Annotated in this window: 300 protein-coding genes, 1 tRNA gene, 39 pseudogenes and 1 riboswitch; of the genes and pseudogenes, 168 read left to right on the top strand and 172 right to left on the bottom strand. The window is 71.5% G+C overall.

Translation table 11 applies throughout. The annotated features are described in order from the left end of the window. Nucleotides 1-203: hypothetical protein (locus ACZ60X_RS10655; RefSeq protein ID WP_469596035.1), on the bottom strand; the 203-nt coding region annotated here is incomplete at its 3' end. On the opposite strand from ACZ60X_RS10655, the gene ACZ60X_RS10650 reads away from it, so the two are divergent. The 3 genes and pseudogenes from ACZ60X_RS10650 to ACZ60X_RS10640 all read left to right on the top strand — a co-directional run. Continuing rightward, nucleotides 150-905, top strand: a complete 756-nt coding sequence (locus tag ACZ60X_RS10650) for a PP2C family protein-serine/threonine phosphatase (RefSeq protein ID WP_469596016.1) — start codon at nt 150-152, stop codon at nt 903-905. The genes ACZ60X_RS10655 and ACZ60X_RS10650 overlap by 54 nt on opposite strands. A gap of 378 nt (nt 906-1,283) precedes the next feature. Beyond that, nucleotides 1,284-2,450, top strand: a complete 1,167-nt coding sequence (locus tag ACZ60X_RS10645; RefSeq protein ID WP_469595932.1) for an oxygenase MpaB family protein — start codon at nt 1,284-1,286, stop codon at nt 2,448-2,450. A gap of 124 nt (nt 2,451-2,574) precedes the next feature. Beyond that, nucleotides 2,575-2,750, top strand: a pseudogene (locus tag ACZ60X_RS10640) (transposase); the annotation flags it as partial. Nucleotides 2,751-3,253: 503 nt separating this feature from the next. On the opposite strand, the gene ACZ60X_RS10635 reads toward ACZ60X_RS10640, so the two are convergent. Both ACZ60X_RS10635 and ACZ60X_RS10630 read right to left on the bottom strand, forming a co-directional pair. After that, nucleotides 3,254-3,817, bottom strand: a complete 564-nt coding sequence (locus tag ACZ60X_RS10635; RefSeq protein WP_469595930.1) for a VanZ family protein — start codon at nt 3,815-3,817, stop codon at nt 3,254-3,256. Then, a complete protein-coding gene (locus ACZ60X_RS10630; RefSeq protein WP_469595928.1) occupies nt 3,814-3,996 on the bottom strand; it encodes a hypothetical protein in 183 nt (60 codons plus the stop codon). Before ACZ60X_RS10630 ends, ACZ60X_RS10635 begins: the two co-directional genes overlap by 4 nt. A 431-nt stretch (nt 3,997-4,427) precedes the next feature. Between ACZ60X_RS10630 and ACZ60X_RS10625 the strand changes: the two are divergent. The 5 genes and pseudogenes from ACZ60X_RS10625 to ACZ60X_RS10605 all read left to right on the top strand — a co-directional run. After that, a pseudogene (locus ACZ60X_RS10625) lies at nt 4,428-4,859 on the top strand (NF041680 family putative transposase); the annotation flags it as partial. Nucleotides 4,860-5,980: 1,121 nt separating this feature from the next. Continuing rightward, a complete protein-coding gene (locus tag ACZ60X_RS10620; protein WP_469595926.1) occupies nt 5,981-6,160 on the top strand; it encodes a hypothetical protein in 180 nt (59 codons plus the stop codon). Nucleotides 6,161-6,741: 581 nt separating this feature from the next. Next, a complete protein-coding gene (locus tag ACZ60X_RS10615; RefSeq protein WP_469595923.1) occupies nt 6,742-8,943 on the top strand; it encodes an MMPL family transporter in 2,202 nt (733 codons plus the stop codon). A 29-nt stretch (nt 8,944-8,972) separates the two neighbouring features. After that, nucleotides 8,973-9,494, top strand: coding sequence for an SbtR family transcriptional regulator (locus tag ACZ60X_RS10610; RefSeq protein WP_469595921.1), 522 nt, complete (start codon nt 8,973-8,975; stop codon nt 9,492-9,494). A gap of 333 nt (nt 9,495-9,827) precedes the next feature. Beyond that, a pseudogene (locus ACZ60X_RS10605) lies at nt 9,828-9,987 on the top strand (IS5/IS1182 family transposase); the annotation flags it as partial. A gap of 54 nt (nt 9,988-10,041) precedes the next feature. On the opposite strand, the gene ACZ60X_RS10600 reads toward ACZ60X_RS10605, so the two are convergent. Next, on the bottom strand, nt 10,042-10,392 hold the full coding sequence (locus tag ACZ60X_RS10600; protein ID WP_469595918.1) for an ANTAR domain-containing protein: 351 nt from the start codon (nt 10,390-10,392) through the stop codon (nt 10,042-10,044). 500 nt (nt 10,393-10,892) lie between these two features. On the opposite strand from ACZ60X_RS10600, the gene ACZ60X_RS10595 reads away from it, so the two are divergent. Then, a complete protein-coding gene (locus ACZ60X_RS10595; RefSeq protein ID WP_469595915.1) occupies nt 10,893-11,996 on the top strand; it encodes an FUSC family protein in 1,104 nt (367 codons plus the stop codon). 822 nt (nt 11,997-12,818) lie between these two features. Here the strand turns inward: ACZ60X_RS10595 and ACZ60X_RS10590 are convergent. Next, nucleotides 12,819-14,255 carry a serine hydrolase domain-containing protein gene (locus ACZ60X_RS10590; RefSeq protein ID WP_469595912.1) on the bottom strand — a complete coding sequence of 479 codons (1,437 nt, stop codon included), beginning with the start codon at nt 14,253-14,255 and terminating at the stop codon, nt 12,819-12,821. Nucleotides 14,256-15,713: 1,458 nt separating this feature from the next. Between ACZ60X_RS10590 and ACZ60X_RS10585 the strand changes: the two genes are divergently transcribed. After that, a complete protein-coding gene (locus tag ACZ60X_RS10585) occupies nt 15,714-16,499 on the top strand; it encodes a pentapeptide repeat-containing protein (protein WP_469596014.1) in 786 nt (261 codons plus the stop codon). Between the two features lie 71 nt (nt 16,500-16,570). Here ACZ60X_RS10585 and ACZ60X_RS10580 read toward each other — a convergent pair. Continuing rightward, nucleotides 16,571-17,228 (bottom strand): annotated as a pseudogene (locus tag ACZ60X_RS10580) (4'-phosphopantetheinyl transferase family protein); the annotation flags it as partial. Nucleotides 17,229-17,724: 496 nt separating this feature from the next. Here ACZ60X_RS10580 and ACZ60X_RS10575 point away from each other — a divergent pair. Beyond that, nucleotides 17,725-18,822, top strand: a complete 1,098-nt coding sequence (locus ACZ60X_RS10575) for a PP2C family protein-serine/threonine phosphatase (RefSeq protein ID WP_469595910.1) — start codon at nt 17,725-17,727, stop codon at nt 18,820-18,822. 324 nt (nt 18,823-19,146) lie between these two features. Here the strand turns inward: ACZ60X_RS10575 and ACZ60X_RS10570 are convergent, their stop codons facing one another. Next, entirely contained in the window at nt 19,147-19,536 is a 390-nt protein-coding gene (locus ACZ60X_RS10570) for a glycoside hydrolase (RefSeq protein WP_469595907.1), read from the bottom strand. A 672-nt stretch (nt 19,537-20,208) separates the two neighbouring features. On the opposite strand from ACZ60X_RS10570, the gene ACZ60X_RS10565 reads away from it, so the two are divergent. From ACZ60X_RS10565 to ACZ60X_RS10555, 3 genes are all read left to right on the top strand, one after another. After that, a complete protein-coding gene (locus ACZ60X_RS10565; protein ID WP_469595905.1) occupies nt 20,209-23,010 on the top strand; it encodes a SpoIIE family protein phosphatase in 2,802 nt (933 codons plus the stop codon). A gap of 468 nt (nt 23,011-23,478) precedes the next feature. Beyond that, nucleotides 23,479-23,742 (top strand): GlsB/YeaQ/YmgE family stress response membrane protein, encoded by a 264-nt coding sequence (locus tag ACZ60X_RS10560; protein WP_469595902.1) that lies wholly within the window; start codon nt 23,479-23,481, stop codon nt 23,740-23,742. A 596-nt stretch (nt 23,743-24,338) separates the two neighbouring features. Beyond that, nucleotides 24,339-25,001 (top strand): zinc ribbon domain-containing protein, encoded by a 663-nt coding sequence (locus ACZ60X_RS10555; RefSeq protein WP_469595898.1) that lies wholly within the window; start codon nt 24,339-24,341, stop codon nt 24,999-25,001. A 382-nt stretch (nt 25,002-25,383) separates the two neighbouring features. Here ACZ60X_RS10555 and ACZ60X_RS10550 read toward each other — a convergent pair whose 3' ends face one another. The 3 genes and pseudogenes from ACZ60X_RS10550 to ACZ60X_RS10540 all read right to left on the bottom strand — a co-directional run. Next, on the bottom strand, nt 25,384-26,310 hold the full coding sequence (locus tag ACZ60X_RS10550) for a glycosyl hydrolase family 18 protein (RefSeq protein ID WP_469595896.1): 927 nt from the start codon (nt 26,308-26,310) through the stop codon (nt 25,384-25,386). Nucleotides 26,311-26,617: 307 nt separating this feature from the next. After that, nucleotides 26,618-27,193 carry a hypothetical protein gene (locus tag ACZ60X_RS10545; RefSeq protein ID WP_469595894.1) on the bottom strand — a complete coding sequence of 192 codons (576 nt, stop codon included), beginning with the start codon at nt 27,191-27,193 and terminating at the stop codon, nt 26,618-26,620. 838 nt (nt 27,194-28,031) lie between these two features. Continuing rightward, nucleotides 28,032-28,514: pseudogene (locus ACZ60X_RS10540) on the bottom strand (MFS transporter); the annotation flags it as partial. Nucleotides 28,515-29,119: 605 nt separating this feature from the next. On the opposite strand from ACZ60X_RS10540, the gene ACZ60X_RS10535 reads away from it, so the two are divergent. Further along, nucleotides 29,120-29,773, top strand: a complete 654-nt coding sequence (locus ACZ60X_RS10535) for a polysaccharide deacetylase family protein (protein WP_469595891.1) — start codon at nt 29,120-29,122, stop codon at nt 29,771-29,773. Nucleotides 29,774-30,119: 346 nt separating this feature from the next. Here the strand turns inward: ACZ60X_RS10535 and ACZ60X_RS10530 are convergent. Next, nucleotides 30,120-30,329 (bottom strand): annotated as a pseudogene (locus ACZ60X_RS10530) (IMP dehydrogenase); the annotation flags it as partial. Nucleotides 30,330-30,384: 55 nt separating this feature from the next. Here ACZ60X_RS10530 and ACZ60X_RS10525 point away from each other — a divergent pair. Together ACZ60X_RS10525 and ACZ60X_RS10520 are read left to right on the top strand one after the other, a co-directional pair. After that, complete coding sequence (locus tag ACZ60X_RS10525) at nt 30,385-30,570, top strand: hypothetical protein (protein ID WP_469595889.1); 186 nt, start codon at nt 30,385-30,387, stop codon at nt 30,568-30,570. 57 nt (nt 30,571-30,627) lie between these two features. Beyond that, nucleotides 30,628-30,885 (top strand): annotated as a pseudogene (locus ACZ60X_RS10520) (transposase); the annotation flags it as partial. Nucleotides 30,886-31,182: 297 nt separating this feature from the next. Here the strand turns inward: ACZ60X_RS10520 and ACZ60X_RS10515 are convergent. Next, a complete protein-coding gene (locus ACZ60X_RS10515; protein ID WP_469595887.1) occupies nt 31,183-31,773 on the bottom strand; it encodes a TetR/AcrR family transcriptional regulator in 591 nt (196 codons plus the stop codon). Between the two features lie 131 nt (nt 31,774-31,904). Between ACZ60X_RS10515 and ACZ60X_RS10510 the strand changes: the two are divergent. Both ACZ60X_RS10510 and ACZ60X_RS10505 read left to right on the top strand, forming a co-directional pair. Then, a pseudogene (locus ACZ60X_RS10510) lies at nt 31,905-32,753 on the top strand (SDR family oxidoreductase); the annotation flags it as partial. Between the two features lie 167 nt (nt 32,754-32,920). After that, the gene (locus tag ACZ60X_RS10505; RefSeq protein ID WP_469595885.1) at nt 32,921-33,904 is read left to right on the top strand and encodes an aldo/keto reductase; all 984 of its coding nucleotides are present in this window, start codon (nt 32,921-32,923) and stop codon (nt 33,902-33,904) included. Between the two features lie 728 nt (nt 33,905-34,632). Here ACZ60X_RS10505 and ACZ60X_RS10500 read toward each other — a convergent pair. Continuing rightward, nucleotides 34,633-35,379 carry a polysaccharide deacetylase family protein gene (locus ACZ60X_RS10500; RefSeq protein WP_469595881.1) on the bottom strand — a complete coding sequence of 249 codons (747 nt, stop codon included), beginning with the start codon at nt 35,377-35,379 and terminating at the stop codon, nt 34,633-34,635. A gap of 1,238 nt (nt 35,380-36,617) precedes the next feature. Here ACZ60X_RS10500 and ACZ60X_RS10495 point away from each other — a divergent pair. From ACZ60X_RS10495 to ACZ60X_RS10475, 5 genes and pseudogenes are all read left to right on the top strand, one after another. Beyond that, a complete protein-coding gene (locus ACZ60X_RS10495; RefSeq protein WP_469595879.1) occupies nt 36,618-37,241 on the top strand; it encodes a hypothetical protein in 624 nt (207 codons plus the stop codon). Between the two features lie 447 nt (nt 37,242-37,688). Then, a pseudogene (locus ACZ60X_RS10490) lies at nt 37,689-38,603 on the top strand (transposase); the annotation flags it as partial. A gap of 640 nt (nt 38,604-39,243) precedes the next feature. Then, the gene (locus tag ACZ60X_RS10485; protein WP_469595877.1) at nt 39,244-40,785 is read left to right on the top strand and encodes a DUF4331 domain-containing protein; all 1,542 of its coding nucleotides are present in this window, start codon (nt 39,244-39,246) and stop codon (nt 40,783-40,785) included. A gap of 97 nt (nt 40,786-40,882) precedes the next feature. Continuing rightward, the gene (locus tag ACZ60X_RS10480) at nt 40,883-42,454 is read left to right on the top strand and encodes a tetratricopeptide repeat protein (protein WP_469595874.1); all 1,572 of its coding nucleotides are present in this window, start codon (nt 40,883-40,885) and stop codon (nt 42,452-42,454) included. Further along, nucleotides 42,451-43,992 (top strand): nickel transporter, encoded by a 1,542-nt coding sequence (locus tag ACZ60X_RS10475; RefSeq protein WP_469595872.1) that lies wholly within the window; start codon nt 42,451-42,453, stop codon nt 43,990-43,992. Before ACZ60X_RS10480 ends, ACZ60X_RS10475 begins: the two co-directional genes overlap by 4 nt. Here ACZ60X_RS10475 and ACZ60X_RS10470 read toward each other — a convergent pair. Further along, nucleotides 43,978-44,379, bottom strand: a complete 402-nt coding sequence (locus ACZ60X_RS10470) for a hypothetical protein (protein ID WP_469596032.1) — start codon at nt 44,377-44,379, stop codon at nt 43,978-43,980. The genes ACZ60X_RS10475 and ACZ60X_RS10470 overlap by 15 nt on opposite strands. Further along, nucleotides 44,367-44,498 (bottom strand): annotated as a pseudogene (locus ACZ60X_RS10465) (IS5/IS1182 family transposase); the annotation flags it as partial. The pseudogene ACZ60X_RS10465 and the gene ACZ60X_RS10470, both read right to left, overlap by 13 nt. A gap of 361 nt (nt 44,499-44,859) precedes the next feature. Between ACZ60X_RS10465 and ACZ60X_RS10460 the strand changes: the two are divergent. Then, a pseudogene (locus ACZ60X_RS10460) lies at nt 44,860-45,911 on the top strand (IS110 family RNA-guided transposase). Between the two features lie 170 nt (nt 45,912-46,081). On the opposite strand, the gene ACZ60X_RS10455 reads toward ACZ60X_RS10460, so the two are convergent. Continuing rightward, nucleotides 46,082-46,642: a DUF4232 domain-containing protein gene (locus ACZ60X_RS10455; RefSeq protein ID WP_469595869.1), complete on the bottom strand. Its 561-nt coding sequence runs from the start codon at nt 46,640-46,642 to the stop codon at nt 46,082-46,084. Nucleotides 46,643-47,127: 485 nt separating this feature from the next. Between ACZ60X_RS10455 and ACZ60X_RS10450 the strand changes: the two are divergent. Further along, nucleotides 47,128-47,713, top strand: a pseudogene (locus ACZ60X_RS10450) (recombinase family protein). A gap of 395 nt (nt 47,714-48,108) precedes the next feature. Further along, nucleotides 48,109-48,453: pseudogene (locus ACZ60X_RS10445) on the top strand (IS110 family transposase); the annotation flags it as partial. Here the strand turns inward: ACZ60X_RS10445 and ACZ60X_RS10440 are convergent. After that, nucleotides 48,453-48,762, bottom strand: a pseudogene (locus ACZ60X_RS10440) (helix-turn-helix domain-containing protein); the annotation flags it as partial. The pseudogenes ACZ60X_RS10445 and ACZ60X_RS10440 overlap by 1 nt on opposite strands. 133 nt (nt 48,763-48,895) lie before the next feature. Here ACZ60X_RS10440 and ACZ60X_RS10435 point away from each other — a divergent pair. Both ACZ60X_RS10435 and ACZ60X_RS10430 read left to right on the top strand, forming a co-directional pair. Continuing rightward, nucleotides 48,896-49,447 (top strand): hypothetical protein, encoded by a 552-nt coding sequence (locus tag ACZ60X_RS10435; protein WP_469595866.1) that lies wholly within the window; start codon nt 48,896-48,898, stop codon nt 49,445-49,447. A 780-nt stretch (nt 49,448-50,227) separates the two neighbouring features. Then, entirely contained in the window at nt 50,228-50,956 is a 729-nt protein-coding gene (locus ACZ60X_RS10430) for a hypothetical protein (RefSeq protein ID WP_469595864.1), read from the top strand. 845 nt (nt 50,957-51,801) lie between these two features. Here the strand turns inward: ACZ60X_RS10430 and ACZ60X_RS10425 are convergent. Then, complete coding sequence (locus tag ACZ60X_RS10425) at nt 51,802-52,137, bottom strand: hypothetical protein (RefSeq protein WP_469595861.1); 336 nt, start codon at nt 52,135-52,137, stop codon at nt 51,802-51,804. A 111-nt stretch (nt 52,138-52,248) separates the two neighbouring features. Between ACZ60X_RS10425 and ACZ60X_RS10420 the strand changes: the two genes are divergently transcribed. Continuing rightward, nucleotides 52,249-53,286 carry a hypothetical protein gene (locus tag ACZ60X_RS10420; RefSeq protein WP_469595859.1) on the top strand — a complete coding sequence of 346 codons (1,038 nt, stop codon included), beginning with the start codon at nt 52,249-52,251 and terminating at the stop codon, nt 53,284-53,286. Then, a complete protein-coding gene (locus tag ACZ60X_RS10415) occupies nt 53,217-53,753 on the top strand; it encodes a hypothetical protein (RefSeq protein ID WP_469595856.1) in 537 nt (178 codons plus the stop codon). The genes ACZ60X_RS10420 and ACZ60X_RS10415 overlap by 70 nt, the downstream gene beginning before the upstream one ends. A 27-nt stretch (nt 53,754-53,780) precedes the next feature. On the opposite strand, the pseudogene ACZ60X_RS10410 reads toward ACZ60X_RS10415, so the two are convergent. Further along, nucleotides 53,781-53,923: pseudogene (locus tag ACZ60X_RS10410) on the bottom strand (type I-E CRISPR-associated endonuclease Cas1e); the annotation flags it as partial. A gap of 287 nt (nt 53,924-54,210) precedes the next feature. Between ACZ60X_RS10410 and ACZ60X_RS10405 the strand changes: the two are divergent. Continuing rightward, nucleotides 54,211-54,777 carry a dihydrofolate reductase family protein gene (locus ACZ60X_RS10405; protein WP_469595854.1) on the top strand — a complete coding sequence of 189 codons (567 nt, stop codon included), beginning with the start codon at nt 54,211-54,213 and terminating at the stop codon, nt 54,775-54,777. Between the two features lie 330 nt (nt 54,778-55,107). Here ACZ60X_RS10405 and ACZ60X_RS10400 read toward each other — a convergent pair whose 3' ends face one another. Beyond that, nucleotides 55,108-55,740, bottom strand: a complete 633-nt coding sequence (locus ACZ60X_RS10400) for a TetR/AcrR family transcriptional regulator (RefSeq protein WP_469595851.1) — start codon at nt 55,738-55,740, stop codon at nt 55,108-55,110. Between the two features lie 107 nt (nt 55,741-55,847). On the opposite strand from ACZ60X_RS10400, the gene ACZ60X_RS10395 reads away from it, so the two are divergent. Further along, nucleotides 55,848-56,501, top strand: a complete 654-nt coding sequence (locus tag ACZ60X_RS10395; RefSeq protein WP_469595848.1) for a CatB-related O-acetyltransferase — start codon at nt 55,848-55,850, stop codon at nt 56,499-56,501. A gap of 594 nt (nt 56,502-57,095) precedes the next feature. Here the strand turns inward: ACZ60X_RS10395 and ACZ60X_RS10390 are convergent. Then, the gene (locus ACZ60X_RS10390; RefSeq protein WP_469595845.1) at nt 57,096-57,854 is read right to left on the bottom strand and encodes a rhomboid-like protein; all 759 of its coding nucleotides are present in this window, start codon (nt 57,852-57,854) and stop codon (nt 57,096-57,098) included. A gap of 212 nt (nt 57,855-58,066) precedes the next feature. Between ACZ60X_RS10390 and ACZ60X_RS10385 the strand changes: the two genes are divergently transcribed. Further along, nucleotides 58,067-58,795, top strand: coding sequence for a histidine phosphatase family protein (locus ACZ60X_RS10385; protein WP_469595843.1), 729 nt, complete (start codon nt 58,067-58,069; stop codon nt 58,793-58,795). Here the strand turns inward: ACZ60X_RS10385 and ACZ60X_RS10380 are convergent. After that, entirely contained in the window at nt 58,728-59,126 is a 399-nt protein-coding gene (locus tag ACZ60X_RS10380) for a carbonic anhydrase (RefSeq protein WP_469595841.1), read from the bottom strand. The genes ACZ60X_RS10385 and ACZ60X_RS10380 overlap by 68 nt on opposite strands. 490 nt (nt 59,127-59,616) lie before the next feature. Beyond that, nucleotides 59,617-59,856: pseudogene (locus ACZ60X_RS10375) on the bottom strand (histidine kinase dimerization/phospho-acceptor domain-containing protein); the annotation flags it as partial. Nucleotides 59,857-60,280: 424 nt separating this feature from the next. On the opposite strand from ACZ60X_RS10375, the gene ACZ60X_RS10370 reads away from it, so the two are divergent. Then, entirely contained in the window at nt 60,281-60,994 is a 714-nt protein-coding gene (locus ACZ60X_RS10370) for a class I SAM-dependent methyltransferase (protein WP_469595839.1), read from the top strand. A gap of 260 nt (nt 60,995-61,254) precedes the next feature. Here the strand turns inward: ACZ60X_RS10370 and ACZ60X_RS10365 are convergent, their stop codons facing one another. The 4 genes and pseudogenes from ACZ60X_RS10365 to ACZ60X_RS10350 all read right to left on the bottom strand — a co-directional run bounded on the left by ACZ60X_RS10365 (nt 61,255) and on the right by ACZ60X_RS10350 (nt 65,036). Beyond that, nucleotides 61,255-61,467: a DUF4287 domain-containing protein gene (locus ACZ60X_RS10365; RefSeq protein ID WP_469595837.1), complete on the bottom strand. Its 213-nt coding sequence runs from the start codon at nt 61,465-61,467 to the stop codon at nt 61,255-61,257. Between the two features lie 206 nt (nt 61,468-61,673). Further along, nucleotides 61,674-62,859, bottom strand: a pseudogene (locus ACZ60X_RS10360) (IS256 family transposase). A gap of 225 nt (nt 62,860-63,084) precedes the next feature. Then, on the bottom strand, nt 63,085-63,936 hold the full coding sequence (locus ACZ60X_RS10355) for a class I SAM-dependent methyltransferase (RefSeq protein WP_469595835.1): 852 nt from the start codon (nt 63,934-63,936) through the stop codon (nt 63,085-63,087). A gap of 257 nt (nt 63,937-64,193) precedes the next feature. Continuing rightward, a complete protein-coding gene (locus tag ACZ60X_RS10350) occupies nt 64,194-65,036 on the bottom strand; it encodes a MerR family transcriptional regulator (RefSeq protein WP_469595833.1) in 843 nt (280 codons plus the stop codon). 141 nt (nt 65,037-65,177) lie between these two features. Here ACZ60X_RS10350 and ACZ60X_RS10345 point away from each other — a divergent pair, with 141 nt between their 5' ends. After that, complete coding sequence (locus ACZ60X_RS10345) at nt 65,178-65,582, top strand: nuclear transport factor 2 family protein (protein WP_469595830.1); 405 nt, start codon at nt 65,178-65,180, stop codon at nt 65,580-65,582. Nucleotides 65,583-66,817: 1,235 nt separating this feature from the next. On the opposite strand, the gene ACZ60X_RS10340 is transcribed toward ACZ60X_RS10345, so the two are convergent. Next, complete coding sequence (locus ACZ60X_RS10340; protein ID WP_469595828.1) at nt 66,818-68,254, bottom strand: FAD-dependent monooxygenase; 1,437 nt, start codon at nt 68,252-68,254, stop codon at nt 66,818-66,820. A gap of 115 nt (nt 68,255-68,369) precedes the next feature. On the opposite strand from ACZ60X_RS10340, the gene ACZ60X_RS10335 reads away from it, so the two are divergent. Continuing rightward, nucleotides 68,370-69,335, top strand: a complete 966-nt coding sequence (locus ACZ60X_RS10335) for an Lrp/AsnC family transcriptional regulator (RefSeq protein ID WP_469595825.1) — start codon at nt 68,370-68,372, stop codon at nt 69,333-69,335. Between the two features lie 211 nt (nt 69,336-69,546). Continuing rightward, nucleotides 69,547-70,122, top strand: a pseudogene (locus tag ACZ60X_RS10330) (transposase family protein); the annotation flags it as partial. A gap of 201 nt (nt 70,123-70,323) precedes the next feature. On the opposite strand, the gene ACZ60X_RS10325 reads toward ACZ60X_RS10330, so the two are convergent. Further along, nucleotides 70,324-71,046, bottom strand: a complete 723-nt coding sequence (locus ACZ60X_RS10325) for a dienelactone hydrolase family protein (RefSeq protein ID WP_469595823.1) — start codon at nt 71,044-71,046, stop codon at nt 70,324-70,326. Nucleotides 71,047-72,532: 1,486 nt separating this feature from the next. On the opposite strand from ACZ60X_RS10325, the gene ACZ60X_RS10320 reads away from it, so the two are divergent. The 4 genes from ACZ60X_RS10320 (at nt 72,533) to ACZ60X_RS10305 (ending at nt 76,748) form a co-directional block, all read left to right on the top strand. Further along, on the top strand, nt 72,533-73,123 hold the full coding sequence (locus tag ACZ60X_RS10320) for a carboxymuconolactone decarboxylase family protein (RefSeq protein WP_469595821.1): 591 nt from the start codon (nt 72,533-72,535) through the stop codon (nt 73,121-73,123). Nucleotides 73,124-73,472: 349 nt separating this feature from the next. Further along, on the top strand, nt 73,473-74,201 hold the full coding sequence (locus ACZ60X_RS10315; RefSeq protein WP_469595818.1) for an SDR family oxidoreductase: 729 nt from the start codon (nt 73,473-73,475) through the stop codon (nt 74,199-74,201). Nucleotides 74,202-74,729: 528 nt separating this feature from the next. Continuing rightward, the gene (locus ACZ60X_RS10310; RefSeq protein ID WP_469595815.1) at nt 74,730-75,239 is read left to right on the top strand and encodes a DUF6083 domain-containing protein; all 510 of its coding nucleotides are present in this window, start codon (nt 74,730-74,732) and stop codon (nt 75,237-75,239) included. A gap of 702 nt (nt 75,240-75,941) precedes the next feature. Beyond that, the gene (locus ACZ60X_RS10305; protein WP_469595813.1) at nt 75,942-76,748 is read left to right on the top strand and encodes a hypothetical protein; all 807 of its coding nucleotides are present in this window, start codon (nt 75,942-75,944) and stop codon (nt 76,746-76,748) included. A 33-nt stretch (nt 76,749-76,781) separates the two neighbouring features. Here the strand turns inward: ACZ60X_RS10305 and ACZ60X_RS10300 are convergent, their stop codons facing one another. Then, a complete protein-coding gene (locus ACZ60X_RS10300; RefSeq protein ID WP_469595810.1) occupies nt 76,782-77,696 on the bottom strand; it encodes an MBL fold metallo-hydrolase in 915 nt (304 codons plus the stop codon). 1,318 nt (nt 77,697-79,014) lie between these two features. Between ACZ60X_RS10300 and ACZ60X_RS10295 the strand changes: the two genes are divergently transcribed. The 4 genes from ACZ60X_RS10295 to ACZ60X_RS10280 all read left to right on the top strand — a co-directional run bounded on the left by ACZ60X_RS10295 (nt 79,015) and on the right by ACZ60X_RS10280 (nt 81,437). Continuing rightward, the gene (locus ACZ60X_RS10295) at nt 79,015-79,194 is read left to right on the top strand and encodes a hypothetical protein (RefSeq protein WP_469595808.1); all 180 of its coding nucleotides are present in this window, start codon (nt 79,015-79,017) and stop codon (nt 79,192-79,194) included. A gap of 13 nt (nt 79,195-79,207) precedes the next feature. Next, entirely contained in the window at nt 79,208-79,837 is a 630-nt protein-coding gene (locus ACZ60X_RS10290; protein ID WP_469595805.1) for an amidase family protein, read from the top strand. A gap of 30 nt (nt 79,838-79,867) precedes the next feature. Beyond that, nucleotides 79,868-80,431 (top strand): TetR/AcrR family transcriptional regulator, encoded by a 564-nt coding sequence (locus ACZ60X_RS10285; RefSeq protein WP_469595802.1) that lies wholly within the window; start codon nt 79,868-79,870, stop codon nt 80,429-80,431. Between the two features lie 460 nt (nt 80,432-80,891). After that, nucleotides 80,892-81,437 (top strand): hypothetical protein, encoded by a 546-nt coding sequence (locus tag ACZ60X_RS10280; RefSeq protein ID WP_469595800.1) that lies wholly within the window; start codon nt 80,892-80,894, stop codon nt 81,435-81,437. 174 nt (nt 81,438-81,611) lie between these two features. Here the strand turns inward: ACZ60X_RS10280 and ACZ60X_RS10275 are convergent, their stop codons facing one another. Then, on the bottom strand, nt 81,612-81,809 hold the full coding sequence (locus ACZ60X_RS10275) for a hypothetical protein (RefSeq protein ID WP_469595797.1): 198 nt from the start codon (nt 81,807-81,809) through the stop codon (nt 81,612-81,614). Between the two features lie 1,519 nt (nt 81,810-83,328). Between ACZ60X_RS10275 and ACZ60X_RS10270 the strand changes: the two genes are divergently transcribed. Beyond that, a complete protein-coding gene (locus tag ACZ60X_RS10270; protein ID WP_469595794.1) occupies nt 83,329-83,871 on the top strand; it encodes a glycoside hydrolase family 25 protein in 543 nt (180 codons plus the stop codon). Between the two features lie 423 nt (nt 83,872-84,294). Here the strand turns inward: ACZ60X_RS10270 and ACZ60X_RS10265 are convergent. Beyond that, nucleotides 84,295-84,429, bottom strand: a pseudogene (locus ACZ60X_RS10265) (IS256 family transposase); the annotation flags it as partial. Between the two features lie 734 nt (nt 84,430-85,163). Continuing rightward, the gene (locus tag ACZ60X_RS10260; protein ID WP_469595791.1) at nt 85,164-85,601 is read right to left on the bottom strand and encodes a hypothetical protein; all 438 of its coding nucleotides are present in this window, start codon (nt 85,599-85,601) and stop codon (nt 85,164-85,166) included. 993 nt (nt 85,602-86,594) lie between these two features. Here ACZ60X_RS10260 and ACZ60X_RS10255 point away from each other — a divergent pair. Beyond that, nucleotides 86,595-88,208, top strand: a complete 1,614-nt coding sequence (locus ACZ60X_RS10255; protein ID WP_469595787.1) for a glycosyltransferase family 2 protein — start codon at nt 86,595-86,597, stop codon at nt 88,206-88,208. A 12-nt stretch (nt 88,209-88,220) separates the two neighbouring features. Here the strand turns inward: ACZ60X_RS10255 and ACZ60X_RS10250 are convergent, their stop codons facing one another. Further along, nucleotides 88,221-90,467 (bottom strand): bifunctional glycosyltransferase/CDP-glycerol:glycerophosphate glycerophosphotransferase, encoded by a 2,247-nt coding sequence (locus ACZ60X_RS10250; protein ID WP_469595784.1) that lies wholly within the window; start codon nt 90,465-90,467, stop codon nt 88,221-88,223. Nucleotides 90,468-90,538: 71 nt separating this feature from the next. After that, nucleotides 90,539-90,709: a hypothetical protein gene (locus tag ACZ60X_RS10245; protein WP_469596030.1), complete on the bottom strand. Its 171-nt coding sequence runs from the start codon at nt 90,707-90,709 to the stop codon at nt 90,539-90,541. On the opposite strand from ACZ60X_RS10245, the gene ACZ60X_RS10240 reads away from it, so the two are divergent. Next, nucleotides 90,680-91,141 carry an HAD-IA family hydrolase gene (locus tag ACZ60X_RS10240; protein ID WP_469596013.1) on the top strand — a complete coding sequence of 154 codons (462 nt, stop codon included), beginning with the start codon at nt 90,680-90,682 and terminating at the stop codon, nt 91,139-91,141. The genes ACZ60X_RS10245 and ACZ60X_RS10240 overlap by 30 nt on opposite strands. Before the next feature lie 1,807 nt (nt 91,142-92,948). On the opposite strand, the gene ACZ60X_RS10235 is transcribed toward ACZ60X_RS10240, so the two are convergent. The 4 genes from ACZ60X_RS10235 to ACZ60X_RS10220 form a co-directional block, all read right to left on the bottom strand. After that, on the bottom strand, nt 92,949-94,361 hold the full coding sequence (locus ACZ60X_RS10235; RefSeq protein ID WP_469595782.1) for a non-reducing end alpha-L-arabinofuranosidase family hydrolase: 1,413 nt from the start codon (nt 94,359-94,361) through the stop codon (nt 92,949-92,951). A 365-nt stretch (nt 94,362-94,726) separates the two neighbouring features. Further along, nucleotides 94,727-97,009: an FtsX-like permease family protein gene (locus tag ACZ60X_RS10230; protein WP_469596011.1), complete on the bottom strand. Its 2,283-nt coding sequence runs from the start codon at nt 97,007-97,009 to the stop codon at nt 94,727-94,729. Between the two features lie 20 nt (nt 97,010-97,029). After that, nucleotides 97,030-97,779: an ABC transporter ATP-binding protein gene (locus tag ACZ60X_RS10225; RefSeq protein ID WP_469595780.1), complete on the bottom strand. Its 750-nt coding sequence runs from the start codon at nt 97,777-97,779 to the stop codon at nt 97,030-97,032. Continuing rightward, nucleotides 97,776-98,282 (bottom strand): PadR family transcriptional regulator, encoded by a 507-nt coding sequence (locus tag ACZ60X_RS10220; protein ID WP_469595778.1) that lies wholly within the window; start codon nt 98,280-98,282, stop codon nt 97,776-97,778. The genes ACZ60X_RS10225 and ACZ60X_RS10220 overlap by 4 nt, the downstream gene beginning before the upstream one ends. 129 nt (nt 98,283-98,411) lie before the next feature. Here ACZ60X_RS10220 and ACZ60X_RS10215 point away from each other — a divergent pair, with 129 nt between their 5' ends. The 5 genes from ACZ60X_RS10215 (at nt 98,412) to ACZ60X_RS10195 (ending at nt 104,994) form a co-directional block, all read left to right on the top strand. Next, a complete protein-coding gene (locus ACZ60X_RS10215) occupies nt 98,412-99,683 on the top strand; it encodes an ABC transporter substrate-binding protein (RefSeq protein ID WP_469595776.1) in 1,272 nt (423 codons plus the stop codon). 135 nt (nt 99,684-99,818) lie between these two features. Further along, nucleotides 99,819-101,429: a glycoside hydrolase family 13 protein gene (locus ACZ60X_RS10210; RefSeq protein WP_469595774.1), complete on the top strand. Its 1,611-nt coding sequence runs from the start codon at nt 99,819-99,821 to the stop codon at nt 101,427-101,429. A gap of 39 nt (nt 101,430-101,468) precedes the next feature. Beyond that, nucleotides 101,469-102,794, top strand: coding sequence for an ABC transporter substrate-binding protein (locus tag ACZ60X_RS10205; RefSeq protein ID WP_469595772.1), 1,326 nt, complete (start codon nt 101,469-101,471; stop codon nt 102,792-102,794). 11 nt (nt 102,795-102,805) lie between these two features. Further along, nucleotides 102,806-104,158, top strand: a complete 1,353-nt coding sequence (locus ACZ60X_RS10200; protein ID WP_469595769.1) for a carbohydrate ABC transporter permease — start codon at nt 102,806-102,808, stop codon at nt 104,156-104,158. Further along, nucleotides 104,155-104,994 (top strand): carbohydrate ABC transporter permease, encoded by an 840-nt coding sequence (locus ACZ60X_RS10195; RefSeq protein ID WP_469595767.1) that lies wholly within the window; start codon nt 104,155-104,157, stop codon nt 104,992-104,994. Before ACZ60X_RS10200 ends, ACZ60X_RS10195 begins: the two co-directional genes overlap by 4 nt. A 61-nt stretch (nt 104,995-105,055) precedes the next feature. On the opposite strand, the gene ACZ60X_RS10190 is transcribed toward ACZ60X_RS10195, so the two are convergent. Together ACZ60X_RS10190 and ACZ60X_RS10185 are read right to left on the bottom strand one after the other, a co-directional pair. Next, nucleotides 105,056-105,415, bottom strand: a complete 360-nt coding sequence (locus tag ACZ60X_RS10190; protein ID WP_469595764.1) for a hypothetical protein — start codon at nt 105,413-105,415, stop codon at nt 105,056-105,058. 451 nt (nt 105,416-105,866) lie between these two features. Next, nucleotides 105,867-105,914: pseudogene (locus ACZ60X_RS10185) on the bottom strand (hypothetical protein); the annotation flags it as partial. A 465-nt stretch (nt 105,915-106,379) separates the two neighbouring features. Between ACZ60X_RS10185 and ACZ60X_RS10180 the strand changes: the two are divergent. Further along, nucleotides 106,380-106,733: a hypothetical protein gene (locus tag ACZ60X_RS10180; protein ID WP_469595762.1), complete on the top strand. Its 354-nt coding sequence runs from the start codon at nt 106,380-106,382 to the stop codon at nt 106,731-106,733. A gap of 355 nt (nt 106,734-107,088) precedes the next feature. On the opposite strand, the gene ACZ60X_RS10175 is transcribed toward ACZ60X_RS10180, so the two are convergent. Continuing rightward, a complete protein-coding gene (locus ACZ60X_RS10175; RefSeq protein ID WP_469595760.1) occupies nt 107,089-107,274 on the bottom strand; it encodes a hypothetical protein in 186 nt (61 codons plus the stop codon). A gap of 1,427 nt (nt 107,275-108,701) precedes the next feature. Here ACZ60X_RS10175 and ACZ60X_RS10170 point away from each other — a divergent pair. The 8 genes and pseudogenes from ACZ60X_RS10170 (at nt 108,702) to ACZ60X_RS10135 (ending at nt 114,250) form a co-directional block, all read left to right on the top strand. After that, entirely contained in the window at nt 108,702-109,289 is a 588-nt protein-coding gene (locus ACZ60X_RS10170) for a hypothetical protein (RefSeq protein ID WP_469595757.1), read from the top strand. Between the two features lie 424 nt (nt 109,290-109,713). Next, entirely contained in the window at nt 109,714-110,166 is a 453-nt protein-coding gene (locus ACZ60X_RS10165; RefSeq protein ID WP_469596008.1) for a hypothetical protein, read from the top strand. A gap of 525 nt (nt 110,167-110,691) precedes the next feature. Next, on the top strand, nt 110,692-110,850 hold the full coding sequence (locus ACZ60X_RS10160) for a hypothetical protein (RefSeq protein WP_469595755.1): 159 nt from the start codon (nt 110,692-110,694) through the stop codon (nt 110,848-110,850). A 216-nt stretch (nt 110,851-111,066) separates the two neighbouring features. Next, entirely contained in the window at nt 111,067-111,615 is a 549-nt protein-coding gene (locus ACZ60X_RS10155; protein WP_469595753.1) for a VOC family protein, read from the top strand. Between the two features lie 85 nt (nt 111,616-111,700). Next, on the top strand, nt 111,701-112,561 hold the full coding sequence (locus ACZ60X_RS10150; protein ID WP_469595750.1) for a phosphotransferase enzyme family protein: 861 nt from the start codon (nt 111,701-111,703) through the stop codon (nt 112,559-112,561). Between the two features lie 108 nt (nt 112,562-112,669). Further along, nucleotides 112,670-112,897, top strand: coding sequence for a helix-turn-helix domain-containing protein (locus ACZ60X_RS10145; protein ID WP_469595747.1), 228 nt, complete (start codon nt 112,670-112,672; stop codon nt 112,895-112,897). Continuing rightward, a pseudogene (locus ACZ60X_RS10140) lies at nt 112,866-112,952 on the top strand (hypothetical protein); the annotation flags it as partial. The gene ACZ60X_RS10145 and the pseudogene ACZ60X_RS10140, both read left to right, overlap by 32 nt. Before the next feature lie 506 nt (nt 112,953-113,458). Beyond that, a complete protein-coding gene (locus tag ACZ60X_RS10135; protein WP_469595745.1) occupies nt 113,459-114,250 on the top strand; it encodes a hypothetical protein in 792 nt (263 codons plus the stop codon). Between the two features lie 242 nt (nt 114,251-114,492). Here the strand turns inward: ACZ60X_RS10135 and ACZ60X_RS10130 are convergent, their stop codons facing one another. The 4 genes from ACZ60X_RS10130 to ACZ60X_RS10115 all read right to left on the bottom strand — a co-directional run bounded on the left by ACZ60X_RS10130 (nt 114,493) and on the right by ACZ60X_RS10115 (nt 119,338). After that, the gene (locus ACZ60X_RS10130; protein ID WP_469595742.1) at nt 114,493-115,665 is read right to left on the bottom strand and encodes an alpha/beta hydrolase family protein; all 1,173 of its coding nucleotides are present in this window, start codon (nt 115,663-115,665) and stop codon (nt 114,493-114,495) included. Nucleotides 115,666-115,902: 237 nt separating this feature from the next. Next, a complete protein-coding gene (locus ACZ60X_RS10125) occupies nt 115,903-118,134 on the bottom strand; it encodes an FtsX-like permease family protein (RefSeq protein WP_469595738.1) in 2,232 nt (743 codons plus the stop codon). Further along, nucleotides 118,131-118,817, bottom strand: a complete 687-nt coding sequence (locus tag ACZ60X_RS10120; protein WP_469595736.1) for an ABC transporter ATP-binding protein — start codon at nt 118,815-118,817, stop codon at nt 118,131-118,133. Before ACZ60X_RS10120 ends, ACZ60X_RS10125 begins: the two co-directional genes overlap by 4 nt. Continuing rightward, nucleotides 118,814-119,338, bottom strand: a complete 525-nt coding sequence (locus tag ACZ60X_RS10115) for a PadR family transcriptional regulator (RefSeq protein ID WP_469595734.1) — start codon at nt 119,336-119,338, stop codon at nt 118,814-118,816. Before ACZ60X_RS10115 ends, ACZ60X_RS10120 begins: the two co-directional genes overlap by 4 nt. Before the next feature lie 343 nt (nt 119,339-119,681). Between ACZ60X_RS10115 and ACZ60X_RS10110 the strand changes: the two genes are divergently transcribed. Both ACZ60X_RS10110 and ACZ60X_RS10105 read left to right on the top strand, forming a co-directional pair. Continuing rightward, nucleotides 119,682-120,407 (top strand): DUF5701 family protein, encoded by a 726-nt coding sequence (locus ACZ60X_RS10110; RefSeq protein WP_469595732.1) that lies wholly within the window; start codon nt 119,682-119,684, stop codon nt 120,405-120,407. Between the two features lie 518 nt (nt 120,408-120,925). Beyond that, nucleotides 120,926-121,474 (top strand): annotated as a pseudogene (locus ACZ60X_RS10105) (ATP-binding protein); the annotation flags it as partial. Between the two features lie 227 nt (nt 121,475-121,701). Here the strand turns inward: ACZ60X_RS10105 and ACZ60X_RS10100 are convergent. Genes ACZ60X_RS10100 through ACZ60X_RS10080 form a run of 5 tightly spaced genes read right to left on the bottom strand, consistent with a single transcriptional unit; the run spans nt 121,702 to nt 128,496 of the window. Continuing rightward, on the bottom strand, nt 121,702-123,441 hold the full coding sequence (locus tag ACZ60X_RS10100; protein WP_469595729.1) for an RICIN domain-containing protein: 1,740 nt from the start codon (nt 123,439-123,441) through the stop codon (nt 121,702-121,704). Nucleotides 123,442-123,480: 39 nt separating this feature from the next. Continuing rightward, entirely contained in the window at nt 123,481-124,242 is a 762-nt protein-coding gene (locus ACZ60X_RS10095; RefSeq protein ID WP_469596006.1) for a carbohydrate ABC transporter permease, read from the bottom strand. 44 nt (nt 124,243-124,286) lie between these two features. After that, nucleotides 124,287-125,255, bottom strand: coding sequence for a carbohydrate ABC transporter permease (locus ACZ60X_RS10090; RefSeq protein ID WP_469595727.1), 969 nt, complete (start codon nt 125,253-125,255; stop codon nt 124,287-124,289). 9 nt (nt 125,256-125,264) lie between these two features. Next, nucleotides 125,265-126,509 carry a sugar ABC transporter substrate-binding protein gene (locus ACZ60X_RS10085; protein ID WP_469595725.1) on the bottom strand — a complete coding sequence of 415 codons (1,245 nt, stop codon included), beginning with the start codon at nt 126,507-126,509 and terminating at the stop codon, nt 125,265-125,267. Nucleotides 126,510-126,543: 34 nt separating this feature from the next. Then, entirely contained in the window at nt 126,544-128,496 is a 1,953-nt protein-coding gene (locus ACZ60X_RS10080; RefSeq protein ID WP_469595722.1) for a glycoside hydrolase family 127 protein, read from the bottom strand. Between the two features lie 197 nt (nt 128,497-128,693). On the opposite strand from ACZ60X_RS10080, the gene ACZ60X_RS10075 reads away from it, so the two are divergent. Then, complete coding sequence (locus ACZ60X_RS10075) at nt 128,694-129,734, top strand: LacI family DNA-binding transcriptional regulator (protein ID WP_469595719.1); 1,041 nt, start codon at nt 128,694-128,696, stop codon at nt 129,732-129,734. Here ACZ60X_RS10075 and ACZ60X_RS10070 read toward each other — a convergent pair whose 3' ends face one another. After that, nucleotides 129,735-130,172, bottom strand: coding sequence for an HIT family protein (locus ACZ60X_RS10070; RefSeq protein WP_469595716.1), 438 nt, complete (start codon nt 130,170-130,172; stop codon nt 129,735-129,737). A gap of 21 nt (nt 130,173-130,193) precedes the next feature. Next, nucleotides 130,194-130,550: an RICIN domain-containing protein gene (locus ACZ60X_RS10065; RefSeq protein ID WP_469595713.1), complete on the bottom strand. Its 357-nt coding sequence runs from the start codon at nt 130,548-130,550 to the stop codon at nt 130,194-130,196. Nucleotides 130,551-131,157: 607 nt separating this feature from the next. On the opposite strand from ACZ60X_RS10065, the pseudogene ACZ60X_RS10060 reads away from it, so the two are divergent. The 3 genes and pseudogenes from ACZ60X_RS10060 to ACZ60X_RS10050 form a co-directional block, all read left to right on the top strand. Further along, nucleotides 131,158-131,295, top strand: a pseudogene (locus ACZ60X_RS10060) (RICIN domain-containing protein); the annotation flags it as partial. Between the two features lie 268 nt (nt 131,296-131,563). Next, nucleotides 131,564-132,607 carry a LacI family DNA-binding transcriptional regulator gene (locus tag ACZ60X_RS10055; protein ID WP_469595711.1) on the top strand — a complete coding sequence of 348 codons (1,044 nt, stop codon included), beginning with the start codon at nt 131,564-131,566 and terminating at the stop codon, nt 132,605-132,607. Between the two features lie 287 nt (nt 132,608-132,894). After that, nucleotides 132,895-133,794, top strand: coding sequence for an NAD-dependent protein deacetylase (locus tag ACZ60X_RS10050; protein ID WP_469595708.1), 900 nt, complete (start codon nt 132,895-132,897; stop codon nt 133,792-133,794). 164 nt (nt 133,795-133,958) lie between these two features. Here ACZ60X_RS10050 and ACZ60X_RS10045 read toward each other — a convergent pair whose 3' ends face one another. Both ACZ60X_RS10045 and ACZ60X_RS10040 read right to left on the bottom strand, forming a co-directional pair. Further along, nucleotides 133,959-135,440 carry a trypsin-like peptidase domain-containing protein gene (locus ACZ60X_RS10045; protein ID WP_469595706.1) on the bottom strand — a complete coding sequence of 494 codons (1,482 nt, stop codon included), beginning with the start codon at nt 135,438-135,440 and terminating at the stop codon, nt 133,959-133,961. A gap of 247 nt (nt 135,441-135,687) precedes the next feature. Further along, nucleotides 135,688-135,891 (bottom strand): hypothetical protein, encoded by a 204-nt coding sequence (locus tag ACZ60X_RS10040; protein WP_469595702.1) that lies wholly within the window; start codon nt 135,889-135,891, stop codon nt 135,688-135,690. 228 nt (nt 135,892-136,119) lie between these two features. Between ACZ60X_RS10040 and ACZ60X_RS10035 the strand changes: the two genes are divergently transcribed. From ACZ60X_RS10035 to ACZ60X_RS10025, 3 genes are all read left to right on the top strand, one after another. Further along, on the top strand, nt 136,120-136,551 hold the full coding sequence (locus tag ACZ60X_RS10035; RefSeq protein ID WP_469596003.1) for a phage holin family protein: 432 nt from the start codon (nt 136,120-136,122) through the stop codon (nt 136,549-136,551). Continuing rightward, nucleotides 136,548-137,027: a DUF3618 domain-containing protein gene (locus tag ACZ60X_RS10030; RefSeq protein ID WP_469595699.1), complete on the top strand. Its 480-nt coding sequence runs from the start codon at nt 136,548-136,550 to the stop codon at nt 137,025-137,027. The genes ACZ60X_RS10035 and ACZ60X_RS10030 overlap by 4 nt, the downstream gene beginning before the upstream one ends. Nucleotides 137,028-137,515: 488 nt before the next feature. Then, complete coding sequence (locus ACZ60X_RS10025; protein ID WP_469596000.1) at nt 137,516-138,910, top strand: FAD-dependent oxidoreductase; 1,395 nt, start codon at nt 137,516-137,518, stop codon at nt 138,908-138,910. Between the two features lie 359 nt (nt 138,911-139,269). On the opposite strand, the gene ACZ60X_RS10020 is transcribed toward ACZ60X_RS10025, so the two are convergent. The 3 genes from ACZ60X_RS10020 to ACZ60X_RS10010 all read right to left on the bottom strand — a co-directional run bounded on the left by ACZ60X_RS10020 (nt 139,270) and on the right by ACZ60X_RS10010 (nt 141,616). Then, nucleotides 139,270-140,196, bottom strand: a complete 927-nt coding sequence (locus ACZ60X_RS10020) for an alpha/beta fold hydrolase (protein WP_469595696.1) — start codon at nt 140,194-140,196, stop codon at nt 139,270-139,272. A gap of 16 nt (nt 140,197-140,212) precedes the next feature. Continuing rightward, complete coding sequence (locus ACZ60X_RS10015; RefSeq protein ID WP_469595692.1) at nt 140,213-140,473, bottom strand: acyl carrier protein; 261 nt, start codon at nt 140,471-140,473, stop codon at nt 140,213-140,215. A 75-nt stretch (nt 140,474-140,548) separates the two neighbouring features. Beyond that, nucleotides 140,549-141,616, bottom strand: coding sequence for a beta-ketoacyl-ACP synthase III (locus tag ACZ60X_RS10010; RefSeq protein WP_469595690.1), 1,068 nt, complete (start codon nt 141,614-141,616; stop codon nt 140,549-140,551). A gap of 368 nt (nt 141,617-141,984) precedes the next feature. Here ACZ60X_RS10010 and ACZ60X_RS10005 point away from each other — a divergent pair, with 368 nt between their 5' ends. From ACZ60X_RS10005 to ACZ60X_RS09975, 7 genes are all read left to right on the top strand, one after another. Further along, the gene (locus ACZ60X_RS10005; RefSeq protein ID WP_469595688.1) at nt 141,985-142,149 is read left to right on the top strand and encodes a hypothetical protein; all 165 of its coding nucleotides are present in this window, start codon (nt 141,985-141,987) and stop codon (nt 142,147-142,149) included. Between the two features lie 379 nt (nt 142,150-142,528). Further along, nucleotides 142,529-143,077 (top strand): XRE family transcriptional regulator, encoded by a 549-nt coding sequence (locus tag ACZ60X_RS10000; protein ID WP_469595685.1) that lies wholly within the window; start codon nt 142,529-142,531, stop codon nt 143,075-143,077. 179 nt (nt 143,078-143,256) lie between these two features. Then, nucleotides 143,257-143,826, top strand: a complete 570-nt coding sequence (locus tag ACZ60X_RS09995) for a toxin (protein WP_469595682.1) — start codon at nt 143,257-143,259, stop codon at nt 143,824-143,826. Further along, complete coding sequence (locus ACZ60X_RS09990; RefSeq protein WP_469595679.1) at nt 143,823-145,004, top strand: MAB_1171c family putative transporter; 1,182 nt, start codon at nt 143,823-143,825, stop codon at nt 145,002-145,004. Before ACZ60X_RS09995 ends, ACZ60X_RS09990 begins: the two co-directional genes overlap by 4 nt. Before the next feature lie 64 nt (nt 145,005-145,068). Beyond that, nucleotides 145,069-146,250: an MAB_1171c family putative transporter gene (locus ACZ60X_RS09985; RefSeq protein WP_469595675.1), complete on the top strand. Its 1,182-nt coding sequence runs from the start codon at nt 145,069-145,071 to the stop codon at nt 146,248-146,250. A gap of 29 nt (nt 146,251-146,279) precedes the next feature. Then, entirely contained in the window at nt 146,280-147,770 is a 1,491-nt protein-coding gene (locus ACZ60X_RS09980; protein ID WP_469595673.1) for an NAD(P)/FAD-dependent oxidoreductase, read from the top strand. 192 nt (nt 147,771-147,962) lie between these two features. Next, nucleotides 147,963-148,946: a polyprenyl synthetase family protein gene (locus ACZ60X_RS09975; RefSeq protein WP_469595670.1), complete on the top strand. Its 984-nt coding sequence runs from the start codon at nt 147,963-147,965 to the stop codon at nt 148,944-148,946. A 312-nt stretch (nt 148,947-149,258) separates the two neighbouring features. Here the strand turns inward: ACZ60X_RS09975 and ACZ60X_RS09970 are convergent, their stop codons facing one another. Further along, a complete protein-coding gene (locus ACZ60X_RS09970) occupies nt 149,259-150,428 on the bottom strand; it encodes a diaminopropionate ammonia-lyase (protein ID WP_469595668.1) in 1,170 nt (389 codons plus the stop codon). Nucleotides 150,429-150,545: 117 nt separating this feature from the next. Here ACZ60X_RS09970 and ACZ60X_RS09965 point away from each other — a divergent pair. The 3 genes and pseudogenes from ACZ60X_RS09965 to ACZ60X_RS09955 form a co-directional block, all read left to right on the top strand. Next, nucleotides 150,546-150,626, top strand: a pseudogene (locus tag ACZ60X_RS09965) (hypothetical protein); the annotation flags it as partial. A 579-nt stretch (nt 150,627-151,205) separates the two neighbouring features. Continuing rightward, complete coding sequence (locus ACZ60X_RS09960; protein WP_469595998.1) at nt 151,206-151,601, top strand: hypothetical protein; 396 nt, start codon at nt 151,206-151,208, stop codon at nt 151,599-151,601. A gap of 162 nt (nt 151,602-151,763) precedes the next feature. Beyond that, nucleotides 151,764-152,405 carry a carbonic anhydrase gene (locus ACZ60X_RS09955; RefSeq protein ID WP_469595665.1) on the top strand — a complete coding sequence of 214 codons (642 nt, stop codon included), beginning with the start codon at nt 151,764-151,766 and terminating at the stop codon, nt 152,403-152,405. A 222-nt stretch (nt 152,406-152,627) separates the two neighbouring features. On the opposite strand, the gene ACZ60X_RS09950 is transcribed toward ACZ60X_RS09955, so the two are convergent. Both ACZ60X_RS09950 and ACZ60X_RS09945 read right to left on the bottom strand, forming a co-directional pair. Beyond that, the gene (locus ACZ60X_RS09950) at nt 152,628-153,605 is read right to left on the bottom strand and encodes an L-threonylcarbamoyladenylate synthase (protein ID WP_469595663.1); all 978 of its coding nucleotides are present in this window, start codon (nt 153,603-153,605) and stop codon (nt 152,628-152,630) included. An 83-nt stretch (nt 153,606-153,688) separates the two neighbouring features. Beyond that, nucleotides 153,689-153,814, bottom strand: coding sequence for a hypothetical protein (locus ACZ60X_RS09945; RefSeq protein WP_469595660.1), 126 nt, complete (start codon nt 153,812-153,814; stop codon nt 153,689-153,691). 327 nt (nt 153,815-154,141) lie between these two features. Between ACZ60X_RS09945 and ACZ60X_RS09940 the strand changes: the two genes are divergently transcribed. The 3 genes from ACZ60X_RS09940 to ACZ60X_RS09930 all read left to right on the top strand — a co-directional run bounded on the left by ACZ60X_RS09940 (nt 154,142) and on the right by ACZ60X_RS09930 (nt 157,522). After that, entirely contained in the window at nt 154,142-154,852 is a 711-nt protein-coding gene (locus ACZ60X_RS09940; RefSeq protein ID WP_469595656.1) for a pectinesterase family protein, read from the top strand. Continuing rightward, nucleotides 154,753-156,618: a pectinesterase family protein gene (locus ACZ60X_RS09935; protein WP_469595995.1), complete on the top strand. Its 1,866-nt coding sequence runs from the start codon at nt 154,753-154,755 to the stop codon at nt 156,616-156,618. The genes ACZ60X_RS09940 and ACZ60X_RS09935 overlap by 100 nt, the downstream gene beginning before the upstream one ends. A gap of 127 nt (nt 156,619-156,745) precedes the next feature. Continuing rightward, nucleotides 156,746-157,522, top strand: a complete 777-nt coding sequence (locus ACZ60X_RS09930) for a hypothetical protein (protein WP_469595653.1) — start codon at nt 156,746-156,748, stop codon at nt 157,520-157,522. A gap of 69 nt (nt 157,523-157,591) precedes the next feature. Here the strand turns inward: ACZ60X_RS09930 and ACZ60X_RS09925 are convergent, their stop codons facing one another. The 3 genes from ACZ60X_RS09925 to ACZ60X_RS09915 all read right to left on the bottom strand — a co-directional run bounded on the left by ACZ60X_RS09925 (nt 157,592) and on the right by ACZ60X_RS09915 (nt 158,784). After that, nucleotides 157,592-157,858 (bottom strand): hypothetical protein, encoded by a 267-nt coding sequence (locus ACZ60X_RS09925; protein ID WP_469595651.1) that lies wholly within the window; start codon nt 157,856-157,858, stop codon nt 157,592-157,594. A 102-nt stretch (nt 157,859-157,960) separates the two neighbouring features. After that, nucleotides 157,961-158,263 carry a hypothetical protein gene (locus ACZ60X_RS09920; RefSeq protein WP_469595649.1) on the bottom strand — a complete coding sequence of 101 codons (303 nt, stop codon included), beginning with the start codon at nt 158,261-158,263 and terminating at the stop codon, nt 157,961-157,963. Nucleotides 158,264-158,361: 98 nt separating this feature from the next. Then, a complete protein-coding gene (locus ACZ60X_RS09915; RefSeq protein WP_469595647.1) occupies nt 158,362-158,784 on the bottom strand; it encodes a hypothetical protein in 423 nt (140 codons plus the stop codon). Nucleotides 158,785-158,919: 135 nt separating this feature from the next. Between ACZ60X_RS09915 and ACZ60X_RS09910 the strand changes: the two genes are divergently transcribed. Continuing rightward, nucleotides 158,920-159,471 carry a GNAT family N-acetyltransferase gene (locus ACZ60X_RS09910; RefSeq protein WP_469595992.1) on the top strand — a complete coding sequence of 184 codons (552 nt, stop codon included), beginning with the start codon at nt 158,920-158,922 and terminating at the stop codon, nt 159,469-159,471. An 85-nt stretch (nt 159,472-159,556) separates the two neighbouring features. Here ACZ60X_RS09910 and ACZ60X_RS09905 read toward each other — a convergent pair whose 3' ends face one another. Both ACZ60X_RS09905 and ACZ60X_RS09900 read right to left on the bottom strand, forming a co-directional pair. Then, nucleotides 159,557-160,003 (bottom strand): hypothetical protein, encoded by a 447-nt coding sequence (locus tag ACZ60X_RS09905; RefSeq protein ID WP_469595645.1) that lies wholly within the window; start codon nt 160,001-160,003, stop codon nt 159,557-159,559. A gap of 48 nt (nt 160,004-160,051) precedes the next feature. After that, nucleotides 160,052-160,945 (bottom strand): NADP-dependent oxidoreductase, encoded by an 894-nt coding sequence (locus ACZ60X_RS09900; RefSeq protein ID WP_469595643.1) that lies wholly within the window; start codon nt 160,943-160,945, stop codon nt 160,052-160,054. A gap of 71 nt (nt 160,946-161,016) precedes the next feature. Between ACZ60X_RS09900 and ACZ60X_RS09895 the strand changes: the two genes are divergently transcribed. Continuing rightward, on the top strand, nt 161,017-161,622 hold the full coding sequence (locus ACZ60X_RS09895) for a TetR/AcrR family transcriptional regulator (RefSeq protein WP_469595641.1): 606 nt from the start codon (nt 161,017-161,019) through the stop codon (nt 161,620-161,622). Between the two features lie 108 nt (nt 161,623-161,730). Here the strand turns inward: ACZ60X_RS09895 and ACZ60X_RS09890 are convergent, their stop codons facing one another. Continuing rightward, a complete protein-coding gene (locus ACZ60X_RS09890; protein ID WP_469595638.1) occupies nt 161,731-162,441 on the bottom strand; it encodes a DedA family protein in 711 nt (236 codons plus the stop codon). A gap of 373 nt (nt 162,442-162,814) precedes the next feature. On the opposite strand from ACZ60X_RS09890, the gene ACZ60X_RS09885 reads away from it, so the two are divergent. After that, the gene (locus ACZ60X_RS09885; protein ID WP_469595636.1) at nt 162,815-163,735 is read left to right on the top strand and encodes an undecaprenyl-diphosphate phosphatase; all 921 of its coding nucleotides are present in this window, start codon (nt 162,815-162,817) and stop codon (nt 163,733-163,735) included. A gap of 245 nt (nt 163,736-163,980) precedes the next feature. Here the strand turns inward: ACZ60X_RS09885 and ACZ60X_RS09880 are convergent, their stop codons facing one another. Continuing rightward, nucleotides 163,981-164,373, bottom strand: coding sequence for a BlaI/MecI/CopY family transcriptional regulator (locus ACZ60X_RS09880; protein ID WP_469595633.1), 393 nt, complete (start codon nt 164,371-164,373; stop codon nt 163,981-163,983). 346 nt (nt 164,374-164,719) lie between these two features. Here ACZ60X_RS09880 and ACZ60X_RS09875 point away from each other — a divergent pair, with 346 nt between their 5' ends. Next, complete coding sequence (locus tag ACZ60X_RS09875) at nt 164,720-165,130, top strand: DUF2795 domain-containing protein (protein WP_469595629.1); 411 nt, start codon at nt 164,720-164,722, stop codon at nt 165,128-165,130. Between the two features lie 44 nt (nt 165,131-165,174). Here the strand turns inward: ACZ60X_RS09875 and ACZ60X_RS09870 are convergent, their stop codons facing one another. Beyond that, nucleotides 165,175-165,612 (bottom strand): glutaredoxin domain-containing protein, encoded by a 438-nt coding sequence (locus tag ACZ60X_RS09870; protein WP_469595627.1) that lies wholly within the window; start codon nt 165,610-165,612, stop codon nt 165,175-165,177. A gap of 668 nt (nt 165,613-166,280) precedes the next feature. Beyond that, entirely contained in the window at nt 166,281-167,390 is a 1,110-nt protein-coding gene (gene nicT / locus ACZ60X_RS09865; protein ID WP_469595625.1) for a Nickel transporter NicT, read from the bottom strand. A gap of 27 nt (nt 167,391-167,417) precedes the next feature. Continuing rightward, nucleotides 167,418-167,607: riboswitch (cobalamin riboswitch) on the bottom strand. An 81-nt stretch (nt 167,608-167,688) separates the two neighbouring features. Between nicT and ACZ60X_RS09860 the strand changes: the two genes are divergently transcribed. Beyond that, entirely contained in the window at nt 167,689-168,072 is a 384-nt protein-coding gene (locus ACZ60X_RS09860; protein WP_469595623.1) for an ArsR/SmtB family transcription factor, read from the top strand. Between the two features lie 536 nt (nt 168,073-168,608). Here the strand turns inward: ACZ60X_RS09860 and ACZ60X_RS09855 are convergent. After that, nucleotides 168,609-169,565: an AraC family transcriptional regulator gene (locus ACZ60X_RS09855; protein WP_469595619.1), complete on the bottom strand. Its 957-nt coding sequence runs from the start codon at nt 169,563-169,565 to the stop codon at nt 168,609-168,611. A 194-nt stretch (nt 169,566-169,759) separates the two neighbouring features. Between ACZ60X_RS09855 and ACZ60X_RS09850 the strand changes: the two genes are divergently transcribed. Continuing rightward, nucleotides 169,760-170,077 (top strand): ANTAR domain-containing protein, encoded by a 318-nt coding sequence (locus tag ACZ60X_RS09850; RefSeq protein ID WP_469595616.1) that lies wholly within the window; start codon nt 169,760-169,762, stop codon nt 170,075-170,077. 224 nt (nt 170,078-170,301) lie between these two features. On the opposite strand, the gene ACZ60X_RS09845 is transcribed toward ACZ60X_RS09850, so the two are convergent. The 3 genes from ACZ60X_RS09845 to ACZ60X_RS09835 all read right to left on the bottom strand — a co-directional run bounded on the left by ACZ60X_RS09845 (nt 170,302) and on the right by ACZ60X_RS09835 (nt 173,126). Beyond that, nucleotides 170,302-170,643, bottom strand: coding sequence for a DUF5133 domain-containing protein (locus ACZ60X_RS09845; protein ID WP_469595613.1), 342 nt, complete (start codon nt 170,641-170,643; stop codon nt 170,302-170,304). Between the two features lie 32 nt (nt 170,644-170,675). Then, complete coding sequence (locus tag ACZ60X_RS09840) at nt 170,676-171,533, bottom strand: SigB/SigF/SigG family RNA polymerase sigma factor (RefSeq protein WP_469595609.1); 858 nt, start codon at nt 171,531-171,533, stop codon at nt 170,676-170,678. An 828-nt stretch (nt 171,534-172,361) separates the two neighbouring features. Continuing rightward, the gene (locus tag ACZ60X_RS09835) at nt 172,362-173,126 is read right to left on the bottom strand and encodes a G1 family glutamic endopeptidase (RefSeq protein ID WP_469595606.1); all 765 of its coding nucleotides are present in this window, start codon (nt 173,124-173,126) and stop codon (nt 172,362-172,364) included. 205 nt (nt 173,127-173,331) lie between these two features. On the opposite strand from ACZ60X_RS09835, the gene ACZ60X_RS09830 reads away from it, so the two are divergent. Beyond that, nucleotides 173,332-174,354, top strand: coding sequence for a helix-turn-helix domain-containing protein (locus ACZ60X_RS09830; protein WP_469595603.1), 1,023 nt, complete (start codon nt 173,332-173,334; stop codon nt 174,352-174,354). A 67-nt stretch (nt 174,355-174,421) separates the two neighbouring features. On the opposite strand, the gene ACZ60X_RS09825 is transcribed toward ACZ60X_RS09830, so the two are convergent. After that, nucleotides 174,422-175,516 carry a saccharopine dehydrogenase NADP-binding domain-containing protein gene (locus tag ACZ60X_RS09825; RefSeq protein WP_469595599.1) on the bottom strand — a complete coding sequence of 365 codons (1,095 nt, stop codon included), beginning with the start codon at nt 175,514-175,516 and terminating at the stop codon, nt 174,422-174,424. 119 nt (nt 175,517-175,635) lie between these two features. Between ACZ60X_RS09825 and ACZ60X_RS09820 the strand changes: the two genes are divergently transcribed. Continuing rightward, the gene (locus tag ACZ60X_RS09820) at nt 175,636-176,223 is read left to right on the top strand and encodes a TetR/AcrR family transcriptional regulator (RefSeq protein ID WP_469595596.1); all 588 of its coding nucleotides are present in this window, start codon (nt 175,636-175,638) and stop codon (nt 176,221-176,223) included. Between the two features lie 534 nt (nt 176,224-176,757). On the opposite strand, the gene ACZ60X_RS09815 is transcribed toward ACZ60X_RS09820, so the two are convergent. Both ACZ60X_RS09815 and ACZ60X_RS09810 read right to left on the bottom strand, forming a co-directional pair. After that, complete coding sequence (locus ACZ60X_RS09815; protein ID WP_469595594.1) at nt 176,758-177,384, bottom strand: UbiX family flavin prenyltransferase; 627 nt, start codon at nt 177,382-177,384, stop codon at nt 176,758-176,760. 53 nt (nt 177,385-177,437) lie between these two features. Then, nucleotides 177,438-178,907: a UbiD family decarboxylase gene (locus ACZ60X_RS09810; RefSeq protein WP_469595590.1), complete on the bottom strand. Its 1,470-nt coding sequence runs from the start codon at nt 178,905-178,907 to the stop codon at nt 177,438-177,440. 171 nt (nt 178,908-179,078) lie between these two features. Here ACZ60X_RS09810 and ACZ60X_RS09805 point away from each other — a divergent pair, with 171 nt between their 5' ends. Beyond that, complete coding sequence (locus ACZ60X_RS09805) at nt 179,079-179,522, top strand: MarR family winged helix-turn-helix transcriptional regulator (RefSeq protein ID WP_469595588.1); 444 nt, start codon at nt 179,079-179,081, stop codon at nt 179,520-179,522. Between the two features lie 151 nt (nt 179,523-179,673). After that, nucleotides 179,674-180,030 carry a hypothetical protein gene (locus ACZ60X_RS09800; protein ID WP_469595586.1) on the top strand — a complete coding sequence of 119 codons (357 nt, stop codon included), beginning with the start codon at nt 179,674-179,676 and terminating at the stop codon, nt 180,028-180,030. 136 nt (nt 180,031-180,166) lie between these two features. On the opposite strand, the gene ACZ60X_RS09795 is transcribed toward ACZ60X_RS09800, so the two are convergent. The 3 genes from ACZ60X_RS09795 to ACZ60X_RS09785 all read right to left on the bottom strand — a co-directional run bounded on the left by ACZ60X_RS09795 (nt 180,167) and on the right by ACZ60X_RS09785 (nt 182,517). After that, nucleotides 180,167-180,910 (bottom strand): cytochrome P450, encoded by a 744-nt coding sequence (locus ACZ60X_RS09795; RefSeq protein WP_469595584.1) that lies wholly within the window; start codon nt 180,908-180,910, stop codon nt 180,167-180,169. Then, entirely contained in the window at nt 180,907-181,404 is a 498-nt protein-coding gene (locus ACZ60X_RS09790) for a cytochrome P450 (protein WP_469595581.1), read from the bottom strand. Before ACZ60X_RS09790 ends, ACZ60X_RS09795 begins: the two co-directional genes overlap by 4 nt. A gap of 234 nt (nt 181,405-181,638) precedes the next feature. Then, the gene (locus ACZ60X_RS09785; RefSeq protein ID WP_469595578.1) at nt 181,639-182,517 is read right to left on the bottom strand and encodes an alpha/beta fold hydrolase; all 879 of its coding nucleotides are present in this window, start codon (nt 182,515-182,517) and stop codon (nt 181,639-181,641) included. A 113-nt stretch (nt 182,518-182,630) separates the two neighbouring features. On the opposite strand from ACZ60X_RS09785, the gene ACZ60X_RS09780 reads away from it, so the two are divergent. Beyond that, on the top strand, nt 182,631-184,565 hold the full coding sequence (locus tag ACZ60X_RS09780) for an AfsR/SARP family transcriptional regulator (RefSeq protein ID WP_469595576.1): 1,935 nt from the start codon (nt 182,631-182,633) through the stop codon (nt 184,563-184,565). 20 nt (nt 184,566-184,585) lie between these two features. On the opposite strand, the gene ACZ60X_RS09775 is transcribed toward ACZ60X_RS09780, so the two are convergent. Beyond that, complete coding sequence (locus ACZ60X_RS09775; protein ID WP_469595573.1) at nt 184,586-186,055, bottom strand: eCIS core domain-containing protein; 1,470 nt, start codon at nt 186,053-186,055, stop codon at nt 184,586-184,588. 208 nt (nt 186,056-186,263) lie between these two features. Then, complete coding sequence (locus ACZ60X_RS09770) at nt 186,264-187,265, bottom strand: helix-turn-helix transcriptional regulator (protein ID WP_469595571.1); 1,002 nt, start codon at nt 187,263-187,265, stop codon at nt 186,264-186,266. Nucleotides 187,266-187,356: 91 nt separating this feature from the next. Between ACZ60X_RS09770 and ACZ60X_RS09765 the strand changes: the two genes are divergently transcribed. Then, nucleotides 187,357-187,755, top strand: coding sequence for a VOC family protein (locus tag ACZ60X_RS09765; protein ID WP_469595568.1), 399 nt, complete (start codon nt 187,357-187,359; stop codon nt 187,753-187,755). Between the two features lie 24 nt (nt 187,756-187,779). Here ACZ60X_RS09765 and ACZ60X_RS09760 read toward each other — a convergent pair whose 3' ends face one another. The 7 genes from ACZ60X_RS09760 to ACZ60X_RS09730 are packed head-to-tail and all read right to left on the bottom strand — an operon-like array spanning nt 187,780 to nt 195,345. After that, nucleotides 187,780-189,003: a flavodoxin family protein gene (locus tag ACZ60X_RS09760; protein ID WP_469595565.1), complete on the bottom strand. Its 1,224-nt coding sequence runs from the start codon at nt 189,001-189,003 to the stop codon at nt 187,780-187,782. Further along, the gene (locus tag ACZ60X_RS09755) at nt 189,000-190,289 is read right to left on the bottom strand and encodes an ATP-grasp domain-containing protein (protein ID WP_469595563.1); all 1,290 of its coding nucleotides are present in this window, start codon (nt 190,287-190,289) and stop codon (nt 189,000-189,002) included. Before ACZ60X_RS09755 ends, ACZ60X_RS09760 begins: the two co-directional genes overlap by 4 nt. A 5-nt stretch (nt 190,290-190,294) precedes the next feature. Continuing rightward, nucleotides 190,295-190,924, bottom strand: a complete 630-nt coding sequence (gene epsC / locus ACZ60X_RS09750; protein WP_469595560.1) for a serine O-acetyltransferase EpsC — start codon at nt 190,922-190,924, stop codon at nt 190,295-190,297. A 3-nt stretch (nt 190,925-190,927) separates the two neighbouring features. Next, nucleotides 190,928-191,983 carry a pyridoxal-phosphate dependent enzyme gene (locus ACZ60X_RS09745; RefSeq protein WP_469595558.1) on the bottom strand — a complete coding sequence of 352 codons (1,056 nt, stop codon included), beginning with the start codon at nt 191,981-191,983 and terminating at the stop codon, nt 190,928-190,930. Continuing rightward, nucleotides 191,980-192,969, bottom strand: coding sequence for a formylglycine-generating enzyme family protein (locus ACZ60X_RS09740; protein WP_469595556.1), 990 nt, complete (start codon nt 192,967-192,969; stop codon nt 191,980-191,982). The genes ACZ60X_RS09745 and ACZ60X_RS09740 overlap by 4 nt, the downstream gene beginning before the upstream one ends. After that, nucleotides 192,959-194,659, bottom strand: coding sequence for a WD40 repeat domain-containing protein (locus ACZ60X_RS09735; protein ID WP_469595554.1), 1,701 nt, complete (start codon nt 194,657-194,659; stop codon nt 192,959-192,961). Before ACZ60X_RS09735 ends, ACZ60X_RS09740 begins: the two co-directional genes overlap by 11 nt. Next, complete coding sequence (locus ACZ60X_RS09730) at nt 194,656-195,345, bottom strand: GTP cyclohydrolase II (protein WP_469595551.1); 690 nt, start codon at nt 195,343-195,345, stop codon at nt 194,656-194,658. Before ACZ60X_RS09730 ends, ACZ60X_RS09735 begins: the two co-directional genes overlap by 4 nt. A 286-nt stretch (nt 195,346-195,631) precedes the next feature. Here ACZ60X_RS09730 and ACZ60X_RS09725 point away from each other — a divergent pair, with 286 nt between their 5' ends. The 3 genes from ACZ60X_RS09725 to ACZ60X_RS09715 are packed head-to-tail and all read left to right on the top strand — an operon-like array spanning nt 195,632 to nt 199,273. Next, entirely contained in the window at nt 195,632-196,522 is an 891-nt protein-coding gene (locus ACZ60X_RS09725; protein WP_469595990.1) for an FAD binding domain-containing protein, read from the top strand. Further along, a complete protein-coding gene (locus ACZ60X_RS09720; protein ID WP_469595548.1) occupies nt 196,485-197,006 on the top strand; it encodes a (2Fe-2S)-binding protein in 522 nt (173 codons plus the stop codon). The genes ACZ60X_RS09725 and ACZ60X_RS09720 overlap by 38 nt, the downstream gene beginning before the upstream one ends. Then, nucleotides 197,003-199,273, top strand: a complete 2,271-nt coding sequence (locus tag ACZ60X_RS09715; protein WP_469595544.1) for a xanthine dehydrogenase family protein molybdopterin-binding subunit — start codon at nt 197,003-197,005, stop codon at nt 199,271-199,273. Before ACZ60X_RS09720 ends, ACZ60X_RS09715 begins: the two co-directional genes overlap by 4 nt. On the opposite strand, the gene ACZ60X_RS09710 is transcribed toward ACZ60X_RS09715, so the two are convergent. Together ACZ60X_RS09710 and ACZ60X_RS09705 are read right to left on the bottom strand one after the other, a co-directional pair. Then, the gene (locus tag ACZ60X_RS09710) at nt 199,264-200,412 is read right to left on the bottom strand and encodes a GNAT family N-acetyltransferase (RefSeq protein WP_469595542.1); all 1,149 of its coding nucleotides are present in this window, start codon (nt 200,410-200,412) and stop codon (nt 199,264-199,266) included. The two genes, ACZ60X_RS09715 and ACZ60X_RS09710, sit on opposite strands and share 10 nt — an antisense overlap. Continuing rightward, a complete protein-coding gene (locus tag ACZ60X_RS09705) occupies nt 200,409-201,482 on the bottom strand; it encodes a helix-turn-helix domain-containing protein (protein ID WP_469595540.1) in 1,074 nt (357 codons plus the stop codon). Before ACZ60X_RS09705 ends, ACZ60X_RS09710 begins: the two co-directional genes overlap by 4 nt. 260 nt (nt 201,483-201,742) lie before the next feature. On the opposite strand from ACZ60X_RS09705, the gene ACZ60X_RS09700 reads away from it, so the two are divergent. Continuing rightward, nucleotides 201,743-203,134 (top strand): hypothetical protein, encoded by a 1,392-nt coding sequence (locus tag ACZ60X_RS09700; protein WP_469595537.1) that lies wholly within the window; start codon nt 201,743-201,745, stop codon nt 203,132-203,134. Nucleotides 203,135-203,146: 12 nt separating this feature from the next. After that, complete coding sequence (locus tag ACZ60X_RS09695; protein ID WP_469595534.1) at nt 203,147-204,523, top strand: MFS transporter; 1,377 nt, start codon at nt 203,147-203,149, stop codon at nt 204,521-204,523. A 247-nt stretch (nt 204,524-204,770) separates the two neighbouring features. Here the strand turns inward: ACZ60X_RS09695 and ACZ60X_RS09690 are convergent. Continuing rightward, nucleotides 204,771-205,325, bottom strand: a pseudogene (locus ACZ60X_RS09690) (MFS transporter); the annotation flags it as partial. A gap of 1 nt (nt 205,326) precedes the next feature. Then, a pseudogene (locus ACZ60X_RS09685) lies at nt 205,327-205,581 on the bottom strand (esterase); the annotation flags it as partial. Between the two features lie 387 nt (nt 205,582-205,968). On the opposite strand from ACZ60X_RS09685, the pseudogene ACZ60X_RS09680 reads away from it, so the two are divergent. Beyond that, nucleotides 205,969-206,385, top strand: a pseudogene (locus ACZ60X_RS09680) (amidohydrolase family protein); the annotation flags it as partial. Nucleotide 206,386: 1 nt separating this feature from the next. Here ACZ60X_RS09680 and ACZ60X_RS09675 read toward each other — a convergent pair. After that, nucleotides 206,387-206,992 (bottom strand): annotated as a pseudogene (locus ACZ60X_RS09675) (pirin family protein); the annotation flags it as partial. A gap of 78 nt (nt 206,993-207,070) precedes the next feature. Here ACZ60X_RS09675 and ACZ60X_RS09670 point away from each other — a divergent pair. Then, nucleotides 207,071-207,348: pseudogene (locus ACZ60X_RS09670) on the top strand (ChaB family protein); the annotation flags it as partial. Nucleotides 207,349-207,365: 17 nt separating this feature from the next. Here ACZ60X_RS09670 and ACZ60X_RS09665 read toward each other — a convergent pair. The 3 genes from ACZ60X_RS09665 to ACZ60X_RS09655 all read right to left on the bottom strand — a co-directional run bounded on the left by ACZ60X_RS09665 (nt 207,366) and on the right by ACZ60X_RS09655 (nt 209,215). Then, nucleotides 207,366-207,785, bottom strand: a complete 420-nt coding sequence (locus ACZ60X_RS09665) for a nuclear transport factor 2 family protein (RefSeq protein ID WP_469595531.1) — start codon at nt 207,783-207,785, stop codon at nt 207,366-207,368. Between the two features lie 46 nt (nt 207,786-207,831). Beyond that, a complete protein-coding gene (locus tag ACZ60X_RS09660) occupies nt 207,832-208,683 on the bottom strand; it encodes an alpha/beta fold hydrolase (protein ID WP_469595529.1) in 852 nt (283 codons plus the stop codon). A 70-nt stretch (nt 208,684-208,753) separates the two neighbouring features. Beyond that, nucleotides 208,754-209,215 carry a winged helix-turn-helix transcriptional regulator gene (locus ACZ60X_RS09655; RefSeq protein WP_469595527.1) on the bottom strand — a complete coding sequence of 154 codons (462 nt, stop codon included), beginning with the start codon at nt 209,213-209,215 and terminating at the stop codon, nt 208,754-208,756. 463 nt (nt 209,216-209,678) lie between these two features. Between ACZ60X_RS09655 and ACZ60X_RS09650 the strand changes: the two genes are divergently transcribed. Continuing rightward, complete coding sequence (locus tag ACZ60X_RS09650; RefSeq protein WP_469595525.1) at nt 209,679-210,869, top strand: cytochrome P450; 1,191 nt, start codon at nt 209,679-209,681, stop codon at nt 210,867-210,869. 419 nt (nt 210,870-211,288) lie between these two features. Here the strand turns inward: ACZ60X_RS09650 and ACZ60X_RS09645 are convergent, their stop codons facing one another. The 3 genes from ACZ60X_RS09645 to ACZ60X_RS09635 form a co-directional block, all read right to left on the bottom strand. Beyond that, the gene (locus ACZ60X_RS09645; protein WP_469595522.1) at nt 211,289-211,690 is read right to left on the bottom strand and encodes an antibiotic biosynthesis monooxygenase family protein; all 402 of its coding nucleotides are present in this window, start codon (nt 211,688-211,690) and stop codon (nt 211,289-211,291) included. 814 nt (nt 211,691-212,504) lie between these two features. Then, a complete protein-coding gene (locus tag ACZ60X_RS09640; RefSeq protein WP_469595519.1) occupies nt 212,505-212,981 on the bottom strand; it encodes a WD40 repeat domain-containing protein in 477 nt (158 codons plus the stop codon). 301 nt (nt 212,982-213,282) lie between these two features. Beyond that, nucleotides 213,283-214,167 (bottom strand): SDR family oxidoreductase, encoded by an 885-nt coding sequence (locus tag ACZ60X_RS09635; RefSeq protein ID WP_469595516.1) that lies wholly within the window; start codon nt 214,165-214,167, stop codon nt 213,283-213,285. 113 nt (nt 214,168-214,280) lie between these two features. Between ACZ60X_RS09635 and ACZ60X_RS09630 the strand changes: the two genes are divergently transcribed. From ACZ60X_RS09630 to ACZ60X_RS09620, 3 genes and pseudogenes are all read left to right on the top strand, one after another. After that, entirely contained in the window at nt 214,281-214,853 is a 573-nt protein-coding gene (locus ACZ60X_RS09630; protein ID WP_469595514.1) for a TetR/AcrR family transcriptional regulator, read from the top strand. Nucleotides 214,854-214,964: 111 nt separating this feature from the next. Beyond that, nucleotides 214,965-215,171: a hypothetical protein gene (locus ACZ60X_RS09625; RefSeq protein WP_469595509.1), complete on the top strand. Its 207-nt coding sequence runs from the start codon at nt 214,965-214,967 to the stop codon at nt 215,169-215,171. Nucleotides 215,172-215,207: 36 nt separating this feature from the next. Continuing rightward, nucleotides 215,208-216,286 (top strand): annotated as a pseudogene (locus ACZ60X_RS09620) (phosphotransferase enzyme family protein). Here ACZ60X_RS09620 and ACZ60X_RS09615 read toward each other — a convergent pair. The 12 genes from ACZ60X_RS09615 to ACZ60X_RS09560 form a co-directional block, all read right to left on the bottom strand. After that, on the bottom strand, nt 216,283-217,245 hold the full coding sequence (locus ACZ60X_RS09615; RefSeq protein WP_469595507.1) for an SDR family NAD(P)-dependent oxidoreductase: 963 nt from the start codon (nt 217,243-217,245) through the stop codon (nt 216,283-216,285). The pseudogene ACZ60X_RS09620 and the gene ACZ60X_RS09615 sit on opposite strands and share 4 nt — an antisense overlap. Before the next feature lie 287 nt (nt 217,246-217,532). Beyond that, entirely contained in the window at nt 217,533-218,057 is a 525-nt protein-coding gene (locus tag ACZ60X_RS09610; RefSeq protein ID WP_469595504.1) for a transglycosylase SLT domain-containing protein, read from the bottom strand. A gap of 811 nt (nt 218,058-218,868) precedes the next feature. Continuing rightward, nucleotides 218,869-219,150, bottom strand: a complete 282-nt coding sequence (locus ACZ60X_RS09605) for a gas vesicle protein K (RefSeq protein ID WP_469595502.1) — start codon at nt 219,148-219,150, stop codon at nt 218,869-218,871. Further along, on the bottom strand, nt 219,147-219,335 hold the full coding sequence (locus tag ACZ60X_RS09600; RefSeq protein WP_469595499.1) for a gas vesicle protein: 189 nt from the start codon (nt 219,333-219,335) through the stop codon (nt 219,147-219,149). Before ACZ60X_RS09600 ends, ACZ60X_RS09605 begins: the two co-directional genes overlap by 4 nt. Further along, the gene (locus tag ACZ60X_RS09595; RefSeq protein ID WP_469595496.1) at nt 219,332-220,087 is read right to left on the bottom strand and encodes a GvpL/GvpF family gas vesicle protein; all 756 of its coding nucleotides are present in this window, start codon (nt 220,085-220,087) and stop codon (nt 219,332-219,334) included. Before ACZ60X_RS09595 ends, ACZ60X_RS09600 begins: the two co-directional genes overlap by 4 nt. Further along, the gene (locus tag ACZ60X_RS09590) at nt 220,084-220,419 is read right to left on the bottom strand and encodes a gas vesicle protein (protein WP_469595494.1); all 336 of its coding nucleotides are present in this window, start codon (nt 220,417-220,419) and stop codon (nt 220,084-220,086) included. The genes ACZ60X_RS09595 and ACZ60X_RS09590 overlap by 4 nt, the downstream gene beginning before the upstream one ends. Continuing rightward, the gene (locus ACZ60X_RS09585) at nt 220,416-221,636 is read right to left on the bottom strand and encodes an SRPBCC family protein (RefSeq protein WP_469595491.1); all 1,221 of its coding nucleotides are present in this window, start codon (nt 221,634-221,636) and stop codon (nt 220,416-220,418) included. Before ACZ60X_RS09585 ends, ACZ60X_RS09590 begins: the two co-directional genes overlap by 4 nt. Further along, entirely contained in the window at nt 221,633-222,298 is a 666-nt protein-coding gene (locus tag ACZ60X_RS09580; RefSeq protein WP_469595987.1) for a DNA primase, read from the bottom strand. Before ACZ60X_RS09580 ends, ACZ60X_RS09585 begins: the two co-directional genes overlap by 4 nt. A 2-nt stretch (nt 222,299-222,300) precedes the next feature. Further along, entirely contained in the window at nt 222,301-222,558 is a 258-nt protein-coding gene (locus ACZ60X_RS09575) for a gas vesicle protein GvpG (RefSeq protein ID WP_469595488.1), read from the bottom strand. A gap of 29 nt (nt 222,559-222,587) precedes the next feature. Next, the gene (locus ACZ60X_RS09570; RefSeq protein WP_469595486.1) at nt 222,588-223,358 is read right to left on the bottom strand and encodes a GvpL/GvpF family gas vesicle protein; all 771 of its coding nucleotides are present in this window, start codon (nt 223,356-223,358) and stop codon (nt 222,588-222,590) included. Further along, a complete protein-coding gene (locus tag ACZ60X_RS09565; RefSeq protein ID WP_469595483.1) occupies nt 223,355-223,786 on the bottom strand; it encodes a gas vesicle structural protein GvpA in 432 nt (143 codons plus the stop codon). Before ACZ60X_RS09565 ends, ACZ60X_RS09570 begins: the two co-directional genes overlap by 4 nt. Before the next feature lie 70 nt (nt 223,787-223,856). Then, complete coding sequence (locus ACZ60X_RS09560; protein WP_469595480.1) at nt 223,857-224,228, bottom strand: gas vesicle protein GvpO; 372 nt, start codon at nt 224,226-224,228, stop codon at nt 223,857-223,859. Nucleotides 224,229-224,590: 362 nt separating this feature from the next. Here ACZ60X_RS09560 and selA point away from each other — a divergent pair, with 362 nt between their 5' ends. Further along, complete coding sequence (gene selA / locus ACZ60X_RS09555) at nt 224,591-225,919, top strand: L-seryl-tRNA(Sec) selenium transferase (protein WP_469595477.1); 1,329 nt, start codon at nt 224,591-224,593, stop codon at nt 225,917-225,919. 11 nt (nt 225,920-225,930) lie between these two features. Beyond that, nucleotides 225,931-226,404: pseudogene (locus ACZ60X_RS09550) on the top strand (GTP-binding protein); the annotation flags it as partial. Between the two features lie 636 nt (nt 226,405-227,040). On the opposite strand, the gene ACZ60X_RS09545 reads toward ACZ60X_RS09550, so the two are convergent. After that, the gene (locus ACZ60X_RS09545) at nt 227,041-227,538 is read right to left on the bottom strand and encodes a hypothetical protein (RefSeq protein ID WP_469595475.1); all 498 of its coding nucleotides are present in this window, start codon (nt 227,536-227,538) and stop codon (nt 227,041-227,043) included. Between ACZ60X_RS09545 and ACZ60X_RS09540 the strand changes: the two are divergent. Then, a pseudogene (locus ACZ60X_RS09540) lies at nt 227,461-227,673 on the top strand (SelB domain-containing protein); the annotation flags it as partial. The gene ACZ60X_RS09545 and the pseudogene ACZ60X_RS09540 overlap by 78 nt on opposite strands. A gap of 35 nt (nt 227,674-227,708) precedes the next feature. Here ACZ60X_RS09540 and ACZ60X_RS09535 read toward each other — a convergent pair. Continuing rightward, a tRNA-Sec gene (locus ACZ60X_RS09535) sits at nt 227,709-227,801 on the bottom strand. A gap of 34 nt (nt 227,802-227,835) precedes the next feature. On the opposite strand from ACZ60X_RS09535, the gene selD reads away from it, so the two are divergent. Beyond that, nucleotides 227,836-228,849, top strand: coding sequence for a selenide, water dikinase SelD (gene selD, locus ACZ60X_RS09530; RefSeq protein WP_469595471.1), 1,014 nt, complete (start codon nt 227,836-227,838; stop codon nt 228,847-228,849). A 30-nt stretch (nt 228,850-228,879) separates the two neighbouring features. Here the strand turns inward: selD and fdh are convergent, their stop codons facing one another. From fdh to ACZ60X_RS09515, 3 genes are all read right to left on the bottom strand, one after another. After that, on the bottom strand, nt 228,880-232,140 hold the full coding sequence (fdh, locus tag ACZ60X_RS09525; RefSeq protein ID WP_469595469.1) for a formate dehydrogenase: 3,261 nt from the start codon (nt 232,138-232,140) through the stop codon (nt 228,880-228,882). A gap of 317 nt (nt 232,141-232,457) precedes the next feature. Then, nucleotides 232,458-233,486 (bottom strand): NrfD/PsrC family molybdoenzyme membrane anchor subunit, encoded by a 1,029-nt coding sequence (gene nrfD / locus ACZ60X_RS09520; RefSeq protein WP_469595466.1) that lies wholly within the window; start codon nt 233,484-233,486, stop codon nt 232,458-232,460. Continuing rightward, nucleotides 233,483-234,541: a 4Fe-4S dicluster domain-containing protein gene (locus tag ACZ60X_RS09515; protein WP_469595463.1), complete on the bottom strand. Its 1,059-nt coding sequence runs from the start codon at nt 234,539-234,541 to the stop codon at nt 233,483-233,485. Before ACZ60X_RS09515 ends, nrfD begins: the two co-directional genes overlap by 4 nt. Nucleotides 234,542-234,860: 319 nt before the next feature. Here ACZ60X_RS09515 and ACZ60X_RS09510 point away from each other — a divergent pair, with 319 nt between their 5' ends. The 4 genes from ACZ60X_RS09510 (at nt 234,861) to ACZ60X_RS09495 (ending at nt 236,817) form a co-directional block, all read left to right on the top strand. Then, on the top strand, nt 234,861-235,301 hold the full coding sequence (locus tag ACZ60X_RS09510; protein ID WP_469595460.1) for a DUF6098 family protein: 441 nt from the start codon (nt 234,861-234,863) through the stop codon (nt 235,299-235,301). 461 nt (nt 235,302-235,762) lie between these two features. Beyond that, on the top strand, nt 235,763-236,149 hold the full coding sequence (locus tag ACZ60X_RS09505) for a beta-ketoacyl synthase N-terminal-like domain-containing protein (protein ID WP_469595458.1): 387 nt from the start codon (nt 235,763-235,765) through the stop codon (nt 236,147-236,149). Nucleotides 236,150-236,224: 75 nt separating this feature from the next. Then, the gene (locus ACZ60X_RS09500; RefSeq protein WP_469595456.1) at nt 236,225-236,524 is read left to right on the top strand and encodes a beta-ketoacyl synthase N-terminal-like domain-containing protein; all 300 of its coding nucleotides are present in this window, start codon (nt 236,225-236,227) and stop codon (nt 236,522-236,524) included. Next, nucleotides 236,521-236,817: a hypothetical protein gene (locus tag ACZ60X_RS09495; RefSeq protein WP_469595454.1), complete on the top strand. Its 297-nt coding sequence runs from the start codon at nt 236,521-236,523 to the stop codon at nt 236,815-236,817. Before ACZ60X_RS09500 ends, ACZ60X_RS09495 begins: the two co-directional genes overlap by 4 nt. A 178-nt stretch (nt 236,818-236,995) precedes the next feature. On the opposite strand, the gene ACZ60X_RS09490 is transcribed toward ACZ60X_RS09495, so the two are convergent. Then, nucleotides 236,996-238,948 carry an ABC transporter ATP-binding protein gene (locus ACZ60X_RS09490; RefSeq protein WP_469595450.1) on the bottom strand — a complete coding sequence of 651 codons (1,953 nt, stop codon included), beginning with the start codon at nt 238,946-238,948 and terminating at the stop codon, nt 236,996-236,998. Between the two features lie 229 nt (nt 238,949-239,177). Here ACZ60X_RS09490 and ACZ60X_RS09485 point away from each other — a divergent pair, with 229 nt between their 5' ends. After that, nucleotides 239,178-239,660, top strand: coding sequence for a DUF2332 family protein (locus ACZ60X_RS09485; protein WP_469595448.1), 483 nt, complete (start codon nt 239,178-239,180; stop codon nt 239,658-239,660). Nucleotides 239,661-239,871: 211 nt separating this feature from the next. Continuing rightward, nucleotides 239,872-242,034, top strand: coding sequence for an ATP-binding SpoIIE family protein phosphatase (locus tag ACZ60X_RS09480; protein WP_469595445.1), 2,163 nt, complete (start codon nt 239,872-239,874; stop codon nt 242,032-242,034). Nucleotides 242,035-242,154: 120 nt separating this feature from the next. Here ACZ60X_RS09480 and ACZ60X_RS09475 read toward each other — a convergent pair whose 3' ends face one another. Then, nucleotides 242,155-243,339, bottom strand: a complete 1,185-nt coding sequence (locus ACZ60X_RS09475) for a beta-ketoacyl-[acyl-carrier-protein] synthase family protein (RefSeq protein ID WP_469595443.1) — start codon at nt 243,337-243,339, stop codon at nt 242,155-242,157. A 547-nt stretch (nt 243,340-243,886) separates the two neighbouring features. Here ACZ60X_RS09475 and ACZ60X_RS09470 point away from each other — a divergent pair. Both ACZ60X_RS09470 and ACZ60X_RS09465 read left to right on the top strand, forming a co-directional pair. Next, nucleotides 243,887-244,666: an SDR family NAD(P)-dependent oxidoreductase gene (locus ACZ60X_RS09470; RefSeq protein ID WP_469595440.1), complete on the top strand. Its 780-nt coding sequence runs from the start codon at nt 243,887-243,889 to the stop codon at nt 244,664-244,666. 339 nt (nt 244,667-245,005) lie between these two features. Further along, nucleotides 245,006-246,454, top strand: a complete 1,449-nt coding sequence (locus tag ACZ60X_RS09465; RefSeq protein ID WP_469595437.1) for an amidase — start codon at nt 245,006-245,008, stop codon at nt 246,452-246,454. Between the two features lie 60 nt (nt 246,455-246,514). Here ACZ60X_RS09465 and ACZ60X_RS09460 read toward each other — a convergent pair. After that, a pseudogene (locus ACZ60X_RS09460) lies at nt 246,515-246,724 on the bottom strand (MmyB family transcriptional regulator); the annotation flags it as partial. Nucleotides 246,725-247,488: 764 nt separating this feature from the next. Here ACZ60X_RS09460 and ACZ60X_RS09455 point away from each other — a divergent pair. Next, complete coding sequence (locus tag ACZ60X_RS09455; RefSeq protein WP_469595435.1) at nt 247,489-248,391, top strand: FG-GAP repeat domain-containing protein; 903 nt, start codon at nt 247,489-247,491, stop codon at nt 248,389-248,391. 222 nt (nt 248,392-248,613) lie between these two features. Here ACZ60X_RS09455 and ACZ60X_RS09450 read toward each other — a convergent pair whose 3' ends face one another. Then, nucleotides 248,614-248,982 carry a MerR family transcriptional regulator gene (locus ACZ60X_RS09450; RefSeq protein WP_469595433.1) on the bottom strand — a complete coding sequence of 123 codons (369 nt, stop codon included), beginning with the start codon at nt 248,980-248,982 and terminating at the stop codon, nt 248,614-248,616. Nucleotides 248,983-249,107: 125 nt separating this feature from the next. Here ACZ60X_RS09450 and ACZ60X_RS09445 point away from each other — a divergent pair, with 125 nt between their 5' ends. The 3 genes from ACZ60X_RS09445 (at nt 249,108) to ACZ60X_RS09435 (ending at nt 254,288) form a co-directional block, all read left to right on the top strand. Continuing rightward, nucleotides 249,108-250,049: an alpha/beta hydrolase family protein gene (locus ACZ60X_RS09445; RefSeq protein ID WP_469595430.1), complete on the top strand. Its 942-nt coding sequence runs from the start codon at nt 249,108-249,110 to the stop codon at nt 250,047-250,049. A gap of 335 nt (nt 250,050-250,384) precedes the next feature. After that, entirely contained in the window at nt 250,385-251,575 is a 1,191-nt protein-coding gene (locus tag ACZ60X_RS09440; RefSeq protein ID WP_469595428.1) for a permease, read from the top strand. A gap of 217 nt (nt 251,576-251,792) precedes the next feature. Further along, nucleotides 251,793-254,288, top strand: coding sequence for a transglycosylase domain-containing protein (locus ACZ60X_RS09435; protein WP_469595426.1), 2,496 nt, complete (start codon nt 251,793-251,795; stop codon nt 254,286-254,288). Between the two features lie 210 nt (nt 254,289-254,498). Here ACZ60X_RS09435 and ACZ60X_RS09430 read toward each other — a convergent pair whose 3' ends face one another. From ACZ60X_RS09430 to ACZ60X_RS09415, 4 genes are all read right to left on the bottom strand, one after another. Further along, nucleotides 254,499-255,272 (bottom strand): FAD-dependent monooxygenase, encoded by a 774-nt coding sequence (locus ACZ60X_RS09430; protein ID WP_469595423.1) that lies wholly within the window; start codon nt 255,270-255,272, stop codon nt 254,499-254,501. Continuing rightward, nucleotides 255,238-255,861: an FAD-dependent monooxygenase gene (locus ACZ60X_RS09425; protein ID WP_469595419.1), complete on the bottom strand. Its 624-nt coding sequence runs from the start codon at nt 255,859-255,861 to the stop codon at nt 255,238-255,240. The genes ACZ60X_RS09430 and ACZ60X_RS09425 overlap by 35 nt, the downstream gene beginning before the upstream one ends. Before the next feature lie 375 nt (nt 255,862-256,236). Beyond that, nucleotides 256,237-257,520: a phosphatase PAP2 family protein gene (locus ACZ60X_RS09420; RefSeq protein ID WP_469595984.1), complete on the bottom strand. Its 1,284-nt coding sequence runs from the start codon at nt 257,518-257,520 to the stop codon at nt 256,237-256,239. Nucleotides 257,521-257,687: 167 nt separating this feature from the next. Beyond that, nucleotides 257,688-259,397 carry a sigma-54-dependent Fis family transcriptional regulator gene (locus tag ACZ60X_RS09415; RefSeq protein WP_469595417.1) on the bottom strand — a complete coding sequence of 570 codons (1,710 nt, stop codon included), beginning with the start codon at nt 259,395-259,397 and terminating at the stop codon, nt 257,688-257,690. Nucleotides 259,398-259,596: 199 nt separating this feature from the next. On the opposite strand from ACZ60X_RS09415, the gene ACZ60X_RS09410 reads away from it, so the two are divergent. Continuing rightward, the gene (locus tag ACZ60X_RS09410; RefSeq protein WP_469595415.1) at nt 259,597-260,511 is read left to right on the top strand and encodes a YceI family protein; all 915 of its coding nucleotides are present in this window, start codon (nt 259,597-259,599) and stop codon (nt 260,509-260,511) included. An 18-nt stretch (nt 260,512-260,529) separates the two neighbouring features. Here the strand turns inward: ACZ60X_RS09410 and ACZ60X_RS09405 are convergent, their stop codons facing one another. Then, nucleotides 260,530-260,856 (bottom strand): hypothetical protein, encoded by a 327-nt coding sequence (locus ACZ60X_RS09405; RefSeq protein WP_469595411.1) that lies wholly within the window; start codon nt 260,854-260,856, stop codon nt 260,530-260,532. A 297-nt stretch (nt 260,857-261,153) separates the two neighbouring features. Here ACZ60X_RS09405 and ACZ60X_RS09400 point away from each other — a divergent pair, with 297 nt between their 5' ends. Further along, on the top strand, nt 261,154-262,581 hold the full coding sequence (locus ACZ60X_RS09400; protein ID WP_469595408.1) for a M14 family zinc carboxypeptidase: 1,428 nt from the start codon (nt 261,154-261,156) through the stop codon (nt 262,579-262,581). A 66-nt stretch (nt 262,582-262,647) separates the two neighbouring features. On the opposite strand, the gene ACZ60X_RS09395 is transcribed toward ACZ60X_RS09400, so the two are convergent. From ACZ60X_RS09395 to proP, 4 genes are all read right to left on the bottom strand, one after another. Further along, nucleotides 262,648-265,311, bottom strand: coding sequence for a lectin (locus ACZ60X_RS09395; protein ID WP_469595406.1), 2,664 nt, complete (start codon nt 265,309-265,311; stop codon nt 262,648-262,650). After that, nucleotides 265,304-266,365, bottom strand: coding sequence for a PI-PLC domain-containing protein (locus ACZ60X_RS09390; protein ID WP_469595404.1), 1,062 nt, complete (start codon nt 266,363-266,365; stop codon nt 265,304-265,306). Before ACZ60X_RS09390 ends, ACZ60X_RS09395 begins: the two co-directional genes overlap by 8 nt. Nucleotides 266,366-266,495: 130 nt before the next feature. Then, complete coding sequence (locus ACZ60X_RS09385; protein WP_469595401.1) at nt 266,496-267,056, bottom strand: nitroreductase family protein; 561 nt, start codon at nt 267,054-267,056, stop codon at nt 266,496-266,498. Nucleotides 267,057-267,463: 407 nt separating this feature from the next. Beyond that, entirely contained in the window at nt 267,464-268,960 is a 1,497-nt protein-coding gene (proP, locus tag ACZ60X_RS09380; protein ID WP_469595399.1) for a glycine betaine/L-proline transporter ProP, read from the bottom strand. Between the two features lie 236 nt (nt 268,961-269,196). Here proP and ACZ60X_RS09375 point away from each other — a divergent pair, with 236 nt between their 5' ends. The 4 genes from ACZ60X_RS09375 to ACZ60X_RS09360 all read left to right on the top strand — a co-directional run bounded on the left by ACZ60X_RS09375 (nt 269,197) and on the right by ACZ60X_RS09360 (nt 273,457). Next, on the top strand, nt 269,197-270,720 hold the full coding sequence (locus tag ACZ60X_RS09375; RefSeq protein WP_469595397.1) for an MFS transporter: 1,524 nt from the start codon (nt 269,197-269,199) through the stop codon (nt 270,718-270,720). Nucleotides 270,721-271,228: 508 nt separating this feature from the next. Continuing rightward, on the top strand, nt 271,229-272,191 hold the full coding sequence (locus ACZ60X_RS09370) for an alpha/beta fold hydrolase (RefSeq protein ID WP_469595981.1): 963 nt from the start codon (nt 271,229-271,231) through the stop codon (nt 272,189-272,191). A 96-nt stretch (nt 272,192-272,287) separates the two neighbouring features. Continuing rightward, the gene (locus tag ACZ60X_RS09365; protein WP_469595395.1) at nt 272,288-272,935 is read left to right on the top strand and encodes a CatB-related O-acetyltransferase; all 648 of its coding nucleotides are present in this window, start codon (nt 272,288-272,290) and stop codon (nt 272,933-272,935) included. A gap of 159 nt (nt 272,936-273,094) precedes the next feature. After that, on the top strand, nt 273,095-273,457 hold the full coding sequence (locus ACZ60X_RS09360) for a hypothetical protein (RefSeq protein ID WP_469595392.1): 363 nt from the start codon (nt 273,095-273,097) through the stop codon (nt 273,455-273,457). A 22-nt stretch (nt 273,458-273,479) separates the two neighbouring features. Here ACZ60X_RS09360 and ACZ60X_RS09355 read toward each other — a convergent pair whose 3' ends face one another. The 10 genes and pseudogenes from ACZ60X_RS09355 to ACZ60X_RS09310 all read right to left on the bottom strand — a co-directional run bounded on the left by ACZ60X_RS09355 (nt 273,480) and on the right by ACZ60X_RS09310 (nt 283,606). Beyond that, a complete protein-coding gene (locus ACZ60X_RS09355; RefSeq protein ID WP_469595390.1) occupies nt 273,480-274,346 on the bottom strand; it encodes an RNA polymerase sigma-70 factor in 867 nt (288 codons plus the stop codon). Continuing rightward, the gene (locus ACZ60X_RS09350; RefSeq protein WP_469595387.1) at nt 274,343-274,900 is read right to left on the bottom strand and encodes a carboxymuconolactone decarboxylase family protein; all 558 of its coding nucleotides are present in this window, start codon (nt 274,898-274,900) and stop codon (nt 274,343-274,345) included. Before ACZ60X_RS09350 ends, ACZ60X_RS09355 begins: the two co-directional genes overlap by 4 nt. 268 nt (nt 274,901-275,168) lie before the next feature. After that, complete coding sequence (locus ACZ60X_RS09345) at nt 275,169-275,765, bottom strand: hypothetical protein (RefSeq protein ID WP_469595384.1); 597 nt, start codon at nt 275,763-275,765, stop codon at nt 275,169-275,171. A 5-nt stretch (nt 275,766-275,770) separates the two neighbouring features. Beyond that, a complete protein-coding gene (locus tag ACZ60X_RS09340; RefSeq protein WP_469595380.1) occupies nt 275,771-276,631 on the bottom strand; it encodes a carbohydrate ABC transporter permease in 861 nt (286 codons plus the stop codon). Then, nucleotides 276,628-277,556: pseudogene (locus ACZ60X_RS09335) on the bottom strand (carbohydrate ABC transporter permease). The gene ACZ60X_RS09340 and the pseudogene ACZ60X_RS09335 overlap by 4 nt, the downstream one beginning before the upstream one ends. Continuing rightward, complete coding sequence (locus ACZ60X_RS09330) at nt 277,553-278,836, bottom strand: ABC transporter substrate-binding protein (protein WP_469595377.1); 1,284 nt, start codon at nt 278,834-278,836, stop codon at nt 277,553-277,555. The pseudogene ACZ60X_RS09335 and the gene ACZ60X_RS09330 overlap by 4 nt, the downstream one beginning before the upstream one ends. A 49-nt stretch (nt 278,837-278,885) precedes the next feature. Beyond that, the gene (locus tag ACZ60X_RS09325) at nt 278,886-279,665 is read right to left on the bottom strand and encodes a cupin domain-containing protein (protein ID WP_469595374.1); all 780 of its coding nucleotides are present in this window, start codon (nt 279,663-279,665) and stop codon (nt 278,886-278,888) included. After that, entirely contained in the window at nt 279,662-280,594 is a 933-nt protein-coding gene (locus ACZ60X_RS09320) for a DUF6807 domain-containing protein (RefSeq protein WP_469595371.1), read from the bottom strand. The genes ACZ60X_RS09325 and ACZ60X_RS09320 overlap by 4 nt, the downstream gene beginning before the upstream one ends. Beyond that, a complete protein-coding gene (locus ACZ60X_RS09315) occupies nt 280,591-281,709 on the bottom strand; it encodes a Gfo/Idh/MocA family protein (RefSeq protein WP_469595368.1) in 1,119 nt (372 codons plus the stop codon). The genes ACZ60X_RS09320 and ACZ60X_RS09315 overlap by 4 nt, the downstream gene beginning before the upstream one ends. A 913-nt stretch (nt 281,710-282,622) precedes the next feature. Then, nucleotides 282,623-283,606, bottom strand: coding sequence for a glycosyltransferase family 9 protein (locus ACZ60X_RS09310; RefSeq protein ID WP_469595364.1), 984 nt, complete (start codon nt 283,604-283,606; stop codon nt 282,623-282,625). Between the two features lie 390 nt (nt 283,607-283,996). On the opposite strand from ACZ60X_RS09310, the gene ACZ60X_RS09305 reads away from it, so the two are divergent. Further along, nucleotides 283,997-284,560: a hemerythrin domain-containing protein gene (locus ACZ60X_RS09305; protein WP_469595362.1), complete on the top strand. Its 564-nt coding sequence runs from the start codon at nt 283,997-283,999 to the stop codon at nt 284,558-284,560. Between the two features lie 143 nt (nt 284,561-284,703). Here the strand turns inward: ACZ60X_RS09305 and ACZ60X_RS09300 are convergent, their stop codons facing one another. Both ACZ60X_RS09300 and ACZ60X_RS09295 read right to left on the bottom strand, forming a co-directional pair. Continuing rightward, nucleotides 284,704-284,937: a DUF6480 family protein gene (locus tag ACZ60X_RS09300; RefSeq protein ID WP_469595359.1), complete on the bottom strand. Its 234-nt coding sequence runs from the start codon at nt 284,935-284,937 to the stop codon at nt 284,704-284,706. A 90-nt stretch (nt 284,938-285,027) separates the two neighbouring features. Continuing rightward, nucleotides 285,028-285,525, bottom strand: coding sequence for a DUF5709 domain-containing protein (locus ACZ60X_RS09295; protein WP_469595357.1), 498 nt, complete (start codon nt 285,523-285,525; stop codon nt 285,028-285,030). 182 nt (nt 285,526-285,707) lie between these two features. Between ACZ60X_RS09295 and ACZ60X_RS09290 the strand changes: the two genes are divergently transcribed. After that, entirely contained in the window at nt 285,708-285,905 is a 198-nt protein-coding gene (locus ACZ60X_RS09290) for a hypothetical protein (RefSeq protein ID WP_469595355.1), read from the top strand. 393 nt (nt 285,906-286,298) lie between these two features. On the opposite strand, the gene ACZ60X_RS09285 is transcribed toward ACZ60X_RS09290, so the two are convergent. The 4 genes from ACZ60X_RS09285 to ACZ60X_RS09270 form a co-directional block, all read right to left on the bottom strand. Next, nucleotides 286,299-287,483 carry an alcohol dehydrogenase catalytic domain-containing protein gene (locus ACZ60X_RS09285; protein ID WP_469595352.1) on the bottom strand — a complete coding sequence of 395 codons (1,185 nt, stop codon included), beginning with the start codon at nt 287,481-287,483 and terminating at the stop codon, nt 286,299-286,301. A 91-nt stretch (nt 287,484-287,574) separates the two neighbouring features. Continuing rightward, complete coding sequence (locus ACZ60X_RS09280) at nt 287,575-288,471, bottom strand: glycosyltransferase family 2 protein (RefSeq protein WP_469595349.1); 897 nt, start codon at nt 288,469-288,471, stop codon at nt 287,575-287,577. Then, nucleotides 288,468-289,391, bottom strand: coding sequence for a glycosyltransferase family 2 protein (locus ACZ60X_RS09275; protein WP_469595347.1), 924 nt, complete (start codon nt 289,389-289,391; stop codon nt 288,468-288,470). The genes ACZ60X_RS09280 and ACZ60X_RS09275 overlap by 4 nt, the downstream gene beginning before the upstream one ends. A 113-nt stretch (nt 289,392-289,504) precedes the next feature. Continuing rightward, the gene (locus ACZ60X_RS09270; RefSeq protein ID WP_469595345.1) at nt 289,505-290,752 is read right to left on the bottom strand and encodes an MFS transporter; all 1,248 of its coding nucleotides are present in this window, start codon (nt 290,750-290,752) and stop codon (nt 289,505-289,507) included. Nucleotides 290,753-291,778: 1,026 nt separating this feature from the next. Between ACZ60X_RS09270 and ACZ60X_RS09265 the strand changes: the two genes are divergently transcribed. The 11 genes and pseudogenes from ACZ60X_RS09265 to ACZ60X_RS09215 form a co-directional block, all read left to right on the top strand. Beyond that, the gene (locus ACZ60X_RS09265; RefSeq protein ID WP_469595343.1) at nt 291,779-292,774 is read left to right on the top strand and encodes an NAD-dependent epimerase/dehydratase family protein; all 996 of its coding nucleotides are present in this window, start codon (nt 291,779-291,781) and stop codon (nt 292,772-292,774) included. 25 nt (nt 292,775-292,799) lie between these two features. Beyond that, nucleotides 292,800-294,434: a carbamoyltransferase family protein gene (locus ACZ60X_RS09260; RefSeq protein ID WP_469595341.1), complete on the top strand. Its 1,635-nt coding sequence runs from the start codon at nt 292,800-292,802 to the stop codon at nt 294,432-294,434. Further along, nucleotides 294,431-295,426, top strand: coding sequence for a glycosyltransferase family 2 protein (locus ACZ60X_RS09255; protein WP_469595338.1), 996 nt, complete (start codon nt 294,431-294,433; stop codon nt 295,424-295,426). Before ACZ60X_RS09260 ends, ACZ60X_RS09255 begins: the two co-directional genes overlap by 4 nt. Next, nucleotides 295,423-295,959 (top strand): D-glycero-alpha-D-manno-heptose-1,7-bisphosphate 7-phosphatase, encoded by a 537-nt coding sequence (locus ACZ60X_RS09250; protein WP_469595336.1) that lies wholly within the window; start codon nt 295,423-295,425, stop codon nt 295,957-295,959. Before ACZ60X_RS09255 ends, ACZ60X_RS09250 begins: the two co-directional genes overlap by 4 nt. Beyond that, nucleotides 295,956-296,963: a glycosyltransferase family 9 protein gene (locus ACZ60X_RS09245; RefSeq protein WP_469595333.1), complete on the top strand. Its 1,008-nt coding sequence runs from the start codon at nt 295,956-295,958 to the stop codon at nt 296,961-296,963. The genes ACZ60X_RS09250 and ACZ60X_RS09245 overlap by 4 nt, the downstream gene beginning before the upstream one ends. Beyond that, nucleotides 296,960-297,922: a glycosyltransferase gene (locus tag ACZ60X_RS09240; protein ID WP_469595331.1), complete on the top strand. Its 963-nt coding sequence runs from the start codon at nt 296,960-296,962 to the stop codon at nt 297,920-297,922. The genes ACZ60X_RS09245 and ACZ60X_RS09240 overlap by 4 nt, the downstream gene beginning before the upstream one ends. Next, nucleotides 297,919-299,154 (top strand): glycosyltransferase, encoded by a 1,236-nt coding sequence (locus ACZ60X_RS09235; protein WP_469595329.1) that lies wholly within the window; start codon nt 297,919-297,921, stop codon nt 299,152-299,154. Before ACZ60X_RS09240 ends, ACZ60X_RS09235 begins: the two co-directional genes overlap by 4 nt. Beyond that, complete coding sequence (locus ACZ60X_RS09230) at nt 299,151-299,750, top strand: D-sedoheptulose-7-phosphate isomerase (protein WP_469595327.1); 600 nt, start codon at nt 299,151-299,153, stop codon at nt 299,748-299,750. Before ACZ60X_RS09235 ends, ACZ60X_RS09230 begins: the two co-directional genes overlap by 4 nt. Further along, nucleotides 299,747-301,153 carry a D-glycero-beta-D-manno-heptose 1-phosphate adenylyltransferase gene (rfaE2, locus tag ACZ60X_RS09225; RefSeq protein ID WP_469595325.1) on the top strand — a complete coding sequence of 469 codons (1,407 nt, stop codon included), beginning with the start codon at nt 299,747-299,749 and terminating at the stop codon, nt 301,151-301,153. The genes ACZ60X_RS09230 and rfaE2 overlap by 4 nt, the downstream gene beginning before the upstream one ends. A gap of 56 nt (nt 301,154-301,209) precedes the next feature. Next, nucleotides 301,210-302,241 (top strand): SDR family oxidoreductase, encoded by a 1,032-nt coding sequence (locus tag ACZ60X_RS09220; RefSeq protein ID WP_469595323.1) that lies wholly within the window; start codon nt 301,210-301,212, stop codon nt 302,239-302,241. Between the two features lie 51 nt (nt 302,242-302,292). Next, nucleotides 302,293-302,691: pseudogene (locus ACZ60X_RS09215) on the top strand (maleylpyruvate isomerase N-terminal domain-containing protein); the annotation flags it as partial. Between the two features lie 396 nt (nt 302,692-303,087). Here ACZ60X_RS09215 and ACZ60X_RS09210 read toward each other — a convergent pair. Beyond that, the gene (locus ACZ60X_RS09210) at nt 303,088-303,438 is read right to left on the bottom strand and encodes a helix-turn-helix transcriptional regulator (protein WP_469595320.1); all 351 of its coding nucleotides are present in this window, start codon (nt 303,436-303,438) and stop codon (nt 303,088-303,090) included. A 118-nt stretch (nt 303,439-303,556) separates the two neighbouring features. Between ACZ60X_RS09210 and ACZ60X_RS09205 the strand changes: the two genes are divergently transcribed. Then, entirely contained in the window at nt 303,557-304,324 is a 768-nt protein-coding gene (locus ACZ60X_RS09205) for an ANTAR domain-containing protein (protein WP_469595318.1), read from the top strand. A gap of 378 nt (nt 304,325-304,702) precedes the next feature. Here ACZ60X_RS09205 and ACZ60X_RS09200 read toward each other — a convergent pair. The 4 genes and pseudogenes from ACZ60X_RS09200 to ACZ60X_RS09185 all read right to left on the bottom strand — a co-directional run bounded on the left by ACZ60X_RS09200 (nt 304,703) and on the right by ACZ60X_RS09185 (nt 307,746). Beyond that, nucleotides 304,703-305,714, bottom strand: a pseudogene (locus ACZ60X_RS09200) (DNA topoisomerase IB). Continuing rightward, the gene (locus tag ACZ60X_RS09195) at nt 305,705-306,034 is read right to left on the bottom strand and encodes a DUF3040 domain-containing protein (RefSeq protein WP_469595315.1); all 330 of its coding nucleotides are present in this window, start codon (nt 306,032-306,034) and stop codon (nt 305,705-305,707) included. The pseudogene ACZ60X_RS09200 and the gene ACZ60X_RS09195 overlap by 10 nt, the downstream one beginning before the upstream one ends. A 135-nt stretch (nt 306,035-306,169) precedes the next feature. Next, nucleotides 306,170-306,901, bottom strand: a complete 732-nt coding sequence (locus tag ACZ60X_RS09190) for a GAF and ANTAR domain-containing protein (RefSeq protein ID WP_469595313.1) — start codon at nt 306,899-306,901, stop codon at nt 306,170-306,172. A 77-nt stretch (nt 306,902-306,978) separates the two neighbouring features. Continuing rightward, nucleotides 306,979-307,746, bottom strand: a complete 768-nt coding sequence (locus tag ACZ60X_RS09185; RefSeq protein ID WP_469595310.1) for a GAF and ANTAR domain-containing protein — start codon at nt 307,744-307,746, stop codon at nt 306,979-306,981. Between the two features lie 179 nt (nt 307,747-307,925). On the opposite strand from ACZ60X_RS09185, the gene ACZ60X_RS09180 reads away from it, so the two are divergent. Beyond that, a complete protein-coding gene (locus tag ACZ60X_RS09180; RefSeq protein ID WP_469595306.1) occupies nt 307,926-309,398 on the top strand; it encodes an aminotransferase class I/II-fold pyridoxal phosphate-dependent enzyme in 1,473 nt (490 codons plus the stop codon). Between the two features lie 350 nt (nt 309,399-309,748). On the opposite strand, the gene ACZ60X_RS09175 is transcribed toward ACZ60X_RS09180, so the two are convergent. Beyond that, nucleotides 309,749-310,225 (bottom strand): SRPBCC family protein, encoded by a 477-nt coding sequence (locus ACZ60X_RS09175; protein ID WP_469595303.1) that lies wholly within the window; start codon nt 310,223-310,225, stop codon nt 309,749-309,751. Nucleotides 310,226-310,359: 134 nt separating this feature from the next. Here ACZ60X_RS09175 and ACZ60X_RS09170 point away from each other — a divergent pair, with 134 nt between their 5' ends. The 7 genes from ACZ60X_RS09170 (at nt 310,360) to ACZ60X_RS09140 (ending at nt 316,426) form a co-directional block, all read left to right on the top strand. After that, nucleotides 310,360-311,886 (top strand): FAD-dependent oxidoreductase, encoded by a 1,527-nt coding sequence (locus tag ACZ60X_RS09170; protein ID WP_469595301.1) that lies wholly within the window; start codon nt 310,360-310,362, stop codon nt 311,884-311,886. 49 nt (nt 311,887-311,935) lie between these two features. Then, a complete protein-coding gene (locus ACZ60X_RS09165) occupies nt 311,936-312,631 on the top strand; it encodes an HAD family hydrolase (RefSeq protein ID WP_469595299.1) in 696 nt (231 codons plus the stop codon). A gap of 193 nt (nt 312,632-312,824) precedes the next feature. After that, on the top strand, nt 312,825-313,502 hold the full coding sequence (locus ACZ60X_RS09160; protein WP_469595297.1) for a HemK2/MTQ2 family protein methyltransferase: 678 nt from the start codon (nt 312,825-312,827) through the stop codon (nt 313,500-313,502). Further along, the gene (locus tag ACZ60X_RS09155; protein ID WP_469595295.1) at nt 313,486-313,761 is read left to right on the top strand and encodes a CDGSH iron-sulfur domain-containing protein; all 276 of its coding nucleotides are present in this window, start codon (nt 313,486-313,488) and stop codon (nt 313,759-313,761) included. The genes ACZ60X_RS09160 and ACZ60X_RS09155 overlap by 17 nt, the downstream gene beginning before the upstream one ends. Next, the gene (locus ACZ60X_RS09150; protein ID WP_469595293.1) at nt 313,758-314,825 is read left to right on the top strand and encodes an iron-containing redox enzyme family protein; all 1,068 of its coding nucleotides are present in this window, start codon (nt 313,758-313,760) and stop codon (nt 314,823-314,825) included. Before ACZ60X_RS09155 ends, ACZ60X_RS09150 begins: the two co-directional genes overlap by 4 nt. A gap of 42 nt (nt 314,826-314,867) precedes the next feature. Next, nucleotides 314,868-315,281 carry a YciI family protein gene (locus ACZ60X_RS09145; protein ID WP_469595292.1) on the top strand — a complete coding sequence of 138 codons (414 nt, stop codon included), beginning with the start codon at nt 314,868-314,870 and terminating at the stop codon, nt 315,279-315,281. Beyond that, entirely contained in the window at nt 315,281-316,426 is a 1,146-nt protein-coding gene (locus ACZ60X_RS09140) for an RNA polymerase sigma factor (protein ID WP_469595977.1), read from the top strand. The genes ACZ60X_RS09145 and ACZ60X_RS09140 overlap by 1 nt, the downstream gene beginning before the upstream one ends. Here ACZ60X_RS09140 and ACZ60X_RS09135 read toward each other — a convergent pair. After that, nucleotides 316,404-317,063 carry a DinB family protein gene (locus ACZ60X_RS09135; RefSeq protein ID WP_469595291.1) on the bottom strand — a complete coding sequence of 220 codons (660 nt, stop codon included), beginning with the start codon at nt 317,061-317,063 and terminating at the stop codon, nt 316,404-316,406. The two genes, ACZ60X_RS09140 and ACZ60X_RS09135, sit on opposite strands and share 23 nt — an antisense overlap. Before the next feature lie 39 nt (nt 317,064-317,102). Further along, nucleotides 317,103-318,197, bottom strand: a complete 1,095-nt coding sequence (locus ACZ60X_RS09130; protein WP_469595290.1) for an alcohol dehydrogenase catalytic domain-containing protein — start codon at nt 318,195-318,197, stop codon at nt 317,103-317,105. 140 nt (nt 318,198-318,337) lie between these two features. Here ACZ60X_RS09130 and ACZ60X_RS09125 point away from each other — a divergent pair, with 140 nt between their 5' ends. Continuing rightward, nucleotides 318,338-319,231 carry a LysR family transcriptional regulator gene (locus tag ACZ60X_RS09125; protein ID WP_469595289.1) on the top strand — a complete coding sequence of 298 codons (894 nt, stop codon included), beginning with the start codon at nt 318,338-318,340 and terminating at the stop codon, nt 319,229-319,231. A gap of 347 nt (nt 319,232-319,578) precedes the next feature. Here ACZ60X_RS09125 and ACZ60X_RS09120 read toward each other — a convergent pair whose 3' ends face one another. Beyond that, nucleotides 319,579-321,567 carry a S53 family peptidase gene (locus ACZ60X_RS09120; protein WP_469595288.1) on the bottom strand — a complete coding sequence of 663 codons (1,989 nt, stop codon included), beginning with the start codon at nt 321,565-321,567 and terminating at the stop codon, nt 319,579-319,581. 312 nt (nt 321,568-321,879) lie between these two features. Then, entirely contained in the window at nt 321,880-322,848 is a 969-nt protein-coding gene (locus ACZ60X_RS09115) for a Vgb family protein (RefSeq protein WP_469595286.1), read from the bottom strand. Nucleotides 322,849-323,281: 433 nt separating this feature from the next. Here ACZ60X_RS09115 and ACZ60X_RS09110 point away from each other — a divergent pair, with 433 nt between their 5' ends. Then, entirely contained in the window at nt 323,282-323,503 is a 222-nt protein-coding gene (locus ACZ60X_RS09110) for a hypothetical protein (protein WP_469595284.1), read from the top strand. A gap of 104 nt (nt 323,504-323,607) precedes the next feature. Here the strand turns inward: ACZ60X_RS09110 and ACZ60X_RS09105 are convergent, their stop codons facing one another. Continuing rightward, nucleotides 323,608-324,615, bottom strand: a complete 1,008-nt coding sequence (locus ACZ60X_RS09105; protein ID WP_469595282.1) for a LacI family DNA-binding transcriptional regulator — start codon at nt 324,613-324,615, stop codon at nt 323,608-323,610. A gap of 109 nt (nt 324,616-324,724) precedes the next feature. Between ACZ60X_RS09105 and ACZ60X_RS09100 the strand changes: the two genes are divergently transcribed. Together ACZ60X_RS09100 and ACZ60X_RS09095 are read left to right on the top strand one after the other, a co-directional pair. Continuing rightward, complete coding sequence (locus tag ACZ60X_RS09100) at nt 324,725-325,879, top strand: Gfo/Idh/MocA family protein (protein WP_469595280.1); 1,155 nt, start codon at nt 324,725-324,727, stop codon at nt 325,877-325,879. Then, nucleotides 325,876-326,064, top strand: a complete 189-nt coding sequence (locus ACZ60X_RS09095) for a hypothetical protein (protein ID WP_469595277.1) — start codon at nt 325,876-325,878, stop codon at nt 326,062-326,064. The genes ACZ60X_RS09100 and ACZ60X_RS09095 overlap by 4 nt, the downstream gene beginning before the upstream one ends. A gap of 684 nt (nt 326,065-326,748) precedes the next feature. On the opposite strand, the gene ACZ60X_RS09090 is transcribed toward ACZ60X_RS09095, so the two are convergent. The 3 genes from ACZ60X_RS09090 to ACZ60X_RS09080 form a co-directional block, all read right to left on the bottom strand. Further along, nucleotides 326,749-327,240, bottom strand: a complete 492-nt coding sequence (locus ACZ60X_RS09090) for a lipoyl(octanoyl) transferase LipB (protein WP_469595275.1) — start codon at nt 327,238-327,240, stop codon at nt 326,749-326,751. 90 nt (nt 327,241-327,330) lie between these two features. Beyond that, a complete protein-coding gene (locus ACZ60X_RS09085; RefSeq protein WP_469595272.1) occupies nt 327,331-328,032 on the bottom strand; it encodes a metal-dependent hydrolase in 702 nt (233 codons plus the stop codon). Nucleotides 328,033-328,161: 129 nt separating this feature from the next. Beyond that, nucleotides 328,162-328,665 (bottom strand): LURP-one-related/scramblase family protein, encoded by a 504-nt coding sequence (locus ACZ60X_RS09080; protein WP_469595269.1) that lies wholly within the window; start codon nt 328,663-328,665, stop codon nt 328,162-328,164. 111 nt (nt 328,666-328,776) lie between these two features. Between ACZ60X_RS09080 and ACZ60X_RS09075 the strand changes: the two genes are divergently transcribed. Beyond that, nucleotides 328,777-329,187 (top strand): hypothetical protein, encoded by a 411-nt coding sequence (locus ACZ60X_RS09075; protein WP_469595267.1) that lies wholly within the window; start codon nt 328,777-328,779, stop codon nt 329,185-329,187. Nucleotides 329,188-329,313: 126 nt separating this feature from the next. On the opposite strand, the gene ACZ60X_RS09070 is transcribed toward ACZ60X_RS09075, so the two are convergent. The 3 genes from ACZ60X_RS09070 to ACZ60X_RS09060 form a co-directional block, all read right to left on the bottom strand. After that, on the bottom strand, nt 329,314-330,396 hold the full coding sequence (locus ACZ60X_RS09070; protein WP_469595264.1) for a S1 family peptidase: 1,083 nt from the start codon (nt 330,394-330,396) through the stop codon (nt 329,314-329,316). A gap of 421 nt (nt 330,397-330,817) precedes the next feature. Then, nucleotides 330,818-331,465 carry a methyltransferase family protein gene (locus ACZ60X_RS09065; RefSeq protein ID WP_469595261.1) on the bottom strand — a complete coding sequence of 216 codons (648 nt, stop codon included), beginning with the start codon at nt 331,463-331,465 and terminating at the stop codon, nt 330,818-330,820. Between the two features lie 142 nt (nt 331,466-331,607). Beyond that, on the bottom strand, nt 331,608-332,177 hold the full coding sequence (locus tag ACZ60X_RS09060) for a helix-turn-helix domain-containing protein (protein ID WP_469595259.1): 570 nt from the start codon (nt 332,175-332,177) through the stop codon (nt 331,608-331,610). 47 nt (nt 332,178-332,224) lie between these two features. Here ACZ60X_RS09060 and ACZ60X_RS09055 point away from each other — a divergent pair, with 47 nt between their 5' ends. From ACZ60X_RS09055 to ACZ60X_RS09040, 4 genes and pseudogenes are all read left to right on the top strand, one after another. Beyond that, nucleotides 332,225-332,752 carry a GNAT family N-acetyltransferase gene (locus ACZ60X_RS09055; protein WP_469595256.1) on the top strand — a complete coding sequence of 176 codons (528 nt, stop codon included), beginning with the start codon at nt 332,225-332,227 and terminating at the stop codon, nt 332,750-332,752. Between the two features lie 34 nt (nt 332,753-332,786). Further along, nucleotides 332,787-333,143, top strand: coding sequence for a MerR family transcriptional regulator (locus tag ACZ60X_RS09050; RefSeq protein WP_469595253.1), 357 nt, complete (start codon nt 332,787-332,789; stop codon nt 333,141-333,143). Next, nucleotides 333,071-333,959 (top strand): annotated as a pseudogene (locus ACZ60X_RS09045) (GntT/GntP/DsdX family permease); the annotation flags it as partial. The gene ACZ60X_RS09050 and the pseudogene ACZ60X_RS09045, both read left to right, overlap by 73 nt. A gap of 148 nt (nt 333,960-334,107) precedes the next feature. Then, nucleotides 334,108-335,175 carry an alpha/beta fold hydrolase gene (locus ACZ60X_RS09040; RefSeq protein ID WP_469595251.1) on the top strand — a complete coding sequence of 356 codons (1,068 nt, stop codon included), beginning with the start codon at nt 334,108-334,110 and terminating at the stop codon, nt 335,173-335,175. Here ACZ60X_RS09040 and ACZ60X_RS09035 read toward each other — a convergent pair. Together ACZ60X_RS09035 and ACZ60X_RS09030 are read right to left on the bottom strand one after the other, a co-directional pair. Further along, nucleotides 335,141-335,755: a TetR/AcrR family transcriptional regulator gene (locus ACZ60X_RS09035; protein WP_469595249.1), complete on the bottom strand. Its 615-nt coding sequence runs from the start codon at nt 335,753-335,755 to the stop codon at nt 335,141-335,143. The genes ACZ60X_RS09040 and ACZ60X_RS09035 overlap by 35 nt on opposite strands. An 88-nt stretch (nt 335,756-335,843) precedes the next feature. Further along, nucleotides 335,844-336,848 carry a 2-dehydropantoate 2-reductase gene (locus ACZ60X_RS09030; protein ID WP_469595247.1) on the bottom strand — a complete coding sequence of 335 codons (1,005 nt, stop codon included), beginning with the start codon at nt 336,846-336,848 and terminating at the stop codon, nt 335,844-335,846. A 181-nt stretch (nt 336,849-337,029) separates the two neighbouring features. Here ACZ60X_RS09030 and ACZ60X_RS09025 point away from each other — a divergent pair, with 181 nt between their 5' ends. After that, entirely contained in the window at nt 337,030-337,236 is a 207-nt protein-coding gene (locus ACZ60X_RS09025) for a hypothetical protein (protein WP_469595245.1), read from the top strand. 456 nt (nt 337,237-337,692) lie between these two features. Here ACZ60X_RS09025 and ACZ60X_RS09020 read toward each other — a convergent pair whose 3' ends face one another. Together ACZ60X_RS09020 and ACZ60X_RS09015 are read right to left on the bottom strand one after the other, a co-directional pair. Further along, the gene (locus tag ACZ60X_RS09020; protein ID WP_469595242.1) at nt 337,693-338,328 is read right to left on the bottom strand and encodes a hypothetical protein; all 636 of its coding nucleotides are present in this window, start codon (nt 338,326-338,328) and stop codon (nt 337,693-337,695) included. A 525-nt stretch (nt 338,329-338,853) separates the two neighbouring features. After that, nucleotides 338,854-339,345, bottom strand: a complete 492-nt coding sequence (locus tag ACZ60X_RS09015) for a peptidylprolyl isomerase (protein ID WP_469595239.1) — start codon at nt 339,343-339,345, stop codon at nt 338,854-338,856. Nucleotides 339,346-340,333: 988 nt separating this feature from the next. On the opposite strand from ACZ60X_RS09015, the gene ACZ60X_RS09010 reads away from it, so the two are divergent. Next, a complete protein-coding gene (locus ACZ60X_RS09010; protein WP_469595236.1) occupies nt 340,334-340,831 on the top strand; it encodes a GNAT family N-acetyltransferase in 498 nt (165 codons plus the stop codon). A 27-nt stretch (nt 340,832-340,858) separates the two neighbouring features. Here the strand turns inward: ACZ60X_RS09010 and ACZ60X_RS09005 are convergent, their stop codons facing one another. Both ACZ60X_RS09005 and ACZ60X_RS09000 read right to left on the bottom strand, forming a co-directional pair. After that, complete coding sequence (locus ACZ60X_RS09005) at nt 340,859-341,308, bottom strand: HEAT repeat domain-containing protein (protein ID WP_469595974.1); 450 nt, start codon at nt 341,306-341,308, stop codon at nt 340,859-340,861. 30 nt (nt 341,309-341,338) lie between these two features. Continuing rightward, nucleotides 341,339-341,933 (bottom strand): annotated as a pseudogene (locus ACZ60X_RS09000) (B3/B4 domain-containing protein); the annotation flags it as partial. Between ACZ60X_RS09000 and ACZ60X_RS08995 the strand changes: the two are divergent. Further along, nucleotides 341,931-342,166 (top strand): annotated as a pseudogene (locus ACZ60X_RS08995) (XRE family transcriptional regulator); the annotation flags it as partial. The pseudogenes ACZ60X_RS09000 and ACZ60X_RS08995 overlap by 3 nt on opposite strands. Before the next feature lie 39 nt (nt 342,167-342,205). Then, entirely contained in the window at nt 342,206-342,502 is a 297-nt protein-coding gene (locus ACZ60X_RS08990; protein ID WP_469595233.1) for a DUF1330 domain-containing protein, read from the top strand. A gap of 472 nt (nt 342,503-342,974) precedes the next feature. Here the strand turns inward: ACZ60X_RS08990 and ACZ60X_RS08985 are convergent, their stop codons facing one another. Then, nucleotides 342,975-343,601, bottom strand: coding sequence for a TetR/AcrR family transcriptional regulator (locus ACZ60X_RS08985; protein ID WP_469595231.1), 627 nt, complete (start codon nt 343,599-343,601; stop codon nt 342,975-342,977). 136 nt (nt 343,602-343,737) lie between these two features. On the opposite strand from ACZ60X_RS08985, the gene ACZ60X_RS08980 reads away from it, so the two are divergent. Then, nucleotides 343,738-344,928, top strand: coding sequence for a cytochrome P450 (locus tag ACZ60X_RS08980; protein ID WP_469595229.1), 1,191 nt, complete (start codon nt 343,738-343,740; stop codon nt 344,926-344,928). An 8-nt stretch (nt 344,929-344,936) separates the two neighbouring features. Continuing rightward, entirely contained in the window at nt 344,937-345,155 is a 219-nt protein-coding gene (locus ACZ60X_RS08975) for a ferredoxin (protein WP_469595225.1), read from the top strand. 547 nt (nt 345,156-345,702) lie between these two features. Here ACZ60X_RS08975 and ACZ60X_RS08970 read toward each other — a convergent pair. Both ACZ60X_RS08970 and ACZ60X_RS08965 read right to left on the bottom strand, forming a co-directional pair. Then, nucleotides 345,703-346,473, bottom strand: a complete 771-nt coding sequence (locus tag ACZ60X_RS08970; RefSeq protein WP_469595223.1) for a maleylpyruvate isomerase family mycothiol-dependent enzyme — start codon at nt 346,471-346,473, stop codon at nt 345,703-345,705. Nucleotides 346,474-346,512: 39 nt separating this feature from the next. Further along, nucleotides 346,513-347,382, bottom strand: a complete 870-nt coding sequence (locus tag ACZ60X_RS08965) for an alpha/beta fold hydrolase (protein WP_469595220.1) — start codon at nt 347,380-347,382, stop codon at nt 346,513-346,515. 102 nt (nt 347,383-347,484) lie between these two features. On the opposite strand from ACZ60X_RS08965, the gene ACZ60X_RS08960 reads away from it, so the two are divergent. Further along, on the top strand, nt 347,485-347,919 hold the full coding sequence (locus ACZ60X_RS08960; RefSeq protein WP_469595218.1) for a winged helix-turn-helix transcriptional regulator: 435 nt from the start codon (nt 347,485-347,487) through the stop codon (nt 347,917-347,919). Nucleotides 347,920-347,990 lie beyond the last annotated feature (71 nt).

The raw sequence follows: 347,990 nt of genomic DNA, 5'->3' as shown, positions 1-347,990 counted from the left end.
CCGTGGCCGTGTACGGCGTGAACCGGAACCTCGTCGCCCAACGCAACAGCGGCGGCCACGTCAAGGTGTACGCCCAGTTCCGCGCCCCACTGGACCGGCACGCACACCTGGACCCGGCCGACGCCGACGAGCACTTCATCACCGCTGTCGTGCTCGACATCCACGATCACGGCCCGCAGGCTGAGATGCTCAACTGCGGCCATCCGCCGCCCCTGCTGGTCCGTGGTGGCCAGGTGACCGTCCTGCACTCCCGTCGGCCCGCACCGCCGTTGGGCCTGTGTTCCCTCTGCGTACGGAACGACCGCACCGACCCGTTCACCATGGAAACGGGCGACATGCTGCTGCTCTACACCGACGGCGTGATCGAAGCGCGCTCTCCGACCGGAGTCTTCTGCCCGCTCGCCGAACGGGTCGCCTCCTTCCCCACCTCAAGCCCCGACGCCCTGCTGCACCACATTCACCGCGACCTGCTCGATCACACCGGAGAGCAACTCACCGACGACGCCGCCTTCCTGATCATCGAACGCTCCCCCTCGCACCATCTGCACCGACACATTTCGTCGGTGCCCGATCGCGCTGACGGTCCGCTTCGGGCGAACCGTCCGAAGCGGGGCCCGACTGGAACGGAAGGAACGCCACCGACTCGCTTACCGGCACTCGGACTCGGGGCCAGAGGTCCTGGACGGCACACAGGGCCTTCGCATGGTGGACGCCATAGGCGGCCAGGCAGGCCAGGGCGCCGCCGCTGCTGTAGGTGTGGTTCACAAGGGGCCGGCTGCTCCGGGGATCCACGGCCCGGCCCGGACGCGGCCACCACATCACCGCAGCCCGCACCGACCACATACTGGCTCACCTGCGCGCCACTGGCCTCGGCGCCCTCGCGGACCTCGGCCTCCGCAGCCTGAAACAACGACATGCGCACCGCCCACGCCCAGCACGCATTCGCCCGTCTCAAGCATGGGCCGGCCCTTACCGAACCCCGCACCGACCCACCCAAGGAGCCCCCCTCCTCCTGCGCACCCTTGTCCGCGCACACGTTGATGTGTGCTCACATACGGAGTCGGCGCGGGACCGTCGGCCGTCACGACAGCGGGCGGTGGTCACGCGGCGCTGGACCGGTAGCGGCGGTCTACGCCCGTAGTGCGCCGGGGGCGTGCAGCGGTGTCCCCCTTCCGGGTCGTCTCGATCAGGTTGGGCACCGGGAAAGATCACCGGCGGGGCCCGCCCGTCCCGCCTGATGGCGCGAGAGCGAACTGACATCCTTCGAAGAACGGAGCAATGCCGTGCCCTTGACCGCTGAAACCGTGGAAGCCGAGCTGGAAGCCGCGAACCAGGAGGGCGATCCGGCCGCGGACGCGCTGGTGTCCGACCTCATCGACAACAGGGAGGTCGACGGCGTCAACGGCCTGTTCCGTACCATCGGAACACTCAAGCCGCACATGCCCATGGAGGAACTGTCCAACCTGCCCGAGCGGCTGGCGCAGTTCCTCCACGACGCGTCCGAGGAACCGCCGGGCTGGAACGAGGCCGACGTCAAGGCGGCGGAGGGCTTCTTCGCCCACCACCACGGTGTGGCCTCCATGCTGCAGGGCACCGTCGGACTCATCGGCACCTACCTCTCCCCCACCGGCGCCTACACCCTGCGCACCACCGGGCGTCTGGGCGGCGTGGACGGCCCTGGACGCCGGCTGTCGCAGTCCTCCCGCCTGTTCATCGGCATGGGTGACAAGGACGCCCTGCGCAACGGCACCCTGGCGGCGACCGTGACCAAGGTGCGCCTGGTCCACGCCTCCGTCCGCCAGCTGCACAAGAAGAGCGGCCAGTGGGACTACGACAGGTGGGGCGAGCCTGTCTCGCAGAAGTACACCACCGGCGCCATCTGCGTCTTCAGCGTGCAGATCCTCCAGGCCATGAAGAACCTCGGCGTCCACGTCACGCACGACGACGCGCAGGGCTTCGTGAACGCCTGGCACTACGTCAACCACTACCTCGGCACCCCCGAGAAGTGGCTGGTCCCCAAGGACGTCGACCTGGTCGACCGGATCTGGAGCACCGAGCGCAAGCGTGAGTGGAGTCCGAGCGAGGACTGCACCTTCATGACGCACCAGGCGCTGAAGTTCTACGAGGAGAAGATGCTCCCGCCCGGCTTCTACGAGCCCTTCATCGCCATGGTCCGTACGGCCTTCACGGACAAGTACGCCGACATGGCCGGCATCCCCGCCAGCGTCGTCGACCTTGCGGCCAAGCCCGCGGCGGCCATGCACAGTCTCTTCAGCAGCACCGCCGGAGGACTCGGCGGCGACAGCGCCAAGAAGGCGGTCGGGGTCAACCCGTACGACGAGATCCTCGGTGTGACGTCCAAGGCGTTCAACCAGGTCGAGCTGTACGCCCTGACCCACGACCAGGACGACCAGCCTCAGATGCACCAGGAACTCCGCGACAACCGCTGACCGAGCAGCCGATTGCGACCGGTCCCAGAACGGGGCCGGCCGCAGCGACGCCGTCAGCGGGAGACGGTAAATCTAAGCGCCGGCCCAGGCAGAGGGCCTGCAGTCCCCCGTGGAAGGCGGGATCACCGACCACCTCGGCTATGACAAGCACGATCCGGCGGGCAAGCACGGCGGCAACTCCCGCGACGGCAAACGCTCCAAGGTCGTCCTGTCGGACCTGGGGCCGGTGGAGTCAGCCGTGCCCCGGGACCGGGACGGCTCGTTCGAGCCGAGATCGTCAAGAAGCGGCAAGCTCATATCCCTCGTCGAGAGCCGCGTCCATCCGATACCCCCTGCTCAGCCCGGTCGGCGGCGCCACCACGCCCGCATGGGCGCAGGCCGGACATCGCGCCACGGCCCCGCCCGTACGCCGCCGCGAAGAAGCAGGTGCGGGCGGGTTGAGAAGTCCGTCGAGAACGGAACTTCGGCCCGCTGCCACAGGAAGTCTCCAAGGCCGTCGTCGAGGGCGCCGGGAACGGCCGCGTCCGTCCGTTCCCGGTTCGGTCGGCGCGCAGCTCTGGCGCTTCCCCCAGCCGCTTGCCTTGCGCGCGATGGACAGCTCCCGGTTCACGCTGTCGGCGTCCATCTCGTGCGCCTGCTGCGGCCCGTTCGGCCGGCCTTCCGGCAGCGCCGGGCCGTCGATCGCGGCGACGAGGACGAGGGCGGCTTCGCCCCCTCAACCAGCGGGCGATCCAGACGAAACTGCCCAATGCCACCCCAGCCACGTCAGGCCGCTTCTCGCCACGAGGTGGGGACGGCGGCGCTCAGGAACGCTCACGGGATGGCGCCGTCACACGCCGGTGCACTGCCCGGCCGAGCCGACGCCCCAGCAGCAGCCAGCCGAGCAGCGCTCCGGAGGTGTTGAGCAGGACGTCGTCGATGTCGAAGGCGCGGCCCGTGATCAGGGCGCCCTGCACCAGTTCCACCATCAGCATCACGAGTGCCGTCAGGGCCAGCACCGGCACCACTCCGCGGGCCCGCGGTGCGAGCACCGGCACCAGCACTCCGAAGGGGACGCCGAGCACTACGTTCCCGCCGAGCTGCTTCACCGCGTCCGCCGCATGCGCGTGTTCCAGGTAGGCCCGCAGCGAGCTGCCGGGACGCAGGTTGCTGTGGGTCAGGTGCGCCGAGGCCGGGGAGGGCTCCAGCGTGATCCGGGCCAGGACGGCGGCGAACGCGACCATGAACGCGAAGGCGACCACCATCGCCAGCAGCCGCAGGGGCAGCGCGAGCGCGTGCCGCGTGACCGGCACCCCGGTCTTCTCGGGCGGCCCCTGTTTCCTGGACGGGCGCAACACCTCGGGCAGGTGGGGGATGGTACGGATCATGCGAGCCTCCAGCGGCGGACTTCCCTGCGCGTGCCGTGAACTTCCCCGGTTTCCAGGGCGGTTCTCCTGCATCTCACCGGTACGGTCAGCCGGATCCCGGCGCGCAGCGCGGCGAGGACCAGGACGAGCTTGGCGACGGCCTTGGCCCAGCCGGGTAAGCGCCTGGCGGAAGTCGTCATCGCGGCGGTCCTCCTTCCTGCTCAGCGGATGCCCAGCGAGGGCACCGGCAGACCGCCGGCCGCCGGAATCCGACAACTGACGTACGCGCCGGTTCACCGGCGGCGCAACTCGCCCCCCTGGTCGCCCCGCCTCACCGGCACCGCCGACATGCGCCGCATGCGTGTCGTCCACGCTCGTCGCCCGGTCCCCCGACTGCCCCGGGCGGCGGTGGCGGCACGGGCCCCACGACGCAACGCCGAGAGAGCGAGCCGGGTCGGCGTGATGACGAGCGGCTGCTGTTCGTCCTCCGGCGCCGGCATGCGGGAGTCCGGTACAGCTGTGGACACCGCCAAGGCGCCCTTTTGCGTCGCTCGCGCACATAGCGGCGAGCTGACGGCCCGGAGCGGCTGCGGGATCCGACCGTCCTGAGGCCGGCGCGCCGCTCGCCGGCCGCCTGCCCGGCGGACACGACGCACCTCCCGTCTGGCTGTGGATGTCGGCCGCCAGCCTCGCGAAGACGTCGACATGTGCCGGCAAGCGTTCCTGCGCAGGCTCGCAGGGCCCTCGGCTGGAGCCGCCCGAAGCTCCGCACTCCGCAGGCGGCTCAGCGGTGGACCCGTCTGGTCCCCTTGTGGCCCACACCCAGCTTCGACTCACCCGGCTTCTGGCCGCAGATGGCCGCCGCCCTCGGAAGAAGGCCGAACTCACCCTCGCGCCGGTCCGCCGAGTGTTCAGGAACCTCCGCCCGCACCTGCCTTGTCCGGCCCGTGCGCCCAAACCCAGCTTGTTTCTGAAGCCCCCGCGCCGGGAGGGTTCTCCTCACTCCGATCCGGGGCTCGCCCGATCACACCTCGTTGAGGGCGAAACCAGCGTTCAGCCATGACTTCGACTCTGAGAAAGCACCTCGCCATGACAGTCGGTGTCGCTGCGCTACTCACCGCCTGCGCGGCCACCACCGGCGTCAAGCCCTCCGGGCATGTCCGAGGCACGAGGCGACACCGGAGCACGTACGGGACCAAGAGACGGGGGCCAGCTCCCTGGAGGCGTCGTCGCGGTCGGCGGTAGGCTCGGCGCGGTGCTTGCCGGTGCCGCAGATCTGCGTTGCCCTCCCCCCCTCTCGCCCTCCCACGGCCCCTGTCGGGGTCGTAGCCGATGACGGCTACCTGGTCGCTCGACGGGTCCCACCTCAGCTGTACGGAAGCGGCCGGACTGACGGGTGACACGCAGGTTGGCGGGCTTGGTGGGCGGGGTGTCGTACGCCGGAACGTCCGCTGAAGTGCCGTCGACCTTGAAGCCGTGTGGGTGGGGGAGAACGGGTCCGGTGACGCCGACCCGTACCCGTGCCGAGCTGGGTGCGGGGATCTTTCGCTTGTACTCGTCGATGGTGACGGTCACGTGCCGGCCGTCCTGGTGGACTTGACCGCCGGTGTGGCTGCTGACCTGCTGCCCATCCTTCGTTCCGGGGGTTCGCCTCGGCTCTCGGCCCGCGGGTGTGCCGCGTGACCGACAGCGGGGCAGCAGCAGATGCGGGCAGCAAACCCGCCGATGAGCGCCGACCGACCTCGGTGCCCGTGACATGGCACCCGACACCCGAGGCATCACGCGGTTGTCACCGCGTACTCACAGCTGCACCTTGCCCCATCGAGGATTCGGCCGCACCCCACATCACCCGGCCGAGTGACGTGCGCAGGCCAAGGACGAGGTCGGCACGGCACTCGCAGCAGCAGCTTGCGTGCCACCCGGAGGCGCCCTCCGCGGTCGTCGTGCCGGTGGGCGGCGGCGCAGTTCATGCCCCGTTTCGGGGTGTGCCCGGCGCGGGGCCGTTACGGTTCCTCCTCTTGGCTGCGGGTTCGATGGCGAGCACGTGGTCGCGCACCCATCGAGTCAGACGGCCGGGTGTCATGCACACCCATAGGGAGCAAGAACGGGTGCGTGTCCGTCGGCGGTTGGAAGGCTCCCTACTGATCTGTGCGGCGATAGCCGCCCCGGCTCGGGAGGTTTGCCATGAACGCCGTCCGCCGTGTCATCGCCACCATTGCGTCAGCAGCGTTCCTTGCCCTGGGGTGCATCACGCTGGCGACGCCTGCTCAGGCGCAAGCCCTTGGCCCCGGCACCCCGCCCGACCCCCTGGGCGACCTCGAAAGCGATGTCACCAACATCATCGGCGCGCCGCTCAGCCTCTGACACCCCGCTCTGCCCTGGCGTCGGCCGTTTCGGTCAGAGAGGCCGGAGCGAAGCCGGCCCTGGTGCATCACACCGGGGCCGGGACGGCTCCGGAGCAGGGGCTGACAGATACGCGCTCCTTCCACGCGCGTCTCGCAGGCCGCCGAGGACGCCGCCCAACCCGAAGGCAGAGCCGACGCGTGTGATGCCAGATCGCGGAGCCGCGCAGGATCCGGCGCTGGGCGAGGTCGGTGCGGGCCTGGACCGTGGTGGTGATCCTTTTCTCCAGAGCATGGGCCGTTCGTCGCGGGACGGGAGGGCACCGGTCGCAACCAGGACCCTGCGCAGGCGATCCGCCACAGCGCTGTCCACGACCCCGGCCCACCCGTACACGAGACCTGTGGGGGCATGCGACTGCCGGAGCGTCTACGCGCCCTGCCCCCGTGATGGCGGCCTCCTCCGGCGCCATCGGTCTACCGCGATCGCAGTAGACCCGAGTGTCTGCGTTCGGCCAACGACGAGAGACCAGGGGGATGCGAGCGTGAGGGCGGGCCGGGGCTGCCGGCCCGGCCCGTGTGGCATACCCCTGGAAAGGCTCGTCGATGTCCCCTCTCGCCCATTGGTGCCATAGGCACCGGCTCGCCGTCGTCCTGGCCTGGGTGAGCCTGCTGGTCGCTCTCGGCGCCGCGGTCGGCACGGCCGGCAGCGACTTCGGCAACAGCCCGACCTCGCAGAACACCGACTCCGCCAAGGCCACGGCCCTGCTGCAGAGGGGCGCCAGCAGCGCGGCGGGCAAGAGCGGCCGGGTCGTCTGGCAGGTCAAGGACGGCAAGGTCACCGACTCCGCTGCCGAGCAGCCGATGGCCGACGCTGTGAAGAAGATCGAGACCGCTCCGGGGGGCGTCGCCTCCGTGAGCAGCCCGTTCACGGCGACCGGGGCCCGGCAGATCAGCGGGGACGGTACGACGGCCTACGCCACCGTCTCGTTCGAGCAGGGCGTCAGCGACACCCGGATCGCGCAGGTGAAGCAGCTCGCCACCGCCCCGGAGTCGGCATCTCTGCACATCGCGCTCAACGGGCAGGCCTTCACCGTCAGCCCCAAACCGAACCCGGTCGCCGACGCCATGGGCATCGCGCTCGCCTTCGTCGTGCTGCTCTTCGTCTTCCGGGCGGTGTGGGTGGCGGCGCTGCCCATCATCACTGCCATCGCGGGCGTGGGCACCTCCGCGATCGCGGTGATGCTGCTCAGCCACGTGATCACCCTGTCCGACACCACTTTGACCCTCGGTTCGCTGATCGGCCTCGGCGTGGGCATCGACTACGCCCTGTTCATCGTCGACCGGCACCGCACCAACCTGATGGCGGGCATGGGCGTCGGCGAGTCGATCGCCAAGTCCCTCAACACCTCTGGCCGTGCGGTGGTCTTCGCCGGCCTGACCGTCGTCGTCGCCCTGCTCGGCATGCTCACCCTGAACGTCGGCATCATCAATGGCATGGCCATCGGCGCCGCCGTCACCGTGGTCCTGACCGTGCTGGCCGCCATCACCCTGCTGCCGGCGCTGCTCGGCCTGATCGGCCCGCGGGTCCTCAGCCGCCGTCAGCGGCGCGCTCTGACCGGCCAACGCGCACAGAACGGAACCGAGGTGGGGACGGGTCCGTGGGGCCGGTGGGCCGGGCGGGTCCAGGCCCGGCCGAAGACGTTCGGTCTGCTCGCCCTCGTGGTCCTGGCGGCACTCGCCCTGCCGACGCTCACCCTGCGCCTGGGCGCGGCCGACGACGGCAACCTGCCCACGACCTCGACCAACCGCCAGGCGTACGACATGATCGCGAAGGGTTTCGGGCCCGGTTTCAACGGCCCGCTCGTCCTCGCCGTCGAGGCGCCCACCGCCGCCGACAAGGCAGCCGAGGCCAAGCTGGCGAGCACGATCGAGCACGTCGACGGCGTCGACGGCGTCAGCGCCGCCCCCATGAAGGGCGGGCAGAAGGTCGGTGTGATCTCCGTCGTACCGAAGACCTCCCCGCAGTCGGCGGAAACGTCCGACCTGATCGACCACTTGCGCTCGCACGTCATCCCGCCGGCCGAGCAGGGCACTTCGATGAAGGTCTACGTCGGCGGCCCCACGGCAAGTGACGACGACTTCGCCTCTGTACTGCTGGGCAAGCTGCCGCTGTTCGTGCTCGTGATCGCTGCCCTCGGCTTCCTGCTGCTCACGGTCGCCTTCCGCAGCCTGCTCATCCCCGCGCTCGGCGCGCTGCTGAACATCCTCAGCGTCGGCGTGGCCTTCGGGGCGATCGTCGTCGTCTTCCAGTACGGCTTCGGCACCTCGCTCCTCGGGCTCGGCGCCGCCGGACCGATCGAGTCGTTCGTGCCCATCCTCGTCGTCGGCATCATGTTCGGCCTGTCCATGGACTACCAGGTGTTCCTGGTCAGCCGGATGCGCGAGGAGTGGGCCCGCACCGGGGACGACCACCGCGCCGTGCGGGTCGGCCAGGCCGAGACCGGCAAGGTGATCGCCGTCGCCGCCACCATCATGGTCTGCGTCTTCGGCTCCTTCGTGTTCGGTGGTATGCGGGTGATCTCCGAGTTCGGCGTGAGTCTCGCGGTGGCCGTCGCGCTCGACGCCCTGCTGGTCCGCATGGTCGTCGTACCGGCGCTCATGCACCTGTGCGGACGCGCCAACTGGTGGCTGCCCCGCTCGCTGGACCGGGCGCTTCCCCGTATCTCGGTGGAGGGCCCCGCGCAGGAGCCGGCGCAGCGGATCGGTCCCGGCCGTGAGCCGGAGACGGCCGGAATCGGCCGCTGACGTCGTCCGCCGCGAGCACGCGCCGGGCTGTGGAAGGCGCGGAGGAACTGCTCGCCGCGGTCTTCGCGGACCGGATGGACGCCTACGTGCGCGCCACCGCTGAGGCGCTCGCCGACCCCGACCCGTGGAGTGGCTTCACCGGCTACATCGAGACGGTCTGCGCGATGCAGGCTGCCGACCGCGGTTTCGCCGACGTTTTGACCATGAGCTTCCCCGGCGCCGAGGCCTTGGAGGCGTGTCGCGCCGAGGCATATCAGGGCTTCCTGGAACTCATCGCCCGCGCCAAGGACAGCGGACAGCTGCGTGAGGACTTCACCAGCCGGGACCTCGTCCTGCTGCTCATGGCCAACGCCGGCGTCCTGGCCGCCACCGGCGACGCGGCCCCTGACGCCTGGCGCCGCCTTGTGGCGTGGATGATCCAGTCCTTCGGGGCCCCCGCCCGCGGCCCGCTGCCCGACCCGCCGGAGGACGCCGCGCTGTACCAGGCGATGCTCCGCGCGAGCCGGGACATCATCACACCCGAGGCCGCGAAGGGCGGCAGGGGGAAGTGAGCGGGGCCCCTCCCCTCGCCGAGATCGCCCGCAAGCTCGCGGTTCCGTCCGGCAGAACAAGGGCGACTTCCTGCGTGCACCTGGTGAGGGGCCCTGCGTCGCGTGCCGCCGGGGCCCTCAGTCGTCCTCGTCCGAGCCGACCAACAGCAGTCGGTTCCAGCGGACTTCGGCTCCCACGCCTACACCGTGCAGGCGCACTCCCAGCAGCCCCGATGACTGGAAGAGAACATCCCGCGCGGCCCGCGAGGACCACGCGGTCGAGAGCGGCGGCGATCTTCTCCGGAGCGGTGTCCTCGGTAATCGGCCGGGGGCGGGCACGGTGGCACCGCACGCTACGACCACCTGCGGAACCGCGGCGTCGTCCCGCGAATCGCACGCCGCGGGGTCGAGAACTCAGCCCTCCTCGGCCGCCATCGTTGCGGTGGCCGAGCGGACCATGTCGTGGCTGTCCGGGTGCCGTCGGCTCCATTGGCGCTACGAGCGGAAGCCCGAACGGGGACGCCGGTCGTCCACAGTCTCGACCCGCGCCCCGCTCCAGCCGCCTACGTCACGTCCTGCGGGCGAGGGCAGCGTGGAATTCGTCCACGACCGGTTCGGGCAGAGCGGCGCCCTGCGCGTGCTTGATGACCTGCTCGGCGATCGAGGACAGCTTGGTGTTGGTGTGCTGGGAGACCTCCCGCAGCACGGGGAAGCCGTCATGCGGGCTGATCTTCGCCATCATCACGAGGACCCCGATGGCCTGATCCACCACCGCGTGCGAGACAACCGCCCGCTGCAGCTGTGCCTTCTCCGCCCGCAGCCGTTCGACCTCCATCCGCAGCTGCTCGACCTCCTGCGCGAGGCCGTCGACGCGGGGACCAGCGCGGGGTTCTCCGCCGGGGAGCGCGGGTGAGGCCATGCGTATCACCATGGGTGTCAGCGGGGCAGGGACGCATGTGCGCCTGCCCCTCTTTCCATCTCGACATCCCTGCGCCCGGGGAACGTCACAGCACTATGGCTGGAAAGAGCTGAGCTTCGAGCCTCAGCTCAGAGAGCTCAGCGCAGGCCGGCTTTTCCAACCCCGCTCGCGGCGGGTAGCCCCACGGTCAGCGGTGATACCGGCTGAAGCCACATGGCGGTATTGCGGCGACCCAGCAACCGGATCACGTAGCTGGCTCCTGCTGTGAACGAGCCGGAGGTGACAGCCCCGGGTGTGCCGAGCCACACGCGACCGGCCCGGCAGCCAGGCCTCGATACGGTCTCTACGGCTGGCTGAGACGTGAAACCCCGGCGACGGCTGTCTGCTCACTTGCGAGAGCTTGGTGAGATGACCGGCACGGGCGGCATGCGTGGCACGAGGGGTGGCACTCGCATGCCATGCAGGGGATACGGGCGGCGGTGCACAGGGTGCGCCGCCAGATGCAGGCTGCCGGTCAGGCGGTGAAGCGGGCGTGCGCGGGGCCGGGCCGGGAACGGGACCTGGTCGTACAGGCGGGCAAGGCGGCGCTGGCGGCGTGGATCGCCTGGGCATTGGCCGGCTGGTGGCTCAAGGCGCCCATGGCGTTCATCGCACCGTGGGTGGCGGTCGTGCTGGTGGAGTCGACCGTCTACCGGTCCATCGCACATGGTCTGCAGCAGCTGGCGGCGATCGCCACGGGCACGATCGTGGCCACCGCGGTCGCGCTGCTGCTGCACGACACGATGCTGGCGATGGCGCTGGTGCTGCCCACGGTGGTGCTGCTGGGCCAGTGGCAGCGGCTGGGCAGCCAGGGCATCTACGCAGCCACCGGTGCCCTGTTCGTCCTCACCAGCAGCCCCGTCAGCATCTCCACCGCCACCGCCCGCATCACAGAGTCCGTCTTCGGCGCCGTGGTCGGCATCGCCGTGAACGCGCTGATCCGTCCTCCGGTCTACCTGCGGGACAGCCGAGCCGCCCTGCAAGATGCCGCCCGCGAGGCACACGACATCCTGCGGGCCGTGGCCGACGGGCTGGCCGACAACCGATGGGATGCCGACGAGGCCGGAACCTGGCATCAGCGCGCCTTGCGCCTGCAACGCCGCGTCGACCAGGCCCGCGCCGCCCTCGGCCACAGCCGGGAGAGCCTGCGCGTCAACCTCCGCCGCCGCACCCGCGCACAGTCCGCTCCGGGCAAGGACTACGACGACGCGGTGCTCATCTTGGACTACGCCGCTGTCCACACCACCGGGGTCACCCGCACCGTCCTGGAGGCTGCGTCCGAGGTCCGGTCGGCCGCCCGGCCGCACCCCGCGCTTGCCCGTCACTACGCCGATTTTCTCCGCCAGACCGCCCACGCTCTCCACCTCTACAGTCACAGCCGCTTCGGCCATCAAAACGACAGGGAGCTGCTCCAGGCCGTCCGTGAGCTGCACACCACGCTCGACGCGCTGCGCCACCACCTGACCCGTTCCAGGCCGGACGATCCCGACGAAGTGGCCACGTACGGCGCCCTGCTGACCCAGGCCCACCGTCTCGCCGACCAGCTCGTCAGCTCACATCCGTGATCGGTTGAGGCGGCCGGAGTCATAACGTTTCTGTCGTGTTCTTGAGCTGGCGCAGCGGCGGCGCTTCGAGTGGTCGAGGCCTCCGCCTTGGGCAGTTTGAGAAGGACGGTCATGGCGGCGCTCGCCAGACACAGTCCGGCGAAGATTCACATCCCGTCCTGGACTCAGCCGACCTGACCCACTCGGACGCCTCCGACGCGCGAGCAGATCCTCAGGTGTGGAGCTGACCGAACGTGCTCCGCGGTGACGTCGGCTCCGCTGCCCCTGATGCGCCCCCGGTTCCCACGCAGCAGGTCCGGGCTGGCTGGGCCTGTCACCCGCTTTGCTCCCTCGAACCGTGTCAGGCGCAGTTGTGTGATGTTGACGGCGACCGCAGTGCACGGGATCGGGTCTCCGATCACCACGGACATGGCCGTGTCGGGGTACCGGCCGTGCTTGTGCAGGACCATCACGAGGCTGATGATCAGGACGTTGGGCCGTCGGTCAGAACCCAGATCTCACCGCTTCACAGGGTGTTTTCCTCACACGCCAGGTCGTCGCCGAGACCGAGCGCGGCGGACGGGGCGCACGACGTGCGTGTTGACGCTCATACCGGCCTCGGCGGCGGCCGCCCGGCTCGAGGGGGCGAGGTCATCAGGGATGTGCAGGTCATGCCGGTGACAGGCATGACGGCAAGAGTGGCCACCGGTACACGGTGGCTTGAGGCGGTTGTGGCCGGGACGGAATCCGGGCGCCGACGGTGGCGAGCCGCCACAAGCGGGGCAGAGCCCGGCCTGGGCCGAGACGCCGGGCTCGCTGTTTATGGGCATGCCCATGACGGGCTCAGTCCGACCGCACCGGTGCTCGCATCGCACGCAGCGGGCCCCCGTGCAAAGGCCTCGTTCGCCAGCACGCCGAGAAGCTGCGGTCTTTGAGTGAACAGGTCACCAGCAGGTGGTGTGGCGTCTCCAGGAAACCCACGTCGACGGCCAGGGTGTCCGCGTCGGTCCAGCCTCCGCTCACGGCGGCGGGCAGGGGCTCCTCGCGGACGGTCCAGTCGTCACCGAGGAGCAGTTCGAGCCGGTCGCTGTCCTCCGTGAGTGTGACCGTCCAGCCCTGCGGGCCCTCCGCCACCTCGGCCGCGGTCAGTCCCGGTTGGTCCGCGCAGGCACCGCCGTACGGCGTGAACACAGCCCCGTCCCAGTCGCCGGACCGCGCCGAGGGAGCGGGTTTGCCCGCAGCGGGTGGCAGGGCGAGCCGTGCCAGCCGCTGGGCCAGGGCGGTGTCCGCGCTGTCGGGCAGCGGCCGGGGACCGAAGGCGGGCAGCAGGTGCTCCCAGACCAGGTCCAGCACGGCCTGCATCTGAACGGTCTGCGCCGTCATCGCCACCACCGCGTCCTGCTCGGGCAGCACCAGGCAGAACTGCCCGTACGCCCCGTCGCCCCGGTAGCCGTGCCGGGACATCCAGAACTGCAGACCGTAGCCCTGCTGCCAGTCCGACCGCGCCGCCTCGGGCGTATCGTCGCCGGTCGCGACATGGGCGCGCGTCGCGTCGGCGACCCAGTCCCGCGGCAGCAGCTGCCTGCCCTGCCACACGCCACCCCGCAGGTACAGCTGGCCGAGCCGGGCGACGGCGTCGGTGGTCGCGTGCAGGCCGCTGAAGCCCAGCTCGCGACCGCTGCGGTCGCTCAGCCACGCCACCTCGCCGATGCCCAGCGGCTCCAGCAGCCTCGGCCGTAGATAGTCGGTCAGCGGCTGCCCCGTGACCCGCTGCACGATGGCGGCGAGCGTGAACGTGGCGGGCTGGTTGTAGGCGAACACCGTCCCCGGCTCGCGGTCCGGGGGCAGCAACAGGAATCCCCGGAGCAGGTCGTCGGGATCGAGCGCACGGGCCTGGCCGAGGGTGTCGGTCGTGTGCCCGCTCGCCATCGCGGCCACGTGCCGTACCCGCAGGGCTCGGCTGCGGGGGTCGGTGATGTCTGCCGCGAACTCGGGGAAGTACGAGATCACCGGGTCGTCGAGGCGTAGCAGCCCCTCGGCGGCGGCGAGGCCCGCGGCCGTGGAGGTGAAGCTCTTGCTGAGTGAGTACAGCAGGTGGCGGCGCTCGGGCGCGTACGGCGCCCACCAGCCGGCGGCGACGAGCCGGTCGTGCCGCAGGAGCATCAGGCTGTGCGGCTCGATGTCGGGGGCCGCTTCGAGGGCGTCGAGGAAGGCGTGCACGCCGATGGCGTCGACGCCTTCCTCGGCCGGGGTGCCGATGGGCAGGTTACTCGGGCTCATGCCGCCATCCTGTCCGCCCGTGTGGCGCGGATCCAGGGGTGCACGGGCCGCCGCCCCTCCAGGTTGCTGACGGCTGGCGTCTGTGGCGCAACCTCGCCGAAGCCGTGGAGCAGACCGTCGGCGCCCACCACTCCTGCATCCACGCCGCGCCCACTCCGACCTCCGGCTCCAGGAGCCGACACCAACGTCTCCGGTCCCGCGGACTCGTTGGTGCCCGAGCCTGACCTCGTCCCGCCCGATGGCACGCTCGACGTCCTGGGCCGTCCCGGTGGCTGGTGGCCTGGCCCCCGAACTCTACGAAGCTGTCCAGCAGCGCCTGGCCGAGGGGAAGTCACTGGCCGCGATCCGGCGAGAACTGCGGCTGAAACACTCCACCATCCGCCGATTCGCCCGCGTCCAACGTCTGGAGGAACTGCTGGACAAGGCCACTACTGTAACCGCGCCTCGTATCTCGACCCCTGCACACCATGTCTCCACCAACGCCCACGCGAGGGCTGCCACGCGGTCCCGCGTCTCCACCACGAGAGCCAAGACCAGGGATTCACCGGCGAGGTCCAGAGCGTCCGCCGGTACCTCCGGCCGTTCAGGAAACCGCGCAGCCCGCTGCCGAAGTCACCATCCGCATCCCTGCCCCGGTCAGAACCCTCCGCAAGCCGCGGCGCATGGTCCGCTGGGTCACCCGGCTGTCCGCACCTGGATCTCACCGTCCGGCACGTCCGCGAAGTCAAGGCCGACGACCTGCCTGCCCTGCACTGTCTGGTCAACGGCTTCCACCGCGACCTCGACGCCGCCACCGCCGCCTTCGCCACTTCCTGGGGCTCAGGCCAGGTCGACGTCACGTGACGAGAGCAAAGCTCCCCGAGCGCATGGGCTTCGGCCGCGCGCACCTCCCGCTTCTCCACAAAACGCAGCACCTGCCGCCGGTACCCGGAGGGCCCCGCCCGGCAGTCGCTCGGTCGGGCACCGCGCACCGTCTGGGAGAATGGAAGCCGTTCTCGCAGCGCCGCGGTACGCGGTGCTCGTCGCCCAACAGGAGCACGCACGGTGTCGCCACAGCACGGAGCCCCCTCTTCCTCCGGGGGGCGCAAGCGCCCCTCCACGGGCGAGGTCCGCAAGCAGCCCTCCTCCGCCGGGGGACACCGAAGGTCGTCCGTCGCCGGTGGGCAGGGCCGCCCGTCCCAGGCGGATGACCGCAAGCGTCCGTCCGCCGGCCAGGGCCGCGACAGCGGTACCCCGAGCAAGGACCGGGAGCGCGGCACCGCGGGCCAGGACCGGGAGTGGGGGACTAGGACTGCGGGCCAGGACCGCACCAGCCGGCAGGCCGGGAACGGCCGGCCCACCCGCACGCACCGGCCGGGCACCAAGAACCAGGACCGCCGGCCAGCCACGGACGACCGCAAGACCTCCCAGGACCACACGGCGCCCCAGAACGGCAAGGCCTCCGAGGACCGCAAGGATCTGCAGGCCGACTGCGCCGACTGCTTCGGCCTGTGCTGCGTGGCCCTGCCCTTCGCCCGCTCGGCGGACTTCGCCGTCAACAAGGCCGCCGGCCAGCCGTGCTCCAATCTCCAGCAGGACTTCCGCTGCGGCATCCACGCGCGGCTGCGCGACAAGGGCTACCCGGGCTGCACGGTCTTCGACTGCTTCGGGGCCGGGCAGAAGGTGTCCCAGATCACCTTCGGCGGCACCGACTGGCGTCGGGCGCCGAAGACGGCGCGCTCCATGTTCCAGGTCTTCCCCGTCATGCGACAGCTGCACGAGCTGCTCTGGTTCGTCACCGAGGCCCTCGACCTCGCACCGGCCCGCCCCGTCCACAAGGAGCTGCGGAAGGCGCGGGCCCACATCGACGGCCTGACCCGCGGCAGCGCCGAGTCGATCACCGAGCTGGACGTGAACGCCCTGCGCGGCGAGGTCAACACGCTGCTGCTGCGGACCAGCGAGCTGGCGCGGGCCCAGGTCCCGGGCCGTAAGAAGAACCACCGCGGTGCCGACCTGATGGGCGCGAAGCTGTCCGGCGCCGACCTCAGGGGGGCGAGCCTGCGCGGCGCCCTCCTCGTCGCGGCCGACCTCAGCGGAGCCGATCTGCGGGACGCCGACCTGATCGGGGCCGACCTGCGGGACGCCGAGCTGAGCGGCGCGGACCTCACCGGCGCGCTGTTCCTCACCCAGGCGCAGCTGAACGCGGCCAGGGGCGACGCGGCCACCGTACTGCCCCCGGCGCTCAGCCGGCCCACGCACTGGTAGGCGCGGGGATCACCACGGTCACCACCAGCGCTTGCCCGACCCCCCACCGCCCGTCGAGGCGGTGCGGGGATCACCACGGTCACCACCAGCGCTTGCCCGACCCCCCACCGCCCGTCGAGGCGGTCCAGGCGCACCCCGCCCACCACCGGGCCGGGCACCTTCAGGACCGCGGTGAAGGTGCCGTGGTCCCGGTCGGGCGTGATCGCGCACTGGTCGAAGTCCAGCCACCGCCCGGTCAGCGGGAACCACGCCTTGTAGACGCTCTCCTTCGCGCTGAACAGCAGACGGTCCCAGTGCACGCCTGGGTGGGCGGCACCGAGCCGGGCGAGTACGGGCCGCTCCTCCGGCAACGTGATCAGCTCGCGCACGCCCTCAGGAACGGGATCATTGGGCTCCCCGTCCACGCCGAGGGCAGCGATGGACGTGACCGGCGCGACCGCGGCCGAGTGGTACCCCGCGCAGTGGGTCATGCTGCCGACGACGTCCTCGGGCCAGCGCGGTGCCCGGCGGGCCCAGCCCGAGCCGCCCCCGCTGGGCGCGAGCGGCCCGGGCGCCACACCGAGCCGCGCCAGCGCCCGGCGCGCACAGCCGGACCGTGCCGAACTCCCGCCGCCGCTTCTCCACCGCACCGGCGACGGCCTCGGCCTCCTGGGGGAACAGCTCGACCCCATCGACGGTGCCGAACAGCTCGGACACGGCAACGCCCTCGGGCAGCAGCCCCTCCAGCAACTCGCCGGCACCACGTCGTCGACCACATCGCCTCCCGCCACCTGACCACCCTCTGCCCGCCGCGGTCGGACCAGGCGGAGGGAATGGTGGAGTACGCCTGCCGAGACTGGCCGCATGGGGAAGAACACCGCGGTGCCTCGACTTGACCAGGGATGCTTCACCCGCCCCGCCCAACCGCGGGTGTAACCCGCGCTCGCGCGACGGCGGCCGGCTCGCCCGCACCCCCTCCGGGCAGGACCACGGCCGTCATCGACGTCCCCTCGGGCCGGGTCACCCCGCGCGTGCATACGGCCCACAAACGGAACTCCGGCATCGACCTCCTCAATGTCGCCAGCTACCGGCCCGCCGAGCACGTCACCGTCGCCACCTCGCGCGGGCAGCCGTCGACATCGGCTACGGCGGCGCCCTCTCGCCGAGTAGCCGGCCGGGCCGGGGGCGCGGCGGGCTGCGATCCCTCAGGGCGCTATGCCCCCATTGCGTAGATACCCTGTAAAACGTGATCGAGTTCGGACGGCCGCGGCTCCGTCGTCGCCCTGGCCGGGGGAGTTTCGTGCGGCTGTCGCCGGTCATCCTGACCGTCGTCATCGCAAGCCTGGCGTACGCCACTCCCCCGCAGATGGCCTTCAGCCGCCTCCTGCCCGCGGCACCGGCCCTCGCCGCCGCCATGTGGCCGGTGCTCCCCACCGTCCTGCTGGGGACGGTCTGCCTCTTCCTGATGATCGGCCTCAGCCTCGTGTTCCCCGGGCTGGGGACGTGGTGGACGGCCGCGGGGATCATCGCGGTCACGGTGGCGGCCGCGTACGGAAGTCACGTCCGGCTCCAGCGGGAGCGGACCCTCTTCCAGGTGCGGCTCGTCGCCGACGCGGCGCAGCAGGTGGTGCTGAGTCCCATGCCGCGCCGCTTCGGCGGCGTCGAGATCGAGTCGCTGTATCTCGCGGCAGCCGCGGAGGCCCGCATCGGCGGAGACTTCTACGAAGTGGTCGACACGCGATACGGGGTCAGGCTCCTCATCGGTGACGTGCGGGGCAAGGGCCTGCCGGCGGTGGGGGCGGCCGCGGCGATCGTCAACGCCTTCCGGGAGGCGGCCTACGGCGAGGCCGACATGGTCAGCGTCGCACGCAGGCTGGACGCCAGCAGCTCCCGGTACAACGCCGCCTTTCCCCCTGAGGGGCCGATGGAGCGCTTCGCCACGGCCCTCCTCGTCGAGATCCCGCACGAGGGCAGGCGCATCGGGATCCTCAACTGCGGGCACCCCCCGCCGCTGCTCCTGAACCGCGGGGAAGTGCGTGCCCTCGAGCCCACCACCCCCTCGCCCCTGCTCAACCTCGCGGACCTCATCGGCGATCAGTACACCGTCGACACCTTCGACTGCGCCCCCGGCGACCTGCTGCTTCTCTACACCGACGGGGTCGCCGAGGCCCGCGCCCACGACGGCGAGTTCTTCCCGCTGGCGGCCTGGATGCGCCAGCAGCCTCCCACGCCTCCTCGCAAGCTGCTCACGGCTCTTCACCACGACCTCCTGCACTACAGCGGAGGACGCCTCGACGACGACATCGCCGCGCTCGCCGTGCGCCTGTGCGAACCCTCGGAGTGACCCCGACGCCCCGGCATCGGCGTCCACGCCTCCTCGCGTCACAGACCTGCGGGCGCAACCGGTGCGCCCTGCCGGCCCCCGTCCGCTGCACGCGATAGCCACCCGTCAGCCCGCGGAGGTCGGTCATCGGCTCGGTGGCCGACGCCTTGTGCCGGGGCTCGAAGCACTGCCGCAGCTCTGCGATCTGCCGGGCGTACATCGCCTTCGCGGCGTCGGCCGGAGGCGGACGGGTTCGCGGAAGATGGCCGACGCGGCGGAGGGTTCGTAACCGCTCCGGTCTGCTGGTCCGTCTCCAGCTCCGCAGCCGGGGCGGTTGCCGGAGAGTCAGGCCATGCGCTGGAGCCGGAGGGCTGCACCGGGGAGGGGGCGGTGGACGGTGTCCCGGCAGCGCCGGCGTACAGGAAAGAGCTGGTGGCGCTGCCGGAGCGCTTCGGAGCCGGCGTAGCAGCCGCGGTTGCCGAAGCCGATGAGGACGGTGCCGTCGCCTTGCGGAGGCAGGCGTCCTGCCGCCGGGGCGGGGTCTGTGGAGGCTGGGTCTGGGGACACCGGGCTGTCGGGCGAGGCCGGATCTCGTGTGTTGGGCCATGAGTCGTACGGCCCGACGAGGTGGCCGGCCTGCTGCGCGAGGCGCGTGGCCCGCCGGCTCATGGAACTGCCGTCGGCGTCGTGGCCCAGCCGCATGCGGTCGATGCCCGGCTTCCTCAGACGGAGCACGCCTTTCGGCGATGCGCGCCCAGGTGTAGGCGTGGCGGGGGCCCACCAGCCTGGCCGCCTCGGGATCGGGGGCGCTCTTCCGACTCAGGGTGGTGATGCCGCCGTGGTCCTCCGGCCAGGCACGGTTGTCGCGGGCCGCGGTCACGGGGGAACCGTCGGTGAGCGCGACGGTCACCGTGTAGTCCGCCGTGCCCTGCCGCGCGGAGAACGCGGGCCGGCCTCCGTGTGCGGGCGGCCGTGGTCGGAGCCGAACTGGGGGTCGTGCCGATGTCCGACGGGTCTATGTAGCCGGTTCCGTGCCGCCCGACGAAGTTGTCCCCGGGAAGGGCATGGCCTGGCCCCCGGCCACGTCGGCCCCGATGCCGGCCTCGGTTCCGGCCGGGCCCTCCGATGCGGAGTTCCAGCAGCGGCCGGCGACAGGAACGGACAGGCCGCGGGGTACCTGCAGCTCCGGTGTGGTCCGGTCGGTGCCGGCGACCGGCCCCGTCAGGCTGGTGTGCCGGGCGGAGTGCACGGTGACAGCCAGGCGCCCACGGCGCGGCCCCCCGTCGACCGGCACGGAGAGCTGGTGTCCGTGCACCTCGATGCGCCGGTGCTCGCCCGTGCCCGTGTCGAACGCGGCGGTCGTACCGGGAGAGAGATGTGAGAACGCAGCGGTGCTATCAAGGGAGTATGGAGGTATTTTCCGGGCGCCCTCGGAGCCCGGAACGTCATCCGCCCGCCGGACGCGCGCGCCTGCGGCGGGCTCGCCTGCTGGACCTGCACAGCACGGCCGGTCAGGTGTTCCTCCTGCAGGTCCTCATCGTGGTCCTGCTGGTTCTGGCCGCCGTGGCGGCCATGGTGGTCCAGACGGCCCGTGACGCGGTGCAGCGGGGGCGTCGTGAGTCGGTTGTCGCGGCCCAGTCGTTCGCGAGTGCGCCGGGCACGGCAGCGGCGCTGCGCAGCCGTGATCCGGTGGCGCTGCTCCAGCCCCGGGCCGAGGAGGCACGCAAGCGCGCGGGCGTCGACTTCGTCGTCGTCATGAACACGCAGGGGATTCGTTACACGTACCCCTACCCGCGGGAGATCGGGAAGAAGTTCGTCGGCACCATCGCACCGGCGTTGCAGGGCCGTACCGTCGTCGAGCAGGCCGGTGGTCCGCCCCTGCCCGCCGGCAGGGGGACGGCCGTGCAGGCGGTCGTCCCGGTGACCGACGCGCGCGGCACCGTGGTCGGCCTGGTGTCGGCCGGAATCACTGTCAGGAACGTGGCCGCCTTGTGGATGCCCCAGCTGCCGATCATCGTCGGCAGCGGGGCGGCCGCGCTGGCGCTGGCCACGACGGGGACGAGGCTGGTGTCCCGGCGGCTGCGCCGGCAGACGCACGGCCTGGCCCCGGTGGAGCTGGCGCAGCAGTACGAGCACCACGAGGCGGTCCTGCACGCGGTGCGGGAAGGAGTGCTGATCACCCGCGCCGACGGACGACTGCTGCTGGCCAACGACGAGGCGAGGCGGCTGCTCGGACTGCCGGCGGACGCGCGGGGGCGGGAGGTGCGGGAGCTGGGGCTGCCGGAGCCGGTCACGCGTCTGCTGGCCTCGCCCGAGGCGGTCACCGACGAGGTGCATCGCGTCGGTGACCGGTTGCTGGCGGTGAACAAGCGGCCGACGTACCCCCACGCCGACCAGGGCGGCAGCGTGGTGACCCTGCGGGACACCACAGAGCTGGCGGCGGTGTCGGGGCGGGCCGAGGTCGCGCGGGAGCGGCTGAAGTTGCTGTACGAAGCCGGGGTGGGCATCGGGACGACGCTGGACGTGGGGCGTACGGCCCAGGAACTGGCCGACGTGGCGGCGCCGCAGTTCGCCGACCTGGTCACGGTGGACCTGCTCGAGGCGGTGCTGCGGGGATGGGAACCGACGGCGGAGGGCTGGCGGCATCTGCGCCGGGCGGCGATCGGCGGCGAGGAGCGGCTGGCGCCCGTGTATCCGCTGGGCGAAGTGATCGCGTTCTCGGCCCGTGCCCCGCAGATGCGGACGCTGCAGGAGGGGCGGGGCCTGCTGGAGGCGGATCTACGGCAGGCGCACGGCTGGCGGGAACAGGATCCGGAACGCGCCCGCACGTCCTTGGAGCGCGGGCTGCGTTCGCTGGTGACCGTGCCGCTGCGGGCGCGCGACGTATCGCTGGGCGTGGCGAACTTCTACCGGACGGCTGACTCCCCTGCGTTCGACCCGGAGGACCTCGCCTTCGCGGAGGAACTGGCCGCGCGGGCGGCGGTGGCCCTGGACAACGCCCGGAGGTTCACCCGGGAGCACGCGATGGCGGTGACCTTGCAGCGCAGCCTGCTGCCGCGGGCGCAGCCGGAGCAGGACGCGCTGGAGGTGGCCTGGCGGTACCTGCCCGCGGAGGCCGGCGTGGCCGGGGACTGGTTCGACGTCATCCCGCTTCCGGGCGCCCGGGTGGCCCTGGTGATGGGCGACGTCGTCGGCCACGGGCTGCACGCGGCGGCGACGATGGGCCGGCTGCGCACCGCGGTGCACAACTTCGCCACCCTTGACCTGCCGGTCGACGAGGTGCTCGGGAACCTGGACGACCTCGTGGTCCGCATGGACGACGAGGAGAACGCGGCCGGTACGGAGACGGGCCACGAGGGGGAAGGGGTCACCGGGGCGACCTGTCTGTACGCGGTCTACGACCCGGTGACGGGTGTCTGTACGATGGCCCGCGCGGGCCACCCGGAACCGGTGGTGGTGCGCCCGGACGGCACGGTCACGTGCGCCGACGTGCCCGCCTCGGCACCGCTGGGCCTGGGCGGCTCCCCGTTCGAGACCGCCGAACTGTCGCTGCCGCAGGGTTCACAACTGGTGTTGTACACCGACGGCCTGGTGGAGGACCGCGCCCACGGCATCGAGGCGGGGATGGAGAGGCTGCGCCGGACGCTGGACGGATCCGCCGGCCGCGGTCCGCAGGAGACGTGCCAGGCGGTGATCGACGCGCTGACGCCGTCGCGCTCCTGCGACGACATCGCGCTGCTGGCGGCGCGTACCCGGATGTTCCCGCCGTCGCGCGTGGCCGAGTGGGACGTGCCGTCGGACCCGGCGGTGGTTCCCTCGGCGCGGGCGCGGTGCCGCGCGACGTTGCGGGAGTGGGGGCTGGAGGAGACCGGATTCACCACGGAGCTGATCGTCAGTGAACTGGTCACGAACGCGATCCGGTACGGCTCGCCGCCGGTCCGGGTACGGCTGCTGCACGCACGCTGCCTGATCTGCGAGGTGTCGGACGGCAGCGGCACCTCACCGCGCATTCGGCGGGCCGCGACCACGGACGAAGGGGGACGGGGGCTGTTCCTGGTCGCGCAGTTCGCCCAGCGGTGGGGAACGCGGTACACCACCCGCGGCAAGGTCATCTGGACGGAACAGGTTCTCGACGACACCGCCTCCGCCGCCACCGGCCCCACCCCGGTCGACTTCCTTCTCGACCAGTTCGACGACCCCGGCATGTGAGTCGGCGGGGCCGGTCCCGGTCCCGGGTGTGTACGCGGTGGATGGCGCCTGACCCGTGCGCCGGCCGACGAGGACCGACCACATCGAGGAGCCGCAACGCACGAATCACCGGCGCACGGTTCCTGACATCGCGTCCTCGGGCGAGGGGTGACGCTTCACGGCACGTCGGCCGGGCGATCCACGCGCCGTCAGGATCCGGCCCAGTGGAGTTCCGGCGTGTGGCGGCCGGTTTCGGGCGCGGATCGGGCCGTAGGCGCCGTACCGGCGGGACGGAGCGGCGCCAGCTCGCTGCGGCGGCCGCCCTGGCCGGACTACCGGGTCGTGCTGTTCGACTCCATGATTCGGGTCCCTCGAAGCCGTCCGCCTCGGATCCCGCATACACCGCTGCGTCAGCGGAATACGGAAGTGAGTCGGGGCCCCGCTGCGGGGTTGCCGACGTCACCACAACGAAACGGAAGGGACACTCTCGTGGGCCTCATCGCCTGGATCCTGATCGGCCTCATCGCGGGCGCCATCGCGAAGGCGCTGACCCCCGGCAAGGACCCCGGCGGCTGCCTGGTGACGATGCTGATCGGCATCGTGGGCGGGCTGCTCGGCGGCTGGCTGGGCAAGGTGATCTTCGGCGTCCACTCGATCAACGGCTTCTTCAGCCTCTCCACCTGGATCGCCGCGATCGTGGGCTCCGTGATCGTGCTGCTGCTCTACCGCGTGGTGACGGGACGCTCGCGCTGACACCCGTACGGAGAAGGCGGCTCCCATGGCAGCCGCCTTCTGCGTGAGCGGGCCTTCGGGTACCGGTCCCACGACGGGCTCTCCCGTCGGTGTCCCTCGCTCCGCCGTTGCCCCGTCGGCTGCAATGCCCGGAACGTCGTCATGGCGGGCTACCAGGCGAGCACCTTCGCGCACTCACGGAGCGTGGCGAGCGTCTTCGCGCCATGACACCTGCTCGTCTTCGTCGCGGTCGTCCGCTGAACGGCCGGGTGAGCGTGACCGCACCATCAGGCTCGGGGCACGCTGCCCCTCCCCCATTCACGCCTTCCGGGATTCGGCCGCTTCGAGGCGCCTGGCTCCGCAGTTGGGGAACCGCCGTTCCGCGAACCCGGACGACCTCCGACGTGGTCCGGCCTCGTTCATGGCCTCCCCACGCCTCCCTGGCCGGGGCGGCGACACCACGGCGAAGGGCGGCGAGAAGGCCACCCTGCCGAGCGGCACCGGACCCCTGGTCGAAGTCGGTACGGCGCACCCGAATCCGGTCCCTCCCACTGATCGGTTCCGGCCACCGGCTATACACTCCCCGCGGGGGTCGACTTCATTGGGGGACGGTGGCCATGGGCGCCGAGATCTACTTCAGCAACAACTACCGTGACCTGTGCGTCCAGCAGGGCACCGGCGCGGGTTTCCAGTTCGAGTTCTCCTGCTCGCGCTGCTCGGACACCTGGCGTTCGTCGTTCGAACCGTTCCGGGCCGGACAGATGGCAGGCTGGCTGTCCCGAGGCGTGAACGCCGCCTGGTCGCTCATCGGCGGCAGTGCCGGCCAGAGCGTGACCAACGCCGCGGACGGCCTGGCAGGGGCGAGTTTCGGCAGCCAGCGGGACGCCGCCTTCACCCGCGCCATCGAGCACGCGCAGGGCCATTTCAACCGCTGCCCGCGCTGCACCTCCTACGTCTGTGCCCGCTGCTGGAACCCGGGGCAGGGACTGTGCCTGACCTGCTCACCGGACACCGCAGCGGAGGCGCAGGCAGCCCAGCAGCGTGGCTTGAACGACATGGTCGCCCAGCGGGCGTACGACGCCGGCCAGCAGCAGGGCGCGGGCTACGACGTCACCGCTGCGCGCCAGTTGGTATGCCCCCACTGCCGTACCGAGACTCGCGGCGGCGCCTTCTGCCACGGCTGCGGCCACCGCCTCGCGCAGACGGCGAACTGCTCGGCCTGCCACCGCGACCTCCCGCCGGACGCCGCCTTCTGCCCGTCCTGCGGCACCAGACGCTGACCGCCGGCGGACGACGCCCGGACACCTGTCGGTGGCCGGGCTGATCACCTGGTGCCCGGGCGCGGGCCGCCTGGGGTTGCTTCTCCGCCGCGCTGTTGACGGCGTGCTCCCGGCCACCGGTACGGTCCAGCCGGAAGAGGCCGGGAACCTCGTCCGGGACCTGCGCGAGCGGGAAGGGCAGCGGGGACCGATGGTGCAGCCGGCACTGCCGCGGCAGGTACCGCGAGCGGTCACCGGTGTGGAGCGGGAACCGTTTGCGGTCGATCGCCGCCGCCGGTCCGTATCGGCGGTCGGCCCGCCTTCCGTCACTTCCGCAACGGAGGGACGGAAGGCGGCGCGGATCAGGCGGGCTCGGTATGCCCTCCCCTCCACTCGGACGGTGTCAGTGCGCAGTGCGTGACGGCCGTGTGTTCGACGCGCGTGCCTGGGTGGTGTTGATCTGGTTGAAGGTGTTGGAGTAGGTGTACCCGGTGGGCTTGTCGTATCCGTCGACTTCCCAGAAGGAGAGTTCCTGGATGCCGTTGGAGGCGGCGAAGTTCTCCAGTGTGGCCGCGTCGGACTGGGAGAAGTTTTCGTCGTCGTCGTTCTTGCCCGCGATCGGCGTCAGGCCCATCATCTGGTAGGCCTGGGAATTGGAGACACCATAGATGTTGGCGAGTTGACCGGCGGCCGCCTGCGCGGCGGATTCCGCGTCGGCGAGCGCGTTGTGTCCGTCGCCGAAGTCCATGGTCATGAGGTTGACGGTACTGACGCTCACCCCGCTGTCCTTGGCGTCCTGGAGGATTCCGGTCTGTGCGGAGGGGAGGCCGTCGGGGGCGACCGCGAGCGTGTAGTCCACCTGGACTGATGGGTTTTGCGCCTGAAGCGCGGCGAGTGCCTGATTGCGGCGGACGTTGGCGGCGGTGTCGTCGAGGGTTGCGCCTTCGATGTCGAAGTCGAGCCGGGTGACGCCGTAGGTGTTGACGATGTTGGCGTAGGCGGCGGTCAGGTCGGACACGGAGGTGCAGGTCTGGGCGAGTTCACCGCCGGCGGCTCCGCCGAAGGAGATGATGACATCTCCCCCATTGGCCCTGAGGGCGTTGATTTCCGAACTGAACGCTCCGACGGGGTCGCCGTTGTATTCCCATTTGGCAGTGCAGCCATCCTGCGGGATGAGGAATGCCAGCGTGTACTGCTTCAGGCCGGTGGCGGCCATGTCGTCGGCCATGTCACCGGCGGTGCCAGGGCCGATCTGGAGGTAGGGGGCCGCGAAGTGCGCGGGCCGGCCGGACGCCGCCGCGTTGGCCGGCTCACCGAAGCCGACCAGCATGGCCGCGGCGGTGAGGGGGACTACGGCGGCGAGGGCGCGTCTGGGCATGCGGAAGTTCATGACTGCCTCCGGCAGGTGTGGGGGTCTGGTCGCCGCCCAGGTGCGGCCTGGGCGCAAAGGGCGGCGGTCGTCGGGCACGGGTGCCTGGGGTGACCCTGATTCGCGGGCCGGTGACCAGAGCGCCCGCTGAGCGGCATCCGCCGAATCGGCGTCGGCACTCGGGGGGATGAACCGTGCGTCCTGGCCCTGTGCTGCCGTGCGTACGACGGCGACCGATCGCCGGCGAGCACGGCCGGTCGCTGACGGCTCAGTGGTGCACGGCGGTGCACTGTCCGTCGGAGAACATAGGGGTGGTGTCGACCGGCAGGCCGGGCTCCGGGTTCACGATGATGTCGGAGTCCTGAGTGATCGACCCTTCGCAGTCACCGAGGGCAGGCTCCGGTTGCGAACTCGCGGGCCCCATCCATAAGTCGACGTGGTGGACGCCGTTCTGCCAGTCGGAGCTGCACTCCGCGCAACCGTCCTCCATGATGAAGTACTTCTGGAGGAACGGGACGTAGATGCGCGTGCCGGGAGCGAACTCGCCGGCGTCCGTGGCGAAGGTCGTGGGTTGGTCGTAGGTGCCGAGGTCCTCGGTCGCCTCACTGTGTATCTGCGGGTAGGAGATCTGTGCGGTCCCGTAGTTGCCGTTGCCGTCATCGTTGTCGTTGTACCCGTACGACGTGACCTTCACCTTGATGGTCTGACCGTCCGAGGGCCGCGCGGTACGGGAAGGGCCGTGCGCGCCGGAGGTGTGGCTGTCCGCCGACGCTGACGGCGCCGCGAGGGCGAGGGCGAGGCAACTCGCCGCTATCAGCACGGGTGTTGTCAGGCTATGGCGCATGGGTTCTCCCAACTGGTCGATGGGTCGATTCCGGTCCTTCGCAGTCCTTGGTGGACGGCTCCTGTCGGAAAGACGTCTTCGCCACTGCAAGAGGGGGCAGGGGAAGGCAGCTGCCGTTGCCGTTGTCACAGGTGGGTCTGCCACGGACATGCCGCGGTGTCGTACTGGTGGCCGTGCCGGGTCAGTCGGGCGGGTCAGCGATGGTGATGTCGAAGTCGGCGCCCTCGGCGGGCGGGGCGGCCGGATCCCACTTGTCCTGATCGGCCAGTGGCCGGCAGAGGCCGCGACCGGTCGAGCGGCTGCGGCCAGTCGTTCTCGCGGCCGGGCGAGCAGGGGTGTTGCATATGCTGCCGACGGACGGTGCTGAACTGCGCCGGCCACTGGGCCTCGCCGGCGCCTCAGGCCCGGATTGCCGTCCACACGGCCGCTTCGTTCTCACCGGTGATCTCAGGTCCCCCGTCACGGGGACCGTCTGCTGGCCCACTTGCGGCGTCGACGGTGCGTTGGCTCTCACGGTCGCGGGCGCCGAGCTCGCTGACGCTCCGCAGGACGCAAAAGCAAGTAAGCACCGAGCAGTTGGGCGCTTCATCGGACCCTCGGTTCGTCGTGGGGGGCAGGTTGAGGTTGCCGCACCAGTAGGTTAGGAAAGTTTCCTAACCGGGTCGGCGTGACTGTAGAGCCACCGCCGCCGCCGGGTCAAGCCTGCGAAGCCGCGCACGTTCACCATCGGCCGGGAACGGCACCAGCGCCAAGACGCACCACCGCTCGCACCTGCTCGCCATCGGATCCACCGGCAGCGTCACCTGCACCACCGCGCCCATGCGCCAGGGCCGCATCGGGCCGCTGCGCCGCAGCCGGCGAGCAGCCCGAGCGCCACCGTGAACGACTGCCACGCCCCGTACAGCCCTCGCCGGCCGGGCGGCGCGAACTCGGTCATCATCGCGGCCGCTCCGCCGAACTCGCCCCCGGCCGACAGCCCTTGCACGATCCGCAGAACGGTCAGCAGCCACGGCGCCACCGCGCCCGCGCCCGCGTAGGTGGGCACCAGGGCGATCAGTGCCGTCGCGCAGGTCATCGTCGTGACGGCGCAGATCAGCGCCTGCCGTCGTCCGTACCGGTCGGCGAGCCGGCCGAGGAGCAGCACGCCCACCGGCCGGAAGAAGAACGCCAGGGCGAACGCCGCGTACGTCTTGACCAGCGCATCAACCTGGCCACCGCCGTGCGGGGCGAAGACGGTGGTGGCGATGGCGGTGGCGAAGTAGCCGTAGACGCCGAATTCGTACCACTCGATGAGGTTGCCCAGCGATCCCACGGCCAGCATCCTCACCTGCTGGGTGACCCACCGGCCGGGACAGCCTCATCGGTGTACTCGTCCTTGGAGGGCAGTGTCACGAGTGCTCCCCGTCCGCGCCGAGCGCTGCCCCCACTCGCAGCAGCGTGCCGCGCAAGGAGCCCACGCTCTCCTCCCGCATCTGAGCCGGCGGCACATCACCAAAGTCACCCGGAGGAAAATCAGCAGGGTCATCCCGCTCTGTGAGGGAGCGGGCCGCTTGCCTGCGACGGCATGCCGAGGCCTATCACTCGAACGGGTGGGCGGCACTTCGCCGGAGAAACGAACCAGCACGGCCGCCCAACACCTCCTGCGGCGCCCGGCCCTCACGTCCCTGTGCGCGGCGCCGCCGAAGACCGCACGCACGTCTCAAGGACTGGCACGGGTCGGCCGATGGTGACGGCATGGAACGTCCTGTGAGCGCTGCATGCCGTCTTGTGTCCCGCCGCCGGTTTGCGTTGACGGCCGGGCTGTTCGCCGTCCCGGGAGTCGTGGTGCCAAACTCGCGGGCCGTAGCGGCCCGGCCTGCATCGCCCCGCCCGGCCGCGGCAGGCGACGGCACAGGTGTGCTGTCGCTGTTCGGATCGGAGAACCGTGTGATCCGTACGCGCGAGCCGGTGGTGGCGGTGACCTTCAACGCGGCGTGGAACGATGCCGGACTGGACCGCGTTCTCGGTGAGCTCGCCCGCCGGCACACGCCCGCCACGTTCTTCCTGACCGGCGACTTCACCGCCCGGTACCCCGGGGTGGTCAAGCACATTGCGGCCGCGGGCCACGGCCTGGGCAACCACTCCTACAGCCACCCTCACTTCAAGGATCTGACCGCCGCCGGACGGAGGCGGGAGGTCCAGACGGCGGACCGCGCCCTGCGCGCAGCAGGGGCAGGCAAGGCCCTGACCCCGTTCTTCCGGTTTCCCTACAGCGAGACGAGTCCTACCCAGATCAGGGAGGTCAACGGGCTGGGATTCGCGGACATCGAGTTCACCACCGACACCAACGGGTGGATGGGCGCTGCGGGCGGCATGACCGTGGACGGCGCGGTGCGCCGGGCGCTGGACGCCCTGCGCCCGGGCGCGGTCGTGCAGATGCACGTCGGCGCCTCGGACGGCGGCAACGACGTGATCGATGCTCAGGCCCTGCCGCGGATCCTCGATGCCGTCACCTCCCGCGGATACCATGTCATCGACCTCCGCACGCTGCTCACCTCCCCGGTGCGCCTGGCGCGGACCTGGCACAGGGCCCTGACGTAGGGGTGACTGGCCTCGCTCGGTCCGGTGAAGACGGCCCTCGGGGTCCTTGAGACCGTGCCTCGGACGCACGATCGGGGCGTGGCCACGCCTTCGTCTTCCGCGTCATCCCCGGAGCCCGGTTCCGCACCTGGATGAGGTGACCCGCACCCCACAGCTACGCACCCACCCCGAGCGGGGCCCACTGTTGCGCGCCCCGGTGAACCGTCTCCCGGTCCTCAGGCCACCACGCGGTTTCTGCCTGGTCGGCCCGCCGACATTCCCGTTGCGGCCGCTTTCGCTCAGCAGGTGGGGGACGTCGGCGCCGGGCCTTGACCCGGAATCTTGGACACGGGCTATGCGGCTTGGGTCAGGGTTTGAGCAGGGTCTTGATGGCGCGGCGCTCGTCCATCGCCTTGAATCCCTCGGCGGCCTGATCGAGTGGGAGGGTGAGGTCGAAGACCTTGCCCGGGTCGATCGTGCGGTCCCAGATGAGCTGGATCAGCTCGGGCAGGAACCGCACCAGGGCGGGGCCGCCGTGCAGGTGCACCTCGGCGAAGAACAGCTCCTCGCCCGGCAACGTGCGCCGCCACTCGCGCGGAGGCAAGGTCGTACACCACCCGGCCGTCGGCACGATGGACCTCGCGTACGACGACTTCGCACTGCCCGGCGACCCGCACGTCTCCATCGCCACCTACACCGCGGATCCCGGTACACCCAGCGCTGACGGTCTCACCCCGTTGGCGACCTGGGCCGAAACCCAGAAGCAGCCGCAGACGATCGACGGCGAAGCGGGCCGAACCCGCCCCCGTCACGCTTAGGTTCTCGATCTGCTCGGCCGGTCACCTCCCGCCCGTCGCCGTCCACCGCTACGGCACATGTGGGACCGGATCAAGCCGCTGATGCCAGCCGATCCGGCCGCGGCCGGCGGTGGGCCGACCAGCGCCCACTCTCGAGGCCATCGCAGGGAAGTGCCGAACCTGTTCGCCCTGGCGAGACCTGCCGGACGAGTTCGGCTCGTTCCCAACAGCTCGCAAACGGCTGATCAGGTGGGCCGTCGACAGATCCTCGCCGCAGTCCTGGCAGCAGCCGACGAGGGTGAAGACATCGGCTGGACCGTGTCGGTGAAAGGAACCAGAGGAACGGCACAGGACCCCCCACAGGTAGGTCGGTGGACCGCCGAGTACGTCGCCCGGGACGGCGAGCGGGACGCTCACCCCCGACGCGGCCACGGCCCATGCCGCCACCGGTCGCTGGTCTGCCGCCGCCTCGACACCGTCCCGGAGTGACTCCCCGCGCTTCCCGATCTCCTTCAGCACCGCGCCGAGTGAGCGATCACCACGCAACGTGCCGTTGCCCACCGCGGCGGCGACGGCGACAGCGATCGAGACCGGCGCCTCACGTGCCGTGGCAGGACATCGTCCCGATCCGGGTCACGAGCTGGACGCCGGCCCGTCCGTTCCGTAGCGGAGGCCGTCGAGGAGCAGGTCGAGGAGGCGGCCGGCCCGTTCGCGTTGGTCGGGAGCGCTGGTGATCAGCCCGACACCGGCCAGGCTGAAGCCGACATCCAAGGGGTCGATGTCCGGGCGCAGGAGACCGGCGTCGGCGCCGGCGCGCAGCAGGGTGCCGAGCGCGGTGCCGAGCTTGTCGAGGGTCTCGGCGAAGGGGTCCGCACCGGATGCGACCGCTGCCCGCAGGGCGTCCGCCATGCCCTGCTTGGCAGCCAGGTAGTCGATGAAGTCGTCCATCCACAGGCGGATCGCCCGGTCGGGCGGGTTGTCGGCGAGCAGCTTCACGGCGCTGTCGCAGACACGGGCCAGCTCGTTGCGGTAGGCCGCCTCGATGAGCGCCTCCCTCGTCGGGAAGTGACGGTAGAGCGTGGCCGAGCCGACGCCCGCGGCCTTGGCGATCGTGTCGATCGCAACGTCCGGGCCCTTCTCGGAGAAGGCACGCACGGCCGCTTCGAGGATGCGCTCCCGGTTGCGGCGGGCATCGGCACGCAACGCGCTCGGCTTGGTGGTCAACGCTGCTCCCTTCGTCAGGGGACCAGTCTAGCTGGACAACCGGGGAGTTCCCCGATTACCGTCGGCAGGTAACCGGGGAACTCCCCGGTTACGGGTCTCGGCCCGTCTGTACTCCACAGTCAAGGAAGACCCTCATGACCTCCCCGAAGACGGTACTGATCACCGGTACGTCCTCCGGCATTGGCCTGGCCACCGCCATCGGCGCCGCCCGGGCGGGCTGGACGACCATCGCCACCATGCGCGACACCGGCAGGGCCGATGCCCTGCTCAAGGCCGCCGCCGAAGCGGGTGTCGCGGACCGGATCCAGGTCAAGCGCCTGGACGTGACCGACTCCGCCGGCATCACCGCCTGCCTGGACGAGGTCGTCGCCGAGCACGGCCGTCTGGACGCGCTGGTCAACAACGCCGGCGCCGCCCAGGTCGGCACCATCGAGCAGACCAGCGTCGACGACGTCCGCGCGGCCATGGAGGTCAACTTCTTCGGCGTGGTGGCGGTCACCCGGGCCGCCCTGCCGCACCTGCGTGCGTCGAAGGGCCGGGTGATCACTGTCACCAGCGTCGGCGGCGTCGTCGGCCAGCCCTTCAACGAGGCGTACTGCGCGGCCAAGTTCGCCGTCGAGGGCTTCATGCAGTCCCTCGCGCCGGTCGCCACCACCGTCGGCGTCGATGTCACCGTGATCGAGCCGGGTGCGGTGGCGAGCGAGTTCGTCGCCAATCTCGGCTTGGACGTCCCGACGCTGCTCGCCTCCGCCGGGCCCTACAGCCCGGCACTCGAGGCATACCTCACCCGCACCCGGCAGTCGTACGTCGACGCCCAGACCCCGGCCGAGGCAGCCGCCCCGATCGTCGACGCCCTGACCGTGGGCCGCCCGCCCTTCCGCGTCCAGACCTCGCAGTGGGCCCGCGACTTCGTCGCAACCACCCTCGCCGACCTCGACGGCTCCTCCGTCCAGGCCCTCACCGGTGCCTGGGTGCGCTGACCGCCCCGCGTCCCGGTGGGTGCGCTGCCGACCGGGCGCGGCAGCCCCACAGCACCCCCGCCCGCCGACGACCGGCCGCTCACGGTCCGCGCCGAGGGGCGCACGCACCGGACGCACAACCGACCAGTCACACACCGCGGGACGACCCGCAAGCAAGGAAGATCACCATGGAACTCCGCACCCTCGGCAGCCAGGGCCTGACCGTCTCCGCCGAAGGACTCGGCTGCATGGGCATGAGCGCCTTCTACGGCAGCACCGACGAGGCCGAATCCCTCGCCACCATCGACCGCGCCCTGGAACTGGGCGTGACCCTGTTGGACACCGCCGAGAGCTACGGCCCGTTCATCAACGAGCAGCTCCTCGGCAAGGCCCTCGCCGGTCGCCGCGAGCGGGCCGTCGTCGCCACCAAGACGGGGATCGAGTTCACCGACGACGGCACGCTCGTCGGCCACAACGGGCGCCCCGAGTACATCCGGCGGTCCCTGGACCGCTCCCTGCGCCACCTGGACACCGACCATGTCGACCTCTACTACCTGCACCGGGTCGACCCGCAGGTACCCATCGAGGAGACCGTCGGCGCCATGGGTGAGCTGGTGGCCGCCGGCAAGGTCCGCTACATCGGCCTGTCCGAGGTCGCCCCGCAGACCATCCGCCGCGCCCACTCCGTCCACCCGATCACGGCGGTCCAGACCGAGTACTCGCTCTTCGAGCGCGGCATCGAGGACGACGGGGTCATGGCCACCCTGAACGGGCTCGGGATCGGCCTGGTCGCCTACTCGCCGCTCGGACGCGGGTTCCTGTCCGGTGCGATCACCAGCCCGGACGACTTCGCCGCCGACGACTTCCGCCGCACGGACCCGCGCTTCAAGGGCGAGAACTTCGCCCGCAACCTGGCCGTGGTCGACGAGGTCCGCCGCATCGCCGCCGCCAAGCGGATCTCGCCGTCCCAGCTGGCTCTCGCCTGGGTGCTGCACCAGGGCGCGGTCGCCATCCCCGGTACCAAGCGCCGCCGCTACCTGGAGGAGAACGTCGCCGCCGCCACCGTGACGATCACCGATGAGGACTTGGCCGCCATCGAAGCCGTCGCACCGCGCGGCATCGTCTCCGGCGACCGCTACGCCCCCGAGCTGATGCAGAACCTCAACGGCTGACCCCCAGGGCGTGCCGGGAAAGACCGCTGGGATGCCCCCAGCCGTGCGGCGTCCCAGCGGCTCGCTCCGCCGACGCCGCCACACCGCTCCGCGCGCAAGCAATGGCGATCACAACAGCGCAGCGGCCCATCGGCTTCGGCTTCGGCTTCGGCTTCGGGGCGGGCAGTACCGCGGCCGAGGTCCTGACCGGCCCCGCCCTCACCGGAAGGCTCCCTGTCATGACGGCGCCGCCTGCGGAACGGAGCCGGAGAGCACACTCACCTGGGGGGCGCCGGCGCGACTGCCCTCGCCACAGTCCGCCGCCCGGAGGCGACCGCGGAAGCATTCGACGCCCCCGGACCGAGACGAGGTACGCCGCCTCGGCCCGGGGCAGCAGGCCCGGCCGGCAAAGGCTGAGGGAGGCGAACAGCTCGCCCCGCTGATCTACGTGATGCCGTGCACGGAGCACAGAGTCGTGCCGTACGGGGCTCGGCCGTCACCGGACAGCGGCGCGGCGCTCGGCAGCGAGATCCTGGTCGAGGTCCTTGCCCATCGCCTCGCCCAACCGCGCCAGACGTCGGCCGCGTCTGCGTCGGACAGGTAGCCCGGCCCGACCTCGGGGGGCTCAGCTCCCCGAGCCCGTGCGTGGCCGCGGCGAGGTCGTCAATGGCCTGGCGACGCGCGGACCAGCCCCGCGCAGCCGGACCCGGACGGCCGGAGCGATGGCGTGGTCGGGCACTGCCGCCCCGTCAGCCTGCCGGGAAGGCGAATTTGTAGCCCTGCTGGCTCAGCCATGGCAGCAATTGGCGCAGGGCAGCTACGGTCTGGCTGCGGTCGCCGCCGCCGTCGTGCATGAGGACGATGCCGCCGGGACGCAGCTCCTGTTTCGCGGTGGCGAGGATCGAGGCGGTGCCGGGGCGCGCCCAGTCCCGGGTGTCGACGGTCCAGCCGAGCGGGCGCAGACCGGCTTGCACGGCTATCTGGCGGTTGTCTGGGCTGAAGTCGCCACCGGGCGCGCGGAACCATGTGACGCGGGTGTTCGGGCCGCCAGCCTTGACGATCATCTCCTTGGCCGCGGTGATCTCGTAGACCTGTTTCCCATGCGGGAGGGTGCGCATCGGCTGGGGGTGGTGCACGGTGTGGTCGCACAGCCGGTGACCGCCTGCGATGATGCGCTTGACCATGGCAGGGTCTGCAGCGGCCTGCGTGCCGATCTGGCAGAAGGTCGCCTTGACATGGTAGTGCGCAAGCACGTCCAGGATCTGACCGGTGGCCGGGCCCGGGCCGTCGTCGAAGGTGAGTGCCACGGTGCGGCCGTCGGTCGCCGTGCGGTAGGCGATCGAGGAGCTTGGGGCGTGAGCCTTGGTGGCCTGCGCACCGGTACCAGATGCGGCGCTTGCGCTCGTACCCATACCGGCAAGGGCGAGCGAGAGGGCAACCGTGCAGCCGACGGCCGCGCGGCGCAACAGGGGACGGACAGAGTTCGGTTTCGGCATGCAGTACTACTCCTGGCATCGTCCGCCATTCCGGGATGGCGATGTCGGGTCCCACACGACGATGACCGAATGTCCGACCGATATAAAGCAATCAAGGACATTTGCGCCCTTTATCACAAACATGCCTATTTGTGAGCCACCTCACATTCATTCCCCCGTTGCCACGGCCCCTTTCCGCGACCTTGGGCCCGACCCCGACCCTCACTCGCGCATTCCGCTCGGCCGCGAACGTCTCCGGGTGCGGTCGGGCAGCACGTCCAGACCCCGAAGATCTCGCGCGTCCAATCCGGCACGGGCCGGGCGACGGCGGCGTAGAGCAGCCCCGTAGCCGTCGACCTGTGGATCACCGTCGAGCGATCCCTGAACCCACCGAGGCCCACCTGATCCTCAACATCCGCTGGACCGCGACAAGCCGGGCGCGGCGGTGAAGCCGAAAAGGGCGCGAGTCTCGATACCGAGGCCAGTGGTCATGGCGGCTGGCCTGGCGGATGTGCCTGTTCGCGGCCACTGGGCTGCCAACGGGCCCGTACGACTTCGGCCTCGCGCTGGGCACGGTCAGCGCGAGGCCGGCGGATCCGGCCCTTCACAGAGCGCTCGACGGGGCACTGGGAGATACCGACCAAGGGACGGGACGGAACGCCCGTGCCGGCGCGGAGTCCAGTCCGTCGGAGACGATGCCCGTCTCCCAGCCCTGCGTTCAAGATCGGTCGTGCGCGGGCGGGTGAGGAGCGATCACCTGGTCCGTCGGGGAGGAAGAACTCCGCACTGCGCGGTCGTCTGCGCAAGGTGCGCTCAGGGACCGTGCTGGGCGCCGGTCGAGGCAGGCCGCCCGCCACCGATGACACCGCACCCCGCGCCACCGACGACAGCGGCAGCCTCCAGCCCGACACCCTCCGGCCCGCTCCACGCCCGCGCCAAAGCGAACGGCCTGCCCACCGGTGGGCACTCGTGACGCCATTGGGCCACAAGAAGATCCCCATGGCCAGCTGGACGGTGCGCCCCCCTGCGCGTCCACCGCAACGACCTGCATCGCAGTGCGCGGCGTGGGACGGGACAGCCGTGCGGGTCCCGGTACCGGGTGCCGCCGCACCGGTCCGGCCGCCGTGCCGGGGACGTTTACCCGCCTGGCCCGGTGGAAGAGTCGAGTCCAGCGCCCGGCCGGGCACCGCTGCGAACACAGCGGCCCGCCCTACCGGATCCCGCCTTCTCCGCTCCATCACCGGAACAGGAGTACGCCCATGCGCCTCTATGCCCAGACTCCGGCACGCCGGACCCGCCAGATCCTCGCTGATCTCGTCGCCCTGGCCCTGATCACGGTCACGGTGACGTTCGCCCTGACCGTCCACGGCGCGATCATGCGGCTGGCCGAACCGGGACGCAAAGCGCAGAACGCGGGCGACAGCCTGGCCTCCAGCCTCCGAGACGCCGGTGACGCGGCCTCCGACCTCCCGCTGATCGGAGGCTCGTTGAAGAAGCCGCTGCAGACCGCCGCCGCAGCCGGAGACGGCCTCTCCGACGCCGGGCAGTCGCTGCAGCACACCGTGGGCCAGGTGGCCGACCTGACCGCGCTCGCGCTGATCGTCCTGCCCCTGGCCTTCATCCTGGTGCTGTGGCTCCCCCCGCGCCTGCGCTGGATCAGGCGCACCACCATCACCCGGCGTCTCCTCGACAGCCCCGGCGGCGCCGACCTGCTCGCCCTGCGCGCCCTGACCGGCCCCCAGCGCGACCTCACCGCGGTGCCGACCCCGCCAGGCGGCCTCACCGACGCCTGGCGCCGCGGAGACGAGCAGGTCATCGCCGCCTTGTCCGAAGTAACTCTCAAGCGAGCCGGGTTGCGCGCCCAACGAGCGAGGCAGGCGTGACAGCCTCAACGTCCCTGACCACGAGGGCGTGTGCCGGGCCTGGCGGGGCGGCTGCCAGGCCAGTTGCGGCCCGGGAATTCCGATGGAGCGCGCGTGGCCCTGCGCCTGACGACGGCGCGGTGCTTGCTTGCGCGGGCTGAAGACTTTGTCGGCGAAGGTCACGAACGTCTCTGCAGTGGTGTGGCAGTTGACATACCACCCGGTCGGGGACAGACGGGCAGCCAGTCGCTCGGCGTCGGCCTCTTCGCCAGCGAGGGGTGTGTCCAGCCAGTGGCCCTGCCTCACACTCGGTGGTGACGGAGAGTCGCGAGGGCCGTTGACATTCGAGCAATGCTCAAGACCCGTGGATCAGCCCCGGCGGGACGCGGAAGGCGTACCTTCCCGAATGATCCTGTGACGGTCACCGAGCAGGCCCGCGTTCGCAGCGCGGATCGGGAAGGCACGCCCGTGCTCAGCGTAGTCACTGCCGACGGTTCAACCGAGTCCGGCTCCCTGATCGATGAGATCGCCCGGGAGGGTGCCCGTAGGATGCTCGCCGTCGCACCGGAGGCGGAAGTCAACCAGCACATAGCCGAGTTGGCCAACGAGCGGGACGAGCGTGGGCACCGCCTGGTGGTCCGCAACGGTCACCACCAGCCCCGCAGCGTCGTCACCGCGGCCGGGACGGTCGAGGTCACCGCGCCCAGAGTGAACGACCGCCGTGTGGACGAGGCCACCGGTGAGCTCAAGCGGTTCTCGTCGAAGACTGGCGCCCTGGTGCCGCAAGTCCCCGAAGATCTCCGAAGTGCTGCCGCTGCTCTACCTGCACGGACTGTCCTCCGGGGACTTCGTGCCCGCCCTGGAGCAGTTCCTCGGCGGTGCGGCCGGGCTGTCGGCGGCGACGGTGACACGGCTAACGAAGCAGTGGCAGGACGACCACGCCGCCTTCCAGGACCGTGACCTGTCCGAGCGCGACTTCGTCTACGTGTGAGCCGACGGCGTGCACCCGAAGGTCCGGCTCGGGCAGGCGCACAGCTGCGTTCTGGGGCTGCTCGGGGTGCGGCTGGACGGTACCAAGGAGCTGATCGCGCTGGCCGAGGGGCTGCGGGAGTCCACCGAGTCGTGGGCCGACCTGCTGCGCGACTGCCGCCGACGCGGCATGCGGGACCCCGAACTGGTCGCCGGTGACGGTGCGAGCTGCTCGCGTTCTACGACTTCCCGGCCGAGCACTGGATCCACCTGCGCACCACGAACCCCATCGAGTCGACGTTCTCCACGGTCAAGCTGCGGACCAAGGTCACCCGTGGGGCCGGCAGTCCAGCCGCGGCCCTCGCGATGGTGTTCAAGCTCGTCCAGTCCGCCCAGGACCGCTGGAGGGCCATCACCGGTCGACGACCGCGGTCTCCACCCTTCGCGAGCGAGATGAGCGGCCAGGAGCCCGTTCTCACCCCGGATGTCGGCAACGGTCCGGGCACCCTCGGCAGCGAGGCGACGGGCGACGGGCGACTACAGGATGTACGTCACCTCGCGCCGCAAAACGCTCTGTGGCCGCCTGATCAGCGGCGAAGCGCTCGGGATGACTGTCGTGGGCGCCCAGGCTTGCATCGCCCTCATCCGTGCCGGCTCGTCGTCGAGGGCCCGTACGAGCCAGTCTGACCCGCAATCAACCCGCGCCGCATCTCAACAGGGACGAGCTCACCCAGTCCGAGACCAGGGCGGGCACCAGGTGGTACGGGTCCCCGAAGACCTCTGGTCGCCACCCGCCACGATCACCATCAGTTCATCGGCCGCCAGGCGGGCCCTCTCCCCCGTAGCCACAGTCGGCTCCTCCCCGCACACCGCGCATCCACGGCAAGACACACCTTCGGGGGGACTACGGATCGGCACGCCGAAAACGCGGGTCGGGCAAGGTAAAAGCTTCATGAAAATTCACGGGAAAGGAAATTCCCCGTCCGGCCAATCCGCCCGTCCGCTGGCTCCGAATCCCTGGGCAGTCAGACAAGTTGCACTCAGGACGGACGGCATGACACCACTCTCCAGACTCTCCAGGAGCGGTACGGGTCGCAGGGGCCTTGTCACCCTCCTTTGCGGGGCGCTGGTCGCCGGAGGACTCGCGGCCACCGGCGTGGCCACCCTGGAACCTGGGGCGGCCCACGCCTCCAGCCACCGGGAGGCCCCGCTGATCTCCGGGACACCGCAGTACGACAACACGGACGTCTACGCGTTCGTCAGCCCGGACAAGCCCGACACGACGACGCTCATCGCGAACTTCGTCCCGTTCGAGGAACCGGCCGGCGGACCCAACTTCTACACGTTCGCGGACGACGCCCAATACGACCTGCACATCGACAACAACGGCGACGCGCAGAGCGAATTGATCTTCCGCTACACCTTCAAGACGCAACGGAAGAACAACAAGACGTTCCTCTACAACACCGGCGTGGTGAAGAGCCTCGACGACCCGAACCTGAACATCACGCAGACGTACGACCTCGACGTTCTCAAGCTGCACGACCAGAAGCTGGTCTCCAAGACACGGCTCGCCGACGACGTGCCGGTGGCGCCGTCGGACGTCGGCAAGGCGTCGATGCCCGACTACGCGAAGCTGCGCCAGCAGGCCGTCCACAAGGCGGCCGGCGACGCGCAGACCTTCGCGGGGCAGGCCGACGACCCGTTCTTCGCGGACCTGCGTGTCTTCGACCTCCTGTACGGCGGGAACCTGTCCGAGGTCGGCAACGACACGCTGAAGGGTTACAACGTCAACACGATCGCCCTGCAGGTGCCGAACGACATGATCCGCGAGTCGTCGTCCCAGCCGGTGGTCGGCGTCTGGTCGACCGTGCAGCGCAAGAACGCGCGTGGCGGCTGGTCGCAGGTGTCGCGTCTCGGCAACCCGCTGGTCAACGAGGTCGTCAACCCCCTGAAGGACAAGGACAGGTTCAACGCCTCCGCGCCGTGGGACGACGCCCAGTTCCTGAAGAACGTGACGAATCCGGAGCTGCCGAAGCTGATCGAGCAGATCTACAAGATCAAGGCGCCCCCGGAGCCGCGCAACGACCTGGTCGACGTCTTCCTCAAAGGCGTCAAGGGCCTCAACCAGCCGCCGAACGTGCGGCCCGCTGAGGAGCTGCGCCTGAACACCTCGATCAAGCCGGCCGCGAAGCCGAAGCGGCTCGGTGTGCTGGACGGTGACAACGCGGGCTTCCCGAACGGCCGCCGGCTCACCGACGACGTGGTGGACGAGGCGCTGCAGGTGATGGAGGGCTTCCTGCTGGGCCAGAAGACGGGCCTCACCGACGGCGTGAACGCCAACGACGCGGCCTTCGAGAAGTCCTTCCCGTACGTCGCCGAGCCGAACTCCGGCTCGCGCGGCCCGCTCGTCAAGGGCACGACCAAGGGCACCGACGTCCGCAGCCAGCTGGGCGACGCGCTGCAGCCGGCGGGGGCGTCCTCCGGCTCGGACACGATGCTCATCGCCGGCTCGGCGGCCGGGGGCGCGGCCGGGATCCTGCTGATCGGCACCGGCCTGGCGTGGTGGCGTCGCCGCATGCAGCGCCCCTACTGACCCCGCCCCACCGACTGGCGCGGCCCGCGCCCACCCGTCCCCCACGCCGCGGGCCGCGCCTTCCCACTCCGTTGCGACCAGGCCACCGAGGAGAGGCATGACCCCACGTACGAACGACAGTGAGACCGAGGAACGAGTGGAGGACGAACCGGAGCCCGAGTCGTCGGCCACCGAGAGGTCGAGGGAAGCCGAGGAGGACACCGAGCCGGTCGCCGTCGAGCCCGCTGCCGATGCCCGGGAAGCCGGTGACGTCGACACGGGAAAGGCGAGGGACTCCGCAGTCGTCGCAGATGACCGTGTCGCTGCGGTGCGGCGGGTCGCTGCGGCCGGGAGGCGGTGGCGGGTGGTGCGGCTCGCAGGGTGCGCGGCCATGTTGGCGGTCGCGTTGACCGCGGGCGCCGTGGTGGTCGGGGCCATGCGGCAAGGGGGTGCCGCGCCGGTGGCGGTGGCGGCGGACAGCGCCGTGCCGCCGGGTCTGCCGGCGAGCGGCAGTCTGGACGCGAGCATCGCCGCGCTACAGGCGCATCTGCGCGCCCAGCCGAAGGACTCGGGAGGCTGGGCCAGCCTCGGGTTCGCCTACGACGAGCAGGCCCGCGTCAAGGGCGACCCCGCGCGCTATGCGCAGGCGGACAAGGCCCTGACCAGGTCCCTGGCGCTGGCTCCCGGCAACGACACGGCCCTGGCCGGCCGCGCCGCCGTCGCGGCCGCCCGGCACGAGTTCAAGGACGCCCTCACCTACGCGGACCAGGCTCTGGAACAGAACCCGTACAGCGAACACGCGCTGTCCTCCCGTATCGACGCCCTCGTGGAACTCGGCCGCTACGCCGAGGCGTCGAGGGCCGCGGACATCGCCGACGCCCGGCGCCCCGGCGTTCCCATCTTCACCCGGTACGCGTACGTGCTCGAACTGCGCGGTGACGCGAAGACCGCCCACACCGTGCTGCAGCAGGCCCTCGACACCGCGACCACCCCGGGCGACGTCTCCTACGTCGCCACCCAGCTCGGCCTGCTCGCCTGGAACCAGGGCGACTACGAGAGCGCCCTCACCTACTACGCACGCGCCCTGGCCGCCGACGACACCTACGTCCCCGCGCTCGAGGGCCGTGCTCGCGCCCAGGCCGCGACCGGCGACCGGGCGGACGCCATCAAGGGCATGGAGAACGTCGTCGCCCACTACCCCCTGCCCCAACAGCTCGTGGAACTCGGCGAGTTGTACGAGGACCGCGGTGCCAGGGGCGACGAGCAGAAGGCCCACGACCAGTACGCCCTCGTGAACACCTGGATCTCCCTCGCCCGCGCCAACGGCGTCAACGCCGACCTCGACACCGCGCTCGCCGCCGCCGACCACGGCGACAAGGCCGCCGCCCTGCGCGCGGCCCGCGCGGAATGGGCCCGCCGCCACAGCGTGCACACCGCGGACGCCCTCGCCTGGGCGCTGCACGTCAACAGCCGCGACCATGAAGCGCTCGCGTACGCCCGTCAGGCCACGGCCACCGGCTACCACAACGCCGCGTTCCTCTACCACCTCGGCATGATCGAACGCGCCACCGGTCACACCGAGGATGCCCGCACCCACCTCACGGCCGCCCTGCAGCTCAACCCCGGCTTCTCGCCGCTGGGCGCCCGGGAAGCCCGTAAGGCCCTGAAGGACCTGGGGGTGACCAGGTGACGCACCGCAGGCGCCTGATCGCCTCCACCGCGACCCTGCTCACCGCCGTCACCGCGCTCCTGCTCGCCCCCGCCGCGACCGCGAGCGCGCACCCCCTCGGCAACTTCACGGTCAACCGCTACGACGGCCTCGTCGCCGCGCCCGGCGTGCTCCGCGTCGAGCATGTGGAGGACCTCGCCGAGATCCCCGCGGCCCAGGCGAAGCCGGACATCGGGCGGCTCGGCATGACCGAATGGGCCCAGCGGCGCTGCACGACCGCGGCGCACGACAGCAAGATAACCGTGGACGGCCGTACGGTCGCCCTCACCGTCACGTCCAGCCGCGCGAGCCTGCGTCCCGGCCAGGCCGGCCTCAACACCCTGCGCGTGGTGTGCACGTCGACCGCCCCGCTGCCCAAGGGGGCCACGGTCAGCCTCGGCTTCCACAACACGGGCACCACGTCCGGCCCCGGCTGGCGGGAGATCACCGCACGCGGTGACCGTATGACGCTCACGTCGTCGGACGTACCCAAGACCTCGGTCTCCCAGGAACTGACCAGCTACCCCAAGGACCTGCTCTCCTCCCCCGCCGATACCACGGCCGCCTCCCTGCGCGCCCGGCCCGGCGGCGCCGCCCTCGCCACGGACGGCCGCGGCGACCGGGCCGCCCCCGCCGCCTCCGTGCTCCCGCGCGGCGTCGACCGCTGGACGCAGGCCCTGGAGAACCTGGTGGCCCGCCATCACCTCACCCCCGGCTTCGCCGCCGTCGCTCTGCTCGTCTCCGTCGTGCTGGGCGCGATGCACGCACTCGCCCCGGGCCACGGCAAGACCCTGATGGCGGCGACGGCAGCCGCCCGGGGCGGCCGGGCCCGTCTGAAGGACGTCCTCCCGCTCGCCGCGTCCGTCACCGTCACCCACACACTCGGCGTGGTCGCCCTCGGCCTCCTCGTCACCGCCGGCTCCGCCGCCACCCCTTCGGTGATCGCCTGGCTCGGCCTCTTGAGCGGTGTCCTGGTGACCCTGGCCGGCGCCAACCTCGTGCGCCGGGCTCTGCGCAACCGCGGCCACACGCACGGACACGGGCACGGGCACGATCACGGCCACGAGCACGCCCCTTCACGCGACCACAACCACTCCCCGCACGACCACCCGCACCCCCATCCCCACCCTGCAGAGCACAGCCACGGCGGCGCCCCCCACACCCATCCCCCCGCCCCCAGCCTCCGCGGGACGATCCTCCTCGGGTTCGCCGGTGGGCTCGTGCCAAGCCCTTCCGCGGTCGTCGTCCTCGTCGGTGCCGCCGCGCTCGGCCAGGCATGGTTCGGGCTGCTGCTGGTCGTGGCGTACGGCGCGGGCCTCGCGCTCACCCTCACTGCGGCGGGATTCGCGGTGGTCAAGGTCGGCAGCGGGATGAGCCGCGTGCTGGACAGCCGTCCCCGTTGGACCTCCCACCCGGTGGCGGCCCTGGTGCGCAGGACCGCGCCCCTCGGTTCCGCATTCGTCGTACTGGCGCTCGGCGCCGGACTGGTGTTCAAGGGGGCGGTATCAGCAATGAGTTGAGTACGTTCGGTGAGCGATGCCTCCGCATTCGGTGTACGCGGGCCAGAGCGGCTCGGTGGTGTTGGTTGGGAGTGTGAGCGCCTCCTCGGTGGCCACCGGGGTGACGGATTCCAGGATGGTGGCGTGGAAGCGCTTCAGGCGCAGGTAGCGCTCGCGGGTGTCGGTGAGGGCCCGGCGGGTGCGGGCGCTCATCGGCTGGTCGGTTCGGGTGACGCGTTCCCAGGCGAAGTCCACGATGATGCGGTGCTCGCCGTCCTCACCGGGTGTGATCACGGGGTTGATCAGTTGGTGGACGCCGAGGTCGACCCGTTCGCCCGCCTGCGCGTAACAGGCGCCGACCTCATTGAAGGTGTGCAGGACCCGGTTCTCGGCGAGCGCCCCACCCACAGATGGACGAATGTCAGCAGGGCCGGTCGGCCGGCGCCCAGGCGCCGCCAACGGGAGCCGATCGTACGGCGGTGCCACCGCAACTGCTGCGTGAGGAAGCGGAGGGCAGAGCTGGACACATCGACGCTCGGCGGGTCGACAAGCCCGTGAAACCTCTGGCGGAGACGGTTCTCTTGGTCGAAAACCCATCTACCAGGGGCTGCACCACGTTGTCAGCCCAACTGGCCCGCTTCAGAAAGAGGTTGGAAAGGGCTCCCTACATTGTTCTGCGGGAGGTGGTGAGCCCTTCGTATGGTTCACCCGCCCAGGGGCAGGGTGTGGTTGAAAGGGCTCCGCAGCTTGTGGCTCTCACTCATTGACCGCCCGGTGCCCCACGACGACTCGGCTGCCAATGAGGAATTGAGAATGATCGCTGAGTAGGGAATCGACAGCGAGGTCGTCCATGGGAGGAACCAGCAGCACACCGCACGGAGACACCACATGGCCGCGATCTGGGCCGGCATCGACGCAGGCAAGGCCCGCCACCACTGCGTCGCGATCGACGACAGCGGCCGTCGGTTGCTGTCACGACGCGTCGCCAACCACGAACCCCGACTGCTCGAGTCCTCGCCGACGTTCAAGCCCTGGGCGAGGAGGTGACCTGGGGCATTGACCTGGCCGATGGCGGAGCCGTCCTGGCCATCACGATTCTCCTCACCGCGACCAGCCGGTGCACTGCATCTCCGGCCGAGCCATCCACCGTGCATCCGCGAGCTGCCGCGGCGAGGGCAAAACCGACGCCGAGGACGCTGCCGTCATCGCAGACCAGGTCCGCGTCCGCCGTGATCCGCAGCCCTTTCACACCGATGACGGAGCCGTCACCGACCTCAAGATCCTCACGGGACGACGCACGGACCTGGTCGCCGACCACACGCGGACTGTCAACCGCCTCCGTGCCCAGCTGACGGGGATCTTCCCCGGACTGGAACGGGAGTCCAGGCCGCCGAGCGACAGCTCACGAGCCTGCCCGGAGAGAAGCTGACCGCCCAGCTGGTGCAAGCCGATGGCCCTCAACCAGCGGATGGCCGAGCTCGACAACAAGGCTATCGAGGCACGGTTTCGCGACCACGCCAGCTTTGAGGTGATCACGAGCATGCCCGCTCTGGGCGTCATCCTCGCACCCGAGTTCCCAGCAGCCACCGGCGGCGACATGAGCCGCTTCGGCACCGCCGACCGTCTCGCGGCTTCGGCGGTGTCGCTCCGGCACCTCGCGACTCCGGGAAGGTCAGCGGCAACCTGCGGCGTCCGCAGCGATACAACCGCCGTCTCCAACGGGCTTCCACATCTCGGCGTTGTTCAGCATTCGGCACTGCCCCGAGCCCTGCCGGTTTTACGATCGCAAGCGGGTCGAGGGCAAGCGTCACACCCAGGCCGTCCTCGCGGTCGCCCGCCGCCGCGTCAATGTGCTCTGGGCCCTCTTGCGTCACGGACGGTGCTACGGCGACCCCATCCACGGTTCTCGCGGCTTGACACACCGCATGAGGAATCAGTGAGGTCGCGGAAGTCTGCGGCGGTGCGGGCTGTACGGTTGGCTGCCAGCTGTCGGCTCAGGTCGGCCAGGGGTGCTGGCGCCGCGGGTGGCTCCGCCCTGTTGCTTGCCCCTCCAGCCATGAACAATCTGAATGCCATCTCACCCATCGGTTAACGTGGCAGCACCGCCGCGTCAGTCCAGGGCCGGCGGACTCATCAATATTTTCATTGTGCAGACGTCCATGGGGAGGCGCTTGCCGTGACCATCTGTCAATTCGATGGTCTGGCTTTCCTCACCCGGTTGGGCATGCGGTGCATAATACAGAATGTCAGCGGCACTGTCCGGGTAAGCACAGCCATCCCCTCTTGGCCCGTCCTTGTAAAGCAGGTCGACCTGCACTGAGCGTCCTGGGGTAAGCGTCAACCGCGGAGCATTCTTGCCGGTTGGCGAGGCGAAGATGTACGCCCCTTTATCGCCTTGGAGTGTGACCGACGGATAGCCGTCAAAGGTGCACGACTGGTTTGCGGTGTTCTTAGCGGAAAGCCGGGCCACAGCATAAGAAGACCCGCCGGACGTGTCGGCAGGGGCCTTGAGGCTGGTGAGTGCCCACCTCAAACGTATGGTGACACACCTGGGATGTTTCTTGACGTCCTCCTTTCCCATTGCCGGTGCGATGGTGGATGAACCGCTGCTTGTAGCGGCGTAAGGCTGGTCGCGTTCCCCGGTAGTGCAAGCGGTCACGGCCAGCACCATGCCGGCTGCGACCACCGCGCCTGCTATCGCATGTCTGTTCATAGCCTTATGCCTCTCAGTCGGTGACGGCGCTTTTCTGTCCGTGTGGGGGTGCGACTGCAATTCGAAGACAGAGGTTCCTTGCCTTCGTATATGAAGATGCCGCCGTAGGCTTCCGCGTTCCCAGATATGCTCACGGAAGACGTAGTTCTTACTCAGGCCGGGGGCATGCGTTCCACCCGTGTTCGAGGAGCCCGAAGGCGCCGGTGACGGCGTCCAGCGGGTCGCGATGTCCGTGGCGAGGCGGGGCGCTTCGAGTGCGAAGTGGTCCAGGGCTGCGCCTGCCGGATCGTCGGCGGCGTGCCAGTCTCCTGCGCGATGGTGCGGGCGAGGGCCGTCTCGTGGCGCAGCCATTTGCAGAACCTCGCGCGTGACGCAACCCGCAGGCCCAGGACCAATCCGGAAGTGTCGGCAAAGAACCGTCTGCCGACACTCGACCCGTGGCCATGAACCCGCAGGTGGGCAGTGTCGGCAACCCACGGCGACAATCAACGTCGGTGAACGGTCCCGCCGATGGATTCCGACACGTGCTCGTCGGCTACGCGCGGGTCGCGACCGCCGACCAGAACCCCGATCATGAGATTGACGCCCTGCTACGGGCTGGCGTCGACCGCGACAACGTCCACGTCGACAAGGCGAGCGGCGCGAAAGCGTCCCGGCCAAAGCTCGATCTCGTCCTCCAACTGCGCCGCGACGGCGACACGTTGAAGGCCAACCGGCTCGACCGGCTCTCCCGCTCGGCGCTGCACCTCGTGACCCCCGGCGCCGATTTGCGTGAGCGAATGATCGGGCTGCACGTCATCGAGCAGCATCGACACCTCCACGATGGAGGGCCGGGTGATGTTCAGGATGCTGTCCGTGCTCGCCGGACTCCAGCGTGAGCTGATCATGGCGAACACCAACGACGGGCTCGCCTCCGCGCGGGCCCGGGGCCCGATCGGCGGGAGCCGACCGAAGCTCACCGCGGACGAAGCCGCGCTCGCCCAACGGCTCTACGACGAGCGAAAAAAGAACGTCCACCGAGATCGCTGACATGTTCGGCGTACCCCGCTCCACGGTGTAGGGGAATGGATACTTGCCACCGGGTTCGCCACTCGTTAACGGCACCCCTACCGGGGCGTGAAGCCACTGAGCGTTTTCAGCGTTGACGCTCCAGGGTGAGAACGGCAGCGGCGATGACCGTCATGCGGTCCTACCTTGCTGGTGGGTTGGACGCGCCGTCGTAAGGTCCAGAGACCCAGAGACGCCGGGTACGGCTTTCATGCGGTTGCCCTCGATGGTTCCCCTAACCTGGCCGCCCGGTGTCTGACGACGACTCGGCCGCTGATTAGGAGCTGCGAACGTCCGCGGACGGATCGCTGAGTAGGACCACGTCGGCGAGGTCGTCCAGGAGTACAGAGCGCCATCGAACGACCGGAGGAAAACTGGTGGCCCAGATCTGGGCGGGTACGGACATCGGCAAGACCCATCACCACTGCGTGGTGCTGAACGCCGAGGGCGAACGGCTGCTGTCACGCCGCGTCCTCAACGACGAGCCGGAACTGCTGGCCCTGCTCGCCGACGTCCTGGCTCTCGACGAGGACGTGGTGTGGGCGGTCGATGTCGCCGACGGCATGGCCGCACTGTTGATCAGCGTACAGCTCAACCACTGTCAGCACCTCGTCTACATACCCGGCCTGGCGGTCAACCGGGCCTCGGCCGGCTACCGGGGCATGGGTAAGACCGACGCCAAGGACGCCACCGTCATCGCCGACCAGGCTCGGATGCGCCGTGCGAGCGTTCCGTCGAGCAGGACGTGGTCGGGATCCGTCTCCCGCAGGACGCGCAGCAGCCCGGGCGCCCGGCGGGACAGATGGCCGATGACAGCGGTGGCGTAGGCGTGGGCAGTGCCGACTGATATGCCGAAACCGGCGGCGATCTGCGCGAGCGTGTCGTGCCGGCGAAGGTAGACCAGGCCGACGAGAGCACGCTGGTGAGGCGGGCAGCTTGCAGCGGCGGTCACCCTCACGGGTGACGATGAGCATGATTACCCACTCGACCAGGGCGTGAGGCAGGTCGAGTACGGCAGCATACGGAACCAACGAGGTTCCCGTGCTGATGAGTTGAGACGTCGAACACCTCTTTCAACGGCACAGGAGCCTCGTGCGTTGCAGGAGGCCACTCCGTCACCCGACCGGTGGTCACTTTGAAAACGCTCACTGGAGTCAGGCTCGCTTGACCAACAAGAAGTCGGCCTGCCTGGTCACCCAGCGAGGGAACGGACAGGGCATCCGCGAGCTGGGCACCGATGAGAGCCGGGTCCGAGCCTGGCTGAAAGGGGCGATCCCCCGCGAACCCGTGCCGCGCCTGATCATGGAGGTTCTGAGCGCTGGGACCGGCATGGACCTCACCTGCGCCGACATCGGCCTGCCAGGAGAAGCGGAGCCGGCAGGCATGCGCAGCCCATGGAACCGAACGGGGCCGATCACCGCACTCGGCCAGATCATCCGGAGCGACCTGATGCCGCCCGACACACGCACCGACGTCACCGACGTTCACACCGGCCACGAGCTGCTCGGCCCGCTTCAGGAGTGGGCCCTGAGCCGCCCGCACGAAGTAGGACAACCGGGAGCCGAAGAGGCGCACATGGCATTCCTCGACCTTCCCAACCTGCAGGCCACCCTCGGCCTGGCCCACCAGATCTCCGCCAACACGTCGACGGCACAGCCAGTGAAGGCCGGGAGCTGCACGGCCGGTTTCTCGAACCCAGCTTCCACAAGCGTATGACCCTGATCGCCGCCGCGCGCCGCGACCGGGAGCCCCTGTGATGACCGCGCTCGCCGACCGGGGCGACCTCACCCGGGACCAAGCCGTCGTCCGCCTCAGCCAGGGCGGCGAGAAGTACCGGGAGATCCTGGACTCGGGCAGGCCGTCATCTTCCGCGCCCTGCACACCGCCGGCGGTGCACCGGGCGCCGCGGGGGCGTATCGAGCGCGCTCTCTTGCACGTTCCGCGAGCCGTGTGCGCCTTGGATGCGCCTTATGTGCCGTCTATGCACCCTACGCGCCCCGACTGGATATGACATTACACCACAAAGCTACTAAAAAGGAATGAAGGGACTGCCTCGTCGGGTTGCCGGCGTGGCCGGTCCGGCAGTCGGTGCTCGCCCGGACGCTCCGACCGGTCCGAGTGCCGTCCGCGATCCCTGCCTGACAGGCCGCCGCACATGGACCAGTATGGGAAGTTCGCGAGCAAGGTTCTGCGGTGCCGCCGTCCTGACGGCGAAACTCAGCGGCACAGACTGATGCGGTCCCTGCTGGCTCCCCCGGGCCGGCGACCGCATCGGCCTGACGGGCTAGCGCCCTGCGACGCCGGGCAGGACAGCCCCAGAGTTGAGTGCCAACGGCCCTCAGTGAGGAGGCACTTGGGTGGCGGGGCCAGCGCGCTCGTCACAGTGGAAGCCCATGTAATGCTCCCGAGCCACTTCCCCAAATGCCCGGGAGCACAGGGCCAGCGGCCGGCCGGGCAGTAGCCGACCAGGAGTTCACTCACCGTGTGGGAGTTGTGATGGCCCGTATAGCAGGAAAGTTCGGAAAGCGTCTCCCCCAGTTCCCGGAAGCCCTGAAGGAGCTGACAGCGTACGCGAAGGCTCCGCTACCCGATCCGCCGCCGTCGGTGGACTGGCAGGGCAAGGTCAGCACCTGGCCGATGGACGGCAACGACCAGGTCGGCGACTGCACGATGGCCGCGGCGGCCCACATGATCCAGTGCTGGAACGCCCAGACCGGAAAGAACGACTCGGTCCCCAGCGAGCAGCAGGTCGTCGACGAGTACTTCGAGCTCACCCGGGGCAAGGACAGCGGCCTGGTCGAGGCCAAGCTCCTCAAGACCTGGCAGCACCAAGGGCTGTGGGGAAACCAGGTAGTCGCCTACGCTCCGGTCAACGTCCACTCGCTCACCACCCTCAAGCAGGCTATCGACCTCTTCGGCGGCGTCTACGCCGGCATCCAGGTCCCCGCCAACGCCCAGCAGCAGTTCAACGACCACAAGCCCTGGACACTGGACCCCGGCTGGCAGGAGCAGGAGATCTTGGGCGGGCATGCCATCCCCCTGCTGGGCTACGACGCCGACTGGCTCTACGCAGTCACCTGGGGCGCGGTCCAGCCCGTGGCCTGGGACTGGTGGTCCACGTACTCCGACGAGGCCTGGGCCATCATTTCTCAGGAGTACAAGGAAGCGGGCCAGGCCAATGGCATCAACCTGACAGCCCTCGAGACGGACCTCCAACTCGTTTGACGTACGCGTGTGAGGGACCCCCGCCGGCCAGGCAGAGCCGGCTCTCCTCGGTCGGGATGCAGGTGATATGACCGCACCATTTCTCCTGCACCCGTTTGGTCCATGCGTCCTTCCACGCCCCCGACATTCCGGGGTCTTCCCGGTCCAGGGCGAGGATGTCCCTGTGTGCGCGGAGTCGGCCTGAACCTCGAACGGTCCAGGGCGGGCGAAGTGGTAGAAGCCGGGCTGGCGTAGCTGTGCCCCGCGGTGACCTTTATGAACACGAAGTCGAGCCCGGAGACGTCGTATCTGCCGGCTCGATCGAAGATACGTCGATGCGTTGATGCTCACCGGAGGCCCTTCCCCGGGAGCTGATATTTCGAATTTCAGAATATGCCGGCACGTCAAGGGCTGCTTGAAACGTGAGTAGTTGAGCGGGCAAATTGTTCCGACGTCTTCGTGGTTCCGGATCCGAGGGCGGCGGCGAATACCGACGGCCGCTGGATTGGACGAGCCGGGCTTCGTGGATCCCGGGGAGCGGGTGCTGTTTCCCGATGGGCAGCGTAGGGTGGTGGGTGAGCAGAGCATCTGGTCCGGAGCGTCGCCCGACCGTGCCCTCCGGATCCGCTGGGCAGCCTCCCGTGTCCGCAGCTCGACCCGAGAGACCCACTGTGCGGCCCCGGTTCCAGGCGCGCACCCAGCTGACAGTCCGGGCTGTGCACGGGTAGGTGACGCGCAGGGAACGACCATGAATGGTTTCTCCGACCAGCTGATGATCCGGTACCTGGATCCGACGCGGGTCCAGGAACTGCTTGCGCCCCCGGACGATCCGAACCGTGCGCGGAGCGGTCCCTGCTGGCCGCGGTCTACGAGCCCAGCTCCCTGGAGGTGCGGTTCGTGGACGACGTACAGGTCACCTCGACCACCTTCCGGGTGCCGGTGAGTGCGCCGGTGACGGTGCGGGGGAACTGGGAGAAGCCGCTGCCGGAGATCGCCCAGGCGCGCGCAGTCCTCGAACTTCCGGCACCTGCACCGCCGTTGTGGATCGACCTGGCGCTCGACACCCTGGTCACGGCGAGGGTCGCGCTGACCGACGGTGCGTTGGAGTCCCTGGCCTCCGAGCAGCTGTCAGGGCTCTCCCAGGCGGAGTTCGTCGCCCGGTTCGCCTTCCTCGACCTCAGGGAGCTGATGCGCCTCGCCAAGGTCGCCGACTACCAGGAACGCCAGGAGGAGCTCCCCGGCTGTACCGGCTGCACTATGCGCAGCCACAGGGCTTCGACCCGAGCGCGCCCGCCCGCCGGTACCGGCTGCGCGTGTCGGTGCTCTTCTTCCCGGACCTCGACCTCGCCGGAGCGCTGCGCCGGCTGGTCCAGAGCCGCCAGGCGCTGGACGCCACCCGTCCGCGTACCGAGGAGTACGACGGCGGGGCCCTGCTGGCCGCCAGCGCGTGGCTGGCGGTGTTTACCCAGGCCGCGCTCCGGGCCGCCGACCCCGTCGCAGTGGCGAAGCAGACGAACGACCTGCTCGCCGCCGACGGCTTCGTGGCGGCGTTCGAAGGGATTTCGTCAGCACGTAAGGAGCGGTCGATGCCGGTCAAGTACATCGATGTCCAAGCCAGCAGCGAGCTGTTCACGCCGGAGGTCAGGGCTTTCGGAGATATCGCCATCGTCGGCAGGGGCGGGTTCGGAAGTCCGGCCTCGGACGCCAAGGAATTCACTGCGCCGGGGGCAGCCGCGCAGTACCTCAAGGCCCTCGGCGGGGCCACGCTGTCGGCCGACGCGGCCAAGGGCGCGACCAGTGTCACTGTGTCGGCGAGCGTTCCGGCGCCCGGGCTGGTGCGGTTCACCACGGACAAGGTGTCGGAGGTGCACACGGTGACCGCCGTCGCCCTGGTGCAGTCGCCCGTTCCTCCGCCCCGCCCAACCCTCCACCGAATCCTCCGCCTGCCCCGCCCGCGCCCGCCGCGTTCACCCTCACCCCTGGACGCCCCGCTGAGCGCCGCATACCCCACGGGGGCGAAGGTGACCCAGGAGAGCGACGGCGACCTCCTGCGCGCGGTCCGCACCGCGTTCGCCCAGACGCCGCCGCCGACCGTGGTCTGGGGTGTTCCGGTGGACTACGCCTCACCCCAGTGGGACGACGGGCTGACCGTGGTCGACAAGCTCGACGTCCAGGTCGTGCTGCTGGCCAACACTCCGCTCAACGCGGCGCGAGCTGGGCGGAGCTGGAGGCCACGATCGAGCGGTACCTGCGCGCCGCAGAGGCCCGCGGAGCAGAGGCCGTGCGTACCGAGGCGGCCGCGGCGGCTATCTTCGGGTGCGAGGACCTGTACCTGGTCTGGCAGGCCCTGAACGCGGTGCGGGCGCGGGCGATCCGGACCGGGCCCAAAGTCGGCGTCTACCCGGCTCTCCGTGACGAGTGGAACGCGACGACCGTCCGCTTCCAGGAGTCGCTCAAGCGCCATGGGTTCACCGACGCAGCGGCCTTCGTCGCCGCGGTGGACGCCTACCGGCTGCAGTTCCGGGCCGAGGCGGTCGCGATCGCGCTCGACGTCCTCTCGCGATACGACCAGCTGATCCACGAAGAGAGGCGCAAGCTGCGCAGTCCCGGCTACGTCGAGTCGATGGCCGTCGGCATCGCGCGGACGCGGGCGCGCGCCGAGTTCGAGGAGGCAGCCGCCAAGGAGGAGCTTGCGCGGTACTTCGCCGTCCACCATGCCGGCGAGCAGGCCGGCCCGGTACCAGGTCGAAGCCGCGTCGTTGCGGGCCGCAGCCCGCCGGGCCGTGGTGGCCGGTGCGGGATCAATCGGACGGCGTGACCAAGAACCATACGCCGAACCATTGCCTTGAGCGGCAGCGGTGATGGCCTGGTTGACCGGGTCTCCGGAGGCGAAGTCGCCGGGGGTGTAGCGACGCCCATGCCGGGGAATGCCGTGCACTGGGCCTGGGTGCGGTAGCAGTCCTTGACACGGCGGCCTTCGCGGCCCAGTCGAGCTGTAGGGCCTCGCTGTTCGTGACATGTCGATCTTGCGTGACCTGGACGTTCTCGGCCGTCTCACGGCCTTGTCACCCCTGATCAGTGTCAATCTGTGGCATTTTCCTCGCGAGGGCGAGGGCGAGGGCGAGCTCGAGATCAGGCGGATTTCCCGTGTCGGCCGAGTACACCACGCTGAGCCGAGGGCAGGAGGACTACCGGCGAGCCCAGATCGCGCACCGATGAGTTTCCCGCGCCGCGCTGGTCTGTACGCCGGACACCCACGGACGGAAGGCTGGGCCATGCGGAAACTGATCTACGGCATGAACCTGACCCTGGACGGCTACATCGCCGCGGCAGGCGACGACATCGGCTGGAGCGGACCGCCGAGCCATGAGCTGTTCCAGTGGTGGCTCGACCACGAGCAGGCGAGTGGCCTGTCGCTGTACGGGCGCAAGCTATGGGAGACGATGAGCTCCTACTGGCCGACCGGTGACCAGCAGCCGGGCGCCACCCCGGCGGAGATCGAGTTCGCGCGGAACTGGCGGGACACGCCGAAGGTGGTGTTCTCCTCAACAATCGGCAAGGTCGGCTGGAACACCCGCCTGGTCACCGGCGACGCGATCGCCGAGATCACCCGACTCAAGGGCGAGGACGGCGGCCCCATGAACATCGGCGGCGCAACGCTCGCCGGGGCGGCCATGCGCGCCGGGCTGATCGACGAGTACGTGATCGCCGCCCATCCGGTCCTGGTGGGTGGCGGTACGCCGTTCTTCACTGCGCTGGACAGCTGGGTGAACCTGAACCTGGTGGAGACGCGGACGTTTCCCGGCGGCGTGGTCCTGACCAGGTACGAGACGAGGCGCTGAGCAGCTTCCCGCTGTCTCACGGCCTGGCTGGGTCTTCCCTCTCACCGTCGTGACATTTCCTCAGCCGGGATCGTCAGGGCGGCTGCAGCGACGCGTTTCCCGAATCGGGTCAACTTCATCGCCCTCCGCGCTCTGCAACGTTCTTCTCGGCAAGAGGAACAGAACACCGTCAAGTTCACCACCTCAGCGAACCGCCAGTCGTGCGGGATACGGGCGCCACCCTGCCCGGATGTATGGGCGACCAGGCCGCCTTGTACACCGAGGGCATGACCGAGTAGCGCGGTCCGGGTCGCCGCTTGCGGGCTTCGGCTCTGATGCTGGTGAGCGGGATCAGGGTGTTGTCGTATTGAAGAGGCCGGCGCGGGCGGCGAGCAGGGCGGAGGCGGCTGAGCGATGGGCTGCGTGTTCGTCGAGGGGCTCGCCGGTGATGAAGAGGCGGTGGTAGAGCGGGGCGGTGGCGGCCCGGATCAGTTCTACCGGGTCGACCTCGTTGGGGAGTTGGCCCCGTGCCACCGCGCGGGTTACGACTTCGGCGGCCTGCTGGTGGCGGGCGGTGAAGAAGGCGTGGAGTGCCGCTGCGCCCTGGTCGGAGCGGAACGCGGCGCTGATGAGGGCCGTCGGGGCAGCGCCGAGTTCGGGGTCGGTGAAGGTGGCGTGGATCTCGTGGGTGAGTAGTTGGATGTCCTCGTCCACGCTTCCGGTGTCGGGGATCGGCCAGGGCTGGTCGGCGGAGAGGGCGAGTGCGTCGGCGATCAGGCCGTCGATGCCCCCCCAGCGCCGGTAGACGGTGGCTTTGTGGACGCCGGCGCGGCGGCAGATCGCCTCGACGGTGAGCTGATCGTAGCCGTGGTCGGTGAGTTCGGCGAGGGTCGCGGCGACGACGTCGGCGCGGACCCGGGCGCTTCGTCCTCCGGGCCTGGTGCCTGTCTTCCCACCCTTCGGTGTCTTCCGATTCTCAGTCAAAGTCGACTCCAGTCGCGTTAAGGCTTGCATGTGGGTGAGTCTGCTGTCAGGATATTAACGCGACATCGGTCGCATTAGATGGCGCAGTCAGAGGAAGGATCCCCGTCATGACCGCATCGATCCCGAGCCCCGAGGCGTTGCACCCACTGCCCGAGCATGACCGGGTGGTCCTGCTCCGCCCGCTGGTCACCGACCCGCGGATCGAGGTCGGCGAGTACACCTACTACGACGACCCGGATGGCGCGACAGAGTTCGAACGCCGCAACGTGCTCTACGGCTACGGGCCCGAGCGACTCGTGATCGGCAAGTACTGCGCGATCGCCGCCGGCACCCGCTTTTTGATGGCGGGCGCCGCCCACCCCACCATGGGCGTCTCCACCTTCCCCTTCACCATGTTCGGCGGCAGCTGGACGGAACGGACCCTCGACCTGGTCACCGGCATGCCCAGCCGGGGCGACACCGTGGTCGGCAACGACGTCTGGATCGGTTACCAGGCGCTGATCATGCCGGGCGTGCACATCGGCGACGGCGCGATCATCGCAGCCGGCGCGGTGGTCACCGCTGGCGTCGAGCCTTACACCGTGGTCGGCGGCAACCCCGCTCGTCCGATCCGCCGCCGCTACGAGGACGCCGACGTCGAGCGGCTGCTGCGGGCGGCGTGGTGGGACTGGCCGGTGGAACTGGTCACCGAGCACGTGCGCACCATCATGGCGGGCACTCCCGCCGACATCGAGCGGATCGCGGCAGCCGTCACCGCGTGACAGCGCAGAAGCGGATCGACGGCATCGCGTGGCCACTGGTGGGCGACCGTCGGTGCATCCGCCGGGGAGGGCGAGGTCAGGGGCGGCCCGAACACTCTCTCGGGGTTGGTCTCGGGGGGCTCAGGGGTGATCCCGATACCCGGAGCAGCGGCGGCAGAACGATATTGGTCACATGGACAACGACCGTTCGGCCGAAGCGATTTAACAGGGAGACAGGTGACAAAGCTCGCCCATCGTGTCGCTGCTCTTGATCTGGCTGGTACGGCCCTGGTCGGCCTCGGTTCCGGTTTCGGCCCGCAGGCCTTGGCTACGGCCGGCACGCGCTCCACCGCTGCGCCCTCCTTTCCGGCGCTGGATGCGGCCGCGCTGCAGGCCGCTACTTCGGCGCCCCTACGCCGCTCGCCAACCGGCTCCCGACCGCCGTCCTGGACCACACCGCCAACTGCGGCTGCCCGTGCGGACCTACGGTGGTCCGCCGGCACAAGCCGTCCGCCGTGTCCGCACCACCGCCGCCAGGGGTCCTGCATCGGGCGGCATCGGCTCCTGCCCGCTCGCGGCCGCCGAGGGGCCTCGGCGCCTGTCCGATGGCCATCGCTACGTCACATCGGCCGATTCCTGCAACCCAGCCGGCGTGGAGCGGGGGGTCGACGCCCTGGTCCAGCGCAGCGGACCCCGCGCACCGACGCCCTCGTTCCTCACCGGGTCACTTCCGCTCGGCAGTGCGGCGGCGAGATCAGGTGCGACGGGCATCGTGCGTACTGGGGGGCCGGACGGGGCGCGCAGCCACGCCGTGCGGGCAGCGAGGGAGCCCAGCGCGAGGGAAACCAAGTGGCCTACGTCCGCGAGCGCTTGGTCGTACAGTAGCGCGGCGGTCAGCGCCGCGGCGAGCAGAGGCAGGCCATAGCGGCGGAGCCGGCCGGTGGTGAGGGCGAGCAGGCAGGCGGCGGTCGTCACCAGGCCGTAACTGATGCCCACGTCACGGGTCCGGGTGGGCACGCCTGGCAGATGGGCGACGTGCATCAGCCACAGGGCACCCTCGGTGAGCAGGGTCGCGGTGAGGTGACCGAAGACGAAGACTCCGCACGCGCGCAGCGTCCCCCAGCGCCACTCGGCGCATCCCAGGACCCCGGCCACCGCGGCGATACCGACCAGGGCCGGTACACCGTCGACCACCAGACCGCTCGTGAACAGGGTCCACCACTTGCCGACATCCAGGTGGTGCACGTTGCTGCTGTTGTGGCGCATGAAGCGGGCCTGTTCCGCTGCCGGTTGTCCCTTCAGCCACCATGCGGTGAGCAGCAGGGCCGTCACGTATACGACGGTGCCCGGCAGCCGCCGCTTCAACGTCTCCACAGCCCTCATTTCCCTGCCTTCGTACGCATTTGATCTACGCTTGTCACCCGCGATCGGACACTCAAGGGCGATGTGCCCGCCCTTCCCGGGAAGAGACCGTCGGCCACCGCGCCCGGTTCCGACGGCGGCCAAACATGAGAGGGGTTCTCACCAAACGATGCTGTAGTGCTCCGCGACGATCAGTGGCCCGAGAAGCGCGGTAAGGAGTTCGCATGGTGGAGAGCCGGACGCAAGGGGTTGCGCGGACGCCGGGCGGTAGCGGCGTCGGTCGCGCCATGGTGAGTCGGCGTGGGGCATTGGCCGCGCTGGCGGCGGCCGCGCCCGCGGTCCTTGCGGGCTGCGGCGGCAAGCACGCGCACGAAGCCGCATCCGAGCCCACCGACGCGTCGGCTACCCGGGTCCGGGTCGCCGACGACACCACCATTATGATCATCCGGCACGGGGAGAAGCCAAGCCAGAACGAATCCGGCATCGACGAGAACGGCCGTCCGGACGCCAAGTCCCTCACCCGGCGCGGCTGGGAGCGGGCCAGGGCATTGCCGGCGTTGTTCGACCCGCCCCATGGTCAGCCTCTGAAACCCGGCGTCGTGCGTCCGCGGACGATCTACGCCGCCGCGGACCAGGGCCCGCTCGCCGGCGCCCACCGGATGCGGCAGACCGTCACACCGCTCGCCCGGCACATGGGCATCACCCTGGACACCACCCCCGCCGAGTCCCAGGAAGCCGCACTGGCCGAGGCCGCGCTCTCCGCTTCCCAACCGGTCCTGATCTGCTGGGAGCACTCGCGCATCCCGGCCATCGTCAATGCCCTCGGCGCGTCGCACAGTGGCGCGCCCACGGCGTGGCCGAACCGCTTCGACCTGTTGTGGATCTTCACCCACAACCATGGCTCGTGGGCCTTCCGTCAGGTCGGCCAGCACCTGCTCCCCGGGGACGCCTGAGAATCCCGCGCGGGGAGCGCCGCGCGGTCGATGACGGTACGGGATGGCCCGCCGCACCCCGAATGACAGGACGCCGAAGATTCACCCGATTGGCCAGGAGGCGCTGGCTGATGGCGAGCGAGCGGATCTCCTGGTCGGTGACGACTCCGCCGGCGTTGCGGATGACGTTGGCCTCTCCCGGTTGCAGGCCGAGCATGGCGTAGACGTCCATGCGGGAGTCCATGCAGGCGACGATGGCGACATGACGGGAGGGCGGGCCCGAAAGGGGGCCGGGGAAGCGCTCGGCGGCGTAGGTCTCGTTGTTCTTCAGGTACTCGTCGGTGACCGACATCTGGGCTTCCCTCAGGGTGGTGGTGGCGGAGGCGGTGGATGGGCCGCTGGAGGCGGAGCCGCTGTCCGAGGGCCCGAATGACCTTGCTCGTACATGACACCTCCGTCGGGCGCGGTACACCTGCACCGCGGCTCTCGCTCTCTCAGCGTCCCTCCGATGACGAGGCCTGCAAACGGAGCCACGATCCCCGCGGGATCCAGGTCACACGCCAGCACCCGAGGCTCTTCGCTCACTCGGCGCGGCTCGACCGGCCGGCCACCAGGCACCATCGACGGCGTGCCCCCGTCGCCTGTTCCCATTTCCGCGACTTCCCCGGGGGTGACGGAGAGGTACATGACCAACCCGAGGATGACCGCCAGAAACAAGGCGCTGGCCACAGGCCGAGCCCACCATCCCTGGTGGGCTGGGAGAGGTAGTCGTCGAGCGAGGCGTCGGCGGTGGCCGTGAGTACGTTATGCAGGTGGGCTTTCGGCTGTCCTCGGTAGCGGCAACGGGCGTCGCTGACGGTGTCCACGACCAGTGTTACGAGGTCGGTCTGCTCGAACTGCAACGGCCGGCCGGCGTCGAACCGGGCGAGCAGCAGCATGTCCTCAACCAGCACTGTCAGGCGGTTGGCCTCTGGCTCATACGCTTGGATGGAGGACAGCGGCGTTCTCAACTCGTGGCTGGCATCGGCGACGAACTGCCGTACCCGCATCTCGTTCTCCTGGCGCGCCAGCAGGGCGCCGTTCCTCGAACCTGACCCGGTCACCCAGACGCAGCTGTCCCGGACATGCAGACCTCACGACCGCCCCCTCGCCACCAGGCTGACGACCGTCCCGCCACCGAGCGGACCGCAGAGACCAGGTCCGCTGTCAGCTCGGTGATGAACTTCCGGCCCAGTGAGGCACGTTCGCAGGGCTCTCCCCAGTAGCGGACCAGCGGACCGTCGCCACGGACACCGTCAAGACCGACAAACCCCACATGGACGTCCGACGCGGACGAGGAAGACATCACCCGAGCGAGTGGCGCCCGCCGGTCGGCGAGGACGTTCCCACCCCCTCCCTCAGGGCACTTGACCTTGCCCAGAGGTGAAGGCCGACAGTGTCAGTGGCGACCAAGCCGACGAGCGGAACGCACTTGGCTCCGAGCGAACCCGGACGAGAGGAACCCGCATGCACGACGACGCTCTCCTGGCAGAGCAAATAGCCTACTACAAGGCCGGCGCGGCCGAGTACGACCGGCCTTACGCACAGTACGAAGACCTGCGGAAACTACTGGCTGCCGTCGATGACCTCCCGGTTGCCGGGCATGTGCTGGAGCTGGCCTGCGGAACGGGCCAATGGACCTCGCGACTCGCCGCGCGGGCGCAGTCGGTGACGGCTGTCGACGCCTCACCCGAAGTACTGGCCCTCGCCGGTGCGCGCACCGCCTCCCCGACCGTCCAGTTCCTTGAGGCCGACCTGTTCGACTGGCAGCCACCACGACGCTACGACACCGTGTTCTTCGCCTTCTGGCTCTCCCACGTCCCGCCGACACGGCTACCCGACTTCTGGAGCACCGTCGCCACCGCGCTCGCGCCGGGCGGCAAAGCGATCTTCATCGACGACGGCCCCGCCGCAGCCGCTTACGAGGACGTCCTCGCGAACCAGCCGACCCCGACCGCGCTTCGCCGACTCGCCGACTCGCCGACTCGCCGACGGCAGCCAGTACCGCATCGTCAAGGTATTCCACGATCCCCAGACACTCACCGACGACCTCACCGCTCAGGGGTGGTCGGTCCGCATCCGGACCATGGCCGGGAACTTCATCGGCATCGCGCAACCGCCGACCACCGCTGGCTGACAAGCCGCGCTGCGACATCAACCCGCACCGCCAGTGTCACGTGAGCAATTGTCGCATTCTGTGGATCACGAGGCTCCAGAGACGTGCTGTAGCCAGTCGTCGAACGCGGCAAGGGCGGTGTCGGTGAGGCTGTTTAAGGAATCGGTGCGGTGGAGCAGGGCCTGTCCCTGGGCGTGCCATCACCCATGCGCGTTCCGTGCAACAGGACGAGGGGCAGCCTCGCCCCATCCCAATTACGGCACGAGAACAACACCCCGTCGTTGACGAGAGTGCGCTCGAGCCACCCCCTCCCATGCGGAGCAGCTCAGTTGCCAGACCGCTCGGCGAGGGTGTGCGCGACGAGAGCATTGGCGTGACCGTGGCCCAACCCATGCTCGGCCTTGAGCCAGTTCACGATCTCCATGTGCTTGGTCAGAGGCGAGGAATGGATGAGGTCCTTCCACTCCGCGATCTGGCGACCGTACTTCTTCTCGATGGAAGGGAAGTAGCTGGCAGGGCCCTTCACGGTGGCGGTCATGGCAGGTATCCCGTCTGTGCTTGTTGCTTCGGTGTCTTTGCGGGTATGACCGAGGGGCACGGACGGAATCATCGGTCGAACAAAGTGTGCTGCGTCACACCTCCTGCTCGTCGATGTGCGGGGGCAGGTTGAAAAGCGGGAACAGTCGCTCGGTGTCCCGGAGGGGGTACGGTAATTGACCATTTCGCGGATCAGTTGAGGTGGGCTCAGGGCGCGCTGAGCTCGGGTCGCTCGACGAGCTGACCGCGTTCGAAGCGGGCTCCGGCGCGGACGAGCGCGACGAGGTGGGGTGCGTTCACGGCCCGCCACCTCTGCTGGGCGGACTCGACGAGCTTGAAGACCACCGCCAGGGCGACGGTGCGGGAGCCGGCGCCTCGGGTGACCTTGGTCCGCGGCCGGACGGTGGCGAAAGTCGACTCGATCGGGACCGTGGTCCTCAGGTGGATCCAGTGCTCGGCGGGGAAGTCGACGTACGCCAGCAGTTCGGCTTCGTCGTCGGTGATGATCTTGACGGCTTTTGGGGATCGCGCGAGGACGTTGGCCGTTTTGTGAACCAGCATCTTTGCTCGCGGGTGGCGGGGAACCCCCGGCCAGGGCCTTCCAGAAGCCCAGGGCGCCATCGCCGACCGCCAGGACCGGGGCGCGCATGCCCGGCGGGCGCAGTCGCGCAGCAGATCGGCCCCGCACTCGCCGGACTCACGGTAGCCCTCCCTGAGCGCCAGCACTTCCTTGGAGCCGTCGGCACACACCCCGACCAGCACCAGGACGCAGGCTTTGACCTCCTCCAGACGGACATTGAGGTGGATGCCGTCGGTCCACACGTACACGTAGTCGACCTCCGACAGGTCACGGTCCATGAACGCGACGTGGTCGCCTGCCACTGCCGGGTCAGGCGCGGTACCGTGGCCGGGGAGAGCCCGGCCGCTGAGCCGAGGAACTGCTCCAGGGCGGGCACGAAGTCGCCGGAGGACAGGCCGTGCGGGTAGAGCAGCGGCAGCACCTCGCTGAGCTTCGGGGACTTGCGGCACCACGGCGGCAGGATCACGGAGGAGAACCGCTTGCGCTCGCCCATGGCCTCGTCGACGCGCTTGTCGTTCACCCGCGGGGCCATCACCTCGACCACCCCGGCCTCGGTGGGACCTTCCTGGGCGGGTGACAGCCGTTGCGGACCACGAGACGCCGACCGTTCTTGTCGCGCTGGTCGGCCAACTCGGCTGTTCAGGCGTTGACTTCAGCTTCCGGCGCTGCGGCCAGCATCCTTCTTGCGCCTTTCCGAACGATCTCGTCGATCAGGGCGGAGCCGTTGGCGGTGGTGCCGTCGTCGTTGACAACGCTGAGCCGGGCGTGCCTCGACCGGTGCTGCGAACACCGGCCTCCTCGACGACCATCAATCGATCACTCGGGAAGGTACGCCCTTCGCATGCTCCCCGAGCTCGATCCACAGGTCTCGAGGATTGCTCGGTCGCGTAGGCGAACCAGATCACCCGAGACCACAGGCTAATCGGACCAGATCACCTGGGAGCGAGGTCAGATCGACAGAGACAGGACACTCGTGGCGCACCCCTGTGACAGTGACCTTGCCCGATTGCAACTGAAGTTTGACCGCCTGGATGTGCTCTACCGGCGAACCGCCGAGATCAGTCCGCCGGGCCGCTCCTCGCCCTGCGGCGGGGTACTGATCGGGCGGCCGTAGGCGGCAGCGCGCTCGCGCAGGGTGTGGCAGTCGGCCTCCCAGCCGTGCCCGGCCAGCCAGCCCACCGGATCGTCGGGCATCTCCGAGACCCACATGGACGCCGCCGATCCCGGCACGGCGTCTGCGCTGAAGCGCTCGATCACGCCGCGCGAGCCCAATGTCAGTCCCATCCGGCTGCCTGCCGCCGACTGCGCGCTGATCCGGGCCAGCAGCAGTTCTACCGCGTCCTCGGGCAGATAGATCAGCAGTCCTTCGGCGATCCACACGGTCGGCACCGCCGGGTCGTGCCCTGCGGCGGCCAGTGCTCCTGGCCAGTCCTCACGCAGATCCACCGCGACGGTGATCCGCTCGCAGCGCGCGACGGCCCGCTCCCGGCGCAGCACCGAAGCCTTGAAGTCCAGTGGCGCGGCGGTGTCCACCTCGAACAGCCGGGTGCCCTCGGGCCAGTCCATCCGGAAGGCCCGGCTGTCCATGCCGGCGCCGAGCAGCACGACCTGCCGGACCCCGGACGCGGAGGCCTGCTTCAACAGGTCGTCGAGGAACTTCGTCCTGATGACGATGGAGAACGACACGGCCAGCCGGCGGCGTCGCGCGGCCGCGTCACCTGGCAGCGGCGGTGAGGATGGCCACAGGCCGCCGGCAGTGGCGAAGGCCTGTGCCAGCGGGTCGCGGAACAGCGCGTCCTCCCGCTCGGTCTCCAGCGCCCGCACCCGGGCTACCCCCACCGCCGTGGCCCACACTCCCGACGGCTGCACCCGCTCCTGCTCATCAGTCACCGCGCCAGCCTAACGCCCTCGGGCATGGCTGGCCGCGGCACGTCGAGGCATGCGGAGGGTGGCTGTCTGCTGGTGAGAGAGCGTCGGGAACATCGCTGTCGCCGAGGTTCAGGCCGAGCTTGGGGAGAACGTCGGCGGTGGCGATCTCGCGGAGGACGTCGAGTGCGGAGGCGTCCATCGCCAGGACGCCGTCGGCCCAGTCGAGCATCTCCCGGGTGAGCTCTGTGGCAGCACCTGCGTGCCAGCGTACGAGCCCATCACGCTGTCTTCCGGACGGCGACGCTGGTACGGAAGACCGGCCAGCAGACTTCGGTCCGCCACAGTGCGCTGTCCGTCGTGTGGTGTCGGCCGATCAGGTAGTACTCGCGGATCGGGCCGTCGACGGCGAGCGCGTGGCGCGCGACGTAGGCAGCCAGCGCGCCGTAGGCACGATCGACCTCGGAGGGCGGCCCGCAGTGCTCGATCACGGCGAGCTCGACCGGCGGCACGAGCAGCGGTTCGACCCGGCCGACCGACCGCACGGGGCCGTCGCAGGGCACGAAGACGGTGGCCTGCCCGCGGTGCAGGGTGAACAACTCGTCCGCGTACACGCCGCCGGCATGGCCGGTCTCCCGTAACCCCTGGCCTGCCACGGTCGCGAGGAGTTCGCCGAGGGCGCCCTGGAACCAGGCTCCGACGTCCTGGGCGTCGACCGTCGCTGTGATCGCCGCGGCCCGGACGGCGCCGACGCTGCGCAGCTCGATCGCGGGCGAATCGCCGGAGGCGGGCGGTGACAAGAGGTCGCGCAGTGCCGCGACCGCGCGTTGGGTACGGTCCAGCTCCTGCTCCAGACGGTGCAGGTGCGCGCTGATGTGCCGGTTGCGGGTGGGAACGTCGGAGGCGGCCAGGACGGTCCGGATCTCCTCCAGGGGCATCCCGAGGTCCCGGAAGCGGCGTACGACCTGGGCGATGGGGATCTGCTCGGCCGAGTAGCGTCGGTAGCCGGTCTGCGGATCGATTTCGATCGGTTCCAGCAGGCCGATCTCGTGGTAGTGGCGCAGGGTTTTGACGGTCATGTGGGTGGCGCGGGAGAAGTCGCCGATCGACAGGTAGCCGGTCATCCGTCGATTGTGCGGCCTCCCGCGGGGGGAGAGTTCGGCGGAGCCGTTGCCTTGACTCTCCTGCGGCGGCCGCCGGGAGCCTGGTGCCCACGGCCGGAGCCCGGCCACCGATCACGTACCGAGCAAGGGAGTTGACCCGTCATGTCTCATGCCACCGCAATCGACGTCGACCGGATCGTGCAGCGCTACGTCGCTGTGTGGGGCGAACCGGACCCGACCGCACGCGAGCGCACCGTCGCCGAGCTGTGGGCCCCGGATGGCGTCGAATTCGTCGAAGCCGCCCAGTTCCGCGGCCGCGCCGGCCTGGTCGCCAGGGTCGCGGAGGCCTACGGGCTGTTCGTCGCCACCGGCGACTACCACGTCACCGCCGACAACCACGTCACCGTTCACGACGACGTCGTCATGTTCACCATCCAGCTGACGTACGCCAAGGGCCCTCAGGTCGATGAGGTGGCCTTCGCGGCCCGGGTCTTCCTCGTGCTGGACGACGACGGCCGGATCCTGCAGGACTACCACCTGACCGTCCAGCCGCTGCCCGAGGCATAGAGTCCGGTCGGGCCGTCCGGTGCGGTCGATGGCCTCTCACGGCTGCGAGTCTTCCGCGCAGCGGGGCGTCACACCAGGCGGCCCGGAGCCCGGGGAGTCGTGAATGCCGCAGCCCAGGCCAACGACGCGGTAGGAATGCAGGTCAGTGAGTCCGCTCCCAGCGGGTGCGGGGATGGTCCCCGCGGGTGCGGGGATGGTCCCCGCGGGTGCGGGGATGGTCCCCGCGGGTGCGGGGATGGTCCCCGCGGGTGCGGGGATGGTCCCCGCGGGTGGCTTTGTAAACGGTTCCGTGACACCACCGGTCTGCGCTGTCGCTCGGCGATGACGCCGCTGAGCGCAGTCGCCCAGTCGTGGGTCGGGGCCCGTCCCAGTCCGGGGCCGCCGGGACCGGTCAGTAGATGGCGAACCCAATCAGCACCAAACCTCAGGGCGCGAAGAGCACTGGAGGTCCCGAACCCGATGAAGACACAGAACAGCACCATCAGGATTGTGCAGATCAGGAAGGCGTATGCGATGACCCCGCCCGAACCCACCATGCCTCCTCGTGGATCTGCCGCGCGGACGACGGCAGTTCCTCGTTGACTCCCGGAAACTCATCTTGCGGGCGCACGAGCCGTTGCGGATCGGCCACGCGTCTCCCGAAACGATCCCTCACATCCTTGCCGACCTGAGGATTCGCGGAACTGCAGCCGGGGCCCCGCGAGTTTCTCTGGAGTCCACGGGCGATCAAGTCACCGTCTCTCTGCTGCCGAGTCCGGGCTTGGCCGCAACTGACAACTGGAAGGTGTCGGGTGATATGTCCGAGTCGGTGAAAGAGGTGGGATTCAGGCCAGCGAGTCCGCTCCCGCGCCTGCGGGGATTGGTCCGTCGGCCAGGGCCGTGTGTTCCCCGCGTGTGCGTGGCAACCTCCGGATGGGCACCCGGCTAGGTACCTTTTCAGGCACCGTCGATTTATGCCAGCACTCAACAGCGAATTCACCTCGGCGGAGATGGAGCGCCTCCGGGAGCTGGCGGTGATCACAGCCGGCGTACCCGAATCGGGCCAGACCGCGACTCGTAGAAGCCCGAGGGACCGCACCGACGACCGCGTGCGGTTCCCCGATGACGACAGGCCTGCCCATGTGCACCTGGCGTGCTTCGGCTCAACAGCGTGAGCCGAAGCACGGTGGTTGTCACCGCCGGCGCCCACTGATGACCACGGGCCTCCCCACACGGCCGGCACCGGGGACGTCGGCTCAGCGGGGCTCGCCGAACCAGCGGTCGAGCGCCGGTTCCAGGTCATCCGCACCTGCCCAGCACACATAGCCGTCCGGCCGGATGAGCATCGGCTCGGTGTCGGCCCCCCGGCCGGCCCGGTCCACCCGGTCCGACCAGGGGCCGACGATCCTGGCGAAGGTGTCGGCCGGGTCCAGCAGGATGCCGTGCCCGGACCGCAGCAGTTCGTGCACCCGGGCCGGGCCGAGGTCCAGGTCCGGTGCGGGCCGGCCGACGAGGGGGTGGGTTTCGGTGCCTGGCATCGGGTAGCGGATGGCCATCCCGGACATCAGGTCGGCGAGATGCCGCTGGACGTCCGGTAGTTGGGCCATGGCCGTGAAGATTTCCCGGGTGGCCAGCACGTCCGGGTCGCGGGTGCCGGCCCAGTCCATCAGCAGGCTCTGTGCCCGGACGTTGCGCAATACGGCGGCTCCGGCCGGATGCCGTTCCGCGTGATACGTGTCGAGCAGGTTCTTCGGTGCCCAGCCGTGCACGGCGGCGCCGAGCTTCCAGCCGAGGTTGAGGGCGTCCTGCATACCGGTGTTCATGCCCTGCGCGCCGAGCGGGAGGTGGACATGGGCGGCATCACCCGCCAGGAACACGCGCCCGTGCCGGTACTGCTCGACCTGTCGTGACGCGTTGGTGATGCGGCGGGCGTAGCGCAGTTCGAGCAGGTGCACCCGGGTTCCGAACACGGTGTTCAGGCCGTGGCGGATTTCGTCCTCAGTGACGGGGATCTCCCTCGGCAGTGACCGGCCGGGCCCACCCAGGACCAGTCGGCGCAGTTGCCTGCCCTGCGGATCGGTGCCCAGCGGGAACAGTGCCGCCCAGTGCCCGTCCTCGTTCCAGGTGTGCGACGTGGCCGGATCGACGCCGCCCAACCGCACGTCGGCGGCGGTGATCGTCAAGGTACCGGGCTGACCGGGGAACCCGGCCCGCAGGAGCGACCGTACGGTGCTGTGGGCTCCGTCGGCGGCGACGAGGTATCGGGAGCGGAGGGTGGCGCCGGTGGCGAAGGCCGCGGTGACCCCGTCGTCGTCCTGGGCGAGGCCGACCAGTTCGTGGTCCCTGCGGACCTGGAGGCCGTGCGCGGCGAGGTGCTGCTCGAAGAATCCCTCGATGGCCACCTGTGGCACGGACCGCCATGGCAGACGGTGCCGGTTGGAGTGGGGCGGGAGTGGGATACCGGCGAAGTGACCAGTGGTGACGGGGTGATCTCCGGTGGCCAGCAAGGGCTCCAGCAGCCCTCGTTGGTCGAGCGCCTCCAGTGTGCGGGACTGCACGCCGCCGGCCTTGGACAGGTCGCTGCGCTGCGACAGCCTGTCGACCAGCACGGTCGACACCCCCGCCAGCATCAGCTCGTTGGCCAGCGTCATTCCGGTCGGGCCGGCGCCGACGATGAGCACATCGGTGTCCATGGACTCTCCTCTGGCTGTGTCGATCAGGACAGGGGCAACGCTCCGGCGTCCGAGCCGGCCGAACCAGAAACCGGCCCAACTGCGGCGGAATCTGACACCGTCTAACCTTGGCTCGGTGGAATCCGACTACGACGAACTGGATCGTCGGCTCGTGCACGCCCTGCAGATCGACGGCCGTGCCCCGTTCAGCGCCATCGCCGAGGTTCTCGGCGTGTCGGATCGCACCATCGCCCGCCGGTACGCCCGGTTGCGGTCGGCCGGGGCGGTACGGGTGCTGGGCGGGGTCGACCCGACCGCGCTGGGCGCCGTCCTGTGGTTCCTGCGGGTGCGGTGTGCGCCCACCGCGTCGCTCCCGGTCGCCGAGGCGCTGGCCAGACGCCCCGACACGTCCTGGGTGAGCCTCAGCTCCGGCGGTACCGAGATCACCTGTGTGGTCCGTGCCGAGAGCGAGGCGGAGAGCGAGGCACTGCTGCTGGCCAAACTCCCCCGCACCCCCCGCGTGGAGGGCGTGACCGCGCACTCCGTGCTGCACGCCTTCTACGGCGGCCCGGACAACCTGGTCGGAAAGCTCGGGTCGCTGGACGCGGAGGCGATCGAGCGACTGCGCCCGGCTGCGCTACCGCATCGACGGGGACCGGTGCGGCTCGACGACGGTGACCGCAAGCTCCTCGCGCTGCTCGCCACCGACGGCCGGGCCGGATTCGAGCAGTTGGCCGCGGCGACCGGCTGGTCGCCGACGACGGTCCGGCGCCGGATGACGGAGCTGCGCGAACACGGCCTGCTCTATCTCGACATCGACGTCGACTGGCGCATGTTCGGCGTGAACGCCCGAACCCTGCTCTGGCTCTCGGTCACCCCCGCGCACCTGGAGGAGGCCGGCCAGGCGCTCGCCGGGCATCCTGAGATCGCGTTCGCCGCCGCCACGACCGGCCCCACCAACCTGTACGCGAGCGTGGTGTGCACGAACCAGCGGGAGCTGTACCGGTACCTGACCACCCGGGTCGCCGCGCTCCCATCCATCACACACATCGAGACGGCACCAGTGATCAGGACCATCAAGAAGGCGGCGAACCAGACATAGGAACCGACCCGACAGCGTACGAAGCCACGGTTGGGGGTCACCGGCTCCGGCGCTGTACCGACCGCCTGGCCGCACGGTGGCCCCGCCGATCAGCCCGGCATCCCGTACCGTCGGGGGAGGTGGTCGAAGTCTCAACCCGCAGGCCGGAGCCGCGTCGGTTCCGTATGCCGCCGCACTCGCTCTCCCGCACGCCCTGATCGAGTGGGGCACGATGCTCATCGTCATCCGCGAGGGTGACCGCCGCTGCAACCTCCCGCCGCACCAGCGTGCCCTGGCCGGCCTGGTGCCTGCACGACAGCCGTCGTCGATCTGCTCGCCGACTGCGCACCCGGCCTGCTGAGCGCCCGCGCGAGGCGGACCCGCACTACGTCCTGCTGGATGGGAACCTGGCGGAGTCGACGGGTCGGCGACGGCCGGGCCGACTCCTCCCACGAGCATCGCCGACACGGGATGAACGTGCAGGTGGTGACCGGCCCGGTCGGGCAACTGCTGCGGACTCCCCGACGATGCCCGGCCGCACGGACGATCTCACTGCGGCTCGCGCCCACCGGATCACCCGGATCTGCGAACGCCAGGTCGTTCCCATCCTCGCCGACCGCGCCTACGCGGGAGCCGGCCCATCGGTGACGACACCCTTCAGACAACCCCCGGGCCGCGATCTCACTTCCGCTCGCAGACCGTCGACCGATCGCCGTCCACAGCACCGGCACCGGCCGAGCACAGCGTCGCACGACTGCTGTCGTGGCGGATCTTCCGTGAGTGCCGATGCGGTCCCGATCGAATCACTCCCAGCACCACGGAACATGGCGATGATCCGCTCGGTGTCGGTGATCGGGTCGGCGACCGACCGTGCCATGGGGCACTCCCGTCCCGGTCGGCGAAGAGCCGGCGCGGGCGGCGCGTGGGGTGCCGGGCACGCGCCGCCCCAACCGGCTACCGGGAATGGCAGAGAGCGCCTACCATCCGCTGCCGGCCTGACGGCCCGGTCTCACTTCAGATGCCGGCCGAAGAACCGGCCACCGTCCTCGACCTCGAACCAGGGGGCGCCGGCGTGACCGCCCAGATTGGCGTGCAGCGTCTTCTCCTTGGTGCCGAAGGCGTCGAACAGTTCCAGGGCCCGCTGCCGGGGATTTCCTTCGTCGTCCCACTGCAGCAGGAACAGCAGTGGAATGGTGACCTGCCGGGCCTCCTCGCGCTGGGCGCGGGGCACGTAACCCCCGGCGAAGAAGCCGGCGGCCGCGATGCGCGGCTCGACCACCGCCAGCCGAATGCCGACGGCGGTCCACCCCGAGTACCCGACCGGGCCGCCGATCCCGGGCAGTGAAAGGAGGGCGTCCAGGGTGGTCCGCCATTCCGGGACCGCCTTTTCGACCAGTGGGCCGATGAAGGACTCGAAGATCTCCTCGACCGGCTCGCCGGCAGCCATGGCCCGGCGGAGGTCGGCGCGAGCCTGCTCGTCGACGGCGGAACGGGGCCGGTCCCCGTGACCGGGGGCGTCGATGGCGGCCACCGCGTAGCCGTACGCCGCGGATTGCCGGGCCCGGGCCACCAGCCGCGATTCCCGCCTGTGCAAGCCGCCGTTGTGGCCGATCAGGATCAGCGGGACCGGTGCGGCGGATGCAGGCATCCACAGGGTGCCGGGGATCTCGCCGAGGGTGAAGTCGCGTTCGACGACGCCGTCGTCGAGGCGCTGTTCAGAAGTGAAGTGCATGGTCGTGCCTTTCGGGAGCGCTCTTGAACGGCGCTCCCGGACGACCTATCGCCCGACCGTGACCCCGGAGGGGAGCACCCATGTCGATACGTTCACGGGTACCACCTCCTCGTTCTCTCGCACGGCCTCCGAAAATGTAGCAGTGGTCGCCGTGGTCGGCCAACGCGTTTCCGCGGAGGCTCCGTGGCCTGATGCCACGGGGCGACTCGCCTGACTGGGCGCCCGGAACCCGCCGCCCTGCACGCCTTCGCCGTCACCTGCACCCGGCTCCAGCTCGACGCCGAGAGGAGACTCGCGTGCGGTCGGACCTCCCGGGTGGTCGCCGCCGGTACGGCGGCCGTGGCCGGCCGGGAGCGGCCGTTGCGCCGTCATGTGGCCGCGAGCCGTGGCGGCATGGGAAACCCTGGGTACGGGCTGCCCGACTGCTTTGGCTGTCCGCGCACTCGGTGTCGTCTCGGCGCGCCCCGCCCCTGCGTCGAGTTGCTCGCCGGCAGGGCCCTCGTCGCCAACGCGGGCTGAGGCCGTGACTTGAACGTGCCTTTCCGTCAGCGACCGTCGACTTCGCGGTGCGCTGCGCCACGAACGACGTCGCTGTGCATGTCGCTCTGGTCGAGGCCGGCATTCGCGCTGCTTCGTCCGCCCGCAGTGACCAGGCGAAGGCAGTGCTGTGGCGCGCCGCGCCGACGCCCGTCGCAGCCGCTGAGGGCGTTCCTGGAGCCGCGCGCCTCCTCGCCGATCGACGGCGTCCTCATTTCGGCCGCCCCGCTGGGGGGACGCTGCATGGCGAGGCGGGGGCGTGCAGGCATGACGCGTGCCCACCGGACGCTCTGCAGGCCGTCGGCGTGAGGACGACGCGCAAGAGCCGTTCGCGCACCTCGACGACGCGGTCGGCGTGCACGGTGCTCGGGGCCGGCGCGCATGCCTTCGTGCACCGCGAGCGGCTCGGGTGGCCCGTGGCTCTCCGAGCGCGGCGATGGGCTCATGCACTGTGGATACATCGGCGATGCGCTGACAGGCATGTGCCGCCCGTGCGCCGGTTCTAGGGTGATGGCATCCTAGGACGGCGAGAAGACGCCATGTCCGATGCCGTGAGGCCGGTGATCCCGGTGCTGTAACCCGCGACGGCCTCCGGGCCGTCCCACTTCTTCGGCCTGTCCCCGCCGAAGGCCGGAGGACGGTCGACGGGTCGCGGTCCGGTGACATCGACAAGCCGGCCGTCGACCAGCAGTACGCATCGGGGCGGCCCCACCGGCGGCGTCCGGCTGGCCAGCAAGCGAGGACAGATCCGAAGAAGGTCCTGACCGATCTGTTCCTCTCCACCTCGACGGAACACGCGCCGCTCGACGCTCCCTGGGAGGCGATCGACATCGCCGACTGGCTGCTGAACCTTCCGGACAAGGAGTACCAGCGGTGTGCTTCCCCGGATCACAAGGCGGCGGGTTACACCACGACCGACGACGGCCGGCCGATATCGATCAACGTGGAGATGATCGGCACCGGGCTGGTGATCCAGCGCTACGTCACCGAGATCGCCGAGAAGCACCACTGCCACACGGTGTCCCTCTCCGACGTGCTCACTCCGCACGGCTGGACGACGGTCCAGGTGATCTGGGACCTGTCGGTCACGGACAACGGCGACGGCACCATCACTTACACCAACCAGGTCACAGCCACCCCACCCAGGAGTTCCGGGAGTTCAACGAGAAGAAAGGCATCGACCTTCGAGCAGGCCGCGGCCGCACGGCAGGCCGCCTCCGGTGATCACAACCGGCGGGAAACGCCGCTGTTCGCCGCGAGCATCGCGCGCCATGCCCGACCGAGATGGTGGAGGACCCCCCTGTGCAGCGAGGTATGGGCGGATCCCACGCCCAGTCCCTGGGACCGCAGCATCGCCACCGCCGCAGCGGTCGTGGCGCTCTACCGCTCCGAGGAACTGCCCGCGCAGCTGCGGCGCGAGGTCGACGACGAGGTGACACGTGCCGAACTCGGGGCGCTCATCAGGCAGATCGCGATCCAGGCGGGCTTTCCCGCAGCCATCAGCGCCTCGGCCATCGCGGCGCGCACGCTCCCGGGCTGAGAACGCACGGCTCCGCGTCCCACGGGCCGCTCCCCGTTCCCGTCCTTCCCCGTACGCCGAGGACCGCATCCGCGCGTCGACGGACTTGGACATCCTCGCCACCAGCGCCCTGGCCGATACCCTCTACACCCCGTTCGGTCCGGCGGCCCACGTGGCGTTCACGCCGGTCCCTCCCTCACCCCCATGGTCGCCTCCGGCCGAGCAGCCGGCCCTTGTGCCCGGCGGAGTGGAGCACCACGGTCCGGTGCCGCACCGCTAGGGCCGGTAAGTGATCGGCGAGCCGTTTCATGCGGCACCCGCAGCGGTTCATATGCCATATTTCTCACGTAATCGTGACGAAAGGCATGTCATGAAGATCGCAGTCATCGGCGGTACCGGTCTGATCGGGTCACAGGTCGTCAAGAACCTGAACGCCACCGGACATGAGGCGGTACCGCACTCGAAGTCCACCGGAGTCGACATCATCAGCGGCCAGGGACTGGACGAGGCGGTGGCGGGAGCGGACGTCGTCGTCAACCTGACGAACTCCCCGACCTTCGACGAAGCCTCCTTGGCCTTCTTCCAGACCTCGATGGACAACCTCCTGGCCGCGGCCCACAAGGCCGGCGTCGGCCACTTCGTCATCCTCTCGATCGTCGGCGTGGACCAGGTGCCGGAGCTGGACTACTACCGCGCCAAGGCGCTCCAGGAGAAGCTCCTCACGGCCGGGCCGATCCCCTACTCGATCGTCCGAGCCACGCAGTTCATGGAGTTCATGGACGCCACCATGAACTGGACCGCCGACGCCGACACCGTCCGGCTGCCCGCCACGCCCATCCAGCCCATCGCCTCCAAAGACGTGGCCGCCGCGGTCGCGGAGGTCGCCGCCGGGGCCCCGTTGAACGGCATCCGCAACATCGCCGGGCCCGAGATCTTCACCCTGGACGAACTGGGCCGGATCACCCTGTCCCACAAGGGCGACAACCGCGCCGTCGTCACCGACCCCACCGCCGGTATGTTCGCCCTCGTCAAGGGCGACATCCTCACCGACAACAACGCCCACCTCGCCCCCACCCGCTACACCGACTGGCTCTCCTGACCTCCCCGATCCCCGCCACCCCGTGCGGAAGGCATCACGGTGCGGACGAAAGCGGGGCCGGACACCGCGGCGAATCGTCCAACGTCCCAAAGAAACCGACCCCACTGGAATCGCCATGATTCCGGACACCCGACCCGAGGGAGCAGACGCAGCGGCAACGGGCGCACGACGCGGCGCTCGTCGAGCGATCGCACCCGGGCCTGCTTCCGCGGCCCGGAGACGGACCTGGCCCGCACACGGCTGCGGGCGTATTCCACGGTGCCAATGAACTCTTGCAGCTGTGACCCGCACCAGCGCGTCGACCCGTTCCTCACCGCCGTCAGCGGCGCCTTACCGGCAGACGGAGGCGACGCGCGCCCGGGTTCCGTCCCGGAGCGTTGTCGTGTCCCGGCCGCGGCAGCAGCGGCTCTGGCGGCCGGACACGCCTCACGGGTCGAACCCGACGCCGATGAGCCCCGGCAGCGTGCTGTCGTTGCGCCCGGATCGAGCCCTATCCCCACCCACGTGGCAGCCCGCACGCTCAAGACTATGGGGGAAGACAAGAACATCGAGCACGAGGACAGCATCATCCCGTTACCGGCGCCCGGCCCGGACAGCTTCCGGCAGCCACCCCCCGGCACCTGGCAGCCGTGGGAACTGGCCGACCGGGCGCAGGCCGCCATCGACGGCGCGACCGGCCCCGAGCCACCCGCTCCGCCGATCTGCCCGCACTGCCATCTGCCCGGCGACCGCTGGCCCACCTACACGGGCCGGCACGTCCTCCTCGAGCCCATCCCGCCCATACCCGCCCACCTCGTGCCCGGCGGGCACCGCTGGACCATCGACACCGGCGCCGGCACCGCGTGGAACCGAGGCCTGGACGAGCCACCACCCGGCGCGCTGTGCCGGATCCCGCACCAGCTGGCCTGTCCCGGCCTTTCCCTGGACGAGATCAAGCCGTGGGGGTGGCTGGCCTCGGTCCGCGAGCACAACGAGGCCGAGGCGATGCGACGCTCCGATGAGGCGGGGTATCCGCGTCGGCTGCCGGACACCGGCTGACCATCCCGGAAAGCAAGCATGTGTCAGTCCGCCACGAAGCGGCGGGAGCACCCCCAGTACGCAGTCAGGGACGCCTCCGTCATGACTGCGCGCCCCGCTTCTCTGCCACCACAACGAACACCCGTGGCCTGAGCCCGGCCGATGCACACATCGATCGCGGCCACCGCACACCCCCCCCAGTCGAACCTCCTGGCCATGCCCCGCCCACCGTCGGCCCGCCACTGGCGTGCCACGTCCGGGGCAGCCGCGCCCACTCCGTCCCGGCCTCTTCCAGCACGCCGCCCGCGGCGTCCGGTCCGAGGCCGCGGCCCACCCGCGTAGAGCCTGCCGGCCCCGGTCCAGCAGCACCACCACGCGGCCGACGCCGACCTGGCTCATCGCACACTCATCGCGCAGCGACCCCGGCGATGGTGACGGTCAGGACCCCGCGGATCGCACGGGCATCCCACGACCCCGGCAGGTGAGGCCCAGACGCCATCCGCGCGGCGGCCCTGTCCCCGGCCCGCCCGCCACAGCACCGACGGTTACGCCCGAGTGCCTTCAGTTGGCCGCTCTGGACACGGCAGTTGGCCAGAGGACAGCGCCAGGGTGCGGCCTTGTCGCACTTCTCCGGGACGGTGTGCGGGAAGGGCCGAAGACCCACGCTCCCCTCATCGCACTCCCGTTCCCGGTGGGTGGAAAATGGCACGATGGGGGTGGGCGATGGCAGCGCAGCGAGCGAGGACTACGGCACACAGCACGGGTAAGACGCCGAAGAAGCGCAAAGAAGGCCGGTTGTCGCCCGGCCGGACCCGATTCCTGGGCGCCGTGCTGATCCTGCTGTCCCTGATAGCGGCGGCGCTGTGCTTCCTCACGTTCACCGAGTGGCTGCCCTCCGACCGGGAGCGCTACGGGGACTTCCGGGCCGCCGAGCCGTGTCCTGCTCATGCGACCGAGCAGGTCCGGGCCGAGAAGGACTGCCTCAGTACCTGGCAATACACCGTCGAGAAGACCGTGGTCAAGAGCGGCGGGAAGAGCTCCACCTATCGGGCAACCCTGAAGGGCGGGACTCGTACACGCCCTTCCTTGCGGAGAGTCGTGGACTTCGGTGACCCGGGGCCGCTGCTGGAGAAGCTGGAGCCGGGCGACCACGTCACCGGCACGATCTGGCGCCGCACCATCGTGGCGCTCAGCAAGGACGGCGTCCGGCAGAACACTTCAGAAGCGCCCCGCGACGAGCTGCAGATGAACGCCGCCTTCGGTCTGATGGCAGGGCTCCTCGCGGCCCTGACGTTCGTCTTCGGCGCAATGCGCCTGGTCAGGCCTCCTACCCCCGAGTCCTTCACCTGGAACCCGTACGGCAGGCGGACGCTCATCACCATCGCCTGCGCCTGCTTCGGGGCAGGGCTCCTGACGGTGTGGACCGGGATCCCCTGGCCGACCGTGCCCGCCGTGGTCGTACCCGTCGTTGCATGCGCAGCGGGAGCGATGTACCGCGGCCTGCGGCGGGGTGTCGCAGGCAGAAGGTGACGGCGGCCCTGATACGGCCGGACCTTCACCGGCTCAGTGCGGGTCGGCGGGGACGGGTGAGAGCCGGTAGCCGCCCTGATGGGTGACGACATGGCCGGCTGTGGGCGGTGCGAAGTGAGTGCCCAGGACGAGCGTGTCCGTGTCGGCGAGTGACGCGAGCAGGCGCCGGCGCGAGGCCTCGGACTGCTGCGGGTCGATGTCGACGCAGGCTCCGACGGCGGGGTGGGCGAGTTGGACGGGGTGGTGGACGCAGTCGCCGGTGATCAGGGCCGTCCGGCCGTGGCTGGTCAGCTCGACGGCGACGTGGCCGGGGGTGTGGCCGGGCGTGGGGAGCAGGCGCAGGCCCTGGACGACGTCGGTGCCCTCCGCGGGGACGTCGACGAGGTCGAGCAGGCCCGCCTCCTCCACCGGGATCACGGAGTCCCGGAACATCTGCTCGCGCGCCTCCTCCATGTCGTACCCGGCCCAGAACTCCCGCTCGGTGCGGGAGGTCAGGTAACGGGCGTGGGGGAAGGTGGGAACCCACTCCCCGTTCGACTCCCGTGTGTTCCAGCCGACGTGGTCGGCGTGCAGGTGGGTGAGGATCACCAGGTCGACCGAGTCCGGGGGGAAGCCGGCGGAGGCCAGGCGCCGGAGGAAGTCGGTGTCGAGGTCGTGCCAGGCGGGGTTGGCCCGCTCCTTGCCGTTGCCGATACCGGTGTCGACCATGATGCGCCGGCCGCCGACGGTGAACGCGAAACTGTGGCTGTCGAGGCGCAGGACGCCTTCCTCGTCGGCGAAGTGAGGGCGCAGCCAGTCGTGTGCGGCGACGAGGTCCGGGGTGGCGCCGGGCAGCAGCCACGGCCCGGTGGCGGGCGGGAGGGGGACCTCGTCGATGCGATGGACGGTGACGTCGCCCACGGTCCAGGAGGGGGCAGGGGTCGGGTCGGTGGCCGGGGCAGTGCTCATGATCAGTCGTTCCCTTTGATCTCGTTGCGGAAGGGCATTGGGTGTGCCGTGCCCTGCGCCGCCCCGCCCCCGACACGGCGACTGCTGCCACCGCCGCGACGGCGAGCAGGGCGGCGGCGATGGCGTGGGCGGCCGGACGCAGTTCACAGTGCTGGGTGGTGGTGCCCTCGGCGACGGCGGGCAGGGTCATGGAAAGGTAGCCGAGCAGGTGGTGGTCCTGTGCGTCGAGTGAGGCGCATGTCCTGCGCAACGCCCCCTGGGAGACGGCGCCGAAGGCGATCCCGGCCAGCTCGCGCCGCCGTTAGGGCAGGCAGGCTCCGCGCGGACCGCTCGGCGTCAAGGTCCTGGCGGGGACGAGGGCCAGGCTTGTGCCGCCATCAACGGCGTGCGGCGCCATGCGACGCAGAACACCCATCGTGAGCGCGGCCGCGGCGGTGAGCGGGAAGAAGACCGTTCCGCCGGCCGCCTGCGGGGCGCCCGGAGCCACGGAGGTACGAGCAACGGCCCGGGGGAGGAGGAGAAGCCGCCCAGGGCCCCGGACGGCGATGACACCGGCGCGGGCTCTGCCGGCAGGGCGCGGCGCGCCGATGGTGGCACGGCGAACTCGGGGGCACAAGGAGTGCGGCGCCCCGCCGAGCGGGAGGGCCGTCTCCGCGGTGGACGTGACCGCGACCGCCTGGGCTGCGAAGGCGACCGCCGACGCGGCGTACACGGTGACCGCGGGGCGGATGCGAAGCCGGTGAGGTGGTGGACGCCGGGGCGCCGGCGGTCATGCCCGCCACCGGGGCGGTGCCGCTGGTCAGGGCGGATCGGCCCCGACGCCGGGTGTCCTCCGGGTCGAGGAGTGCCGCGCCCCCGGCGCTGGTGGCCGCTCCCCGCAGGACACGGGCGGCGATCAGCGCACCGGTACCGCCCGCCGAGGCCGGCAGCACCATGGCGGCCGCCTCCGCCGCGAGGGCGCGCAGCAGGGTCAGGGAGTAGGCGCTGAAGACCACGGTGATGGCGGGCGCGGACAGGTGCCAGGCGTCCCGGTAGTGGGTGTACGGCGGTTGCGGGTGCGCTGCCTGCCCCGAGGAGGGCGGCCAGGATCGAGGCGTTCAGGACGAAGGGCACCGCGCGGTCGGTCGTGCGTATGCGGACGCCTTTACGGGAGCAGTGCGCGGGCGCTCGTGGCGTGACGGTGGGCATGGGTCTCCTCATACGCTAAACGCTATGCGTTTGCTTTAAGTCACCGTAGACCCTACGGCGACCTAACGCAAACGCTTAGCTTTTGAAGCCGGGAATGCGTTTCACTGCTGCAGTCCGAGGAGAGAAATCCATGCCCGCAGAGCTCAGCCCGCCCGACGCCGCTCGCTGGGTCGCCCGCGCGGGGCTCCACCTGCCTGCCGAACGCCACGCCGCGGTCACGGCCACCGCCGACCACATTCACTCCGTCGTCGAAGTCCTTCGGGAGCTGGACTTCGGGGACACCCCCTCCGCCCCCGCCTACCCCGCGTGACAGGAGAAGGACGATGCAGCCGCATGAACTGTCCCTGACCGCAGCCGCCGACGCGATCCAGGAGCGGCGACTGTCCCCCGCCGAGCCGACCACTCCGTCCTGGAGCACATCGCGCGGCTGGAGCCGCGCCTCCAGGCCTATGCCAACGTCACCGCCGAGCGCTCCCGCCAGGCCGCGTGAAGCCGAACGCGACATCGCGGCCGGCCGCTATCGGGGTCCGCTGCACGGCATCCCCATGGGACTGAAGGACTTGATCGACGTCGCCGGCACAGCCACGTCGGCCAGCTCCCGGGTCAGAGCCGATCATCGCGCGCAGGCCGACAGGACCGTCGCCGCACGCCTGTCGGCGGCCAGAGCCGTCCTGGTCGGCCACGACACGGCGGGGCTGCCGATCGGCATGCAGTTGCTCGGGCGCCCGCTCGAAGAGAGCGTGCTCCTACGGGTCGGCCACGCCTACGCACCCGGCCCGCCCTTGACCTCGCACACGCCGCGTGAACGGAATGACGACCCGGCAGTAACACTCCGCCCGCGCCGAGGGCGCCACCAGGCTCCCGGCCCGGCCATCTGCCGTAAGGAGGAAGGGGCCCGAGCGGTGACGGCACCGAGCGCCCACACAGTGTTCCAATCCTCTACGGGCCGCTAGACGCAACGAATTCGCTTTAAGCTGGAGGGCATGAGCAGGCAGATGCTACGCCCCGGTGGGCGCAGCGCCCGGGTCCAGGCGTCGGTGCACGCCGCCGTACGCGAACTCACCTCGCAGGTGGGCCGGGACGCGCTGACGGTGCCGATGATCGCCCTACGCGCGGGCGTGACACCCTCGACGATCTACCGCCGCTGGGGGGATCTGCAGGAGCTGTTGTCGGACGTGGCGGTCGAGCGTCTGCGGCCCGAGACCGCGCCCAGGGACCACGGTGCCCTGCCGCCCGACCTGACGGCCTGGGCCGAGCAGTTCCTCGACGAAATGTCCTCCCCCGCCGGCCGCGCCTACGTCCGCGACGCCCTGCTCGGCGACCCGGACGGCAACAACGCCGGCCAGTGCTCCGCGTACGCCGCCGAGCAGATCAACGTCATCCTCACCCGAGCGACCGAACGCGGGGAGCAGACGCCCGGCGTCGAGACCGTCATGGACCGCGTCGTCGCTCCCCTGATGTACCGCATCCTCTTCCGCCCGGACGGACTCGACGCCGCGTACGCGCGTCGGCTCGTGACAGCGGTCCTCGGCCCGACCGGCCGATAGCCGGGAGGAGCTGCGTGATCAGTGATCACAGGTGGGTTGGTCGCCGATCACCCGGTCGGCATCGCCTACGCCGAGCCGACGGCTGTTGCGACCACGTGCCTCCGCCCGCCGCCACAATGCCGCCCGACAACATCAAGAGCGTGGAGTTGCATGGCGGCTTCACCCGGTCAGGGGCATCCCCCTCCGTCCCCACCGCGCTGGCGATGGTAGGCGACCGGCATATGCACCCGCCGGCCTTCGAGCAGCGCACCGTATGGAGCTACGAGGTCTTGAAGGCACACCGGCACTGTCGCCACCGGCGGTGACGATAACTTCGTCTGGGCCATCCGTCGTGCCCTTCCGGTGTGCTTGCGGCCACCTCATGCCCGGAGGCGGGCACCGCCACTGGGACGGCCTCCCCATGGATGGATTCCGTGTGTCTGGGCGGGCGGATACGCCTGTGCTGGGTGAAGCTGAAGGCGTGAGCATCAGTAGCGAGCGCCCGGTAAGTGCGGAGCAGATCTACACGGCGCTGGCCGCTCTTGCGGCTGAGCCGGCGGCAGATCCAAAGAAGCGATCCGAGGGGCCCCGGGAGGAAGACCGCCTGCACCTGCTGGGCAGTCTGCTGGCGAAGACGGAGCTCGAGATCACTGCCGCAACCCGTCTCACCGAAGAAGAGGAGGTCGAAGACGTCCTTGAGACGCTGCTCGGCTGGAGGGAACAGCTCGGAGCGGATCCCGGTCTCGCGGTCAACGTCGTGACGAACCGGCTGCAGCGCACCGCGTTGCAGGTCTCCGAACCCGAGGCGGAAGAACTGCCACCCGGCCGGGAGGCCGCCTTCGCCGCCGTCATGACAGCGGTGTACGCGCTCAGCGCCCAGCTGCACGCCGAGCGGGGCGATACAGACGGAACGCGACACGCTCTCAGCGGGGCGGAAGAAGCCGTCATCGACATCCTGCAAGGCATGCATGACCTGCGTGTCGCCATCGGTGACGCACCCGGACCTGATGACGAAGCCGACAGCTGACCCACTCGGCAGCAGGCTCCGCGTGGCGGTCGCTGGGGACCTCGACCGCCCCGTCCCGCCATGGGCATGGTCCGACCGCGGCCCGTACCCACCGCCTCCTGCGAATCCGCCAACGCCAGGTCCTCCTGATCCTCACCGTCAACCGATCGACCCGTAGTACCGGCATGTGCACATTTACCGCACTCCCTTTCTCGGTCGGCTCGCCGAACGCCTCGGGTGGAGGTCGCAGACGCGCTCCTCGCCGGGCTTGTCCTCCTCGGCCAGCGGATGGGCCAGCGCCCAGGCGTCCGTGCGGACGCCCGTCACCTGCCGGCGGACTTCGAGCCCGGGCGGGCCGCTCCGGATGTCCGGGACGGCCAGTCCGTCGTACACGTTCTTCCGCTCAGAGGGCTCTACGAAAGAGTGCGAGAGAACTGGGTGCTCCGGATCCAGGACGGCGTCGGCGCCCGGGGCAGCCGCCCTGCCCTCGGACATGCAAAGACCGCTGTCCTGGAGAGCGCGGCGCCCTGCAGCCCCGGCTGGCCGGCCTCTCCCTTCCCCATCGCCCCGGGGCCCTTCGAGCTGGAGCCGCACCCCCCGGGGGGAGCCACCTGCGTCGTTGTGGCCGAACGCCCCGTCGTCCTGGGTGCACGTCCCCATGACTCCGGGGCCGTGCCCTCTGTTCCCCGACACGCCCGGACCGTCGTGGCCGTTCCGAAAGGGTCTACTCCGCTGCCGACCGCTCCTGCCCTCACCCCGTGGCCGGACACCCCAGACCGCCGTGACTCACCCCGGACGCTCCCGGCCCGACAGGGCCCTGGTCAGACAACCCGCCGCCCTGGGCACTCGTACCAGAGACCCTCCTGCGGCCGGCGGAACGGCGTCTGGTCGTAGGTGTGGTCCCCCCTTGGAACGCCGGCCCGAAGCCACCGGCGGCCAACAGGTCGCTCGGCTTCTTCGCCGCTCCGACGGGTCGGCGGCCGGGAGAGTGGATCGGGGAGCACCGCCAGCTACACACTGGAGGCCGGCCGGCAGGGCCCGCCGGCTTACTCCTCCGGACGCGGACGGGTGTCGTCGAGCGCCTGCCGGTTCTGGCCCAACTGGCGCAGCGCTCCGGCGAGGTCGAGGTCGAGGTCCGTGAAGAAGAGCACTGCCACGCCCAGCCGGTATCGGCGGGCGAGCGCACTCGGGTCGAAGGCGGGCGGCTGTGCGTGGCGCAGCCGGTACAGTCGGGGAAACTCCCCCTGGAGTCCTGGTAGTCGGCGACCTTGGCGCGACGCGCCCGCTCCTTGAAGTCGAGGAAGGCGAACCAGGCGACGAAGTCCGCGGGGAGAGCCCCGGGAGCTGCTCGGATGCCAGGGACTCCACAGGTCGATCCATAACGGCGGTGCCCGTGCAGGGAGTTCGATGACTTCGCGCGGTGCGTGGGAACTGGGCGGAGCTGCTGCCGGAGATCGCTCGAGGTGACCTGTACTGCGTCCACGAACCGCACCTCCAGGGTGCTGGGCTCATAGACTGCGGCCAGCCCGCTTCGGATCCAGGTACCGGATCATCAGCGGGTCGGAGAAACCATTCATGGTCGTTCCCTCTCGGTCCGAGCCCCGGACACGGGAACGCCCTGCGGATCCGGAGGGCACAGTCTGGAGGGCACAGTCGGGCGACGCTCCGGACCAGATGTTCTGCGCACCCACCACCCTACGCCGCCCATCGGGAAGCAGCACCCGCTCTCCGGGATCCACGCCGCCCGCCTTCGTCCGCACCAGCGGCCGTCGGTATTCCCCACCGCTCTCGGATCCGGAACACGAAGACGTCGGAACAAATTGTCCGCTCAACTACACATATCCCAAGCGACACTTGACCTACCGGCGTATTCTGAAATTCGAAATATCCGCTCCCAGGGAAGGGGCCTCCGGTGAGCACCAACGGCATCGACGTCTCTTCGATCCAGCCGGACAGATACGACGTCTCAGGGCTCGACTTCGTGTTCATAAAGATCACCGAGGGTCACAGCTACACCAACCCGAAGTGGGTGGCGCAGAGGCAGACCGCCCGTGACGCGGGACTGGTCACCGGCTTCTACCACTTCGCCCGCCCAGGACCGTTCGAGGTTCAGGCCGACTACTTCCTGTCCCAGATCAATCTCGCACACGGAGACATCCTCGCCCTGGACTGGGAGGACCCCGGAATATCGGGGGCGTGGAAGGACGCATGGATCAAACGGGTGCAGGAGAAAGCACCCGGACACAAAGTGATCCTGTACTGCGACCGCGATTTCTGGGTGCACCGCGACACGACCTCGTTCGCCGGCGACGGCTTGTGGATCGCCGAATACAACGGCCGTCCCGGCAGGCCCGACATCGAGCATCCCTGGGTCTTCCACCAGTACAGCGCCGAGCCAGTGGACAAGGATCTCGGGAACTTCAGGGACAAGGCGGAACTGGTCGCCTGGTGCTGACAGCCAACTACTGCGGATCAGCCAACTGCTGCTGATCACTCACACCACTCGGTGGCAATCGACGGGCACAGCCGGCCGAGGCGCCTTGGGAGGGACAGCCGGTGCTCCGATCGGTTTCAGCCCTCGCTTCCCAACCTGCGGCATCGATCAATTGGACAAACCTCGGCCGGTGCCAGCGGCCACTTCGGTAACCAGACGAAAGCCGCTCATACCTGTCGAGGAGGAATGGTCATGGCCAGACGTCCGGTCGTCTGCCGCGACGGGACATGGGACTTCGCCGACCAGCCGAGCAAGACCAACGCCGCCAAGCTCGCCCTGTCCGTACACCGGGGGGCGCACTGCCGGGAAGGACCAACACGTCTATTACCACAGCGGCGTAGGCACCCAACGGTGGGACCACCTCCGCGGCGGCGCGTTCGGCACGCCGATCCTCGCGCTCGCCTCTCCCTCGATCAGTTCCTGGAGCATCCGCTCGGCCACCGAGCGGACGAGTTCGAGTCCGTCTGCCGAACGTAGTGACTCCGGCAGGCGTAGTAGGTCAGACTGGGCCAGGGCCACCATGCACCTCCCGGGTTGAACTGGCCGTTCACGAAGGGGAGTTGCAGGTGGCCCGCCTGCTGGGCAGGGAGCGGAATCCCTGTCAGCACACGCCCCCGGGCGTACGCCCTCGCTTTGATCGGCTACACCACCAAGCGGGACGCCATCCGTCTTCTGCGCCCGCCGCACCAAAGCCCCCCGGCACGGGCGGTGCGCGACGCGGAGCCGCCCCAGCAGTTCACCCGCGGTCCGCGAGCAGTCCCGGCGCACCTGTCCGGCCCCGCGCGTCCATGCCGTCCTGCCAGGCCGCCAAGGCATGATCTGCGGCCCAGATGCCTCGCCGCCTGTCGTCGGCCGACGGGCCCCCGACCGGTACCGCTGCCGAGACGCCACACCACCATTCCTGATCCGCCCATGGCCACCCGCCCCGGTCCCGGTCCCGGTCCCGGTCCCGCGGGACTTCCGGCCCGATCCACCGCGACCGACGGCCGGTGGTGCGGCGTCATCACCTACATCACCGCCAAGGCGGGCCGGCTCCATCTGGCCACGGTCGCCGACATCGATCGCCTCTCGCCGTGTCGTCGGCTCGGTCACCGGCGACCATCTGCACACCGAACCGGTCGCCTACGCACTGCGGTGCGCCTGCCATCGGTGCCGCCCCGCAGCTCGGTGGATCTTCCATATCGACCGCGGTTGCAGTACACCAGCCATGGATTCTTCTTCGACTCCGTCGGGTGGGCACAGGAACGGCCATCTCATCCGACCGCTGGCTCACCCTTGACGACGGTGAAGGCGATGCCGTCCAGCTGCGAGGCGAGGTAGCGGCGCAAGGCCGCTGATGTGCTTCCTGCCTGGCTGGTCCGCAGTTGGATGCCGGAATGGTCCGTGGTCGGGCCGATCTCGTAGACGGGGAACCCTGCGATCGTCGGGTTCTTGGGCGCCACGAGCCCGCGTACGGCCGCCTGCAGGGTCCGGTCGGAGTAGCGGCAAGGGAAGATGTCCAGCCGGTTGAGGTCTACGGCGGGGTGGGCGCGCTTGGCCGCCCGCGCGAGCAGCCTCCCCCGCGACACGTCCGTGACACACAGCGCCACCCGCCCCTGGGTGTAGCCATCGATCACCGTCCCGAAGACATCCGAGTACGCGGCGTTGAACTCCTCATCGCCGACGGCCTGCGCCAGTGCCTGTGCCTGCACGGTGTCGGCGGAATCTCCACTGCCTGCATCGGTTGAGGCCGCGCTGGGGACCTGCATGTCGTCCGGACACGAAGCGGGCACCCCACTGCTCGGGCTCCTGCTGTTGGCCGAGGACACGGACGGGGCGTCGGCAGACGGCGTCTGCGGCACCGCCGAGTTCCCCGGCGAGGACCCAGCGCACGCCGCCGTGGCAGCCAACATCCCCGAACAAAGCGTCAGAGCAACGACGCGCCGCATGGCATCCTTCTTCCGCCCGTAGTCCCCACCTAGCGCAGCCGCTCCCCACCAGCCCCGAAACGCCGCGACACGATGGCGCGAAGTGTAGCGAGTCCGCAATGGCTGAGGGCCACCTGTGCCCAGTGGCGGTTTGCCACACGTACTTGCGGGAGGAACTGAACAGCGGGCAGGTCCCTCTCGCACGCCAGGGCCGGGACTGCCCCTCCCCCTCCCAGGCCGGCGAGACCAGCGTGGCGCGGGCGCCCTGCGATCGCATCCCGGGTGCCCGCCACGTCGTACACCAGCGGGCGCGTAGCCGCCGAGGTCGTGGAAAGGGGAGGGAACACTCAAGGCCCACTGCGGCTGTGCCGGGTGCAGCGCCGAGCCGGCGGTGCCGTGGCGTCTGCGGCCTGGCGTCCGCTCGCCCGCGGATCCGTGACGACCGGGCAGACTCCGACCCAGGAGGCGAGGTGGCCGGCGGCCGCCCAGCGGGCCATGTCCGCACCGGTCTCCGTCCATCAGCACCTCGGCGCCGGTCCACCCGACACCTGGCATGGTCTGCAGTCGCCGAAGCTGACGGGCAAAAGCGGCGTAACTCCTCCACAACCCGCACCGACCGCTGTTTTGCCAGGTCACGCAGGTGCCTCCCGTCGCAGCGCGTGGTCCGAGGAGCACCACTAGGCTGGGCCCACATAAGGTAGGACGTCATCGGCTCCTGTCCGCGACCGGGGGGTCGGCAGGATGGCGGGAGTGACGACGGCCCAAAAGGAGCAAGAGGTGTTCAGCGTGAACGGTGCCGTCGTGACGGTGGTCGTCATCACCTACAACGACGCGGAGCGCGTCGCGGAGGCGGTGGCCTCGGCTCTCGCGCAGGGCGATGCGGTGGGCGAGGTCGTTGTCGTCGACGACGCCTCCACCGACGGCACTTCCCGCGTCCTGGAGCAACTCGCGGCCGACGATCCGCGCGTGCGTGTCATCCGCCGTGAGACCAACAGCGGCGGCTGTGGCACCCCGCGCAACGACGGAATCGACGCGGCCCGCTGTCCATGGCTGGTCTTCCTCGACAGTGACGACGTGCTGCCACCGAAGGCGGTGGACGCGCTGCTCGCCGCCGCACTGCGGCACGACGCCGATGTGGCGGCGGGGCTGTGCGTGCGGCGCGAGTTGCACAGCGGACGTGAGATCGCCTGGCAGGAGGAGCTGTTCACCACCGAGTCGGTGCACGACGGAGTGGCCGGACGGCCGCAGACGCTGTGGGACACGTTGTCGGTGAACAAGATCTACCGTCGTGACTTCCTGCTCTCCCGGCGGATCCGGTTCCCTGACGGCGCGGCGCATTACGAGGATTTCGTCTTCACCGCGCGTGTCTACGCGGCCTGTCCGCGCCTGGCCGTCAGCCCTGAGAAGGTGTACGTCTGGAATGTACGCTACGGCACGGGTGAAGCCTCGATCTCGCTGCGCCGAGACCGGATCCAGAACTGGCAGGACAGGGTCTCGGCCCATCAGCAGGTGCTGGAGATCATGCGGGACAGCGGCGAGCAGGATCTGACGATCGCCGCGCAGACCAAGTTCCTCGAGTTCGACCTGGCCGTGTATCTGAGCGAACTGCCGCGGCGCACGCCGGAGTACCAGGATGCCTGGTGGCGGATCTCCCGCGAGCACGTCCGCGCCTTCGAGGCGGAGGCCGTGCGCCGGGCCACACCCGCCGCCCGCTGGCGCACCGGGGTGCTCCTCGGACGCGAGCGGCAGGCCGCGGCGCTCCAGCGGCTCGCCGAACTGGCCGCTGTCCCTCCGCGTCTGGCGCCGCCGTACGCCGGGGACTCACGGCGACCGCTGTGGGACGAGGCAGGATCCGCCCCCGAAGGTGCGGACGAGATCGTACTCGACGGCCTCTGCGAGGCCCCGATCGCGCAGCTGCCGCTCTACGTCGCCGCGGACGTGAAGGCAGGCCGTCGGCTCCTGCTCGGCCTACGGCTGGCTGACCTCTACGGCAGGATCGCGCACGCCGGCCCGGAACGGGCGATCGTGGAGCTGCGGCACCGGGTGACGGGCACGGCACACCGGTACGAGGCGATGTGGCAGGCCGAGCAGGGCGGACAGGGCTGGCATGCGGTCGTCGCCGCCGACGCCACCGCGCTCTGTGAACGAGGCACGATCACCACGTGGGACGCCTGGGTGACCCTGACCTTCCAGGACGGTGAGCCGGTGACGAGGCCACTGCGTGCCGGATCCGGCCTCGGACGGGCGGTGCGGGTCGGCCGCCGGGGGCGGGTGCTCCTGCTCCAGCCCCACGCCGCCGGCAACGGGTGTCTGGCGGTGCGCGTCGCCGATGGCCTCGTCGGGGTGCGCACCGTGCTCGCAGGACGGCTCACCCGTCGCGTGCGGCGCTGACCGCAATCGAGGTCAACCGCGGGCCCGGCTCAGGCTGTTCGGGTCGGCCGGCTCACCGGCCCGCTCCCCCAGGAAGACACTGCGCACCACGCGCTCAGCCGCGCGTCCGTCGTCGTACGGGCAGAAGCGCTCCCGGAACCGGGCGAGCCGTCCGACCGCTGCCGGCCCCAGGTGCTCGCCGCTCTGGAAGATCCTGACGAGCTCTTCCTGTGTGGCGGCCACCGCTCCGGGGCCCTCGGTCAGGAGGTCGAAGTAGGTCCCCCGTGAACGCCGGTATGTCTCCCAGTCGGGCGCGTAGATCACGATCGGCCTGTCCAGGGCGGCATAGTCGAACATCACGGAGGAGTAGTCGGTGATCAGGACATCGGCGGCGATGCACAGGTCTTCGATCGAGGGATGCGACGAGACGTCCACGATGCCCCGCGACGGGCTGACCCGGTGGGTGTCGAAGTAGTGCGAGCGCACGAGCAGGACATGGTCGTCACCGAGTTGATCGGCGAATCGCCGCACGTCCAGCGGGAGCGCCGCCTCCTCCTCGTGGTCTCGGTGGGTGGGGGCGTAGAGGACGGCGGTCTGGCCGGGGCCGATGCCGAGTTCGCGTCGGACACGGTGCGCTTGGTCCAAAGAGGCGTTGACCAGCCGGTCCACGCGCGGATAGCCCGTCTCGAGCACCTCGTAGCCGCCGGGGTAGACCCTGGTGAACACCTCGGTGGTGTGCGGGTTCGGCGAGACCAGGACGTCCCACCGTCCGCACTGTTCCACCAGCCGGTCGAAGTTCATTCCGCGTGCGGCAGCGGGATGGTCCCGCAGGTCGGTCCCCATCTTCTTCAGGGGCGTGCCGTGCTGTGTCTGCACCAGCACGGCACCACGCCGCTTGGGCAGTTCATACGGGAAGTTGACATTGTTGACCAGGTACTTGGCCCGTGCCATCGTCCGCAGGCAGCGAGTCGATCCCTCCACCACGTACTCGACGCCCGGTGGGACGGAGGCCGTCGCGTCCTTGGCAACCACCCACACGCCGCGGATGCCGGGCGCGAGTTCGCGGGCCTTCTCGAAGATGGCCGCGGGGTTGCAGGCGTAACCGCGGTTCCAATAGGCGGCGTAGACGGCGAGGGTGTCGTCGGCGGGGAGCAGCAGGCAGGCGCGGTAGTAGGCCCGCCGCAGCGCCGTGGTGGCGAGCCGGGACGTGCGCCGGGCCGCACCACGCGCCCGGCCGAGGCCGGCCCGCAGCGCGCGACGCAGCCGGTTCACCGGCTCCAGCACCGCATAAGCGGGGTAGGCGCCTCGCTCCACCAGCCGGTACTGCAGACCACGCAGCCCGGACGGGTACGGGTAGTCACGCGGCCGGAAGCGCCTGAAGTGTTCCGCCGTCCGCCGGAAGAAGTCGCGTCGAAGGTTCTCCGGAACCAGTCCGGGGGTGGCGAGCACGGTCGTCGCGTGGCGCACCGTGCGGTCGAAGACTGCCTTGCGGAACGGCTCGGCGGTCACGGCCTCGCGGTCGACGAAGGCGAAGATCCGCTCGTACTGGTCGAAGAGGTCGAAGTGCTTCGGGCTGGCGGTGTTGGTGATCGCGCCCTCGCGCCCGCGCCGGTAGTGGTAGCAGACTCGGTCGAGCATGCTGATCCGCCGGGCGGCGAGCAACACGGGGTACGTGACGGAGATGTCCTCGTAGTACCCGGGTCCGAAGTCCACCTCCAGGCCGAGAAGGAACTCCCGGCGCAGCACCCTGCTCCACGCGGTCATGATGAGGTCCAGGGTGCTGGGCCGCTCCGCGAGAGTGAACGTCTCGGGAGCACCCCGGAAGAGGTGTGCGCGCGGGTTGCGCTGCACACGTCCGTCCGAGTCGACCAGAGCGTGGTCGACGACAAGCACGTCGGGGCTGGTCCGCCGCAGCCGCTCGGCGACCGCGGCCAGCGCGCCGGAGGTCAGCCGGTCGTCGCTGTCGACGAACCACACGTAGTCTCCCCTGGCCCGGATCAGGCCCTCCTGGCGCGCACGGCCGAGACCGACGTTCTCCGGCAGGTGCACCACGCGCAGTCGAGGGTCCCGGGCCGCGTACGCGTCGAGAAGGGCTCCGCTGCCGTCGGGGGAACAGTCGTCCACCGCCACGACCTCGATGTTCCCGAAGGACTCCGGCGGCTCCAGGATGGAGTCCAGGCACTCCGGCAGATACTCCTGCACCGCGTAAACGGGCAGGACGACACTGATGAATACCGCTTTCTCGGACGGCTGCGCGGCCGGGCTGTCATGGGATGCCACATGTCCTCCAGGCAGGTGTCAACGTGTACGCGTGCTACGCCCGGACCGGGGCAGGGCTCTACACCCTATTCCTACATGAAGTAGGACTTCCACAGGGGCCGCGAGCCGGCAACGGTGGCGGCCGACTCGTAGGTCGTCGAACGGTTCATCGGCCGCGCACACGCCGCCATCCGCGACCAGGTCGCCGCCGGCTCGGTGAGGAGACCGCCGCGATCTGGGCGGAGCGGTTCGAGCAGCTCCACCGCGAAGCCGTGGACACCGATCTGGCCCCTGTCGAGGGGCTGCCGGAGGCACTCGACGCGATCACTCTGCCGACCTGCGTGGCCTCCAGCGGCTCCCACGAAAGGATGCGCCACACCTTGAGCCGCACCGGCCTCTACGACCGCTTCGCGGGCCGCATCTGCAGCGCCTCCGAGGTCGCCGGCGGCAAGCCCGCTCCAGACCTTTTCCTGCACGCCGCTGAGCAGATGGGAGCGGATCCGGCCGCCTGCGTGGTGGTCGAGGACAGCCGGCCCGGCGTCCGGGCCGGCTGTGCAGCCGGCATGCTCGCCTTCGGCTATGCCGGCGGGCTGACCCCGGCCGAACGACTCCAAGGCCCCGGGACCACCGTCTTCCACGACATGCGTGAACTCCCCCTTCTCATCGCCGAACAGCAGCCATCTCCTGCCCGTTGAGCCCGGCGGCGATCGGGCGCCCGCGAAATCGTGGATGGTGCAGCCACCGACGGTGAGGCACGATTGTCGTCTCACAGTCTCTTAAATGCCATATCCAGGTCCTTCAGAGCCCGTCCGTCCCGCCTGTCGAATACTCCGCGAATTCTCTGCCAGGCTGCCGCGTGTCGCGTGCAGAGTTCATAAATCACGTCATCATTCACCTGGCCACCGAATGCATCCACCAGCCCGCGCGCGACCAGGCTCCTATCGCTGGCCCCGACAGGCGAGAGAGAGTTCTTACGCTTCAATATTCAGGCATCAAGTTTCTGTATGGCATCGTCGAGATCCCGGCACATTTTCTCCAGGTAGTCTCCGTTGGCATCCTCGAGCCATACAGATGTCGAGTCGCCCTCGACACCTCGTCGAACTTCGGCACGGCGGGGGGAAAGGAGAACTCGGCCAGCGGTGCGCGAGGGGCGACCTGCCGAAATTTCTGCAGCAGCCTTTCGCGGTCGGTCCAGTCCTGAGTCTTGTCTTGGATGACCCTGGAGAGCTCTCGCCATATTTCGCATTCAGATTGCAGCCAAGAGGTCAAGGTGTGGACATCTACGGAGGACCCGATTGCCCTGCGATGCCAGACCCCTTCCATCACCGCGGCGCAACTCTCGACAACCCTTCGATCGTAGGCGGCCCTCTCAAATTTCACCGGATCGGCGCGACGGCCAAGATCTGGATCGCCGCTGGGGAAGGTCTGCCTCACGAAACGACGGAAGCACGGGTCCTCTCGCAGTGGAGCTGGGTCTGGGTCTTCGGAGTGCAGCCATGGACGCTTGATCGCCAGGAAGCCGCTCTCGGCGCCGCGCACTGCCCTCTCGAGTTCACGGATGGCCAGGGAGGCAACCACGATCGGTCATCCTCGTCGGATACGCGCATCGCAATAGAGTAGGCACACGCCATGTTGTACCTGTCCTGCCACGGCAAAAAGCCTCGATAAATCCACAACCGCGCTTGATTCATCAGCATTTCTACGGTGGCCGGGGCGACACTCCCCCACCGGGTGTCCACGGAAAGCAAAACGCGCCACCCCACCCGCGGGGCAGGGCTGCCCAGCGCCGATTTATCGGACTGATCACAATCCTTCCAGGCTTTGGCCCACTGCAGCGGGGCCCATACGTCACGGTTCAGCCGCCGTGAAACCCAGGAGAGTTTCCAGTCGGTTGGCCTGCTATTGGAGATGAGACATCCGACGGGGTAATCCTCGGCCAACCGACACATCTCGTAGAGGCATGCGGACGCGAACAGGAGGCGGACCGCCCGCTCGTTGTAGCCCTTGAGGGTACATTCGACCCAGTTTTTTGCCGCATGGGGAAAGAGATCCCTGATCACAGGCCCATAGCGTTCCTCAAAAGCAGGAGTCAGCGCCTGCCGAATGCACACGAGCGCATCGGAGCTACGGCCGCGACGTCCTCTGTCGCACCATTGCCTCACGGCGGTCGTACCCGAGAGCCACGGCGTACCGGAAGCGCCAGTTGCTGCTGTTCCAGGGCTTTTCTGCCGAATCCGCCCCTTGCCAACTGAGAAAAACCAGAAGGCCCGCAGAAACAATCATGACAGCCGCGCGCCACCGCCCTATGTGCGGCATAGGCGACCACATTGGTGCCGGCTTCAAATATGCACGCAGTTCAGCGCCATGTCGTCGGAGGACGCTTTGGCTGGATCGGCACTGCATCTTCGGCCCGCACCCACGATGAGAGTCCATGAAAGAGAGGAACCCCAGCCGACGCACGGCTGGAGTTCCTCGAGGCGGTGAGTTGGTGGATCAGGCCGGTCAGCGCTGCAGGGTGAGCACGCCCGGGCGCCATGGCAGTTGGTCGTAGGGGCCGCTCGCGGTGGGAGACTTGCCCTGGTAGAGGAACTGCAGGTTGCAGGGGTCGATGGTCATGGTCTGGTCGGGGTTGTTGCGGACCAGGTCACCGTGGCTGATGTCGTTGGTCCAGGTGGCGCCGCTGTTGGCCTTGCCCGCGAAGGGGTTGCTCTCGGTGTCGGCCTGCGGGGTCCACGAACCGTTCAGGCTGGTGGCGGTGAAGGAGCGGAAGTAGCGCTGTTCATTGGCACCCCGGGCCTCGACGATCATGAGGTACTGGTTCTGGCCCTGGACCTTGTAGACCTGCGGCGCCTCGAACAGGTTCTTCGTCGAGTCGCTCATGACCGTCGTGTACGACGAGCCGAAGCTGCCGGGGAAGTTCCCGATCGGCATGCTCGCCCGGTAGATGTTGCCGTTGTCACCGGCGAAGAACAGGTACATGTTCTGGCCGTCACCGATCAGCGTCTGGTCGATCGGGGCGGAGCCCGGGATGCTGCCGGTGAACAGCGGTTGTGGGGCGGACCAGCCGTTGGGATCGGTGGGGTTGTTGGAGGTGCGATAGACGAAGGGTGACGCGCCCCACTGGGACGCCAGCACCCAGATGTTCTTGGGCGCGAAGTAGAACAGCGTCGGCGCCACCGCGGACTGGCTCATCCCGGTCTGGCCGGCCGACGCCATGTCCGACCAGTTCGTGAAGGGCGCGAACGCCATGGAGCCGTACCCCGACCCCGACACGTTCGATGCGTAGACCAGGTGTTTGCCGTTGTAGACGACGTTGGTGAAGTCCTTCAGCGAGACCCACCCGTTCGCCGGCTGCGCCAACGGACCGGTCGAGGCCCACCGGTATGTCGACGGAAGAGAACACGTGCTGCCCGTCCCGGACAGGCCGGTCCACTTCTGGTTGCCGACGCCGCTGCACGTCCAGAGCTGCACGGCCGTGCCGTTGACCGTACCGCCGCCCGTGACGTCCAGGCACAGCCCGGACTCCACGCCGACGATCGTGCCGTCGGGGTTCACCCGCCATTGCTGGTTCGCACCGCCGTTGCACGCCCAGATCTCCACCCGGGTACCGGCCGTGATGGCGTGGCCCGGAACATCCAGGCACTTGTTGCCGTAGACGGTCAGCTGGTCGCTGTCGGTCAGCGTCCACTGCTGGTTGGTCCCGCCCGTGCAGTCCCAGGTCTGCAGGAACGTGCCGTCGGCCTGGCCGGCGCCCGGCACATCAAGACACCGGCCAGAACCGACACCGCGTAAAGCACCGCTGGTGGCCGCCTGTGCCGGACCGGCGACGAGCATCGCCGCCAACGAGACCAGGGCCGCGAACACGGCGGCGAGCACCACGGACAGATGTCTGCGGCGGGAAATACGTCTGCGCATGGGGACCTCCTGGTCGGTATATCGAACAAGGGTCGAGTTATCGAGCAAAGTGGATGATAGGGATTGGGTGAACAGCGTCAATACCTCTCGCACGACCGAAACAGTCAGTGCGGGCAGGGGCCTGTCCTGTGTTCAGCGCGTCGAGGATGCCGTGCGTGTGGTCAGGATCTCGATGGTCTCGGTGACCTAGCTGTGGGCAGTGGCCAGTCCGTCAGCCGCCGCCACCCGGACGGGCAGACAAGTACAGCGAAGCTCCGGCCGAGAAGGGTGATCTTGGTCGGGTGCACAGGCTTCGGCGCCTGGTCGCGCGCATCGGCCCGGGCGGCACAAGTCGACGCAGCCAGGCGCGGATCGCCGGTCCCGGCTCAGGCCACCGCGCTCAGCGTGTCCGCGAGGCGTCCGCGAGCCGCACGAGCCGCGGGGAGTGCGGCGAGCGCGGCCGCGCCCAGTACGGCGGCCGAGCCCAGCAGAAGCAGCAGGCCGGGCGACGGGGACTGGGCGATCCCCGTGCCGATGCCGCTGGAGGCGCCCTGGGCGTCGATGAGCCGGTGGGCCAGCGGCAGACCGACGGCCGTGGCGGCAAGCGCCGCGGTCAGGGCTGTGCAGCTCGTGGCCGTGACGGTGATCGCGGTGATCTGCCGCGGGGACATGCCCATCGCCCTGAGGGCGAGCACGTCCCGCTGCCCCTCCCGGACGCTGCCGCCGATCGCGGTCAGCAGCTCGACCAGCCCGATGAGACCGAGCACGGCGATCAGACCGGCGACGACCGCGCGCAGCGGGGAGAGCCCGTCGGCCGGGTTCGTCACGGCGTGCACGTCCAGGTGGCCCCGCCCGGCCGCGGTGATCGCGGCGGCCACATGGCGGGGATCGGCACCCGCGCGCAGCCGCAGTTCGTAGAAGGCCGGGGCGAGTTGCGGGTCGTTCTCGCGAAGGGTGTCCAGGGAGGTCGTCACCACCCGGCCGGCGTTCTGCGGTTCGATGCTGCGGCCGACGATGTGCAGGATCTGCGGGCGGTCGCCGACCATCATCCGTACCCAGTCGCCGACCCGTGCGTGCAGCAGGTCGAGGAGGCCCTGTCCGGCCACCGCCTCGTCCGGTCCGTGCGCGGACCGGCCCTCCGCGAGGGCGTAGGGGTAGGGCCGGGCGTCGGTGCCGAGGCCGCGCAGGGCGATGGTCCCGGTCTGTCCGGGCACCAGTGCGGCCAGCTCGACCCCCGGGTAGGCGGCGGCGACCCGGGAGTCGGCGGTCAGCAGGGACGCCGGGCCCATGGCGGCCGGTGTTCCGTCCGTGCGGACCGTGAGCGAGGTGGGCAGACCGACCCTGGCCGGGCTGGTGTGGAAGCGGTCGATCGTGGTCCAGGCGCTGAGTGCGACCACGATCAGCAGCATCGGCAGGGTCAGCCGAGCCACGGTGGCCAGCGACCGTCCGCGCCCGGTGACCACCTTGTGGCAGCCGAGGACCAGCGCGGCCGGCAGCCGCAGCCCGAGCGCCCGGCGGGCCGGGCCGGTGAGCCCTCCTCCCCCCGCCGCTGCCGCGCGCGGCACGGGAACGGGGGGCACCCGACCGGCCCGCCAGGCCGCGAGTCCCGTGGTCAGGCCGATGAACAGCACCGCACCCGCGGGCACCGCCAGCAGTGCCACGGCGTGCCCGGGCAGGCCCTGCCACACGCCCACGGCATCGCCGAGCCGCCCGGGGATCCGGCTGCCCAGCGCATCGGTGAGCGCGGCGGCGGCCACCGCGCCGAGCAGGGCGTAGGCGAGGTGCTGGAGCAGGAAGACCCGTACGACCTGGCCGGGGGTGAAGCCGATCGCCTTCAGTACCGACAGGTCGCGCAGGTGGCCGCGGATGCGCGTGGCGATCGCCCCGTGCACGGCGAGCCCGGCCGCGATCAGCGCCCCGAGGCCGAACATGCCGAGCACCTGCCCGAGCAGCCGGTTGTCGCCCTGTGCCTGGGCGCGCGCCTGCTGCCAGGTGGAGACCTCGCCGACCGCGCCCGCGCCGAGCACGGTGACGGCGCGCTGCACTGCGTAGTCCGTGTCGGCCGGATCGGCGAGCCGCAGCCCGATGACCTGACCGCCCGGCGCCCGGACCGCGGACGGCAGGGCCCAGACCAGGCCCGGCTGCTCGCCGGGGCTGTAGGAGGGTTCGGCGCTGTCCGCGATGCCCTCGACGGTCAGGGTGCGCGCGGTGCCGGGCAGGGCCAGGGTGTCTCCGGGCTCCGCCAGCAGGGCGCGGGCCAGGCCGGTCTCCAGTACCACGCCGTCCGGCTCGGCCGGATCCAGCCAGTGCCCGGCGGTGAGCAGCGGCCGGCCGACGGAGGGCAGCCGGGGGGTGCCGCGCAGCTCCACGGTGGCACGGGTACCGCGTGCGGCGACGGTGGCGGACTCGGTGCGATAGGGACCGGCGACGGACGTGACGCCGTCCAGCCGGGCGAGTCTGCCCGTGTCCGCGGACGAGGCGGTGTGGATCCAGACGTGGGCCCCGCGTGCCTCTGCGAAGGTGCGCTGCCAGGGGTTGGTCGCATAGCCGAACAGGGCGGTGGCCAGCAGTAGAGAGGCGACGATGCCGGCGGTGGCCAGTACGAGGAACAGTGCCTCGCCGCGATGCGTGCGCAGGTCGGATTGCGCCCAGCGCAGCGTGGCCCGCACATCCCTGAGATCCAGCACGGTCAGTCCTTGAGTTCCAGCACGGCGGAGATGCCGGCGCGGCGCGGCGGCGCACCGTCCAGCGCGGCATCGTCCGCTATCCGGCCGTCGAAGAAGCTGATCACCCGGTCCGCTGCGCTGGCCAGCCGGGCGTCATGTGTGACCAGCACGATCGTCTGGCCCCGGCCGTGGAATCGGGACAGCAGCCGCATCACCTCGCGCGTGCCCTTGCTGTCCAGGCTGCCCGCAGGCTCGTCCGCCAGCAGCAGCGGCGGATGGTTGATCAAGGCCCGCGCGAGGGCGACCCGCTGCTGCTCGCCGCCGGACAGCTCGCCCGGCAGGCTGCGCTCCTTGCCCTCGAGACCCAGCTCGGCCAGGAGCGCCTCCCGGCCGGCGCGGGCCTTCTTCGGCGGGACACCGGCCAGCAGGGCGGGCAGCTCGACGTTGTCGGCGACGGGCAGGTTCGACACCAGGTTGAAGAACTGGAAGACGAATCCGATGGCCTTGCGGCGTTCCACCGCCCAGCGTGCCTCGCTGAAGGAGTCCGTGCAGCGGCCGCCCAGCCAGATGCTGCCCGCGTCCGGCCGCTGGAGCCCGCCCAGCAGGTGCAGCAGTGTCGACTTCCCGGCGCCGGACGGGCCGGTGATCGCGACGAACTCGCCCCGGGCCACGTTCAGGTCGACCCCGCGGACGGCGTGCGCGGGCGCGCCCTCGCCGTGGTGGGTCTTCACCAGGCCCTCGGCGCGGAGCACCGGAAGACGGTCCTCGCTCATTCCAGTTCCTCCTGGCACCGCTCCAGCCAGTCGAGGTCGGCCTGCAGGTGCAGCATCGCGCCCTCGATCAGCAGTTGGGCGATTCGGTTGTCCCGGTTCTCGGCCGCGGCCAGTTTCGAAAGGTTGCGCATGGTGTTGAGGTACTGGCGCCGCTGCTTGTTGATGAGGGCGATCTGGTCGGCGAGACCGGTCTGCGGGGCGAGGGCGAGCTTCATGAAGAACTCGTCCCGCACCCGCGGCTCGTCCTCGGTCTCCTCGAACCAGGCGTGCAGCGCCTCCCGCCCGGCGTCGGTGAGGTGGTAGACCTTCTTGTTGGGCCGGCTGGACTGCTCGACGTCCTCTCCCTCGATCAGCCCGGACTTCTCCAGGCGGCCGAGGGTGACGTAGACCTGGCCGACGTTCGGCTGAGGGTACGCGGAGCCCAGCAGTTGCTCAAGGTCCTGCTTCAGCTCATAGCCGTGGGCCGGGCCACGGGCGAGGAGTGCCAGGAGGGGCAGGCGCACTCGGGCTCTCCTCCTAGTCTGCGTAATGTGCTCCAGGCCCTAGTATCGCCCATACCTAACGGGTATACATGGCCTCTGACCCCGGGCGAGGACGCCCGGAGCCGGGTGTACGTGTTCAAGGAGGAACCTATGCGGTGGATACGCGCCGCCGGTAGGGGCCTCCTGGTTCTCGTCGTGATCATGGCAGGGTACGTGGCCTCCGGCGCCCGCGCCGACGAGGGCGGGGGCGGTGGGCGCGGCCCGCTCACGCTGGCCACCGCCGGCGACCTCACGGGCTATCTCGGCCCGCTGCTGCAGGGCTGGAACCGAACCCACCCCGGCGAGAAGGTCACCCTCGTCGAGCTGCCGGACTCCGCGGACGAGACGTACGCGCAGATGACGACCGACCTGCGCGGCGGCGACCGGAGCCGCTTCGACGTCCTCAACATCGACGTCAACTGGACCTCCGAGTTCGCGGCGGCCGGCTGGATCCGCCCGCTGCCCCCGGACCGCTTCCCGCTGAAGAGCTTCCTGCCGCCGGTCGTCGACACGGCCACCTATGACGGGCGCCTGTACGCGGTCCCGTACGTCACGAACGCCGGGCTCCTGCTGTACCGCAAGGACGTCCTCACCAAGGAGGGCGTGCCGCCGCCGCGTACCTGGACCGAACTGGAGCACGACGCCAGGACCATCGCGCCCAGGTACGGACTCGGCGGCTACGCGGGCCAGTTCCTGCCCTACGAGGGCCTCACCGTCAACGCGGCCGAGGCCGTGTACTCGGCGGGCGGCACCATCCTCGGCGACGAGGGCACCCGGGTCACCGTCGACTCGGCCGCCGCCCGCGAGGGCATCGGCTTCCTGGCTCGAGGCCTGCGCGAGGGCTGGATCCCGAACCAGGCGCTGACCTGGAAGGAAGAGGAGTCCAAACAGGCCTTCCAGGACGGAAGGCTGCTCTTCCTGCGCAACTGGCCCTACGCCTACGCCGTCGCCTCCGCCAGGGGTTCCAAGGTCGCCGGGAAGATCGGTGCCGTACCGCTGCCCGGCCCCCACGGACCGGGGACCAGTGTTCTCGGCGGGTCCAACCTCGCGGTCAACTCCCATGCCCGGCACCCCGACTCGGCCGCGCGCCTGATCGCCTACCTCACCAGTGAGCAGGTCCAGCGGCAGGTACTCGTCCGGGGCTCGCTGCCGCCCGTGCGCGCCGCGCTGTACGGGGATCCCGCGCTGATCCGGCGGTTCCCCTACCTGCCGACGCTGCGCACCGCCGTGCTCACCGCCGCGCCGCGCCCCAAGAGCGCGCACTACGACCAGGTCAGCCTGGTGGTGCAGGCAGTGGTGTACGGCGCGCTGACCGGACGCGAGACTCCCGAGCAGGCTGTGCGGCGACTGGCGCGCGAGCTGGACGCCATCGCCCGTCGATAGTTACCTGTTAAGTAACGAGCCCATCTCATCTCAGCTCGCCATGACCGGGTAAGGCCGTATTTGCGCACCCAACTTCCCAGTAGCTTCCGTTTCTTTCATTGACACCCTCGCGACACGCCTACTTAACATGCATGCATGTTGAGTAAGTGCGGCTGGTGGCGTGACGCGGTGATCTACCAGGTCTACGTCCGCAGTTTTCTGGACAGCACCGGCGACGGCGTCGGCGATCTCGCCGGGGTCCGCGCGGGGCTTCCGTACCTGAAGAAGCTCGGCGTCGACGGAATCTGGCTGAGCCCGTTCTATCCCTCGCCCCAGCACGACCACGGGTACGACGTGGCCGACTACTGCGGAGTCGACCCCCTCTTCGGCGACCTGGCCGAGTTCGACCTGCTGGTGGCGGCCGCCCACCGGCTCGGCGTCAAGGTGCTCCTCGACATCGTGCCCAACCACTGCTCCAGCGAGCACCCCTGGTTCCGCGAGGCCCTGGACGGCGCATCCGGGAGTCCGGCCCGCGCCCGCTTCCACTTCGCCGACGGCCGCGGCCCGGACGGCGCCGAGCCGCCCAACAACTGGCACGCGATGTTCGGCGGCCCGGCCTGGACACGGGTCGGTGACGGCCAGTGGTACCTGCACATGTTCACGCCCGAACAGCCCGACTGGAACTGGCGCAATCCGGAGATCGCCGCCGAGTTCGACCGCATCCTGCGCTTCTGGCTCGACCGGGGCGTGGACGGCTTCCGCATCGACGTCGCCGCCGGCCTGTTCAAGCACCCCCAACTGCCCGACTCCGAGGACCCCGAGGCCGATGCCCGCACCCGCGACTCGGTCAATCCCCTCGCCTGGAACCAGCCCGAGGTGCACGAGGTGTGGCGGCGCTGGCGCTCCGTGTGCGAGGAGTACCGGGAACGCGACGGCCGCGAGCGCCTCCTCGTCGGCGAGGTCTCGGTGCCCACCGCCCGCGAGCACGCCCTGTACGTCCGCCCGGACGAACTCCACCAGGCCTTCTTCTTCGACCTGCTCGGCGCCCCCTGGGACGCCGACGCCTTCCGCAAGGTCATCTGCGAGGCCATGCAGGACATCGCTGGCACCGGTTCCACGGTCACCTGGGTCCTGAACAACCACGACCAGGTCCGCACCGTCACCCGCTACGGCGAGCCAGCCACCGAGGGCAGCGGGCTCGGTGCCGCCCGCGCCCGCGCCGCCGCGCTGCTGATGCTGGCGCTGCCCGGGGCCGCGTACATCTACCAGGGCGAGGAACTGGGTCTGCCCGAGGTCGTCGACCTGCCCGACGACGTCCTCACCGACCCGATATTCCGCCGCACCGGCAGTCGCGCCCGGATCCGCGACGGCTGCCGGGTCCCGCTGCCCTGGTCCGGTCAGGCCTCACCGTTCGGCTTCACCTCCGGAGCGGAGGGCGCCAAGCCCTGGCTACCGCAGCCCGCGTACTTCGCCGAGTACGCCACCGACCGCGCCCTCGCCGACACCCGCTCCTTCTGGCACCTGTACCGCGACGGCCTCCAACTACGGCACTCCCTGCCCCAGTTGGGCGAGGGAACGCTCCAGTGGCTGGACACCGCGCCCGGCGTCCTCGCCTTCGGCCGCGGCGACGGCCTGGTCTGTGCCGTCAACTTCACCACGGCCCCCGCCCCGGCACCGGCCCCCGGCACTCCCCTGCTCTCCAGCGGCCCCTGCCCGCCCGGCGTCCTGCCCGGCTCCACCGCCGCCTGGTGGCTCGGCGACCTCTGATCCGCCCGTCAACTCCCCACCCTCGAAGGGACATCAACGATGATGAGACGACGTACCACCCTGCTCACCGGCTGCACCGCTCTCGCCCTCGCGCTCGGCGCCACCGCCTGCGGCGGCGGACCGGTCTCGGCCGGCGGCGGTGACAAGTCGCTCAGCGGCCAGACCGTCACCGTGGCCGGCGTCTGGTCCGGAGCGGAGCAGAAGAACTTCCAGAAGGTGCTCGACGCGTTCAGCGCGAAGACCGGAGCCAAGACCCAGTTCGTGTCCACCGGCGACAACGTCTCCACCGTCGTCGGCAGCAAGATCGAGGGCGGCAACGCCCCCGACGTCGTGATGGTCCCGCAGGTCGGCGTGCTCCAGCAGTTCGCGAAGAAGGGCTGGCTCAAGCCCCTGTCCGCCACCGCGCAGCAGACCGTCGACGCCGACTACGCGCCCGTGTGGCGCACGTACGGCTCCGTCGGCGGCACGCTCTACGGCCTCTACTTCAAGGCCGCCCACAAGTCCACCGTCTGGTACAGCCCCAGCGCGCTCACCCAGGCCGGGGTCAAGCCGCCGACGACGTACGACGAGATGCTCAAGGACGGGCACACGATCTCCGACTCGGGGCTCGCCGCCTTCGCCGTCGGCGGAGAGGACGGCTGGACCCTCACCGACTGGTTCGAGAACATCTACCTCTCCCAGGCCGGCCCCCAGAAGTACGACGCCCTCGCCGTCCACAAGCTGAAGTGGACCGACCCCTCCGTCGTCAGGGCGCTCACCACCCTCGGCAAGCTGTTCAAGGACAAGCAGCTCGTCGCCGGTGGCCAGAAGGAGGCCCTGAACACCGACTTCCCCGGCTCCGTGGAGAAGGTCTTCGGACCCAAGCCCGAGGCCGGCATGGTCTACGAGGGCGACTTCGTGGCCGGCGTCGCCCACGACCAGTTCGGCAAGACCATCGGCAAGGACGCGAACTTCTTCCCCTTCCCGGCGGTCGACGGCGGCACGGCACCGGTCGTCAGCGGCGGTGACGCCGCGGTCGTCCTCAAGGACGGCAAGAACGCCACGGCCGGCATGAAGCTCCTGGAGTACCTGGCCACCCCCGAGGCGGCGGCCGTATGGGCGAAGGCGGGCGGCTTCCTCTCCCCCAACAAGAAGCTCGACCCCGCCGCGTACGGCGACGACGTCACCCGCGCAACCGCCAAGTCCCTGATCAACGCGGGTGACTCGGTCCGCTTCGACATGTCCGACCAGGCGCCCGCCGCCTTCGGCGGCACCAAGGGCGCCGGGGAGTGGAAGCTGCTCCAGGACTTCCTGCGCGACCCCTCCGACCCGAAGGGCACCGCGGCCCAGCTCGAAGCCGCGGCCGCCAAGGCCTACCAGAACTGAACGGCCGCACCATGACCGCCACCACCCTCGTGAAACAGCAGGCGGGCCCGCGGGCCGCCGGCGCGGCGCGCGGGCGCCGCAGCCGGCGGCGCGCCCGGCTGGTCGCCCTGCTCTTCGTCTTCCCGGCGCTGCTCCTGCTCGGCGCGCTCGTCGTCTACCCGGTGCTGTTCTCCGTCGGCCGCAGCTTCTTCGACGCCTCCGGCACCCGGTTCGTCGGCGCCGGCAACTACACCGAGATGTTCCGCGACCCGGCCACCCTGAAGGCCGTCCGCAACACCGCCATCTGGGTCGTCGTGGCCCCGGCCCTGCTGACCGGCCTCGGCCTGATCCTCGCCGTGCTGGTGGAGAAGGTCCGCTGGGCCACGGCCTTCAAGCTGCTGCTCTTCATGCCGATGGCGGTGTCCTTCCTCGCCGCCGGCATCATCTTCCGCCTCGCCTACGACGAGGACCCGAACAAGGGCGTGCTGAACGCGGCCGTCGTCTCCGTCCACGGCGCCTTCGAGGACACGTCGGCCTATCCGACGGCCCGCGGGCGCGCGGGCCTGCTGGCCCAGGGCCGCGATGGCTCCTGGACCACGACGGCCTCGACGGGCCGGTCCGTGGCCCTCCCCATGGTCGGCGTCCTGCCGGGAGACCTGCCGAAGAACGCCTCCCCCGCCTACCCGGCGGCCGCGCAGAAGGCCGCCCCGGGAGAACTGCGCGGAGTCGTCTACCTCGACTTCACCCCCGGCGGGGGTGGCCGGCCGGGCAAGGTCGACCCCAAGGAGAGCGGCCTGCCCGGCATGACGGTCCAGGCGGTGCGCGACGGGCGGACGGCCGCGAGCACGACCACCGCGGCCGACGGCTCCTTCCGCTTCTCCGGGCTCGCCGCGGGGTCGTACACAGTGACGCTGCCCGGGTCCAACTTCGCCCAGCCCTACCAGGGCGTCTCCTGGCTCGGCCCCGCCCTCGTCACACCGGCGATCATCGGGGCGTACCTGTGGATCTGGACCGGCTTCGCGATGGTCCTCATCGGCGCCGGGCTCTCGGCCCTGCCCCGGGACGCCCTGGAGGCGGCCCGCATGGACGGCGCCAACGAGTGGCAGATCTTCCGCCGGATCACCGTGCCGCTGCTGGCTCCCGTGCTGACGGTCGTCTTCGTGACCCTCGTGATCAACGTGCTGAAGGTCTTCGACCTCGTCTACATCATCGCGCCCGGGCCGGTGCAGGAGGATGCCACCGTCCTCGCGACCCAGATGTGGCTGGTGTCCTTCGGCGGCGGCAACAACCAGGGGCTCGGCAGCGCCCTCGGCGTCCTGCTGCTGGTCCTCGTCATCCCCGCGATGGTCTTCAACGTCCGCCGGTTCAGAAGGAGTCAGCGATGAACGCGGTCAGGAGATGGCTCGGCAGCGGCCTGGTACAGGCCTTCCTGGTGGTGATCGGCCTGGTCTGGCTGACCCCGCTCGCGGGCCTGTTCGTGTCCTCCCTGCGTTCGGCGCAGGACACCGCGAAGGGCGGCTGGTGGACGGCCCTGACGAGTCCGGGCCAGCTGTCCTTCGACAACTACTCGGCGCTGCTGAAGAACTCCGGCATGACGCAGGCCTTCTGGAACACGGTGCTGATCTCGGTGCCCGCGACGGCACTCGTCGTGGTCATCGCCGCCCTCGCCGGATACGCCTTCGCCTGGCTGGACTTCCCGCTGCGCGAGCCGCTGTTCCTGCTGGTGGTGGCCCTGCTGGTGGTGCCGGTCCAGATCGGTCTGCTGCCGGTGGCCAAACTCTTCGGCGCGCTGGGCCTGTTCGGCACGATCCCCGGTGTCGTCCTCTTCCACGTGGCGTACGGCCTGCCGTTCGCGGTGTTCCTGCTGCGCAACTACTTCGCGGAGATGCCGAAGGAGATGCTGGAGGCGGCCCGGATGGACGGCGGCAGCGAGTGGCGCATCTTCACCCGCCTGGTACTGCCGGTCGGCCGGCCGGCGATCGCCTCACTCGCCATCTTCCAGTTCCTGTGGGTCTGGAACGACATGCTGGTCGCGCTGCTCTTCGCCGACAGTGCCTCCCAGCCGCTGACCGTGGAACTCCAGTCGCAGGTCCGCCAGTTCGGCAGCAACATCGACGTACTCGCGCCGGGCGCGTTCTTGTCCCTGATCGTGCCGGTGGTGGTGTTCTTCGCGTTCCAGCGGCACTTCGTGCAGGGCGTGATGGCGGGATCCGTGAAATGAGGGGCGACGGGAACCGAAGTCCCCGTCGCGTGGGATCTGGACCCTGCGGGGACGGCTGTGGTCAGTGGCCGCCACTCGGTGGCTCGCAGCCGGTGCCATCGGGGTAGCCGCCGAAGGCATCCGCCTTGGTGGAGTCACTGCTCATCGTGCCCTCCACACACCAGGGAGAGGCGCCGAGGTCGATGAGGAAGCCGACCCCGGTGGGACCGTCCTGGTACGCCTGCACCTTCCCGCCGGAATAGCCGAGGCCGGTGAGCGCGCCGCGGACGCTGTCCGGGGCGAAGTCGCCGCGCCGGCGCAGCGGTTCGAGTGCCTTCCTGACGCGTCCGACGGCCGTGATCCCGTCGCAGCGGCTCCGGCCGTGGAGCGGGATGGGAACTCTGAAGCCGTGGTTCTCGGCGTAATGGTCGGTGGGCGGCACGGTCGAGCTGGGGGTGGCTGCCGCCGTGGGCGGCGTCGGCTTGGGGCTCTCGCCGGGGCAGGGGAAGTCCGCTGGTGCACTCGGCGTCGAAATGCCGGTCGGCGTTGGATGCGAACGCCGGTAGGCATCGGCGGCATCCCCCGCCCGCTGCGTTCCGCAGTTCGGCCAGCGCCTCCCGCACCCGCAGGGAACCGGCCGCACGGTCAGGCGGGGCTCCTGAGCTCCCGGGGCGGCCGCTTCGTCCCCGACCTCCCGTCGTATGAAGCGCCCCGACCACCGCGCCGACCCGGTCCAAGTGGGCGTGCAGCGCCGAGGCGGCCTCCGTCAACCTGGCGGCGAGCGGCTGATCCATGGACACCAAGGCGAGTTCGCCGAGGGCGTGGGCCGGACTGAGCGCCTCGGTCACGCACGCATCCAGAAGTTCCTCCTTGTCCGAGAAGACGCGGAAGATGGTGCCCTCCTCGATGCCTGCGGCCCGAGCGACCTGGCGTGTCGTCACCGCGCTGCCGTGTTCGATCTCGGGGGGAAAGCGCAGCACGAACGATCATCTCCCTGCGGCTGTCGGGATCCATCGCCGGTGCTCTTCGCCGATTGGGTGCTGTCGCCATGGAGGTACGTGTCGGAGTGAGCACTCACTCCGGTCAGACGCGAGCGTGCCCACACCCTATTCATCGGTGCACCGCTGCCGACGATGTCGAGCCGGGAGTGGTTCATCCGGCAGGGTGCGGCGTTTCTCACGAGGCGCCGTCGGCAGTCCCGTACCGGAATCGCTCGAAGATCACGTAATATCCAGCTCGAATTGACCAATTGCCGCAGTTGTCCATTCAGTTGGAGAAATCTCCACCCTCGACCAAGGGTGGCTGCGGCATGGGGGAAAGAAGAAACCAAGATGACGTCATCCAGTCTTCGCCGACGCGTCGCCGGAACCGCAGCCACCGTTCTTCTGATCGGTGCGGGTGCCCTGGTGACCGCCCCTTCGGCGGCGGCCAAGGCCAACCTGCTGTCCATCGACAAGGTGTCGATGCACACCCTCGGGCTGCAGGTCAAGGTCACCTACTCCTGCGACGTCGGCATGGACCACGAACTCGTGGCCAACGCGACGACGCTCAACCACAGCCCGCACGACCAGTCCCTCGCCGCGGGCACCGTCAAGAAGGACCAGCTGGTCTGCGACTACCACGACCACGTCGCGCTGGTGACCCTGCGCCCGGCGGCGGGCTCGCACTTCGACAAGGGGGACAAGGTCAAGGTCACCGTCTTCTATTTCGACAACGACGGGTTCAGGTACGGCGACGAGGAGCGGGTTGCCGTGCTCTAAGGACGGATTGGGCCCCGGCGGGCGGCGCGCGGTCAGCAGACCGGGCCATACGCCGGCCGGGGCGGCCTCTCCCCCGTTCCACCTCACCCTCGTCGAGCACCTGCGCGGCGATGCGCGTGAACATGAGCCGGCCTGGCTGAAGGTGGCCGCGCTCACCGGGTGCCTGAGGGTCGACGCATGGCGTGGATTCGCGCGCGGCGGACGAAACGGTGTCCTGCAGCCGCTGCTGCGGCAGCTCGCCTGATTTCCGCCAGGCCCTGGAGCAGCCCCGCCGAACAGGGCCTCTTTCCGTCTCGTCGTCACGGGCGGCGGAAGCGGTGGACACACGCACCCTGCGCTCACCGCGGTGCGCACCCTACAGGCCCGGCTCGCCAGCGATAGCCGGGCACTCGACACTCGCGTTGAACGCCTCCTCGTCCTTGCCGATAGCGCTGGGGGGGCGGTTTTTCATGTACAGGCCGAGCTTCGGCCGAACGCTGCCGCTGGCGATCTCGCGGAGAACTTCGAGCAGGGAGGCGTCCCGCGCGAGGACGGCCTGCACCCAGTCGAACAGCTTCAGGGTGAGCTGCCAGGCGCGCGGTGGCCGGTGCGGTCGAGGCCGAGCTGCCGCGGGGCGACGATCACCGGCTCATTGACGGCTCGCCTCCCCCTCCAGGTCAGCCCGGCCGAGCGGACCGTGGCCGCGTCGGCGCCCCGCTTGGCGACGCGGGCGCGGCGAACGGCTGCGGCAGCACGGCCGGGGCAGACGGTCAGGACCTGGTGGACGATGCGACTCCCCCCGGTCTTGAGGACCTGGCCGAGCGCGGTGACGGCCTGCCCCGGTGCCGGTCTCGGACCAGTTGGAGGCAGGTCCGCGGGTAGTGGACGCCGACACCGATGCTGCGGGCGTTGAGCTGCGCGAACACCTCGTCACGCTGCGGGACGGGTGCCTGGCACAGGTGTGCACGGATCGTTCGGGGTCGACGTCGATCGGGCCTACGATCGAGCGCCGGTAGGCACACCACAGGATGCCGCGGATGCTCCGTCTGCTCGAAGTACCGGAGCTGGGCGACACCGGGCATCCGATGCTCCGGATCTCGGCGGCTTCATGCGGATCCCATGGGCTGACGACCCACCCTGGCCACAGGTGAGGTTCTCGATCGGGCCGACGGAGTAGCACGACCCGAAGGCGGCGGGGCCGGCCTCTTGCAGTGACCGAGCGCCGTCCCCCGTGCTCTCCTGGCCGGTGAGCGCAGGGACGACGTTGCAGCTTGCTGGTCACATACCGGGACGGCTGGTGGGGTGCGGGGGGGCAGGGCGGTGCCCCGCGCCGGTGAGGCGCCCTCCAAAGCGCGCCGTGCGGTCCGGTGACGACTCATGGCGCTCCTGGCCTTCGACGTCGCGGCCGGCGCCTGAAGCCCGGTTGCCGGCGGCCACGGCACGCGCCCTCGCGGCGGGGGTCAGGAAGACGGCGGCCGAGGGGTGACGGCGCTCGAGTTCCGGCTGCTTCCCAACTCCCAAGGTAGCGCCGGGACTTCGCCGCCAGCTCCGCGAGCATGACCACGACGTCGGGCTGTGTGACGGAGGTGCTGACGAACGTCATCGACCACCTCGGGTTGCCCCTGCGACCGTACGCGTCATCGATGTACCCCGACACGACCGACCGCGAGACGGCCTGGTGTGAGCTGGCGGGGCGAGCGGACCCCCTAACACGGCCAACCTCGCGACACCCGCACCGACACGCTGCGCCGAGGGGTAAGGGGGAGGCGAGAGATCATCCCTACGGCCTAATCGTATTTCAATCACACTTCTTGGACGGCTAGTTGGCCTTCCTCATCCCATGGCAAGCATGGCGTTCGGCGCCACGATTGCCCCAATCGGCCCCTTAGGGCCCATCTCCCGGAATTGCCGACTTATCAGCTGAAAGTACTTTTGATCTCGGGCCGACTGACACGTCGGCACCATGAGAGACGAGACAGGAGAAGCGACATGAAGGTCGCCCGTTCAACCATGGTCACCGCTGGAGTCGCGGCCGCCGCGGCCCTCACCGCGACCGGCATCACCTACGCCTCGGCCGCCTCCGCTCCGGTCCCCGAGGCGGCCCCGGTCACCGCCGTCGCCGCTCCCGCCCCGCGCGGCGGCGACAGCGGGCAGAGCAAGGGCAACAGCAACAGCAACAACAGCAGCAACAACAACGGCAACGAGAACTGGGGCAAGGGCAACGAGGGCAAGGGCAACGAGGGCCGAGAGGGAGGCGAGGAAGGCGAGCGCCGGCACCACGAGGGCCGCATCGAGGTCAACGAGCGGTCCTACTCCGCCCACCCCGGCGACTGCATCACCGTCGTCAGCGGCCTTGGCGCCAAGAGCCTGAACATCCGCAACGACAGCCGCAAGACGGTGGAGGTCTTCCGCGGGGCGGTCTGCGACAACGGCGCTCCCATCGCCACCGTCGGCCCCCACAGCGAGAGCAACGGCGTCCGCCCCTGCCCGACCGAGGGCATCGAGGTCGACGACGGCGTGGTGGCCAGCTTCCGCGTCGTCAAGCACCACCACCACGACGACGAGGACGACGACTAATCCGGACCCGACCGTATGAAGGGAAAGCCCCGGCCCGCCGCAATCGGGCCGGGGTTCCCTTCCCGGTCATTGTCCGACAACGCCGCGCCGTGCACACCCCGCCAGGCCGGACGCCGGCCGCCTCAACCGGCGCCCGCGCCACCGCCCGCGCCGTCACCGGTCCGCCCGTTCCGGTGATTCCCGCCCGCACACTCCCCGTTGGCGTACGCCCCCGGGGCATGGCCGCCGCTTCCTTCCCGGCGTTCCCCCATGCCCGAACGGGTGAACAGGGGCGCGAGCGGCATCCTGGCGGCGTGCACGGCACGGCGACCACCCACGGCCCGACCGGCCGCCGAGCCCCGAGCGCCGCCCCACGGCCCCGCCGGCCCACGCGTCCGGGCGGCGCCCTTCGTATCCGCTGCACCGCGAGGTGAGCGAGGTGAGCATGCACCTGGTGGAGGACACGAGCGACGACACCTACGTCCTGGACATCCTCGACATCACGTTGACCCCAGCCCTGCCGTGGCTCGGGCGCCAGGTTCGCTGGGAGATGAGCGGCCGTCTCAAGGAGGCCGTCGACCTGACCCGGGTCACCTGCAACGTGATCATGAAATTCGGTCCGGTGAAGATGCTGGACAGGAGCTACCGGCTGCCCGATCTGCTGGCCCGCATGGGCACGCGGCTGTCGGGTGACCCGAATCTGCCCGCCGGGCCGTGGAAGCAGACGTGGAACCTTCGGCTTCCCGAGACGGTGCCGGTGGCCCGGCACCGGATCCGCCTGCGCGCACGGACGGGGAACGGGAAGAACTTCCTGGCCCTGGACATCCCTCTGGACTTCAGCCGCAGATTCCGCCCGGTCAGGACGGCCGACGGCAGCCCGCCCGTCTTCGTCGGCTGAGCAGGCGAGCAGGCGAGCAGGGGCGATCGAGATCGGCGGGCCGCCAGGGCTCAGGGGCACCGACTCGGGGCGACCCGGGCCGGTGGGAATGCGTGGGGCAGCACCGCCGAATCCTCCCGAACATGGCAGGTGCCGACCCGCCCCGCCGACAGGGCCACCACGCCGGTGCACCCCATCCCCGCCCACGGCCACCCCGCCGATACGATCGCCGCACCGAGACACTTCGTCCGGAGTGGACGCGGTCAGCCCGCCGGATCCCCTTTGAGCTGGAAGGCGCGGCTACCGCCCTCAGCTGCCGCACCGTCCCCCGTCATCCGTTCACGGGCCCCGATGTAGGGACCGAGTGGGGTTGGCCGCACGAACGAGCCGTCGGCGCCCCCTCCGCGGACAGCGGGGCATCGCAGTGGGTCACGCGTGTCTCTCTGGTCCGCGTGTGATGTGTGGTGTGGCGGCGTCACGGCTGCTCAGCGGCTGGGTGGGAGGGGCAAGCACGAGGTAGGTGAGAACCGCGCCGACTCCGCGCGTGTGCGCCGCCGAGGCGACCAGGGCCTCTGGCGCCTGGAGCGCGAGGACGAGGGCTCGGCCGAGGCGGAACGCTTCCTGCTCGACCAGTACGGCGGCCTCACTCTCTTCGAGGTCGGCATGAACGCTTGGAGAAGCAGTGCCGTGACCCGCGGCCGGTAAGGTGTTGCGGGGCGTGTTTCCCGGCGGCCGGCCCATCCCCACCGCCGGTTGCCGCCCAGTCCGATACCGGGCTCACACCTCAGGGATGAGGAAGACGCCGCCGCTCGGCATGCGACGCGCGGAGGCGGCTCGGGAGACCATCGCTATAGGACAAGGACTGGCCTATACCCCGCCTATCGTCGCTTCTGGCAATCAACATCCGGCGGAAGGATCGTGATGTCCGAGCAGACCAGCGCCGCGCCGACGGGCTACACCACCGTTGCTCCCTGGGTCGTCACCGACGACACGGGTGCATTTCTCGAATTCGTCTCCCAGGCGTTCGGGGGTGAAGAGCTGGCGCGAGTGCCGACCGAGGATGGTTTGATCGGCCACGGCGAGATCCGAGTCGGCGATACTGTCGTGCTGGCCTTCGACCGACACGCGGACTGGCCCACCATGCCTAGTCTGCTGCGTGTGTTCGTCGCCGACGCGGACCAGGCGTTTTCGCAAGCCGTCGCAGCTGGCGGCCACGTCGTCACGCCGCTGGCCAACGACGCCTTCGGGCAGCGCGGAGGCCGTATCATGGACCCGTTCGGCAACATCTGGTGGGTCGTCGGCCGCGTCGAGGAAGTCTCCGCGGACGAGATGTGGAAGCGGCTGCAGGACCCCGTGTACGCCGAGGTCATGCGCGTGGCTCAAGAGACGCTCGACGCCCAGCTCAGCGGTCGAGACCATGGCCGCAGCAGTGCTCCCGTTCTCAGGACGCAGGACTTCGAGGGGCAGTAACGAATACGCCGTTCGTCCGCAGGTGGCACCGCTTGGAAAGTTTGGAAAGCGATGACAGCGCTCAGGGGAGAGGGGCCGGGCGACGATGCAGGCGTCAGACGTTCCGCGTGCGGTGGCCGCAGCCATGTCGATCGCCTCATCGCTTGGTCTGGCAGTCGACGACGCGATCGTTCTTCACGATTCGAACAAGCTCACTCTGCGTCTGCTGCCTTGTGACGTCCTGGGCCGGGTGGCACCTGTAGCGCATCAGGTCGCACAGTTCGAAATCGAACTTGCTCAGCGGCTCGCCGGATCCGGTTGCCCTGTGGCTGCTCTTGAGCCTCGGGTGGAGCCGCGGGTCTATGAGCGCGATGGCTTCGTGGTCACGCTATGGAACTATTACGAACCCATGCCCGTTCGAGAGGTCTCACCCGCCGACTACGCCGATGCGCTCGAGCGGCTGCATGCCGGCATGCGCGAACTCGATGTTCCTGCGCCCCACTTCACCGATCGAGTCGAGCAGGCGCAACACCTCGTGGCTGACCGCGATCGCACTCCGGCGCTCACCGACGCGGACCGGGGGCTGCTCGGTGACACGTTGCGACGCATGAGGCGGGTGATCGGCGAGCGCGGTGGAGCCGAGCAGCTGCTGCACGGCGAGCCGCACCCGGGCAATGTCCTCGCCACGAGGAACGGGCTGCTGTTCATCGACCTTGAGACGTGTTGCCGTGGGCCCGTCGAATTCGACCTCGCCCATGCGCCCGAAGAAGTCAGCGCGCAGTATCCAGGTGCCAATCAAGACTTGCTGCGCGAGTGCCGGATCCTCGTGCTGGCGATGATCACGGCGTGGCGCTGGGACCGAGGCGACCAACTCCCGAACGGGCGTCGGCTGGGCGCGGAGTGGCTCGACCAGATCCGAGCAGCGGTTCGGACTCCGTCGAGCCGAGGCGAACGTTACTCGGGTTGAACTCGTGGCGTCCGTCAGACGGTGACGGTTCTTGATCGTTGCGGTACGACGTCGTCGTGCGGTATGCGCATGGGGGGCTGACGCCCAGGGACAGGAGGAGCGGAGCCGGTGCGCCTGAAGGCGGCTGACCGGTTCGCTCGTGGGGAGAAGGCCGAAGCCGTCGCCCGGGACCTGCGGATGTCAGCGCGGTCGGTGCGGCGCTGGCGGCGGGCGTGGGAGCAGGGCGGCGTGGACGCGTTGCGCTCGGCGGGGCCGGTTTCGAGGGAGCGGCTGACTCCTGCGCAGTGGAGCGGCTGGAGCAGGAATACTGCGCGGTCCGCTGACGCACGGCTTTGATGACGAGTTTCAGCGCTGGTCGCTGAAGCGGGTCAAGCTGCTGATCGAGCGGATGTATCACGTCGGCTACACGATCCAGAGCGTGCGGAAGCTGCTTCGAGGACGAGACCGGCCAGGGGCTGAGGCCACCGAAGGGGCACACCTGGGCCCCGCGCGGACATCGGCCGGTGGTGCGGGTGCGCGGCCGCGATCGCGGCCCGGTCAACATCGCCGGAGTGGTCCGGTATTGCGCCGGACAACGGTGCCGCTTTCTTCTTCAAGCTGCACATCTGGCACGGCGGCCATGGCGAGCCGAAGGCGTTCTCCTGGCGTCAGTACCGCGATCTGATCGTGATGACCCACGTGCAGCTCGGCACGCCTTGGGTGGAAGAAGATCCAGTACCGGCCCCATCTGTTCGACGGCCGCCTCCCGCCGACCGGCCTGATCACGGACGACGATGCACGAGATCACCGGAGCCCACGAGTCCAACCTGAGTAGCCCTGTACAGTCAAAGCGCATTCTCTCCGCCGCAAACACATCGACTGTTGGGGACGGTTGTGCTCATCCCTCATCGAAGGAGCATGACGGATGTCGAACTCGCTGAACGCATCAGCTCTTGGCTCACGGGCAAGCGGTTCATCGCTGATACGTCCTTTGTCCGGGATGACCTGATTGTTGTCCGGGCGCACCAGCCGTCGACCTGGAGACGAGAACTCACCGAGCCATCCGTTGAGGTCAGCTTGCGTGCCGCAGCCGGTGGCACCGACGTGGGCGTCCGTCTGGTCAGGGCCGGGGGTGCCATGTGGGTTGCCCGCTATCTCACCTACTCGTGGGTGGCTCTCGGTTATTCGTTCTATACCTTGAAAAGGGACATCGAGTCGTTCGCTGCGCAATGCGTCAACGGACAAACCAACGCGTCTGCCTCCCTGAGGTTCCTGGACACCGTGGAGACCGACCGGGTCGAATGCCCCATCGGTTCTGACCTCCGCCGAGTCGACAACCGGGACAGTGACACCCAGGTGACTCGCACGGTCAAGGCCAGTCGACACTGGCGTCAAACGTGCCAGCTGCAACTGGAAGACGCGAACACCGACAGCGTCGGAGTGGACCTCAATATGGTCGACCTGGCAACCTTGAAAGCCAGTGCAGAGTCCACTCTCCGTCGCCAGTACTCCCTTTCAACGGAGATTGACCAGATTTTCGAAGAAGAGGTCACTCTCGTGGTCCCCGCCCGTGCCATTCTGAACTTCTCCATGGACTGGAAGCGCATAGTTCAACGCGGCTACGCACGATTCCAGACCCCGACAGGACAGTTTGTCCACGCTCCCTTCGAGGTGGACTTGGGCATCACGTTCGATCAGCGCCAGTACTGACGCCACAGGGGGCGCATGCGCCGCCGCCGACCTCGCGCACCTCACCCGCGCGATCAAGCAGAACCGAAGAAGATCCGGTGCCGGCCCCACCTGATCGACAGCTTTCTGCAGCCCCCCGGTCCGACCATGAACGACGACGCGATCAGCTCACCGGCCTCCGCGAGTTCAGACTGAGTACCAGGGCGCGACCGAAGATTCCTGGAAGTCTTCGTCGGGACCACAACCACACGCGGTCCGTTGCCTCATGGGATGAACCTCACCTCCGGAAACGCCGGGCACGGGCCGTCGAGCAGGTGCTCCCTGTGGTGCCGCAGATGAAGGTCGAAGAAGGCGAGCGGGTACGCCTGCTGGATTCTCACCGCCCGGGCGGGATCGAGGGTGCCGATCCAGCCCTGAAGGTCCGCGGCGCTCATCCCGACGGCCGGCGCCAACTGTGGGATCAGAAACTGGACATCGCAGTACGACGAGTGCACCGCGCCCTGCGCCTGGATGTTGAGCCGCCATCCTCGCAGGTGCGACCAGAACTCGGCGACGCTCGACTGCGTGGCCCGGGGGAAGTCCGCAGTCATCATCATGAACGGCCGGTCGAGGTCGGTGGCGATCATCGGCTGCATGGGCCCGTCGAAGCTCAGTCCGGCCCGGACGCGCCGGTCCTCGCTCATCACGAAGGCGGTCGCCGTCGCACCTTTCGACCAGCCGAACATGCCGATGCGCTGCGGATCGGGGGCGCCGAGCAGTCCGGTCGGCAGCGGCCGGTGTTCGGCGTCGGGGTTGCGCCCGGCAGCGAGGTCCTCCACGCAGTCGAGGACGAACCGGATGTCCGTGGCGAAGTCCGCTGGTCCCAATGCGTACCTGCGGTCCATGAGCGGGACGATGACCCGGCCGTCCGGGAACTCGCTGAAGGCGTCGTACGTATGATCCACCGTGACCACCACGTACCCGTGGCTGGCAAGCTCCTGCACCACGATGGTGGTGTCCGCCCGGTGATCGTGCGCGCCGTGCGAGAAGGCGACGACGGGCAGCCGTCCGCCCGTTCGCAGGACCGGGGCACCCTCGTGGCCAGCCGTGAGCGGTGCCACCGCCACGTCGGCCGGAAATCCCGCCGACGTGAGGAGCGCCCGCGCCACGGCGGGGGTCGTCCACTGGGCCAGTGGATACCGTTCGACGCCCCGGGCGGGATACCAGACGGCGGCCATCAACTCGCGTTGACGGCCGGGTCCGGCCACCGGGTCGGGACGGGAAGCGTCGACGAGGTGCAGGGGCACCGTGCCCACCGGGTGCGGTCCGGTGGGCACGGGCAGGGTGAGCTGCACCGGCCCAGGGGTGTTCGGAGCGGCCCACGCCGGGCGTGCGGCGCCGATCGGCACGGCGGCCCCGGCTGCCAGCGCGGCTCCGAGCATGCGGCGGCGTGTCATTCCGTCTCGGTTCGTGAACGGCGCGGTTGTCACGGGCCCTCCCGGGGCTTCTGGGCAGAGCCGGGCAGTGCCCCCGTCGGGTAGCCGGCCCAGCCCGCCGAATCTTTGATCTCCGGATGTCGCGCAATCTGGTGATGAGGGATCAGAAGGGCTCTGCCGCGGCCCTTGGAACGCAGGTGCCAGGTCCTCGAAGTCACGCCGCCCGGTCGACCGCTGTCGGACCGATGTCCAGGCACGTCAACCGTTGCGGGCGGCTTCGGGGCCGGTGATGCGTTTGAGCAGGGGCAGGGTGGAGGCGATGATCCCGAGCGCGGCCGCCAGTCCGCCCGCGACCAGTGCGTAGTACGCCGCGTCGGGCGGGATGAGGTCGTAGTGCATCTGCGATGTCAGGAACATCGCCGATGCGGCGAAGGCAGTGCCGACCGCGGTCGCGGAGACGGCGAGCAGGGGCAGCGCGCTCTCCAGGCCGATCACGCGTTGCAGCAGCCGCAGCGGCGCGCCGGTGAGACGCAGGATCGCGAACGGCCGCCTGCGGTCCGACAGGCCCGCGACGACGCTCACCGCCAAGCTGCAGCCCGCGATCGGCAGCGTGGTCAGCAGCACCACGTTGGCCAGCTGCCGCCAACCGGCCAGCTCCTGCTGGAGATCGGTGCCGTAGTCGGCGACGGTCCTGCCCTGGCCGTGGGGGTAGGCGGTAGTGAGCAAGGTACGCACGCGTTCCTTGGCCGTCGTGGAACCGTCGGTGGCCACGTAGAGCAGCTGCACCGGCAGCCTGGCGAGTGTGGCAGGGCGGATCGCGGCGGCGGGCCACCGGTGGGCCGGCTGGGAGGCCAAGTTGACGAAGGCGAAGGACTCAACGGCCGCGACGCTCGCCCCGTCCGGGCAGCGGCCCACCATCGGGCTCTGCGCCAGATCGGAGCAGGACACCAGCGCCGGCACGATCGGCGGGTGACCTCCCGGGGCCGGGACCTCACCGACGCCACCGGGGTTGGCGTGGACGACGGCCACGCCTCGCACCCCCGGGATCGCCCGCACCTCGGCGAGCAGCCGTGCCGGAACGGTCCCGGCCAGGGGCGACTCGCCGAAGGTGCCGAAAGCCACCACCCTCCGGGTCTGCGTATCGCCGTCGAGCGAGCCGCGGTAGTGGTTGACGGTGCCGATGATGCTGACCGTCGCGGTGGTCACGAACAGGGCCAGGACGAGGCCGCTCACCGCGCGGAAGCCGGCCTTCGGGTCGTCGGCGAGCCGGCGCACCGCGATCAGAGCGGCCGGTCGGCGGGTGCGCCGGGCCACCGCCCGTGCGACGGTCATGGTCAGCCACGGTCCGGCGATCACCAGGCCCACCATCGCCACCAGGAAGCCGGGGAGGTAGGCCGCCGCCTGGCCGTTCCCGGTCATCGGGCGGCGGTTGATGAAGTACGCCAGCTCGGCCAGACCCGCCAGCAGGGGGATCAGCCGCCAGGCGCGCGGCGGGCGCGGGGTCACCCGGCGGCTCACGCCGAGCGGGGAGATGGCGACCCGGCGCAGCGCCAGCCGCGCCGCGATCGCCGCCGCCACCGGCACGCCGACCAGGACGCCGAGAGCCTGCGGCGCGCTGAGCGTCAGGTCCGAGGGGAAGAACCGCTGCCCGGTCAACGGGATGGTGGCGACCAGTGGGCGCAGTACGGCGTAGAGCCCCAGGCCGGTCACCGTGCCGGCCGCGGCCGCCAGCGTGGACTCCACCGCCGAGATCACCGACACCTGCCGGGGAGTGGCACCGACCAGCCGCATCGCCGCGTACCGCTGCTCGCGAGTGGCGGCGGACAGACGCGTCGCGGTGCCGATGAAGATCAGCACCGGGAAGATCAGCGCGCCGGCCACCACGGAGAGTACGAGGGTCATCGCGTCACCGCGCACGGCGTTGTCCCAGCACCCGTTGTGGCAGGAGGACGGCCGGGCAGTGGCGATGGCGGTGACCGCTTTCGTCTCCGGCGCTGCCTTGACCTGGGCCGGGGTACGGCCGATGACGGCGATCAGCGAGTCCGGGGAGGGCAGAGCGGCGTCGCCGATCGTGCCGGCGAGTCGGCCGGGGAAGCGGTCACCCAGTTGGCCGGCCGGGGTGTCGCGGATCAGCTGGGCCAGCGCAGGCGAGGCATAGTACTCGCCGGGCGCCGGCAGGTGCGGGAGGCCGGGCGGGGCGGGCGAGTCCGCGCCGGTTGCGGCGACGTCGACCTCGGTGAGTGACGCGCCGTCGTAGTAGTCGCGGTGCGGCCGCCACCACAGGGGGGCCACCGATGCCCGCTCGGTACTGCTCACGGCACCGGAGTCGAGCCACAGCTGCCGCTGGTTCGACCGGTCGACGGCGTTCATGCCGGCGAAGGCCGACAGCAGCAGCGCGACCCCGATGGCCACCGCGGCGGCGATCATCACCAGTCGGGCGACCGCCTCCCGGCCGCCGCTCACCGCCAGACGGAGCGCAAAAGCGATCATGAGGCTATCCGTCCGGTCGTGAGCAGGCTGGCCTTGCCGTCCCGGACCATGACCTTCTGATCGGCGTACGCGGCGACCCGCGGCTCATGGGTCACGAGGACGACGGTGGTGCCCTCCTCGTGGGCCGCGTCCACCATCAACTCCATCACCTGCTCGCCGGTCAGCGAGTCCAACGCCCCGGTCGGCTCGTCGGCAAACAGCACCTTGGGCCGGGCCACCAGGCCGCGGGCCAGCGCCACCCGCTGCGCCTGACCGCCCGACAACTCCCCGGAGCGGCGTCGCTCCAGGCCGTCCAGGCCCAGCCGGGCGAACCAGGGCCGGGCCTCGGCGAGCGCGGCCGCCCGGCGCATGCCGGAGAACAGCAGCGGCAGGGCGACGTTCTCCTCGGCGGTCAACTCGGGGACGAGCTGGCCGAACTGGAAGACGAACCCGAAGGTGTCGCGGCGCAGCGCGCTGCGGTCCGCCTCGTTCATGGTGTCGATGCGGCGTCCGTCGAAGTGCACCTCGCCCGAGTCGGGGGTGAGGATGCCGGCCAGGCAGTGCAGCAGGGTGGACTTGCCTGAGCCGCTCGGGCCCATCACGGCGAACACTTCGCCGGCCTCGACAGCCAGGCCGGCACCGCGCAGGGCAGGGGTCTCACCGAAGGACAGGGTGAGATCACGGGCCTCGATGAGCGCGGTCATGCGCGCACCGCCTCGGCGAGCGCGTCCATCCGGGCCGCGGTCAGCTCGATCCAGTGCAGGTCGGCCTCCAGGTGGAACAGGCCGTGGTCGGCGAGCAGGGCGTCGACGAGCGTGCCAGTACGGCGCAGCTGGGTCAGTTCGTGCATCCGCTGCAGGTGCGCGGCCCGTTGGGTGTCGAGGTACTGCTGGGCGTCCCGGCCGAGCATCAGGGCCAGCACGACCTTGGTGAACAGCACGGTCTGCAGATTCGGCTCGGGAGCCACCGGCTCGGTGAGCCAGGTCTCGAACTCCGTCGCCCCCGCCTCGGTGATCACGTAGCGCTTGCGCTCGGGGCCGACCCCGGGCTCCGCCTCGCCGGCCACCACCTTCCCGTCCCGCGCCAACCGGCCAAGTGTGGTGTAGACCTGCCCGTACGGCAGCGGCTTGCCGCGACCGAAGAAGGCGTCGTAGTCACGCTTCAGGTCGTAGCCGTGGCTCGGCTCCCGCTCCAACAGCCCCAACAGGGTGAGAGGAACACTCATGAGCCGGACCATACACCAGAGATATACTCTCAGTGTATATCTGCAGAGAGTACGCTCTGACTGCCAGACCTGACATCCGGGTCAGGACGGCCCCCGAGCCCGCGAACGGCAGGCCAGGGCCTGCAAAGCCGGAGAGAAGGCAGCCGCGGAGAAACGGCCGGCCACACAGACCGCGGCGGCGGAGCCGGCTGCCCAAAAGACGAAGGGCGTGTGACCGCACCGAGGCTGGGGACTGCACGGAGTCGTCATCGACGAACAGAGCGAAGACGTCGGCGGCGGGAACGATCAGGCGGGCCCAGGCGTTGACTCGGACCCGATCAACGTTGCAATCCTTGGGAGCATCGTGCCCGAAACCACGCCCGTCAACTCCGCCACTCTCCCGGCGCTCCCGGGCCTGAGCGCGCAGGCCGAGCGACTGATCCAACTGGGGGTTCACGAGTTAGCGGATCTGTCCACCGCCCAGCTCCGTGTCTTCGCCGCTGCCGCTGAGCCCGTTGTGGGCGGGGAGGCCGCCCTCCTCACGGTCCACCCCGACCGCGCTCCCGCCTCCGCCCTCACACCGCTGCTTCGCCACGACGGCAAACCGGGCTTCGTCGTGACCGACATGCCGGACGTCGACCTCTTCGCCCCGCTCGACAGCGTCGTGCTGCCCGACTCCCCGCTCCACGTTCTCACCGGCCTGGACCGCAGCGACCACATGGCCAACTGGAGCCCGAACGAGGCGCTCGCCGCCCTCACCGCGCAGGCCCGCACCCCGTTGCTGCTCACCGAAGGCATCCACTGGCTGCTGCAGCAGCCCGCCGTCCTTGAACGCAACCATTGCTTCATGACCATCGGCTCCCGGCTCCGCAAGGCAAGTGGCGTCCTGGACGCCCGCACCCCGGCGATCTGGATCAGCAACGGCACCGGACGGGACGGCCGCGCGCGCCGCGACGCGCCCAAGGTCGGCTGGTGCTGGGCCGGCAATCGGCACACCTGGCTGGGCTTCGCCTCCGCAACGGACCGCCGGGACCAAGGCCGGTACGGGACCGTGAGCAGTCGGCGGGGCGGAAGCTGCGCGGGCAGGTGATCGAGCCGCGCAGTCGAAGTCCCGCCGGGCAGCCGGTCGGTGTGGTGATGTCCCCAGCGTTCCGCGCGGCGCGTCGGGGACGCGGCCGGCGTCGTCGCGGACGGCTTCGGTGAGGTCGTGGTGCACACCGGTGACGTCACCTCGGGCTCGCTCGGTCGCCTGGGATTCCGCCGAACGGAGCCGCTTCGAGCCGCCTCACGCCGTACCGCCCGCCGGAGTCGGAGGATGCGGACCTGCACCTCCGGAGCGTCGGCATGTGCGGCCGCGACCCGGGGCACCGTCACCTCCCGGTCCAGCACCTGCCGGATGGCGGCAGGGCAGGGCCGAGCCGCAGGTCACGACGCGCGTACCGGCTCCAGCCGCGTGAGCGGCGGAACGCTGCCCTCCCGACCCTTCGGGCTCAGGCCTCGCCGCGGCGTACCGAGGCTCCGGATGCGCGCGGTCGCTGCCAGCGCGCGGGACCCGCCCATGGGACGGCGGACGCCCTCGTCCGTGGACTGGGCGCCTGGTGAGCGCCGGTGCTGCGGGACGCCCTCCGAGACGTCGGCGCGGATCACACGGCGGACGAGACGTGCACCGCGGTCCTCGACGCCGTGCTGCCCGCCCTGCCCACCGACGACGTCGCCCCGCTGATCGCCCGGACCCGCGCGCTGACGGCCGACGACATCGCCGAATGGGAGGTGCCGTCCGATCCGGCAGCGGTGGCCGACACCCGGAAGCGGATCAGCCGCCACCTCACCCGCTGGGGCCCGGAAGAGGCCGCCTTCGCCACCGAACTCATCCTCAGCGAGCTGGACACCAACGCCATCCGCTACGCCACCGGCCCGATCCGGGTGCGCCTGCTGCGTGGCCGGAGCCTCATCTGCGAGGTCTCCGACACCAGCAGTGCCTCCCCGCACCTTCGCCACGCGACCACGACCGACGAAGGGGGCCGGGGACTCTTCCTCGTGGCCCAACTCGCCGACCGCTGGGGCACCCGCCACCTGCCCACCGGCAAGACCAGCTGGGCGGAGCAGGCCCTCACCGGCCCGCAGAGCACGCCGAGCGGCAGAAGTTCCGGCGGTTGATCGCGCAGGGCTCCGCAGTGAGGGGACGCACGCGCCGGCCCAAGCCGTGCAAGCTCTCCACGAACGCCCGGCCGCTCAATCGGCTTCGCGAGGCATCCGTGTCCCGGCCACGGCCGGCGCGCGTCCTCGTCGGAGATGTTCGCGTCGCGCCTGTGTCCCCGGCCGCCGACATCGGCCAGGGACACAGGTGTCTCATGCAGCGCCGGGCATCCTCGGCGGGGCGGACCTCAGCGTGCGGTCAGCTTCCACAGGTGGTCGGCGGTGCCGTTGTCCGACCACTGCAGGACCTGGGCGCCGGAAGTGGTGCTCATCTGGTCAACGCCCAGCAGCAGGCCGCTGTTGTAGTCGGCGATCTTGGCGTAGCCGCCAGGGGCCGGTATGACCTGCCAGAGGTGGTCGGCGGTGCCGTTGTCACCCCAGATCAGAGCAGGGCCCCCGGCGCTCGTGCTCATGTTCTGGATGCCGAGCAGCAGTCCGCTCTTCTGGTTGACGATCTTGTACAGGCCAGAACCCGCCGCCACCAGGCTCCAGTTCTGGTCGGTGCCGGCCGTGGGGGCGGCCTGCACGACCGAGGTGCCCTGAGCGGTGCCGCCGTTCACGGTGTCCAGGGCGAGACCGCTGTTCTTGTTGGTGATCCGGTAACGCCCGGCCAGCGAGGTGGAGGTACCGGTGGGGGTGATCACCAGGTGGTAGCCGTCCGAGGCGTTCATGGTCACCGGTACGGTGATCGAGCCGCCCGAGACCGTGTAGTCGGCGTCCGAGATGGTGATCGGCCCGGAGGAGGCGGTCGTACGGCCGGTGCTGGGCGTGTACTCCAGCTTCACGTGGACCGTGCCGCCGAAGGCCGACAGCGAGGACAGACCGTTGACGGTCACCGCGCAGGAGCCGGTGCAGCCGCCCGCGATGACGCTGATCTGATCGCGCGAGCCGTCGAGGGAGGCGATGCCGTCGATCGCTGTCTGCGCCGGAGGCGTGGTGACGAGCATGTTCCCCGACATGTCGCCGTACCACTTGTACAGCCAGTACGCGCCGTTGGGCGAGCCGCCGGTGTCCGTGAGGGTGTCGCCGAGGGTGCCGTAGTGGTTCCAGAAGGCCAGCTCGGCATCGTGCACACCGGCCCGCTCGAACTTGGCCAGGTAGCCGACGAGCGGTCCGGGCACGCCCACCTCGCTGGTGGTGCCGTACTCCTCGACGGCGATCGGGCGAGGGCTGATGCCGAGGCTCGACTCCAGCGAGCGGTACGCGGCCACGTGCGCGGCGATGCCGGAGCTGCCTTGCAGTTCGTGCCAGCTGATGACGTCGGGGACGGTGCCGTTCGCCTTCGCGTCGGTGAGGAACTGCGACATCCAGGACTGGTTCCAGGCGGAGTAGCTCGGGCCCTGGATCGGGGTGGCGGCGTCCTTCGACCGCACCTCCTCGTACGTGCGCGTCCAGCCGGCGTCGAAGGAGCCCGCGTCGGTGGTGTCCCACGTCCAGTCGGGCTCGTTCCACAGCTCGTACGCGGCGATGTTCGTCGCGCCGGAGGACTTCACCGAGGCGACCTGCTTGTCGACGGCGGACAGCCAGTCGCTCCAGCTCACCCACTTGTACGGGAAGTTGGGGTACCAGTCCGGCATCCGTACGACGATCTTGGCGCCGGCGCGGGCCGCCTTGGGCGCGACGACCAGCGCGTCACCGGCCGGTCTGGGCTCGCCGTTGGGCAGTTGGGAGCCGCCCGGCGCCATCTGCACGAAGGTGTTGGGCCTGAGCGGGGCGACCAGGCTGTCGGCGGGGGTGCTGCCGTCGGCGAGGCCGTAGAGGCTGCCGGTGGCGACATGGGTGACCGGGCGCAGCGTCTGCCCGGCGTTGACCACCAGGGTGGTCGCGGAGGTGGGGGCCGCCTGGGCCGGGGCACCGGCGGCGAGCGCGGTACCGGCGGCCAGGGCGCAGACACCCAGGAGCGAGGCGAGGGGTCTTGTGCGGCTCATGGAGGGGTTCTCCTCGACGGAGGGGATGGGGAGGCGGCTTCAGTCCTTGACCGCGCCGGCGGTGACGCCCGCGGCCACGTAGCGCTGTGCGAGGACCAGCAGGACTGCCGCGGGGATGGAGGCGACGACGGCGGTGGCCATGATCGCGTTCCATTCCTGGTTGTTGTTGCCGATGTACTTGTAGATGCCGAGGGTGATCGGCCGCAGATCGCCGCCGCCGTCGAGGGTGTTGGCGAAGACGAAGTCGGACCAGGCCCACAGGAAGCTGAAGAGCGAGACCGTGACGAGCGCGTTGCGGCTCACCGGCAGCACGATCGACCAGAACGTGCGGAAGGCGCCCGCGCCGTCGATGCGCGAGGCGGCGATCAGCTCGCCGGGGATGCCCGACATGAACGCGGTGAAGATCATGACTCCGAAGGGCACGGCGATGGTGGAGTCGGCGATGATCAGCCCCCACCAGGAGTTCAGCAGCCCGAGGTCGAGGAAGATGCCGTAGAAGCCCATCGCCATGACGATGCCGGGGACCATCTGGGCGATCAGCAGGGCCAGACCGAGCGCTCCGCCGCCGCGGGGGCGCAGTTTCGCCAGGGAGTAGCCGGCGGGGGCGGCGAGCAGCAGGGTGAGGGCGACCGTGCCGAGGCCGATGAGCAGGCTGGTGCCGAGGTAGGGCAACTGGTCGTCCAGGACCGAGCGGTAACCCTGGAAGGTCGGGTGCAGCGGGAACAGGTCGGGCGGACTCTTGCGCATGTCCTGCTGCGGGGTGAGGGACACGTTCAGCATCCAGTACACCGGAAACAGCATCAGCGCCGTGAGCAGGAGCCCGATGAGGGTGTAGCGCCGTGACTTCACGTCTCCTGCCTCCTCTGGACGCGGATGTACAGCAGGCCGAAGACCAGGGCGATGAGGATGAGGAGGTTGCCGACCGCGGCGCCCGGTCCGAACCTGGGCAGCAGCGTGCCGAAGCCGAGTTGGTACGACCAGGTCGCCAGGGTGGAGGAGGAGTCGCCGGGGCCTCCCTTGGTCATGATCCAGATCAGGTCGAACACCTTGAGGGTGTAGACGAGACCGAGCAGCAGGGTGATCGCTGACACCGGCCGCAGCAGCGGGAAGGTGATCCGGCGGAACACCTGCCAGGCGCTCGCCCCGTCCAGGGCGGCGGCCTCGTACAGCTCGGCCGGGATGTTCTGCAGCCCGCTGTAGAGGATGACCAGGTTGAACGGGATGCCGATCCAGATGTTGGCGATGACGACCGAGGGCAGCGCCCAGTCGGGCGAGGTGAGCCAGCCCACCGGATCGACCCCGAAGAAGTGCAGGAAGTAGTTCACCACGCCGGACTCGCTGTTGAACATCCACGACCAGGTGGACGCCGACACGATCAGCGGCAGCAGCCAGGGGATGAGGAACAGGGCCCGCAGCACCGCCGAGAGCCGGAAGTGCCGGTTGAAGAAGACCGCGAGGACGAGTCCGATGGCGTACTGGAAGGCGATGGACACGAAGGTGAAGACCATCGTGTGGCGCAGCGCCGGACCGAAGCTGGGATCGTCCAGGATCTTGCGGAAGTTGTCCCAGCCGGAGAAGGGCGCGTCACCGGCGACGAAGGAACGGACGGTGTAGTCGCGCAGGCTCAGGTCGAGGTTCCGGTAGAGGGGACAGAGGTAGAAGGCGGCGAGGTAGGCGATCAGCGGGGCGACGAAGGCGAGCGCGATGAGCCGGCTCCGGCGCCGCAGTCTGCGCTGCGGCGCCGCGTGGCCGGACCCGCTCACCTGTGCCGCCGGTGTCCGCCGGCGCGGCCGGTCGACACGGGCGATGGTCATCGGCCGGCCTCAGTTCTTCCCCGCGCTCGCCTGGGCGGTGTCCAGCGCCGCCTGCGGGCTCTTGCCGCCGGAGAGCGCCGACTGGACGGCGGTCCACATCGGCTGGGAGATGGCCGGGTACCTGGTGCCCAGCCCGCCGCTGGTGCGGCCTCGCGCCGCGGCCACCGCGGCCACCCACGGCTTCAGCCGCGGGTTCTGCTTCACCTGGGTGGCCTGGACCGCGGCCGTCGGCGCCACGTACATCAGCGTGGTGTCCGTCGGCAGCAGACTGGCGTCGCTGGTCAGGCACTGGACGATCTTCTTGCTGACGTCGTAGCGCCCGGTGTCCTTCTGCACGGGGACGGTGACGAACTCACCGCCGGTCGGCACGGGCGCCGAACCTCCGTTCTGCGCCGGGATGTTGATGACGCCGTAGCCGAAGGCCGCCTTGTCCGCGTTGCCGAGCTGCCAGGTGCCGTTCTCGCCGAACGCGTAGGCGCCGGTGGCGAACTCCTGCCAGCTGGTGGTCTGCGTGTTCTGCAGGACGTCCTTGGGCGCGTACCCCGCGTCCACCCACTGCTTCCACAGCGACAGCGCGGCCACTCCTTGCGCCGAGTTCAGCCTGGTGAGGTCGCCGCCCGCGCCCCAGAACCAGGGCAGGAACTGGAAGCTGCCCTCCTCGGTGTTGATCGCGGAGAAGGTGATGCCCTTCTTCCCGGCCGCCTTGACCTTCTTCAGCGCGGCGGTGAGGGAGGTCCAGTCCTTGATCGAGGCCGGGTCGACGCCCGCGGCGGACAGGACCTTCTTGTTGTAGTAGAGGGCGAGCGTGTTGGCGCCGATGGGCACGCCGTACGCGGAGCCGCCGATGGTGCCGGCGCCGATGATGTTCTTCTGGACCGACGTCGTGTCCAGGCCGAGCTCGCTGGTCTTGTTGAGGATCCCCGCCGCCACGAGCGTCGAGACGACCGGGTTGTCGACCAGCATGACGTCCGGCGCGTTGCCCTGCTGGGCGGCCAGCAGGGCCTTGTTGCCGAGGTCGGTGGTGTCGTAGGCGGTGCGCTTGACCGTCACCCCGGCCTTCGTCCCGCAGCCGGAGACCAGCTTGCCCCACGGGGAGGAGGCGTCGAACTGCGGATAGGGGTCCCAGAAGGTGTACGTCCCCGAGGAGGCGTTGCCGCCGCCCGAGGAGCCGGAGCCGCCCCCGCAGGCGGTCAGGGAGGCGAGCGCGCCGACGGCGGTGAGCGCGGCGAGGAGAGTGCGGCGGGTAGGAATCACGGGGCTGACCTCGATGGTTGGGAGGGCGGAGGAGTCAGGAGACGGGCAGCCAGACGCGCATGCTGCCGTCTTCGCGGTTGGCCCAGGCGTAGTAGGGGATGGCGGTCAACTCCACGGGCTCGCTGTCGGGCGAACCCGGTGCGGGATCCGCGGGGGACGTGCCGTGCGGGCGGTAGGGGGCGTACGGCCACCAGCCCGCGTCCGGGATCCGCTGCCTGCGGCCCGCGGCCACGACCGTCGTGACACCGTCGAGCAGGTCCGGACGGTGTTTGACGCCCAGGGGTCCCGCGGTGTCCACGACGATGTCGTCCAGGCCGCCACCGGGATGGTCGGCCTGCTCCAGGCAGTACACGAGCGGGCCGCGTTCGATGGCCACGCAGCCGCGGACGGCGTCCACGCGGGGGTCCGCCGCGGTGAGGCGGGGCTCCAGCGCCAGCTCCAGGACCACCCGGTCGCCGGCGGCCCATGTACGCTCCAGCCGCAGCCAGCCATCGGTCACCGGACCGTCGTACGACTCCTCGCCGCACCGCACGCGTACGTCACGGCACCACTGCGGGATGCGCAGGGACAGCGTCCAGGCCCCGTCGTCCGGGGTTTCCTCGACGGTGAGGGCGACCGTGCCGTTCCAGGGGTACTCGGTCGTGCAGCCGACGGTGATGCCGTCACCGCGGTAGCGGCCGGTGACGTACTGGTGGATCTGGAGGCCGCCGTCGTCCGTGCTGGCCAGGTAGTGTTCCAGGGAGGCCAGCAGTCGCATCACGTTGGGCGGGCAGCAGGCGCAGCGGAACCAGCGGGTGCGGCGGGCCGACTGGTCGCCGCCGGGGTCGGTGTGGCCGTCGCGGACCTGGAGCGGGTTGACGTACAGCCAGCGCTCGCCGTCCAGCGACACTCCGGCCAGGAAGCCGTTGTACAGGGTGCGTTCGATCAGGTCGCTGTAGCGGGCCTCGCCGGTGAGCAGGGCCATGCGCCAGCTCCACTGGATCGAGGCGATGGCGGCGCACGTCTCGCAGTACGCGCGCTCGTTGGGCAGTTCGTAGGGGTCGCCGAAGTCCTCCTTGTCGTGGTGGGCGCCGAGCCCGCCGGTGACATGCGTCTTGGTGGTGGTCATCGCGTGCCACAACCGCTCGGCGGCGGCACGCAGTTCATCGTCCCCGGCCTCGGCGGCGAGGTCGGCGGCGGCGGCCAGCAGATACAACTGGCGTACGGCGTGGCCCTCCACGTTCGTCGCCTCCCTGAGCGGGACGCGGTCCTGGCAGTAGGCGTCGCCGCCGAGCAGGCCGTGGCCGTGGCGGTCCACGAAGTAGACGGCCAGGTCGAGGTAGCGCCGCTCGCCGGTCTCCCGGTACAGCTCGGCGAGCGCGGTCTCGATCTCGGGGTGGCCGTCGATGCCGTCGAGGGGTTTGCCGCTGCCGGCCGGCCCGAAGACGGAGTCGATGTGGTCGGCGAACCGGACGGCCACGTCCAGGAGTTCGGTGCGGCCGGTGGCCCGGTGGTGGGCGACGGCGGCCTGGACGAGGTGCCCCGCGCAGTACAGCTCGTGCCCCCAGCGCAGGTCCTGGTACCGCTCGCCGCCCTTGACCAGCTGGAACCAGGTGTTCAGGTAGCCGTCGGGCTGCTGGGCGGCGGCGACCAGCCCGGTGATGCGGTCGACGTGCGCTGCCAGCTCCTCGTCGGCCCCTTGGGCGAGCTGCCAGGACGCGGCCTCCAGCCACTTGTAGACGTCCGTGTCGACGAAGGGGTACGCCCCCTGGAACTCGCCCTCGGCGGTGCCGGCCGCGAGCCGCAGGTTGTGCAGGTTGCCCGCGGACTCCAGCAGCTCGGGGCCCTGCGGGATGGAGGTACGGGCGTTGACCTCGCGGCGGGCGTGCCAGAAGCCCGCGTCGATCGCGGCGACGGCGGGACGCAGCGCGGTACGGGCGGCCGGGCCGAGGCGGACCGGACCCACGGCACCGGCGGGGGCGGGCGGGACGGAGCGTGTGCGGGGCATGGCTCTCCGAGGGAGGCGGGGATGAGTGACGAGCAAGCAAATGAGCAATCGTTTTCCTGAGCGAGAAGTAGAGGGCAGCGGCACTCTTCGGTCAAGAGGTACGGCAAGACATTTTCCGATCCGTGCAGGGGTTGGCGTAGACCTGCACCGCCTGTCACGATGGACGACGTCGCCGTCGTCAAGGAAAAGGTTTGCTCGTGACCGCTCCCGCTGGTGCTCCAGGCTCTCCTTCCACCGGCCGGGCCAGGCTCGCCGACGTCGCCGCGCTCGCCGGCGTCAGCGTGGGCACGGCCTCGAAAGCGCTCAGCGGGGCCGGCCGGATGCGCCCGGAGACCCGCCAGCGCGTGCTGGACGCCGTGGAGGCCCTCGGCTTCCGCCCCAACCAGCACGCCCAGAGCCTGCACACCGGCCGCAGCTGGACCGTCGGCCTGATGACCACCGACGGCATCGGCCGCTTCAGCACCCCGGTCCTGCTCGGCGCCGAGGACGCCCTCGGCGCCGGCAAGATCTCGGTCCTGCTGTGCGACACACGCGGCGACGCCATCCGCGAACAGCACCACCTGCGCAACCTCATGGACCGCCGGGTCGACGGCATCATCGTCACCGGCCGCCGTACCGACCCGCGCCCGCCGCTGACCGGCATCACCGGCCTGGAGTCGATACCGGTGGTCTACGCCCTCTCCCCCTCCACCGACGCCGGGGACATGTCCGTCGTCACGGACGACAAGGGCGGCGCCGAACTGGCCGTGGAGCACCTGCTGTCCACCGGACGGGCCCGCATCGCCCACGTCACCGGCCCCGAGCACCACGCGGCCGCCCGCGACCGGGCCCGGCACGCCGTGGACCACCTGAAGAGCGCAGGCCTGCAGCTGACCACCGGACGTGTCCACTTCGGCGAGTGGAGCGAGGCTTGGGGCCGCCGCGCCGCCGACGCGGTGCTGCGGACGGCCCCCGGCACGGACGCCTTCTTCTGCGGCAACGACCAGATCGCCCGCGGAGTCGCCGACGCGCTGCGTGAGCGGGGCGTCGGCGTCCCCGGGGACATCGCGGTCGTCGGCTACGACAACTGGGACACCATGGCCCTGGCCAGCCGTCCCCCACTCACCACGATCGACATGAACATCGCGGAGATCGGGCGTATCGCGGCCCTGCGCCTGCTCGAAGCGATCGACGCGGGGAAGGCGTCGCCAGGAGTGCGGACGGTGCCGTGCCGGCTCGTGGTGCGCGAGTCCACGTGATCAGCCGCGGGCTTCGGCGCTGCCGCCGGTGATCGTTCCGAACAGCTCGCGAGCCCGCTCGCAGAACTGCTCGACCTCCGTGGTGTCCGGCTCGTCACCGTCCGCCGGCATGCGGGCCTGGAGCCGCTCGTCACGCAGCCCGCCGCAGCGGGCCCGCACCTCAGCGGTCACCGGCTGGACCGCGATGTGCAGGTGCATGCGGGCGTCGCGGCCGTGCGACCACATGCAGACGTAGGTCTGCTCGGGCCGGCACGACGTCTCCACGACACGAGCGGTATCGCGCAGCGAGGGGCCGAGCTCCGCCGCTGCCGTGTCGTCCAGCTCCGCGATGGCCACGACGTGCTCCCGCGGACCGACGATCAAGGTGCCGGGATTCATCGGTCCGGCGACGTGGTTCACCGCCCAGGCACTGGTCGCGTGCAGGACGCCACCGGGCAACTCCCGCCGCCGGGTGTCGCTTCAGACGCCGGTGATGGTCCATTCGTCGTTGGTGCTGGAGTTCGGCGCCCACATCACCGTGGTGGAGCCGACCGTGGTGCTGGCGCTGCCGTCGAGGGCGGTGCCGGTGCCCCGGTTGATGATCTGGTAGCGGTTGTCGCCGAGGCTGCTCAGCGACCATTCCTCGCGCGCCGGTGCGGTACGCAGCGCTTGCGTGGAATCGGTTCGCCCACACCCCTGCGCACGGCGTGAAAAGCGTGACCACGGGACGGTTCCCGGGCCGGCGTCGTTCCCCGTGGGCACACATGGCACTCGGACGCGGTGTGTCCGCCCTGTGCCCTCGTGGCGCCCGGACGCCTGTGAACCACCGGGGGCCATGGCGCCTGTCCCGCACTCCAGTGCCTCCGGGGCGACTGCGACGCCGTACGCGCAGCGCCTCGGGCGAGGCGGTCACGCGGTCAGTGGCTCGATCCACGACGGCTCGATCGACGACGTCCACCGCACGACGGTGGCGGCAGCCGGACGGACCCGCGATGGCGTTCCGGTGGGCGCCAGGCGGGCCCGAGCTGGGGTGAAGCTATTCGGGCCGCGGCTTCCGCCGGTTCAGTCGCCGGCGCCTCAGCCCGTTCCCGCCCGGGTCGAGCCGCCGGCACCGGTCACCACAGCCCTGGAGATCGGCGAGGAGGTCATTGATGCCAAGGAGCGCACATTCATCCCGAGGGCCGACGGGCATCCCGCCCATCCGGAGGGGATCCGGCTTACGGGCGCGCCCCGTCAGGAGAGTCGCCGCCATGTTCGTGGCCGTCGCGGGGCTGCTCGCGGCGACGCTCGCCGGCCTGCAACCGGCCTCGGCCGCCGGCAACCCCTACCAGCGGGGCCCTGACCCCACCGTGGCAAGCGTCGCCGTCACCGGCGGCCCCTTCAGCACCGCGTCGGTCAGCGTGCCACCGGGCAACGGATTCAAGCGCGCAGCGCGCCCGTGCCCCTCAACGCCGACGGCACCGCCACCAACACCCAGTCCGGCCTGTGCCTGGACGTCACCGGCGCCGCCACCGCCAACGGCACTCCCGTCGAGCTGTGGACCTGCAACGGCGGCAGCAACCCGCAATGGTCGCTGGGCTGAGCCCCGCACCGGCACGTCCGCGGTGCGGGAAGCCAGGCCGCCGCTGATCGGAGAGCCGACGGTGATCGCCGTCCGCACCCGGGGGCTTCACGTCCGGACCCTCGGTGCTGCACGCCCACGCCGGCGACCGGGCGGGCGCCGGCGCGGGCTCCGCCCGTGCGCAAAGCACAGCACCGGCTGAGCCGAGCCGTCACATGCTTCCGGGCCATGGCGAACCGATTCGCGCGGGGTACCCTGGCGCCCTGGGGGCAAGTTCTCGGGGAGCTGTATGAACATCGGGGAGATCGCTCGGCGCGCCGGCGTGTCGCGCAGCACGGTGTCGTACGCGCTCAGTGGGAAACGACCGGTCGCGACCAGCACCCGCAGACGCATCCAAGACGTGATCGACGAACTGGGATATCGCCCCAACGCGACCGCGAGGGCACTCAAGGAGGGCCGTACCCGGACGATCGGGCTCGTCATCCCGCCGGCCGGCGACAGGCTCACCCACATGCAGTTGGACTTCGTCGCCAGTGTGGTCGACGCCGCCGCCCGGGTGGATCTGGATGTCCTGCTCTCCCCGTCGGGCGGGGGACACGACCGTTCCTTCGAGCGCTTGGTCTCGGAAGGCCGGGTGGACGGTGTCATTCTGATGGAGATCCGCCTGAACGACCCTCGCGTGGGTCGCCTGCAGGCTGCGGGGCTGCCCTTCGTCGGTATCGGGCACACGGCCGGAGACCACCAGATGTCCTGGATCGACGTCGACTACGCCGGCTTGGTCCGGCACTGCGTGCGTCACCTCGCCGATCTGGGGCACCGCCGGGTGGCTCTGATCACACGGTCCAGGGAACTGATCTCGGCCGGCTACGGCCCCGCGCACCGGGCCGGTGAGGGATTTGAGGCGGCCCTGGCGGAACGCGGCCTTGACGGCTTCGAAGTGCCTTGCGGGGACGATGCCCGCTCCGGCCAGGAGTGTGTCGAAGCGCTGCTGCGCAGCCATCCGGACCTCACCGCCGTCACCACCATCAACGAGGCCGCGCTGCCCGGCGTCGAGCGCGCGCTGGCGGACACCGGCCTCGAGGTGCCGTACGACTTCTCCGTCATCGCGGTGGCGGCCAGGGCCTGGGCCGAGGACTTCCGTCCGCCGCTGACGGCGGCAGACGTACCGGCCATGGAAATGGGCGAGAAGGCCGTTTCCCTGCTCGTGGAACGCATCGCCGAGCCGGACACCCCGCCGCGGCACATCCTGTTGACTCCCCCGATCTCGTTGCGTTCCAGCACGGCCGCCGTACCCACCGGTCGGCCGTCGCGAGTCGGTCGCGGGAACCGCTGAGCCATCCGGGTACGGCATGCGCGCCCACCGGCGGATCCCGGGAACCTCCGCAGTAAACGCCGCGTCCCCGCTTCAACTGCCCGTCCCGGGCCACGCGTTCACCGAGGCGGACTCCGGGGCGCGTCACGGCAGGGACGAGGACGGCATCGTGATCGCGCCGGCATGGGGCCCTGCGCACGAACGCCGTTGGATGGGCGGTGACTGCGCATGGCTGTGGTGAGTGGTTCAGCGCGTCACCGGGCGTGACGGTATCGGCGACCGCCGAGGGCGTTTCGTACCCTGGCGGCATGCGAATGCGCCCCACCTTGAGCTGGAGCCCCGCCGAGGACCTGCCACCGGCCACCACGGACCTGGGTCCGGTCACAGACGCCCTGGGGACCGGAGGGGTGCTGGTGCTCAGCGGGGCGGGCATCTCGACCGAGTCGGGGATTCCCGACTACCGGGGCGCCGGCGGGAGCCTGAGCCGGCACACCCCGATGACCTATCAGGACTTCACCGCCAGCGCCCAGGCCCGGCGACGGTACTGGGCGCGCAGCCACCTGGGGTGGCGCACGTTCGGACGTGCGCTGCCCAATGCCGGGCACCTGGCCGTGGCCGCGTTCGGGCGCCATGGGCTGCTCTCCGGCGTGATCACCCAGAACGTCGACGGACTGCACCAGGCCGCCGGCAGCCGGGATGTGGTGGAACTGCACGGCAGCCTGGGCAGAGTGGTGTGTCTGTCCTGCGGCGCCTTCAGCGCGCGCCGGGAACTCGCCCGGCGGCTGGAGGAGGCCAATGAGGGCTTCGCGCCGGTGGCCGCCGCGATCAACCCGGACGGCGACGCGGACCTCACCGACGAGCAGGTCGCCGGCTTCCGGGTACTGCCGTGCACGGTCTGCGGCGGCGTCCTGAAACCGGACGTGGTGTTCTTCGGGGAAGCCGTCCCGCCCCAGCGGGTCGAGCACTGCCGCGAGCTGGTCCGTGCCGCGACCTCGCTGCTGGTCCTGGGTTCCTCACTCACGGTGATGTCCGGACTGCGGTTCGTGCGGCAGGCTGCCCAGGCCGGGAAGCCGGTGGTGATCGTCAACCGGGACCCCACCCGCGGTGACCGGCACGCCCGCAGCCGGGTGGCCCTTCCCCTGGGAGCGGCCCTCGCCACCGTGGCCGACCGGCTGGGCATCTCCTTCCACGGCCGGCCGACGGGCTGACACCGTCGCGCCGCGGCCGGGGTCGGTTCTCCGTGCCGGTGGTGCGAGGCATCGGCGACTGGCTCGGCGTGGGCGATCCGGGGCGCTGCGGCAGGCGTTCCGGAGCGTCAGGCGTCCTGAGACCTGCGCGGGCGCCGTGTTCGGCGTCGTACGAGACTCTGCGGTCACTTCTTGACGGGCGGGGTCATGGTGCGCAGCGCGTGCCACGTTTGGGCCCCGATTCTGCCGTCGGGCTCCAATCCTCCCCTGGTCTGCGCGGACACGACGGCCCGCTCGGTGTTCGCACCGTACCGGCCGTCGACGCCCGTGGCGCCGAGTGCGTACCCGAGGCGTTCCACCAGACACTGCGCCTCGGCGACCTCGCTCCCGCCCGCGCCGGGCCCGAGCAGGGCGTCCTGTGTGTCGTTGATGCCCGCGTACCAGAGTCCGTCGCGCTGCCGGAACCGGCACGTGTACGGCGCCACGTACCGCACGTCGAAGGTGGCCCAACCGGTGCGTCGGCCGGTGCCCTGGTCGGTCACCCGTACCCGGTACGTCCCGCGCTGGTCCGTGCTGGAACAGGGCCAGGCCAGCTTCAGCGATCCGTCGCTGTTGACCGTCCCCGTGGTGGACACGTTCTGAGGCGTGCTGCCGTCCGGCGCGATGATCTCGTCCGTGTACCGGCCGCCCGGGGTGAAGCCGCTGGACCGGTTGACCAGCGTCTGGTCGGCGCGGGTGCACGCACCGACCATCTCGAAGTGCAGCGGATGGGGCCTCGCCAACCACCAGCCGGTCGCCGCCGTGACGGTGAGGGCCACACCGGAACCGATCAAGACCTTGCGATTCCGCCACGCCGGTACCACGACCGGCAGCGGTGGTCGTAGCCCCGTTCCGGCCAGCGCGGCCAGACCCGCCTCGTCCTCGACTCGCTCGGCCCACCGGTCGGCGCGGCTGATCGTGAGACTCCCCAGCCCCTCCGCTCTGTGGTGAGCCGTGATGATGCCGATGATTCGACCGTGTGCCCACACCGCCGCACCGGACATGCCCTCCCACGGGGAGCACCGCGGGTCCGGATCCCGTTCCGGTTCCTGAACCCGGAATTCCAGCACGCCCTCCCTTCGCCCGGTGAGGAGCGCGATCACACCGCGCGCGTGGAAGGAGTCGCGGTAGCGGCCCGCTTCGTCCCGGCGCATCTTGAACAGCGGGAAGCCCAGCGCACTGCATTTCAGACCTGCGTCCCGGTCCCGCACCGCGCCGAACGCGGCGGGTCTGATCCGCCCGAGAACCTTCGGAGCGCTCAGGGCCAGGACGGCGACGTCGGTCGTCTCGTCGGACCAGGTGACCTCGGCCTCCTCGTCCCACAGAACGATTCCGGCGTTCTCCGAGCGGACGCGGATCTGCCGTGCCCCCGCCACCACGTGGGCGGCGGTGAGAACGGTGTCCGCACGCACGAGGTATCCCGAACCGCGCCGACCGGTACCGTCGGTGTGGGTGACGATGACTTCTGCGGCCCGTTCCGCCTGCAGGCCCCTCACCGGCGGCCGTGCCAGGGTAATGGGCCGGTGACGCCCCCACCGTTCATCGCCGTCGCGCGTCCCTCCCGAAGACAGGTCGGCCCGTTCAACGCGTATCGCCTGACCTTCCGCTCTCCTGATCGGACCGCACATTATGACGCTTTGGGCTGCTGAGCATGAAGGGGGCTGCGCGCTCTGCGGTGATTTCCGGCCAGGCGTGCCGGGTGAGGGAGCCTCCGGGACCGAGCATCGAGTCCTTCCTGCCCGTGACGGACGAAGAGCGCCGTCCCGGCACACCGCCTCCGCGTCCGGGTGCTCCGCACGTCACGCGGCCAGTGCGACGGCGTCCCTTCGCTTCACGCGCACACCGCACGCCGGCGTCGGCACGGTGAGCCAGGGCTCATGCGACGTCCGTGCGACGCCCGGACTCGGCGACCGGGCGGGAGGGAGCCTCAGGCGCCTGACCGGGGATCAGCTTCAGATGGCGGCGCTGACGTGCGTTCCTTGTCGGCGCGGCGATGGGAGTCAGCCAGTTTTCGACACGGTCCATCAAGAGCAGCAACACACCGAGCCCGGGCAGCAGCAAAACCGCTGTGACGATCACGACGGGCCGTCCCTTCCTCGACAGCAGTACCGAGCGGGTTCCCGTCTCTCGGGTAATCGGCGACCACGATTGTGAGGATGCGGTGAAAGTGTGCGCGCCGGTGCCTCTGGTCGGGGCGCGCGGCGGAAGCCGGCCGGGCGCACGGGACGCACGACGGGTGCCCTGGACCGGCCTGTTCGGGGTACTCGCGTCGTCGCGGGGAAGGGCAAACGACGGGAGGTGATGACCATGTCCTCGAATATCCAGCCGCCGCGCGGGCCTGGCGAGCAGTTGTCGGGGGCGGAGCCGGTGGGTGAGCTGGTGCAGCGTGCGTCGCAGCAGCTGACGGAGCTGGTGCGCGCAGAACTGCGCCTGGCACAGGCGGAGTTGAAGGAAAAGGGGAAGCGGTTCGGTAAGGGCGGCTCCCTGTTCGGCGGCGCCGGGCTGGTCGGGTTCTTGATGCTGCAGGCCCTCGTGGCCACCGTGATCGCCGCGCTGGCGGTGGCGCTGCCGGTGTGGGCCGCGGCCCTCATCGTGACCGCGGCCCTCGGTGCGGTCTCCGCGGTGATGGCGCTGACGGGGAGGAAGGAAGTCTCCCAGGCCGCGCCGCCCGCCCCCGAGGAAACGATGAAGAGCGTGAAGGCCGACGTGGCCGAGATCAAGGAGAGTGCTCACCGATGACCAAGTCTCCGCACGACGAGCCCCCCGCCCAGAGCCCGGAGGAACTGCGCGAGCGGGTCGAGCGGACCCGCCACGAACTCGGCCGGACGGTGGCGGCACTCACGGCCAGGACCGACGTCAGGGCCCGCGCCCAGGCGAAGGCCGCCGAGGTGAAGGGCCAGGCCGCCGCCAAAGCGGGTGAGCTGAAGGCGCAGGGCGCGTTCCAGGCCGGGCAGCTGAAGGAAAAGGCGACCGAAGCCGCTGCCCTGGTGCGGCACAAGCTCCCCGTCCGGGCCAAGGACAAGGCCGCGCGGGCTGCCGGACAGGTCCGCTCGAAGGCGGCTGAGGCCGGTCAGGTGTGGCAGGACACGGCGCCGGAGACGGTGCGGTCCAAGGTGTCCAAAACCGCGCGGGTGGCCCGGGACGACCGCCTGGTGCTGGCGGCTGCCGGTGCGGCCGCCGTCCTCTGGCTGGTCTGCCGCCGCCGGAAAGGATGAAGGACAGAAGCCCAAAGTCGCCTCACGGAGCGGCTGATCGGGTCTGCTCTCGGCGTCGTGCCGGAGACTACGGCAACGCCACGGCCCCACGGTCACCGGCCGCAGGACCCCACCGGACAGGCCTCAGTCCATGGCGGTCTTCAAGCGGCGTCACCGCAGCGGTGGTGCCGGCCGACGCCCCTGGCGGCGCCTCCGTGCGCCAACGCCCGGTCCACGTCGCCCATTACCGGCGGCAGCGTACTGAGCGCACGTCGGCCGCCGCGATGTCGCGTACGGCCAGGCGATCCCGCCGGACACGCTTGCGGCAGTCGTCGTAGCAGTTCCAACCAGGCGCGGAAGGGCCGGAACGCGGCCAACCCGCCCTGCGAAGCGGGATACTTGTGTCCTGTGACGACGGGGCGACCGGGGAGGGCGCATCAGTGGTATCTGAGGAAGAGACGGGACGTCGGGGCGTGGACGGCGAACGGGGCGCGCGGCATGCGGTCGTCGTGGGCGGGAGCCTCGCGGGGCTCCTCGCGGCGCACGTCCTCGCCGGGTACGCCGACCGGGTGACCGTCGTCGAGCGTGACCGGTTCCCGGACGGCACGAGGCCGCGGCCCGGGGTGCCGCAGGGCCGGCATCCGCACGTCCTGCTGGAGGGCGGGCAGCTGGCTCTGGAGTCGCTGCTGCCGGGCTTCCTGGCAGAGCTACGGGCGGCGGGAGCACCGTGCGTGGGCATGCCGTCGGACTTGGTGCAGAGTCAGGACGGGCGCTGGTTCCGGCGGCTGCCCGCGACGACGCACATCTACACCGGTTCCCGCGCGCAGCTCGAGGAGCTGGTGCGACGGCGCGTCCTCGCCAATCCGGTGATCAGCGTGGCGGAGGGGACCGATGCCGTGGGGCTCCTCGGGGACGCCTCGCGCGTGCGGGGCGTGCTGCTACGGGACCGCTCCGGCGACGCCCGAGGGGAGCGGCGGAAGCTCGAGGCCGATCTGGTCGTCGATGCCTCCGGCGGCGGTACGAAGGCCCGGCAGTGGCTGACGGCGATGGGGGCCGAGGCCCCTCAGGAGGAGACCATCGACACGGGTCTCGCGTACGCTTCCCGGGTCTACCGAGGCAGGAGCGGCGTCCTCGACGGCGACACCCGCGGCTACTACGTCTACCCCAGTCCCGCCCAGGTCCACGGCGGTGGTGCCCTGCCGCTGGAGGACGGCACCCATCTGGTCATCGTCAGCGGGCTGCGCGGTGAGGAACCGCCCACCGACGACGACGAGTTCGTGTCCTACGCCAAGAAGAGGCTGCCACACCCGCTGCTGCACCAGTGGCTGGACGAGGCGGAACCGCTCTCTCCGGCGTTCGGCTACCGGCGGACCGCGAACATCCGCCGCCGCTACGACCTGCCCGGGCGCCGCCCGGCCGGCTTCCTCGCCACCGGCGACGCCCTGTGCACCTTCAACCCGATCTACGGGCAGGGCATGGCCGTCGCCGCGATGAGCGCGGTCGCCCTGCGCGACGCGCTGGCCGATCCGCGCCGTACTCCCACGACGCGGCGGGTACAGAAGGCGCTCCTCACGGCCTCCCGCCAGGCGTGGGACATCTCCGCAGGAGCGGACCGCAAGATGCCCGGCGCCGTGGGCACTGCCACAACCGCCGGACCGGCGGACCGCGTCGCCGACTGGTACCTGCAGCGCGTCCTGGAGCGCTACCCCGGCGACCCCGTGGTCGGCCCCGCCTTCCGCTCGGTGCTGACCCTCTGCTCCCCCGTCACCACCCTGTTCGCCCCGCCCGTGGTCCGGGCCGTCCTCTTCCGCCCACCCGCCCCAACGCCCACCGAGCCGCCGAAGACACCCGAGGCAGCAGAGGGGCTGAGCGACACTGCAAGCCCCGCCAGTGCTCCGCGATGAACGGCTACGGCCGGGGTCGTCCCACTCGGTTCCGGCGTGGCCGGCGCCGAGGGGCGTCATGAGGCGAACGCGGCCGACACGACACGCGGGACGGACGCGAGGCAAGACGCGAGGGACTGCGAGGACGTAGAACGGCCGGCGGCCCACACGGCGGCGACCGCCCGGTACGCGCCGAGGGCCGCTGAGCCGGTCCCCGTCCTTTCCCCGGAGCCGGGCCCCTCCGAGGGCACCGGCATCACCGCGCTGAACCCCGCCATCGCCACTGGACGGCGTTCCCGGGCGCCGAGCGCACACCACGGCGGCGCCCGGACGGGCACGGGCTCACAGCGAGAGGGCGAGGGCGCCCAGAAGGGACTCTTCTACCCGTGCCCGCGGCGGACGCCGATGGGGTAGGCACAGTAGGGCAGACCCCGCACCGGCTGGTCCTTGAGGAAGCGGGTCACGAGGTCGGCGTACTCGGCGTCGCGCTCCAGGTGGGCCATGTGGTCGGCGTCCCGGATGAGGAGGAAGGCGGAGCGGGCGATGGTGTCGGCGACGGCCTGGTTCTCCTTGGGCGAGCTGGCGCAATCGTGTTCGCCGGTGAACACCAGGGCGCGGACGCCGTCGATGCCGCCGGGCGGGTAGAGGTCGGTGTCGAGCAGGCGCTCATGGCAGGCGGCGTAGCGGAGGGCGGCGAGCTGCGAGGTCCGCAGCAGTTGCCGTTCCAGGAGCCGGGCAACGGCCGCTCCCTGGGCGACCTTGTGACGGGTGGCGCTGTTGACCAGCATGTCGACGACGGTGCGCGCGTACGCTCGACGGACAGGTTCCGCGGAGGGGTGAGCGGGGTCGGCCCCCGTCAGTTCGAGGCCTTGGCGGACCACTGCGGTCAGGCGTGGGCCCACCCGTGGTGTGGCACCGGCGAGCAGGAGCCGTGCCACACGGTCCGGACGCAGCTGGGCCATGCGATAGGCGATGGGGGCGCCGTAGGAGGCACCAAGGACGTTGACGCGGTCCATGCAGAGTTGGTCGACGGCGTACAGCGCCGCTTCGGCCAGGACATCGAAGCCGGCACTGGCGGGCAGTGCGTCGGCGCTTCCGGTGCCCGGCAGGTCCACCAGTACCACTGTGGTGTGGGCGGTGAGGCGACGTTCCAGACGTGGCCAGGAGTACATGTCTTGGAGGGCGCCACCGATCAGGACAAGCGGCTCGGTATCGGAACACCCCCGGTGGCTGAGGACACGGCAGGTGTAGGTCATGCCCTTCATGGACAGGGAGACCAGGCGTTCGTCGGCTTCCGTGGCTTCCACAGCAGGCCCTCCGTGCCTATGGGGTGGGCATGGCTGCGGACTCGGGGGAGCCGGTGGTGATGCGGCGGGCGATGAGGTCGGCGAGTGCGGCGACGCAGGGCACCGCGGACAGTTCGTCCTCGTCGATGACCAGCCCCAGCTCGTCCTCAAGCGCCATGGACAGCACCGTGACGGCCATGGAGTCGATGCCGGCCTGGGCGAGCGACGCCTGCGGGAGGATCGGTCCGCCTGGCAGTCCGGCGCGTGTGGTGAGCAATTCCTTCAGCTGGAGATACACGGTGACGTCCTTGTACAGGGAGGATTCTCCCGCGCGGAACGGGGACTTGGTCGAAAGGCGCCGGGAGCATGGCGGTCACCACTCGGCGCGGAGACCGGTGGGCCATACCAGCGTCGTCGCGGCCCAGGCGAACCCGCTGCCGAAGGCGACCATCAGCACGCGGTCGCCGGGCCGCAGCATTCCCTCGGCGGCGGCGTCCGCCAAGAGCAGGGGGACCGAGGCGGCGGCGGTGTTTCCCACCTTCGCGATATTCGACGGCACCCGCTCGGGCGGGATGCCGAGCGCCTCCGAAACGGCGGCACTGATCCGGGCGTTGGCCTGATGGACGATCAGCCGGTCGACGTCCGCCAGGGCCCAGCCCGCCGCCTCGGCCGCCTGTGTCGCGGCGGCCGCCATGCGGCGTACGGCGTGCCGGAGTACTTCGTTCCCACGCATGCGGACGTGGCGTTCGCCCTGCGAGGCGGAGTGCCGGCTGCCGCGGTTCCGCGAGCCGCCGACCGGGATCACGATGGCGTCGGCGTGCTCGCCGTCGCTGCCCCAGACCACCTCGCCCAGGCAACCGGCCTGGCCCCGGCGGCCCGCCTCCAGAACGGCGGCGCCCGCGCCGTCTCCGAAGATCGGGGCGGTCGAGCGGTCCATGGGGTCGACGATGCCCGACATCGTCTCCGCGCCGATGACGAGCACCCGTCCCGCGGTGCCGGAGCGGATCAGCCCTGCTGCCACCGTCGCGGCGTACAGGAACCCGGAGCAGCCCGCGGCGATGTCGAACGCCGCGGCGCCACCGAGCCCCAGCCGAGAGGCCACCTCGGGAGCGGTGGCCGGACACGGGTGGTCGGGCGTCGTGGTGGCCAGGATGACCGCGTCCGCCGTCGTCACCCCGGCGGACCGCAGGGCGCGGGCGCCGGCCTCGACGGCGAGGTCCCCGGTGGCTGTCTTGAGGTCCGCACGGCGCCGTACAGAGATGCCGATCCGCTCGCGGATCCAGGCGTCCGAGGTGTCCACATGGGCGCAGATGTCGTCGTTGGTCACCTCGCGGGGCGGCAGCCAGGCACCGAGGCCTGTCAGCACCGCAGTCACAGCCGACGCCGGGGCCTTCGCGTTCTCCCCCGACGGGCACACCTGGGACACCTCCAGCTGACGCATGGGGCAAATATAGACATTCGGGGATGGAAAATGTCAGGCCGACAGGCCGCACGGGGCCAAGTCCTCCCCCACACCGTGACCACGCGGGCCAGCACGCGGCGCAGGGCGTCCCGGCCGTCGGCACCGCGGTCGGGTGAGGTGTGCGACACGCCACGGGACGTACGGGGAACCTGCGTTCCGAGCGGAGCCACCGGCGTGCCGCGTCCCGGCCCCGGGGGCGACGGCGACCGCCGTGCCCGTTCCGCCGGCGGCCGGGCCGGACGCGAGTCGGGACGACGGCGGGCGAAGCGGCGCATCACCGGCCGTTCGACCTGGCGCCGGCCGGCGTACTGTCCCGCGGTCGGCCGCAGGCCGGCTTCAGCACCGGCATGCCGCACGCCGAGGTGCTCGGCGCCCTGGTGCACGACGGCGCCCGGCGCGGTTGCGACCTGTCGTACGGCAGGACCGCCCGCCTCGTAGGCAACCTGCGCGGAGGCAGCCTGCGTTCGGTCCGCGTGGCCGCCGAGAACAGGCTGCATCTGCTCACCGATTAACCGGCGTGCCCTGGGCGACACCAGGCCGGGCGCACGGGTGGCGCCGGGGCAGGTGATCGCGCCGTTCCACAGCGCCGACGCCGCCGCCCCGGCCCGCTACCGGGACTACGCGACGAGCCGCCACGAGCGCACCGTACGCGTTCCGCCGGTGAGCGCGGTTCCGGAACGGGCCGCATGGCCCGGTATGTCAACTGCCCTTACCACTTCGCGTAATGGCAGTTAACACTCTGGTTGTTGTTTCGACGAGCCGATAGGCTCGTCGGGATCACCAGCCGACCCTCGCCCAGGCCCTTGGAGCAACTCGGTGGCAGCAGATGCCTACGCCCAACTGGCGGACACTCTTGAGCGCCTCGCTGACGTGGCCGCGCCGAAGAGGCCGGTGGACGTCCTGGACATCGAAGGCCTGTCCCAGCGCACGGGTATCCCGACCGAGAACGTTGTCGTGCTCCTGGAGGGCGGCAGGACCGAGGAGACCTCGGTCAACGACCGCGTGCGTCAGCGGTTGTCCTTCCTGCGGGAGACGCGACGCCGGCCGGACGGAAGGCGCTACACCCTGGAGGAACTGGGCAGGATCACCGGCGGGGTGACGCGTCAGACGATGCAGAAGTGGCGGGACAGCGGTGTGCCCAGCCTCGCGGCGGCGGACCAGCTGCGACGGTTCTTCAACCTGTCGGCAGGCTTCCTGACCGCCGACGAGCCGGAAGCGTTGAACGAGGCGCTCCAGCCCCGCTTGCGCGAGCTGGAGGCGCGGCGTGATCCGTTTGCGCAACTGCCGCCCGAGCTGCGCCGACTGGCGTTGCACTCGCCGGACATCGCCGCGAAGACCATCAGTTTCATGGCGGCGTGGGCCATGGAGATCAGCAGACAGGCCGCGACGAACGCAGGCCCTGGGACAGAGGTCCCACAGGCGCCGGTGGGGAACGTCTGAGTCATCAACCTGACGCCCTGAGAAGAATCCGAGCGCCCATCATGTCGAGCGTCACTTTTCAGCCAGTCGATAGCACTGCTGGAATCGGCTTATGACCGCCAGGCCGTACTTGGTGCAGCTGCCGGCTCGTCCGCAGTTCCTCCCGACGGCAGACATCCATGAGGCCCACGGGAGGAAGAATGCGCACTGACGGAGAGCGGCACCGGCTGGTGAACACCCTGGTCGGGAAGGCGCGGACGAACAGGGAGATGCGCCGGCTGGCGAGCGTGCTGATCGACCCCATCCGTGTTCCGGTCCCGGCCGATCCCAACGAGCTGCTGGACGCCCTCATCACGTCCGTCAACCAGTGGCGCGGCCGCCGGGTCCACGTGCACCAGAGGGGCTTTCCCCCGATGCTGCGCGCGACGGGCATGTGGATGGAACGGGCCGACCAGGACGGCACCATCGCCGACCACGTCATCATCGAGAAGCACGCCGCCGCCTGGCACAAGCTCGTCATTTTCGGTCACGAAGTGTGGCACATGCACAAGGACGAGGCGATCGACCCCTCCGCCCTGGCCGCCGCGGCCCGCACCGACTTCGTCGAGGCCGCGGAGAAGGAAGCTGAAACCTTCGGTCTGCTGATAGCCCAGCGGCTGCGGCCGTGGCTGCAGGCGGCACCGGACTCCGTGTACGCGGCCAGGGGCGGCGCCGACAATCTGGCCGGCCGCATCGGCGCCGCGTTGAACTACCGGGGGACCAGGACATGACCGGCCTGATCAACTATGTGAGCTGCGGTGTGCTGTGGCTCGGGCTCGCCCTGAAGCTCCGAGACCTTCTCGGCCACAGGAGCGACCCCTTCCTGCGCGCCATCACCTCGCTCCTGGCCCTGGCCAGTCTGTGTTTCCTCCTCGGCTCCCCGCCCACCGTGGGGGCCGTCAACCGCGTCAGCGGGATCCCGAACCTCGCCGCTCCGCTGACCTACATGGTCATCACAGCCTACGGAGCGTCCTCCCTGGTGCTCGTGGTCTACTGGCGGGACGGCACGCGCGGGCGACAGACCGCCCGCCGCTGGATCATCAGCTACGCCGTCATCGTCGCCGCGATCGGCGCGCTGTTCGCCGTCGGCACCGCCCCCGTGGAACGGCGGACCGACTTCGACACCTACTACGCGCGCACCCCGTACATCGGCGCGATGATCGTGCTGTACCTGGTGGCCCACCTCGTCGCCGTCTCCATCACCTGCCTGTGGTCCCTGCGCTGGGCCATGGGCCGCACCGTCCACGGATGGGTGCGCGCGAGCCTGTTCACGCTCGCCATCGGCACACTGGTCGCCGCCGGCTTCAGCTTCACCAAGCTCGTGGCGGTGGCAGCGCTGTGGAGCGGCCGCGATCTGAACTTCCTCTCCACCCGACTGTCTCCCGCCTTCGCCGGTCTCGGCGCCTTCCTGACGGTCACGGGTGTCCTGCTCCCCTTCCTCGGACACCATCTGACGTGCTGGCTCCACGAGTTGCGTGTCTACCGGCAGCTCGCGCCGCTGGAGCGGCAGTTGAAGGGTTTCCTCAAGCGCCGGGCGCTGCGGCTGCGCCGGCCACTCGCCCCGACGCTGTGGGTGACGTGGCGGCAGACCAGCATCCGCAACGGGCTCGCCGCGCTTCAGGACTACTTCAACCGCGACGTGTACGAGCAGACCCTTCAACGCGAGCTGGACGGCGCGCGGGACCGTGTGCAGGCGGAGACCGCCGCTCTGGCCACGACCATCGTGGCGGCCGCCCGAAGCGAGCGTGCCGGAGGTCCGGCCGCCGGATGGAGCGGCCGGCCCCGTCTCCTGGAGCCTGAGCACATGGAGTTGCGGGCCCTGGTCCGGATCGCTGCCGCCCTGACCGCGTCGGAGCGGGCGGTGCCGAGCCGGACACCTGACGACTCCTCCGCGAAGAGCACCGCGTGATTCCGTCCCCCGGCACTATGTCCCTCCCCACCCCCAGGCGCGGGTCCGATTGGAGTTTCCGGGCATGAGCATCGTTGTGTACGCTGCGGCGGCCTGTCTCGCGGTCGCCGCCCTGCTGCTCCTCCCCGGGCCCCGGACGGCCCTGCGCAACCCGCTCACGGCGTCGACCTGCATCTCTGCCGCTCTCGGGGCGGTCTGCTTCACCTGCTCCGCTCCCGCGACGCTGTCCAGGGTCAACGAGATGACGGGCATCGCGAACTTCGGTGCTCCGCTGACGTACTCGTTCATCTCCGCGTACAGCGCCTCGGTTCTCGTCCTGCTGATCCACTGGCGCGGCGGCCCGCAGGAACAGATCCGCGTGATGGTCATGAGGATCGTCATCGCCTACGGCATCCTGATCGCCGCCATCATCACGCTGTTCCGCCTGGGCCATGCGCCGGTCGAGCGGCTGCAGGACCTCGACACCTACTACGCCCGCACTCCGTGCATCAGGGAGATGATCGTCCTCTACCTGGTCGGGCACGCGGTGTGTGCCGTGAGCATGATCGTGCTGAGTCTGCGGTGGTCCCGCACCGTCACCGGACTGCTCCGGACCGGCCTGCGGCTGATCATGATGGGGCTGACGCTCGACGCCCTCGGCTTCGTACTCGCGAAGATCGTCGCCGTCGCGGCACGCTGGAGCGGACACGATCTCGACTGGCTCTCCACCGCCGTGGCCCCGCCGGCCGTCTCCCTCGGCGCCCTGATCACCAGTGCCGGCTTCGTCATCCCGCGGCTCCTTCCGGCAGCGCGTGACCAGTGGCAGAGCATGAGGGACTACCGGGCGCTGGCCCCCCTGTGGCAGCAGGTGAAGGGCGTGTCGACGGTGCCCAAGCCCTCTCCGTCACGGTGGCAGTTCCCCAAGGACCGGCTGCAGGTACTCGAACTCGCCATCCACGACGCCCTGTTGCAACTGGCCCCCGGATTCAACCAGGACCTGGGCAGGGCCGTCTACGTCCACGCCCTCGACCACGGCAGCTCCCGCAGCGACGCACTCGCCGTCTCCGAAGCCGCCATGGTCGTGGACGCCGCCGAGGCAGGCTCCGCCGACCCCTCGGCGCCCCCGAAAGACACAGCAGTCGAGGCCGACCGTTACCGCCTCCTCGCCACCACCGCCTCCGGCACGAGGGAACTCGTACAGCTCGCCCGGGCACTGGGGAAACTGCGGACCGTCCAAGAGCCCAGGCCTCGCACAAGGGTGCGGTGATGGCCTCCACATCTGACACAAGGAGTCCCATGTCGCGTACTGCTGTGGTCATCGGCGCGGGAGCCGCCGGCATTCTGGCTGCGGCCGCCCTCTCGCCCGTGGCCGGCAAGGTCGTCGTACTGGAGCGCGACACCCTCCCGGACGGCCCCGAGAACCGCAGGGGCGTGCCCCAGGGCCGGCACGCGCACCTCATGATGGCCGGCGGCCTCGACGCCATGGACACGCTGCTCCCCCGCACGGACATGCGCAAACACCTCCTTTCCTCGGGCGCCCACGAGATATCCCTCTGTCGTGACATGGTCGTCCTCTCCCCAAGTGGATGGTTTCGCCGGTGGCGCCACGAGGATCCCCTCATCGTCACGTGCAGCCGGGCCCTGCTGGACTGGGCGATACGCACGGCGGTGCTGAAGACGCTCGACAACATCGAGATCCGCCGGGCCAAGGTCGTCGGCCTCCTCGGCGATTCCGGGCGCGTCCGTGGCGTGCGCATCGCCACCGCCGCACCGGACGCCGCGTTCGACGCCGACTTCACCGCGAAGTACGGGCTCCGGCCCTCGGCCGATGGTGGGGAGGCCGCCCTGGACGCCGATTTCGTGGTGGACGCCAGTGGCCGCGGCTCGCGCATCGTGACCTGGCTCCACGGCCTCGGGATCACGGACGTCCCCGAGCGGACCCTGGACTCCGGGCTGGTCAACTCCACCCGCCTGTACCGCATCCCGGAGGGCGCCGAGAAGTGGCCCCTCACCCTGATCCAGCCCAACCCCTTCACCGGGGAGCCGGCCCGCAGCGGCATGATCGTGCCCATCGAGGGCAACCGGTGGATGGTCAGCCTCGGCGGCTCCCGGGGCGGCGAGCCGCCCAAGGACCCGGAGGAGTTCCTGCGGTACGCGCTCGATCTGCCGCACCCGATCGTGGGCCGGCTCATCGCCGGCGCGGAGCCGCTCACGCAGGTGTTCACCAGCCACAGCACCAGCAACGCCCGGCGCTACCTGGAGAAGACGGCCCTCTGGCCGGAGAACCTGGTGGTCCTCGGAGACGCGCTCGCCACGTTCAACCCGCTCTACGGCCAGGGCATGTCCGTCGCTGCCCTGGGAGCCCGGGCGTTGGCCGAGACCGTACGGCATCGGTGGGGTTCGCCGGGCCTTGCACGCCGCGTCCAACGCGAGGTCGCCAAGTCGGTGGACGCCGCCTGGACGCTCGCCGTCAGCTCCGACGTCCTGTATCCCCACGTGATCGGCGGCGAGCCCACCGCCACGGACCGTCTGGCCGCCCAGTACACGCGCCGGCTGACCCGGGCCGCGACCGGCTCGTACTCCGCCGCGTCAGCGCTGTTCGACGTGACGAGCATGCGGAGCAGCGCGCTGCGGCTGATGCGGCCCGCTCCGCTGCTCGCCGCGCTCACCGGGCCCGCGTTGCCCTCGCTCTCCGGTCCCCCGCTCACGCCGGCCGAGCACAGGACCCTGCGCGGTCTCGAACGCGCCGGACAGATCAGCCAGGAGCCGCAGCCCCTGGCGTACTGAGCCCGCCATTCCCGCCGACCTGTTCGTGGCACCGCCGGGGCTTTCCGCAAGGGTCCCGGTACCCCACGCGCGGCCGGACAGCGAGTCGGCGAAGGTGAGGCACGCGGCAGGACCGTGGCGCAAATGATTCTGGCCCGTCACGACCAAGGATGATCGAATCGGTGCTCGATTCACTCAGTGATGGGGGCTCCCGTGACCGTGCTCACCTATGCCGACCTGTATCAACGGATGGCTGCGGACATCGATGCCGAGCGGGAATCCGTGCTCGACCTGCTCGGCCCGACCCCTTCCGTGCGCACCGCCGTCGCCCAGCTCCTCCGGCAGCGCACCTTCAGGTATCCCCTGTCCGTGCTGCCCCTGCTCGTTCACGCCGTCGAAACCGGCGAACCCGCGCCGGCACTGCCGCTGACCGTCGTTCACGACCTGTGGTGGGCATCCGCCTGCTCCCTGGACGACTTGGCCGACTCCCCGGCCGAGCAGGAGACCGCCGCTCCCGAGGTCAGCCAGACGCTGCTCGCCGTGGTCACAGCAGGAACGCCTCTTCCGCTGCTCATCGTTCAGACGCTGCGCGTTCCCGAGCCGGTCCGCACGAGCCTCGCCACCGAGGTGGCCCGATGCTGGGTCGATGCCGTGGAAGGGCAGCTGAAAGACCTCGAAGGAGAGGCGGCGGCAGCCACACGGTCGTCGGTGCGACAGACCTACCGAGGCAAGTCCGGTGCCCCCTTCGCCATGATCACGGCCATGGCCGCCCAGCTGGCCGGTGTGGCGGAGCCGCGCGTGGAAGGCTGGCGTTCCTTCGGCGAGGTATTCGGCCTGATCTGGCAGCTCTTCAACGACCAGGAGGACCTCCTCTCCGGCCGGTTCGAGGACCTTCGCAACGGCACGGTGACCTATCTGCTCGCCTGTTGTGTGGAACAGGCGAGCCCGGACGGGGCAGCACGCCTGATGGAGCTGCACTCCGCCGCGAGGAGCTCCGCATCCGCCCGGGCAGCGCTGGCCCGGGAGTTGCTCTCGCCCTCTGTGCTCGCCGCCTACACACAGGACTGCGAGGATCTCCAGCACCGAGCGCACCGGATCCTGGACGAGCTCGGCGGCACCGAGAAGTACCTCGCCCTCCTGCGGGACCTGGTCGACCAGGCATCCTGCGTGCTCCTCCGCGCAGGGGCCGCCGCGTAGCGGCCTGTCCGCCGCGGTGGACCAGGCGAGGCGGCTCGGGCGAGTGCGCATTCCGCATTCCCCGGCCGTCGTGTGCCTCGGGCAGCGGCGCGCAAGGACCCCCATGACAGGCGCCCATCTCACGGCACGTCGAACTGACGGACACCGGCGCGGAGTTCTTGGTGCACGTCGAGCGGGTCCTCGCGACCCTGGACCAGGCCCTCGCCGTCGCGGGTCGGCGCGTCACGCTGCCCCTCGGCTTCAGCTGGCTGCTGCCGGATCCCTGGACGCAGCGCACCGTCAGCCGCTTCGAGGAGCGCACGAAGGCGACGGTCACCCTGACCCGGACCGACGATCCCCTTCAGGCGTTGCGCCAGCGGACTCTCGACGGGTGGCGGAGTGCGGGTTGGCGGCCGTGCCCTCGGTACTCAGCAGCACGACCACCGAGGACGGCCCGAGTCCCAAACTCCTTCGGCGTTCCTCGGCTCCGACGCCGGTGAGCGCCGCGCGCAGACCGGCGAGCGACGCGGCCCCGCAGGGCCCGGATGAGATGCCGGCGGCGGCCAGGTCCCCGGCCGCGCGGGTGCTGTCGGCGTCCGAGACGGCGACCGCGGCATCCAGCCCGCCGCGCAGGTACGGCCAGGCGATGCTGGACGGGGTGCCGCAGTTGAGTCCCGACATGGTGGTGTGCCCGGTGGTGACACTGACGGGTTCGCCGAGGGCCAGGCTGTGCAGGACGCAGGCCGCGGCCTCAGGCTCCACCGACAGCAGCGCCGGGGCATGCCCGGAGGGGCGGCTGCGGTAGTGGGTGACCACCGCCTGGGCCAACGACCCCACACCCACGGGTATGGAGACGAGATCCGGGCCTTCGCCGACCGCTTCGGCCGACAACTGCTCGTCTATCTCGGCGCAGAGGGTGGAGTAACCCTCCACGATCCACCCCGGGATCCGCTCATAGCCCGGCCAGGCGGTGTCCTGCACCAAGACGGAGTCCGGCGCGGCAGCCGCCTCGGCAGCCAGGCGCACGGCCTCGTCGTACGGCCCTGGGACCTCCGTGACCTCGGCCTGCTCGGCGACGATGGCCGCCACGGCCCGAGGATGCACGCCCTGCGGGACGAAGACGTGGGCGGCCTGGCCGAGCCGATGTGCCATGCGGGCGACCGCGCGGCCGTGGTTGCCGTCGGTAGCGGTCACCAGGGTGACCCGGCCCTGCCCGGCGCCGTTGGCGGCCCGCTCGGCAAGGGTGCGGTGGACCGCCCAGGAGGCGCCGAGCGCCTTGAACGCGGGCAGCCCGAGACGGCGCGACTCGTCCTTGACGAAAACCCGGCCGACTCCCCACTCCCCTGCCAGGGACGGGAGTTCGGTCATCGGCGTGGGCGCGTAGTCGGGCAGGGAGGCGTGGAAGTCCCGCACCCCGGCGGGCGCGGGCGCACATCGCCAGGCACGGGCGTCGGCGGGTGCGAACCACGGGGGTGTACGGAAGGAGGGGAAGTTGTCAGACACACGATCAGGGTGCGACCTCCTCCTACAATCGGTCCAGCGAATGTTTTCGACGGATATCCATCAGGGAAACCGATCATCGAAGGCAGCTCTGCGAGGACGAGAAGAGCGGAACCGGCCATGTTCGATCTGCACCGGCTGCGACTGCTGCGCGAGCTGCAGCACCGCGGCACCCTGGCTGCCGTCGCCGCCGCCCTCTCCTACGCCCCCTCCTCCGTCTCCCAGCAGCTCTCCCAGTTGGAAGCCGACGTAGGCGTCCCCTGGCGATACGCAGGGTGCCGGTCAGGGCGGTCAGAGAGGCGGCGATGTCCGCCTCCGCGACGCGGCCTTCCTGCCGGGCCTCGTCCGGAGCGGACAGCCCCCGGCCGTGACCCTGCGGCAACTCCCCCGCGGCCAGCGCAAGCGCCGCATCGTCACCGTCGTGCGCCAAGGCCGCAGCCGGCACCCCGCGGTCCTCGCCTGCCGCGACGCCCTTCACCGGGCGGCCGCCCTCCGCTCCCGTCCGGCATAGGCGAACCTCGACCATACCCGCGCCGAACTCAAGGTCATCCTGTCCGAACTCTACCGCCGGTTCCCCGAGTTGAGGAGCGCCGTACCACCCGGTGGAGATCGTCTGCCCCAAGGCACGGCATCAGCCCCATGTACGTGTCGGCGGCCCCCGTTCCAGCGGTCACACCGCGGGCCGCGGCGCGCCCATTCTGTGCTGATCACGCGACCACTCGACCGAACCGCCGCCGCGCCGCGGATGCGAAGGATTCTCACCTTTGGCAGGATTGCCCGGTGCAACCGCTGCCGGTTCCCTGCCCCGCCCACCTCATCCCGGACGCCACCGGCACGGACGCCTTCCATGACGTCTACCGCAATGCCATGGCGCACCACGCCGTATTCGTCGCCATCGAATCCGAAAAGCGCCGACGGTGGACCGTGAAGGCGGACATCCTCACCGCCGGCCCCGGCCACACGGTCACCGACACCGTCAACGAGGCGATCCGGGCCGTGATCACCCGCCTGGTCCACACCCACGAGGCCGATCTGGACGCCTACACGGGACCGATCTGCTTCATGATGCACGGCGTGTACAGCGAGGAACGAGCCCGCGAACTCGCCGCCGCGCTCCACGCCGCCCTCTACGGAGACCTCGAGCCCCTGGTCCGCGCCGCCCCTCCGGCACCCTGATGCGCAGCGCCTGCCGACAGTCCGGGCAGCGCCTGACTCGATGTGCGGCCCAGTGGCCCTGGGCGGAGCGGCCATGGCGCGCGCTGCGGCTGCGCGTCGAGGCCGCCCCGTCAAACGGGGCCAGGCGGTGCGACGGCCGATTCCTCCTCGTAGGCTGCGGCCATGACCGAGAACCTGACCCCGACGCCCCGCGACTCCTTCGAGCTGCTGCTGGCCGGTAACCAGCGCTTCGTCGCGGGCTCACCTGAGCACCCGAATCAGGACGCCACCCGCCGCGCCGAGATCGCACCGTCCCAGCAGCCCTTCGCCGTGCTGTTCGGGTGCTCCGACTCCCGGCTGGCCGCCGAGATCATCTTCGACCGCGGCCTGGGCGACCTGTTCGTGGTGCGCACCGCGGGCCACGTCATGGGCCCGGAGGTGCTGGGCAGCATCGAGTACGGCGTCGACGTGCTGGGCTGCCCGCTGGTCGTGGTCCTCGGCCACGACTCGTGCGGCGCGGTCGGCGCGGCGTGCGCCGCCCTGGAGGACGGCATGACACCGGCCGGATACGTCCGGGACGTCGTGGAGCGGGTGACCCCCAGCGTGCTGGCAGCGCGGGCCGCCGGGCAGGTCGAGCCGGGTGAGATCCTCGCCGAGCACATAAGGCACACCGTGGACCTGTTGCTGGACCGCTCCCGGGTCCTGGCCGAGAAGGTCGCCGCCGGTCAGGCCGCCGTGGTGGGCCTGTGCTACCGCCTGGCCGACGGCAGTGCACAGCTCGTCGCGGCCCGCGGCCTCGACGCGGCGGTACCCGCGGCATCCTGACCCCACCGGTCGTGGCTGCTCAGCGTGGTGTGCCGCGGCCGCAGGACAGACGGGGAACAGCCGTCACCGACGACTGGCAGCACGCGCCGCGCCCGCTTTCACGGACCGGCGCGCGCTCAGCCGACCGTCACCATCTCGCACCCGGCACACCTCGCAGGCGGCGCCCCGCGCTACGGTCACACTGAGTCACGAAGAAGTGACAGCGCGGGGCACCGGCGCTGATCAGGCGGTGGACCGGGGTCCCGCGGCGCGGTGGAGCCGGTTGGCGATCGCCAGTCCCAGCCCTTCCTCCGCCGGCGAGGAGGCGACGATGAGGTCGCAGCCTTGCTGGTCGAGTTCGCGCAGGAACCCGTACAGCCCGCGCGCGTAGGCGCCGAGGGCCTCGGGGACCCTCACCACGGCGTGGGCCTTCACCGGGGTGTCCGCCAAGGCGGGGGGAAGGAACACGCCCACCCGGTGACCCAGCTCCTGCGCACGTTCCGCTTCGGCGACGACCGTGTCCGGCTCGACGAGGACGACCCGCGCCCGCGGGGCGTAGTGGGACGGATGCTGGCCCGGCACCCGGATCCGGCTCGTCGAAGGGACGGCGAGCGGGCGCCCCAGCACCGCCTCGAGGTCCTCGCGCGTCACCCCGCCGGGCCGAAGGATGCTGGGCGTCTCGCCCGTGGCGTCGACGATGGTCGACTCGACGCCGACCTCGCATGGGCCGCCGTCCAGCACGAAGTCGACGGCGTCGCCGAGCTCGGCGCGGACATGGTCCGCCGTGGTGGGGCTGACCGAGCCGAAACGGTTGGCGGACGGGGCCGTGACACCGCCGCCGAAGGCTGACAGCAGCGCGAGGGCGACGGGGTGGTCGGGCACGCGCACGGCCACCGTCTCCAAGCCACCGGTCGCCTCCAGGGGCACGCGGGGCCCCCGCCTCAGGACCAGCGTGAGCGGCCCCGGCCAGAAGTGTTCGGCCAGCAGGCGCGCCGTCGCGGGCACCTCCTGGACCCAGTCGTCCAGATGCTGCGCGCCGCCGATGTGGACGATCAGCGGGTGGGAGGGCGGACGTCCCTTGACCGCGAAGATGCGCGCGACGGCGGCCGGGTCCTCGGCATTGGCGCCCAGTCCGTAGACGGTTTCGGTCGGGAGGGCCACCAGCCCTCCGGCACGCAGCACATCGGCCGCCTTCTCGATATCAGTGTTTCTTGCCGTCACCCTCGCAATCCTAGGTGCGTCAGGAACCGGCCACGGCCATGATCACCGATCCCCGGCCCCGACACCGCTTCCCGGGTACAGCCTCACTTGCGGTAACCGCGCAGCAACAGCCAGGCGGTCGTGCCGATGCCCACCAGCACGACGAGGATGACGATACGGAGGCCGCCGCCCGCGAGGAGTGGAGCGGCCAGCTCGTAGGGTTGGCTCATCGCGTGCACCAAAACCTTTCAGGTCGCGGCGTCCTGCTACGCCTCGCGTGTGCCGAGAGTACGCCTGTCCGGGGTCTGCTCTGACCAGCTGCACCGAGCCTGGTCCGGGAAGGGTGGGCCGTGCCCTGTCGGAGGGGCCGGCACGGCTCCGCGGCTCCGTGGCCGGCCGAGCGGCGCGAGGCACGATGCTGTCACCGCTCGGGGGTGGATGCGCGCTGGTGACCACCGCGTGTCGAATGGCGCGGCAAAGCTTTTCCCAAGCCGACAACCTTTCGGGACGCCACAGCCACTTGAGGTGTCACTCGTCCCTGGAGGAAGGAATCCCTGGTGTCCCCTCAGTCCCATGGGCGCTCCCCCGTCACCCGCCGTGCGGTGCTGGCGGCCGGCGGCGCCCTGGTCGCGCTCGGTGGTCTGGCCTGCGTTCCTCTGTTCGCCCACGCCAGTTCCACGCACCCGGCCCGCACGCTCAGCGTCGCCGCGGACGGCGGCGCCGGCTACCGGACGCTCCAGGCGGCGATCGACGCCGCCTCGTCCGGGGACACGATCTCCGTCGCGAAGGGGGTCTACCGACAGGTCGTCACCGTGGCCCCCGCCAAGAGCGGGCTGACCATCGTGGGCGCCACCGGCAATCCGGCGGACGTCGTCATCACCTACGACAACGCGGCCGGGACGAAGAAGCCGGGCGGCGGCCAACCGGGCACCGCGGGGAGTGCCACGGCGGCCTTAGCCGCCAGAGACCTCACGGTCAAGAACGTCACCGTCGCCAACTCCTTCGGCAAGAAGGCGCATCCCGGGGCCGCCGGCCAGGCCTTCGCCGTGAACGCCGGGGGCGATCGGCAGGTCTATGAGAACGACCGCTTCCTCGGCCACCAGGACACCCTGCTGGCCTGGGAGCCCAAGGCCGGTGGGCTGACCCGGAGTACTTCCGTGACGACCGGATCGCCGGCGACACCGACTTCATCTTCGGCAACGCCGACGCCGTGTTCGACCACGACACCGTCGACGCCCTGGACAGCGGCGCCGCCGCCTCCGGCCTGAACGGCTTCATCACCGCGTCCGACACCGAGTCCTCGCAGAAGTACGGCTTTCTCATCGCCAACAGCACGGTCCGCAGCACGGCCAAGGCGAACACCTACTACCTGGGACGTCCGTGGCATCCCACCGCCACGTCGGTGGCCCAGGTCCTGTTCCGCAACACCGCGCTGCCCGCCACCGTGAAGAAGGCGAACCCGTGGACGGACATGGGCGGCTTCTCCTGGAAGTCCGCCCGGTTCGCCTCCTACGCCAACACGGGGCCGGGCGCGGCTGTCAACGCGAACACACCTCAGCTCACCGCCGCGCAGGCGGCCGAGCACACCGTACGCGCGTACCTCGCGGGCACGGACGGCTGGAACCCCACGGCCGCGCAAGCCGGCGCCGGCGTGTCGGCGAGCCCGGGCAACGCCGCCGCGGGCCTTGCCACCGGTGACAGCCGTCACGTCAGCGAGCCGCGTCTTCCGTCCACCACCTGCAAGACGGTCACCGCCCACCTCACCGCCTCCGGGCGTGCCTTCGGCGCCGCCGCGGAGAAGAACCCGCCGGACACCGCGCCCATCCAGGCCGCCCTTGACACCTGCACCCAGGGCGGCTCCGGCTCGGTGGCCGTGGAACTGAAGGCTTCGGGCGGCCACCATGACTTCCTGACCGGGCCGTTGTCAGTTCACCAGGGCGAGGTGCTGCTCGTCGGCAGCGGCGTCACCCTCTACGGCTCGCGCAACCCCGCCTCGTACCAGGTCAAGGGCAAGCCCGCCTGCGGCACTCTGTCCCCGGCCGAGGGCGGCTGCACCCCGTTGGTCTCCGTCTCCGGTGCCCACGCGGGGATCGAGGGCGTGCGCGCCGGCAACGGCAGCCAGGGCCGGATCGACGGCCGCGGCGACCAGGCCGTCCTGGGCTCCTCCACCACCTGGTGGGCGCTGGCCCGGCAGGCCCAGACGGCGGGCGAGAACCAGCAGAACCCGCGCCTGATCACCGTCAAGAACGCGGACGACTTCACCCTCTACGACATAGACCTGCTCAACTCGCCCAATTTCCACGTCACTTACCAGAACGGCACCGGATTCACCGCATGGGGAGTGCGGATCAAGACCCCGGCCGACGCGCGTAACACCGACGGCATCGAGCCCGGCGGCGCGACCGACGTCACCATCGAGGACTCCTGGATCCAGGACGGCGACGACGGCATCGCCGTCAAGGGCGGCAGCGCCGTCAGCAGCGTCACCATCGCCGACAACCACTTCTACGGCACCCACGGCATCTCCATCGGCAGCGAGACCGCCGGAGGTGTGAGCAACGTCCTGGTGGAGAACAACACCCTGGGCGGCACCGACAGTTCCGGCATCGTCAGCGGCAGCAGCAACGGGATCCGCATCAAGAGCTCCCCCAAGAGCGGCGGCAAGGTCTCCGACGTCACGTACGTCAACACCTGCGTCACCGGCGTCCGCTATCCGCTGGTCTTCGACACCCATTACGCGAACGGCAGCGGTTCCCACATCCCGTACTTCACCGGCATCACGGTGACAGGCCTGCGCGCGGTGGCGTCACCGTCCAACGCGCAGTCGGTCTTCAACGGCTACAGCACCGCCTACCCGCTGGGACTGACCCTGGAGAACGTCAGCCTCGACCGCAACACAAGCACCGGCCAGTACGCCGACATCGGCGTGTACCACAGCACCATCACCCCGTCCGGGACCGGTGTCACCGTGACCCAGGTCCAGGGCAGCGGCTCACTGCCCGCCTGCTCCTTCCCGGCCTACCCGGCGCTGTAGACGACGCATCACCCCTGAGGGCACCGCCGCATGGTGCCCTCAGCTCGTACAGGCGTCGTTCCCGGCTCCGGACGGCGGGATCCTTGCATGTTTGCGTAATGCGGCAAGTGTGTGGCGACAATAGGCCATGTCCAACACCGACACCTCCCGCCCGGGCCCCGAGCACTGGACCGAGCTCCTGCATGTCCGTCTTGAACGCATCGAGGGCCTGCTCGTTCCGGCCGATCAGGCAACCGAGTCCGAGCGTCCCGCGTGGCAGCGGCACACCCGCGGCGAGCAGCGCTGGGCGGTGATGGCGGCGCTGCTGGTCGCCGTCTCGGTGCAGTGGACGCTGCCGGCACGCCTCAGCATCCACCCGCACTGGCTGCTGCCCGCACTGGAACTGGTCATGATGGCGGCACTGTGGGCGGCCCATCCGCATCGGCGGATCGAGTACCGCGCCCGTCTGCCGCGCGCCCTGGGCCTGCTGCTGGCCGCCGCGGTCAGCCTCGCCAACGGCTGGTCGGCCGTCATTCTCGTACGAGACCTGCTGCACGGCACCGAGGGATCCAATGCCGCGGCCCTGCTGACGACGGGCGGAGGCATCTGGCTGACCAACGTCATCGCCTTCAGCCTGTGGTACTGGGAGTGGGACCGGGGCGGCCCGGTGGCCCGCGCCCTGGGCACGCACCAGCACCCGGACTTCCTCTTCCCCCAGATGCAGCAGGAGGGCATCGCGCCCGAGGACTGGGAGCCGCAGTACATGGACTACCTCTACGTCGCTCTCACCAACGCCACGGCCTTCAGCCCCACCGACACCATGCCGCTGTCCCGCTGGGCGAAGCTGCTGATGTCCACGCAGTCCACGATCTCGCTGCTGACCCTGGCGCTGATCATCTCGCGCGCGGTAGGGGTCCTGCAGTGAAACCGGCAGGATGAGAGCGCACCGAGGCTGCCACCCGGCCCGCCGACCGTGCCGGCCGTCCGCGGGCGGTCACGTGCCACTCTGGACCCGGGCGACGATCCGATCCGGGTCGAACAGGACCCATCGCGGAGCCGCCACCCCTGACAACCGCAGCCGGCAGGCGGTGACGCCGCCGGGGCCCGTCCACCATCCGGTGGCGGAGCCCGGCCACGGCCATCCGGCGCCGTCGTACACCTCGACCGGCTGATAGGTGTCCCGCACCTCGTTCTCGGGCGGCAGCGGGCACCCTTGCGCGAGTTCGTCGAGCACGCCTTCCGCGGTGGTCGTCTCCGGCATGGCCAGGCTCCTCCCCTTCACCCTTCCGACGCTTCCATCATTGCGCAAATGACAATGTTTTCGCTAACGGTGGCGGCATGAACACGCCTCGCGACGAGGGGTTCAGGAGACGGAGTCGGGTCGGTCGCGTGCGGCGGCGTATGCCCGGGCGGGCGTCATCCTGACGCCGTTGAGGGAGACGGTCTTGTACGGGCTGACCCGGGCACACGTCCTGGACTGGTCCGCCGTCTGGGCGTGGGTCACCGCGGCGTGGGTGTCGGCGGGGGCGGGCGCGGTAGGACCGGTGCCGCCGTGGTCGCTGGGGTAGCTGGTGCCGCCGGTCCAGTCACGGCCGATGAGCAGGGTCAGGCCCCCGCCGCTGCCCTGCCTGAGGTGCGACGAGGGCCGGCCGACGGCATCGGCCACCGCCTGGGCCTCGGGACCCGCGCAGGGAATGCAGTACGAGCTGGACCCGCGGCCGCGGGCTGTGGTCGGGCCAGTGGCCCGCGGCCGCGCCGCTGGACTCAGCGCACGCGGACCGTGACCACCCCGGAGGCGTGCAGGCGCACGGGGTGGTGGTCGTGCTTGCTGGTCAGGCCGTACAGCACCGCACGGAACTGCAGGTCACCGCGGTGCGCGGCCGAACCGCGCGCGGTCAGCCGGGCGTCGTGCTTGACGGGGGTGCTGCAGTTCTCCTGGTGCCACGGCTGCTTGCCGGTGCGCTCCTGAAGGCAGAGCTGGTGCAGGTAGCCGGCGTTGTCGTCGTCGCCGTGCGCCGTGATGGTGAAGGTCTTGCCAGCGTGCGCCGTCCGGGGCGCGGTGATGCCGACATCGCCCTTGGCGAACGCCGGCACGGCGGCCAGCGCCACCGAGGCCAGACCCAGCGCACCGATCACGGCCGCCCGGTTTCCGGCCGTTTTCATCCTGGTCTTCTTCGTCCTGGTCATGGACTTTTCCCTCCCGTGGATCTCCCTTGCAGGGTGAGATCCGCCCCCTTTCGCGACGGCGCCTGGTTGCGCTTCGCTGATCATTCAGATGAGCCGGTTTGACGCCAGGTTGCGCCCCCTTCGGCGGCGTTACGGATCCAGGACAAATCACGGACGCGGCAGCGTTGTGATCAACATTGGCCTGCGCGGGCGGGGAAGAGCCGGTCCGAGCTGCGGGCTCGTGGCGTCCTGCAGTTCCACTGGCGCTGCTGGGCCGAATGGCAGCCGCACGACGGGGAGTTGAACCTGACGGTCGTGGGGCGTGACGGCGTTGTCGTGGATACGCAGGGCATCAGCGCCCGGGACTTTCCGGTCCGCCGCGAGGTAGGCACTGGCTCGTGGCTGGGCAGGGCCTGTCACCACCAGGGTCTGGGGACTGAAATGCGCGCGGCCGTCCTCCGTCTGGCGTTCGCCGGACTCGGCGCACAGCACGCCGTCTCCGGGGCGTATGGCGACAATGCGGCGTCGCCGGGGGTCTCGCGCAAGCTCGGCTATCGCGAGGACGGCATCGAGCGTCATGCCGTACGCGGCGAGCCCGCCGTGCTGCGCAGGCTCCGTCTCACCGCCGAACAGTGGCGACAACACCAGTTGGTCCCGGTGCGGATGGAGGGGCTGCCGGAGTGTCTGTCGTGGTTCGGCCTGGGATGACCACCGGACCCTGTGACGCGGCCCGTGCGCACGGGTCCCACTCCATCCGCACGGCCGCTTCCCGCCACGCCTTGTGCGCTCGCCTCTAGCGGTAGTCCTCCGGGTGCCCCTGCATCCACGCATTGATCCTGTCCCGCGTTCCGGTGAGCAGCTCCTGGTGCTTCTTGAGATGCGCGAAGGAGCGGTCGCCGCCCAGTTCGGCCCGCAGTTTCCGGATCCATGCGAGGGGCTCCTGGAAGTGTCCGGGACCCTGGTGGTCTGCTCGCATCGCCTTGTCGAGACCGCTGAGTTCATCAAACAGCCGCCCCAGGAAGTACTCACAGTTCCCCGGGGTCGTGCACCCGTCGTTGTAGGTGGCCTGAAGCCTGGCGAACACATCGCGGACCTTCTCGGGGCTCGGTGCCGGTTCTGCCGTGCTCGAAGCGGGCGACGGCTCCGCCGCAGGAGCCGATGCCGTTCTGGACCAGTCGCCGCCCAGCGGAAGCAGGAGCAGCAGGCCGGCGGCGGTGAGCGCGGCGCCGATGACCGCCATCGGCCGGGCGCCGTACCTGCCCTGCTGGAGGCAGGCGGGTTGTCGTCGTCAGATGACCAGGACCCGCCGTCCGCGCGTGTGTCCTGCCTGGCTGTCGACATGCGCCGCCGCGGCCTCGGCGAGTGGGTACGACGTGTCGACCGGGATGTGGAGCTTCCCCCGCGAGATGAGGCCGACGGCTTCGGCGAGCGCATCCGACACGCTCCCGGCGGCGCCGGAGAATCGGACACCGAGTTCCGGCGCACCGAGGTCGGCGATGGATATCACCTTGTGCGGATCGCCGGTCAGCTCGACGAGTTCGCGGATCACGCCCGAGCCGGCCAGATCGAGAGCCGCGTCGACGCGGCCGAGCCGCCGTACCCGCTCGACCCAGCCCTCGCCGTATGTCGTGGCGAGGGCGCCCAGGCTGCGCAGGTAGTCCTGGTTGGCGGCCCCGGCCGTGCCGATCACCGTGATGCCGCGGTCGCGGGCGATCTGCAGCACCGCCGATCCGACTCCCCCGGAAGCACCGCTGACCAGCAGCGTCTGCCCGGGCCGCACGCCGACCTCGCGGATGATGCGTAGCGCGGTCTCCACCACGGAGGGGTAGCCGGCCGCTTCCTCGAACGTCAGACCCTCGGGCATCCGGGCCCAGGCCGACAGGACGGCGAACTCGGCGTAGGTGCTCGCTCCTTCGCCGAACACGTGGTCGCCGACCTCGACCCCTTCGACGCCCTCCCCGACCTCGTCCACCACCCCGGAGGCGTCCTGTCCGACCCCGGAGGGCAGCTCGACCGGATGGGCCCCCAGGATCTGGCCCTCCCGGATCCTCCAGTCCACGGGGTTCACGCCCGCCGCCCGCACGGCGACGCGTACCTGGCCGGGGCCCGCGTGGGGCTCCTCGGCATCGATGAGTCGCAGAACTTCCGGACCGCCGAACTCGGCGAAGCTCACTCTCTTCATGCCGCCGACCGTAACACTAACCGTTAGTGTTTAAGTACGGTTCTGTTTTTGCATCTGATAGCGTTGGCCGCATGACCGCGCCGACCGGACGCCGCGAACGCAAGAAGGCAGCGACCCGCCAGAAGATCGCCGACACCGCCCTACGGCTCTTCCTGGAGCGCGGTTACGACGCGGTGGGCATCCGGGACGTGGCCACCGAGGCCGACGTGGCCGTCACCACGGTCTTCTCCCACTTCGCCTCGAAAGAGGCCCTGGTGTTCGAGCAGGACGAGGACTTCGAGCACCGCCTCACGCGGGCCGTCACCGGCCGGGCGCCGCACGACTCGCTCATCCCCGCGCTGCGCCGCGAGGTCGAGGCCCTGGTGCGCCACTGCACGGCGGACTCCGCCGCCCCGGTCTGGCGCATGATCGACGCTTCACCCGCCCTACGGGAGTACGAGGAGTCGATGCGGCTGCGTCATGCGGAGTCGCTGGCAGCGGCCCTCGCCGCCGATCCCGGTCTGCCGCAGACGACGACGGCGTGCCGAGCCATCGCGAGGTTCGTGATCGACGCGTACGCGCTGGCGCGAGAGGCCGCCGATCCGCAGGCCGCGCTCGACGAGATCTTCCCGATGATCGAGGCGGCGTGGGCCGTCACCCGCCACCCCTCGGACTTCCCCGGTACGGCCGGAGGGTAGTGCGGGCTCGACTCCGCCCGGCGCCGGTTCACGGGTCCCGGCGGCGGAGGCCGATCAGCGGGCGACAACTTTGAACGTCCTCACCGCTGATCGCTGTATCGCTGTTCGTCAGGGCGACGGCGGAAGACCTCGCGCAGCGCCCGCATGCCGTGCGGAGGTGCCCTGTGGCGGCTCGTCGTCGACGCGCCTCGCACGGCGCTCACGCAGCGCTTCCAGTGCCACCGGTATCAGGGAGACACACACCACGACGGCCACCGCCGGGACGAGGTAGGCGTCCGGATGGCGCACCGAGTCACCCAGCCAGTAACCGCCGAGTACGAGCGACTGCGACCAGGCCAGACCCCCGGCCACCTGCCACAGGGTGAAGGTCCGCACCGGCACACCGAGGGCTCCGGCCACCGGATTGAGGACGGTACGCACGACCGGGATGAACCGCCCGAGCACCACTGCCTTGGCGTACCCGAAGCGGGCCAGCAGGAGTTCGGCACGCCGCGCTCCCGCGCGAAGGCGCTGGTTGCGGACGCCGGCGAGGGCCGCGCGGCCCGCTCGCCGTCCGGTCAGGAACCCGACCTGCGCACCGGCGACGGTGCCCAGCGCGGCGCAACCAAGGACCGGCAGCAGCGGCAGGTGGGGCCCGCTGCGCGCGGTGGAAGCACACAACATCCCGGCCGGCACGAGCAAGGTGTCGCCCGGCAGGAAGAAGCCGACCACGAGGAGCCCGGTCTCGGCGAAGGCGCAGGCCAGCACTCCGAGCGCGCCCCAAGACGACAGCAGCCAGGCAGGGTTCACCACGGCGACCGCGCGCGACCGGCGGGACACAGCGCCACCCTGGACACACGGGACATGGGCTTCGATTCCTTCCCCCGCTGCTCACCGCACCGGCGCACCCCGACCCACTTATTTCTACATCATGTAGTAGCTTACGGCATGCCGATCGGGGCGCGATCTTCACCCTTCGCCCCTCATCCCTCGCCGGCAACCCCGAGGGTTCGCATGACCGGCCGTTCACCCCCGTGCCACCCGCGCGATCTCCTCGCCGAGGGGACGATGAACGTTGCGCGTCGCCTGGATGAACACAGCCCTCGCCGCACCCTCACGTTCTACAACATGTAGTAATTTCCTGACTGGCCGGAGCCACCGCGCGCGTAGCCCGAAGCCTCACCCTGCCTGCATTCCGAGTCGAAGGTCATCCATGTCCGTCCTGACCTACCCCGAAGCCATAGGCGTCGGCCTGCTGCAAGGCGTCACCGAGCTGTTCCCCGTCTCCAGCCTCGGGCACAGCATCCTGATACCCGCACTGCTCGGCGGCCACTGGAAGCACGATCTCGACGTCTCCGCCGACGGATCCCTGTACCTCAACGAACTGGTCGGCCTCCATCTGGCCACCGCGCTCGCGCTGGTGGTCTTCTTCTGGCGCGACTGGGTCCGGGTGATCCGCGGGCTGTGGACGTCGATCGCACAGCGGCGCGTACAGACCGTGGACCAGCGGCTGGCGTGGCTCATCGTCATGGCCTGCATCCCGGTGGGCATCGCCGGCGTCGCGCTCGACAAGGTGTTCCGCACGACGCTCGGGCGCCCGGTCCCCACCGCGATCTTCCTGGCCCTCAACGGAATCGTCCTCTTCGTCACCGAGCAGCTGCGGCGTGGTGGGACCGGCCGTCGGCGGGCGGGCGACGCCGCGGCGCCGGGCGAGGAGAACCTCAGCCCCGACGAACTGTCGGACCGCCGGATCACGCAGATGACCACCCGCCAGGCCGTGACGATCGGCGCGGCCCAGATCCTGGCCCTGCTGCCCGGCATCAGCCGCTCCGGCTCCACCATCAGCGCGGGCATCTTCAAGGGCCTGAACCACGAGGACTCCGCCCGCTTCGCCTTCCTGCTCGCCACGCCGGTGATCGGCGGCGCCGCCCTGCTCAAACTGCCGCCGCTCCTCGGCGCCCAGGGCAACGGCCTGCGCGGCCCCCTGCTGGCGGGCGGCGTCGCCGCCTTCGTCGCGGCCTACCTGGCCACCCGCTTCCTGGTCAAGTACTTCGAGAACCGCACCCTGATCCCCTTCGCCGTCTACTGCACCCTGGCCGGCCTCGGCAGCCTCGCCTACTTCACCATCGGCTGACGCAGCGCATCGAGGGCGGCGCGCATGCTGCCCGCTCCTGAGTCACACGCGGGAAAGGACAGTCCTGCCCTGGCGGACCTGCGCCAGGGCGGCCCTCCGGCTCACCGGGTCCTCAGCCGCCGCACTCACCGGCCACGACCGCGTTCCCCGCGCCGCCACCAGCGGCACCCGGCCTGGGGCACCGCCGGCCCCGGCACCGCGCTCACGAGTGGTGGCGGATACGTCGGCAGCGGCCAGAGCACGCCTCACCGCCGGTCGGGCAATTCACCGTGCAACAGCTGCTCCAGCAGTCGCTCGTCCTCCGCCGACAGATCCGAGACGAATCGGGCCAGCACGGCCGCGCGGTCGCCGCCCTCATCGAGCAGTGAGTGCATACCGGCCGCCGCGTGCCCGGCCTGGTCGTCCACGGGCGCGTACACGTGGCTGCGCCCCTCGCGACGCCGGGTCACCAGCCCCTTGTCGCACAGCCGCGTCAGGATCGTCAGCAGCGTCGTGTACGCCGCGTCGGGCACCTGCTCCTGGACCACCGCCGCGGTCACCGGCCCGCCGGCCGCCCACAAGGCGGCCAGCACCTCGCCCTCCAGCTCACCCCGTGCACGCCGCGGGGCCTGCCCGCGGCCGTCCGTTCCGCCCGCCACCTGGCACCTCCCTCGCCGTCCGCCAGGCCGTCTTCGGTCTTTCAAGCTACTACGAGACGTAGAAGAACGGCCATCCTGATCACGGAAGGGCCCCGGACGGCCGCCGTCCGCGCCCCTCGGTGACGCGCCCTGCGGCGCCCGCCCGAGGAGTACGACAGGCCGTGGGCCCAGGCCGCCACTCGGCCCTCGTAACGGGACGACTCCGAAGAAGGCGGTTACGGCCGTCCGCCGGATCGACGGGGGCAGCCGCACCGCCCCGGTGTCACTTCGGCATTCAGGGAAACCCGCCCAGTACCGACCCAGTGGTCGTGGCGACATAGCAAGTACGACAGGAAGCGGCACGCCCATGGAACGTGGCAGCAATCCGATGAGCCGTCGCAAGGACGACGAGATGAAGCACGAACTGCGGGGATACCTGCAGTCACGGCAGCACACGCACGCGGAGGACGCCGTCGACCCGGAGCCGGAGGCGGACGACGACATCCCGGTGACGCCCAGTGGACCCGTCCCACCGCCCGGCCCGGAGCGGGAGCGCGCCCGGCGGGAAGCCGAGGAGCGGGAACTGCACCGGGAGATGGCCCGGCACCTGGACCGGACCGTGTTCCCCGCGGACCGGAGTTCCCTCGTCCGGGCCTTGGAGGAGCGGCAGGCGCCCGACACCCTGGTGCGGGTGGCCCGCAACCTCCCGGGCAGGGGCACGTACCACAACGCTCACGAGATCGTCGTCGCCTCCCTGCGGCAGCACTCCCCGTCCTGAGCGTGCGGATCAGACGGTGGCACGCACCGTCGTGAACCTCCCGGTCATGCGGGAGAGGAGATCTGTTCGCGCACCCATTCCGGGTCGGGATTGGTGTATGGCCGGCCCGCGACGAAGACGGTGGGCACGGTCTCGTTCCCGTCGTTCGCGGCCCTGACCGCCGCGGCCCCCGCCGGGTCACGCCAGATGTCGACCCAATGCAACTGGCGGGCGCCGCGGCCCAGCCGGATGCGCAGGCGGATGCAGTACGCGCAACCGGGTCGCCAGAAGACGACGGGCCGACCGTCAACGGCGCTGCGGCGTCGCGCCTCCAGCGCACCGATCGCCTTCGGGAACATCAGGGGCGAGTTCACGCCTGCGAGCAGCACGCACCCCAGCATGAGCCCTGTGGCGGCACCGGGGCTCCCGGCGAAGATCAGTCCCGTCGCACCGGCTGCGCCGCAGAGCACGAGCAGTATCGGCAAGGTCCACACACGCGTCATGGCGACGCAGGTTATCGGCAAGCCCGACGCAAGAGCGGCCCGAGCCCGACCCGCTCGGGCGACGCCGCGGCAGGCGCCTGGGGCCACGGCAGCGCGACCATGCTCGTCACCGGTCAGGACCGCGACCGCGGGGTGGACCACGGCCGCGACGGCACTGTCGGCGGGCTTGGGGCACGTCACCGCGCCCGACTCCGATCGTCTCCGATCGTCGCGTCCGCCGTCTGTGAGGCGGCTGCGCAGAGCAGGCACAGACCCGCACAGGGCTCCCACGGCGAGGAACGGCACGACGCCGGCGCGCACACCCAAGGCAACGGCTTCGGCCGCGCACGCCGGCACCCTCGGCGGCCTTCCCAGGGAGCGCCGGCGGACGGAGTGTCGCGAATCCTGTCCGGCACCGACGCCGACACCGACGCCGGCCTCACCGCCCGCGGAGCCCTGCGCTCCGCCACCACCGTGCCCGGCATCCGTGCCACCCGCGCCCTGTGCCGAATCTGGTGGGGCGGGGCCGAACACCGGCCCGCTCCGGCCATGCGCCGGGGAGAGGGCCTCCAGCGATGGGCACGAGCCCCGCCCTCTCCGATCGACGTGCACGCCCTTTCCTCCGCACGGACAGGCGCCCTCGCGCGGCGCGCGCCCCACGGCGGCCTTCGTACCTGGCTCCGGCCGCGTCAGCCGGTCTCTGCGGCGCGGGTGTTCCAGCGCTCCTCGACCCTGGCCAGGCGCCAGTAGGCGATGGCCACGGCCCATACGATCACGAACAGGCCGACGATGACGTAGCCGACGCTGTCCAGGTTCAGGCCGGCGATCCAGCCGGTGACGTCGTCGCTGAGGCCGAGTTTGTCGTGCAGGACACCGACCAGTTCTATCGTGCCGACGAAGAAGGCGACGGCGATGGACAGGCCCGTGATGGTGAGGTTGTAGAAGACCTTGCGGACCGGGTTCGAGAAGGCCCACTGGTAGGCGAAGTTCATGAACGTGCCGTCGAGGGTGTCGAACAGGCTCATGCCGGCGGCGAAGAGCAGCGGCAGGCACAGGATCGCGTACCAGGGGAGACCGGCGGCGGCGCCGTTCCCGGCGAGCGCGAGGAGCAGTACCTCGGTCGTGGTGTCGAAGCCGATCCCGAAGAGGAAGCCGAGCGGGAACATCTGGCCGGGGCGGCGAACGGACTTGGTGAGCCGGCCCAGCACGCGGTTCATGAAGCCGCGCGAGTCCAGGTGCGCCTCCAGCTCCGCCTCGTCGTACCGTCCGCCGCGCATGGCCCTGAAGACGCGGACGATGCCGAACAGCGCCACGAGGTTGAGGGCGGCGATGAGGTACAGGAAACCGCCGGAGACCGTGGTGCCGACGGTGCCGAGGACCTGGTGGGTCCGGGAGCCGTCGTTCATCAGGGTGCCGGCGAGCTTGGCGCCGCCGGCGACGAGCGCGGCCATGGCGACGACCACACTGGAGTGGCCGAGTGCGAACCAGAAGCCCACCGACACCGGACGCTTGCCGTCCGCCATGAGCTTGCGGGTGGTGTTGTCGATCGCGGCGATGTGGTCGGCGTCGAAAGCGTGCCGCATGCCGAGGGTGTAGGCCGTGATGCCGAGGCCGACCCCGAACGCCTTGGTGCCGACCTCGTAGTGGTGCGGGATCACCAGCAGGAAGAGGATCCCGAAGGCCACCACGTGCAGCGCCGCGATGACGGCCAGGAGTCCGGCGGTTCGCAGGGTGTCCTCGCGTCGCCAGCGCAAGGACGTGGCGGCGGCGCTTTCGGGCACGCCTCGGGACACGGTCATACGGTCACGCTCCAGCACCTCGTGGATCAGCTTCGTGATGCCGTGGCCGGTCTCCTGGCTGACGGGTCGACGCGTCCGCCCCTGCCTTCCCGGCCGCGAGGCCAGTGGCAATGCGTGGGGCGGAAACTTCCCGATCACAGTGGCGAGGGCCGCTCCGGACTGGGCCCCTGAAGGGCCGTCACCGGTCTTCCCGAACACCACGGCACGCCCACCCTAGAAGGCGGAGGCCATCAACTGCAAGGCTGCACAACTGATCAGATGTTGGTGCGGGATCGCCGGTGACTGCGATGATGGGGCCATGCATCTCGTCCCCGCGGATCGCGCCGACCGGCGCACCATCGACGGCCACCGGGTCTGCGATGCGATCGCCGCCGTCGGTGAGCCCGAGCGCGTACGCGCCTGGGCCGACCGTTTCTCCCTCCTCTCCGACCCCGGGCGGCTGTCCCTGCTGCTCGCCCTGCACGAGGCCGGCCCCATCGCCGTCTCGGACCTCGCCGTCGCCACCGGGATGCGCGACACCGCCGTCTCCCAGGCCCTGCGCCTCCTGCGCGCCGCCGGCGTCGTCGAGGGGGACAAGGACGGCAGGATCGTGCGCTACCGGCTCGTCGACAGCCCGATCTCCGACTTGCTGAAACACTGCGCGTCACACGACACGCGCACCCACGGCACGCCGCCCGCCTGAGCCCTTGGCGAGCGTCGCCGACGCCGTGGGGCGGGCGTTCGGACCGGTCAGGGCCGCCGCGTCGGCTCCGGCGGCGATTCGCTGGTCGCGTGAACGCGCGGGCCGGCTGGACGCCGTGCTGCAGGAGGCGGCGTGCAGGCTCGAGGTGGCGAGGCCGAGGGCCGCGGTGCAAGGCCTGTTGCAAAAGGCTCGCCGTCCCGCAGACGCTGTCCGGCGGGAGTTACGGCGGCTCGACCGCATGGCCGGCCGCCGATGAACGCACACTGAAGGCCGCCGAAGAGACGGCGGACCGGGACGCCACCGTCGAGATGGTGCACCGGCAGGTCGCCGGCCTCGACGCAGCACATGTCACGCGCTGCGGGCGAACCGCCGCTCCGGGGCGACCCTGCGTCGCTTGAGCAGGCCCGCCCACGCCGAACCCGCCGCGCTGAATGTGGCGCCCGTCGAGGCGCCGGCGGCGCTCGCCCGCCTGCTCGACGAACTCGTGCCGACGCGCCGCGCTCCCCCGCGCGGCAGGCCCGTGGGCGAAACCCTGTTCAGCGACGCAGGGTGGTGGCGGGGCTGGTGCCGTACGCGGCGCGGTAGAGGGCGGCGAAGCGGCCAGGGTGGCCGAAGCCCCAGCGGGCGGCGATGGCACCGACGGTGGCGCCACTGCGTGGGTCGGCCGTGACCAGGTCGCGGTGAGCGTGCGCCAGTCGGGCCCGGCGGAGATAGGCCAGCGGCGTGGTGTCGAGGTGCCGGCGGAAGGCGTACTGGAGAGCACGGATCGTGACATGAGCGGCAGCGGCGATGTCGGCGACGCTGACCGGCTGATCGGCATGGTCGTCGATGTAGGCGACGGCTCGCCTCACGGTCGCGGAATGGGCGTCCACGCGGTCCTGCGCCGTCGGGTCGGTGCGCGCGGTGCTGGGGAAGGCGGCCAGGACACTGGCGGCCAGCAACTGGCTGCCGGCCGTGACGGCAAGGGGCTGTGCCGCGATCTCCGGGACAGCGAGCACATGATCACGCAGATAGACGATCGTGCTCTTCAATCTCTCGGCGGCGGCCTGCGACCGGGGCCGGTGCCCGGTCAGCCGTACCGGCTCGTGCAGGGGTTCACCGCTGCCGGCGGCGACCTGGTTCAGTACGTCGGGGTCAAGCATCGTGATGTTGTAACGGGCGCCGCAGATGCGTCCCGCGTACGGCAGATCAGGCGGCGCGAACAGCACGGCGTCTCCGGGGCCGAAGGAGTCCCGGACTCCGTGGAAGACGTGGTCCTGCACGGTGCCCTCGTGGACGACGCAGAGACAGATCCTGCCCAGTGGTGTGACGGAGTACGACATCTCGAAGTTCAGGGCGAGTTCGTCCGCGCTGAACGACGGGGCGGCCACCCGGCGCACTCGTGCGGTGCCGGCGTCGGGCGTCGCGCTCCCGATGCGCATCCTCGCGTAGGCGCGGCAGAGGAACTCCTCCGTCGCACCGAGATCGTCGCTTTCGAACAACAGCGAGTCCATGACTCCATCCTGGCAGGCAGCTTCTTCCGGAACGAGGTGGCCCTCTCCCCACGGCGTTCCGCGGACGCACGGCATTTCGTTTTGTGGACAACCGCGACCCCGGACTGTTCGCCGCCCGCACCCTTGGCGGCGGCAGGTCACGGGCAGCAGCACCACAGACCGGCACGGTTGCCAGACCAGGAGCCCTCCTCACGATGCCAGAGCAGACCGCAAACCCCGACCGGATCGCGACCCTCCAGGAGGAGGTCGCCCAGCTCCGGCACGCCGTCACCGCGCACGCGGTCATCGACCAGGCCATGGGGGTCGTGATCGCCTACGCACGCGTGCGCCCCGAGACAGCCTGGGAGATCCTCAAAGACGTCTCGCAGCACACCAACACCAAGCTGCGGGAGATCGCGGAGCACATCAGGCAGTGGCCGCACCGCGGATGGCTTCCGGAGGAACTGCGAGGCGCCCTGCAAGCCGCGGTACGGCGGAGGACGGCGACACGAGCGCCGCAGAACGAGGCCTGACACCGCCGCACGCGCGGCGCGGTGGCCCGCTGTCCGGCACCGACATCGGCCGGGCGCTGCCGCCCGCCCGCGCACTGCCTTATCCGACGCTCCCGTCCGGCGCGCCCCGCCGGACGGGGGTGTCGGCGTCGCACCGCTCACCGCGGCCGACAGGCGGGTCCCCCGTTCCCTGCCCGCCCGTGCGCTCCGGATCTGCCCCCACTCCATCGCGGTGCAGCGAGCCGTCAGCTGGGCTCTGGTTGCCGTGAGCGCCGGCTGGGCGGTACTCCGCCGGGTCCGTCGACCCGCTGTCGCGGTGTCGAGCAGCTCTTCGCCGACGGGATCGGCGTCGGTCCGTCAGGCACGGTGGCGGATGTGCCGGGCCCCGCCGATGCCCGGGCGAGGTGGGAATGTGCGACCTCCAGGGCTCGGCTGATCTCGCGGGTGCCGGTCGACACGCACAGGGTGTAGGCGAGGTCCCGCAGACGCGGGCTCGGTACGGCGGCTCGAGCGCGTGTCTCCTCGGCGAGGAGTGTCTCGTACTCCGTTACCAGCCGGCGCAGGGCGGCGGGAAGCGGCATCAGCATGCGGCGGTGCTCCTTGCTGCGGGCGGACGGTGTCACGACGCCAGGCGGCGGCCGGGCCGCTCGGCCAGGGCTTCTTCGCGGACGCGGGCGCAGCTGCGGCTGATCAGCCGGGAGACGTGCATCTGGGAGATGCCGAGCCGGTCGGCGATGCGGCTCTGCGTCACGTCCTCGAAGAACCGCATGTACAGGATGGCCCGCTCGCGCTCGGGCAGCCGGCGCAGCCCCGCCTTGGCTGCCTCGCGGTCCACTACCACGTCGTACGAGGAGTCGCTGGCTCCGAGGGTGTCGGCGAGGCTGTAGCCCTCGTCGCCGGTGGACACTTCGGCGTCGAGGGAGAGGGTGCTGAAGCTCCCCAGCGCTTCCAGGCCCGCGTTCACCTCCTCCTCGCTGAGGTCGGTGTGCGCGGCGATGGCAGCGACGGTGGGTTCGGCACCGCCGGGCCGCTGGGCGAGCTCCCGGCGCGCCACCCGCACCCGGTTGCGCAGTTCCTGCACCCGGCGCGGCACCCGCAGGGCCCACATCCGGTCCCGGAAGTGCCGCCTGACCTCGCCGGTGATGGTCGGCACGGCGTAACTCTCGAAAGCCCCCCGGGACGGGTCGAACCGGTCCACGGCCTTCACCAGCCCGAGAGCGGCCACCTGACGCAGGTCCTCCATGGACTCGCCCCGGTCACGGAAACGGCGGGCGATCCGGTGGGCCATGGGCAGCCAGGCGGCGACGAGTTCGTCGCGCACGGCGTCCCGCTCGGGGCCGTCGTCCAGTTCCACGAGCCGGGCGAACAGTTCAGCGGTGTCGGGGGCGTCGTCATGGCTCCGTGGAGTGGCGGGCGGGGCGGTGGCGGCCCCGGTCTCCGGTGTGCCGGTACGGTCTGTCAACGTGTCGGTCAGCATGCGGACTCGCTCCTGAACGGTCTCAGGGCGGCCCCGAAGACAGCGCTCCAGGGACCCACCCGAACAGTTCTGTCAGGTCTGCCACAGGGAAACCGCCGAGGCTGCCGGTCGAAGCCGACGGCCGGGGCTCCCCCGCTTGGCGTGCGCCTCCGGTCCGAAGCACCAAGGCCCGTCTGCCCGGGGCTCTCACATGCAAACCAGGCGTCCGCGATGACCGCGCCGCCGAAGGACTCGGGCTGCTCCTGAGGCACGCCCCGGCCGATGTCTGGCAGCTGTCGCGCCGCTGGGTGAAGACCGCACGCCCGCTTCCAGCCGACGGCACCAGGCCCTGGGCAGGGGCCGGGGTCTTGTCCGGCCGGCATGCCCGACCAGTCCCGGCCGGCCGTCGTCTCCCCAGCACCGCGGCGATGTCCTCGACACCGGCGGTGGAGAGGTGGGGGCGAGGTACGGGTGCGGCGCGCGTCGGCGAGTCCGGCCGCGAGCGCTCGGCATGGCCGACGCCGGGCCCGCAGCTTTCGGCCGGTGATTCCCGTGGGGAGAGGGCCCCTTCGGCGTCGGCGGCCCGGCGGCAGGCGCGGGCGAGACAGCGCTGCCGCGGGACGACGAGGACGCGGATGGCCGCTGGAAGGAGACGTGAGCGGCCGTGATCCGCTCTGGTCCGGCGGCAGCCGTCTCGGACACGATCCAGCCGCTGATGGCGACGAGCCGGCCATCAGCGGCTGGACGCCGGAGCCCGACTGGCTGAGAAGTGGGGGTGGGAGAGGTCGGCGGTGGGAACGGTGCGGCCCGCGCCCCCGCTCGTGCTTCCACGCCCGGGCGGATCCGCCGTCAGTAGCGGATGACCCTGGGCCGTTCGGCGGGCGCGTGCGACGGGCGGGCGAAGGCGCCGCCCGGCGTCATCGAGAAGGAGCCGCCCGACAGCGGCCCCGGCGCGTAGCCGCCGCTCGTGAACGACTGCGGATTCGTCGCGTCGAACGACTGGCCGTCCACCGTCACACCGGAGAAGTCCAGTTCACTGAAGGACGGATAGCTCTGGGTGGGGGACTCTATGACCGCTTCGGCGCTGGCGTTGTTCGCGCCGAGGTTCTGATCGACGTGTTCGGTCCAGCCCTGGGTGTTGTCGGTGAGTGTCAGTGTGTAGCTGCCGCCGCCGTTGGAGACCACCGAGGCGGTGATGCTGTCGCCTTCGGAGACCGGGTCGCCCCAGTACACCGGGGCGGCGGGATACATCTCGTACCAGGCGGACAGGACGGGCGACCCGCTGGAGCAGTCGGTCTGCACACCCGTCTGCTCCACCGTCTGCGAACCGTAGCCGTCCAGGCCGACCCAGGGAGCGAACAGGTCGTTACTGCTGTTGCAGGTGACGTGCGGTTCCGTCCAGGAGCCGGAGACGGCGCCGAAGCTTCCGGTGGCGACGTATCCGCCCCAGTTGCTGTCCTGGAATCCCTGCCTGTGCGGGCCGAAGCCCACGGTGGCGGCGGCCGCCGACGTTCCGGCGCACGCCGGGGCGAGAGCGCCGGCGATGAGGAGCAGACCCGCGGCTGCCGCTCGGCCGTTGAGACGATTGCGTCTGTTTCCTGTGTTCGTGCCCATGTACCGGTCTCCTGTGGGGGTGGAGTCGATGTCCGGTGGCCGGTCAGACCGGGGTTCATCGTGGGTGTGGCCTGTATGGACCTCAAGAGTCCGGCGGCAACCGGAACCCGCCATGGCGGGAACATGACACAATTGCCGGGTGGCGGGTACCGGCTCATCGCCGACTCCTCGGGCTACGCCCGCCCGGGACCGAAGGGCGGTCAGGTTGTTCCCAGCCGGTTTCGACACGGCGTCAGGCGGAGCCCAGCCGTCGGCGCCCCTGCGCGCCGCCTCGGGCGAGTTGCTCGAAGGTCTCGGCATCCCCGAAGCGGAACAGAACGCCTATCTGCGCGTCCTCGCCTGCGCGCACTGTACGGCGGCCGGCCTGGCCACGGAGTTGGGTGTCACGGCCGACCACGCCGAGCGGCTGCTGGCCGCGCTCGCACGGCAGGGTCTGGTCGCCCGCCACGACGGCGCACCGGTCCGCTGGTCGGCCGCAGCGCCCGATGTCGCCGTGGAGGCGCTGCTGCTGCGCCGGGAGGAGGAACTGCTGCGCACCCGTGGCCGGTTGGGCGAGTTGATGCGGGTCTACCGGCGGGCGCAACGACCCCAGGCGGCCGATCTGATGGAGGTGATCACCGGGCAGGCCGCGATCGCCGAGCGCTGGCGGCAGATGCAGGACGGCGCTCGGCGGCATCTCCTGCTGTTCGACAAGCCACCGCACATCGCGCCCACCGACACCGAACTCGAGCGCTCCCTGCTGGGCCGCGGGGTGCGCATCCGCGCGGTGTACGAGGCCGGTTCGGTCAGCGCACGTGGCCGACTGGCCGAGATCCGCGAGGTGGTCGCGGCCGGTGAGGAGGCGAGGCTACTGCCCGAACTCCCCTGCAAACTGGCCATGGTGGACGACCGGTGGGCGATGCTGCCGGTGGCCACCGGCTCCGAGTTGCAGGCCGCGGTACTGGTCCGCGCCCCTTCCCTCCTGGACGCGCTCACCGGGATGTTCGAGGCGTACTGGCACCGGGCGGTACGAGTGCCGGACGCGGGCGGTCCGGTACTCGGCCCGGGCAGCCGCCGGGGAGAGCTGCTGACGCTGCTGTCGGCCGGGTTCACCGATGACAGCATCGCTCGCCAGCTGGGCGTCTCACCGCGTACCGTCCAGCGGTGGGTGCACGAGGTGATGGACGACCTCGGCGCGCGGACCCGCTTCCAGGCGGGAATCCAGGCGGCCCGGACCGGCCTGCTCTAGCGGCGTGCCTGGAGGGGGTGCGCGTCCCGCCTGTGCACACGGCGTGATGACGAGCGAGCGGGTGTCCTCAGCGGAGGATGAAGGTGCCTCCGGCTGCGACCGCGAGGTCGGGGCCGAGGGCGGCCGCGGGTGTGCGGGCGCCGGGCTTGCCTTCGCCGCGGGCGAGGCGTACGGCGGTTTCGGACGCGGCGGCGACGGTGTAGTCCATGCCGTCGTCAGCGCGCAGCCATCCTTCTCGACTGGTGCCGTCCGGCCAGGTGATGACGGCGTGGCCCCAGGAGTGCCGCCGGGGTCGGGAAGCGGCTTTCAGCCGGAGGCCGGCCATCCGGCGGACGGCGAAGCCGCGCAGCGCCGGTACGGACAGCAGCTTCCCGGCCGACGGAAGGATCGCTCGTACGGCCGCTCCGCCAGGAACCAGCGCGGAGGTGACGGTGACGTCAGGCGCTCCGCTGGCCCGCTGTGCGGCGATCAGCTCGCCCGAGGGCACTCCCGCCGATGTGGCCTTCTGCCCGTCGGGGAGGGTGAGGTGTTGGACATCCGCGCCGAGCCGGCTCTTGACCAGGCGGCCGCCTTCGTAGCGGAGTCCGCCGGTGGTGAGCACGTCGACGACGGAGGCGGCGAAGGCGGCACCCATGACGCCGGCCTCGACGGCCACCGAGGCCAAGGCGTCGACGCGCACGCGGCTGGGGGCGGGGCGGCCGGCGCACAGCCTGACGACGACGGCTTCCGTCGCCAGGACGCCGAACCCGGCGCCGGTCACCAGGGTGCTGCCGCCCGCTGCCGCCTCTTCGTGCAGGTCAAGGAGCCGGGAGGTGGCGGTCAGGTCGTTGGCCAGGTCCAGGTAGTGCCCGCCCGGCATGCAGGCGCGAGCCACCTGCGGGCCGGTTTCGGCATACCCGCCGAGGGTGTTGACCACCACGGCCGGCCGCTGCTCTGCGATCTGTTCCGCGACCTTCTCCACGGTGCCGGCGACGACGACCTTCGCCCGCTCGCCCTGCCCGAGTTTCGCTCGTGCCTCATCCAGGCGCTCACGGCTGCGCCCGACCAGCGCCAACGGCACGTCCCGTGATGCCAGACGGGCGGCGACGGCGGAGCCGACGCGGCCCGTCGCTCCCAGGATCCATACGTCACCGGTCCGCGCGTCGGCCATGCCATGGGTCATGGGAACCCCCTCTTCCGTGGCTGCGGCCCGCGTGAGCCGACCACAAGCGATGTCTCAGTGTGTCATCACTAATGCTAGCACCGATGACACGCTGAGACATCGTTTGTTATCGTCAAGCCATGGCGAGATGGGATCCTGGGACCGAAGAGCGCCTGATCAAGGCCGCACTGGAGCTCTACGCGAAACACGGGTACGACAACGTGACCGTGACGCAGATCGCCGAGCACGCCGGCATCACACGCCGCTCGTACTTCCGCTACTTCCCCGACAAGCGCGAAGTCCTCTTCGCGGGCTCCGAGCGGCTGCCCGTGGCGATCGAGCAGGCCGTGCTGGCCGCCGACGAGGCCTCGTCGCCGCTGAGCACCGTCCTTGACACCCTCGCCGACGTGGGCGCCCAGCTTGTCGCAGACGTCCAGAACGCCGCCGAGCGCCGCGCCGTGATCAACGCGAGCACGGAACTCCAAGAACGCGAGCGGACCAAAGTCGCCGCCGTCACCGCCGCGATCCAGACCGCGCTCGAACAGCGCGGCACCGAAACCGGCAGGGCCCACCTGGTGGCCCAGATCGCAACGGTCGTCTTCCAGAACGCCTTTGCCCGATGGGCCGACACCAACGGGCAGACGGACTTCCTCACCTGCCTGCGGGGCGCCACCGCATCGCTCCGGGACACCGTGACCGCGGACGCGACGAGCGCGGCCACCGGTTGACCACCTCGCCTTCCGCGTCCCCGCCCTGGCCCTTGCGCCGCGAAGGCCTGAGCATGGGCCCGGCTCGGGTACAGCGCGCCATGGTCCGGTGCGCGCCCCCGTCTCCACCGGAGGCCCCGGCCCAGGGGCGGCGAGGGGGTGCCGGAACCTGCTGTACCCGCCTCACGCGCCCCTGCCCGCGCTCTGGTGGTCGCCGTTCGCGGGAGACGAGACCGGGCAGCCGTCGTCCGCCTCGGTCGCCTGCGCGGCGGCCCTTGCCACAGTTCCCGCCGCCTCCGCCGTCGCGGCCTTCCACCGCGACCCGGGGCACTTCTGCATCCCCAGTGGCTGGGACGGCGGCGGAAGCCGCTGCCAGTGGACGTCGGAGAAGGTCGCGAACACCGCCGAACCGGCCACCGCGTCCAGTACTGCACGCAGACCCCAGACGGCGGGGCCGCGGTGGCGACGCGGCGCAGGTCGCAGTCGGCCGCGCCGCCCCCGACAGCAGCAACGGCATGGCGTGCGCAGTAGCGTCGTGCCGCCTGCTGCCGAGGCTCAGCCGGCGGCCTCGGCCGGCTCCGCCGGCCGCGCGCCGCGCGGAGCGCGAACGCCGCGCGCCGTGGCGGGGCCCTCCCAGCGCACGGCCCCGCAACTGTCCAGGCCGAACTGGTCCATGACCCGGGCGACGACATGGTCGACCAGGTCGTCGATGCTCTCCGGCCTGTTGTAGAAGGCCGGCATCGGCGGCAGGATCGTCGCGCCCATCCGGGACATGGCCAGCATGTTCTCCAGGTGGATGGTGGAGAGCGGTGTCTCGCGGACGCCGAGCACCAGGCGCCGGCCCTCCTTGATGACGACGTCCGCGGCCCGCGCGATCAGATCACTGCCGTACCCGGCCCGGATCGCCGCGAGGGTCTTCGCACTGCAGGGAAGGATCACCATCCCGTCGGTGCGAAAGGAGCCGCTGGAGATGCACGCCGCTTGGTCGTCGGCGCCGTGTACGACGTCGGCGAGGGCGGCGACGTCGTGAGACGTCCAACCCGTCTCCATGGCGATGGTCGCCTTCGCCCATCGGCTCATGACCACGTGCGTCTCGACGTCCGGCTGCTCCCGCAGGTGCTGGAGGAGCCGGATGCCGAACACGGCCCCGGTGGCGCCGGTGATTGCGACGATCAGTCGCATGAGACAACCCTTTCGTGACCTCGTGTCATGTCCGTCCGTGGTCCTGCCGGCGATCAGCGGGCGTAGCGCGCCAGCACCCTGGCCCGGACCTCGACGGGATACGCGTCCGTGAAGGTGCTCTGCCGCTCGCGCTCGTCGGGCGCGGGGAGCAGACCCTCGTGGACCACCTTGGTCGCCCGGGCGGCGTGGCGCTCCTCGGGCGTGTAGCAGGTGAGCAGGGGCAGGACCGGGCCGTTTGCGAAGCGGACCACGCGCCCGTCCGGGTGGACACGCGTGGCCAGCGCCCACAGCAGGTCGGCGTCATCGGTGGGGTCGAAGTCGTCGTCCAGCAAGAACACCTGCGGCAGGCAGAGACCGAACTTGGTGCCGAACACCGCCTCCCCGACGCGGCGCGCGTACTCCTCAGGGCTGACCCCGGGCAGCAACTCGCGCCAGTTCCCCGGGGCGCTGACGATCAGCCAGTGGCTGGCGGCGCTCAGGGGGGCCCAGGCGCAGGCCGCCGGCAGGCCCGACTCGCGGATGGCGTCCAACGCGCCGGCGGCTTCGCCGATACCCGTCACGGTGTGGAAGTCGTCCACCGGCTTGCCCTCCGCGACCAGCGGCCAGATCGGCGCGTCCCGGTGGGTGACGGCTTCCACGCTGTACACCGGCTGGAGGCTGGTCTCGCGCGGGACGTAACCGGCGAACTCGCCGAACGGCCCCTCGACTCCGGCGCGTTCGACGGACAGGTGGCCCTCGATGACGATCTCGGCGCCCGCCGGAACCATCAGCTCGGACAATTCGGCCCTGACGACCTCCAGCGGACGGCCGATCAGGGCGCCGATGTAGTCGGCCTCGGCCACGCCGTCGCCGAGCGGGATGCCACCGACGTAGGGAACGGCCGGGTCGCCGCCCTGGACCAGCGCATAGGGCATGGGCCTGCCAAGGTCGGCCCATTGCTGCCAGATCCGTGCGATGTGCTGGGGATGCATGACGAGACCGGTCATGCGCTTGCCGTCGATCATCATGATGCGGGCGATGGACCAGTTGGTCCACGAGCCGTCCGGCGTCTGGGCGATGATCACGCCGTAGGTGTTGGCGTAGCGGTTGCCGTCCCCTTCGTGCACGAAGGGGACGGGGAAGCGGTTGAGGTCGGCGTCGTCCCCGAGCAGGACGTTCTGCTTCACCGGAGCGGCCTCACGGCCGACCGCGATCGGCGGCAGACCCGGGCGGTGCCGGGTGGCGACCAGGTGCTCGACGATCTCGCGACCGGTGGCTTCCGGCCGCAGGCCGACGCTGAGCGCGACCCGCGCGTACGGCCGGCTCGGATCGGAACTCAGTGCGGCCGGAGCGCCGAGCAGGCGGAAGCCCTCGGCGACGCCGGCGACGTTCTCGAAGAGCGGGGCCGGGAGGCGGCGCTCGGTGCTGTACCTGGTCTGGGCGGCAGCCTCCAGGTTCCAGTCCACCTGCTCGTGGACGCGGACGAGATCGCCGAGCTTCTCCAAGGCCTCGATGTGCTCGCGAAGGTCGGACGGGTGCTGCATGTGGTCCTCCCGCAAATTAATCAGTACACGAACATTCACTATACAGACAGTCTGTGTACTGACATTCAGCTGCCGGCTCCGGCCGTCTGTGCCAAGATCTCTGCCAGGAGCCCGCACCTCGGCCCCGTCCCGCACCCGCCTGCGCCGGAACGATTCGGAGATCCCGCGGCCATGTCCGAGCAGCCCCTCACCGACACGCCGATGCACCTGCTGCGCCGGGCACTGCAACAGCTGACCGCGGTGTGGCAGGCCGAGGTCCCCGACCTGACCGCTCCGCAGTACGCCGTCCTGACCGTCCTCGCCGACTCCCCCGGCGTCACAGGCGTCACCCAGGTCGAGCTCAGCAAGGCCACCGCGATCGACCGGTCCACCATGGCGACCATGCTCGACCGGCTCTCCTCCCGAGGCTGGATCACCCGCGAGGTCGACCCCGCCCACCGCCGCCGCCACCAGGTACGCCTCACCCCCGAGGGCCACGCGCTCCTGCGGCGCATCGCCCCCGCGGTGGCCCGCGTGAACCGCTGGCCCGCCGAGCGGCTCGGCGCTCGGCGACTCGAGGAACTCCTGCCGCTGCTCAGGGACTTGGCCGAGGTGGATGCCGACCGCAGCGTCTGAGGACGCGCCGCGGGCGAGCGGCTGTCGCCGGCTCGTCCTCGCCGGGGCAACGCCCCGCACCAGGACGGCTCCGGTGGCACCGCGGGCATCGCTGGGCGATGGTGGGGTGTGCACGTCCCTCTTCACAGGACGAGGGAAGAAGGAGGCTTCCGTGCGTTCCTTCAGGTCAGCAGTGGCGGCAGGTCTGCTGGGCATCGCGGTGCTGGGCTTCTCCGCCCCGAACGCGGTGTCCGCGGGCGGAGAAACGCCCATGGCATCCGGCAGGGTGTGCGGCGCGGAGAGTGCTACCGGCCTCGCCGTGTCGGCCGACAAGTCCACCGCGTGTTCCGCCGCGATGGAAGTGGCCAGTGCTTACACGCGCGTGGCTCGCGGCACGGAGAAGTCCGTGGCGACCGTCAGGGCGGCCGGAGCCGTGTGGAAGTGCCAGGAGCAGCAGGGCGACCCGAATCCCTACCAGAAGTGCGTCAGCACGGCGGACTCACGTCGGTGGGTCGAGCTGACGTCGTAGGCGTCCTCTCGCGCGACCGGGGACCAGCGCTGCGCCGACTCTCCGGCCGGGCAGGTCAGGTAAGACGCCGGGCCCTGTGCGTCCGGCTGTGCCGGGCCCGGCGGAGCCACGGGCACGCCGGACGTCGCCTGGCCGGTCAGCGGCGTGCGGCCAGGCGCAGCCGGGCGGGGTGAGATCGCGGAACCATGCCGTGGGTGGAGCGCGGCGCCTGGCCGGTGGCGGGCGTCAGCGTCCAGCGCGCGGTGATGACGGCCAGGGTGAGGGTGGCCTGGAGGAGGGCGAACCGTTCGCCGATGCATCGATGGGGTCCCGCGCCGAACGGGAGGTAGCTCTGGCGGTCCGGGACGGCGTTCGCCCAGCGGTCGGGGTGGGGGTAGAGCCACGAACTCCACGCGATCGTCGTACCCGGCGCGAAGTGATGGCCGCCCAGCTCGGTGGCGTCCATGGCCACGCGGGGCGCCATGGTGAGGGGCGGGTGGAGGCGGAGGGTCTCGGTGATGACGTGGTCGGCCGTGGTGCGCTCGGCGACGTCGGCCACCGTGGGTGTCCGGTCCCCGACGCGGGGCCTGGTCTCGGTGCGCAGGCGCATGGCGATGTCCGGGCGGGCCGCCGTGCTCATCAATGCCCAGGCGAGGGTGTTCGCCGGGCTCTCGGTGCGCGCGGCGAAGAAGGTGATGGCCTGGTCGACCACCTCCTGGTCGTCGAGCGTCCTGTCGCTGCCGGCGGTGCCGGAGTCGACGGCGGTCAGGAGACCGTCCAGGAGGTCGTTGCCGCGTCTGCCGTCCGCGCGGCGGGCGGCGACGGTTGCGGCCCACGCCTGCCGCAACCGCTGCTGTGCCAGGCCGAAGCGCCGGTTGATCGGGGTGGGCAGCGCGTTCACCGGCCGGGGCACAGCATCCTGCGCAGCGCTCCGGCGCTGATGGTCCCCAGGTCTTCGACGAGACCAGCCCTCGTCCCGGAAGGCAGGGCGCCACTGCCCGGCAACGTCTCTACCGCCGTCCGCGTGGTCAGGCGCTTCATCTCGGCGTTGACGTCGATGACCTGTCCGTCGTGCCAGGAGTCGGCGAGTAGCTCGGCGGCGACGCTGAACACCGGCGCGTAGCCCGCGATCCGCTCTGGATGGAACGAGGGCTGGCACAGTCGGCGCTGACGCCGGTGCGCCGGGGCCGGACACGTGAGCAGGCCGTTGCCGAAGGCCTCCCGGCCCAGCTCGATGAGGGGTCCGCCCCTGTCGAACGTACGGCCGTCGACAGGTACCTGCCGGGTCAGATCCGGTGCGCACACCATGACCGCGGGCAGCGTGCCCAGGCGGATGCGGACCAGGGGACCGATCGCGCAGAGGGCCAGGACGAACCGGAGCGGGTCTCGCGTCATGGCGAGCGCGTGCCCCACTCACGGCAGTGCGCCCGGAGCCGAAGGGATCACGTCGGTGCTGGACACCGGCCACTCCCTGGTGGTGCGTCCGGGACGGGCACGGCCCACGGCCGACGGCTGTCCGGGGCTCCACTCCAACGTAGTCTTGGGACGACGGGCGCGCACCGCGGTGTCGGACCCCGCAGCCGATCCCCGGCACGCCGTGCCACACCGGGCAGCGGCCGCCGGGAGACCTCAGCGGACCAGCAGGTCGCGGATCGTGTCCGCGATCTCGTCGGGCACCTCCTCGGCCATGAAGTGCCCCGCCCGGGTCAGCCGGTGGTCGAGGTCCGGTGCCCAGGCCTTCCACACCGCGGCGGCGTCGTAGCCCAGGTGCGCGCCCCAGTCCTGCTGCACGACCGTGACGGGCATGGCCAGCTGGGACCCGGCGTCCAGGTCCGCCTGGTCGTGGACGATGTCGATGCCGGCCGAGGCACGGTAGTCCGCGACGATCGAGGGCACCGCGGCGGTGCACGCCCGCAGGTACTCGGCGCGCACCTCCTCCGGCACGGCGGCCGGATCGCCGGCCCAGGTGTCGAGGAACGAGCCGAAGAACGCTTCCGCGCTGTTGACGATCATCGTCTCGGGCAGGCCGGGCGGCTGCGCCATGAGGAAGAGGTGGTAGCCGACCGCCGCCGGAACCCCGCGCAGGACGTTCCACATGTCCAGCGTCGGCACGATGTCGAGCAGGCCGAGATGGGTGATGGTCCCGGGGTGGTCCAGCCCGGCCCGGAAGGCGGCCAGGGCACCCCGGTCATGGCCGACGAGGGCGAAGCGCTCGTGTCCGAGCGCCGCCGCCACGGACACGACGTCCGCGGCCATGGTGCGCTTGGCGTACACGTCGGGGCCGGTGGCCGCCGGCTTGTCGCTGGCGCCGTAGCCGCGCAGGTCGGGGCAGATCACCGTGTGCTCGCCGGCGAGCCGTTCGGCGACGTGCCGCCACATCAGGTGGGTCTGCGGGAAGCCGTGCAGCAGGACGACCGGGCTGCCGCTGCCGCCGATCGCGGCGGCCAGCTCCACACCGTCCGTGCCGGGCAGGCGGACGTGGTCGAAACCGGGGATGGTGAGCGTCATCTGGTGGGGCCCTTTCCTCGCGTCGGGGGGGACGGGACCAGCGTGGGCGACGCCGATCAGTAACGGATCAGTGCGGTGCGACGTGGTGGACCCCTGGCACGGAAGATGGGGGCATGCGAATCGATGTGCTCGGTGCGGTGCGGGCCCTGCGCGACGACGGCAGCCCGCTCGGCCTGGGCGGCCCCCGCCATCGCGAGGTGCTCGCGCGGCTCGTCGCCGCCGAGGGGCGGATGGTCACCACCGACGCCCTCGTCGACGACCTGTGGACCGAGCCGCCGGCCCGCGCCGTGGGTGCGCTGCGCACGTTCGTCGCCGCGTTGCGCCGCGCCGTCGAACCCGACCGGCCGCCCCGGAATCCGCCGCGCGTACTGGTCACGGAGGGGCCGGGCTACGCGCTGCGCCTGCCGCGCGAGAACGTGGACGTCCACCGGTTCCAGGACGCCCTGGCCCGCGCCCGGCACGATCCCGACGCCGTGGCCGCGCTCGGCGTGGCACTCGCGGCCTGGCGCGGCCCCGCCTACGCCGACGTGCAGGACTCCGCGTGGGCGCAGCGCGAGCGGGCGCGGCTGGAGGAGCTGAGGCTGGAGGGGGTCGAACTGCGTGCCCGCCTCCTCCTCGACTCCGGCGCGGGGGCCGATCTCGTCGCCGAGCTGGGCGCCCATGTCGCCGAACACCCCTGGCGGGAGCCGGCCTGGGGACTGCTCGCCCGCGCGGAGCATCGCGCGGGCCGCCAGGCCGACGCCCTGGCCACCCTGCGCCGCGCCCGCACGATGCTCGTGGACCAGCTCGGGCTCGACCCCGGCGCCGACCTGCGCCGTCTGGAGACGGACATCCTCAACCGGTCCGCTTCCCTCGAAGGGCCACGTACCGCGTGGGCCGGTGGTGTCCGGCTCGGCCCGCGCACCACCGTGGACCTGGCCCGCACCCTCGCCCTCGCCGGCGGTGACGCCCTGGTCCACTCACGGCGCGACCGCCTCCGCGCCGTCCACGCGGCCGAACGTACGGGAGACGTGCTCCTGACGGCCCGCATCATCGGCGCATACGACGTACCCGCCCTGTGGAGCCGCGCCGACGACCCCGAGCAGTCCCGTGCCGTCGTCGCGGCTGCCGAGCGCACGCTGGCGGCTCTCGGCCCGGACGGCCCCGCCGGCCTGCGCGCCCGCCTCCTGGCCGCGGTCGCCGTCGAGAGCCGCAGCGCCGGTCTGTCCGCGGACGAGCTGGGGCGCGCCGGGCGGGCCGCACGACAGGCCGAGACGCTGGCACGGGAGCTGGGCGATCCGGCCCTGCTGGCGTTCGCCCTGAACGGGGTCTTCCTCCAGTCCTTCGCCCGCCCGGGGCTCGCGGCGGCGCGGGACGTGATCGGCGGCGAGATCCTCGAACTGGCCACCGGGCACGACCTGCCGAGCTTCGCCGTGCTCGGCCGGCTCATCCGCCTGCAGTCCGCCTCGGCCCTCGGCGACCTCCAGGCCGCGGCCTCGCACGCGCGCGCCGCCGAACAGCTCGCCGTCGCCATCGAGTCCCCCCTCGTCCCCTTGCTCACCGCCTGGTTGAGGGCCCGGGCCACGGCCGCCCGCAGCACCGAACCCGGCGGCCCGACCGCCGCCATGGCCGCGGCCCACTACCGTGCCGCCGAGGACAGCCTCCGGACAGCCGGAATGCCGGGGCTGCACCGCGGGCTGTTCCCGCTCGCCCTGCTGGGGCTGCGCCTGCTGCACGGCCGGCCGGCACCCACCGACGCCGGCCTCGACTGGGGCCCGTACCGCCCCTGGGCACGTCCCCTCGTACTTCTCGACCAGGACCGGACCGAGCAGGCCCGTGCCGCCCTCGCCGCGGTTCCCCGGCCACCGCGTGACCACATGCAGGAGGCGCTGTGGTGCCTCACCGCGCGCGCCGCCGTACGCCTCGGCGAGCGCGCCGTCGCCGCACGCGCCGCGGCGGCCCTGCGGGACGCCCGTACCGAACACGCCGGTGCCGCCAGCGGCATGCTGACCCTGGGCCCGGTGGCGCGGTACCTGGCCGAGGCGCGGGCCTGCGCCGAAGCGGGATGAGCCACCGCACCCGCGGGCCGTCAGGTCGCGTAGCGCGGCGAGTTGGTGATCTGCGGTCCGTAGCGGTCGTGCGTGAACGGATGGATCCAGCCGGTCTTTCCGTACCTCCGGTCGGGGGCGTTGTCGTGGGCGACGCCTTGTTCGTCCATGAGTTTCGCGCAGTCCTTGCAGGCGGGCTGGGTGGTGCGGATGATCCCGCCGGCGCATGCGCCGTCGCCCCACACCTTCATGATCCTGCACTCCGCGTGGTTCGCGGTGGTGCCGACGTAGCCGGGGCAGATCTGCCGGGCCGTCGGGAACCAGCCCGGCAGCGTCCCGGTGGGGTTGGCCCTGATGTCCTCGACGGCCGACCAGATGTCGTTGAAGAACGAAGGGGAGTTGGACGACGAGGTCGCGAGGTACAGGGTGCCGCCGAGCAGACCGCACCCCGTATTGCCCTGCCTGGTGTGCCAGATGGACGCGATGGACTCCAGGAACGACCCTGGGCTGGTGAGGCTGACGGCCGTGTACTGCGGCGCTGCCCGGGGGGCGAGACGTGGCTGTTGCGGTGCCTGGCGGGCAGCCGCGGGGTGAACGTCGTAGTCCTCCTGCAGGATCGTCATCACGTCGTCCCAGGCGACCCGGTGGTCGTCCTCGATGATCAGGTCGACCGCCACTTCCACGAACTCGTGGGTCTCCTGGGGGAAGTGCTGGAGGATCCCGGCCAGCATCCCGTTGCGTGCGATGTCCTTCGAGCCGAGCTCGCGGCCCTGGGCATCGGTGATCACGCGCTGGACCGCGTCCGTGTGCGCATCGGCCGCGTCCCTCGTGCCCGCTCCGTCCGTCGTGGTGTCGGGGCGCGGCGGACGGGGCCCGGACAGGGCGCGGGCGGCGACGGCCTCGGCTTCGCGTTCGAAGCGGTCGCCCGGGTCGGAGAGCGACAGCCCGTCGCCGTGGTCGGTCGCGGCGACCGGCCCCTGCCGCTGCTGGACGACGTGGACGAGTTCGTGGGCCAGGGTCCTCTTGCCGCCTCCGTCCGCGCCGATGACGACGTGGTTGCCGGAGGTGTAGGCCCGGGCTCCGATCTCAGCCGCGGACCGCTGGGCGGCGGTGCCGCTGTGCAGCCGGACGTCGGAGAAGTCCGCTCCGAGCCGCCCCTCCATCTCCGCCCGCGTCCCCGGGTCCAGCGGCCGTCCGGGGCCGCGCAACACCTCGTGGACGGTGGAGTGCCGGACTGTGGGCCGAGTGCCGTCGGACGCGTCTTCGGCCTGGCGTCGCCGGAGCATCCGGGTCACCGCCGCGTTGCCCACCGCACGCTGCAACGCCGCCGTCCGCTCCGGCACCACGGGGGCGGGCCGGTCCGCGGTGAGGTGCCCCATGGCATCGCCGCCGGCCCTGGACCGGGCGCCCGCCTCCGGGGTCCGGTGCGCGGCGCCGCCGCGGGAAGCGGCGTCCTTGTCCTCGTGGCGGGCGTGGGCTCCCATGACCTTCTCCCCGGTACCGGTGATCACCGGATTCCAGGATGGGCCGCGCCGCCGTCCGCCGGCCAGGGGCGTGCGAACGGTCCCCGGGGCAGGCCACCTGCCTTTACGGGCACTGGAGGAACGCGGTGTACGTCACCGACGCCGGCCCCCCGCCGGCCGGTTCGCGGGGCGCGCCGTCCGGGCGCCGGTCCACGGCTCGGGCTGACCGACGCCCGGGAGAGGGCTTGCGGACCTGTCAGTCAGGGGGCGGCTGTCGCCGGGCGGAGCGGGTGAGGCGTTCGGCGAGGGCTTCGACGAGGCCGCGCAGCTCATCCGGGCGTTCGATGACGAAGGGCCGGTCCAGCGAGGCGAGTACGGCGGGCAGCCAGTCGAGCCGTTCGACGCGCAGTTCGACGCGGGACCAGCACTCGGCCTGCGGATCCGCGCTCCCCGAGGGCGGCAGTTCCTGCACGATCGCGAGGCCCGCGGGAAGCCGGGTGTGGATGTGCTCGGCCGTGCCCTGGACGCGCAGGGTCACCTCATGCCGGTACGGAGCCGTGGCGAGCCCGGTGAGAACGCGCTTCGCCGGGTCCGGTCCGGCGGGAGGTTCGAACGTGCCCGGCAGGGTGCGCACGCCGGTGATGCGGTCGAGCCGGAACGTCCGTTCCTGGCCGGTCGTGAGATCGTCGGCGGTCAGGTACCACTTGCCCGAGTGGGCGACGAGTCCGTGAGGGTGCAGTGTGCGTTCGCTGCGGCGGCCGTCCGCGGCCGTGTACCGGATCGAGAGCGGCCGGTGGTGGTTCACCGCGTCGGCCACCGGCAGGAGGACCCCGGATTCCGGGGAGAGCGCTTCGCCGGGCGGAGCCGTGAAGGCGAGGGAGTCGAGCAGGGCGTCCAGTCGGCGGCGCAGCCGCTCGGGCAGTACGCGTCGGATCTTGGCGGTCGCCGTCTCACTCGCCGTTCCGAGCGCCGTCGTCAGGCCGGCTCGCCGCCCCGCGACCAGGCCGAGCAGTACGGCGAGCGCCTCGTCGTCGCTCAGCATGAGCGGGGGCAGCCGGTAGCCGGGGGCGAGCCGGTAGCCGCCATGGCGGCCGCGCACCGACTCGACGGGGACGTCGAGGTCGAGGAGGTGGCCGATGTAGTGCCGCACCGTGCGTTCGTCGACGCCGAGCCGGCCGGCGAGTTCGGTCGCGGTCCGCATGCCGCCCGCCTGCAGGAGTTCCAGCAGGGTGAGCACGCGCGAGAGGGGACGAGGCATGGTCGGAAGTCTGCCGCACATACCGGGCGGGTTCCGCCCGGTATAGGTCGTAGCGTGCGGTCACAAGCACCGACCGACCTGGAGAGACCCCATGGACTTCGTCTCCGTCCGCATCATCACGAGCGACGTCGCCCGCCTCGTGGACTTCTACGAGCGTGCCACCGGACTGCCCGCGAGCTGGTCCACCGAGGACTTCGCCGAACTCAGGTCCGCCTCGGCCACCCTCGCGATCGGCAGCACCCGCACCGTCCCCCTGTTCGCGCCCGGCTCGGCCCGTCCGGCCGACAACCACAGCGTCATCCTCGAATTCCTGGTCGACGACGTGGACGGCGTGCACAGGAACCTGACCGGCTTCGTCGAGGAGTTCGTCGCCGAGCCCACCACGATGCCCTGGGGCAACCGTTCCCTGCTGTTCCGCGACCCCGATGGCAACCTGGTCAACTTCTTCACGCCCGTCACACCGGCCGCGCTCGAAAGACTCGGCCGCTGAATGCAGCGGTCCGGCGCCGGCCGCTCAGGGGGTACGCAGCTCGGGGCCGAGGAGACGCAGGGGCACATCCTCGCTCCGGGGAGCGAGGACCCGGCCCCCCTCGGCCAGTGCCGCCGTGGTGACGGCCAGCCGGCGGCCCTGGTGGCGGGCCGCGTCGGCGGCACTGCGCTCGGACGGCCCGTTGCCGGCGTGGTGGAGCGTTCCGTACGGGTTGCCGCCCGCGGTGTTCACCACGGGGTCGGTGTAGCCAGGGGCCACGACGGTCGCGCACCACTGGTGCATCGCCGTGTATGCGGACAGCAGCGCGGACTCACCGCCCGCGTGGGAGTTCAGGGTCGTGCCGAACGCCGTCACGGCCTTGCCCCGGTAGCCGGGACCGGGCAGCTCGCGCTCGGTCCTCTCGATGAAGGCGCACACGGAGGAGGGCAGCACACCGTGGCGGGCCCGCATCCCCCAGGCGATCCCGTCCGCCCAGGCCACGTCGGCCGGTGTGATCTCGTCACCGTCCACGTGCCGGAGCCTGGTCTCGGCGCCCTTCTCGGCGGCGCCCACGGCCAGCGCGTCCGCCAGCCCACGGAGCCTGTCGTCGCCCGACTGGAAGGCGACCAGCAGCCGCTGCCCGCCGGCGGCCGGCCGGGGCGGCCGCTCGGCCCGGGACGGGCGGAGGTGACGGACGCGGGCGGCCAGGTCGCTCATCCGCGCGCCGAGGGCGCGCGCCGCCGCCTCGGCCACTGCGCTGATCCTGCCCTGCGGGTCGGCGCACACCGAAAGTCCGTAGGGGTTGGCGCCGGTGTCGTGCCAGTCGTCGGCACCGGTCTGCCCCGCACCGGCGGAGGTGACCAGCGCGCCCCAGTGGTACATGGCCCGGTGCAGGCTGAGCAGGGTGCCCTCCTGGCCGCCGTTGAGGCTCGTCGAGCTGGTCAGTCCGGAGACCGCGAGGTTGGCCAGGGCGCCGGCCGACCACAACCCGGCCGGACCGGTGGAGTCGATGAACTCCTTGAGCGGCGCGGACACATTGCCGTAGTGCGTCGGTGTGCCCCAGACGACGGCGTCCGCCCAGACCAGGTCCTCCAGGTCCGCCAGGACCGCGCCCGGACGGTCGTCCTCCTCCTGGACGCCGCGCAGTCTGACGTTCGCGCCGGCGGTCTCGGCGCCGGACGCCACCGCGGCCGCGAGGGCACGCACCGTGCCCTTGCGGGAGTGGTAGATGACCGCGACGTTCCCCGCGGCCGACGCACGCTCGCTCATGAGGCGACGACGATCTCGACGTCCTCGGCGGCGCGCTCCGCCACCGCGTCGATGTCGGCGTCGAGGGGCGCGTCGACGATCACCGACACCGAGCGTTCGCCGGAGTCGACGATCGGGCCGAGCCGGTCACCGGGCGTCCGGGGCGTCAGCACGGCGCAGCAGCGCGGCCCGGCGTCGGGCGCGGCGGGGGTGAGTTCCGGCCAGCGCTCGGCGGAGGTCGTCCAGCTCACCTCGGGCCCCTTGCTGCGGACGTCGACCAGGGTGCCGTGCGGGTGGTCGAGGAAGAGGTGGCGGACCCGGCGGCCGGGCCGGGGGTAGCTGGCCGGCCTGCCCAGCGCGAGGTCGACCAGCCGCTCCTCGACCGAGCTTCCGGTGGCCAGGCCCCACAGCGCGGCGATGCCGTCGCCCGGGATGCGGAACGCCACCTCCATCAGCACCACCCGGTCGCCGGTGACGCGGTACTCGGCGTGCGCGATGCCGTCGCGGAAGCCGAGCCGCCGCAGCACCTCGGCGTGCACGCGCGACAGTTCGTCGAACTGCCCGGGTACCGCCTCGGGCGCCGGCACGGTGTGCCCCATCTCCGTGAAGGTCGACCCGCCCGCCTCGTTGGTGAGCTTCTGGGTGATGCCCGACCAGATCGGCTCACCGCCCTGCACAAGGCTCTCCACCGAGTACTCGGGGCCGACCACGCGCTCCTCCACCAGCAGCGTCTCGTGCTCGGGATAGCCCGCCACCGCCGCGGCGGCCTCCTCGACCGAGCGCAGTCCGCGAACGCCGGAACTGCTCATCCGGCTGACCGGCTTCAGCACGACGGGGCCCTGCCAGCCGTCCGAGGACAGGTCGAGGCCGTCCCGCTGCCCGGGGTGGATCACCCGCCACCTGGGCGAGAAGTCGGGCAGCGCGGTGCGCTGGAACAGCTTGTTGCGGCTGACGGTGGCGGCCGGCCAGCCCGACCCCGGCAGGCCGAGCAGGTGGGTCAGCGCGCCGGCCGCCTCGACGTAGTACTCGCCGCAGGACAGGGCCCCGCGGACGTCGTAGCGCCGCAGCACGGGCTGGACCCCGGCGATGGTGCTCGCCGGTGACGGGTCCGGGACCGGACAGAGGTCGCCGAGCGCGGACAGCGGATGCCCGGGGTCCGCCATCAGCTCGCGCAGCCGCTCCTCGTCCCCGCCCTGGGTGAACACCAGGACCGGGGTCACCCCCAACTCCCTTGTGTACTCCACCAGTCGGAGGTTGCGGATGATCATCTTGAGCGAGGTCATGATGAGGAGGGCAGGCTGCTGCACCGCGGTCACTTCTCCTTCTCCGGCTCTCCGATCGAGGCGGCGAGCCGGCCACCGTTGTGATGTACGCCGTTCTGGCCGTCGGCAGCGCCCCGGATGCCCGGCGTGATGACCTCACTGCGCCTGGCGACGACGACCGCGCCGGCCGGCACGTCGTCCATGACGAACGCCTTCGCGCCGATCCGCGCGTCGTCACCGACCCGTAGAGGCCCCAGCAGCACCGAGTTCGCTCCGATCACCACCCGCGACCCTATCTCGGGATGCCGCCGCTGGCCCGGCGGCCGGAGGTTGTCGCGCCGCCACCCCAGCGCGCCGAGCGTCACCTGGTGGTACAGCGTGACGTCGTCGCCGATGACCGCCGTCTCACCGATCACCGTGCCGCAGCCGTGGTCGATGAACAGCCTCCTGCCGATCCGCGCGCCGGGATGGATCTCGATGCCGCCGGACAGCCATCGGCCGGTCAGGAAGATCAGCCGGGCCAGCAGCCGGTGGTCGGTGCGGTACGCCACGTGCGAGACCCGGTGCGCCCACAGCGCGATGAGATGTGGCGAAAGGACCGCTTCCGCCGTGGAGTTGACGGCCGGGTCGCGCTCGACGACCACCGCGATGTCCTCACGGATTCGCGCGAGGCACTTCATGGTTCACCGCCCCAGTTCCGACCACTGTTCGGGGTTTCCGGCACACGCGAAGAGCGTGACCACCACCGCGTCGGGGGGCAGTTCGGCCGCGACCTCCTTGGCCACCAGCCAGTTCGCCGCCGCCGAGCTGCCGATCTTCACGCCCGTCAGGTCGTGGAACTCGCCCATGCCCTGCAGCGCCCGGGGCAGGGTCACATGGCGGTGCCCCTCGACCAGGTCGTCGTGTGCCTTCACGAACGGCTGACGGATGCCGTATCCGTGGCCGCCCGATCCCTCGTACGTCGGCTTGCCGAGCGGGGGCCCGGGGTTGCCGTACGGCGCCTCCTGCGGTGTCACGCCGATCGCCCGGACGTCCGGGAACCGGCTGCGCAGCGCCCGCAGGACGCCGACGAACGTGCCGCCGCTGCCGATGGAGGTGAGCCAGGCGGCCGGCCGGGTGTCGCCCAGGGCGGCGAGGATCTCGGCGCCGGTGGTCTGCTGGTGGATCGCGACATTGGCCGGATTGTTGTGCTGGAAGACCAGCGTCCAGTCCGGTTCGGTCTCCGCGATGCGCTGCGATGCCCTGATGGTGCGCAGGAACCCGCCCTCGGCGGGCACCAGTTCCACCTCCGCACCGCGCTCCTTCAGCAGCTCGAGCAGGCTGGGCGGGCTGCTGGACATCAGCACGAACTTGGTGCGTACGCCGGTCCGCTGACCGAGCAGGGACATCGCCGAGGCCAGCTTCCCGCCCGAGTACACCAGCAGGCGCAGCTCCTCGGGCGGCCGGTCGCCGTGCCTGCGCAGCGCGTCGGCCATGAGGGCGTAGGCGGTGCGGTCCTTCACCGAGCCGTTGGGGTTCTCCCACTCGCACTTGGCGAGGATCCGTGCGCCGCCCGGCACGGAGGGCACCTCGCGCAGCGAGGTGCCGCCGAGCCGGGCATGGAAGTCGGCCATCGCCGGATAGCGCTTGTGGACCTCGGCGAAGTCCAGGACGTCCTCGGGCGCCTGGGCCGTGAACGGCTGCTGGAGCTGGTCGTCCGGGGGCGCGGTGGGGTCGGTGGTGCTCGACGGGACGGTCATGGGCGCTCCACCAATCGGAAGCCGATCGCGTAGATCGGGCGGTCGAACCAGCCGTGCCGACGGGCGCAGCGGGCGAGGTCGCCGTAGCGGGTGAAGCTGCCCCCGCGCGCGATGCGATAGCTGCCCTGCGTGAGGACCAGGTCGTCGTCGACCGGCGTCCCGCCGTCGTAGGGATGGTAGTCGTCGGCGACGTACTCCTCGACGTTGCCGGCCATGTCATCGGCGCCGAACGGGGTCCGGCCGGCCGGGTAGACGCCCACCGGAGTGGTGTCCAGCGGCCCCTCCTCGACGGTGTTGGCGTGATCGCCGAGGAAGCCGCCGGGCCACGGGAACTCCCGGCCGTCGCCGCCGCCGGCCGCGTACTCCCACTCCGCCTCGGTCGGCAGGGCGAACCGGCGGCCGGTGCGCTGCGAGAGCCACGCGGCGTACGCGTCTGCGTCCTCGGGCCGCACCGTCCACACCGGATGGTTCGCCCGGGCCAGGGGATATCCGCCGAACCGCCATGACGTGGGCAGGGCGGTGGACCCGGTGTCGGCGAGGAAGCGCCGGTACTCAAGGTTGGTGACGGGATAGCGCATGATGCGGAATGCGGCGATGTCGACCCGGTGGCGCGGGCACTCCTTGCGGATCCAGGAGTCCACGACCCCCACCCGCGCCCACCGCTCCACCACGGACGCCACCTGGTCCTCCGGGAGGCCGATCTCGGCCGTGCCGGCCGGTACGTCGACCAGCTCCGGATCGTCGGGCCGGATCCGCGGGTCGCCGCGCAGCCCGAGCAGACTGCCGGCCGCGTAACGGCGTGCGAAGGGCTCCGCCGGGTCGGCGCACACCGCGGCGAGCTGCTCGACGGGGCGGGTGAACAGGTCGGTGTGCGCGGCGAACAGGTCGTGCGGCAGACGCTCCACCAGCCGGCCCGGCAGACCCATCGCCTCCCGGTCGGAGACCTCGTTGGGGTTGCGTACCGCGGGCAGGACCTCAGCGCTCATCCGGCGTCCCCGCGATCTCGTAGACGTGACCGTCGTAGGAGCTCGCCAGGAACAGGCCGCGGTCGGCGTCGTACGACAGCGAGGAGATTCCCGAGGTCGTGGGCCGCAGCGCGGGTCCCCAGGTGCCGCGGTCGCGGTCGAAGACGGCGACATGACCGTGGTAGGAGCCGGTCGCGATCAGACGGCCGGTGGCGTCCGTGGCGACGGACTTGATCGAGTGGGTGTGCGGGGTGCCGACCGTGACGCAGCTGAAGTCCGGTGCCCACAGCCGGAGTTTGAGGTCGCGGCCGATGCTGGCGAAGTGGCCGTCGGCCAGGGCGACACAGCCGTTGGCGATCCGGTCGTGTGCGCCGTCGATGCGGTGCACGAGGGCGAGGGTGCGGATGTCGTGCCAGGCCACGCTGGTGTCCGCGCACACCGAGAAGATGTGGTCCGCGGAGGCGGCGACGCCCTTGACGGCGTTGTCGTGCAGTTTGACGTCCTCGACGTGCCGCAGCCCCGCGTCCTCGGTCAGCCGGAACACCAGTCCCTCACCGGTGTAGGCGCCGACGACGACGTGCGGGGCGCCGTCCCTGACGAAGGTGGCACCGCAGTTCAGCGGGGACTTGTGCTGGTGCAGCAGGCGTCCGCTGATCGCGTCCATCACCTTGCCGAGCTGGCCGCCGGTGACGACCAGCGGACCGAGCGGCGTCAGGAAGTTGCAGAGGCTGCCCAGTTCGGTGCGCGGCGCGCCGTCGCGCAGGACGATGCCGGCGTCGCCGACGCTGATCACACCGCCGTCGTGGGCGCAGGCCGCGTTCACGCCCGGGGTCGGCGGGACCTGGGTCGGCAGCCACTGCCGGGCGCTGTAGTCGTAGGTGCGGTACGTGGTGCCGAAGGTGCCGAACACCAGGGTCTGCCGGGCGCCGAAGGCGCAGGAGCGCGGCCACACATCGTCGGGGATGTCGGCCTTGTCGACCTCGGTCAGCTCGCCGCCGGAGGTGTCCCACAGCCGCATGGTCCGGTCGTAGCTCAGGCTCACCATCAGCTGGCGCGAGCCGTCCCGCACCAGCCGCTTGATGCCGGCGGCGTGCGCGGAGACGACATGGGTGTCGCCGCTGCGGATCACGACGATCTCGCCGTCGTCGTTGCCCGCGTACAGAGTGCCGTCCGCGCCGATCGAGATGGTGTCGGTCTCGACGCCGCCGAGGTCGATGGTGTCGACCAGGCCGCCGGTGGCCAGCGACCAGCGCCGCACCGTGCCGTCGTCGCTGGAGCTGATCAACTCGTCGCCGTCCCCTGCCCATTCGACGGAGATCACATCGGCGGTGTGGCCTTCGAAGCGGTGCACCAGGTTCCCGCCGAAGTCGTACACCCTGACCCGGTGGTCGCGGGAGGCCGTCGCGATCAGCTCTCGGGTGGGATGGAAGGTGGACATCTCCACGTCGTCGTCGTGGTCCCCCAGCACGGCGCGCAGCCGCAGGTCGGGTATCGACCACAGCCGCGCGGTGTAGTCGCTGGAGGACGTCGCCAGCAGGGTGCCGTCGGGGCTGAAGCTGCACTGGTTGGCCAGGTGGTCGTGGACGACGCGGGTCAGCGCGCTGCCCGCGGCCTGGTCCCAGAGGATGACCTGGTTGTCGTAACCGGCGGTCGCCACATAGCGGTCACCGTAGGTGGCGATGCCGCTGATGGGACTCCTGTGTTCGATCACTGAGCGCTCCTGACGTCCTCGACATTGATCTCGTGGCCGGCGTGGTCGATCTTCGCCATCAGATAGCGGCGGTTGGCGTGTGTGACGTACACCCCGGTGGGCTGCCTGCGCCGCACCACGATGCCGCTCTCGCTCAACGCCGTCGTCTTGTCCGGGTTGTTGGTGAGCACGTCGATCTGCCGGATGCCCAGGGCCGTCAGCATCTGGGCGGCGACCCGGTAGTCGCGCAGGTCGTCGCCGAAGTTCAGCGCGCGGTTGGCGGCGAAGGTGTCCATGCCGACGTCCTGCAGCAGATACGCCTCCAGCTTGTTGTAGAGGCCTATCCCGCGGCCTTCCTGACGCAGGTAGAGCAGCACCCCGCCGCCGGCGTTCAACAGGTCCATGGATTCGCGCAGTTGCGGTCCGCAGTCGCAGCGTGCGGAGCCCAGCACATCACCGGTGAGGCACTCCGAGTGCACCCGCACCAGCGGGCAGTCCTGCTTCAGCGCGTCGCCGAACACCACCGCGACGTGCTCGCCCTGGTCGGCCAGTCCGTGGAAGGAGATGACGACGGCCGGTTCGAACCGGCCCGGCCCCAGCTGGAGCGGAATCGTCACCGAGGTGCGGATTCTGGCCGCCGGCAGTGGCTCGTCCCTGGTCTCGAACGATCGGGTCGCCGTGTTCTTCACCTCGTCGCGTTCGCGCACCTCTGCCCCCATCGTCCGTACTCGGTTCGGAGAGCACCAGTGACCCCTGTGTGCGCCGTTGTGCGTGCGCCCCGTCACTGGGCCCGATCGGGCCTGCACCACTCTGTAGGGGCCTTGCCCGTCTTGGATCCTGGCATCCGGGTCGGCGGACCTGCCACTACGCGATCGTGTAGGGGCGACTACGCGAACGGTTGGTTCTTATGGCCGGTCTTGCTCCGGACGGGTCCGCTGTGGAGAGTGAGGGCCGGACGGGCGGCGAGGCGTCACGGAGGGGGCAGGCGTGCGGATGGTACGGGCACAGAGCTGGCAGGAGGCCCTCGCCGTCCGCTCCGAGTTCCCCGACGCCACGCCGGTGGCCGGCGGCACCGATGTGATGGTCGCCATGAAGGTGCGCCACTTCAGGCCCGAGGTGCTGCTCGACCTGAGCCGGATCCCCGACGCCGCCCGGTACCAAGTCACCCAGGACCGTGTCTGGTTGGGGCCCGGCGTGTGCCACACGACGGTCGAGGAGCGGCTCGGCCGGCCGCTGCCGGGCCTCGCGCTGGCCGCGCGCTCCATCGGCTCGCGCCAGGTGCGCAACCGGGGGACGATCGGCGGCAGTCTCGGTACGGCCTCCGTGGCGGGCGACGTGCATCCGGCGCTGCTGGCCGCGGGTGCCGAGATCGAGCTGAGGTCGGTCCGGGGCAGCCGGTGGGTGCCCGCTGACGGCTTCTACCACCACCGGGGCGGGACCGTCCTCGGGGCCGACGAGCTGATCACCGGCGTCCGGGTGCCGCGCGCGGCCGGACCGCAACGGTTCCAGAAGATCGGTCTGCGGCGGGGCCTGGTGAAGTCGCTGTGCTCCTTCGCCATCGCCCTCGACAGGGACACCCGACGCGTCCGTGCGGCCGTCGGGGCCTACGGTCCCGCACCGGTACGGGCCCTGGGCGCCGAACAACTCCTCGAAGAATCCGGCGCGTTGCACGAAGCCCGGCCGCTGCCGACGGCCCTGGCCGCCGAGTTCGGCCGGCTCGTCGCCGCGTCCGCCACCCCGGACGGGGGCGACGGCGTCGGCGCGGACTACCGGCGGCGGGCCGTCTCGGTGCTCGCCGCCCGCAATCTCGTCCAGGTCTGGGACATGTTCCTCGCGGAAGGACACGATGGACATCACCGTGACGGTCAACGGCGAGAGCCATGACGGCGAGGACGGGCCAGGTGCGAGCCTGCTCTTCCTGCTGCGCGAACGGCTCGGTCTGATCGGCCCGAAGAACGCCTGCGAACAGGGCGAGTGCGGATCCTGCGCGGTCTGGCTCGACGGCGTCCTGGTCAACTCCTGCCTGGTGCCCGCGGCCCAGGCCGACGGCTGCTCGGTGCGTACGGTGGAGGCTCTGGCCGACAGGGCGTCCGGCACGCTGCACCCGGTCCAGCAGGCGTTCCTCGACGCGGGCGCGGTCCAGTGCGGCTTTTGCACCCCCGGCATGGTGGTGGCGGCGACCGATCTGCTGACCCGCTCACCGCGCCCCACCGAGGCAGAGGTGCGTCAGGAGATGGCCGGAAACATCTGCCGCTGCACGGGCTACCAGCGGATCGTCGAGGCAGTACTGCTGGCGGCCGAGCGGATGACAGAACGGGACGCCGGGCCGTCCACCGGCCCCGCCGCCACGGAGGTGGCGCAGCCGTGACCGCGCAGGGCATCGGTGCGAGCCCCGGCCAGCCGGACTGGCCGGCCAAGGTGACCGGGAGCTTCGTCTACTCCTCCGATCTGTCCGCCGAGGACATGGTGTGGGCCGCGACGCTGCGCAGCCCGCACGCGAGCGCGCTGATCCGCGCCGTCGACACGGCGGACGCGCTGAAGCTGCCCGGGGTGCTCGACGTCATCACCCACGCCGACGTCCCGGGCCGCACCCTGTTCGGCCAGATGAAGGTCGACCAGCCGGTGTTCGCCGCCGACCGGGTGCGCTGTCACGGTGAGGCGGTGGCGGTGGTCGCGGCCGTCGACCTGGAGACGGCGCGGGCGGCGACGGAGCTGATCCGGGTCGACTACGACGTCCAGCCGCCCGTCACCGACGCCGCGAGGGCGCTCGACCCGGAGTGCGCGTTCGTGCACCCGGACGGCAACCTGGTCGCGCACACCAGGATCAGGCGCGGCGCCGCACGCTGCGGCGAACTGCCCGCCGCCGATGTCGTGGTCCGCGGCAGCTACTCCCTCGGCATGCAGGACCAGGCCTTCCTGGGCACCGAGTCCGGCCTCGCGGTCCCGGTCGCCGGCGGCGGCGTGGAACTGCACATCGCCACCCAGTGGCTGCACGTCGACCAGGAACAGGTGGCCGCCTGTCTCGGCCTGCCCGCGGACAAGGTGGTGCTCAAACACGCGGGCGTGGGCGGTGCGTTCGGCGCGCGCGAGGACCTGTCCCTTCACGTGCACGCCTGTCTGCTGGCGCTGCGGCTGAACCGTCCGGTCAAGATGGTGTACACGCGCACGGAGTCGTTCTTCGGCCACGTCCACCGCCACCCCGCGCAGCTGCGCTACGAGCACGGCGCCACCTTCGACGGCAGGCTGGTGTACGTCAAGGCGGACATCGTCCTGGACGGCGGCGCCTACGCGTCCAGTTCGCCGGCGATCGCGGGCAACGCGGCGACCCACGCGGTCGGCCCGTACGCGGTGCCCCATGTCCAGGTCGACGCCCGCGCGGTGTACACGAACAACCCGCCGTGCGGCGCGATGCGCGGCTTCGGCACCGTCCAGCCGTGTTTCGCCTACGAGAGCCAGATGGACCGGCTCGCCACGGCACTCGGCATGGACCCGGTGGAGTTCCGGCTGCGCAACGCGCTGGCCGAGGGGGGCACCCTGCCGACCGGTCAGGTGCTGGACAGCCCGGCGCCGGTGGCCGAACTGCTCCGGACGCTGCGCGGGCTGCCCATGCCGGCGGCGGATCCTGCACCGTCCGGCAAGGTCGTCCGCGGCGTGGGCTATGCGGCCTGTCTGAAGAACATCGGCTTCTCGGAGGGGTTCGACGACTACGCGACGGCCCGGGTGCGGCTGGAGGCCGCCGCCGACGGCACCGTGCTGGCCACGGTCTCCTCGGCCGCGGCCGAGGTCGGGCAGGGGGTGCTCGGCGTCCTGCGTCAGATCGTCACAACCGAACTCGGCGTCGGCCGGGTCGAGGTCCGCCAGGAGGACTCCCGGTTCGGCACGGCCGGCCCCACCTCGGCGTCCCGGCAGACATATGTCACCGGCGGGGCGGCCCGGGAGGCCTGCCGCCAGGTCCGTGACGACGTCTTCGCCCTCCTGCGGGAGACGGGGCTCGAAGAGCCTTCACCTCCCTGGCGGTTGTCCGGCGACTGCGTCGTCGACGTCGCGGGGCGACGGGTGGCCCCTCTGGCCGAGCTGCTCGGCAGGCGGGTGATCGAGAAGACGGCGGAGTTCCATCACCGCGCGACGTTCCCGCTGGACCGGGACACCGGTCAGGGAGACTCGGCCATGCAGTTCGGCTTCGCCGCACACCGGGCCGTCGTGGACGTCGACCTGGAGCTGGGTCTGGTGACCGTGGTCGACCTCGCCATCGCCCAGGACGTCGGCAAGGCGATCAATCCGTCCGCCGTCGCCGGGCAGCTCCAGGGCGGCACCGTGCAGGGGGTCGGCCTGGCGCTGTGGGAGGAGATCGAGGTGGAGCGGGGGCAGGTGCTCAACCCGTCGTTCTCCGGCTATCTGCTGCCCACCATGGCGGACGTGCCACCGGTGCGGGTGGAGATCCTGGAACGGGCCGATCCGCACGCGCCGTACGGCCTGCGCGGCATCGGCGAGCTTCCCTCGATCTCGGCGACACCCGCGGTGACCTCGGCGGTCCGAGCGGCCACCGGGATCGACATCGACCGCGTCCCGATCCGTCCCGACCACCTGGTGGCCGGGACGCGCGGCGCGTCCCGGCCGCAGGCCCGTCAGCAGTAGGGCTCCCAGAGGTCGTCCTCCAGGGCGGCGGCGACGGCGGGCGAGGAGTCCCGCAGGCCGGCGAGCAGGGCCCGGTTGTGCTGCCGGATCTCCTCGTCGTGTCCGGTCAGCGGGCTGTCCTCGGACAGGTCGAGCAGCCACAGCGGCCGTAGTGTCGCACCCCGCAACGCCTTGCCTTCCGCGGTCTCGGTGCCCGCGTGCAGCCATCGCACGCCCGGTGTCCGGGCCGGCATGTAGTAGGTGAGGTTGAAGTACTCGGCGGCCGAGGCGAGCCGGTCGTAGTCGAAGCCGATCGCCCGCAGGTAGACCGTGTCGCCCCAGCGGTAGGACAGGCGGAACCCGACCGGCGGCTCGCCGGGACGCGAGATCAGCACCACCTCGGCGCGCGCCCCCGCGAGTTCGCCCTGCCTGCGGAAGGACTCGGCCATCGGCGCCACATCGACGGACCGGCCATAGCGCAACTCGGTACGGGCCAGCAGCCGGGCCACGTCCTGCCATGACTCGGCGAGCGTGCGGTGCTCCACCTGGTACCCGGCCTTCTCGAACTTCCGTACCTCACTGCGGATACGGCGGGCCCGGTGCGGTGACAGTGCTGCCAGCCAGGCCTCCCAGCCGCCGGGCGGGATCTCGATCCACGCATCGGTCTTGAGAGCGACCGGTAGCGTGCGCACGCCGGCCGCGCGCAGCGCCGCCACGTCCGGGGTGGTCAGGTACATCGCCACGCGGGCGGTCTGCTCGCCCTCGTGCAGCGGTGACCGCAGTGCACGCACCGCTTCGAGCAACGCGGCGGCGGCCTCTGTGCGGTCGGTGTCCCCGCCGGTCAGCAGGTGTGCCAGGTAGCCCCGGCGCTGGCCGACGAGAATGCCGCCCGGTCCCGGGCTCGGCAGGCCGCGCGCGGTCAGCATGTCGTGCCAGCGCAGGTGGGGGTTGGGCTCCTCCCGCACGGCCGCGACGGGAATCGCGGCCCGGCCGCCGCCGGGAGTGCGCGTGTGCAGACCGCCGGAGACCGATCCGGGGGCGAGGGCACACAGCTGCAGCCACAGCGCGGACGAGTAGAACCGGCCGTCGGCGAGCCGGTCCCACTCGCTCTCCCCGAGGCCGCCGACGGCGTCGGCGAAGCAGTTCGTCGTGACGGTCATGGCGCCTCCAGTAGTCTCTGCCGGACCTTCCCCGCGAGTTCGCTGCGCGATCGGACGCCGAGCGTGCCGAACATCTTCCGCAGGTGGTAACTGACGGTGTGCGGGGAGCGGTTGATGCGGGTGGCGATCTGGCTGTTGGTGAGGCCGTGGCTGACCAGATCGGCGATCATCAGGTCGATCTCGCCGAGGCTGGCCGGCCATCCGGCCTCGCTCCTCGGGCTGCCTGGGCGGGCGGCCCCGCCGGGTGCTCCCGCCCGCATCGGTTCGGGCAGTGCGGCCAGGACGGCCTGCCAGAACAGCGGTTGGGTGAACACCAGCCGATCGCCGGCGTCGGCGATGACACCGACGTCGGTGGCCTCCTCCACCAGGGGCAGCAGCATCCCGGCGGGCTGCTCGAACGGCTCGGCCACGGCGCTGAGTTCGAAGTCCCTGCCGCTCAGCGCGGCGAGCTGGATGAACAGCCGGCAGCGCGGGGAGACCTCGGCGAGCAGCAGCCGGACCACCCGGTGCACCCGCTGGGGCAGGTCGGTGCAGGTCACCTCGGCCATGCCGCCGGTGACGGCGATCGCGTTCTCCTCGCGTAGACCCTGCACCAACTCGATGACCAATCGGGCGTTGCCCGCCGCGGTGGCGACGAGTGCGTCGAGCGTGGGCGAGGGGGGCGCACCGAGCAGGTCGGCGGTGACGTCCCGCACGGCGCTTGCGGGCAACGGTCCGAGGGCCACTCTGGTGTGGGGCAGCGACGGATCGCCGGACGGCAGCGTGAAGACCCGCTCCACATCGGGGCCACCGCGGCCGGTACGCCGGGCCAGTGCCCACATGACGGGCGCCGTGGCGAATTCGGAAGTCAACTGGGGCAGTGCCGGGGCCAGTTGTCCGTCGCGCTTGTGCAGATCGTCGACGGCCACCAGGGCCGGTGTGTCACGGTCCTCCTGACCGAGCCAGGCCCGCAGCAGGAAGGGGTCCTCGACGACGTGGACCGGCGGGACACGGAAACCTCTCTCCCGTGCATCGGCCGCCAGGGAGTTGAGCAGATGGCTCTTTCCGGTTCCGGAGGGGCTTTCTACCAAGAGAAGACAACTCGTACCTCGTTCCCCCGTCGTCAGGAAGCGTTCCACCGGTATTCGCTGCTCGCGCGGCATGGCTGAAAGTAACCGTTCCCGCATGGTGTAGAACCATTCCTTTCGCCTCTTGAACTACTCTAGTGGTAACACATACGTCACGCGGTGGCAGCGCATGTTGACCGGTTTTTAGGCCACCACGGACCGCTTCGAAGCGGTGGCATATGAGCCGGGGAGAGCACTCAGCATCGAGGAGAAGCGGAGACTTCATGTCGGCCGATCTGGTAACCGCCCAGTACAACGAGGAATTCCGGGCACCGGGCAGCGACCTGCCCACAGTGGCCCACCATGTCAAGGGGTTTCACACACTCGCCCCATGGCAGGGCGAGTATTTGGCCAGACCTCTCTTCGTTACCGAGCGGGAAATTCGCGGGTTCGCCGATGATCTGCGTCATCTCGTCGAAACACTCATATCCCTGCCGGACCGGCTGTTCGACGGCGACATGAACGCATTCCGGTCAGTACTGGGCATAGGCGACGGCCGCTGGGCGGCGATCCGACAGCTCGGTGACGCACTGCCACCCCGTAACGGCCGAGCCGACCTGTATCACGACGGAACATCGTTCAAACTTCTGGAGTTCGGTCTGGGCAGCGAGGTCGGCGGCTGGGACCTCGCGGGCGAAATTCCCCGGGCCATGCTGGAGGTCGACGCCTTCGCCGACTTCGCCCGCCGGCACCGGCTCGACTACACCCATCCGGCGCGTGCCGCGGCCGAGACGCTGCGCCGGCTGGGCGCGACGGTGGCGCCCGGCCGCGAGCCGGTGGTGGCCCTGCTGGAGTGGCGGGGCGGTCTCGCGGAGTACGGCGAGACCTGGCGCTCCTTCCAGTCCGCGCTGAGCTGGGCAGGGCTCGACATCCTGCTGGCCGAGGTCGGCGACGTGCACGAACGCGACGGGGCGCTCTACCTCAAGGACACCAGGATCGACGTGGTCTACCGCTGCTTCGTCGCGGCCCAGATCGCCGAGGAGCCCGGCGGCTGGGAGCTGGCCGAGCCGCTGCTGCGTGCGCACCGGTCGGGCGGGACCCTGATCTGGACGCCGCTGTCCAGCAGCGTGTTCAGCAACAAGAGCTGCATGGCGCTGCTGTCGGACCCCGCGCGGCGCCGGAACCTGGACGAGGACGAGTGCCGGCTCATCGACCGCGTGCTGCCCTGGACCCGCATGCTCGACAAGGAGGCGCTCAGGGCGGACACCGACCTCGTCGACGAATGCGTCGAACGGCGGGAGCAGTTGATCCTGAAGGTCAACGCCCGGGGCGGCGGCGTGGGCGCGGTGGTCGGCTGGGAAACGGACGATGCGGAATGGCAGCGGGCGCTGGAGAAGGGAGCGGTCGAAGGCTGTGTGGTGCAGCAACGGGTGCTCCCCCGGCCGGAAATGGTCGTCGATCCGGTCTCGGGGAAGACCGAGGAATGGCATGCGGCCTATGGAATGTTCTACACCCCGCATGGTTATGCAGGCGCGTATGCCAAGGCGGTACCTGCCGGATCGGGTAGCGTCATCACCATCAAGTCACACGCCCAAGCACGGAGCGCAGCCGTCTTCCATCAGCGCGATCTGCCCGCAGAAGGCGCGCCGGGCGACGATGTCGCACCGTCGCACTGAAGAGAGGCCCTGATGTCCCGGCGTATTCCCGCACCTTCGGCATGGCGGCGGATTCAGACAGCCTGGGGTCTGCCGGACCTCGCGGGAAAGGGCCGATTCGTCACGGCCAATCTCATCGACAGCCTGGGAAACGGCCTGGTGATGGCGTTCACGGTCGTCTTCTTCGTGAGGACGACGTCGCTGTCGCTGGTCGAGATCGGTGCCGCGTTGACCACCGGCCGACTGCTCGCTCTTCCCGTTCCGCCCTTCATCGGGCCGCTGCTGGACAAATACGGACCGCGTGTCGTGGTCGCGACCGGCAACGGGATTTCGGTGGCCGGTTTCATCGGTTTCCTGTTCTCCCACGCGGCGTGGCAGATCGTGCTGTGGCAGCTCGTGGTGCAGGTCGGCTCCAACTGCTTCTGGATGGCCAGCAGCCCGCTGACGGTGCTCGTCGCCGAAGGCAAGGAGCGTGCCCGCTGGTTCGGGTTCGTCCGCGCCCTGCGCAATGTCGGGGTCGGGTTCGGCGGTGCCGCCTCGGCGGTGGCCCTGAGCGTCGGCACCGTCACCGGTCTGCGGACGGTCATGGTGATCAACGCGGTCACCTTCGCCATCGCCGCGTGGCTGTTCCTCACCTGGCGGCCCACGGCGGACGCGGGCGAGGCGGCCGGCCCGGACAGGACCGAGCCCGCCGCGCCGGGCACGGCGAAGCAGGCGCAGCAGGCGTCGGGCAAGGCGGCCGAAGCGTCACGCGGCGGCTATCGCACCGTGCTGACGGACATGCGGTATCTGCGCCTGGTCGCGGCGAACGTCTCCTTCGTGTTCGCCTCCACGGTGCTCACCGTGCTGCTCGCCGTCTACGCGGCGGACGACCTCGAGGTCGGCGCCTGGATCGTCGGCGTACTGGTCGTGCTGAACACGGGCATGGTGGCGCTGCTGCAGACCCTCGCCAGCCGGTGGATCGAAGCCCACCGGCCGACCCGGGTGCTGGCGTTGGCCCTCTTGCTCAACACGGCGTCGTTCGTCGTCTTCGGCGCGCTGCTCGCGCTGCCCGGCTGGGCCGTGGTCGTCGGCATGCTGATCGCGATGGTCCTCTACACCGTGGCGGAGATCCTCAGCTCCCCGCCGGTCAGTGATCTGAGCGTGTCGATGGCGCCCGAGCACCTGCGGGGCCGCTACCTGGGCGTCTACCAGATGTCCTGGTCGATCGGGGGCGCCGTGGCGCCGGCCCTGCTCACCGCGCTGCTCGACGGAGGCGCTCTGCTCCCCTGGGCGTTCCTCGTCGCGATCAGCGTCTTGGCCGTGCCTCTCGTTCTCAGCCTCGACCGGCAACCGGCCGCCGCGAGTGGCCTCCCTCCGGTGGAGGACGGCGAGTCCGTGGACCAACTCGGCGGCACCACCACCGACTGAGCAGGTGCCAGGGCCTGTCGCGAGTCGCTGACCCGGCTCGACCAGGACGGCCGCCGCCTGGTGACCTTCCTGAGCGGTGGCCGTCGTACGGTCCGGAAGGTCGGGCGTGAGCAGTTGCGGCCGGTTCCCGGGCGGTGATCCGCCGGCCGCGCCCTGGGAGGTAGCGGAGCACCGGGCCGGGCAGTTCGGCGTCGAGGACGCGCCGGGGCCTGACACCGGGCGTGCTGTGACGCCGTCGCGGCGGGCGTCACAACACGTCGGGTGCACTCTCCCGGGCGGGATCCTTGGATGCGGATGCCGGGTGCTCTGGACCGCCGGCCGGGGCGGCGGCACGCAGCGCCGCTTCGCCCCTGCGGTTGCTGGTCATGGATGCCGTGACGGCCGTCATCGCCAGGAGGACGACGGCGGCGGCGTAGAGCGGGGCGCGGATGTCGTAGGCGGTGGCCGGCCAGCCGCCGAGGAAGGCCCCGATGGGAGCCGCGCAGATGGCCAGCATGCGGGAGGTGGAGGCGACCCGGCCCATGAGGTGGGCCGGGACGATCGCCCGCCGGAGGGAGGGCCCGAGCACCATCGTGGCACCCATGCCCGCTCCGCAGACGGCGAGCGCGAGGCCGGCCACGTAGGGATTCGGTGCGGAGGCAAGTCCCAGGATGGCAAGACCTTCGACTGCGGCCGTGCAGGTCAATGCGGTGCCGGTGCCGAGCCGCCGGCCGAGGAAGGAGGCGCTGCCCGCGCCGAGCAGACCTCCGGAGGCGTCCGCCGTGACGAGCAGGCCGTAGCCGGAGGTGCTGATGCCGAGACGGTACCGGCAGGGTGCCCGCGACAGCGGCGGGCCTGACGATACGGGCACGGACGGTGCCCGTCGGGCCACCTGAGACGGTGATCCGCTCCTCGTCCACCGCCGGCTTCTCGATCTCCCCCGACTGCACCTCGTCGACGGCCTTGCGGCCCTCCGCCGGGGGGGAGGTCGAAGAGGTAGGGCGGTTGGCGGCCGCTTCGGCGACCGCGGCTGCCCCGGGTTCCAGCACCGGTTCGGCCGGCGGGAGGGCATCGGGCACGTGTGTCTTCTGGTATGCGTCGGGCGCGGCGGTCGTTCCGGGAACGTCCCGGAACGTCGTGTCGGGAATGTCGGGCCGCTGTCACGCACGGTAGATCCCCTGCGTGCACGGTGGTTGTCCCCCAGCGCACCTCCGATGTTCCGGTAGCGCACGGAATCTCCGCCCACCTGACCGGAGTTCACTCGTCGGCCGTGCGCTGTGAGCAAGGTTCCCGTGGGCTGAGAGCACACACGGCGGTGTCCACCCGGCCTGGCGTCTGCTCAGCGGCCGTGATTCGCCCAGGGATTTCCGCAGCGAACACCCGCGCCATCTCCGCTCTCCTCGTCCGCCGGACCGACACAGCGGACATCGACGTCACCCGTTCCGAAAGGGGGCCGCAACACGAGAATCCACACCGGGGATCCGAGCCGCCCGCAGGCCGAGGCGTTCGTCGTCACCAGCGGTGTCATCACGGTCGTCGGTGACGCCCAGGACATGGCCCCGCGCATCGGGCCGCGACGAGGGCCGTCGACGCGCTCGGCCGACGGATGGTCCCAGGGCCCAACGACGCCCATCTGCTTCGCGGCGGGCTCACCTATGTGCTGGAGCCGCGCTGGGACGGGTCCCCACGCTCCGTCAGGGGCTGGCGATGCCGCGGGAGCAGGCCGCCCGCACCCCGAAGGGTCAGTGGGTGGCGGTGGTGGGCGGTTGGTCGGCAGAGCAGTTCGCCGAGCGACGGCTGCCGACTGTCACGGAACTGAACGCCACCGTTGCCGACACATCGTGTTCGTCCTGCACCTGTACCAGTCCACCGTCCTCAGGCGGCCCCGGCGAGGGAGCCGAGGAAGACCCTGATCTCCGCCCCGCCGACCCGTACGGGCTCGGGAACATGGTGCTGGAAGTCGCGTGCGGTGTGCCGGTGCTCCTCGGGCAGCGCCACCCACAACTGGACGCCGTGCAGGACGGTGGTGCGCGCGGTGCAGACCTCGGAGTGGGCGATGCCGTGCCCGCCGGTCATCAGGTTCAGCTCTCCGGGCCGCACGAAGACGTGGCTGCCCAGGCTGTCCCGGTGCTCGATCTCCCCGGTGAAGAGCCAGCTGACCGTCTGGAGTCCGGTGTGCGGATGCGGGGCGACGTCCATGCCTCCGGTCTCCGCGACGTCGTCGGGGCCGTAGTGGTCCGCGAAGCACCATGCGCCGATCAGGGCCCGGGCGCGCTGGGGCAGTGTGCGCCGCACGGTCATGGCGCGGGGGCCGCCGAGGGGCACGTCGCGCGGGGTCAGTACCTCCCGGATCACCTGGCCTTCCGGCACGACTGCTGCGTCAGGCCGTCTACGTGGACATCCCGCCCTCGGCCCGCAAGCGCCGCACCGCGAGGCGGCGGGCCTGCTCGTCGCCGCGGGCCACCGGCCGATCGACGCGGTGTCGCACATACTGCGGGGTGCCGGGCCCGGGGAGGAGGAGGCGGTGGCGCTGCTGCGGCGTGCCGCCGACGACGTACTGCCGGTGACGCCTATGGTGCGCTCAAGCACACGCACGAGAAGGTCGGCGACCACTGGGAGCGCAAGGAAGGTGGCCGTAAGGGCCCCTCCGATCCACGCTCGACCCGCCCCGGCAGCAGGGCGGACGCAGCGGCGAGGGCGTGGATGAACAGGCCGGCAAGGAACACCTCTACGATCTCGACCGGCGGCAGGAGATCAGAGGGCGCTCGCGTATGCCGAAGTCCCAGTTGCTCGACGCAGTCCGCAAGGCCAGCGGTTCCCGGACACGCGCGGCCCGTTCAGTCTGACTCCCGAAGCGGCCGTCTCACATGACCGAGTCGGTCCGCAGCGGGCCGGCGGTGATGCGCCATGTCCTGATGTGCGCAGGCGCTCCCGGCTTCTCGCCGTCCGTGCCGTCCGTGTCCAGGTAGAAGATGTGCATGAAGGGTGCTCGGACGGTCCTGTCGGGCTGGGCCTTCTTCGCCATGGTGGCCTCTCCGCGCAGGAGGTGGACGCCGTCGGCAGCGGTCCAGAACTCCAGTACGCGGTGAGTGATGTCCAGCGGTTCGTCGATCCTGACGAAAAAGGCCTTGATGGCTTCGGCGCCGACCACGTGCTCGGTCCCGAAGTACATCTCGGTGCTGTCCGTGACGCGCGCGAAGCCGTCACCGAAGCTCAGTGTGTCGATCTCCTGCATGATGCGCAGCACCCACTCGGGTGCCGCGGAGGGCGTCGCGGTGCTCATCGTTGTGGTCTCCGTTGTCGTCTCCGTTGTCGTCTTCGACAGTCCGTCAGGCCGCGGCGGGCAGGCTCGCGAGGAAGGCGTCGATCTCAGCGTTGACCTCGCGGGGGTTCTCGCGGGCGGCGAGGTGACCGGTGTGCGGCAGGACACGGAAGGTACTGCCCTTGATGGCGTCGGCCATCTTCCTCACGACATGGACGGGGAACTGGCTGTCCTCTTCACCGGCGACGACCAGCACGGGGATGTCCGCCGGAATCGTGGCAAGTCGGCGGTGCTCGTCCTTGCGGCCGATCAGGATGCTGCGCAGGGCCCACGCGACCGACTTGGGATCATCGCGCAGGACGGAGCCGGTGAATGCGAGGAATTCCGGGTTGTCGGCCTCCGCGGTCGGCCCGGCGAAGGCCGCGCGCGCGGCCTTGGCGGCCAGCTCCGGCATCTTGGCGTGCAGCGACAGGTAGGTGGCCAGCGCCGTGGCCCACACGCTCTCCCACGTGGTGGGCAGCGAGGCCGTGCAGTTGATGGCCACTGCCGCGGTGGTCCGCTGCGGGTAGTAGGCAGGGAAGACCCCGGCGAGCATGCCGCCCCAGCTGTTGCCGACCAGCACGCAGCTCCGGATGCCGAGCGCGTCGAGGACCTCCACGAGCGCGTCGGCGCAGTCCTTGAGGTCGATGATCTTCCTCAGCGCCTCGGACTTGCCGTGACCGGGGCTGTCGATGAGCACCATGCGGTGGGTCGCGGAAAAGTGCTCGTACTGGTACTCCCACATGGTGCCGTCCATCATCAGGCTCGGCCAGCAGACCATGACCGGCCCGTCGCCGCGGCCACCTGTGCGTACGTTCAGCAGCCCGAGCGAGGTCGGCACGAGTTCCTCGGTGGCACTGTCCAGCGCGTTGGCCTTCATCCTGAACCACTCCTCCCAGCCGGTACATCATCCGTACTAGTAGCGTATCGCTACTAGGCGAGTTCGGAGGCTACGAATTCTCGCCATGCTCCGGTTCCAGAGGCACGAGGGCGGAGGCGTCGATGGGCTCGCGGCAGCTGCTGCACGCGAGATAGGGCTCGGTCTTGCGGCCGCAGGCCGTGTGCAACAGGGGGCGGGCGTCGAGGCCCCGCCCATCGGCCCGGCTCTCCGCCCAGCGGGTGACCGCGACGATCGCCGGCACGACCAGTTCTCGTGCGGCGTGGGTGAGCCGGTACTCGTACCACGCCTTGTCCGGCCGGTACGCCCGCTTCTCCAACAGCCCCATCTCCGTGAGGGTGTTGAGCCGCACGGTCAGCATGGTTGCCGAGATCCCCAAGGCGCGCTTGAGTTCCCCGAACCGACCGACCCCGAAGAAGACCTCTCTGAGGATCTGGTAGTTCCAGCGCTCCGAGATCGCGGCGAGAAACGCCTGCCCGTGCTCGTAACTGACGTGTTGCTGGTGCCCGGCCATGACGACTCCTCGACTGACGGCATCTGGTAGCAATCCGAAACTACTCCTCTTTCCGTAGGGTCTTGTGCCCCTACCGCGCCAAACCCGCCGAGGGACAAGCTCCCGCCCTGGGCATCCGTGCAGAGATCGCCCGGCAGGCCAGGGCCGAACCCCCCGACCCCTTCGGCCGACTGCTGCCGCGGCTTTCTGTGACGGCCAGGCCTCTGGACACCGCGATCGGCCAGATGGTGTCGTGCGACGCGACCACCGTGCCGGCGGCCCGGACGACCGCCGTCCGCGACTCTTCGCCGCCATTGCCTTCGCTGCCAACCATTGCAACGCATCGTTGCATTCGACCCATCGTCATTGCATCAATTTCCTGAGATTTACCTGGGATGTAGCGTTTCATCAATGGACAGAATCATGAACGCAACGTAGCTTTCGAACATTCTAAACACGCACTATCGCGAGGCGAGGAATGGCCATGGACGATTCCCTCCACACCGTCACGACGCTCCCGACGGTGCGTCAGCCCGGCTGCCCCTTCGACCCGCCGGCAGAGCTGGTCGAAGCCCGCCGTCACGGCTCCATCAGCCGCTACACCCATCCCGAGGGAAAACCCGGCTGGCTGATCACCGGATACGACGCGGTCAGGGCGGTGCTGGCCGACTCACGGTTCAGCTCGCGCAAGGAACTCCTGAACGTGGGCGACTTCGAGGTTCCTCCCGCACCACCCGGCGAGTTCCTGCTCATGGACGAACCGCAGCACATGCGCTACCGGAAACCGCTGATGGGCAAGTTCACCGTACGGCGGATGCGACAGCTCACCGAGCGCGTCGAGCGGATCACCGACGACTGCCTGGACGCCATGGAGAAGGCCGGGCCGCCGACGGACCTGGTCACCGCGTTCGCCAGGCCCATCCCCGCCATCATCATCTGTGAGCTGCTGGGGGTGCCGTACGAGGACCGGGGCTCCTTCCAGGAGCAGATCGACGCGTTCCTCGGCGGCGAGACGAGCGAGGAGGAGCTGATAGCGGCCTACACCGCGACCCAGGACTACCTCGCGCACCTGGTCGCCGCCAAGCGCACCAACCCCACCGACGACGTGCTCAGCGACCTCACCGACAGCGATCTGACCGACGAGGAACTGAGGGGAATCGCCCTGATCCTGCTGGCCGCCGGGTTCGACACCACCGCGAACATGCTGGCGCTCGGCACCTTCGCACTGCTGCGCAACCCGGCGCAGTTGGCCGCACTGCGCGCCGATCCCGCCCTGACCGACCGAGCCGTGGAGGAACTGCTGCGGTACCTGAGCGTCGCCAAGACGTTCATGAGGACGGCGCTGGTGGACGTCGAGGTGGCCGGCCAGACCATCGAGGCCGGTACGACGGTCGTCCTGTCGTACCACACCGCAAACCGCGACCCCGAACGCTTCACCGATCCCCACGCGCTCGACCTGAGCCGGCAGGAAGGCGGCCACCTGGCCTTCGGCCACGGCATCCACCAGTGCCTGGGACAGCAACTGGCCCGCGTCGAGATGCGGGTCGCCTTCCCCGCGCTGCTCAACCGCTTCCCCACGCTGCGCCTGGCCGTATCCGCCGAAGAGGTCGCCCTGCGCCCGGAGACCGCGGACATCTACGGGGTGAAGAGCCTGCCTGTCACCTGGGACGTGTGACAGGGAGCCGGCGGCGAGGCCGCGTACGATCGCCCGGCCGCCGGCACCCAAGGAGAGTGGGATCAACCTCGGTGGAGCACGCCCGAGGCACAACTCGCCACGGCGGCACGCGATGTGGCCCTTGCCCACGACGGGGCCGTGGCGCGGCCCGGGCTCGTCGGCGGGCCGGGCTCGTCGGCGGGCCGGGCTCGTCGGCGGGCCGGGCTCGTCGGCGGGCCGGGCTCGTCGGCGGGCCGGGCGGAAAAATGGGTTGCCCGCGGGCGCCCCCAGATGCTCCACGGCAGCGGCGGGCCAGGGGCGGCTGAGCGCGTCGCTCAAGGTGTGGGCGGCCTCGGTTCCCGGCTGGCGGGCGGGTTCCGTGAGGATGCCGACGGCGACGGCTCGGCAGCTCGAACAGCCCATCGCGGCAGCGGTGGCATCTATACCTCTGCCGGGCGGGTAAACCCGTAGGCGCGCTCGACCCTGGCCACGTGGAGCGAGAACGAGGCATACCAGTGCTCGCGTCCTTGCGCACGCGCGAAGGCGTGCTCCGCGTGATCCCGCCAAGCGGCAATCGAGTCCTCGTCCCTCCAGTACGACACCGTGACCCCCAGGCCATTGGCACCGCGAGCGGAATCGACACCGAGGAATCCCGGCTGGTCGGCGGCCAGTTTCATCAACCTCTCGTCTGTCTCCGCATATCCGTTGTCGCCGACGGTGCGCACGGCGGTGAAGACCACGGCGTAGTACGGCGGGGCGGGCAGCGACGCGGGCGCAACATCGGTCACGAAGGTCCTCCAAAAGACGACACCGGCAGCATCGCCTCGAACGATCTCGCGCACCGCGTGAACTCACAACCCTGTTATCCGGTGACCGGCCCACCCTCCTCCCCGGCGCCGAATCCCTCGGAGGCCGGCGGCCCGTTCCTCGGAACGTTCCAGCCGATGCGCCAGGTCCGCGGTTCGGCCGGCGCCGGGGTCGGTCGGGCCCTCATGCGAGCCACGGCCACCGAGCGGCGGCCCACTCCAGCCACCCCGTCCAGCCGCGAGGCGCCCCCCGACCTCGTCCCCACCGAGTTCCCGGGCGTCGGGCTCTTCGAACAGAGACCTCCAGTGCGTGAGGTCCGCGTCGCTCATCGGAAAGGTCTGATGCGGGGCCGTGGACCGGCGATGGGCGATCCGCGCCCGCTGGGTGTCGTGGTCCACCGGCACGTCCTTCGACGCGGTGCTCAACACCGGTGTCCGCGTCCACACGGTCCCGCCTGGGCCGGTCGTACCCGAACAGAGGCCGCGCTGGGTGGCGATCCGCGGGCGTCCGGTACCGCTTCCGCCGTTCCGGCCCGGCTCCGGCCTGCCGGCCTGCCCCGGGACGTCGGCGGGGCGGTGGCGTACGTCGCGGCCGGCGCCCCGGCCTTCGTCCACGGCGCCTTCCTCGATGTCGACGGCGGCGCGGGTCTGCTCTGATCGGCCTGCCGGTCCGATGTCGGACCGGTTTTGTTAGGTACCTCGACCGGCTGGAACAGACCGTCCTGATGCGCCAGATCAGCACCGCCGTCTCCGGCTTCCGTGACGAACTGCCCCGGCAGCGGTCCCCGCGTGCCCTCCCCCACTGAGCCGCCCGGACCGCCAGCGCAAGCCCGCGTCCCGGCCCTGCGGGTCAGTCGCCGATGGCGAGGCCGAGCAGCCCGCCCGAGGTGGCGGCGAAGAGCCGGTCCTCGGCTGCCGCGAGCGCGGACACCGGGGAGTGGACGGGGATGTCGGCCACACACCGGAAGCCCGCCAGGTCCCACATGCGCACCGACCGGTCCTTGCTGCCGCTGGCCAGCAGCGTGCGCCCGCCGATGGACAGCGGGCACAGCGCGCTGACCCAGTCCTGGTGGCCGCTCAGCACCTGCTCGGTCCTTCCGGTGCCGGTGTCCCACAGGCGCACCGCGCCGTCGTCCCCGCCGCTCGCCAGCAGCACGCGGTCACCGAGCGGCACCGCGCAGAGCCCGTTGACCACCCGGCCGCCGTGCCCGGGCAGCGTACGCGACAGCTCACCGGTGCGCGGATCCCACAGCCGCACCGCTCCCTGCGCGCCACCGGCGGCCAGCCGTACCTCGCCATCGACGCGGACCGCGCACAGGGCGAACATCGCTGACTGCTCGTCCCCCCAGGACCCGGATCTCCTCACCGGTGCCGGGGTCCCAGATCCGGATCCGGCCGTTCTGCGTCCCGTCGGCCAGCCGCGTTCCGCCGGGCAGCGGTACCGCGCACAGCGCCTGCACCGCTTGCGCCCGGCTGTCGAGCACCGTCACCTCGGCGCGGTGCGGACCCGCCGCCCACAACATCCGGTACGACACCACCGCCCCCTTCGGCCCTTCGTGGAACGCAGGTTACCCGCGCACGGCCCTGCCTGGCCCGCTCCCGTTCCCGTTCCCGTTCCCGCCGGGAGTTCAGCCGGCGGTGAAGTAGTGACCGGCCTCCAGGTCGGCGATCAGTCCGGGGTGGACCGGCTCCCAGTCCAGCACGTGCCGTGTGTCCGCGTTCGGCATCGTGAGGTCGAGCGTGATGAACGGGAAGGCCGTGAAGTGGTCCGCGGCCTGTTCGGCCGGGATGCTCACGGCCGGGACGCCCAGGTGGCGGCCGATGGTCTCGGCGATCTCCCGTACGGCGACGCCCTCTTCTGCCGCGGCGTACAGCTGCGAGCCGGCCGGGGCCTTCTCTAGCGCCAGGCGGAAGAGGCGGCCGACGTCCAGGACGTGACCGGCGGGCCAGCGGTTGGTGCCGTCGCCGACGTAGCCGGAGACGCCGGTGGCGCGGGCGATGCCGATGAGCCTCGGGATGAAGCCGGTCCTGTCCCGCGTGCTGTGCGTGACGGGCGGGACGGCGACGAGCGCGGTACGCACACCGCGTTCGGTGAGTGCGGCGATGGCGCGGGCGACGGCGGAGCGGGGGTTGGCGTCGATGGCCGCGTCGCGCCTGGCGTCGCCGGTGTGCGTGAGGCCGACGCCGATGAGGGCCTTGCCGGTGCCGGCCAGCGCCTCGCCGAGTGCCCGCACCACGGTCAGGTCGGCGGCCACCGCGTCGGCGAACCTTCCGGCAGCTATGGAGCCGTGGTCGAACGCGAGGTGGACGACCGCGTCGGCGTCGGCCGCGGCCGTGCGCAGACCGTCCAGGTCTGCGAGGTCGCCGCGGCGCACCTCGGCGCCCAGGGCTCGCACCGCGTCGGCGGAGGTACCGGACCGCGCCAGGCCGACGACCTCGTGTCCGGCCTGGACCAGTTCGGGCACCACCGCGGATGCGATGTGGCCGCTGGCACCGGTGACGAATACGCGCATCAGGAGTTCTCCAGGGATGGGGCGCCGCGCTCGGGCGGAGCCGAGTGATGTGACTTGGTACCGTCACCATAGCCCGAGTGACGGCACCGAGTCACATCACTTATCCTGTTCGCATGGCTCGATGGGAACCGAACGCGCGGGAACGGCTGGTGCGCGCCGCACTCGACCTCTTCACGGAACAGGGCTACGACGCCACCACCGTCCACCAGATCGCCGACCGAGCCGGTCTGACCAAGACGACTTTCTTCCGGCACTTCCCCGACAAGCGGGAGGTGCTCTTCGCCGGGCAGGACACGCACGCACGGCTCCTCACCGAAGCGGTCACCGCGGCGCCGGGCCCGGCCACGCCGCTCCAAGCGGTCCGCGCGGCACTCGACGCGATGACGGACACCTTCACCGAGGAACGCCGCGAGTTCAGCGCGAGGCTCGGCCCGGTCATCGCCGGCAACAGCGAACTGCAGGAGCGCTCCGCCCTCAAGCGCGCCCGACTCGCCGAAGCCATGGCGGACGCGCTGCGGCAGCGCGGCGTACCGGAGCCGACCGCGGACCTCGCCGCCGAACTCGGCATCCGCGCCTTCCACCAGGCCTTCGACCGGTGGGCCGATCCCGCCAATCAGCAGACGCTCACGGAACTGACCCATCACACGTTCGCGGAACTCCGCGCCGCGATGGCCGCGCTCGACTAGAACGTGTCCGCCCGGTCCTGCGGCCGGGTGCCGCACGCACGCTCACCTCGGATGCCCGCGGCGTCGCCGCCGGCACCGGAACCTCCCTCGCACAGGGCCTTGTTGGCTTCCTTGACCGTTCTGCAAGCGCTGGGCGCCCGGGGCGTGGACCTGCTGCTGCGGATCGGGCAACCGGACGGCGAACCCCGGCACATCGCACTGCCCACCAGCCTGGTGGTGCGCGCCTCGACCGGCCGGCCCGCCGGCCCGGCCCGGTCCGCCCGCGAAGCGGCTCCAGGGCGCCCGCCCGGAGGCTCTTCCTCCGGCGCGATGGAATAGTCGGCGGCGGTCATCAGCGTCCGGAGAGGTGCCTGAATGCGGCACGGCACAGCCGACTTCACAGCGGGGACCTACGCGCTGGGCGCGGGGCCGTGGACGATGAGCCCCGTCACGCGCGGCGCCTTGGGCCAGATCTGGAAGCTCTCCGGCAGCAACGGCTCGTGCTGGGCGGTGAAGGAACTCCTCTTCGGCTGCGACGAGGAGCAGGTCCGGCGGGAGGCCGCACTGCGACAGACCATGGAGAACCTGGGGGTCGTCTCGCCGCGGCTCATCCCCGATCGCCGCGGCCGGCACGTCTCCCGGCTCCGCTCGTCCGCGGGCGGGTCGTACGTCAAGCTGTACGACTGGATCGACGGAACCAGGGCGCGGGCGTCCGATCCGGCCGTCCTGGACTGGTTCGGCAGCACCATGGCGCTCCTCCACACGGCGGGGGCGGGCGCGAGCGAGCCGCCGGCCTCCTGGTACGAGCAGTGCCCGCAGGACGCCGAGTGGCAGGACCTGCTCAAGGAGGTGGAGCGGGCAGGCCTGCCGTGGTCGGACGCGCTCAGCCGGTTCGTCGCCACGTCCGCGAGGGAGCTGGCGCAGTGGGTGACCGCGTCGGATCCCGGGGATATCGTCACGTCGCACCTCGACCTCCAGCCACAGAACGTCCTGGTCCGTCCCGACGGTCCGGTCCTCCTCGACTGGGACAACGCCGGGCCGATCTCGGCGGAGCGGGAACTCGCGCGCCCTGTACGTGTGGCCGGGCGGCAACCAGGTGGACACCGGTGCCGCCCGGCGACTGGCCTGCGCCTATCGGAGCGCCGGAGGCAGGGCGACCCTCACCGGTCCGCGGTCCTTCTCGATGCTCTTCGCGACGGACCTCCGTCTATGGCCAGGCCGAGTGCGCCATCGACCCGGCCGTGACCGCCGCGCAGCGCGAATTCGCCGGCAACCAGGTCGTCGCCACCGTGCGTGCCATGCCGGAGCTGACAGCCGTCTCCCAGTTGGTCGCCGCCCTTGAGGACGTGTGGTGGGTCCGGCCGTCCTCGTGCGGGCCGCAGCATCAGATCGAGCCGCTCCGTGACGGATGCGGCCGGCGCGGACGGGTCCCAGCTCCGGGACAGCATGCCTAGGCGGCGAACGCGTTGACGCCCGTCAGTTCCGCCGACAGCTCCCACAGCCGGGCCGCCTGCTCGGGGTCGGTCGCCCAGTCCTTGACGCCGACGCGCTCGGCGCCTTCCGGCGTGGGCTCGGCGATGTCGCAGTCCTCCAGATAGACGCCACCGATACCGTCCAGCTGCGGCGAGGTCGCCGCCCACACCTGGGTGGCCGCTCCCTGCGGCGGGGTCTTGAAGCCCTCGGGGTTGAGCACGTTGCCGTCCTCGTCGATCCAGCCGCGCTCGATCATCTCCTCCTTGGGCAGGTGCCGTTGGAGCGGGGTGATGATGCCGCCGGGGTGCAGGGCGAAGGCCCGGACACCGCAGTCGCGGCCGAGCTTGTCGAGATGGACGGCGAACAGGACGTTGGCGGTCTTGGCCTGGCCGTACGCCTCCCACTTGTCGTAGCCCTGCCGCCAGTGGATGTCGTCCCAGCGGATGCCGGAGAAGTGGTGGCCGCGGGAGGAGACGGAGACGACCCGGGCACCGCCCGGCGCGATCGCGGGCCACAGGCGGTTGACGAGGGCGAAGTGGCCGAGGTGGTTGGTCGCGAACTGGGCCTCCCAGCCGGGCCCCACGCGTGTCTCCGGGCACGCCATGATCCCGGCGCTGTCGATCACGATGTCGATGGTGCGTCCGGAGGCGAGGAACCGGTCGGCGAAGGAGCGCACGCTCTCCAGGTCGGCCAGGTCCAGCTCGCCCAGTTCGACTCCGGGGATGCCGGTCAACGCCTGCTCGGCTGTGGCCGGGCGGCGGGCGGGCACGACCACGTGGGCGCCGGCCTTGACGAGCGAGCGGGTGGTCTCCAGGCCGATCCCCGAGTAGCCGCCGGTGACGAGGGCGAGCTTGCCGGTCAGGTCGATGCCCTGCAGGACGTCGTCGGCGGTGCTGGTGGCGCCGAAACCGGATCCGATCTTGTGCTGTGCAGTGCTCATGTGCGGAACGCTACGGATTCGAGTGCACTCGAAGTCAAGGGCGTGCCGCGCGGATCCATCACGTGCCGATGGTGCCGCCGTTCATGGCTTCGTCCTGTTGCCGCGTCGCGATGCACCACGCACACCCTGTGGGGCGTGACCGATGGGACCGGTTCGGGGCGGGCGGCGCCGATCACCGTGCGGTGTGTGCGTCGGCGCCCGCTGCCTCGTTCTGCAGTGCGGCCCCTGCAAGGGAGTTGTGCCAGGACCCTGACGGGAGCGGCAGTGTGCCGAAGGCCCCGCGCCTGTCAGTAGGCGGAGTTGACCTTGTCGATGGAGCCGTAGCGGTGGGCGGCGTAGTTGGCGGCCGCGGTGATGTTGGCCACCGGGTCGGTGACGCTGTGGGCGGTGCCGGCGACGTGGTAGGCGTTGAAGGTCGGGTCGATGACCTGGAGCAGGCCCTTGGACGGGGTGCCCTTGTGGGCGTTGACGTCCCAGTTGTTCTGCGCGTTCGGGTTGCCGCCGGACTCACGCATGATGTTGCGCTTGAGGCCCTCGTAGCTACCCGGAATGCCCTTGGCCTTCATGATCTGCAGGGACTGCTTGATCCAGCCGTCGAGGTTGCCGGCGGAGCCGGCCTTCTGGAGAGAGGTGGTGCGGCTGCTGCCGGCGGAGGCCGTGACCGCCTTGGCGGTGTGCGCATGCGTCATTTCGGCGGCCTGTGCGGTCGTCGGCATCAGCGTGAGGGCGGCGGCCGCGGCGCCGGTGGTGGCGAGGCCGGTGAGGCCGATGGTGCGAAGGCGGGCGATGCGGGTGCGGGGGGTCTTGATCATGTGTAGGAAACTCTCCGGTGGGGGACATCGTCGGCGCGGGCCGCCGTCGGCGACTCGCGTGGGGCGGGGCCCCGTGCCGCGAGCGGGATCAGATGGACCTGGCGGTCATTCGCTCGGTCCGTCGCCTTGCTCCCGGCAACGACAGCAATAGTTAGCGGCGGCCAGGGCGGAGCGCAATGATGTGACGTACTACCCCACATAGGATTAATGCCCGAAATATTAGCCTTTAGAGGGTTTATTCCCTGCTCAAGGCGTTCCGGGACTACGACGCCGCTTCGGATGTGATCTGCGTCCTGTGGGTGGCGTCACGCGTCGAGCCCCTCCGAGGCCTGGTGGCGACCCTGCCGAGGGCCATCGGCCCGGATAGGACGGGAAGGAGCCGTCGACGGAGGGGCGCGGTACTGGGGGTACGGCAGAGACTGCGGATGCAGAGGTGTCCCGTGTGCCGTGGACTGCGTCGGGGCTGCCGTCAGCGCAGCAGGTCGCCCAGGCCGGGCCCGCTCGATGACGTCGCGCAGTCGCGGTGGAGCACCACCACTTCTCGCCGGGCCGTCAGGTGGCCCATGCGGACAGAGCGAGCCGGACCCGTTCCCCGGGGGCTATGTCGTGCAGGTCGGGGGCGGTCGACCCGCGGGACGAGCGAGGGCAAGGCGCCCACGACGTAGCGCCGCGTGTCACGTCGGCGGCACCGGACGCGCCGGTCCACCGGTCGGAGCCGCCGCCGCGCCGTCGAGCGAGCTGGACGGCGCGGCGGCGGCGCAGGGATGATCACGGCTTACGGCAGCCGGTACCGGCGCCTGAGGCGCAGTGGCTACTCGCGGGGAAGCAGCGGCCCGAGGGGGCCGAGGTCCAGGTTCAGGTCCTCCGGACGCAGCCCGTAGCGCTCGCGCAGCTCGGCCATGCGGTCCTCCAGGAGCATCAGGGTGAGGCCGATCCGCTCCTCCTGCTCCTCGGTCAACTCGCCGGTGTCGAAGCGGCGCACCGCCTGCCGCTCCATGAGCTGGCGCAGCAGTTCCACCACGGTGAGCACCAGCTTCACCAAGTCGCGCTCGACGGTGTCCGGTTCGAGGTCCAGGTGGTTGCGCGGGGTCACGGAGCCTCCTCGAAGGGCGAGGGGACGGACTCGTTGACCGAGCTGATGAGCGCCTTCAGGTCGATGCGGACGAGGTCGACGTCCGCGATGCGCAGGGTGATGTCGCCGGTGACGACGACCCCGCCGGCCAGCAGCCGGTCCAGCAGGTCGACGAGTGCGATCTCGCGTCGTTCGACGACGGTCACGGTGCCGCCTCCCCCGCGAACGAGTAGGCGGCCCACGGTCCGGTGAGTTCCACACGGATGCCGGGCGCTTCGTCCTTCGTACGGTCGACCAGTTCGGCGAACGCCTCGGACTGCGCGCGGGGCACCAGGTAGGCCGCGTTGAGCACGTTGCGACCGGGTGCCGTGGACAGCGCGGAATTCTGCGGGGCGTGCAGGCGCGAATCCTCCGCGTGCCGGGAAAGCCGCTCGTGGAGGGACCGGGCGAACGCCTCGGCGTGCTGCCACTGCTCCTCCTGGGCGTGGCTGCTCTCGCGCCGCCGACGCAGGTAGTCCCGGCCGCTCGCGGGCTTCGCGGCGGGTGCGGGTTCGTCCGGTGCGGGCTCCAGGTACAGCTTCACACCCCACTCGACCCGGCCTTCCAGCCGGTCCAGGACGCGGCGGAAGTCGTCCTCGCGCGTCTCCATCATGGCGCGCACACCGGCGTCGTCCCGGAAGACGGTCGCGAGCCGGAGGGGCAGCGGGGTGGTGACCATGGTGAGCGCGTCGATCACGCTCTGGTGGGCTCGGGCGGTCTCGGCGAGCCAGTCCAGGTCCTCCAGGTGCGCCTTCAGGGCATCCTCGCAAAAGTCCGCCCCGGGGACCGTACCGACGACCGCGACCAGCCCGCGGTGGCTCAGCAACATCGGCGGGGCGCCCGCCACGCCCGTCGGCTCCGGCCGCAGCGGCGCCTCGAAGGGACGGCACACGGCGTAGACGTAGCGCAGTCCGGTCATGGCGCCTCCCTCGGCACACGGCCCGGCTCCAGCTCCTCCAGCCGGGCCAGCCGCTCCCGCAACTCGGCGTTCTCCCGCGTCAGTTGGTCCCGCCGGGCCCGAGTCGACAGCGCCGGGTCGCTCTCCCACCAGTCGATGCCCATCTCCTTGGCCTTGTCGACCGAAGCCACGATGAGCCTCAGTTTGACGGTGAGCAGCTCGATGTCGAGCAGATTGATCCTGATGTCCCCCGCGATCACCACGCCCTTGTCGAGGACCCGTTCCAGGATGTCGGCGAGGTTGGCTCCACTGCCGTGGGCGTAGGGGTCAGGGAACCTGCCGGGCGTCGTCATCGACGGCTCCCCCGCTCGGCGTACTCGGGCTCCGCTTCCACCTCTCCCTCCTCGTCCTCCTCGTCCTCGTCGCGCTCGTAGCCCTCTCGGTCCGCGCCGGTCCCTTCGTCCTCGTAGTCCTCCTCGTCCTCCTCACCCTCGTCTTCCTCGGGCTCGTATTCCTCGCCCTCTCCCTCGTACGCGGCGTCCTCGGACTCGCCCTCGTACGGTTCCTCTTCCTCCTCCTCTTCCTCCTCGCCGTTCTCGAAGTCCTCGTCCTGGTACTCCTCCGGCTCTTCCTCCCCGCCGGTCCGCTCGTCCTCGCCGGACTCCGCTTCCTCCTCCTCGACCGCGTCCTCGTGGCTGCGGACCACCTCGCCGTCGCGGATCTCGCCGCGCCAGCCGTCCTCCGCCTCTCCCTTCAGGGTGATGAAGCGGGCGAAGTTCTTCAGGTCCAGCCGGGCTCGGCGCCCCTGGGCGCGCCACAGGTTGCCCGTCTTCTCGAACAGGCCGGACGGGTAGTACTCCATGACCAGCAGGATCCTGGTGAGGTTCTCGCCGAGCGGGTGGAAGGTGACGACGCCCTTGGTGCTGCCCTTCGCGCCCTGCGACGTCCACTGGATGCGCTGGTCGGGCACTTGCTCGGTGGTCTGCGCCTTCCAGCTCCGGCTGGACCAGAAGATCTTGGCCTGCCAGTCGGAGCCGGTGTCGTCCGTGCGGTCGGCACTCTTGACGCCCTTGGCGAAGGTGGAGAAGTCCTGGTACTGCGTCCACTGGTCGTAGGCCGTGCGCAGCGGGACGCCGACGTCGACCGACTCCATGATCACGGTCGGCTTCGAGCCGCCGCCCTTCTTCTTGCCGCCCCCGATGTTCTTGACGGCGTCCGTGACGTTCTCCTTGACTCTCGAAGCCCCCACCTCCAGCGCGGAGCGCAGCGGCCCCTTGCCCTCGGCAAGCTTGCGGCCGCCCTCCAGGGCCAGCCGACCGAGGCCCGGGCTGTTGCCCTCGGCGATGTCGTTGAGCTTGCCCGTGGTCTCCCCGAGCTTGCGGCCGAGGCCGGTGAGCAGCCGCTGGGCCTGGGCGGCCAGGTACTCCTGGGCCTCGGCCTTCAGCCGGTCGGCGGCCTCGCTGTGGGCGAGATCGGTGAGCGGGTTGTCCGTCGTCGCCGCCTTGGCGGCCCCCGTAGCCCTCCCGGCACGGCCGGCCGCGGCGGCCACGGATCCGCGGGTGTCGGTCATCGGTCATCGCCGCCCTTCCGCGCGCCCGCTCCACGGGTGCCGGCCGCCTTCTTGGCGGCGGTCCCGCGGGCCGAGCCGGTCTTCTTGGCCGCCGCCTTCTTCGCGGGGGCCGTCTTCTTCGCCGCGGCCTGCTTGGCACCGGACTTCTTCGGCGGGGCCTTCCTGGCCGGCTTCTGGCCGCCCGCCTTCTCGCCACCCGCCTTCTCGCCTCGGCTGCCGCGGTCGCCGCCGCCGTGCGCCGCGCGGTCCTCGCCGTCGTCCTCGTCCCGCCCCTCGTCGCGCTGCTGCTCGCGCTCGTCGTCCTGCTCCTCCTCCTGCTCCTCGTCGGAGCCGGCCTCGGGCAGCGCACCGGACAGCTCGTCGCGCACGTGAGCAGTGCGGTCGTGCAGCCGGTCGGCGAGCGTGCTCATCTGCCGCTCGATCATGGCCCCGGAGGCCGCCTTGCCCACGCCCCTCAGGTCCTCCCGCAGTTGCTCGCCGATCTCCTTGAACTGCGGGTTGTCGCGCAGCTGTTGCCGCGCCAGGTCGGCGAGGGCTCCGGGGCCCAGGTTCAGCTTCTTGCCCGCGACCAGGGAGCCGACCGCGACGGCCATTTTCAGCTTCTTCGTCCGTCCCAGCAGATAGCCGGCCCCTAGCGCGAGGCCCAGTGCCGTTCGGTTCATCATCACGTCCCGTCGCCAGTGGTGTAGCCGGAGTGCATGCCGGTCTCCAGCCGGTCGAGCAGCTCGTCCTCCCGGTGGTCGAACTCCTCTTCGGTGATCTCGCCCGCCTCCAGTTGCTCTTCGAGGCGTGCCAGTTCGGCCCGCACGGTGGCGGGGTCGTAGTAGATCCGTTCCGCCTCGCGGAGCACCTGGCCGATCGCCCACGCGCTGCCGCGCACCGGTGCGAACGGCAGCAGCAGTACCTCACCGATCAGTCCCATGGGCTCCTCCTTCCGTACGGGCCGCCCGGTCAGCGCGCCCCGGTGTCAGCTCCGGCCGGGTCGGCCGCCGGCTGGGCGGGGCCGGGCTCGACGAAGCTGTACGGGGGCAGCGGGCCGTTGACGCGCAGTTCGAGGTGGGGGTGGGCATCGCGGACGTCGTCGACGGCGGCCATGAAGTCGCCGGCCGCCTCCCGGGCGACCAGGAACGAGATGTTGAGCAGCCACCCGGTGGACTCCGGGCCGACGCTGACCGCGGCCGCGGCCGGCTCCAGCCGCTCCCGCACCTGCGCGGCGTCCTCGGCCTCCTTGGCCTTGACGGCGGCCGCGACCAGCTCGCCGAGGCGGAGCTTGTCCTGGTAACTTCCGCCGCCCGCACGGCGGTTGGCCTCGGCGAGGGAGCGCAGCTCGGCGTCCTCGGCCATCACGCGGTGCAGGACCGCCTCTTCGACGTGGTTCGCCTTGACGTTGTACTCGACCTTGCCGTCCAGGGCCTTCAGCCGCTCCAGGTAGTGCTCGGCCCGCTCGGCGAGTACGTGGGTCACGGTGTCGTCGTCGGGGGCCATGTTCCCGAAGCGCATCGGGAGCACACTGCCGCCCGCGCCGGTCTCGGCGAGGACGTTCTGATGGGCGAGCAGGTCCCGCCGCTTGGGCCGCAGGCCGTCGGGGGCGTCGCTGACGACGGCCGTCAGCTCGCCGGCCGTGAGGACCCGCACCGGTCGGGGCGGCTCGCCGACGCCGGTCAGGCCCTCGGGCGGCGCGGGGTGCGAGCGGGCGGTGATCCCGTAGACGTAGGTGCTCACTCCTGCCCCTCCTTCTCCTCCTCCTTGCGGCGGGCCGTCGCCTTACGGGCGCGGGGCCGGGCTTCCTCACTCTTCTCGCGGGCCTGCCTGAAGGCGTCGGAGACGGTCTCCGCCGCGCCGGACAGGGCGCCCTTGGACTTGCCGCGGGCTCCGGACTCGGTGACCTCACCGACGATCTCCGGCAGGCCGGGGCTCTTGTTCGGTCCGGACTCCAGGTCGAGGCGGTTGCACGCCTCGGCGAAGCGCAGATACGTGTCGACGCTGGCCACCACGACGCGGACGTCGATCTTCAGGATCTCGATACCGACCAGGGAGACCCGGACGAAGGCGTCGATGACGAGTCCCCTGTCCAGAACCAGTTCGAGTACGTCATAGAGGCCACTACTGCCGCCTCCGCCTGTGGTCTGCTGTGCCGGGACAACGGTCATGCGGGCCGTTCCTCCTCTTGAGTAGTCGCTGTCAGGGTGGCTCGGGGAGCGCGGCCGACGGGCGGGCGGCCTAGCGGCCGCCGGGCCGGCGCGCGTCGGAGCGACCACGTTCGTAGCGTTGGACGCGCCGGTATCCGGTGAGCCGCCCGTTGTGGTCGAGTTCGACCTGGTAGCTCGCCATGAGGCTCATCGTGTCGGGGACCCTGGCGATTTCCATGACCTCCATCTCGAGCGTCCATCCGTCCTCGGTCGGTTCGAAGGAGGTCACCGACTCGGGGGCGAGCCCCGTGAATTCGGCGAGTTGGCTGCGCGCTCGGCGCAGGACCTCGATGGGGGCCGGCCGCCGCTCGTCCGGCGCGGACCGCCTCTCCTCCTGAGACTCCTGTGAGTCATGGGGTTCCCGTGAGCTCTGTGACTGGGATGTGTTCTTTGTGTTCGACATGGCCACCTCTCAGGGCGGGTGGCCCGTCATCCCATGGCCAAACATTCAGGCCCGGATGCCTGCGGGCGCGGGCGCGGCTCGGGCATGCCGCTCCGCCCGCGCGTGCCGCCCGGGCGTACGAGGAATGCCGTGGATGAGAGATCGTCAGGTGGGCCGGCGCCTCCGCGGGCGCCTGCGCCCTGCCCCGCGGCCTCTCACCGGATCAGCCGCGCGGCCGGGCGTGTCGGGCGGCCGGTGCGGGGCACTGGAGGACGATGGGCGTTCTCGGGCAGTCGGAGACCGGCGGGAGGAGCACGGGCCGCATGGATCGGCGGGGCTCGGCGGAGCAGACAGACGCAGGTGCGCACGGGTGCCCGTCGGCGGTGTCCGGCCCCGTCGGCGGGTCCGCGCGGCCGGGTCCCGGCGTACGGCGGCGGGTGCCGCGGACCGATGTCCTCCTGCGTGATCCACGGCTGGCCGAGGCGGCCGGCCGGCTCGGCGCGCCGGTCGTGAAGGCCGCCGTCCGGGAGGCGCAGGAGCGGGCGCGGGCCGGTCGGGTCGCGCCGGAGGACGTGCCCGACGAGGCGGTGGCGCTGCTGCCGGACACGGCGTGTGGACTGCACGCGGTGATCAACGCCACGGGCGTGCTGCTGCACACCAACCTGGGCCGGGCGCCGCTGTCGGCCGCCGCCCGGCGTGCGGTGGCCGAGGCGGCGGGGCCGACCGACGTGGAACTGGACCTGGCCACCGGGGTACGGGCCCGGCGGGGGCGTACGGCCCTGCGCGCGCTGCACGACCGGGTGCCGTCCGCGGGGGCCGTGCACGTCGTCAACAACGGCGCCGCCGCGCTGGTGCTCGCCGCCACCGCGCTCGCGGCGGGCCGGGAGATCGTCGTCAGCCGCGGCGAGATGGTGGAGATCGGCGACGGATTCCGGCTGCCGGACCTGCTGGTCGCCACGGGCGCCCGGCTGCGCGAGGTCGGCACCACCAACCGCACGACCGCCGACGACTACGCGACCGCGATCGGTCCGGAGACGGGGTTCGTGCTCAAGGTGCACCCCTCCAACTTCCGCATCACCGGCTTCACCCGCGCCGCAGCCGTCGGTGAACTCGCCGCACTGGGCGTACCCGTCGTCGTCGACATCGGCTCCGGGCTGCTCGTCCCGCATCCGCTGCTGCCCGAGGAGCCGGATGCCGACACCGAGCTGCGCGCCGGCGCCTCCCTCGTCACCGCGAGCGGCGACAAACTCCTCGGCGGCCCCCAGTGCGGGCTGCTGCTCGGCGACGAGCATCTGGTCCGCACCCTCGCCCGGCACCCCCTGGCCCGCGCCCTGCGTGTGGACAAGCTGACCCTGGCGGCCCTGGAGGCCACCCTCACCGGGCCGCCCACCCCGACCGCGGACGCGCTGGCCGCGGACCCCGGCGCCCTGCGCGCCCGAGCCGACCGGCTCGCCGCCGGCCTGAGCGCGCAGGGCGTCGACGCACGGGCGGTCGACAGCTCGGCGACGGTCGGCGGGGGCGGGGCGCCGGGGGTCGCGCTGCCCAGTGCCGCGCTGTCCCTGCCGGAGCCGTTCGCGGCCGTCCTGCGCACCGGACGCGCGCCGGTCGTCGGTCGGCTGGAGGCGGGGCGCTGTCTGCTCGATCTGCGGGCGGTGCCCCCGCAGGACGACGCGCGGCTGGCCGAAGCGGTCCGCGCGGCGGCACAGCGGTAAGGGCGGGCGCCATGCGGGTACTGGCCACCGCGGGGCACGTCGACCACGGCAAGTCCGCCCTGGTCCGGGCGCTCACCGGCATGGAACCGGACCGCTTCGAGGAGGAGCGGCGCCGGGGGCTCACCCTCGATCTCGGGTTCGTGTGGACGCGGATCCCGGCGGACGGCGAGCCGGTCGCCTTCGTGGACGTACCGGGCCACGAGAGGTTCGTGCCGACCATGCTGGCCGGGGTCGGGCCGGTGCCGGCGGTGCTCTTCGTGGTGGCCGCCGACCAGGGCTGGCAACCGCAGTCGCAGGAGCATCTGGCGGTCCTCGACGCGCTCGGCGTCCGGCACGCCGTCCTCGCGGTGACGCGCAGCGACCTGGCGGATCCCGGACCGGCGATGACCGACGCGCTCCGGCGCATGGCCGCCACCTCGCTCGGCGCCGTGCCCGCCGTCGCGGTCAGCTCGCTGACGAGGGCCGGGCTCGACGACCTGCGCGCCGAGCTGGCTCGGCTGGCGGCCCGCCTCCCCGTGCCGCCCGCCGACGCCGACGTCCGGCTGTGGCTGGACCGGTCCTTCACGGTGCGCGGCCACGGCACCGTCGTCACGGGCACGCTCGGGGCCGGCACCCTGCGCGTCGGGGACCGGCTGGTGACCGGCGACGGTACGACCCCGCTGCGGGTGCGCGGCCTGCAGTCCCTGAACGAGGACCGGGCCGCCGTCAGCGGTGTGGCGCGGGTGGCCGTCAACGTGCACGGGCCCGGCGCGGCCGGGCTGCGGCGGGGTGACGTGCTGCTTGCGCCGGAGCGCTGGCTGCGTACCGGGCTCGTGGACGTACGGGTCACCGGGGCACCCGTGGCCGATCTGCCCCGGACCGTCACGCTGCACCTCGGCACCGCGGCCGTCCCGGTGACCGTCCGCCCGCTGGGCGAGGACACGGCGCGGCTCACCCTGGGCCGGGCACTGCCGCTGCGGGTCGGCGACCGCGCGGTGCTGCGGGAGCCGGGAGGCCGGCGGGTGCCCTGCGCCGCGACCGTGCTGGACGTCCGCCCGCCCCGGCTGTCCCGGCGAGGCGCGGGGCGCGCCCGCGCGGCCCAGCTCACGGCCATGACCGGCCGTCCGGACGTGACGGCGGAGCTACGGCGGCGCGGGCTCGTCCGGCGCTCGGAGCTGCTCGCGATGGGCGTTCCCGCGTCGGCCGACGCCGTCGCCGGGGACTGGCTCGCCGACCCGGCCCTCTGGGCGCGGCTGCGTGACAGGCTCGTCCACGAGGTGACCCGGCACGCCGAGGAGGACGCCCTGCACCCCGGCCTGCCGACGGAGGCCGCCCGGCGCCTGCTGGGCCTGCCCGACCGGGCGCTGGTCGACGCCCTCGCCGCGGCCGCCCCGCGACTCACGCTGCGCCAGGGCCGGTTGTACGCGGGCGACAGCCTCCGGCCCGCCCTTCCGCCCGGCGTCCGGGCCGCCGTGGACGCCGTACGCGGGGATCTGGCGGGCGCGCCCTTCCGGGCGCCGGAGGCCGACCGGCTGGCCCGGCTGGGGCTCGACCGCAAGGCGGTGGCCGCCGCCGAGGCGGCCGGGGCGCTGCTGCGGGTGGCCGACGGGATCGTGCTGCTGCCCGGCGCGGACACGCACGCCGCCGACGTGCTCGCCCGGCTGCCGCAGCCGTTCACGCTCAGCGAGGCCCGGCAGGCGCTGGACACCACGCGCCGGGTGGCCGTGCCGCTGCTGGAGTTCCTGGACGCGCGGGGGTACACGGAGCGCGTGGACGACCGGCGCAGACGCTGCCGGACCCGTGCGGGGAGCGGAGGCGGACAGGAATCGAACCTGCCTGCCCGAGATCCTCGGGCACCTCGGTTTTGAAGACCGGGAGGGCCACCAGGCACCCACACGCCTCCACCGACCGCCACGCTAGTTCCCCGGGAGCCGCGTATGACACCGACCCGCCAGGCCGCCGTACGACTCACGCAGTTCGCGCACGGCGGCGGCTGTGCCTGCAAGATCCCGCCCGGTGAGCTGGAGGAGGTCGTCACCGGGCTCCGGCCCTCACGGCCGGTCGGCGGCGGCGCCCTGCTGGTCGGTGTGGCCACGGGCGACGACGCGGCCGTGGTCACGCTGCCCGGGCAGGAGGGCACGGCCCTGGTGTCCACCGCCGACTTCTTCACGCCCGTGGTCGACGACCCCTACGACTGGGGGCGCATCGCCGCGGCCAACGCCCTGTCCGACGTGTACGCGATGGGCGGCCGGCCGCTGGTCGCCGTGAACCTGCTGGCCTGGCCGCGCGACCGGTTGCCGTTCGAGCTGGCGCGGGAGGTGCTGCGCGGCGGTCTGGAGGTGGCCGCGGAAGCCGGCTGCCACGTCGGTGGCGGCCACAGCGTGGACGACCCGGAGCCGAAGTACGGGATGGCCGTCACCGGTGTCGCCGATCCGGTGCGGCTGCTGCGCAACGACACCGGGCGTCCCGGCCTGCCACTGTCCCTGACCAAGCCGCTGGGCCTCGGGGTACTGAACAACCGGCACAAGGCGACCGGCGAGCGGTTCGAGCAGGCGATCGCCACGATGACGGCCCTGAACCGGGACGCCTGCGCCGCCGCCCTGGCCGCCGGGGCGACCTGCGCCACCGACGTCACCGGCTTCGGTCTCCTCGGCCATCTGCACAAGCTGGCCCGCGCCTCCGGCGTGAGCGCGGTGATCGACACGGCGGCGGTGCCGTATCTGGAGGGCGCCCGGGAAGCGGTGCGCGACGGGTACGTCAGCGGCGGCACCCGGCGCAACCTGGAGTGGGTGGCGCCGCACACCGACTTCGGTGCCACCGACGCCGGCACCCGGCTGCTGCTGGCCGACGCCCAGACCTCCGGCGGACTGCTGGTCGCCGGGGAGGTGCCGGGGGCGCCGGTGATCGGGGAACTCGTCCCGCGCGGGCCGCACTCCCTCGTACTGCGCTGACCAGCGCACTCCCCCGTCCTGCCGCGCTGGTCAGGGCTCCGTGCCCGTGTGCTCGTCGATGCCCGCCCGTGCCCGGTAGGCACGCACCAGCTCCACCGACGCGGGGCCGCGCGGGCGCCGTCCGGGGCGGATGTCGACGGCGAACGCCTTCGCCTCCTGGATGTGCGTGTTGGGGTCGAGGGACAGGTGCAGCAGTTCGTTGGCCGCGTCGCCCGTGGTGTAGCCGTTCGGGCCCCAGTGGTAGGGCAGCCCGATCTGGTGCAGCCTGCGCCCGTGCACGGTCAGCGGGGCCATCCGGTCGGTGACCAGCACCCGCGCCTCGATGACGCCCCGCGCGCTGACGATCGTCGCCCAGCCGGCGTGCTCCAGAGCGCGCTCGGCGGCCAGTTCGGGCGAGACCTCGCAGAAGAACTCCGGTTGCAGCTCCGCCAGATAGGGCAGCCAGCGGGACATGCCGCCCGCCGTGTGGTGCTCGGTGAGCCGGTAGGTGGTGGCGACGTACGGGAACACCTCCGAGCCCGGTTCACCGGCGCTCGGCTGATAGCGGTTGTCCGGAACCGTGGGCAGCAACTGCCGCACAGGGTTGCGCTGTTGGTCGTACAGCAGGTTGGGGAACGGCGAGTCCTGGGGTTCGTAGTGGGTGGGCAGCGGGCCGTCGGTGAGTCCGGACGGCACGTACAGCCAGGCCTTGCCGTCGGCCTGCATGATGAACGGGTCCCGGCCCGACAGGGCCTCCGGCCCGGTCGCGTCCTCGGGCGGTTCGTGATCGGGCGACTTGTCCTTCTTGAAGTCGGGCACGTCGTGCCCGGCCCACTCGCCCTGTTCCGCGTCCCACCACACCAGCGCCTTGCGCGCGCTCCACGGCCTGCCCTCGGGGTCGGCGGAGGCCCGGTTGTACAGGATGCGGCGGTTGGCCGGCCAGGCCCAGGCCCACTCGGCGGCCACCCAGTCCTGTTCCCGGCCCGGCTTGCGGCGGGCCGCCTGGTTGACGCCGTCGGCGTATACACCGCAGTAGATCCAGCAGCCGCAGGCGGTCGAGCCGTCGGGCTCGAGCTGCTCGTACGAGGACAGCGGCCTGCCCTCGGCGTCCCGGCCGTTGATCTCGGCGAGCACGGCCTCCGCGTCCGGTTCGGCGATCATTCCCTTCGTCGGATAGTCCCAGGCCAGGTCGAGCACCGGCCGGTCCATGTCAGCGGTGGACCCGGCGAGCTTCTCGCGGATGATCCGCCCCAGGTGGTACGTGAACCACAGGTCGCTGCGCGCTTCGCCGGGCGGCTCGACCGCCTGGTGGTGCCACTGCAGCAGCCGCTGGGTGTTGGTGAAGCTGCCGTCCTTCTCGGTGTGCGCGGCCGCCGGCAGGAAGAACACCTCGGTCCGGATGTCCTCCGTGCGCAGTTCGCCCGTCTCGATCTCGGGGCCGTCCTTCCACCAGGTCGCCGACTCGATCAGCGAGAAGTCCCGGACGACCAGCCAGTCCAGGTTCGCCATGCCGAGCCGCATCAGCTTGGAGTTGGCGTTGCCCACCGCCGGGTTCTCGCCGTACAGGAAGTAGCCCTTGCAGGTGCCCTCGCGCTGGGCCATGGCCGTCTCGTAGGCCGAATGGGAGCCGGTGAGCCGGGGCAGGTAGTCGAAGCAGAAGTCGTTCTCGTCGTTCGCCGCGTCGCCCCAGTACGCCTTGAGCAGACTCACCAGGTACGAGCGCATGTTGCCCCAGTAGCCCTTGTGGGCGGCCTCGGCCTCGACGAACGCGTCCAGGTCCTGGTTCTGGTGCGCGTGCGGCATCGGGATGTAGCCCGGCAGCAGGTTGAACAGGGTCGGGATGTCCGTCGAGCCCTGGATGGAGGCGTGTCCGCGCAGTGCCAGGATGCCGCCGCCCGGGCGGCCGACGTTGCCGAGCAGGGTCTGGAGCACGGCCGCCGCGCGGATGTACTGCACGCCCACCGTGTGCTGGGTCCAGCCGACCGCGTAGGCGAAGGCCGTCGTCCGGTCGCGGCCGGAGTTCTGGGTGACCAGTTCGCACACCTGGCGGAAGAGATCCTGCGGCACCCCGCAGATCTCCTCGACGATCCCGGGGGTGTAGCGGGCGTAGTGCCGCTTGAGGACCTGGAAGACGCAGCGCGGATGGCTGAGGGTCTCGTCCCGCTCCGGCTCTCCCTCGCCGATCACCGCGCCGCCGGACCCGTGCGCCTCGCCGCGCGCCGCCTCGGTCACGGAACTGCCGCGGCCGGTGCGCTTGTCGTACTCCTCGTCGCGCTGTCCGGAGGCCGCCTGGATCTCGGTGCCCTCGTACTGCCAGCTGCTGTTGTCGTAACTTCGGTTCTCGGTGTCGAGCCCGGAGAAGATCCCGGCCAGGTCCTCCGTGTCCCGGAAGTCCTCCCGGAGGATCACCGGGGCGTTGCTGTACGCCACGACGTAGTCGCGGAAGTACTTCTCGTGCTCCAGCACGTAGTTGATGATCCCGCCGAGGAAGGCGATGTCGGTGCCCGCGCGCAGCGGCACGTGTACGTCGGCGAGCGCGCTGGTGCGGGTGAACCGCGGGTCGACGTGGATCAGCTTCGCACCGCGGGCCTTGGCCTCCATCACCCACTGGAACCCGACCGGATGGCATTCGGCCATGTTCGAGCCCTGGATGACGATGCAGTCGGAGTTCTGTAGGTCCTGCTGGAAGGTGGTCGCGCCGCCGCGTCCGAACGAGGTTCCCAGACTGGGAACGGTGGAGGAGTGTCAAACACGTGCCTGGTTCTCGATCTGGATCGCGCCGAGCGCCGTGAACAGCTTCTTGATCAGGTAGTTCTCCTCGTTGTCCAGCGTGGCCCCGCCCAGGCTCGCGATGCCGAGGGTGCGCCGGGTGCGGGTCTCGTCGACCTCCCACTGCCAGCCCGCGCGCCGGGCCGCGATGACCCGGTCGGCGATCATGCCCATCGCCGTGTCCAGGTCGAGGCGCTCCCACCCGGTGCCGTGCGGGCGCCGGTAGAGGACGTGGTGCTCGCGGGCGTCCCCGGTGGTCAGCTGGAGGCTGGCCGCGCCCTTGGGGCAGAGCCGGCCGCGGGAGATCGGGGAGTCGGGATCGCCCTCGATCTGCGTGACCTGGCCGTCCTCGACGTAGACGTTCTGGCCGCAGCCCACGGCGCAGTAGGGGCAGACCGACTTCACGACCCGGTCGGCGCTCGCGACGCGCGGGGACAGCCGTGCGCTGACCGCGCTCTGGGCAGCGGCCCCGCGGCCCAGTGGGTCCGTCCCGGTGAGCTGGCGGTAGACCGGCCAGGAGTCGATCCAGGTGCGTACGCCCATGGCTCAGTCCTCCCGTTCCGTTCCTGTGCGGACGGCGGGTCGCGCGCCGGGCGGGCCCGCGAGGTGACGTCCCGTACCGGACCGCTCCCGCTCGCACGCCTCCTCCCGCGCACGATTCTCGCGCGGACCCGGCAGGACGGCATCCCCGAAGGTCTGCGTGACAGCGGTCCCCAGGGCGGGCGTGCCGCCGGCGGCGCGCACGGGCCGACTCGGGCTACGGCCGGGCATCGGCACCACCCTCCTCGCTCGTGCGGACCTCCCTGCCCGGCGGCGGAGTACCCGGGCCGTGCCCACCGAAACCGGGCCGGCAGCGGCGCTCAGCCGGTCCGGTGGCATTCCCGCAGCCTCTCGCGCTGCGGTACGACCGTGTACTTCGGGTCCTCGGCCGACGCGATCCCGGCGTGGAACACGCCGAACCGCAGCGCCGCCGAACCGGTCAGCAGGGCCGCGCCGGCCACCGCGGCGAGGGCCCGGCCGCGCCGCCGGTCCGCGGCGGCGGCGAGGGCCGCGCCGCCCGCCGTGAGGATCTCCGCGGCCCGCAGCAGTGCGTGCGCCCTGCCCGTCTCGTACGGCTCGGCCAGCAGGGTGCCCATCCGGCGTTTCATCAGCTGGAAGCCGCCGAGTTCCAGGGCCGCGCCCAGGGCGGCCATGCGCCGGGCCGGTCCCGTCTGCGCCGGCGGCGCCGCCAGCAGCGCCAGACCCGCCGCCGCGGATGCGCCGGAGCCCGCGAAGACGTACGGCAGCTCCCGGTGGCCCTCGTGCCAGGAGGGCACCGCCGTGTCCGAGATCAGCACGGCGGTGTAGGTCGTGATCGCGGGGCCCAGGACGGCGGCCGTCCCGGTGGCCGTGGCGCCGAGGACCCGGCAGCGGCCCGTCACGTGGCTCGCGGCGGCGGCCAGGCTCAGCGGGGCGTAGCCGGCCAGGAGCCATGACCCGACGCTCATCGGCGAGGTCGGCTTGCAGACGCGCAGCATGTTCAGGAAGCGGGCCGGCCTGCCCAGGTCGTGGACCAGCGCCGCGAGGGACAGCGAGATGGCGCCCGCCGCGCCCAGCTTCGCGGCCCGGGCCAGCGCCGGCCGTCCGGTGGCCTGTGCGCCGGCGGCGAGCAGCGAGGAGCCGCCCGCCAGACCGCCCAGGTAGAGGTAGCCCGCGATGTCGAGGGGCTTCCAGCTGGGCTTGTTCAGGATCGGCTTGCCGTAGTACGAGGAGAACTCGGCGTCGGGCACCATGCTGCGCTCGCCGCGTCCCCGGCGGCGCCCGCCCCGCCCGCCGTGCGCTCCGGGAGCGGCCTCCCGTCCGGGCCGGGCGCCTCGCACGCCGTCGCGTGTCACGTCGGATTCGCTCATCGCCGCCTCCTGGGGCCCCCGCCGAGGAAGCTCGTGACGGCCAGCGCGGCGAGCGAGGCCGCCGCCAGCGCCGCGTGCCGCCACATGTCGGGCAGGTCCCGGGTGGTGACGACGGGGTCCGGCGGCAGGCCGTACACCTCCGGCTCGTCGAGCAGGAGGAAGAACGCGCCGTCGCCGCCGACCCCGTCCCCCGGATCCGCGCCGTACAGCCGCGCGTCGGTGACGCCGGCCGCGTGCAGCTGGCCCACCCGCCCGGCCGCCCGCTCGCGCAGCTCCTCCAGCGGGCCGAACTGGATGGAGTCCGTCGGGCACGCCTTCGCGCAGGCCGGTTCCATGCCGACGCCGAGCCGGTCGTAGCAGAGCGTGCACTTCCAGGCCCGGCCGTCGCCCTCGCGCAGGTCGATCACGCCGTACGGGCAGGCGGGCACGCAGTAGCCACAGCCGTTGCAGATGTCCTCCTGGACGACGACCGTGCCGAACTCGGTGCGGAACAGCGAGCCGGTGGGGCACACGTCGAGACAGGCCGCGTGGGTGCAGTGCTTGCACACGTCCGAGGACATGAGCCAGCGCAGCTCGGTGCGCCCGTCGGGGGACAGTGGCGAGATCTCGCCGGCCGGGGCGCCCGCCGGGGCCGCGTCGGGTGCCGGGGCCGTGGCCCCGGGCCCCGGGGAGACCGGGGATGCGCCGAGCCGCCGGGCCGCGTCGAACACGTCGACGCCCTCGTGCGAGCCACCCGGCTCCTGGCCGCCCGGTGGCTTGCGCTGCTCGATGAACGCCACGTGGCGCCAGGTGTCGGCACCGAGCCTCTGGGAGTTGTCGTAGGACATGCCGGTCAGCTCCAGGCCGTCCTCCGGTACCGCGTTCCACTCCTTGCACGCCACCTCGCAGGCCTTGCAGCCGATGCACACGGTGGTGTCGGTGAAGAACCCCACGCGCGGCGGGGCGTCGGTGTGTCCGGCCGCGCCCGCCACGTCCGGCTGCGGGCCGGACAGCAGGTTGCCGGGCCGGGGCTCCGGCCGCCGTGGGCGAGGCCCGCCGGCGCCGCTGTCGGTCATGACTCGGCCTCCTCGCTTCGGGTGCCCCCGCTCTCCCCCTCGTCGGCTTCCATGCCGGCCCACGCTCCCCGCCCGGCCCTCACCTCCGAGCCTGGCACGGGTGCCCGTGCGGCGCTCGCCCGAAACCGCCTCGGCACGGCCGGTGAGGCACGGCTGCGGCCACAGGCGCACGGGCGGGGCGTCCGCACCCTGGCCCGGACCCGGCCGACCTGCCGGTTTGCCGGTGCCGAGCGGGATGCGGCCGGGCGCGGATGAACGCCTCCCGAGGGGGGACTTGGTCGGCATGGCGCGTTCCACAGCAGGCACAGACACATCGGAGATGCCCACGTTCACCTCCCTGGAGGAGCTGACCGAGCTGGTCTCCGCCCGGCAGGGGCTCTATGTGCGCTGGTCGCCGGATCCCGCCCAGGACCTGGACGGCATGTCCAGCACCGACGACCTCACGGGCGTGGCGCTGCCCGGTCTGTCGGCGAGCCCGCTCGACGTCGAGGACTGGTGGGGCGGCCGGCCGACGCGCGTGTGGGTCGCCCGGCGGCTGTACGACTACTCCCATCTGCCCCGGGTCAAGGACTCCCGAGCCCGCCCCTGGGTACTGGCGGCCAGGGAGACGGGTCGCGGTCCCGACAACGAGCCGGTGGTGGCGGACGTACAGCCGCTGGGGTGGATCGCCTCGCGCGTGATCAGCGAGGCCGACACGGTCGTGAAGGCGCAGCGGGGCTCCTGGGGCCCCCTGAACCGGGACGGTGTCGCGGAGGGCTGACCGCCCTGCCGCGAGGGGTCGTTCCGGCTCGTGGTGCGGCCGGCACGACGCTGAACCGCACCCGATGCACGTGGCCGTGACACCGGCCGGATCAGCGGCGTCCACGGCCGGGGACGGCGGCCCACCGCGTCAGGGATGTGTCGGCCCGGCCGGCCCACGCGGGCCCCGCCGCGCAGAGCGGCACGGCGGCGCCCAAGGCCAGTGCGTCCCCGAGCAGTTGACGTGAGTCAACACGCTGACGTCCCTGTGCATGTCCGCGGGCTTACATCCGCGGATGCAGGCCGCGCCTCCTTCGCGCAACTTCTTGCCGGAAGAGAACAATCCCGCATCCTCGAATCGGTCCACTCGAACCCTGATTTACCTTCCACATGCTGGAATGATCCCCCTGAGGGCAAGTCGGGAACTCTGTAGCATCTGAACAATTCAAGGAGGCTCGTGCGAGCCGTAGCGGTCGTGTGCTGGTGACAGGCACCGGTGCGATGACCCCGCTGGGGGCGGATGCGCCGTCGTCGTGGCCGGGGCTGCTGGACGGTACGTCGGGGGTGCGGTTTCTGGAGGAGGAGTGGGCCGCGGACCTGCCCGTGCACGTCGCGGCGGGGCTCACCGTGGACCCCGCCTCCCTGCTTCCGAGGAACGAGGCCAGGAAGCTGGACCGCGGTGAGCAGATCGCGGTCCTCAGTGCGCGCGAGGCGTGGCAGGACGCCGGTGCTCCGCAGGTCGAGCCGGAACGACTCGCCGTCGTCATCGGTACGGGGACCGGCGGTGTCCTCACCACGCTGGGGCAGGACGACGTCTTCCGAACGCGCCGGGGTCCGCCGGCTGTCGCCGTTCGCGGGCCCCCATGCTGATGCCCAACGGGCCGGCCGCCCGGGTGAGCATGGACCTGGGCGTGAAAGGAGGCGCCAGGACTCCGGTGAGCGCATGTGCGTCCGGGGCCGGAGGCCCTCGCCCTGGGACAGGATCTGATCCGCAGCGGGCGGGTGGACGTGGTCGTCGCGGGTGGGGTGGAGGCATGCCTGCACCCCCTCACCATCGCGGCGTTCGCGCAGATGAAGGCCCCGTTGACGCAGTCCGTGGACCCAGAGGGCGTGTCCCGCCCGTTCGATGTCAAGCGGTCCGGGTTCGTCATGGGCGAGGGCGCGGGGATGATGGTGCTCGAACGCGCCGAGTTCGCGCGGGGCCGTGGGGCGCGTGCCTACGGCACGGTGGCCGGCAGTGCGTGAGTTCGAGCGCGAACCACTTCACGGCCTCCGACGCGTTCAGCCCCTGCGGCCACCACTACCCGCCGGCGGACGCCGAGCAGCTGGTACGCGGCTTCACCCAGGAGCTGCTCGGCGCAGACGGCCCGGCATGGTCCTTCGCGGCCGTCAGCCCCGACTTCCTGCGCTCCACCGGCTGCCACAGTGGCGAGGAACCGCAACCGCCGGCGTACTTCGATGGCAGCGGCTCCGACACCGCCACGTTCGTCCACCGGGACCGCACCTTCCACTTGCTGCTGACGAACGGCTCACCGTGAAAGGGGCCCGGCCACTGCCGGAGGCGTGGGTCCGCACCCAGACGGTGAGGAGCGGGTCGAGGCGCCAGCGCCGATCGGTTCCGCTCGCCGGAATCGTCAACGGCAAGCGCCTCACCCGTCCGCCGGGGTCACGCCGGCCGGGGCGCCCCTCGGCGGTTGATCAGCGGCAGAAGCGAGGTCATGCCGGCTGCTCCTTGTCCGCGGTGGCGCGCTGGGTGGGGATGGCGCGGTCGTTCTGCAGGAGCCATAGTTCGCGGAACAGGCCCGGCGCGGTGGTGAGTTCGTCGAAGGTGCCGGTTTGGATGACCCGGCCGTGGTCCAGTACCACGATCTTGTCGGCGACGGCCACGTTGGCGAGCCGGTGCGTCACGAGGACGACGGCACGGTCTTGGGCGACTTCGCGCAGGCCGGTGAAGATCCTGTGTTCGGCGCGGGCGTCGAGGGCACTGGTCGGTTCGTCCATGACCAGAAGTCCGGCTTGGCGGTGGAAGGCTCGGGCGATGGCGATGCGCTGCCACTGGCCGCCGGACAGTTCGACACCGCCGTACCATTCCCGCGCGAGCAGGGTGTCCAGGCCGCTTCGGAGGCTGTCGACCACTTCGTGGGCTCCGGCGCGCTCGGCGGCCTGGTGGACGGTCCGGTCGCCGCCGTGGGGCTGGCCGAGGGTGATGTTCTCGCGGGCCGTGAGGGGCCAGTGAGCGAAGTCCTGGGGGACGACGGCGGTCTGCTGCCACAAGGCGTGGGGGTCGAACTCGCTGGTGTCGCGGCCGTCCCAGGTGACGCGACCGTGGGTGGGCAGGTAAAGGCCGGACAGGAGTTTGGACAGGGTGGTCTTGCCGGATCCGTTCTCGCCCACCAGGGCGAGGACTTCGCCGCGGCGGACCTCCAGGGTGACGCCGTCCAGCGCCGGCTTGTCGGCACCGGGATATACGTAGGTGAGGTCCTCCGTACGGACGATGTTCGGAGAGGCGGCAGAGCGGGTTCCGCGGTTCATGCGGTGGCCGCCGGCTTCCTCGATGAAGTCGACCCAGTCGTCGAAGAACAGGCCGGTACGGAAGAGTTGGGTGCCGTAGCCGACGAGGCCGCGCAGGGACGATCCGACGGTACGCAGGGCGAACACCGCGGTTCCGGCGGACGCTACGGACATGTGGCCCGTCGCCAGGAGTAGCGCGAGCGCGCTCCAGACGACGAGGGATCCGGCGCCTCCCGCGAGGGCGCCGAGGAGTTGGTAGCGGCCTCCCCGGTTGATGGCGCGGTCGGTGATGGTGTCCACGCGGGCGCCGATCTTCCGGTACAGACCCAGCAGGAAGGGAGCCATGGTGCCGGCACGGACCTGGTCGGCTGTCTCCTTGTCCACGATGTACCAGCGCAGCAGGGCGAGGATGCGCCGTTCCGCCGACATGTCACGGCTGGCCTCGTAGTTGACCTGGGCGCTCTTCATGCTGGCGAGTCCCTGCGGGAGGACGGCCAGCAGGAGCAGTGGGAGGAGCGCGGGGTGGAGGGCGGTCAGCACGCCGGCGGCCGCGACGATGGAGGCGGCGCAGGCCATGAGTTGCTGGGACTGGGTGATCAGGTCCTGGGCGAGTTCGGCGCCCCGGTCGGCGTTGTCCCACCGGTCGTTGAAGCCCGGCTGGTCGTAGGCGGTCAGCTCGGCCGCGACCGCCGCGTTCAGCATCTCCAGCTCGGCTTCGCGGGAGATCCGGGGGGACAGCCGCCAGGACAGGTTCGTGATGGCGATGGCGAGGAGGGCTCGGGCCCCGGCCGCGACGGCGAGGGCGGCGATGGCCGGGATGGCGCTGGTGAGCCGGTCCTGGATGTGCCCGGAGGCGACCAGGGCCGTGATGGTGCCGGTCGTGGCGACCAGGCCGAACGCTTCCAGACCGGCTGAGAGTCCCTGGCAGGTGAGGAGGCAGGCGACGGCGCGCCGGTCGATCTTCCAGGCGAGGGCCAGAGCGCGGCGCATCAGGTACGGGAGGCGCCGGGCCATCCCCCAGGTGGTGCCGGGATGGCGGCGCAGGACGGTGAGGCGAGGAGACTCGAACCTGAGTTCCTCGGCGGGTTCGCCGCAGGCGGGTTGGTCAGAGGCGGCTTTGTCAGAGGCGGGTTTGCCGGAATCACTGCCTGTGCTCAAGTGGGTCCTCCTGTGAGGGAGTCAGGCACGCCAGAGTGCGGCATCCCTGACGGCCGCGGGAATGGCACCAGCACAAGATCCACTCGAACTCGTGAACCGTGCGGTGTATCGGCCCCGACCGCGTACGGCAGACCAACCACGAGGCCGCGCTCCCCGCCAACGCGCTGCCCTACTCGGTACGAAGACCCTCTGCCGTCGAAGTCGTATCGCTCTTGCGGATCCCGCCCGGATGGACCGGCGCTTCGGTGCGGTCGCCGCCGCCGGGGCATCGTCACTGTACGAACGCGTCGCCGTCGCCCTGAGTGGCTCCGGCGCGGCACTGCGCGCTGTCGAGCCGGTGCCGGCCGGCGGGCGGCACCCCGCGGTGATCCTCGCCGCGCCGCACGCTCTGGCCGGACGCGCCCCGGCGCTTGCCGCAGCCTCTGCCGCCCCCAACGGGGACGCGGCCGCCGGCGCGGCGATCGACACGCTGCTGCGCACGCCCGATGCGATCGTGGCCATCGCCGTGCGGCGTACGGCCCGGCCCGAGGAGAGCGGACGCTGCGCCGTGCCGTATGCCGCCGTTGAGGAAGTTGCGCGCCGGGCGGGCGCGCATGCGGTGGGGCTGATCGACGTGCGCTGCTCGGCCGGGCTCGATCTCCGTGTCGATCGCGTCGGCCTCACCTACGACGACGACAGTCACCGGGCGACCCGTCGTCCCCGGCGCGGATGACGTCTTCGGTCGTGGCGGACCAGCCCGCCCGACGCGCGCGATACCCGAGGTCGGTGCCCCACCGACCGTCCGCCGGCGATCCGCCGGTGTGGGCGATGCGGCCCCCGGTGTTATTCAATGAGGTGTGCGGTCAGGGATGGATCTCGGGGCTCTCGCCGCACGGGTCCGAGTACGGCCCCGGCGCTGCGCCGGGGATTGCCGAGAGAGCCGCATGGACTCCACACCTTCCCCCTCGCCCTCTTCGCCGTTCGACCTGGTCAGCAGTGCCCTGGAGCGCTACATCCCGCGCGGCGGAGCGGCAGCGGCCGCCGGTCCCGCCGGCGCGCAGGGCGACCGCACCGCCCGCCGACAGGTGCCCGGCGATCCGGCAGCCGGCCGTCAGGACCGGATTCTGGGCGCGATCAACCTGGACAGGACCCTGAGAATCACCCGCTGCAACCTGGACGCGCCCGTATTCGCCGGCCTGGACGCCGTCGCCGGGAGTCGCTTCGTCGACCTCCTGCCCCCCGGGGACGTACCGACGGTCACGCGGCGGTTGCGGCAGGTCCTGCGGACCGGTGAGGCGCACGTCGCCCGGATCCAGCGCCTGCGGCGCGGCGACGGGTCCGAGCTGGTGGTCTCGATGAGCATCCTGCCGGCCGCGGTGCCTCAGGAGGGGCTGACCGTCTCCGTGATCGCCATGGCCAGGCGACTGCACCTGTATGCCGCCGAGACCGCGATCGGCACCTCTCTGGACATCGGCGAGACCGCACAGTCGCTGGCGCAGTCCCTGCTGGCCTGGGGAGACGTGGCCGCCGTCGACCTCGACTTCGCCGTGTGGACGGGCGCGGGAGTCACCGGTCAGGTGCCGGGGCGCATCCGGCTACGGCGGGCGGCCCTGGTGCCCGACCGGGCGTGGCCCGAAGGCTATGTGACTCCCGGAGACGATCTCCCCGGTGACGCGAGTCGCCTGCTGGCACAGGCGGTACAGCGGGACGACGCCCCACAGGCCATCGTCATCCCCGACCGGGAGGCGGTCGAGCGGGTGCTCGGCAGCCCGCGCGTGATACGTGCCCTCGTACCCGGTGACCGGTCGGCCGGTGTGGCGTGCATACCGCTGGTCCTGGACGGCGCGCCGCCTGTCGTACTGGGCGTGGCGGAAGTCTGGCGGCGGGCGGACTGCCCCTTCCGCGACAGTGAACTGCTCGACCTGCAGGAACTGGTCGCCAGGACCGCCCATCACGTCGACCTTGCCCGTCAGCACCAGCGCGAGCACACGCAGGTGCTGGCGTTGCAGCGCCGGCTGCTGCCCCGGGCCGGCGGCGACACCGTCGAGATCGCCAGCGTCTACCAGCCCGCCACGCCCGACAGCGCGGGCGTCGGCGGCGACTGGGTGAACAGCTTTCCGCTGCCGGACGGCCGCACCGCGCTGGTGGTCGGTGACGTCGTCGGACACGGGCTGGGAGCCGCGGCCACCATGGGCCAGCTGAGCACGGAGGCCCGCGCGCTGCTGTCCGCGGGGCTGGCGCCCGACGAGGTGCTGGAGCACCTGGACGAGACCGTGTCGCTGCTGGACGACGCGGAGTCCGGGCTGGCCGCCGGCTACAGCGCCCTCGGGTCGACCTGCTGCATCGCCCTCTACGATCCGGTCAGCCACCGCGTGGCGCTGTCCAGCGCCGGCCACCTCCCGCCGGTCCTGGTCTCCCCGGACGGGCGGGCGGGCCCGCTCGCGGTCCGCCCTCACCCCGGCCTGGGCGCGGAGTTCGCCCTGCGGGAACCCTTCGACGTACACACGTTCGAGACGCCTCCGGGCTCCCTTCTCGCCCTCTACACCGACGGCCTGGTGGAGGATCCGGCCGTGTCGATCGACGAGGGCATCGACAGGCTGGCGGACGCCGTGTCCACGGTGCACCCCTGGGACGCCCTGCAGCAGGCCGCACGGCACGTCGTGTCCGCGTTGGCTCCCGTGCACCAGCGCGACGACGTCACCCTGCTGCTCGCCCGGATGATCGGCTACCGCAAGGGGGACACCGCCACCTGGCGCCTGCCCGCCCGCTACGACGCCCCCGCCCGTGCCCGCGCGCGAGTCTCCGCGCTGCTGCGGCAGTGGCGTACCAGGGACGACACCCGGGACCACGTGCTGCTGCTGGTGAGCGAGCTGGTCACGAACGCGGTGCGCTTCGCCACCGGCCCCGTCACGGTACGGCTGATCAGGGCCGGCCACAGCCTGCTGTGCGAGGTGGGCGACACCGGCAACGGCAGGCCACGTCTGAGCCGGGGCGGCCTCCTCGACGACGGCGGCCGTGGCCTGCACGTCGTGCACGGGCTCACCACCCGGTGGGGGGTGCGGTGGACGAACGACGGAAAGGTGGTCTGGGCGAGGGTCGCGAGGTGACGGCCGTGCCCCCGCCCCACCCGGTGCCGCCGGCGGTACGGACGCCGCTCACAGCGTCACCGGGGGCGTGACCGGTGACGCGGACAGCTCGTTCGCCGGTACGGGCGGCGCGGGTTCCCGCTACAGCCACTGCCCTTCCAGGGCCGTGGCGGTGAGGCCCGGTGCGGCCGCGTACAGGACGGCGCGACTGCCCGGCTTCTGCCCGGCGTCGTGCGCCCGCCGCATGATGTCGAACACGGCGGCGCCTCCGCGGTTGCCGCTGGTGTAGCTGTCCCTGCTGTAGTGCAGCAGCCCCGACGGCCACGCGTCGGGCATCGTCTGCTCCATGTACTCCAGCACCCGGGTCCCGCCCGGGTGCGCCAGCAGCACGTCGGGGTGCCAGGAGTCGGGGTCGTCCTGGTAGCGGACGCGCAGCCACTCCCACATTGCGGTGACCGTCTCCTGCACGGCGCGCGGCCCGCGCCGGTCCATCACGAAATGGGTGCCGTCCGCCCGCGTCTCCAGGCGGTGCAGGTCCTGGGTGCCGGGCAGGGTGTGGTGCCAGGCGGTGTCCAGCCGCAGCACCGATTCGCGCCTCGGGCGGCCCGTGACCACCGCGGCGACCGCGGTGTCCGCGAACAGCAACCGGACGATCAGGGATTCGAGAGTGTCGTCCGCGGGCTGGTAGGTCGTGCTCAGCGCCTCCGCGATCACGACCAGGACCACGCGGTCGGGGTCCGCGGCCACGAGATCCGCCGCCAGCGCCAGGGAACGGGTCCCGGCGATGCAGGCCCACTGCGTGGCCGGCAGCAGCATCACGTCGTTGCGGAGCTGAAGCTTGTTGGCCAGGGCGATGTCCAGGCCCGGCAGCGCCGGGGTGGTGGAGTGACTGGTGATCAAGCAGTCGATGTCCGCGGCGTCCAGTCCGGCGATCTGCAGGGCTCCGCGCGCGGCACGCTCGCCGTAGGACTGCACGGCCTCCCATGCGGGCGCGGTGCGCTCCTGGACGGTCTGCGGCACGGGTATCGCCTCCAGCGCGGCGATCACGCGGTCCACGTCCCGCTGGGTGAAGTCGTCGCGGGTCAGGGCCTCTTGGACCTGGCCTCTGCCGACGGACCGCAGGCCGCCGCCGTCACCCGGCGCGACGGCGGTCTCCAGCGGCAGCATCCACCCACGGGCCTCGATGCCCGTACTGGCCGCGATGCCGTCGATCCGCGGCGCCCACGCCGCATGCGGGTGCCGTGTCCGCACCTCCGCCACGATCTGGCTGGTCTCCACGGCGTGCTCGCCGTGTATCACGGCAGGAGGACAGAGGTAAGCGGCCATGATGGGCACCTTCCGGGAAAAGGGGGAATGTCACGCGTGCTGCGCCAGGGGGCACTTGGGACTTCGCGCCCAAGACGATGCCGACGAACTCCGCGTCGGGAGTGGCATCCGTTCCGAGCATGGCCACTAAAGGGACATTTCCGCTGTGATGCACACAACTTAGGCGGTAATGAGCTGCGTGACACAGCACACACCTCTGAAGCAGAGCCCCTCAGGAGCATTCCGAGGTCTTACCTGACTCCTCGTCAGTCGAGAGGGGCCCATACCGCTGCCGCGCGCCACGCCTCCGGCCGCCGGCGGCTACGGCCCCGGCCCCGCGCTTGGCGAGGACGACGGTCAGGCGCGCGCGGCTACGGCGGCTACGGCGAGGGCCGTGCCCACCAGTCCGCCGTCAGCCCGCCCCGGTGGACGTGCCGCCCAGCACACGGGTCTGCTCCGCGCGCCGCTCGTCGAACCTCTCCCCCAGGACGCCGCTCCGGCTCGGCTGCCGTGGTTACGCTGAATCACTCCCGGATTCCGCCGGGACGCCATGAGAGAAGAGGCGGACGTGGGGGAACTGGACGGCAAGAACGCACTGGTGACGGGCGGCTCGCGGGGGATCGGGCGCGCGGTCGCCCTGCGGCTCGCCTCCGAGGGGGCGCTGGTCGCGGTCCACTACGGCGGCAACGACGCGGCCGCCACGGAGACCGTCGCGGAGATCACCGAGAACGGCGGCCGGGCGCTCGCGGTGCAGGCCCGCTTCGGCGAGAGGGGTGCGGTGGACCGGCTGTTCGAGGGGCTCATCGCCGGGCTGGCGGACCACGACGCGGACGGTCTGGACATCCTGATCAACAATGCGGGCATCCACTCGGCCACTTCGATCGGGAAGCTCACCGAGGAGGATTTCGAGCGACTGCTGACCGTCAACGTGAGCACGCCGGTCTTCGTGATCCAGCGGGCGCTGCCGCTGCTGCGGGACGGCGGACGGATCGTCAACATGGGCTCCGCGGCGACCCGGATAGCGGACCCCCTCCAGATCGGCTACACCCTCACCAAGGCGGCCCTGGCGGCCCTCGGCCCGTCGCTCGCCAACGAGTTGGGGCGACGTGGGATCACCGTGAACACGGTCGAACCCGGAGTGGTGATGACCGACATGATCGCTCCCTACGCCACGGTTCCCGAGGCGCTGGCCGGACTTGAGTCGATCACCGCACTCGGCCGGATCGGTGAGCCTGAGGACGTCGCAGACGTCGTGGGCTTCCTCGCGGGACCCCGGGGCCGCTGGGTGACCGGCCAGAGCATCGATGTCTCCGGCGGCACCTACCTCGGACCGATCCCGGCCGCGTGATCTCCCGGGGCGCGGAACCGCGAGCGCGTGGATGTCGGCGCGGGCCCCGCACGCCAGGCCGGGGCCGAACCCCTGACCGCGCCCTCGTCTCCGCGCCCCGGACAGCCGGGGCCGGCTGGACGAAAAGCGCGATGCGGCGCCGTCTCGGGTGTGCGAGCCTCACGCGTGCGCGAGCGTTCCCTCTCCCCCGGTGCCGGCCGAGAAAGCCTCCGATGCCCCGGGACGACGTCCTCGAGCAGCCGCAAGCGGCTGACGCTTCGGCTCTTCGCTTCGGCGGTCAATCCCGTTGCGTGAACCGGCGTTTCGTGGCCTGCTCCACGGGCCAGTACGGTCGGATCCATGGAATGGAATCTGCAATCGGCCGAAGGACTCGCGGCGGCCTTGCGTGCCGGTGACGTGACGTCGGCGGAGCTGACGGACGAGGCGATCGCCCGTATCGAGCGGGACGACAAGGCGATCAACGCCATCTGCGTGCCGGACTTCGACCGCGCACGAGCCGCCGCACGCGGTGCCGACCAGGCGCGCGCCCGCGGTGAGGACCGGCCGCTGCTCGGCATTCCGGTGACGGTGAAAGAGTCCTACAACATCGCCGGGCTCCCCACGACCTGGGGCATATCCGCACACCGTGACTACCTGCCGGCCGAGGACGCGGTGCAGGTGTCGCGGCTCAAGGCCGCAGGTGCGGTGGTGCTCGGCAAGACCAACGTGCCCGTGGGGCTGCAAGACGTGCAGAGCTTCAACGAGATCTACGGCACCACCAACAACCCGTGGGATCACGGTCGCACACCGGGCGGATCCTCCGGTGGATCAGCCGCGGCTCTGGCGGCCGGATTCGGCGCGCTGTCCATCGGCTCCGACATCGCCGGTTCGTTGCGCACTCCCGCGCATTTCTGCGGTGTCTACGCGCACAAGCCGACACTCGGGCTGTGCGCACCACGCGGCATGGTCCCACCGCAGGCGCCTGCGTTGCCGACCGACCCTGACCTCGCCGTCGTCGGCCCGATGGCGCGCACGGCCCGCGACCTCACGCTCCTGCTCGACGTCATGGCCGGACCGGACCCGCTGACGTTCGGCGTGGCGCACGATCTGAGGCTGCCGCCCGCGCGCCACGAGCGGCTCTGCGACTACCGGGTCTTGGTCCTCGACACGCATCCGCTCATCCCGAGCGGGGCCGCGGTGCGAGCGGGCGTGAACCGGGTGGCCGACGCGCTCGTCGACGGCGGCGCCCGCGTCGAACGTCACAGCCCCCTGCTGCCCGACCTGGCCGAAGCCGCCGTGATCTACACCCAGTTGCACCTTTCGAGCGCCGGTGCGCGTCTTCCCGTCGAGGCGTACGAGCAACTCCGGAACCGCGCCACCGGACTGAACCCCGACGACCAGAGCCTCGACGCGGCGCGGCTGCGCGCACTGGCGTGCAGTCACCGCGACTGGAGCGAGGCCGACAGCCGGCGCGAGCTCCACCGCCACGGCTGGCGGCAGCTCTTCGCCGAGTTCGACGCCGTGGTGTGCCCCATCACGCCCACTCCCGCTTTCCCGCACGACCACAACCCGGATTCCCTGGCACGGCGGATCGACATCGACGGCGTCGAGTACCCGTACCTCGACCAGCTCGTCTGGGCCGGTCTTCCCACGATGCCCGGCCTGCCCGCCACCGCCGTACCGGCGGGCCGGTCCCCCGAGGGTCTGCCCGTGGGAGTGCAGCTCATCGGTCCGATGTTCGAGGACCGCACCCCGCTGCGCCTGGCCGAACTGCTCGAGGAGGAGATCGGCGGCTTCCGCGCACCGTAGGAGGCCTTGGTCAGGGGGCGCGGTGACGGTATCGCCGCCTGTGACGCGCAGCAGGCCGAGCTTGCCCGCGTCACGGCTTGCGGCCGCTGCCGTGTAGGTGACCATGCGCCGGTCCGTGCCGGGGACCACGAGGACCTCGCAGTCGAGCAGGATGTCACCGACCTGCGGAGGCCGGATCGTCTTCCGGTCGCTCGTGTGCTGGGTGGCAGCCGTCCGGGGGCCCGGTGATGAGCGAAGGCGCCGGGCCGTCCTCGAGGTGTTCCACCACACCAGGGTCCAGTCGGCGCTGAACGCCCCGACCGGGATGTCGCCGAGGCGCGCGGCGAGCCGTTTGATTCCCGGGGCCCGTGGGGGCTGACCGTCCTGTCCCGGGGCGGCAGGTGCCCGGTGCTCCGGTACAGCTGGTCGCGTTCGGGCCGGGAGAGTCGAAGGGCGCGGGCAGGGCGCCGACCACCTGGGCCGAGGGGTTCTTCGCGCGCGTAGTCGACGCAGAGCCCGGCCGGCTGTGCCGGTTCCTCGCGGCGCGGTCCCCGGACCACGACGGCCGTCCGCCACGGTGAAGCCGGCGTCGGCCCGGCACGAGCAAGGCGCCGACCGGGGCCCGCGTCGAGCGCGACCGTGTGGCCCGTTCGCCGGAGGAGTCCTACGACCCTCGGCGCGAGCGCGAACTCCGTGACGTCACCGAACGGTTCACCGCGGCACACTCCGCCCGGCAGACGCCCCTGACCGGTGTCCCGCGGCGCCGCAGGCCCGGAAAGGGCGGCACTGCTCGCATGCGGCTCCCGCGCTCTGCGACCCGTCCGAGAAAGGCGCACGCTCAAACGGCCCGTACGGCTCCGTCTTCGCCTCGAAGAACGTCCCCCTCTTCCGGCGGTGGTCAAGGCGCCGACCGGTTAATCCGGGCGGAATTCCGCATTCCGCACCCCTCGGGAAAATCGGTGGGACACACGTGCAAAGATCCGGACAATGATGCGGGCGCTCCTCACACCACGCAGAGCGCATCGCCTGATTCCGCATACCTCATGGAGTCATACGTGACCCAGCCTTCCCGGCCCACACGCGCCCTGTCGCGTCTCGTCACCTCGGCCATCGCCGTCACCCTGGTCGGCGCCACCGCCGGCACCGCTCTGGCCGACGTCCCCGCGACCACCGGTCCGGGGAAGAGCGTCGCCCGGAGCGCCGCCGCGGCCGGACAGCACAAGCCCACTCCCGCCGCCCCGTCCTTCTTCCTCTCCGCGATCCTGCCGTCGGGCCAGATGTACGCCTACTTGCCCGACGGGAAGGGCGGTTTCGACGACCGGTCGGGGGCCTACGTCTGGCCGCACTTCAGGTACGGGGCGGCGATCGACCCCGACCTGACCGGCTCCCAGGACGGCGACTACCACGTCATGGACGACGGCACGCTGAACCTCTGGCGCGGCGGGCGCCTCAAGAAGGTGGCCACCGGCTGGGGTCGGTACAACGTCGTCTTCTCTCCCGGCACGCTGGTTGGTGCCAAGCACCCCGACCTGCTGGCCCGCGACAAGCAGGGCATCCTCTGGCGCTTCCAGACCAAGGCCGACGGCACACTGGCGCCGCGCGTCGAAGTCGGCCCCGGCTGGAACCGGTTCACCCAGATCACCGGCCAGGGCGACCTGTCCGGGGACGGCAAGCCGGACGTCGTCGCCCGCGACAGGCAGGGCGTCCTGTGGCTGTACAAGGGGACGGGCGACCCGCGGAAGCCGTTCACGTCGCCGGTGAAGGTGGGTCCAGGCTTCAACCAGTTCGACAAGCTGATAGCCACGGGTGACGTCGACGGCGACGGCCACAGCGACCTGCTCGCCCGCGACCCCAAGGGCAACCTGTGGCTCTTCAAGGGGACGGGCAGGGCCGCCGCGCTCTTCACGGCGCGAGTGAAGATCGGCACCGGCTTCGACCAGTACCGCGAGCTCTTCTGACGCCCAGGCAGGGGCCTGACGCAGGCCCCTGCCCAGATCCGCCGGCGTTCCCGCCGGCGCGGTGCAGAGCCACCGCGTGAGCGCGGCAACAGCAGGAAGAAGCCGGCGAAAGGCCCTTTGCGTAACGTTGCGCGAACCCGTCGGCTCACGACTGGCAGCCATCGCGCCGGAATTACCCCCGCTCCCGCACCCGTTGCGTGAGCGTCGACCCCGTCATGCCCCTCAGCGCCGGCAGGAAGTGCCGGTGAGCATGTTGCCGGTGGCGGCCGTGATGACCGAGTCGAGCCGGTCCCGCGCGTGCACGAGGTCGGAGATGCGCTGGTCGACATGTTCGCGCTCCGCCGCCAACCGCCTGAGCAGGGCGGGGGTGGCGCGGCCGTCGATGACGCACGGCATGAGCTCGACGATTGTCTTGCTGGACAACCCGGCGGCGTACAACTGCTGGATCAGCTGGACCCGGTCGACCGCGCTCTCCGGGTAGTGGCGCTGACCGCTGGGGCTGCGCTCGGCGCTGAGCAGACTCTGCTCCTCGTAGTACCGCAGGGCCCGGACGCTGACGCCGGTCCGGGCAGCGAGTTCTCCGACACGCATCTCGTCTCCTGTGTGGCATGCATCGCGCGGCTTGCCTCTGACGTCGACGTGAGGTTCTAGCGTAACTCGCGCGCACCTCACGTCCGCCCGGCCCAGGGCACACACCGCCTGGAGGAAGCACACTCATGCCCCGCTACCCGACGACCGGCCTCACCGGCCCCGCCTCCACCCCGACCGTGTCGGTCAAACCGGTCGTGCTGCCCGCACCGCAGCGCGGCGACGACCTGCCTGTACGCGTCTCCGCACCGGTCACCGGCACCCGCCTGCCGATCGTCCTGTTCTCGCACGGATTCGGCTCGCACCTGGACGGCTACGCACCCCTGGTCGACCACTGGGCCTCCCCTGGCTTCGTGGTGATCCAGACCACCCACCTCGACTCCCAGCGCGTCAACGTCGCCGCTGACGATCGCCGCAGGCCCCACATGTGGCGCTACCGCGTGCAGGACATGAAGCGGGTCCTCGACGAACTCGACGCCCTGGAGGCATCCGTGCCCGGCCTGGCCGGCCGGGTGGACCGGGGTCGCGTCGTCGCGGCCGGACACTCCTTCGGCGGCCAGACCGCGGGCATCCTCGTGGGTCTGCGCGTCACGGACCCGACGACCGGAGCCGTGAGGGACATGTCCGATCCCCGGGTCACGGCCAGCGTCCAGCTGGCCACAGCCGGCAGGGGCGGCGACGAGCTGACCCCCTTCGCCCACGAGAACGCTCCCTGGCTGCGCGACCAGGACTTCTCCCACATCACCGCCCCCGGACTCGTCGTCGCCGGCGACAAGGACGAACTCCCGCTCTCCACTCGCGGCCCCTCCTGGGCGACCGACTCGTACACCCTCGGCCGCGGCGACAAGAGCCTGCTGACGGTCTACGGCGGCGAGCACTCCCTCGGAGGGATCTCCGGCCACGCGGCAGCGGAGACCACCGACGAGAATCCCGTCCGCGTCGCCCTCGTCCAACAGGTCACCCTCGCCTACCTGCGCCACGTCACCGGCATCGACCACGCCGATTGGGCGACGGCGCAGTCCGTCCTCGCCGGTGATTCCCATCCGCTGGGACGACTGGAATCGAAGTAGCCACCCGCGGAGGTGGGGGGTAGAAGCGCAGGGTGACGCCGAGTGGGCACCGTGGGTACAGACGGCGTTCCCGAGCCGGTTGGCGCCGAGCCCGCTGACGGAGGCGAGCGGTTCGATATCGGCTGCGCCGATCGGGCCGACCGGGCCGCTGGTCTGCGTCCGGCCGACGATCCATACGGACGGCGTCGGCGCCTGGATGACCGTGGAGCCGCCGCGCCGTCCGGCGTGTGAGAAGCGGGCCCCTGGGTACGGTGGTGTGCCGGGTGTTCCTTGGGCATCGCGGGGGCATGCCCCGGTTCCTGAGGGCGTCAGCCGGCGGAGAGGGCGTGGGCTCCATGCATGCGATCGGTCGCGCGTTGTCGATTGCCGGGTCGATGGCCTGGGAGATCACCTGGGCGTTGATCCTCGGCTTCGCCCTGTCCGCCGTCGTCCAGGCAGTGGTGCGCCGCGAGACGGTCGTACGGCTCCTCGGGGACGACCGGCCCCGCACGCTCGCGCTGTCCGCGGGGCTCGGCGTGGCCTCGTCGTCCTGTTCCTACGCCGCCGTCGCCCTCGCCCGCTCCCTCTTCCGCAAGGGCGCGGATTTCACCGCGGCGATGGCCTTCGAGATCGCCTCGACCAACCTGGTGATCGAACTGGGCGTGATCCTCTGGCTGTTGATGGGGTGGCAGTTCACCGCCGCCGAGTTCGTCGGCGGTCCGCTCATGATCGTCGCACTCGCCGTGCTGTTCCGGGTCTTCCTGCGGCGGCGGTTGCTGGACCAGGCACGCCGGCAGGCCGATCGCGGGCTGGCGGGTTCCATGGAGGGACACGCGGCGATGGACATGTCGGTGCGCGGGGAGGGCGGATTCGCCCGCAGGCTGATCTCCCGGGACGGTCTCACGTCCGTGTCGCACATCTTCGTCATGGAGTGGGCGGCGATCCTGCGCGACCTGGTGGCGGGGCTGCTCGTCGCCGGGGCCATCGCCGCATGGGTGCCGGACGGTTTCTGGCGCGGCTTCTTCCTCGCCGACCACCCGCTCGCGGCGAAGCTGGTCGGGCCGCTGGTCGGCCCCCTGGTGGCGATCGCCACGTTCGTGTGTTCCGTCGGCAATGTGCCGATGGCCGTGGTGCTGTGGAAGGGCGGCATCAGTTTCGGGGGCGTGATCGCCTTCATCTACGCCGACCTGCTGATTCTGCCGATCCTCAACATCTACCGGAAGTACTACGGCGCCCGGACGGCGGCGTTCCTGCTGGTCACGTTCTTCGTCTCGATGGCGGTGGCCGGCTATGCCGTGGAGTTCGCCTTCGGCGGTCTCGGACTCGTCCCCGACCAGGCCCGGGCCAAGGTCCCCGAGGCGGGTGTCAGCTGGAACTACACGACCTGGCTCGACATCGCCTTCCTGCTGCTCGCCGCCGCGCTCCTGGTCCGCTTCCTGCGCACCGGCGGCCCGGCCATGCTCCGTATGATGGGCGGCTCACCGGACGAGGGGGAAACCCACGGTGAGCACGGGCACGGGCACATGCACGGCTCGCACCATCGGTGAGGCAGGGCGGCGCCGGTCGGTGACCGGCTCGCGCACACCGTGGGAATTTGCCCGGGGGCGGTTGTCGGCGCGGGCCGGCCACCGCTTACTCTTACAACTTGTAGGAGTTGCCGGGAGCGTCGGTCCGCCCCGGGCCGGGTCCTCCTCGCGCACCAGGCCGGGGCGGCCCGGCCTCATCGTGGCAGGCGGGTCTGCGCCTGGCTGAGGAGTGGCGAGTATGAGTGAACACCGACGCCGACCGTCGGGGAGGACCGGGTCGGCCGACTCGGACGGCATGCCGCAGGGCGGTGGCCGGGCCGAGGCGCGCAGGGCCGCCCGGGCGGGTGGCGGGCGGGGCCGCCGCGCCGCGGCCCCGCAACGTGCCGACGCCGGGCGCCCCGGCCGTGCGGACACGCGCCGCGCGCAGGCCGGGCGCCCCGGCCGACGCGGCCTCATCGACTATCCGCGGGCGGGCAGACACGGCCTTCGGCGGTGGCTGCCCTCGTGGAAGCTGGTGTCCGGCACGTTTCTGCTGTTCCTCGGCGCGCTGGTGGGCCTGTTCGGGTACGCCTACGCCACGACGACGATCCCGAGCGCGAATCCCAGCACGCAGGCACAGAGCAACACCTATTACTGGGCGGACGGCTCGGTGATGGCGACGCAGGGCTCGACGAACCGGCAGAACGTCGATCTGGCCCAGGTCCCCAAGCTGGTGCAGTGGGACTTCCTCGCCGCGGAGAACGCCACCTTCTTCACCGACCCCGGCGTCGACACGCAGGGCATGCTCCGCGCTGTGTACCACATGGCCACGGGCGGCGAGGTGCAGTCCGGGTCCACCATCACGCAGCAGTTCGTGAAGAACACGTATCTCAGCCAGGACCAGTCGGTCACCCGCAAGCTCAGGGAGATCATGATCTCCCTGAAGATCGGCGGCCAGATGTCCAAGCAGCAGATCCTGCAGGGCTATCTCAACAGCTGCTACTACGGGCGTGACGCCTACGGCATCGAGGCCGCGGCCCGCGCCTACTACCACGAGCACGCCTCCCAGCTGACCGTCAGCCAGGGGGCCTTCATCGCCGCCACGGTCAACGAGCCGAGCGTGCTGATGCACGCCGACACCGACCCGCAGGCCAAGGCGCAGGCCGAGGCTCGCTGGAAGTACGTCCTCAGCCGCATGGCCACCATCCACAAGATCACCGACGCCCAGGAACAGCAGTACCTGGCGGCCGGGTTCCCGACGCCCAGGGCCTACACGCCGTCGGCGGGCATGTCCGGACAGACCGGCTACCTGCTGCAGACCGCGGAAAAGTACGTCGAAGCGCACACCTCCCTCACCGACCAGCAGCTCGGCCGGGGCGGCTACCAGATCTACACGACCTTCGACAAGAAGAAGGTCAACGCGCTCTCGGCCTCCGTCGCCGCGATGGAGAAGAAGCACCTGGACCCCCGACTCCGGTCGGCGGACAAGGACGTCCAGGTCGGCGCGGCGTCCATCGATCCGTCGACCGGCGCGGTCGTCGCCCTGTACGGCGGCGCGGGCTGGGACAAGGGCCACTGGACGGACAACGCGGACGCCACCGGTGTGCCGGTCGGCTCCACCTTCAAGCCCATCGACCTGGCCGCCGCCCTCGACCACGGCGCCGTCCTCTCGCCCGGCCGGCAGCCCTCGCCGATCACCCCGGACTCCAGGTTCAAGGGTGACGACGGCCTCACCATCAAGAACCAGCAGGGTCAGGAACTCCCCGACTCCAACGACCCCTCGGGACTTCTCCACCAGCGCAACGACGTGACCACGAAATGGGGCTACATCACCCTGCGCAAGGCGATGGAGCAGTCGGTCAACACCCCGTACGTCCAGCTCGGCGAGTACGTCGGCTACGACAACGTGGAAGGCGAAGCCCTGAAGGCGGGCCTGCTGCGCAAGAGCCTGCAGTACGACACCCCCGGCTTCTACATCGGCACCTCCACGCCGTCCGCGATCCGCATGGCCGACGCGTACGCGACCTTCGACGACAGCGGCGTCCAGCACGAGCCGTACTCGGTGACCAAGGTCGTCGCCGACGGCCAACAGCTGCCCGGGTTCGACGCGCCCAAGGGCACCACCGCCATGCCGTCCTCGACCGCCGACACCGTGACCGACGTCCTGCAGGGCGTCGTCAAGAACGGAACGGGTTCCAACGCCCAGGCTCTCGGCCGCCCGGTGGCGGGCAAGACCGGCACGACGGACGACTACAAGTCGGCCTGGTTCATCGGCTACACCCCGCAGATGGTCACGTCCGTCGCCATGTTCAAGGAGGACCCGAAGAACGCCGGTCTGCAGTCCATGCAGGGCGTCGGCGGTTTTCCCAAGGTCTTCGGCGCCGACATGCCCACCGAGGTGTGGACCGGTTACATGATGTCCGCCCTCCAGGGCCAGCCCGTCCGGCAGTTCCCGCCCGCGCCGCAGCTGGGCCAGGGCAGCAACGAGTTCGGCACCCCGACGGCGCCCCCCTCCGCCAGCGCGAGCAGTCCGTCGGCCAGCCCGTCGCCGTCGGTCACGTCGAGCCCGTCCACCGGGCCGTGCCACCACCACAAGAAGCAGTGCGTCAACCCGAGCCCGACCGACACGTCCGGCACCACCACCGGCGGCACCACCGGCGGTGCGACCAACGGCGGCCTGCTCGGCGGCACCTTCGGCGGTGGCACCTCACCCACTCCGTCGACGGGCGCCACCCGTCACGGCCGGCATCCCTAGCGGCGCCGCCGGGGGCCGCGGGAAGGCGGGAACCGGAGCCTGACCCATGGGGCGGTGAGGGCGGTGGCGCGGTCTCGGTCGCGAGGCGCGGCGCCGGGCGAGGCGGTCCGGTGCGGCACCGAGCGGGGCCGCACCGCCCGGCCGTCCGCCGCGCCTCGACGCCCTCGCGGTCCGGGTCCCAGGCGGTCTGGGCGCGGCGGCCCCGTACCGTCATGCCTGTGCCGCCTCGCCGGCCCGGGGGAACCATCGCCCCAGGTAGTCCGCCACCTCCTCAAGGCCGCGGGCCCGCAGGCCGATGTGCAGGTCCGGACGGACCAGCACCAGGGTCCCGTCCGGCAGCCGGTGCCCGGTGGCGTCGTACGCCGGCGAGACCACGCGGACGGTGACGGGCACCGGCGAGGAGGTCGGCGGCACCACCGGTCGCGGGGCGGGCTCCCGCCGGTCGCCGGCCGCGAGCAGGGTCCAGTGCCGGTAGGAGATCAGGTCGTGCAGGCGGTGCCCGCGGCCCTCCCTCCACACCGGCTGGTCCGGCATCCGGCCGCCGCCTCCGGGCGCCGAGAGCGGGCTGCCGCGGTGGTCCTCGTCCAGGTCGCTGAGCCGGTGGCGGATGCGGTCGGTCACCCAGCGGCTGCCCAGGACCCGGCGGCCGGCCACGCGCATCGCCAGCAGCGTCCGCCGGGTCCCGGGAAGCTCCAGTACGTCACGCCTGGTCCGGCGCATCACCCGCCGGGCGGTGCGCCGCTGCTCGGCGGAGTAGGTGTCCAGCAGCTCCGGCGAGGCCCAGCCATGCACCACACTCGCCAGTTTCCAGGCCTGATTGTGCGCGCCGCGCAGCCCGGTGTTCAGTCCCCGCCCGCCGATGGGCGCCCACAGATGCGCGCTGTCCCCGGCCAGCAGGGCCCGTCCGGAGCGCAGGGAGCGGGCGAACCGGTCCTGGAAGCGTGCGCGGTTACTCCACTGCGGCAGCGTCGGTGTGAGCCACACGTCCGGGCGCCCTGATAGCGGGCGAAGGAGAACTCCGGCGGCATGCAGTCCAGCCTGCCGTGCCGGTGGATCGCGTCCGGGTCGTCCACGGCTGGCAGTCCGAGCGCGGCGCGCCGCTCGTCGAGTCGGGGCTGCAGCTCGCGGTGGCCAGGTCCTGCTCGTCGTCCTGGGTGGAGGAGTCCAGGCGGCAGTCGCGCCGCAGTGCCTCGGGGCCCACGGACTCGGCGAGGAGCGGGAGCAGCCAGTGCTGCGGGCGGACCTGCTCGGGTTCGGGCGTGTAGGGCGGGACCGGGCGGGTGTCGTCGGTACCGAAGTCGAGGCGGTGGATCTCGTGCCCGCCGACCGCTGTCCCCCAGGCGATGTCGAGCGGGTGGTCACCGGGCCACCCGGCCGTGCGGTTCCGCTGCGCCAGACCCCAACGGCGCATCAGCTCCATGGCTCTGGGGCCGACGGTACCGACTCGGGGATGGCGGATCCGGCCGTCGGTGGCCTCGAGGACCAGGCAGGCCACTCCCCGCGCGCGCAGGTCCAGGGCGAGGGACAGCCCGACCGGTCCGCCACCGGTGATCAGTACTTCGGCCTCGTCCACAGTGCCTCCGCGTCCCCGAGGAACCAGTCGGCGTAGAAGGCGGTCGACTCCGGTGTGCACGGGGCCGGTTGTCCGGTCGCTCGTGGCCGTGGCCCGCCGCCGGCAGATGCTCGGAGCACGCGGGTGGGTGGCGGGCACGCCCCGCCCGGCCGGACTCGATGGGCACCGGGAGGTCGGTTCGGCTGTCCGGACTCTCGCCAAAGTACTGCACCATCAGCGCGCCCCAGACCGGTGCGCACCGGCCGAACAGGTGCGGGATGGGGCGCGACCGGCGCAGTGCTCTGATGGTTCGCGCCGTCTGCGACGGTGAGGGGCGCGCGGGCCGGGGCGGCCGGCCGGGAGCGGCGCGCCCCTCGGTTCCTGATGCGGCAGGGTTCACACGGGCTCGGGCTGCGGTTGACGTCGTCGCACCGGTACGGCCTTCGGTTCCCACACCTTGGCGGTCCGTACGTAGGCGAGAACCACTGAGGCCATCGCCAGGAGGAGCAGCGGTCCCCACAGCCACGGATGCGCGGCCATCTGCGTCGGCAGATAGCGATAGGACATCAGGAGCGCGGCGAAGACCGCTGTGCCGTGGGCGACGAGCCGCGTTCCGGACCGGTCCCAGCCCCGTTCGAGCGAGCGCAGAGCCGCCTCGATCGTGAGTGTGAACACCACGCCGGCGAGGAGGTCCACGCCGTAGTGGTAACCGAATCCCAGCGTGGCGGCGAGGGTGGCGACGAGCCAGAACGCGCCCGCGTACCGCAGGGCGCGTGGCCCCTTGCGGGAATGGATGAATATCGCGGTGGCCCAGGCGGTGTGCAGGCTGGGCATACAGTTGCGCGGGGTGGTCTCGTCGAACGGAACGGGGTGCGGGGCGTGGATCGGCGGCGGGGTGTTCGGCCACAGGTTCGCCACCGCCCAGTGGCCGCCTTCGGCGCCGTAGGCGAAGACGGGTCCGACCACCGGGAAGATCATGTAGACGCCGGGTCCGAGAAGGCCGATGACGAGGAAGGTGCGCACCAGATGATGGCGTGGGAACCGGTGCTCGACCGCCACATGGCGCAGCTGGTACATGGCGACGGCGACAGCGGCGACCGCGAGCTGGATGTAGACGCAGTCGAGGACGTGCGCGCCGACCGGACCGGTGGCCCTGACGATCCGGCCCGCCAGCCACGACGGGTTGCCCAGGGCGTGGTCGGCGGTCGCCGCGTACTGGTCGAACACCGCCGGGCGCGTCCTGGAGGTGATGAGCAGCCAGGTGTCACCCGCCTTGCGGCCCGCCACCAGCAGCAGGCCGAGGCCGACGCCCTTGAGGAGCAGGACGCGTTCGCGTCCCGCGCGGCGCGTGAGCGCGATGACCGCGTGCCCCAGGATGACCCACAACGCGCCGTTGCCGAAGGGGTGGCCGTCGGTGACGGGGGCGTCGGCGGCCCATCGCACCAGGAACAGGAGGACGTCGATGCCGATGGCCGCACCGGCCGCGACGAACCGCTGCCGCCAGGGGAGCACCACCATCATCAACGCCATGCTGGCGTACAGCAGGAAACCCGACTTGGGCGGGAATACCACCTCTCGCGCCTGGTTGGCGACGGGCCCCGGCAGGCCGTAGCGGCGCGCGGAAACCTCCAGCGAGACAAGGAATCCGAGAGTCACCACCCCCGCCGCGGACCAGAGCACCACCCGTGGTCGGCGCCATGCGGCGCATGTGGTTCTTCGGTCTATTCGCGTAGATGCCCGCGATTCTTTGGATATCAATGGTGAGGCCGATGTGTGAGATGTCGATCGAACGGTTCTGGTCGTAAGTTCGATCATGCTATCGAAGTGGTACGGGTGGCCTGCCCTGCTCAGTTCTGATAGCCCCTCAGCTTGCGGTACAGCGTCGCTCGGCCGATGCCGAGGGCGGCCGCCGTCCGCGCCTTGTTGCCGCCATGGCGCCGCAGCGCCTCCAGGATCGTGGTGCGTTCCGCGTTCTCCATCGGGCTGAGGCGCCCGGTGGCGGGCCCTTCCCGCACCGCGTCCGGCAGTTCGGCCCGCCGGACGGGTCCGGGCATGCGCCGTTGGGCGGCCAATGTCCTTACTACGTGGGCGAGTTCGGTGACGTTCCCGGGCCAGGGATACTGCTCCAGCGCGCGCAGCGCGTCGAGCGTCCAGGTCAGCGGAGCGCGTCCCGGCACGGGTCGCGGCGTCAGCTCGGCAAGCAACTCCCGTATGTCTTCCGGCCGTTCGCGCAGCGGGGGCAGGGCCACGGTACTGGCGGCCAGCGCGTCCAGGAGCCGCTGCAGGCAGGGGCCGGGCGGCGCCTCGGGCGTGTAGGTGACCAGCAGGGGCATGTCCGGGTGCGCGTCCAGCAGCGAGTTGAGCGCGGCCACGCCCTGCTGTGCGAGCCGTTCCGCGTGTCGCAGCACGACCGGCCGTCCCTGTACCAACTCAGCGCGAAGTGCCGGTACTTGACCGTCCTCCGCCGCGTCGACGACCCGCGCGGCGCGCCCGCCCGGCAGCTGTCGCGCCAGCGCCGTCTTGCCCGTGCCGCGCTCCCCCGACAGCAACAGCGGTCCCCGCGAGCCCGCCAGGTCGAAGGCCCGTGCGACGGCGTGCCGCCAGGCGACCGCGGAGCCGGCGAGGGTGACCGGCGGGCGTGGCACGGGAAGCACCGGGCCGGTGAGCGGATGCAGTACGGCCGCCACCCCGACGACGGCACCGTCATGACGTACGGGAGTCATCCGCGCGGTACACCCGGTGCCCTCGGGCAGCTGGACCGCGTCGACCGGGCGGCCGTCGTGCCGCACGGCCACGGCCGCACGCTCCAGCGCGGCCAGCGCCTGCGGCGACAGCATCCGTTCCGCCGCCGCGCTGAGCAGCCGGTTGCGGCCGTCGAGGACGGCCACCGCGCGGTCCTCGCCCTGAGCCGCCCGGTGATACGCGTCCAGCAGAGCCCGCTCCGGCGTTCGCGAGCCGGCGAGCAGCGCGGCCTCCACTCCGGTCGCCGCGGCCTCGGCGAGCGCGGCACTCGGGTGCGGCGGGGACCCGTCGCGCAGTGCCGTCGCGACGGTCACCGTGCCTCGCACCTGGCCGCTCCGCGCGAACACCGGGACGCTGACGGCGGACAGGTCCTGCCAGCGGTCGAGGAAGTGCTCGGGGCCGTGCGTCTCGGCCCGGCGCCGGGTGCGTACGGCGAGGGCCGCGCTGTTGTTGCCGACCCGCTCCTCCGAGAGGTCCCAGCAGGGTCCGAGCCCCGGCACGCTGCCGCCCGTCCACAGCACGCGCAGTCGGTGGTCGGTGAGGATCAGGACCGCACGGCCTGCGCCGAGAGCGGGTGCGATCCGCTCCAGCACGGGGCGGGCGGCGCCGAGTACGGGCGACCGCGGCGGCCGCGCGGGTCCGCCGGACGCCTCCCCCAGATCGTGCGGTACCCCGAAGAACCGTGCGCGCCGCCACGCGGCCACGACCTGCTCCGGCACGCCGTCCGGCAGCGGACGTCCCGTCAGGAACCGCTCGCGTGCCAGGCGCAGCGGTGTGAGCGCGGGGTCGGCGGGAGGATGTTCTGCGGTGGTCACGGCGTCCCCCACCGTACCCGATTCGGTTGAAGGGGCAACGATTGCGGGGTCAGGAGCGACTGTCTCGTATTGAGACACCCACGGCCGCACGGCCCGGCACACGATCGAATAGGAGTGACCGGATGCGGACGCGGCCGCTTCGGCATGGACCCGAGCGCTGCTCGCGCGGCTGCGCCACCCATGAAGAAAGGTGAACATCATGGCCCTCGCACTGCTCCGGCGCCGTCGGCCCAAGGGCGCCTCGGCCGAGGCGGCGGGCCTTTCGCTCCCCCTCCCGCCCGGCGCGGGCGCCGTGGGCCGCGAGGTCGTCGATCCGATGGGTTCGCCCATGGGCGCGGCGGACGTCACGGTCACCGCGCTGGACACCCACCGCGTCGTGGCCCGCGGCACCACCGACCCGTACGGCATCTTCCTCGCCGCCCTGCCGCCCGGCCGGTACAGTCTGCTGATCGCCGCCGAGGGACTGCGGCCGCACCGTGAGACGGTCGTGGTCGTGGCCGGTACGGCCGCGCCCGCCGAACGCGTCTGGCTGCAGCCCGCGCAGGCTCTTGAGCTGCCGTCGCCCGGCACCTGGCTCTTCGACCCGCCGCACACGGCCATCCGCTTCATCGCCAAGCATGTCGGCATGGCCCATGTGCACGGCCGCTTCGAACGCTTCGACGGCGGTATCCAGATCGACCAGGACATGACCCGCTCCAGGGTCCACGTCCGCATCGACGCCTCCAGCATCACCACGGGCAACAACACCCGCGACAACCATCTGCGCTCGGCCGACTTCCTCGACGTCGAGCGCTATCCGTACATCGACTTCGCGAGCACACGCTTCGCCTACCGGGGCGGCAGCAAGTGGACGCTCCAGGGTTCCCTGACCATGCACGGCGTGAGCCGCTCGGTGTCCCTGGACACCGCCTACCTCGGCACGGTGAACGGCGGCTACGGCGAGGAACTGCGTTGCGCGGCCCTGGCCAAGGCGGAGCTGCACCGCGAGGACTACACCCTCAACTGGCGCTCCATGCTGGCCCGCGGGATCGCGGTGGTGGGCCCGACGGTCCAACTGGAGCTGGACGTACAGGCGATGTACCGGACGCACGACACGCCGACCCCTCCGGAGTAGGCCCCGCCCGGTTCGGGATCACTCCGGGTCCGGCTCCGCCGGCTCGCCGTTCCAGGAGTAGAGGTGTTCCGGGCGGCCGGCGGCGCCGTAGCGCAGTTCGATGCGGACGGTGCCGTCGGCGGCCAGGTCGGCCAGGTAACGCTCCGGAGTGGGAGAAGGACACCTCCCTGCCGCGCAGTCCGATGCCCTGGCCGGGCGCGGTGTCGCCCTCGGTGGTGATGTCGTCGGCCACGGACACCGCGGAGTCCAGGGTGATGTAGCCGCCCCGTCGAAGACGACGACGCGGTGTGCTGCGCTCACCGCGTCCTGGAAGGACCCCTTTCCGGAGTCGTCGAGGTTCGTCACGTGGTAGGTGGTGCCGCCCGCGCCCCCACGATGTGCTCGACCGCGCCCAACTGCCCTGTGGAATCGGCCATGACGCCCCTCCCCCTGCACGGGTGCACGCGCGGACGGCGGGACGCCGCCCGCACCGAGCCTCCTGATTCCCCATCAGGCTAGACCCGGACGGCTCCGACCGTGTCCCGCCCGGCCGGGAACGCACGGCGACGGGCGGGAGAAGGGAGACCGTGCCGCCGACCCATGTCGTTCTCACCATGGACATGCCATATTGAGAGGGTCCATCCCCCACGAAGGGTCACCTCCATGGCATACACACGCCTGGCTGGCCTGACCGCCGGTGCCGTCATCGTCGCCGCGGCCCTGTTGCCGCAGGTCGCACAGGCCGGCACCGGCGCGGACGCCACAGCGGGCCGCGCCACCACCACCGGCAGCGCCCACGGCGGGCACCGGACGGTCGTCGTCTACCGCGTGCCCACACGCCATCCGCGCACCGACGCCGAGCGTCTCATCGACTCCGGGTACGACCTGCTGGAAAGACGGCAGGGCAACACCCTCTTCGTCTCCGGCGACGCGTCGACCGCCGCCGCACTGCGACGGCTCGGCTTCACCCCCTCGATCGCCACCACGCTCACCGAGGCCATCCCCTCCCACGCCGTCGCGCCGCGCGACGTGGGCGACACCTACGACGGCGGTTACCACACCGTCACCGCGCAGTACTCCCACCTGGACGACACCGCCTCCCAACACCCCGATCTGGCCAAGGTGGTCACGTACGGCCAGTCGTGGCTCAAGCAGCAGGGGCATGGCGGCCGCGATCTCAAGGCGATATGCATCACCAGGATCCAGGCCGGCGACTGCGCCCTCAGCCCGAACTCGGCCAAGCCGCGGTTCTTCCTGATGAGTCAGATCCACGCCCGCGAACTGACCACCGGTGAGATGTCGTGGCGCTGGATCGACGCGCTGACCAGCGGCTACGGCAAGGACTCGGCGATCACCCAGCTGATGGACACCACCGAGATGTGGGTGGTGCCCGACGCGAACCCCGACGGCGTCGACATGGTCGCGGCGGGCGGCGACAACCCGGTCCTGCAACGCAAGAACGCCGACGACGCGCACGGCTCCCGGTGCGGGGTGAGCGGCTACAACCAGATCGGTGTCGACCTCAACCGCAACACCGGCACCCACTGGGACACCGCGGGCACCTCCGACCAGCCCTGCGACGAGACGTACGGCGGTCCCGCGGGCGACTCCGAGGTGGAGAACACCGCCCTGGAGCACCTCTTCCGCGAGCTGTTCCCCGCGGTGCGCACCGGCACCGGCGACAGCGACCCGGCCCCGTCGAGCGCCAAGGGCATGATGATCACCCTGCACAGCGACGCGAGCATGGTGCTCTTCCCCTGGGAGTACGACTCCACCGTGCACACCGGCAACGACGCCGCGCTGCGCGCTCTCGCCGCCCACATGGCCTCGCTGACCGGCTACCAGTACGGCCAGGCCGGCGAGATCCTCTACAACGCGTCCGGCGGCACCGACGACTGGACGTACGACAAGCTCGGCCTGGCCAGCTTCACCATCGAGATCGGCGACAGCGACGGCGTCGGCTGCGACGGCTTCACACCGCCGTACTCCTGCCAGGACAGCTATTTCTGGCCGAAGATGGAACCCGCACTGCTCTACGCCGCCCAGCACGCCGCGGCGCCCTACACCACCACATCCGCCGCGTCCCGCTGACACACGCGGGGGCCGTGTCCCTCCCGCCGCGCCGGCGGGAGGGACACGGCCGCGGCCGCCGAGCGCCTACGCAGGCAGGGTCCAGCGCTGGCCGACGCTTCGCGTGCACGTGGCCAGGGTCAACCGGGTCTTGTCGACCGTGCCGCCGGAGGAGTCGGTGAGGCACAGCCCGGAGACGGGGTTGACGAGTTCGCCCGCGCCGTCGGGCCGCCACTGCTGGGCCTGTGTGCCGTTGCAGGTGTGCAGCTGGATCTTGGTACCGGAGGTGGTCGCGCCGCCGGTGACGTCCATGCAGTCGTTCAGCACCTGCAAGGTGCCGTCGGGAACGACCTTCCACGTCTGCGCGTCGGTGCCGTTGCAGGTGTGGATCTGGACGGCCGTGCCGTTGGACGTACCGGCGCCGGCGTCGTCGACGCACATGCCGGTGGCGGTCTCGGTGAGCGGTCCGCCGGGCTCGGCCACGCCCGTGCCCGGGGTGCCGTCGTAGGACGGCGGCGCGGCCGAGGCGTCGGCCGCCCACCGGGTGTCGGCGGTCGGGGCGAGCGTGAAGTCCAGTTCGGCGGAGGAGCCGAGGTAGGCGGCCGGCACATAGGCCTTGTTCCACGCGCCGCCGTTGAGGGTCAGGCCCTGGACGTACGGTGAACCGTCGGCGGCCTCAGGGGCGTTGACCGTCAGGGTGTGCCCGCCCGCGGTGACGACGGCCGAGGTGAACAGCGGGCTGCCGATGGCCAGGTCGGCGGTGCCCGGTGTCTCCGGGTAGAGACCGAGCGCGGACCAGACGTACCAGGCGCTCATCTCGCCGAGGTCGTCGTTGCCGGGCTCACCGCCGGGCGCGTCGGTCCACAGCTGGTCCTGGACGGCGCGCACGGTGGACTGCGTCTTGTACGGCTCACCGACCCAGTCGTACTCCCACGGCAGCCCGATGCTCGGCTCGTTGCCCATGTTGGACTGGGTGCCGATCACGCTGCCCAGGCCCTGGTAGCCGCTGAGCACGCTGTCCAGGTACGACGCCAGGGCCGCGGGGCCGCCCTCCAGGGACGCGAGCTTCGCGAGGTTGAACGGGATCATCGGCGTGTAGGTGAAGGCGTCGCCCTCGGCGAAGTCGTTGCTCGCCGTTCCGGTGATCAGCTTCGCGTCGAAGCCGTCCATCCAGCGGCCGTTGGAGTGACGCGGCTGGATGTAGCCGGAGGACGTGTTGAAGATGTTCTCCCAGTCCTGCGCCCGGTCCCGGAACTTCTTCTGGTTCGCGCTGTCGCCGAGTGCGCCCGCGAAGACCGACAGGGCGAAGTCGTCGGTGTCGTACTCCAGCTGGGTCGAGGTGGTGGCGTACTCGTGGCAGCAGCCGTACGGCGAGTTGGTGGGCAGATAGCCGAAGGAGTCCAGGTACGTGACACCGGGGGTGACGTCGGTGGCAGTGGTCTGCTCCTTGATCATGGCGGCGAGAGCCGTGGCGGTGTCGAAGTTCCGTGCGCCGAAGGCGTAGTAGTCGGCGAGCACGGGCACGGCCGGGTCGCCGACCATGATGTGCGTCTCGCCGGTGGCCATGCCCCACTTGGTCAGGGTGCCGCCCTGCTCGTAGTCGTTGACGATCGACTGCGCCATGTCGGAGGCGGCCGAGGGGTCGAGCAGTGCCGTGAGCTGCGCCTGGGAGCGGTAGGTGTCCCAGTTGGAGAAGTCGGTGTACTGGGCGCCGTGGCCGGCGGTGACGGTGTGCACGGCGCCGTCGTAGCCACGGTAGGAACCGTCGGCGTCGCTGACGACGCTGGGGAAGAGCGAGGCGTGGTAGAGGGCGGTGTAGAAGATCCGTTGCTGGTCGCCGGTGCCGCCACTGACCGTGATCCTGGACAGCTCGTCGCGCCACGCCGCCGTCGCCGCGGACCGCACGTCGGTGAAGCTCTTGCCGGTGACCTCCGCGTCCCGGTTGGCGGCCGCCTCGGCGGTCGACGTGTAGGAGATGCCGACCCGGGCCTCGACCGTGCTGCCGCTCGCGGTGTCGAAGGCGAGGTACTCGCCGCCGCTGTAACCGCCGGCCGTGAAGGGGTGGTCGAAGGTCAGGGCGAAGTAGACGGTGAACGGGTTGGCGGCCTCGCAGAAGCCGGTGCTGGTCACCGAGCCGGTCACCGTGTCGCCGCCGGTCACGTCCAGCGTCGAGGAGGCGTACGGCGTCTGCGTGCCGTTCAGTTTCAGCAGCAGGCCGGCCCGGGCGGAGGCGGGGAAGGTGAAACGGCCGACTCCCGCATGTGTGGTGGTGGTGAGGGCCACGTCGGTGCCGTTGTCGAGGGTGACGGAATAGGAGCCGGGTGACGCGGTCTCGCGCGCGTGCGAGAAGGGAACGGTCGTGGAGCCGGGGTCGGAGCCGAGCGGACCGACCACCGGAAGGAAGGGCAGGTCCCCGGCCGCGTCACAGCCGACGCCGGAGACGTGGGTGAGGCTGAAGCCGGAGACGGCGGAGTCGGCGTAGTCGTATCCGCCGCCCTTGGGCCGCGAGGTGGTGTCCGGGGACCACTGGAGCATGCCGTGCGGGACGTCGGCGCCCGGGAAGGTGTTCCCGGCGCTGAAGTCGTTGTTGGCGCCGGTTCCGATATACGGGTTCACCAGCGCCACGGGGTCGGAGACCGCCGTCACGGCCCCTGTCGCACGGGCGGGTTGAGCGGACAGGGCGAAGGCGAGGGCCATCGCCCCGGCGGCGAGCGCCCGCAGCAGCGGGCGGAGGCGGAGGGCGTCAGCCACGGTCCAGCACCTCGCCGAGTACGCCGCTGGCCGGGGCGGTGATCCAGTCGGTGGAGATGTAGGAGGCGCCGTCGGCGGCGAGTTCGGCCACGCGCGCCCGGGCGTCGGCCTGCGACGGATCGGAGGAGCTGAGGGCGGGCGGCACGTCGTAGGCGTCGGTGACGACCGTCAGGTAGTGGTTGGTGTCGTACCACTGGGTGTCGCCGTCACCGGTCCAGGCTGCCGCGTCCGCGTCGAAGACCACGAACCAGGGGCGCAGGGTGGAGTCGCCGTAGCGGGTGCGCGGGTCCACCGCCTGGGCGCCGAGCACGCCGGGGAAGACGGCGGCCTGGTCGATGGCCCCGGTGGCGTACAAGTCCTTCAGGTGGCGGGCGTAGACGACGTCGACCCAGGTCGAGGCGGGATCGACGGCCTGCTCGAAGGTGCCGGGGATGATCTCCACGATGGCCTTGCCGCTCAGAGCGGTGTACCCGGCCCAGTTGTTCGCGCGGGCTGCGGCGTCGAGGTCCGGGTAGCGGGAGCCGTCGCTCTTGGTGAGCAGGTCGGCGGGGGTGTACAGGACGCTGCCGAGGTGGGCCTTGACGTAGGCGTCGAACGAGGCCGGGTTCATGCCGAGGGTGTCGTCGAACCCGTTCTTCATCTCGATCTTGACCATGACCGGATGGCCGGCAGGGTGGGCCTGCAGCCAGATCCGGATGTCGTCGAGGCAGCTGTCCAGGTTCTGGTTGCGGTCGCCGGTGTGGAGGTCGGCGGCCGTGCTCGCCTGGACGCAGTTGTTGTCGCTGCCCAGCGGGTTGCTGTGGCTCACGTCCCACTTGCCGGTGAACACGTTGGCCCAGGCGTCCAGTTCGACCAGCGAGGTGCCGGTGTCCAGGGCGTCGGCGAGGTAGGGATATGTCGACTTGTCGTCGTACGTGTTGTGGATGCCGGCGCCGGAGACCTCGGCCAGCGTCGCCCCGGCGAGGCCGTCGGCACGGGCGGACGGCATCGTCGTCAGGGCGAGCAGCAGAGCCGCGGCGGCCGGCAGGACGACCCCGACTCTTCGTAGAATCATGCGCATGTCAATCCCTCTCGCGCCATGCTCGGTGTCCCGCAGAGCCTAGGGGCGACGGACGTCCGTTCGCTACGCCCCGGTAACCGCTTTCCCAACATCCCGGAACCGTTGCGGGGCTGACGCGACGGTACTACTCCGCCAGCGCCCACGGAGCGGCGAGCAGATCGGCGACACTGCGCCGCTCACGGCCCTGCGGCGGCTCCCCGGCCGCATTTCCGAGCGCGACCATGGAGACGATCGCCCAGCCGGGGCCCGGACGCAGCTCTTTGGTGAGCCCTTCCAGGTCGAAGGCGCGGAACTGGCGGGCGGCCAGTCCCATCGCCTGGACCTGGACGGTCAGGTGGGCGACGGCCTGGCCGAGGTCGTAGTCTGCGAACTCGGAGTACCGCAGGTCCGAAGCGCCGGCATGGCGGCGTGCCAGCGTGACGACGAGCAGGCCGGCGTCCCTCGCCCACCGGGCCGAGCTGGGCGCGAGGTGGGGCACCACCCGCTCGTGCCCGGACTCACCGGGCCGGCCCGTGAAGAAGCCCCAGGGCTGGGAGTTGCCGGCCGACGGCGCCCACCGCGCGGCCTCCAGCAACAGGCCCAGGGCATGGTCGTCGACCGCGGCCGACGGGTCGAACCGGTAGGGGCTGAACCGTCCGGCGAGCAGGGGGTGGATGCCGCTGGGCGGTTCTTGATCACGGTGCATGTCCCGGTGCAACCGGCGGCGAGGGACCGGGCGTTGTCCGGTCTCCGGGACAGGACAGCCTTCCACAGGGCCGTCACACCGTCCTGTGGCGCGTCCACGTCCGCGACCCGGCGGGCCCGTTCCGCGACCACTTCCGGGGAGCCGAACACCGCCGCGCGATGCAGCGGCCGCCCTCCGCTCCCCACCTCGGGGTCGGCCCCCCGGTCGAGGCATCGGCGGATGTGGCCGTAGTGCTTCCAGTCCCGCCCCAGACCGGCCCAGCCGTCGTCCTGTGCCGTCACCGTGCCCCCTCCCGAGTGCTCGTCCGTTACTCCGCACGGTCTTCCACAGGCTCGCACACGGGTCTGGCAACGGCCTTTCCGCCAGGAGGAGGGGACGGGCGCGCGGGGACCCAGGAGGGGCCGCGGTCAGGCGGCGGAGCGGGGTGCCCCGGTCCGGAGGAGTTCGGTGGCCTCCTCCTCCGTCGCGACGGCGGGCGGGGAGCCGGCCAGGGGCTTGTTGGCGGTTTCCCGCATACACAGCACGGTGACGACCCCGACGGCCGCGGCGGCGGTCGCGTAGTACGCGGGCATGAGGTTGGTGCCGAACGCGCTGATCAGGGCCGTGATCACCAGGGGTGTGGTGCCGCCGAAGAGTGAGGTGGAGAGGTTGTACGCCACCGAGAGCGCGCCGTAGCGGACATGGGTGGGGAAGATCGCCGGGAGCGCGGCCGACATGGTGCCGAGCATCGTCACCAGGGACAGCCCCATCAGCACCAGGCCCAGCGCGACGAGGCCGACGTCGCCCTGCCGGATGAGGAGGAAGGACGGCACGGACAGAAGGAGGAAGCCGAGCATCCCCGCCATCAGCAGGGGACGGCGCCCGAAGCGGTCCGAGAGCCGTCCCACCTGGTTGATGACACACATCTGCACGACCATCACGATGAGCAGGATCCCCAGCCCGTGATCGGTCGCGTAGCCGAGTTCGTCGGACAGGTACGTCGGCATGTACGACAGCAGCATGTAGTCGGTGATGTTGTACGCCGCGACGAGCGCGAGACACAGCACCAGCGGCCGCCAGTACCGGGTGAAGATCTTGCCCAGGTCCGCGGTGGCCGAGGTCTCCACGGTCCCGGCGTCCTCGCGCGCCCCGGCCCGGCCACCCGTCAGCTTCTGGAACGCAGGCGTCTCGTCCAGCCTCAGCCGCAGGTACAGGCCGATGAAGCCGAGCGGGGCGGCGACCAGGAAGGGCACCCGCCAGCCCCAGTGCAGCATCTGGTCCGCGCTGAGCACCGAGCTGAGGAGGACGACGAGGCCGGACGCCGCGACGTACCCGGCGAGCGTGCCGAACTCCAGGAAACTGCCGAAGAAGCCGCGCCGCTTGTCGGGGGCGTACTCGGCGATGAAGGTCGAGGCTCCGCCGTACTCCCCGCCGGTGGAGAAGCCCTGCACCAGCCGGAAGAGGATCAGCAGCACCGGGGCCCACACGCCGATCACCGCGTGGGAGGGGATCAGGCCGATGGCGAAGGTCCCCACCGCCATCATGATCATGGTGATGGACAGGATCCGCCGGCGGCCGACCTTGTCACCGAGCGGCCCGAACACCATCCCGCCGACGGGACGCACCAGGAAGGCCACCGCGAACGTGGCGAAGGAGCTGAGCAGTTGGGCGGTGTCGTTGCCCGAGGGAAAGAAGACCTTTCCGAGGGTCGAGGCCAGATAGCTGTAGATGCCGAAGTCGTACCACTCCATCGCGTTGCCGAGGGCGGCTGCCTTGGTGGCCCGTCTCACCGCCGCCTCGTCGGTCACCGTGATGTCGGCTCGGCGCAGCCGGGGCCCGCGCGACGCCCCTGCCGTGCGCGACAGCGCCCGGCGGCGTCGCGCGGGTCCTGGATCCATCGACTCGTCGTTGCCGGTCACCGCCATGACGAACGCTCCGTTCCCACTCGCTTTCCCTCCCCCGACGTCTAGACGCTCCACGTGCGCTCAAACCGGTCCGCTCACCCCGTGCCCGTTCGGCCACGCACCGTGACAGCCGGCAGGGGGCAGGTGCGGGGCTTTGTCCGCGCCAGGTTCCGGTCGCAGGCTGGGGGGTGTGTGCCCGGGCGCGGTCGGGGGAACGTGGTCGGTCCGGGTGCCGCACCGGGTGAGAGGAGCGCCATGTGACCGCGTCGACGCCGGCGGCGGACGGCCGCGACCAGGAGCCTCGGGACGCCGGATACGAGCCCGACCCGCAGCGGTGGCGGGCCCTGTGGGTCACGCTCGTGGCGGGGTTCATGAGCCTGCTGGACGTGACGATCGTGGCGGTCGCCCTGCCCACCATCCAGCGTGACCTGCACGCCTCCGCCGCTCAGGTGCAGTGGGTGGTCTCCGGATACGCCCTGGCCTTCGCTCTCGCCCTGGTCACCGCCGGCCGCCTCGGCGACGCGCTGGACCGGCGCCTAATCTTCCTGCTGGCGCTCAGCGGCTTCGTACTCTTCAGCGCGGCCTGCGGCGCGGCCCCCGACATCACGCTGCTCGTCGTGGCCCGGCTGGCGCAGGGTCTGGCGGCCGGGTTCATGGCCCCCCAGAACTCCGCGCTGATCCAGCAGATGTTCCGCAGCGCGGAACGCGGCCGCGCTTTCGGGTTCTTCGGCGCAACCGTCGGCATCTCCTCGGCCGTGGGCCCCCTGACCGGCGGCACCATCCTCGCCCTGGCCTCCGGCGCCCAGGGCTGGCGCTGGATCTTCTACGTCAACGTTCCGATCGGCGTCATCGCCGTACTCCTGGGCCGCCGTCTGCTGCCGCGCACCCGCCGCTCCGGCCGTGGCCGCGACCATGTGGACCTGCCCGGTGTCCTGCTCCTCGGACTCGGCGTCCTGGCCCTCATGTATCCGCTGGTCCAAGCCGACTCCGGGGGGCTCGGCCACCTGTGGTGGCTCTTTCCCGCCGGTGCCGTCCTGCTCGTCGCCTTCATCCGGTGGCAGCACCGGCTCGTCGCCCGGGGCACCCAGCCACTGCTGGACCCGCGCCTGTTCACCACCGTGCGCGGATACGCCATCGGCGCCGGCGTCGGCACGGTGTACTTCATCGGATTCAGCGGGGTCTGGCTGGTCTTCGCGCTCTTCTACCAGCACGGCCTGGGCTACTCCCCGCTCCGCTCCGGCCTCGCCGTCACTCCCTTCGCCCTCGGGTCGGCGAGCGCGGCCGTGATCGCCGGCCGGCTGGTGGAGCGCTTCGGCCGCACCCTCACCGTCTGCGGCCTCACCAGCGTGATCGTCGGACTGGGCGGCACCGCGCTCCTGCTGCGCCACGCCTCGTCGGACATCGTGCCCTGGGCCGCCGCCCCGCTGCTGTTCCTCGGCGGCGCCGGCAGCGGCTTCGTGGTGTCCCCCAACATCACGATGACCCTGCGCGACGTCCCCGTCCACATGGCCGGCGCTGCCGGCGGGGCCCTGCAGACCGGACAGCGACTCGGCGCCGCGGTGGGCACGGCGGCCCTGCCCGGCCTCTTCTACGTCACGCTCGGCAGGAGCGGCGACTACCCCGCCGCCCTCCTCACCGCGCTGTGCGCCGCCCTCGTCGCCATGGCGGCCGCCCTGGTACTCGCCGCGTACGACTGGCGCCGCGACCGGGGCCCCCGCAAGCGGCACCGGACCTGCCCGGACGAGGTCACCGACGACCCCATGCACTCCCGGCAGACCTGACCGGCACCCAGGCGGCACGAGGAGAAGTGGGCGTCCGGGAGCGGATCCGCCACGTACTGATGACCGTGGCCGAGGAGGAGACCCCTTTGGGGGCTTGGCAGGGGCCCTGTGCGGGGCAGGACGGCCGACCGCGCCGCCCCCCACGGGCATCGTCGACACCCACGCTGTCGGTCTACGTCCTCGGTCCGCCGCGGGCCGACTCCGCGCTCGGTGTGGTCGTCGGCGGACCCGGCGTGACCCTGGCGACCCTCGGGGCAACCGCAAGACGTCACTGGTCGGTCTCCTCGCCCCGTTCGTCGCCGGTCGGACCGTCTGCACCCTGGCACCGAGCCACGGCGCCCTCATGGCCGGACGGGCCGTCGCCGGCCTCGCGCAGGGCGCCATCTTCGGCATCGGGTCCGTGGTCGCCGTCGGCCTCGCCGGCCCCGCGCGCAGGCGCAGGGCCCCGGCCATCATGAACGCGACCGGCGGGGCGGCCGGCGATCATGGTGCGCGTAGGCTCGTGTCCATGGTTGAGCACCGCATGATCGATGTGAACGGCATCCGGCTCCACATCGCCGAACAGGGCAGCGGCCCCCTGGTGGTCCTGCTCCACGGCTTCCCGGAGTCGTGGCACTCCTGGCACCACCAGTTCGGCCCCCTGGCCGACGCCGGCTACCGCGTGGTCGCCCCCGACCAGCGCGGCTACGGCCAGAGCGACCACCCGGACGCGGTGGACGCCTACACCATCCTGCACCTGGTCGGAGACGTCGTCGGACTGATCCAGGCCCTGGGCGAGGACGAGGCGTTCGTCGTCGGACACGACTGGGGCGCGCCCGTCGCCTGGCACACCGCGCTGCTGCGGCCGGACATGGTCCGAGGCGTGGCCGGCCTGAGCGTACCGCCGCCGTTCCGGGGTTCGCAGCCGCCGCTGGCCGCGATGGACAAGCGGTTCGACGGCCGCTTCTACTGGAACTACTTCAACCGCCCCGGAGTCGCGGACGCCGAGTTCGCCCGGGACGTGCGCACGACCCTGCGCAAGTTCTTCTACTCCGCCTCCGGCTCGGCCCGGGCCACCGGCGAGGTCATGCAGCCGCTGATCGAGCACGGCCAGGGCTGGCTCGACAGGCTGCCCGACCCCGAGGTACTGCCGGAGTGGTTCACCGAGGAGGACCTGGACGCCCTCACCGAGAGCTTCGCGCGGGGCTTCACCGGAGCCCTCAACTGGTACCGCAACCTCGACCGCAACTGGGAACTGACCGCCGCCTGGCAGAACGCCGTCGTCACTCCGCCCGCCCTGTACATCTACGGCGACCGCGACCTCGTCCCCGCCTTCCCCGGCACACCCGAACTCATCGAGCGGCTCCCCCGCCTCATGCCGAACCTGTGGCGCGACCCCGTCGAGCTGGCCGGCTGCGGGCACTGGACGCAACAGGAGCGCCCGAACGAGGTCAACGCAGCCCTCCTCGAATTCCTCGAAGCCCACTCCTGAGAAGGAGCGCCGGGCGGTAACCCGGTTCCTCTGGCGGCGCATCACAGTGATCATGAAGCGTGAACCGTCCGACACACCTGTGAGGAGTCGCCGCTCATGCCGCCCGGCCCCGCCGACCCGACCGTCCGGCATCCGATGCCCGCGCAGCCCAGGGTGGTGCTGCTCAAGCCGCTGGTGACGTCCCCGCTGATCGAAGTCGGGAAGTACTCCTACTACGACGATCCGGAGGACCCGACCGCGTTCGAGACGCGCAACGTGCTGTACCACTACGGGCCGGAGAAGCTGATCATCGGCAGGTTCTGCGCGCTGGGCACGGGCGTGCGGTTCATCATGAACGGCGCCAACCACCGCATGGACGGCCCCTCGACCTTCCCCTTCCCCACCATGGGCGGCTCCTGGGCCGACCACTGCGACCTGCTCACCGGCCTGCCGAACCGAGGGGACACCGTTGTCGGCAACGACGTCTGGTTCGGCCACGGCACCACGGTGATGCCCGGTGTACGGAGCGGGCACGGCGCGATCACCGGCTCCGGTGCCGTGGTCACCGGCGACGTGCCCGACTACGGCATCGTCGGCGGCAACCCCGCCCGCCTCATCCGCACCCGCTCCGACACCCAGGACGTCGCCCGCCTGCTGGCGGTGGCCTGGTGGGACTCGCCCGCGGAGCACATCACCGAGCATGTGCGCACGATCATGTCGGGCAGCATCGCGGACCTGGAGGCGGCCGCCCCGCCCACGCGGTAGTCGCGCCGCGCTGCGGGGCCTGCCGGGAGGCGGCCTCAGGGCTCGGAGGGTTCCCCGGCCGGCGTCGGTCGTGCGGCCAGGAGGCTTTGCGTGTAGGGATGTTCCGGTGCCCGGAACAGGTCGTCGGCCGGCGCGGATTCCACGAGGCGGCCGCCGTGCGTGACCGCGACCCGGTCGGCGATCCGGCGGACGGCGGTGAGGTCGTGGCTACTGAACAGCACGGTCAGTCCGCGGTGCAACACGGCCCAGCTCGTCGCCAACAGCCTCGCCGCCCTGCGCACCCGCCCCGAGCAACTGCGGGCGCTGCGCGACGATCCGGGTCCGGTGCCGGGCGCGGTCGACGAGTTGGTGCGGTTCGTCCTGGTCTCCGCCGACCGCGACCCGCGTGTCCACGACGACCCCTGCCGACTCGACATCACCCGCCGGCCGCACGACGGCACCGAGAGCCACCTCGGCTTCGGACACCGCGACGTGGACCCCGGCACGCTCCCGCGCCTGCCCCGCATACGGGTCCGGGGGTGATGCCGGGGCGGCAGCCGTGCGGCTAGCCGGCGGGGCGGACGTGGGCGAGTTTGTCGGGGTTGCGGATCAGCCGGACGGCGTTGATCGTGCCGTCCTCCGCGAGGTCGAGGCAGGCCACCGAGTCCGGACGGGCGCCGGAGGTGAGGAGCCGGCCCGGGCGGCCGTTGACCAGTACCTCGTGCACGGCGAAGTCCGGGATCGGGGTGGTGAGGACGCCGAGGATCCAGCGGGCGACCTTGTCGGGGCCGTGGATCGGGCGCAGCGCGGCGCGGATCTTTCCGCCGCCGTCGCTCCAGGCGGTCACGTCGGGGGCGAGCATGGTCATCATCCGGTTGATGTCGCCGCCGAGGCAGGCGGCCAGGAACTCGTCGGTGACCTTGCGCCGGACCTCGGCGGGTGCGTCGTAGCGCGGGCGGCGGGCCCGCACATGAGCGCGGGCCCGGCTGCCGACCTGGCGCACGGACGCCTCTGAGCGCTCCAGCATCCCGGCGATCTCGGGATAGCCGAAGCCGAACACCTCCTTGAGGACGAACACCGCCCGCTCCAGCGGGGACAGCGTCTCCAGGACCACCAGCATCGCCAGCGAGATCGCCTCCGCCTGCTCGACCTCGCCGCTGGCGTCCGGCGCGGTCACCAGGGGCTCGGGCAGCCACGGGCCCACGTACGACTCGCGCTGGACGGCGGCCGACCGCGATCGGTTGATCGAGAGGTTGGTGACGATCCGGCACAGGTAGGCGCGCGGGTGGCTGACCGAGCCGGTGTCGACGGAGCTCCACCGCAGCCAGGCGTCCTGGACGATGTCCTCGGCGTCGGCGGCGCTGCCCAGCATGCGGTAGGCGATGCCGAACAGCTCCGGCCGGTGCTCCTCGAAGAGTTCAGTTGCGCTCACGCACGCGACGGTAGCGCGCAGCGGTCCGAGAACCCCTGGCCGGTCAGGCCGAAGGCGCTGTTCATCCGGGAGCGCAGGTTCTCCACGGCGACCATCGCGGTGAGCTCGACGAAGGCGGGCTCACCGGGCCGCTCGATCAGCCGGGCCGCCAGTTCGTCGGTGACGGACGGCGGGGTCTCGGACATGTCCTCGGCGTAGCGCAGGACGTCCAGCTCCAGCTCGGTGAAGGCGTCGCGGTGCTCGCGCCAGTTCGGTACGGCGCGCAGCTTCGCGCCGGGCAGGCCCGCGTTGTGGGCCTCCCAGTAGCCGAAGTCGGTGCACCAGGAGCAGCCGATCCGGTGGGAGGCGGCCATGACGGCGAGCAGCTTCAGCCGGGGGTCGAGCTTGTCCCACTTGGCGAGCGACATCTCCAGCCGCGCGTCGGTGAGCATGACCCTGCGGTTGTGGGCCATCGCGCGGACCGGGTCGAGGACCGCGCCGTAGGTGCGCCGGGAGTACCACTCACCGATCCGGTACAGCAGGGTGCGCGGCGGGTCGAGCGGGATACGGGCCATGGGGATCGCCTCCGGTGTCGGAAATTCCGTCGTCACCGGGGCAGACCAGCCGGCTCCGCCGGGTGTGACATGCGGGCCGGGCGATATGACCTGCGCCACACCAGGACGGGTCTTCCGTCGCGGCCGTTGGAAGCGTAGGTTCCGGTTACCCCGCGACGGCGCCTTCCAGGCGCTGGTCCGCCAGTCCCGGGCCGGCGGGCCCGCGGGGGCCAAATCGATCACCGTACCCACGCGCACGCGACCGGCGCGTGGTGGCACCGCACTGGGCTCAGCTCCGGCGCCCCGCGAGCCGCACGTCCACGGCGGTGAGCGCCAGGGCCAGCGGCCCGGGGGCGAGGAACGCGAGCGGTGGCAGCGCCCAGGCGCTGGCGGCGGCCGTGGCCAGGGCGAGCAGGACCAGCCCGGTGCCGCCGGGGTCCTGGACGGTGTCGCGGACGGCGGCGCGCAGGGCCGCCCTCCAGTGCGTGCCGGACTCCGGGCGGGCGCAGGCGCGCAGACCGACGAGGGCCGCGGCCGCCGTGATCGCGGTGGCGGCGACCGTGAAGAGCGGGCCGCCGGGCAGACCGGTGCGGGCCAGGGCGAGGTCGGCGGCGGACAGCAGCAGGACGGCCAGGGTCACGCTCCCCGCCGCCAGGTCGGCGAGGCGGAGGCGGCGGCGCAGCAGGGTCGCGTAGCGGCCGGCGGTGGCGGGCCGCCCCTGCCCCGCGCCGCGCAGCACGGCGCAGGCGGTGGACAGGGCGGCCGGTGCGGTCAGCAGCGGCAGGCAGGCCACGGCGGTGGCGAGGCCGACGCTGAGGGTGTCGGCGAAGAGGGTCATCCGGGGGCCGAACAGCTCGCCCGGCTCCCGGGTACGGGTCTGGGACATCGCGCTCACCCCTTGAGTCCGGAACTGGCCATGCCCTCCACGAGGAAGCGCTGGAAGGCGAGGAAGAACAGCACGATCGGCAGCAGAGCGATCACCGACATCGCGAACATCGGGCCGAAGGAGGACTGGCTGGAGGCGTCCACGAAGGAGCGCAGCGCCAGGGTGAGGGTGAACTTGCCGGGGTCGAAGAGGTAGATGAGCTGGGTGAAGAAGTCGTTCCAGGTCCAGATGAAGGTGAAGATCGCGGTCGTGATCAGGGCGGGCCGGGTCAGCGGCAGCACGACGGAGAGGAAGCTGCGGAAGGGGCCGCAGCCGTCGATGCGGGCGGCCTCCTCCAGTTCGCGGGGCAGGCCGCGCATGAACTGCACGATGAGGAAGACGAAGAACGCCTCGGTGGCGAGGAACTTCGGCAGGATCAGCGGCCAGTAGGTGTTCACCAGGCCGAGCTTGTTGAAGATGATGTACTGCGGGATCAGCACCGCGTGGTGCGGCAACATGATCGTCGCGATCATGAAGGCGAACAGCGGACGGCGCATCCGGAAGCGCAGCCGGGCGAAGGCGTACGCCGCCAGGGAGCAGCTGAGGACGTTGCCGAGGACGGCGCCGCCCGCGATCAGCAGGGAGTTGCCGAGCAGCCGCCAGACGGAGACGCCGTTCACCCCGTCCAGGGCGGTGGTGTAGTTCGACCACTGAAGACGGCTGGGCAGCAGGTTGAGGCTGGCGATGACCTCGTTCGCCGGCTTGAGCGAGGTGGCCAGGAGCCAGGCCAGCGGGTACAGCATGACGAGCAGTGCGGCCAGGCAGCCGGCGTGCAGGGCGACCCTGCCCCGGGCGACGCGCTTGCGCGCGATGGCGGTGGTGGTCATCGCTCCCCCTCGGAGGCGTAGAAGACCCAGGACCGCGAGGTGCGGAAGAGGACGGCGGTGACGGCGCCGATGACGAGCAGCAGGACCCAGGCCATGGCGGAGGCGTAGCCCATGTGGGAGGCGACGAAGCCCCGGTCGTAGAGGTAGAGGGCGTGGAGTCGGCGGGGCCGCCCTTGCCGGCGCTGATCGCGAAGGCGGGGGTGAAGACCTGGAAGGCCTGGATGGTCTGCAGGACCAGGTTGAAGAACAGCACCGGGGACAGCATGGGCACGGTGACCGAGACGAACTGCCGCCACTTTCCGGCGCCGTCGACGGCCGCGGCCTCGTACAGCTCGGCGGGGATCTGCTGGAGTCCGGCGAGGAAGATGACCATGGGGGCGCCGAACTGCCACACGGTCAGCAGGGCGACGGCGAGCAGGGACCAGCCCGGCCTGTTGACCCAGCCGCCGGTGCCGAGGAGGTGGTCCACGGTGCCGCCGTCGTTGAAGACCGCCCGCCACACCAGGGCCACGGACATCGACGCGCCGAGCAGCGAGGGCGCGTAGAAGGCCGAGCGGTAGAAGCCCTTGCCGCGCTTCATGCCCTTCAGGGCGAGGGCCACCACCAGGGCGAGCGCGAGCTGGAGGGGTACGGCGATGACGACGTAGGTGAGGGTCGTCAGCACCGAGCGCCAGTAGCGCGGGTCCTCGGTGAACATCTGCACGTAGTTGCGCAGGCCGACCCAGTGCGGCGGGTTGAACAGGTCGTAGTCGGTGAACGACAGGTACAGCGACACGGCCATCGGCAGCAGGGTGAGGAGGGTCGCGCCGAGCACCCACGGGGAGAGGAACACCCAGGCGGCGCCCTGGCGTTCGCGTCTCGGGCGGCGCCGGGCCGGGGCCGCGGCGGGGCGGGTGGCGGGTGCGGGGATGTCGGTGGTGGTCATGGCCTCAGCTCCGCCTTCGCCTCGGTGACGTAGTTCTGGGCCGCCTCGCGGGGCGACATGCGCGCGTACGACACCTGGTCGTAGTCGCGCTGGAAGGTGGTCTGCAGGGCGTTGTCGCCGGAGGGCGGGGCCTGCGGCGGGTCCTTGAGCGTGCCCTCCAGGGAGGCCTGGAAGTCGGCGATGGTCTTGTCGAAGCCGGTCAGCCGGGGGCCGATCTCCTTGCGGATCGCCTCGTTGACGGGGATGCCGCGGGTCGCGCCGAGGATCTTCGCCGCGTCCGGGTCGTTGACGAGGAAGTCGATCAGCTCGGCGGCCTGTCCGGGGTGGCCGGTGTGGGCTCCGACGCCGAGGAACATCGACGGCTTGAAGTACTGCCCGGGGGTGCCGTCCGCGCCGGAAGGCATCGGGGCGAGCGCCACTCCGCCCGGGACGAGGGCGCCGTAACCGCCGGCCGGGGCGTCCCAGTTGGCGTCGGAGGCGGCCTTGCCGCGGCCGAGCGGGGTGTTCTCGACGGATCCGTCGAGCTGGGTGGTCTGCTCGGCCGGTGACACGGCGCCCTCGCGGCGCAGGCCGTCGGTGAAGGTCCACCAGCGGGTGAGATCGGCGGCGGTGAAGCCCAGCGTACGGTCCTTGGTGTAGAGGGCCTTGCCCTGGCCGCGCAGCCAGATCTCGAAGGCGTCCTCGCTCTGCCCGGGGTCGGTGCCGCCCGGCTGCCCGGTTTTCTTCGCCAGGGCGCGCATCGCGTCGGCCCACTGCTCCCAGGTCCAGGCGCGGCCGGGCAGCGGCACTCCGGAGCCCCGCCATGCCTGGACGTCGTAGACGACCGTCTCGGTGCCGCGGCCCTGCGGTACGGCGTACTGGACGCCGCGCACCCGGCCGGTGGCCAGCAGTCCGGGGTCGATGCCGGCGGTGCGCAGCACCGTGCGCTGCCGGCCCAGGTCGAGCAGGACGCCACCGGAGGCGTACTGGTCGATCTGCCGGTAGTCCAACTGCATCACATCGGGTGTGTCGCCGCCGGCGGCCTGGGTGGCGAGCTTCTGCTTGTAGGCGTCGTAGCCGGAGAACGACGTCTGCACCCGGATGTCCGGATGCCGCTTCTCGAACAGGGCGACGGCCTTCCCGGTGCGCGCGGCTCGGTCGGGGTTGCCCCACCACGTGTAGCGCAGCACGACCTTGCCGCCGCCGGCCGACTCCCCGGATCCGCCGCAGCCGGCCAGTACCGCGCACAGGGCGAGTGCGGCGGCCGTCGCGCAGAACCCCTTTGTCCTGTGTCCGGGCATGCCGAGGTCACCTCTTCCTCTCCTCGGTTCGGTCTCCCGACCGCCGCTGCTACCGGTCGGGGTCGCCGTCGTACGGCAGTGTCGTGCCGGGCAGGGCGTACTCGTCCCGGCGCCCGCACATCCCGAAGCCGCCCAGCCGGCTCGGCTCGCTGCGGTACGCGGTGGCGTCGGCGAGGTAGGCCGGCTCGCCGGCCTCCAGGGCGTCGAGCTGGGCGCCGGTGCGCTCGGCGGCGGCGACGGCGCCGGCCCGCCACAGTTCGCGCCAGACGGGCACGCGGGCGCGGACCAGGCGGGCGGCGGCCTGCTGGAAGGCGCGGTAGGGGCCGCTGTCCCCGGCGACCAGGGCCTCCCGCAGGGCGAGATATCCCTCGACGGCCAGGTCCCGGCGGCGGCGGGCGGCGGCCTCCGTGTCCGGGCCGGCACCCGGCGGGAGGGCGGCCGCGGCCGCGTACCGCTCGGGGTCGGCGAGGACGTCGGGCGGGAAGGTGAACACGGCGTCCCCGGCCTCGGGCAGGCCGCTGTTCTGCATGAGCACGGTGATCCGCAGATCGCCGCCCTGCACCATGCGGTGCACGGTGCCCGGGGTGAACCAGGCGAGGGAGCCGGGCTCCAGCGGGATGTGCCGGTATCCGTCCGGGCTCAGGGTCTGCACCGCGCCGCGCCCGGCGGTGACGACGTACGCCTCGGTGCACACCAGGTGCAGGTGCGGGCTGCCGCCGCAGACGCCGTCGGCGGCCTGCCAGTCGTAGGCGCTCAGGTGGGACAGGCCCACGGCGCCGGGCAGCGGGTGGGGCGGGACGGGTTTCGGCTCGTTCGTCGCTGTGTTCACCACGGCAGGGCCTCCAGATGGCGGGCGACCCGGTCGCGGTCCCAGGCGCCGTCGGCGATCACGACCCGGTAGCGGTAGGCGAAGCTCTCGCCCGGCGGCAGGGCGAACTCCTCGAAGAAGGCCCAGGAGAACGCGACGGTCGGGATCGGCTCGGAGCGCACGAACCAGTGCGAGGCGTGGATCGCGGACGACTCGTCCAGGTTCTCCGGGGCGTGCGCGAAGACGAGCGTGGAGTGGGCGTCGGTCTCGTCGTGCTCGGTGGTGAAGGCCAGCCACGGCCCTTGACTGCCCATCACCTTCTCCGCCCCGACGCCCCGTTCGGAGTCGGGCGTGAACACGGCGCCGCCGGTGGAGTCGCGCGGGCCGCGCCACTGCAGACCGGTGTAGCCGGCCATCTCGCGGCCCGCGGTGGTGGGCGAGCCGAACAGCAGGGACTCGTCACGGAGGTTGGTGAGGCGGATGGACCAGTCGAGGGTCCAGGCGCCGGCCTCCTCGTCCACCGTGTGCACGGCCAGTGCGCGCGTCTCGCGGGCCCACTCCCGGCCGCCGTTCTCGACCCAGGTCAACTCCTCGGTGACATCGAGTCGTTCACCGGTGACGGTGAGGTCCGTGAAGCCGTCGTGCCGCATCGAGCCGACCCGGTCGGGCAGGCGGAGGTAACCCTCGCCGTGGACATAGCAGTTGCCGCCCCAGAAGTTCTGCCCCGACAGATGGCTGGCCGTCATCTGCAGGCCCTTGTGCCAGCGATGGTCGCTCGGCCGGTATCCGGTCACCGTGCGTCCGGCGAGGGTGCGCAGGGGGTGGGCGTAGGGCTTGCGGGCCTCGAAGGCGTCCGGGTCGGGGCGGTAGACGTAGCGGAGGATCTCGGTGCCGTTGGCCGCCTCGACCGCGAGGTGCTCGCCATGGACGTGACTGACTCGGATGCTCATGCGCGCTGCTCCTTCGGGGCCCAGTCGGGGTGGTCGCCGTGCATGGCCGCGTAGTAGGGGTCGCCGGGACCGAGCTCGCCCGCCCGCACCGGCCGACCGGTGAACGCCGCCTTGTACAGGGCGGCGGCGAACTCCAGGGTGGCGCGGGCGTCGGCACCGCTGCCCGGGGGGCGCTCGCCCCGGTCGAACGCGTCCAGGAGTACGCCGAGTTGGGCGGTGTGCGAGCTGGGCACGTCGTGCGCCGGGGTCCGCCAGGCCGCGGCGCGCCCGGGGTCGACGTGCGGGGCGGGCGTGTAGACCCAGTCGTCGTTGCCGTGCCCGTACAGATGGGTCAGTTCCAGCGTGGCGTCGGCGCAGTCCACGCGGATGCGGCTGACCTCGTGCGGGGACAGGACGCTGTTGACGACGGTGGCGAGCGCGCCGCCGCGGAAGCGGACCAGGGCGGTGGAGACGTCCTCGCTCTCGACGTCGTGGACCAGCCGGGCCGCCATCGCCCGCACCTCCTCCCACTCGCCCAGCAGGTGCAGCAGCAGGTCGTACTGGTGGATGCCGTGGCCCATGGTGGGCCCACCGCCCTCGGACGCCCACCGGCCGCGCCAGGGCACGGCGTAGTAGTCGATGTCCCGGTGCCAGGTCGTCTGGCAGTGCGCCACCAGCGGGGCGCCCAGCTCGCCGCGCATGATCAGGTCCCTGGCGTGTACGGCGCCGGATCCGTAGCGGTGCTGGAAGACCACGCAGGCGTAGGCGCCGGAGGCCTCCTCGGCGGCGGCGATCTCGTCGTACTCGGCGAGCGAGAGGCACAGCGGCTTCTCGCACAGCACCCAGGCCCCCGCCTTGAGCGCGGCCACGGTCTGCTCACGGTGCAGCGCGGGCGGCGTACCGATGAGGACCAGGTCCGGGCGTACGGCGTCGAGCATGGCCTCGGTCGAGGTGAACCCGGCGACCTCGGCTCCCGCCTGTGCGCGGAAGGCGTCCAGCCGGCCCTCGTCCACATCGACGGCGGCGACGAGTTCGACGCGCTCGGCATGGGCTCTCAGCGCGGGGAGGTGGCTGCCGGTGACGATGGCGCCGGTGCCGATGACGGCGACGCGGCGGCGGGGTGCGGACAAGGACATGCGGCGCTCCTGACGGTTCGGCAGACGGATGGCAAGCAGCGAGGGAAAGCGCTTGCTCCGTACGGGGTGACCCTAGGGGTGCGGGGATTGTCAGGACAACCCCTGTGCGGGGAGATTCGCTGGTGCGGGGCCCGCACGGGGCGGTGGCGGGGCGTTGGCGGATGGGCGTTGCGGGTGCGGGTGCGGGCTGAGCATGGTGATCCGGAGGGCGGGGGTGGAGCGGGGGCGCGAGGGGAGAGGCTGCGGCTGCGCCGACGCTGAGCCGCGGCTGCGGCTCGGGGGGAGGCTGCGATGGCGTGGGGCCGCCACTGCGGCTCAGGGGGACGGCGGCTGCGGCTGGCGCTGGGCCGCCACTGCGGCTCGGGGGCGCGGTGGCTGCGGCTGGCGCTGGGCCGCCACTGCGGCTCAGGGGGACGGTGGCTGCGGCTGGCGCTGGGCCGCCACTGCGGCTCAGGGGCGCGGTGGCTGCGGCTGGCGCTGGGCCGCCACTGCGGCTCAGGGGCGCGGTGGCTGCGGCTGGCGCTGGGCCGCGACTGCGGCTCAGGGGCGCGGTGGCTGGCCAAGGGCAGGGCGACGACCGCGCACCGGCTGCGGCTCACGAAGAAGGCATGCGGCTGGCGACGGCGTTGCGCTGCCGCCACCGCGACGCGACTCCGGCCACGCCTCCGGCCGAGGGCAGGGCGACGACCGCGCACCGGCTGCGGCTCCGGCCGAGGGCTGGGCAGCGACCGCGCATCAGCTGCGGCTGGGGACGGCGTTGCGCTGCTGCGATCGTGACCCGCTGTGGCTGCTGCCCGAGGTGGGGGCGCGGCTGAGGTTCGGTCGCCGGTTGGAAATCGAGGCTCCGCCTCCGGCTCTTTTGGCGGCGGCCGGTGATGGTGAAGGACCGGCTGGCGGGCCGGGCGGGGCGTCGTCAGATGTCGTGGGTGGGGGCGCGGCGGAGCAGGGCCGAGGCAGCGGAGACGGCCTCGTCGACGCCGATCCGCAACAGGGCCGGGTCCGGCACCGTGCCGTGCGGATCGCCCGGTGGACCGGGCTTCCACAGCGCGGCGTGCCGGGCGACGGGCGGCGGGCCCCACAGGCGGGGCGAGACCGGGCCGAAGAGCGTCACCGAGGGTGTGGCGTGCGCGACCGCGAGGTGGGCGAGGCCGGTGTCGCCGCTGACGAGCAGCGCGGCGCGGGCGACGAGCGACGACAGGGCGCCGAAGGGAAGCCCGCCGCACAGCAGGTCCCGCTCGGGGAGACCGGCGTGCGCGGCGACGGTGCGCACGAGCGTGTCCTCCGCCGGGCCGCCGGTGACGACGACCCGATGCCCGTCGGCGCTCAGTCGCCCGGCCAGTTCGCCGAACCGCTCGGCGGGCCAGCGGCGGGCGGCGGCGTCCGCCCCCGGATGGACGACGACGGCACCCGGCGCCGGCGAGGGCGCGGCGGGCGCCGGCAGCCGTACGTCGTCGGGGTCGGCGGGAATGCCGTAGGCGCCGAGGAAGCGGCACCACCGTGCGCGCTCGTGTTCGTCGGGCCGCCACACGGGGTGTCCCGCGGGGGCGCGGCCGTCCTGGGCGAAAGCGAGCAACCGCACCGGACGCAGGGCGGCCAGTGCGTCACGGCTCTCGGGTCCGTTGCCGTGCAGGTCGATCGCCAGGTCCGGGGCCGGGCCCCGCCAGTGTTCCAGGGACGGTACGGCCCGGCCGGGCGCCTCGGCGGGCAGCACGCTGTCGACGGTCCCGGTGGCCAGAGCGGCCTCCGTGAGCGCCGGGGGAAGGGCCAGGACCACGTGGTGGCTGGGAAAGGCCCGGCGGATGCCCCGCAGGGCGGGCACCCCGGTGAGCAGGTCGCCGAGGCCCAGCGCGCGCAGCACGAGCAGCGTCGGCCGTTCCGGGTTCCGGGTACTGGTCACTGTCCTCACCGCCCCGGTTCCGTCCACCCCGGCACCGGGCCCGGCCGCCGCGGGAGCGCCACCGCGAACTGGCCGTACCTACCCATTCATGTCCTCCTCCGATAGTCCTCGGTGTCTGCGGTAGTCCTCGCTGTCGGCCGGAACGGATGGGGGTGTCCGGCATGCACCGGTCATGGCCGGCCTTCTCGGCGTCATGGGACGCGCGGTGGCACTGAACGGGGTTCCCGGGCCCGCCGTCGTCCACACGTCGCCTCACCCTTCGTCACCATGGTGCGGACACGGCGTACGAACGGCCAGTTCAGGGACGGTTCGTGTGAGCGCCGTCTTCGCGGGCACCCGTGGTCACGGCGGTTCGACCCGGGCCGCCGCAATGCGACCGGAGGTGAGGACATGGGACACGGTGGAAACGTGATCGACGAGTTGGTCACCGATCACCGGGAAGTCGAGGAGATCTTCGGGAAGATCGAGGCGTTGCCGCCGGGCGACAAGAACCGGAAGGTGTACGTGGACCAGGCCACGATGGAACTGGTCCGGCACTCGGTGGCCGAGGAGGCCTACCTCTACCCCGCCGTGCGGGAACATGTGGCGGGCGGTGACGCACTGGCCGACAAGGAGATCGAGGACCACTCCAAGGCCGAACAGATCATGAAGGACCTGGAGAGCTGCCAGGCGGACGACCCGCAGTTCGACATGCTGACGAGCCGGCTCATGACGGAGATCCGGGCGCATGTCACGGACGAGGAGGAGAACCTCTTCCCGCGGCTGCGCGCGTCGTGTCCGCCGGAGGCTCTCGACCGCCTGGGCGACAAGGTCCGCCAGGCGAAGAAGATGGCGCCGACGCGCCCCCACCCGTCCGCCCCCGACGAGCCGCCGGCGAACAAGCTGCTGGCGCCGGGTGCCGGACTGGTCGACCGACTGCGCGACGCGCTCAGCGGGCGCGGCAAGACCGACTGACGGACACCACACCCTGCCCGGACACGTACGACAACTCGTGCACACCACACGTCCAGACACCGGTCCGGCTGCGCGCCGACCGGTGTCTCGTGTGTGTGGCGTCCCCTGGTCAGAAGGCCCGGTCCAGATCTCAGAAGATCATCTCAGAAGATCAGGGACAGCGCGTAGGCGAGGAAGAAGGCCGCGACGAGGACGACGACCACGACGATCACCGTGAGCGGCCCCTTGGCCCAGCCCTTGGGGGGATTGTGCGACTCGTAGGGACCCGCGCCGGGCAGGCTGCTCTCGGCGGGTGGGGTCTCACCGGGTGGGACACCTCCCCCGGGCTCCAGGCCTGTCGTGCGCTCGGGTTCGGGATCGGGGTTAGCGGAAGTCATGCCACCCGAGTGCCCCACCGGGGAGGTGTCAACAGGCCGGCCGGGCAATTCCTCGCGGTACCGGCGGCACCGTCCCCCGCGCGGCGGGCGTCAGCCGCCGCCGTCCTCCTGGTCGTCCGCGGGGGGCAGGTCTTCGTCCGGCACCACGTGCACGGCGGCCTCCTCCGCGCCCGCCGCCCCGGCGTCCACGCCCTTGTCCTCGGCGACGGCCTCCTTGGTGGTGGCCGCGCGTACGCCCTCGTCCGGAGCCACCAGGCGTCCCGCTCGACGCTCCCCGCTCTCGGGGTCACGCGGCTCACCCTCACCGGCGGGCAGGTCTCCGATGCCGTCTCCCTCCGGCGGGGCCGTGTCCGGCACCTCCTGGCGCAGCCTCTCGTCGAGGGTCTCGCCCTCGCGCTGCTCGCTCGCGGTGGTTCCCGTCTTCGTGACGCCGAGGGGCTTTTCCGGCGGGGAGTATCCCTCGTCGAGCACATCGTCGTAGGTGCGTTCGTCGACCGCGTCCTGGAGGTCCAGCGGCGCGGCGTCCTCTTGTTCCTCGGTGTCTCCGACGGGCTGGTACACGTCATCGGCCATGTTCTCGTCGCTCATCCGGGGCCCTCCCGTCCGGTCATCGCTGGACTTTCCCCCGGAGTACCGAGAACGCGCCGGATGATGCCCGGTGCGGGTGCTCCCCTCTGGTCCGCGCGGGAGTTCGTGCCCTGTTCTCCCGCATCGGGCGGGCCGGGAGCGGGCACCCGGCTCCCGCACGCCGCACCGACGGAAGGAGTGTCATGTCACACGAGCAGGCCCGCCGCCGCGAGGAGGGCCCCACCCCGGACGCGAAGACGGCCGCGGAGGAGGTTCTCGACGAGTTCGAGCGGGCGGAGACGGATCCGGAGCACCGGCGCCGGGCGGATCGGCGTCGCGGCGAGGCCGGGGACGCCATCAGGCCCGGCCGGCACGCGCAGGAGCAGGCCGAGGGCGAGTGAGCCACCCGAGGGGGCGGCCCCGCATCCGCTCCTCCGGCACGAGCCCCGGCCGGCCCCTCTGCTCCCCCGGCGGCCGGGCGCTCAGCTCGGCCCCGGCCGTCGGGCCGATCTTGGCGGCCCCGGCCCGGGGACTTTCTGTCCGACGCCCCGGCCCGGGGGCTTCCTGTCCGGCCTCCCGGTCGTCGGCCCCACCGATGCGCTCAGGCCGTTGAGCCGCCTGCCACCAGGTTCGCTCGCCGAGCACGTGCCCGGCCCCCTGCCCCCAGTCCAGCAGCCACCCAGCCACCCTCTCTCCCCCCAGCACCGGCCCCCCTCGTCGGCCCCGGCCACCGACAGCCGAACCAGTGTCCCGCGGCCCGGGGCGGGGCCGCGGGCGGGGGGCGCGGGCCTGGGTCAGGGTTGCAGCAGGGTCTTGACCATGCCGTCCTGCTTCGCCTGGAAGGTCGCGTAGGCCTGGGGGGCGTCCGTCAGCGGCAGGTGGTGGGTGGCGAAGTCGTCCACGCCCAGCGGGTCGTCGTCACTCAGGTGGGGGCGGATGTCGTTCACCCAGCGCCAGACGTTGGCCTGGCCCATGCGGACCTGGATCTGCTTGTCGAACATCCTCAGCAGCGGCATGGGGGTGGCGGCCCCGGCGTAGACACCGCTGATGGACAGCGTGCCGCCGCGCCGTACGGCGTCGATCCCGCTGAGCAGGGCTCCGACCCGGTCCACCCCCGCGTTCTCCATCAGCGGGCGGGCGAGCTTGTCCGGCAGCAGGCCCACCGCCCATTGCGCGGCGTGCGCCATGGGCGAACCGTGCGCCTCCAGTCCCACGGCGTCGATCACGGCGTCCGTGCCCCGCCCCTCGGTGAGGTCACGGACCGCGTCGCCCACGTCCTTGCCGTCCGCGCGCAGGTCCAGGACGGTCGTACCGCGCTGCCGGGCCCGTTCGAGGCGGGCGTCCACGAGGTCGACGCCGATGACGAGGTCCGCTCCGCGCAGCCGGGCGATGCGGGTGGCCATGTCACCGATGGGCCCGAGGCCGAGGACCGTGACGCTGCCGCCGCGCGGTATGGCGGCGTAGTCCACCGCCTGCCAGGCTGTCGGCAGCACGTCGGACAGATACACGAACCGGTCGTCGGGCGGGCCGTGGGGCACCTTGATGGGCAGCGTGTCACCGAAGGGTACCCGTACGAACTGGGCCTGCCCGCCGGGCACTTGGCCGTACAGCTTGGTGTAGCCGAACAGGGCGGCTCCGCTGCCCGCGGACGTGACCTGGGTCGTCTCGCACTGGGACTGCAGGCCCTGCCGGCACATCCAGCATGTGTTGCAGGAGACGTTGAACGGGACGACCACGCGGTCCCCCACCGACACGGCGGTGACGTCGGGTCCCGTCTCCGCGACGACTCCCATGGCCTCGTGGCCCAGGATGTCGCCCGGTTCCAGGAACGGGCCGAAGATCTCGTACAGATGCAGGTCGGAGCCGCAGATCCCGGTCGAGGTCACCTGCACGACGATGTCGTCGGGCTTCTCGATGCGGGGATCGGGGACCTCGTCGACGCGTACATCACGCTTTCCGTGCCACGTCACAGCGCGCATGTTCGTCACCTCCCGATGGGCGCGGACGGAACCGCGGCCGAGTACCCGTACGCCCGCGTGTCAGACCGGCCGGGACGCGCCGCGTACGCGGTCAGCCCACGTAGCGGCGGGCCGTCGAGCGGCTCTGTGCCGCCTCCAGCAGCCGCAGCCGGGACTCGACCTCGGCGGGCAGCATCCGCCGTTCGCGCAGCACCCAGGGCAGCGCGGCGGCCGCCTCGGCGAACGCGCGCAGTGACACGGTGTCCCGCGGCACGGTGCGGGCCAGGTGGGCCGTGCGGCGCAGTGCGGGCCGCACCGGGCGGCGCAGCCAGGTGAACCACAGGGTGTTGCGGATGCCGTGGGCCCGGCGCACGGTCGGGTCGCGGACGGTGGAGGGCTGATGGTGCACGGTCAGCTGGTCGGCGTACGTCAGCCACCAGCCGTCGGCCGCGAGGTCGGCGGCGAGCAGTTCCTCCTCACCGCCCAGCCAGAGCCGGGGGTGGAAGCCCCCTGCGGCGCGGAAGGCGTCGGTACGCAGCACGGTCGCCGCGGCCAGGAAGGAGCCGAGCGCCGGTCCGGGCAGCCAGCCGGGCCGCGGGATCGGGGAGTCGCGCAGCTCCTTGACGATGGGGTCCTCGGTGCCGTCGGGTTCCACGACGATGCGCGCGGTGACCGTGCCCACTGCCGGGTGGCGGTCCAGCAGGTCGGCGGCCTGGGACAGGGCACCGCGGCCCCACCAGGAGTCGTCGTCGCAGAACGCCGCGTACGGTGTCCGCACCTGCCGTACGGCCAGGTTGCGGCCGACGGCGCCGAGATTGCGGCCGGGCCGCAGCAGGAGCACCTCGGGGTGCCGGCGGGCCACCGCCGCTGCGGTCCCGTCGGTGGATCCGTTGTCGGTGACGATCACTGGTGGCCGCTCCGGCAGTTCGGCGAGGCGGTCGAGTGTCCGCAGCAGTTCGGGGCGGCGGTTGTGGGTGATGACCACGACGGTCACGCGCGGGTCGGTCATGCGCTCGCTCCGGCCCTCGGGCCCTCGAGGCTGCGGGCGGCGCGTTCGATGTGCGGGGGCAGCGGCCGGCGCGCGCGCAGCGCGGCGGGCAGGCGCGCGAGGGTCTCCCGGAGGGCCTGCCGGGCGACCGGATCACCGGAGGCCTGTGCCGCGAGATCGCGGGTGCGGGCGAGGGCGTACGGCAGCGGTCGGCGCAGCCAGGCGGTGAGCAGGGCGTTGCGCCGGACGACGGCCGGGCGCCCGGTGCGGGGCGCGGGCGCCGGGTGGTGGTGGGCGACGACGCGGGGGCAGTGGGTGACGCCCCAGCCGCGGGCGGCGAGGTCGTAGGCGAGCAGGGTCTCCTCGCCGCCGAAGAACAGCACCGGGTGGAAGCCGCCCGCGTCCAGATAGGCGCTGCGGCGGACGACGCCGGCGCAGGCGAGGAAACCGAGGACCTGGACGCCGGGCAGGTCGGCCGCCGGGCCCAGCGGCGAGGCGGCGAGCACGTCGTTGAGGGGGTCGGACTCGGCGGCGGGCCCGACGAGGGTGTGCGCGGACAGCAGGCCGAGCCGCGGGTGGGCGTCGAACAGCCCGGCGGCACGGCTGAGCGCCCCCGGCGCCCACCAGGAGTCGTCGTCGCTGAAGGCCACGTAGGGGGTGTCCAGCGCGCGGACGCCGACGGTGCGGGCGAGCGCTCCCTGATTGGTGGGCAGGCAAACCACACGCACCTGCGGGAAGTCGTGGGCGAGCAGCTCGGCAGTGCCGTCCGTGGAGGCGTTGTCGACGACCACGACGGCGGGTCGTTCAGGCAGGGCCCGCAGACGGTCGAGGGTGCGGGCGAGCGACGACGCCCGGTCGCGAGTGGCGATGACTACGCCTACGGGGGAACGGCCGACGGTGGGAGGGGCCGTGGGAGCGCTGCCGTTTCCTCGCGGTGCCATGGCCGCCGAGTAACCCGGCGGCCCGATGTCATGCCCGGACCGACCGGCCACGGCCACGGCCGCCGACGGGCCCCCCGCGACGTCCGCCGCAACCCGCGCCCGCGCACGTGCGCTCAGGCGGCGGTGCTGAGGGCCTCTCGCCTGCTGTCGCCCGGCTCGGCGCGGAGGGCCACCGGTGCGGGGGCCTGACGCCGTCGGGCGAGGAGGCCGGCCCCGATGGTGCCGGCGATCAGCAGGCCGCCGGCCACCAGGGCGCCCCGGGTCCCGGCGAGTTCCATGAGCAGGCCGAGGGCCGGAGGGCCGGCGAGACCCCACACGGTGCCGATGCCGCTCCACACGCCGAGCACGCGTCCACGCAGGTGAGCGGGCGGGTCCGTCTGCAGGACCGCCGTTCCCGCGGTGTCCGACACGGACTCGGCCACCGCCATGGGCAGGACGAGGACGAGCAGCACGGCGAGTGACGGCGACAGCGCCGCCGCCACCTGGAGCAGCCCGCCGAGGGCCGCCAGGAGGCCGACGACACGCACCGAGGGCCGGCGCAGCCGGGCGCCCAGCACCGCGCCCAGGATGCCGCCGACGGCCAGCACCGTGGAGACGGTGCCGAAGGAACCGGCACCGCCGGCGAGCGGCCCGGTGACGAGCACGGCCAGGGTGAGGCCGTAGTTGCGGCCGAAGACCGTGCTGATCCCGGTGATGCCCGCGAGCGCGACCAGGCGGGGCCTGCGCGCGAAGAAGGCCAGCCCCTCCCGCACGCTCATCCCGTCCCGGTCGGCGGAGTCGCGAACGGCGGCCCTGGAGGGCTGTACGACGGCTCCGGGCGCGGGGCGCAGGAACGGGATCACCGAGGCCACGAAGAGGAAGGACACGCCGTTGGCCGCGTACGCGGCGGCCGTGCCGAGCAGGCCCACCGTCACACCGGCCAGCGCCGTGCCCGCGAGCCGGCCCGCGCTGTGCACCAGGGCGCCCACGCCGATCGCCGAGGGCACGTCCGAGACGGGCACGAGGTCGTTGCCGAGCAGCGCGCAGGCCGGTGCGTCGACGGTGGCGATCGTGCCGGTCACGGCGGCCAGCACCAGCAGGGACGTCATGTCGAGCCGGCCCAGCGCCACCAGTGTCGCCGTCGTGAAGGCGACGAGGCCGAGCAGGGCCTGGCTGACGGCCGCCGTGAGCTTGCGCGGCCAGCGGTCGACGGCCGCGCCGCCCGCGAGGCTCATGAGCAGGGCGGGGGCGGCCTGCACGGACATGGACAGGCCGGTCGCCGCGGCGGAGCCGGTGATGTGGAGCACGAGGAGGTTCTGCACCGTCAGCTGCATCCAGGTGCCGGTGTTCGACACCAGGTTCGCGACGGACCACCAGCGCATGCTCCGGTGCCGCAGGGACCGCCACGGCGAGCGCGACGGTGTGGTGCGGGGGGCGGGTGCGAGGGCAGGGGCGGTACGGGATGCGGAAGACACAGGGTGATACCCGGGGGGCGAGGCGGCGAGGGTGAAGCGCAGCGGAACCGAGGAACGCCGGCGGCACTGCGCGGCCGCTCCACCTTGTCGGTCACGGCGCCGACCATCGTGGCAGACCGGTCGGGCCGGACGCCGACCGTCCTACGCCGTGACACCGTCCCGCCGGCGCCAATGTGCCCGCCCACCATGGGATTTGGCCTGATGAGTGGGGTTGCTCACAGGCACCCGCCGACGCCCAGCCGAGGCCCCCGCCGGAGCCTGGCGAGGGCCTCCGCCGGGCGCCTGGCCGCACCCCCCGCCAACGCCCGCCGTCACACCCGCCCGGCACCCGTCGTGACCCCCGCCACGCCCCCGCCCACGCGCTACCGCAACACCGCCATCACACCCGCCAGGGCTCTGGCCCCACCACCCGCCAACGCCCACCGGTGCACGCCTGGCCCCTGCGGCAGTACCCGCCACGGCGCCCCCGACGCCTCTGCCGCAGCACCCCACGCCACCCTCCAACGCCCGCCTGCACGCCTGGCCCCCTGCCCAGCACCCCCATGCCGCCCGCCACCCGCCACCCGCCGACGCCCTACCGCAGCACCCCCACGGCCTGCTGCGCGTCCGCCACGGCGCCCGCCGGCGCCCCTGCCCCAGCACCCCACCCCCTGCTGCCGCGCCCGCCACGGCACCGGCCCGGCGGCCTGCCGCAGCGCCCGTCGGCACTTCCGGTCGCGCCGAGCCGGGGTCGAGGGGAAACTGACATCAACGTGTGAAACGTACTCGTCCGGGAAACCCGGCTCAGCACCGTCGGGAACACGGCGGCCGCTGCCGACGCCTCTGTCGATCGATCCAGACGCTGCGTCCCGCTCCCTCACGTTATGCACACAGATCTCCCAGCACCGGTCCTGTTTGCGCTGCTCAGCGTGCCGTGTGCGGCTAAGGAGTCCCATGACTGACGCCAGCCCCCGTCTGCCGTGGCGCCGTGCCGCGGTGACCGGTGGCGCCGGCTTCATCGGCAGCCACCTGTGCGAGCGCCTGCTGGATTCGGGCGTCGAAGTCGACTGCGTGGACAACCTGCTCTCCGGGTCCCGTGCCAATGTCGCCCACCTGGAGCGGCGTGCGGGTTTCCGGTTCGTGGAGTGCGACGTGTCGGCGCCCGGGTGCCCGGAGACCCTCACCGGGCCCTACGACCTCGTCCTGCACTTCGCGTGCTGCGCGTCACCGGCCGACTACCTCCGGCTCCCCCTGGAGACCCTGGACGCCGGCAGCCTGGGCACCCGCGCCCTGCTCGACGTCGCCGAACGCGACGGGGCGCGCTTCCTGCTGGCCTCGACGTCCGAGGTGTACGGCGATCCGCTCGCGCACCCGCAGCGCGAGGACTACTGGGGCAACGTCAACCCGGTGGGCCCGCGCAGCGTGTACGACGAGTCGAAACGCTTCTCGGAGGCCCTGGTCACCGCGCATGTGCGGACCCGGGGCGCGGACGCGGGGATCGTGCGCCTGTTCAACACCTACGGCCCCCGGATGCGAGCCCACGACGGCCGGGCCGTGCCCACCTTCGTCTGTCAGGCGCTGGCGGGTGAACCGCTGACGGTGGCGGGTGACGGCAGCCAGACCCGCTCCCTGTGCTATGTGGACGACACGGTCGACGGCATTCTGCTGGTGGCCGCGAGCCGCTCGGTGCGCCCGGTGAACATCGGCGGGACGGACGAGGTCACGGTCGCGGACCTCGCGCGCCGGGTCCTGGCACTGACCGGCTCCTCCTCCCCCATCGAGTTCGTCGACCGGCCGACGGACGATCCGCAGCGGCGCCGCCCGGACACCCGGCTGGCCCGCGAGTTGCTGGGCTGGCAGCCCAAGGTGCCCTGGGAGGAGGGGATCAAGCACACGATCGCCTACTTCGCCACCGCGCAGCCGGCGCGTACGCCCTTCCCGCAGGCCTGACCCGACGACCGCCCGGAGGCATCGCATGCGCGTCCTGGGAATCAACGCCCTCTTCCACGACCCGGCCGCCGCACTCGTCCAGGACGGCCGCATCGTGGCCGCCACGGAGGAGGAGCGCTTCAGCCGCCGCAAACACGGCAAGCGGCCCGTTCCCTTCTCCGCCTGGGAACTGCCCGAGCAGTCCGCCCGGTGGTGCCTGGAGCAGGCCGGTCTCACCCCGTCCGACCTCGACGCGGTCGCCTACTCGTACGATCCCGAACTCGCCCTTCCCGCCGATGAGTTGGGCCTGAACGACCCATGGGACCGGCTGCGCCAGGAGTACGCGCGCCGCGCCCCGGAGTTCCTCGCCGAGGCCCTGCCCGGCCTCGACCCCGACAAGGTCCGCTTCGTCCCCCACCACGTCGCGCACGCCGCCTCGGCCGGCCAGGCGTCGCCCTACCCGGACTGCGCGGTGCTGGTCCTGGACGGCCGGGGCGAGTGCGGCTCCCATCTCGCGGGGCGCTACGCGAACCGGGAACTGACCGTCCTGGGCACCCAGCGGCTGCCCCACTCCCTGGGCCTGTTCTACGAGGACCTCACCGAGCACCTCGGTTTCCTGCGCAGCAGCGACGAGTTCAAGGTGATGGCCCTGGCCTCGTACGGCGAACCGCGCTTCCTCGACGAACTGCGCACGTCCGTACGGCTCGACGGCAACGGCGGATTCCGGGCCCCGTCCGTGCCCTGGTCGTCCCTCGTCCCGCCGCGTGCTCCGGGCGCGCCGTGGACGCAGGCGCACGCCGACGCCGCCGCCAGCGCCCAGGCGTGCCTGGAGGAGGTCCTGTTGGGCCTCGTGCGGTGGCTGCACGACCGTACGGGCGACGAGGTGCTGGCGCTCGCGGGCGGGGTGGCGCTGAACTGCGTGGCCAACACGCGGCTGCACCGCGAGGGCCCGTTCCGCCGGATCTGGGTGCAGCCCGCCGCCGGCGACGCGGGTACGGCGCTCGGCGCGGCCCTGCATGTCGCGAACGCCAAGGAGACCGTGGAGGCGATGCCGACCGCCGCCCTGGGCCGGGGCTGGAGCGACGCCGAGCTGCGTGCCTGGCTGGAGCGGGCGGCCGTACCGTACGAGGAGCCCGAGGACATCGCGCAGACCGTGGCCGAGGAGCTGGCGGCGGACGGGATCGTGGCCTGGTTCCAGGGCCGCAGCGAGTACGGACCCCGGGCGCTCGGGCACCGGTCGCTGCTGGCCCACCCGGGCCGTGCGGGCAACCTGGAGCGGCTCAACGCGGTCAAGGGGCGGGAGGAGTTCCGTCCGGTGGCGCCCATGGTCCTGGCGGAGCGCGCCGGGGAACTGTTCGACGGGCCGCTGCCCAGCCCGTACATGCTGTTCGTGCACGACGTGGCCGCCGCGTGGCGGGACCGGATCCCGGCGGTCGTCCACGTCGACGGCACGGCCCGCATCCAGACGGTGGACCGGGCCGAGGAGCCGCTGGTGGCCCGGATGATCGACGGCTTCGAGCGGCGCACGGGGCTGCCCGTCGTGGTCAACACCAGCCTCAACACCGCGGGCCGGCCGATGGTGGACGATCCCCGGGACGCCCTGGAGTGCTTCGGGTCGGCCCCGGTGGACCTGCTCGCCCTCGGGCCGTTCGCCGTCCGTCGCCGGGAGATGTTCGCATGACGGCCGCTCCCGCCTACTGCGTGGTCGTCCCGACGATCGGGCGGCCCTGCCTCGCCGACTGCCTGCGCGCGCTCGCGGCGGCCGACGGGCATCCGCCCGAGGAGGTCGTGGTGGTCGACGACCGGCCGGAGCCCGCCGGGCCGCTGCCGCTGGAGGCGGCGGGAGTCCTGCGCGGGCGGACGCGCCTGCTGCGGACCGGGGGCCGGGGCCCGGCGGCCGCCCGCAACGCCGGCTGGCGCACGGTCGGCACTGCGTGGACGGTCTTCCTCGACGACGACGTCCAGGTGCTGCCGGACTGGTCCCGCCGCCTCGCCCACGACCTGGCGACGGCCGACGCGGCCACGGGCGGCGTCCAGGGGCGGCTGACCGTCCCGCTCCCCGGCGACCGCAGGCCGACCGACTGGGAGCGCGGTACGGCCGGTCTTGAGCAGGCCGCCTGGGCCACCGCCGACATGGCCTACCGCACCGCCGCGCTGCGCCGGGTGGGCGGCTTCGACGAGCGGTTCCGCCGGGCGTTCCGCGAGGACGCGGACCTGGCCCTGCGGGTCCGGGACGCGGGCTGGACCCTGCGGCGCGGCACGCGCACGACCCGGCATCCGGTACGGCCGGCCGGCCGCTGGGCGTCGGTGCGGGCCCAGCGCGGCAACGCCGACGACGTCCTGATGACCCGGCTGCACGGCCCCGGCTGGTGGGACCGGGCCGAGGCGCCCCGGGGCCGGTTCCCCCGGCACGCGCTGGTCACCGCCGCCGCGCTCACGGCACTCGGCTGCGCGCTGACCGGCCGCCGCCGCGCCGCCGGTGCGGCCGGCGGGCTGTGGGCGCTCGGCACGGCGGAGTTCGCCCTCGCCCGTATCGCGCCGGGCCCGCGCACCGGGCCCGAGATCGCCACCATGTTCGCCACCAGCGTGCTCATCCCGCCGCTGGCCGTCCGCCACTGGATCGACGGCCTGGTCCGCCACCGCCGGGCCCTTCCCCTGGAGGGCATGTCGTGAACCGGCCGGCCGCCGTCCTCTTCGACCGGGACGGGACCCTCATCGAGGACGTCCCCTACAACGGCGACCCCGCCCTGGTCAGGCCGCTGCCCGGGGCCCGGCGCGCCGTGGCGCTGCTGCGCGCGGCGGGCATCGCGACCGCGGTGGTCAGCAACCAGTCGGGCATCGGCCGGGGGCTGCTCACCGAGGCGCAGGTCCGCCGGGTCAACGAGCGGGCGGACGCGCTGCTCGGCGGCCTCGGCGCCTGGGTGTACTGCCCGCACGCGCCCGCCGCCCACTGCGGATGCCGCAAACCCCGCCCGGGGCTCGTGACCGAGGCGGCGCGGCGGCTCGGCGTGGCACCGGCCGACTGCGTGGTGATCGGTGACATCGGTGCCGATGTGCTGGCCGCGCGCGCGGCGGGCGCGCGGGGTGTGCTGGTGCCGACCCCGGCGACACTGCCTCAGGAGATCGAGGCGGCCCCGCGCACCGCGCCCGACCTGCTGACGGCGGTACGCCGGCTGCTCGCGGAGGGTGGGGGTGAGCGGGCGTGAGGACCCTGGTCGTACGCCTCGACAGCTTCGGAGACGTGCTGCTCGCCGGACCCGCCGTCCGCGCGGTCGCCGCCCACAGCTCCCGGGTGACGCTGCTGTGCGGCCCGCGCGGCGAACCGGCCGCCCGGCTGCTGCCCGGCGTCGACGAGGTCATGGTGTGGGCCGCGCCCTGGGAGGGCTTCGATCCGCCGTCCGTCGACCGGGCGGACGTCGACGGGCTGCTGCGGCGGCTGCGGGAGCGCGCGTTCGACACCGCGCTCGTGCTCACCTCCTTCCACCAGAGCCCGCTGCCCACGGCCCTGTTGCTGCGCCTGGCGGGTGTCGGGCGGATCGGCGCGGACAGCACCGACCATCCGGGCCGGCTGCTGGACGTCCGGCACCGGCGGCTGCCCGGCCGGCACGAGGCCGAGGCTGCGCTGGACACGGCGGCCGCCCTGGGCTTCCTGCCGCCGGGCGGGGACGACGGCAGGCTGCGCGTCGTACCGCCGCCCGACACCGTGCCGCTGACCGGCAACGGCCCTTACGTCGTCGTGCATCCCGGGGCCAGTGCGCCCGCCCGGGCGTGGAGCCCGGAGCGCTGCGCCGAGGCGGTGGCCCTGCTCGCCGACGCCGGACACCGGGTCGTGGTCACCGGCGGCCCGGACGAGACGGAACTGACCGGGCGGGTCAGCGGTGGCACCGCCGTGGACCTCGGCGGCCGGACCACGCCGCGCGCCCTGGCGGGCGTGCTGCGGGGCGCCGACGTCGTGGTCAGCGGCAACACCGGTCCGGCCCATCTGGCGGCCGCCGTCGGCACGCCGGTGGTGTCCCTCTTCTCCCCGGTCGTACCGGCGGAGCGGTGGGCGCCCTACGGAGTGCCGAGCGTGCTCCTCGGTGACCAGCACGCGCCCTGCGCGGACAGCCGCGCCCTGCACTGTCCCGTCCCGGGCCACCCCTGTCTGGAGAGCGTCACGCCCGAGGACGTGGTGAGCGCCGTCGGCAAACTGCTCATGGAGACCACATGAACATTCTCGTCTGGCACGTGCACGGTTCCTGGCTGACCTCGTTCGTCCAGGGGCCGTACACCTTCCTCGTGCCGGTGACGCCCGACCGTGGCCCGGACGGTCTCGGGCGGGCGAGAACGTGGCAATGGCCGTCCGGTGTGCGCGAGATGAGCCCTGGGGAGCTGCGGGAGGCCGACATCGACCTGATGGTGCTGCAACGGCCGCACGAGCTGGAGCTGGCCCGGCGGTGGACGGGCCGCAGGCCCGGTGCCGACGTGCCGGCGGTGTACGTCGAGCACAACTGCCCGCACGAGACGGCCGTGGACACCCGGCACCCGCTCGCCGACCGCGACGACATCCCCCTCGTGCACGTCACCCACTTCAACCGTCTGATGTGGGACAACGGCCGCGCCCCGACCGAGGTGATCGAGCACGGCATCATCGACCCCGGCCCGCTGTGGACGGGCGAGGAGCGGCGTGCGGCGGTCGTCGTCAACGAGCCGGTGCGGCGCGGCCGTACGACGGGCACGGACCTGCTGCCGCGGTTCGCGCGCGCGGCCCCGCTGGACGTGTTCGGCATGCGCACCGAGGGCCTGGCCGGGCGGCTGGGGCTCTCCCCCGGCCGCTGCCGCTGCCGAGACCTGCCGCAGGGCGAGCTGCATCCGGCGATGGCCCGCTGCCGGCTGTACCTCCACCCCGTGCGGTGGACGTCGCTCGGGCTGTCCCTGCTGGAGGCCATGTTCCTGGGCATGCCGGTGGTGGCGCTGGACACGACGGAGGTGCGCGAAGCGGTGCCCGAGGGGGCCGGAGTGGTCTCCAACCGCCTCGACGTCCTTGAGGACGCCGTCCGCGGTTTCCTCGCGGATCCCGTCCACGCCCGGCTGACGGGGGAGGCCGCCCGAGCCGCGGCACAGGCCCGTTACGGAGAGCGGCGCTTCCTGGACGACTGGGAACGCCTGATCAAGGAGGTCACCCGATGAGCACGAGCCGCCGGCCGGTCGGCCGCGTCGCCATGGTTTCCGAGCACGCCAGTCCGCTGGCCGAGCTGGGCGGTCCGGACGCGGGCGGCCAGAACGTGTACGTGGCCCAGCTCGCCCGCCAGTTGGCGCGCCGCGGCCACGAGGTGGTCGTGTACACGCGGCGCGACGACCCCCATCTGCCCGAACGGGTCCTCACCGACGACGGGGTACGCGTCGTCCATGTGCCCGCCGGACCACCGGCCCCCATACCCAAGGACGAACTCCTCGCCTGTATGCCGGAGTTCGGATCCTGGCTGGCCCGCGAGTGGGCGGCCGAGCCGCCCGACGTGGTCCACGCGCACTTCTGGATGTCGGGGCTGGCCTCGGTGACCGGCGCCCGCGCCCTGGGCGTCCCCGTGGTGCAGACGTACCACGCGCTCGGCACCGTGAAGAAGCGGTACCAGGGCGCCGCCGACACCAGCCCCTGCGAACGGATCGCGATCGAGCAGGCCGTGGGCCGGGAGTGCGCCGGCATCATCGCCACGTGCCAGGACGAGGTGGCCGAACTGGTCGCCATGGGCCTGCCCCGCGAGCGGGTCCACATCGTGCCCTGCGGCGTGGACCCCGAGCACTTCAGGCCGGCCGGGAAAGCCCGCGGATCCGCCGACGGCCCCCGTCGTCTGCTCACCGTCGGCCGGCTCGTGCCCCGCAAGGGCTTCGACCGGGCGATCCGCGCCCTGGCCGACGTCCCCGATGCCGAACTCCTCGTCGCCGGAGGGCCCGAGCCGGCCCTGCTCGGCGCCGAGCCGGAGGCGGAACGGCTGTGGGCGCTCGCCGGGGAGTACGGGGTCGGCGACCGGGTGACCCTGCTGGGCGGGGTGAGCCCGCACCGCATGCCCCGGCTCATGTCGGAGGCGGACCTCGTGCTGTCCGTGCCGCGCTACGAGCCGTTCGGCATCGTCCCCGTCGAGGCCATGGCCTGCCGCACGCCCGTGCTGGCGACGGCCGTCGGCGGACAGCTGGACACCGTCGTCCATGACGTCACCGGCCTCCTGGTGCCCTCCGACGACGACTACGACCTCGGCGCGGCCGTGCGGGGCCTGCTCAGCGACCCCGCCCGGCTCGCCCGGTACGGTGCCGCCGGCCGGCACCGCGTCCTCGCCCGCTATACCTGGGACCGGGTCGCCGACGGGGTGAGCCAGGTCTACAGCACGGTGTCCGCCGTCCCCTCGCTGTCGGGAACAGTCCGATGAAACTCGCCACCGATGTCACGCACTGCGACGACCTGATGAAGGCCCTCGAAGGCTTTCGCGGGTACGCCGCCCCCGTCCTTCAGCGGTGGGGATCCGCTCTCGCCGACCGGCTGGGGTCGGGGGGCCGGCTCCTGGTCGCGGGCAACGGCGGCAGCGCCGCCCAGGCCCAGCACCTGACCGCCGAGCTGGTAGGCCGCTACCGCGAGGACCGGCCGCCGTTCTCCGCGCTCGCGCTGCACGCCGACACCTCCTCGACGACCGCCATCGCCAACGACTACGGCGTCCAGGAGATCTTCGCCCGGCAGGTCTGCGCGCACGGGCGGGCCGGAGACGTCCTGATGCTGCTGTCGACCAGCGGGGCCAGCGCCAACCTGCTCGTGGCCGCGAAGCAGGCGCAGCACCTCGGGATGCGCGTGTGGGCCCTGACCGGCCCGGCGCCCAATCCCCTGGAGGCGACGGCGGACGAGCCCCTGTGTGTGGAGGCGGCGGCATCCGCCACCGTGCAGGAACTGCACCTGGTGGCCGTCCACATGCTGTGCGAGTCCTTCGACCGCGCCGTCGAACGGGCGGCCCGACGTGATCGGGGCAGGCCGTGACCGCCCCGGCGCCGCTGCTCGTCGTCGGGGACGCGCTGCTCGACCACGACCTGTGCGGCCGGGCCGAACGCCTCGCGCCCGATGCACCCGTGCCCGTGCTCAGCGGCGGCCGGCGCACCAGTCGGCCGGGCGGCGCGGCGCTCGCCGCGTGTCTCGCCGCCGCCGACGGCCGGCCCGTCACGCTCGTGACCGCGCTGGGCGAGGACGACAGCAGCACGGCGCTCGCCGACCTCCTGGCGGGCCGGGTGACGGTGGTACGGCTGCCCCTGCGGGGCACGCTGTCCAGCAAGACCCGGATCCTCGCCGAGGGCAGGCCGCTGCTGCGCCTGGACGACGGCGACGGCTGGGCTGCTCGGGCCACCGAGGAGGCGTGCCGGGCGGTGGCGGACGCCGGTGCCGTCCTCGTGGCCGACTACGGGCGCGGCACCGCGGACGTCCTGCGGGAAGCCCTGGCGGCGGTGGCCGCGCGCGTGCCGGTGGTGTGGGACCCCCACCCCCGAGGGGGCCCGCCGGTGCCCGGGGTGCGGCTGGCCACGCCGTCCGCGGCCGAGGCCCGGTTCTTCGCCGCCGGTGCCGACGGTGACGCCGCCGGGCACGCCACCGCCCTTCAGCGGGCGGCCCGGGACGCGCGCGCCCTGGTGCGGTCCTGGCGTGCGGTGTCCGTGCTCGTCACGCTCGGCGGCCGGGGCGCGCTGCTGTCGCACGGCGAGACCCCACTGCTGGTGCCGTCGCCGGTCGCGGCCGACGGTGACGCCTGCGGCGCCGGTGACCGGCTCGCGGCGACGGCCGCCGGGATGCTCGCGGACGGCCGGATGACCGAGTCCGCGGTGCGGGCGGCCGTGCACGCGGCCACCCGGTACGTCGCCGAGGGCGGGGTGCGCTCGCTGTCCCTCGCGCCGCAGGACGCCGCCCGGCCGGTGCCCGCGGACGACGACCCCTTCGGCACGGTCGCCCGGGTCCGGGCGGCGGGCGGCACGGTGGTCGCCGCCGGCGGCTGCTTCGACCTGCTGCACGCCGGTCATGTCGCGCTGCTCCAGGCCGCCCGCCGGGCGGGCGACTGCCTGGTGGTCTGCGTCAACTCCGACCAGTCGGTCCGCCGCCGCAAGGGCTCGGGGCGGCCGCTCGTGCCCCTGGCGGACCGGATCCGGGTGCTGCGGGCGCTGGAGTGCGTCGACGCGGTCGCCGTGTTCGACGAGGACACGCCGGAACGGCTGCTCGGCGAACTGCGCCCGCACATCTGGGCCAAGGGCGGCGACTACGCCGCGACCCGGCTGCCGGAGGCCGCGCTGGTGGAGAGCTGGGGCGGCCAGGTCGTCCTCTTCCCCTACCTGGACGGCCGGTCCACCACCGGCATCGCCCGGCGGGCGGCCTCGGGCACACAGCCGGCCGGGCGTCCGCGCTGACCGGTGCCCGGTACTCGTCCGGAAATCCCTACCGCCGTCGCCGAGAGGAGCCCACGATGAGCAGCGAGGCAGACAGCAGGGTGGTGGTCACGGGGGCCACCGGCAATGTGGGAACCAGTGTGGTCCGTCTGCTCTCCGAGGATCCGCGGGTCGAGTGGGTGCGCGGGGTCGCCCGGCGTACGCCCGGCTGGACACCGCAGAAGACCGAGTGGTGCCCGGTGGACCTGGCCTCCGAAGGGGCGGACCTCGTCCCGGTGTTCCGGGGAGCGAGCGCCGTGGTCCATCTCGCGTGGGCGTTCCAGCCGACCCACGATCCGGCGCGTACGTGGCAGACCAATGTGCTGGGCAGCACCCGTGTGTTCGAGGCCGTGGCCGCCGCACAGGTCCCGGTGCTGGTGCACACCTCGTCCGTCGGCGCCTACTCGCCGGGCCCCAAGGACCACGCGGTGGACGAGTCCTGGCCGACGCACGGTTGGCCGGACGCCGCCTACTGCCGTGAGAAGGCCTATCTGGAGCGGACGCTGGACATCTTCGAACGCGATCACCCCGAGGTCAGGGTGGTGCGCATGCGTCCGGCCTTCCTGTTCAAGCGCGAGTCGGCGAGCGAGCAGCGGCGCATCTTCGGCGGCCGTTTCCTGCCCGGTCAGTTGGCCCGGCCCGGCCTGTTGCCGGTCCTGCCGGACGTGCCGGGTCTGACGGTGCAGGTGTTGCACACCGACGACGCCGCCCGGGCCTTCCAGCTCGCACTGCGCTCCGATGCCGCGCGAGGTGCCTTCAACCTCGCCGCCGAGCCGGTGGTCGACGCCGGTCTGCTCGGGGAGATGCTGGACCGCCGCCCGGTGCGGCTGCCCCGTACCGCGGCCCGGTCCGCGGTCGCCGCCGCCTGGCGGCTGCGTGTCCTTCCCGCCTCCCCGCACCTCTTCGACGCCGTCCTCAGACTGCCCCTGATGGACTGCGGGCGCGCCCACCAGGAGTTGGGATGGCAGCCCGAACACTCGGCGCCGGAGGTGCTGCGGGAATTCCTGGCGGGACTGCGGGAGGGAGCCGGGCACGACACCGAGCCCCTGCGCGGGCGCAAGGTCGGCTGAACGCCGCACGCCGCCGGTTCGACCGGTGGCCGGCCGGACTACGCATGGCGCATGATTCCACCCCGGATCGAGGAGACCCTGCCGGAGCCGGCTCCGTTCGCGCACGCCGTACAGCAGCGGCGGCCCGGCGACGGCACCTGGTGCGAGGCGTGGACCGTGCGCGACGTCCTGGTCCACCAGACGGGCAACGCCGAGGAACTGGCCCGGGTTCTACGGGCGTTCCTCGACGGTGCGCCGGTGGAGACCAGGGGCTTCGAGCGGGAGGAGCCCTATCGGCGGAAGTCCGACGCCGACCTCTGGGCGGCGTTCTTGAACCGCTGCGAACAGCTCACCGAGGTCGCCACGGCCGCCGCACAGGATCTGTCCCCGGACACCGAACTGATATGGACCGGGCGGTCGGTGACCGCGCCCTTCTTCGCCGAGCACATGTGTGAGGAGCTGATCCTGCACCGCTGGGACGTGACCGGCGACGACGCTACCGCAGTGCGGGCGCTGGGCGAGCCGTGGCTGACGGAGCACAGTGTGCGCTCGGTCGGCCGTCCGCTGCTGGAGCGGGGCCGGGCCGGGCTGGCCCCCGGGTCCGCGGAACGCGTCGAGGGCCGCCTGCGTACGCCGGGCATGGACGACGTCGTGGTGAGCGCCGACGCCGGCGGCGGCACCATCCGGCTCGCGGCCCCCGAGGGGCCCCGCCACGCTCGAGAGCGACGCCGCCGTGCGCGTCCTGCTGCTGTGGGGGCGCCGCCCCGCCGATCCGTCGCGCTGGCACAGCTCCGCCGGGCGCGAGGCCCTGCGCCGGGCGCGGGCGCTCCTGAGCGGTTACTGACGGATCGCGCGGTTGACGGGGGATCAGGCCCCCGCCTCCATCTGCTGCATGACGCCCTTGCGCTCGTCCTCGTCCCTGACCAGCATCGACAGCAGGGAGGCCACCGTCAGGCCGGCTTCGGCCGGGTGGCGCAGGACCTTGCTGGGATCGATGCTGTACTGGTTGGTGCGCCCGTTACGCGTGTGGGAGAGGTAGCCGTCCTGCTCCAGCTCCGAGATGATCTTCTGGACCGCACGCTCCGTGAGCCGGCAGCGCGCCGCGATGTCGCGGATCCGCGCGTTGTGATTGTCGGCGATGCTGGCCAGGACACGCGCGTGATTGGTCAGGAACGTCCACCCGGCATGCGGCTCGGGCACTGCGTCGACTGCCACCATGGCGCCATGGTACGCCCACGTGTTCACGCTCACAAACACACGAAACCAAATTCGCGTACCGCTTGACGTATCAGGCGATGCGGATGAGTCTGGAGTAGGACCCGGGGAGGAGGCGATCATGCCGGAACCACGCTACGAGGAGTCGTCGACAGGACTGGACGGGTCATGCCGGCCGTCCGCGCCTGCCGGATCCCTGCTCGTGGAGGCGGGGCCGGACCACCGGCGCGTGAAGGTCACGGTGCGCGGGAAGTTCTGCCTGGACGACAGCCAGAGTCTGCGGCACGCCCTGTGTGACGCCCTCGCCCGGTCGACGCGGGGAGTGGATCTGGACCTCGGCGAGCTGGAGTTCGCTGACTGCTCCGCGCTCAACGTGCTGCTGGCCGTGCGCCGGGAGGCGGTCGCCGCAGGCAAGGAGGTCACCGTCACCGCGGCCAGCCCCGCCACGGAGCGCCTGCTGACCTTCACGGACACCTACGACCTCTTCGCGGCCAGCGACGGCGCCCGCGCGCCCGGCCGGCAATCCGCAACGCAGCGGTGCGAGGACGCCGACGACGGGCTCCTGCAGACCGAGGTGGTGCAGCTGCGGCGCGCGTTGCGTACCCGCCCGGACATCGACCTGGCCCGCGGCATCCTCATGGCGTCCTTCGGCCTGGACGCCGACGAGGCCTGGGAGGTGCTGGTGACGGCCTCCCAGAGAACCAACACGAAACTGCACCGCCTCGCCCGGGACGTGGTGGCCACCGTGCAGGGCGCGTCCCTGCCGGACGCCGTCCAGAAGGAGCTGACGGCGGCCATCACGGCGCGCAAGGCCGGCGTCCCCCCGCGGGGCCGCGTCCGCACCGGACCGCCCCGGCACGCGGTGTGCCAGGGAGAGGACCGGGCATAGGCGCCCGGTCATGGGTGGAGGGCGGAAGTACGCGTGCCCTTCCGCCCTCCACCGCCCCCTGGTTCCACCCGGATCGAGCCAGGGCCGCCGGAGCGTTCAGTCCTCACCCCTGACGATGTTCCCCTCGCTGCTCGTCGACTCGGCCGGTGGAGCACCCGCGTCCGCGACGGCGGCGAGGCAGGTGCGTACACCCTTGTTCCGGAGGTGACGAGCCTTCGCCCAGCCGGTCTCGGCGGTCTCGGCCGCTCGAAGAGACGTCTTCGGTGCGGTTCGCGTGGTCACTGCGTTCATCTTCTTTCTGCGTGTCGCCTGTTCACCGAGTTGCCAAGCGCGGCACGGGCAAACATCGGCGGTCGGGCGCCCCTTGCGCACCCTCCGCTACGCCAGCAGCCGCAGGACGGCCTCTTCGGCGGCGCCCCGGGTGGCCGGGCAGCCGAACGGGGCCTCGGCTCCCAGGCGCTGGAGGACCGGTGCGATGGTGCGGCCCTCCTCGAACAGCTCGAAGAGGCGCGGATTGATGTACGAGGCCCGGCAGACGGCCGGGGTGTTGCGCAGATAACCGGCCACTTCCCGCACCGCCCGGCTCTCGGCCCGTTTGCGCGCGGCCGCCGACTCCGCGGCCACCGGAGCCGAGACCGCGAGGGCGACGGCCGCGAGGACGGTGGCGTGCCAGGTCCTGAAGTCCTTCGCGGTGAGGCCGGTGCCCGCGCCGTCGCGCAGGTAGGCGTTGAGGTCCTCCGCGTGCACGTCGTGCCAGATCCGCCCCTGCCGGTAGGCGAACAGACGTGATCCGTCGTCAGGCCGACGCAGCAGAGCGCGCGTTGTGCGCCAGGCCGATGCGTCGACGAGCGTGCGCGACACCTCCTTGGCGCTCTTCGCGGTGTAGGTGAAGCACACTTCGCCCCGGCGGCAGGACACGTGCTCACGCAGCATCGTGGTGAGGCCGTAGGTGTCGTTGTCCCTGGTGTACGCCTCGCTCCCGATCCGGAACATGCCCAGGTCCAGCAGCCGGGCCGCGCAGCCGAGGACGCGGGTGCGGCACAGGCCGCGCAGCGCCAGATCCGCTGCCACCCGTTCACGCAGCCGCGGCAGCCGCCGCGGCCTCCAGCACGTGCTCGTGCTTGGCCGCCTCCCGCTGCTCGCGGAACCGCGGGTGGTAGAGGTACTGGCGCCGTCCCGCCGCGTCCGTGCCGATCGCCTGGATGTGGCCGTTGGGCAGGGGGCGGATCCACACGTCCGTCCAGGCCGGCGGGATCACCAGCGCGCGGAAGCGGTCCCGCTCGGCAGGGTCGGTGACGGTCCTCCCGGCGGGGTCCAGGTACCGGAATCCGCGACCGCAGCGCAGCCTGGTGTACCCCGGTGCGTGGACGTCACTGGTGCTCAGGCGCATGGCTCGTCCCGTTCGGCGCCGCCGCCGTCCCGGCTCGCGCGGCGCAGCAGCCGTACGCCCTGCACCAGCGTCAGCGGCCACACCGCGGCGAAGCACCACAGCACCCCGAGGTCCGCCGTGCGGATCCCCATCACGGCCAGGAACACCGAGGCCGCCGTCAGCAGCGCGACGGCGGCCCGCAGCCAGATCCGGGCGGGCCGTGGGCGCATCCGGTGTGCGAAGCGCCGGTCGCGGCACAGTTCGGCCTCGATCCGCGACAGCGCGAGTCGTTCGTACGGTGAGAGCCGGACGTCCTTCGAAGGTTCAGCGCCCTCTGCCATGGCGACGGCACCTCCCTCGGGTACGACGGGGCGTACGGCACCGTCGGCCCCGGGCGCCGGGCGCGCGGCGGCAGACGGTACCGGCAGCCGAGTGCCCTGGATCGGGCCGCCGACACCACGGGCCGGACGCGCGGCTCAGACCGGAGCGGCGACCACCGCGTCCGGGGCCAGACCGCGCCGGACCAGAGCCTGGGCGACGCGGGTGAGGCGGTCGTCGGTGCGCTGGGCGTAGTTCCGCAGGGCATTGTGGGCCTCGGCCAGGCTCAGGCCGCCGAACTCGGCGATCATGCCGTCGGCGATCTCGACGGTCGCCTGCGCGGCGATCGCGGCCTGGGCCCGGGTGGTGATGTCACCGGGGCGGATCGGATACGGATTCCAGTTCACGAGGGCCACGGCGGTGACGTCGGCGAGCGCCTGGGCCGGGTTCAGCGCCGGCTCCGGCAGCCCGCCGGACGCGTTGAGCAGCAGATTGACGGCGCCGATGATCTGGCGGTGGACGCGCAGGGGCAGCGCGTGCACCGACTGGAAGCCCGCGTCCCGGGCGTACGGCGCCACCTGCGGCCAGCGGTCCGTGCTGCTCACCAGGTCCGGGGCGTTCACCCGCTCGCCCAGGCGGTAGGAGTCGACGCAGGGGCCTTCGTCGGTCTGGAGCTGGAAGAGTTCCAGGAGGGCGGCCCGGTCGTCGGTGACGGCCATCGTGCGCAGGCCGCCGCGCAGCGGGGCCACCATGACGCCGACCTCGTCGGCGCCGGTGATCTCCTTGCAGTTCGTCGCGAGACGGTCCAGGAGCACGACCGGATCGACGTCGTCCGCGAAGGAGTCGGCCAGCCCGACGAGCGCGTCGGCGAGCTGCTGTTCGCGGTTCACGACTGTTCACCGTCCAGTCCGTCGGCGCCGGTGGGACGCCGGTCCTCCTGCTCGCCCGACTCGCCTCCCGGCCCCGTTCAGGCCGGGAGCTGGATACGCGCGATCACGTCACGGGCAACCTCGGTGACCGTACGGCCCTGGGCGAAGGCACGTGCGCGCATGCGGTCCAGAGCCTCCTCGGGATCCACACCGAACTGCATCATCACTATGCCCATCGCCTGGTAGACCTCACTGTGCTCGGCCTCCGCGGCCTCCACCCACGACGCTACCCCGTCTTCCGGCTCCTGTTCGGACTCGTCCTGCCGCGGATGCAGATTCATGACGGCGAAGGTGACCGCGTCCCGTGCCCACAGGGCTATGGCCAGGTCGCCCGCCGACAGCGGGCCGGGCCGGTCGCGGTAGAAGTCGAGGGTGCCGATCGAGGACCCGCCGACCCGGAGCGGCAGGGAGAACACCGCCCTGACGCCCAGCGAGACGGCCTGGTGGGCGAAGACCGGCCAGCGCCTGCGGTCCGGTTCCCTGCCCAGGTCCGCGGCCAGTACCGGGGCCGCCGCGTCGAGGGCGCTCTGGCAGGGCCCGTCGCCCAGGGTGTACTGCGCCTCCGCCAGCAGGGCCGCGACCCGGTCACTGGCACACCAGGTGGCCCGCACGGTGGAACCGCCGGAGATCGACACCGACGCGCCGGTGACCGGCAGCAGACCCACACAGGCCCGGCACAGGGCCTCCGGTGCCGCTTGCGCGTCGACGCCTCCGGCCGCCGCGGCGAGCGCCTCGATGACGCGCAGCCGTTCCTCCACCCCCGAGGGTTCACCACCGCAGGGCTGCGCGGAGGAACTGGATGGCATGGTCGTCACCTCCGCGACGGCGGACTCGGTCAGCAGACATGATCCACCGGTCTCCCGGCCGGCGAGGGTCCGGGGTCGGTTGCCGTCCCCGTGTGCACCCGCCGGGTACCCCTGGCGGGGAGCGGCCCAACCACGAGTCGCGACGGCATGCCCCCAGTCGGCCGGGGAACTCCGCCGACATGGATCTCCACCACGACGAAGCACCCGTTCTGGACGCCCTGGCCCGCTACCACGACGTCGGTGAGCTGGGCTTCACCCCTCCCGGACACAAGCAGGCACGCGGCGCGGATCCACGGGCCCGTGCGGTCCTCGGCGACGCCGTGTACCTCGGTGACGTCCTGGCCAACGCGGGGCTCGACGACCGGCTCTCCCGGGGCCGGGTGCTCCAGCGGGCCCAGGAGCTGATGGCCGACGCGGTGCACGCGGACCACACGTTCTTCTCCACCTGCGGCAGCTCGCTGTCCGTCAAGGCCGCCATGCTGACGGTGACCCGCCCCGGCCACAGCATCGTCGTCGGCCGGGACGCCCACAAGTCGGTGGTCGCCGGGCTCATCCTGTCCGGCGTCGAACCGCTGTGGGTGGAACCGGAGTGGGACGCCGAACGGCATCTGGCCCATCCCCCATCGGCCGCCGCCTACGAGAAGGCCTTCTCCGGGCACCCCGACGCGGACGGCGCACTCGTCACCAGCCCCACCCCGTACGGCACGGCCGCCGACCTGCGCGGCATCGCCGAAGTCTGTCACCGCCGCGGCAAACCGCTGATCGTCGACGAGGCCTGGGGTGCCCATCTGCCCTTCCACGAGGGGCTGCCGTCCTGGGCGATGGACGCGGGTGCCGACGTGTGCGTGACCAGCATCCACAAGATGGGCAGCGGCCTCGAACAGGGCTCGGTCTTCCATCTCCGGGGCGGCCTCGTCGACCCCGCCGAACTCGCCTCCCGCGCCGACCTGCTGGGCACCACCAGCCCCAACGTCCTTCTGTACGCGGGGATCGACGCCTGGCGCAGGCAGATGGTCCAGCACGGCCACGGACTCATCGACCACGCCCTGCGGCTGGCCGAGCGCACCCGGCGCACGATCGAGGGGATCGACGGCTTCCACGTCAACGACGCGGACGACTTCTGCGGGCCGGGGCGTGCCGCGGGCTTCGATCCGCTGCCGCTCGTGATGGACATCGAGGAGCTGGGGACCACCGGCTACCGGGCCGCCGACTGGCTGCGTGAACGCCACCACGTCGACCTGCACCTCTTCGACCACCGGCGGATCAGCGCCCAGATCACCCACGCGGACGACGACAGGACCGTCGAGCGGTTGCTCACGGCGTTGCGCGATCTCGCCGACCACGCGGACGAGCTGCGTGACGCGCCGCGTGTCGACGTCCCTTCCCCCACGGACCTGAGGCTGGAACAGGTCCGGCTGCCGCGTGACGCCTACTTCGGCCGGCACGAGGACGTGCCGGCGAGGAGCGCGGCGGGGCGGACGGCGGGCGAGATGGTCACGCCCTACCCGCCCGGCATCCCCGCCGTGCTCCCCGGCGAACGCCTCACCGAGCCGGTCCTGCGCTATCTGACCACCGGTGTGGCGGCGGGTATGAACCTGCCCGACACGGCCGACAGCGGCCTGGACACGATCCGGGTGGTCGCCGAGGAGTGAGCCCCGCGGCGTCGCGGACAGGGGGCGGCAGTGGCCCCTTGGAGACCAGCGGTGTCAGGGGTGATCCGACCGCTGCTCCGGGGGAATTCCGTCGCCCTCACCCGCCTTTCTTTCCCTTGTCCGTGCCATGGACGCGCCCGCCCCCGGCCTCGTCCCGGCGGGCCTTCGGCTCGGCGCTGTGCTGGGGCGTGGCACCGCCTTCGCGGCCGCGGCGCTGCTCGGGCTGCTGAGGACCGGGCATCCCCGGACGCCTCGTCCCCGTGTCTCCCGCCGGATCTCGTTCGGTCCGACGGGTTCCCCGGAGCAGCGGTCCGGCTCTCCGGCCGGCAGCCGGAGGCGGTGCGCGACGCTCAGAGGGTGGTGCCGGGGTCTTCGGGCCGGATGCGGCCGCGCCAGCCGCCGCTCACGTCACCGCCACCCTCGACGTAGTCCTTGAAGCGGCGCAGGTCGCCCTTGACCCGCCGGTCGATCATGCCGAGGGCGTCCGCGCCCTTCTCCGCCAGGCCGGACGGCTCGACGTCCATCGTGAGTTCCACGCGCGTGTGCATGTCGTCCACCCGCTCGAACCGCACCGAGCCGCGCTGCTGGGTCTCGCCCGCGACGGAACGCCACGTGATCCGGTCGTCCGGCAACTGGTCGACGATCTCCGTGTCGAACTCGCGCCGTACCCCGCCGATGCGGGTGATCCAGTGGTTGTGCCGGTCGTCGAGCTGCCTGACCTCCTCGACGCCTTCCATGAACTTCGGGAAGTCCTCGAACTGGGTCCACTGGCCGTACGCCACACGGAGCGGGACCTCCACCTCGACCGCTTCCTTCACCGTGCTCATGAGTGCCTCCTCGTCGGCTCGTCGCCGGGGCCGGGCCACGCCGGCCTCCCGCGTGTGTGCGTGGCACCGGGTACCCGGGAAGAACAGCGCGAAGACTGCGTACATCACCTCGCGATCGCGGGAACCCGGCGGGCATGAACACTGAGTCGGTGATCCGAGGTTCGTACTGGCTTCAGACCGCACCGGCCGGCGCGCCCGCTCCCCCGCCGGCCGGGGACATCTCCGTGGACGTGGCGGTCGTCGGCGGTGGCATGGCAGGTCTGAGTACGGCCTGGGAGCTGGTGCGACGCGGCCGTGAAGTGGCCCTGCTGGAGGCCGACCGGATCGCCGCCGGGGTCACCGGCCATACGACGGCGAAGCTGACCGCCCTGCACACCCTCGTCTACGACCATCTGCGGCGCACCCGCGGCCGCGACGGCGCACGGCTGTACGCGCGCTCGCAGTCGGCCGCGATCCGCCGTGCCGCCGAGATCGTCACCGACCTCGGCATCGACTGCGAGTGGGAGGAGGCCGCGGCCTGCACCTACGCCGAGGATCCGCGGCAGGTCGCCCAGGTGCGGGCCGAGGCCGACGCGGCGCGCGAGGCGGGCCTGCCGGCCGCGTTCGTCACCGGCACGGAGCTGCCCTTCCCCGTCGCCGGTGCCGTCCGGGTGACCGGCCAGGCGCAGTTCCACCCCCGCAAGTACCTGCTCGCCCTGGCGGACGACCTGGTCCGGCGCGGCGGCGCGGTGTACGAGGGCACGCGTGTCACCGGGCTGACGGAAGGGCAGCCGTGCGTCCTGTCGACCGACGGGGGTGTGTCGGTGCGGGCCCGCGAGGTCGTGGTCGCCACGCACTACCCGGTGTTCGACCGGGCCCTGCTCTTCACCCGGCTCTCCCCTCGCCGCGAGCTGGTCGTGGCCGGACTCCTCGACGCGGACCGGGCTCCGCGCGACATGTACATCACGCCCGAGGAGAACACGCGGTCGGTCCGCAGCGCGCCGTACGACGAGGGCAGGCGTCTGCTGATCGTCACCGGGGAGCACTTCGGTCCGGGCACCGCGGACGCCGGGGAGCGGTTCGACCGGCTCGCCGGCTGGGCCCAGAGCCGTTTCGCCGGGCTGACGCTCACCCACCGCTGGGCCACACAGGACAACGACTCCACGGACTCGGTGCCCCTCGTCGGGCCGTTGCACCCCGGCAGCCGCCACACCTATGTGGCCACCGGTTTCGGCGGTTGGGGGCTGAGCGGCGGCATCATGGCGGGGCTGCTGATCAGCGATCTCGTCGAGGGCCGCGCCGTCGAGTGGGCGGATCTGTACGACCCGCGCCGAGTGGCCTCCGTGGTCCGCGAGGGCGGCTCGTTCCTCAGGCATCAGGCGTATGTGGCCCGGCACTTCGTCGCCGACCGGCTGCCACACGCCGGTGCGCGCTCGCCGGAGGACCTGGCGCCGGGCGAGGGCGCCGTCGTACGGCTGGGCGGGCGCCCGTGCGCGGTCCACCGGGACGACAGCGGCCGGCTCCAGGCGGTCTCGGCGCAGTGCACCCACCTCGGCTGTGTCGTCGCCTTCAACCAGGCGGAGCAGGCGTGGGAATGCCCGTGCCACGGCTCGCGCTTCGCCCCGGACGGCCGCGTCCTCCAGGGTCCCGCCGTGCGGCCGCTGGACCAGCGTGAGATCTGAGCCCCCAAGGCCGCACATCATCTGACCGTCCACGCAAAGGAGAACCGGTATGTCCACGAACGAAGGCCAGGAGCGAGAGGGCACGGGGCGGGCAGCGGTGTTCGACGTGGACGGAACCCTCGTCGACACCAACCATCTGCACGTGGTCACCTGGTGGGAGGCGCTGCGCCGGGCGGGACACCTGGTGCCGACCCACGCGATCCACCGGGCCGTCGGACTGGGCTCCGAGGACCTCGTGGCGCATCTGCTCGGCGGGCCGTCGGCGGTGGACCCCGGCGAGGCGGAGTACCTCAGCACGGCCCACAAGGTGCTTTACGCCCAGTACTTCGAGCGGCTGTCCGCCCTGCCGGGGGCGGGGGATCTGCTGCGGCGGCTGGCCGGCGACGGCTGGAGCGTGGTCCTGGCCACCTCGGCCGGCGGTGAGGAACTGTCCGCGCTGCGACGTGCGATCGACGCGGACGACGCCATCACGGCGGCGGCGAGCGCCGACGACGTCAGCGAGGGCAAGCCGGCCCCGGAGCCGGTCGAGCGGGCCCTGGAGCTGGCGGGTGTCCCGGCCGGGCGTGCCGTGTTCGTGGGCGACACGGTGTGGGACATGCGGGCGGGCAGCCGGGCGGGGGTGCGGTGCGTGGCGCTGCTCTGCGGCGGCATTCCCCGCGCGGACCTGGAGGAGGCCGGCGCCGACGCCGTCTTCGACGACCCGGCCCAGTTGCTCGACGCCCTGCCGCGGAGCCCTCTGGCGTGACGGAGCGGGTCTGGTCCCGGCCCCGCCGACGTTATGTCCCCCGGCCCGGGGTACCCGTGGAACCCAGCCGGTTCGCGTCCGGCTCGGCACACACACCGTTCCCGTACGTCGCCCACCGCATTCGGAGCAGGATCGTGAAAGCTCTCGCCGCTGCCCCCACGCCCCGCACGACACGCCGGCCCGGGGCTTCGCGATGACCGTCGAGTCGGTCTCCGCCCCGCCCCGGTTCCGGTGCCTTCTCCCGCCGGGCGTCTACCGACCGCAGACCGACACGGGGCTGCTCAGCCGGGCGATGCGGCGCGAGCACATCACCAGCTGTACCGACGTGCTGGACCTGGGTACCGGCAGCGGCGCGCTCGCCGTGGAGGCGGCGCGCCGGGGCGCCCGCGTCACAGCGGTGGACATCTCGTGGCGGGCGCTGGCCGCCACCTGGTGCAACGCCCTGCTGAACGGGCAGAGCGTGCGCGTACGCCACGGTGACCTGGCGTCCGCCGTCCCGGGCCGGCGCTTCGACCTCGTGGTCACCAACCCGCCCTACGTGCCGGCCCCCGACGACGCTCCGCCGCGCGGCAGTGCCCGGGCCTGGGACGCCGGGACGGACGGCCGGCTGCTGATCGACCGGATCTGCGCCACGGCGCCCGCGGTGCTGCGGCCGACGGGAACACTGCTGATGGTGCACTCGCACCTGAGCGGCGTCGACGAGACGCTGGCGCGGTTCCGGGCGGCGGGCCTGCGCGCCGAGGTCGTGGACCGGGCCCGGGTGCCGTTCGGCCAGGTGCTGTGCTCCCGGCTCGCGTGGCTGCGCGAGCGCGGACTGTTGGCCGGCCGTACGACGGAGGAGCTGGTGGTGATCCGTGCCGAACACGCCTGAACGACCGCGCCGTATCCGCGTCCAGCGCGACGGGCCGCTTCTGGTGGAGGGGCCGGTCGAGGTCGTGGGCGAAGACGGTGAGGTGAGCGTGTCGCGGCGTTTCGCGGTGGCTGTCTGCACCTGCCGGCGCAGCCGGACGATGCCCTGGTGCGACACCAGCCACCGCCGCCGCGCCAAGCGGCACGAGCAGGTCGAGGAGTGCCCGGGAGGCGAAGGGGGCGCAGTGGACCCGAGCGGCGAGGAGGGCGGCGCGTCATGACGGACGTGCGGACGCAACGGCGGATCCGGCCTGCGCCGCTGCCCGAGCCGCGCGGCCCGCTGTCCGCCGGGCTCATGGCCGTACTGCGCGGATCGGCGTCCGCGGTTCCTCCGCCTCCCCCGGACTGCTCCCCCTACGGCGACGATCTGCAACTCGCCCTGTACCTCCTCTACGAACTCCACTACCAGGGCTTGGAGGGCGTTGCGGACGACACCGAGTGGGATCCCCGGCTCCTCAGCGCGCGCCGGGAGTGGGAGGACCGCTTCCTGGGCGCGCTGCGGGCCGACGCGCCGGTCGGCGAGCGGGATACGGCGCAGCGGGAGCTGGACCGGCTCCAGCTCGAACCGGTCGGCGACGACAGTGGCAGCCTCTCGCACTTCCTGCGCAACCACGGCACCCTCGGCCAGTTCCGTGAGTACGCGGCGCTGCGTTCGCTGTACCACCTCAAGGAGGCCGATCCGCACGCGTGGGTGATCCCCAGGCTGCGCGGGCGGGCCAAGGCGGCCATGGTGGCGGTGGAGTTCGACGAGTTCGGCGCGGGCCGCGCGGAAGAGATCCACGCCGAGCTGTTCGCGGACCTCATGGCGGACCTGGGGCTCGACACGTCGTACGGCCGCTACGCCGACGCGGCGCCCGCCGAGGCGCTGGCCACCGTGAACCTGATGTCCCTGTTCGGTCTGCACCGGGCGCTGCGCGGGGCGCTCGTCGGGCATTTCGCGGCCGTCGAGGTGACGTCGTCCCCGGCCTCCCGCCGGCTGGCCGAGGCGCTGCGACGGATGGGCGCGGGACGGGCGGCCGTGCGGTTCTACACCGAGCACGTCGAGGCGGACGCGGTCCACGAGCAGGTCGTACGGCACGAGGTGGTCGCCGGGCTGCTGGCGGACGAGCCGCGGCTGGAACCCGACGTGGTGTTCGGGATCCGCGCGACGGGCCGTCTGGAGGACCGGCTGGCCGCCCGCCTCCTGGGAGCCTGGCGGTCGGGAACGACGGCGCTGCGGAGAGAACCCGGAAAAAAATCGGACGGCGATGTCGAGAACGCGTATCGGGCTCCGTCCCCGGGGTGAAGGCGACCACAATGGGCCGCACGAACACCGAGGAGAAGCACGATGGCCAAGTACCTGCTGCTGAAGCACTACCGCGGCGCTCCGGCTCCGGTCAACGACGTGTGCATGGACCAGTGGAGCCCGGAGGAGATCTCGGCGCATGTGCGGTACATGAACGACTTCGCGGCCCGGCTGGAGAAGACGGGCGAGTTCGTCGACGGTCAGGCGCTCGCCCCCGAGGGCGCGTGGGTGCGCTACGACGGGGAGGGGCGCCCGCCGGTCACCGACGGACCGTTCGCGGAGACCAAGGACCTCATCGCCGGCTGGATGGTCATCGACGTCGACAGCTACGAGCGCGCCGTCGAGCTGGCCGGGGAGCTGTCGGCCGCCCCCGGGGCGGGTGGCAGGCCGATCCACGAGTGGCTGGAGGTGCGCCCGTTCCTGACCGCGACGCCCACCATCACCGAGTGCCATTGATGAACGAGGCCCTGCTGAGGAGCCTCACGCCGAGCGTGCTCGCCATCCTCGTCCGCCGCGGAGCCGACTTCGCGGCGGCCGAGGACGCCGTGCAGGACGCCCTGGTCGAGGCGCTCCGGGTCTGGGCGGCCGACCCCCCGCGGGACGCCAAGGGGTGGCTGGTCACCGTGGCCTGGCGCAAGTTCCTCGACGCGACGCGTGCCGACGCCGCCCGGCGCCGGCGTGAGGACCGCGTCGAGGAGGAGCCGGCGCCCGGGCCGGCGCCCGCGGTGGACGACACGCTCCAGCTCTACTTCCTGTGCGCCCACCCGTCGCTGACCCCGTCATCGGCGGTCGCGCTCACGCTGCGCGCCGTCGGCGGGCTCACCACCCGCCAGATCGCGGAGGCCTACCTGGTGCCCGAGGCAACCATGGCCCAGCGCATCAGCCGGGCCAAGCGCACCGTCTCAGGCGTGCGCTTCGACCGGCCCGGCGACGTCTCCACCGTCCTGCGCGTCCTCTACCTCGTCTTCAACGAGGGCTACTCCGGCGACGTCGACCTCGCCGCCGAGGCCATCCGGCTCACCCGGCAGCTCGCGACCCGCATCGACCACCCCGAGGTGGCCGGGCTGCTCGCCCTCATGCTGCTCCACCACGCCCGGCGCGCCGCCCGGACGACGCCCGACGGCACCCTGGTGCCGCTCGCCGAGCAGGAACGCGGCCGGTGGGACACCGCGTTGATCGCCGAGGGCGTCGGGATCCTGCACGCGGCCCTCGCCCGCGACCGGCTGGGCGAGTACCAGGCCCAGGCCGCCATCGCCGCCCTCCACGCCGACGCGCCCACCGCCGAGGAGACCGACTGGGTGCAGATCGTCGAGTGGTACGACGAGCTGGCGCGCCTGACCGACAGCCCGGTCGTCCGGCTCAACCGCGCGGTCGCCGTCGGGGAGGCCGACGGGCCCCGCGCCGGTCTCGCGGCGCTCGCGGCGCTGGACGCCTCACTGCCCCGCCACACCGCCGTGGCGGCGCACCTCCACGAGCGCGACGGCGACCTGGCGACGGCGGCCCGGCTGTACGCCGAGGCGGCCCGCAAGGCGCCCAACCTCGCCGAGCGCGACCACCTGACGCGCCAGGCCGCCCGGCTCAACTCCCGCCGCCGTGCCTGACCTTGCGGCGTCCGCGGCTCCGGGACGGCGGCAGGGCGCTTACGTCCTCGGCTTCCCGTGCCACGCGCTCCAGCCGCTCGCGGTGGCTCTCCCACCACGCCCTGTCCACTGGTGGCATGTTGTCCTTGCCCTGCACATATCCGACAGATCCGTCGATCAGCTCTCGCACGATGTCGGCGTGGCCGGCGTGCCGCTGGGTATCCGAGATCACGCGCACCAGGACGTGGTGCAGCGTCACCTGCCGGCGTTCCTCCGGCCACCACGGGACATGACCGGTCGCGTCGAGCGTCAGCGCCGCGATCGTGCGGTCGGAGTGCTCCCACGCCTGGCGGTACAGCCCGACGATCTGTTCCCGTGACTCGTCCGCGGTGGCCCACATGTCCGCGTTGGGTTCCGACTCCTCGGTGTACCACCAAGGCGGCGGCTCCGCGTCGAAGAACGGCCGTCCGAACGTGTCGCCGAAGTACGACAGCTCCACGCCGGCGACATGCTTGACCAGCCCCAGCAGGTTCGTGCCCGTGGGAGTCAGCGGACGGCGGATGTCGCGTTCCGAGAGTCCGTCGAGCTTCCACACCAGGGCATCACGCGCCTGCTGCAGGTAGCGGACGAGGTCCGCTTTCGGGTTCGGTTCGATCATGCCGGGCAGTTTTCCACCCGGCACTGACAGCCGGCCTTGTCAGCCTGCGGACGGGGTCAGGACGGTACGGTCGAAGGCGCTCGGGTGGGCGGCGGCGTGGGCGACGGCGTCGTTGACGGCGTCGAGGGGGAACGTGTGGACCTGCTCGGCGGCGAGGGCGAGGTCCTGCGCGCCGCCGGCGAGGAGCCGGATGATACCGGCGGTCGCCGTGCGCGGGTACATCCACTGGCCGCGCACGGTGACCGAGTTGCGCATCAGCCACGGGTACGGGAGCGCGAGATCCGCGCCGCCGAGCATGCCGACACCGCCCATGAGGACGATGCGGCCGTACTCGCGCACCGTCATGGCCGCGGTGCGCGTCACCGAGGCGGGTGCGCTCGGGGGCAGCAGATCGATCACCATGTCGACCGGGCCGTCGGCCGCGGCGGTCAGCGCCGACTGGTCCGCGGCCTGCTGTCCGGTCAGCTCCACGGGGCGTAGGCGCGGGCCGAACCGCTCGGCGAGGCGGTCGAGGGCGGACCGGTCGCGGCCCGGGGCGACCACGCGGCCCGCGCCCATCGCCAGGGCGACCGCGACCGCGCTGCCGCCGAGGTTCCCGGTCGCGCCGCTGACGAGGAGCGTCTCGCCGGCCTGGAGCCCGCCGGCCAGCAGCCCGCCGTAGGCGATGGCGTACACGACGAGCGAGGCCCAGCGGGCCGGGTCGTCGCCCGCTGCCGCGGGCAGGGGGAAGACGTTCTCCGTCGGGACCCGCATCCGTTCGGCGAACGCCCCGTCGTGCAGGTACCGGGCGAGCTTCGCGCCGCCCTCGCCCCGGGAACTCCAGCCCTGGAGCGCGATGTCGGGCGCCAGGGCGTCGTCCCGCGAGCGCACCGTGGGATCGCACCACACGAGGTCGCCGACGCGGAGCCGGGTGGCGTCGGGACCGACGTGGACAATCCGGCCGACGCCTCCGGTGCCGGGCACGACGGGCGGGACGAGCGGGTATTTGCGCACGTCGCTGAACACCTCCGCCGCGTACGGCACGACGCAGGCGGCGAGCACCTCGACCACCACCTCGCCGTCCCGCACGTCGGGGTCGGGCACCTCCCGCACCGAGAGCGGGACACCGAACTGCGTCAGAACTGCTGCGCGCATGGCTGGATCTCCGTCATCTTCCGCCCGCCTGCGGGGACTCGCTCGTCCCCACGCGGGTTCAGGTTCGTCGTGACGAGGCTAGGCAGCCGGGTGGGCATGCCGGAAGCGAAGATCTGGCATCCATGGTATGCGTATGTCGCATGGACCTTTCGAGTTCGGGCCTGCGAGTGCTGCGGCAGATCGCGGAGTCGGGCAGCTTCACCTCGGCGGCCGGCCGCCTCGGCTACACCCAGTCGGCGGTCTCCCGCCAGGCCGCGGCCCTCGAACGCAGCGCGGGCGCCGTGCTGTTCGAGCGCCGTACCGACGGGGTGCGGCTCACCCCGGCGGGGCTGACCCTGCTGCGCCACGCCCGCACCATCCTGGATTCCGTCGACGCGGCCGAGCGCGACCTCACCGGGGCCGTACCGCAACGGCAACGCGTACGGCTCGGGGCGCTCCTGAGCGCGGGCGCGGCGCTGCTGCCCGCCGCGCTCACCCGGCTCGCCACCGACCATCCTGAGGTCACGGTCACCACGAGCGAGGGAACCACCCCTCGCCTCATCCGGGCGCTGCGGGCCGGCTCGATCGACCTCGCGCTGCTGACGTCCCGGCCGCCGCACCGCCCACCGGACAGTGAGTCGCCGCGCCTGCACGTCGAGACCGTCGAGGACACCGAACTGCTCGTGGCCGCGCGCACGACCGGGGTGTTCGCGGGCCGGGCCTCGGTGCACATCGACGAACTGGTCGACGCCGCCTGGATCGCCGCCCCGTCGTCGTCCTCCGAACCGCTGCTCGGTGTCTGGCCGGGCCTTCCGGGCAGGCCACGCGTCAGCCACTGCGTCCGGGACTGGCTGACGAAGCTCCACCTGGTGGCCGGCGGCTTCGGGGTGACGACGGTGCCCTCCCGCATGTCGGCGGTGCTGCCGCCCGGGGTGGCCCTGCTGCGCGTCGAGGGCGCGCCCGCCGAGATCCGCCGGGTCCTGCTCGCACGCCTGCCCGGTCGTCCTGCGCCGGCGGTCACGGCCGTCACCCGGGCGTTCCGTGCGACCGCCTGACCGACGCTCACAGGGCGGTCGAGCACGGTGGACTCCCGCGGTCGCCGTTCGATCTCGGAGCCGCAGAGCCGTGGTCCGGGGCGTCCGCTGTGAGGGGCCGGTCCTGGCCCTTGGCCGGTAGCGGGCCGTGGCTCCTCAGCAAAGGGCCGTACGGCTGGAACCGCGCGGGCGTTCCTGGAGCAGCGGGGTGTACCGGGCCACCGTCCCGGCCCGGGCGTCCGAGAGCCGTTCGCCTCTTCGGGCTGACATCAGCAGTCGCGGCAGATCCCGGTCGCCTTCACGGCCCGGCGGCCCGAAGCCGGCGCGGGAGCCGTGCCTCGGGCCACGTGGTCCGGTGCCCGGACCGCTCAGTGTGCGAGGCGGCGCAGCCCGGCGATGAACGCGGCGCCGTCCGGGGTGCCGACGCCCGTCATGGTGTCGTACCCCTTGGCCGTGACCTGCTGGGTTGAGGCGCGGTCCTGGGAGCCGAAGAGGTCGACGCCCGGGCTGGCGCCGGGGCCGGCCGGCGGCACGTAGGCGCCCCGGTCCCGCTGGGGCGTCCGCGAGGAGATCGGCAGCACGTCGTGGTAGGCCCGGGTGCCGGCGAGCCGGTAGATCAGCGGATTGCTGAAGCCGAACGGCGTCTTGCGGCCCTGCTGGGCGTCCGCCACGAGGCCGGCGATCAGCGGGCACGCCAGACTGGTACCGGCGTTCACCATGGTCCGGTAGGGCCCCGGCCCGCCGTTGTCCCCCGACTCGGTGTACCCCGTCAGCAGGCCGGTGTCGGGGTCGGCGTCGGCGGCGATGTCGGGCACGGCACGGTTGGTGACGACCCGCTTGCCGACGCGGACTCGGGACATCGACGCGGGGACGACACCCTTCTGGTAGGCGGGCTGTGCCTGGACGAGGCTGGTGCCCCCTCCACCGCCCCCGCTGACGCCCAGGTCGGTCCACCTGCCGTGGTCCAGGGAGCCGTAGTCGTCGGACCACCCGGTCTCGAAGACCCGGTTGTCCGACGCCCCGATGCCGAGGCTGGTGCCGCCGACCGCGACCGCGTACGGGTCCGAGTCGGTCACCGTCAGCCCGGGGGTGTCGCCGGAGGAGAAGTACATGCCGACCCCTTCGGCGGCGGCCCGCACGTCGATCGCGTGCACGGTGCGCTCCGGCACCGCGCCCAGGGGGATCTGCCAGGAGTTGGACACGATCGAGGCGCTGGGGTGACGGCCGTCGCCGGTCAGTACGGTCACGGCGGCGTCGAGCAGCGCCTGGTCCTCGTCGCAGCCGCCCCCGACCACCATCAGCTGGTCGGCGCCGGGGGCCATGGCGTAGAGGGCCTCGGAGTCCATCTCCGCCTCGTCGTTGACGGCGGGCGAAGGGGCCGCCACCGCGCGGGGCGGGGCGGGGCGGCAGGTGGTCGCGGAGCGCACCTCCCGGAACTGGGAGGGTTTCGGCGCGGGCAGACTGTTGCGGCGCGCGTACTCCTTCAGCGTCCGGTACATCGCGGTCGGCGACTCCTCCTCGGTCAGCGCCACGGTCTGGCCCTTGCCGGTGTCCGTCCAGGTCGCCCCGTAGGCGGCGCGGATCTGGGCGGCGGAGTACCCGCACACCGGCAGCGACACCGTGCGCACGCCCCGGTAGGCGGGGGCGAGGGTGCGGGTGTGCTGCGCCCAGTACCGGGAGCACGTCGGCGCTGCCGCCGCCGTGGACCGCCCCGGCTCGCCCGGTACGGCCACGCTCCGGGACGGGTTCGGCCGGGCGCCGCTCATCCCGGTCACGCCCAGGACGTCGGGTGCGAGCGAGGCGGGCACCGACACGTCCCGGTCGTTGGCCTGGACGAGCGCCGGTTTGCCGCTGGCGTCCTCCACCCGGTAGCGGTTGATCCGCACCTGGAACGCCGACTGGACCGTCGAGACGGGCCCGGTCGCCGAGACGTAGTCGCGGCCACGGCTGATGCCGACCCGCGTCAGGCCCTTGGCGCTCAGCCACGCCGCCACGGCCCTGGCGTGCGCGGCGCTGGGACCGAACCGGGCGGTGTAGCCGTCCGGGCTCAGGTAGCGGTGGAACTGCGCGCTGCCCGGCGTGGCGACCGCGTCGGCGAACGCCGCCGCACCGGTCAGGTCCGGCGACAGCCACACCTGCACGGTCAGCTGCCGGGAGGCCGGCACGGCACCGGCACGCGGCAGGGTGCGCACGGCCGGGGAAGCCGTCCCCGGCACCGGTGTGGTGGTGGCCGCCTGCGCGCTGCCGGGCACCCCCAGCATCGCCCCCGCGGCCACCACGGCCGCGCAACCGGCCATCGCGACGGCGGCCCGGCGCCGACCGCGCCTCGCGGCGCCCGCCGGCCGCCCCTTCGACAACGCTCTATCCACGCACTTCCCCCAGCCCGGTCCGATCGCTCCCGCACGTGCCGTGTTCCGGCTCCCGCCCCTGCTACGACGCGGACCTGCGGCCCGGGGTTGCGGTGATCCCGGGAACGGCCGAATCCCGGTCCCCTCACGGTCGCCGGCGACCGGCGACGACCGGCACGCGTTCCCTCGCCCTCGGGACGCCGGGCACACGACGCCTTGCGCCGCTCCGTGCACCGGATCGCCGGTGCGGCGTTCCTCGTGAGCGGCGACCTGCCGGCCCGGCTCCCCTGGTGAGCCTTACCAGCAGGCGGTGTAGGCGTCTTACTCCCGGGGTTCGGCTTCCCCGGTCCACGGGGCCACCCGCGCGACCGCTCCGGTCTCCAGGGCCGCCCAGAGCGCGCCGTCGGGGCCGACGGTGATGCCGTGCGGTTCGGACGCCGCTGACGGCAGGTCGTACTCGGTGATCTCGCCGCCGGCGGTGACACGACCGACGCGGTTGGCCGCCCATTCGGTGAACCAGCACTCGCCGACGGCGGACGCGACGACGGCGTGAGGCCGGGCCGAGCGGTCGGGGAGGGGGAACTCCTCGATCCCGCCGTCCGGTGAGATCCTGCCGATCTGCCCCGCCCCGATCTCGACGAACCACAGCGCGGCGCCGTCACTGGTGATGCCCACGGGCGCGGCGGCCGGGGTGGGCAAGGGGTACAGGGCGGTGTCGCCGTCGGTGGTGATACGGCCGATCGCGTTCGCCTGGTTGAGGGTGAACCACAGGGCCGCGTCGGGTCCGGCGGTGATCGCCGCGGGGAAGGCCCCCTCGACGGGAAGCGTGAACTCGCTGACCTGTCCCTGGGTCGTGATGCGGCCGATCCGGCCGGAGTTCATCTGCGTGAACCACAACGCGCCGTCCGGTCCGGCCGTGACGCCGAAGGGCCCGCTGTCCGGCGCCGGCAAGGGGAAGGAGTCCGCGTCCCCGTCCGTGGTGATGCGACCGATCCGGTGGTCCTGGGACCGGGCGAACCACAGGGCTCCGTCCGGGCCGGGGGTGATGACCGTGGGACGGCACTCGGCCGAGTCCAGGGGGAATTCGGTGAGTTCGCCATCGAGGCCGAGCCGCGCGATGCGGCCGCGGTGGACGAAGGTGAGCCACAGCGCACCGTCGGGTCCGGCCGTGATGCCGTACGGCCCGGCCTCCCTGTCCGCGACGGGGAACTCCCTGACCACCGGCGGCTCGGAGTGCCGCACGGCAGTGGCCGGGGGTTCGACGTGCTCTGTTCGCCTGCCTTCGGTCATGCGGCGATCGTACGGCCGCCGCCCCGCCCGCCGCTGATCATTTCCGCCGCCGCTCGCAGGGACGCTGGACCATCTGACGTGGAACGGGCTTCACGGGGCCACACGCTCACCGTGGACGACCACCGCCTGCCGGGTACCGGCCGGCACCCGCCCGCCCGGGCGAGGTCCGCCGCCCGGCAGCCCGGCGCCCGCGCCTGGGCCGGACGGGACCGACGGCGCGGCAGGCCGCCGCCGGGGCCCTTCGTCCCGGCCTCGCCCTCGCACACCGTGGCTCCGGCGTGCAGGACACCACGGGCGAAGGCCATCCGCATGGCGACACGGCATCCGGTCCGGCAGCCCTTCCGCCGGGTCGCGGAACGGGCCCCCGTGTGACGGCACATATTCGGCAAAGACCCCGCCCGGCCCCCACCGACGACCGTAACCCTCGCGGCCGGTGTCCGTTGCCCCCGGCATGGACGAACTCCTCGACCCCGTACTCGGCATGCCCGAACCGCACGAACCCCGACTGCCGCTGTTCACCCTGTCGGAGGCATATGAACTGCTGGACGTCCTCCAGCACTTCGGCACGACCGACCACGACTGGGGCGCACAGGCCCGGCACTTCGCCGCCGAACTCGCGGCCCGCGTGCCCTTCCACGACAGCTACGGCGGCTAGTGCCCAGCAGGCAACCCCCCGCGCAGCGGGGGAGCATGCCGGGCGTCGCGGCGGGGCGAACGTCGCCTGCCCGGGCATAGGCCGCAGGACGGCGTCGACGGGTGTCATGGCTCGGTGCGCGGCGGACCGGTGGTGCCGCGCACTTCGAGGCGGGGGGTGGCGAGGTCGGTCTCGGCCGGGCGGTCCGGTGCGTCGATCCGGTCGAGCAGCCGTTGCGCGGCGCGCCGGCCCACCTCGTGGCTGGAGTTGTCCACGGTGGTCAGCCACAGATGGCGCAGCCGCGCGAGGTAGGTGTTGTCGTAGCCGACCAGGGACAGGTCCCGCGGGACCCGCAGGCCGCTCTCCTCGGCGGCCGAGAGTGCGCCGACGCAGGTCATGTCGTTGCCCGCGAAGACGGCGGTCGGGCGCCGGGGGCGGCTCAGCAGCCGGACGGCGGCCCGGTAGCCGCCCTCCTCGGTGAGGTCGCCCTGCTCCACGACCGTCGTGTCCGCGAGCCCGTGGGCGCGCATGGTGGCCTCGAAGCTGCGCCGGCGCAGCTCGCCGACCGCGCCCTGGCCGGCGATGTGGGCGATGTGCCGGTGGCCGAGGCCGATCAGGTGCTCGGTGGCCAGGCGGGCCCCGTGTCCGTCGTCGCCTGCGACGATGTCCACCCCGGGCAGCACCGGTTCCCGGGTGCCGGCGACGACCGTGGGGACCCGGCTGGCCACGGCGCGCAGGGTCTGGGGGTCCTGGAGCGTGCCGACGGCGATCAGGCCGTCGACGCGCAGCTCGGTGAAGGTCCGGGTGAGATCCTCGCCGAGGCGCCGGTTCAGCCGGCCGTCCGCCAGCAGGACGTGCATCCCGCTGTCGTGGAACCGGCCGTTGAGGCCGTCGAGCAGTTCCACGAACCAGGGATTGCGCAGGTCGTTGAGGAGGACCCCCACCGCGCGGGTGCGCCGCTCGCTCAGGCTGCGCGCGGCCGCGTTGGGCCGGTAGCCGAGCGCCTCGACCGCGGCCAGGACGGCCTCGCGCTTCTCCGGCCGTACACCCTCCGAGCCGCGCAGGACCAGCGAGACGAGGGACTTGGACACGCCGGCCCGTTCAGCGACGTCACGGATGGTCGGAGCACTCATGTCTGGACCGTTCCATATCGCGCCCGGCCGTGTAAAGACCTCTTGACAGCCGGGAGAAGCAGGACTCAGGGTGGGCGCAACTTCTGGAACGGTCCAAAGAAGGATGCTCATGGTGAACACGCTCGGCGTCGCCGTCGTCGGATTCGGCTGGATGGGACGGGTCCACACACAGGCGTACGCCCGCCTGCCGCACCACTTCCCCCAGCTGTCCCTGCGGCCGCGACTGATCGCCGTCGCCGACGAGGTACCCGGCCGCGCGCAGGAGGCGGCCGGGCTCTACGGCTTCGCCTCGGCGACCCGCGACTGGCGCGAGGTGGCCGCCGATCCCCGGGTCCAGGCGGTCAGCATCACCGCCCCCAACTTCCTGCACCGCGAGATCGGCGTCGCCATGGCCGAGGCGGGCAAGCACATCTGGATCGAAAAGCCGGTCGGCCTCACGGCCGAGGACGCGCGCGCGGTGGCCGACGCGGTCGCCACGGCCGGGGTCCAGGGCACGGTCGGCTTCAACTACCGCAACGCGCCCGCCGTCGAGGCCGCCCGCGAGCTGATCGCCGCCGGGGAGATCGGCACAGTAACCCACGTCCGCGTCCGTCTCCTCAGCGACTACGCCGCACACCCTCAGGGCGCGCTGACCTGGCGCTACGAGCGCGGGCGCGGCGGCAGCGGCGTACTCGGGGACCTCGCCTCGCACGGTGTCGACCTGGCCCGGTACCTGCTCGGCGAGATCACCGCGCTCACCGCCGACACGGCCGTCTTCGTGCCGGAGCGGGCCCGTCCGACCGGCGCCACCGCCGGTCACAGCCTCGCGACCGGCGGCGAACTCGGGCCGGTCGAGAACGAGGACTACGTCAACTGCCTGCTGCGCTTCGCCTCCGGCGCCCGTGGTGTCCTCGAAGCGTGCCGTGTGTCGGTCGGTGAGCAGAACAACTACGGCTTCGAGGTGCACGGCACGAAGGGCGCCGTCTTCTGGGACTTCCGCCGCATGGGCGAACTCGCCGTCAGCCGCGGCGCGACCTATCAGGACCAGCCCGTCAGCACCGTCTACGTCGGCCCCGGCCACGGCGAGTACGCGGCGTTCCAGCCGGGCGCGGCCACCAGCATGGGCTACGACGACCTGAAGGTGATCGAGGCCCACCGCTTCCTTCGCTCCATCACCGGGGGCACCCCCGTGGGCGCCACCTTGAGCGACGCCGTGGCCGGCGCCGTCGCGCTGGACGCGATGGAGCGCTCGGTCCAGCAGGGGACGTGGGTGACCCTCGTATGAGCGCGGTACGCATCGGGGTCATCGGCGCGGGCGTCATGGGCGCCGACCACGTGGGCCCACTGCACCGCTCGGTGGCCGGCGCCGAGGTGGCGCGCGACGCCGACGGCAACCAGGCGGAGGTCCGCACCACGCTGTTCAGCGACACCCGCACCGCCGCCCCGTCGCCGGCACCCACGCCGCCCTGACCCTGCCCGGGCCCTTTCTACCAGCCGGGCGACCTCCTCCTCACCCCGTCCGGCGGCGGCACACCGCTGACCCGCACCGAACCCGCGACGCCCTGCACTTCGAGGCCGCCGCGGTCGCCAGGTACGTCACGGCAGGCCGGCTCCAGGCCGAGGAGCGGACCCCGGCCGACTCGATCACCACCCTGCGCGTGATGGACCGGATCCGCGCCCTGTGCGGCATCACCTTCCCCCGCCCTCGCCCTGACCCGTCATCCCATGACACCGAAGCCGCCGTCCCGGCCGCTGTCGCGGGCGCCGTTGATCTCCCCCAGCAAGCCGATCGCGACGTAGGAGCCCGGCAGGGCGGTCCTGTCGTGGAGGTCGGGGCACGTCCGCCCAGTGGGACGGCCGAGAGGCGCCACGGCTGTCGGCGGCCGCTGCCGCCTGATGGCTGCGCCCGTCTCCGCCGTGTGCGGTGGTCGCACGCGGCGGGATCCGCCACCGCCCCGCCACCGGCTCGCACCACGGGCCCCGCACGGCGCCGGTCCCGCGAGGAGCGGGCGGATCGGTCGGGGCGCGCGTCACACGCTCACCGGAGCGCTCCGGCCGGTGTCACCGCCCCGAAGGCCTGGGCCACCGCGTCCCGGACCGCCTGCTCCGTCGGTGCCGGTCTCCCCTGTTCGGCGGCCATCTCGGCCAGTGACGTCATCGCCCCCTCGGGCAGCCCGCACGCCGTGAACCGCGTGAACTGTCCAGGTCCGAGCTGATGTTGAGCGCGAAGCCATGGCTGGTCACCTTGTTCCGGATGCGCATGCCGATCGAGACGAGGTTGTCGTGGCGCGGGGTCCACACGCCGACCAGGCTCTGGGCGCCCCGCGGTGTCTCGCGCCGTACCGTCTGGAAACCGAGGGAGTCGAGAGCGCGGATCAGCCCGTTCCCCACCCACTGGCCAGGACCGTGGTACGTGGCCTGGCCGCCCCGGTCGACCTCGACCGGAGGGATCGGCGAACCGGCTCTGGGCAGTTCCTCCGGAGGCGTCCGGGAGCCGTAGGTGATGACGGGCGGGTGGGTCAGCAGGACCAGCCGGTCCCGGATCTCCCCCGCGCCGCGCTGCTCGACCCACCCCTTCAACGCCTCCGTGGCCTCTGTGTACGGCGCCTCACCGAGATCGACGCGTTCGAGCGTGGGCTCGCTCACCTCTGACCTCCCCAGGTCACAGGATTCGTCGGCATCGTTCGCGCCCGACGTCGACGGTAAGGGGGCGCGGCGCGTGCTCGTCCGCCCGTCTCAGTGCAGGGGGTGCGGCGACAGCACGGTCAGCCAGAGCAGGGCGATGGTGCCGGCGCCCATCAGCGGCGTCAGTATCTCGGTCTCCAGCTTGTTGCCGCTGCTCTTGATCAGCACGATCTCGTAGCGCGACTTCAGCGGCCACAGCCAGGGCGCGCCCTGCTTGGTGAGGGAGTCGCCGAGAAGATGGGCCAGGCAGCCGAGCCCGATCGCGTAGGGCAGCCAACCCGGCGCCGACGGGATGAACTTGTCGATGGCGGCGGTGCCGAGGGCCGCCAGGGCCACGATGGTGCCCCAGGCATGGAAGCCGTGTCCGGGCGGGCAGAGATTGAGTGCCCGCACGGCCAGCGCCAGCAGGAAGAAGCACATGCCGAGAGTGAAGGGCCTGCCGAGGTAGGCGATTCCGGCCCAGGTGCCCGCCGTCATGAAGGCGACGAAGAACAGGGAGTGGGTGGCATGGCGATGGCCCCCGGAGACGAACGCGACGAACCGGCACAGCAACCGGGAGACCGGGCCGAGGAAGTTCGCGATCGTGCCGTCGTGGTGATCCAGGTCGGGCAGCAGCGCGGCGCCCGCGCAGAGCACCGTGCCCATGAGGACCTCCTGGGGCGACAGATGCGTGTGCAGCAGCACGTGGGGCAGATAGGGAGCGGTGCCGGCGAACAGCAGGGCGCCGCTCACGGCGTGCGAATGGCCCATCATGGCGAGGTGGTTCTCCCCCGGTCCGGCGCCGTGTCAACGGCGCGTCGTCGTACGAGCGTCAAAGATGTGCGGATGGCAAAGGGCGTGCGGATGGCAAAAGGTGTGCGCGCGTCACACCACGTGTGCGGCTCAGAGGTTGGTGAGCCGCTCGCCCTCGCGGTCCTCGATGATGTGGTCCACGCACACCGCGAGGATGATCAGCAGCAGCCAGTCCGGTTCGCTCATCACGTCGACCGCGTAAGCGTCGCGGAGGGTGAACCAGCGGCGCGATATGTGCGCCAGGGTGCCGCTGTCGTCCGTGATGTCGAACTCGCGGTCCCAGAGGTTGCCCGCGATCCGCAGTCGGCGGCCGCCGCGCAGGGTCACCTTGAAGCGGTCCCCGAAGATGCGGAACGTCCGCTTGCTGATGCGGCCCACGGTCTCGCCGTTCTGCTTGACGAGGATGGTGTGGTGCAAGGTGAGCGCCTTCTTGACGATGCTCGCCACCTGGTTGCCGGCGGTGTCGACGAAGTCGAACGTGGTGCGCAGCCGCAGCAGTTTGCGGTTGACCTTGAACAGCCTCTCCCGGTGTTCGGTCTCGACCCAGGCCTCCTCGTGGAAGGCCAGCATGCGGTCGCGCACCAGGTATCGCATCAGTACCCCGTCCAGATCCGAAGAAGAGAATCATCGCTGTCCGCCGCGATAATAGTTGCGGCGTTACGCAAAACGGCAACCGCATAGCACCTGACCACGGGGAGGGCATGTATGACCACCACACGCCGACAGGGCCGCAACGGCCGTGCGGCAGCCGTACTTCTGACGCTGCTGCTGGGCCTCGGCCTGGCGGTCACACCGGCTACCGCCGCGCCAGCCGCCGCCCGGCAGGCCACGGGGGCCGCGACGACCGGGACGACCGGGACGATCACCGGCACCGTACGCGCCGGCGCGGCTGTTGCGGGCACCGTCTCCACGACCCGTCTCAGGCACACCACTTCCACACATCGCGCGTCGGCGGTCCACCTGCGCAAGACGAGGACCAAGAAGAAGAGCTTCCTCAAGAGGCTCGGTATCTTCCTCCTCGTCGTCGTGATCCTCGTGATCGTCTTCGTCGTCCTGGTCGTCTGGCTGCTGGTCCACCTCGTCCGCCGGCTATTCCGGGGCAGGCGCGCACGCTGAGGACCGGTCGGGAGCGGCTGCGTCCCTGGACACGAAGAAGCCTCGACCAGCCCTGACGGAGGGCTGGTCGAGGCATCAAGCACGTCGCGTTCCCGCGACCGGCACGGCGTCGCGGTCACCCGCGGGTTACGGCAGAGTGGCTCCCTCCGCGCTCAGCGCCGCGGGCACCGGCTGGAAGAAGGTCTCACCGCCGGACGTGCAGTCACCGCTGCCGCCCGAGGTCAGACCGATCGCCGCGTCGGAGTCGAAGAGCGCGCCGCCGCTGTCGCCGGGCTCCGCGCACACGTTGGTGTCGATGAGCCCGGAGACGGAGCCCTCCTGGTAGTTGACGGTCGCGTCGAGCCCGTTGACCGTCCCGCTGTGGACCCCTGAGGTACTGCCGCTGCGCGTGACGGACTCGCCCACGTAGGCGTCGGCGGCGTGGGTGATCTGCTGGCTGCTGCCGTCGTAGAGGTCGACAGCGCTCGGGTGGTCGCTGCCGGCGTCGTCGTACTGGACCAGGGCGTAATCGGTGCCGGGGAACTGCGAGTCGACGGTCTGGCCGACCTCCCCGCCGCCCTGCGAGTCGGACCAGGTCGAGGAGGCGTTGCCGCAGTGTCCCGCGGTGAGGAAGTACGGCGCGCCGTTCACGGTCACGTTGAATCCGAGGGAGCAGCGCACGCTGCTGCCCCAGATGGCGTCGCCGCCCGCGAGGAACGGCTTGAACGCGGAGGCGGCCCGGCGTACGACCACCTTGTCACCGAGGGAGTCGACCACGGTGTTCAGGCGGGCGCGCTTCGCCCCGGTGACCGTCGGGTCGACGGTCACGACGACCTTGTCCTGACGGGGGTCGATCGACCAGGCGGTGCCCGCTATCCGGGCCCGCTGGGTCAACGTGCTGAGCGCTCCCCGGAGTTGAGGGGTGGAGTAGCGCACGGTTCTCGGAACGGCACCGGTGGCACGGACGCTGCCGGCCGCGGACGGGTCGGTGATGTTCACGACGAACTGGTGGGCCGCGGTGTCGTAGTAGGAACCGGCGGCACGGTCGCCCAGTCGTGCGACGAGGGCCGCGGCGGACGCGGCGCGGGCCGCGGCCGGGGTGGCCTGCAGAACGACGGGGGCCGCGGCGGCCGAGCCGACGCCGGGGAGCAGGGCCGCACCGGCCGTGAGGACGACGACGCTCGCTCCGGTGAGCGCGCGGGTGGTGAGAGCTGTTCGGCGTTGCGCCATGTGGAGCCTCCAGTGGGGGTTGCCCCGCCCACTCGCCGGGCCGGGGCCGGAGGGATGAGGGACACGGGGACGCCTCAACCCTGAGGGTCGGTCGTGCCCATGCCAAACGCCGACGAGTATGACGAGGCGCTCGCACCGCAACAAGGAAGGGTTCCGGCCGGACGTCCGTGATGACGGACCGGCGGGCGTGGTGGCCGTCCTCGCACCCGAACCACCGCCCCGGCGGCCGGCGCTCACGCACAGTGGCGATCGCCACGCCGGTGGTTCACGCTCGGTTCCCTCGCGACTGGCCGGTACCCGACCATGGCGTCCGGAATCCGGAGCAGTCGTCCCTTATTTGGAGCACTCTTGGCCCACTGATGACCTGTCCCACACAGACCGGCAACCCTCGTCCGACGGCACAGGCGGCGGAACCCGCCTCCTACCGCGGCCGCACATGGCCACGGCGGGCCACGCCGCTCGCCTGCGCGTGCCGCGGCCAGGGGATCAGGGCCGGGACCCGGGCGCGGTAGGCGTCGTAGGCAGGGCCGAACCGGCCGGCCATCAGACGGTCCTCGGCGCGGACCCGCAGCAGCAGCCAGGGAATCGCGACGGCGAGGAATGCGACCCAGACGCCGAAGCCGCAGGCCAGCATGGCGCCGACGAGGAGACCGAGCAGGCCCGTGTAGATGGGGTGGCGCACCAGCCCGTAGGGACCGTCCGTGCGCAGTTCGTGGTGCTCTTGGACCGTCGGGACGCTGGCCCACATCGTGCCGAGCACCCAACGGGCCCACAGCAGCAGGGCCGTGGAGACGACGGCGAGCACGGCACCCAGGAGGGCCAGCTCGGCCTGCCAGTACCGCAACTGGTGCCAGAAGCCCGAGGAGTGGCCGAGCAGCACCCAGAAGACGCAGACACCCGCTATGAGCAGGAGCCGGCGGGGCAGCGTGCGCCGCTGTCCGCGCCACCAGCGCCGCAGGCCGGAGTGGCTCTTCACGCCGAAGTAGAGGGCACCCACGATCCAGGCCGCGTAGAAGACCAGGAGGCAGACACCGATGAGCGCCACGAGCACCGAATGAAGCGATCCCATGCCTCAAGGGTGCTCCGCACGGGCGATGGATCACCACCCCCCACGGGTCGATGGAAGCGGCCCCGCCGTCCTCCACCCCTGGATGGACGCGGCTCGTCCGCACCCGTAGGGGATCCGTCCGGCGTGCGCTGCGCCGCGGTCCCTACCGAGCGCCCCGGGGGCGCATGATCAGCGCCGCGACGTGGTACACGCACGGCACCGGCCCGGGGTTGGCATAGCCGTGGACGACGTCCGCCGCGAAATACACCGAGTCACCGGCCGCGAGGTCCACGACACGACCGGCGAGTGCCAGGCGCAGGGTGCCGGATTCCACGGCGACGAACTCGTGGGAGCCCGGTGCGTAGGCGGGGAACTCGCCCGCGTCGCAGCCGGGGGGCAGGACCGTGCGGATCCACTCGAAGTTCACGCCCGGCACCACCGGGGTCAGGATCGTCCGGCGCCAGCCGCCCGGCTCCTCGACGATGTCCTGCTCGGCCGCGCGGCGCACGATCACACGCTGCTTCTCCGGCTCGGCGACCAGCTCGGCCAGGGGCACACCCAAGCCGTTCGCGATGCGCGCGAGGACGACGACGGTGGGCGCCTTCCGGCCGCGCTCGACCGACGACAGCATGCTCACGCTGACCTCGGCCGCGTCCGCCAGTTGCTGCAAGGTCAGCCCCAGTCCGCGCCGCGCCTTCTGCACTCGGCCGCCCAGGGCCACGAGATCGAGCATTCCACTATAATAATCACTTCATTCGCTATAGAGAAAAGAGCCCGGCAATGCCCGCACCCCGGACGCTGGTCCGACCCGCGGCCGGCGCCGACCTCAGGGCCGTCGCCGGCATCTACGAGCACTACGTCCGCCACAGCGTGGTCACCTTCGACGAGACCCCGCCGGCCCTCGCCCACTGGGAAGGACGGCTCGGCGACCTCACCGAGCGGAAGCTGCCCTTCCTCGTCGCCGAGTCGGACGGCGCGGTCCTCGGCTTCGCCTACGCCGCCCCCTGGCGCCCGAAGCCGGCGTACCGCACCACGGTGGAGGACACCGTCTACCTCGCCCCCGACGCCACCGGGCGGGGGTTGGGCACGGCCCTGCTCGAAGCGCTCGTCACCGCGTCCGCCCGCGCCGGGATGCGGCAGATGATCGCGGTCATCGCCGACACCGGCAGCGACGCCTCCCGCGCCCTGCACCGCCGCTCCGGCTTCACCGACGCCGGCCGCCTGGTGGATGTGGGTCACAAGCACGGCCGGTGGATCGACACCTTCCTCATGCAGCGGGAGCTGACCACCGGCCGTTGCCGCCCTTGACCTCAAGCGCTTGAGGTACGTTCCGCTGTCGCCCGTGACGACCAGTGGGCACCGCCGGTACAACGACCGTGACCTCGACAGGCTGGAGGTGCCGTCCTGTCTCCGCGCGGTCGGCCTGGGCAACGAGGACACGCGTGCCTGTCCGGGCAACCGGGCACGCGGCCGGGAGGCCGCGGCCGAGCAGCGCGACCTGCCGCTGCGGCACGCCGAACGGATCGAGGCGGAGATCACCGCCCAGCGGGCCGGGCTCGGCCACCTGCGCGAGAAGGCGACGCTGGGGAACGCCCACGACCGTGGCGACACGGCCGCCGAGGCATCCTGCACAGCTTCCTGCCGCCGCACCCCGGTCCGACCGCCGCCGCCACGACCTTCCACGCCTCGGTCGGACTGACCCTGTTCTACGGCCTGTTCATCGCCGTCCCGGCCGGTGCGCTGGTCGCGCTGGTATGGCCGCGCCTTCCCGTTCATCCGGAGGATGACCCCCTCCATACCCACCGGCCTGGTCAGTGACCGTGTCTTCACGGAGGAGGAGATGCCGAGCATGGGCTGGTCGGTGGTGGCCCTGCTCCCCGTGGTGCTCATCGCCGGAGCCGCGGTGACCGAGCTGGCCGACTCCGGGTCGGGGCCCGTGCTGCACTTCATCGCGTTCATCGGTTTGGCGCCCGTCGCCCTGCTGCTCACCCTGGCCGTCGCGATCCGGGCGTTCGGCCCACGGGCCGGCCGGAGCCTGGAGGAGGTCAGCGCCTCCTGCCGGTCCGCCGCCCAGCCCATGGCGATGATCCTGCTCGTGATCGGTGCGGGCGGCGCGTTCAAGCAGGTCCTCGTGGCGGGCGGGATCTCGGACTACATCAAGCACACAGCCCCCGGCTGGTCCCTGTCGCCGATCGTCCTCGCCTGGCTGATCGCGGTCATCCTCCGCGTGGCCCTCGGCTCGGCGACCGCTGCCGTCGTCACCGCCTCGGGTGTGGCCCTGCCGCTGCTCGCCGGCAGCGGAGTCCACCCGGAGATCACGGTGCTCGCCATCTCCTGCGGCTCGATCGCCTTCTCGCACGTCAACGACCCTGGCTTCTGGATGTTCAAGGAGTACTTCAACCTGTCCGTCATCGACGCGCTCAAGGCACGCACCACCTACACGACCGTGCTCTCGATCCTCGGCCTCGGCGGTGTCCTCGCCATGCAGTCGATCCTCGACGCCCTCGGCGTGTGATTCCCCGCGCGGGCCACGCCGGTGACGGCCGTGACGGCGAGCGGCGCTCTTAACGCAGGATTCTTGCGTTAGCTTCGACGCGGGTCTACCATCGGACTCAAGACTCCTAACGCAGCTTTCCTGCGTTAACCCGACCGGAGGAGCACTCATGGCGTACCAGTGGGAGATCGACGTTCAGGACCTGTTCGGCGAGCGGTACCCGCAGATGGTCAACACCGGCCTGCCGGTGGAGGACGTGGACGCGGTCCGGTCCGCCATCACAGACATGTGGCCCGACCGGCCCGGCGGCTGGGTGTACGAGTGGTCGGAGCTGGCCGCCCGTTACGCGGGCGACGGACAGCACCGGCGGGCCGCGCTCGCCTATGGATGGGCGAAGTTCCCCACTCCGGCCGACGCGGCCAAACAGACCGCCTTGACGCGGCAGTTGGAGCAGTACGAACTGGCCGCGCCGTCCTTCGAGGTCGCCTTCGAGCGCCGGGTACTGAAGGTCCCGCACCGCGGCGGGACCACGGCCGTGCCGGTGCATCTGCTCACCCCGCCCAAGACCTCCGGGGACGACACGCCCGTACTGCTGGCCAGCGGCGGCGTGGACACGTGGAAGATGGACATGCACGAGCTGTTGGAGGCCTTCGCCCTGCACACCGGCATGCGCGTGCTCGCCTTCGACATCGCCGGCACCGGCGAGAGCGAGGTTCCGATGAGCGCCGACGGCGGCGCCGAGATCGTGCGTGCCCTCATCGACACGTGCCGCTCACTGGGCGACGGACGCGTCGTTCACCTCGGCCTCTCGATGGGCGGGCATTTCGCCGCTCGCTCCGGGCTGGCCGGCGAGGTGGACGCGGCGATCGACTGGGGAGGCCCGGTGGAGCACTCCTTCACCGCGGGCCGCGGCTTCGCCTACGGCATGGACGGCATCATCGGCAACGCGCTCGGTTTCGACCACGCGCCCGCGGAGGACGAACTCGCCCGCCTGTGGCCGTCGTTCAGTCTGCGCACCCTGCTCGACCGGGACGACAACGCCCCCATGCTCGTCGTCAACGGCGCCGACGACGTCCACGTGCCCCAGCAGGACACCCTCGTCTTCCGCGGCCGCCGCGACACGGAGGTACACCTCATCCCCGGCACCGGGCACTGCGCCACGTCCAAGATGTCCGAGGCCGTCGCCATCATCCTGGAATGGCTCAGCCGCGAGCCCTGGGCGGCCCGTCTGCCGTAGCGCCGACCCCGGCGACGACCAGGTCGGCGAGCCGCTCCGGCAGGCCCTCCTCCAGTGGCTGATGCGTCAGCAGGACACGGAAGTGCAGGGGCGCGATCAGCATTTCGAGCACCGTGTCGACGTCGACGGTCCCGGGCACTTCCCCGCGCGCCATGGCGCGCTCGACCATCACGCCGGCCAGATCCCGGCGGGTCTGCCAGAACCGCGACCGGGCCTCGCCGAGCGCCGGATCGTCACCCGCACTCGCCAGAGCGTGGAGCAGCGCCTTCCCGAGGGGGCTGGACAGGTACTCCAGGAGTTCACCGGCGAACGCGGACAGATCCCCGCGCAACGATCCCGTGTCGGGGATCGGCAACTCCTCGTCGCTGAAACTCAGCAGCGCGTCGACCACCAGCTTTTCCCGGGTGCCCCAACGCCGGTACACCGACGTTTCGTGCACGCCCGACCGCGCGGCCACCTCCGCCACGCCCACCCCGTCCACGCCCTTCTCGCCGAGAATGTCGAGTGTGGCGTCCAGAACGGCACGGCGGACGCGGGCCGAGCGCCCCCCGGGGCGACGGCGGATCTCGGGATCGGTCATGCCGACCAGCATAAGGCAACGCCACTTGCGTTAGCGCGGCTGCGGCCGCCCGGTCCACCGCGGTGATCGCTAACCCATGGACCTCGCGTCAGCGCGCCGCGCGCACCTCCGCGTACAGCTCCGGCCCGGTCCATGTGCGCGGCGTGGACTCCGCCTCGTGCACGAGGGCGACGAGACGCGCGTTCGCGGGAGCGGTCAGCCCGTGGGCGGCGGCGAGGGCGACTATCTCACCTTGCAAGGAGTCGATCTCCGTGCGCCGGCCGCGCTGGAGGTCCTCCCACATCGAGGAGCGCGCGTGTGCGTCGATCCGGAGGGACGCGGCGGCCACCCGGCGGAAGAGGGCGTCGGGCAGCCCGAGGATGTACGGGGTGACGGCGGGCGAGGTGGGGCCGAGGCGCGCGGGAGCGATCCCGGCGGCGCGGTACGCGGCGAGGGCTTCGCGCTGGCACAGGGCGAGGCAGCGGCGGTACGCACGTCGGCCGAGCTGGTCGCGCAGCGGCAGCCCCGACAGGGCGTTGACGGCGTTGTTGAGGTTCAACAGCAGCTTGGCGTGTTGCACTTCGGACATGTCGGTGCGGGCCTCGACGGCCAGACCCGCCGCGCGGAAGGACGCGAAGAGCGAGTCGTCGGGCTCGGTCATGAGCGTGCCCGGCATGCCCTGGTGCACGGTGCCCGGCTCGGACCGCACCACGTTGTAGGGCACCATCCCGGCCAGCACCGTGTGACCGGGCAGCGCGGCCCGCAGGGTGTCGGGGTTGTGCAGCCCGTTCTGGAAGCTCACCACGACGGCGCCGGAGGCGAGATGAGGGGCGAGTTCCTCGGCGGCGGTGGCGGTGTCGGCGGTCTTCACCGTGACCAGCACATAGTCGGCGCCGGCCGCCGCTTCGGGGCCAGTGGCCGACGTCAGCCCGTCGGGCGGGAGATGAACCGGCGGCCGGCCGGTCGTGCTGAGGGTGAGTCCCCGTTCGCGTAGCACGTCGATCGCGGCTGGCCGCCCGATGAGTGCCACGTCATGCCCGGCGGCGGCGAGGTGGCCGCCGAGGTGGCAGCCGATGCTGCCGGCGCCGAGGATGGCGAAGCGGGGCTTGGGCATGGGGGCGACTCCTGCGCGCGAACGGGGGCTGGCAGGCGCCAGCATGGCCCACGCGCGGGCCACCTGACCAGCCCCGGCTCCTGCCCGCTGCCGCGTGCTGCACGCCGTGTGCCGTAGGCCCAGCGCGGCAACAGCCGCCGGTCCGCCGCCTCCCGAAGCCTCTCCCCGCGCTTCCCCGGGCATGGCGGGCTCGTCGACGGCGCGAAGCCGGCACCGCCGGCATGAGCTTCGGCAACCTGCGGAACAGACATCGCGGAACCTGGACGACCAGGGGGCCGAACCGCTGTTCCGGCAGGCGGTCGAGCTCGGCATCACCTTCTGGGAGATCGCGAACATCTCCGGCGCCGGCAGTTCGGAGGAGATCGTCGGACCCGCCCTGCGCAGGTAGACGCGCGCGACGGCTGGACGTGCTTCGTGTCCGTGCAGGACCAGTAGAGCCTGCCGCACCGCGAGGAGGACCGGGAGACGCCCGGCCTGCTCGTCGGCCAGGGAGCGGGCAGCATCCCGTGGATCCCCTCTCGCGGCCGCCCGCGTCGCCAAGCCCTGGGGCGAACGCTCGGCGCGGTGGGCGGAGGCCAATCCGGATGCCGACTTGCACGGCCGTCGGATCTGCCTCGGCAGCGACCGGGCGATCGTCGACGCCGTACGGAAGACCGCCGAGGAGCGCGGGGTCCCATGGGGCGGATCGCGACGGCCTGGATGCTGGAGAACCCGAGTCGCCGACGCCCCGATCGTGGGCGCGACCGAGCCGAGCCACCTCGCCGACGCGGTCGTCGTGCTGCGCCCGTGTGCCCACCTGCTTCTGACACCCGAGGGACAGGGCGGCGGCGCGTCGGAGGATGGGTCACCAGTCGGTATGCGCGGCGATCCATCTGTCCAGGGCGTCGCCGTCGCCCGCCGGCGGCAGGTCGGGGCCGCAGGCCAGCGGTGTGCAGGACAGTCGCAGGTGGGTGAGGTAGCCGTAGGGGCCCTCGTCGGCCGCCGGACCCAGGATGAGGGCGTGGGTGGGGGTGCGCCAGACGCGGTGTGTCAGCGCCGGGCCGGTGCTGACGGTGAAGGACGAGACGACCGTCCGCTCCGCAGCCTCACCCAGGTGCTGGGTCACCGCCTGCGCCGCCTGGGCGAGTACGGCCTCGCAGTCCTGGGCCGTGGCCGGTCTGCGGCTGCTCCAGCCCGGGACCTGCTCCCAGGCGTCGATGTACGCGTACAGCCAGTCGGCGTTGTCCATGTCCTTGTCGTTCGGGTCGACGGGGTACAACTCGCCGAAGACGAGGAAGGACCGCGCCTCGGGCTCTCCGAACGGGGTGTGGTGGTCGCTGCAGATCACGTGGTGGTGAGCGGTGCGGAAGGAGTCGCAGACCAGCTCGTGCTCCCAGGCCCATCCGCGACGCCGCAACTCCGCGTCGAGGGCGTCGGATTCCTCACCGACGGACGACACGGTCGGCAGCGCCACGAGTTCCGCGACGGCTTCGGCGGTCAAGGGGCTGTGTACAAGGGCGTGTATGGGTAGGGCAGGTACGGATGTGGACATGTCGATCACTCTAGAGACCGCAGCGGAGTCCGCCCCATGGCCTTCGTCGGGCGTCGTCCCAGTAACACCGGTCCACAGGCGCAGGGTGAGGAGCGGCTGGCGGCACACCTCGGCAGTCAGCATGCCGTACGGGGGCCGGATCTCAGCCGCCGTCAGGTCGGCCCGCCCGTCCGTGGTGTGCCCTGATGTGTCAGGTCGTCACCGATGCCGTTGGTCGCGCCGCCCGGGTCGCTCAGGTACGCGTACCGGTGCACCTGTCACCGTCCGGCGGCATCCCTGGCACGACCCGGCGTGATGCGAGGGCGCACGGGCATCGTCCGGCTCACCTGCACCGTCGAAGGACTCGGTTCCGGCGAGGTGGCCGGTGTTCTGATCGTGGTCGTGACCGTGGCGGGGCCTGCCCAGAGCTGAGCGGTCCGGACCTGTGCCCGGGGCGGCTTGGCGCGGCGCCGCCCCGGGCACAGGCCACCGGTCTCAGACCATGCGCGCGGACACGATCGTGACCGGCTCCACCGGCACATCGCGGTGCCCGGCCCGGGACGTGGTGCTGACCCCTTCGATGGCGTCCACGACCTTGTCGCCGTCCACGACCTTGCCGAACACGGCGTATCCCCAGCCGTCCTGGCCGGGGTAGTTCAGGAAGTCGTTGTCATCGGCGTTGATGAAGAACTGCGCGCTCGCCGAATGCGGATCCGAGGTGCGCGCCATCGCCACCGTGTACTTGTCGTTGCGCAGGCCGTTCTTGGCCTCGTTCTCCACGCGCCGCGGCGCCGGCTTCTGCTGCATGTCCGCGGTGAAGCCGCCGCCCTGGATCATGAAGCCGGGGATCACCCGGTGGAAGACGGTTCCGTCGTAGTGGCCGGACCGCACATACTCGACGAAGTTCGCCACCGTCTTGGGCGCCTTCGCCTCGTCGAGCTCCAGGGTGATGTCTCCGGCCGAGGTGTTCAGCAATACTTTGGTCATCCGGCCATCGTATGTCGCAGGCCCGGTGAACCCGGGAACCGGGCCGCTGCCACAGGAACGACCACCGCCCTCCGGCCGGACAGCCGGTGAACGCGCACGGGCAGGGGCACCCCGAAAGCGGAGGTTGTCGCCGGAGGGCGGGGCCGGCGGACCTTCGCGCCGAAAGCCCCGGCCGAACTCCGGCCCCGGTGCGGCGGTTCCGCGTTCGCACGGCGCCGTCGTCAGCGTCGGCCCACGGCCTGCGCCGCGTCCCGGGGCCGGGCCGGACGCGAGGTCTCCGCGCCGCCCGACGCGGGCGACGACGGCGGGCCGGGCCTCGGCGGCCTTCCGCACCGCGTCCACCGCCGCGGCGACGTCTCGACGGCGCCGCACAGGTGTGTAGCGCGGGCTCGTGAGACACGAGGTGTCGCGGCTGCGCGTGGTGTCGTGCGGCTCGGGCGTCATCGGCGCAGGTGCCGGGGTGCGGTCGGCCGCTCGTGGCGCCCCGCCAGGTACGCGCCCGCGGCGAGGAACGCGACCACGGTGTGAAGACAGTGGCCTGGAGGCAGACGGCAGCCGAAGCGTGTCGCAGAGCAGAGGGGGACGGCGGACACGCGCGGCACAGGGCGTTGCCGAGAGCGGCGGCCGGCAGGGACGGGTCGGGTCGGGTCGGGTCGGGTCGGCCGGGATGCTCGCCGAGCACCCTGCCGACGGCGCGTGCGAGCGGAATGCCGCCGATGAGCCCGGCCTGGAGGGTTCCGGTGACAGCACCCCGGCGTTCGGGCTCGCCCATGCCCGCGGGCCTCCGCAGCAGGTTCTGCGGGGCTGCGGTGGCCACACCTGTCACCAGCGGCAGCCTGCCGCCCGGACCAGCCGCTCGTGCCGACCCGGCTCCGGCTGGCCCGGCTCCGGCTGGCCTGAATCCGGCTGGTCCTGCTGGGCGAACGCACCAGTCCGCAACGCCGCACCACACAATCGGACGACACCCGAGCGATCGAGAGGAACGACATTGGCCACCCTGCGTCAGGCCCGAGTCCACGACCACACCCCGATCGTCGCATGCGTGCAGCGGTGGTGGACGGACTCGCGCACCCCCGAACAGGCCCGGGAACTGTCCTTGCTGCTGCCCCGGTTGTTCCTCCAGTTCTTCTCCGCCACCAGCCTCGTCCTGGAGGACGGCGCAGGCGTCAGGGCGTTTCTCGTCGGCTTCGACTCGGCCGACAACGACACCGAGGCGTACATCCACTTCGTGGGCGTGGATCCCGGACTACGCGGGCGGGGCGTGGCCCGCGAGCTGTACACCGCGTTCTTCGCACGTGCCGCCCAGGCGGGACGCACGGAGGTGCGGGCCATCACCTCACCGACCAACGCGGGCTCCGTCGCGTTCCATCGCGCGATGGGGTTCGCCGCCGAGGCCGGGGACCGTGAGGTCGGCGGAGTGCCGGTGCACACCGACTACGACGGTCCCGGGCAGGACCGGGTGTGCTTCCACCGCACGATCGGGTAGGGGCTCGTCCGCCGGGGGGGGTGTACCTCAACCGGTCGCGAGCGGACGGGTCCGTTCGTAGACGGCCCCTCCGGGGACGAACCACCCCGCTTTCTTGCGCACCGCCGGGCGCGGGTCGCCGGCACGGGACGCCCTCAGGGCAGCCACGGCACGCGCGTCGGCGTGGGCGAATGTGCCGACCAGGTCGCCCGCCATCGCCCTGACGTGCGGGTCGGGGTCCGAGGCCAGGTGGTGCAGCGCGGGTCCGACGACGCGGCCCGCACCCGGCGCGCAGGTGTCGCCCTTGCACCGGTCGCAGGGCAAGAGCGTGGAAGTGCCCTCCCGGACGGCCGGGTTCTCGTGCCGCAGGCCGACGCGGACGGCGCTCAGCGCGCTCTGCCCGCGTCGGAGCAACTCGCGGTACGCCGCGACAGCGCGCGCGGGATCACCCAAGTACGAGACGAGGGCTTGGTCGTCGGTCCTGACGAATCCGAGCATGACGACGGTCTCGGGCTGTCCGGCGGTTCCCGGCAAAGGGTGGCGGAGGCGGTGCACGGCGGTCTGGTCGGCGTGCGGGGCGAGGAGGCACTGCAGCTCTTCCGCCGCGATCTCGAGGAGGTCGCCGTCCCGGTCGGCATGGAGGGTCGCCCGTACGGAGGCGACGCGGGTGGAGTCCCCCGTGATCCGGGTGCGGTGGGCGTCACGGTGGTTCCCGTGCCGGGGTCAAGACCCCCCTCGGCATCGGCCTAGATGATCTCGCCGGGCTTGTGGGTCTCGACGGTACCGGGCTCGCCGAGCGGGGTGAAGGACCCGGTGCCGGCCGCGTGCCGGATGTCGAGGTCACCGCTCACGTCGTCGAGGTCGAAGACGCCGGCGGGCAGGCCGTGGCGGACGGAGACGGAGTTGTACGAGTCGGCGGCGGGGTTGACGCGCGGCGGGCTGCCCTTCTCGGCGAGCCGACAGCCGAGCGCGTCGACACTGGGCGGGATCCGGCGGGGTCGGTGCCACAGGAGCGGTACACGGTGTGCCAGGCCTCGATCCGGGGGACGGGCCCGTCGGCGGGGGCCCAACCGCCGTCGGCGAACCGATGTTCCAGTTCCTCCGGCGCGGTCACGGTGGGCGGCTGGAGCCGGAGGAGGAATACCCGAGCCATCCCCATCAGGCCGGAGTCGTGGAGACGGTCGGCGTCACGGCCGGCCGGACGACCCTCGTCACGGCACCGAGCACACCGCGGCGGCGGCCCAGACCGCCACGTTCGACCGCGGCACACCGCACACCTGTCGCGGCTCCGGCACCGAGACCCGCCACCTGATCATGACGGTCCACCTGCCGCCCGGCCCCACCCCTGGAGCCTGACCGGTACGAGGGCAGGAGCGCGCGTGGCAGCATGAGCGCATGGCTGCCTATGTGATCTCCGAGGTCAAGGTGTTGGACGAGACGCTCGCGGACGAGTACCGGAGACTGGCCGAGGGTTCGATCAGGCGTTACGGCGGCCGCTACGTCGTGCGCGGTGCGCGACCGGACGCCGTCGAAGGCGCCTGGCCTTCCGAACGGCGCCTCGTCATCGTCGAGTTCCCCGACATGGACCGGGCGAAGGAGTGGTACGCCTCGCCCGAGTACGCCGCGGCGAGGGAATTGCGCCAGGTGGCCCTCGAGCGGCGGCTCCTCTTCGCCGAGGGCCTGCCCACGTAGCCGTTCCCCTCCGCTCATTCCTCCTTGACCGGCAGGCGTCGTACGGCGTTTGCCGCCCAGGCCGGGTGTGTGCGCAGACAGCGGCGGGCGCGCATCCGGGCTCGGGCGATGAGCACGAGGGGCCCGTGCGGCGGCCGGGGTCGGCCCGAGGCCGTTGGTCACGGCGACTTCGACATCGTCGTTGTACTGCGCCGGCAGATTGCCGGATGAAGGCGCCGAGCGTCCGCAGGAAAGGGCCCACGGCGACTATGCGCATCCGTATCGCCCACGGGCCGGGCGTGGCAGCCCCACCGGAACGTGCCGCGCGACGGGTGACACCGGCCACGGCCCCCCCGTGCGGGCTGCCGGCCGTGAGGGAGCGGAACCGGCGCGCAGGTCGCACGACGGGCCCGGACGGGACAGGCAGCGGTGGGGGCGGGCCCGCCAGACAGGCGAGCGGGCGGTGCTGCGGGGCCACCTCCCCGCGCATGGACTACGGCCGCTGTTCGCGCAGAAGCCCTTCGAGTGCCGTGAGGACATGGCCGCAGATGTCGTCCGGTTCCGCGCTCGCCAGGGGCTCCTGGCCGACCACGACCCGCATCAGACCGATGCCGAGCAGCCAGGCCATGGCGAGCTGGGCGCGCAGCTTGCTGTCGTCGGCCGAGGAGAGGGCGGCGAGCGCGGCGGCGTACTCCTCCCCCAGCGCACGGACGGTCTCCGGGGCGGCGTCGGCGCTGCCTATGGAGCGCAGGTAGACGGCCAGCAGCCGGTCCGAACCCGGTTTGCCGCCGTCCGCGAGGACACCGCGCAACGCGGTCTCGAACAGCCGGTCCGGAGGCGTGTTGCTCACCTGCTCCTTGCCTCCCTCGGCCATGACCTCGGTGAGCAGGGCCTTCTTGGATCCGAAGTAGCGGAATATGAGCGCCTGGTTCACCCCGGCCCGGCCGGCGATGTCCCGGACGGTGGCCGCCTCGTACCCCCGCTCGGCGAAGACCGCGCCGGCCGCGCGGAGGATGCGCGCGCGGGTCCCCCGGGCGTCGCGCGGGCGGGGCGGGGAGGCCTCGTGCACCGGGCCGCCGCCGGTCCGGTCCTGGTCAAGGGTCTGCTCGCTGGTGTCCACCCTGTGCTCCTTCTGCCGCCGTGTGCCCGCTCGCGCCTGCCGAGGGGCCGACAGCGTAACGGCCGATTAGCGTCGTTGACCTCTCGGTGGGCACCTCCTAGCGTTGTAAGCGCGTGCTTACACCAGGGAGGCAGCAGTGACGGCAACGGACCACGCACCCCTCGCCTACCCCTTCAACTCCAGCCAGGACCTGGCCCTGTCGGAGGCGTACGAACGGGCCCGCGACACCCCCGGACTGCTACGCGTCCAGCTGCCCTACGGGGAGCCCGCCTGGCTCGCCACCCGCTACGCGGACGCCCGGCTGGTCCTCGGCGACCAGCGCTTCAGCCGCGCCCTGGCCCTCGCGCACGACGAGCCGCGTGCCTCCGAGGGCAGGCGCGACAGCGGGATCCTCAGCATGGATCCGCCGGACCACACCCGGCTGCGCTCCCTGGTCGCCAAGGCCTTCACCGTCCGCCAGGTGGAGAGACTCCGCCCGCAGGTAAGGGAGTTGACGTCCACCCTGCTGGACGAGATCGAAGCGGCCGGGCCGCCGGTCGATCTGGTCGACCGCTACGCCCTGCCCATTCCGGTCGCGGTGATCTGCCGGCTCCTCGGGGTGCCGGAGGAGGACCGCCCGCGCTTTCGCGCATGGAGCGACGCGGCGCTGTCCACCAGCTCGCTGACCGCCGAGGAGTTCGACCGCAACCGCGAAGAGCTGCGCGCGTACATGGCCCAGCTGATCACCGCGCACCGTAAGCAACCTCAGGACGACCTGATGACGGCGCTGATCGAGGCGCGCGATCACGACGACCGGCTGTCCGAGCTGGAGCTGGTCGACCTGTGCGTCGGCATCCTCGTGGCCGGCCACGAGACCACCGCCACCCAGATCCCCAACTTCGTACTCACCCTTCTCGACCATCCGGAGGCGCTGGCCCGGCTGCGCGCCGAGCCGACGCTCATCACCAGCGCGGTCGAGGAGCTGCTGCGCTTCGTGCCCCTGGGCAGCGGCGCCGGTCAGCCGCGGTACGCCAAGGAGGACGTCGAGGTCGGCGGCACTCTGGTGCGGGCCGGGGAACCAGTGCTGGTCGCCGTCGGCGCGGCCAACCGCGACGCGCTGCGCTTCACCGCGGCGGGCACGCTCGACATCACCCGGACCGGCAACGCCCATCTGGGCTTCGGCCACGGCGTCCACCACTGCCTCGGGGCGCCACTGGCCCGCCTCGAACTCCAGGAGGCCATCGGCGCGTTGGTGGCCCGATTCCCCCGGTTGCACGTCACCGGTGACATCACCTGGAAGACCGAGATGCTGGTGCGCGGCCCGCGCGTCATGCCCGTGGGCTGGTGAGGCGGATCATGAGCTGGCAACTGCACGTCGATTCCGGCCGCTGCATCGGCTCCGGCATGTGCGCCGGAGCCGCGCCGGAGCTGTTCGCTCTCGCCGACGACCACGCGCATCCCGTCCAGGAGCACATCGCGGAGCAGGACGAACGCGCCCTGGACGCCGCGGACATCTGTCCGATGCTGGCCATCACCGTCCGGGACGCGGAGGGCAGGGAGATCGCGCCCCGCTAGCGTGATCAACCCGGTGGCGTCAGGCTCCGCGCCCCTGGCACCACCGGGATCCGGGCATCGGTGGATCCGAGCGGCTCCTCGCCGGCTTCGAGCCGTACGAGGACCCCGGCCTCTTCCAGCGCAACACCCCGGTCATCGGCCGCCGCACGTCGACCGCGGAGGAGGTCGTGGCGGCGCAGACGGCCCTCGCCGACCACCTCGACGAGCTGCTGTCAAAGGCGTCCGGCCGGGCCAGGACCCGCTGGTCGTCCTGCTGATGGCGGACGGCCGGTTCCTCGTCGCCTGCCGCACCGGGCGGCCGCTCACCGGCGCCCTGGCCGTGGGGATGCCGCCGCGCGACCTGCGCCGGTGGCGAACCGCCGTCGCCGCCGGGACCGACTGGCACGGCGCCCTGGCCTCGGCCTCCGGGCTCCCGCCTGAGCCGCGGGCGGCGCGAACAGGTCGGGGCGTCAGTGCGTCGGTGCGCGTCGCTCTGTGGCCGGCCGCCGATTCGGGAATGCGGCCGGGACGGCACGGTGGCGGCGCCGCAGCGCCAGTCTCGCGGTGATCAGTAGAGGAAGGGCGGCTCCGGCAGTGCCACGCCGCCCTGCGGGGTCAGGCCGGTGCCCGGGGAACGGCCCATCAGCCAGCTCAGGAGCGCGCTTTCCGTACCGTGGATCACCGGTGCGGGCGGGCTGCCGATGTCGTACCGGATGCGGGTGTCGGTGGCGTGCAACCGCATGGCAGGGGCGTCGCCGCGTCCGCCGAAGGTCGCGACGACCCGGTCGAGCATGTCGTGGACGAAGCCGGCCGGCCACTGCGCGGGGGTGTAGCCGGCGGCCAGGTCGACGTGGTGGACGAGCACTTCGGTGAGCCGCGAGACGGCGGCCCGGGACGCGGGGCGCTCCTGGCCCCGGGTCCAGCGGATCGTGCGACGCCACGCCTCGGTCGTCATCCGCCGGTACTCCCGCGCGAACCGGGCGGCGCTGTCCCGCACATCGGCCACGAGTGCGCCGGCGCCCCGGCCCGCCCCCCGCTCGATCTCCTCGGCTCGGGCCGCCAGGCTCGGATACTCGGGTGTCTCCACGCCGGTCCGCGCCCAGACGAGCAGCCGGCGCCCGCCATCGGCGTTGCGCGCCAGATGGGTCAGGACATGGCCCCGCGACCACTCCGGCAGCAGCGACGGTGCGCGGACGTCGGCGTCGGTGAACCGGGACGCCGTCTCCAGCAGTTGCTCGGTGGCGGCGTCGATCCGTTCCAGGACGGCGGCCGGGTCGAAGTCCGTGTGCGCCGGAACAGCGGCGCGGTTGACGTCGGTGTGTGCCTCGTCCGCAGTCACGCTGCTTCCTCCCGGGGGCTCGACAGGTCCAGCGTGAGCCTAGGCCCGGCAGGGGGCCTCGCCGGCAGGCGGCACGCGCTCACCGGCCAGGAAGGGACGCAGCAGAGCGAGAAGGGCCCGCGGGCGGTGCAGCGGGACGATGTGACCGCAGCCGTCGAGGACACGCCCCGTCAGATCGTCCGCGTGCGGCCGGAGTTGCTTCTCCAGGGCCGTGCCGACGGGGTGCGCTCCCACGGTCATCGTCGGGACGCTCAGCCTTCCGCGGGCGACGGCCTGCTGCACCTGGGCAGCGCTGTCGGGCAGGGCCCGGTAGTACGAGAAGGCGCGCCGCAGCGCCTCGCGACCGGTGTAGGCCCGCACGAAGGCGTCCCGGATCAGCGGTGGTACGCCCTCGCCGAGTGTTCCGGCGTTGAGGAACCAGTCGATGTACCGGGCCTCGTTCCCGCTCAGGACCTCTTCCGCGAGTCCGGGCACGGCATGGAAGCCGAACCACCAGGGCGGGCCGGCCGCGAGGAGGTCCTCGGCCCCGGGCAGCCGGCCGACCAGGGCCTCCAGGACGACGAGCCGGCGCACCAGGTCGGGGCGGCGCATGGCCAGCAGGAACGCCGGGGGCGTGCCCGCGTCGATGCCGACGACCGCGGCGCCCGGCACGCCGAGTGCCTCCAGCAGTGACTCTGCGTCGGTGGCCAGGGTCCCGGCGTCGTATCCGGACTCGGCCGGGCCGCTCGCGCCGAAACCGCGCAGGTCCGGCGCGATGACCCGGTAACGGTCCGCGAGGCCCGCCATGATCTCCCGCCACACCTCCCAGGTGTGGGGGAATCCGTGCAGCAGCAGAACGGCCGGCCCCGAACCGTCCAGGGCCACGTTCAGCTCCACACCGTTGACGGTGATGCGCCGCAGTTCGGGCACGCGTGCCTCCGACTGGGTAGTTACGAATGGTGACAAGCAAACCTTAGGGAACTACTCTTGAGGCCCCAAGACGGCACTTTCCTCTCAGGTGGTGAGTCCGACGTGACCACGTCGCGGCGCGGTGACCTCTTCGATCCGCAGTGTCCGACGCGCCTGCTCCTGGACCGGATCGGGACGAAGTGGACCTCGATGGTGATCAAGGTGCTGGCGCAGGACGCTCCCGGCGAGGTCCGTTTCGCGGATCTGCGGCGCCGTATGCCGGGCGTCTCGCAGAAGATGCTCTCCGTCACGCTCCAGGGGCTGGTCCACGACGGACTGGTCACCCGCCGCGTGGAGCCGACCGTGCCGCCGGCGGTGCACTACGGCCTCACCGGTCTGGGGCTCTCCCTGGAGCGGCCGCTCGCCGCGCTGCGCGTGTGGGCCGAGGAGCACATGGCGGAGATCGAGGAGGCGCGGTCACGACCGGGGCCGGGACCGGCCGGCCCCGATGGGCCAGGGGCGGGCTCGGAGAGTTCGGGTGGCGGGGCGCACGGGTAGTCGTGGCATGACCTCAGCGCGCCCCGGTTCCCGCCGTACCTCGTCCGTGGCGGCCTGCCAGGTGCTCCAGG

Source organism: Streptomyces sp. NPDC104106, assembly GCF_055584345.1.
This window is presented reverse-complemented; position numbering and strand designations above follow the sequence as displayed.

What these genes read in the sequence shown, in the direction of transcription:
- ACZ60X_RS09610 (WP_469595504.1), bottom strand. Translation starts at nt 218,057, where the DNA reads ATGATCAAGACCCCCCGCACCCGCATCGCCCGCCTTCGCACCATCGGC.
- ACZ60X_RS10550 (WP_469595896.1), bottom strand. Translation starts at nt 26,310, where the DNA reads ATGCTGGTCGGCTTCGGTGAGCCGGCCAACGCGGCGGCGTCCGGCCGG.
- ACZ60X_RS09105 (WP_469595282.1), bottom strand. Translation starts at nt 324,615, where the DNA reads ATGAGTGCTCCGACCATCCGTGACGTCGCTGAACGGGCCGGCGTGTCC.
- ACZ60X_RS09145 (WP_469595292.1), top strand. Translation starts at nt 314,868, where the DNA reads ATGGCCAAGTACCTGCTGCTGAAGCACTACCGCGGCGCTCCGGCTCCG.
- ACZ60X_RS09085 (WP_469595272.1), bottom strand. Translation starts at nt 328,032, where the DNA reads ATGATGGGCCATTCGCACGCCGTGAGCGGCGCCCTGCTGTTCGCCGGC.
- ACZ60X_RS10635 (WP_469595930.1), bottom strand. Translation starts at nt 3,817, where the DNA reads ATGATCCGTACCATCCCCCACCTGCCCGAGGTGTTGCGCCCGTCCAGG.
- ACZ60X_RS09650 (WP_469595525.1), top strand. Translation starts at nt 209,679, where the DNA reads ATGGACGATTCCCTCCACACCGTCACGACGCTCCCGACGGTGCGTCAG.
- ACZ60X_RS10205 (WP_469595772.1), top strand. Translation starts at nt 101,469, where the DNA reads ATGATGAGACGACGTACCACCCTGCTCACCGGCTGCACCGCTCTCGCC.
- ACZ60X_RS10495 (WP_469595879.1), top strand. Translation starts at nt 36,618, where the DNA reads ATGCGCCTCTATGCCCAGACTCCGGCACGCCGGACCCGCCAGATCCTC.
- ACZ60X_RS09040 (WP_469595251.1), top strand. Translation starts at nt 334,108, where the DNA reads ATGGCGTACCAGTGGGAGATCGACGTTCAGGACCTGTTCGGCGAGCGG.
- ACZ60X_RS10505 (WP_469595885.1), top strand. Translation starts at nt 32,921, where the DNA reads ATGGAACTCCGCACCCTCGGCAGCCAGGGCCTGACCGTCTCCGCCGAA.
- ACZ60X_RS10370 (WP_469595839.1), top strand. Translation starts at nt 60,281, where the DNA reads ATGCACGACGACGCTCTCCTGGCAGAGCAAATAGCCTACTACAAGGCC.
- ACZ60X_RS09270 (WP_469595345.1), bottom strand. Translation starts at nt 290,752, where the DNA reads ATGCGCTGGTGGTCCGTCGCGAACCTGGTGTCGAACACCGGCACCTGG.
- ACZ60X_RS09695 (WP_469595534.1), top strand. Translation starts at nt 203,147, where the DNA reads ATGTCCCGGCGTATTCCCGCACCTTCGGCATGGCGGCGGATTCAGACA.
- ACZ60X_RS10170 (WP_469595757.1), top strand. Translation starts at nt 108,702, where the DNA reads ATGAAGGTCGCCCGTTCAACCATGGTCACCGCTGGAGTCGCGGCCGCC.
- ACZ60X_RS10045 (WP_469595706.1), bottom strand. Translation starts at nt 135,440, where the DNA reads ATGTGCGGTCCGATCAGGAGAGCGGAAGGTCAGGCGATACGCGTTGAA.
- ACZ60X_RS09710 (WP_469595542.1), bottom strand. Translation starts at nt 200,412, where the DNA reads ATGACCGTCACGACGAACTGCTTCGCCGACGCCGTCGGCGGCCTCGGG.
- ACZ60X_RS09240 (WP_469595331.1), top strand. Translation starts at nt 296,960, where the DNA reads ATGAACATTCTCGTCTGGCACGTGCACGGTTCCTGGCTGACCTCGTTC.
- ACZ60X_RS10325 (WP_469595823.1), bottom strand. Translation starts at nt 71,046, where the DNA reads ATGCACTTCACTTCTGAACAGCGCCTCGACGACGGCGTCGTCGAACGC.
- ACZ60X_RS09930 (WP_469595653.1), top strand. Translation starts at nt 156,746, where the DNA reads ATGTCCAACACCGACACCTCCCGCCCGGGCCCCGAGCACTGGACCGAG.
- ACZ60X_RS09170 (WP_469595301.1), top strand. Translation starts at nt 310,360, where the DNA reads ATGAACACTGAGTCGGTGATCCGAGGTTCGTACTGGCTTCAGACCGCA.
- ACZ60X_RS10010 (WP_469595690.1), bottom strand. Translation starts at nt 141,616, where the DNA reads ATGCGTCAGCTGGAGGTGTCCCAGGTGTGCCCGTCGGGGGAGAACGCG.
- ACZ60X_RS09925 (WP_469595651.1), bottom strand. Translation starts at nt 157,858, where the DNA reads ATGCCGGAGACGACCACCGCGGAAGGCGTGCTCGACGAACTCGCGCAA.
- ACZ60X_RS09035 (WP_469595249.1), bottom strand. Translation starts at nt 335,755, where the DNA reads ATGACCGATCCCGAGATCCGCCGTCGCCCCGGGGGGCGCTCGGCCCGC.
- ACZ60X_RS08975 (WP_469595225.1), top strand. Translation starts at nt 344,937, where the DNA reads ATGAGCTGGCAACTGCACGTCGATTCCGGCCGCTGCATCGGCTCCGGC.
- ACZ60X_RS10150 (WP_469595750.1), top strand. Translation starts at nt 111,701, where the DNA reads ATGCAGGCGTCAGACGTTCCGCGTGCGGTGGCCGCAGCCATGTCGATC.
- ACZ60X_RS09815 (WP_469595594.1), bottom strand. Translation starts at nt 177,384, where the DNA reads ATGCGACTGATCGTCGCAATCACCGGCGCCACCGGGGCCGTGTTCGGC.
- ACZ60X_RS09660 (WP_469595529.1), bottom strand. Translation starts at nt 208,683, where the DNA reads ATGAAGGCCAACGCGCTGGACAGTGCCACCGAGGAACTCGTGCCGACC.
- ACZ60X_RS10345 (WP_469595830.1), top strand. Translation starts at nt 65,178, where the DNA reads ATGTCTCATGCCACCGCAATCGACGTCGACCGGATCGTGCAGCGCTAC.
- ACZ60X_RS09115 (WP_469595286.1), bottom strand. Translation starts at nt 322,848, where the DNA reads ATGACCGAAGGCAGGCGAACAGAGCACGTCGAACCCCCGGCCACTGCC.
- ACZ60X_RS09435 (WP_469595426.1), top strand. Translation starts at nt 251,793, where the DNA reads ATGAGTGAACACCGACGCCGACCGTCGGGGAGGACCGGGTCGGCCGAC.
- ACZ60X_RS10525 (WP_469595889.1), top strand. Translation starts at nt 30,385, where the DNA reads ATGGACCTCGCGTACGACGACTTCGCACTGCCCGGCGACCCGCACGTC.
- ACZ60X_RS09720 (WP_469595548.1), top strand. Translation starts at nt 196,485, where the DNA reads ATGGACATCACCGTGACGGTCAACGGCGAGAGCCATGACGGCGAGGAC.
- ACZ60X_RS10340 (WP_469595828.1), bottom strand. Translation starts at nt 68,254, where the DNA reads ATGGACACCGATGTGCTCATCGTCGGCGCCGGCCCGACCGGAATGACG.
- ACZ60X_RS09585 (WP_469595491.1), bottom strand. Translation starts at nt 221,636, where the DNA reads ATGACCGACACCCGCGGATCCGTGGCCGCCGCGGCCGGCCGTGCCGGG.
- ACZ60X_RS09955 (WP_469595665.1), top strand. Translation starts at nt 151,764, where the DNA reads ATGACCGAGAACCTGACCCCGACGCCCCGCGACTCCTTCGAGCTGCTG.
- ACZ60X_RS09615 (WP_469595507.1), bottom strand. Translation starts at nt 217,245, where the DNA reads ATGAGCACTGCACAGCACAAGATCGGATCCGGTTTCGGCGCCACCAGC.
- ACZ60X_RS10090 (WP_469595727.1), bottom strand. Translation starts at nt 125,255, where the DNA reads ATGACCATCGCCCGTGTCGACCGGCCGCGCCGGCGGACACCGGCGGCA.
- ACZ60X_RS09765 (WP_469595568.1), top strand. Translation starts at nt 187,357, where the DNA reads ATGGACTTCGTCTCCGTCCGCATCATCACGAGCGACGTCGCCCGCCTC.
- ACZ60X_RS09125 (WP_469595289.1), top strand. Translation starts at nt 318,338, where the DNA reads ATGGACCTTTCGAGTTCGGGCCTGCGAGTGCTGCGGCAGATCGCGGAG.
- ACZ60X_RS09450 (WP_469595433.1), bottom strand. Translation starts at nt 248,982, where the DNA reads ATGCGTGTCGGAGAACTCGCTGCCCGGACCGGCGTCAGCGTCCGGGCC.
- ACZ60X_RS09635 (WP_469595516.1), bottom strand. Translation starts at nt 214,167, where the DNA reads ATGCGCGTATTCGTCACCGGTGCCAGCGGCCACATCGCATCCGCGGTG.
- ACZ60X_RS09315 (WP_469595368.1), bottom strand. Translation starts at nt 281,709, where the DNA reads ATGTCCTTGTCCGCACCCCGCCGCCGCGTCGCCGTCATCGGCACCGGC.
- ACZ60X_RS09630 (WP_469595514.1), top strand. Translation starts at nt 214,281, where the DNA reads ATGGCTCGATGGGAACCGAACGCGCGGGAACGGCTGGTGCGCGCCGCA.
- ACZ60X_RS09475 (WP_469595443.1), bottom strand. Translation starts at nt 243,339, where the DNA reads ATGGCCGCTTACCTCTGTCCTCCTGCCGTGATACACGGCGAGCACGCC.
- ACZ60X_RS10095 (WP_469596006.1), bottom strand. Translation starts at nt 124,242, where the DNA reads ATGCTGTTTCCGGTGTACTGGATGCTGAACGTGTCCCTCACCCCGCAG.
- ACZ60X_RS10545 (WP_469595894.1), bottom strand. Translation starts at nt 27,193, where the DNA reads ATGCGCCATAGCCTGACAACACCCGTGCTGATAGCGGCGAGTTGCCTC.
- ACZ60X_RS09095 (WP_469595277.1), top strand. Translation starts at nt 325,876, where the DNA reads ATGAGCGCGGTACGCATCGGGGTCATCGGCGCGGGCGTCATGGGCGCC.
- ACZ60X_RS09075 (WP_469595267.1), top strand. Translation starts at nt 328,777, where the DNA reads ATGACCACCACACGCCGACAGGGCCGCAACGGCCGTGCGGCAGCCGTA.
- ACZ60X_RS09205 (WP_469595318.1), top strand. Translation starts at nt 303,557, where the DNA reads ATGCCGGAACCACGCTACGAGGAGTCGTCGACAGGACTGGACGGGTCA.
- ACZ60X_RS10295 (WP_469595808.1), top strand. Translation starts at nt 79,015, where the DNA reads ATGCCCGCAGAGCTCAGCCCGCCCGACGCCGCTCGCTGGGTCGCCCGC.
- ACZ60X_RS10100 (WP_469595729.1), bottom strand. Translation starts at nt 123,441, where the DNA reads ATGAGCCGCACAAGACCCCTCGCCTCGCTCCTGGGTGTCTGCGCCCTG.
- ACZ60X_RS10065 (WP_469595713.1), bottom strand. Translation starts at nt 130,550, where the DNA reads ATGGCCCCCGGTGGTTCACAGGCGTCCGGGCGCCACGAGGGCACAGGG.
- ACZ60X_RS10125 (WP_469595738.1), bottom strand. Translation starts at nt 118,134, where the DNA reads ATGATCGCTTTTGCGCTCCGTCTGGCGGTGAGCGGCGGCCGGGAGGCG.
- ACZ60X_RS09665 (WP_469595531.1), bottom strand. Translation starts at nt 207,785, where the DNA reads ATGAGCACCGCGACGCCCTCCGCGGCACCCGAGTGGGTGCTGCGCATC.
- nrfD (WP_469595466.1), bottom strand. Translation starts at nt 233,486, where the DNA reads ATGAGCGAATCCGACGTGACACGCGACGGCGTGCGAGGCGCCCGGCCC.
- ACZ60X_RS10305 (WP_469595813.1), top strand. Translation starts at nt 75,942, where the DNA reads ATGGCAGCGCAGCGAGCGAGGACTACGGCACACAGCACGGGTAAGACG.
- ACZ60X_RS10630 (WP_469595928.1), bottom strand. Translation starts at nt 3,996, where the DNA reads ATGACGACTTCCGCCAGGCGCTTACCCGGCTGGGCCAAGGCCGTCGCC.
- ACZ60X_RS09160 (WP_469595297.1), top strand. Translation starts at nt 312,825, where the DNA reads ATGACCGTCGAGTCGGTCTCCGCCCCGCCCCGGTTCCGGTGCCTTCTC.
- ACZ60X_RS09580 (WP_469595987.1), bottom strand. Translation starts at nt 222,298, where the DNA reads ATGAACCGAACGGCACTGGGCCTCGCGCTAGGGGCCGGCTATCTGCTG.
- ACZ60X_RS09820 (WP_469595596.1), top strand. Translation starts at nt 175,636, where the DNA reads ATGGCGAGATGGGATCCTGGGACCGAAGAGCGCCTGATCAAGGCCGCA.
- ACZ60X_RS10080 (WP_469595722.1), bottom strand. Translation starts at nt 128,496, where the DNA reads ATGCCCCGCACACGCTCCGTCCCGCCCGCCCCCGCCGGTGCCGTGGGT.
- ACZ60X_RS10595 (WP_469595915.1), top strand. Translation starts at nt 10,893, where the DNA reads ATGCAGGCTGCCGGTCAGGCGGTGAAGCGGGCGTGCGCGGGGCCGGGC.
- ACZ60X_RS10155 (WP_469595753.1), top strand. Translation starts at nt 111,067, where the DNA reads ATGTCCGAGCAGACCAGCGCCGCGCCGACGGGCTACACCACCGTTGCT.
- ACZ60X_RS09030 (WP_469595247.1), bottom strand. Translation starts at nt 336,848, where the DNA reads ATGCCCAAGCCCCGCTTCGCCATCCTCGGCGCCGGCAGCATCGGCTGC.
- ACZ60X_RS09265 (WP_469595343.1), top strand. Translation starts at nt 291,779, where the DNA reads ATGACTGACGCCAGCCCCCGTCTGCCGTGGCGCCGTGCCGCGGTGACC.
- ACZ60X_RS09565 (WP_469595483.1), bottom strand. Translation starts at nt 223,786, where the DNA reads ATGACCGTTGTCCCGGCACAGCAGACCACAGGCGGAGGCGGCAGTAGT.
- ACZ60X_RS10365 (WP_469595837.1), bottom strand. Translation starts at nt 61,467, where the DNA reads ATGACCGCCACCGTGAAGGGCCCTGCCAGCTACTTCCCTTCCATCGAG.
- ACZ60X_RS10320 (WP_469595821.1), top strand. Translation starts at nt 72,533, where the DNA reads ATGATCGGCACCGGGCTGGTGATCCAGCGCTACGTCACCGAGATCGCC.
- ACZ60X_RS10135 (WP_469595745.1), top strand. Translation starts at nt 113,459, where the DNA reads ATGACGGATGTCGAACTCGCTGAACGCATCAGCTCTTGGCTCACGGGC.
- ACZ60X_RS10620 (WP_469595926.1), top strand. Translation starts at nt 5,981, where the DNA reads ATGAACGCCGTCCGCCGTGTCATCGCCACCATTGCGTCAGCAGCGTTC.
- ACZ60X_RS09700 (WP_469595537.1), top strand. Translation starts at nt 201,743, where the DNA reads ATGTCGGCCGATCTGGTAACCGCCCAGTACAACGAGGAATTCCGGGCA.
- ACZ60X_RS09180 (WP_469595306.1), top strand. Translation starts at nt 307,926, where the DNA reads ATGGATCTCCACCACGACGAAGCACCCGTTCTGGACGCCCTGGCCCGC.
- ACZ60X_RS10005 (WP_469595688.1), top strand. Translation starts at nt 141,985, where the DNA reads ATGCCGCACGCCGAGGTGCTCGGCGCCCTGGTGCACGACGGCGCCCGG.
- ACZ60X_RS10165 (WP_469596008.1), top strand. Translation starts at nt 109,714, where the DNA reads ATGCACCTGGTGGAGGACACGAGCGACGACACCTACGTCCTGGACATC.
- ACZ60X_RS10035 (WP_469596003.1), top strand. Translation starts at nt 136,120, where the DNA reads ATGTCCTCGAATATCCAGCCGCCGCGCGGGCCTGGCGAGCAGTTGTCG.
- ACZ60X_RS09150 (WP_469595293.1), top strand. Translation starts at nt 313,758, where the DNA reads ATGACGGACGTGCGGACGCAACGGCGGATCCGGCCTGCGCCGCTGCCC.
- ACZ60X_RS09770 (WP_469595571.1), bottom strand. Translation starts at nt 187,265, where the DNA reads ATGCCTCGTCCCCTCTCGCGCGTGCTCACCCTGCTGGAACTCCTGCAG.
- ACZ60X_RS09575 (WP_469595488.1), bottom strand. Translation starts at nt 222,558, where the DNA reads ATGGGACTGATCGGTGAGGTACTGCTGCTGCCGTTCGCACCGGTGCGC.
- ACZ60X_RS09990 (WP_469595679.1), top strand. Translation starts at nt 143,823, where the DNA reads ATGACCGGCCTGATCAACTATGTGAGCTGCGGTGTGCTGTGGCTCGGG.
- ACZ60X_RS09390 (WP_469595404.1), bottom strand. Translation starts at nt 266,365, where the DNA reads ATGATTCTACGAAGAGTCGGGGTCGTCCTGCCGGCCGCCGCGGCTCTG.
- ACZ60X_RS10215 (WP_469595776.1), top strand. Translation starts at nt 98,412, where the DNA reads ATGCGGTGGATACGCGCCGCCGGTAGGGGCCTCCTGGTTCTCGTCGTG.
- ACZ60X_RS09595 (WP_469595496.1), bottom strand. Translation starts at nt 220,087, where the DNA reads ATGACCGGACTGCGCTACGTCTACGCCGTGTGCCGTCCCTTCGAGGCG.
- ACZ60X_RS10555 (WP_469595898.1), top strand. Translation starts at nt 24,339, where the DNA reads ATGGGCGCCGAGATCTACTTCAGCAACAACTACCGTGACCTGTGCGTC.
- ACZ60X_RS09510 (WP_469595460.1), top strand. Translation starts at nt 234,861, where the DNA reads ATGCCCACGTTCACCTCCCTGGAGGAGCTGACCGAGCTGGTCTCCGCC.
- ACZ60X_RS09065 (WP_469595261.1), bottom strand. Translation starts at nt 331,465, where the DNA reads ATGGGATCGCTTCATTCGGTGCTCGTGGCGCTCATCGGTGTCTGCCTC.
- ACZ60X_RS09340 (WP_469595380.1), bottom strand. Translation starts at nt 276,631, where the DNA reads ATGACCACCACCGCCATCGCGCGCAAGCGCGTCGCCCGGGGCAGGGTC.
- nicT (WP_469595625.1), bottom strand. Translation starts at nt 167,390, where the DNA reads ATGACCGTGTCCCGAGGCGTGCCCGAAAGCGCCGCCGCCACGTCCTTG.
- ACZ60X_RS09465 (WP_469595437.1), top strand. Translation starts at nt 245,006, where the DNA reads ATGGAATGGAATCTGCAATCGGCCGAAGGACTCGCGGCGGCCTTGCGT.
- ACZ60X_RS09080 (WP_469595269.1), bottom strand. Translation starts at nt 328,665, where the DNA reads ATGCGATACCTGGTGCGCGACCGCATGCTGGCCTTCCACGAGGAGGCC.
- ACZ60X_RS09195 (WP_469595315.1), bottom strand. Translation starts at nt 306,034, where the DNA reads ATGGCAGAGGGCGCTGAACCTTCGAAGGACGTCCGGCTCTCACCGTAC.
- ACZ60X_RS10115 (WP_469595734.1), bottom strand. Translation starts at nt 119,338, where the DNA reads ATGAGTGTTCCTCTCACCCTGTTGGGGCTGTTGGAGCGGGAGCCGAGC.
- ACZ60X_RS09760 (WP_469595565.1), bottom strand. Translation starts at nt 189,003, where the DNA reads ATGAGCGAGCGTGCGTCGGCCGCGGGGAACGTCGCGGTCATCTACCAC.
- ACZ60X_RS09590 (WP_469595494.1), bottom strand. Translation starts at nt 220,419, where the DNA reads ATGACGACGCCCGGCAGGTTCCCTGACCCCTACGCCCACGGCAGTGGA.
- ACZ60X_RS09285 (WP_469595352.1), bottom strand. Translation starts at nt 287,483, where the DNA reads ATGCGCGCTGTGACGTGGCACGGAAAGCGTGATGTACGCGTCGACGAG.
- ACZ60X_RS10050 (WP_469595708.1), top strand. Translation starts at nt 132,895, where the DNA reads ATGCGAATGCGCCCCACCTTGAGCTGGAGCCCCGCCGAGGACCTGCCA.
- ACZ60X_RS09845 (WP_469595613.1), bottom strand. Translation starts at nt 170,643, where the DNA reads ATGCTGATGCCGCTTCCCGCCGCCCTGCGCCGGCTGGTAACGGAGTAC.
- ACZ60X_RS09370 (WP_469595981.1), top strand. Translation starts at nt 271,229, where the DNA reads ATGGTTGAGCACCGCATGATCGATGTGAACGGCATCCGGCTCCACATC.
- ACZ60X_RS09365 (WP_469595395.1), top strand. Translation starts at nt 272,288, where the DNA reads ATGCCGCCCGGCCCCGCCGACCCGACCGTCCGGCATCCGATGCCCGCG.
- ACZ60X_RS10405 (WP_469595854.1), top strand. Translation starts at nt 54,211, where the DNA reads ATGCGGAAACTGATCTACGGCATGAACCTGACCCTGGACGGCTACATC.
- ACZ60X_RS09805 (WP_469595588.1), top strand. Translation starts at nt 179,079, where the DNA reads ATGTCCGAGCAGCCCCTCACCGACACGCCGATGCACCTGCTGCGCCGG.
- ACZ60X_RS09300 (WP_469595359.1), bottom strand. Translation starts at nt 284,937, where the DNA reads ATGACTTCCGCTAACCCCGATCCCGAACCCGAGCGCACGACAGGCCTG.
- ACZ60X_RS10300 (WP_469595810.1), bottom strand. Translation starts at nt 77,696, where the DNA reads ATGAGCACTGCCCCGGCCACCGACCCGACCCCTGCCCCCTCCTGGACC.
- ACZ60X_RS09295 (WP_469595357.1), bottom strand. Translation starts at nt 285,525, where the DNA reads ATGAGCGACGAGAACATGGCCGATGACGTGTACCAGCCCGTCGGAGAC.
- ACZ60X_RS09860 (WP_469595623.1), top strand. Translation starts at nt 167,689, where the DNA reads ATGCATCTCGTCCCCGCGGATCGCGCCGACCGGCGCACCATCGACGGC.
- ACZ60X_RS10590 (WP_469595912.1), bottom strand. Translation starts at nt 14,255, where the DNA reads ATGAGCCCGAGTAACCTGCCCATCGGCACCCCGGCCGAGGAAGGCGTC.
- ACZ60X_RS10485 (WP_469595877.1), top strand. Translation starts at nt 39,244, where the DNA reads ATGACACCACTCTCCAGACTCTCCAGGAGCGGTACGGGTCGCAGGGGC.
- ACZ60X_RS09130 (WP_469595290.1), bottom strand. Translation starts at nt 318,197, where the DNA reads ATGCGCGCAGCAGTTCTGACGCAGTTCGGTGTCCCGCTCTCGGTGCGG.
- ACZ60X_RS09905 (WP_469595645.1), bottom strand. Translation starts at nt 160,003, where the DNA reads ATGGCGGTCATCGGCGCCGCGCTCACCGCCGCCGGCCTGCTGCTCCTG.
- ACZ60X_RS10395 (WP_469595848.1), top strand. Translation starts at nt 55,848, where the DNA reads ATGACCGCATCGATCCCGAGCCCCGAGGCGTTGCACCCACTGCCCGAG.
- ACZ60X_RS09280 (WP_469595349.1), bottom strand. Translation starts at nt 288,471, where the DNA reads ATGACCGACCCGCGCGTGACCGTCGTGGTCATCACCCACAACCGCCGC.
- ACZ60X_RS09165 (WP_469595299.1), top strand. Translation starts at nt 311,936, where the DNA reads ATGTCCACGAACGAAGGCCAGGAGCGAGAGGGCACGGGGCGGGCAGCG.
- ACZ60X_RS09175 (WP_469595303.1), bottom strand. Translation starts at nt 310,225, where the DNA reads ATGAGCACGGTGAAGGAAGCGGTCGAGGTGGAGGTCCCGCTCCGTGTG.
- ACZ60X_RS09985 (WP_469595675.1), top strand. Translation starts at nt 145,069, where the DNA reads ATGAGCATCGTTGTGTACGCTGCGGCGGCCTGTCTCGCGGTCGCCGCC.
- ACZ60X_RS09780 (WP_469595576.1), top strand. Translation starts at nt 182,631, where the DNA reads ATGCGAATCGATGTGCTCGGTGCGGTGCGGGCCCTGCGCGACGACGGC.
- ACZ60X_RS08990 (WP_469595233.1), top strand. Translation starts at nt 342,206, where the DNA reads ATGGCTGCCTATGTGATCTCCGAGGTCAAGGTGTTGGACGAGACGCTC.
- ACZ60X_RS09980 (WP_469595673.1), top strand. Translation starts at nt 146,280, where the DNA reads ATGTCGCGTACTGCTGTGGTCATCGGCGCGGGAGCCGCCGGCATTCTG.
- ACZ60X_RS09400 (WP_469595408.1), top strand. Translation starts at nt 261,154, where the DNA reads ATGGCATACACACGCCTGGCTGGCCTGACCGCCGGTGCCGTCATCGTC.
- ACZ60X_RS09350 (WP_469595387.1), bottom strand. Translation starts at nt 274,900, where the DNA reads ATGGCCCGTATCCCGCTCGACCCGCCGCGCACCCTGCTGTACCGGATC.
- ACZ60X_RS10315 (WP_469595818.1), top strand. Translation starts at nt 73,473, where the DNA reads ATGAAGATCGCAGTCATCGGCGGTACCGGTCTGATCGGGTCACAGGTC.
- ACZ60X_RS10310 (WP_469595815.1), top strand. Translation starts at nt 74,730, where the DNA reads ATGGGGGAAGACAAGAACATCGAGCACGAGGACAGCATCATCCCGTTA.
- ACZ60X_RS09275 (WP_469595347.1), bottom strand. Translation starts at nt 289,391, where the DNA reads ATGGCACCGCGAGGAAACGGCAGCGCTCCCACGGCCCCTCCCACCGTC.
- ACZ60X_RS09810 (WP_469595590.1), bottom strand. Translation starts at nt 178,907, where the DNA reads ATGCAGCACCCGTCCGACCTTCGCGAGCACATCGAGGCCTTGGAGAAG.
- ACZ60X_RS10430 (WP_469595864.1), top strand. Translation starts at nt 50,228, where the DNA reads ATGGCCCGTATAGCAGGAAAGTTCGGAAAGCGTCTCCCCCAGTTCCCG.
- ACZ60X_RS10235 (WP_469595782.1), bottom strand. Translation starts at nt 94,361, where the DNA reads ATGCGCAGACGTATTTCCCGCCGCAGACATCTGTCCGTGGTGCTCGCC.
- ACZ60X_RS09025 (WP_469595245.1), top strand. Translation starts at nt 337,030, where the DNA reads ATGGCGGGCTCGTCGACGGCGCGAAGCCGGCACCGCCGGCATGAGCTT.
- ACZ60X_RS10350 (WP_469595833.1), bottom strand. Translation starts at nt 65,036, where the DNA reads ATGACCGGCTACCTGTCGATCGGCGACTTCTCCCGCGCCACCCACATG.
- ACZ60X_RS10385 (WP_469595843.1), top strand. Translation starts at nt 58,067, where the DNA reads ATGGTGGAGAGCCGGACGCAAGGGGTTGCGCGGACGCCGGGCGGTAGC.
- ACZ60X_RS09410 (WP_469595415.1), top strand. Translation starts at nt 259,597, where the DNA reads ATGGCCCTCGCACTGCTCCGGCGCCGTCGGCCCAAGGGCGCCTCGGCC.
- ACZ60X_RS09485 (WP_469595448.1), top strand. Translation starts at nt 239,178, where the DNA reads ATGGACCGGCGCTTCGGTGCGGTCGCCGCCGCCGGGGCATCGTCACTG.
- ACZ60X_RS09255 (WP_469595338.1), top strand. Translation starts at nt 294,431, where the DNA reads ATGACGGCCGCTCCCGCCTACTGCGTGGTCGTCCCGACGATCGGGCGG.
- ACZ60X_RS09655 (WP_469595527.1), bottom strand. Translation starts at nt 209,215, where the DNA reads ATGGCCGGGCACCAGCAACACGTCAGTTACGAGCACGGGCAGGCGTTT.
- ACZ60X_RS09740 (WP_469595556.1), bottom strand. Translation starts at nt 192,969, where the DNA reads ATGAGCGCTGAGGTCCTGCCCGCGGTACGCAACCCCAACGAGGTCTCC.
- ACZ60X_RS09945 (WP_469595660.1), bottom strand. Translation starts at nt 153,814, where the DNA reads ATGAGCCAACCCTACGAGCTGGCCGCTCCACTCCTCGCGGGCGGCGGC.
- ACZ60X_RS09895 (WP_469595641.1), top strand. Translation starts at nt 161,017, where the DNA reads ATGACCGCGCCGACCGGACGCCGCGAACGCAAGAAGGCAGCGACCCGC.
- ACZ60X_RS09060 (WP_469595259.1), bottom strand. Translation starts at nt 332,177, where the DNA reads ATGCTCGATCTCGTGGCCCTGGGCGGCCGAGTGCAGAAGGCGCGGCGC.
- ACZ60X_RS10455 (WP_469595869.1), bottom strand. Translation starts at nt 46,642, where the DNA reads ATGGTGCTGGCCGTGACCGCTTGCACTACCGGGGAACGCGACCAGCCT.
- ACZ60X_RS09140 (WP_469595977.1), top strand. Translation starts at nt 315,281, where the DNA reads ATGAACGAGGCCCTGCTGAGGAGCCTCACGCCGAGCGTGCTCGCCATC.
- ACZ60X_RS09015 (WP_469595239.1), bottom strand. Translation starts at nt 339,345, where the DNA reads ATGACCAAAGTATTGCTGAACACCTCGGCCGGAGACATCACCCTGGAG.
- ACZ60X_RS10480 (WP_469595874.1), top strand. Translation starts at nt 40,883, where the DNA reads ATGACCCCACGTACGAACGACAGTGAGACCGAGGAACGAGTGGAGGAC.
- ACZ60X_RS09235 (WP_469595329.1), top strand. Translation starts at nt 297,919, where the DNA reads ATGAGCACGAGCCGCCGGCCGGTCGGCCGCGTCGCCATGGTTTCCGAG.
- ACZ60X_RS09875 (WP_469595629.1), top strand. Translation starts at nt 164,720, where the DNA reads ATGGAACGTGGCAGCAATCCGATGAGCCGTCGCAAGGACGACGAGATG.
- ACZ60X_RS09260 (WP_469595341.1), top strand. Translation starts at nt 292,800, where the DNA reads ATGCGCGTCCTGGGAATCAACGCCCTCTTCCACGACCCGGCCGCCGCA.
- epsC (WP_469595560.1), bottom strand. Translation starts at nt 190,924, where the DNA reads ATGAAGTGCCTCGCGCGAATCCGTGAGGACATCGCGGTGGTCGTCGAG.
- ACZ60X_RS09480 (WP_469595445.1), top strand. Translation starts at nt 239,872, where the DNA reads ATGGACTCCACACCTTCCCCCTCGCCCTCTTCGCCGTTCGACCTGGTC.
- ACZ60X_RS09100 (WP_469595280.1), top strand. Translation starts at nt 324,725, where the DNA reads ATGGTGAACACGCTCGGCGTCGCCGTCGTCGGATTCGGCTGGATGGGA.
- ACZ60X_RS09840 (WP_469595609.1), bottom strand. Translation starts at nt 171,533, where the DNA reads ATGCTGACCGACACGTTGACAGACCGTACCGGCACACCGGAGACCGGG.
- ACZ60X_RS09055 (WP_469595256.1), top strand. Translation starts at nt 332,225, where the DNA reads ATGCCCGCACCCCGGACGCTGGTCCGACCCGCGGCCGGCGCCGACCTC.
- proP (WP_469595399.1), bottom strand. Translation starts at nt 268,960, where the DNA reads ATGGCGGTGACCGGCAACGACGAGTCGATGGATCCAGGACCCGCGCGA.
- ACZ60X_RS09135 (WP_469595291.1), bottom strand. Translation starts at nt 317,063, where the DNA reads ATGATCGAACCGAACCCGAAAGCGGACCTCGTCCGCTACCTGCAGCAG.
- ACZ60X_RS10120 (WP_469595736.1), bottom strand. Translation starts at nt 118,817, where the DNA reads ATGACCGCGCTCATCGAGGCCCGTGATCTCACCCTGTCCTTCGGTGAG.
- ACZ60X_RS09825 (WP_469595599.1), bottom strand. Translation starts at nt 175,516, where the DNA reads ATGACCCATGGCATGGCCGACGCGCGGACCGGTGACGTATGGATCCTG.
- ACZ60X_RS09345 (WP_469595384.1), bottom strand. Translation starts at nt 275,765, where the DNA reads ATGTCCCAGACCCGTACCCGGGAGCCGGGCGAGCTGTTCGGCCCCCGG.
- ACZ60X_RS09915 (WP_469595647.1), bottom strand. Translation starts at nt 158,784, where the DNA reads ATGACCAGGACGAAGAAGACCAGGATGAAAACGGCCGGAAACCGGGCG.
- ACZ60X_RS09320 (WP_469595371.1), bottom strand. Translation starts at nt 280,594, where the DNA reads ATGAGCATCCGAGTCAGTCACGTCCATGGCGAGCACCTCGCGGTCGAG.
- ACZ60X_RS10285 (WP_469595802.1), top strand. Translation starts at nt 79,868, where the DNA reads ATGAGCAGGCAGATGCTACGCCCCGGTGGGCGCAGCGCCCGGGTCCAG.
- ACZ60X_RS09790 (WP_469595581.1), bottom strand. Translation starts at nt 181,404, where the DNA reads ATGACGCGAGACCCGCTCCGGTTCGTCCTGGCCCTCTGCGCGATCGGT.
- ACZ60X_RS09900 (WP_469595643.1), bottom strand. Translation starts at nt 160,945, where the DNA reads ATGAAGAGAGTGAGCTTCGCCGAGTTCGGCGGTCCGGAAGTTCTGCGA.
- ACZ60X_RS09290 (WP_469595355.1), top strand. Translation starts at nt 285,708, where the DNA reads ATGTCACACGAGCAGGCCCGCCGCCGCGAGGAGGGCCCCACCCCGGAC.
- ACZ60X_RS09005 (WP_469595974.1), bottom strand. Translation starts at nt 341,308, where the DNA reads ATGCTCGGATTCGTCAGGACCGACGACCAAGCCCTCGTCTCGTACTTG.
- ACZ60X_RS10380 (WP_469595841.1), bottom strand. Translation starts at nt 59,126, where the DNA reads ATGTCGGTCACCGACGAGTACCTGAAGAACAACGAGACCTACGCCGCC.
- ACZ60X_RS09995 (WP_469595682.1), top strand. Translation starts at nt 143,257, where the DNA reads ATGCGCACTGACGGAGAGCGGCACCGGCTGGTGAACACCCTGGTCGGG.
- ACZ60X_RS09305 (WP_469595362.1), top strand. Translation starts at nt 283,997, where the DNA reads ATGGGACACGGTGGAAACGTGATCGACGAGTTGGTCACCGATCACCGG.
- ACZ60X_RS09445 (WP_469595430.1), top strand. Translation starts at nt 249,108, where the DNA reads ATGCCCCGCTACCCGACGACCGGCCTCACCGGCCCCGCCTCCACCCCG.
- ACZ60X_RS10195 (WP_469595767.1), top strand. Translation starts at nt 104,155, where the DNA reads ATGAACGCGGTCAGGAGATGGCTCGGCAGCGGCCTGGTACAGGCCTTC.
- ACZ60X_RS10055 (WP_469595711.1), top strand. Translation starts at nt 131,564, where the DNA reads ATGAACATCGGGGAGATCGCTCGGCGCGCCGGCGTGTCGCGCAGCACG.
- ACZ60X_RS09210 (WP_469595320.1), bottom strand. Translation starts at nt 303,438, where the DNA reads ATGGTGGCAGTCGACGCAGTGCCCGAGCCGCATGCCGGGTGGACGTTC.
- ACZ60X_RS10290 (WP_469595805.1), top strand. Translation starts at nt 79,208, where the DNA reads ATGCAGCCGCATGAACTGTCCCTGACCGCAGCCGCCGACGCGATCCAG.
- ACZ60X_RS09640 (WP_469595519.1), bottom strand. Translation starts at nt 212,981, where the DNA reads ATGTTCGCCCTGTGCGCGGTCCGCGTCGATGGCGAGGTACGGCTGGCC.
- ACZ60X_RS09885 (WP_469595636.1), top strand. Translation starts at nt 162,815, where the DNA reads ATGTCCGTCCTGACCTACCCCGAAGCCATAGGCGTCGGCCTGCTGCAA.
- ACZ60X_RS10565 (WP_469595905.1), top strand. Translation starts at nt 20,209, where the DNA reads ATGGAGGTATTTTCCGGGCGCCCTCGGAGCCCGGAACGTCATCCGCCC.
- ACZ60X_RS09725 (WP_469595990.1), top strand. Translation starts at nt 195,632, where the DNA reads ATGGTACGGGCACAGAGCTGGCAGGAGGCCCTCGCCGTCCGCTCCGAG.
- ACZ60X_RS09785 (WP_469595578.1), bottom strand. Translation starts at nt 182,517, where the DNA reads ATGACGCTCACCATCCCCGGTTTCGACCACGTCCGCCTGCCCGGCACG.
- ACZ60X_RS10600 (WP_469595918.1), bottom strand. Translation starts at nt 10,392, where the DNA reads ATGGCCTCACCCGCGCTCCCCGGCGGAGAACCCCGCGCTGGTCCCCGC.
- ACZ60X_RS09070 (WP_469595264.1), bottom strand. Translation starts at nt 330,396, where the DNA reads ATGGCGCAACGCCGAACAGCTCTCACCACCCGCGCGCTCACCGGAGCG.
- ACZ60X_RS10500 (WP_469595881.1), bottom strand. Translation starts at nt 35,379, where the DNA reads ATGCCGAAACCGAACTCTGTCCGTCCCCTGTTGCGCCGCGCGGCCGTC.
- ACZ60X_RS09850 (WP_469595616.1), top strand. Translation starts at nt 169,760, where the DNA reads ATGCCAGAGCAGACCGCAAACCCCGACCGGATCGCGACCCTCCAGGAG.
- ACZ60X_RS09560 (WP_469595480.1), bottom strand. Translation starts at nt 224,228, where the DNA reads ATGTCGAACACAAAGAACACATCCCAGTCACAGAGCTCACGGGAACCC.
- ACZ60X_RS10200 (WP_469595769.1), top strand. Translation starts at nt 102,806, where the DNA reads ATGACCGCCACCACCCTCGTGAAACAGCAGGCGGGCCCGCGGGCCGCC.
- ACZ60X_RS10130 (WP_469595742.1), bottom strand. Translation starts at nt 115,665, where the DNA reads ATGACACGCCGCCGCATGCTCGGAGCCGCGCTGGCAGCCGGGGCCGCC.
- ACZ60X_RS10030 (WP_469595699.1), top strand. Translation starts at nt 136,548, where the DNA reads ATGACCAAGTCTCCGCACGACGAGCCCCCCGCCCAGAGCCCGGAGGAA.
- ACZ60X_RS09330 (WP_469595377.1), bottom strand. Translation starts at nt 278,836, where the DNA reads ATGCCCGGACACAGGACAAAGGGGTTCTGCGCGACGGCCGCCGCACTC.
- ACZ60X_RS10225 (WP_469595780.1), bottom strand. Translation starts at nt 97,779, where the DNA reads ATGAGCGAGGACCGTCTTCCGGTGCTCCGCGCCGAGGGCCTGGTGAAG.
- ACZ60X_RS09870 (WP_469595627.1), bottom strand. Translation starts at nt 165,612, where the DNA reads ATGACGCGTGTGTGGACCTTGCCGATACTGCTCGTGCTCTGCGGCGCA.
- ACZ60X_RS10615 (WP_469595923.1), top strand. Translation starts at nt 6,742, where the DNA reads ATGTCCCCTCTCGCCCATTGGTGCCATAGGCACCGGCTCGCCGTCGTC.
- ACZ60X_RS09185 (WP_469595310.1), bottom strand. Translation starts at nt 307,746, where the DNA reads ATGCCATCCAGTTCCTCCGCGCAGCCCTGCGGTGGTGAACCCTCGGGG.
- ACZ60X_RS09835 (WP_469595606.1), bottom strand. Translation starts at nt 173,126, where the DNA reads ATGGGCACGAACACAGGAAACAGACGCAATCGTCTCAACGGCCGAGCG.
- ACZ60X_RS09515 (WP_469595463.1), bottom strand. Translation starts at nt 234,541, where the DNA reads ATGACCGACAGCGGCGCCGGCGGGCCTCGCCCACGGCGGCCGGAGCCC.
- ACZ60X_RS09220 (WP_469595323.1), top strand. Translation starts at nt 301,210, where the DNA reads ATGAGCAGCGAGGCAGACAGCAGGGTGGTGGTCACGGGGGCCACCGGC.
- ACZ60X_RS09230 (WP_469595327.1), top strand. Translation starts at nt 299,151, where the DNA reads ATGAAACTCGCCACCGATGTCACGCACTGCGACGACCTGATGAAGGCC.
- ACZ60X_RS09440 (WP_469595428.1), top strand. Translation starts at nt 250,385, where the DNA reads ATGCATGCGATCGGTCGCGCGTTGTCGATTGCCGGGTCGATGGCCTGG.
- ACZ60X_RS09745 (WP_469595558.1), bottom strand. Translation starts at nt 191,983, where the DNA reads ATGACCGTCCCGTCGAGCACCACCGACCCCACCGCGCCCCCGGACGAC.
- ACZ60X_RS10210 (WP_469595774.1), top strand. Translation starts at nt 99,819, where the DNA reads ATGTTGAGTAAGTGCGGCTGGTGGCGTGACGCGGTGATCTACCAGGTC.
- ACZ60X_RS09855 (WP_469595619.1), bottom strand. Translation starts at nt 169,565, where the DNA reads ATGGACTCGCTGTTGTTCGAAAGCGACGATCTCGGTGCGACGGAGGAG.
- selD (WP_469595471.1), top strand. Translation starts at nt 227,836, where the DNA reads ATGACACCGACCCGCCAGGCCGCCGTACGACTCACGCAGTTCGCGCAC.
- ACZ60X_RS09385 (WP_469595401.1), bottom strand. Translation starts at nt 267,056, where the DNA reads ATGCACCGTGATCAAGAACCGCCCAGCGGCATCCACCCCCTGCTCGCC.